At 56.6% G+C, this 331,502-nt stretch carries 307 protein-coding genes, 8 tRNA genes, 5 rRNA genes, 1 other RNA gene, 2 pseudogenes and 1 riboswitch (2 of these 324 cut by a window edge); of the genes and pseudogenes, 222 read left to right on the top strand and 101 right to left on the bottom strand.

The genetic code is table 11. From position 1 onward, the window contains the following. A 23S ribosomal RNA gene (locus GBK02_RS15175) occupies positions 1-248 on the top strand (it extends 2,632 nt beyond the left edge of the window). A 96-nt stretch (positions 249-344) separates the two neighbouring features. Beyond that, a 5S ribosomal RNA gene (rrf, locus tag GBK02_RS15170) occupies positions 345-457 on the top strand. Positions 458-554: 97 nt separating this feature from the next. Here the strand turns inward: rrf (GBK02_RS15170) and GBK02_RS15165 are convergent. Genes GBK02_RS15165 through mshL form a run of 9 tightly spaced genes read right to left on the bottom strand, consistent with a single transcriptional unit; the run spans position 555 to position 11,627 of the window. After that, positions 555-1,256: a type II secretion system protein gene (locus tag GBK02_RS15165; RefSeq protein WP_256435927.1), complete on the bottom strand. Its 702-nt coding sequence runs from the start codon at positions 1,254-1,256 to the stop codon at positions 555-557. Between the two features lie 29 nt (positions 1,257-1,285). After that, positions 1,286-3,895 (bottom strand): hypothetical protein, encoded by a 2,610-nt coding sequence (locus GBK02_RS15160; RefSeq protein ID WP_203467444.1) that lies wholly within the window; start codon positions 3,893-3,895, stop codon positions 1,286-1,288. After that, positions 3,892-4,263: a hypothetical protein gene (locus GBK02_RS15155; RefSeq protein ID WP_203467443.1), complete on the bottom strand. Its 372-nt coding sequence runs from the start codon at positions 4,261-4,263 to the stop codon at positions 3,892-3,894. The genes GBK02_RS15160 and GBK02_RS15155 overlap by 4 nt, the downstream gene beginning before the upstream one ends. Further along, positions 4,260-4,847 carry a hypothetical protein gene (locus tag GBK02_RS15150; protein WP_203467442.1) on the bottom strand — a complete coding sequence of 196 codons (588 nt, stop codon included), beginning with the start codon at positions 4,845-4,847 and terminating at the stop codon, positions 4,260-4,262. The genes GBK02_RS15155 and GBK02_RS15150 overlap by 4 nt, the downstream gene beginning before the upstream one ends. Continuing rightward, entirely contained in the window at positions 4,844-6,307 is a 1,464-nt protein-coding gene (locus tag GBK02_RS15145; RefSeq protein ID WP_203467441.1) for a hypothetical protein, read from the bottom strand. The genes GBK02_RS15150 and GBK02_RS15145 overlap by 4 nt, the downstream gene beginning before the upstream one ends. Beyond that, positions 6,304-7,503 (bottom strand): type II secretion system F family protein, encoded by a 1,200-nt coding sequence (locus tag GBK02_RS15140; RefSeq protein ID WP_203467440.1) that lies wholly within the window; start codon positions 7,501-7,503, stop codon positions 6,304-6,306. The genes GBK02_RS15145 and GBK02_RS15140 overlap by 4 nt, the downstream gene beginning before the upstream one ends. A gap of 2 nt (positions 7,504-7,505) precedes the next feature. Beyond that, positions 7,506-9,215, bottom strand: coding sequence for a GspE/PulE family protein (locus GBK02_RS15135; RefSeq protein ID WP_203467439.1), 1,710 nt, complete (start codon positions 9,213-9,215; stop codon positions 7,506-7,508). Then, positions 9,212-9,931 carry a tetratricopeptide repeat protein gene (locus tag GBK02_RS15130; protein ID WP_203467438.1) on the bottom strand — a complete coding sequence of 240 codons (720 nt, stop codon included), beginning with the start codon at positions 9,929-9,931 and terminating at the stop codon, positions 9,212-9,214. Before GBK02_RS15130 ends, GBK02_RS15135 begins: the two co-directional genes overlap by 4 nt. 37 nt (positions 9,932-9,968) lie before the next feature. Beyond that, entirely contained in the window at positions 9,969-11,627 is a 1,659-nt protein-coding gene (gene mshL / locus GBK02_RS15125; protein WP_239003061.1) for a pilus (MSHA type) biogenesis protein MshL, read from the bottom strand. A gap of 400 nt (positions 11,628-12,027) precedes the next feature. On the opposite strand from mshL, the gene GBK02_RS15120 reads away from it, so the two are divergent. The 19 genes and pseudogenes from GBK02_RS15120 to GBK02_RS15030 all read left to right on the top strand — a co-directional run bounded on the left by GBK02_RS15120 (position 12,028) and on the right by GBK02_RS15030 (position 25,661). Beyond that, positions 12,028-12,840, top strand: coding sequence for an ABC transporter ATP-binding protein (locus GBK02_RS15120; RefSeq protein ID WP_203467436.1), 813 nt, complete (start codon positions 12,028-12,030; stop codon positions 12,838-12,840). Then, entirely contained in the window at positions 12,833-13,624 is a 792-nt protein-coding gene (gene mlaE, locus GBK02_RS15115; protein ID WP_203467435.1) for a lipid asymmetry maintenance ABC transporter permease subunit MlaE, read from the top strand. Before GBK02_RS15120 ends, mlaE begins: the two co-directional genes overlap by 8 nt. Continuing rightward, the gene (gene mlaD / locus GBK02_RS15110) at positions 13,624-14,094 is read left to right on the top strand and encodes an outer membrane lipid asymmetry maintenance protein MlaD (RefSeq protein WP_203467434.1); all 471 of its coding nucleotides are present in this window, start codon (positions 13,624-13,626) and stop codon (positions 14,092-14,094) included. The genes mlaE and mlaD overlap by 1 nt, the downstream gene beginning before the upstream one ends. Next, complete coding sequence (locus tag GBK02_RS15105; RefSeq protein WP_203467433.1) at positions 14,091-14,816, top strand: VacJ family lipoprotein; 726 nt, start codon at positions 14,091-14,093, stop codon at positions 14,814-14,816. Before mlaD ends, GBK02_RS15105 begins: the two co-directional genes overlap by 4 nt. 18 nt (positions 14,817-14,834) lie before the next feature. After that, entirely contained in the window at positions 14,835-15,458 is a 624-nt protein-coding gene (locus GBK02_RS15100) for a phospholipid-binding protein MlaC (RefSeq protein WP_203467432.1), read from the top strand. Continuing rightward, positions 15,455-15,736, top strand: coding sequence for a lipid asymmetry maintenance protein MlaB (locus GBK02_RS15095; protein WP_203467431.1), 282 nt, complete (start codon positions 15,455-15,457; stop codon positions 15,734-15,736). The genes GBK02_RS15100 and GBK02_RS15095 overlap by 4 nt, the downstream gene beginning before the upstream one ends. 10 nt (positions 15,737-15,746) lie before the next feature. Then, positions 15,747-16,409, top strand: a pseudogene (locus tag GBK02_RS15090) (ABC transporter ATP-binding protein); the annotation flags it as partial. A gap of 53 nt (positions 16,410-16,462) precedes the next feature. Continuing rightward, positions 16,463-17,215, top strand: coding sequence for an ABC transporter permease (locus GBK02_RS15085; protein WP_203467429.1), 753 nt, complete (start codon positions 16,463-16,465; stop codon positions 17,213-17,215). A gap of 4 nt (positions 17,216-17,219) precedes the next feature. Beyond that, positions 17,220-17,465 carry a BolA family protein gene (locus GBK02_RS15080; RefSeq protein WP_203467428.1) on the top strand — a complete coding sequence of 82 codons (246 nt, stop codon included), beginning with the start codon at positions 17,220-17,222 and terminating at the stop codon, positions 17,463-17,465. Further along, entirely contained in the window at positions 17,458-18,711 is a 1,254-nt protein-coding gene (gene murA, locus GBK02_RS15075) for a UDP-N-acetylglucosamine 1-carboxyvinyltransferase (protein WP_203467427.1), read from the top strand. The genes GBK02_RS15080 and murA overlap by 8 nt, the downstream gene beginning before the upstream one ends. 255 nt (positions 18,712-18,966) lie before the next feature. Next, positions 18,967-19,173, top strand: coding sequence for a cold-shock protein (locus tag GBK02_RS15070; protein ID WP_203467426.1), 207 nt, complete (start codon positions 18,967-18,969; stop codon positions 19,171-19,173). A gap of 133 nt (positions 19,174-19,306) precedes the next feature. After that, positions 19,307-20,326 (top strand): DctP family TRAP transporter solute-binding subunit, encoded by a 1,020-nt coding sequence (locus tag GBK02_RS15065; protein ID WP_203467425.1) that lies wholly within the window; start codon positions 19,307-19,309, stop codon positions 20,324-20,326. A 7-nt stretch (positions 20,327-20,333) separates the two neighbouring features. Further along, entirely contained in the window at positions 20,334-20,819 is a 486-nt protein-coding gene (locus GBK02_RS15060; RefSeq protein ID WP_203467424.1) for a TRAP transporter small permease, read from the top strand. Beyond that, positions 20,816-22,099, top strand: a complete 1,284-nt coding sequence (locus GBK02_RS15055) for a TRAP transporter large permease (protein ID WP_203467423.1) — start codon at positions 20,816-20,818, stop codon at positions 22,097-22,099. Before GBK02_RS15060 ends, GBK02_RS15055 begins: the two co-directional genes overlap by 4 nt. Before the next feature lie 44 nt (positions 22,100-22,143). Further along, positions 22,144-22,788 (top strand): ATP phosphoribosyltransferase, encoded by a 645-nt coding sequence (gene hisG / locus GBK02_RS15050; RefSeq protein ID WP_203467422.1) that lies wholly within the window; start codon positions 22,144-22,146, stop codon positions 22,786-22,788. Positions 22,789-22,793: 5 nt separating this feature from the next. Next, complete coding sequence (hisD, locus tag GBK02_RS15045) at positions 22,794-24,095, top strand: histidinol dehydrogenase (protein WP_203467421.1); 1,302 nt, start codon at positions 22,794-22,796, stop codon at positions 24,093-24,095. A 31-nt stretch (positions 24,096-24,126) separates the two neighbouring features. Next, entirely contained in the window at positions 24,127-24,672 is a 546-nt protein-coding gene (locus tag GBK02_RS15040; RefSeq protein WP_203467420.1) for a chromate transporter, read from the top strand. Further along, positions 24,669-25,190 (top strand): chromate transporter, encoded by a 522-nt coding sequence (locus GBK02_RS15035; protein ID WP_203467419.1) that lies wholly within the window; start codon positions 24,669-24,671, stop codon positions 25,188-25,190. Before GBK02_RS15040 ends, GBK02_RS15035 begins: the two co-directional genes overlap by 4 nt. 141 nt (positions 25,191-25,331) lie before the next feature. Continuing rightward, positions 25,332-25,661: a FlxA-like family protein gene (locus GBK02_RS15030; protein ID WP_203467418.1), complete on the top strand. Its 330-nt coding sequence runs from the start codon at positions 25,332-25,334 to the stop codon at positions 25,659-25,661. A gap of 22 nt (positions 25,662-25,683) precedes the next feature. Here the strand turns inward: GBK02_RS15030 and GBK02_RS15025 are convergent, their stop codons facing one another. Both GBK02_RS15025 and hisC read right to left on the bottom strand, forming a co-directional pair. Further along, a complete protein-coding gene (locus tag GBK02_RS15025; RefSeq protein ID WP_203467417.1) occupies positions 25,684-25,896 on the bottom strand; it encodes a hypothetical protein in 213 nt (70 codons plus the stop codon). A gap of 5 nt (positions 25,897-25,901) precedes the next feature. Next, positions 25,902-26,972, bottom strand: coding sequence for a histidinol-phosphate transaminase (hisC, locus tag GBK02_RS15020; RefSeq protein ID WP_203467416.1), 1,071 nt, complete (start codon positions 26,970-26,972; stop codon positions 25,902-25,904). A gap of 80 nt (positions 26,973-27,052) precedes the next feature. Between hisC and hisB the strand changes: the two genes are divergently transcribed. The 11 genes from hisB to GBK02_RS14965 all read left to right on the top strand — a co-directional run bounded on the left by hisB (position 27,053) and on the right by GBK02_RS14965 (position 36,226). Then, positions 27,053-27,640: an imidazoleglycerol-phosphate dehydratase HisB gene (gene hisB, locus GBK02_RS15015; protein ID WP_203467415.1), complete on the top strand. Its 588-nt coding sequence runs from the start codon at positions 27,053-27,055 to the stop codon at positions 27,638-27,640. Next, complete coding sequence (gene hisH, locus GBK02_RS15010) at positions 27,637-28,269, top strand: imidazole glycerol phosphate synthase subunit HisH (RefSeq protein WP_256435909.1); 633 nt, start codon at positions 27,637-27,639, stop codon at positions 28,267-28,269. Before hisB ends, hisH begins: the two co-directional genes overlap by 4 nt. Positions 28,270-28,304: 35 nt before the next feature. After that, positions 28,305-29,045, top strand: a complete 741-nt coding sequence (hisA, locus tag GBK02_RS15005; protein ID WP_203467414.1) for a 1-(5-phosphoribosyl)-5-[(5-phosphoribosylamino)methylideneamino]imidazole-4-carboxamide isomerase — start codon at positions 28,305-28,307, stop codon at positions 29,043-29,045. Continuing rightward, positions 29,042-29,803 carry an imidazole glycerol phosphate synthase subunit HisF gene (gene hisF / locus GBK02_RS15000; RefSeq protein WP_203469431.1) on the top strand — a complete coding sequence of 254 codons (762 nt, stop codon included), beginning with the start codon at positions 29,042-29,044 and terminating at the stop codon, positions 29,801-29,803. The genes hisA and hisF overlap by 4 nt, the downstream gene beginning before the upstream one ends. Further along, positions 29,800-30,207 carry a phosphoribosyl-AMP cyclohydrolase gene (gene hisI / locus GBK02_RS14995; RefSeq protein WP_203467413.1) on the top strand — a complete coding sequence of 136 codons (408 nt, stop codon included), beginning with the start codon at positions 29,800-29,802 and terminating at the stop codon, positions 30,205-30,207. Before hisF ends, hisI begins: the two co-directional genes overlap by 4 nt. 179 nt (positions 30,208-30,386) lie before the next feature. Continuing rightward, on the top strand, positions 30,387-31,628 hold the full coding sequence (locus tag GBK02_RS14990) for a site-specific integrase (protein ID WP_203467412.1): 1,242 nt from the start codon (positions 30,387-30,389) through the stop codon (positions 31,626-31,628). A 12-nt stretch (positions 31,629-31,640) separates the two neighbouring features. Beyond that, the gene (locus GBK02_RS14985; protein WP_203467411.1) at positions 31,641-32,054 is read left to right on the top strand and encodes a hypothetical protein; all 414 of its coding nucleotides are present in this window, start codon (positions 31,641-31,643) and stop codon (positions 32,052-32,054) included. 201 nt (positions 32,055-32,255) lie between these two features. After that, positions 32,256-32,444 (top strand): AlpA family transcriptional regulator, encoded by a 189-nt coding sequence (locus GBK02_RS17080; protein ID WP_203467410.1) that lies wholly within the window; start codon positions 32,256-32,258, stop codon positions 32,442-32,444. Beyond that, the gene (locus GBK02_RS14975) at positions 32,444-32,878 is read left to right on the top strand and encodes a hypothetical protein (RefSeq protein ID WP_203467409.1); all 435 of its coding nucleotides are present in this window, start codon (positions 32,444-32,446) and stop codon (positions 32,876-32,878) included. The genes GBK02_RS17080 and GBK02_RS14975 overlap by 1 nt, the downstream gene beginning before the upstream one ends. A gap of 76 nt (positions 32,879-32,954) precedes the next feature. Next, positions 32,955-35,423, top strand: a complete 2,469-nt coding sequence (locus GBK02_RS14970; protein ID WP_203467408.1) for a VapE domain-containing protein — start codon at positions 32,955-32,957, stop codon at positions 35,421-35,423. 335 nt (positions 35,424-35,758) lie between these two features. After that, positions 35,759-36,226 carry a hypothetical protein gene (locus GBK02_RS14965; protein WP_203467407.1) on the top strand — a complete coding sequence of 156 codons (468 nt, stop codon included), beginning with the start codon at positions 35,759-35,761 and terminating at the stop codon, positions 36,224-36,226. Positions 36,227-36,229: 3 nt separating this feature from the next. Here the strand turns inward: GBK02_RS14965 and GBK02_RS14960 are convergent, their stop codons facing one another. Then, the gene (locus GBK02_RS14960; protein ID WP_203467406.1) at positions 36,230-36,751 is read right to left on the bottom strand and encodes a hypothetical protein; all 522 of its coding nucleotides are present in this window, start codon (positions 36,749-36,751) and stop codon (positions 36,230-36,232) included. A gap of 456 nt (positions 36,752-37,207) precedes the next feature. Between GBK02_RS14960 and GBK02_RS14955 the strand changes: the two genes are divergently transcribed. The 5 genes from GBK02_RS14955 (at position 37,208) to tatC (ending at position 39,392) form a co-directional block, all read left to right on the top strand. Next, positions 37,208-37,534: a phosphoribosyl-ATP diphosphatase gene (locus tag GBK02_RS14955; RefSeq protein ID WP_203467405.1), complete on the top strand. Its 327-nt coding sequence runs from the start codon at positions 37,208-37,210 to the stop codon at positions 37,532-37,534. Next, positions 37,531-37,881, top strand: a complete 351-nt coding sequence (locus GBK02_RS14950; protein ID WP_203467404.1) for a histidine triad nucleotide-binding protein — start codon at positions 37,531-37,533, stop codon at positions 37,879-37,881. The genes GBK02_RS14955 and GBK02_RS14950 overlap by 4 nt, the downstream gene beginning before the upstream one ends. Before the next feature lie 9 nt (positions 37,882-37,890). Continuing rightward, entirely contained in the window at positions 37,891-38,124 is a 234-nt protein-coding gene (gene tatA, locus GBK02_RS14945) for a Sec-independent protein translocase subunit TatA (protein ID WP_203467403.1), read from the top strand. 78 nt (positions 38,125-38,202) lie between these two features. After that, positions 38,203-38,571: a Sec-independent protein translocase protein TatB gene (gene tatB, locus GBK02_RS14940; RefSeq protein ID WP_203467402.1), complete on the top strand. Its 369-nt coding sequence runs from the start codon at positions 38,203-38,205 to the stop codon at positions 38,569-38,571. Further along, the gene (gene tatC, locus GBK02_RS14935; RefSeq protein WP_203467401.1) at positions 38,568-39,392 is read left to right on the top strand and encodes a twin-arginine translocase subunit TatC; all 825 of its coding nucleotides are present in this window, start codon (positions 38,568-38,570) and stop codon (positions 39,390-39,392) included. Before tatB ends, tatC begins: the two co-directional genes overlap by 4 nt. Here the strand turns inward: tatC and GBK02_RS14930 are convergent, their stop codons facing one another. Next, positions 39,393-40,196, bottom strand: a complete 804-nt coding sequence (locus GBK02_RS14930; protein WP_203467400.1) for a class II glutamine amidotransferase — start codon at positions 40,194-40,196, stop codon at positions 39,393-39,395. It lies immediately after the preceding gene. A gap of 4 nt (positions 40,197-40,200) precedes the next feature. After that, positions 40,201-41,352: a Do family serine endopeptidase gene (locus GBK02_RS14925; RefSeq protein ID WP_203467399.1), complete on the bottom strand. Its 1,152-nt coding sequence runs from the start codon at positions 41,350-41,352 to the stop codon at positions 40,201-40,203. Positions 41,353-41,366: 14 nt separating this feature from the next. Between GBK02_RS14925 and GBK02_RS14920 the strand changes: the two genes are divergently transcribed. Then, positions 41,367-42,113 (top strand): Nif3-like dinuclear metal center hexameric protein, encoded by a 747-nt coding sequence (locus GBK02_RS14920; protein ID WP_203467398.1) that lies wholly within the window; start codon positions 41,367-41,369, stop codon positions 42,111-42,113. A 74-nt stretch (positions 42,114-42,187) separates the two neighbouring features. Further along, complete coding sequence (locus tag GBK02_RS14915; protein WP_203467397.1) at positions 42,188-42,889, top strand: fumarylacetoacetate hydrolase family protein; 702 nt, start codon at positions 42,188-42,190, stop codon at positions 42,887-42,889. A gap of 71 nt (positions 42,890-42,960) precedes the next feature. On the opposite strand, the gene paaK is transcribed toward GBK02_RS14915, so the two are convergent. Next, positions 42,961-44,262: a phenylacetate--CoA ligase PaaK gene (gene paaK / locus GBK02_RS14910; RefSeq protein WP_203467396.1), complete on the bottom strand. Its 1,302-nt coding sequence runs from the start codon at positions 44,260-44,262 to the stop codon at positions 42,961-42,963. Positions 44,263-44,369: 107 nt separating this feature from the next. Here paaK and GBK02_RS14905 point away from each other — a divergent pair, with 107 nt between their 5' ends. From GBK02_RS14905 to GBK02_RS14840, 14 genes are all read left to right on the top strand, one after another. After that, complete coding sequence (locus tag GBK02_RS14905) at positions 44,370-45,710, top strand: MATE family efflux transporter (RefSeq protein WP_203467395.1); 1,341 nt, start codon at positions 44,370-44,372, stop codon at positions 45,708-45,710. A gap of 136 nt (positions 45,711-45,846) precedes the next feature. Continuing rightward, positions 45,847-47,007, top strand: coding sequence for an ADP-forming succinate--CoA ligase subunit beta (gene sucC / locus GBK02_RS14900; RefSeq protein ID WP_203467394.1), 1,161 nt, complete (start codon positions 45,847-45,849; stop codon positions 47,005-47,007). Positions 47,008-47,018: 11 nt separating this feature from the next. Then, positions 47,019-47,912 carry a succinate--CoA ligase subunit alpha gene (gene sucD / locus GBK02_RS14895; RefSeq protein WP_203467393.1) on the top strand — a complete coding sequence of 298 codons (894 nt, stop codon included), beginning with the start codon at positions 47,019-47,021 and terminating at the stop codon, positions 47,910-47,912. A 63-nt stretch (positions 47,913-47,975) separates the two neighbouring features. Further along, positions 47,976-48,677, top strand: a complete 702-nt coding sequence (locus tag GBK02_RS14890) for a TerC family protein (RefSeq protein WP_203467392.1) — start codon at positions 47,976-47,978, stop codon at positions 48,675-48,677. 11 nt (positions 48,678-48,688) lie between these two features. Further along, a complete protein-coding gene (locus GBK02_RS14885; RefSeq protein ID WP_203467391.1) occupies positions 48,689-49,642 on the top strand; it encodes an ornithine cyclodeaminase family protein in 954 nt (317 codons plus the stop codon). Positions 49,643-49,728: 86 nt separating this feature from the next. Next, on the top strand, positions 49,729-52,275 hold the full coding sequence (locus GBK02_RS14880; RefSeq protein ID WP_203467390.1) for a CHASE2 domain-containing serine/threonine-protein kinase: 2,547 nt from the start codon (positions 49,729-49,731) through the stop codon (positions 52,273-52,275). 5 nt (positions 52,276-52,280) lie between these two features. Continuing rightward, on the top strand, positions 52,281-53,096 hold the full coding sequence (locus GBK02_RS14875; RefSeq protein ID WP_239003058.1) for a Stp1/IreP family PP2C-type Ser/Thr phosphatase: 816 nt from the start codon (positions 52,281-52,283) through the stop codon (positions 53,094-53,096). Positions 53,097-53,111: 15 nt separating this feature from the next. Then, positions 53,112-53,804: an FHA domain-containing protein gene (locus GBK02_RS14870; RefSeq protein ID WP_203467388.1), complete on the top strand. Its 693-nt coding sequence runs from the start codon at positions 53,112-53,114 to the stop codon at positions 53,802-53,804. A gap of 24 nt (positions 53,805-53,828) precedes the next feature. Further along, positions 53,829-56,045 carry a CHASE2 domain-containing protein gene (locus GBK02_RS14865; RefSeq protein WP_203467387.1) on the top strand — a complete coding sequence of 739 codons (2,217 nt, stop codon included), beginning with the start codon at positions 53,829-53,831 and terminating at the stop codon, positions 56,043-56,045. A gap of 2 nt (positions 56,046-56,047) precedes the next feature. Continuing rightward, the gene (locus GBK02_RS14860) at positions 56,048-56,815 is read left to right on the top strand and encodes a 3',5'-cyclic-nucleotide phosphodiesterase (protein WP_203467386.1); all 768 of its coding nucleotides are present in this window, start codon (positions 56,048-56,050) and stop codon (positions 56,813-56,815) included. A gap of 1 nt (position 56,816) precedes the next feature. Continuing rightward, a complete protein-coding gene (locus GBK02_RS14855) occupies positions 56,817-57,848 on the top strand; it encodes a cyclic nucleotide-binding domain-containing protein (protein WP_203467385.1) in 1,032 nt (343 codons plus the stop codon). 43 nt (positions 57,849-57,891) lie between these two features. Beyond that, the gene (locus GBK02_RS14850) at positions 57,892-59,478 is read left to right on the top strand and encodes an HD family phosphohydrolase (RefSeq protein ID WP_203467384.1); all 1,587 of its coding nucleotides are present in this window, start codon (positions 57,892-57,894) and stop codon (positions 59,476-59,478) included. 204 nt (positions 59,479-59,682) lie between these two features. Further along, positions 59,683-60,087, top strand: a complete 405-nt coding sequence (locus GBK02_RS14845) for a prepilin-type N-terminal cleavage/methylation domain-containing protein (RefSeq protein ID WP_203467383.1) — start codon at positions 59,683-59,685, stop codon at positions 60,085-60,087. Positions 60,088-60,203: 116 nt separating this feature from the next. After that, the gene (locus GBK02_RS14840; RefSeq protein WP_203467382.1) at positions 60,204-61,814 is read left to right on the top strand and encodes a PglL family O-oligosaccharyltransferase; all 1,611 of its coding nucleotides are present in this window, start codon (positions 60,204-60,206) and stop codon (positions 61,812-61,814) included. 53 nt (positions 61,815-61,867) lie between these two features. Here the strand turns inward: GBK02_RS14840 and GBK02_RS14835 are convergent, their stop codons facing one another. The 3 genes from GBK02_RS14835 to GBK02_RS14825 are packed head-to-tail and all read right to left on the bottom strand — an operon-like array spanning position 61,868 to position 65,966. Next, positions 61,868-63,352 carry a CYTH and CHAD domain-containing protein gene (locus GBK02_RS14835; RefSeq protein WP_203467381.1) on the bottom strand — a complete coding sequence of 495 codons (1,485 nt, stop codon included), beginning with the start codon at positions 63,350-63,352 and terminating at the stop codon, positions 61,868-61,870. After that, complete coding sequence (locus tag GBK02_RS14830) at positions 63,353-65,281, bottom strand: LapD/MoxY N-terminal periplasmic domain-containing protein (protein WP_203467380.1); 1,929 nt, start codon at positions 65,279-65,281, stop codon at positions 63,353-63,355. Positions 65,282-65,291: 10 nt separating this feature from the next. Then, positions 65,292-65,966 carry a transglutaminase-like cysteine peptidase gene (locus GBK02_RS14825; RefSeq protein ID WP_203467379.1) on the bottom strand — a complete coding sequence of 225 codons (675 nt, stop codon included), beginning with the start codon at positions 65,964-65,966 and terminating at the stop codon, positions 65,292-65,294. Positions 65,967-66,069: 103 nt separating this feature from the next. On the opposite strand from GBK02_RS14825, the gene GBK02_RS14820 reads away from it, so the two are divergent. After that, entirely contained in the window at positions 66,070-67,932 is a 1,863-nt protein-coding gene (locus GBK02_RS14820; RefSeq protein WP_203467378.1) for a TolC family outer membrane protein, read from the top strand. Further along, positions 67,929-68,825, top strand: coding sequence for an amino acid ABC transporter substrate-binding protein (locus GBK02_RS14815; RefSeq protein ID WP_203467377.1), 897 nt, complete (start codon positions 67,929-67,931; stop codon positions 68,823-68,825). Before GBK02_RS14820 ends, GBK02_RS14815 begins: the two co-directional genes overlap by 4 nt. 51 nt (positions 68,826-68,876) lie before the next feature. Here GBK02_RS14815 and GBK02_RS14810 read toward each other — a convergent pair whose 3' ends face one another. Then, positions 68,877-69,500 carry a YbhB/YbcL family Raf kinase inhibitor-like protein gene (locus GBK02_RS14810; protein ID WP_203467376.1) on the bottom strand — a complete coding sequence of 208 codons (624 nt, stop codon included), beginning with the start codon at positions 69,498-69,500 and terminating at the stop codon, positions 68,877-68,879. A gap of 15 nt (positions 69,501-69,515) precedes the next feature. Beyond that, positions 69,516-71,066 (bottom strand): murein biosynthesis integral membrane protein MurJ, encoded by a 1,551-nt coding sequence (murJ, locus tag GBK02_RS14805; protein WP_203467375.1) that lies wholly within the window; start codon positions 71,064-71,066, stop codon positions 69,516-69,518. 113 nt (positions 71,067-71,179) lie between these two features. Here murJ and GBK02_RS14800 point away from each other — a divergent pair. Then, positions 71,180-71,255: transfer RNA gene (locus GBK02_RS14800), tRNA-Thr, on the top strand. A 35-nt stretch (positions 71,256-71,290) separates the two neighbouring features. Here GBK02_RS14800 and GBK02_RS14795 read toward each other — a convergent pair. Further along, the gene (locus tag GBK02_RS14795) at positions 71,291-72,265 is read right to left on the bottom strand and encodes a diguanylate cyclase (RefSeq protein WP_203467374.1); all 975 of its coding nucleotides are present in this window, start codon (positions 72,263-72,265) and stop codon (positions 71,291-71,293) included. Between the two features lie 210 nt (positions 72,266-72,475). On the opposite strand from GBK02_RS14795, the gene GBK02_RS14790 reads away from it, so the two are divergent. From GBK02_RS14790 to GBK02_RS14740, 11 genes are all read left to right on the top strand, one after another. After that, complete coding sequence (locus tag GBK02_RS14790; RefSeq protein ID WP_203467373.1) at positions 72,476-73,243, top strand: 3-hydroxyacyl-CoA dehydrogenase; 768 nt, start codon at positions 72,476-72,478, stop codon at positions 73,241-73,243. A gap of 57 nt (positions 73,244-73,300) precedes the next feature. After that, positions 73,301-75,739, top strand: coding sequence for a heavy metal translocating P-type ATPase (locus tag GBK02_RS14785; protein ID WP_203467372.1), 2,439 nt, complete (start codon positions 73,301-73,303; stop codon positions 75,737-75,739). After that, the gene (ccoS, locus tag GBK02_RS14780) at positions 75,739-75,930 is read left to right on the top strand and encodes a cbb3-type cytochrome oxidase assembly protein CcoS (RefSeq protein ID WP_203467371.1); all 192 of its coding nucleotides are present in this window, start codon (positions 75,739-75,741) and stop codon (positions 75,928-75,930) included. The genes GBK02_RS14785 and ccoS overlap by 1 nt, the downstream gene beginning before the upstream one ends. A gap of 292 nt (positions 75,931-76,222) precedes the next feature. Beyond that, complete coding sequence (gene ccoN, locus GBK02_RS14775) at positions 76,223-77,650, top strand: cytochrome-c oxidase, cbb3-type subunit I (RefSeq protein ID WP_203467370.1); 1,428 nt, start codon at positions 76,223-76,225, stop codon at positions 77,648-77,650. 19 nt (positions 77,651-77,669) lie between these two features. Next, positions 77,670-78,305, top strand: coding sequence for a cytochrome-c oxidase, cbb3-type subunit II (gene ccoO, locus GBK02_RS14770; protein WP_203469430.1), 636 nt, complete (start codon positions 77,670-77,672; stop codon positions 78,303-78,305). A 3-nt stretch (positions 78,306-78,308) separates the two neighbouring features. Beyond that, the gene (locus tag GBK02_RS14765; protein WP_203467369.1) at positions 78,309-78,485 is read left to right on the top strand and encodes a cbb3-type cytochrome c oxidase subunit 3; all 177 of its coding nucleotides are present in this window, start codon (positions 78,309-78,311) and stop codon (positions 78,483-78,485) included. A gap of 15 nt (positions 78,486-78,500) precedes the next feature. Next, complete coding sequence (gene ccoP / locus GBK02_RS14760; RefSeq protein ID WP_203467368.1) at positions 78,501-79,400, top strand: cytochrome-c oxidase, cbb3-type subunit III; 900 nt, start codon at positions 78,501-78,503, stop codon at positions 79,398-79,400. Positions 79,401-79,521: 121 nt separating this feature from the next. Beyond that, positions 79,522-80,937, top strand: a complete 1,416-nt coding sequence (gene ccoG, locus GBK02_RS14755; RefSeq protein WP_203467367.1) for a cytochrome c oxidase accessory protein CcoG — start codon at positions 79,522-79,524, stop codon at positions 80,935-80,937. 13 nt (positions 80,938-80,950) lie between these two features. Next, positions 80,951-81,457, top strand: coding sequence for a FixH family protein (locus GBK02_RS14750; RefSeq protein WP_239003054.1), 507 nt, complete (start codon positions 80,951-80,953; stop codon positions 81,455-81,457). Positions 81,458-81,481: 24 nt separating this feature from the next. Further along, positions 81,482-81,622, top strand: coding sequence for a DUF3149 domain-containing protein (locus GBK02_RS14745; RefSeq protein ID WP_203467365.1), 141 nt, complete (start codon positions 81,482-81,484; stop codon positions 81,620-81,622). Positions 81,623-81,663: 41 nt separating this feature from the next. Then, a complete protein-coding gene (locus GBK02_RS14740) occupies positions 81,664-82,347 on the top strand; it encodes a hypothetical protein (RefSeq protein ID WP_203467364.1) in 684 nt (227 codons plus the stop codon). On the opposite strand, the gene GBK02_RS14735 is transcribed toward GBK02_RS14740, so the two are convergent. Then, the gene (locus GBK02_RS14735) at positions 82,326-82,886 is read right to left on the bottom strand and encodes an NUDIX hydrolase (RefSeq protein WP_371810519.1); all 561 of its coding nucleotides are present in this window, start codon (positions 82,884-82,886) and stop codon (positions 82,326-82,328) included. The two genes, GBK02_RS14740 and GBK02_RS14735, sit on opposite strands and share 22 nt — an antisense overlap. Positions 82,887-83,064: 178 nt before the next feature. On the opposite strand from GBK02_RS14735, the gene motA reads away from it, so the two are divergent. The 24 genes from motA to motD all read left to right on the top strand — a co-directional run bounded on the left by motA (position 83,065) and on the right by motD (position 110,650). Continuing rightward, entirely contained in the window at positions 83,065-83,922 is an 858-nt protein-coding gene (gene motA, locus GBK02_RS14730) for a flagellar motor stator protein MotA (protein WP_203467363.1), read from the top strand. A 28-nt stretch (positions 83,923-83,950) separates the two neighbouring features. Then, complete coding sequence (gene motB, locus GBK02_RS14725) at positions 83,951-84,898, top strand: flagellar motor protein MotB (RefSeq protein WP_203467362.1); 948 nt, start codon at positions 83,951-83,953, stop codon at positions 84,896-84,898. Positions 84,899-84,929: 31 nt separating this feature from the next. Then, positions 84,930-86,147, top strand: a complete 1,218-nt coding sequence (locus GBK02_RS14720; protein ID WP_203467361.1) for a methyl-accepting chemotaxis protein — start codon at positions 84,930-84,932, stop codon at positions 86,145-86,147. Positions 86,148-86,165: 18 nt separating this feature from the next. Continuing rightward, positions 86,166-86,531 carry a response regulator gene (locus GBK02_RS14715; protein ID WP_203467360.1) on the top strand — a complete coding sequence of 122 codons (366 nt, stop codon included), beginning with the start codon at positions 86,166-86,168 and terminating at the stop codon, positions 86,529-86,531. 89 nt (positions 86,532-86,620) lie between these two features. Beyond that, positions 86,621-88,990: a chemotaxis protein CheA gene (gene cheA / locus GBK02_RS14710; protein WP_203467359.1), complete on the top strand. Its 2,370-nt coding sequence runs from the start codon at positions 86,621-86,623 to the stop codon at positions 88,988-88,990. Between the two features lie 22 nt (positions 88,991-89,012). Continuing rightward, a complete protein-coding gene (locus GBK02_RS14705) occupies positions 89,013-89,513 on the top strand; it encodes a chemotaxis protein CheW (protein ID WP_203467358.1) in 501 nt (166 codons plus the stop codon). 19 nt (positions 89,514-89,532) lie between these two features. After that, complete coding sequence (locus GBK02_RS16950) at positions 89,533-91,938, top strand: methyl-accepting chemotaxis protein (protein ID WP_371810496.1); 2,406 nt, start codon at positions 89,533-89,535, stop codon at positions 91,936-91,938. 28 nt (positions 91,939-91,966) lie between these two features. Then, positions 91,967-94,318, top strand: a complete 2,352-nt coding sequence (locus GBK02_RS14695; RefSeq protein WP_203467357.1) for a methyl-accepting chemotaxis protein — start codon at positions 91,967-91,969, stop codon at positions 94,316-94,318. Continuing rightward, positions 94,303-95,223 (top strand): CheR family methyltransferase, encoded by a 921-nt coding sequence (locus GBK02_RS14690; protein WP_371810495.1) that lies wholly within the window; start codon positions 94,303-94,305, stop codon positions 95,221-95,223. Before GBK02_RS14695 ends, GBK02_RS14690 begins: the two co-directional genes overlap by 16 nt. A gap of 14 nt (positions 95,224-95,237) precedes the next feature. After that, positions 95,238-95,843: a chemoreceptor glutamine deamidase CheD gene (gene cheD, locus GBK02_RS14685; protein WP_203467356.1), complete on the top strand. Its 606-nt coding sequence runs from the start codon at positions 95,238-95,240 to the stop codon at positions 95,841-95,843. A gap of 52 nt (positions 95,844-95,895) precedes the next feature. After that, the gene (locus GBK02_RS14680) at positions 95,896-96,951 is read left to right on the top strand and encodes a chemotaxis response regulator protein-glutamate methylesterase (protein WP_203467355.1); all 1,056 of its coding nucleotides are present in this window, start codon (positions 95,896-95,898) and stop codon (positions 96,949-96,951) included. Positions 96,952-97,029: 78 nt separating this feature from the next. Continuing rightward, positions 97,030-97,335, top strand: coding sequence for an STAS domain-containing protein (locus GBK02_RS14675; protein WP_203467354.1), 306 nt, complete (start codon positions 97,030-97,032; stop codon positions 97,333-97,335). Between the two features lie 160 nt (positions 97,336-97,495). Then, positions 97,496-98,464: a chemotaxis protein gene (locus GBK02_RS14670; RefSeq protein WP_203467353.1), complete on the top strand. Its 969-nt coding sequence runs from the start codon at positions 97,496-97,498 to the stop codon at positions 98,462-98,464. A 19-nt stretch (positions 98,465-98,483) separates the two neighbouring features. After that, positions 98,484-99,422 carry a chemotaxis protein gene (locus GBK02_RS14665; RefSeq protein WP_203467352.1) on the top strand — a complete coding sequence of 313 codons (939 nt, stop codon included), beginning with the start codon at positions 98,484-98,486 and terminating at the stop codon, positions 99,420-99,422. Positions 99,423-99,446: 24 nt separating this feature from the next. Further along, positions 99,447-99,842, top strand: coding sequence for a chemotaxis response regulator CheY (gene cheY / locus GBK02_RS14660; protein ID WP_203467351.1), 396 nt, complete (start codon positions 99,447-99,449; stop codon positions 99,840-99,842). Between the two features lie 9 nt (positions 99,843-99,851). After that, positions 99,852-100,685, top strand: coding sequence for a protein phosphatase CheZ (gene cheZ, locus GBK02_RS14655; protein WP_203467350.1), 834 nt, complete (start codon positions 99,852-99,854; stop codon positions 100,683-100,685). A gap of 13 nt (positions 100,686-100,698) precedes the next feature. Next, positions 100,699-102,609: a chemotaxis protein CheA gene (locus GBK02_RS14650; protein WP_203469426.1), complete on the top strand. Its 1,911-nt coding sequence runs from the start codon at positions 100,699-100,701 to the stop codon at positions 102,607-102,609. Between the two features lie 179 nt (positions 102,610-102,788). Then, positions 102,789-103,922 (top strand): flagellar biosynthesis protein FlhB, encoded by a 1,134-nt coding sequence (gene flhB, locus GBK02_RS14645; protein WP_203467349.1) that lies wholly within the window; start codon positions 102,789-102,791, stop codon positions 103,920-103,922. Next, positions 103,923-106,010 carry a flagellar biosynthesis protein FlhA gene (gene flhA, locus GBK02_RS14640; protein WP_203467348.1) on the top strand — a complete coding sequence of 696 codons (2,088 nt, stop codon included), beginning with the start codon at positions 103,923-103,925 and terminating at the stop codon, positions 106,008-106,010. Then, a complete protein-coding gene (gene flhF, locus GBK02_RS14635) occupies positions 106,007-107,470 on the top strand; it encodes a flagellar biosynthesis protein FlhF (RefSeq protein WP_203467347.1) in 1,464 nt (487 codons plus the stop codon). Before flhA ends, flhF begins: the two co-directional genes overlap by 4 nt. Continuing rightward, on the top strand, positions 107,463-108,350 hold the full coding sequence (locus GBK02_RS14630; RefSeq protein WP_203467346.1) for a MinD/ParA family protein: 888 nt from the start codon (positions 107,463-107,465) through the stop codon (positions 108,348-108,350). Before flhF ends, GBK02_RS14630 begins: the two co-directional genes overlap by 8 nt. Then, complete coding sequence (locus GBK02_RS14625) at positions 108,350-109,102, top strand: RNA polymerase sigma factor FliA (RefSeq protein ID WP_203467345.1); 753 nt, start codon at positions 108,350-108,352, stop codon at positions 109,100-109,102. The genes GBK02_RS14630 and GBK02_RS14625 overlap by 1 nt, the downstream gene beginning before the upstream one ends. Then, positions 109,095-109,835 (top strand): flagellar motor protein, encoded by a 741-nt coding sequence (locus GBK02_RS14620; RefSeq protein ID WP_203467344.1) that lies wholly within the window; start codon positions 109,095-109,097, stop codon positions 109,833-109,835. The genes GBK02_RS14625 and GBK02_RS14620 overlap by 8 nt, the downstream gene beginning before the upstream one ends. After that, positions 109,835-110,650 carry a flagellar motor protein MotD gene (gene motD / locus GBK02_RS14615; protein ID WP_203467343.1) on the top strand — a complete coding sequence of 272 codons (816 nt, stop codon included), beginning with the start codon at positions 109,835-109,837 and terminating at the stop codon, positions 110,648-110,650. The genes GBK02_RS14620 and motD overlap by 1 nt, the downstream gene beginning before the upstream one ends. 15 nt (positions 110,651-110,665) lie before the next feature. Here the strand turns inward: motD and GBK02_RS14610 are convergent, their stop codons facing one another. The 3 genes from GBK02_RS14610 to flgA all read right to left on the bottom strand — a co-directional run bounded on the left by GBK02_RS14610 (position 110,666) and on the right by flgA (position 112,164). Further along, positions 110,666-111,130, bottom strand: a complete 465-nt coding sequence (locus GBK02_RS14610) for a flagella synthesis protein FlgN (RefSeq protein WP_203467342.1) — start codon at positions 111,128-111,130, stop codon at positions 110,666-110,668. Beyond that, positions 111,130-111,408: a flagellar biosynthesis anti-sigma factor FlgM gene (flgM, locus tag GBK02_RS14605; protein ID WP_203467341.1), complete on the bottom strand. Its 279-nt coding sequence runs from the start codon at positions 111,406-111,408 to the stop codon at positions 111,130-111,132. Before flgM ends, GBK02_RS14610 begins: the two co-directional genes overlap by 1 nt. A 63-nt stretch (positions 111,409-111,471) precedes the next feature. Beyond that, a complete protein-coding gene (gene flgA, locus GBK02_RS14600; protein WP_239003052.1) occupies positions 111,472-112,164 on the bottom strand; it encodes a flagellar basal body P-ring formation chaperone FlgA in 693 nt (230 codons plus the stop codon). Between the two features lie 141 nt (positions 112,165-112,305). On the opposite strand from flgA, the gene flgB (GBK02_RS14595) reads away from it, so the two are divergent. The 13 genes from flgB (GBK02_RS14595) (at position 112,306) to GBK02_RS14535 (ending at position 124,815) form a co-directional block, all read left to right on the top strand. Beyond that, the gene (flgB, locus tag GBK02_RS14595) at positions 112,306-112,716 is read left to right on the top strand and encodes a flagellar basal body rod protein FlgB (protein ID WP_203467340.1); all 411 of its coding nucleotides are present in this window, start codon (positions 112,306-112,308) and stop codon (positions 112,714-112,716) included. A gap of 10 nt (positions 112,717-112,726) precedes the next feature. Further along, positions 112,727-113,140, top strand: coding sequence for a flagellar basal body rod protein FlgC (gene flgC, locus GBK02_RS14590; protein ID WP_203467339.1), 414 nt, complete (start codon positions 112,727-112,729; stop codon positions 113,138-113,140). Between the two features lie 14 nt (positions 113,141-113,154). Further along, on the top strand, positions 113,155-113,838 hold the full coding sequence (locus tag GBK02_RS14585; protein WP_203467338.1) for a flagellar hook assembly protein FlgD: 684 nt from the start codon (positions 113,155-113,157) through the stop codon (positions 113,836-113,838). A gap of 12 nt (positions 113,839-113,850) precedes the next feature. Further along, positions 113,851-115,488 carry a flagellar hook protein FlgE gene (locus tag GBK02_RS14580; RefSeq protein ID WP_203467337.1) on the top strand — a complete coding sequence of 546 codons (1,638 nt, stop codon included), beginning with the start codon at positions 113,851-113,853 and terminating at the stop codon, positions 115,486-115,488. Between the two features lie 26 nt (positions 115,489-115,514). Then, on the top strand, positions 115,515-116,258 hold the full coding sequence (locus GBK02_RS14575; protein WP_203467336.1) for a flagellar basal body rod protein FlgF: 744 nt from the start codon (positions 115,515-115,517) through the stop codon (positions 116,256-116,258). A gap of 13 nt (positions 116,259-116,271) precedes the next feature. Beyond that, positions 116,272-117,057 carry a flagellar basal-body rod protein FlgG gene (flgG, locus tag GBK02_RS14570; RefSeq protein ID WP_203467335.1) on the top strand — a complete coding sequence of 262 codons (786 nt, stop codon included), beginning with the start codon at positions 116,272-116,274 and terminating at the stop codon, positions 117,055-117,057. Between the two features lie 9 nt (positions 117,058-117,066). Next, the gene (locus GBK02_RS14565) at positions 117,067-117,723 is read left to right on the top strand and encodes a flagellar basal body L-ring protein FlgH (RefSeq protein ID WP_203467334.1); all 657 of its coding nucleotides are present in this window, start codon (positions 117,067-117,069) and stop codon (positions 117,721-117,723) included. 14 nt (positions 117,724-117,737) lie between these two features. Then, positions 117,738-119,033, top strand: coding sequence for a flagellar hook protein FlgE (locus GBK02_RS14560; RefSeq protein ID WP_203467333.1), 1,296 nt, complete (start codon positions 117,738-117,740; stop codon positions 119,031-119,033). Between the two features lie 78 nt (positions 119,034-119,111). After that, positions 119,112-120,200, top strand: a complete 1,089-nt coding sequence (locus GBK02_RS14555) for a flagellar basal body P-ring protein FlgI (protein ID WP_371810494.1) — start codon at positions 119,112-119,114, stop codon at positions 120,198-120,200. 9 nt (positions 120,201-120,209) lie between these two features. Further along, entirely contained in the window at positions 120,210-121,175 is a 966-nt protein-coding gene (gene flgJ, locus GBK02_RS14550) for a flagellar assembly peptidoglycan hydrolase FlgJ (protein WP_203467332.1), read from the top strand. Between the two features lie 66 nt (positions 121,176-121,241). Continuing rightward, a complete protein-coding gene (flgK, locus tag GBK02_RS14545; RefSeq protein ID WP_203467331.1) occupies positions 121,242-123,374 on the top strand; it encodes a flagellar hook-associated protein FlgK in 2,133 nt (710 codons plus the stop codon). Between the two features lie 14 nt (positions 123,375-123,388). Next, entirely contained in the window at positions 123,389-124,345 is a 957-nt protein-coding gene (gene flgL / locus GBK02_RS14540) for a flagellar hook-associated protein FlgL (protein WP_203467330.1), read from the top strand. Further along, positions 124,342-124,815, top strand: coding sequence for a hypothetical protein (locus tag GBK02_RS14535; protein ID WP_203467329.1), 474 nt, complete (start codon positions 124,342-124,344; stop codon positions 124,813-124,815). Before flgL ends, GBK02_RS14535 begins: the two co-directional genes overlap by 4 nt. On the opposite strand, the gene fliR is transcribed toward GBK02_RS14535, so the two are convergent. From fliR to fliF, 13 genes are all read right to left on the bottom strand, one after another. Then, positions 124,812-125,600 (bottom strand): flagellar biosynthetic protein FliR, encoded by a 789-nt coding sequence (gene fliR, locus GBK02_RS14530; protein WP_203467328.1) that lies wholly within the window; start codon positions 125,598-125,600, stop codon positions 124,812-124,814. The two genes, GBK02_RS14535 and fliR, sit on opposite strands and share 4 nt — an antisense overlap. Position 125,601: 1 nt before the next feature. Continuing rightward, positions 125,602-125,871: a flagellar biosynthesis protein FliQ gene (fliQ, locus tag GBK02_RS14525; RefSeq protein ID WP_203467327.1), complete on the bottom strand. Its 270-nt coding sequence runs from the start codon at positions 125,869-125,871 to the stop codon at positions 125,602-125,604. Then, a complete protein-coding gene (gene fliP, locus GBK02_RS14520) occupies positions 125,868-126,614 on the bottom strand; it encodes a flagellar type III secretion system pore protein FliP (protein ID WP_203467326.1) in 747 nt (248 codons plus the stop codon). Before fliP ends, fliQ begins: the two co-directional genes overlap by 4 nt. Next, positions 126,607-127,014, bottom strand: coding sequence for a flagellar biosynthetic protein FliO (gene fliO / locus GBK02_RS14515; protein ID WP_239003051.1), 408 nt, complete (start codon positions 127,012-127,014; stop codon positions 126,607-126,609). Before fliO ends, fliP begins: the two co-directional genes overlap by 8 nt. 93 nt (positions 127,015-127,107) lie before the next feature. Beyond that, positions 127,108-127,536, bottom strand: a complete 429-nt coding sequence (gene fliN / locus GBK02_RS14510; protein WP_371810493.1) for a flagellar motor switch protein FliN — start codon at positions 127,534-127,536, stop codon at positions 127,108-127,110. A 1-nt stretch (position 127,537) separates the two neighbouring features. Then, positions 127,538-128,545 carry a flagellar motor switch protein FliM gene (gene fliM, locus GBK02_RS14505; RefSeq protein ID WP_203467325.1) on the bottom strand — a complete coding sequence of 336 codons (1,008 nt, stop codon included), beginning with the start codon at positions 128,543-128,545 and terminating at the stop codon, positions 127,538-127,540. Positions 128,546-128,551: 6 nt separating this feature from the next. Further along, entirely contained in the window at positions 128,552-129,115 is a 564-nt protein-coding gene (locus tag GBK02_RS14500) for a flagellar basal body-associated FliL family protein (RefSeq protein WP_203467324.1), read from the bottom strand. A gap of 33 nt (positions 129,116-129,148) precedes the next feature. Next, a complete protein-coding gene (locus tag GBK02_RS14495) occupies positions 129,149-130,030 on the bottom strand; it encodes a flagellar hook-length control protein FliK (protein ID WP_203467323.1) in 882 nt (293 codons plus the stop codon). A gap of 321 nt (positions 130,031-130,351) precedes the next feature. Then, positions 130,352-130,807: a flagellar export protein FliJ gene (gene fliJ, locus GBK02_RS14490; RefSeq protein ID WP_203467322.1), complete on the bottom strand. Its 456-nt coding sequence runs from the start codon at positions 130,805-130,807 to the stop codon at positions 130,352-130,354. A 6-nt stretch (positions 130,808-130,813) separates the two neighbouring features. Then, positions 130,814-132,214 (bottom strand): flagellar protein export ATPase FliI, encoded by a 1,401-nt coding sequence (gene fliI / locus GBK02_RS14485; RefSeq protein WP_203467321.1) that lies wholly within the window; start codon positions 132,212-132,214, stop codon positions 130,814-130,816. Then, positions 132,211-132,900, bottom strand: coding sequence for a flagellar assembly protein FliH (locus GBK02_RS14480; RefSeq protein ID WP_203467320.1), 690 nt, complete (start codon positions 132,898-132,900; stop codon positions 132,211-132,213). The genes fliI and GBK02_RS14480 overlap by 4 nt, the downstream gene beginning before the upstream one ends. A gap of 14 nt (positions 132,901-132,914) precedes the next feature. Next, entirely contained in the window at positions 132,915-133,913 is a 999-nt protein-coding gene (gene fliG / locus GBK02_RS14475; RefSeq protein ID WP_203467319.1) for a flagellar motor switch protein FliG, read from the bottom strand. Then, positions 133,903-135,639, bottom strand: a complete 1,737-nt coding sequence (gene fliF / locus GBK02_RS14470; RefSeq protein WP_203467318.1) for a flagellar basal-body MS-ring/collar protein FliF — start codon at positions 135,637-135,639, stop codon at positions 133,903-133,905. The genes fliG and fliF overlap by 11 nt, the downstream gene beginning before the upstream one ends. Before the next feature lie 107 nt (positions 135,640-135,746). Here fliF and GBK02_RS14465 point away from each other — a divergent pair, with 107 nt between their 5' ends. From GBK02_RS14465 to fliE, 3 genes are read left to right on the top strand one after another with little or no spacing between them, the layout of a single operon-like run. After that, positions 135,747-136,943, top strand: coding sequence for a PAS domain-containing sensor histidine kinase (locus tag GBK02_RS14465; RefSeq protein WP_203467317.1), 1,197 nt, complete (start codon positions 135,747-135,749; stop codon positions 136,941-136,943). Next, the gene (locus GBK02_RS14460) at positions 136,936-138,324 is read left to right on the top strand and encodes a sigma-54 dependent transcriptional regulator (protein WP_203467316.1); all 1,389 of its coding nucleotides are present in this window, start codon (positions 136,936-136,938) and stop codon (positions 138,322-138,324) included. The genes GBK02_RS14465 and GBK02_RS14460 overlap by 8 nt, the downstream gene beginning before the upstream one ends. 54 nt (positions 138,325-138,378) lie before the next feature. Further along, positions 138,379-138,699 carry a flagellar hook-basal body complex protein FliE gene (fliE, locus tag GBK02_RS14455; protein WP_203467315.1) on the top strand — a complete coding sequence of 107 codons (321 nt, stop codon included), beginning with the start codon at positions 138,379-138,381 and terminating at the stop codon, positions 138,697-138,699. A gap of 13 nt (positions 138,700-138,712) precedes the next feature. On the opposite strand, the gene GBK02_RS14450 is transcribed toward fliE, so the two are convergent. The 9 genes from GBK02_RS14450 to GBK02_RS14410 form a co-directional block, all read right to left on the bottom strand. After that, positions 138,713-139,501 carry a flagellar brake protein gene (locus tag GBK02_RS14450; protein WP_203467314.1) on the bottom strand — a complete coding sequence of 263 codons (789 nt, stop codon included), beginning with the start codon at positions 139,499-139,501 and terminating at the stop codon, positions 138,713-138,715. Then, complete coding sequence (locus GBK02_RS14445; protein WP_203467313.1) at positions 139,498-139,776, bottom strand: EscU/YscU/HrcU family type III secretion system export apparatus switch protein; 279 nt, start codon at positions 139,774-139,776, stop codon at positions 139,498-139,500. The genes GBK02_RS14450 and GBK02_RS14445 overlap by 4 nt, the downstream gene beginning before the upstream one ends. Further along, positions 139,757-140,845: a flagellar hook-length control protein FliK gene (locus GBK02_RS14440; protein ID WP_203467312.1), complete on the bottom strand. Its 1,089-nt coding sequence runs from the start codon at positions 140,843-140,845 to the stop codon at positions 139,757-139,759. The genes GBK02_RS14445 and GBK02_RS14440 overlap by 20 nt, the downstream gene beginning before the upstream one ends. A gap of 169 nt (positions 140,846-141,014) precedes the next feature. Beyond that, entirely contained in the window at positions 141,015-141,296 is a 282-nt protein-coding gene (locus GBK02_RS14435) for a hypothetical protein (RefSeq protein WP_203467311.1), read from the bottom strand. Between the two features lie 6 nt (positions 141,297-141,302). Continuing rightward, complete coding sequence (gene fliS / locus GBK02_RS14430; protein ID WP_203467310.1) at positions 141,303-141,713, bottom strand: flagellar export chaperone FliS; 411 nt, start codon at positions 141,711-141,713, stop codon at positions 141,303-141,305. Positions 141,714-141,866: 153 nt separating this feature from the next. Beyond that, positions 141,867-142,685 (bottom strand): flagellin, encoded by an 819-nt coding sequence (locus GBK02_RS14425; protein ID WP_203467309.1) that lies wholly within the window; start codon positions 142,683-142,685, stop codon positions 141,867-141,869. A 150-nt stretch (positions 142,686-142,835) separates the two neighbouring features. Further along, a complete protein-coding gene (gene fliD, locus GBK02_RS14420) occupies positions 142,836-144,245 on the bottom strand; it encodes a flagellar filament capping protein FliD (RefSeq protein WP_203467308.1) in 1,410 nt (469 codons plus the stop codon). Positions 144,246-144,286: 41 nt separating this feature from the next. Beyond that, positions 144,287-144,673, bottom strand: a complete 387-nt coding sequence (locus tag GBK02_RS14415) for a flagellar protein FlaG (RefSeq protein ID WP_203467307.1) — start codon at positions 144,671-144,673, stop codon at positions 144,287-144,289. A 77-nt stretch (positions 144,674-144,750) separates the two neighbouring features. After that, positions 144,751-145,569 carry a flagellin gene (locus GBK02_RS14410; RefSeq protein WP_203467306.1) on the bottom strand — a complete coding sequence of 273 codons (819 nt, stop codon included), beginning with the start codon at positions 145,567-145,569 and terminating at the stop codon, positions 144,751-144,753. Between the two features lie 129 nt (positions 145,570-145,698). Here GBK02_RS14410 and GBK02_RS14405 point away from each other — a divergent pair, with 129 nt between their 5' ends. The 9 genes from GBK02_RS14405 (at position 145,699) to GBK02_RS14365 (ending at position 156,158) form a co-directional block, all read left to right on the top strand. Further along, positions 145,699-147,492 carry a tetratricopeptide repeat protein gene (locus GBK02_RS14405; protein ID WP_203467305.1) on the top strand — a complete coding sequence of 598 codons (1,794 nt, stop codon included), beginning with the start codon at positions 145,699-145,701 and terminating at the stop codon, positions 147,490-147,492. Positions 147,493-147,561: 69 nt separating this feature from the next. Beyond that, complete coding sequence (locus tag GBK02_RS14400) at positions 147,562-150,162, top strand: tetratricopeptide repeat protein (protein WP_203467304.1); 2,601 nt, start codon at positions 147,562-147,564, stop codon at positions 150,160-150,162. Then, positions 150,159-150,935: a glucose-1-phosphate cytidylyltransferase gene (gene rfbF, locus GBK02_RS14395; protein ID WP_203467303.1), complete on the top strand. Its 777-nt coding sequence runs from the start codon at positions 150,159-150,161 to the stop codon at positions 150,933-150,935. Before GBK02_RS14400 ends, rfbF begins: the two co-directional genes overlap by 4 nt. Continuing rightward, entirely contained in the window at positions 150,928-152,031 is a 1,104-nt protein-coding gene (gene rfbG / locus GBK02_RS14390; RefSeq protein WP_203467302.1) for a CDP-glucose 4,6-dehydratase, read from the top strand. Before rfbF ends, rfbG begins: the two co-directional genes overlap by 8 nt. Further along, positions 152,018-152,563, top strand: coding sequence for a dTDP-4-dehydrorhamnose 3,5-epimerase (rfbC, locus tag GBK02_RS14385; protein WP_203467301.1), 546 nt, complete (start codon positions 152,018-152,020; stop codon positions 152,561-152,563). The genes rfbG and rfbC overlap by 14 nt, the downstream gene beginning before the upstream one ends. Before the next feature lie 47 nt (positions 152,564-152,610). Continuing rightward, complete coding sequence (locus GBK02_RS14380) at positions 152,611-153,690, top strand: FkbM family methyltransferase (RefSeq protein ID WP_203467300.1); 1,080 nt, start codon at positions 152,611-152,613, stop codon at positions 153,688-153,690. A gap of 90 nt (positions 153,691-153,780) precedes the next feature. After that, positions 153,781-154,602, top strand: coding sequence for an NAD(P)-dependent oxidoreductase (locus GBK02_RS14375; protein WP_203467299.1), 822 nt, complete (start codon positions 153,781-153,783; stop codon positions 154,600-154,602). Continuing rightward, positions 154,599-155,411, top strand: a complete 813-nt coding sequence (locus GBK02_RS14370) for a TylF/MycF/NovP-related O-methyltransferase (protein WP_203467298.1) — start codon at positions 154,599-154,601, stop codon at positions 155,409-155,411. Before GBK02_RS14375 ends, GBK02_RS14370 begins: the two co-directional genes overlap by 4 nt. Before the next feature lie 18 nt (positions 155,412-155,429). After that, positions 155,430-156,158 carry a cephalosporin hydroxylase family protein gene (locus GBK02_RS14365; RefSeq protein ID WP_203467297.1) on the top strand — a complete coding sequence of 243 codons (729 nt, stop codon included), beginning with the start codon at positions 155,430-155,432 and terminating at the stop codon, positions 156,156-156,158. Here the strand turns inward: GBK02_RS14365 and GBK02_RS14360 are convergent. Continuing rightward, positions 156,141-157,361, bottom strand: a complete 1,221-nt coding sequence (locus GBK02_RS14360) for a glycosyltransferase family 2 protein (protein ID WP_203467296.1) — start codon at positions 157,359-157,361, stop codon at positions 156,141-156,143. The two genes, GBK02_RS14365 and GBK02_RS14360, sit on opposite strands and share 18 nt — an antisense overlap. Positions 157,362-157,385: 24 nt before the next feature. Next, on the bottom strand, positions 157,386-159,161 hold the full coding sequence (locus tag GBK02_RS14355) for a diguanylate cyclase (protein ID WP_203467295.1): 1,776 nt from the start codon (positions 159,159-159,161) through the stop codon (positions 157,386-157,388). A 45-nt stretch (positions 159,162-159,206) separates the two neighbouring features. Here GBK02_RS14355 and GBK02_RS14350 point away from each other — a divergent pair. The 5 genes from GBK02_RS14350 (at position 159,207) to GBK02_RS14330 (ending at position 163,298) form a co-directional block, all read left to right on the top strand. Next, positions 159,207-159,280 (top strand) — tRNA-Thr (locus tag GBK02_RS14350). Positions 159,281-159,742: 462 nt separating this feature from the next. Next, complete coding sequence (locus GBK02_RS14345) at positions 159,743-160,090, top strand: hypothetical protein (RefSeq protein ID WP_203467294.1); 348 nt, start codon at positions 159,743-159,745, stop codon at positions 160,088-160,090. A 138-nt stretch (positions 160,091-160,228) separates the two neighbouring features. After that, positions 160,229-161,197, top strand: a complete 969-nt coding sequence (locus GBK02_RS14340) for a DUF932 domain-containing protein (protein ID WP_203467293.1) — start codon at positions 160,229-160,231, stop codon at positions 161,195-161,197. Between the two features lie 99 nt (positions 161,198-161,296). Continuing rightward, positions 161,297-162,304, top strand: a complete 1,008-nt coding sequence (locus GBK02_RS14335; protein ID WP_203467292.1) for a YqaJ viral recombinase family protein — start codon at positions 161,297-161,299, stop codon at positions 162,302-162,304. Positions 162,305-162,395: 91 nt separating this feature from the next. Further along, complete coding sequence (locus GBK02_RS14330) at positions 162,396-163,298, top strand: hydrolase or metal-binding protein (RefSeq protein ID WP_203467291.1); 903 nt, start codon at positions 162,396-162,398, stop codon at positions 163,296-163,298. Here the strand turns inward: GBK02_RS14330 and GBK02_RS14325 are convergent. Continuing rightward, a complete protein-coding gene (locus GBK02_RS14325) occupies positions 163,273-163,605 on the bottom strand; it encodes a helix-turn-helix domain-containing protein (RefSeq protein WP_084019515.1) in 333 nt (110 codons plus the stop codon). The two genes, GBK02_RS14330 and GBK02_RS14325, sit on opposite strands and share 26 nt — an antisense overlap. Positions 163,606-163,752: 147 nt before the next feature. Here GBK02_RS14325 and GBK02_RS14320 point away from each other — a divergent pair, with 147 nt between their 5' ends. The 3 genes from GBK02_RS14320 (at position 163,753) to GBK02_RS14310 (ending at position 165,645) form a co-directional block, all read left to right on the top strand. Then, on the top strand, positions 163,753-163,896 hold the full coding sequence (locus tag GBK02_RS14320) for a hypothetical protein (RefSeq protein ID WP_203467290.1): 144 nt from the start codon (positions 163,753-163,755) through the stop codon (positions 163,894-163,896). A 44-nt stretch (positions 163,897-163,940) separates the two neighbouring features. Further along, the gene (locus GBK02_RS14315) at positions 163,941-164,279 is read left to right on the top strand and encodes a hypothetical protein (RefSeq protein ID WP_051452893.1); all 339 of its coding nucleotides are present in this window, start codon (positions 163,941-163,943) and stop codon (positions 164,277-164,279) included. Between the two features lie 67 nt (positions 164,280-164,346). Beyond that, positions 164,347-165,645, top strand: a complete 1,299-nt coding sequence (locus GBK02_RS14310; RefSeq protein WP_203467289.1) for an outer membrane beta-barrel protein — start codon at positions 164,347-164,349, stop codon at positions 165,643-165,645. Positions 165,646-166,114: 469 nt separating this feature from the next. On the opposite strand, the gene cadR is transcribed toward GBK02_RS14310, so the two are convergent. Further along, complete coding sequence (gene cadR, locus GBK02_RS14305) at positions 166,115-166,588, bottom strand: Cd(II)/Pb(II)-responsive transcriptional regulator (RefSeq protein ID WP_203467288.1); 474 nt, start codon at positions 166,586-166,588, stop codon at positions 166,115-166,117. A gap of 22 nt (positions 166,589-166,610) precedes the next feature. Beyond that, on the bottom strand, positions 166,611-166,943 hold the full coding sequence (locus tag GBK02_RS14300) for a YnfA family protein (protein WP_371810518.1): 333 nt from the start codon (positions 166,941-166,943) through the stop codon (positions 166,611-166,613). Positions 166,944-167,034: 91 nt separating this feature from the next. Here GBK02_RS14300 and GBK02_RS14295 point away from each other — a divergent pair, with 91 nt between their 5' ends. Further along, complete coding sequence (locus GBK02_RS14295) at positions 167,035-169,257, top strand: cation-translocating P-type ATPase (protein WP_203467286.1); 2,223 nt, start codon at positions 167,035-167,037, stop codon at positions 169,255-169,257. Between the two features lie 52 nt (positions 169,258-169,309). Here the strand turns inward: GBK02_RS14295 and GBK02_RS14290 are convergent, their stop codons facing one another. The 3 genes from GBK02_RS14290 to GBK02_RS14280 form a co-directional block, all read right to left on the bottom strand. Beyond that, positions 169,310-172,489, bottom strand: coding sequence for an efflux RND transporter permease subunit (locus GBK02_RS14290; RefSeq protein ID WP_203467285.1), 3,180 nt, complete (start codon positions 172,487-172,489; stop codon positions 169,310-169,312). Then, positions 172,470-173,180: a hypothetical protein gene (locus GBK02_RS14285; RefSeq protein WP_203467284.1), complete on the bottom strand. Its 711-nt coding sequence runs from the start codon at positions 173,178-173,180 to the stop codon at positions 172,470-172,472. Before GBK02_RS14285 ends, GBK02_RS14290 begins: the two co-directional genes overlap by 20 nt. Positions 173,181-173,265: 85 nt before the next feature. After that, positions 173,266-174,342 (bottom strand): beta-propeller fold lactonase family protein, encoded by a 1,077-nt coding sequence (locus GBK02_RS14280; protein ID WP_203467283.1) that lies wholly within the window; start codon positions 174,340-174,342, stop codon positions 173,266-173,268. Between GBK02_RS14280 and GBK02_RS14275 the strand changes: the two genes are divergently transcribed. Continuing rightward, the gene (locus tag GBK02_RS14275; protein WP_203467282.1) at positions 174,341-174,484 is read left to right on the top strand and encodes a hypothetical protein; all 144 of its coding nucleotides are present in this window, start codon (positions 174,341-174,343) and stop codon (positions 174,482-174,484) included. The two genes, GBK02_RS14280 and GBK02_RS14275, sit on opposite strands and share 2 nt — an antisense overlap. A gap of 43 nt (positions 174,485-174,527) precedes the next feature. Here the strand turns inward: GBK02_RS14275 and GBK02_RS14270 are convergent, their stop codons facing one another. From GBK02_RS14270 to GBK02_RS14260, 3 genes are all read right to left on the bottom strand, one after another. Next, complete coding sequence (locus tag GBK02_RS14270; protein WP_203467281.1) at positions 174,528-175,982, bottom strand: carbohydrate porin; 1,455 nt, start codon at positions 175,980-175,982, stop codon at positions 174,528-174,530. 114 nt (positions 175,983-176,096) lie between these two features. Beyond that, positions 176,097-176,289, bottom strand: a riboswitch (cobalamin riboswitch). Positions 176,290-176,361: 72 nt separating this feature from the next. Then, the gene (locus tag GBK02_RS14265) at positions 176,362-177,696 is read right to left on the bottom strand and encodes a heavy metal sensor histidine kinase (RefSeq protein ID WP_203467280.1); all 1,335 of its coding nucleotides are present in this window, start codon (positions 177,694-177,696) and stop codon (positions 176,362-176,364) included. Further along, positions 177,693-178,376 carry a heavy metal response regulator transcription factor gene (locus tag GBK02_RS14260; RefSeq protein ID WP_203467279.1) on the bottom strand — a complete coding sequence of 228 codons (684 nt, stop codon included), beginning with the start codon at positions 178,374-178,376 and terminating at the stop codon, positions 177,693-177,695. Before GBK02_RS14260 ends, GBK02_RS14265 begins: the two co-directional genes overlap by 4 nt. A gap of 145 nt (positions 178,377-178,521) precedes the next feature. Between GBK02_RS14260 and GBK02_RS14255 the strand changes: the two genes are divergently transcribed. The 10 genes from GBK02_RS14255 to GBK02_RS14210 all read left to right on the top strand — a co-directional run bounded on the left by GBK02_RS14255 (position 178,522) and on the right by GBK02_RS14210 (position 188,729). Beyond that, a complete protein-coding gene (locus GBK02_RS14255) occupies positions 178,522-178,899 on the top strand; it encodes a hypothetical protein (protein ID WP_203467278.1) in 378 nt (125 codons plus the stop codon). Between the two features lie 136 nt (positions 178,900-179,035). Continuing rightward, entirely contained in the window at positions 179,036-179,380 is a 345-nt protein-coding gene (gene czcI / locus GBK02_RS14250; protein WP_203467277.1) for a cation efflux protein, CzcI family, read from the top strand. Between the two features lie 124 nt (positions 179,381-179,504). After that, positions 179,505-180,827, top strand: a complete 1,323-nt coding sequence (locus GBK02_RS14245) for a TolC family protein (RefSeq protein ID WP_203467276.1) — start codon at positions 179,505-179,507, stop codon at positions 180,825-180,827. A gap of 9 nt (positions 180,828-180,836) precedes the next feature. Beyond that, positions 180,837-182,438: an efflux RND transporter periplasmic adaptor subunit gene (locus tag GBK02_RS14240; RefSeq protein ID WP_239003047.1), complete on the top strand. Its 1,602-nt coding sequence runs from the start codon at positions 180,837-180,839 to the stop codon at positions 182,436-182,438. Between the two features lie 16 nt (positions 182,439-182,454). Further along, the gene (locus tag GBK02_RS14235; RefSeq protein WP_203467275.1) at positions 182,455-185,640 is read left to right on the top strand and encodes a CusA/CzcA family heavy metal efflux RND transporter; all 3,186 of its coding nucleotides are present in this window, start codon (positions 182,455-182,457) and stop codon (positions 185,638-185,640) included. Between the two features lie 75 nt (positions 185,641-185,715). After that, a complete protein-coding gene (locus tag GBK02_RS17075) occupies positions 185,716-186,033 on the top strand; it encodes a zinc ribbon domain-containing protein (protein WP_371810492.1) in 318 nt (105 codons plus the stop codon). A 230-nt stretch (positions 186,034-186,263) separates the two neighbouring features. After that, positions 186,264-187,208: a cation diffusion facilitator family transporter gene (locus tag GBK02_RS14225; RefSeq protein ID WP_203467273.1), complete on the top strand. Its 945-nt coding sequence runs from the start codon at positions 186,264-186,266 to the stop codon at positions 187,206-187,208. 28 nt (positions 187,209-187,236) lie between these two features. After that, complete coding sequence (locus tag GBK02_RS14220) at positions 187,237-187,662, top strand: hypothetical protein (RefSeq protein ID WP_203467272.1); 426 nt, start codon at positions 187,237-187,239, stop codon at positions 187,660-187,662. A gap of 136 nt (positions 187,663-187,798) precedes the next feature. Beyond that, positions 187,799-188,428 (top strand): flagellar basal body rod protein FlgB, encoded by a 630-nt coding sequence (gene flgB, locus GBK02_RS14215; protein WP_203467271.1) that lies wholly within the window; start codon positions 187,799-187,801, stop codon positions 188,426-188,428. 148 nt (positions 188,429-188,576) lie between these two features. Next, positions 188,577-188,729, top strand: a complete 153-nt coding sequence (locus tag GBK02_RS14210) for a type II toxin-antitoxin system RelE/ParE family toxin (protein WP_239003045.1) — start codon at positions 188,577-188,579, stop codon at positions 188,727-188,729. A 225-nt stretch (positions 188,730-188,954) separates the two neighbouring features. On the opposite strand, the gene GBK02_RS14205 is transcribed toward GBK02_RS14210, so the two are convergent. Next, positions 188,955-190,049 (bottom strand): integrase family protein, encoded by a 1,095-nt coding sequence (locus tag GBK02_RS14205; protein WP_203467270.1) that lies wholly within the window; start codon positions 190,047-190,049, stop codon positions 188,955-188,957. Positions 190,050-190,168: 119 nt separating this feature from the next. Here GBK02_RS14205 and GBK02_RS14200 point away from each other — a divergent pair. Beyond that, positions 190,169-190,292 (top strand) — tRNA-Ser (locus GBK02_RS14200). A gap of 310 nt (positions 190,293-190,602) precedes the next feature. On the opposite strand, the gene GBK02_RS14195 is transcribed toward GBK02_RS14200, so the two are convergent. Next, on the bottom strand, positions 190,603-191,406 hold the full coding sequence (locus tag GBK02_RS14195) for an IclR family transcriptional regulator (protein ID WP_203467269.1): 804 nt from the start codon (positions 191,404-191,406) through the stop codon (positions 190,603-190,605). A 96-nt stretch (positions 191,407-191,502) separates the two neighbouring features. Between GBK02_RS14195 and GBK02_RS14190 the strand changes: the two genes are divergently transcribed. The 24 genes and pseudogenes from GBK02_RS14190 to ybiB all read left to right on the top strand — a co-directional run bounded on the left by GBK02_RS14190 (position 191,503) and on the right by ybiB (position 217,926). Continuing rightward, positions 191,503-192,120, top strand: a complete 618-nt coding sequence (locus tag GBK02_RS14190; RefSeq protein ID WP_203467268.1) for a ParA family protein — start codon at positions 191,503-191,505, stop codon at positions 192,118-192,120. Positions 192,121-192,281: 161 nt separating this feature from the next. After that, positions 192,282-192,476 (top strand): annotated as a pseudogene (locus tag GBK02_RS17070) (hypothetical protein); the annotation flags it as partial. 124 nt (positions 192,477-192,600) lie between these two features. After that, positions 192,601-194,856 (top strand): SPOR domain-containing protein, encoded by a 2,256-nt coding sequence (locus GBK02_RS14180; protein ID WP_203467266.1) that lies wholly within the window; start codon positions 192,601-192,603, stop codon positions 194,854-194,856. Next, the gene (locus tag GBK02_RS14175) at positions 194,846-196,990 is read left to right on the top strand and encodes a peptidase domain-containing ABC transporter (RefSeq protein WP_203467265.1); all 2,145 of its coding nucleotides are present in this window, start codon (positions 194,846-194,848) and stop codon (positions 196,988-196,990) included. The genes GBK02_RS14180 and GBK02_RS14175 overlap by 11 nt, the downstream gene beginning before the upstream one ends. Continuing rightward, the gene (locus GBK02_RS14170) at positions 196,987-198,324 is read left to right on the top strand and encodes an HlyD family type I secretion periplasmic adaptor subunit (RefSeq protein WP_239003042.1); all 1,338 of its coding nucleotides are present in this window, start codon (positions 196,987-196,989) and stop codon (positions 198,322-198,324) included. Before GBK02_RS14175 ends, GBK02_RS14170 begins: the two co-directional genes overlap by 4 nt. Positions 198,325-198,348: 24 nt before the next feature. Then, entirely contained in the window at positions 198,349-200,838 is a 2,490-nt protein-coding gene (locus GBK02_RS14165; protein WP_203467263.1) for a tetratricopeptide repeat protein, read from the top strand. A 67-nt stretch (positions 200,839-200,905) separates the two neighbouring features. Continuing rightward, positions 200,906-200,981, top strand: a tRNA-Met gene (locus GBK02_RS14160). 8 nt (positions 200,982-200,989) lie between these two features. Next, positions 200,990-201,976 carry a ParB/RepB/Spo0J family partition protein gene (locus GBK02_RS14155; RefSeq protein WP_203467262.1) on the top strand — a complete coding sequence of 329 codons (987 nt, stop codon included), beginning with the start codon at positions 200,990-200,992 and terminating at the stop codon, positions 201,974-201,976. Positions 201,977-202,375: 399 nt separating this feature from the next. Further along, positions 202,376-203,913 (top strand): 16S ribosomal RNA (locus tag GBK02_RS14150). Between the two features lie 60 nt (positions 203,914-203,973). Further along, positions 203,974-204,050 (top strand) — tRNA-Ile (locus tag GBK02_RS14145). A gap of 12 nt (positions 204,051-204,062) precedes the next feature. Then, positions 204,063-204,138 (top strand) — tRNA-Ala (locus tag GBK02_RS14140). A 208-nt stretch (positions 204,139-204,346) separates the two neighbouring features. Continuing rightward, positions 204,347-207,226 (top strand): 23S ribosomal RNA (locus GBK02_RS14135). A gap of 96 nt (positions 207,227-207,322) precedes the next feature. After that, positions 207,323-207,435: ribosomal RNA gene (gene rrf / locus GBK02_RS14130) — 5S ribosomal RNA — on the top strand. The 16S, 23S and 5S rRNA genes sit together here with 2 tRNA genes alongside, the layout of an rRNA operon. A 151-nt stretch (positions 207,436-207,586) precedes the next feature. Further along, an RNA gene (gene ffs / locus GBK02_RS14125) (signal recognition particle sRNA small type) lies at positions 207,587-207,685 on the top strand. Positions 207,686-207,712: 27 nt separating this feature from the next. After that, a complete protein-coding gene (dnaX, locus tag GBK02_RS14120) occupies positions 207,713-209,314 on the top strand; it encodes a DNA polymerase III subunit gamma/tau (RefSeq protein WP_203467261.1) in 1,602 nt (533 codons plus the stop codon). Positions 209,315-209,327: 13 nt separating this feature from the next. After that, positions 209,328-209,651, top strand: coding sequence for a YbaB/EbfC family nucleoid-associated protein (locus tag GBK02_RS14115; RefSeq protein WP_239003041.1), 324 nt, complete (start codon positions 209,328-209,330; stop codon positions 209,649-209,651). Then, on the top strand, positions 209,652-210,251 hold the full coding sequence (gene recR / locus GBK02_RS14110) for a recombination mediator RecR (RefSeq protein ID WP_203467260.1): 600 nt from the start codon (positions 209,652-209,654) through the stop codon (positions 210,249-210,251). A gap of 83 nt (positions 210,252-210,334) precedes the next feature. Next, a complete protein-coding gene (petA, locus tag GBK02_RS14105) occupies positions 210,335-210,931 on the top strand; it encodes a ubiquinol-cytochrome c reductase iron-sulfur subunit (protein WP_203467259.1) in 597 nt (198 codons plus the stop codon). A 3-nt stretch (positions 210,932-210,934) separates the two neighbouring features. After that, complete coding sequence (locus tag GBK02_RS14100; RefSeq protein ID WP_203467258.1) at positions 210,935-212,236, top strand: cytochrome b N-terminal domain-containing protein; 1,302 nt, start codon at positions 210,935-210,937, stop codon at positions 212,234-212,236. Positions 212,237-212,247: 11 nt separating this feature from the next. Beyond that, positions 212,248-212,967: a cytochrome c1 gene (locus tag GBK02_RS14095; protein ID WP_203467257.1), complete on the top strand. Its 720-nt coding sequence runs from the start codon at positions 212,248-212,250 to the stop codon at positions 212,965-212,967. An 83-nt stretch (positions 212,968-213,050) separates the two neighbouring features. Further along, complete coding sequence (locus tag GBK02_RS14090) at positions 213,051-213,647, top strand: glutathione S-transferase N-terminal domain-containing protein (RefSeq protein WP_203467256.1); 597 nt, start codon at positions 213,051-213,053, stop codon at positions 213,645-213,647. A 2-nt stretch (positions 213,648-213,649) separates the two neighbouring features. Continuing rightward, the gene (locus GBK02_RS14085; protein WP_203467255.1) at positions 213,650-214,084 is read left to right on the top strand and encodes a ClpXP protease specificity-enhancing factor; all 435 of its coding nucleotides are present in this window, start codon (positions 213,650-213,652) and stop codon (positions 214,082-214,084) included. A 113-nt stretch (positions 214,085-214,197) separates the two neighbouring features. Continuing rightward, positions 214,198-216,921 carry a nitrate reductase gene (locus GBK02_RS14080; protein WP_203467254.1) on the top strand — a complete coding sequence of 908 codons (2,724 nt, stop codon included), beginning with the start codon at positions 214,198-214,200 and terminating at the stop codon, positions 216,919-216,921. A gap of 18 nt (positions 216,922-216,939) precedes the next feature. Beyond that, positions 216,940-217,926 (top strand): DNA-binding protein YbiB, encoded by a 987-nt coding sequence (ybiB, locus tag GBK02_RS14075; RefSeq protein WP_203467253.1) that lies wholly within the window; start codon positions 216,940-216,942, stop codon positions 217,924-217,926. A 7-nt stretch (positions 217,927-217,933) separates the two neighbouring features. On the opposite strand, the gene GBK02_RS14070 is transcribed toward ybiB, so the two are convergent. Then, entirely contained in the window at positions 217,934-219,142 is a 1,209-nt protein-coding gene (locus GBK02_RS14070; protein ID WP_203467252.1) for a YbfB/YjiJ family MFS transporter, read from the bottom strand. 98 nt (positions 219,143-219,240) lie between these two features. Here GBK02_RS14070 and GBK02_RS14065 point away from each other — a divergent pair, with 98 nt between their 5' ends. The 8 genes from GBK02_RS14065 (at position 219,241) to GBK02_RS14030 (ending at position 229,641) form a co-directional block, all read left to right on the top strand. Beyond that, positions 219,241-220,089 carry a LysR substrate-binding domain-containing protein gene (locus tag GBK02_RS14065; RefSeq protein WP_203467251.1) on the top strand — a complete coding sequence of 283 codons (849 nt, stop codon included), beginning with the start codon at positions 219,241-219,243 and terminating at the stop codon, positions 220,087-220,089. A 243-nt stretch (positions 220,090-220,332) separates the two neighbouring features. Then, positions 220,333-222,777, top strand: coding sequence for a nitrite reductase large subunit NirB (gene nirB / locus GBK02_RS14060; protein WP_203467250.1), 2,445 nt, complete (start codon positions 220,333-220,335; stop codon positions 222,775-222,777). A 25-nt stretch (positions 222,778-222,802) separates the two neighbouring features. Next, complete coding sequence (nirD, locus tag GBK02_RS14055) at positions 222,803-223,114, top strand: nitrite reductase small subunit NirD (RefSeq protein WP_203467249.1); 312 nt, start codon at positions 222,803-222,805, stop codon at positions 223,112-223,114. Positions 223,115-223,184: 70 nt separating this feature from the next. Continuing rightward, positions 223,185-223,616 (top strand): hypothetical protein, encoded by a 432-nt coding sequence (locus GBK02_RS14050; RefSeq protein ID WP_203467248.1) that lies wholly within the window; start codon positions 223,185-223,187, stop codon positions 223,614-223,616. Between the two features lie 77 nt (positions 223,617-223,693). Then, positions 223,694-224,506: a formate/nitrite transporter family protein gene (locus GBK02_RS14045; RefSeq protein WP_203467247.1), complete on the top strand. Its 813-nt coding sequence runs from the start codon at positions 223,694-223,696 to the stop codon at positions 224,504-224,506. 67 nt (positions 224,507-224,573) lie between these two features. Further along, positions 224,574-226,298 carry a bifunctional protein-serine/threonine kinase/phosphatase gene (locus GBK02_RS14040; RefSeq protein ID WP_203467246.1) on the top strand — a complete coding sequence of 575 codons (1,725 nt, stop codon included), beginning with the start codon at positions 224,574-224,576 and terminating at the stop codon, positions 226,296-226,298. Between the two features lie 384 nt (positions 226,299-226,682). Then, complete coding sequence (locus GBK02_RS14035) at positions 226,683-227,897, top strand: NarK/NasA family nitrate transporter (RefSeq protein ID WP_203467245.1); 1,215 nt, start codon at positions 226,683-226,685, stop codon at positions 227,895-227,897. Positions 227,898-227,952: 55 nt separating this feature from the next. Then, positions 227,953-229,641, top strand: coding sequence for a bifunctional protein-serine/threonine kinase/phosphatase (locus GBK02_RS14030; RefSeq protein ID WP_203467244.1), 1,689 nt, complete (start codon positions 227,953-227,955; stop codon positions 229,639-229,641). 3 nt (positions 229,642-229,644) lie between these two features. Here GBK02_RS14030 and GBK02_RS14025 read toward each other — a convergent pair whose 3' ends face one another. After that, positions 229,645-231,219 (bottom strand): bacteriohemerythrin, encoded by a 1,575-nt coding sequence (locus tag GBK02_RS14025; protein ID WP_203467243.1) that lies wholly within the window; start codon positions 231,217-231,219, stop codon positions 229,645-229,647. A 299-nt stretch (positions 231,220-231,518) separates the two neighbouring features. Here GBK02_RS14025 and GBK02_RS14020 point away from each other — a divergent pair, with 299 nt between their 5' ends. Both GBK02_RS14020 and GBK02_RS14015 read left to right on the top strand, forming a co-directional pair. After that, complete coding sequence (locus GBK02_RS14020) at positions 231,519-231,899, top strand: sirohydrochlorin chelatase (RefSeq protein WP_203467242.1); 381 nt, start codon at positions 231,519-231,521, stop codon at positions 231,897-231,899. Between the two features lie 8 nt (positions 231,900-231,907). Beyond that, positions 231,908-232,483, top strand: coding sequence for an ANTAR domain-containing response regulator (locus GBK02_RS14015; protein ID WP_203467241.1), 576 nt, complete (start codon positions 231,908-231,910; stop codon positions 232,481-232,483). Between the two features lie 109 nt (positions 232,484-232,592). On the opposite strand, the gene GBK02_RS14010 is transcribed toward GBK02_RS14015, so the two are convergent. Beyond that, positions 232,593-232,883, bottom strand: coding sequence for a hypothetical protein (locus GBK02_RS14010; RefSeq protein WP_203469455.1), 291 nt, complete (start codon positions 232,881-232,883; stop codon positions 232,593-232,595). Between GBK02_RS14010 and GBK02_RS14005 the strand changes: the two genes are divergently transcribed. The 3 genes from GBK02_RS14005 to GBK02_RS13995 all read left to right on the top strand — a co-directional run bounded on the left by GBK02_RS14005 (position 232,876) and on the right by GBK02_RS13995 (position 235,890). Further along, positions 232,876-234,057 (top strand): CmpA/NrtA family ABC transporter substrate-binding protein, encoded by a 1,182-nt coding sequence (locus tag GBK02_RS14005; RefSeq protein ID WP_239003040.1) that lies wholly within the window; start codon positions 232,876-232,878, stop codon positions 234,055-234,057. The two genes, GBK02_RS14010 and GBK02_RS14005, sit on opposite strands and share 8 nt — an antisense overlap. Positions 234,058-234,118: 61 nt before the next feature. Beyond that, positions 234,119-235,075, top strand: coding sequence for a nitrate ABC transporter permease (ntrB, locus tag GBK02_RS14000; RefSeq protein ID WP_239003039.1), 957 nt, complete (start codon positions 234,119-234,121; stop codon positions 235,073-235,075). Between the two features lie 14 nt (positions 235,076-235,089). Next, on the top strand, positions 235,090-235,890 hold the full coding sequence (locus GBK02_RS13995; RefSeq protein ID WP_203467239.1) for an ABC transporter ATP-binding protein: 801 nt from the start codon (positions 235,090-235,092) through the stop codon (positions 235,888-235,890). Positions 235,891-235,955: 65 nt separating this feature from the next. On the opposite strand, the gene GBK02_RS13990 is transcribed toward GBK02_RS13995, so the two are convergent. Continuing rightward, a complete protein-coding gene (locus tag GBK02_RS13990) occupies positions 235,956-237,416 on the bottom strand; it encodes a sensor domain-containing diguanylate cyclase (RefSeq protein ID WP_203467238.1) in 1,461 nt (486 codons plus the stop codon). Positions 237,417-237,550: 134 nt separating this feature from the next. Here GBK02_RS13990 and GBK02_RS13985 point away from each other — a divergent pair, with 134 nt between their 5' ends. Beyond that, a complete protein-coding gene (locus GBK02_RS13985) occupies positions 237,551-239,491 on the top strand; it encodes a type IV pili methyl-accepting chemotaxis transducer N-terminal domain-containing protein (RefSeq protein WP_203467237.1) in 1,941 nt (646 codons plus the stop codon). A gap of 2 nt (positions 239,492-239,493) precedes the next feature. After that, positions 239,494-240,159: a response regulator transcription factor gene (locus GBK02_RS13980; protein ID WP_203467236.1), complete on the top strand. Its 666-nt coding sequence runs from the start codon at positions 239,494-239,496 to the stop codon at positions 240,157-240,159. Positions 240,160-240,277: 118 nt separating this feature from the next. Here the strand turns inward: GBK02_RS13980 and GBK02_RS13975 are convergent, their stop codons facing one another. The 8 genes from GBK02_RS13975 to GBK02_RS13940 form a co-directional block, all read right to left on the bottom strand. After that, the gene (locus GBK02_RS13975) at positions 240,278-240,544 is read right to left on the bottom strand and encodes a hypothetical protein (protein ID WP_203467235.1); all 267 of its coding nucleotides are present in this window, start codon (positions 240,542-240,544) and stop codon (positions 240,278-240,280) included. A 147-nt stretch (positions 240,545-240,691) separates the two neighbouring features. After that, entirely contained in the window at positions 240,692-241,468 is a 777-nt protein-coding gene (locus GBK02_RS13970; RefSeq protein ID WP_203467234.1) for a fused MFS/spermidine synthase, read from the bottom strand. Positions 241,469-241,622: 154 nt separating this feature from the next. Beyond that, on the bottom strand, positions 241,623-243,650 hold the full coding sequence (locus GBK02_RS13965; RefSeq protein ID WP_203467233.1) for a bacteriohemerythrin: 2,028 nt from the start codon (positions 243,648-243,650) through the stop codon (positions 241,623-241,625). Between the two features lie 2 nt (positions 243,651-243,652). After that, positions 243,653-244,228: a response regulator gene (locus tag GBK02_RS13960; protein ID WP_203467232.1), complete on the bottom strand. Its 576-nt coding sequence runs from the start codon at positions 244,226-244,228 to the stop codon at positions 243,653-243,655. Then, positions 244,225-245,541: an HD domain-containing phosphohydrolase gene (locus GBK02_RS13955; RefSeq protein WP_203467231.1), complete on the bottom strand. Its 1,317-nt coding sequence runs from the start codon at positions 245,539-245,541 to the stop codon at positions 244,225-244,227. The genes GBK02_RS13960 and GBK02_RS13955 overlap by 4 nt, the downstream gene beginning before the upstream one ends. Then, entirely contained in the window at positions 245,538-248,225 is a 2,688-nt protein-coding gene (locus tag GBK02_RS13950; protein WP_203467230.1) for a PAS domain S-box protein, read from the bottom strand. The genes GBK02_RS13955 and GBK02_RS13950 overlap by 4 nt, the downstream gene beginning before the upstream one ends. Continuing rightward, positions 248,222-251,173, bottom strand: coding sequence for an EAL domain-containing protein (locus tag GBK02_RS13945; RefSeq protein WP_203467229.1), 2,952 nt, complete (start codon positions 251,171-251,173; stop codon positions 248,222-248,224). The genes GBK02_RS13950 and GBK02_RS13945 overlap by 4 nt, the downstream gene beginning before the upstream one ends. A 201-nt stretch (positions 251,174-251,374) precedes the next feature. After that, positions 251,375-251,449, bottom strand: a tRNA-Arg gene (locus GBK02_RS13940). Positions 251,450-251,536: 87 nt separating this feature from the next. Between GBK02_RS13940 and GBK02_RS13935 the strand changes: the two genes are divergently transcribed. From GBK02_RS13935 to GBK02_RS16995, 4 genes are all read left to right on the top strand, one after another. After that, complete coding sequence (locus GBK02_RS13935) at positions 251,537-253,579, top strand: methyl-accepting chemotaxis protein (RefSeq protein ID WP_203467228.1); 2,043 nt, start codon at positions 251,537-251,539, stop codon at positions 253,577-253,579. A 66-nt stretch (positions 253,580-253,645) separates the two neighbouring features. Continuing rightward, positions 253,646-255,568: an ATP-binding cassette domain-containing protein gene (locus GBK02_RS13930; protein ID WP_203467227.1), complete on the top strand. Its 1,923-nt coding sequence runs from the start codon at positions 253,646-253,648 to the stop codon at positions 255,566-255,568. Positions 255,569-255,606: 38 nt separating this feature from the next. Next, on the top strand, positions 255,607-256,812 hold the full coding sequence (locus GBK02_RS13925) for an MFS transporter (RefSeq protein WP_203467226.1): 1,206 nt from the start codon (positions 255,607-255,609) through the stop codon (positions 256,810-256,812). After that, a complete protein-coding gene (locus GBK02_RS16995) occupies positions 256,809-256,943 on the top strand; it encodes a hypothetical protein (RefSeq protein WP_256435908.1) in 135 nt (44 codons plus the stop codon). The genes GBK02_RS13925 and GBK02_RS16995 overlap by 4 nt, the downstream gene beginning before the upstream one ends. Here GBK02_RS16995 and GBK02_RS13920 read toward each other — a convergent pair. Continuing rightward, positions 256,931-257,854: an HDOD domain-containing protein gene (locus GBK02_RS13920; RefSeq protein ID WP_239003038.1), complete on the bottom strand. Its 924-nt coding sequence runs from the start codon at positions 257,852-257,854 to the stop codon at positions 256,931-256,933. The genes GBK02_RS16995 and GBK02_RS13920 overlap by 13 nt on opposite strands. A 57-nt stretch (positions 257,855-257,911) precedes the next feature. On the opposite strand from GBK02_RS13920, the gene GBK02_RS13915 reads away from it, so the two are divergent. Beyond that, positions 257,912-258,553: an MBL fold metallo-hydrolase gene (locus GBK02_RS13915; RefSeq protein WP_203467225.1), complete on the top strand. Its 642-nt coding sequence runs from the start codon at positions 257,912-257,914 to the stop codon at positions 258,551-258,553. Here the strand turns inward: GBK02_RS13915 and GBK02_RS13910 are convergent. Continuing rightward, positions 258,550-259,734, bottom strand: coding sequence for an EAL and HDOD domain-containing protein (locus tag GBK02_RS13910; RefSeq protein WP_203467224.1), 1,185 nt, complete (start codon positions 259,732-259,734; stop codon positions 258,550-258,552). The two genes, GBK02_RS13915 and GBK02_RS13910, sit on opposite strands and share 4 nt — an antisense overlap. A 122-nt stretch (positions 259,735-259,856) precedes the next feature. Here GBK02_RS13910 and GBK02_RS13905 point away from each other — a divergent pair, with 122 nt between their 5' ends. From GBK02_RS13905 to bamC, 5 genes are all read left to right on the top strand, one after another. Further along, positions 259,857-260,474, top strand: a complete 618-nt coding sequence (locus GBK02_RS13905) for a DNA-3-methyladenine glycosylase (RefSeq protein WP_203467223.1) — start codon at positions 259,857-259,859, stop codon at positions 260,472-260,474. A 60-nt stretch (positions 260,475-260,534) separates the two neighbouring features. Continuing rightward, the gene (locus tag GBK02_RS13900; RefSeq protein WP_203467222.1) at positions 260,535-261,503 is read left to right on the top strand and encodes an acetyl-CoA carboxylase carboxyltransferase subunit alpha; all 969 of its coding nucleotides are present in this window, start codon (positions 260,535-260,537) and stop codon (positions 261,501-261,503) included. Next, positions 261,472-262,443, top strand: coding sequence for a tRNA lysidine(34) synthetase TilS (gene tilS / locus GBK02_RS13895; protein WP_203467221.1), 972 nt, complete (start codon positions 261,472-261,474; stop codon positions 262,441-262,443). The genes GBK02_RS13900 and tilS overlap by 32 nt, the downstream gene beginning before the upstream one ends. A 78-nt stretch (positions 262,444-262,521) precedes the next feature. Continuing rightward, positions 262,522-263,400, top strand: a complete 879-nt coding sequence (gene dapA / locus GBK02_RS13890) for a 4-hydroxy-tetrahydrodipicolinate synthase (RefSeq protein WP_203467220.1) — start codon at positions 262,522-262,524, stop codon at positions 263,398-263,400. A 15-nt stretch (positions 263,401-263,415) separates the two neighbouring features. After that, positions 263,416-264,546 carry an outer membrane protein assembly factor BamC gene (gene bamC, locus GBK02_RS13885; RefSeq protein WP_203467219.1) on the top strand — a complete coding sequence of 377 codons (1,131 nt, stop codon included), beginning with the start codon at positions 263,416-263,418 and terminating at the stop codon, positions 264,544-264,546. A gap of 151 nt (positions 264,547-264,697) precedes the next feature. Here the strand turns inward: bamC and GBK02_RS13880 are convergent, their stop codons facing one another. Both GBK02_RS13880 and GBK02_RS13875 read right to left on the bottom strand, forming a co-directional pair. Then, on the bottom strand, positions 264,698-264,955 hold the full coding sequence (locus GBK02_RS13880) for a hypothetical protein (RefSeq protein WP_203467218.1): 258 nt from the start codon (positions 264,953-264,955) through the stop codon (positions 264,698-264,700). A 139-nt stretch (positions 264,956-265,094) separates the two neighbouring features. Continuing rightward, entirely contained in the window at positions 265,095-265,571 is a 477-nt protein-coding gene (locus GBK02_RS13875; protein WP_203467217.1) for a hypothetical protein, read from the bottom strand. Between the two features lie 50 nt (positions 265,572-265,621). Between GBK02_RS13875 and rlmD the strand changes: the two genes are divergently transcribed. Continuing rightward, positions 265,622-266,920 carry a 23S rRNA (uracil(1939)-C(5))-methyltransferase RlmD gene (gene rlmD, locus GBK02_RS13870; RefSeq protein WP_203467216.1) on the top strand — a complete coding sequence of 433 codons (1,299 nt, stop codon included), beginning with the start codon at positions 265,622-265,624 and terminating at the stop codon, positions 266,918-266,920. Positions 266,921-266,965: 45 nt separating this feature from the next. Here rlmD and GBK02_RS13865 read toward each other — a convergent pair whose 3' ends face one another. Further along, positions 266,966-267,658, bottom strand: coding sequence for a Bax inhibitor-1/YccA family protein (locus tag GBK02_RS13865; protein WP_203467215.1), 693 nt, complete (start codon positions 267,656-267,658; stop codon positions 266,966-266,968). Between the two features lie 174 nt (positions 267,659-267,832). Here GBK02_RS13865 and GBK02_RS13860 point away from each other — a divergent pair. Both GBK02_RS13860 and GBK02_RS13855 read left to right on the top strand, forming a co-directional pair. Continuing rightward, positions 267,833-267,920, top strand: a tRNA-Ser gene (locus GBK02_RS13860). A gap of 70 nt (positions 267,921-267,990) precedes the next feature. Next, positions 267,991-268,215, top strand: a complete 225-nt coding sequence (locus GBK02_RS13855) for a type II toxin-antitoxin system HicB family antitoxin (RefSeq protein WP_203467214.1) — start codon at positions 267,991-267,993, stop codon at positions 268,213-268,215. Positions 268,216-268,250: 35 nt separating this feature from the next. Here GBK02_RS13855 and GBK02_RS13850 read toward each other — a convergent pair whose 3' ends face one another. The 4 genes from GBK02_RS13850 to queD all read right to left on the bottom strand — a co-directional run bounded on the left by GBK02_RS13850 (position 268,251) and on the right by queD (position 273,491). Beyond that, complete coding sequence (locus tag GBK02_RS13850; protein ID WP_203467213.1) at positions 268,251-269,402, bottom strand: patatin-like phospholipase family protein; 1,152 nt, start codon at positions 269,400-269,402, stop codon at positions 268,251-268,253. Next, positions 269,381-272,125, bottom strand: a complete 2,745-nt coding sequence (locus tag GBK02_RS13845) for an EAL domain-containing protein (protein WP_203467212.1) — start codon at positions 272,123-272,125, stop codon at positions 269,381-269,383. The genes GBK02_RS13850 and GBK02_RS13845 overlap by 22 nt, the downstream gene beginning before the upstream one ends. 20 nt (positions 272,126-272,145) lie before the next feature. Next, positions 272,146-272,976 (bottom strand): phosphate/phosphite/phosphonate ABC transporter substrate-binding protein, encoded by an 831-nt coding sequence (locus GBK02_RS13840; RefSeq protein WP_203467211.1) that lies wholly within the window; start codon positions 272,974-272,976, stop codon positions 272,146-272,148. Positions 272,977-273,038: 62 nt separating this feature from the next. Next, positions 273,039-273,491, bottom strand: coding sequence for a 6-carboxytetrahydropterin synthase QueD (gene queD / locus GBK02_RS13835; RefSeq protein ID WP_203467210.1), 453 nt, complete (start codon positions 273,489-273,491; stop codon positions 273,039-273,041). Positions 273,492-273,532: 41 nt separating this feature from the next. Between queD and GBK02_RS13830 the strand changes: the two genes are divergently transcribed. Continuing rightward, complete coding sequence (locus GBK02_RS13830; protein WP_203467209.1) at positions 273,533-274,369, top strand: radical SAM protein; 837 nt, start codon at positions 273,533-273,535, stop codon at positions 274,367-274,369. Positions 274,370-274,408: 39 nt separating this feature from the next. Here GBK02_RS13830 and GBK02_RS13825 read toward each other — a convergent pair whose 3' ends face one another. Further along, positions 274,409-274,714: a DNA-binding transcriptional regulator gene (locus GBK02_RS13825; protein WP_203467208.1), complete on the bottom strand. Its 306-nt coding sequence runs from the start codon at positions 274,712-274,714 to the stop codon at positions 274,409-274,411. Between the two features lie 278 nt (positions 274,715-274,992). On the opposite strand from GBK02_RS13825, the gene GBK02_RS13820 reads away from it, so the two are divergent. The 23 genes from GBK02_RS13820 to hflX all read left to right on the top strand — a co-directional run bounded on the left by GBK02_RS13820 (position 274,993) and on the right by hflX (position 299,092). Then, positions 274,993-275,439: a CBS domain-containing protein gene (locus tag GBK02_RS13820; RefSeq protein ID WP_203467207.1), complete on the top strand. Its 447-nt coding sequence runs from the start codon at positions 274,993-274,995 to the stop codon at positions 275,437-275,439. Between the two features lie 245 nt (positions 275,440-275,684). Then, positions 275,685-276,785, top strand: a complete 1,101-nt coding sequence (gene aroC / locus GBK02_RS13815; RefSeq protein WP_203467206.1) for a chorismate synthase — start codon at positions 275,685-275,687, stop codon at positions 276,783-276,785. Between the two features lie 55 nt (positions 276,786-276,840). After that, positions 276,841-277,107, top strand: coding sequence for a YdcH family protein (locus GBK02_RS13810; protein ID WP_203467205.1), 267 nt, complete (start codon positions 276,841-276,843; stop codon positions 277,105-277,107). A gap of 42 nt (positions 277,108-277,149) precedes the next feature. Next, a complete protein-coding gene (locus GBK02_RS13805; RefSeq protein ID WP_203467204.1) occupies positions 277,150-278,337 on the top strand; it encodes an MFS transporter in 1,188 nt (395 codons plus the stop codon). A 32-nt stretch (positions 278,338-278,369) separates the two neighbouring features. Further along, positions 278,370-279,776: a 3-isopropylmalate dehydratase large subunit gene (gene leuC / locus GBK02_RS13800; RefSeq protein WP_203467203.1), complete on the top strand. Its 1,407-nt coding sequence runs from the start codon at positions 278,370-278,372 to the stop codon at positions 279,774-279,776. A 12-nt stretch (positions 279,777-279,788) separates the two neighbouring features. Continuing rightward, positions 279,789-280,037: an entericidin EcnAB gene (locus GBK02_RS13795; RefSeq protein ID WP_203467202.1), complete on the top strand. Its 249-nt coding sequence runs from the start codon at positions 279,789-279,791 to the stop codon at positions 280,035-280,037. Further along, positions 280,037-280,675: a 3-isopropylmalate dehydratase small subunit gene (leuD, locus tag GBK02_RS13790; protein ID WP_203467201.1), complete on the top strand. Its 639-nt coding sequence runs from the start codon at positions 280,037-280,039 to the stop codon at positions 280,673-280,675. Before GBK02_RS13795 ends, leuD begins: the two co-directional genes overlap by 1 nt. A gap of 12 nt (positions 280,676-280,687) precedes the next feature. Further along, entirely contained in the window at positions 280,688-281,746 is a 1,059-nt protein-coding gene (gene leuB / locus GBK02_RS13785; protein ID WP_203467200.1) for a 3-isopropylmalate dehydrogenase, read from the top strand. Between the two features lie 52 nt (positions 281,747-281,798). Further along, on the top strand, positions 281,799-282,932 hold the full coding sequence (asd, locus tag GBK02_RS13780) for an aspartate-semialdehyde dehydrogenase (protein WP_203467199.1): 1,134 nt from the start codon (positions 281,799-281,801) through the stop codon (positions 282,930-282,932). A gap of 272 nt (positions 282,933-283,204) precedes the next feature. Further along, the gene (locus GBK02_RS13775) at positions 283,205-286,156 is read left to right on the top strand and encodes a FimV/HubP family polar landmark protein (RefSeq protein WP_203467198.1); all 2,952 of its coding nucleotides are present in this window, start codon (positions 283,205-283,207) and stop codon (positions 286,154-286,156) included. Positions 286,157-286,221: 65 nt separating this feature from the next. Further along, positions 286,222-286,815, top strand: coding sequence for a hypothetical protein (locus GBK02_RS13770; RefSeq protein ID WP_203467197.1), 594 nt, complete (start codon positions 286,222-286,224; stop codon positions 286,813-286,815). Beyond that, positions 286,812-287,600, top strand: a complete 789-nt coding sequence (gene truA, locus GBK02_RS13765; protein ID WP_203467196.1) for a tRNA pseudouridine(38-40) synthase TruA — start codon at positions 286,812-286,814, stop codon at positions 287,598-287,600. The genes GBK02_RS13770 and truA overlap by 4 nt, the downstream gene beginning before the upstream one ends. Beyond that, positions 287,597-288,223 (top strand): phosphoribosylanthranilate isomerase, encoded by a 627-nt coding sequence (locus GBK02_RS13760; protein WP_203467195.1) that lies wholly within the window; start codon positions 287,597-287,599, stop codon positions 288,221-288,223. Before truA ends, GBK02_RS13760 begins: the two co-directional genes overlap by 4 nt. Next, positions 288,210-289,409: a tryptophan synthase subunit beta gene (gene trpB, locus GBK02_RS13755; protein WP_203467194.1), complete on the top strand. Its 1,200-nt coding sequence runs from the start codon at positions 288,210-288,212 to the stop codon at positions 289,407-289,409. The genes GBK02_RS13760 and trpB overlap by 14 nt, the downstream gene beginning before the upstream one ends. Next, on the top strand, positions 289,409-290,215 hold the full coding sequence (trpA, locus tag GBK02_RS13750) for a tryptophan synthase subunit alpha (RefSeq protein WP_203467193.1): 807 nt from the start codon (positions 289,409-289,411) through the stop codon (positions 290,213-290,215). Before trpB ends, trpA begins: the two co-directional genes overlap by 1 nt. After that, entirely contained in the window at positions 290,212-291,081 is an 870-nt protein-coding gene (gene accD, locus GBK02_RS13745) for an acetyl-CoA carboxylase, carboxyltransferase subunit beta (RefSeq protein WP_203467192.1), read from the top strand. The genes trpA and accD overlap by 4 nt, the downstream gene beginning before the upstream one ends. A 65-nt stretch (positions 291,082-291,146) precedes the next feature. Continuing rightward, positions 291,147-292,454 (top strand): bifunctional tetrahydrofolate synthase/dihydrofolate synthase, encoded by a 1,308-nt coding sequence (gene folC, locus GBK02_RS13740; protein WP_203467191.1) that lies wholly within the window; start codon positions 291,147-291,149, stop codon positions 292,452-292,454. A gap of 2 nt (positions 292,455-292,456) precedes the next feature. Beyond that, complete coding sequence (locus GBK02_RS17035) at positions 292,457-293,203, top strand: SPOR domain-containing protein (protein WP_203467190.1); 747 nt, start codon at positions 292,457-292,459, stop codon at positions 293,201-293,203. After that, positions 293,200-293,691: a CvpA family protein gene (locus tag GBK02_RS13730; RefSeq protein WP_203467189.1), complete on the top strand. Its 492-nt coding sequence runs from the start codon at positions 293,200-293,202 to the stop codon at positions 293,689-293,691. The genes GBK02_RS17035 and GBK02_RS13730 overlap by 4 nt, the downstream gene beginning before the upstream one ends. A gap of 12 nt (positions 293,692-293,703) precedes the next feature. Beyond that, positions 293,704-295,245, top strand: coding sequence for an amidophosphoribosyltransferase (gene purF, locus GBK02_RS13725; RefSeq protein WP_203467188.1), 1,542 nt, complete (start codon positions 293,704-293,706; stop codon positions 295,243-295,245). 1 nt (position 295,246) lies between these two features. Further along, positions 295,247-296,428: an O-succinylhomoserine sulfhydrylase gene (locus GBK02_RS13720; protein ID WP_203467187.1), complete on the top strand. Its 1,182-nt coding sequence runs from the start codon at positions 295,247-295,249 to the stop codon at positions 296,426-296,428. 51 nt (positions 296,429-296,479) lie between these two features. Then, the gene (locus GBK02_RS13715) at positions 296,480-297,757 is read left to right on the top strand and encodes a DEAD/DEAH box helicase (RefSeq protein WP_203467186.1); all 1,278 of its coding nucleotides are present in this window, start codon (positions 296,480-296,482) and stop codon (positions 297,755-297,757) included. Between the two features lie 3 nt (positions 297,758-297,760). Further along, complete coding sequence (hflX, locus tag GBK02_RS13710; protein ID WP_203467185.1) at positions 297,761-299,092, top strand: GTPase HflX; 1,332 nt, start codon at positions 297,761-297,763, stop codon at positions 299,090-299,092. A 101-nt stretch (positions 299,093-299,193) separates the two neighbouring features. On the opposite strand, the gene GBK02_RS13705 is transcribed toward hflX, so the two are convergent. The 8 genes from GBK02_RS13705 to GBK02_RS13670 form a co-directional block, all read right to left on the bottom strand. Beyond that, on the bottom strand, positions 299,194-300,273 hold the full coding sequence (locus GBK02_RS13705) for a GGDEF domain-containing protein (RefSeq protein ID WP_203467184.1): 1,080 nt from the start codon (positions 300,271-300,273) through the stop codon (positions 299,194-299,196). A gap of 112 nt (positions 300,274-300,385) precedes the next feature. Then, positions 300,386-302,020, bottom strand: coding sequence for a DUF2238 domain-containing protein (locus GBK02_RS17065; protein ID WP_203467183.1), 1,635 nt, complete (start codon positions 302,018-302,020; stop codon positions 300,386-300,388). Positions 302,021-302,022: 2 nt separating this feature from the next. Then, the gene (gene recQ / locus GBK02_RS13695) at positions 302,023-303,843 is read right to left on the bottom strand and encodes a DNA helicase RecQ (protein ID WP_203467182.1); all 1,821 of its coding nucleotides are present in this window, start codon (positions 303,841-303,843) and stop codon (positions 302,023-302,025) included. Between the two features lie 22 nt (positions 303,844-303,865). After that, complete coding sequence (locus GBK02_RS13690; RefSeq protein WP_239003035.1) at positions 303,866-304,546, bottom strand: UDP-2,3-diacylglucosamine diphosphatase; 681 nt, start codon at positions 304,544-304,546, stop codon at positions 303,866-303,868. Positions 304,547-304,599: 53 nt separating this feature from the next. After that, complete coding sequence (locus GBK02_RS13685; protein ID WP_203467180.1) at positions 304,600-305,091, bottom strand: peptidylprolyl isomerase; 492 nt, start codon at positions 305,089-305,091, stop codon at positions 304,600-304,602. Between the two features lie 10 nt (positions 305,092-305,101). After that, a complete protein-coding gene (locus GBK02_RS13680) occupies positions 305,102-305,674 on the bottom strand; it encodes a peptidylprolyl isomerase (RefSeq protein ID WP_203467179.1) in 573 nt (190 codons plus the stop codon). After that, the gene (locus tag GBK02_RS13675; RefSeq protein ID WP_239003034.1) at positions 305,674-306,951 is read right to left on the bottom strand and encodes a murein L,D-transpeptidase family protein; all 1,278 of its coding nucleotides are present in this window, start codon (positions 306,949-306,951) and stop codon (positions 305,674-305,676) included. The genes GBK02_RS13680 and GBK02_RS13675 overlap by 1 nt, the downstream gene beginning before the upstream one ends. Next, complete coding sequence (locus tag GBK02_RS13670; protein ID WP_203467178.1) at positions 306,921-308,018, bottom strand: tetratricopeptide repeat protein; 1,098 nt, start codon at positions 308,016-308,018, stop codon at positions 306,921-306,923. Before GBK02_RS13670 ends, GBK02_RS13675 begins: the two co-directional genes overlap by 31 nt. A 104-nt stretch (positions 308,019-308,122) precedes the next feature. Here GBK02_RS13670 and cysS point away from each other — a divergent pair, with 104 nt between their 5' ends. After that, positions 308,123-309,496: a cysteine--tRNA ligase gene (cysS, locus tag GBK02_RS13665; RefSeq protein WP_203467177.1), complete on the top strand. Its 1,374-nt coding sequence runs from the start codon at positions 308,123-308,125 to the stop codon at positions 309,494-309,496. A gap of 53 nt (positions 309,497-309,549) precedes the next feature. On the opposite strand, the gene GBK02_RS13660 is transcribed toward cysS, so the two are convergent. The 4 genes from GBK02_RS13660 to grpE all read right to left on the bottom strand — a co-directional run bounded on the left by GBK02_RS13660 (position 309,550) and on the right by grpE (position 314,702). Next, the gene (locus GBK02_RS13660) at positions 309,550-310,695 is read right to left on the bottom strand and encodes an ABC transporter substrate-binding protein (RefSeq protein ID WP_203467176.1); all 1,146 of its coding nucleotides are present in this window, start codon (positions 310,693-310,695) and stop codon (positions 309,550-309,552) included. Between the two features lie 199 nt (positions 310,696-310,894). Further along, positions 310,895-312,031 (bottom strand): molecular chaperone DnaJ, encoded by a 1,137-nt coding sequence (gene dnaJ / locus GBK02_RS13655; RefSeq protein ID WP_203467175.1) that lies wholly within the window; start codon positions 312,029-312,031, stop codon positions 310,895-310,897. Between the two features lie 96 nt (positions 312,032-312,127). Continuing rightward, on the bottom strand, positions 312,128-314,080 hold the full coding sequence (dnaK, locus tag GBK02_RS13650; RefSeq protein ID WP_256435924.1) for a molecular chaperone DnaK: 1,953 nt from the start codon (positions 314,078-314,080) through the stop codon (positions 312,128-312,130). Between the two features lie 64 nt (positions 314,081-314,144). Next, the gene (gene grpE, locus GBK02_RS13645) at positions 314,145-314,702 is read right to left on the bottom strand and encodes a nucleotide exchange factor GrpE (protein WP_203467173.1); all 558 of its coding nucleotides are present in this window, start codon (positions 314,700-314,702) and stop codon (positions 314,145-314,147) included. A 148-nt stretch (positions 314,703-314,850) separates the two neighbouring features. Here grpE and GBK02_RS13640 point away from each other — a divergent pair, with 148 nt between their 5' ends. After that, a complete protein-coding gene (locus GBK02_RS13640) occupies positions 314,851-316,221 on the top strand; it encodes a protein kinase (protein WP_203467172.1) in 1,371 nt (456 codons plus the stop codon). Between the two features lie 52 nt (positions 316,222-316,273). On the opposite strand, the gene GBK02_RS13635 is transcribed toward GBK02_RS13640, so the two are convergent. From GBK02_RS13635 to hrcA, 5 genes are read right to left on the bottom strand one after another with little or no spacing between them, the layout of a single operon-like run. Next, complete coding sequence (locus GBK02_RS13635; protein ID WP_203467171.1) at positions 316,274-317,893, bottom strand: methyl-accepting chemotaxis protein; 1,620 nt, start codon at positions 317,891-317,893, stop codon at positions 316,274-316,276. 31 nt (positions 317,894-317,924) lie between these two features. Then, the gene (locus GBK02_RS13630) at positions 317,925-318,935 is read right to left on the bottom strand and encodes a VCBS repeat-containing protein (protein ID WP_203467170.1); all 1,011 of its coding nucleotides are present in this window, start codon (positions 318,933-318,935) and stop codon (positions 317,925-317,927) included. 56 nt (positions 318,936-318,991) lie between these two features. Further along, positions 318,992-319,435 (bottom strand): thioredoxin TrxC, encoded by a 444-nt coding sequence (gene trxC / locus GBK02_RS13625; RefSeq protein ID WP_203467169.1) that lies wholly within the window; start codon positions 319,433-319,435, stop codon positions 318,992-318,994. Between the two features lie 58 nt (positions 319,436-319,493). Then, the gene (gene hemH / locus GBK02_RS13620; protein ID WP_203467168.1) at positions 319,494-320,597 is read right to left on the bottom strand and encodes a ferrochelatase; all 1,104 of its coding nucleotides are present in this window, start codon (positions 320,595-320,597) and stop codon (positions 319,494-319,496) included. After that, positions 320,597-321,625, bottom strand: a complete 1,029-nt coding sequence (hrcA, locus tag GBK02_RS13615; RefSeq protein WP_203467167.1) for a heat-inducible transcriptional repressor HrcA — start codon at positions 321,623-321,625, stop codon at positions 320,597-320,599. The genes hemH and hrcA overlap by 1 nt, the downstream gene beginning before the upstream one ends. A 65-nt stretch (positions 321,626-321,690) precedes the next feature. Between hrcA and GBK02_RS13610 the strand changes: the two genes are divergently transcribed. Next, positions 321,691-322,602, top strand: coding sequence for an NAD kinase (locus tag GBK02_RS13610; protein WP_203467166.1), 912 nt, complete (start codon positions 321,691-321,693; stop codon positions 322,600-322,602). Continuing rightward, positions 322,602-324,257 carry a DNA repair protein RecN gene (recN, locus tag GBK02_RS13605; RefSeq protein ID WP_203467165.1) on the top strand — a complete coding sequence of 552 codons (1,656 nt, stop codon included), beginning with the start codon at positions 322,602-322,604 and terminating at the stop codon, positions 324,255-324,257. The genes GBK02_RS13610 and recN overlap by 1 nt, the downstream gene beginning before the upstream one ends. A gap of 48 nt (positions 324,258-324,305) precedes the next feature. Here recN and GBK02_RS13600 read toward each other — a convergent pair whose 3' ends face one another. Both GBK02_RS13600 and fur read right to left on the bottom strand, forming a co-directional pair. After that, on the bottom strand, positions 324,306-324,914 hold the full coding sequence (locus GBK02_RS13600; protein WP_203467164.1) for a TMEM165/GDT1 family protein: 609 nt from the start codon (positions 324,912-324,914) through the stop codon (positions 324,306-324,308). 6 nt (positions 324,915-324,920) lie between these two features. Then, the gene (fur, locus tag GBK02_RS13595; protein WP_203467163.1) at positions 324,921-325,367 is read right to left on the bottom strand and encodes a ferric iron uptake transcriptional regulator; all 447 of its coding nucleotides are present in this window, start codon (positions 325,365-325,367) and stop codon (positions 324,921-324,923) included. A gap of 94 nt (positions 325,368-325,461) precedes the next feature. Here fur and GBK02_RS13590 point away from each other — a divergent pair, with 94 nt between their 5' ends. The 5 genes from GBK02_RS13590 to carB all read left to right on the top strand — a co-directional run. After that, positions 325,462-325,944: an outer membrane protein assembly factor BamE gene (locus GBK02_RS13590; protein ID WP_203467162.1), complete on the top strand. Its 483-nt coding sequence runs from the start codon at positions 325,462-325,464 to the stop codon at positions 325,942-325,944. A gap of 2 nt (positions 325,945-325,946) precedes the next feature. After that, the gene (gene dapB / locus GBK02_RS13585) at positions 325,947-326,753 is read left to right on the top strand and encodes a 4-hydroxy-tetrahydrodipicolinate reductase (protein ID WP_203469415.1); all 807 of its coding nucleotides are present in this window, start codon (positions 325,947-325,949) and stop codon (positions 326,751-326,753) included. Then, entirely contained in the window at positions 326,753-329,305 is a 2,553-nt protein-coding gene (locus GBK02_RS13580; RefSeq protein ID WP_203467161.1) for a response regulator, read from the top strand. The genes dapB and GBK02_RS13580 overlap by 1 nt, the downstream gene beginning before the upstream one ends. Before the next feature lie 125 nt (positions 329,306-329,430). Further along, positions 329,431-330,579, top strand: a complete 1,149-nt coding sequence (carA, locus tag GBK02_RS13575; protein WP_203469414.1) for a glutamine-hydrolyzing carbamoyl-phosphate synthase small subunit — start codon at positions 329,431-329,433, stop codon at positions 330,577-330,579. A 15-nt stretch (positions 330,580-330,594) separates the two neighbouring features. Beyond that, on the top strand, positions 330,595-331,502 hold the 5' end (the start) of the coding sequence (gene carB / locus GBK02_RS13570; RefSeq protein WP_203467160.1) for a carbamoyl-phosphate synthase large subunit. The gene runs 2,299 nt beyond the window's last position; 908 of the gene's 3,207 nt are visible here — the first part of the coding sequence; its start codon is at positions 330,595-330,597; its stop codon lies off the right edge, out of view.

Below are 331,502 nucleotides of genomic sequence, written 5' to 3'. Positions count from 1 at the left end.
TACGAGAGGACCGGAGTGGACGAACCTCTGGTGTACCGGTTATGACGCCAGTCGTATCGCCGGGTAGCTATGTTCGGAAGAGATAAACGCTGAAAGCATCTAAGCGTGAAACTCGCCTTAAGATAAGATTTCCCGGAGTCTTGAACTCCTTGAAGGGTCGTCGAAGACCACGACGTTGATAGGTCAGGTGTGGAAGCGCAGTAATGCGTTAAGCTAACTGATACTAATTGCCCGTAAGGCTTGATCCTATAACCTTGTTTATACAAGCAAATCCGCAGTCACAACAAAACAACCTTCCTCCCAATTTGGCTTGGCGCTAATCAGCGACAAGCACACAAGTTACGCTTGGCGGCAATAGCCTTCTGGACCCACCCCTTCCCTTCCCGAACAGGACCGTGAAACAGAATCGCGCCGATGATAGTGAGCTTCCGCTCGCGAAAGTAGGTCACCGCCAGGCTCCCATTCAAAGCCCTCGTTACCAACGTAACGAGGGCTTTATGCTTTAATGCTATAAATAATCAAAATCTAATGCCGAAAAGAGTCTGACCTCCACCCTACGGCAACCTCCCGGATAAAACGAGTCGCGATTTCAGGACACTGCCGATGACCCAGATTACTTGGTCATCGAAGGTTTCATCTTGAGCATGGAAAATGAATGTTTGTGTATTGTTCGCATTTTCCAGTTCATCACCTTTGGCACCCGGGATTTGCTGGCCGCCGGATAGAAATCCACCTAGGCCATTTGGTCCATGGCTAACAATAATTGCGGGCAGATCCGAGGCTATATTGCTGCCACTGCTGATTCCGGGTTTTACGTTCCCAGTTCCGGCATTATCAGCCCCACTTCCTGTCGATAAATTAAAACTGTTCAGCCCCGTACTCGGCGTAGGACCTGAAAATTTGCTACTCACGAAGTAAGTGAAGCGCCTTCCCCAAACATCATGGCCAGTAATTCCCAGTGTTGCCCAGGGGATCACACCATAATTTCGATTGCAGGGCGTATTCATGTCATTCCTGTCCTCCATGCCTGCTCGTGGATCGCTTTCTGGAATCGTCGGTGATGCTGGGCATGGCAGACGACCGGTAACGATCGCGTGGCCGATGAGTGTTTCACGGATTTCTTCCAGCTGTTTTTGCGTTTCCAGTATCTGGTTGGCTTTGCGCTGGATCGTGTAGGCTCGGAGCATGCTGCTGCTTAAAATCGTGATGATAACGATGGCAATGCTGAGTTCCACGAGCGAGAACCCACCTTCCATTTGCGATGCAGCGGTCGTTTTTGGCATATTCAATAGGCGAGTTGGTCATTGAATATCGGCAGCGGGAATGCTGCAGCATCCGGTTTCCCTGCTTCACTAGCGCACTCGGGATGAAGCGAGCTGTAGTTTTGAAAATCGATTTCACGCCAGCGTGGAGTTTGTCTTGAGACAAAATTGGAACCTGGGTTCTTTGCTTCCCCGTCGCGGCTTGGGTCGCTGTTTTCTTTCTCGAGAAAGTCAGCTATTTTTCGGCCGGGAGAAATTCTTGCCGAGGCTGACTGTAGTTGCCATTGGCAGCTACCGACTTGATGCCAGGCAATTGGGCCGCTACTCAGGACGACGATGCTGTAATGTCCTTCGCCATTGACTTTCAGTTCGCCCGATTTGCCTCGGAAACGGTCTGAAATCTGGTAAAAAACGCCTTGTTTCCACTGGTTGTCTCCCCACCACTGTCCTTTGCTTTCGGGATTCAACATCGTGCATCCGTTGCTTGACCAGCGAATCGGTACCGCTGCGGCCATTGAGGCACTCAGGCCGGAAAGTTTTTCCTTTAATACAGCAAGCGCTCCTGCCGTCAGCTTTTGAGCATTTTCAGCAATAACCCGATTTTCTTCTGTAGTGGTCTTGGCGTAAGACTGCAGTGCAATCAGGCTTCCATCGGGTAATTTTTCGCCTTTGCGATTGATGCTGGCAATGACATCCGTGCCGGATTGGCTCCAGGTAGAAATTTCATATGCCTGCGCGTGAACGTGCTCAGCCCAGCGGTTCAAGTCGTCTGCCGGATTTGTCAGGGCATTGACGTACGGCACCATCTCTTGCTGTGTTCTGGGTTCAATTCTGGCGAATATATTTTCAGCGTCAGAGTAGCGTGCCGCAATGGCTTTGAGGCTTTCCTGGCCGATATTGTCGCCATTGTTTGCAATTAAGCTGCTGAGCTTGTCAATTTCGGCCAGCGCAGGGGCGATGGTCTGCTGGAGTTGGGACGCATTGGTCGTTGCCTTTATCGCCTGTGTTGCCGATTCCAGGCTGGATGCAACGATGTGTGCTTGTGCGAGAACAGCAATCGATTCAGTCTTGATTGATGCGGTGATTTTCTGGAGCTGCCCCAGTTTTTGCTCAACCAGCAGACTATCCAGGCGTGGCAAGCTTGAAAGCTGAAGTGACGGAGCTTGTAGTTCTTCTGGGTGAACATTGATCCTTTGTCCGGAAATTCCTGTTTTTAATGCGTCGACCGCAACAATGAGATCGCTGCCGGATTGCCGGGCAATTTGCTGGATTCTTGTATCACCGGTAGTGCTTTGGGCGTGGCTGTAGTCTGCCTGCGCAACGCTTGCTGCCTGATATGCGGTATCCAGCAAATGTAAAAGTGTGAGATTGCCGGTATGACTAATCTTGAGTGTTTCAGCCAGGTCTTGAATAAGGCCAATGATTGCTGTGTATTCAAGATTGCTCGGTGTGCCCGAGATGAGTTTTTCTGTTTCTGAGCGCAGTACTTTGTTTTGCTTGGACAGATAGAACGGGAGCGGATCCAGCCCCGAATCTTCGAGTTGGATGATCAATTGGCTGGCGCTTTCCTTGATGGCCAATGCGCTACTGCGTAAATTTGTTTTCTCAGTTTTGCTGATTCGGTCATTGGCGATGGCTGCTGTAATGGCTTTGCTTTGAGCTCCCAGTGCCGAGGTGATCCCGCCTGCTTTTTCTGCCAGGGATTGCGCAAGGTTTGCCCATGGCACAAGGAATTGAGTGTTTTGATCGCTGACCAAAGTGCTGAGGTTTTTCAGGGCTACGATACGTTCAGTCGTTGAGATTGCGCGATCAGCCGTCAGACGGGCTGTTTCAAGAGCTGCAATATCGGCTGACACGAGCATTTCGGTGTCTCCGGCTGGCTGTGTTTCCGGGACCCGGCCAAAAAGACTTCCCGGACTCCCCCGGTAGGCTGTTTCCCCGAGGGGCGCGGGCCATGGGTAGTAGCCGCGCGTGCTGGCATATTGTTCAAGGCAGGACTTTGCTTCACCGGCGATTCGTTTTTCGACGGCAGCCATCAGTTCTTCTCGCGTGATTGTGATCAGTAAATCGTCATTGTTTGCTTCGCGGCCGGTACCGGATTGAAAAACCAGATCGTTGTCTGCATTTTTCGGATCAAGTTGGCCGCGGCTGGCGATGATGATGGCAACAATGTCGGTGCTTGCTGGGCCATTGGTGGGTTCGACGCGCAAATCGGCTTCCGTATCGCTGTTTAGTGGCGGAATTTTTCGATCGCCGCCAAACCAGCGGGACAAACTATAGTGAAAGACCATTCCCCGATCATCGACGGCAGTGACCAGATCGAGTGTTTTCCAGGGGAGAAGTCCGTTGTAACTGTCGCAATCATCACGCGAAAGAATCGGTGAAATACCAGTGCCGGTGATGTCCGGGCAGGGCAGGCGACCCGGTCGCTTGGCATCGGTTACGGCATAGGCAATCAAGGCCTCCTTGGCTTGTTTCAGCGAGTCAAGTAGTTTGACTTGATGGCGCATCGCATGATTTTGTGATTCGGACAGGCCCGAGATGACTTGGCTGCTGACCAGGATGAGGAGGACGACGAGCAGCCAGATAATGATCCCGGATTGCTTGCGGGGCAGAGGATGGTGATATTTCAAGGCTTACCCTTGGCCCGCCGGATTTCAATTTTTCCATCGCCGAGAATCGATAGCCGATTTCCGTTTTCATTGAGGAGCGTATCGCCGACGGCGAGCGTAGCTGGAAGAGCGACTTCGTCAGGAATGTGTTGATTGTTGCCCCAGCGAATGCGTCTGCCATTGCTCCGGGTTATTTCCCCATTGAGCGTAAATTCTCCCCTGGTCTCGTGTATTTCCCCGTTGCTACTTGGCAAACGCCGAATTCGTTCAAGGTTTGCGCGTTGTTCCGGCGTGAAGAACAGTCGTTCCAGACGATTTTCGGGCTGCGCGGCACATGCCTGATAGCCAATTGATAGCGCAATCAAAACGATGGTCCCGTGCGCTTTCATTGCGGCAGCGCTCCTGTTTCGAGGAAATACCAGTCGATATCGCACTCTGCGGCAAGCATGCTTTCGCTCTCCGACGTGTTGCGCTTCAACAGACACTGTCGGATGACTGGAGTGGCATTGATCTCCTGTTTAAGCTGATCAATAACGTCCAGCAGAATTTCTTCGTGCAGCAGGCCGAGCTTGATGTTGAGTCTGATGCAAGAAAATGCCTGCTTGTCTGCCGCAACAGGTGTTGATGACTTGGGTTCCGGGAATGAATACGCCAGCGCGTGAATGAACGGGTGGTGCCGGATTCGGTCCAGTGATTCGATCAAATTCAGTCGTCGTTCCTGTTTGTTGGCACCCGCTCCGCTGAACTGCCGGGCTAGGCGCTTGCCATCGGCCATGATTTGTTCTTCGGCATGTTGCGAGTGCCGTCTCTGCTCGTTGGCAAGATTGTTCTGTCTTGCCTGCCGGTACTGCTCTTCCGCCTGTGTGTGACGTTGCATTCCCCAGAGGGAGAGGCCGGTGGCGAGGGTTAGCATGACCAAGAAAACAGCCATCGGTTTTTGGGCGGGATGCGCGTCGGCCATCAATGTTTTCATGGCGCAGGTTGATGGCGCATCAGGAGTGCAAAGAGTCGGGCTTGTTTATCACCGACGCTATTTTCCTGTGCCAGCGATGCGGATGAGTCGGTTGAAATTAGCGATTTCTGAAGGTCGACCGTAGCAGCACCGGCCTGTCTGAACGATGCGATCAGGCGATCCTGATAAGCAATAAGCATCCTTGCCGATGTTGATTCGGGGAGTAGGATTCTGCCGCGTAGTTGGGTATTTTCAGAAGGTTTCCCTGCATCGTTCTGCCAGTTGATTTCATCCACTTCGACTTCTGGATAGTGCGTCAGTACCTGACTGACTTGTCGGAGCCTGGCGACCGGATCGATGATTTGCCCCGAAATTGCGGTGTGCTGCTGATTGAGATTGCGCCACTTTTCAAGTGCGGCGGCATTGGCTTCCGTGAGCGGTTTTTGTCGCACCGGATCTTGGGAAGAAAGCACGGATGTCAGTGTTTCCAAGTGGCTGATCTCATGCTGCAGGTAAACCTGCAAGCCCGTCGCGATGATTGCGATACTGATGCTGGCCGCCAGCGACGTGCGTCGGATTCGATGCTGCAATATGGTCTGGTGCAGGCGCGTTTCCTTAAATTTATGGCCGGGCAGTTTCTGGCTTAGCACACCAAGAAAAATTGCCGTCGCGTCTCCTTCTTCCATCTGAGCGGATACTTCAAGGCGTCTGGCGGTTTCGCCGGTTTCAAGCATCTGCCAGGTCGCTTCCTGGGGGCTTGCCGTTGCGTCGATATTTGCCGTTACCTCACGCTGGGCGATCAGATAGCTTGGAACGACCGCATCCCGGCTGATCTCGCGTTGGCCAATCAGGTAATGCCGTAGTTTGGTGTGCTCCTGCCGGATTTGCTCGGCCATTTGCGCAGCATTGCCCTTGAGCAGGGGGGATTGCCGAATCAATAGATTCTGTCCATCGAGCAAAAAGCTTTGGCGAAGCACGTCGCCACATTGGGCGAGTAAAAGGCAACAGGCTGTGTCGTGGCCCAGCGATTTGAGTAGTAGCGGGCCAATTTGTGACAGGGTAAAAATCCCGTTGCAGCAAATTTTGGATAGTTTGATGGTGTCCAGCCAAGGGCCCAGTTTGTCCGCCTGGGAGAGTCCGGAAATGAGTAGCTCTTCCTGGGGAGGCTGCGCCTTGTTGATGCCCAGGGTGGTGGTGAAAGTCAGGGCCGATGGCGGAAATGCATGTTGGATCCGGTGTTGAACAAGTGCTCGGCGGTCGGTGCCCCGAAGCCTGGGAATGCTTGCCCGAATGCAGGACTCATCTACCGTATCGACGGCAAGGCGATAGTGGTTTTTGTGATTTGCTGCCAGATAGACCAAAAAATCCCGATGCCCATCGGGGGTATTTTGAAAACAGGCATGCTGGGCAAGTTGACCGTGGGAGGGCATGAAAACAGTCAAAGACTGATGATTAGCCAGAAGAATGGCTGCCTTGTTCATGTTTTGACCTGTCCGATGACATCGTAAATTGGACCGATCAGCGCCATCATGATCCAGCCAAGCAACCCTCCGATCAGTAAAGTCAAGGCAGGTTCAATCAGCGATTGAAGGCGTCCGATCGACTCCCTGATGTCGCGGGTATAAAAATAGCTGACATTGAGCAGCACACTATCCAGCCCGCCTGTGCTTTCACCAATTTGCAGCATGCGAATGATCAACGGCGGAAACAGTCCGGTGCGAGTAAATGCTTCAGCAATATTGCTGCCATCCTGAATCGATTTTTCGACATCTTGCAGTGCCGCGCGGATGGCCCGGTTGTCGACGACGCCGTGTGTGATGCTGAGGGCTTGCAGGACTGAAATGCCTGAGCCGTAGAGCATGGCAAAGGTATTGGCAAATCGGGCGAGGCTGATTTTGCCTAGCACTGGGCCGATAACCGGCAATTTAAGTATCAAGGCATCGACCTGTCGCCGGGTGTCCTGGGAGGCATCGAGGATCCATCGAATCACGATGCCGCCAGCGATGGGCAGGGTAATGATCAACGGCCACCCGTCAGCAACAAGCTCTGCGGTGAGAAACAGAAGCCGGGTTTGCAGGGGAATGGCTTGCCCTGTTCCGCTGATGAACAGTTTCAGTTGCGGCACCATGTACAGCATCAGGAATATGGTGGCGCCGATGACGACGGTTGCAACGAAAGCGGGGTAGAGCAACAGTTTTTTGGTTTGCGAAGCGAGTTCATCCTCCCATTTGAGGGCTTCTCCGAGGTTGGCCAGTGTGCTCGGCAGCTGCCCGCTTTCCTCGCCGGCTTTGATCAAATTGACAAAGATGGTGTCGAACAGGTGAGGATGGACGGCCATCGATTGGGAAATGGTTTGCCCATTTTCAATGTCGCAAATCATCTCACCAATGGCTTGCCGGAAAGCCTTGTGTTCAGTGGCGGCTTGTAAATCCTTCAGCCCGTCGAGAACCGGAATTCCCGCCCGGGTCAGGTGTTCCAGATGAAAGCAGAAGTCAATCCGATCGCGCCGCGTGATGCTCGGCTGGCCAAAGATCGGGCGGTAGCGGCATGGCTGGCAGCGGATCAGTTCCAGATGCCTGATTTTCAACCTTGTTTCGAGGTCGACCGCATCCTGCGCCTCGGCATAACCCTGTGCGAGCAGTCCATCGTTGCTGAGTGCTTTGTAGCGGAACCGCATGGCTACATCCGTTCGCTCAGGTCAACGATGCGACAGAGTTCTTCGAGCGAGGTGTTGCCCTCGATGACGTGTTGAACGCCGTCATCGGCCAGCGTCTGGAAACCTTCTTCATGCATTTGTTCGCGCAGTGCGACCAAGGTGCTTCGTTGCGCGATCAATTTGTCCAGACCGGGACCGATGCGCAACGTCTCGATCAAGGCAATCCGTCCGCGATAACCTTGATGCTCACAGGCTGAACAGCCTTGCGGGTGATAAATGGTCAGGTTTGTCGGTGCGGCTGTGTCGCGATCAAGTAGTTTGAGTTCCTCGCTCGTTGCGATGCGGGGCTGCCTGCATGTCTGGCAGAGGCGGCGAACCAGCCGCTGGGCAATGATGCCGATAATGTTGCCACTCATCATGTCCGGCTGTACGCCGATATCAAGAAGCCGGGGAATCGCACCGATGGCTGAGTTACTGTGTAAGGTCGAGAAAACCTGGTGGCCGGTCATGGCGGCCCGAAAAGTCATTTCTGCCGTTTCCGGATCGCGTATTTCTCCGACCAGAATTACGTCCGGATCCTGGCGCATCATCGATCGGATGCCGCTGGCAAAATCCAGTTTGCTGCTTTCTCCCAGAGAGGTCTGGCGCACCATCGGCAACTGGTATTCAACCGGGTCCTCAAGCGTCATGATGTTGACGCCTTCATGGTTGATCTGGCCCAGAATTGAATAGAGGGTTGTGGTTTTTCCGCTACCAGTGGGGCCGGTGACCAGAATGACGCCCTCCGGTCGAGCGATCATCCGTTTGAGTTGTGCCAGATGGTGCGTTCTCAGTCCGAGGTCTTCCAGGGGAACGATGCCTTGCCGCCGGTCCAGAATGCGCATGACCATGTTTTCGCCATGGATGGTTGGCTGGCAGGCCGTCCTGAAATCAACCGGCCGGCCTGAAATGTTCAGGCTGATCCGGCCATCTTGCGGTGCTCGCGTCTCGGTAATGTTCATCCCGGCCATGACCTTGAGGCGAACCATCATCGCCGGCCAGCATGATTTGTGTAACGCACGGATCTGGCGGAGTACCCCATCTATCCGGTAGCGAATGCGGAGAAAGTGAGCTTCCGGTTCAAAGTGGATGTCCGAGGCGGTTCGCTTGACGGCATCATTCAGCAAGGAATCAATCAGTCGAACAATGGGGTGCCCGAAATCGGGCGTTGCGGTCGACAGCTGTTTTCGGTCGATTTCGCCTGTGGCCAGTTCGTGCAAAATGCCGTCGATCGAAAAATCATGGCCATAAAATCGATCAATGGCCTGGCTGATCTCGGACTCTCCGGCAAGCCGCATTTCAATCTTGAAGTCAGAGCCCAGTTCGGCTTGAATCTGATCCTGGGCCAGCAGGTCGTGACTGTCGGCAACCGCCAGAAGCAAGTGTCGGCGAGCCTGGTCAAAGTCAAGCGGCAAGACACGCTGGCGTCTGGCGAGATCGCCGGGGATCAGTTTGAGTGCTTCCGGATCAATGCTGATGTTTGCCAGGTCAATTTTGGTTTTGCCCTGTATCGCCGCCAACGTCTCGCATAAATGCTTTTCGGTCAAAAAACCCAGGGTGACCAGAAGGCGTCCCAATTGCTGTTTTCTTTCTTGCTGCTCGCGCAAAGCAATATGCAATTGATCGTCACTCAGCAATCCGGCGGTGATGAGCGCCTGGCCGAGCGGTAGATGTTGTGATGTCGCTGAGTTCATCGCGTATCCGACAAGGCTTGTTGCAACTCGACCAGGCGAAGTCTGATCTGGGCGATATCAAACCCGGCGGGACGCTTGTCTGAAGCTTCCAGTGCCAGCCGATAATGTTGAATGGCGAGGCGGTACTGCCTGAGCCGGTCAAGGCTGATGGCCAGGTTGAAGAGAAAGTCCGGGTTGCCTGACTCATTGGCGACAGCATTGAAGTAGGCTAGTTCGGCTTCGTCCCAGCGCCCTTCTCCGGCCATCAGATTGCCCAGGGTAAAGTGCAGGGCGGCTGAGCGTGGATGGGCCGCCAGCCAGCTTCTGAGGTGGCTTTCTGCTTCGCGGCGCATCACGCCGCCTTTGAGTGAGCCGATAACGCTGGCAATGACTGCCGGTGATTGAGGGTTGGCCTGTTGCGCCTGTCGCCGGAGTTTCTCCGCTGCATCGGGCCGGTTTTTTCTTTCAGCAATAGTCGCGAGTGCGAGAAGAATGTCCGTGTTGTTGGGATCCTTGGCCGACTGCTTCTCATACGCCAACTGCACAGAGTCAAGTTCATCAGATTTTTCTGGCGCAGTGAGGGACTGGCAAGAAAGAGCTCCTGCTCCTATGTTTTTATCAGCCGGCTTGGCTTGATGTGGCGTGTCTTGATCGTGATCTGGTGCCTGCCCTTTTGGGTGGTTGCCAAGGCCTCCGGCAATCGCCAGGGCCGGGATGAGGAGTGCCACGATAATCATTATCAAGAACCTCATGGTCGCTTGTTTGGGGGGAGTGTCATGGATGTTTGCTGGCATCGGGAAGGCCGGTGATGCTGTGTGCCGAAAATGCAGGAGAAAACATCTCAGGGCCAGGCAGGCGGTCTTTCAGTGAGCGGTAGTCTCCTTCGAGGCTGGCTTCCTTGATGACGACGGGTCTTAGAAAAATGACCAACTCGGACTTGCGGGAATTGTTGTCGCGCTTGGTAAGAAGTTCTCCAGCCAGCGGTATTTGTCCGAGCAAGGGAATCCGGCCGGTGTTGTAACTGATGCCGTCCTCCATCAATCCGCCCAATACTGCAATGTCCCCACTTGTAACGCGCATCACCGACTCGACTTCGCGGGTGCGGATTTGCGGGACAAGATTCTGGACGCCGGCTGCTTTGTTCGATGGATTAGGGTCTTCCTTCCAGTCGGAAACGCTGGAAATCGTCGGCCGGATATTGATGATGACCGTTCCGGATTCACTGATTTGCGGCGTGACAGCCATCACCAGGCCAACCGAGACAGATTGCGGTGTCGTTGTGACGGCGGTCGTAGTGCCGACATTGGCTGATGTGGTCGTGTCGGATTTGACGTTGAAGTACACAATGCTTTCAACAACCTTGAGTAGCGCGGTTTGGTTATTGAGTACCGATAAACGAGGGCTGGAGAGCACCTTGGTCGTGCCGAACGATTCGAGAAGATTGACTGCGGCGACGAGGTTGAGCGGCTTGTTGAGTTGCCGCAAAATCAGGCTGAATGCTGTGTTGGCCGAATCAGCAACACTCCCGTTGGCTGGCCGGGTGATGGAGAAACCGGAGTCGTCAGCGCGAAATCGGCTCCAGTCGATGCCTTGTTTGAAGCCATTGGACAGTTCGACCTCGACAATCGTCGTTTCGATCATGACTTGACGGCGGGCGGCATGAACTACCCGGTCGATGAATTCCTGTATTTTTTCGTGTTGCCGCTGGGTGGCACGGACGGTGATGACGCCACTTTCGGCATTCAGAATAACGGCGGCGGCTTCGCGAAACGTGTTGCGCCGGATGGTTGAGTTGGCGGCAGTCTGTGATGAACTGGGGACTGGCGATGTTTGTTGGACGGTGTTGGCTGCGGGGCGGTGTGTTCGAGGGTTGTTGGGAGGCTGGGGCTGCGGCCCTGTCGAGTTTCTGCTATCGGTTTGTTCAATGACTGTTTCGCTGCTGCCCTCGGGCAATGTCTTGTCGGTTTCCCGCAGGATGTCCTTGATGTTTTTTTCCAGCGACTCCCAGAAAATATTCTTGGCGCTATTGTCGATCCGCGTATTGGATATATTTCCCGCACTGCCGCCCGTCGCCGCACCCGGCATGTTTCCCGCCGTTGAAATCTGCGTGTTGGTCGAGATCGTCCCGCTGACATTGCGCGCCATATTGACGTAGTCAACGGTGTAATGCCTGAGAAACGGTGAATCTGGCATCACCGAAATATTGTCCCCATCAAATTCGAAGCGAATATCAACTTGCCTGGCGATTCGCTGTAGAAGTTGCGGCAGGGTTTGATCGATGGCGTTGAGGCTTAGCGTCCCCGATATGCCTGGGTGAATGTCGACGTTGATTTTTGCATCGCGCGCCAGGGCAAACAGCAAATCCCGCGCTTGAATGTTGTTGACCACGACACTGTAGGTTTCGGCCTTGTTTGTCTGTGCGGCAGAGTTCACAGGTGGTGGCAAATTGTTCAGTACCGGGCTTGGAATATTGCCTGGGATGATTTGTGTGGTGCTTGCGGGATTAAGGTGCCCTGGCACCCGATCGTGTACGACAGGCGTGCTACACGCAATCAGTAACAGCGGGATGGATGAAATGATGAACAATTGCACGCGCACTGGTTTTGTTCCTCTTTTAGCCCATTGGTATATTTGTTTGGCATTTTATGAGGGGTGTTTGCAGATTGTTTGTAATTTTTTGTAGGGAGATACGCTTGGCTGCCGTTTCGGGTGACTTGGCTGTGCTGGCGTGGGCGCAACATTCCAAATGGAAAAGTTGGCAATTGCAGCAGCAGCCGGCTGAGCGGGGAGCTAATCTGGTAAAATCGTACGACTTTTTTCAAGGGACCCCGTTTTGTCCAACGACATCCTGGTCGATATAGAAGACCTACGCTTCGACTATGATGGTCGGCCCATCCTGCAGGGAATCAACATGAAGATTCCTCGCGGCAAGGTCGTCGCCATCATGGGCGGGTCCGGTTGTGGCAAAACCACGCTTTTGCAGTGTATTGGCGGGCAGTTGAAGCCGACCGGCGGCCGTGTTCTTCTCGAACACAATCGTGTTTGCGAAATGACTCAAAAAGAGCTTTATGGGTTGCGCCGCCGCATGGGGATGCTTTTCCAGTTCGGGGCCCTGTTTACCGATATGTCCGTGTTCGACAACGTGGCTTTTCCGTTGCGCGAGCACACGGATTTGTCGGACGAAATGATTCGCGATCTAGTGTTGATGAAGCTTGAGGCCGTCGGGCTGCGCGGGGCTCATAAGCTGATGCCCGGCGAGCTTTCCGGGGGGATGGCCCGGCGTGTTGCCTTGGCCCGGGCGGTTGCGCTCGACCCGATGCTGGTCATGTACGACGAGCCCTTTACCGGCCTGGACCCCATTGCGCTGGGTGTCATCGGGCAATTGATCCGGAAGCTGAATGACGCGCTCGGCGCGACCTCGATCATGGTGACTCACGATGTTCAGGAGTCGCTTCAGATCGTTGATTATATTTACTTTGTTTCAGGTGGGCAGATTGTTGCCGAAGGGACGCCTGATCAAATTCGTGCCTCGCAGGATCCATTTGTTCATCAGTTCGTGCATGCCGAAGTTGATGGGCCTGTCCACTTCGATTACCCGGCGCCAGCTGTTCGCCATGAATTTCTGCGCGGGGTGAAGCATGCCTGATTTGCTGCTTCCTTTCCGCAAGCTGGGGCATGCTGTTATTGAGCGCATCTGGCGACTTGGTTTTGCCGCGCGCTTTTTCGTTGCCATCCTGCGCTACTCCGGGGCCTCTTTTTTGCGTCTGCCGCTGACCCTGCGGGAAATTTATTTCAGCGGGGTGCTGTCTCTGCTGATCATCATGGTTTCCGGGTTGTTCGTCGGCTTGGTGCTGGGTTTGCAGGGGTATGAAACCTTGCAGCGCTATGGTTCAACGGAAGCGCTTGGTGTTCTGGTAGCACTGTCCTTGACGCGTGAGCTTGGCCCGGTTGTCGCCGGCTTGCTGTTTGCTTCGCGGGCCGGCTCTTCCGTCACGGCCGAGATCGGCTTGATGAAAGCGACCGAGCAACTCAAGGCAATGGACATGATGGCGGTCAATCCGATTGCGCGCGTTGTGGCTCCTCGGTTTTGGGGCGGCGTGATTTCCATGCCGTTGCTGGCTGCCCTGTTTTCTGCCATGGGGGTGCTGGGGGGCTGGCTGATTGGCGTAGTGTTCATCGGTGTCGACGATGGCGCTTTCTGGTCGCAGATGCAGTCTGGTGTCGATTGGCGTTATGACGTGCTCAATGGCGTCATCAAGAGTTTTGTTTTTGGCATCGCGGTTTCGCTGATTGCCGTTTTCGAAGGTTACGATTCCGTGCCGACCGCCGAAGGGGTTTCCCGGGCAATCACCCGTACTGTGGTGACTTCCGCCCTGACCATTCTGGCGCTCGATTTCGTACTCACTTCGTTCATGTTCCGGGGAGCTTAATGAAACGTACCGTACTAGACCTCTGGGTCGGTTTTTTTGTCGCTATTGGTATTGTCGCGCTCATGTTCCTGGCTTTGAAGGTCGGCAATTTGTCCTCCTCGCACTTGTCGGAAACCTACGTCCTCCAAGCCAAGTTTGATAATATTGGCGGCCTGAAAGTGCGTGGCCCGGTTAAAAGTGCCGGCGTGCTGGTCGGGCGCATTTCCGATATACGTTTTGATCCAGCGACTTACGAAGCGGTCGTGACGATGGAAATTGGTGGCCGCTATCAGTTTCCCAAGGATACGTTTGCCTCGATTTATACCGCAGGCCTGCTCGGCGAGCAGTACATCGGGTTTGATGTTGGCGGTGACGAAAAAATGTTGCAGGCGGGCGATACAATCAAGAAAACACAGTCGGCCGTGGTACTTGAAAAATTGATTAGCCAATTTCTATTCAGCAAGGCAGCAGACGGACAGGATAAAAAATGACGGTGATGCTCAAGGCATTAAGTGCTCGTGGGGTCGGCAAGCTGATGGCGGGTGCCGCTCTCGCTTTGATTTTGTCTGCCGAGGTGGCGGCTGAAGCTAATCCGCGTGATCCGTATGAAGGATTTAACCGCACGATGTTCTCTGTGAACGAAGCGGTTGATAAATACGCTGCCAAGCCCGTTGCTCAGGTTTACGACAAGGCTGTTCCCTTGCCGGTCAAGGCTGGGCTCGGTAATTTCTTTGGCAATACCGCGGACTTGTGGATTGGCGTCAATAGCGCCCTGCAAGGCAAGTTTGGCGATGCCGGCATTGATGTCAGCCGTCTGCTGATCAATTCGACGGTAGGTATCTTCGGCTTGTTTGATGTTGCCAGCGAGCTTGGCCTGGAAAAGCACGATGAAGATGCCGGACAGACGCTGGCTGTTTGGGGCGTTGGTGATGGCGGTTACCTGTTTTGGCCAATTCTCGGCCCCCGTACGGTGCGTGATACTGCTGGCTGGGGCATCGACTCTTATGCTGATCCGGTATGGCGGGTTCGTCCGATTGCCTCGCGCAACAGCATGGTGGCGGCTCGTTTCGTTGATATCCGTGCCAGCCTTTTGCCTGCAGATAAAGTCATCGATGAGGCGGCTCTGGATAAATATGCCTATATTCGTGAAGCTTACCTGCAACGTCGCCGCAACCAGATTTTTGATGGCCGCCCGCCGCGCCTGGAAGATTGATTCTCCATTGTGAACACCATGAAAAAAGTTTTTGCTTTTGTTGCCTCCGTGTTTTTTGCGACCTCCGTCCTGGCGCAGGAGGCTCCCGATGTGCTGGTCCAGCAAGTCTCGTCTGAAGTCCTCGAGATTATCCGGTCCGACAAGGATATCCAGAACGGCAACACCCAGAAGGTAATCGACCTCGTCGAGAAAAAGGTATTGCCGCATTTCAATTTTCTGCACATGACAGCCCTGGCTGTTGGCAAGGACTGGAAAAAAGCCAATGCCCAGCAGCAGCAGCAGTTGGCGGCAGAATTCAAGACCCTGCTGGTGCGTACCTATGCCAATGCACTGACTGGCTATAAAAACCAGAAGCTGGTCTACAAGCCATTCAAAATGGCTGCTGGCGAGACCGATGTTCTGGTTCGGACCGAAGTGCTTCAGCCGGGTAGTAAACCCGTTCAGATTGACTACAGTCTGGAAAAGCTCGATGCCGGCTGGAAAGTTTACGACATGACGGTGGCTGGGATCAGTCTGGTGACGAACTACCGCGATCAGTTCGCTCAAGAAGTACGCAATGGCGGACTGGATGGTTTGATTTCGACGATTTCAGCCAAAAACAAATCCTTGGAGTCCGGCCAGGGCAAGGCGGATAAGAAATGATCGAACGTCAGGCCGGGCGCCTTGTGGTCAAGGTGCCCCTTGTCATGGCCAATGCGCGCGGCCTGCTTGAAGCAGGCCGTTCTGCTTTGCAGGCCGGGGAAGATGTTTTCGACTTTGCCGAAGTGAGGGAAGCGGATTCGTCGGCTTTAGCCGTTATGCTCGGCTGGTTGCGGGCGGCTGAATTGTCGCGGTCGACCGTTCGATTTGCCAATATTCCGGCCGGAGTTCGTTCGCTGGCGGAGCTGTACGGCGTTGCCGAACTGCTGCCCCTCGCTTGAGGGCGTTGCTGTGACCGCTGCAGTTTCCTTTACTGATGTCGTTAAGCATTTTGGCTCCCTGAAGGCGCTGGACGGGATTTCGCTCGACATCGCGCAAGGGGAGTTTTTTGGCCTGCTTGGCCCGAACGGTGCGGGAAAAACAACCCTGATCTCTTCTTTGGCCGGTCTTGTCCGGCCTGACTCCGGCACCATCAAGGTGCTTGGGCATGATGTCATTGACGACTTTCGTCTGGCGCGCGGCATGTTGGGCGTTGTGCCGCAGGAGTTGGTGTTTGATCCCTTTTTCAGTGTGCGTGAAACGCTCAAAATCCAGTCAGGCTATTTCGGTATTCGAAAAAATGATGACTGGATCGATGAGATTCTCGAAAACCTTGATTTGACGGGCAAGGCAGATGTGAATATGCGTCGTCTGTCGGGTGGCATGAAGCGCCGTGTGCTGGTTGCGCAGGCGCTGGTGCATAAACCGCCAGTCATCGTGCTTGATGAGCCGACCGCAGGCGTTGATGTTGAATTGCGTCAGGGCTTGTGGCAATTCGTTCGTCGCTTGAATAACGAAGGTCACACCATTATTTTGACGACCCACTATCTTGAAGAGGCCGAAGCCCTTTGCGGCCGGCTGGCCCTGATGAAACAGGGGCGACTCATTGCGCTCGATAGCACGGCCAACTTGATGGCAGCCCATCCAGGTGGAACGCTGGAAGATGTTTTTGTCCGGACGATGAATCAGTGATCGGTTTCTGGACGCTTTTCTACAAGGAATTGCTCCGTTTCTGGAAGGTTGCCTTCCAGACCGTCGGCGCGCCTGTGCTGACGGCGCTGCTCTACCTGCTGATCTTTGGGCATGTCCTTGATGAGCATGTACTCGTGCATGGCGTCCGCTATACAACTTTCCTGGTGCCTGGTCTCGTCATGATGCAGATATTGCAAAATGCCTTTGCCAATTCATCTTCCAGTCTGATTCAGGCAAAAATCACGGGCTCGATCGTCTTTGTCCTGCTGCCGCCGATTCCTTATGGTGCCTTTTTCGGGGCTTATGTTCTTGCCGCATTGCTTCGTGGCTTGATGGTTGGTCTGGGGGTCTTGCTGGCAACGATCTGGTTTGCCGAGTTGAAAGTTGTGGCCCCCTTCTGGATTCTTGCATTTGCTGTCTTTGGCGGTGCCTTGTTTGGTGCGTTGGGCATGATTGCCGGCATCTGGTCGGAAAAATTCGATCAGCTGGCTGCCTTCCAGAATTTTCTGATCATGCCGCTGACCATGCTTTCAGGTGTCTTCTACTCGATTTACACATTGCCTACATTCTGGCTGCGTGTGTCGCATTACAATCCCGTTTTTTACATGATTGACGGCTTTCGTTACGGGTTTTTTGGCGTCTCCGATGTGGCGCCCGAAACCAGTCTCGCAGTCGTCGTAGCCAGTTTTGCTGCAGTCACGTTTTTGACGTTGAACCTGCTCAAGCGTGGCTGGAAACTTAGAGCTTAAAAATATGCATCCTGAACAGATCAAACAACTCATCCTCGCCGGAATGGCTTGTGAGTACCTTACTGTCGAAGGCGATGGGCAGCATTTCTACGCAGTCGTGGTGAGTGCTGAGTTTGTCGGCAAAAATCGTGTTCAGCGTCAGCAGCGGGTTTACCAAACGCTCAAGGGTGAGCTTGCGAGCGGTGAGTTGCACGCACTTTCCTTTACTAAAATACTGACCCCCGAAGAATGGAGCGTACAGCGTGGATAAGTTATTGATTCAGGGCGGTAAAGCCCTCTCTGGCGAAGTTGCCATCTCCGGGGCCAAAAATGCTGCGCTCCCCATTCTTTGTGCCTCGCTGTTGACTGCCGAGCCGCTGCACCTGACCAATGTGCCGCATCTCAACGATATTTCGACCATGCTTCGTCTGCTGGGGGAAATGGGTGTTGGTGTGACGATGGATGGTATTGACGGCATCGTGCTGAATGGTGGGGGATTGAATAATCCGGTCGCTTCGTACGAGATGGTCAAAACGATGCGTGCATCCATCCTCGTGCTCGGCCCGTTGGTTGCCCGTTGCGGCGAGGCACGGGTTTCCTTGCCGGGTGGTTGCGCCATTGGCGCCCGTCCGGTCGACCAGCACATCAAGGGACTGCAGGCCATGGGGGCCGAAATCAAGGTCGAGCAGGGCTATGTGCACGCCAAGGCAACCCGCCTCAAGGGGGCGCGTATCTGTACCGACATGGTGACTGTGACGGGGACCGAGAATCTGATGATGGCCGCGTGCCTCGCTGACGGCGAAACGATCATCGAAAATGCCGCCCGCGAGCCGGAAGTGGTCGATCTGGCCAACTGTCTGATCAGCATGGGCGCCCGGATTTCAGGCGCCGGTACCGATATCATCCGCATTCAGGGCGTTGAAAAGCTGCATGGGGCGACTCACGCCATCATGCCGGACCGGATTGAGACCGGGACCTATCTTTGTGCGGCGGCAGCAACAGGGGGCGATATCCGTCTTGTCAAAACCTCTGCCGCCTACCTTGATTCCGTGGTCGACAAGCTGATGGATGCCGGTTGTGACATCACCGTCGAGCGCGATGCAATCCGTCTTGTCGCGCCGCAGCGGCTCAAGGCTGTCAGCCTGCGCACAGCGCCGTACCCGGCTTTTCCGACCGACATGCAGGCGCAGTTCATGGCAATCAATTGTGTTGCCGAAGGTGTGGCGACCATTCGCGAAACCATTTTCGAAAACCGCTTCATGCACGTCAGCGAACTGATGCGTCTGGGGGCGGATATTCAGATCGACGGCAGCAATGCTTTGGTCCGCGGTGTGAGTCACCTTGAGGGTGCGACAGTTATGGCGACTGACCTGCGGGCTTCGGCTTCTTTGGTCATTGCCGGGCTGGTAGCGCGTGGAGAAACGTTGATTGATCGCATCTATCACCTGGATCGCGGCTATGAACGAATCGAAGAGAAGCTTGCCAAGCTTGGCGCCAGCGTAAAGCGGGTGCATTGAGCTGTTGTTTCTGCGCTGAATCGACCGGGTTTCCCCGGTCGACCGCTCCCGTTGGGCAAAATACCTTTGCATTATTCGCAAGACGGCCCCATACTCCGAGCTTCGGGATTTCCAGGCAGTGTTTTGTGCCTACGCCGTACCCGGCTAGCAGCTTTTAGTTGCCAGCTTTTCGGTTTGCCAGCTCCTCGGTCTTGATCTCGTATTTCCCGGGTAATTCGTTACCCACTTGTATATTTTTTACCAAGGATGCTAAAAATGGCAAATGGTACCGTTAAGTGGTTCAACGACGCTAAAGGCTTCGGCTTCATCTCCCCGTCTGAAGGCGGCGAAGACCTGTTCGCTCACTTCTCCGCAATTCAAGGCAATGGCTTCAAGAGCCTGGCCGAGAACCAAAAGGTAACGTTCGACATCGTTACCGGCCCGAAGGGCAAGCAAGCTGCCAACATTCGCCCGGTGGAATAAGCCAAGCGATAGCGCAAGCTAGTAAAAAGCCCGGTTCGCCGGGCTTTTTTGCGTTTACGCATGGTGCTTTTTATTGCGCATGGCATGGCTGGCACCGATAATCCTTGCTTCACCCCACAGCAAGGAGACAACAATGCAACGCAGAAACTTCATGACCGCCATTGCCGCAGCGTGTGTGCTGCTCAGCGGCGCCGCTCAGGCGCAGAGTTATCGTGCCGAATACCGCCTTTCCACAACGCTGGGGACGGCTTTTACCTGGGGGCAGGCCGGCGAGCGCTGGATCGAGCTGGTCAAGGAAAAAACCCAGGGTCGTATCAATATCAAGCTTTATTCCGGTAACTCGCTGGTGGGGGGGGATCAGACGCGTGAATTCACCGCGATACGCCAAGGAGTGATCGATATGTCGATCGGCTCCACGATCAACTGGTCGCCACAGGTCAAGGAGCTGAACCTGTTCTCGCTACCTTTTCTGATGCCTGACTACAAGGCGATCGATGCCTTGACGCAGGGCGATGTCGGCAAGGATCTGTTTGCCGTGCTTGAAAAGCGTGAGGTTGTCCCGCTGGCCTGGGGCGAAAACGGCTTCCGTGAAATGTCCAATTCGAAGCGCCCGATTGCTTCTCCCGCTGATATGAAGGGGATGAAGTTCCGTGTTGTTGGTTCGCCGCTCTATAACGAAACGTTTTCAGCGCTGGGGGCCAATCCAACCCAGATGAGCTGGGCCGATGCTCAGCCGGCCCTGGCTTCCGGCGCGGTCGACGGCCAGGAAAACCCGCTTTCCGTTTTTGTCGCTGCACGCTTGTCGACCGTGGGGCAGAAATATTTGACGCTTTGGCACTACGTCGCTGATCCGCTGATTTTTGTCGTGAATAAGCAGGTTTGGGCAAGCTGGACGCCGGCTGACCGTGAAGCGGTGCGGCAGGCTGCATTGCAGGCTGCGCGCGAGAATGTCGAAAAAGCCCGCAAGGGAATTGCCGGTAGCGATAACGCGGTGCTCAAGCAGATTGAGGCGCAGGGCGTGACGGTGACTCATCCGACTAGCGAGCAACGGGCCGCATTTGTCCAGGCAACCCGTCCGGTGTACGACAAGTGGTCGAAAACCATCGGTGCCGATCTGGTCAAGAAGGCTGAATCGGCTATCGCCAAGCGTTGAGAGACTGATGAACGAAAATAATGATGCCGCCGCTTCCGGCGGCAAATTGACGCTCGAGTCGGTCGAGCGTTTTCTGATGGCCGCGTCGATGGGGCTGTTATGCCTGTTGACGATGGCCAACGTGTTGGTGCGCTATTTCACGGATATTTCCTTTGCCTTTACCGAGGAAATATCCGTCGCGCTGATGGTGGTCATGACTTTGATCGGTGCTTCGCATGCATTTGCGACCAATCACCATATTGCGATCACTTTCTTCGTCGACCGCAAACCCCAGTTTCAGCGCTTCATCCGGGGCTTTGCTGCACTGTGTTCGTTGGTCATGTTCGGTTTGCTGGCCTGGTATGGCGTTTTCATGGCCTGGGATGATTTCGATTTCGAGGTGACCTCTCCGTCGCTTGGCGTGCCGCAGTGGATTTACACAGTCTGGCTGCCGATCCTGTCGATCGTTATCGTATTGCGCCTGCTTGCCGTGCTGCGGCGGGGAGGTCAATGATGGACTGGATACTTTTCGGCATCTTTGTCGTCCTGATGCTTTCCGGTGTGCCGCTGGCGGTGGCCATGGGGCTAGCCGGGACGGCGGTGGTCGGTCTGTCGGGCCTGGGCATGATGTCCTTGCCAACCAATGTGTATACCGGCATTGCGAAATACCCGCTGATGGCGATTCCGGTCTTCGTGATCGCTGGCCTGATCTTTGAAAAGGCCGGGGTGGCGGCGACCATTGTCCGTTTTGCATCGGCCCTGGTTGGTCAGCGGCGGGGCAGTCTGGCGATTGTGGCGATTCTGGTGGCAATGATTCTTGGCGGGATTTCCGGTTCCGGGCCGGCCGATTCGGCAGCCGTTGGGGCCGTGATGCTGCCGTCGATGCTCAAGGCTGGTTATCCACGTTCCTTTACCGCCGGCGTGATTGCGGCGGCGGGGTCGACGGATATCCTGATTCCGCCATCGATTGCTTTCGTTATCTACAGTTTGCTGGTGCCGCAGGCTTCCGTTCCGGCCTTGTTTGCCGCGGGGATGATTCCCGGTATTTTGTCCGGCTTGACGCTGATTCTGGTTGCCTGGTGGTTGTCGGTTAAAAATAATTTCGAGGCTGAACCAGCCGAGCCACGCCCGCCCTTCTGGCAAAGTCTGAAAGAAGCTGGCTGGGGCTTGCTGGCGCCGGTCATCATCCTGGGCGGCATGCGCAGTGGCTTCTTTACGCCGACCGAGGCGGCGGTGGTTGCCGTGTTCTATGGCTTGCTGGTCGGCATGGTGATTTACCGGACGCTGACCTGGAAAGAGGTCTACCAGGTGCTAGTCGAGTCGGCCGAAATTTCTTCGGTGATTCTGACCGTCGTTGCGCTGGCCAGTGTTTTTGCCTGGGCGAGCAATACGCTCGGGACATTCGATCATCTGGCCGCCGCCTTGCTCGGTACCGGTTTGTCGGAAGTGCCGATGTTGCTCAGCATTCAGCTGCTTTTGCTGATTGCCGGGATGTTCCTCGATGCGATTTCAATCTATTTCATCTTCCTGCCGCTGCTCATTCCGATCGCCATTCATTTCAATTGGGATCTGGTCTGGTTTGGCGTGATCATCACGATGAACATGGCGCTGGGTCAGTTCCATCCGCCGCTTGGGGTGAATCTGATGGTGACTTGCCGGATGGCCGGTGTGTCGATGGAGTCGACCGTCCCCTGGGTCCTGTGGATGGTTGCTGCCATGGCCGGAACGATGATGCTGGTCACATTTGTCCCTGATTTGGCACTTTGGCTACCGCGCCACCTCGGCTATCTCTAGGGCTCTGCTAAAATGGCGCTTTCGCCTTTTTAGCAAGAGCCCCAGTGACGACCATCACCATTGCCCTCTCCAAGGGCCGCATCTTTGACGAAACCCTGCCGCTGCTGGCTGCGGCAGGGATCGTTCCGACCGAAAACCCGGAAACCTCGCGCAAGCTGATCATCGAGACGAACAAGCCGAATGTGCGCGTCGTCATCGTGCGCGCGACCGATGTCCCGACCTACGTCCAGTATGGCGCGGCCGACCTCGGCGTGGCCGGCAAGGATGTCTTGATCGAACATGGCGGCGAAGGCTTGTATGCCCCGCTCGACCTGAATATCGCCAAGTGCCGGATGATGGTCGCCGTGCCGGAAGGTTTCGACTACGAAAATGCCGTCCGTCAGGGCGCCCGCCTCAAGGTGGCGAGCAAGTACACCAAAATGGCGCGGGAACATTTCGCTAGCAAGGGCGTTCATATCGACCTGATCAAGCTCTACGGCTCGATGGAGCTGGCACCGCTGGCCGGCCTGGCCGACGCCATTGTCGACCTGGTGTCGACCGGTGGCACGCTGAAGGCCAACAAGCTGGTCGCAGTCGAGGACATCATGGGCATTTCATCGCGCCTGGTGGTCAATCAGGCCTCGCTCAAGGTCAAGCGCGAAACCCTGCAACCGATTATCGACGCCTTCGCACAGGCGGTGGAGAAGTAATCCCTATGGTCGCGATCAAACGACTTGCTACGGTCGACGCCGATTTCAAGGCGCAAATGGATGCGTTGCTGGCTTTCGAGGCGGCGCAGGATGAAGGCATCGAACGCACCGTGATCGGCATCCTGGCCGATGTGAAGGCACGCGGCGACGCTGCGGTCGTCGAGTACAGCAACCGCTTTGACCGTCTTTCCGTCAGCGGCATGGCCGATCTCGAATTGTCCCGGGCTGAAATGCAGGCGGCGCTCGATGGCTTGCCTGTCGAACAGCGTCAAGCGCTCGAAGCTGCGGCGCAGCGCGTTCGTGTTTATCACGAGAATCAGCGTTTGGAAGGCTGGTCCTATACCGAAGCCGACGGCACGATGCTCGGCCAGATGATCACCCCGCTCGACCGCGTCGGCCTCTACGTGCCGGGCGGCAAGGCCGCTTATCCCTCGTCGGTGCTGATGAACGCGATTCCGGCCAAGGTGGCGGGCGTCAAAGAACTGATCATGGTTGTCCCGACGCCGGGCGGCGAAAAGAACGCGCTGGTGCTGGCGGCGGCTTGTCTGGCTGGCGTTGATCGCGTCTTCACCATCGGTGGTGCGCAAGCGGTTGGTGCGCTGGCCTACGGTACGGAGACGATTCCGCAGGTCGACAAGATCGTCGGCCCGGGCAATGCCTACGTTGCCTGCGCCAAGCGCCGGGTGTTCGGCATTGTCGGCATCGACATGATTGCCGGTCCGTCCGAAATTCTTGTTGTTGCCGATGGTTCGGGCAATCCGGACTGGGTGGCGATGGATCTGTTCTCGCAGGCCGAGCACGACGAACTGGCCCAGTCGATCCTGATCTCCACAGACGCTGCGTTCATCGAGCAGGTACAGGCCAGCATCGAAAAACTGCTGCCGACCATGCCGCGTCGTGAAGTCATCGAAACTTCGTTGACCAATCGCGGTGCTTTTATTCTGGTGCGCGACATGGACGAGGCGGTCGCCATCGCCAATCGCGTTGCGCCGGAGCACCTGGAGCTCTCGCTGGCCGATCCTGATCCTTGGGTGGCCAAGATCCATCACGCCGGCGCCATTTTCATCGGTCACTACACCTCAGAGGCGCTCGGCGATTACTGTGCCGGACCGAATCACGTGTTGCCGACTTCAGGCAGCGCACGCTTCTCGTCGCCGCTAGGGGTCTATGACTTCCAGAAGCGGACCAGCCTGATCAAGGTTTCGCCGGCCGGTGCGCAAACGCTGGGCCGCATTGCCTCGACGCTGGCGCATGGCGAAGGTCTGCCGGCACATGCCAAATCAGCCGAGTTCCGGCTCGAAAACTGACCTTGCTCAGCCGTTGACCGCAGCAACTGACATGCCCCCAAACCGCCCGGACCTCCGGGCGCTTTTTTTGGGATTTTCATCGGTCGGTCTCTCCGGTTTTGGCGGTGTGCTGCCTTTTGCGCGGCGCATGCTGGTTGAAGAGCGCCGTTGGATGAGCGCCGAAGAGTTCAATGCCCAGCTTGGTTTGTGCCAGTTCTTGCCGGGGCCGAACGTGATCAACCTGGCGGTGGTCGTTGGCAAGCGCTATCAAGGACTGGCCGGAGCGGTTGTCGCTCCGCTCGGGCTGTTGGCCGGGCCGTTTGCCATCGTCCTGGTGCTGGCCATGCTGTACGACCGCTACGGGAGTCTTCCGCTGGCGCAGTCGATGTTGCGCGGCATTGCCGCAGTCGGCTGCGGCTTGCTCTTTGCCATGGCCTGGCGGATGGGCGGGGCGTTGAAGCATAAAATAATTTTCCTGCCTTTTACGGTGTTGACCGCGGTAGCCATTGCCGGCCTGCGCTGGCCGATGCCCGGTGTGATGTTGGGCGGTTTGCTGCTATCCGGCCTGCTGGCTTACTGGAAGCTGGGGCAAAAATGAGTCTCGCGATCGAGCTTTTTCTTGAATTTGCCCTGCTGTCTTGTGTCGCTTTCGGTGGCGCAACGGCGCTGCTGCCGGAGATGCGCCGCGTTGTTGTCGAAAATCATCACTGGCTGGACGACGCAACCTTTACCCATCTCTATGCCATCGCCCAGGCTGCGCCCGGACCGAATGTGCTGGTCGTCACGCTGATCGGCTGGGAGATCGCCGGTTTGGCCGGTGCTCTGGCAGCGACACTGGCCATGTGCCTGCCGATGAGCATCCTGATTTATTTGTTGATTGACCGCTGGGAAGGCTTTGCTGGCGCACGTTGGCAAAAGGCGATCAGCCTCGGCGTCGCGCCGCTGGCGGTTGGCTTGATTTTTTCTGGCGCAACACTGATTGCCCAGGCCGCCGGTTTTGGCTGGGCTGCCTGGGGCTTGGTGATGCTGACTGTCGTCGCCAACCTTCGCCTGAAGTTGCATCCGCTTTGGTTTATTGCGGCAGGCGCCGGTCTGGGTTTGCTCGGCGTGGTTTGAAGCGAACGTCTTTACAGTGTTTTACACCCGTTGGCCGTGATGTTTTGGCCACTTTGGCCGATAACCTGGATGTGGGAATTGTTTGTTGGCTCATTTGTTTCGGGCCGACTTTTCCGGGATATCGACAAGGGCTGAAAAATCATGGTTACCGCAATTAGCGCAAGCAACACCCAGGCTGTTGCACCAGGGAAGGGGAACTCGCAACTGGAGGTCCTGGAGAAGCAGCTGCTGATGCTGCAGAAACGGCTGGTGCAGGCCGAGAAAAACGCGTCGACTGAAGAGGGTGCGAAGGAAGTCGCGCAAATCAAGGCTCAAATCGCTCAGCTAGAAGCCAAAATTGCCCAACAGAGCGCCGAGCAGAGCAAGTCCTCCCAAACGACGAGCGCCGGTGCAGCGGCTGGTCAGTCTCAGGGGGCTACGGCCAAGGCTGCCAGCGGTGCGCTGGGCGGCAATGTCGATGAATTTGCCTGAGCTTTGTTTGCTGCGTTGAAAGTCAGTCGGATGGCGGGTTGTACGGGTTGTTCAGCTGGGCGATGACGTCCTGAAAGACGGCGCGGATCTGGCTTTCATCGCACTCCATCAGCAGCGCATCCTCGAAGGCGTCCTGTGCCATTTGTCGGAGCTCTTCGAGGTTTTCGCGCAGGACCTTGATTTTCTCGGTGCAGGCAACAATGCTGCCGTCCGGGCGTTTCCATAGGGTGCTCACGGATTTCAGCCGATGATCTGCTGCAGTGCATCGCCGAGTGCCTGGCATTCGGCATCCGTGCCGACGGTGATGCGCAGGAATTGGTCGATGCGGGGCAATTTGAAGTGGCGGACGATGATGCTCCTGTCGCGCAATGCCTTGGCCAGTTCTGCCGCATCGCGTTGCGGGTGACGGGCAAAAATGAAGTTGGCGGCGGAGGGCAGGACGTCGAAGCCGAGTTTGCCGAGTGTTGCGGTCAACGCATCCCGGGTGGCAATAACGGCCTGGCAGCATTGCTCGAAATAAGCGCGGTCTTCCATCGCGGCGACGGCGGCGACGATGGCAACGCGGTCGAGCGGGTAGGAGTTGAAACTGTTCTTGACCCGTTCCAGCGCTTCGATCAGGGCTGGATGACCGGCCGCAAAGCCAACGCGCAAGCCGGCCAGCGAGCGTGATTTGGAGAGGGTGTGCACGACCAGCAGATTGTCGTAGCGATTGATCAGCGGGATGGCGCTTTCGCCGCCAAAATCGACATAGGCCTCATCGACCACCACGACGGAGTCCGGATTGGCCTTGAGCATTGCTTCAATTGCATCGAGCGCCAGCAGGCAGCCGGTCGGTGCGTTGGGGTTGGGGAAAATGATCCCGCCGTTCGGTCGACCGCGGTAATCGTCCGGATTGATCGTGAAATCCTCGGCCAGCGCCACGGTTTGATACTCGATGCCATAAAGGCCACAGTACACCGGGTAAAAGCTGTAGGTGATGTCCGGAAAGAGAATGGCCTGCTCGTGCTTGAGCAGGGCCATGAAGACATGTGCCAAAACTTCATCCGAACCATTGCCGACAAAAACTTGCTGCGGCGCGATGCCGTGTGTCTTGGCGATGGCTGCCTTGAGCAGGTCGGCGTTCGGGTCCGGGTAAAGACGCAGGCGTGCCGCATCGCCGTCGAGCTCGGCCTGAATCGCCGCCAGCGCCCGTGGAGAGGGCGGATAGGGGTTCTCGTTGGTGTTCAGCTTGATCAGGTTGGCGATCTTGGGCTGTTCGCCCGGCACGTAGGGGGTGAGGTCGCGGACGACCTGGCTCCAGAAACGACTCATGGGGTTTTCACGGAAGGCTTAAAAGGTGGGCGAAATGGTATCATGGCCCTCCATTCAAAAGCCTTTTCCAGCCTTTACCCATGCGGCAAGCCGAAATTACCCGTAACACGCTGGAGACGCAGATTACCGTGCGTCTCGATCTCGATGGCACCGGTCAGGGCAAATTTGCCACCGGCGTTCCCTTTCTCGATCACATGCTGGACCAGATTGCCCGTCACGGGATGATCGATCTCGACGTCAAGGCGGTTGGCGATCTGCATATCGATGCGCATCACACCGTTGAGGATCTCGGCATCACGCTGGGCCAGGCGCTGGCCAAGGCCTGGGGCGACAAGAAGGGCCTGACCCGCTACGGCCATAGCTACGTACCGCTTGATGAAGCATTGTCGCGTGTCGTGATCGATCTTTCCGGTCGTCCGGGGCTGGAAATGCATGTTGATTTCACGCGTGCCGTGATCGGTACCTTCGATGTCGATCTGTTCAGCGAGTTTTTCCACGGCCTGGTTAACCACGCCGGCATGACGCTGCATATCGACAATCTGCGCGGCAAGAACGCACACCATCAGGCAGAAACCATCTTCAAGGCTTTCGGTCGGGCGCTGCGCATGGCGGTCGCGCCGGATGAGCGCATGGCCGGCTTGATGCCATCGACGAAAGGCTCGCTGTGAGCATCGTTGTCATCGACTATGGCATGGGCAATCTGCGTTCCGTGTCGAAAGCCCTTGAGCACGTCGCCGGCGGCAAGCCGGTTATCGTGACGGCTGATCCGGCTGTCGTGGCCACGGCTGAACGCGTGGTCTTCCCCGGCCAGGGCGCGATGCCCGACTGCATGCGCGAACTCGAAGCGCGCGGCTTGCGCGGTGCCGTCCTGCAAGCCGCTCAAGACAAGCCTTTCCTCGGTATTTGCGTCGGTGAGCAGATGCTCTTCGAACACAGCGAAGAGGGCGATGTGGCTGGGCTCGGCATCTTCCCCGGTGAGGTCAAGCGTTTTCCTGCCGAGAAGATGGTCGACCGCGACGGTGCTCGCCTCAAGGTGCCACACATGGGCTGGAACAAAGTCAGCCAGACGCCGCATGCGCTGTGGTCCGGGATCGCCGACCGCTCGCGCTTTTATTTCGTGCACAGCTACTGCGTGCAGCACGTCGATCCGGTCCTGACCACGGGAACTTGCGACTACGGCATCCCCTTTACCTGTGCAGTGGGCCGGGATAATATCTTTGCGGTTCAATTTCACCCTGAAAAAAGCGCCCGCGATGGCTTGCAGCTTTTGAAGAATTTTGTCGAATGGCGCCCCTGAGCGCCTTCTCGAACTTTCACATCACCTGATATCCCATGCTGATTATTCCCGCCATTGATCTGAAGGACGGCCAATGTGTCCGTCTGAAACAGGGCCTGATGGAACAAGCCACTGTTTTCTCCGATAGTCCCGCCGAAATGGCACGTCACTGGGTTGCCCAAGGCGCTCGGCGCCTGCATCTGGTCGACCTGAACGGTGCTTTTGCCGGCAAGCCGAAAAATGCGGCAGCCATCAAGGCGATCCTGGCCGAAGTCGGTGACGACATTCCCGTCCAGCTCGGCGGCGGCATTCGCGATCTCGATACCATCGAAGCCTGTCTCGACGGTGGTCTGACTTACGTCATCATCGGTACGGCCGCGGTCAAGAATCCCGGTTTCCTGCACGATGCCTGCACTGCCTTCCCGGGCCACATCATCGTTGGCCTCGATGCCAAGGATGGCAAGGTGGCAACCGATGGCTGGTCCAAGCTGACCGGCCACGATGTCGTCGATCTCGGCAAGAAGTACGAGGATTACGGCGTCGAGTCGATCATCTATACCGACATCGGGCGCGACGGTATGTTGTCCGGCCTGAATATCGAAGCAACCGTTCGTCTGGCCCAGGCGCTGACCATTCCGGTCATCGCTTCCGGCGGCCTGTCCAATCTCGATGACATCCGGGCGCTGTGTGCCGTTGAGCGCGAAGGTGTGGTTGGCACCATTGCCGGTCGTGCCGTGTATGACGGTTCGCTCGACTTCAAGGCCGCGCAAAGCCTGGCTGACGAGCTGGGCGCCTGATGCTGGCCAAACGGATCATTCCCTGTCTTGATGTCACGGCTGGCCGCGTCGTCAAGGGAACCAATTTTGTCGGTCTGCGCGATGCCGGAGACCCGATCGAAATCGCTCGTCGCTATAACGAGCAGGGTGCCGACGAAGTCACTTTTCTCGACATCACCGCTTCATCGGATCAGCGCGACATCATTCTGCACATCGTCGAAGCCTGCGCCGAGCAGGTTTTCATTCCGCTGACCGTCGGTGGTGGCGTGCGCAAGGTTGAAGATGTCCGTCGCCTGCTCAATGCCGGAGCCGACAAGGTTTCGATGAATACTGCTGCGGTCAACGACCCGGACCTGGTCTTTAATGCCTCAAGCAAGGTCGGTTCGCAGTGCATCGTCGTGGCGATTGATGCCAAGCAGACAGCGCCGGGCCAGTGGAATGTGTTTACCCATGGCGGTCGCAACAATACCGGTCTCGATGTCATCGAATGGGCTAAAAAGGTTGCGGCTCTGGGGGCGGGTGAAATCCTGCTGACCAGCATGGATCGCGACGGCACCAAGAACGGTTTCGACCTGGCTTTGACCCGTGCAGTTTCTGACGCAGTGAGTATTCCGGTCATCGCCTCCGGCGGTGTCGGCAATCTCCAGCATCTGGCCGATGGCGTTTCGGAGGGCCGGGCCGATGCCGTCCTCGCCGCCTCGATCTTCCACTTTGGCGAATACACTGTGCGCCAGGCCAAGGAATACATGGCTTCGCGCGGTATCGAAGTCCGGCTGTGAGCGATCTCGACAACAATCTCGACTGGCTGGCCGCCCTCAAGTGGGACGCCGATGGCATGATTCCGGCGATCGCTCAGGATGAACACGGGCGTGTTGTGATGTTTGCCTACATGAATCGCGATTCGTTGCAGGAAACGGTCAAGTCCGGCAACGCGGTATACTGGTCGCGCTCCCGTAAACGCCTGTGGCGCAAAGGCGAGGAATCCGGGCACTTTCAGAAGGTTGCCTCGATTCGCACCGATTGTGACGGTGATGTATTGTTGCTGGAAATTGAACAGGTCGGTGGCATTGCTTGTCATACCGGCCGGGAAAGCTGCTTTTTCAATGAGTTGCAGGGGAATCGCTGGGTTCCCGTTGATCCGGTTTTGAAAGACCCTAAGGAAATTTACGGTGGCGTTTCGTAGTTGTTCTTAGTGCTTCTTCTCTCCATTGAATAACGTCAAAAGCCCCGTAAATAGGGGCTTTTTTGTTGCCTAGTGTTTCTTGACGGTTCACGAGAGATCACCTAATGTGTGTAGCTAGGTGTGTGGCTACATGGTGGTTGAGTAGCTGCGTGGTGTTTGGCTACTCATTGGGGGATGGCGTGGGACTGCTGACAGATGTTCAGATACGGCACTGGGTGAAGGCTGGTGAGCCCATTGCAAAAAGCGATGGCGATGGCCTGACATTTACCTTGTCTAAAGGCGGCACGGCTGCATGGGTGCTTCGCTATCGCTTAGCTGGCAAGCAGAAGGAAAAGACCATCGGCAGGTTCCCCGATGTTTCCCTGAAGATGGCTCGTGAGATTGCTGCAGAGGATCGTGTAAAGGTTCAGCAGGGCATCGATGTAGCCAGAGAGAAGCAGATCGATAAGCGTGAATCAGCATCTGCATGGACGGTTCGCCAGCTTGCTGCTGACTATGAGTCAAAGGTTTTGGCTGGCCTAGCCCCCGCTACGATTGCAAGCCGGCACCAGAAAATCAGGGACTATGTCCTGCCTTCTATTGGGTCTTTGGCTGCAAAGGATGTGACCGGCGCTGATGTGGTGCAGATGCTGGAGAAGGTAGCCGACAAGTCCCCCAAGTTGGTTAAGTCTTGCCTAAGTGCTGCGCGGTTGGTGCTGGCTCACGGGCTGAGTAAGCATATTCTTGCCGGAGATCCTTGCGCTGGGATTTCCGTTGCCGCTATCGCCGGTCAAGGTGCGAAGGGGGTGAGAGATCGCGTAATGCTGTCCGATGTGGAGTTAAAGGCAGTGTTGCCCACTCTGGCTCAGTATGGCCGCATCAATGAACTGACCGTCAGAATCCTTCTATCAACTGCTGTACGTATTCAGGCGCTGATGCTGGCTGAGTGGTCACATATCGACTTCACCGCAAAGACTTGGACCATTCCCCCCGGTGATGGTCGGAAGTCTGACCGTGAGTTTGTCGTGCCGTTGCCTGACGTGGTGGCGGGGTATTTTGCAGAGCTACAGGTAATGTCTGGTAATTCTCGCTTTGTGCTGCCTATCTTGAAAAAGATGAAGGGCAAGGAAAGCGATGACCACATGAGGCAGCAAACGATAAATGAAATGCTGCATCGCTTGTGCGATGGCTTGGCTGGGAAGGTTAGGCCGTTTACGCCCCATGACCTCAGATCAAGTGCTAGAAGTCATTTCAGCGTTTTAGGTGTGCCGGTCACAGTGGCAGAACGTTGTTTGAACCACTCTTTAGGCGGCTTGATTGCGATCTATGATCAGCATGACTACTTGGACGAACGTCGCAGGGCGCTAGAGATGTGGTGCGCGAAGTTGGCTGTACTGGAGTCAGGTGCTGACAATGTTGTTGTGATTAATAGGACTGCTTGAGTTGGGGGGGTTATGAATAAACCGATGATTCAACCAGAGAGCGGACAGGTTATTTGTATAACTAGTATTTGGGCTGACTATTGCAAAGGGCTAGTAAGTGCTGAATGTGTTTCGTGGGCCTATCTTGTTGGTCTAAATGTTTTTGGTGAAATACATGAAGCATCTGATCTCACTTTGTATGAGGCTGTATATAGTGATACAGATGGCTATAAAGAAGAGTTTGGATGTGAGAGTGGTTTAAATGATTATCTATCGCGTGATGTGTATGAGTTCCAATTTTGGTGGGCTGCTCATTCTAGATTAGATGAGCCTACTGAGTTATATGATGCGTGCTATTCGCTTGCTGATAAGCATCAATCACCATCGGATTTTATCCTTGAGCGTGTGTCGGAATGGCGCATTAAAAAAACGCTTGCAATATTATGAGGATTAACGAGATAATGAGTGCCTCAAGAAATTTTTGAGCATGTTTTAGACCACTAAAACAGAAGGTCGGAGGTGATAGCTAATTGCCTCCCGCGAATGACAAAGACACTGACATCGATAATGGCTTACGCAATGGAATCCCTCTAACTGGGTTCGTTGTCGCATGTGTCGATTAACGGCCCTCCTAATTCAGGAGGCCATATGGCAACCGATAAATTTTTGCAGCAAAAAAGTGTTACGCAAGTGACCTCATGCAGCCGCGCCACGATATACCGTGGTGTTCGCGCTGGAACCTTCCCCGCCCCCGTTCGTATAACTGAACGTCGCGTTGCATGGCGCGAGAGTGATGTGCAGGCGTGGATTCAATCCCGTGTTCAGGGGGGGGCGTGATGAGCTACCTTGACGACGAAGAGAAGAAGCGCCTAGCCGGGTGGGGGCAGGGTAAAGATGCTGCTCAGATCAAAAGCGATGTAGTTGAGATGGCTTGCGCAGTTGCAGGTATTGCCAAGCCGAGTAACCCAAATAGCAAGATTTCTGATCTGGCATTGGCATTCTTCTACGATATTCCTTATACAGCAGAGTTTTCAACTGTGAGAATTCTCGCATTCTTGAAGCTGCTGTTTGCAATGACTTGGGCATTTATACGCGTTGATTCATTGGTAACGATTGTTAGTAATGATCGTTGTTACCAAATGGCAAAAGTGCTTATCGGAATGAGTATCGAGTCGCTGCAAGACTGTCTGATTCAGCTTGAGTCAAATAAAGCGAATTACGACAAGGGTCAAGCAGAAAAAAGAAAAGCCGACTCTGATCTGTCGGCTTAAATAAATCCCTGAGTACAACGGAGCGGTTGTGGCCGCTCCAAATAGCCCGGATATTATAGCCGGGAAAGGAATTGCTATGTCCGTTGAAATGAAAAGCAGTAAAACGGCAGACGGTTATTCTGCTGTTTTGGTTGATTGCGATGTTATCCAGAAGACCCCGATTGCTGGACTCAGATCACAGTGGGGTGTGTGGTGTGGCGTCTGGCGCGATGGTCAAGAGAAGGTCGGGAAGTTGCCACACAACGGGAGCGGGAAGGCTATCAGCGTTGATGACCCGGATAGTTGGCTGACCTTTGGTGAGGCACGCAATCTGTATGAGTCCGGTGGTTATGATGGTGTCGGCGTGCTGATGAGTAGTCTTGTCGGTTTCGTCGGCATTGATCTTGATGACTGCATCGGTGCTGATGGCCGCCCCAATGCTGAGCATCGGGAGCTTGTTGAGGCATTCGTTAAACTGAAAGGATATGTTGAACTGAGTCCTAGTGGTAAAGGGTTGCGCCAATTCATCCGAGGAAAGCTTCCCACTGGTTACAAGCAGAAAATCAGTATTGGCGAAATTTACGACTACAAGACGACACGCTACCTGACAATGACCGGGGTCGTATGGCCTGCTTGGAAGCGGGAGCAGGGCGGCCCGTATGAGGTTGTCGAGAATCAGGCAGGCCTTGTTGCTTTCCTGTCGCAGTGGTGGGAAAAGGTTGCCGCACCTAAATCGATAGTCCGTGACGATGACATTCCCATCGTGCAACGTTCGGTGGCTGAGGTGCTGGCGCTGTTGAAACGGCACAACCAACAAGGGAAGGTTACGCGCTTGCTTGATGGGGATACGACCGACCATAGCGGCGACCATTCAAGTGCAGACCTTGCTTTGTCTTGTCATATCGCCTATTTCAGCCGTGACCCTGTTGTTATTGATGCAGTTATGCGTGGCTCTGGTCTGATTCGTCCGAAATGGGACGAGATGCGAGGGGCTGAAACGTATGGACAACGGACAATCCATGAAGCATTGGAGCGTCAAGGGCGTAGCTACGATGCTGATCAGTCTGAGAGAAAAAGTGAAGAGCAAAAATCTAAAGCGGATAGATCGAAGCTGAAGAGGCAGGGCGCTGAGTTCCTCGTTGGTGGTATTGACGATCTTCTTACGTCAAACGGCAAAATTCGCTCTGATGCTTGGGTTGCATGTGAATTGCTTCTGCGTGATAAGCGTCTGATCGGAGCAATGCACTTTGATGAGTTTTCCGGCTACGCCATTTGTAACCGCCCCCTGTCAGGTGTTCTTCAGGACAGGACTGCCCCTAATCATATTGGCCGTATTGACGATGACATGCTCGACGCCTTCTGTCGGTGGATTGCGCGTCAATGGGGGTTGTCGCTGAATAAGGATCAGACAGGTGCTGCGGTCTTTGCTTTCGCCCGGTCCGTTCGGGTGAACCCAGTGCTGGATTGTCTTAACACCCTCGAATCACAGTGGGATGGTATCCCCCGTCTTGATGCTTGGCTGAGGGATTGCTGCAATGCGGTGGTGAGGCATGACCACGACGGCGACATTAGCGAATATGTAGCCGCTATCGGTAGCAAGTTTCTTATCTCTGCTATTGCACGAGCTTTTAACCCCGGATGCAAGGTTGACACTCTCTTGGTGCTGGAAGGGGCGCAAGGTGCAATGAAATCATCGGCAGCGCGTGTCATTGCTGAGGTGATCGGCGCTGAGTACTTCAGAGAGGCGTTTCATTTGGCCGGTAGCAAAGATGACTACATTGCATTGCGTGGACGATGGATCGTCGAGTGGGGTGAGCTTAGTGGCATGAGTCGAAGTGATCGCAATGAGTTGAAAACATTCGCTACCAAGCAATGTGACCCCTACCGTCAGCCGTGGGACAAATTGGAGAGAGACTGGCCGCGCTCGTGCGTTTTCATCTGTACAACCAATGACGATCAGTATCTCTCTGATCCCACGGGTAATCGCCGCTTCTGGCCGGTGAAGGTGGGGCAGATTGATATTGCTCGACTGCGCCGGGATGCCCCGATGATTTTGGCTGAGGCTGTGGTGAGGTACAAAGCAGGTGAGCGTTGGTGGTTTGATGACAATGACCCGCGTGACCAACGTTTGATGAGAATGGCAGAACGTGAGCAGGCCAAGCGAGTTGGTGGGACATTTTTTGGGGAGGTTGCCGCTGACGTTGCTGACGCTTTGGTGTGTGGTCGTCTCTCATATACAAACAAGGCCGGTGAGCTTGCGGAGGCTTTGCCGTGGGACAGGTTCAGCCGTAATCAAATCATTGAATGGCTGAGCCAGTATGCAGGTGCTAAGGGTGGCACTCCCCATGACGACGACAAACAGCAAAGAATCAGAATCGATGACTCAAATTGGAGTCGCGTGACTGCTGGCTTGATCGAGGCGGGGTGGTGGAAAACTAAAGTCAGCAATTACGTATGGTCATTGAAGCCCGAACGCCTTGAGGCGCTGCGCCAGATTCATGGCCGCGACATTGGCCCTGCAGAATCCCCAATGAGGAGTGCAAAGCGCAACAAAAGGGAGCCCTGACGGTGACTGTGACTGATGGTGTTGGCATGGTCGTTTCACCATGTGAAATTCAGGAAAGGGGCAGGGAGGCAAACGCAGAAAAATAGGGATGCCCCCCTCCCTAGCTTGTAACGCTGACTGGGTCGCCATTTTGAGGGTTTTACCCAAAAAGGGCAGGGAGGGGGAATTCACTAGTAGATAGCCCGTTAGACCGCTACAGACCGTTGTTTGCTGTAGTCAGGGATAGGGGAGCCCCTGTGAATCTAAAGAGAGTTTGAGTGGTGGTAGGGGGAGGCTATTTTTCTATAGCCATAGGAATCAGCCCCCTCCCTCCCTCGTGATTTGAGGAAGTGGCAATGAATCGCAACGAATTGGTTGATGTGCAGCAACAGGCTGCTACAGCGTTGAGTGCTGGTGCTAGGTTGGCAGCTAGAGCGGCAAATATGAGGTCAGGACAAGGTGTGGCTGCCAGACCCAGTGGCGCAGAGCTGGGGGCGCTATTGTCAAACCCTTCAGCGTTTTGGGCTGGCGCTGTTGCCGTTGAGAGCTATGGTGACGGTGATACTGTTCAATCTCTTGCGCTGGCTTCTAAATATGCGGCCGCGCAGTTGGCGGTGGGTGATCTCGGATTTGTTCGGGAGAGTTTGTTAGGCCAATCACAGTGGCTTTCCGTGATGGCCGTTAAATTGATGCAACGGGCAGAAGGTGAGAGGCATGAGCAGGCGGTAGGGCTCATGAAGCTTGCACTATCTGCTCAGAGGCAGGCGGCTGCCACTATGGCGACGGCGGCGGCATTGAATAAGTTGCAGCCGTCCCCTGTATGATGCTTACTCGTTATTTAGATAAGACAAAAGCTCATTGTTGTTCAGAATATCTACTGCCGCTTGAGCTATAACGTAATCAACTGCTGTTGCTGGTCTGTAATTGTGTCCGATTATGCGGGAGTCAACATTTATGATTTTCCCGTTACCTAATCTAACCTCGATAGTTGATAAGTAGTGGTAGTTCCCATTGACTTGATTGTGTAAGTCGTAATCTACCACTCTCACTTCAGCCCACTTGCTTACACTCTCTGTTGTGTAATTTCTTCTTTGTAATTCATTTGTTATTTGAGTAACAAGCTTGTCGGAAATGTATTGCAAAGAAGAGTCCCAGTAGTGGGCTGTTTGCGCTGTGTGGCTTACGGTGATTTTTGTGTTGTCCGTTTTGCCTGATGTAACTCGTATTGATCTGTTTTGTGACTTTGATGTGAGTGCTGGCAAATTAAGAGCAGCTGCATCTATTCGGTGCTCTTCCCAAGAGTAGTCGTGATGAATTGAGCAGCCTGAAATGCCGATGTAGGCAAGCAACGTTAGGTTGGTAAATTTGCAATAGAGGGTTTTGTGTCGCACTTGGTGTTGTGTACTGGGTGACTGAGGGGCGATTATTCCATAGGGTTTTACGTTCAAGGGATTGAAAAATTTCGAAATGGAATTTTTTTCTGTTGTGACATTGGCGAGCCATGACGACGTTATGGCTCTTCGAAAGTTACCCCGTCTTACTCGGTGGCTGCTTCCTTTCTTCTAAAAGTGTCATTTCCTTTTCTGTGAGCTGGTAACTCTCTTCCTCTAAAAGTGTCAAAGAAGGAGATAGAGCTATTCAGGTGTCCCACGGCTGACGATAGTGTGTTGCTAGGGTAGAATTGTTCCCATTGATCTAGTTGTGTGTAGCTACGTAAGTAGTTAAGCCATATGCTGCAGGCAGAGTGCTATAGGCAGGGCTGCTTGCAGAAGGACTTTAAAAGACCCTAAGGAAATTTACGCAAAATGAGCACGCATGACATCCTGCACCGGTTGTCCGAAACGCTGGCCTCGCGCCGCAATGCCGACCCGGAAAAATCCTATACCGCCAAGCTTTTCTCTGAAGGCCCGGATTCGATCCTGAAAAAAATCGGCGAGGAATGTGCCGAATTGATCATGGCCGGCAAGGAAGGCAAGCGCCTGAAAATCGTCTGGGAATCGACCGACGTCATTTATCACGTTCTGGTCCTGCTCGCCTTTTATGGCCTGACCATCGAAGACGTGTCGCAGGAAATGCGTCGTCGCGAAGGAATCTCCGGTATTGACGAAAAGGCTGCCCGGGGCGCGAAGTGAGCGACTGTATTTTCTGCAGGATCGTTCGCGGAGAAATTCCGGCCAGCAAAGTCTATGAAGACGAGGAAATCCTCGCTTTCAATGACATCAATCCCCTGCGTCCGGTGCATGTGCTGGTGATCCCGAAAAAGCACATTACTTCGCTGGCGACCGCAGGCGTAGACGATACCTTGGTGCTTGGCCGCATTCTGGCCAAGGCCAATGAAATTGCCTGTAGTCAAGGCAGTGCCGATGGCTTTCGTGTCATCATCAACACAGGTCGGGTGGGGCAGCAGGAAGTGCCGCATCTGCACGCACATATCGTGGGCGGTACGGACCCGGTGGGTCCGATGCTCAAACGTATCTAGGAGATATCCATGGGCAGTTTTTCCATTTGGCACTGGCTGATCGTACTGGTCATCGTCATGCTCGTATTCGGTACCAAGAAGCTGCGCAATGTCGGCCAGGATCTGGGCGGCGCCGTGAAGGGATTCAAGGACGGCATGAAAGAGGCGACCGCCACTGACAAGCCTGCAGAAGAAGCCAAGCCGGCTCAGCAAGTTAGCGGCCAGACGATTGACGTCGAAGTAAAGGAAAAAACCAAGAGCTGAGCGGATCGATCTGCGGCGGATGGCGATACTGCCAGTTCTGCCGGTTGATCGCACGATCCCTGATGCTGGTTATCTTTTATGTTCGATATCGGTTTTTCTGAACTCATCGTCATCGCGATCGTCGCGCTGGTTGTCATCGGTCCGGAGCGCTTGCCCAAAGTAGCCCGGACACTCGGCCATCTGCTTGGTCGCGCCCAGCGCTACGTCAATGATGTCAAATCGGACATCAATCGGGAGATTCAGCTTGATGAGCTGAAAAAACTGCAATCGCAGGTGACCGAGTCTGCCCGTTCGCTGGAAAGCTCCGTGCGTCAGGAGTTCGATGCTGCACGCAGCGTGGTTGAGACGCCGGTGCAGTCCGTGGCGGCGGAAGTCGAGTCTGCGGCTTCGGTGGTTTCGTCGGAGACGCCATTGCTGTCCGAAACAATGAATAAACCTGTGGCATGAACGACTCTCAAGAAAACGCAACGGCAGAAGAGTCGTTTATCTCGCACCTGGTGGAACTGCGCGATCGTCTGCTGCGCAGCCTGATTGCTGTTGCAGTCGTGCTTGGCGTGCTTTGTTTCTATCCTGGCCCGGGAGAGATTTACGACATGCTGGCTGCGCCGCTGACGCAAGCCTTGCCTGAAGGCACCAAGATGGTGGCGATCGGTGTCATCACGCCCTTCATGGTTCCGCTCAAGGTCACGGCCATGGTGGCTTTTGTGCTTGCCTTGCCGTTTATCCTTTATCAAGCTTGGGCTTTTATCGCGCCGGGCCTCTATGCCCACGAAAAACGCCTGGGCGTACCGCTGATCATTTCCAGTACGCTGCTTTTCGTGCTCGGCATGTCTTTCTGTTACTTCTTCGTTTTCGGCCAGGTGTTTCATTTCATATCAAGCTTTGCGCCGAAGAGCATTACGCCAGCGCCGGATATCGAAGCCTACCTGTCTTTTGTGATGACCATGTTCCTGGCTTTCGGTCTGGCTTTTGAGGTACCGGTTGCACTGGTCGTGCTGGTCAAGCTGGGGGTTGTGACCGTCGAAAAGCTCAAGGAATGGCGCTCTTATTTCATCGTCGGTGCTTTTGTCGTGGCCGCCGTGGTAACGCCGCCGGATGTCGTTTCACAATTGGCGCTGGCGATTCCGATGTGCCTGCTCTACGAGCTTGGCATTCTTGCTTCCCGCCTGGTTTCCGGGCCTGCCGCGGTTGACGCCGGGCAACAGGCAGATTTGACTGGCGAGATGGACAAGGCGGAAGAAGCGTTCCGCAATCTTTCCGGCAAATAATCAGCGTTTTTTTTCTGGGCCGGGCAGTGTGGCCAAGGTCTGCACAGGAAGCCCCTCGTCGAACCACCACAAGGTTCCTGCCGGCATGTTCTGCCAGCATTCATTGTCGGTCAGTGGTTGCGTCGCGATCACAGCGACGCGGTCTTCCGGATTGGTCACCGCGTTGAAGTCGACCGTGACATCCTGATCGTTGAGGTGTGCCTGGGCAAATGGCGCCTGGCGGACGATGTAATTCAGCTTGGTTGAGGCGTGGGCGAACAGGCTGTCGCCTTGCGAGAGCAGGAAATTGAATTCGCCATGACGGGCGATTTCCACGGTCAACTTCTGCAGGGCGTTAAAAAGCAGGCTGTGCTCAGGGGCGCAGCTGCCGAACTGCTGGCGCAATTGCTGGAGCAGCCAGCAGAAGGCGCGCTCGCTGTCTGTCAGTCCGACAGGCATGAAGCTGCCGTCAAGCGCTGGGTCGAAGTCGATCAGGTTGCCGTTGTGGGCGAAGATCCAGTAGCGACCCCAAAGTTCGCGCATGAATGGATGGGTGTTTTCCAGACCTATCGATCCTTGCGTTGCCTTGCGGATATGCGCAATGACATTCTTGGAACGGATCGGGTAGGCGCGAACCAGTTCGGCAATCGGCGAGCTGCACGACGGTTGTGGATCGAGAAAAATCCGCGTGCCCTTGCCTTCGAAAAATGCAATTCCCCAGCCATCCGAGTGCACATCCGTCGCTCCACCGCGCGCCTGAAAGCCGGTAAAGGAAAAACAGATATCGGTCGGGACATTGCAGTTCATCCCGAGCAACTGGCACATGGTCTTATTCCTTTTCCAGCCGCATGGGCGGGCGTTTGCCGATTTTTACCGGCAGTTCGACGATGGTCTTGTCGCGACGCAGGCGGAAGCTGGAGCGCTCGTCGGGCTTGAGTGCTGCAATCAGATCCAGCATGACTTGCGGGTCCTTGACGGCTTTGCCGCTGACCGCAAGCAGCACATCTCCCGGGCGGATACCGGCGCTGTCAGCCGGGCTGCCCCGGACGACGCCGGCAATCAGGGCGCCTTCGGTGTCCGGTAACCCGAATGATTCAGCCAGTTCGGCCGTGATTTCCTGTGCTTCAACGCCAATCCAGCCGCGTGTTACCGTGCCGTTCTGGATAATTTGTTCCATGATGCTTTTGGCGCTGGAAACCGGGATGGCGAAACCGATGCCATGCGAGCCGCCGGTGCGTGAATAAATCGCCGTATTGATGCCAACCAGATTGCCATTGACGTCGACCAGCGCTCCGCCGGAGTTGCCGGGGTTGATCGCCGCATCCGTCTGGATGAAGTTCTCGAAGGTGTTGATCCCCAGGTGCGAGCGGCCCAGTGCCGACACAATACCCATGGTGACGGTCTGGCCGACGCCGAACGGGTTACCGATGGCCAGCACGACGTCGCCGACGCGCAGGCTGTCCATCTGGCCAAAGGTGATGGCGGGCAATTTTTCAGCCTTGATCTGTAGGATGGCCAGGTCGGATTCGGGGTCGCTGCCGACGACCCGAGCCTTGTAGGTATGGCCGTCATTGAGCGAAACCTGAATATCGTCAGCGGCTTCGATCACGTGATAGTTGGTCAGGATGTAGCCGTTGGCGCTGACAATCACTCCCGAGCCAAGGCCGGAGTTGCGCTGGGCTTGTCCTTCCGGGCGGTCGCCGAAGAAGTGACGGAAAATGGGGTCCTCGAACAGCGGATGGCGCTGCTGCTTGATTTCCTGCGTTGTGTAAATGTGCACAACGGATGGTAGTGCGGCACGCGAGGCATCGCGGTAAGACCCTGGGGCGCGGCCTTCTCCATCACCGGATAGCGGCGCTTCCTGAAGGGCAACCACGGCCGGGCGTTGTCCGATCCACTCTGGTTTGAGCGTGGTCACGACAAATAGAATGGCAACCGCGATGGTTACCGTTTGTGCAAAAATCAGCCACAACCTCTGCATGAAAGACCGTATCAATGAAACGTGAAGAACTGGTGAAGTATCTGGATGGGCTGCTTGAGCCCGGAAAGTTCAGGGATTATTGCCCAAATGGCCTGCAAGTGGAAGGACGCGACGATGTCGTCCGCATCGTTGCCGGGGTGACCGCCAGCCAGGCATTGCTCGATGCAGCAGTCGCCTGCCAGGCTGATGCAGTGCTGGTGCACCACGGCTATTTCTGGAAAGGTGAAGATGGCCGGGTGGTCGGGATGCGCAAGCAGCGCCTTGGGACTTTGCTGCGGCACGAGATGAGCCTGATTGCTTACCACTTGCCGCTCGATGCGCATCCGGTTCTGGGCAATAACGCGCAGTTGGCCAAAATGTTCAACTGGCAGCCGGAAGGATATTTTGGCGAGCAGGATATCGCCTGGTTCGGCCGGGTGGGCGAAAATACCTTGCTGGGTGATCTTGCACAGCAAATCGAGAAAACGTTGCAACGAGTTCCGCTGGTGATCGGCGATGCTTCACGTCCGGTCAGACGCATTGCCTGGTGCTCCGGCGGTGCGCAGGGATACTTCGAACAGGCGATTGCGCAAGGTGTCGATCTCTATGTTTCTGGCGAGATCTCCGAGCAGACGGTTCATCTGGCGCGCGAAAGCGGTGTGGCCTATATTGCAGCCGGTCATCACGCAACCGAACGTTATGGTGTCAAAGCGCTGGCGGAACATCTGGCGGAACAGTTCGGGGTGTCCTGCGAGTTTGTCGATGTGGCCAACCCCGTTTGAGATAGCGGTTCTCTTGGTCCTCGTCGATCTTTGTTGCACACTGATGCTCCCCCGTTTCTTTTCGGATACCGATCATGAGCTACGTTTTTCCGCCTGCTGCCAATTCATCTCTGCCCGTTGCCGGTACTGAGCAGCGCTTTCCCGTACGCCGCGTGTTTTGCGTCGGGCGAAATTATGCGGAACACGCACGCGAGATGGGGGCTGCCGATCAGGCTGAAGGATTGGAGCCGCCATTCTTTTTCATGAAGCCAGGTGATGCCGTGGTCAGTGGTGAGGGTGAGATTGCAGTGAACTACCCGCCGTTGACGAGCAATCTGCACCACGAAATTGAACTGGTTGTGGCGTTGGGCAGTGGTGGGGCGAATGTCACGGTCGACGCCGCAAAAGCGATGATTTTCGGTTATGCCGTGGGGCTTGATCTGACGCGCCGGGATCTTCAGGCGCGGGCCAAGGAAAAGGGACATCCCTGGGATATGGGGAAAGGCTTCGACCAATCCGCCGTTTCCGGTGTCGTGCAGCCAGCAGCGCAGATCGGCCATCCCGCTGCCGGCCGGATCTGGCTCTCGGTCAATGGGCAGATTCGTCAGGAGGGAGATCTCGATCAGATGATGTGGAAAGTCGCCGATGTGATCGCCAATCTGTCGACTTTTGTGCGGCTTGAAGCGGGGGACCTGATTTATACCGGCACGCCGGCAGGTGTCGGCCCGATCGTTCCCGGCGACCGGCTTGAGGCCGGGGTGGATGGCGTGGCTGGCTTGCGGGTTCGTATCGTTTGATTTGACGCCAGCACCAAGCGGCGAAATCCCGGATGACAGGGATCTCGCCGTGCTTGCCCAGACGGTGCTGTTTACTTTGGGCGCTTGTCGATTACCCGCTTTGCCTTGCCGATCGATCGCTCGATGCCGCCGGATTCGATGATGTCGATCCGGGCAGAAATGCCGATATAGGATTTGATATGGTGCTGCAGGTCGTGCGCCACAAACTCCTTTTCGGCTGCGCTGGTAAATTCGAACTCAGGCTTCAGTTCGACATTGACCTTCATCGAATCCAGATGCCCGTCACGGCTGACTTCCAGAATGTAGTGTGGCGACAGCTTCGGCTGCCTGAGAATCAGCTCCTCGATCTGGGAGGGGAAGACATTGACCCCACGGATGATCAGCATGTCGTCCGAGCGGCCGGTGATCTTGCCGATCCGGCGCATGCTCCGGGCGCTTGGCGCAAGCAGGCGTGTCAGGTCACGCGTGCGGTAGCGGACGACCGGCATGGCTTCCTTGGTGAGCGACGTAAAAACCAGTTCGCCCTGGCTGCCTTCGGGAAGAACCTCGCCGCTCAGCGGGTCGATGATCTCCGGGTAGAAATGATCTTCCCAGATTACCGGGCCATCCTTTGACTCAATGCACTCGTTGGCCACGCCGGGGCCGATGACTTCGGACAGCCCGTAGATGTCGATGGCATCGATGCCGAAAATTCTTTCGATTTCACTGCGCATGGCATCCGTCCAGGGTTCTGCTCCATGAATGCCGATGCGCAAGGCCGTGCTGCGAGGATCAATACCCTGGCGGCGGAATTCGTCAGCGATATTGAGCATGTACGATGGGGTGACCATGATGATGGCCGGCTTGAAGTCGCAGATCAGTTGAACTTGCTTCTCGGTTTGGCCGCCAGACATCGGAATTACGGTGCAGCCGAGTTTTTCGGCACCGTAATGCGCGCCCAGACCGCCGGTAAATAATCCGTAGCCGTAGGCCACGTGGACAATGTCACCTTTGCGTCCGCCGGATGCGTGAATCGAACGGGCAATCAGGTCGGCCCAAGTGTCGATATCCTTTTGTGTGTAACCGACGACGGTCGGCTTGCCGGTTGTACCACTTGAGGCGTGAATGCGGACAACTTCTTCACGCGGCACGGCAAACATCCCGTAGGGGTAGTTGTCGCGCAGGTCCTGCTTGGTGGTGAATGGGAATTTGGCCAAGTCATCCAGTGTGTGGAAATCATCCGGGTGGATTCCGGCGGCGTCAAACTTTGCTTTGTAGTGACTGACATTGTTGTAGGCGTGATTCAGTGTCCAGCGCAGGCGTTCGACCTGAAGTGTGCTTATTTCGTCGCGACTGGCTGTTTCTATGTCATGCAATCCATTTTTTGATTTCATTTTCTCCCCCTTTTTTTATCGATTGTCATGTTTCGTGCGACCTCCCTGCTTGAGCCAGATCAAGCCTCTTTCGCATTTTTTAGTGGCGACCATGCGACAATTGACTGATGTTTTTAGTCGCTGCACGCGGGCTGCTGGCCCATGCTTTTCCTATCCTGATTGCCCAGTTGTCTTCCATCGGCATGATGGTGGTCGATACGGTGGTGCTGGGTCATGTCAGTCCGATCGACCTGGCTGCTGTCGCAATCGGCGGGGGCATTTATATTTCACTCGTTTTTGCCCTGGTCGGTATCTTGCAGGCCGTTGCGCCGGTCGTCGCACATCTGCATGGTGCAAAGCGGGATGGCGAAGTGGCCGCCGTGCTGCAGCAAGGGTTTTGGCTAGCCTTGTTGCTGGCGGTGCCCGGCGTACTTTTCCTTCTTCATCCGGGTGGTGCTCTGGCCATGGCGGAAATGGATCCCGCGGTCGACCTCAAGGTTCGGCAATATTTGGCATTGCTGGCCTGGGGCTTGCCGGCCGCGCTTTGCTATCGAACTTTCTACGCATTTTGCAATGCCCTGGGGAAACCGCGAGTCCTGATGGGGATCGGTTTGTATAGCCTGGTCTTGCACGCCGTGCTGGCTTGGGGGCTTGCGCAGCAAGGGTGGTTTGGCGAGCCGCTCGGTGTGGCGGGGTGTGCATTGTCGAACGTACTGATTGCCTGGCTGGCATGCCTGTGCGGTGCCGCCTATCTTCACTTCGGCCCTCTGGGGGCGCGTTACCGGCCCTTTGCCAATTGGCAGAAACCGCGTCTGGCAGCTTGGCGCGAGCTATTGCATCTTGGTGTTCCAATGGGACTGTCCAACCTGGTTGAAATTACAGCCTTTACGCTGGTCAGTCTCTTTGTCTCCGCGCAGGGGGCAACGGTTGTCGCCGGCCATCGAATCATCGCCAATCTTTCGGCGCTGACTTATATGCTGCCGCTTTCCCTGGCGATTGCGACAATGGCGACGGTGGGCCAGGCGGTCGGGGCGCGCAACTGGGCTTTGGCGCATCAGGCGACCCGGGTCGGAATGATCCTGGGGGCGGTCTTTTCGTTGCTGGTCAGCATGCTGCTGTGGCTGACCATCGAACCGTTGTTGACCGTCTATACGGACGATGAAGCTGTACGTGCAGTGGCGCGCGGCCTGATCGTCTTTCTCGTGGTCTACCAGGTTTTTGATGCCATTCAGACTATTGCCGGGCATGTTTTGCGAGCTTACCGGGTGACCTTTGTCCCGATGTTGGTTCAGACCTTCTGCTTTTGGGGCGTCGGCCTGCTGGGCGGCAACTGGCTGTGCTATTACGGGCCTCGGCCCATGGGCGTGGCTGGTTTCTGGCTGGCATCGGTGCTGAGCCTTGTCGTTGCCGCCGGCTTGCTTTTGCCGTTGATGAAAAAGGCGATGGAAGCCGCAGGAAGGTCTCCGTAATTATGAATTTTGGACTGCAATAATTTTTGCTGTATGTGGTAACATTTTGGGCTGAAGTCCGTATAACCGGGCGGGGCTAGGGGGGACTTTGGCCACTGCTCATTGCTCGCAACTCAACTAAACGCAAGGAAAGCGCATGAAAATTCACGAATATCAGGGCAAACAACTCCTGAAGAAATTCGGCGTTACGGTTCCGCGCGGGATTCACTGCACGACCGTCGATGACGCAGTCAAGGCAGCCGAAACCCTGGGCGGCAAGGTATGGGTCGTCAAGGCTCAGATCCACGCTGGTGGCCGTGGCAAGGGCGGTGGCGTCAAGGTCGCAACCTCGCTGGAAAAAGTGCGCGAATACGCCGGCCAGATCCTCGGCATGCAGCTGATCACGCACCAGACCGGTCCGGAAGGCCAGAAGGTTCGTCACCTGCTGATCGAAGAAGGCGCCGACATCCAGCACGAATACTACGTTGCAGCATTGACCGATCGTGCTACCCAATCCGTTGCCATGATGGCCTCGTACGAAGGTGGCATGGATATCGAAGAAGTGGCCCACAACACGCCGGAAAAGATCGTCAAGGTCTTCATCAATCCGCTGGTTGGCCTGACCGATGCACAAGGCCTTGAGCTGGCCAAGGGCATGGGCATGCTGGAAGCTTCGATTCCGCAATGTATCGACACGCTGAAGAAGCTGTACACCTGCTACATGGAAACGGATGCTTCGCTGGCCGAAATCAATCCGCTGATCCACGAAGCCGACGGCACCGTCAAGGCAATTGATGCCAAGTTCAACTTCGACTCCAACGCCCTGTACCGTCAGGAAGAAATCGTCGCCATGCGCGACCTGGACGAAGAAGATGCCGACGAAATCGAAGCTTCCAAGTTCGATCTGGCCTACATCTCGCTCGACGGCAACATCGGCTGCCTGGTGAACGGTGCCGGTCTGGCCATGGCCACGATGGACACCATCAAGCTGTTCGGCGCCGAGCCGGCCAACTTCCTCGACGTCGGTGGCGGTGCCACGACCGAGAAGGTCACCGAAGCCTTCAAGATCATGCTCAAGAACACCAAGGTCAAGGGCATCCTGGTCAACATCTTCGGCGGCATCATGAAGTGCGACACCATTGCCGCTGGCGTTGTCGCTGCTGCCAAGGAAGTGAACCTGTCCGTGCCGCTCGTCGTGCGCATGAAGGGTACCAACGAAGACATGGGCAAGCAGATCCTCAAGGATTCCGGTCTGCCGATCATCTCTGCCGATTCCATGGCTGAAGCCGCCACCAAGATCGTTGCTGCGGTCAAGTAAGGAGCTATTGAATGTCCATTTTCATCAATAAAAACACCCGCATCATCACCCAGGGCATCACCGGCAAGACCGGCCAGTTCCACACGGAAAAGTGCCAGGAATACGCAAACGGCAAGGAATGCTTCGTTGCTGGCGTGAACCCGAAGAAGGCTGGCGAGTCGATCTTCAACATTCCTATTTACGCCTCCGTCAAGGAAGCTGCTGCCGAAACCGGCGCCACCGTTTCCGTGATCTACGTGCCGCCCCCGGGTGCTGCCGCCGCGATCTGGGAAGCTGTTGAAGCCGATCTGGATCTGGCCATCTGTATCACCGAAGGCATCCCTGTTCGCGACATGCTGATCCTGCGCAACAAGATGAAGGAAAAGGAAGCCAAGGGCGGCAAGAAGACCCTGCTGCTCGGGCCGAACTGCCCTGGTCTGATCACCCCGGACGAAGTGAAGATCGGCATCATGCCGGGTCACATCCACCGCAAGGGTCGTATCGGCGTCGTTTCCCGTTCCGGCACCCTGACGTATGAAGCCGTTGGCCAGCTGACCGAAATCGGTCTGGGTCAATCTTCTGCCGTCGGTATCGGTGGCGATCCGATCAACGGTCTGAAGCACATCGACGTCATGAAGGCCTTCAACGACGATCCGGATACCGACGCAGTCATCATGATCGGCGAAATCGGTGGTCCTGACGAAGCCGAAGCCGCCATGTGGTGCAAGGAAAACATGAAGAAGCCGGTCGTTGGCTTCATCGCTGGTGTCACGGCTCCGGCCGGCAAGCGCATGGGCCATGCTGGCGCTCTCATTTCCGGTGGTGCCGACACGGCTGATGCCAAGCTCGCCATCATGGAAGAGTGTGGCTTCAAGGTCACCAAGAACCCGTCCGAAATGGCCAAGCTGCTCAAGGCTATGCTGTAAAATTCGAGCTTAGCTCAACCAAAAAGGCGGGCCTTGGGTCCGCCTTTTTTTCGTCTGATATTTATGGAACTTGACCTCTCTTCTGCAGCATTCTGGATTGCCGTCGGCCAGATCATCCTGATCGATATCGTTCTTTCCGGCGATAACGCTGTCGTGATCGCGCTGGCTTGTCGTGGCCTGTCGCCTGATCAGCGCAAGAAAGGCATTTTCTGGGGTGTTGCCGGGGCGGTTGTGCTACGTGTCATCCTGACCGTTTTCGCGGCTCTGGTGATGAATTTGCCGTGGCTCAAGTTCATTGGTGCGCTGTTGCTGATCTGGATTGCCATCAAGCTGATGTTGCCGGAGGATGATGACGGGCCGGAGATCAAACCATCCTCGCATCTGTGGGGAGCGGTCAAGACGATCATCGTGGCTGATTTTGTAATGAGCCTGGACAACGTGATTGGCGTAGCCGGTGCGGCACACGGCAGTCTCGCCCTGCTGCTTTTTGGTCTGGCGGTGAGTATTCCCCTGATTGTCTGGTCGAGCCAGTTGATTTTGCACTGGATGGAACGTTGGCCGGCAGTTGTCTTGTTCGGTGCCGGGTTGCTCGGCTATGTGGCTGGCCAGATGTTGTTGAGCGATCCCGGTTTGCTGGGGCTTCTGCCGCCGCTGCCGGAATGGGCGCCGAAGGTGGCCGGGGCAGTAGGTGCCTTGCTGGTGGTTGGTTTCGGACGCTGGCTGGAACAGCGCATCCTGGCCCGCCAGGATCTGACCATCGTTTGAGATGAAATGCCATGGCCCTGTTTCTTTCCGAAAATGATGTAAAACAGCTGTTGACCGTGGAAATGGCCCTTGAGGGGGTCAAGTCGGCGCATCATGACCTGTCCATGGGGCTGGCCCAGGACACGCCGCGAGTGCGCAGTCGTTTGCCCCAGACCGTGCTGCACATGCTGCAGGGCGCTTTGCCGGCGCAGGGCGTCCTCGGTTACAAGGCGTATACCAGCAACCGGAGCGGCAACCGATTTCTGGTTCATCTGTTCGATGCGGCCTCCGGGCGTTTGCGGGCCGTGATCGAGGCGGATTATCTCGGCATGATGCGTACCGGCGCTGCCAGCGGATTGGCCGCCAGGCTGCTGGCCCGGCCGGATGCCTCGGTGGCCGGTGTTTTCGGGGCCGGCTGGCAGGCCGAGGGACATGTCAGGGCGATTTGTGCCGCTTTGCCGCTGCAATTGGTCAAGGTTCATGCACGCAAGGCGGACAAACTGCATGCTTTTTGCGAACGAATGACGGCACAAACCGGCGTCAATGTTGTGCCTGTTGCCTCGCCAGAGGCGCTTGTGCGCGGTAGCGATCTGCTCGGTACCGTGACCACCGCCGCCCAACCTTTGTTTGCTGCCGAATGGCTTGAGTCTGGCGTCCATATCAATGCGGCTGGCTCGAACTCGCTGATTCGGCAAGAGCTCGATGAAGCCACTATCCGGCGTTGCGACCTGATCGCCGTCGATGCCGTTCCAACGGCGCTGGCCGAGGCGGGCGATTTGCTGCCGCTGCTTGAGAAAGGTCGCTTGCATGCCCGGCAATTGATCGAACTGGGCGATATTCTCGTCGGGCGCCAGACCGGACGTGCCGCGCCAGAGCAAATCACGCTATTTGAATCGCAGGGCATGGCGATCCAGGATCTGGCCATCGCCTTGCGCGTCCTGAATGCTGCCGAGCAACAGGGACTAGGGCAAGTATTACCGTATTGAGGGGCGTTTGACCTCATGTGCGCATGGCGCAAGAATGAGGGCCGCAGAAAGTCGGTATGAATCGGTAGTCACAATGGATGGGGCGAATGGCAAAAGCAGCTTTCTGGAAGTCCGACTGGTTTCTCGGCGTGGCAATCAGCCTGCTGATGCTTGTTGCTGGTGGGACCGATCTCCTGCAAAGCCTGGAGCGCAAGGCGTACGACATGGGCGTGCAGATGGCGCAGCGCACCCCTTCCGACCGTATTGCAGTCATTGCAATTGATGATTACAGCATCGCCAATCTCGGACGCTGGCCGTGGCCCCGCGATCTGCATGCCAAGCTGACCGACCAGTTGCGCACGGCCCCCGCCAAGCTGGTTGCCAACACTATTTTCTTTTCCGAGCCGCAAATCGACCCCGGTTATGGTTACGTCACCCGTCTGATCGAGCTGGTTAACCAAGGCGTTGCCGAAGGGACTGCCCCGACGCCGGAAATCGAAAAGATCGCCGCGCTGTTGACCGAGGCCGAACAGGCGCTGAATACCGATCGGAAACTGGCGGAGAGCTATCAACAGGCGGGCAATGTCCTGTTGCCCTTGCTGTTCCGTTTGGGCGAGGCACAGGGGAGGGCCGACAAGGTCTTGCCGGATTTCGTCTTGAAAAATCGTCTTGCGACGATTGGCCAGGGGCTGGGTAGTGTGCTCCAGGCGGGGCAAATACAAATTCCGGTTGAGCCGCTCGGGCTGCAGGCGGTGGCGCTGGGGCATCTCAATGCCAGTCCGGATATTGACGGTGCGGTGCGTACCGAGGCCTTGGTGCTCAATTATTTCGACCAGTATTTTCCTTCGCTGGCGCTGATGATCGCTGCTCGTAGCCTGAATCTGGGGCCGGAGGATATCAAGGTGCTGCCCGGTAAGGAGGTTCGTCTCGGCAAGCTGCGTATCGCCACGGATTTGACGAGCCAGATGAATACCTTTTTCTACAAGGAACGCGACGGTCGACCGCCATTTCAGGTCGATTCTTTCTACGACGTGCTGACCGGGAAAATTCCGGCCAGCAAATACGCCGGCAAGATCGTGCTGGTTGGTGCAACGGCCGCTGGTGTCGGCGCCACCCAGGTGACCCCGGTTTCGCCGACCATGGCGCCGGTGATGATCGTGGCGCATTCGGTGTCGAGCATCCTGCAGGAGCATTTTTTCGTGACGCCGGCCTGGGGAGGCTGGGCCAGTCTGGGCGTCTTTGTGTTGATGGCCTTGTATGTCACCTTGCTGTTGCCGCGCCTGTCGGCCGGCAAAGGTGCCTTGCTGACTTCCGTTCTGTTGTTCGTTTTGTTCGCCGCGCACTACCAGATGATGGTGCTTTCCGGCTTGTGGATACAGCTGATGTGGGCCGCTTCGCTTCTGGTGATCGGCCATTTGTTGCTGACCACCAAGCGCTTTTTGGTGACCGAGCGGGGCAAGGAAAAATCGGATATCGAATCCGGTGAATCGAACCGCATGCTGGGGCTTGCCTTTCAGGGGCAGGGCCAGCTCGACATGGCTTTCGACAAGTTCCGCAAGTGCCCGATGGATGAAGGGCTGATGGAGAACATGTATAACCTGGCACTGGATTACGAGCGCAAGCGCCAGTTCAACAAGGCCGAGGCGGTGTTTCAATACCTGATCGGGTTCAATCCGAAGTTTCGCGACCTGACGACCCGCCTCAAGGTCGCCCGTCAGATGTCCGAAACCGTGATGCTGGCCGGCGGCCGGGGCCAAACGGCAACGGGAACGCTGATGCTGGGTGATACGGTTCTCGAAAAGCCAATGCTGGGCCGTTACCAGATTGAAAAAGAGCTCGGCAAAGGTGCGATGGGGGTGGTGTACCAGGGGCGCGATCCGAAAATCAATCGGGTGGTTGCCATCAAGACGATGGCCCTGGCTCAGGAATTCGACGAAGATGAACTGGCCGACGTCAAACAGCGTTTCTTCCGGGAGGCAGAAACGGCCGGGCGCCTGAATCACCAGAATATCGTCACCATGTACGATGCCGGTGAGGAACAGGATCTGGCCTATATCGCCATGGAGTTTCTCAAGGGGCGTGATTTGATGCCCTACACCAAGACTTCAGCCCTGCTCCCGTTGCCGGCTACCTTGTCGATCATGGCCCGGGTTGCCGATGCCCTTGATTACGCGCATGCACAGCAGGTGGTGCACCGCGATATCAAACCCGCCAACATCATGTATGAAGTGGCCTCGGATCAAGTCAAGGTGACCGATTTCGGCATTGCCCGGATTACCGACTCATCACGGACCAAGACCGGGATGGTGCTGGGCACACCCTCCTATATGTCGCCGGAGCAACTGGCCGGCAAGAAGATCGATGGCCGTTCGGATATTTTCTCGCTCGGCGTTACGCTGTACCAGTTGTGCTGCGGTCAACTGCCTTTTTCCGGTGATTCTCTGGCGCAATTGATGTACAAGATTGCCAATGAAACCCAAACCGATATCCTGACGATCAATCCAGCCCTGCCGCAGGCGCTCGTCGATGTCATCAACAAGACGCTGGACAAAAATGTTGCCCAGCGTTATCAACGAGCTGCCGATGTGGCAACGGATTTGCGATCCTGTCTCGCAGCGTTGATTGCGCTACCCGCCGGACGGACTGAGGAATGAATGCTATGAATCTTGCAGTGGGCCTGGAGATGGTGACGCAAACCCATCCGGGCAAGATCAGAACCCATAACGAAGATGCATTGTATGCCGATGCAGCACTGGGGCTGGCCATCCTGGCGGATGGCATGGGGGGCTACCGGGCGGGTGAAGTGGCCAGTGGGATGGCGGTCAGCCAGATGGCGACTAATTTTGCCAGCCTGATTCCCGCTTTTGAGGCCAAGCACGAAGCGATCGATGATGCGCGCGCCAATCTGCACCTGATCGACGAGGTCATTGCCGCCAACTCGGCCATCCATCTCGCTGCCAAGAACCAGCCGCGCTGTGCCGGCATGGGCACGACCCTGGTTGCCGCGCTGTTTTATGGCGACCGGATGAGCGCCGTGCACGTCGGCGACTCGCGACTTTACCGGCTGCGTGGCGAACACCTCCAGCAACTGACGCGCGATCACTCGCTGATTCAGGAGCAAATTGACAGCGGTTTGATTTCGCCGGAAGAGGCCAGGCAGTCGAATAACAAGAACCTGGTGACGCGGGCGCTGGGTGTCGATCCTTCCGTCGAGCCGGAGGTCAATAGTTTCGACGTCCAGACTGGCGATGTTTTCCTGCTCTGCTCCGATGGCCTGAACGACATGGTCGAGGATGAAGATATCGCCCGTTTGCTGAGTCAGGCCGACGATCTGACCCGAACTGCCGATGAGCTGGTCCGGATGGCTAACGATAATGGTGGCTGGGACAATATTTCAGTCATTCTGGTCAAGGTGGCCGCTGATAATTCCACGACACAGGGACGCTGGCACAAGCTGCGTAACTGGCTTAAGTGATGTGACGAGAACAACATGGCAAAACTGATTCTTTCGATGGACGGGCTGGTGCTCAAGGAAATCGTGCTCAACAAGGAGCGCCTGACCATCGGGCGCAAACCTAACAATGACATCCAGATCGACAATCTGGCAATTTCCGGCGAACACGCGGCGGTGGTCACCATCCTCAACGATTCTTTCCTGGAAGACCTGAACAGCACCAACGGTACACTGGTCAATGGTCAGCCGGTGAAGAAGTATTTCCTGCGGAATAACGATGTGGTCGAGCTCGGTAAATACAAGCTCAAATACATGACCGACATGTCCACCAGCGCGAGCAGCGATATCGACAAGGCAGCCATGCGTCGTTCTGGCGGGCGGGCCGACCTGCTGATGTCGCCCATGGATTCGCCGGCCCGTTCGAATGTCGGTGCTGCACCGGCAACGCCGCAGGCTCCCCATGTAGTGGCCGGCTTCATCCAGCTCCTGAGTGGCGTGAATGCCGGTAAGGAACTTGAACTGACCAAGACCCTGACGACACTCGGCAAACCCGGCCTGCAGGTGGCGGTCATCGCCAAGCGACCCAACGGGTATTTCATTACTCATGTTGAAGGTACGCAGTTTCCTGTGGTCAATGGCATTCAGCTCGATGCCCAGGCGCGTGCGCTGGGCGATCATGACGTGATCGAAATTGCCGGCATCAAGATGGAATTTTTCTTCAAGTCATGACTGGCTGACTGAATCGGGGGCGCCATGAAAAAGCATCTCGTCCGCTTCATTCTCGGCGCCCTGTGTGTGCTGCTCTTGCTCGGCCATGCGGCACATGTCTGGCAATTGCCATTTGTCACCGCGCTGGATGCCTATCTCTACGATGCGCGGCTGAAGCTCTCGATGCAGGATGGTGTCGATGAGCGCATCGTCATCGTCGATATCGACGAAAAAAGCCTGGCTGAACTTGGCCGCTGGCCCTGGTCGCGCAAGACGGTGGCCGATCTGGTGCAACGCCTGACCGATGATTATCAAGTGTCGGTGATCGGGTTTGACGTGGTGTTTGCCGAGCCGGACGACAGTTCCGGCTTGAAGGTGCTGGACCAGATCGGTCGCCAGGAGCTTAAAAACGACGCAGCCTATCAGCGGGTATTGCAGGCTTATCGGCCACAGCTTGATTTCGACCGCATGTTTGCCGAGGTCCTGCGCGGCCGTCCTGTCGTGCTGGGCTACTATTTTTCCGACAAGACCACGCATCAACTGGCCGGCGCCTTGCCGCCACCCGTTTTCAAGGCGGGCAGCCTGCAAGGCAGGGATATCGAGTTTATCCGGCGCGGTGGCTTCGGCGGTAATTTACCCATCTTGCAAAGCGCGGCTACGAGCGGTGGTCACTTCAATCCGGGTATCGATTTCGACGGAGTTGTCCGGCGTGTGCCGATGGTGGTCGAGTATGAAGGGGCCTATTACGAATCGCTTTCGCTGGCCGTGCTGCGGACCCAAATCGGACGCACTGAATTGCATCCGGTCATTGAAAGCGATGGCGATGCTGATTTTATCGAGGCCCTGAATGTGGTCAGCGATGGCTTGCAAATCCGGATTCCGGTCGATCAGCAAGTCTCTGCGCTGGTGCCGTATCGCGGTGCCGAACGCAGCTTTCCTTACCTTTCCGCGGTCGACGTCCTGAATGGGCGTATTTCCAAAGCGCAGTTGAACGGTCGCATCGTTTTGGTGGGTACTTCAGCACCCGGCCTCAACGATTTGCGCTCGACGCCGGTTGGGGCCGCCTATCCCGGTGTCGAGGTGCATGCCAACTTGATTGCCGGCATGCTTGATGGCGCGATCAAGGAAGCCCCCGGCTTCCTGCTCGGGTTTGAAGTGCTGCAACTGCTGGCATTCGGGGCGTTGCTGGTTTTTCTGCTACCGCTTCTTTCTCCTTTTCGCGCCACTTTGCTGGCGCTGGTCACCTTGGGGGGAATCATCGGGATCAATCTCTGGTTGTGGACCTCGGCCAATTTTGTCCAGCCTTTGGCGGCTGGAGTTTTGCTGACGGCTTTGCTCTATGCCTTGAACATGTCGTGGGGCTATTTCGTCGAATCGCGCACCAAGCGCCAGTTTGCCGAATTGTTCGGCCAGTACGTGCCGCCGGAGCTGGTTGATGAAATGGCACGCAATCCGGAAAGTTACAGCATGGAGGGGCGCAACGAGGAATTGACTGTCCTTTTTGCCGATATCCGCAGTTTCACCAGCATTTCCGAAGGATTGGACCCGAAGGAACTGACGCATCTGATGAATGATTATCTCGGGGCGATGACCGATGTCATTCGGGCCAACCGGGGAACGCTCGACAAATATATCGGCGATGCGATCATGACTTTCTGGGGCGCGCCGCTCAAGGATTCGGAAAATGCCCGCCATGCGGTGTTGACCGCGCTGGCCATGCAGCAGCGACTGAAACTGCTGGCCGAACCATTCCGGACGCGTCACTGGCCGGAACTTCACATTGGTATCGGGATCAATACCGGCATGATGACTGTGGGCGATATGGGCTCGTCGGTTCGCAAGGCTTATACCGTGATGGGCGATGCCGTGAACCTGGCTTCCCGGCTCGAAGGCATCACCAAGGAATACGGGGTTGGTATCGTGGCCGGCGAGCTTACCCGGCAGCAAGTCACCGACATCAGCTTCCGCGAGCTTGACCGGGTGCGGGTGAAAGGCAAGGATGAGCCGGTTGCCATCTACGAGCCGCTGGGGCTGACTGCCGAGTTGCCTGCTGCCGTGATCGATGAATTACAGCAATGGCAACATGCTTTGCGCCTCTACCGTGCGCAGGATTGGGATCAAGCCGAACTGCAGCTTTACAACTTGCGGCGACAGGCTCCGGATTGTCGCCTTTATGTTCTCTATACAGAGCGTGTCGCCACCCTGCGGGCCAGTCCGCCCGGGGAAAACTGGGATGGCGTCACCACTTTCCAGACGAAATAGTCATGAAACTGCGCATTCTCGGTTGTAGCGGCGGTATCGGCGGACGGAGCCAGCGCACCACGGCGATGCTGCTCGACCAGGACATCCTGATCGATGCCGGCACCGGCGCGGCCGATCTGTCGATTGCCGAACTCTCGATGATCGACCACGTTTTCCTGACCCACAGTCACCTCGATCATATTGCGTCATTGCCGCTGATGATCGACACCGTGGCTGATCGACGCAACAAGCCGCTGGTGGTTTATGGCACGGAGGCCGTGCTCACCATTTTGCGCAATCATATTTTCAACTGGGCCATCTGGCCGGATTTCTCCGAAATTCCCACGCCAGAAGCCCCGTTCATGCGCTTCCAAAGCATTGAACGCGGCCAGACGATCGATCTTGGCGGACGACAGATTACCGCCCTGCCGGCCGAACATACCGTCCCGGCGGTCGGCTATCGTCTCGATTCCGGTGAAGCCAGTCTGGTGTTTTCAGGCGATACCGGGGTCTGCGATGCTTTCTGGCGTGTCGTCAATCGCATTCCCAATCTGCGTCACCTGATCATCGAGTGCGCTTTCTCCAATCGCGAGCAACAGTTGGCGCTGGTTTCCAAGCACCTTTGTCCGAATATGCTGGCGACCGAACTGCAAAAACTGGAGCGTGAATGTGAAATTCACATCACGCACCTCAAACCGGGCCAGATCGAACTGACCATGGAAGAAATCGAAACCTGCCTCGGTGACTTCAAGCCGAAAATGTTGCAAAACAACCAGTTGATCGAGTTCTGAGATGGAACTGAATCTCCGCACGCTGAGCCGACTTGAGCCGATCTGCGGTTTGTCGTCGGCACGTCTGGAAGAGTTGGTCCGCTTGTGCGCGCCGGAAACCCATGCGCGTGGCAGCGACCCCTTGCGCGATATCGGTGTGGGGGCACATCTCGTTTTTTTGCTGGCCGGCGAACTGAAAATTGTCCTGCTCGATGGCAGCATACGCGTGTTGGTTGGCGGTTGCGATATTGCCAACTGGCCGATCGGCTACAAGACCGTATTGCCGCTGAGCAGCAAGGCCATTACCGATGTCACGCTGTTGCGTATCGATTTTGAACTGCTCGACATCATGATGACTTGGGATGACCTGTCTGCTGCGGTCGACCCGGCCCCAGCCCCGGAATGGGGCAAAATGACCGGCGCTTTCAGCGCCCAGGCGTTGACTGCCGGGGCCTTGGCCCAGTTGCCGCCGGCCCACATCCACGAATTGCTGCAGCGTTTCGAGCGCATTGTCGTGCACCGGGGCGCGTCGGTCATCAAGGAGGGCGAACCGGGTGACTATTACTATTTGATCGAAAGCGGGCGCTGCGAGGTGTTCAAGCGCGTGGGCGGTGCGGATGTTCGGCTGGCCGAGTTCAAAGCCGGCGATGCCTTTGGTGAAGAAGCTCTGGTGTCAGACTCCCTGCGCAATGCTTCAGTCGTGATGAAAACGGACGGCGTGCTGTTTCGTCTGGCCAAACCGGATTTTCTCGCCTTGCTGCGCACGCCTTTGCTGCATGCACTTGGCCGTGCGGCGGCCGATGCCAGAATTGCGGCCGGTGCTTGCTGGCTGGACGTGCGCTACGCCGCCGAGTTTGCCGAAAATGGCTTGCCTGGCGCGGTCAACTTGCCCTTGAGCGAAATTCGCTCGGCCTTTGGCCTGCTTGATCAATCACGTGAATACATTGTTTATTGCCGTTCCGGGCGGCGCAGCTCGGCAGCCGCCTTCCTGCTTGCCCAGCGCGGCTTCAAGGCTTTCTGGTTGCAGGATGGCTTGCTCGGGAGCGGCGCATGAGTGCCGCAAAGAACCGGCTGTCAGCAGCCAATCGGGGGTAGTCATGGAAACCATTCAGGATCTTTTTCGCCGGCTTGAACAGCTCAACGATATCGGGGCATCGCTTTCAAATGAACGCGATATCAACCTGTTGCTTGAGAAAATCCTCCTCGCCGCGAAGGCCATTACCCGCGCCGATGGCGGTACGCTTTATCTGCTGGCAGAGGATGGCCAGTCGCTGCATTTCGAAATTGTCCGGACCGATTCTCTGAATATTGCCTTCGGCGGCAGTAGCGGCCAATCGACCTCCGGCAAGTTTCCCGATTTGCCGCTCTACAACCCGGATGGCTCACCGAACAACACCCTGGTTGCGGCGTATGCCGCGCTTCACGGTAAAACGGTGAATATTTCCGATGCCTATGCCGCACAAGGCTTCGATTTTTCGGGAACGCGCAAATTCGACGAGCGCACCGGCTATCGCTCGCAATCCTTTCTCACCGTGCCGATGAAAAACCACGAAGGTGAAATCATCGGCGTGCTGCAACTGATCAATGCACTGAAGACGGGCAGTGGCGAGGTGACCGAGTTTTCGCAGGCCGACCAGCGGCTGGCCGAGTCGCTGGCCTCGCAGGCAGCGATTGCGCTGACCAATCGCCAGTTGGTCGAGCAACTGGAAACGCTGTTCGAATCATTCATCAAGCTGATCAATCTGGCCATCGACGAAAAATCGGCCCACACCGGCGGTCACTGCCAGCGCGTTCCCGAACTGACCATGCTGCTGGCCGATGCGGTCGATGCGACGATGGAAGGCCCGCTTGCCGACTTCAAGCTGACCGACAAGGACAGGTACGAGCTGCGCATCGCGGCGCTGATGCATGATTGCGGCAAGGTGACGACGCCGGTTCATGTCGTCGACAAGGCGACCAAGCTGCAAACGATCTATGACCGGATCGATCTGATCGATACGCGTTTCGAGATCGTCAAGCGCGATGCCGAAATCCGCAAATGGCGTCAGATCGCGGGCGGCCAGGAGGCGGCTGAAGCCGAGCGTGCCTTGCTCGATTTTTGCCGCGAATGCGATGTCGACCGCGACTTTTTGCGCCAGGCCAATATCGGTGGCGAGCGAATGAGTGACGAGGCGATCGAACGGGTCAAGGCGATGGCCGGCAAGTACCGGTGGACCAATCCGGCGGGCGTCGAAACTGATTTCCTGTCAGCCGACGAACTCGACAACCTGACCATTCGCGCCGGCACGCTGACCCAGAATGAGCGTGAAATCATCAACCACCACATCGTCGCGACGATCCGCATGCTGGAACAACTGCCCTGGCCGAAACATCTGCGCAATGTGCCGGAATACGCCGGCGGCCACCACGAGCGGATGGATGGCAAAGGCTACCCGAAAGGGCTGAAGCGTGACGAAATGAGCTGGCAGGCCCGGATGATGGGCATTTCTGATATTTTCGAAGCGTTGACCGCGAAAGACCGCCCCTACAAGGAAGCCATGAAACTCACCCAGGCACTGGGCATCATGGAAAACTTCAAGAAAGGCGGCCATATCGACCCGGACCTGTTCGATGTCTTTGTCCAGGGCGAGGTGTTCAGGAAGTATGCCGCCAGCTATCTCTTGGCGGAGCAGGTGGATTGCTGAAAACTGCCTGAAAAGGTTGTGCTGATGTGACGTTTTTTGTCAGGTGCCAGACTTCGGTTCACGCTTTTGTTTTTTTGTTTTCTTCCAGTTGCTTGAAAATAAAGCCATTTTGTTTTTTGTGGCTCAGTATTTTTGCCCTGGCATGGAAAGTGATTAAGGTTTAGCAGCGGTTTTTCCCGCCTTTTGCAAACAAAGGAGATTCAAATGAAGCGTGTTCAACAAGGTTTTACCCTGATCGAACTGATGATCGTTGTCGCCATTATCGGTATCTTGGCGGCCGTCGCTCTGCCGGCTTACCAGGATTACACCAATCGAGCCAAAGCATCTGAAGTTATTTTGGCAGCAAGTGGCGCACGTACCTGTGTAACCGAAGGTGTATCTACCAATGGAGCGAGTTTGTTGGATCAGTGTGCCACAGGTTTTGTTGCAACGAAATATGCTAAAACTTTGACTGTTAATGCAACGACAGGTGCGATTCAAGTTAAGGGATTTATTCTTGCAGCGGATGACACAACCATCAACCTGACTCCAACAATTTCTGGTAATGCAATTACAGGCTGGGGCTGTACGGGAACTCCATCCAAATGGATGCCAGCTTCCTGCAAGTGAGCCTCACGTGATTTAATATATTTTGATATTAATAACTTTAAAAAGGGAGCAGGAATGCTCCCTTTTTGTTTGGAAAAATTTAAGAGCTCGGGATCATTTTGATTAGCAGACTTTGGTTGGTTGTTTCTGCATTGGCATTTTCATTGACATGGCTAATGCCAAATCATGTTTTGCCATGGTTGAGCTTTCATAGTGACGCGTGGGCATCCATTGTATTGGTTGCTGTCGCTGGGTATGTGTTTTATAAAAATAACTCGCCATTTCCATTGGCTTTGCCTGTTTTATTCTTTGTGTTATTGGCCTTTGTTCCTATTGGCCAGTATTTGATTGGGACCATTTATCATTTCGGCTCGGCGTGGATTAACTTTGCGTATTTGCTCGGTTTGCTCTGCTCGATAGTTCTGGGTTTTGTCTGGGTTCGGCAGGGTGGGGATCAGTGTCTTAATTTTCTGTTTTTGGCGATTGGGTTTGCGGCGCTAATATCCACATCAATGCAGTTGTTGCAATGGTTGGATGGTGATACGTATCGCCCATGGCTTTTGCGAGCCTCTGGTCGATACTACGCGAATATGGCGCAGCCTAATCAATTGGCTTCTCTCCTATTGCTGGGAGTGGTTGCTTGTTCGTGGGGCTGGGCGAAGAAAGTGCTTAACCCTATTGTTGCTGTTATTTTGTGTTGCTATTTGTTCTTGGGGGTGGCTTTAACCGAGTCGCGCTCTGCTTGGCTTGGATTCTTGCTGTTGCTCTTTTGTACATGCTATTTTCGAACATTGGTGGGCCGGCAGTATCTTCAAATGGCTTGTTTTTTGGCTGTTGTTTTTTTTACAGGAATATTTTTGTTTTCCGTCGCAGACTCTGTCGGAGCGGGCGGAGTCGGTGAGCATCGCGACCTTTATGAGAGTTCGCGTTTGGTTGCATGGAAAATGCTGCTTGAAGCGAGTCTTAAGCAGCCGTTCTTTGGTGTGGGGTGGGGGCAACTGGCAGAGGCAAGTTTTTTGGTGATGGATGCCTATCCTCCGTTAGGCGTTTGGTTTACAAGTGCCCATAATTTGGTGATTGACATCATTCTTTGGAATGGTTTAGGACTGGGCTTTATTTTTTTGTTTTTTTTGCTATGTTTTGGCTGGAGTGCATTTTCCAAAGTTTCGGATGTTGCAAGTATGCATTTGCTCGCATTGTTAATAGTTTTGATTACACATGGGATGCTTGAACTTCCGTTGCAGTATGCCTATTTTTTGTTTCCAGCCGGCATTGCTTTTGGCGGTTTGCTGGGGAAGGAGTCTTTCTTTGCCTGTGGCATGGTTTCTCCGATAGTTTTAAGATTGGCTTGGTTGGGGGTTGTTTTTGTTATGCTGTTGACGTTGCGGGATTATTTTGTTGTCGAGAATTCGTTTTATGCATTGCGTTTCGAGAGGAGCCGGATAGTTTCTCCTGTTCCTGTTGTAGAAGAAGAAATTTATGTTTTAACTCAGTGGAGAGATTATTTTTTGCTCGCCAAGGAGCCGGTAAGTGCGTTGTCAAAAAGCGTTGACGATCCCAATCTTCGAGAGATATTGGGAGTTATTCCTTCTGTATTAGTGATGGAGAAATACTCTCTGGTTTTATTGAAACGGGGTGACTTGGCTAACTCTCTGCTTTGGTTGGCTCGAATCTGTAAGTCAAATCGGCCGGAGAGTTGTGATTTGCTGAAAGCTGAGTGGGTTGGTAAATATAGGGAGCAGAATTAGTCGCAGGTGTTTTTTCTTTAATAAAGTTGCACTGAAAATTCTGATCCAAATTGTCATGGAGTTGCAGATAGGCCCCATGGCATGTATTTTTTAAAGTCGTGTTTTTTTACGCTGTTGTTAAATATTTTGATTAAGTTGGTTTGGGAGCATCGGATCCAGCCACTTAACAGTTCCATTGATCTTGTTTTTTTGCGCTCAAGCATTTTAAGCGCAGTTGTACAGTCATTTATTTTTCCAAGGTATTCTTGAGCCGTTTCAAGGCTTTCGATGCTTTTTCTGAGTGACTGGCTTGGGAGAATCGGTGCAAAAAAATCGAAGGCATATCGCAAGCTTTTGCACTCAATCCGAAATGAATGAAGTTCGTTTTCCGAGAGGAAGGCCTTGTTTTTGATTTTTTTTTGGGTTTGCTTGTATTGTCGGGAAATGCTGGTTTTTGCGTAGCTTTTAATCGGCATCGGCAACGTATCCCTCAATGCATAAATTGCGGCCGTGAATTCGACTATCAGGCGCTGATATTCGCGTACCGCGAGCAATTTGACGACTGATTGACGGGCTGATTTTGCGCTGCGGCGAGCTTCGGTACGCAGGCGGCGAATATCGCCGTGTTCCGGAAAGACGGCTTGAATCGGAGGGAGCGTTTCTTCAAGAAAAACATCCCAGTTGCGAGCTTCGCCCAGGGCACTGGCCAGCGTGCGCCAGGTTTGGCCATAAGTGCTGACAAATTCCGGTGGCAGAACCGGCGAAAACAGTTTGATGGCGGAACGCAGGCGGCGCAAGGCGACACGGGCCTGGTGAATGAACTCCGGGTCGTTGCTGAGGTGTAATCCCTCTTCATTGCGCTGGAAGTGTTCGAGGCAGCCCAGGGCAATGCACCGGAAGGCTTCGACCGGCTGCATGTCGACAGAAATGCCGGCTGGTTTTGCCTTGAATGGTTTGAGCGGCTCGTCGTTAAACAGCTTGTAGCCACGCTCGGCTTTGCTGGCAATGGCTGGGCTGAGTTCGAGTTTGTCCTGGAGCTTTCGGGTTAGTTTGAAAATATCGTCGATGTCGCCCGAAAGTAATTCCAGCTCTATTTCACAAATCCGGCTTTTCCTTCCCTGGCTTTCGATGGTGCCGCGATCCAGCGCCAATTCGATCAGGGAATGCCCGAAGGGTACGTGCCAGATTTGCCGTCTGAAATCCGTCGTGAAAACAGCGGCCATTTGGGGGCGGGCTGTTTCGAGAAAGTCGCGCAGGCTTGGTTCGTCGACGTGGCTGAAATCGAAAACACCCGGCAGGGCGGGTTTTTCCCATTCGCTGCGAACGGCCAGCCCGCCGCTGGCCGGTTCGGCCGACTTTACGGTGAGCAGCCATTGTTCGCCCTTCTTCCGAAAGCGCATGGCGATACGTTTGGCGTGGAGGGCCAATTCGGGCGTGTCGTAATAAGTGTTCAGCAGGTGCTGCTTTTGTGCGGCAAGTGGAAGCAGCAGGGGGTGCGATGCCAGCTTTTTGGCTGACTTGGCGGTGAGTTGCAGTTTCAGTTCAATTTCGGTGCTCATTTAATTTGCCGGATTCATTTTGCGTGGCACAGCAGGACCGGTTGCACCATCAAAGCCCAACTCTGGCAGGGCGGCCAGTTCCCCCGCGCTTTGGACGTTTTCGGCAATGACGGTCAGCCCGATATTGTGGGCAATGCTGCACAGTCCTTTGAGGAATGCCTGGTTTCCGGCCTGGGTATCAATGGCGCGGATGAAGCTGCCATCAACCTTCAGGTAATCAAGGCCAATGTCGTGCAGGCGTCCGATTTCGCTGAATTGCCGGCCGAAGTGTTCGATGCCAAGGCGGCAGCCGAGTGGGCGTATTGCTTCGCAGAAGGCGCGGAATTCAGCAAAGTGCTGGAAGGCGCCGACTTCGGCAACTTCCAGCCAGAGGCGCGGAGCGAGCTCTTTCTTGTCGGCAATCATGGCCTGCAGACGATCACGGAACGAGGCGACCAGAATCGATTCGCCAGAGAGGTTGACCGCGACAGCCGGGATGCCGGCAGCAATACGCTCAAGCGCCAGCCGGGTTGCGGCAAGGTCGAGTTCCGTCGTGAGCGAGAGGCGCGAGGCCATAGGCATGAAGCTGCCTGCCGCCAACCATTCTCCGTTCTCGGTGGCCTGCAGGCGCAGCGGGCATTCGAGGTGCATGATGTCTCCCCCGTTGTTGGCGACGGGGAATTCGATCAAGCGCAAACGCTGGGTCTGGATGGCCGACTCCAGCACTTTTCTCCAGTCGGCACTGGAGGTCGCGTGTTGTTCGCAGCCACTTTCGGCAGAGCACCAAGCCAGCCCGCTTTGGTTTTCTGCCGAAGCCAGCGCGGTATCAAGACTGGAGAGCAGAGCGCCGATGCCTTGTCCGTGCTGATAGACCCCGCTGGCGACATAGCCGACCCGCTCGCTGTCGATCAATCCCGCCGAAACCAGATCGCGCAGACCGGTGAGCATGCTTTCCGCCTGGTGAGTCGGGTTCTGGATGCCGGGCAGCAGCAGGGCGAAGTCGGCGCCATTCAGTCGTGCTGCAGCACCGCCGCTGGTGCCGCTGGCGAGCGTTGCGATGAGGGTGCCCGTCCGGCGCAGGAGTTCATCGGCAGCTTCGCGGCCGGCCCGTTTGTTGATGCCGGCCAGATCGCCAAGACGGAGCATCAGCAAGCTGCCGTTCGGGCTGGCATCATCGTCATTGAGTGCCGCATGCAGCTGATTCATGAAAAATGCACGGTTGGCCAGGCCGGTCAGGCCATCTTGCGTTGCTTCGCGTCTGACTTGCTCCAGGCGGGCGGCCTCTTCGGCAAAAATGGTTTTCAGGCGGTCGACCATGGCATTCATGGCGCTGGCAACGCTTTTCAATTCAGGGGTGGAGGGTTCTGGAATGTTGATGAAACGGCGTTCGCTGATCGCCTGTGCCTGCCCGACGACCGCATCGAGAGGGCGCTTGATCCGGCGCAAGATCTGCATGCCGAGAAAGCCCATGAAGCCGCCACCGATGATGAACCAGACAATCAGGTGCCAGGCGCCATCCCAGAGTTCCTTGTAGGCAAACTGGCTGTGGCTGACGAGTTCGACCGTACCAAACTGCGTCCAGCCAGAAGAAACCTGGGCCTGACCTGCTTGTGATTTGATGGGGAAAACGCGGATAAACCATGCCGGGACATCGCCGGCCATCGGCGGGCTTGATTTTTCGATCATCAATTTGCCATCCGGGCCGACCAGGCGGACGTGCTCGTACTGGCCGCTGTCGAAAACAGCGGCGACCTGCAGTTCGACGGTGACCGGGTCCTTGTCGAGTTGCGACATCGACAGCGCCAGGGAGGAGGCGTTGTCATTGTTCTTGATGGCCAGTTGCTGCTCAAGATAATGACGTGCTGTCAGCATGCTCACCACAAAGCTACCCGCAAAAGCGATGATGGTGCTGGCAATGACGGCAAGCCAGAGTTGTCGGAAAAGGGACATGCAAATTACCTCACTGAAAACCTTCGGCGCGCGCTCGTTGCAGGAGGTCCTGCCAGCGGGAAAGATTGCTCTTGCTCGACTGGTTACCCGTGCCTTGCCACAGGCCGGCGCTGTTGAAACTGAAAATGGGGGCAAGATCCGGACGCTGTGAGGCCGGGCGAATCTCGGGGTTCAGGTTGTCGAGAACCTGGGGCTCGGCGTTGGGTGTCGCATAGTAGGCCAGCACCATGTGAGCCTGCTGAATCGGACCGCTTGGCGTGTTCTGCGTGGCCTTGACGTAAACGAGGCGGAGTTTGTTGACCGGGATGCCAATGTTGATCAGCGAGTAATACTTGGCGATCGAGAAATCTTCGCAATCCCCCCAGCCCCGTCCGATGAATTCAATCGGGGTCGCCCAGTAATCAGACTGTCCCCACACATTGAGGTCATCGGCGTACCCGATGCGGCGGTTGAAGAAGTCATTAACTGCACGTATTTTTTCTGAGTCGGAACGTGCTTTTGATTCGGCCAGCAGGGCCTGCCAATCCTTGTATACAGGAAGTTGTGTTTGGCCGAAGCGGCTTGTCAGCGCTTGCTGAAGCTGTTCGAAGTCCAGCCCTAATGCTGTTTTCAGGCCGATCAGGGCGCACGTTGCACTGAATGTGACAAAGACGACTAAGCGAAACAGTGCGTATGTTCTTGGCAAGGGGCGGGCAGCGATTAGTCTGACTGTAAGTACATAATATTACATACAAAACCAGCTATCGTATCGCTATAATCTGGATCAAATATTAAAACAGGGGCTGTTCATGCAAACCAATAAAACGCTCTCCTTGCTAATGCTTCTGGCGCTTCCCAGCCTTGGCCACAGTGCGCCGAGTTCGGAGGCACAGGGGACGTTGAAGGAGATTGCGCAGAAGGCAGTGCTGAACAGTCCTGAAGTGACGTCGAAGTGGCACAACTACAAGGCAGCGGAAGAAGAAATCGGCGTCGGCCGGGGCGGCTACTTTCCGCGGGTTGATTTCACGGCCGGGACTGGCCGGGAAAGCCTGGAACAGGCGCCGAGCAGCACGACGAACAAGTACACGCGCAGCGGCTACGGCCTGAGCCTGAACCAGATCCTGTTCGACGGCTTTGCCACGCGCAACGAAGTTCGCCGCCTGGACAAGGCCCGGCTGGTTCGTTACTACGAACTGCTGGACGCCTCGGAAGCCGTTGCCCTGGAAGCCTCGCGCGCCTACCTTGATGTGCTGCGCTACCGCTTCCTGGTCAATCTGGCCGAAGACAACTACGTCCAGCACAAAGCGACCCACGAACAACTGCTGCGTCGCACACAATCAGGCGTTGGTCGTCGGGTCGACCTTGAACAAGCCGGCAGCCGCCTGGCCCTGGCCGAAATCAACCTGACCACCGAAACGGCTAATTTGCACGACGTCACGGCCCGCTACCAGCGCATCGTGAACAGCCAGCCACCCAGCGTGATCGTACCGCCCAGCCAGGTCAGCAGCGGCTTGCCCGCCAGCCAGAAAGCCGCACTGGACGTTCTGTACAAGAAAAACCCGACCCTGCTCGCCGCCGTCGAGAACACCGAAGCTGCCCAAAGCGAACTGGACGTCCGCCGCGCCGCCTACTCCCCCAAACTAGACCTGCGCGCCCGAACTGACAGCACCGACAACTACCTGGGCGCCAAAGGCGAACGGAACTACACCGTCGGCGAACTCGTCGTCAGCTTCAACCTCTTCAACGGCGGCGCCGACCGAGCCCGGGAAAAGCAATACATCGAGCGCAAGAACCTCTCGCTCGACCTGCGGGAAAAAGCCTGCCGCGATACCCGGCAAACCCTGGCCATCGCCTACAACGACGTCGCCCGGCTGCGCGAACAAGCCACCGCCCTGGCCACACAAGTCAGCCTGCTGGAAAAGACCCGCGACGCCTATCGCGACCAGTTCAACGTCGGTCAGCGCACCCTGCTCGACCTGCTCGACACCGAAAACGAGTTGCTCAGTGCGCGTCGCAACGCCGTCAATGCAGACTCCGACCTGAGCCTCGCCTACCTGCGGACCTACGCCGGCATGGGCACGCTCCTCGAACACCTGGGCCTGCAAAAGCTCGACACGCCGACCCCGGAAGCGAAAGAACTCGCCCAGGTCGACCTGGCAGAACTCTGCCCGAACGAAACCGCCGGCGTACCGGTCCCGGACCGTGAAGCGCTGAATGCCCGTGCGATGGCCCAACTGCAAGTCAAACCGGTCCCCTTCGTCCCGGCAGCCTCGCCAGTGGCAGCCCCTGTGGCGGACAGCGAAGTCCTTTCGCGCGTCAAGGGCTGGGCCGCCGCTTGGGCAGCAAAAGACTACAACGCCTACAGCGGCTTCTATGCCCCGACCTTCACGCCGGATGGTGGGCTGTCGCGGGAAGACTGGGCGCAATTGCGTCGCAGCCGGATCTCGACGCGTGAGCACATCAATGTTGAGTTGCAGGATGTTAACGTTCGGATGGAAGGTGCCGATCGTGCGCGGGTCAGCTTCCGCCAGATCTATCAGTCGAACCGCTATAACGACACGACGCAGAAAGCCCTGGAAATGATTCTGGTGGGCGGCAAGTGGCTGATCAATCGGGAGAGCTCGGTGCCTTGCGGCGGTAGCACCACCGGTGGGTGCAAGTCCGTCAAGTGAGGTATTTTCACCCCCTGATTCTTCGACTGTTTTTTGTCGTTGGCGTATTTTTTGCACTGAGTGCTGGCGCTCAGGATGCTTTTGGGCCGACGCTGGGCAAAATATCTGCGCAAGGCCGGGTTTATCTCGGCTATCGCGAGGCGATGCCCCCATTCACCTATGTCCTGCCTGGTGGCACTCAGCCAACAGGCTATGTGTGGGATATCTGCCTGCATGTCGTCAAGGCTCTGGAAGCCAGAGTGGGCAAGCCACTTGAGGTTGTTCCCGTGGTCGTGAGTGACAATGCTCGCCCGATGTTAATCAAGAATAATGTGGTTGATCTTGATTGCGGAGGTGCCGCGAATACGGTGGCTCGCCAGAAGCAGGTTGCCTTGTCGGTGACGCTCTATGTCAGTGATGTGAAAATTCTGGTTCGATCGGATAGCGGCCTGGCGATGCCGGCGGATTTGGCAGGGAAGCGAATCGTGACGGTCTCAGGCGGGAGCGAGCGTCAGTTGAAGCGTATGGCGCTGGAAAAAAATATCTCGATGCAGCATCAACTGGCCAATTCGCCGGCAGACGCGATGACTTTATTGCGCGAGGGCAGGACGGACGGGATTGCGGCAGAAGATGCTACGCTTTCGATTTTGCGTGCGGGCAAGGCCGAGTTTCGTTTGCTTGATGTGGTTTTGGCAACGGAGCCGCTGGCACTGATGTTCCCGTTGGGCGACGCTTCATTCAAGGCGCTCGTCGATGAAACTCTGATCGGTTTGATGAAGCGTGGCGAAATGACGGCCATTTACGACAAATGGTTCATGTCGCCGCTTCCTTCTGAAAGTGTGTCACTTGATTTGCCGATGTCGCAGGCGCTCAAGGCGGCGATCCTGACGCCGAGCGATACGCCGGTCAACTGAGTGAAAAGCAGTAAAAAGGCCATGAAAATGGCCTTTTTTGATCAGAGTTTCTCAGAGTTTCGGATTGAGTGTGTATGTGCCGGTCAGGCTTGCTTCGGCCAGGATATGCCCCTGGATTGCTTGTCGTACTTCCGGCCCGCCAAACCGGCCTTCAATCGGCAGGTGCGCGACATCAAGTGCGTACAGCGTAAAAATGTAGCGGTGGATGATTTCGTCGTTCCATGGCGGGCATGGGCCATCGTAGCCGTAGTAGTCGCCGCGCATGTCGTTGTCGCCAGCAAACCAGTCCGTGTAATTGTTGATCCCCTGGCGTGTACCATGGGCGGCTTGAGGGCCGGGTTTGCCGCGTGGTGAAACGGTATTGCTGAATTCACCCTGGGAAATGGCGTTGACCGCGGCAGGCAGGTCGATCAAAACCCAATGGAAAAAATCGACTCGCGGCAAGCTGGCGGGAACGGTTCTGCCTTCCTGATTGACATCATCGCCCTTGCTGGGGACGTCCGGGTCATGGCAGATCAGTACGAAAGATTGGGTACCCTCAGGAACGTCATCCCAAGCCAATGGCGGATTCAGGTTTTTACCGAGGCAAACGTGGTGCGCCGGGTCGGGGATGCAAAAGGAAAAATCGCCCGGAATCCGTTGCCCATCGGTAAATGCGGTGCAGGTCAGTTTCATTGAGGCTACTCCTAGTTATTCAGCCGCCCGACGTTTGAAGTCGCCAAGGCGGAAGCCGAGAATCCATAGTGTAGCGAAATAACTGCCTGCGCCAAGCGGGATGATCCAGGCAAGGCGAGCCAGGCGTTCGACCATCGAGTTTTCCAGCCAGCTTGTTTCTGTCCCCATGGAAAACCAAAGTGTCGCACCCATGGTGAGCATGGCCAGGACTAGTTTGGTGATGAATTTTGCCCAGCCGGGTTGTGGTGCAAAGATTTCTTGCTTGCGCAAGCCTCGGTAGAGCATTGCTGCATTCAGACAGGCCGCCAGTCCGATCGACAGTGCCAGTCCGGCATGTTGCAACCAGCCGATGAATGCCAGGTTCATGGCTTGTGTCGCGAATAAGGAGATCAGTGCAATGCGAACCGGGGTTCTGACGTTTTGCCGGGCATAAAATCCGGGGGCCAGCACTTTGACCAAGATCAGCCCCGTCAGGCCGATAGCATAAGCAACGAGTGCTTCCCGGGTGTGCAGGACGTCCACCACAGAAAATGCGCCGTGGAAAAAAAGTGTGCTGATGAGCGGTACCGCCAGAATGGCAAGAGCCAGGGCGGCTGGTGCTGCGAGGAGCAGCGTCAGGCGCAGCCCCCAGTCAAGCAGCTTTGAGTATTCTTCGTGATTGGCGCTGGCGTGGTAGCGCGACAAGGATGGTAGCAGGATGGTGCCCAGGGCTGCGCCCAGCATCCCAGATGGGAACTCCATCAGTCGGTCAGCGTAATACAACCATGAGACGCTGCCAGTTGCCAGGAAAGAAGCAAAGATGGTGTTGATCAGCAGGCTGATTTGAGACACCGAGACGCCGATCAGGGCAGGTGCCATTAGCATGAGTACGCGCCGAACCCCCTGGTTTTTCCAGGCTGCCTGCCAGTTAAGTGATGGTCGAGGCAGCATGGCAATTTTTTTCAGGGCAGGAATCTGGATGGCAAGCTGCAGCAATCCGCCCAGAAATACAGCCCAGGCCAGTGCCAGTACGGGTGGATCAAAATATGGGGCAGCGAACAACGCCATGCCGATGAAGGCAATATTGAGCAGCACCGGTGTGAATGCAGGAAGTGCAAACCGGCTCCACGTATTGAGAATGCCTCCGGCAAGAGCCACCAGCGACATGAAGAAAATATAAGGGAAAGTAATGCGGGTGAGTGTTACGGTGAGTTCGAACTTACCTGCATCGGCAGAAAACCCCGGTGCCGATAACCAAACCAGCAAAGGTGCTGTTGCGATGCCGATGGCGGTGATGGCAAACAAGGCCATGGCAAGCAGGCTGGCCACATGGTCGACCAGTGCCTTGGTTTCTATTTCTCCCTGTTTGTTGCGATATTCGCCAAGGATGGGGACGAATGCTTGTGAGAAAGCCCCCTCGGCAAACATTCTGCGAAGTAGATTGGGGAGTTTGAATGCGACAAAAAATGCATCCGTAGCCAGGCCGGCGCCAAACGCACGCGCAATTACGAAATCGCGAACAAAGCCGAGAACGCGAGAAAGAAGGGTCATTCCACTGACAGTGGCCAGCGCTCGAAGCAGATTCATTGAGAGGGGCGTTGCCTGAAAGGCGGATAGAAAGCTATAATTCTACGCTGTGCTTCGGCGCGAACTTCAGAAGCTTTATAAAACAAAGATTTCTGCTTCGTGACAAGCAGTGTGCCGGTGTAGCTCAGTTGGTAGAGCAGCGCATTCGTAATGCGAAGGTCGTAGGTTCGACTCCTATCTCCGGCACCAGAAATACCAAGGGCTGCGTTTTCGCAGCCCTTTTTTTATCCTGTTTTTTGCGCCCCTTGATCCAGGCTGCGAATCTGGTTCCGGCCATTGCGTTTGGCGGCGTACAGGGACTCATCGGCGGCCTGTAGTAGTAGGGGGGCAGGGGTTTCGCAGGATGGGACCATGCTGGCGACGCCAAAGCTGCAGGAAATCAGGCCTCCCACGCCTCCTTGGTGTGGAATGCACAATTCTCGTGCGGAGCTACGCATGCGCTCTGCAACGGCTTGCGCTCCGATGGCATCGGTGCCGGGCAGGATGGCAGCAAATTCTTCGCCGCCGTAGCGCGCCACAATATCTTCGACACGAAACAGCGATTCGTTGAGTGCGCCGGCAACCGCTTTCAGGCATTCGTCACCTGCTTGGTGGCCGTATATATCATTGAATTGTTTGAAAAAATCAACGTCGCCGATGACGATGCTCAACGGTGCTTTTAGGCGTGAGCAGCGCCGCCACTCTGTGCGCAGTGTTTCGTCAAAATGCCGGCGATTGGGGATGTTGGTCAGTCCGTCAAGCAGGGAAAGAGCCTTGATCTGGCGATGCGCTTCGTGAATTTCTTTCTGCATGCAAACAATGCGCAACAAGGCGCGGACTTTGGCGAGCAGAACGACTTCTGAAACGGGTTTGTACAAAAAATCATCACCGCCGGCCATGATGCCCTCGGCCAGGATGTCTTCGTCCATGACCGTCGACAGGAAAACAATGGGCGTCCAGGGCATGACGCCCGGTTGTTCTGCCGAGCGCTCCCAGGATCGCATGCTTTTGGCGATGGATAGGCCGTCGGTGTCGTGCAGAGCGATATCCATCAGCACCAGGCTGGGGTGGTGCTTGCAGAACTGATTGAGTGCCTGTGCCCCGTTTGCCGCAACGACCGTTTGTACGTCAGGTAATTGGGCCAGGCATTCGCTGATCAGTGATCGGTTGCTGGCGGATGGATCGACGATGAGTACGGTCGATTTGTTAGGGTCAAGCATTGCCTGCGCAGGTTTTCAGAGAAAGGGATGATGGATCAATTTTTGATCATCATAGATCATTCCTTCGTGGTTTGAGTGAGGGGCCTGGTTTGATTCTGTGGCTGGGGGCTTCTGTCTTCCTCTCAGGCCGTTGTAATATGATGCGTTGTTCCATACGGTACCGTCTGGAGAAGGTGCCGATGTTCGTTGTTTTTAAAGGAGAGAGCGGCAATGCAAATCAAAGATAAAGTATTTCTGGTGACTGGGGCTGGTTCTGGTCTGGGCGCTGCGACTGCACGCACGCTGAGCGAAGCGGGTGCAAAAGTTGTCCTGGCGGACCTGAATCGTGATGCAGGTGAAAAACTGGCCGCAGAGCTTGGCGCTGGTGCTCGATTTGTTGAAACCGATGTGGCGAATGAGGCTTCTGCGGTCAACGCGATTCAGACGGCAATTTCTGCATTTGGCGGTTTGCACGGTCTGGTCAATTGCGCGGGGGTTGCTCCGGCTGAAAAAGTGGTTGGCAAGGAAGGCCCGCACAAGCTCGAAAGCTTTGCCAAGGTGATCAACATCAATCTGGTTGGTACTTTTAACATGATTCGTCTGGCCGCCGATGCCATGATGAAAGGTGAGCCCGATGCAGGCGGTGAGCGCGGCGTGATTGTTAATACCGCATCCGTGGCTGCTTACGAAGGTCAGCTTGGGCAGGCAGCCTATGCTGCGTCGAAGGGCGGCATTGTTGCCTTGACCCTGCCTGTTGCCCGTGAGTTGTCGCGCAGCGGCATTCGTGTCATGACTATTGCACCGGGGATCATGGAAACCCCGATGCTGCTTGGTATGCCGCAAGAGGTTCAGGACTCCCTCGGCAAGATGGTTCCGTTCCCTTCGCGCATGGGCAAGCCTGCCGAATATGCCAATCTGGTCAAGCATATCGCTGAGAATTCCTATCTGAACGGAGAGGTCATTCGTCTCGACGGTGCCATCCGGATGGGGACCAAATAAACTATACTTTGGCTCCGCCATCGACCCCCAAAGGCACTTCGGTGCCTTTTTTATTGCATGTCCCAAGCTTCTTGTTATCACTGCGGTCAACCTGTCCCGGGCGATGTAAACCTGCCGGTCACGATTGCCGACCAGCCTCGTCCGATGTGTTGCTATGGCTGCCAGGCTGTGGCTCAGTCGATTGTCGATAACGGATTGACGGACTATTACCGCAGTCGCGATGCCATGCCGGAGTCCCAGCGTGAAGCTTTGCCGGGGATTCTTGATCAGCTGGCGCTATTTGATCATGCCGACTTCCAGAAAAGCTTCGTCAAGGCCCTGGGGGAAACCGAACGCGAGGCTTCCCTGCTGCTTGAAGGGATCACCTGCGCCGCCTGCATCTGGCTCAATGAGCAGCATGTCGGGCGCTTGCCGGGGGTGACGGCGGTTGATATCAACTATGCCACCCGGCGCGCGCGGGTTCGTTGGGATGATTCGCGGGTCCGGCTATCCGACATTCTTGGTGCGATTGCGGCGATCGGCTATCGAGCCTATCCCTACGATGCTGCCAAAAATGAAGAGATATCCCGTGAGGAGCGGCGTGACGCCCTCTGGCGCTTGTGGGTGGCCGGGTTTGGCATGATGCAGGTCATGATGTATGCCTTTCCGGTGTATATCGCAGATGGCGAAATGACCGCTGATGCCGAAAGCCTGATGCGCTGGGCCAGTCTGGTGCTGACCTTGCCGGTGATTTTTTACTCATCAGCCCCGTTCTTTCGGCATGCCTGGCGCGATTTGATGTTGCGTCGTGTTGGGATGGACGTGCCTGTCGCGCTGGGGGTTGGCGCGGCATTTGTTGCCAGCCTCTGGGCGACGGTGACCCAGTCCGGCGAGGTTTATTTCGACTCGGTCACCATGTTTGTCTTTTTCTTGCTGGGCGGCCGTTTCCTGGAAATGACCGCTCGCCAGAAAGCCTTGAGCGTGACGGAGGCGCTGGCCAAGCTATTGCCGGCTTTTGCACAAAAACTCCCGAATTTCCCGGTCGACCGTACGCCTGAGCAGAAAATCGTCGCCGATCTTGTGCCGGGCGATCACATTCTGGTTCGGGCTGGTGACACTATTCCGGCCGACGGGCGGGTCGTTGAAGGTGTCAGTTGTACCAGTGAAGCCTTGTTAACCGGTGAGAGCAAGCCGGTGCCCAAAATGCCGGGAGATCCTGTGACCGGTGGCTCGGTGAATGCAGAAAGTCCGTTGATCGTGCGCGTCGAACAGGTCGGCGAGACGACGCGGCTGTCCGCAATCATCCAGCTTATGGAGCGAGCGGCTGCCGAAAAGCCGAAAATCGTCGAGATGGCCGACCGTGTTGCCAGCTACTTCGTCGCGGTTCTTTTACTAGTGGCGATGCTGGTTGCGGTTGGTTGGTACTTTGTCGATCCATCAAAAATGTTGTGGATCACCGTGTCGGTGCTGGTTGTGACTTGTCCGTGTGCGCTTTCGCTGGCCACGCCGATTGCCTTGACTGTTTCAGCCGGGGCCCTGGCCAAGGACGGTTTGCTGGTTACGCGTGGCCATGCGATCGAAACGCTTGCCCGGGCCAGCCATTTTGTTTTTGACAAAACCGGGACGCTGACAACAGGAAGAATGCGTTTGATTGATGTGATGCCCGTGAGCGATCTCCCTCGAGCTGCTTGTTTGCAGGTTGCAGCAGCACTTGAGCGTTCGTCGGAGCATCCTGTGGCGGTCGCGCTGTGCCGGGCTTCAGACGTTGATGCTTTTTCGGCGGAGCAGGTTATTAGCGAGCCAGGTCAAGGGGTTGAGGCGCTCGTGGCTGGCAAGCGCTATCGCATCGGCCGGCCTGCTTATGTTTTGGGTCTTGGTGGCGGCGTCTTGCCGGATGCTGCGGTCAACTGGCTGGAAAGCGGAGATACGGTGGTTGTCCTGGGCGATGAGCGAGGTTGCCTGGCCTTGTTCCGGATCGGCGATGAAATTCGCGACGAGTCCAAGGCGTTGGTCGATGCCTTGAAACAGGCGGGGAAAAAAGTTGTTTTGCTGACCGGCGACGCTCCTTCTGTCGCCCGGCGTGTTGCGGCCTTGATCGGGATTGATGATGTGCGTGCGGGTGTGACGCCGCAAGGGAAGCATGAATGCGTTGTTACTCTTCAAGCGGAGGGGGCGGTGGTCGCAATGGTCGGAGACGGGGTCAACGATGCGCCGGTGTTGGCTCAAGCCCAGGTGTCTGTTGCCATGGGAGGAGGTGCTCAGCTGGCCCGAACGCAGTCGGATTTTGTCCTGCTTTCGGAAAACCTGGATCACTTGCGGAGAGGTTTGCTCAGGGCGGAGAAAACCCTGCGCATCATCCGCCAGAATCTATGGTGGTCTTTCGCCTACAATTTCGTCGCTTTGCCACTGGCGATTGCCGGGTGGGTAACGCCTTGGTTGGCAGGGATCGGCATGTCGGCCAGCTCCCTGCTCGTTGTTCTTAACTCGTTGCGTATTCAGAAGCAGGAGCATGATTGATGGAAAGTATTTATCTGTTGATTCCCATTTCGGTCATCCTGGTCTTCGGTATCGCCTTTGCCTTCTGGTGGTCGGTGCGTAGCGGGCAGTTCGATGACCTTGAGGGGCCGGGGTTTCGGGTTCTGATGGATGATGAAATGCCCAAGTCTGAGCCGAAAGCCAAGGATTCCGAAAAAGCAGAGAATGTTTGACCTGAATCAACGTTAGTCAGACGCGTTCTTGGCACTATGCTGTCTGTGTGAGGTAAGTGCCTCACGAACATTCTCTGTTGGGGTTGGGGTGCGTTGCGACGCACCCTTTTTTTGTCCACAAATCCCCAATTTGACGTGCTCCCTAATTACTTGGAACTAATTCGGCTTAGATAGTCGGTAGGTTGATCTAGGTCAAAACGTCGCCACTAATCTAGAATACTATCCGCATTCAAGTGCCACCTTGGGTTTAGGGAGGTGTGCATTCCGTTTTTTATTAACGAGAGGTGGGTTCATGTCTGGATCGCAAACCACATATAACGATAAGGTCGTACGGCAGTTTGCTGTCATGACCGTCATTTGGGGCATCGTCGGCATGCTTGTCGGTGTCATCATTGCTGCACAACTTGTGTGGCCGGAGCTGAATATCGGCCCTTGGCTACACTTCGGGCGTCTTCGTCCGTTGCACACCAATGCGGTTATTTTTGCATTTGGTGGCTGTGCGCTTTTTGCAACTTCTTACTGGTGTGTTCAACGTACCAGTCACGCCCGCCTTTGGGGCGGTCCGCTGGTTCCCTTTACGTTCTGGGGCTGGCAAGTCATTATTCTTCTGGCTGCAATTACCCTGCCTTTGGGTATTACCTCCGGCAAGGAATATGCTGAACTCGAATGGCCGATCGATATCCTGATCACGCTGGTCTGGGTTTCATATGCACTGGTTTTCTTCGGAACAGTTGCCAAGCGTACGGTTTCCCACATTTATGTGGCCAACTGGTTCTTTGGTGCCTTCATCATCGCCGTTGCTCTTCTGCATCTGGTTAACAGTGCAGCCGTTCCGGTTTCGCTGACCAAGTCCTACTCGGTGTACTCCGGTGTTCAGGATGCAATGATCCAGTGGTGGTACGGTCACAATGCCGTAGGTTTCTTCCTGACCGCAGGCTTCCTGGGCATGATGTATTACTTCGTGCCGAAGCAGGCTGGTCGTCCGGTTTACTCCTATCGCCTTTCTGTTGTGCACTTCTGGGCCCTGATCTTCACCTACATGTGGGCAGGTCCTCACCATCTGCACTACACCGCACTGCCGGATTGGACCCAGTCTGTCGGTATGATCTTTTCGCTGATTCTGCTGGCTCCGTCCTGGGGTGGCATGATCAACGGCATCATGACGCTGTCTGGCGCATGGCATAAGCTGCGCGACGACCCCGTCCTGAAGTTCCTGATCACTTCGCTGTCCTTCTACGGTATGTCTACCTTCGAAGGCCCGATGATGTCCATCAAGACCGTCAATGCGCTGTCGCACTACACCGACTGGACTGTTGGTCATGTGCACTCTGGCGCCCTTGGTTGGGTTGCCATGGTGTCGATCGGTTCGATCTACTATCTTCTGCCGAAACTCTTTGGCAAGTCGGAAATGTATAGCACCAAGCTGGTTACGACCCACTTCTGGATCGCCACCATCGGTACCGTGCTGTATATCGCTTCGATGTGGATTGCCGGTGTGATGCAGGGTCTGATGTGGCGCGCAGTGAATGCCGACGGTACGCTGGCTTACAGCTTCGTCGAGTCAGTCAAGGGTTCCTATCCGTTCTGGGCGATCCGTTGGTTGGGTGGCGTTCTGTTCCTGTCCGGCATGCTGATCATGGCCTATAACATGTTCAAGACGATTGCTGGTGGCAAGACGCAAGACGTGCCGGTGGTTGTTCCGGTCGCTCACCACGCCTGATTAGGGAGAAATAATAATGATCAAGCACGAGCAAATTGAAAAAAGCGTTGGTCTGCTCATCGTTCTGACGCTGCTTACCGTGATTTGGGGTGGTCTGCTCGAAATCGTTCCGCTCTTTTTCCAGAAGTCGACCACGACACCGGTTGAAGGTCTGAAGCCTTATTCGGCAGTCCAACTGGCCGGTCGCGATATTTATGTTCGCGAGGGTTGTTTCCTCTGCCATTCGCAGATGATTCGCCCGTTCCGTGCAGAGACTGAGCGCTACGGCCACTATTCGGTTGCTGGTGAATATGTCTACGATCACCCGTTCCAGTGGGGTTCGAAGCGTACCGGTCCGGATCTGCATCGCGTTGGCGGCCGTTACTCCGATGAGTGGCAGCGTGCACACTTGATGAATCCTCGCGACGTGGTGCCAGAGTCCAACATGCCGGCTTTTGCCTTCCTGGCAAATACCAAGGCTAAGGATTCGGTTGGCGCTGATATCGAAGCCAAGATGCAGGTGATGCGTGGCTACGCTAATGCACGGAGTATCCCGACTTATACCGATGAAGATATCAAGGCTGCCAAAGCCGCTATCGGTGACAAGACGGAAATGGATGTTCTCATTGCATACCTGCAAGGCCTGGGTACTGCACTGAGCACCATGAAGCAATAAGCCATGGACATCAATGATCTGCGTTCCATCACAACAGTTTTAGGGTTGCTCTGCTTCCTGGGGATTGTTGCATGGGCTTACGGCAAAGGCAGCAAAAAGGGGTTTGAAGAAGCTGCAAACTTGCCGTTCGCAGGGAATGATGACGACGGTGCGGTGTCTCGTACATCGCACCAGCGCTGAGATAAAGGAAAGCAAATGAGCGATTTCGTTAGCGATTTTTGGAACCTGTACGTCGTAGTGATCGTCACGGGAAGTATTCTTGCCTGTGTTGCACTGCTGATCATTCAGGGCAAAGCGACTTTCACTCCTGGCAAGACCATGGGTCATGTTTGGGATGAGACTCTTGAGGAGTACAACAATCCAATGCCACGCTGGTGGACCTGGATGTTTGTCATTACCGTGATTTTTGCGTTTGTTTATTTGGCGCTCTATCCGGGACTTGGCAACTTCAAGGGGATGCTGGGCTGGACGGCTGTTGGTCAGCACAAAGCCGAGGTGGCTAAAGTCGATGCAGCGGTCAAGCCGTTGTTCGACAAATACCTGGCGATGGATGTCAAGGCGGTGGCTGCAGATAAGCAGGCGATGGAAATGGGCAAACGTCTTTTTCTGACCTACTGCATGCAATGTCACGGTGCTGATGCGCGTGGAGCCAAGGGCTTCCCGAACCTGACCGACAGTGATTGGCTGTATGGCGGTGAGCCGGAACAGATCAAACAAACCATTGCTGATGGTCGTATGGGCGTCATGCCTCCGCACGCTCAGTTGGGTGCTGATACTGTGAAGGACTTGGCCAATTTCGTTCGTTCCCTCTCTGGTTTGCCGAGCGACTCCGTGCGTGCTGCCAAGGGCAAGGAAGCCTTTGCTTCTGCCGGTTGCCTGGGCTGTCATGGTCCTGAAGGCAAGGGGATGCATGCTGTTGGTGCTCCCAACCTGACTGACAAAGTCTGGCTCTACGGTTCATCTGAAGCAACCATCTCTGAAACGATCAACAATGGTCGTCAGAACAAGATGCCGGCCTGGAAGGAATTCCTTGGCGAAGCCAAGGTGCATTTGTTGTCTGCCTATGTGTTCAGCTTGAGCCAAGGCGCCAAGTAATTGGCTTGAAACGGGGCGGTGATCCGCCCCGTTTTTCCTACGGAGTTTTCCCGTACCAAAATTGCGTTATTCGGCAGGGTGAATTGACGCAAAAGCGGAATTTTGATACGGCTAAAATCATATGATCTCTCCCGAACCACCTCCTTCTCTCTCGGAGAGCGTGCCTCCCGTAGTCGTTTCCTTCTACGAAAAGCACAAAAAAATCTACATTCGAGATGTCCGCGGATGGTGGAATACTTGGCGCTGGGTACTGGTTTGGCTGACGCAAATCATTTTTTTCGGCACGCCATGGCTGCAGTGGAATGATCGGCAGGCCGTGCTTTTTCACCTTGCTGAGCGTAAGTTTTATCTGTTTGGCTTGGTACTCTGGCCGCAGGATGTTTTTTACCTGGCGCTGCTGCTGATTATTTCTGCGTATGCTCTTTTCCTGTTTACTGCAATTGCCGGGCGGCTCTTTTGCGGCTACGCATGTCCACAGACTGTTTATTCAGAAATATTCATGTGGATCGAAAACCGGGTAGAAGGAGATCGTGCTTCGCGCATGAAGCTCGATAAAGCCGAAATTACATTCCGGAAGTTTCGACTGAAGGCACTGAAGCATCTTATTTGGATAGTCTTGTCGTTGTGGACAGGCTTTACTCTGGTGGCTTATTTCACGCCTGTTGCTGAACTGCTGAATGCCTTGCCGTTTGGACTGTCTGGCTGGGAGTTGTTCTGGATGCTGTTTTATGCAGGGTTTTGCTACATGCAAGCTGGTTTTTTGCGTGAGCAGGTCTGTAAATACATGTGCCCCTATGCTCGTTTTCAGGGAGTGATGTTCGATCCGGATACTCTGGTCATTACATACGATGCAACCCGAGGGGATCCGCGGGGGGCAAGAAAAAAGAAAGTCGATAAATCGCTGCAACTGGGTGATTGCGTCGATTGTGGCCTATGCGTAGTGGTGTGCCCAACGGGGATTGATATTCGCAAGGGGATTCAGTACGAATGTATTGGCTGCGGCGCCTGCATTGATGCGTGCGATCCGGTGATGGAAAAAATTGGGGCACCGCGTGGCTTGATTCGGTACACAACAGAAAACGCACTGGCCAGACATTTTTCCCCGACAGATATCGCCAAACATATTTTGCGGCCCCGGATTATGGTGTACACCGCAATTCTTGTGGCGATTACGCTGGCTTCGGCGGTTTCTTTGGCGGTTCGAGTTCCATTGAAAGTGGACGTTATTCGGGATCGCTCACTTCTTGCTCGTGAGGCAGAAGATGGTCGCATCGAGAATGTTTACAACCTGAAGATCATGAATACGACAGAGGCGGCTCAACGATATGCACTGAAAGTCGATGGTCTTGGTGGTGCAGAAATCGTCGGAGAACCCAGCGTTTCGGTTGGCAGTGCCGAGAATCATGAAATAACGGTTGTGGTTCGTGTGCCGCCAGATGTTGGGAATAAAGGCGCCAACTCGATTTTTTTCGATATAAAGGCTCTCGGTCACGATCATATTTCTGTTCGTGAAAAGGCCACTTTTTTGATGCCCTGATATGAGTATTTCAATGACAATGCGTGATAAATCAGCTTGGTACAAGCACCCGTGGCCCTGGATCTTGATGGCGGGGCCGGGGTTGGTGATTGTCGCTGGTGTTGTAACTGTCTGGCTGGCTGTGGTCAGTAATGACGGTCTGGTTACTGATGATTATTACAAGCAGGGACTCGCCGTCAATCAGCGCATGCATCGTGATCACCAAGCTAGCGCTCTTGGTTTGCATGCAGATTTGATGCGCTCGGACGGCAAGGTTCGGTTGCTGCTTGGCGCGGCCGCCGAGGTCTCGTTACCTGAGACGCTTGTGGTGAAGTTGGCACATCCGACTCGTGCCGGACAGGATCAACTGGTCGAGATGAAAGCGGAAGGGCAAGGGTTTTACAGTGGGCAATTGCTTGCTGATGTGAGTGGTCGTTGGGTAATTTCAATAGAGGATCCGGCTGGCCAGTGGCGCTTGCAAGGGGAGTGGGTTGCTGATTCTGGCGAGCCGCTTCGGCTGGAAACCAAACTTGAGAAGTAATTTTTTAGCTACGGGAGGTGACATATGGCATGGGAACTGTTGTTTGGCAGTGATATTGGTCTGATGAGCTTGGGCGTTATTGTTGGCGTCTTGGTGATCGGGGTGATCATGGGCAAATTGTATTCCAGTAAGGTTGAGGAAGAGTCCCGCGGTCTCGGCAAGTAAATTTATTTGTCATTTCGCCCCGGTGGGCGGATTATTCCCCCGTGCAGGTTTTCTGCCGGGGGATTTTGTTTTTGGGAACAAGAAAACTATTCAAGGCACTTCTGCTTTCTTTAGTGGTTCACCTGTTTTTTCTAGGGGGTTGGGCCGCAGTCTCAAAAGGTTCTGCTCGGCCAGCAAGACGTATCGACGTAACGATTGCTCCTGTCCGACTTGAAACGCAGAAAAGTGAACCAACGCCTGATTTTTCGGCAGGAAAACAGGTGCAGGCGGCGCAACGTCGCGGTCAACGGTCATTAAATCCGAAAAAAGCTGAACTTGGTGAGCGTACTTCCAGTGACGCAGCAACCAAGGCTGCCATACGGAATACTGAGTCTGGTATCCGGTCAGCCGAGTCTGATTTGACGGCTGATGGCGGGAGTGTCGTTAATCGCGAGGGGATTCAACAATATCGCTTTGATCTGGCAAGAAAAATGCGGGGATGGCGTCCCCCTGTCGCTGTGGCAACAGGGGGCTTGGCAGAGGATGTTGTGTTGCTACGGGTCGAAAGCATGCACGGCAGCAACATTCCCGGGGTCGTTCTGGTGCGTTCTAGTGGAAATCGTACGCTGGATGATTTTGCCTATGAATCGCTCAAAAGGGCGGTCGGCTTTACGCCTGTACCTGAGGCCCTGGGCCAATCAGCATTCAGCTTCGTGGTGCCGATTCACTCTTGGCTTGCTGAGTGAGACTCCAGTGCGCTTAGTTCCGCTTCGTGAAAGTTGAAGCTTCCAGCGTCGCGATCCTTTAAATAAAGGGCGATACAATGATGGACGCTTTCAAAAGATAGCGTTTTCCAAGGAATATTTTCAGGTAAGAACAGGGCAACTTCCAGGCTTTCTTCGCCTGCGGCATAACTGGGAGATGAGAGTTTCCCACGGTAAAAAAGATGTACTTGATTGATTTCAGCCATGTTGAACATCGCAAATGCCTGGTCAATTTCGACTGTCGCTCCGGATTCTTCCAGTGTTTCGCGTTTGGCAGCCTGTGCCGTCGTCTCCCCGTTTTCCATAAAGCCGGCGGGAAGTGTCCAGAATCCTTTTCGAGGCTCAATCGCACGTCGGCAAAGTAGTATTTTTCCTGACCATTCGGCGATGCAGCCCACGATCATTCGTGGATTTTCGTAGTGAATGTGCCCGCACAGAGAGCAGACGTGGCGGAGCATGGTGTCGCCGGCAGGAATCAAGCGTGTGACAGTGGCACCACAAGAATTGCAGTAGCGAATCATCGAAAGCATGGGCGGTAAAAGATTAGGCAGTTTATCACTCGCCAAGTCCCGGAATCACCAATGGAGCAAGGGGAAACGCATTTCTTCCTTTGCACTCGGTCGATGCCTGTGGCTACAATGGCGAACACTAATAAGGACATCTGCGCCGGCTTGATATCGGCGCGGTCGGGGGTTCCACATGTTTCTGATCATTGGTTATGTCGTCATTCTTGCGGCTGCGCTGGGCACTTACGCTGTTCACGGCAGTCTTCTTGCGCTTTGGGTTCCGCTTGAATACGTCGCCATTATCGGCCTGACGATCGGATACTTCATTGCCTCGAACAGTATTGGCGTCATCAAGGCGACTGTTGGTGCCGTACCCGGTATCTTGAAGGGCTCAAAGTTCACCAAGGCGTATTACATCGATGCGCTGGCCATGCTGTTTGAAATTCTTGGCAAGGTGCGCAAAGAGGGTTTGATGTCGATCGAAAGTGACATTGAGAACCCGGATGCCAGCCCTATTTTCAGCAAGTACCCTGGGTTGGTGCACGACCATCATGTGATGGAGTTTGTGACCGATTACTTGCGCATGATGGTGGGCGGTAATCTGAATACGGTTGAAATCGAAAGTCTGATGGACGTTGAACTGGAAACGCATCATCACGAAGCTGCCGAACCAGGCCATGTGGTGGCAAATATTGCCGGTTCGGTTCCTGCGTTCGGTATTGTGGTTGCGGTGATGGGCGTGGTTAACGTGATGGGCTCGGTGGGCAGTCCTCCTGCTGTTCTTGGCAAGATGATCGGCGGCGCGTTGGTCGGTACCTTCCTGGGTATTCTGATTGCCTATGGCTTTGTCGAACCGATTGCCAAGTTGCTTGAACAAAAAGCCCACGAAGACGCAAAAATTTACCAGATGATCAAAATGGTGCTGCTGGCTTCGATGTCCGGTTATGCCCCTCAGGTCGCAGTAGAGTTCGGGCGCAAAACGCTGAACTCGCATTCTCGCCCGAGTTTCCGTGAGCTTGAGGAAGACCTCAAGTCACGTAAAGGCAAGTAACGACGCTACATAAAACAGAGCCAGATAAATGAGCGACGACTCTACCCGCCCTATAGTCATCAAACGCAAGAAAGTCATTGCGGGCGGAGCGCACGGCGGTGCGTGGAAAATTGCCTATGCTGACTTTGTGACGGCAATGATGGCGTTTTTCCTTTTGATGTGGTTGCTGGGCTCCACCGCCAAGGGGGATCTGCAAGGTATTGCTTCCTTCTTTCAGAATCCGGTAAAGGTCGCTCAGGCTGGGGGGAGTGGGTCTGGAGATGCAACCAGTGTGTTGCAGGGTGGGGGCAAGGATTTGACGCGCCAAGCCGGGCAAGTGAAGCAAGGGGATGTCGAGGCAAAAAAAACCACCTCGTTCTCGAAAGAGGCTCAGGTTGAGTTTCGTCGCAAAGAGCAGGAGCGTCTCGAGGTTCTCAAAGCTGACATACAAAAAATGATTGAGCAAAGCCCACAGCTTGCGCAATTCAAAAAGCAGATGCTGCTCGATATTACTTCCGAGGGTTTGCGGATTCAGATCGTCGATGAGCAAAACCGTCCGATGTTCGACTCAAGTAGTGCCGATTTGAAGCCCTACACGCGAGACATCCTTCGCCAGATCGGGAAAGCATTGAATGGCGTCAGCAACCGGATCAGCCTGGCTGGGCATACCGATGCGGCGCAATTCGTCGGGGGCGCCCAAGGTTTTTCGAATTGGGAGTTGTCCGCCAATCGGGCCAATGCTTCACGGCGCGAGTTGGTTCTGGGTGGGCTTGAGGACGGTAAGGTTTTGAGAGTGGTCGGTTTGGCATCTACTGTCCTGTTCGACAAGAATGACCCGCTGAACTCCGTCAACCGGCGCATTAGTATCGTTGTCTTGAACCAGCGGACCGAGGATGCAATCCTGCAGGAAGAGGGGCCGGAGTCGGAAGTGGCCAATCCGGAAACAGTACCCCAAGGTCTGATTCTGCCCGGCGTCGCAAAAGGCACCTCGGGTTAGGTCCGCCTGCTGATCGGGTAAAAGGAGCCGAATGAGACCTAACGGTAAATTGCTGGCAATCGGCCTTGGATGTTCAGTGGTCGTACTTGCGTTATTGCTCGCATTCGATCCGGCGGTACGCTCTTTTTCATTTGTTGGCGGGATGTGCGTTTTGGTGGGTGGGTGGTTGTTTGCCGTTTCCCGTACAACAGGTGTTGCGGCGGGTCAGCCTCTTTCCTCGATTCAGGTGAGTGCGGATCGTTTGGTTGCCGAGCACAGCAGTGAAGCAATTGTTCGTGTTTCAACTGAGTTTGCTACCCAGCTTACTGAAATTCGGGGTGAGGTTTCCAGGGCACAAAATATCTTTACCGAAGCCATCGATCAGTTGATTGGCAGTTTTCAAAGCATGAATCTGCAAATTCGCCGTCAGCAACAACTCGGCATGCAGATTGTTGCTGGCGGTGCCGATGGGAGCTCTGTGGCTGAGTTTCAAGATTTTGCGACCAAGACATCGGAAACTTTGCGCCAGTTTGTTGATAGCGTTGTCGAGAACTCACGCCTGGCGATGTCGCTGGTTGAAATGACCGAGCGGATTACAACGCAGATGCGGGATGTGCGCGGCATGCTCGGTGAGATCGAGGGCATTGCGAAACAAACCAATTTGCTCGCGCTGAATGCAGCGATAGAAGCTGCGCGTGCGGGAGAGGCTGGGCGCGGGTTTGCGGTAGTTGCCGATGAGGTGCGGGACCTTTCTGGTCGGACCAGTCACTTCAGTCTTCAAATCAGAGGCGCACTGGCCAAAATGCAGCTTACTATTGAGGCCACCGAACAGGCGATTAACCAGATGGCAGCTCAGGACATGACTTTTGCCCTGACATCCAAAAGTGATGTGGAAGTTGCCATGACGGGAATTGAAGAGATGAATCGACGAACCGGTGAAACCGTCGGTGAGTTGAATGTGATTGCAGAGCAGGTAGAGGCCGCGGTTAATCAGGCAATTATTTCGTTGCAGTTCCAGGATATGGTGACCCAATTGCTGGGCCATGTGAAACGTCGCCTGGATGTACTTGATGAAGTGGTGGAAGATGAGCAGCAGATGGCCCTTGCGCTCAAAAATACCAGCGACCCTGATGGTGCCTTGCGAATGTTGGATAATCTGCGGGAACATGTGGACATGCTCTCCGAAAAATTGAATGCTCTTAAACAGGGCGTAAGTAACAATCCAGTCAGTCAAACCGGCTACGACAGCGGTGAAGTTGAGTTGTTCTGATTTATATACGAGGAAAAAATGGCAAAAACCATTCTTGCAGTTGATGACTCCGCCTCCATCCGTCAGATGGTGTCGTTCACCCTGAAAAGCGCTGGCTACGATGTAGTTGAAGCCGTTGATGGGATGGATGGCCTCGACAAAGCCAAGACGAGAAGCGTCAATCTGGTCCTGACCGACCAGAATATGCCGCGCATGGATGGACTGTCCTTGATTAAAAATTTGCGTGGTATGCCGCAATACGCGTCAACGCCGATCCTGATGCTGACGACCGAGTCATCCGATGCCATGAAGGCTCAGGGACGCGCTGCCGGAGCAACAGGTTGGCTGGTCAAACCGTTTGATCCGCAGAAACTGATTGAAGTCGTGCGCAAGGTCATCGGATAAGCCGATGTCGACAAACCAGTCTTTGACTGGTATTCCTTGCATTCGATTTCCGGCCGCGACGTTGGGCGCTGCCGTGGTGAGGGGGTAGCATGGCTATCGACATGAGTCAGTTCTACCAGGTGTTCTTCGAGGAATCGGCAGAGCATCTGGCGGCAATGGAGTCGCTTCTGCTTGATCTGGATCTTGAAAATCCAGATTCCGAGCAACTCAATGCCATCTTTCGGGCCGCGCATTCGATCAAGGGCAGTGCGGGGACTTTCGGCTTTACCGATCTGGCTGAAACGACGCACATCCTGGAAAACCTGCTTGATCGCATTCGGAAGCAGGAGTTGGCGTTGCGCGCCGATATGGTCGATGCCTTCCTGCAGTGCGGGGATCAATTGCGCGAGATGCTGGAGGCGCACCAAGGCCGAGGGGAAACAGATCCCAAGGCGGTTGAAGAGATTTGTGCCCGTCTGCGCCAATTGTCATCTGATGACGCGCCGCCTTCCGCCAATGTCGCAGAGACTCAGCCAAAGTCTGGCCCTGTCGCTGTGCCGGCAGAAAGTAAGGTCGACTCAGCGTCGACCGCAGGACTCGAAGGCAAGCACGTTTTCGATATCCAGTTTGTTCCGACAGAGATTTCTGCCCGCGGCGAGGGGGTTGTCAATCTTCTTGATGAGTTGCGCGGTTACGGAGAGCTGGAAGTCTTGGTCCGTCCGGACGCCGCCGCAAATAACGTGGGCTTTTGGCAACTTCGCTTGATCACTCAATCTGCGCAGGACGATTTTGCAGATCAGATCGACTTCATCGCGGATAACGGTGCCTGGCGTGTTACTGAAGACAAGTCAGTCGCTGATAACGGGACTTCGGCCTTTGGTTTCTTCGACGACTCTCCCGGAGCGCCGGATGACGATCGAGGTTATGGCTTCTTTGAGGCCCTTGATCAAACTGGCGAATCCCCTTCTCAGGACGTCACGGTCGACGATGCTTCCTATGGCTTTTTTGAACCGCTTCCGGCGCAGTCTCCTGTGCCAGTAGTGAGCAGCGTTGAGGAGGGGGATGGTTACGGCTTTTTTGAGCCGATCGCACCGGTCCCGTCATCCGTCGTTAATGCCCCCCTTGTTGCCGAGCAGGGTGATGGGTTCGGCTTTTTTGAACCGCTTGTTCCGCCGGCCCCTGAAGCCTCCGCCGATACTCCTGCGATTGAGCCGGTGAGTGTGGCATCGGTTGCATCCAAGCCTGTTGCTGAAGCACCCGCCCGCGCAGCACGTACTGGTGGCGGTGCTCAGGCGGCTTCCGACTCATCGATTCGGGTCAGTATCGAAAAAGTTGATCAACTGATCAATCTGGTTGGCGAACTGGTGATTACCCAGGCAATGTTGCTCCAGACCTCGACCCAGATGCAGGAAAGTGCACCTGAGCGCCTGATCAACGGCTTGGCCCAGCTGGAGCGTAATACGCGTGATTTGCAAGAGTCCGTGATGTCCATCCGGATGATGCCGATTTCCTTTGTCTTCTCGCGCTTTCCTCGCGTTGTGCGTGACTTGTCAGGCAAGCTGGGCAAGCAGGTCGAGTTGAAAACTTCCGGTGAAACAACTGAGCTCGACAAGAGCCTGATCGAACGGATTACCGATCCGCTGACCCACTTGATCCGGAACAGCCTTGATCATGGCATCGAGTCGCCGGAAAAGCGCGTCGCCGCAGGCAAGAGTCCGGTTGGGACCATTACGCTCCGGGCCTATCATCAGGGTGGCAACATCGTTATCGAGGTTGGCGACGATGGTGCCGGGTTGCCGCGAAACAAGATTCTCGCCAAGGCGCGTGAAAAAGGTCTGCAGGTTTCCGATCAGATGACGGATGCTGAAGTGTTCAACCTGATTTTTGAGGCTGGATTTTCCACCGCAGATCAGGTCACTGATGTTTCCGGACGTGGGGTTGGCATGGATGTGGTCCGTCGCAATATCCAGGCGATGGGCGGTCGGGTCGAAATCGAGTCGATGCTCGGGGTCGGCACGCGAATGACGGTACGTTTGCCGCTGACGCTGGCCATTCTCGACGGAATGTCTGTGGCAGTCGGCGACCAGACCTATATCTTGCCGCTCTCCTACGTGGTCGAATCCTTGCAGCCGCAACAGGGCGATATCAAAACCCTGTCGAATCAGGCGCGCGTCATTCAGGTTCGTGGCGAATATTTGCCAGTGGTCGTTTTGCACGAAGTCTTCAACATCAAGTCAGGCTGGAGCGATTTCACGCAGGGCATCATGGTCGTGCTCGATGCCGATGGGACAAAAGCGGCGCTTTTTGTCGATGCGCTGGTTGGCCAGCATCAAGTGGTCATCAAGAGTCTTGAGGCAAATTACCGGCGTGTCGCTGGCGTGTCTGGCGCAACCATCATGGGAGACGGCCATGTGGCTCTGATCCTTGATGTCTCGGCAATTGCCGGTATGGCTAAATCGAATATGCAGAAAGCCGGCTGACGGCTGAACCAAGGAGCAACGTATGGAAGCGAAGACACATGGTGGCGTGACGGTGGCAGAAGATGACCTGATTGCCAGTGAGTTTCTGACCTTTACGCTGGGCAGCGAAGAGTATGCAATCGATATCCTCAAGGTGCAGGAGATTCGAGGCTATGAACCGCCGACCTTGATTGCCAATTCACCCCCCTTCATCAAGGGCGTGATTAATCTGCGCGGCATTATCGTTCCCATTGTTGACCTGAGAATCAAGTTCAACCTGGGCAAAATCGAATACACCCCTTTCACGGTCGTGATCATTTTGAATGTGGCCGGCCGAGTGATTGGTGTCGTGGTCGACAGCGTTTCCGATGTCATTTCGCTGACGTCAAGCCAGATCAGGCCGGCGCCCGATTTTTCCGGCAGTTTTGATACCAAGTACATTCTCGGGCTTGCTTCGCAGGATTCCCGCATGATGATCGTGACCGATATTGAACGTCTCATGACCAGTGCCGACATGGAACTGATCGATAGCGCTGCCGCCTGATACTGGCTACCAAGGAGCAATGATGTTGAGAAATATGCGAATAGGTACTCGTTTATTCTGGCAGGCGCTCAGTATGGCCTTCTGGTTTGCCGTACTGGTCGGACTGGCGCTGTTCTACATGCGTGACCTGAATCGTGCCACCGAGTCCGTTTATGTCGAAAAACTGGAGCCCGGTGCGATTGTCCTGCGTATCCAGACGCTGATGGCTGAAAACAACCAGCAGATTGTTTCTGCCTTGTTGCATGACCCGGCAGGCAAGCTTGCCGTCAAGCACGATCATCCGATTACCATGCACACGGATCAGGTGGCTAAAAACCGTGACCAGATCACTGCGCTCTGGTCGCAATTCAAAGCCCGGCAACTGAACGAGCAGGAGCAGACGCTGGCCGCTGAATATGAGTCGGCGCGGGCTGTTTTTATCAAAGAGGGCTTGCTGGAGGCGGCAAAATCCTTGCACGCAGGGGATTTTGACCAGGCGGCGGATATTTACGTCAAGACCACTCGTCCAGCGTATGCCAAGGCAAGCCAGGCGGCCGAGGCGCTGCGGGTTTACTACAGCGAGTCGGGGCGTCAGCTTTTCGTTGAGGCGCAGCAGACATACGAGTCGACTTCACGTTTGCTCATCCTTCTGGCGCTGGCGGTTACCGCTTTGATTGCTGTTTTTTCCTACGTTTTCACCCGCAGCATCACGCAGCCGCTGGCCGGTGCTCTGGGGGTGGCCGATGCCGTGGCTTCGCTGCAGCTGGATAACCAGATCGATACTTCGGGTAAGGATCAGGTTTCGGATGTCATGCTCGCGCTCGAGAAAATGCAGGTGCAACTGAAGGCGCGCATTGAAAGTGATCGTCTTGCCGCAGATGAAACCTTGCGGATCAAGGTGGCGCTGGATGTGACGTCGAATAGCGTGATGGTGGCTGATCCGGATGGCCGGATCATTTACTGCAATGCAGCAGTGCTTGAAATGATGCGCCTGGCCGAAAGCGATTTGCGCAAGGAGTTGCCCAACTTCCGGGCGGATGCAATTCTGGGATCCAACTTCGATATTTACCACAAGCAACCCAGTCATCAGCGGAACTTGCTGGCCGGGCTGAAAGGTACGTATCGCGCTGAAATTCATGTTGGCGGGCGGTATTTCAGCTTGGTTGCTTGTCCGATCATGAATGAGCGTGCCGAGCGTCTCGGTACGGTTGTCGAATGGCGCGACCGTACGGCCGAGGTGGAAATCGAGAGCGAAGTGTCGAGCATTATTGCCGATGCGGTTGCGGGCGATTTCAGCAAGCGTCTGAATGCAGAAAAGATGACCGGCTTTTTCAAGCAGATCTCGGAAGGCATCAATGATCTGCTGGCGGCAAATTCCCGCGCATTGGGTGATGTGGGCGCCATGTTGACCCGCATGTCGCACGGTGATTTGACCCAGAAAATTGATACCGACTACCGCGGCATGCTTGGAAAGCTCAAGGATGATGCCAATGCTACGGTCGACAACCTTCAGGAGATCATTTTCTCCATCAAGGATGCGTCGGAAGCCATTAATACCGCCGCTCAGGAAATCGCCTCCGGCAATCAGGATCTTTCCAGCCGGACGGAAGAGCAGGCCAGCAGTCTTGAGGAAACAGCTTCCAGCATGGAGCAACTGACCGGGACTGTCCGCCAGAACTCCGACAATTCACGCCAGGCCAACGAGTTGGCGAATAACGCCCAGCAGATCGCGGTCAAGGGCGGTGAAATGGTTGGCCAGGTCGTCCAGACCATGGGGGCGATTCATCGCTCGAGCAGCAAAATCGCCGACATTATCGGGGTAATTGACGGGATTGCCTTCCAGACCAACATCCTGGCCTTGAATGCGGCTGTCGAGGCGGCGCGTGCCGGCGAGCAGGGACGAGGTTTTGCCGTCGTGGCAACCGAGGTGCGCAATCTGGCACAGCGCAGTGCTGCAGCAGCCAAGGAAATCAAGGGGCTGATCGCCGACTCGGTTGAAAAGGTTGAAACAGGGAACCGGCTTGTCGATCAGGCTGGACGCACGATGGAAGAGGTGGTGGCCAGTATCAAGCGCGTTGCCAACATCATGGCCGATATTTCGGAGGCTAGTCGTGAGCAAAGTTCAGGCATCGATCAGGTCGGGCTGGCGGTGAGCCAGATGGATGAAATGACGCAGCAGAATGCAGCACTTGTTGAACAGGCTGCGGCTGCCGCTGAAAGTCTGGAGGAACAGGCACGTAATCTGATGAGCTCGGTGTCCGTCTTCGCTCTGACCGGACATCGCCAGGCTGCGGCCCCCGTTGTTCCTGAGGTTCGTCGTGCGCCGCCGGCGGCAATTCGCCCGGCTTTATCCCACAAGAACCCCGTACGCTTGCAGCAAACAGCCCAGAAAGCACCGGCCCATCAGGTGTCGCAGGGTGGGCCCGATGAATGGGCTGAGTTTTGATCCGAGAGAAGAGTGACGAGGAGAAAAAATGAGAACAAATCTGCCGGTAACCGATAAGGAAGTCATCCTTCGCCCTGATACCCTGATCGTTTCAAAAACCGATCTGAAGGGGCGAATTACCTATATCAACCGTGACTTTCTCGAGATCAGTGGTTTTACAGAAGCTGAGCTGATCGGTGAACCTCATAATCTTGTGCGTCACCCCGACATGCCCGTCGAAGCGTTTCATGATCTCTGGGATACGCTGAAGCAGAACCGTCCCTGGACTGGCTACGTCAAGAATCGCTGTAAAAATGGCGATTACTATTGGGTGGAGGCCAATGCCACACCTATTTGGGAAAATGGCCAGGTGACCGGTTACATGTCGGTCCGGCGCAAGGCTGAGCCTGCAGTCATTCAGCAGGTTGACGCCATTTATCGCCAGTTCCGTGAAAAGCGCCAGGGAAGCCAGCGCATCGTACGTGGCGCTGTCATCTCCGGTGGCGAAGGCGTTGGAGCTTTGCTCCGTGACATGCCCGTCTCGACCAAGCTTAATCTTGCCGGCCTCGTGATGGTCGCCGCACTGCTTGTCCTCGGTTTTGCCGGTGGGCAAATCGGTGTTGCTGCGCCAATCATTGCCGTCGTTGCCGCAGTTCTTGGTTTTGGAATCCTGAACTCGGTGGCTGGCGGGTTGGTCCAGCCGCTGCAGTTGGTGACCGATACCTTCCGCAAGATTGCCGCGGGGGAGTATTACAACAAATTCGATTTCAACCGGAATGATGACGTCGGCAAAGTGCTGCAAGCCATGCAGTCAATGCAGATCAAGCTTGGATGTGATGTTGCCGAGGCCAATCGTGTCAGCGAAGAAAATCTTCGTATCAAGATTGGTCTGGATAACGTGGCAACCAACGTGATGATTGCGGATGATGGATTGAACATCATCTACATGAACCGTGCGGTACATGAAATGTTTGCCGTGGCCGAGAGTGATATTCGCAAGGACTTGCCGCAGTTCTCGCGGTCAACGCTGATGGGCAGCAATATCGATATTTTCCACAAGAGCCCGGCCCACCAGCGCGGAATGCTGGATAAGCTGAGCGGTACTCATCGGGCGTCAATCAAGCTGGGTGGGCGGACTTTCTCGCTGGCGGTGACGCCGGTCATCAACGAGCGTAACCAGCGTCTTGGCTATGCCGTCGAGTGGGTCGACCGGACAGCCGAGGTGGCGGTTGAGGATGAGGTTGCCGATATCGTCAGCGGTGCTTCGCGCGGCGATTTCAGTCGTCGTGTTGCGGTCGACGGCAAAAATGGTTTCTTTTTGCGCCTGGCCAACGATTTGAACCGCTTGGTCGAAACCAGTCAGAACGGCTTGGAGGATGTGGTTCGCGTTCTTTCCGCCATGGCCGAAGGTGATTTGACGAAAACAATTGCGGCAGATTACGAAGGGACTTTCGGGCAGCTCAAGGACGATGCCAATCTCACGGTGAGCCGTCTGCGGGAGATCGTTGAACAGATCATGCTGGCAACGGATGCGATCAATACGGCAGCCAAGGAAATTGCCAGTGGCAATCAGGATCTTTCCAGCCGGACAGAAGAGCAGGCCAGCAGTTTGGAAGAAACCGCATCGAGCATGGAGCAGATCACCAGCACGGTGAAGCAGAATGCGGATAATTCGCGGCAGGCCAACGAACTGGCCAGCAATGCACAGCAGGTTGCGGTCAAGGGCGGTGAGGTCGTTAGCCAGGTTGTGCAAACGATGAGTGCCATCCACCAGTCCAGTCACAAAATTGCCGATATCATCGGCGTGATTGATGGCATTGCCTTCCAGACCAATATTCTTGCCTTGAATGCGGCCGTCGAGGCGGCGCGTGCCGGTGAGCAAGGGCGTGGCTTTGCCGTCGTCGCGACAGAGGTTCGTAACCTGGCTCAGCGCAGTGCGGCTGCGGCCAAAGAAATCAAGGGACTGATCTCCGATTCCGTCGAAAAGGTTCAAACCGGCAACAAGCTGGTTGATCAGGCCGGGCGCACAATGGAAGAGGTCGTCTCAAGCATCAAGCGTGTAGCCAAGATCATGGCCGATATTTCGGATGCCAGCCGCGAGCAAAGCTCCGGGATCGAGCAGGTCAGTCTTGCTGTCAGCCAGATGGATGAAGTTACGCAACAAAATGCGGCTTTGGTTGAAGAGGCGGCTGCCGCAGCAGAAAGCCTGGAAGAGCAGGCAAATAGCCTGTCCCAGGCCGTTTCTGTGTTCCGTTTGACAGAGGGCGCCAAGATGGTCCGACGCGAAGAAGCGCCCGCTCAGCGTGCGTCGCGTCCCCAACAGGCTCCAAATGAGCGTCTCGGGGGCAAGAAACCGACCGCACTGCCGGCAACGCTGGATGATGAATGGGAAGAGTTTTAGTCATGGTCGATCTGAGAAAACCATTACCTCCGCTTGCCAAGCCGGAGCTCTCATCAGCCAAGGTATTGGGCAGCAGGGAGCAGGGGCTGCGCGAGTTCAGTTTTTCCTCGACAGATTTTGAACGTGTCCGGAAACTTATTTATCAACATGCCGGTATTTCGTTGTCGCCAGTCAAACAGGACATGGTTTATTCGCGGCTTGCCCGCCGCCTTCGTGCGACAGGCAAACCGAGCTTCGCCGAGTATCTCGATGCGTTGGAGAAAAACGGGGGCGATGAATGGGAGCGCTTCGTCAATTCACTGACGACCAATTTGACCTCCTTCTTCCGTGAGCCGCATCATTTTCCGATTTTTGCCGAACATCTGCAGAAGCTCGGTACCAAGCGCCCAATCAAAGTTTGGTGTTCTGCTGCGTCGACCGGGGAAGAGCCCTACTCGATTGCCATGACGGTTGCCGAGACTTTTGGTGCCAATGCTTCGCACGTCTCGATCATTGCGTCGGATCTCGATACCAATGTACTTGCCACGGCTCAGAAAGGCATCTATCCCCTTGATCGCGTTGATAAAATTTCTCCCGAGCGGCTGCGCAAATTCTTCCTGCGCGGAACCGGCAGCCAGGAGGGAAGTGTCGCCGTTCGTCCCGAATTGAAGCGGATGATCGAGTTTCAGCGTGTCAATCTGCTGGAGCCGAACTGGCCTGTGCGAGGGCCGCTGGACATTATTTTCTGCCGGAATGTGATGATCTATTTCGATAAGCCGACCCAATACAAAATTCTGGCGCGCTTCGCTCCGATGATGCAGCCGGATGGATTGATGTTTGCAGGTCACTCGGAAAGTTTTTTGCATGCGGCTGATTTGTTCAAGTCGCTCGGAAAAACCGTCTACGCCCTGGCGAAGCCGAAGTAGATCGAGGGATAAAAGTGCAGCACGCTTATGATGAACATCTAGCAACCAACCGCTACTACGACCGGAATTTTCAGGCGGATGCTGCGAAAATTCTGCCCGGTGAATATTTTGTTTCTGCTACGGGCATTTTGCTCGTGACCGTATTGGGCTCCTGCGTTGCCGCTTGTATCCGGGATGCGGATTCTGGGGTGGGCGGGATGAATCACTTCATGCTGCCGGATGACGGCGGCCGCGATACGGTTGGTGCATCGGCTCGCTACGGGACCTATGCCATGGAGGTTCTGATCAACCATCTGCTCAAGATGGGGGCCCGGCGGAATCGTCTCGAAGCCAAGGTTTTCGGCGGGGGGGCTGTCTTGGCTAGTTTGGCCAGCAGCAATGTGGGGGCCAAGAATGCCGAGTTTGTTCTTGAATATTTGAAAACAGAAAAAATCCCTGTCGTGGCAAAGGATTTGCTGGATTCATACCCGCGTAAAGTCTACTATTTTCCGAAAACTGGCAAAGTTCTTGTCAAGAAATTGCATCGCGTCCATAACGAAACCCTGTTTAGCCGGGAGCGTGACTACAAGGACCGTCTCTCTGTTTCGAAGGTTGAGGGCGATGTCGAGTTGTTTATTTGAAATGCCAAGATTTTTTCATGACTATTGACTATATTTTGCTGGATTCATGCCGATGAAGACTCGGGTTTTGGTGGTTGATGACTCTGCACTGATGCGGGGGCTGTTAACAGAAATGATCAATTCGGCACCGGACATGCAGGTTGTCGGCGCCGCTCCCGATGCGCCGTCGGCGCGGGAGATGATCAAGGTCCTCAATCCCGACGTGCTGACGCTGGATGTCCAGATGCCCAAGATGGACGGGCTTGAATTTCTTGAGCGGTTGATGCGTTTGCGGCCAATGCCGGTGGTCATGGTTTCAGCGTATACCGAAGCCGGGTCAAATTCGACACTGAAGGCACTCGAACTTGGGGCCGTTGATTTTATTGGTAAACCACGTGCGGACGGTATGAAAAGTATGGAGGATTATGCCGAGGAACTCGTCGACAAGATTCGGGCGGCCAAAGGTGCTCGACTACGTCGCCAGAGTATTCCGCGCCCGCCTTTGACCGCTACGGCGCTGCCCGCAGCATCGCCCGCACCGCTGGCTCGTGCTGTGGCAAGTGGCAAAATCATCTTTGTCGGGGCGTCGACCGGTGGTACGGAAGCGCTCAAGGAGTTCCTCATGGGAATTCCTGCCGATTGTCCGCCCATCCTGATTGTCCAGCATATGCCAGAGGCGTTTACGGCTTCATTCGCTCGTCGCCTGGATGGCTTGTGCGCACCGCGCATACTTGAGTCGCAAGGAAACGAAAAAATTGAGGGGGGCACGGTCTACATTGCTCCGGGACATTCTCATCTGCAGATTCGCCGGTCTGCATCGGGCTACGTCACTGAGTTGCAGGCGACGCCTCCGGTCAATCGACACAGGCCATCTGTCGATGTCTTGTTCGATTCCGCTGCCAGCCTGGTTGGGCGGCAGGCGGTCGGCGTGATTTTGACGGGAATGGGCAAGGACGGTGCTCAAGGGCTGTTGCGCATGCGCCAGGCCGGGGCCAGGACCTTTGGGCAGGATGAAGCCAGTTGTGTGGTTTATGGCATGCCGCGTGAGGCATTCGTGGTTGGTGCGGTTGAGGAGCAATGCAGCCTTGATGACATGGCTAAACGTGTGCTGCAGGCCGTTTCGCGCTAATCTGATTGTCGTGTTTGCCGTCTATGGCTAAAGTATTAAACTGAGTGTCGTTAAATTTCTATCCAGACAGGAAGTCACATGCAAGCAAACGTTAGCAAGGAAGGCAGCAAGGCCATCCTGAAATTGACTGGTCGATTCGATTTCAATACTCACCGTGAATTTCGCGGAGCCTACGAACCTTTGGTAGCAGATGCTGCAGTTCGTTCTGTGACGGTTGATTTTTCAGGCGTGGACTATCTGGATAGTTCTGCTCTGGGCATGTTGCTTATGCTGCGCGACAAGCTGGGTGGTGCAAATAAAGAGGTTGCCTTGATCGGCGTACGTGGGAATGTAAAACAGGTTCTCGATATTGCTAATTTTGGTAAATTGTTCCATATTTCCTAAAGTATCGCTTTGTTGGGCCGATGAGGTAGGATGCGTCGATACGATCTCCCTGTGGAGAGTGTCGCCAAATGGTCCTTGCTGGCAGTGGGGTGACTGGGTTGTTGCCTCGGTACAATAGCCGGACCAAGAAGTAGAACGCACGACGTGCGAGGGGATAGAAATGTCAGAGTTGCTTAAGAATATTGACGCTAGAACAAAGCTTGCGGGGACAAACAAGCTTGAAATTCTCCTTTTTTTCCTCGGTGTCGATCAACGAACCGGGCGTCGGGAAACTTACGGAATCAATGTATTCAAAGTCCGGGAGGTGATGCGTACGCCGCTGATCACCGCAGCTCCGGAAATGCCGTCTTCCGTTGAGGGGATGGTTAGTTTGCGCGGTGTACTGGTCCCGGTCATCGACCTTGCCAAGTACTCGGGGATTTCCGCCGATACGCCGCGTGAAATCATGATCGTGACTGAATATAACGGCCACACGCAGGGCTTCCTTGTCGAAGGGGTTGATACCATTCTTCGTCTCGACTGGAGCAAGATGCGTGTGCCTCCCGAGATGCTGATGGCGCAAACGGGTGGTTTGGTAACAGCCGTGACCGAGCTTGATGACAATCGTCTGGTCATGATGATGGATGTGGAAAAGGTGCTTTCGGAGACGACGAGCATCGATAATGAAATCATGTTCAGAGGCGTTGTTCCACTTGATCGGCCTGATTGCACGGTTTTTTACTGCGATGACTCCAGTGTGGCGCGCAAGCAGATTGAGCGAACGCTGTCGGCCATGGGGGTCAAGGGCATCAGTGCCGTCAACGGCCGCCAGATGTGGGAGGAGATGGACAAGGTGGCAAAGTACGCCTTGTCTGTTGGCAAGCCCGTCTCATCAATCATAAATCTGGTTCTGACCGATATCGAAATGCCTGAAATGGATGGCTATATCCTGACCAAGAAAATCAAGTCGGATCCTCGTTTCAACGGCGTTGCCGTAGTGATGCATTCGTCTCTCTCCGGGATGTCAAACCAGAAATTGGGCTTGTCGGTCGGTGTTGATGAATATGTTCCAAAATTCGAGCCTCAGCGTTTGTCGGAAACGTTGGCGCGTCGCCTGACTGGCCTTACCTCGCCGGTCAAGGCAGGCTGAGCGATAGCGGGAGTTGACCATGAATCTCGTTGAAAATAAAAATCTGCTCGACAGCGTCGATGCGCGCACTCGTCTTGCTGGCTCCAACAAAATGGAGATACTGCTTTTTTCTCTCGGAACGCGAGAGATATTTGGTATTAACGTTTTCAAGGTGCGCGAAGTCGGTCGCACCCCCAGGATTACCAAAACACCGAATATGCCGCGAGGTGTGGAGGGCCTGATTTCCCTTCGCGGCAACGTGATCCCGGTTCTTTCTCTTGCACCGTTCATGCAACTGGATGGCGTGCCACCCGGTCTTGGCAAGACAATGATGGTTGCCGAGTATTCGAAGCGAACTTTAGGATTTCTGGTGCACGAAGTTGACCGGATCATTCGGGTCGACTGGGAGCGCGTCAAGGCGCCGGAAAGCGTGCTGACGGCCAATCAGGGCTTGATTACTGCGGTCATCGAGCTGGATGGAAGCAATCTGGTTTCTATTCTCGACGTCGAACAGATTCTGGCAAATGCTTTTGGCGAAGCAATGATTGTCGATATCACGCCAGCCCGTGTTGATCCGGATACCAGCGTCTTTTTCGTTGATGATTCTGTTGTTGCCCGTCGGAAAATTTCCGAAGTGCTCGATAAACTCGGGGTTCGGCACAAGCATGCAACCAATGGCCTTGAGGCTTGGACTCGCTTGCAGGGGATTGCAGCGCATGCGAATCAGATCGGAGGCAATATCCGTGATGAAATTCGCTTGATCCTGGTGGATGCAGAAATGCCAGAGATGGACGGTTACGTCCTGACCAAAAATATCAAATCCGATCCCCGTTTTGAGGGGGTGCCGGTCGTCATGCATTCTTCCTTGTCATCCGAAGCCAATCGGGCGATGGGAAAATCGGTGGGCGTGGATGCATATGTCGCAAAATTTGATGCTGAGGCGCTTGCTGATACGTTGCGTCCGCTGATTGAACGATAACAAACGATAATTCTGGAGTACTGCATGGCAGCTGATCCGAAAATGAGATTTCTGGTGGTGGATGATTTTTCCACCATGCGTCGAATTGTACGAAACCTGTTGAAAGAATTGGGTTTCACCAATGTTGATGAAGCAGAAGATGGTGCGATCGCCCTGCAAAAATTGCAGGCTGGCGGGTTCGAGTTTGTGGTTACAGACTGGAATATGCCGAATATGGACGGCTTGACCTTGCTTCAGACAATTCGTGCGACACCTAATCTCAAGCACTTGCCTGTTTTGATGATTACGGCAGAGGCGAAGAAGGAAAATATCATTGCAGCGGCTCAGGCCGGTGCGAGCGGCTACATCGTGAAGCCTTTCACGGCAGGAACTCTCTCGGAAAAATTGAACAAGATTTTCGAGAAAATGGGCCAAGCCTAAGAGGAAATCATGACTGCCACCAACGACTCCAATGATCTGGAAGCTCTTTTTGATTCGATTGCAGCTGATTTCGCACCGGCAGCCAAGCCGGCGCCGGTAGCAACGTCTCCGGCTGTAAATGACAGTGATGATCTGCAGGCATTGTTTGATAGTGTGGCTGCCGAAGCTGAGCTGGCTGCTCCAGAGGCTGCTCCTACGGTCGACGCGGCTGTCAATTCAGGAGAGGGCTGGACGCAACAGGAAGCGGTTTTTAATCGCATCGGGCATATGGCGCGAGCATTGCATGACACGCTCGGAATGCTGGGTTACGACAAGCTGATCGAAAAAACCGTATCGGCTCTGCCTGATGCAAAGGACAGATTGGCTTACGTGGCCAATTTGACAGAGCAGGCAGCCTGCCGTGTGCTGAATGCAACCGATATTGCTTGTCCGATTGTTGATGATATCGACAACTCCGCACAGGCACTCGGCGTGCGCTGGGACAAGGCTTTTGCCAATCAACTGGGAACCGACGAGTTCCGCCAATTGTCGGTGGAAACCCGTGCTTTTCTGAATGAGCAGTTGCCGCAGAAAGCCAAGGCGACGCATGCGCAGCTAACTGAAATCATGATGGCCCAGGATTTTCAGGATCTGACCGGGCAGGTTATCAAGAAGATTGTTGCACTTGCTCAAGAGCTTGAGTCGGGTCTGATGGGGGTGTTGATTGAGGTTTTGCCTGACACCAAGCGTACCGATGAAGTGAATAATCTGATGAACGGTCCGGTAATCAATGCCGATGGCCGTACTGATGTCGTGGTCAACCAGGAACAGGTTGACGATTTGCTGGATAGCCTCGGTTTCTGAGGGGAGGTCGAAGATGAGCGACTTTACGGGAATGGAAGATCTTCTGCAGGATTTCCTGCAGGAGGCTTATGACTTGTTGTCAGATGTGGATAACAAGCTGGTTGATCTTGAGAAAATGCCTGATGACCGGGGTCTGCTCAATGATATTTTTCGAGGGTTTCATACCGTCAAGGGGGGCGCAGGGTTTCTGAATGCGGCTGAACTCGTGACGCTGTGCCACCTGACGGAGAACCTCTTCGATCGCCTGCGCAACGGTGAGCTTGAACTGACGGCCGAATTGATGGACGTCATCATGGCCGCTACCAAGGGTGTTCGCGACATGTTTGGTGAGTTGGGGCAGATGGTCCAGCCGCAGCCAGCCGATGCGTCTGTGATCGCGGCCCTGCAAGGTGCGCTGACGGGTGATGGGCCTGTGTCTCCTGCTGCTGCAGCACCTGCCGTGGCTGCTCCGCCCCCTGTTCAGCAAGCCGTTTCCGGCGAACCGGACTGGGATGTTTTGCATGCAGCAGTGACCGGGCAGGCTCCTTCGTCCTCTTCTACTGAGGTTATTACCAAAGCAGAAGGTGAGGCAAAGGCTGCTGCCGATCAATTGATTGTTACACCGGTTGTGGATACAGCTGTAGCTGCAACTGCGCCGTCTGCTTTCGGGCGGAGAACAACAGACAAGCCGGGCGGGCAGCCTACTTCTGCACGTCGAACAGAGGAGCGCGGTCGGGAAAATACGATCCGTGTCGATACGTCACGCCTTGATCAGGTGCTGAATCTTTCGGGTGAAATTGGGCTGACCAAGAATCGATTGACCAGCCTGCGCGCAGATATTCTTGCCGGGAAAAATGACTCGGAAACTCTGCATGCGCTGGATCAGGCTGTAAGCCAGCTGGATCTGCTGGTTTCGGATCTGCAGAACTCGGTCATGAAAACCCGGATGCAGCCGATTGGTCGCCTGTTCCAGAAATATCCGCGTATTGCCCGTGATTTGGCCCGGCAATTGGGTAAGGATGTCGAGCTCGTGCTGGCTGGTGAGGAGACCGAGGTCGACAAGACAATGATCGAGGATCTTGCCGATCCTTTGATCCACTTGATCCGCAATGCAGTGGATCACGGTGTTGAAATGCCTGCTGAGCGCCAGGCTGCGGGCAAGCCCGTCAAGAGCCTGGTACGCTTGGAGGCGCGCCAAGAGGGCGATCACATCGTTCTGATCATTGCCGATGACGGCAAGGGGATGAGTGCCGAGCGTATTCGTGCCAAGGCGGTCGAGAAGGGTTTGATCTCCGAGGAAGATGCCAACACGCTGGACGAGCGCCAGAGTTTGAATCTGATTTTCCTGCCAGGTTTCTCGACCAAGTCGCAGATCTCGGATGTCTCCGGGCGAGGCGTCGGGATGGATGTGGTTAAAACCAATATCCAGAAGCTCAACGGATCTATTGAAATCCGTTCAGAGCCAGGCAAGGGCTCCGTATTCATTATTTCCCTGCCGCTGACCCTGGCAATTCTGCCTGTGCTGTTGGTTTTGCTTGGCGATCAGCCATTTGCCCTTCCGCTATCCCTGGTTCGTGAAATTTTGCCGATCGAGCAAAATCGTATTCAAGAGGTTGGCGGGAAAGAGACTTTGGTCGTCCGCGGCGAAGTTCTTCCGGTGATCTCTCTGGCTCGTCTGCTGCGTTGGCCGCTTGAGCAGCCGCCTGAGTATGGAGTTTTCATGCAGACGGCGGAGCGTAGCTTCATCCTGGGGGTTGATAGCTTTGCTGGTCGTGACGATGCTGTGATCAAGTCGCTTGAGGATTTCCGTCCGAAGGGTGTGGCTGGGGTGACGACGCTTTCAAATGGGCAGATTGTGCTGATTCTTGACATGAAAGAATTGCTGTCTGATCTGGGACAGGGAAGCGATCTTGTTTCCGGGGCGAAAATGCTCGGCTTCGCCTGATTTTCGTTTGCAGTCAACGGGTTGAGAGGGGGCTTGCCCCCTCTTTTCTTTTTTGAAAGTTAACTCTGTTGTCATGTGCTTGCGAGTGGCACCTAAGAAACAAGCTAAATAAACGCACGTACCCCTTTAATTATTCTAGTTTTTTTCTATAATAGCCGGAACAACTCCCGAAAACGGCTATGGCGGAAGAGAGCGACCTCGATAAAACAGAAGAGCCTACTGGTAGGCGAATCGAGCAGGCCCGCGAGCAGGGTCAGGTCCCTCATTCCCGTGAACTCAGTACTTTTCTTGTTCTGATTGTCGCTGCGGCAGCATTCTGGATGATGGGCGGCTGGTTCATGCAGCGTTCCATGGTGATCGCTAAAAAAGCACTTTCGGTCGAGCCTCGCTTCATGCTTGAGCCCAGCCAGATGTTGCCGCGTCTGGCCGATATTTCCGGCGATGCCTTTTGGGCATTTTCCCCTTTGCTTGGGCTCCTCTTGCTGGCCGCGGTCTTGCCGCCATTCTTTCTTAACGCCTGGGTCTTTGCGCCCAAGGCCATCGCGCCCGATTTGAACCGCTTGAGCCCAATCACCGGGTTTGGCCGGATGTTTTCCTGGAACAGCTTGATGGAGCTGGGTAAGGCTGTGGTCAAGGCAGGCTTGGTTGGGGGCGTCGCCGTCATGTTGATCTGGAGTGAGCGTGACGAGATATTCGGCTTGCTTGCCCAGCCTCTGGATGCCGGCCTGGCTCATGCCGGCAATCTGATTTCGTTCTCGTTCCTGGTTTTTGTGGCGGCGCTCATTGTGGTTGTTGCGGCTGATGTGCCTTTCCAGCTTTGGCAGTACTTCGAAAAGCTCAAGATGAGCAAGGAAGAGGTCAAGCAGGAAATGAAGGAGATGATGGGCGATCCTCAGGTCAAGGGGCGTATTCGCAGTCTCCAGATGCAGGCTGCAAGAAAGCGGATGATGTCCGCAGTCCCTCAGGCTGATGTGATCGTGACCAATCCGACCCACTACGCAGTGGCGCTGTCTTACAAGAGCGGGATGGGGGCTCCCAAGGTGGTTGCCAAGGGGATGGGGCCCATCGCGCAAAAAATAAAATCCTTGGGGGCGGAGAATGCCGTTCTCATGCTTGAGGCGCCGCCTCTGGCTCGCGCACTCTATAAACATGCCGAGATCGATAGCGAAATTCCCTCCGCCCTGTATAACGCAGTTGCGGAGGTTTTGGCTTATGTCTATCAGCTTGCCGGCTGGCGTCAGATGGGCGGCACTTATCCTGTTCCGCCGCGCAATCTGCCAGTGCCGCCAGAACTTGTCCCGGAGGCTGCGTAAATGGCCTCCACGACATCAGTCAGCATGCAGGGTATGTTGAGTCGGCTGAATGTGACCCAACTGGCTGCGCCTATCCTCATTTTGATGATACTGGCGATGATGGTTCTACCATTGCCGGCGTTCGCTCTGGATGTGCTGTTTACTTTCAATATCGCCATCTCGGTCCTGGTATTGCTTGTCGCGGTCAACACCCAGAAAACCCTCGATTTTTCTGTTTTTCCGACGGTGCTTCTGGTGACCACCCTGTTGCGCTTGTCGCTAAATGTGGCATCGACACGCGTGGTGATGCTGCATGGCCATTCCGGACCGGATGCGGCAGGCAAGGTCATTGAGGCATTTGGCCACTTCCTGGTCGGCGGGAATTTTGCTGTTGGGATCGTCGTATTCCTGATTCTTGTGGTGATCAACTTCACAGTGATCACCAAGGGCGCAGGGCGTGTGGCTGAGGTGTCCGCACGTTTTACCCTTGATGCGATGCCGGGCAAGCAGATGGCGATTGATGCCGACCTTAATGCCGGCCTGATTGGTGAAGAGGATGCCCGCAAGCGGCGGACCGATATTGCTCGCGAAGCCGAGTTTTACGGTTCGATGGATGGTGCTTCGAAATTTGTGCGTGGCGATGCCGTTGCGGGCATTGTCATCATGCTGATCAATGTCATCGGCGGTCTGATCGTCGGGGTTGCGCAGCACAATATGGATTTTGCGCTGGCAGCCAAAAACTATACTTTGCTGACTATCGGCGATGGTTTGGTGGCGCAGATACCGGGGCTGATCATTTCGATTGCTGCCGGTATGGTGGTGACCCGTGTATCCGATGACCGGGATATCGGTCAGCAGGTGATGGGGCAGATGTTCCGAAATGCCAAGGCAATCGGCATTACTGCAGCCATTGTCGGTTTCCTGGGGTTGATTCCGGGAATGCCGAATATGGTCTTTTTGATGCTGGCATCCAGTTTGGGCTGGTTTGCCTGGCGGATGCAGAAAACCCAGAAACAAATTGCCGAAACGCCGGTGCCTGTGGCTCCTGCACCGGTTCAAGAGTCGACCGATGCCAGCTGGAATGATGTGGCGCCGCTCGATGTGTTGGGTCTGGAAGTTGGTTATCGCCTGATTCCCCTGGTCGACAAGTCGCAGGATGGCGAATTGCTTCGGCGCATTCGCGGGATTCGCAAGAAATTTGCTCAGGAAGTGGGCTTCCTGGTTTCGCCAGTCCATATTCGCGACAACCTTGAGCTGAAGCCCAACGTTTACCGCATCTTGTTGAAGGGTGTTGAAGTCGGGCAGGGCGAGGCATATGCCGGGCAATACCTGGCAATCAATCCGGGACGTGTAGCCGGCACGGTCAACGGGACGGTGACGAAGGATCCGGCCTTTGGCTTGCCGGCTGTGTGGATTGACTCCAGTCAGCGCGATCAGGCTCAAGCCTATGGCTACACCGTCGTTGATTCGTCGACGGTGGTCGCAACGCACCTGAATCATTTGATCCTGACGCACGCTGCCGAGTTGCTGGGACGTCAGGAAGTGCAGCAACTGATCGACCATCTGACGAAGGAAATACCGAAGCTGGTCGAGGATTTGGTGCCCAAGTTGATTCCGCTCGGCACGCTACAGAAAATTCTGCAGAATTTGCTCGAAGAAGGCGTCCATATCCGCGATATGCGGACAATCATCGAAACCATCGCCGAACATGCGCTGCGCACGCAGAGTGCTGATGATTTGACAACTCAGGTTCGCAGCGCTTTGGGACGCGCCATTGTCCAGCAGCTTTTCCCCGGCGCCGGCGAAATGCAGGTGATGTCGCTTGATCCAACGCTTGAGCGTCTCCTTTCGCAGGCCGTTGCCGGCAACTCGGAAAACACCAGTTTCGAGCCGGGGCTGGCCGATACCCTGGTGCGCGAGACGGCTTCTGCCGCTCAGCGTCAGGAAGCGCTTGGCTTGCCGGCGGTTCTGCTTGTCCCGCTGAGCTTGCGCGTACTCCTTTCCCGCTTTTTGCGCCGCACCGTGCCTCAGTTGAAGGTGCTGGCACATAACGAAGTTCCAGAAAATCGAATTATCAAGGTGACCTCGATCATCGGAGGTAAGACATGAACGTAAGAAAATTTATCGCGGCTAATGCCAGAGATGCCTTGAAAAAGGTCAAGGAGACGCTCGGTAACGATGCGATTATTCTTTCGAATCGAGGAATTCCTGGGGGGGTTGAGATCATGGCTGTCGCTGCGCGCGATATGGCCATGATTGTGCCAACCCAGGTCGCCGACTCGACTCCGGTCGAACGTCGTCCTGCACCGGCTCCGGCGATGAGTGCTGATGACGACTATCGCGTTGCCTTGACTTCGGCTCGCGCCCAGATCACCAATTTCAGCCAGCCACGCCCTGCCGTTCAGCCTGCTGCGGTCAACCGTCCGCAAGCCCCGGTTTCTTCGACAACGCGCCATGCCGGGCTGGTCAATGCAGGAATTCCGCGAACCGGGTCGCTGCGCAATCTGGAAACAGCCAAGCCGCAGCCAGCGACAAATGAGCAGCCGCAGCTTAATCAGTCACCGCGCATGCCAGAGCCAGCACCGATGATGGCTGCGCCGCGCCGTGCCGAGGCTGAAATCATTCCTCAGGAAGTCATGGATGAAATCCGCTCGCTGCGCAAAATTGTTGAACAGCATTTGGCGGGCATTGCCTGGGGTGAAACCGCGCGTTCGCAACCGGTGAAAACGGATGTGATGCGGCAAATGCTGGATGCAGGATTCTCTCCGCAGTTTTCGCGCGATATCCTTGCCGATTTGCCGAGCGAAATGAATGAGGTTCAGGCCATGGCCTGGGTCAAGGGTGCGGCAGACCGTTCGTTGATGACGATTGGCGCCGAGGCGGATATCGTTGATCGCGGTGGTGTCTATGCGCTGGTGGGCCCCACCGGTGTAGGCAAAACAACCACAACGGCCAAGCTTGCTGCACGTTGCGTTCTACGCCATGGTCCGAGCAAGGTGGCCTTGGTGACAACCGATGGCTACCGGATTGGTGCTCATGAGCAGTTGCGGATTTACGGCCGCATCCTGGGTGTCTCGGTCTACCTCGTCAAGGATGCCGGCGAGCTTCGTCAGACACTGAAGGAGCTGCAGCACAAGCATATGGTCCTGGTCGATACCATGGGGATGAGCCAGAAGGACAAGCTGGTGCCCGAGCTGACCGACATGCTGGCCGGCTGTGATGTCCAGCGCCTGCTGCTGCTATCGGCAACATCGCGTGGCGATACCATGGATGATGTGGTGCACGCTTACGAGGGCGACAAGTTGGCTGGTTGCATCCTGACCAAGATCGATGAGGCTGCCAGCCTGGCAACGCCACTTGATGTGATCATGCGTCACGGTCTACGTCTTCACTATGTCTCAAATGGCCAGCGTGTTCCAGAAGACCTGCATTTGCCAAATCGTGGCTACCTGGTGCATCGGGCATTCAAGGACGTTCCGGAAACTTCAGCCCATAAATACGATGGTGTTGAACCCGCCCTGCTGATGGCCAATGCATCTCAGGTTGCGGCAGGTGGGCATCGTGGCTGATTTTCGGGTTGATCAGGCGGCCGGTTTGCGCCGGCTGTTTGGCGGTGGCCAACTTCAGGTGGTTACTTTCGTGGCGGGCTGTGAGGGGGTCGGGCGCAGTGTGGCCGTCGCCAATATCGGTGCTGCATTGGCTCGATTGGGCAAGGAAGTGATGATCATCGACGAGCATTCGTCGCGTGATGACATTGCATCGGCTTTCGGCTTGAGTGCACGTTTTGATCTGATCAACGTGGTTCAGAAAGAGCTGCCGCTGCAGCAGGTTCTGCTCCAGCCGATGGTCGGCTTGCGAGTTCTGCCTGCAGCCAAGGCTGCGGCCAAACTGGGCCGCTTGTCGCTTGCCCAGCAGCAGAATCTGCTCGATGCATTGTCCGGTCTTGAGCGACCAATCGATGTCATTCTGGTCGATGCCAGCATGGCCCATCCGCATGGGTTTTCACCTTTTGGTCTGGCTTCGCAGGAGGCGGTGGTGGTTCTTTCAGGCAATAGCGCATCAATTACCGAGGCCTATTCCTTGATTAAAAAAGTCAGCCATGCCTTCGCGCGCAAGCATTTCAGAATCCTGGTGAACAAGGTGCGCAGCTACCCGGATGCCCGCTCGATTTTCGATAATATTGCGCAGGTGACGGCGCAGCGCGGGATTGCCCAACTTGAGTACGCGGGGGCGATATTGCTTGATGAATCCCTGCGACAAGCCGCTCAGTTGTGTCGTCCGGTGCTGGTTCAAGCTCCCAATTCGGATGCGGCTTCTGCATTCCGGGATATTGCCGCCGATCTTCTTTATTGGCAGCGTGGTGAGCGCGAGGGGGGCGGGGTCGAACAATTCGTCCAGCAACTGCTACACTTGAGCCAACGCATAACTCCAAACGTACTCCGCGCTTAATGTATACCGCTGCCGGGCAGCCAGATAGAGAACAGCTGGTTCAGCGCTTCGTGCCGCTGGTGAAACGTATCGCCTATCATTTGATGGCCCGTTTGCCAGCAAGTGTCCAATTTGAAGATCTGGTCCAGAACGGCATGCTCGGGCTGCTCGATGCTATCGACCGTTTTGAAGAAGGCTTCGGTGCCCAGTTTGAGACCTACGCCACCCAGCGGGTGCGCGGTGCGATGCTTGATGGGCTGCGTGAGAACGATTGGTTGCCCCGGCAACTTCGCCGTGAATTACGGCGTATCGAGGCGATGATCAATCAGCTTGAGCATGAGCATGGTCGTGCACCTTCCGAGCGCGAATTGGCTGACGCCCTGGGAATGTCGCTGGCGGATTACCAGAAAACCCTGGGCGATGCTCGCGGTCATCAACTGCTTTATTTCGAAGACTTCACCGGTGAAGGCGATGAAGATTTTCTTGAGCGGCACTTTACCGATAACGATGCCGACCCACTGAGTCTGCTTGAGGAGAAAAGTCTTCAGCAAGCGCTTGTCGGTGCGATTGAGCGCCTGCCTGAGCGCGAGAAATTGATGATGGCCTTGTATTACGAGCAAGATCTCAATTTGCGTGAAATTGGCGAAGTAATGGGCGTCACCGAGTCGCGCGTTTGTCAGTTGCATAGCCAGGCGGTGGCGCGTTTGCGTAGCCAGATTGTCGGGCAGTTGCCGGCTGTGAAAAAGCAGCGCAAGGAGAAGGTGCGTGGATAAAATCAGTCTGGCTGGACTGGCGATTGGCCTGATTGCAATCGTCGGTGGACAGATTCTTGAGGGGGGGCATGTTAGCTCTCTTGTCCAGCCAACCGCCTTGATGATTGTACTTGGCGGTACTTTGGGGGCCGTTCTTCTACAAAGTCCCTATCCCGTCTTTCGGCGTGGCATGCAGATGGTGAGGTGGGTGTGGGTGCCGCCCGTGATCGAGCAAAAGCAGGTACTTGACCAGGTTCTGGGGTGGAGCCAGATTGCCCGTCGGGAGGGATTGCTGCAACTCGAAAACCAGATCACCAGAATCAAGGACCCCTTCACGAAAAAGGGCCTTCAGTTGTTGGTCGATGGCGCTGATCCCGAGCATATCCGTGAGTTGCTGGAGGTTGATATCAACACCTTCGAGGACGAATGGCGGCAATCAGCCAAGATATGGGATTCTGCCGGAGGTTATTCTCCGACGATCGGTATTCTGGGGGCTGTCATGGGATTGATTCATGTGATGGAGAATCTTTCCGACCCCACCAAGCTGGGCTCCGGCATTGCAGTGGCCTTCGTGGCAACGATTTATGGCGTTGGATTGGCGAATCTTGTCTATTTGCCGATTGCCGGCAAGCTGAAGTACTACATTGCGCGAATGGTTGCTTCCAAGGAGATGTTGATCGATGGCCTGGTGGGCATTGCTGTTGGCGACAATCCCCGCATCATCGAGAGCCGTCTCAAGGGCTACATGTTGTAATGGCTAGAAAGCGCCGTGAAGAGGAGCATGATAATCATGAGCGCTGGCTCGTCTCGTACGCTGACTTCATAACCCTTCTGTTTGCATTCTTCGTGGTCATGTACGCGATTTCTTCGGTCAACGAAGGAAAGTACAAGGTTTTGTCGAATTCGCTGACCAATGCCTTCAAAAACTCAACAGCGGAGGTCGGAGGGCAGCCGATTGCCGTTATACAAGGGGCGCCGCCGATTCCTCCGCACCCGATTCTGAAGCCGGACAAATTGCCCGAGCAAATCAAGGCTGAAGAGAAAAAAGTACAGCAGCGACAAAAGATGAAAAATGTCGCCAATAATATTATGGAAGCGCTGCAGCCGCTGGTCGCACAAGGCAAGGTTCGTTTGCTTGAAACAAGCCGTGGCGTGACGATTGAGATCAACGACAGCATTCTCTTTCCGGCAGGCCAGTCAAAGTTGCAGCCCGCGTCCAGTTCCGCCATGGGTGCTATTGCGCAGGTGCTGGCTAGTACGGATTTTCCGATCACGATCGAGGGGCACACGGATAATGTCCCCATTTCAACACCGCAGTTTCCATCGAACTGGGAGCTTTCGGCCATGCGGGCAACGACTGTTTTGCGTTTGTTTAATGACAGTGGCGTAGGTGCCGAGCGGTTGACGGCAATCGGTTATGGGGAGACCCGGCCATTGGAAACGAATACGACGGTCGAGGGGCGGGCGCGTAACCGTCGTGTCAGCATTTTGATCGATTCGAACCGGCCGGAAGAGCCAACTGAAATCAATGGTGCGGAGACTCCTGCACCGAACAGGCCGCCCGGTTGAGCGCGTGGTGAGCGCTCAGGCTGAGTCGACGATTCGGCTGCCCGTATACTGGGATGTTTGTCCGTTGCTGCCGTAGAAAGTGTTTTCTTCCGCACGGCGGGTGAGAATGGCTAATGCTTGCGTGGTTCGTTCCAGATGAATGGCGACGAGTTTTGCATTCAGTTCATTCAAACGCTTGGCGCTAAGCGCCGATGCCATCAACGCCGTCCATTGGGCGGCGATTTTTGCTTCAGATGGGTGCTGGGCCAGCCAGGCGGCCATCCGTTCTTTTTCCGGCAAGGCCGGGTTGCCTGAAATCAGCGAGTTGCGCTGAGCTTCAAGTGCATTCAATTGCTCAATCAGTGCAGATTTCTCAGCGTGGATGGCTGGCAGCGATTCAGGCTTGGCCGTGCTTAGTGCGTTCTGCTCATCAGTCAGAAGCGCAACAAAACGCGAAACCAGCAATGTTTCGCGTTCCAGTATCTGGCTGAGAGGCAGCATCAGGCGTTACGTTGCGAATTGACCAGGTCGCGTGCAGAGTCCAGAAGCCTGCCGGCAATGGCTTCGGGATTGATCTTGAAGCGCCCTTGAGCGATCGCATCCTTGATTTCCTGAATTTTGGCAAGGTTGACCGGAGGTTTTTCGCTGGCCTGAAGGGTGCCGGCGAGTGTGCTCAAGCTCACAGCCTCGGTGGACGACGGGGTTTCAGCCGGAGATTTCGGCTGCTGCCGTGTCGGCGGGGGCGTGCTGGTGGTCTTGTAGGAGTTGTCGATTTTCATGGTTGTTCTCGCAATACTTTGGAACTCATATGGCTTAACGGCCATTCAGGTTCAAACTTTAGCCTAAAAAGATATTTCTACACTGCCATCGCTGCGTGCAGTGCCGCTCACGGTTTGTCCTGAATTCATTCGCACCTGAACCAGTTGCCCTTCTGCTGCATTGTTGATGGCTTTTCCCTCGCCGCTGACGGCAAATCCAGCCCCTTTTGAGGTGACGCGAACCGATTGCCCCTGCCGGATCACCATCGGAGAAATCAATTGATCGCTGCGCAGTAATTGGCCGGCCCCCAGTGAGTTGCGCAGTGTTTTGCCGAGAGCCGCTGCGGGGTCGGAAATAATGCCGGTTGGCAGCGTGGATACGTCACCGGACAGGACATGCAGATCACCCGCCTGAATGGCCTGCCCGGCGAGAATTGAGCGGGCGGTGGTGACGTAATTGCCGGTCACTAGTATTTCGGCCGGTATCAGGATATTCCAGGCGTTCGGCGTCAGGCAGCGGATGCCGACACTTGTTTTTCCCATCATTTTGGCGCCGGGCGGTGTGTAGGCTTCAAGCGCCGCACAGGTGGGGAGGCGGCTGGTATCGATTTTGCCAAGCCGAATCGTTACTTTGCCGGGAAGCCCCTTCGTTTGGATCTGAATGTGGCGCTCTGCGGTATCCAGTACCGGATCGATTTCGGCTGCGGCCAGCAGGTTGCAGGCAATAAGCAGGGGCAGCAAAAAAACGTATATGAGGCGCATGCCGCCATTGTGCACGACCTCTTCCCAGCATGGAATAGTAAGGCCGGCAAGAATTGCCGTGCAGTCGGTTGGGAGTGGTGAATTGGCGCCTAACTATATGATTTTAATGCTTGGCACGCTAACTGCTTTAAATTGTATGATTTTTTGGAGTGAACCATGTCATCAATCGCACAGCACGTATCTGTTCTCAGCCAGGCAATGAATTTGAGATCCCAGCGCCATCAGGTGCTCGCCTCGAATATCGCCAATGCCGATACCCCGCAATACAAAGCGCGTGATTTCGACTTTCAGGGGGCGATGCAAAATGCACTGGCCGGCCGGGCGAGTGCCGGTGGCGTTTCCTTGATGACCACTTCGAGCGGCCACATGCGCGGAGATGGCTCCGGCGGTGCGGCCAATTTGAAATTCCGCGGAGAAACCCAGTCGGCCGTTGATGGAAATACTGTCGATATGGATGTAGAGCGCACTCAGATTGCTGAAAATGCTTTGCAATATCAGGTGCTTACTCAATTGATTAGCGACAAGTTCAAGGGCATGCGCAGTGCCCTCGCTTCAAACCAGGGTTGAGGAGCCATAAATGAGCCTCTTTAATGTTTTTCAAGTGTCGTCCAGTGCCATGACGGCGCAGTCGATGCGTTTGAATACCACGGCGTCCAATTTGGCGAATGCCGACAGTGTCGTGTCGTCCGATGGCAAGCCTTATCGCGCCAAGCAGGTTGTTTTTGAAGCGACGCCCATGGGCAATGCCGGGGAGTCCTCAAAAGGCGTTCGGGTTCGGCAGATTGTTGAAGATGCTTCACCGGCGCGGATGGTTTACGACCCCAAGAATCCTGCGGCAGATGAAAAAGGCTACGTGGCATTTCCAAACGTCAATGTCGTTGAGGAAATGACCAACATGATCTCTGCATCGCGCTCGTACCAGACCAATGTTGAAGTAATGAATACCGCCAAGACCATGATGCTGCGTACTTTGCAGATCGGTCAGGGCTAACCGGGAGAATCGCCATGGCAACCGCCGTCAATAGCTCTACCAGTTCAAATACATCGCTGATTTCCTCGTTGAATGGTTCGTCTACAACGACCAAAACCACGACTGCGGATGAGATGCAGACTCGCTTCCTGAATCTCCTGGTGACCCAGTTGAAGAATCAGGACCCGCTCAATCCGATGGATAACTCGCAGATGACCACCCAGTTGTCGCAGATCAGTACCGTGAGCGGTATCGAGAAGCTCAATGCGACGATGGAGAAACTGCTCGGCAATTATTCCGGATCGCAAACGATGCAGGCGGCAGCAATGATCGGCAAAACGGTATTAACTGCCGGGAATGCGTTGGCGCTGGGGAATTACGGCGCGGTCGGTGGCGTGACGCTGGATGGTGCCGCAGACAAGGTTACCGTTTCGATTACCGATTCGGCTGGCAAAGTGGTTCAGACTCAACAGCTTGGTGCGCAGCCGGCCGGGACCATGAATTTCTCCTGGGACGGCAAATCGGATGCAGGTGTCGATCTGCCGAATGGCGATTACAAGTTCACCGTCAAGGCAATTCGTGGTGATGCAGAGGTGAAAACAACGGCTCTCCAGGCTGGCACAGTAAATGCTGTGACTTTGGCCAAGGATGGATTGTCGCTGCAGTTGGCCAACAACAAAACGGTGGCTTACAGCGACGTCCAACAAATCATGAATTGATCGGGGTTCATCATGGCATTCCAACAAGGTTTGAGCGGTCTGAACGTTTCCTCCAAGGCGCTTGACGTTATCAGTAACAACATCGCCAATGCATCGACCGTAGGTTTCAAGGGCGGTCAGGCACAATTTGCCGACGTTTATGCAGCCTCCTTGGGGGTTGGTGGTGGTTCGCAGGTTGGTATCGGGGCATCGCTGCCGGTTGTTCAGCAACAGTTTTCGCAGGGCAATGTCTCGAATTCGAATAACCCGCTTGATATCGCGGTCAACGGTTCCGGCTTTTTCCGTCTGCAAAAAAATGCAACGGATCAGACGATTACCTATACCCGCAACGGTCAGTTCCATCTTGACGACAAAGGCTTCATCGTCAATGCGCAGAAAAACAATCTGACGGGCTATCCGATCGAGAACAATGTGACCAATCGTGCTGCGCTGATTCCGGTTCAGCTGGATACGACGGGTGTTGTGCCTCGTGCAACTGGTGCTTCCCCGACCAATCCGGGAATCGTGACGCAAATGAACTTCGATGACCGTGACTTGAAGTCGCTGACATCCGGAACGCCGAACAATCTTGCTCCGTGGTCGGCAAACACGTCTTTCCCGCCGAATAACCTGAATACCTTCAATTATTCGACGTCTGTCACGGTCTACGACCAAAAAGGCAACGATCACGCACTGTCGATGTATTTCACCCGGGTAGGTAACTCGGATGGCGCAACACCGGCCAAGAACTTGTGGAACGTTCACTATGTGCTTGATAACAAGGATATTACCGGGCAAGTGCAGTCTGCTACCCAGGCCGTGACAACGGGTGTTCCCACGCTCGAATTCGGCGGTGATGGCCAGATTGTGACCACCGGTTTCGTCGGTGGTGCCGGTGTCACCAAGACGGATACGATTACGGCGAGCGGTGGCCCCGAGAATGCCAGGCTCAGCTACAACTCACTGGCCAGCGTGGCTTCGGTGACTGGGCCGGGAGGCGCTCCCGTCTATGTGGCAGGTACCGACTACACCTTTGACCCGGTGACCGGTGTGCTGGATACCGGCGGGATTGCCGTTGGTACCAACCTTGTCGTTACGTACACGACAAGCCCGACGGCCATGGCGACCGATTACAAGTTCAATATCGATGTTGCAGGCCTGGATGCCTACGAATCGCCTGTCGGGAGTGGTGTCTATCCCTTCCGTGGTTTGTTCGACGTGGCGACCCAGCCAACCATTCCGCTCGACTTTGACAACAGCACCCTGTTCGGCAGCGGCTACGACGTCAATAAACTGGTTCAAGACGGTTATCCGTATGGTCGTCTGAGTGGCGTTTCGGTTTCTTCTGACGGCATTCTGCGCGGCAATTACAGCAATGGGCAGACCAAGGACATCGCTCAACTGGTGCTGGTGGACTTCATTTCACCGACCGGTCTGGCCAGCCTGGGTAATAACCAGTGGGGTGAAACCTCAGCTTCCGGACAGCCTCTGATCGGCGACCCGGGAACCGGCAATCGTGGCGTCTTGCAGTCCTCGGCTGTTGAAGAGGCGAATGTCGATTTGACGCAGGAACTGGTCAATCTGATTACGCAACAGCGTAACTACCAAGCCAATGCGCAGTCGATCAAGACCCAGGACCAAGTGCTTCAGACGCTGGTCAACCTTCGCTAATTAATCGACTGACCTGAGCTACTGACATGGATCGTCTGATCTACACCGCAATGACCGGCGCCAAGCATGTATTCATGCAACAAGCCGGTACAGCCAATAATCTGGCCAACGCCAGCACTGTCGGCTTCAAGTCGCAGGAGCACCGCTTCCGGGCGGTGCCGGTGATCGGTGAAGGAATGCCGACCCGGGCTTTCGTGGTCGACGCGTCAGTCAGCGATGTTTTCGATGAAGGCCCGCAGATGATTACCGGGCGCAACCTGGATGTTTCGGTCAAGGGCCGTGGCTGGTTGGCGGTGCAGACACCGGATGGTGGCGAGGCTTACACCCGGGCGGGTAGTCTGGATGTCGATGTGAACGGTCAGCTGCAAACTAAGGGTGGCTTGGCGGTTGTGGGCGACGGCGGTCCGATCAGTATCCCGCCTGACAACAACATTGAAATCGCGCCGGACGGCACGGTTTCCGTTGTGCCGACGACCGGTCTGCGCAACAACGCCAATGCGATCGGGCGGATCAAGATGGTTAATCCGCCCGAAGAAGATTTGGTGCGCGGTTCGGATGGCCTGTTTCGCCTGAAGAGCGGCGATCCGGCCCCGCTGGATGAACGTGTCAAGCTGACCTCGGGCACGCTCGAAGGCAGTAACGTCAATGTGACGGATGCGATGGTCAATTTGATCAGCCTGTCGCGCCAGTTCGAAATGCAAATCAAGATGCTGCAAACCGCAGATACCAATGCCCAGCGTGCCGACCAGCTGCTGTCGCTGAATTCCTGATAGGACCTGACCCATGATTCGTTCCCTGTGGATTGCCCGTACCGGCCTGGATGCCCAGCAAACCCAGCTCGATGTGATTTCGAACAATCTGGCTAACGTCAGTACCAACGGCTTCAAGCGCGGCAAGGCGGTTTTTGAGGATCTGCTTTACCAGACAATGCGTCAGCCAGGTGCCCAGTCGTCGCAGCAGACGCAACTGCCCACCGGCCTGCAACTGGGAACTGGTGTCCGGCCGGTGTCGACCGCAAGAATCTTCACCCAGGGCAATATTCAGAAAACCGACAGCACGCTGGATATCGCTATCCAGGGGAATGGTTTCCTGCAAATCCAGATGCCGGACGGCAGCACGGCTTATACCCGTGATGGTTCGTTCCAGAAGGATAGTACCGGCCAGATCGTAACCTCAGAGGGCTATCCCTTGCAGCCGGCAATCACGATTCCGGCCGATGCGCTGTCGTTGACGATTGGCACCGATGGTGTGGTCAGCGTGACGCAGCCGGGTAATCCGCAGCCGACGACTCAGATCGGCCAGATTCAGCTGGCGACGTTTATCAATCCGGCCGGCATGCAGAGTGTGGGCCAGAACCTTTTCCTGGAAACCGCTTCGAGCGGGACCCCAACGCCGAATACGCCGGGAACGAACGGCGCCGGTATCGTCAATCAGGGCTATGTTGAAACGTCCAACGTCAATGTGGCCGAAGAGTTGGTGACGATGATCCAGACCCAGCGGGCTTATGAGCTGAACTCCAAGGTCGTGTCGACCTCCGATGCCATGCTCGGCCGGCTGACTCAGCTGTGAGGTGAAATCATGAAACGTTTCCTGTTACTGGTCGTTGCAGCCATGGCCGGATGTACCACGGTGCCGGCAACCAACATTCATCAGCCGATGTCCGCCCGGCCTGCTCCGCGCATGGAGATGGCGAGCGGCAATGGATCGATCTATCAGGCGGCCGGCAGTCGTCCTCTTTTTGAGGATAGGCGCGCACGATTCGTTGGCGATACGATCACGATTACGATCACTGAAAGCAATACTGCCTCCAAGACGTCCAATAACAAGCTGGACCGCACGGGGTCAAATGTCGCTTCGGTTTCCGCGATGGCTGGTTTGCCTGGGCAGTCGGCTCTCGGACTCAACCTGAATACCAAGACGGCCAATGCCTTCGAGGGTAAGGGCGAGGCGGGTAACAAGAATAGTTTCAGCGGCAGCATCACGGTGACGGTGATCGATGTCCTGCCGAACGGAAATTTGCTGGTTTCCGGTGAAAAGCAAGTTGCCGTAGGGGATGAGCAGGAATATGTCCGCCTTTCCGGGGTGGTCAATCCGGCATTCGTCGATGCGGCCAATACGATCAGTTCATCGAAGGTGGCTGATGCCAGAATCGAGTACAAGTCGGCCGGGCAGTTGAGCGAAGGCATGATGATGGCCTGGCTTGGTCGTTTCTTCCTGAATGTGATGCCATTCTGATGCGAGGTTGAATCATGGCTTTTATCCAGGCATTAAGCGGCTTGTATGGTGCAGCCACAGGGCTGGATGTCATTGGCAACAACTTGGCCAATGCCAGTACCGTCGGCTATAAAAACTCGCGTGCCGAGTTCTCGGATATTTTCAATTCCTACCTGAAAGCAGGCGTTGGTGGCGGCGCGCTATCCCCCGGTGTGGCTCAGCAATTCACCCAGGGGTCACTGGCTTCGACCAATAACGGGCTCGATTTCTCGATCAACGGCAATGGCATGTTCCAGGTTGTTTCCGATACAACCGCGACAGCCAGCGTGGCCTATACCCGTAATGGTGAATTCCATTTTTCCCCGGTGCCAACCGCAGCGGGGACGGCGCCGGCTGAGAAATACATTGTCAATGCCAACGGCAGCTATCTGACCGGTTGGGCGGAAGGCGTTGCCACAACGACGGCGCCGAGTGCCCTGAAGTTGATTGACTCGATAGCCGCCAAGCAAACCACAACCAGCAACCTGCGTTTCAATCTTGATGACCGGGCCAGCGTACCGACCGATCCTGTGTTTTCTCCGAACTCGCCGGCTTCATTCAACTGGTCAAGTTCGCAGGAGGTCTTTTCAGGCGTTAACGGGGATACCAAGGCGCATGCGCTGACGCTCTATTTCGTCAAGACAGCCACACCGAATACCTGGGAAGTGCATACCCGGATTGATGGTGCAGTTCCGGCAGAAGAAGCCGGTGGACCGCGGCAACTGGTTTTTTCGCCAACCGGTTCGTTGCTTTCCGGTGGAAACATCACGAGTAGCGGTCCTGTTACGGCAGAAAGCAAGGCGACGGACCCGGTGACTGGTGCCGTTACGCTGACCAGTTCAACCGTAACCTTGCCGATTTCAATCGATTTTGGCCAGACAACCCTGTTTGCAAGTGGTTTCGATTCCGGTAAGTCCCTGCAGGATGGCTACAAGGATGGTTTGCTTGCCGGGACCAGCTTGTCGACCGACGGGACGATCCAGGGGCGTTATTCGAATGGGCAGACGCAAAACATGGGCAAGGTTGCTTTGGCAACCTTCATCAATCCCAATGGTTTGCAGTCGATCGGTAGCAATCTCTGGCGCGAAACGAGTCATTCCGGAGCGGCCAATATCGGCAGCGCAGCACAAGGCGGGCGCGGCGTGACGGCATCGAATTCGCTGGAGCAGGCCAATATCGATACGGCAGCCCAGTTGGTCGACATGATCACCATGCAGCGGAACTACCAGGCCAATGCCCAGACGATCAAAACGCAGGATGACATGCTCAAGACCTTGACCGGGTTGCGTTGATTTATCTGCCAGCCTTCGGGCTGGCACGTTTCTTTCTTAAGTGATGCCATTCAAGAGAAAATCTCGCGGAGGCGCATCATGAACAAGAAAAACGGCAAATGGTTCCGGCAAGCGGCAATGCTCGCCGCACTGGCTTTGCCCATGGGGTTGCAGCCCGCCTTCGCCGAGCGCATCAAAGACCTTGCCAGCATTCAGGGGGTGCGCAATAACCAGTTGATCGGTTACGGCATCATCGTCGGCCTGGATAACACCGGCGACCAGACGACCCAGACACCTTTCACGACGCAAGCCATGGGCAACATGCTGTCCCAGATGGGCGTTAATCTGGCGCCGGAACAGGCCACCAAGCTGCAATTGAAGAATGTCGCTGCGGTCATGGTAACGGCGGTATTGCCCCCGTTTGCCAAGCCTGGTCAGCCGATCGATGTGACTGTTTCCTCGATCGGCAATGCCAAGAGCCTGCGCGGCGGCACCTTGCTGATGAGCCAGCTGAAAGGTGCTGACGGGCAGGTCTATGCCGTGGCGCAGGGTAATGTCCTGGTCGGTGGGGTTGGTGCCTCATCGGGTGGTTCGAAAGTTACGGTCAACCATCTTTCAGCCGGCAGAATTCCGGGGGGCGCGACGGTTGAGCGTGCGGTCAGTACGCCGCTGGGCCAAGGTGGATTTGTCTATTTTGAGTTGGCCGGCAGTGATTTCAGCACGGCTCAAAAAGTGGTCGATGCGATCAATAAAAGCATGGGGCCAGGAACGGCTCAGGCGCTCGACGGGCGCCGGGTTGCCGTGCGTGCGCCGGATGATCCGGATGCTCGGGTTTCCTTCCTGGGGCGCATTGAAAATCTCGATATCAAACCCGAGATCGGAATGGCCAAGGTCGTGGTTAATCCCCGAACCGGCTCGGTCGTCATGAATCAGAAAGTCACGCTGGATGCCTGTGCCGTGGCGCATGGCAGCCTGTCCGTCGTGGTCGGGGAGCAGCAGCCGGGCGGCGGTGCCGACGTCCAGGTCAAGCAGGATGCCGGCAGCCTGATGAACATCAAGGCCGGGGCGAATCTGGCCGATGTCGTCAAGGCATTGAATGCACTGGGTGCCAATCCGCTCGATCTGCTGGCCATTCTGCAAGCAATGAAAGCGGCCGGCGCCTTGCGTGCCGACCTCGAAATCATCTGATCGATCGATATGGCTGGAAAAATACAGGACTCTCCAAATCGTGCCGCCTTTGATGTGCGCTCGGCTCAGGATTTGCGCAGCCAGTTCCAGAAAGATCCGAAGGAAGGCTTAAAGGCTGCGGCACAGCAGTTCGAGACGCTTTTTCTTCAGATGGTGATGAAGAGCATGCGCGACGCAACGCCGCAGGACGGCTTGCTCAACAGCGATCAGTCACGCTTCTATACCGGCCTGCTGGATCAGCAGATGGCGCAAAACATGGCTGGATCGGGAAAGGGGGTCGGCTTCGCAAAGCTGATCGAACAGCAACTCGGGCGCAATTTGGGATCGAGCGAGACGCCGGTTGATTTGAGTGCGCCGGCAAATGCTGCCGCTGACAATTTGCCGCTGACGGCATCCGATGGTCGGCATCTTCAGTTCAAGCCGGTTTTGAGTAATTTACCGACTTCGTCGGCATACCAGGCAGGGAAGGTTGCAACGCCGTCGGTTCAATCGACGGATGTTCCTGCCACGTCGAGCGAGTTCGTCAATCGCGTCTGGCCGCATGCCGTTGAAGCGTCGCGGTCGACCGGCATTCCGCCGCAATTTCTGGTGGCGCATGCGGCGCTTGAAACCGGCTGGGGCAAGAGTGAAGTGCGTCGTGCAGACGGCTCGACGAGTTTCAACCTGTTCGGCATCAAGGCTGGAAAAAGCTGGAATGGCGCGACGGTTGACGCCAAAACGACCGAGTACGTAGATGGCCAGGCCCAGCAGTCGGTCGAGAAGTTCCGGGCCTATGGTTCCTACGAAGAGTCGTTTCGTGATTACGCCAGTTTGCTGCGCAACAACCCGCGCTACGGAGCAGTGATTGGCTCGCAGGATGGCACGGAGTTTGCTCGTCGTATGCAACAGGCAGGTTATGCCACCGATCCGATGTATGCCGACAAGCTCTCGCGCATCATCAACGGGCCAACGCTCCGGCAAGCGCTCATCGGCTGACAGCCCTGCCAGATCGCTCAACTTTCTGGGTGATCGGTCGATAATAAAGCGGTAAAGGAGCAGGTCATGGCAGGAATTTTCGGTATTGGCGTGTCAGGAGTTCAAGCAGCCCAGATGGGCATGCTGGTCACGCAGCACAACATCACCAATTCCAACACGCCTGGCTACAACCGTCAGTCGATTATTCAGGCGACTTCGTTGCCGGTCGGGTTTTCTTCTGGTTTTATCGGCAATGGCACACAGGTTTCTACGGTTAGCCGCCAATACAATTCCTTCCTGACGGATCAGGTTCGTCAGTCGAGCACCGAATACAGCTCACTGGAAGCCTATTTCAATCAGGTTCAGGTGGTCGATGATTTGCTGGCTGATGCAAATGCCGGTGTTTCTCCGGCATTGCAGGATTTTTTCAAGGGATTGCAGCAGGTTTCTGCCGCACCCTCATCGTTGCCAGCCCGCCAATCGATGGTTTCTGCGGCACAGGCGCTGGTGTCCCGTTTTCAGGGGGCAAATCAGCGGATCTCGGATCTGTTCGGTCAGGTCAATCAGCAAATCACTGATTCGGTGGCGCTGATCAACACGTACGGCAAGCAGATTGCCGCCTTGAACCAGCAAATCACGATTGCCCAGTCGGCGGTTAACCAGCCGGCCAACGATCTGCTTGATCAGCGCGACAACCTGATCAGCGAGCTCAATAAACTGGTCAAGGTCGAGACGATCTCTCTTGGGCAGGGTGGGCTTGAAGTCATGATCGGCAAAGGCCAGGTACTGGTCATGGGAACGCATACCAATGAATTGTCTGCCGTGCGTTCGAGTGCCGACCCGACCCGGACAACGATTGCTATCGATCTTGGCAATGGCAAGCAGGAACTGCCCGAAAACATTATTGAAGGTGGGCAGTTGGGTGGCTTGCTGGCATTCCGCAGCGAAACACTGGATACCGCAGTTAATTCGCTCGGCAAAGTTGCAGCCTCGCTGGCGCTGACATTCAATGCGCAGCACGCAACCGGGATGGATCTTCTCGGAAACAGCGTCGGTGTGGGCGGTGCCAACGACAGTGGATTCATCGCGAATTTTTTCTCTATCCCGAATCCCAAGGTCATTCCTTCCAATCCGGCCGGGCCGCAGGTCAGTGCAACATTCACGCCGCCGAAAATGACATCCGGTACGGATGGAAATTATTTTACGGACATCACCAATAACGACTACCGGCTTGAGTACAACGGTGCCAATTTCACCCTGACACGCTTGCAGGATGGTGTTAATTGGTCTGACACGACCCTGGCCGGCTTGAATACTCAAATCAATGACCGGACCGACCCGCGCGGTGCGCAAGGGATTACGCTGGCTGACAATGGAGCCGCGTATTCCGATGGTGATTCTTTCCTGATCGAGCCGACGCGCGAAATGGCCAAGAACATCAAGGTCGATGAGCGCATTGCCAACGATGTCCGCTTGATTGCCGCGGCGTTGCCCGTTCGCGCCAGTGTCAGTTTGACCAACCAGGGGACCATGAAGGTCAGCGTTAACCGTGTCACTCAGGATCTGACCGCGACAGCACCGGGGCCGGCCTATCCGGTCAAGATCGGCATCAGTGCCGATGGTGCTTCCCTGACGCTGGGCGATGCCGGCGGACCTTATGGCGTGACCAATCCCGGCCCATTTCAGGTGACGGCCTATCCGAGCGGCGGGGGAGCCCCGACGACCTATACGCTCGAATATCCCGCCAGTGCAACGCCGCCGCCGACGGCTTCCGGCATGACTTACGAAATCTGGGACGGCAATAGCCGGGTTCAGTTCTCGATCAGCGGTACGGCGCGTCCCGGCGATACGTTTTCGCTGGATATGAACGACAGCAGTACCGGCGGCAAGATCGGTGTTTCGGATAGCGGCAACATGCTGTTGCTCGGCAAACTGCAGACCCAGAATACGTCAGATGGTGCGGCAACCAGCTATCAGGGAGTCTATGCCCAGATGGTGTCTGATATTGGTAACAAGGCTCGCGAAATCGAAGTCACCAAGGATGCTCAAAAAGCCCTGGTCGACCAGGCCAATGCGGCAAGAAGTGCCGAGTCTGGGGTCAATCGGGATGAAGAGGCCGCTAAGCTGCTGGAGTTTCAGCAGTTGTACCAAGCATCTGCCCGTTCGATCAGTGTCGGCCAGAAGCTCTTCGACGAATTGTTGTCGATCGCTCGCAACTAACGAGGCAAAATACCATGAGAGTTAGTTCTAGTCAGATGTTTTACGCCGGGACGACCAATATCATTAATGGTCAGTCTGCTGTCTATAAGACGCAGAATCAGCTATCGACGATGCGGAGGATTCTCTCTCCGCGTGACAATCCGGTTGACTCGACCCTGTCACTGATGACGACCCAATCGAAGGAGGTCAATGCCACCTTCCTGAAAAATCAGGGTATGGCCGCCGACCACCTGGGGGATCTCGATACCCAGCTTGGCTTGGCCAGCGATCTCCTGCAGGATGTGCTGTCGCGCAGTATCCAGGGGGGCAATAGCTCCTACAGTCCGACGCAGAAGCAGGCGATTGCCGAGGAATTGAAACGGCGTCTTGAAAGTCTTGTCGATATTGCCAATGCTCGTGATGGTTCCGGCGATTACATGTTTGCCGGCAACACGACCAATTCGAAGCCTTTCAGTGTCAGCGGCAGTGGCGGCAATTACAGCCTGGGTGGGACGCCGATCGTTTCCTATAGTGGCGACGATGGTCGTCGCCTGTTGCAGGTCGAAGCTTCTCAGGATGTGGCAACGAGTGAGTCCGGGCAGGATGTGTTCATGCGCGTCACGAATGCCAGCGGTGACTTGCTGGGGCGCAGTGTGTTCGATGCCGTGAAAAATATGATCGACACTCTGGATTCGAGCAGCGGTGTCGTACCGGCACCAAGCTACGACCAGGCACTGGGCGACCTGCATGCTTCGCTTGATCATATTTCGAAGGCGCGGGCATCGGTTGGTGCGCGGATCAATCAGCTTGATTCACTGACCGAAGCCGGTGGCGATTTGTCGGTCAAATATGAGACGCGCCTGGCCAATCTTGAAGGCCTGGATTATGTTGAGGCTTTTTCCCGGTTGAGCCAGCAAAAAATGCAGCTTGAAGCCTCGCAACAGTCATTCGTCAAAACGAGTGGCTTGAGCTTGTTTAACTATATCTCATGAAGCGCTTGGCTTTCTTGCTGGCGCTGTGCGCCACGCTGACTGCTTGCAGTTCGACAGGAACGGCCGGTAAATCGCTGATTCCTGACAAAGCAATCCAGTTGACCGCGAAAACCTCGATTTCCTTGTCGAATCTGGCCACCGGTTTGGCTGTCGCGGCAGCAATTCATCTTGTCTACGACCCGCTGGCACCCAATTGGGAAATCGAAGAGTCGCGGCTGAATGACGATACCTATCGTTTTTCACTCAAGATGAAGCGCTACCACACCGGAGGCGCCGGTGAGTCGATCCAGATTCTCAAACGCCGGGCCAGCCAGCTTCAGTATGAGCAAGGCTACGCCAGCTACCAGATCATGGAGTACAGCGAAGGGATCGACTCGCAAACCATCGGTGCCCGACGCATGGCGGAAGGGACGATCCGGCTGGTTCAGCGCCAGCAGGCTGACTCATTCATGCTCAACGAGCGAAATTAACGCAGGCTGCCCGGTACAGCAAAGCCGAGCATCGCACTCATGGCATATTCGTAAAGCGCCTGAATCGGAACGGCAAGGTAATTCATGCTGATGGCCAGCGCAAAGAACCCACCAAGCAAGGTCAGCGGGAAGCCGAGTGAAAAGATATTGAGCTGAGGTGCGGCTCGCGTCAGTACTGCCAGTGCAACGTTGATGATCATCAGGGCGACGATGACGGGCAAGGCGATCAACAGGCCGGCCGAAAAAATCTTGCCGGCAAGTTCTGCCAGATTGAGCCAGCTTCCAGCGCCGAGTGGATTGGGGCTGACGGGGATGACCTGGAAGCTTTGGGCCAGCGTGGCAACAAACACCAGGTGGCCGTTGATTGAAAGAAAAATCAGCAGGCCGATGAGCCCGAGAAATTCGGCAATCACAGGTGTTTGTGACGAGTTGAGCGGATCGTAAAAGGTGGCGAAGCCCAAGCCCATTTGCGAGGAAATGAACTCACCAGCCAGGTCGACCGCAGAAAACACAATCCGTGCGGCAAAACCCATCGCGATGCCGATGAGCATTTCCATGAAGAGTATCCAGAGCCCGGCCAGTGAGCCGGGGGCGACGTTGGGCATGGCGGGGAGCATGGGCGCCAGTGCGATGGTGATCGCAATGGCGAGGATGAGCCTGGTTCGCCGGGGGATGCCCGCTGTGCTCCAGAGCGGTACGGCAGCAATGAACGAGAGAATCCGGATCAGCGGGTAGGCAAACGCAACAATCCAGGCATCCAGTTGCGCCGTCGTTAGATTGATCATCTCAGCCGATCAACTGCGGGATGCTCTCGAAGAGGCGCTGGATGTAGTCCATCATGTATTGCAGCATCCATGGTCCGACCAGCAGCAGCACAAGGAACATGACGACAAGCTTCGGGACAAATTGCAGCGTTGACTCATTGAGCTGCGTGGCCGCCTGAAAAACACTGACGATCAGGCCGATGATCAGGGCCGAGAGCAGCATCGGTGCAGACATCAGCAAGGTGACCTCGATCGCCTGCCGGCCAATTTCCATGACGGTGCCCGGTGTCATGAGCCGAAACTCTGAACCAACGAACCGATCACCAGATGCCAGCCATCGACCAGCACGAATAGCATCAGCTTGAACGGCAGGGCGACCATGACCGGCGACATCATCATCATGCCCATCGACATCAGCAGGCTTGCGACCACCATGTCGATAACGAGAAACGGGATAAAGATGATGAAGCCGATCTGAAAGGCCGTCTTCAGTTCGCTGATCACAAAGGCCGGAATCAGGATGCGCAGCGGCGTGTCTTCCGGTTTTTCGATGCGGGAAATCTTGGCGACGCTGGCAAACATCGCCAGGTCAGCTTCGCGTGTCTGCTTGAGCATGAAGGTGCGCATCGGGACGGCCGCCCGTTCGCCCGCCTGCATGATGTTGATCTTGCTCTCCGATAGCGGGACGTAGGCTTCGGTATAAACCCGCTCGAGCGTCGGTGACATGATGAAAAAAGTGAGAAAGAGTGCTAGCCCGACCAGGACCTGATTCGGCGGCGAGGTCTGCGTTCCCATGGCATGACGCAAGAGCGACAAAACGATGATGATGCGCGTGAAACTGGTCATCATCAGCACGGCTGCCGGAATGAAGGTCAGCGCCGTCATCAGCAGCAGGGTCTGGATGGTCAGCGAGTATGTCGTACCGCCGCCGCCCGATGGCGTGCTGGTAATCGCCGGCAATCCGCCGGTTGCCTGGGCCAGGGCCAGCCCGACAGGCGCCAGCAGGCAAAGAGCAAGTGAAAGGCGTTTAATCATTGATGCGGCGATCGGTAATCGACTTCAGCCAGGTGGCAAAGGGTGCGTCGGCATGTTCTGCCAGATGGTCTGCCGCCGGCGCTCCTTTGGGGAGCGAGTGCAGGGTGCGAATTTGTCCCGGGACGATCCCGATGACCAGCCAGGTGTCGCCGACCTCAACCAGGACCAGGCGCTCCCGGGGGCCCAGGGCAACGCCGCCAATGACTTTCATGCCCCCCTGCCCGAAAATCTTTCCGCCCGACACCTTGCGTGCCAACCAGGTGGTGCCAAGCAGCAAGCCTATGATCAGGCATAACGCCAAACCCGCCTGAACATAGCTGCTGGCAGAAACGCCTGGCGCAGCTGTGTCGGTTGCGAGGGCCGGAAAGGAAGCGAGAAGCAGGGTCAGATAGCGCAGCAAAAGGACGGCCCGCAGGTAAGTGAACAGGGCGCTATCTTAAACCGAAATGGGTTTGGCCGAACTGCTGCGGTCGACCGCAGCAAAGGGCTGATTTCAACGATTGAGTTTGCGCATCCGCTCGGAGGGCGTGATGATGTCCGTCAGGCGGATACCGAATTTGTCATTCACGACAACGACTTCACCTTGTGCGATCAGCGTGCCATTGACCAGCACATCCATCGGTTCGCCCGCCATGGCATCCAGCTCGACGACCGAGCCATGAGCCAGTTGCAGCAGGTTCTTGATGGTGATCTTGGTCCGGCCGAGTTCGACGGTAATCTGGACGGGAATGTCCAGAATCATGTCGAGCTCGTTCATCATCCCGCTTGCACCACCGCCGCCGCCAAAGGATGGAAAGATGTCGGCCGGCTGGGCTGCCGGTGCATCGGTGATCGCCTGTTCCGCCATGGCGGCAGCCCAGTCGTCTTCGCTGATTTGTTCTTCGGTTGTGGTGTTTTCTGTGTTTTCCATGTCCTCGGACATCTCATTCTCCCGTTACCGGTTCCCCGGCGGGTGTATCAGGCAGCGCCGATATGAAACGCTCGACCTTAAGTGCATATTGGCCATTTTGCTGGCCATAGGAACATTCCATCAGCGGGACATTGTCGACCACGGCAGAAATGCGCTCGGAGATATTCAACGGAATGACATCACCGACCTTCAGTTTCAGAATCTGGCCGAGTGAAATCTTGGCTGTGCCAAGGCGGGCAACCACTTCAACTTCAGCCCCTTGCAGTTGCTTGCGCAAGGTTCCGATCCAGCGCTTGTCGGTGGATAACTGGTCGCTCTGCATCGTGCTGTACAGCAAGTCACGAATCGGCTCCATCATCGAATACGGGAAGCAGATGTGCATGTCGGCCGTTGCTCCGCCGAATTCAAGCGTAAACGTGGTTGAAACGACAATTTCAGCCGGTGTTGCGATATTCGCAAACTGCGAATTCATTTCCGAACGGACGTATTCGAACGTGATGTCGTGTACGGGTTTCCACGATTTGCCGTACTCGGTGAACACCACATTCAGCAGCCCCTGGATGATGCGCTGCTCGGTCGGTGTGAAATCGCGTCCTTCGACCCGCGTATGGAAGCGGCCATCGCCGCCAAACATGTTGTCGACGACAAGGAACACCAGGTTCGGGTCGAAAACGAACAAGGCGGTACCACGCAAAGGCTTGGCAACGACCAGGTTCAGGTTGGTCGGGACGACCAGGTTCCGGATGAATTCACTGTATTTCTGAACACGGATCGGACCGACCGAAATTTCGGCGTTCCGATGCATGTAATTGAACAAGCCAATGCGCAGGTAACGGGCAAAACGCTCATTGATAAGTTCAAGCGTTGGCATGCGCCCACGAACGATACGTTCCTGGGTGCCAAGATTGTACGAGCGTATCCCGCCGCCATCTCCCGCGCCTTCTTCGGGTTCGTCGGTTTCCCCGGTGACGCCCTTCAGTAGGGCATCAACCTCGTCCTGGGAAAGAAAGTCGCCAGCCATGGCTCCTTACTGAATAATGAAAGAAGTGAAAAGGACCGCCTTGGCAGGACCTTCCGGCATGATCAACTCACCCTTCTTGGTCCGGGTGGGCGGCTCGATAGCCGTGTTGACCTCATCCTTCAGCGTTTCGGCCAGCTTTTCCTTGCCTTCCTTGGGCAGCAATTCGGACGCTTTCTTGCTGGAGAGCAAGAGCGTGATGTTGTTGCGAATCTTGGGCATCTGCGCTTTGAGTGCTGGCTCCGAGTGGGCATCGTCCAGTTCGACGGAAAGGATGACCTGCAAGTACTGGTCACCGTTTTCCGGGACAAGATTCACGGTGAACGGCTCAAGATTGACGAAAACCGGAGGCGCTTCCTTGGCGTCTTTCTTTTTTTCTTTCTTCTTCGGCTTGGCCGTCTCTTCGGCCGCTTCCTCGTCGTCTGCGTGATCGCCCTTCTTGAGCAGCATGAATGCAGCGCCGCCCCCTGCCAGAACGACAACAAGCACCACGGCAATAATGATGATCAAGAGTTTTTTGCTCTTTTTGGGTGCTTCTGCCCCTTCTTCGGCTGGCTTGGCGTCTTTTGACATCTTGTCCCCTTATCGATTGATCTTGATGGCCGTTCAGGCAAACAGGTCTACCAGACCCCGCCCTCGCTGGATCGGCATTACGCCGACTAATGTATCCGAGCCACTATCGGCCGGAAGTATAGCGTTTTCGCCCGTCGAGCGGTTCCCGTTAGCAAATTGCTGTTGGGTTTCACGCTGCTGCTGTGGCAATTGTGCGCCAACGCTGGTGTCACCTAGCGTGATTCCTGCGCTGGAAAGCATTTCCCGCAGTTGTGGCATGGCTGTTTCGATAGCCTGACGGACTTCTGCGTGGGCTGAAGTGAAAACGGCCGAAGCTTGATCGCCGTTCAGCGACAAAGAAATCTGCATCGGCCCCAATTGTGGTGGATTGATACTGATTTGCGCACTTTGTTGTTCGTTTTTGGCAAGCCAGACGATTTTTTCGCCAAATGCACCGCCCCAGGCCGCGTTCTGGAGTGGCGTTGATATGCTGTGACTCCGTTCGGCAAAGTGGTTTTCTTGCTGGGCGTGGGTCGATGTCAGTGCGCTCAGTGTGCTGGAAAAGCTGTTGCTGGTCGGCTGGGGGGGACTTTCCACGGCAATATTTGCCGTTTCCGCCGGCTTGAAAATTGTTTCTGCCTTGTCTGTGCTTGCCGAAAGCCAATCCGGCTTTGTCGAAATGCTGGATTGGCGTATCTCTGTGCTTGGCGGTGCGATGGTTGTTTTTTCTGCCTGTACGGGCAGCAGTGCGTTCGAGATTGCCACAAGGCTGTCTGAGTGAGTTTCGTCGCTTGAGTTTGAGTTCAATAAGCCGGTGTTGGGCTCACCACCTTTGCGGCTACGCCCTTCAAGCAATGAGATGGCATCCTGGGTCTCTGTTGTGGCAACAGCGACGGTTGCTTGTGCCGGCGGCAGCGGCAGGCCGTTCGGGACCATGCCCGATGGGTCGGTGAGCAATAGCGGGTCGAGCGCTGCTTGCTCATCCGTTGCTTTTTCTTCTGGTTTGCCAGCCAGTGGGGTTTCTTCGAGAACTGGGGCTTGAGGCAGGATTTGCCCGCTGCTGAGTTGGGCTAGCAAGGCGGCAAAACCGGTGGTTGGCGCGCTATCTTCCGGCTGGGCTGCGCTGCTTGCCTGAGAGGCTGCCGTGCTGCTGGCGACGGGGGGAATGCTGGCGCTTGAGGTGATGGTGATGCCCATGACGAATCCTGGCGAGGAACTGAATTGCTCATTAAAAAGCAATTGGCGTGCCGGATTTTTCTAGTCTTGATTGTTTGGGTCTTGTGTTGCGTATTTGCGGGACGAAAATTCGTCCTGGAGCTTTTGGTCCTGCTTGCCTTCCTTGTAGCGTTCGCGGGCATCGTGACGCAGGGAAAGGGTGTCGATGGCTTTCAGACGCTTGTTTTCGGACTTCCAGTGCTCTTGCCCGGCGGCCGTGCTGCGTTCTGTCTGTTGAACGGCCAGGCTTTGCTGATTGATGGCATCGTCGATCCGGCTCAGGAAGTCCTGGTAGTTGCGCAAGGCCAGACGGGTAATACCTTGGGCGGTTGCGTCGCGCAGGCGTTGTGCATATTCATCGCGGTATTGCTCAAGCATCTGGAGCCGGCTTTTGGCGCTTTGCTCTGCTGCAATCAGCTGGCCAAGTTTGCGCGTTGCTTCATCGGTGCGCGTTTGCATCAACTCGAGCAGGGGCTGAAGAGAAAAAGGCTGGGCCATGGCTTGTTAGAACAGCGTGGCGAGCGCGCCCAGGCTATGGGAAAAGTCGGATTGCTCGGTCAACTGCTGCTGAAGGAAGTTTTCCATCTTTGGATAATAGTTGATTGCCTGATCCAGTACAGGGTCGGAGCCCGGAGAATAGGCGCCGACTGAAATCAGGTCGCGCGAGCGCTGATAGCGCGCAAAAAGAACTTTGAAGCGTCGAATCTGATCGAGATGTGCCGGTTCGATCAGGTTGACCATGGCACGGCTGATCGATTGTTCAATATCGATTGCCGGGTAATGCCCGGCATCCGCCAGCGTCCGTGAAAGGACGATGTGGCCATCAAGAATGGCGCGAGCCGAGTCGGCGATAGGGTCTTGCTGGTCGTCACCTTCGGCCAGCACGGTGTAGAAGGCGGTGATTGAGCCGCCTCCCTCGGGGCCGTTGCCAGCTCGTTCGACGAGTTGTGGCAGGCGTGCAAAAACCGAAGGCGGATAACCTCGTGTCGCGGGTGGTTCGCCAATCGCCAGGGCAATTTCGCGTTGAGCCATGGCATAGCGAGTCAGCGAATCCATGATCAACAGGACTTGCTTTCCCTGGTCGCGAAAATATTCGGCAACCGTTGTGGCATAAGCGGCGCCTTGCAGGCGCATCAGCGGGCCGGTATCGGCCGGTGCGGCAACGACAACGGCTCGACGCATGCCTTCGTCGCCAAGAATCTGCTCGATGAATTCCTTGACCTCACGGCCCCGCTCGCCAATCAGCCCGACGACAATCACTTCAGCTTCGGTGTAGCGGGCCATCATGCCCAGAAGTACCGATTTGCCGACGCCGGATCCGGCAAAAAGACCCATCCGCTGGCCGCGTCCTACGGTCAACAGGGCGTTGATTGCCCGAATTCCGACATCAAGCGGCTGGTGAATGGCTGCGCGGGACATCGGATTGACTGGCCGGCTCTGTAGCGACCTGGATTCACGGGCGAGTAACGGACCTTTGTTGTCGAGCGGTCGACCGACCCCATCGAGTACCCGTCCAAGCAACTCTTCACCAACCGGCGCCTGCTTGGCCCGGTCGATGGAGCGCCGGTGCAGAGGTGGCTTGCCACCGACTTGCGGCGGCGTCGATGGGGTATCGAAGGCGACGACTTTGGCGCCAGGGGCAAGGCCGTAGACATCATCGGAAGGCATCAGATAAAGCTTTTCGCCGGCAAAGCCGACGACTTCCGCTTCCACCGGTGCGCCACCGAGCGGAAATATTTGGCAGGAACTCCCCAGCGGCAATTTCAGTCCAGTGGCTTCCATGACCAGACCGTTGATTCGGGTCAGTCGGCCGACCGGCCAAAGTGGCTGGGCGTTGCTCGCCGCAATCTGGCAGTTTTCAAGGAAGTTTTGCCAGCGCCCGCTGTGGTCGGGCAGTGTGCTCATGGTTGCTTCAGCCATTCCGTGGGCTGTGTGCCTATCGCTTCCAGAACACGGCGCCAGCGGGTTTCTATCGAGGCATCGACTTCACTGGTGCCGGCCTTGATCTGGCAGCCACCCGGTGAAATGTCGGGATCTTCGATGATCTGGCTGCCTCCCTGCGTCAGCTGTTCGCCCAGGTGTTTGCGGATATTCGATGCGTCGACCGGGTTGAGGCGTAGGGTGATCTGGGCATGATGCAAGGGCAGTGTATTGATCGCCTCGCGAATGACCGGGAGCAGGACTTCCGGATTGGCTTTTATCGCGCCATGCGTCAGTTGTGCTGCCACTTCAAGGGCAAGCGCAAGAACGCTGTCCGCCAGTGTTTGATCCAGTGAACCGAGGGCCGATTCGATATTGCCGATCAGCGTCCGGATCTGTGTGCTTTCTTCACGCACAGCCTCCTGGCCGGCCTGTTCGCCGGCTTGCCGCCCTTCTTCGAAGCCGGCTGCGTAGCCCTCGGCCTTGGCTTCTTCGTGAATGAGGGCGATATCGTCAGGGCTGGGGGGCTGAAAAAGCTCCGCCGGCGTTTCGATGACAGGAGCCGGTGCGGCCGCCGGTGCGGCCTGCGTGACGCTTGGCTTCTGGTCGAATGAGCCGATTTGCCAGCGCTGATAGCTGGCCAGTTGTTCTTTTGGAATGATGCCGGACATGGTGACTTAAGCGATCAGACCATTTGCTCGCCACCGGCGCCACCGAGGACGATTTGTCCTTCGTCGGCCAGTCGGCGGACAACCTTGAGGATTTCCTTTTGTTCGGCTTCGACTTCGGAGAGGCGAACCGGACCTTTGGACTCCAGATCCTCGCGCAGCATTTCGGCGGCGCGTTGCGACATATTCTTGAAAATCTTCTCGCGCAAGTCGGGAGATGCGCCTTTCAGGGCGAGGATCAGCGAGTCGGACTGGACTTCGCGCAGGATGAGCTGGATCGAGCGATCGTCGATGTCCATCAGGTTCTCGAAGACGAACATTTCGTCCAGAATCTTCTGGGCCAGGTCGGGATCGTATTCGCGAATGGCATCGACCACGGAAGTTTCGTTGGCCGTGCCAATGAAGTTAAGAATTTCAGCGACGGTCCGCACACCACCCATGGCCGTACGCTTGACGCTGGCCGAGCCGGACAGGATGCGCATCATGGCTTCGTTCAGTTCGCGCAGCGCGGCCGGCTGGATGCCTTCCAGCGTGGCAATACGCAGTACGACGTCGTTACGCAGGCGCTCGGTGAAGTGGTTGAGAATTTCCGAAGAGTGATCGTGCTCAAGGTGCACCAGGATGGTCGCAATGATCTGCGGGTGCTCGTTCTTGATCAGGTCGGCAACAGTGGGCGCATCCATCCATTTGAGACCTTCGATCCCCGACGTTTCGCCGCTTTGCAGGATGCGCGAAATGAGGTTGGAGGCCTTGTCGTCGCCGAGTGCCTTGGTCAGCACCGAACGGATGTAGTTGTCGGTGTCGACGTGCATTGCCGAACTGCCTTCGGCCGTGGTCAGGAATTCGTCGAGAACAGCCTCTACCTTGGCGCGCGGTACGGACTTGAGGGAGGCCATGGCATGTCCCAGTTTCTGTACTTCGCGCGGGCCGAGGTGCTTGAGCACTTCGGCCGCATGATCTTCGCCCAGTGCAATCAGCAGCGTGGCACTTTTTTCAAGTCCGTCATCAGCCGGCATTTGCGCCCATCCATTCCTTGATGATGTTGGCTACCGCCTTTGGATCTGCCTGGGCGATATCGCGTGTCTTCTGAACCTTGACGGCGTAGTGGTCGATGGCGACTACGTCTTCGCCATCCTCGCCGGTCACGATGATGTTGCCCAGCGCATCGGTAACCGTTTCGGCTGTCCCTGAGTCCTCTTCCTTGGGCGGTGGGAACATGGTCTTGAGCGATGGCTGGATGATCTTGAGGTAAAGCAGCGCCAGAATGCCGCCAATGATCAGGTATTTGAAAATATCCTTGGCGTAGGAAATATTCTCCGGATCCTTCCAGATCGGCAAGCTATGGTCGGCAGGCTCGGATGCTGTGAAGGGCGCGTTGGCGATTGACAGCGTGTCGCCACGTTCCTTGCTGAACCCCATGGCCTCACGAACCAGTTCGTTGATTTGTTTCATTTCGGCTTCAGGGATCGCCTTGGTCGTCGGCTTGCCATCCTTGCCGACATCCTTGCGGTGGTTGACGACGACCGCCGTCGACAAACGTCGGATCGCACCCATGGCTTGCTTGGTGTAACGAACTGTTTTATCGACCTCGTAGTTGATCGTCGAGTTTTTGCTGGTATTGATCGGTTGACCGGCGGCATTCAGCGGTGCGGTAACACCCGCTGCATCAACTTGCCCTTGCGGCGGCACGGGCTTGCCGGGTTGCGTCGGGGTCGTGCCGGTTGCTGGTTGGGTCAGTGGCGCGGTGGCAGGCACCGGCGGCTGATTGGTCAGCGCGCCGGGAACGCCGCCGGCGGCCTGGTTGACGCTGGCGGTTTCGTTTTTCTGCTGGCTGCGAATGCTGCTGGTTTCCGGTGTGTTGTTCGGACGGTAGCTTTCAGCCGTTTGCTCTGTCTGCGAAAAGTCGATGTCAGCGGCAACCTGGACCTTGTAGTTTTCCGGGCCGAGTACTGGTTTGAGGATTTCCTCGATGCGCTTGATGATGCTGTCTTCAACTTCGCGGATGTATTTGTTTTGTGCCGGGTCGAGCCCGGCTTCGGTCAGCTTGCTTTTGAGTTGGGAGAGCAGGGCGCCGTTTTGATCGATGACCGTCACGTTGGCCATCGGCAATTGCGGCACGCTGGAGGAAACAAGATGGGTGATGCCGGCCACCTGGCCGCCATCGAGTGTGCGGCCCGGGTAAAGATTGAGCATGACCGAGGCGGTCGGTTTTTGTTCGTCGCGGACAAAAACCGACGGCTTGGGAATCGCCAGGTGTACCCGTGCCGACTGGACTGAACCGATCGACATGATGGTGCGTGCCAGTTCGCCTTCCAGGCCACGTTGGTAATTGACCTGCTCGGCAAACTGGCTGATGCCGAATTTTTGGTTTTCCATCAGCTCGAAGCCGACCATGCCGCCACGCGGCAAACCTTGCGAGGCCATCTTCAGGCGGATTTCATGCACCCGGTTGGCTGCAACCTGAATCGAGCCATTGTCGGACATGCGGTGTGGAATGTTCTGCTGTTCAAGCAGGGTGACGATGGCCCCCCCATCCTTCTCCGATAAATTCGAAAAAAGTACTTTCCAGTCAGGTTGTTGGCTCCAGAGAACGGAGCCAACAACAATGGCAACAATGGCGGCCAAGGCCACCATGAAACCAATTTTTTGCTGGATGCCAAGGCGATTGAAGGCCTCGCGCATGCGCTCCAGGGGGTTGCCTGGGGGGGCGTTGCCTGCCGTCGTTTCTGTGGTTGCTGCCATCAATGCCTGGGTAAATTGCGGTGAAACAGAAGAAGAATCAATAGAGAAGCCAAATTTTCCTAGAAATATTCTACTATTATCAACGCCTAAACGACCCCCTTTTTTCAATGACCATTCCGCAGAGTGCTCCAGCCAGTCTTGTTGCAGACGCCAAGGCAGAGGAGCTGCAACGTGCCTTTGCCGTTTTCAATCAGGTTTCTGCCGAGCTGACGCAGGCTTACGAGGCCTTGCAGACGCGAGTTGCCTCTCTGACGGAAGAGTTGGCCGTGGCCAATGGCGAATTGCGGCGTCAGTACCAGGAAAAAGAGGCTTTGTCGGAGCGCTTGTCATCGCTGCTCGATGCCTTGCCTGCCGGCGTAGTCCTGCTTGATGCCAGTGCAACGGTTGCTGCGGTCAACCCGGTGGCGATGGGGCTTTTTGGCGCATCGGTGATGGGGCAGCATTGGGGGGACGTGGCGCGTCAGCACCTGGAGCCGACGATGACGGTTGGCGAGTGGCTGTCCGGGGATTCCCGGCTTTCTGTCGCTGAAAGTGCGCTACCTTCCGCCGGTGGCAAAATCCTGCTGATTCATGATGTGACGGCGGCGCATCGGATGAAAACCGAGCTGGAGCGGAATCAGCGCTTGGCGGCCATGGGCGAGATGGCTGCCTCTTTGGCCCACCAGCTGCGTACGCCGCTGGCTGCAGCCTTGCTCTATACCTCGAATCTGGGGCAGTCCGGCGTCAGTGATGAGGCGCGGTCGCGTTTCTCGGAGAAGGCGACGGGGCAACTGCGGCGCCTCGAACGCTTGATTCAGGATGTGCTCCTTTTTGCCCGCGGCGAAAGTATTGGACGTGATGTGATCCCGGCCGGAGATTTGTTGCTGGAGGCAGCGCAAACAGTGGAGCCCTTGATGCGCGAGCACCGGCTTGAGTTTGTCACGGTCGACGAGTGCGAACAGGCGATAATCGTTGGCGGGCGAAAGGCCTTGTTCGGCGCATTGGTGAACTTGCTCGAAAATGCCATGCAGGCGACCCCGGTGGGCGGCAAGATTTGCCTTTCGGGCATTCGGCGCGGCGATGTGCTGACTCTTTCCGTGCGCGATTCCGGGCCTGGCGTCTCCAAGGAAACCCAGGCGCGCATCTTTGAGCCGTTTTTTACGACCAAAGGGCAGGGGACGGGCTTGGGTCTGGCCATTGCGCTGGGCGTGGCGCGGGCGCACGGTGGTGCGATTGAATTGTTTTCCGAACCGGGGTGCGGGGCGGAGTTCGTAATGAGTTTGCCGCTGATTTCTGCGGATATGGAAAAAAATACTGATGAGTGAGCATCAATTCCCCATTTTGGTCGTTGAGGATGACCCCAGTTTGCGTGAGGCCATTGGCGATACGCTGGAACTGGCCGGGCGTTCCTATATTGCCGTAGAGGGCGGAGCGGAAGCGCTCAAGGTGTTGACTGAGAAGGCCGTGTCGATTGTTGTCAGTGATGTCCGGATGATGCCGATGGACGGCATTGCGCTGCTCAAGGAGATCCGGGCGCGCTTGCCGCATTTGCCGGTGGTCTTGATGACGGCCTACGCCGAGGTTGAAAAGGCGGTCGATGCGATGCGCTCCGGTGCCTGCGACTTCCTGCTCAAGCCTTTCGAACCGCAGGCTTTGCTGGCTCACATCAAGAAATACGAGTTGCCGGATACCGGGCAGTCTGCCGGGGTTGTCGCGGTCGACCCGGCCAGCCGGGAGCTTTTCACCATGGCTCAGCGGGTCGCTCAAACGGATGCCACGGTGCTGTTGACCGGGGAATCGGGGGTTGGCAAGGAGGTTGTGGCGCGCTTCATTCATCGGCAGTCTGCGCGACACGCCGGGCCTTTCGTCGCGATCAACTGTGCCGCGATTCCCGACAGTCTCCTGGAGGCTACGCTCTTCGGTTACGAAAAGGGCGCTTTCACAGGGGCGCAGCAGGCACAGGCCGGCAAGTTCGAACAGGCGCAGGACGGTACCTTGCTGCTCGATGAGGTGACTGAAATGCCGATGGGCTTGCAGGCCAAGCTGTTGCGCGTGCTGCAGGAGCGAGAAGTCGAGCGGGTTGGCGGGAAAAAGCCGGTTGCCTTGAATATCCGGATTGTTGCGACATCGAACCGGGATATGGCCGAGGCTGTTGCAAAAGGCGTTTTTCGTGAGGATCTGTATTATCGGCTGAGTGTTTTTCCAGTCCAGATTCCTGCCCTGCGCGAGCGTCGCGAAGATATCGTACCGATTGCCCGCAGTTTCGTCGTTGAGCACGGCGGTCGTCTTGGCCGGGTTGGCGTCTCTCTTTCCGCGGCGGCCGAGCTTTCCTTGCAGGCCCACGCCTGGCCCGGCAATGTCCGGGAGTTGGAAAACGTCATTCAGCGTGCCTTGATCATGGCGCCGGGCAAGGAAATTTTGCCGGAGCACTTGCGGCTTGCTCCTCGTCCCTCTGCCGAGCTGCAGCAGCCGGTGGCGGCTGTGCTTGCCACGCCGGATTTTTCTTCTGCACCACCCGATTCAGCTATTCAGGATGCGGAAAAAAGAGTCGATAATATGCGTGACTTGGAGCGTGAACATATTCTTCGGACGCTGGCTGAAGTAGGTGGCTCCCGCAAATTGACCATCGAGCGCCTGGGGATTTCCGAAAGGACCTTGCGCTACAAGTTGCAGCAGTACCGGGATGAAGGTTTTTTCAAGGATTGACGGCTTCCTGGCCTGATGTTTGCTTTGAATTGACCGGGATTAAAGGAGCGTCTTATGGACACGCAAGGTATCGAACAAATGTTGAATGTGTTGCGGACAACCGCATCACAGGCTACGGGCAAACCGGCGGAAACGACGGCAGCCACCGGTACGTCCAGTTTTGCTTCCGTGCTGCAAAATTCCATCGACAAGGTTAGCCAGACACAAACTCAGGCTGATCAGATGGCGGAAAAACTTGCCGCCGGCGACACCAACCAGAATCTTCACGAAGTCATGATTGCGTTGCAGACGGCCAGTGTTTCTTTTCAGGAAATGGTGCAGGTACGGAACAAGCTGGTCAGTGCCTACCAGGACGTAATGAACATGCAGGTCTGAGCCTGCATGTTTTTCAGGATAGCCCGGATTCCCGGGCTTTTCTTTCGCGCTCCATGCGCGTGATGTAGCGCTGAATCTGCGCCAGGCGGGTACCCGGCAAACTGGTAAATTCGCAGCCAATTCGCAAGTAAGGCAGTCCGCCGCGTGTTTCTTGCTGGCTGACCTTGCGGACGCACAAATTCACGGCAATGAATCCGTCTCCCGGAATTTCAAGGCGACAATCCGGAAAAATGCTGCCCGGCGAGAATGCGTCGCTCTGCTCGATTTTGCCCATCAGGCTGATGCCGCCACCACTGATGTCGAGCAGGGACAGGTTGAATACTTCGGTGGTGTTGTCTTCGCGCAGCCTGGCCAGTTTGCAATGCAGCGGCAGGGCGTGAGGTGTTTCAAGCCGGAAATATTCGCGACGCTGCAGGCGCAGCATGGTTGCCGGGAGCGGAATCCCCAGCGCGTCACGTCCGTTGATGTTGCCGGCGTATTGATTGGTCACGCGCAGCTGGATCGTGACCTTGTCCAAAATCGCAGTCAGCGTCAGTTCCGGAGAGCGCTCTGTCAGGCGTCGAATTTCATCGGAGTTGGCCAAATCCAGGAAAGTATGGCCTGTTGCTTCGTCGACCGCGAGAATGGTGCTGATGAAAAATTTTCGGCCGCCATCGACGTAGATAGTGATGATGGCATGTTGTTTCTCAAGCGATCGCAGGTAGGAGGTGATTTCCATCGGCTGGGTCAAGAGAAACTGGCCGTAGGTTTCGGGCCGGTCAATTTCAAAAATGGGGGCGCTGGAATCCTGATCAATAGTCATGGGTTATCTTTGTTTTCAAGGCGATAAAGCCAGGCAAGAAGTTCGGCAACGGCAAGGTAAAGTTCGGCGGGAATCGATTGGTCAATATCAACCTGAGTCAATAATGCGACCATCTCCGGGGATTCATGTACATATACCCCGGATTCCCGAGCCTTGGCAATAATCTGTTCGGCAACCAGACCGCGTCCCTTGGCGACAACGCGAGGGGCGGCATCGGCCTGGCCGTAGGCGAGGGCAATCGCCTCGCGTACATGCTCAAGGTGTGATTTCGCCATGGGTGACCGCAAATTTGTTGAGTTGTAGCCCGGATGCTTCCAAGGCGTTGCCGAGTTGCTTGGCGGCAGCGCGAAGCGTGGCTTCGCTCGAGTCGTTATCTGTGGTGAGCGTTAGCTCAAGGCTTCCTGTGTTCCCCAGGCGCAAGCGTGCTTCTATGCCGCCCAGGTTCGGTAGGTCAAGTTTGAGCCGGGTTTGCCAGCGGGCTGGGGTTTCATCGATCTCTGAGCGCGGTCGACCGTCGTCTTCGGTGATTTCCCAGTGCATCGGTTGCCCCGGCCAGACTTGTCCCTGCCAGACATAGGTTTGGGTGGCGAGGGCATTCAGCTGCTGCTGGACGATGGGGGTAAGCTCTGGGTGGATGGCCGTTGTGCGCTGGTTGATCGGTTGCTCGGTGGGTTGTACCGTGCTGGTGGTCTTTGGCTCGGTGTTGCTGGTGACTGCCGTTTTTGCTGCGACTTCTGCTTGAGATGGATTGGCGGGCGGTGATTCAGCCTGCGTTTTTTGCAGGGCCCCTTCCGATAAATGGACGTGAGCGGCAATATCTGCCGAGTCAGCATGGACGGAAGAGGGGGCGGCATTGGTCGGTGCCGGAATCAGGGTTGAAAGTTTCCCTTGGGGTTCTTGTAGCAGATTGGCTGTGCTCAGCTTGCCTTCGAGCCATTGCGCCTGGTGCGCCTCGTAGAACATGCCGCTTTTGCTCAGCGACTCCTTGAGTGCGGGAAGAAGCTCGCTGGCTTGTCCTGAGAAGTGGGTGACCAGTGGTTGATTGGCATTCAGGGCGGCAGGTTTGGCCTGCCCGCCTTGCTGTTCCACTTTGCCGAGCAGTTCGCCAATCAAATTGCCAGTCTTGCTCAGACTGGTTGAAACCGAATCATTACCTTTGCCGCCTGCCTCGCTCGCTGTTTTATTGCCCACCACCGCCAGGGTGAGTTTGCCGTCGTTTTCTACGACTTCGAGCTCAATCGTGTCACCCGCTTTGGCCGAAAATGGCAGGGCCAGTGTCAGGTCGCGCTGGGCGATCACAGCCCGGTAAGTCCCGTTCGGTAGCAGGCTTTGGATTTCAGCCATGATCCGTTGTCCGACAGAAAACTCACTGAGGACGTCGGCTACTTTTTGGGCGGCTGGTGCGGGCTGTACCGGCGCAGGAAGGTCTTGGGTAACCTGCCGCAGGCGACTGGCTAGATCGGCGGGGATCATCGTGTAGTGACCTGGTCGGCCGTGAGTGAGAGGCGGGTAACTACTTTAATATGAATTGACGAATCTGGTCCCGCCATTCGGTGGCGTCTTCCAGAATTCCTTTGTCCGAGCGCTGAATGTTTTCGCAGATAACCCGAATTTTTTGCCGGTCCACGGGGGATGGTGCCGGGTAGTTGCCGTCCTGATGATTCCTGATCATCTCGCTGCGTGCTGCAATCAGCAGTTCGAGCTGGTCCCAGTTGCCATCTTCCCGGGTTGCAAGCATCGTCTGCGAGATTTCCTGCAGCTTTTCGAAAAAAGCGAGAAGCGATTTTTCTGCCACGGTTGCTTAGCCTGGCAAATGACGTTCTTCGGCCGGGATTTGCCGCCAGGCAGAATGAATTTCTTCAAGTAATTCAAGGACTTCGTCTAGAATTGACTTGTCGTTTTTCATGTTGGCGTGTAGCAGCCGAACGGTCATGTATTCATACAGGCTGGCCAGCTGGTCAGCCAGATCGCCGCCTTGCTCAAGATCCAGGCTGGCTTTCAGCCCATTGGTGATGATGTCGATGGCTTTCGAAATCGCACTGCCTCGTGCCTCGATTTGCTTGTTCTCCATCGCGGAGCGTGCAAGCAGGATTGCATCTCTGGCGCCTTCAAACAGCAACAGGATCAGTTTGTACGGATCCGCTGTCTGGACGGATGTTTCCAGTCCAACCTGAGAATAGGCGCCAGCGCTACGTTGTCCAAAGCCAAACACGAAATGTCACTCACAGTCTTGTTGATCGAAGCTCTCCTGGAGCAGTCACGGAACACCTGTGTAAAGGCCGATTCCGCGGGCTGCTCAAGGTCTCCCCAGTTATAACGGATTCAAGTCCGCCAACTTGAGAGCATGTTACTACTCAATCAAGGCTTACTGGCGGAGCAGGGACAGAACGTTGTTGGGGACCGAGTTGGCTTGTGCCAGCATGGCTGTGCCTGCTTGCTGGAGAATTTGCGCACGGGTCAGGCGAGCGGTTTCCTCGGCATAGTCGGCATCCATGATCCGGCTGCGCGATGCTTCCTGATTTTCCCTGGAGACCTGCAACTGGGAAACCACGGCGTCGAGACGACTTTGCGCACCACCCAGGTTTGCACGTTGCGTATTGACGGCGTTCATGGCTGCGTCAATGGATGTTAATACGTTATTGGCATTTGCTGTGCTGCAAATATTCGATCCGGTTTGAGCGATGGAGATATCAGTAAAATCACCAATTTGAATGTTTATTGTCTGACCGACATTGGCTCCTACTTGGAAAGTCTGGTTGCCGGAGCCGCTAAACATCTGCAGTCCATTGAATTCAGTTTGTTGGGCAACCCGCAGAACCTCTGAGCTTAGTTGCTGAAATTCGGCATTCAGATTGGCGCGGTCGCTGGTGGTGTAAGTGCCGTTGGCTGATTGTACGGCAAGTTCGCGCATGCGCTGCAGCGCTTCGTTGATCTTTGCCACACCGCCTTCTGCCGTCTGGACAAACGAAACTGCATCGTTTGCATTCCGGATGGCCATGCCCATGCCGCGGGACTGGGCTTCAAGTCGGGTTGCAATAGCCAGCCCGGCTGCGTCATCCTTGGCGGAATTGACTCGCAGACCCGAAGACAGGCGATTCAGTGCGACAGCCAGTGAACCTTGCGATGTGTTGAGGTTGCGCTGAGCGGTCAGCGAGGGAATATTGGTGTTAATGATTTGAGGCATGGCACTCCTCCTGCAAAAGTTAGCTGGACGATCCTTTTACTGATCGATCGTTGAACTAACTAGAGCATTAAGCGTGCCAGCTTTTTCGCTGTAGAAACAAAAACGGCGCACAAGGCGCCGTTTTTGTTTCTACGGGATTTTCGCGGTCAACTACATTTTTGCAATCTGTTGCGTCAGGAATGTGCTGGTGGTTTGCATGCCTGAAATCATCGTGTCGAGTGAAGAAAAGCGGGCTCTGTACCGTTTCTCGATTGAGGTTAGCCGGTTGTTGAGCATTTCTTTCTGGTTGTCGAGCAACTTGATCGAGTCTTTCAGGCCCGTTGTCCGGGCGCTGATCACCCCGTTGGTGTCCGTCAGTGTCGTAACCAGCGTATTAACCGCTTTGCCGTAGCCGTCCATCATGCTTTGCAGTCCACTGAAGTTAGTGTCGACTGCTTTCTGGAATTTTGTGGCATCGACCGACATGACGCCGCTTGAGTCAATGCTGATGCCTGCGTCGGCAAGTTGCGTGAGGGCGCCTGTCACGCCGCTTGGTACGGTACGCAGTGCTTCACGCATCTGGCGGTCGATCGAGCGTGCGGTCGAGTCTCCGGTTAGCGCGCTGGCGGTTGATGCAGCATCCGTCGACGTTGACAGTGTCGTGCTGGGGTTCGCTGCGGTGTTCTTGACGATGGTGCTGTGCAGGTCGTTGTAGGCCTTTACGAAATCGTCGGCGACTTTCTTGATGCCGGTCGAGTCTCGTGCAATGGTCACCGTGGCTGGCGTACCGACATTTTCCTTGGTCAGCTTGAGGGTTACGCCGGGAATTGCGTCAACAACCGTATTGGAGCTGAAAGACAAATCGACGTTGTCCAGCTTGACCTGGGCATTCTGGGCTGCCTGGACTTGTGTCAGGTTATTGCCGCCCGCGGTAAAGGAAAGCTGCGACAGGCCCGGGTTCGTGTTGCTCAGGACGTTGTATGCGTCGGTATTGTTGCCGTCGTTGTCGGTGACCGCAATCGAAATCGTATTGCTTGCCCCGGTTTCCTTGCTGGTCAGGACCAAGCGTGCGCCACTTGTATCGGTCAGGATGTTGGCGCGTACCGATGTGTTGGTGCTGCTGGCATTGATGGCATCCCGGATACCGGCCAGCGTATTGTTCGTGCTGTCAATCGTGACCGAGAAGCTGTTGCTGCCGTTGGAGATCGCAAGCGAGCCCGTGCCCATCGTTTCGCTCGCACCGGCTACCCGGCTTGATAACGAGTGTGCTTTGGCGAGTTGGGAGATTTCCAGGGCGTATGTCCCGGAAGAGGCGCTGGTTCCGCTGGTTGCCGATGCGACCGTGGCATCCGAGACCGTCGAGGTGAGAAGATTGGTCTTGGTCGAATAGAACGCATTGGCCGCTGTTTTCAGCGTTGCCAGGGCGCTGCTGATCGCGCCGTAGGCCGAGATCTTTGCGTTATAGCCAGCGGTTCGTGTTGTCAGGCGAGTCAGTGGCAGTTTTTCGACGGCCATCAGCTTGGTTACGATACTTTCCGCATCCAAGCCGCTACCTACGCCGAGTGATGAAATGCTAGCCATGTCAGTTCCTTACAACAAGAAGTACCTCTTAATAGCAGGAATTATGCCTGTTGTTTGACCAGCAGTCCCTGCAGTTTATCCAGAGCCTTGGCGATCTGCAGCATGTCTTCCGAGGGGAATTGCCGGATCAGTTCCTTGGTGCTGCGGTCGACGACCTTGACTACCGTTTTTCCAAGATCTTCATCAATCGAGAAAAGAATGTCCTGATTCTTGGTGTTGACGAAATTCTGGACGTCATCAACGGCTTTCTTGACGTCTTCCTTTTGAATTTCGCGGACAGATTTCTTGGTTTCCGGCGTTGGCGCGAGTTCGGTTGCCTTTTCGGCTTCGGCACGCTGGGCTGCGGCGGCAGCCTGGCGTTGGACTTGATCGCCTGGCGGAGATGCGTATGCAGCCGGATTTCCGCTGCTGATGCTTTGAATGGCCATGATGAAAATCCTTTTGTAGGCCAGCGGAGCGGCAACTTAGATGCCGCTCCGGATGGTTGACCGGTAAAAACTGCCGGTTAGCGGAGCAGGCTGAGTACGTTGTTCGGCAGGGAGTTGGCCTGGGCCAGCATTGCGGTCCCTGCTTGCTGCAGAATCTGGGCGCGGGTCAGGCGGGCGGTTTCTTCGGCAAAGTCGGCATCCATGATGCGGCTACGAGCACCTTCCTGATTTTCACGGGCGACTTGCAATTGTGAGATAACTGATTGAAAGCGGCTCTGGGCGCCGCCGAGATTGGCGCGTTGGGTGTTGATTGAATCCATTGCCGAGTCAATTGCAGCGATCATATTTGTGGCAGTGGCTGCTGTACTGATATTCGAACCGGCAAATGTGTAGCTTGCATTGGTCAGGGCGCTGATGTTGACATCAATCGTTTGGCCGGTATTCGCGCCCACTTGGAAGGTTTGTTGTCCTAGTGTGCTGGTAAACATGGCAATGCCGTTAAATTCGGTTTGCGATGCGATGCGAGCAATTTCACTCGATAACTGACCAAACTCAGCGTTCAGGTTGGTGCGGTCGCCGGAGGTGTAGGTGCCGTTGGCGGATTGAACAGCCAGTTCGCGCATCCGGTTCAGGGATTCGGTAATCTTGGAAACACCGCCTTCTGCCGTTTGCAGGAAGGAGAGAGCATCGTTGGAGTTGCGGATGGCAACGCTCATGCCGCGGGATTGGGCTTCCAGGCGGGTTGCAATGGCAATGCCGGCAGCGTCATCCTTGGCAGAATTAACGCGCAGACCGGAGGACAGGCGGGAAAGCGCCGTGCTCAGCGTGCCTTGCGATGTATTCAGATTGCGCTGGGCGGTCAGCGAAGGAATATTGGTATTGATGACTTGGGGCATTTCAATTCTCCTTACAGTACGTGAGATGTGACCACCGGGTTTGTGAGGCTATTCCGTGATCCCTTGAGTCAATTACGGGCAATCAAGAATAAACTTGAGGGCAATTATTAATAATTTGGTAAGTTACAGATGAAACCTGAACTTCTTGGTCAGTCGGGCGGACTGAAAATCCCTGCACGCGAAGATGATGCTGTTCTCGCCGAGGTCTTCGATGAACTGGCTACATTACAGTCGGACGAGCAGGCATTCTGTGCTCGAGCCGACATGCTGGCCCTGGGTTTTCGTTACAAGGGGGAGACGGCGCGATCGATCGCCGTTTATCAATATGTCTTGTGTTATTACCCGGATCATTCGGGCATCCTGACCAATTTCTCCGGAGTTTTGCTGAGTCTTGGTTTGCGCGATGAGGCCTTGCCTATTCTGCTCAAGGTTGTCGATCAGGAGCCGGAATACCTGGGGGCCTGGGATAACCTGGCGGAAGCAGCCTATCGCTACGGTCGACTCGATGAAGCCGAGATGTTTGCCCGCCACGCACTGGAGATCGATCCGGGCGATTACGTTGCCTGGAACCATCTGGCCGGCATTTACAAGGACCGGGGGCGTTTGCTCGAGGCGGTGAGTTATTTCCAGAAGGGGATTCTTGCCTCGCCTGCCAATCCGATGATTTACAGCAATCTGGTATTTACCTCGATTTATTGTGGTCAGGGCTGGATGCCGGACTACACCGCCGAAACAGCGCGCAATTTCGATCGTGTGCATGCCCGTCGCTACTGGCGTGACGACTGGGGGCACGAAAATACCCCCGAGCCGGAACGTCCGCTGCGCATTGGTTTCGTTTCACCGGACCTGCGTCGTCATGCCGTGGCTTATTTTGTCGAGCCCTTGTGGCAGAACCTGGATCGCAAGCAATTTCATCTGGTCGCTTATTACAACCAGGCAACCCGGGATCGGGTGACGGACCGGATGGAAGCCCTGGCCGATGAATGGCGCCCGGTGGTCGGCCTGAGTGACGATCAACTGGCGGCGCAGATCAGGGAGGACAAGATTGATATTCTGGTCGACCTGGCCGGGCATACCGCCGGTAACCGCCTTCTGGCTTTCGCCCGGAAGCCGGCGCCGGTTCAACTGACCTGGCTGGGCTATCCATCGACGACGGGTTTGCGTGCGATGGACTGGCTGCTGACTGATGCATCGCTCGACCCGCCCGGCTTGACGGAGCACCTGCTGGTTGAAAAGCCGTGGCGCATGAAAGACGTTTTCTGTGTCTATCGTCCCCATGATGGCAGTCCGGAACCGATTGATCACCCGCCGGTTGATGACAATGGCTACATCACTTTTGGTTGCTTCAACAATTTTGCCAAGGTGACACCGCAGGTGATCGCCTTGTGGTGCCAGATACTGGTCAAGGTGCCCACGGCGCGTCTGCTGCTGGAGGCAAACGCTCTCGAAGATCCCTCTTTCGCCAACGATGTGCGCAACCGTTTTGCCGAGGGCGGGGTTGATCCGGCGCGCCTTGAATTGCTGGGACGTCGTCCGGAGCATCAGTATCACTTGTACAACCGGATCGATATTGCGCTTGATCCATTCCCCTGCAACGGCGGAACCACCACATTCGATACCTTGTGGATGGGGGTGCCGCTCGTTTCACTTGAAGGCGGCCACATGATGGCCCGGATGGGTGGGGATCTACTGCGCCATGCCGGTCTGGATGAGCTGGTTGTTTCCAACGAAGATGATTACGCCTCGGTAGCGATCCAGCTGGCGAACGATTGGCCCCGCCTCCGGCATCTGCGTGACGGGCTGAGGGATCGTGTCCGGCAAAGCCCCTTGATGGATGCCGCTCTTTTCTCGCGCAATTTCGAGGATGCAATGCGCGGCATGTGGCGTGAATGGTGCGCTCAACGAAAAGCCCCTGTTGCCTGATAGCTGGAATGGTCTTTGCTAGCCAGAATCATCCTGAAATTCTACTTTGATTAGAACGGTCACCTATTTATGGTTAACGACGCAGAAGCCCTCATTGCCGAAGGATTGGAACATCACCGGGCGGGACGCCAAGATGCCGCCGAGCGTTGTTATCACGCCGCCATCGAAGCCAATCCCGCCTGTGCCGACGCCTGGCATCTGCTGGCTTTGCTGGCTCGCGAAATTTCGATGCTCGATGTGGCACAGGAGCTGGTTGGTCAAGCCATTGAACTGGCACCGGAAATTGCGCTGTTTCGGGTGACATTGGGCGATATTCTGCGTGACCTGAAGGATACGGAAGGCGCTGAAGGTGCTTACAAGGCCGCGCTGGATGCCAAACCGGATAGTTTCGAGGCGATGACCGGGCTTGGCCTGCTTTACCGCGCCCAGAACCTGCCGGGAGATGCCTTGCCCTACATGGTCGGTGCCTTGGCGCTTCGTCCCCAGTCGCCGGAGGCGTTGAGCAATCTGGGGGTCGTACTTGAGTTGCAAGGCCATCTGGACGGAGCGATCGAGTGTTACCGCAAGTCCCTGGCGCTGGCGCCCAGCAGTCTGACTTTCCTGACCAATCTGGGATCGGCTCTGGTTTTGAGAGGTGATTTTGAAGAAGGTGCGGCGTTTCTTCGGCAAGGGATTGCGCTGGCCCCTGAAGATATCGATATTCGCCTGAGTTTCTGCCGCCTGCTGCGTCGTCAGGAAAAATACGATGAGGCGCTGGAGGTGCTCGACCAGGCGGTTGCCGATTTTTCGGCGACCAGCGATCTTTTGCTGGAGCGCGGCTTGTTGCTGATCCGGATGGATAAGCTGAAAGATGCCGAAGCGGCGTTGATCGAGTCGGGCAAGATTCACCCGCGCCCCGAAGTCAGTGTCGCGCTGGGTACCGTTGCCCAGTTGCAAGGTGACCCGGAGCGGGCGATTCGCATGTGCCGCCAGGCGATCGGGATGAAGGACGACTATCTCCCGGCCTGGGGCTCGCTGGCCCGGACTTTCCTGCTGGTGCACAAGATGCAGGATGCCGAATCCTGCTTCCGGAAAGTGCTTGAACTGGATCCGGATGATGCGGTTGCCCACAAACTGCTCGCGACTACCTTGAGCGGCCTGGGGCGCGCCGAGGCGGCGCTGGCCGAGTTTGAAAAGGCGAAGGCGCTGGACCCCGATATTGCCGGCCTGGGCTACGAGTACGGTTTGTGCCTGCACAAGGCTGGACGGACGGAGGAGGGGAAAAAAGTGCTGCAGGCCATCCTCGACAACGACCCGGAGGAAGCCGATCTGGTCGGCGCGGCAACCAATATCGCGATGATCTACAAGGATATGGGCGACATGCCCAAGGGGCTTGAGTATCAGCACAAAGCCGTTTCCATCGCCAAATATCACAGCAACCTGATTTTTTCGATGATGTATGCCTCGCACGTTGCGCCCGAGGAAATCATTACCGAGGCCCAGAAATTCGAGGCCATGCACTGCCAGGCGCTTGTCCCGGTCGACGGTGTCAAATTGACCAATTCGCCGGACCCGAAGCGGAAAATCCGGGTCGGTTTTGTCTCGGCCGATCTGCGTGATCATGCAGTCGCCTATTTTGTCGAACCGGTCTGGCAGGCGCTGGATCGCGAGCGTTTCGAGATTTATGCCTACTACAGCCATTTCGCCACCGACCATGTCACCCGTCGCCTGAAGCAGCTGGTGACGCGCTGGCGCGGTGTCGGGGCGATGAGCGACGAAGCGCTTTGCCAGCAGATCCGTGACGATCAGGTCGATATCCTGGTCGATTTGAGCGGCCACACGGCGGGCAACCGTCTGCTCACTTTCGCCCGTCGCGCTGCGCCCGTGCAGTTCGGCTGGCTGGGGCATCCGGCAACGACCGGCGTCAAGCAGATGGATTATCTGCTGACCAATGCCTATGCCGAGCCAGTCGGCATGACCGAGCATCTGAGCAGCGAGACGCTGTGGCGCTTGCCGGAAAGCTACTGCGTCTATCGTCCGGGCCAGAACAGTCCGGAAGTTGTCGAAGTGGCGCCCTGTGTCGAACGTGGCTACATCACTTTTGGTTGTTTCAACAATCTGGCCAAGGTGACCGAGGACGTGATCCGCGTCTGGAGCAAGGTGCTGCTTGCCGTGCCGAATTCCCGTTTGATGCTGGAATGGACCACTTTCAGCGATCCGGCCCTGTGCGATGAGTTTGCCAGCCGCTTCGCCCGTTTCGGTGTGGGCCGCGAGCGTCTTGAGCTGGTGCCGCGCCGCAAGGAAAACCAGTACAAGCTTTACAACCAGATCGACATCGCGCTCGATCCCTTCCCGTGCAATGGTGGCACCACCGGTTTCGACACCATCTGGATGGGCGTGCCCTACATCACGCTGGCCGGCCATCACCTGATGTCGCGCATGGGCGTGATGATCCTGTCGAATGTCGGGCTGGACTCGCTGATCGCCGCGACCGAGGATGAATACGTCGGGCTGGCCGTCAAGCTGGCCGAGGATCGTGAGCGCCTGTTCGCCCTGCGCCAGGGCTTGCGCGACAAGATGCTGATCAGTCCGTTGATGGATGCGCCGCGTTTCGCGCGTCACTTCGAAGCAGCGTTGAGTGGCATGTGGCAGCACTGGTGTGATCAGCAAAACGAGGTCAAGCAATCATGAAAGCAGTCATTCTTGCCGGCGGCCTGGGCACCCGGATTTCCGAAGAGTCGCACCTGCGCCCGAAACCGATGATCGAGATCGGCGGCAAGCCGATTCTCTGGCACATCATGAAGATGTACTCCAGCCACGGGATCAACGAGTTCATCATCTGCCTCGGCTATCGCGGCTACGTGATCAAGGAGTATTTCGCCAATTACTTCCTGCATTCGTCCGATGTCACCTTCGACATGCGCGGCAATCGCATGGAAGTGCATGAGGAGCACGCCGAGCCGTGGCGTGTCACGCTGGTCGATACCGGGCAGGAAACGATGACCGGCGGTCGTTTGCGCCGGGTGCGCAAATATCTCGATGACGGCGAAGACTTCTGCTTTACCTATGGCGACGGTGTTGCCACGGTCGACATCAGCAAAGAGATCGAATTCCACCGGGCGCACGGTCGCCTGGCGACGGTAACGGCCGTCCTGCCGCCGGGGCGTTATGGTGCGCTGGAGCTGACCGGCAACCGGGTCAGCGGCTTTCGCGAGAAGCCACCCGGCGATGGTGGCTGGATCAACGGCGGCTTCTTCGTGCTGTCGCCCAAGGTGATCGACTATATCGACAACGATGCGATGCCCTGGGAGCAGGACCCGATGAATCGCCTGGCCAGCGAAGGTCAGCTTGAGGCTTATTACCATTCCGGTTTCTGGCAGGCGATGGATACCTTGCGCGAAAAGAATCTGCTCGAAGAGCTCTGGGCCTCCGGCGAAGCGCCGTGGAAAGTCTGGAATGCCTGAACTCTGGCGCGGCCCGACGGCCGATTTCTGGCGCGGCAAGCGCGTCCTGCTGACCGGGCATACCGGCTTCAAGGGCAGTTGGCTGGCTTTGTGGCTCTCCGACATGGGCGCCGAAGTGGCCGGCCTGGCGCTGCCGCCCGATCATGCCGGGCAATTGTTCGCAGCGGCAGGAATTGCCGGGCGATTGCAGCATCACGTCGTCGATCTGCGTGATGTCGGTGGTGTCGAGCGGGTGATGGCCGATTTTCGTCCGGAAATCGTGCTCCATCTCGCGGCGCAGGCGTTGGTCCGCAAGAGCTACCGCGAGCCGGCCGAGACTTTCGCGGTCAACGTCACCGGAACGATGAATTTGCTCGAAGCTTGCCGTAAGGTCGATAGCGTTCGGGCCATCGTTGTCGTGACGAGCGACAAATGCTACCTGAACCGCGAATGGACCTGGGGCTATCGTGAAGACGAGGCGCTCGGTGGCGAGGATCCGTACAGCGCGAGCAAGGCGGCGACCGAGTTGCTGGCGCATTGCTGGCGCAGTTCGTTTTTGCGCGGGCAGGGCGTGGCGCTGGCCACGGTGCGGGCCGGCAATGTGATTGGCGGCGGCGACTGGTCGGAAGACCGGCTGGTGCCGGATGCGATGCGGGCTTTTGCGGCCGGTCAGCCGCTGACTTTGCGTAACCCCTCGGCAACGCGGCCGTGGCAGCATGTACTGGAGCCGCTCTCCGGTTATCTGCGGGTGGCCGAAGGTTTGTTTGCCGGCGAGGCGATTGCCGAAGCGTGGAATTTCGGGCCGGATGAGTCCGGCGTGAGGAGTGTCGGCGAAGTATCGGCAACGATGGCTGAGCTTTGGGGGCGGGCGGCCGAAGTTCGCCATCAGGTTGATCCGAATGCGCCGCACGAAGCCGGCCTGCTCAGTCTGACATCGGCCAAGGCGCGTCAGCGTCTCGGCTGGCGTCCGCAATGGAGCGTCGATCAGGCGCTGGCTTGCACGGTCGACTGGTACAAACAGGCCGAAAATGCCCCGGTTGCTGCAGTGCTTGAACTGACGTTGGGGCAAATCGCGGCTTACCGGAATTTGCTCGGGGGCGGCCGTGGAGTTCATTGACACACCGATTTCCGGCCTGCGTCTGGTCAGGCTGGCCCCGATCCGCGATGAACGCGGTTATTTCTCGCGTATTTACTGTCAGGAAAAATTTGCCGCAGCCGGTTTTCCCGATCCCATTTTGCAGTCAAATCAGTCGTTGACCGTGGCAAAAGGAACGGTGCGCGGTATGCATTTCCAGCTTGCACCGCATGCCGAAACCAAGTTCGTGCGCTGCGTCAGCGGTCGGATCTGGGATGTCGCGGTCGACATCCGCGAAGGCTCGAGAACCTGGGGCCAGTGGTTTGCCCAGGAACTGACACCGGACAACTTCATGATGATGCTGATTCCCGAAGGTTTCGCGCACGGTTTCCAGGCGCTGGAGGAAAATTCCTCGCTGCTTTACATGGTGTCCAAGCCCTACTGCGCGGCGGCCGAGCGCGGTCTGCGTTTCGATGATCCGGCACTCGGCATCGACTGGCCGTTGGCACCCGTGGGTGTCTCAGCCCGCGATCAAATGCAACCCCTTTTGTGTTCTGGAATTACATCTTTGTAGAAGGCGTGCTGCTGCCTTGCCTACAATGCTTAGATAGGAGAAAACGAATGGCAAATGATCCACGTGACCTCAACGGTCAAAAATTGAATGCAGCATTGTTGATGCTGGGGCGAGATCGTCAGTTGCGCCAGGAGTTAGTGCAATGGTTGAAACAAGCAGAGCAGCGTATCGGTTATAAGGGTTCGGTGCGCGACGATATTACCGGACCGATCATTGATGCTTTGCATTGCGACGCTGATGTGTACGAAAAAACGCTGGCTGATGGTACGCAGTTTCAGTTTTTTTACCGCACCAAAATTGCTCGTGATTTTCTACTGGCTACGTCTGAAACCCCCACCCATGTTTGGGAGCCACAAACCACTCGGTTGCTCAAGTATCTCGCTGCTCATAGCGACTCGGATGTTCTTGTTGGGGGGGCTTACTTTGGCGATCATGCCGTACTGTTGGGGCGACAATTGAGCGAATCCGGACGCCATGTGCATTGCTTTGAACCGAATCAGGCTCAGGCTGGAATGTTGCTAAGTAATGTGGCGTTAAATGGTCTGGACAATCTGCTCATTCGAAAACAAGGATTGTGGGATGAAGGAAGCCAGAAGTTGCGGCTTGATGGCTTTGATTCATTTGCTAATGTCGTGCAGGTGGGGGCTGCTGAAGAGGGCTTCGAGACGGTAACGATTGATGATTACTGTGCCGATCAAGGCTGTCATTTAAGTCTAATTATGCTGGATATCGAAGGCGCTGAATTGCGTGCCCTGCAAGGGGCTACTCAGACACTGCGCAAGGACCGTCCGGCCATCGTGTTTGAAGTGCATAGAGATTATGTTGATTGGTCTGAGGGCTTGCTTAAAACACCGATATGCGTTCTCTTGAGCTCGCTTGGTTACCATATCTTTGCTGTACGTGATTTCAATACGAATCAGGAAATGGGAATGCTGCCGATTGAATTGATTCCGGCTGACCATGTTTATCTCGAAGGACCGCCACATGGCTTTAACATGCTTGCTGTACTGGACGAAACCAGTCTGGATCGGAGTTTGTTCAAGCGTGTTGAGAATGTAAGTCCTAAATTATTGCGCCACAAAAATCCTGCACTTCATCATCCATTTGATGGAATGCCAGGTAGGTAATCCACACATGGCTGTTATACCGGTTTTTTTGACTGAGCCGCAAGTGATCCGTCTCGGCAATCCCTTAAGATCGACTGGCTGGTGCGGCAAATGAGCGCCGCGCTGAATACCGTTCTGGGGGCAACGGGCTTTGTCGGCTCTAGTCTGGTCAAGCATTTTCAACTGCAGGAAGAGTCGGTCTGGGCGCCGGTGCGGGGCGATGCGGCGATCTTCGAGCGTCCGCTCGGTGATGTTTATTACTGCATCGGAATGACCTCGGATTTTCGCGAGCGCCCGTTCGAGACGGTCGAGGCCCATGTCTCTTATCTCGCCAGTATCTTGAGCCAAGCCCGCTTCGAGCGCCTGATCTACCTGTCGAGCACCCGTGTTTACGGCGATTACGGCGGCACGGCCGAGGACGCATCGATGATCGTCCAGCCGCGCCCGATGAGCGACCTCTACAACCTGTCCAAACTGCTGGGGGAAAGCCTGTGTTTCAATGCCCGGCGTCCCGGCGTCAAGGTGGTCCGGATGTCGAATGTCTATGGCCCGGATTTCAGTTCGCGCAACTTTTTGGCCAGCCTGATCCTGGAAGGCCTTGAGCGTGGTGCCATCGAGCTGGGCACGGCGGCTGATTCGGGCAAGGATTACATCCACGTGGCCGATGTGGTGCCGATGCTGGTCGCCATGTTGCGCGACGGGAAACACGATCTCTACAATCTGGCGAGCGGCTGCAATGTGGCCAACGGCCCATTGGTTGAGGCCATCGCCGGTGTGCTGAATGTGCCTTGGTCGGTTCGTCCGGGCGCGCTGGTTTTTGACTTTCCGGCGATCGATGTGCGTCGCCTGCACGCTGAATTCCCCTTTAATCCGCGTTCGGCTCTGGATGATGTTCCCGAGCTGTGCGCCCTTTATGCCGAGTCCCTGCAATGAGTGATCTGAAACTGGCGGAATACATCCTGCAACACGTCAAGGCGGGAGGGCGGATCATTGAGGCGCTCAACCGGATCAGCCCGATGATGGCCGGAGGGGAACGTTACGATACGGCAGTCGTTGGCCCATTTGCCATGCCTTGGAAGCATGATGCGATGTTCAGCATGATCTACGCCCAGGCTAATGCCATTGAACGCGGAGCCTGGGGCGGCTTCAGTGTTGAGCCACGGGCTTATATTCTGTTGAAAATGGCCGAACTGGCCTTGCAATGTCCGGCCGGTGATTTCGTCGAATGCGGCGTGTTTCGCGGCGGCACAGCTTTTCTTGCTGCCGACGTGTTCGCCAAGGCCGGCGCACAAGGCCGGTTTCATTTGTTCGATACCTTTGCCGGCGTGCCGGATGCCGATCTGACCAACGAGGAAAAGGCGGCGCGCATCGGTGGCAGTTTCGGTGATGTGTCGGTCGATGAAACCCGTGGAAATCTCGAACGATTTGCCGATTTCGTCGAGTTTCATCCCGGTTTTGTGCCAGATACCTTTGCAGACGCCGGGATTGGCCAGGTGCGCTATGCCCATATCGACATCAATACCGGGCAGGCGACGCTGGCTTGTCTCGAATACCTGGTGCCGCGCTTGGTCGACGGTGCTGTTGTCGTGCTCGACGATTACGGCTGGCCAGCTTATGTCGACTGCAAGCTGGTGACTGACGAGTATTTTTCCGAACAGGGCTTGCCAGGTGTTATTCCGCTACATACCGGACAAGCCATCTATATTCACCGCAGCAACGCCGAACGCTATCTGAATTTTTGATTGATCACGAGGAACGCCATGAACCCGATTGAACAGTTTGAGCAGGAAAAGAAGGAACGTATCGAGAGCTATACCCGCGACCCGGAGTTCAAGGGCTTGTCGCAGGCCTGGATTTCCCAGGCGATGCGCAAATACTGGGTGTACAACTTCACCTGGATGGGCCGTCCGATCATCCAGAACCCGGTCGACATGATTGCCTTGCAGGAAATCGTCTGGAACGTGAAGCCGGACCTGATCATCGAAACCGGCGTGGCGCACGGCGGCTCAGTGATTTACTCGGCCTCGCTGCTTGAACTGGTCGGGCATGGTGAAGTGATCGGTATCGATATCGACATCCGCGACCACAACCGTCCGTTGATTGAAAAACACCAGATGGGCAAGCGCCTGAAACTGATCCAGGGCTCCAGCATCGACCCCGCCGTGGTGGCTCAGGTGCACGAACTGGCCAAGGGCAAGCGCGTTCTGGTCTGCCTCGACTCGAATCACACGCACGAACACGTCATGGCTGAACTGGCCGCTTACGGCCCACTGGTTTCGCCGGGCAGCTACTGCATCGTCTTCGACACCATTGTTGAAGACATGCCGCCGGGCTCCTTCCCGAACCGCCCGTGGGAAGTGGGTGACAACCCGAAAACCGCGGTCATGGAATTCTTGTCGACGCACCCGGAATTTGAAACTGATGCCCACTACGCCGACAAACTGATGACCTCGCTGGTCGGTTGCGGTTATCTACGGCGCAAGGACTGAGTTCGTCGCTGCTACGGTCAACCCGAATTCGGCGGCTAAATCGGCGAGCGTCTGCGTTACGCCATAAAGCTCGCCGAGTTCGCAGCAGCGCTGCTGAACGGCTGGTTTGCCGCCACTTAGTTCGGCAATTAGCAAGGCGTAGCGCAAGCTGGTCGCATTTTCCGGGTTGAGACCGATTGCCTGGTCGATCAGGTTTTTTGCCTGGATCATGTCGCCGATGCATAGCTTCAAGCGACCCAGGCCGAGCAGGGCACCCACATGCATCGGGGCGGGGAGGCATGCTTGGCGGCATAAGGCCAGTGCTGCCGAAAAATCATGTTCGGCGGCAGCTTGATGGCCAAGCGCCTCAAGGAACAGGCCGCGGGTTTCCAGATAATCACGGCTTGGCGTGACCGGGTGCTGTGCCAGAAAACGCAGCGCCTCGTCGGGGGCAGAGAGATACAGCGTCCGCGCCACGCGGGCCAGCAGGTCGCCGGACCAATGATTTCTGGCGAGCGCTTCGGGCGGCAATGTCTGGAGTTGTGCTTCCAGATGCCTGGCGGTTTGCTCCGCCAGTTGGGCTTCAGACCAGTAGTTGGCCAGCTCGAGCAGTTTGAACCCGGAGTAAAGGTCGTCCGGTTGGCGGGCGAGACAGTTTTCCAGAATGAGCCGGTCGCGCTCGCGTTTGTTTTTGCGCTGCATCAGCGTCGGGTGGTAGCCGATATGTTCAACCGGGCTGCCCAGGTGCCGAGTACTCAGGTTTCGCTCGGCCAGCATCGTTGCGACCGGGCTGGCGACACTTTCATGGATGGCATGCTCGAAACGAATGTATCCGTCGCGCCTGAACATGCGCAGCAGGCGCTGTTCCTCGACCTTTCCTTGCTCCCGAAGGTTCTGGATAAGTAGCGTGGCTGCTCCGGCTTGAGCGTCGCGCTCCAGCGTACGGATTTCATCGATCAGCGCGGGGGCCGGGTATTCGTCGGCATCAAGGTAAATGATCCAGTCGCCGGTCGCCAAGGCCAGGCTGGCATTGCGCGCTGCCGAAAAATCATCGATCCAGGGAAAGTCGCTGATTTTTGCGCCGGCCTGTTGCAGGATTTCGCGTGTTTCATCGCTTGATCCGGTATCGGCCACGCAGAGTTCATCCCATAAACCGGCGGTGCTGGCGAGAAAGCGCGGAAGCTGGCAGGCTTCGTCGCGGACAATCATGCAGAGCGAGATCATGATCGGTGCGGGAGTATTGGCCGGTTACACGCTGACGACCCGGTTTTTTCCGGATTTCTTGGCTTCGTACATTGCTTCGTCGGCCCGCTTGATGACGCTGGTCTGGTCGTCATCCGGCGTCATCTGGGTTACGCCGGCGCTGAAGGTGATCAGGACCTTTTCGTTGTCGTGCATGAAAAACTTCCGGGTCAGTTCGCGCTGCAGGCGTGCCAGCGCGTTGGCGGCATCGTCCAGCGGCGTTTCCGGCAAGAGGATGATGAACTCCTCGCCGCCATAGCGGGCAACGGTATCCTGTGGGCGCAAGGTTTCGCGGCAGACGCGGGCCAGGTGAACCAGCGCCTCGTCACCCGCGCTGTGACCGAGGGAGTCGTTGAGCTTCTTGAAATTGTCGATATCGAGCAGACCGACGCACAACAAGGTGTCATGGCGCGTTGCTCGGGCGACTTCCTTGTCGAACATTTCCTCCAGCCCGCGCCGGTTGAGTACCCCGGTCAACTGGTCGTAACGGACCAAATTGCTGGTCGAGGCCAGTTCGCTTTCCAGTTCCTTGATGCGCGCTTCCGATTCCTTGACCTTGGCCTGGGTCGACCGCAGCTCGTCGCGTGAATTGCGTGCGGTGCGCTGGATGACCTGGGTTTCGCGCATGACTTCGCCGAGTACGGTGCCCAGTTCGGAAATATCCTTGGCCGAACTGATCCGTTCGGCACAGCCTTCGATCTTGTCGTGATAGTCGGAGGTCGCATCGGCAAAATCGGCCAGTTGGTCGACGAAACCGGCGAGCATTTTCTGCAGCGAGGATTTGGCTTCCTGCAGGCTGAATTTGAGCTGGCTTTGCTTGTAGATGACCTCTTTCAGGCGTCGCTCGGCATCGTCGAGCGTGCGCTGGGACAGGGGCTGGCCAATGATGTCGCGAACGACTTCGATTTGTCCGTGCAGCCAGTGATCGTCAAGCACCAGTTCGGTGACGTTTTCGACGAGAAGGCGCAGCAGGCTGAGCAGGCTGCGCCGCAGTTCCGCCTGATCTTCGGCCAGCAGTTCCAGCTTGAAGGCGAAGCGCTTGAGGCGGGTCAGGAATTCGCGCAGTTGCTCCGGCGTTGCTGCGCTACGGATGTCACCGGCCAGTATCTTGGCATCGCTGGAGAGCGGCGGTGACTCAAGAAGCTGGGTGGCAATTGCCGTTTCCAGTGTGAAGGCAAACAACTCCCGCAATTCAGGCAGTAAATTGTTGGCCTTGCCCGGTACAAGAGCCACCGCAGCGACAGGCGTTCCTGACGGCTCAGCCAGGGCCGGCACGTCGGCTTCTTCGCCCCGTTCGTTCTCCTTGCCTTCGCCCCAGGATTTCATCAGGTTTTGCAGGCGATTGAACAGGGTTTCCGGATTGGCGCCGGCGCCGGCCAGCACATGCTCCAGTGCTTCACGCTTGCGTGCCGTGGTCAATCCGATGTGCTTGGCATCCCATTGACCGATCAGGTCGCCAATCAATTGCGCCCAGGAAAGCTTCTGCATTTCGGTCAGATTGGCGACGAAATCACCAAGGCTGCTTCGGAAATCATCCCAGTTTTCTTTTTTGACGGCCTCGTCCAGTTGCCGGGCGAGCCGAAGTTGATCCGGCGATGACTTTGGCAGTGCGGCTGCGAGCGTGCGTAACTGCTTTTCAGGAAAAGGCGCACCAACAGGTTTGGTGCCGCTGATTTCGTGATAAATCGTCAGATAATTGTCCGGCGTTGGCGGCGTGCGGCGTGTTGCCAGCAAACGCAGCGTTTCTCGGGCGATTTCAAAGGGATTGGTCAGCGTAGACATGTCGAATCTTGTTTAACAGGCTATAATCCGGCCCCATTGCTTTGGGCCCCCGTAGCATGAAGGTCGTGCAGTTGATTTGTAATCATCAGGTAATGGTTCGATTCCGTTCGGGGGCACCAGCAAAATCAAGCAGTTAGGCCATTCTTCGGAGTGGCTTTTTTGTTTTTCATTGTCCGTTGCTCCTTGGTTGCTCCGGTGGCGATCAACACTATACCGACCACCTGTTAATCAATTCAGCATGATAACTTGGGGTGGAGTAGGGCAGGAAGTATTTGCATGCCACTCCTTCGCAGGGAAGTGCCCGCGTTTTCTGACTATTCGCGGGGCCTGTTTTGTGACCCGGGAATGTATGGTTTGAAATGATCATGCTGAGTGATCCAACGCAATATCCTGTGGATTTTAGTTTTTTTCAATCACATATCACTTCAATGAGAAGGTGATCGTCTGCCGCAAAACATGGCAGATTGGCCAGAGTCAAGCACCTGGCCCTGTACCTAACTCCTAATCACGTTCAAATCAGCGAGTGCCAGACATGGTGTTCGCTGATTTCGTTCGTCCTTTCCATTTACAGGAGTCAGTCAATGAACATTCAATGCCCAAACTGTCACTCTGCTCGTATCACCACCCGCAATCGTGCCCGTAAGACTGCTGGCCTGATCGGTACCGTCGGCGGTTGTGTTGGTGGTGCCACCGGTAGTCTGTCCGGAATCGAAATCGGCATGACCGTCGGCATCGTCGCCGGTCCGCCTGGCATGGTCTTCGGTGGTGTCCTCGGCGCACTCTTTGGCGCCGTGGTTGGCGGCACGGCCGGTGGCCTGTCCGGTGCCCGATTGGGCGAACTCGTCGACCGTCGCATCCTCGACAACTACCGCTGCCTCGCCTGCGGCCACTGCTTTAGCCTCACCGCACCCGAGCCGACCACGTACTGATCGGCTGGTTTGACCTCTGTCGTCTGCAATGGACGGCATCGCAGTTCTCGTCTTTCTCTCCCATTGATTCAACGCCTTCCGTCTCTGCCGTGCACCCGGCGGAGCGGTTGCGCCCATTCATTCCCGAAAGGAAATCTCATGGCACACCTCGTCCAACAAATGGCCTATGTCGGCGCCGAACCCTGGCATGGCCTCGGCAATCGTCTTCCTGCCAAACAACCCATCGAAGTCTGGGCCAAATCCGCAGGCATGGCCTGGACCATCCAGGAATCCGCGGTCCGTTTCATGGCCGATAGCATTGGTAGTCTGGGCAGCATCCATTCTTTCGAAGATCAGAAGGTGCTCTATCGGTCAGATACCAAGGAAGCCCTTTCCGTGGTGTCTCAGCGTTACCAGGTGGTTCAGCCCCGTGAGGTGCTGGAGTTCTATCGCGATCTCACTGACATCTCGGGCTACCAGTTGGAGACGGCTGGTGTGCTGAAAGGTGGCAAGAAGTTCTGGGCACTGGCCAAGACCGGTCAATCTACCGCCTTGAAGGGCAACGATCAGGTGAATGGTTACCTGTTGTTGGCTACGTCATGTGACGGAACACTCGCCACCACGGCAACCCCGACGACCGTTCGTGTCGTCTGCAACAACACCCTGACCATCGCGGTGAACGGCGCCAGCCAGGCGATCAAGGTACCGCATAGCACCCGTTTTGATCCGCAAGCCGTCAAACAGCAACTCGGCATCTGTGTTTCTCAATTCGATGGCTTCATGTACCGCATGAAAACACTGGCCGAGCGCAAAGTGAAATCGCACGAGGCCATGAATTACTTTCTGCGCGTGATGTGTGATGTCCAGCCAGGCAATGTCGAGTCATCTGGTCTGGCCAACGAGCGTGCCTTGAAGCGGGTGCAAGCTCTCTACGACGGACAAGGCAAGGGTGCTGAACTTGATGCAGCCAAGGGCACCGCTTGGGGGCTGCTCAATGCCGTCACCGAGTACGTCGATCACGAACGTCGTGCCCGCAGCACCGAGTACCGCATGGACTCAGCCTGGTTCGGCCAGGGTGCCGTCCTTAAGCAACGCGCTCTCGATACGGCCCTGCAACTCGTCGCCTGATCATCACCTGAATCCACGTTTCACCATTCATCCCTCGCAAATGCCCAGTTCCGCTTATTGGCGGACTGGGCATTTTGCATTTCTGGAAGGAATCAAAGCATGCAACCACACGCCTTACCCAGTGCCAGTCCGATCAACCATCGTCCGGCACTCAAACTGGTCAAGACCAAGGAACTGCCCCGCGAGGATTGGCTGGCCGTTCGCAAGCAAGGCATCGGTAGTTCGGATGCCGCAACAGCGGTTGGCTTGAACCCTTACAAGAGCCAGCTCGAACTGTGGATGGAGAAGACCGGTCGTGATGGCGCGCTGCCCAAGGCCGATCCACACGATGAAGAGAGCCCTACTTACTGGGGCAATATCCTTGAACCAATCGTCGCAGCCCACTACACCAAACGCACCGGCAATCGGGTACGGCGCATCAACGCTGTCCTGCAGCATCCCGATCCGAATCTGCCGTGGATGCTGGCCAACATTGACCGCGAAGTCACCGGTTCCAGCGAGGTACAAATCCTCGAATGCAAGACGGCCGGCATCAATGGGGCAAAGCTCTGGAAGGAAGGCGTACCCGAATACGTTCAACTCCAGGTCATGCACCAGCTCGCCGTCACCGGCAAGCAAGCGGCGGATGTCGCCGTTCTGCTCGGTGGTCAGCATCTCGAAATCCACCGTATCGAACGCGATGAGCGCTTGATTGCCCGCTTGATCGAATTGGAACGGCACTTCTGGCACTACGTCGAGAACGATACGCCGCCACCAGCCGATGGCAGTGAATCCGCCGACCTGGCGCTACGTTGTCTCTATCCGGCAGACGATGGCCAGACACTCGATTTCACAGAGGAGCGCAACCTGTCGGCCGCCTTCGCCGATTGGCTGTCGGTTCGGCAAAGCATTGCCGAGGCCGAGAAGCTGGAGGCACAACTCAAGCAAAGCCTGCAGCAAGCCATGGGCAGTGCCACGAGAGCGAACTTCGAAACCGGCAGCGTCACCTGGAAGAAAGCCAAGGACAGTGTCGTGCTCGATATCTCGGGTCTGCTCAAGGATCACCCTGAGTTCCAACAGCGCTATGCACTGACCAAGCCAGGCAGCCGGCGCTTTCTGGTTGCTTGATTTTCCCTCCAGCCATCACAAGCCAATCAGCCTTTCCGACCTGCCACTCACGCGGTGCAGGCTGAAGGCATTTTTTACAGGAGTCACTGATATGTTGAAAGGTCTCGCCATCACGCCACCTGTCCTTGGAAGAATTTCTATAGGCAAGGTGGTCGAGAAGAATGGCAAGCGTTTGCCCGAGAAGGACGATCAATTCACCATCACCAGCCAGGTTCAGAACAAGGACGGTTGGTTGCCGCACCCGCTCGATGAATCCCTGCGCAAGGAACAGGGCGGCAAGATTCGAAATATCCCGATCCGCTTGTTGTTCAATGATCCCGATCTCAACTTCCGTGCCGAGTACAGCTTGTTTGACCGGACAACCGGGCGGCCACTCTGTGTTGGCGACGGACAGAACTGCAAGCGGCAGACGGAAGAGGGCATCAAATCGTTTCCGTGCCCGTCACCGGATGCCTGTCCGCTGGCGAAGGGCAATGCATGCAAACCCTACGGACGCTTGAATGTTGCGTTGGGTGATGATGATCCGCTTGGGAGCTTTGTCTTCCGGACGACCGGCTTCAACAGTATCCGGACACTAAGTGCGCGACTGCAGTATTTCCAGGCAATCTCGGGAAACAAGCTGTCCTGTTTGGCACTGGAACTGCGCTTGCGTGGCAAGTCGACGCGCCAGAGTATGGGCACGCCGATCTACTACGTGGATATCACCCCACGGTCAGGGCTGTCGACAGAGGAAATGCTGCTGCAGGCCAAGCAATTGGATGAGGCACGCCGGCAGGCTGGGTTTGATCAGGAAGCCTTGGATCAAGTAGCCAAGCTGGGTCTGGGAAATGGGGCGTTTGAAGAGGGAGAGGAAGACGGAGGCGCAGTAGTGGAGGAGTTCTTCTCTTCTACTCCGGATGCCAATCCTTCGGCAGCTTCTACAATTCCAGATACGCCAATGAACAAGACGCTGGGGCAGAAACTAGAGGCTAAGGCTCTGGCGGTGTTGGGATAGGCAGGAGTTGTTTTGCAGCCTCAAGCAGTGACGTCCGCTGATTTGCTTCCAATTGCCCCCAAGCTGCAATCAATTCTGCAAGCTCGTCCTCTGGTGTGAAAAAGAACGGAATGGGAACACCTGTTGCGTTTGCCAGATGCTCGACCGTTAGCAAATCAGGTAGGTGCTTGCCCTTTTCATACTGATTCATGCGCGGACTAGCACTGAATTGATCAATGCCTGCTTTGATCCCCAGCGCCTTTTGCGAGAGGCCGCTTTTCTGACGGGCTTCTCGCAAACGTCGTGCGAAATACGTCGATTGATTCATGAATCCCAAGGCCCAGATTTGACCTAAGAGATTCTTAGTTTCTTAATTGACACGATACTAAGGAATACTTAGCATCGCTTTGCCTATGTCAGCAGAGTAAGTGCTGCATCACGTTTGCTCATCGCGCAAAAACTTAAAGGAACTCTGATGAACAACCCATCACCTCTCGAAACCCTCGCGAGTTATGCCATCACGTTCGTTGCCGGCGCTCTGACCACGGTTTGTGTGGCGGCTTACGGCAAATGGATGAAGCAGCAGGGCCGTGTCACTGGTCCGGTCGTTTCCCCGTAATCAGTAATCGGCGAGTTACTCGTCACATACCAAAAGGACCATGCATGTCGATTGATATTCAGAAATTTACCGCCGACGAACTCACCCTGGAAAAGCTCGACACGCTGGCCATGCGCCACGAGTCGTTCCAGGTCGTCGCCGTTTCCAACATCAGCGCTGTCGTTGAAAAAATCGAAGGGCGACTGGAAAAACAGGATCTCAAATGCCGTGTCTATTCCGAATACCGCTCTGCGGCGATGGCGGCGACTTTCAGTCCGGCTGCCGTGGTCGGGCTGGGGGCGGCGGTCGGTATCGGGTTGCACAACCTCGCTACCTTCAATCCTGACTACGAGATTGCCAAAAACAAGTTGGCCGGCACGGTCACCGTCAAATACGTGAAGTGAAACGATTCGGTATCGGCCGTGTATGGCCGATAGTGGATCACATAACCAAAATGCTTAAGGGAGAGAAATGAGAACACCGACTACCTGCGCCCTCCTGGCGCTCGCCTGCCTGCCGCTGTCCGGTCTGGCCCAAACCTATGTTGGCATCGGTGCAGGGAAGGCCGACTACAGCGATTTCACCCTGCGCGACATGGAATGGGATTCCCTCAATGTCACGCAACAGAAAGACAAACCTACGGCTGTCGGCCTCTATGTCGGTGAACGCCTCAATGACTACCTGGCCGTCGAGCTGGGCTACATGAACTTGGGTACCCGCAAGATCAGCGGCTATGTCACTGGCGGTGGCAGCACCGCCAGTGTCGACGGCAAGACCCGTCTCGAAGGCCTGGGTCTCTCCGTTCTCGGTAGCTATCGCATCGGCAGCTTTGCACCCTATGTTCGCCTCGGTCTGATGTATGGGCATCAGGACCGGAAGGCAAACAAGAACGATCCGGGCTTGTTGTTCCAGAATCCGAACAACGAATCCAGTACCACGGATGTGGTCCGGCCGATCTACGGCCTCGGTCTTGAGTACCAAGTCACCGAAGCTGTGGCTGTCCGTCTCGACCATACCGTGATCTACCACGCCAGCGTCGACACCATCAACAACATCGACAATGGCACCATTCGTCGGGATGCCTCGATTACTACCTTGGGATTGCTCTACAGCTTCGGCGCTAAACCGAACCAGACGGATTGGGGGAGTAGCAAATGGTCGATGGGCTTGGCCGGTGGTTGGTCGAAAACTTCGGCTCGCATGAGCGGCGGAGGTTACAACGGCAATGTCTGGAATCTACAGACCCATACTGTCAATGCCCAGGTGGCCGGCGGCATGTCGGACGACAAGACCGATACGGCCTATCGCCTGTCGCTCTTCCGGAACGAGGGAAGCATCGAGTACGAGGTGTATCTGGCCACGCTGGGTGAGTTCCAGTCACGCAGTGCCAACGATGGCATCACCGGTGGTGGGAATGCCCTGACTGGCGCAACGACAAGGACGGCGAATGCTCTGGGGGCTAACGTCGGCTATCGCTTCGAACCGATCAAATCCCTGACCATCCAGCCGAAGCTGGGTCTGGCGGCGGTGCACACGCGGGATGAAATCTACAACAGCCTGGATTTCGCAGGTGTCGGTGGTTCAGCACAGAGTTCAGTGGTGAAGAAGATGGTGCTCTCCCCAACGGCGGGGCTGGTTATTGGCTATCAGCTGACCAAGGCTATCGAGGCTCGGCTTGGCTATGAGCATTACTTCCTGTCCGGCAGCGATGCGGCGCTAGGAAAAGGCAATATCGGGATGGTCATGGCAGGGGTACGGGTCGGCTTGTAGGAGGATCAACGTACTGCATAGAGAGAAGGGGCTGCGGCCCCTTCGTCCTTTTGCAGTTATTTTTTTTGGGGTTTTTTGAGGCTTGCCGGGCAGAGACTCGGCCGAAGCCATCACTTGGGGAAGGGCAAAATGTCGTCCGCAATCCCACTCTATGTTGCCGTTAATACGCTGTCACTGGTAACCGAGTATCTAACAGCGATGAGGTGATTCATTCGTTCGGCAAGCGGTCATCTATAGCTACACGCGCTAGATAGCCGCTCTCTACAGGCACTCTCCCAGGACTATCTCACCGAGCACTTGTTCGAGATGGATGGGGCCGACAAGGGTTACCTAGTGGAGTAAGGCCTCACTCGTAGTCTGGCGCGCATCGGTACTAGGAAACATGGTGTTTGCTCTCTTCCTTTCGTGTATATCCAGATCACACCTATTGGTTCAATTAGAGAAATTGAGGAGGAGACACCGGTCTTGCTTATTCATGCAGGTCCGTAGAGGGGGGTAACGCCATTCCGTGTACCCCTGGAATGTGATTTCCCATCGGCTCCGCGCTTATGCCCGATTGCGACAAGCCTTCAAGAATCCCGCAAGTCGAGGCTCGACGGTCATCAGGACAACGACTGCGCAGCTCAAGAAGCTGTTTTTCCAGCGCTTGGAGTTCACCGATGCGACGGACGACATGCCCGATGTGTTCATCCAGCAAGCGGTTGACCTCGCCGCAGTTTTCCTCCGGTGATTCCTTGAAGCGCAATAGCGTCCGAATCTCGTCGAGTGTCATGTCCAAGCTACGACAGTGCCGAATGAAGGTCAGTCGCTCCTGGTGCATTACACCGTAGATGCGGTAATTTCCCTCGCTCCGCCCTGGTTTCGGCAACAGTCCTTTCCGCTCGTAGTAGCGGATCGTTTCGACATTACTTCCTGCTAAACGCGCCAGTTCGCCGATTTTCATTTCTGTCTCCCTGGTTCGCTCATCACGTCCGGCCAGGCTGCAAAGCGATGATGGCCATGCCACCGAGACATACGGCACTGCCCAGCAAATCCCAACGGGTCAGGGGAATTCCATCGACCTGCCATAGCCACAACAAGGCGAGCGCAACATAGACACCGCCATAAGCTGCGTAGATGCGACCGGCGGCGCCCGGATGTAATGTAAGCAGCCAGGCAAACAGAGCCAGTGACACGGCTGCCGGGATCAGAAGCCAACGCTGGTGACCCTGCGTCAGCACCAGCCAGGGCAAATAGCAGCCGATGATTTCGGCCAGCGCGGTGACGACGAAGAGCCCCAATATCTTCAGGAACTCCAACATACTTTTCTCCTTGAACATTTTCATTGTAGCCGCTTGACCTTGTAGCGACTCAAGGGTTTTTAATGGCATCAACGAATAGGAGATTGCCATGCCCACCCATGCCGAGAAGCACCGATCCAATGAGCCTGAGCGTTGCGCGTGTTCAGGTGGCGGTGTGACGGATACGACCTCCATACAGGATGTGCCGCGTGTCGCTGTACCTAACTCCTCAGGGAATTCGAGCGTTTTTCGGATTCCCGCCATGGACTGCCCGAACGAAGAAAACGATATCCGCAAGGTGCTGACAGGCATTGAGGGGATTCGGTCACTACGCTTCGAACTGGCGTCCCGGACCCTGACCATCGATGGCGAGCAGTCTGCCCAGGAAAGTGCGTTACAGGTCATCCGCCACCTTGGTTTTGAAGTGCTGCCCATCGAGCATGAACAGATGGCTGAAACCCCATCAGGTCTCGGCGAGATCAGTAAGGCATTGATCGCCCTGGCATTGGCCATCGGGGCCGAGGTTTTGGATTTCTTCGCACCCGACACCTTGCCGTTCAAGGGGCTGGGTATGGCGTTGGCAGCAGCTGCCATCGCTTTCTCTGGATTCTCCACCTATCGCAAGGGACTGGCCGCATTGCGGCGCGGCCAGTTGAACATGAATGCCCTGATGGGCGTCGCCGTGACCGGTGCCTTCCTGATCGGCCAATGGCCGGAGGCCGCCATGGTCATGGCGCTTTACGCCATCGCCGAACTAATCGAGGCACGGTCCGTCGATCGGGCACGCAACGCCATCAAGGGGCTCCTCGCCTTAGCCCCGGAAACCGCCGAGATTCGCCAAGGCGATGGTGGCTGGCTGGAGACGCCGGCCGACAAGGTTGCCATTGGTGCACTCGCCCGGGTGAAACCTGGCGCCCGCATCCCGCTGGATGGGCGAGTAACCGCCGGCAGCAGTGCGGTCAACCAGGCGCCGGTCACCGGCGAGAGCATTCCTGTCGACAAGACGACTGGCGATCCTGTTTTCGCCGGCACCATCAACGAGACCGGCATGCTGGAATTCGAGGTGACGGCTGCCGCCAACAACACGACCCTGGCTCGCATCATCCATGCCGTCGAGGCAGCCCAAGGCACGCGGGCTCCAACCCAGCGTTTCGTTGATCGCTTTGCCGCCATTTATACGCCGGCCATTTTTGCAATTGCCGTGGCCGTGGCAATTGGCGGCCCCTGGCTGTTCGACTGGATGTGGACACAGGCGCTCTACAAGGCACTGGTTCTCCTGGTAATTGCCTGTCCCTGCGCGCTAGTTATCGCTACGCCGGTTACAGTTGTCAGCGGACTGGCCGCAGCCGCTCGGCGCGGCATCCTGATCAAAGGCGGCGTCTATCTGGAAGAAGCTCGCAAACTGCGCGTCATTGCTCTCGACAAGACCGGCACCATCACGGAAGGCAAGCCTCGCCTGGTAGCCACAGAGGTGCTGTCCCCCTCCGATCCAGAAGCAAAGGTGCTTTCCTGGGCCGCCAGCCTAGCCGGCCATTCGGACCACCCCGTTTCGAAAGCAATTGCCAAGGGACTGAATCTCCCGGAAAACGGTCTCACCGACTTCACCGCGCTTCCGGGTCGCGGCATTGAAGCCCGCCTAGATGGACATACCTTGATACTGGGCAACCATCGGTTGATTGAAGATCGCGGATTGTGCAGCCCCGAGATCGAGGCGCGTCTTGCCGTTCATGAAAATCAAGGGCGAACCGCCACTCTGCTGGCTACCGAGGATCGGGTACTGGCCATATTCGCGGTGGCTGACACCATCAAGGAAAGCTCGCGGGAAGCAATTAGCGATCTGCATCGCCTTGGTGTCACGTCGGTCATGCTCACCGGCGACAACGTCGCAACCGCAACCAGTATTGCCCGCCAGGCAGGGATCGACGATGCACGAGGCAATTTGCTGCCGGAAGACAAGCTGGCTGCAATCGAGGAATTGCAGGGGCGTCATGGCCCGACAGCCATGACCGGTGATGGCATCAACGATGCGCCCGCCTTGGCACGCGCTGATATCGGTGTCGCCATGGGGGCTGCCGGCACAGATACCGCTATGGAGGCCGCCGATGTTGTCATTATGAACGACGATTTGCGGCGCATTCCTGAGACCATCCGCCTGTCTCGTCGGACGCACGCCGTGCTCTGGCAGAACATCGGACTGGCCTTGGGGATCAAGGTCATATTTCTTGGACTGGCTGTGTTCGGAAATGCCACCATGTGGATGGCGGTATTCGCCGACATGGGGGCCAGTCTGCTGGTTGTCGGAAACGGGCTGCGCATGGTCCGTTCGCGATAGCTGCATCCATATTGGGTGGGGGTAAGCATCGCAAAACGGACAGATGCCTGGGTTAGTCGGATGCGCGCAGCTTCCAGGTTTTCAACCGCCAGAAGTTGCGAAGCGTCAATGGCGGACGATGTTGCCACCAGCACTTCATGTCCTGTCCAATTGCGAACAAACAGGGAATCAAAAATAGCACGTAGATGGATGAACTGATCATGCCGCCGATGGTGGGTGTCGCGATCGGTTTCATGATTTCCATGCCGGGGCCGCTTAAAATCATAACTGGCAGCAGTGACAGGGTGGCGCAGGCGACGGTCATCAATTTGGGGCGCAAGCGAGCGACCGAACCTTCGATCACCGCAGTCATGTAGCTGGTGCCCTCGGTTTTGCGCTTCAGTGCCTGGCGGATGAAAATGATCATGATGATGCCCGTCTGGATGGCGACCGCGAACAATGCGATGTATCCGATGATCACCGCGGTGGTCATTGAATAGCCTAGCCCCCACTGGAGTGCCACGGCACCAACGAAGGCGAACGGGATCGATAACATGATGACAAGGCTGTCGGTTAGTGAGCGGAACGCCAGGACCAGCAAGACAAAAATGATCGCCACGGTCAGCGGTACGATCATCTTGAGTTGGGCATGCGAGCGGGCCACGTTCTGATGATCGCCGGTCCATTCAAGGGTATAGCCTGCCGGCAGCACGAGACGATTGGCGAGCAACTGCTGTGCGCTATCAACGTAGTCGGTGGCGCTGGCATTACCAATGTCGATATAGATGTACCCGGTCTGTGCACCATTTTCGTTGCGCAGCATCTCTGGCATCTTGCGCACCGCCACATCGGCGATCTCTTTCAGGGGCACCGCGTGTTGTCCTGATCCCATCACCGGAGTGTTGCGGATTTTTTCCAGGGTATCGATGTAGTCCGGTGCATATTGCAGGGCGAGCGGGATGGTCAGATTATTCTGGTCTTTAATAGCAACGACGTTATCCCCGCCGATGGCATAGCGCACCGTCAGCATCGCCTCATCGGCGCTCATGCCCAACTGCGCCATGCGCACCGGATCAAGTTGCGTGTCGATAAAATAGCCTGATGAAATGCGTTCAGCGATGACCGATTTTGTCTTCGGGAGCGTCCGCAGCAGATCTTCGATGTCCTGGCCGAGCTTCTCCAGCGTGGCAATGTCGCTGCCTTTGATCTTGATGCCGACCGCCGTTTGAATGCCCGTGTCCTGCATGGCCACGCGGGCACTGATCGGTTGTACCCAGGTATTCACATAACCGGTGACCTTCATCGCCGCGTCCATTTCAGCGACCAGCTTGTCCTTCGTCATCCCCGGGCGCCACTCGTTCTGAGGCTTGAGCGAAATGGTCGTTTCGATCATCGATACCGGTGCCGGGTCAGTCGAGGTATCGGCGCGGCCAAGTTTGCCGAAGACGCGCTTGACCTCGGGGAAGGCAGCGAGTTTCTTGTCCATCTGCTGCAGAATCCAGGCTGCTTCCCGCACCGGCACGCCGGGCAGCGTCGTCGGCATGTACAGCACCGAGCCTTCTTCCATCTGCGGCATGAAATCCGTCCGGAACTGGCTCAGCAACAGCACCGCGCCGACCATGGCCGCCACGCTGCCCGCCAGGAACAGGTAGCGATAGCGGATGACCTTGCCGATAGCGTAACGATAGGCGGGGGCCAACCCCGATTCGGCATGTCCTTCGTGGCCGGAGACTTTGGTGCTCTTCCCAAAAACCCAGTCAATGATGATGGGCAACAGGAAAATGGTCAGCAAGGTGGAAAAGAGCATGGCAAAGGTCTTGCTGTAGGCCAGCGGATCGAACAGCCGGCCTTCCTTCTCGGTCAGGAAGAAGACCGGCAGGAAGGATACGAGAATGATGAGTAGCGAGAACAGCAGGGGCCGCGCCACGTTGGCGATGGAATGGATGATGACGGCTCGCTTTTCCGCTGCGCTGAGCTCGCCATTGGATCGGCGACGCGCTGCCAGTTCTGCCGTGCAGTTCTCGACAATGACGATCGTCGCATCGACCATTTCGCCGATCGCGATGAACAGGCCGGCGAGCGAGAAGAGATTGATCGTCTGGTGAAATCCTGCCAGAGGGATCGAGGTGAAGGCGACGCCCAGCAGCAGGATGACCACCGGCGCAACGGCAGTGCGGGCATTGCGCAAGAAGAGAAGCATTACCGCGATAACGACGACGAGTTCGTACCCCAGCGTGCTCAGGAAGTGCTCGAGCGTCCCCCAGATCAGTGCCGAACGATCGTAGGTGGTGACGAGTTCGACGCCTGGCGGCAGTCCGGCCTGGATTTCCTTCCGCTTCTGGTCGAGGGCGTGAGTGACTTCCAGCACGTTGTGCTTCTGCTCCATGATGACGATGCCGCCCACCACTTCGCCCTTGCCGTCGAGCTCGGCCACCCCGCGGCGCTGGTCGTAGCCGACCTGGATATAACCGATGTCTTTCAGGCGAACCGGCTTGCCGTCCGGTCGATAGCCGACGACCATCAGTTCGAGCTGGTCGATGTTGTCGTAGCTGACAATGCCGCGAATCTGGTAGTCGCGATTGGTCACTTCGATCGTGCGTCCGCCCGCTTGCTGAAAAGCGTTCTGGAGGGAGGTCACGATTTGCTTGAGTGACAGGCCTGACTCAGCCAGTAGCGGCGGAAAAACCTTGAACTGGTATTGTTTCTCAAGACCGCCGACCGATGCCACCTCGGCGACACCGGGCACGGTCTGCAGGCCCGGCTTGATCTGGTTCTCGTGCAGCAAACGGAGGTCACGGAGATCCAGTGTGGCGCTGGTATCAACCACTGCGTATTGATAAATCCAGCCCATGCTGCTGGCGTTCGGCCCGAGGGTTACCGTGGCATCGACGGGCAGTTGTGGGCGGATGGCATTCAGCCGGTCGGCGACGACTTTCTGGACGGCCGGGCGCTGCGACTCGCCCTTAAGGATGATGTAGATGAAGGAGTACCCCATGTGTGAGGTACTGCGGATTGATTGAATGCCCGGGGTGCCGGCCAAGGACTTGATGATCGGGGTGCTGACCTGGGACTCCAGCAATTGCGGACTGCGTGCCCACTTGGCATAGAGGACGATTTGCGGATCGGACATGTCGGGAGTCGCATCCAGCGGCGCCGTCAGGATGGCATAGGCGCTCAGCAGCACGGCGGCGAGTACCGTCAGCAAGACCGCGGCCTTGCGCCGGATGACGCTTTCAATGATGGTGAAGTTCATTGCTGGGTCCGATGGTTGTACAAATGCCTTGCCGCGGCATTTTCAGTTTGTCTTCGGCATTGACGAAAAAACTGCCGATCGAAACGACGCGGTCTCCTTCAAATAGCCCCTGCTTGACCTCCGTATACTGTTCCCCTTGGATGCCTGTCTGGATCACGCGTGGCGCATAGATGCCACTCCCTGCCGGTTGCATTTCGATGTAAGCGAGTTGATTGCCGCCTTCTTCAATGATCGAGACGTTGGGAATCGACAGATACGGCCCGCGCTCAACAACGATCTCCATCAGATAGCGCGTGCCGGGTGTGTGTCCTCGGTCAGCCAAGGTCGATAGCACCAGAGGGCCGCCAGCCTGTGGGGCGACCTTGATGACCTTGCCCTGATGCATTTGCGTTCGGGCATTGGCTGCAAAGTTGCGTGTTCGCTGCCCAATCTGCACACCTTCTGCCTCGGATGCACGCAGTTGCGCCGAGATGCTTTGACCATCCTGAGCGATCGTTCCCACTGTGCGTATCCAGGTCTGAACGGGGCGCATGGCTGCCTCAGTCAAGGTCAGCGTGAGATCACTGGCTTGCGCTCCGGTCACCTTGATGCCATCAGCCTGCGTCCGCATGCGTTCACGGAGGTCCGCGCCTTGCGCGAGGGGCGGTAACAGACACCAGAATGCGGCACTCACAAAAACAAAACGACGCATGGCTATTCTCTCTTTCAGGAAGCTGGATCAGCTATTTCTGGCTTGATGGTTTCCCACAGTTGGCAACTGCGGGAAACCATTCAGGTCAATGGCAATAATTGTCTTTGCTATCCATGATGTGTGTTCCCCATGGATACAGGCCGACATTGGGAATCCGCTCGACTGCTTCCGTCTTGCCGTCAATGATGTAGATGGAGTGGTCGGTGGATGCCGCCAGATAGATCTTCTCGTCGGCCAAGTCGGTGGTCGCTGTTTCCAACTGAATGTTGGTGCCGATCTTGATCCGGCCTGCGGGCTTCAAGGTTTTCATGTTGTAGACATAGACAAAGCCGGTAGTCGAGCTGATGACGAAAGCCTTGCCCGCGGCAAAGTTGACGCCGGTCATGTCCGGTCCCGCCGGCAGGGTGGCGGCCACTTCGTTTCTCTGGAGATCGATGATCGATATGGTCTCATCGCCGTTATTGACGGTAATGGCGTACTTGCCGTCATGCCCCATGTAAATACGCCACGGGTTTTGACCGACGCGGATGACTTTGACCACCTTGTCTTCACGCGTGTCGATCACGCCTACCACGCCCAGGTCGCCATCGGCGGCATAGATGTAGCGATTGTCGAGACTCATGGCGGGCATGGAGATGCCCTTGATCTCCTTCAGGTACTTGCCCGGATCGAGGCGCGAAATGCCGGGTACGTTGGCAATCTGGATTTTCTTGAGCAACTGGTGGCGTGTGACGTCAATGACGCCAACCCAGTGCGCCCCGTAGTTGCCGACGTAGGCCTTGGAGCCGTCGTGCGTGAAGGTAATGTTGAGCGGCTCGGCCAGCCCTTCAATGGTTTTGATCACGCTGAGCGACGCCATGTCGATCACGGTAATCGAATCGCCCTCCGGATTTCCCTGGTAGTAATAGCGGCCATCCGGGGAGAACGAGAAGTGCTCGGGAGAGATTCCCACCGGAATCTTTTTGACCAGTTCCAGCGTACGGGCATCGATGACGTAGGCGGTGTTGGCGCGGGTACCGCCGGTGACAACGTAGCGGCCGTCAGGCGACATCATCGCCATGTGCGGGTTAACGTTGTTGCCGAGGAAGGTTCGGCCCAGGATTTTGCGGCTCTTGAGATCCATGAATGCAATATCGTTGGAGTCGCGATCGACAATCATCATGGCCGATGCTGGGTCGCTGATAATCACTTTTGAAGAGGATGAAGGGGCCGGCATCGACATGCCGGGCGTGTGTTTCATCTGTGCCATTGATGATGAAACTGTCATCAGGCTGGCAGCAGCCAGGAGCACACCCATAACCTGATTTAGCTTTGATTTCGACATTTTTTGTTCTCCTTGCATTTCCGTTAGAAGCTGACCTTCATGCGAACACCCGGAATCAGATAGCTTTCCTTCGTCTTCGATTCCATGACGTACTGCAGCAGGAATGAGAGGGAGAGGTGATCTGCCAGACGAAGGTTGTAGAACCCTTCGGCCAGTTTTTCCGTGTTGCCGTTGTACAGGTCGGTTTGTGCGTAGCCGACGCCCCACATGTCGAGCGGATTGAAGGTGTAGGGGGCCTGGAAGGCCAGGCCGCCGCTGTAGAACTTCATCGTTCCGCCAACACTGCCGACATAGCCGCTGCCGTAACGCCCGAACAAGGTCACAGCCGAGGTCAGCTTCTGGTCGAAGCTGACGCCGGCACCGGTCTTGTTGCTGCCGGTGCTGTTGTCTTGCCGTCCCCAGAGTCGATAACGGCCTTCAGGCAAGGAAAGCGGCCGAGCGATATATTCCACCTCCGCCAGCGAGTAAAGCGAGGTGGATAGACTGGTCGCTTCAGTGCTGCTTTGCTGCATACCCAGCTTGAAATTGATGTTGCTCTTCGGGTCGTAGATTGCGGCGAAGCCAAGGCCGTTCGTTGTCAAACCGAGGACCGGGTTATTGACCAGCGCGTCGCTGATGAAGCGCTCCGTTTCATCGTTGGCCACGACGTTACGATCGAAATAGTTGGTCAGATCAAGACGACCGACACTCAACCCCAATTTTTGATTGAGCAATTCGGTTCTGATCCACGCTTCACGTAGATTTAGCTGGTTGTTGCTGAGGCGAGCCGCTTGGCTGTTGAGCAAATTGATGGCCGAAATTTCCTGGTCAGGAGCGGAGCCGCCGATGCCGACGACGTCGGCAAAGAACTCGGTATTCAGTGCGGCCGATTTTGCCCGGAAGGTCACATCGGCCGCTGATAGTCCATAGGTATGACGATTGGCCCGTGATGACGGTCCTCCTGTCTGCAAGGCCATTTGTGCTGTGGTGACATTGCTGACGCCCAGTTCGATGCTGCCTTTCTTTTCGGCCGCCAGTGCCTCTTCGATTTCCTCGCGTATGGTTTGCCGCCGATAGACGCGCTCCCTTTGATAGGTCAGCGTCGGGGTTGCGCCCGCGACGGGGTGATCGTATTGATTGCCATCGGCATCGACGTAGACCTGAATCTGCTTTACTGCCGTTTTGGGTTCGGAGAGAACGGTGGTGGTTTCTACCGTGGCCAGTCGTGCTTCCATTTCATTCAGACGTGCTACGACCACTTTATTGCCGGCGACGGGTTCAGTCGGCTGAGTGTTTTTGCTCGGTTGGCCTTGTTGAGACAATATGAGTTGCTGCATCTCGCCGAGTTGTTTTTCGAGCGTTTCGATGCGTTGAAGCAGTGCTTTGCGCCCAGAGCCGGTTTTGCCGGACGTTGGTTGGGTTGTTATTTCTGCGGCGTAGGAGTGCAGTGCTGAAAGCAACGCAGCCGCAATGACGGTGCGTTTGAGGTGGTGATGCATGATGGCCCCTTGTTCCGGCGAGCGTCCCCGCAGCCGGTCATCGACGAAGGTGGAGACGGAACGGGGAAAAGCAGGGGCAATAGGAATCGCGCCGGCCGTTGCATCCCCGCAACGCTTCCGCTGATTGTCCGTGGCCGGTCTCCGGGCTCAGGAGTTTTGAACCATCGCCTTCCCAGGATAGAACCCAGTGGCCTTGAGATGATTCCGCACTTCCCTACCGTTGCGGGGGCAGCACAGGCATTTGACCTGTTTCCCGTTTCACCCGCTGCCAAAAAGGCAAGCAGGCACCGCGAACAATTTTCGATTGTATCAGCTAGGCAAAGCTTAAGCTAAATCCAGCAAAGCGACTATATATGCCATTGCTGCATTGGGGCAGGCTTCACCCAGAAGTCAACAACACACCAATTTCGATTTCATCGCTCCCCGATATTGCGAATGCCTCCCCGTCATGCATCCGCGCAATCGCGCTAACGATGGCGAGGCCCAGTCCGTGATTTTGGTGGCCGTGGCTACGTGACGTGTCTACGCGGTAAAAACGATTGAAGATATGAGGCAGGCTTTCATCAGGAATCGGTTTGCCTCGGTTGATCACCGAGAGTTTAAGTCGTCCATCTGTTTTCGGCGTTATCCGGATCACGATTGCACTCCCGTGATCGGCATATCGAGCTGCATTATTCAGTAAATTGGACAGTACGCGCCGTAGCAGTGCAGCATCGAACAGGCCGGAAGCGTCACCTTCAATCGACAACTGAAGGTCGGACTCAATCAGCACGGCTTCATAGTAGTCAGCCACCTCAGTGCAGAGTTGGGCGAGGCTTTGAATGGGTTTCCGCCGGGCTTTTGCACCCCGGTCGGCTTGCGACAGGAACAGCATGTCATTCACTATGCCCGACAGCCTGTGCATTTCTTCGAGATTCGCACCGATGCAATCACGCAGATTTTCATCCTTGTCGTTGCTACGCAAAGCCAATTCACTGCTAGCGATGATACTCGCCAACGGCGTTCTCAATTCGTGCGCTACATCGGCATTGAATCCTTCGAGCTGCTGGTAGGCTTTTTCCAGTCGGTTTAGCAAATCGTTGAACTGATCGACAAGCACTTGTAGCTCGGCGGGAATCCCCTCAGTTTCCAACCGTTTGTCGAGGGAAAGTATTGCGAGACAGCGCGTTTGCTCAGCCAGTGTCCGAATGGGGGCCAGTCCAAAATAAACGAGCAGGTAACCGCCCACGGTGATCGCAGCACTGCCGATCAATGCAGCCCCCCAGAGAATGGCTGCGAGGCGATCCAGAATAGCCTCGTCCGGCGCGGTGTCGAGCGCCAGTTCGGCAACGGCAAAATTTGTCCTCGGAGCTCCGTCGGGAAGTGCAAGCGAGTGAAAGCGCGCTTTTAACGGCCACGCACTTGGCGTCGAAATGAAACGAGCCTCACCCAATCTATCGAGCAACTTGAGATGCAAGTCCCGATTGATCTTCAGAAGATCTTCCAGGTCATGTTCCAGTGTTTCCGGTTGCAGGTGTGCCGGCGTTTCTTCAAACAGGTGCTGAATTGCCGTACTGAGCTTTTCAAGGCGTAGATCCTGTTGTGACTCAAGATTGATTTTGACCGAGAAAAATACTCCGAGACACAAACATCCAAGGACACCCAAACTTAGTGAGGCGAGCCAGCGTACAAGGCGACCACTCAGCGTCGGGTTAATCTGTTTGCCAAGTTTCATTCGCGCATTTCGAGGACATAACCCATGCCTCGTACGGTGTGCAGTAGTTGGAGCTCGAAGGGTGTATCCATTTTGGCGCGAAGTCGCTTGATCGAAACTTCGACTACATTGGTGTTGCTGTCGAAATTCATATCCCAAACCTGCTCGGCAATCTCGGTACGCGATAGCACCTCGCCTTGTTTCCTCAGAAACAGAGAAAGCAGCAAGAACTCCTTGGCACTCAGGTCGATACGCTGACCATTCCTGGAGACCTTACGGCGAGCCAGATCCATTTCAAGATCGTGCAATGCCAGACGGTTCGACGTGCTTTCCGGTTGATGCTGCGCCGAGCGGCGCAGCAGTCCCTGGATTCGAGCGATCAGCTCCGAAAAGGCAAACGGCTTGACCAGATAGTCGTCGGCGCCCGTCTGCAAACCGTTGACCCGGTCTTCCACTTTACCCAGCGCGGTCAACATCAAGACCGGCGTTTGTTTTTTGGTACGCAAGGCAGCCAGCAAGGCAAGTCCGTCCATGCCGGGCAGCATGGAGTCGAGGATGATGGCCGCGTAATCGAACTCCAGACTCATGTGGAGCCCGGTTACACCGTCATGGGCAAGGTCAACGACAAAGCCTGCAGAACCCAATCCCTTTTGCAGGTATTGGGCAAGCTTTTGCTCATCTTCGACAACCAGTAGCTTCATCTCGTCCCGAATCGAAAGATGTCAATTTTGTAAACTTCCTGTTGGCGTTCTGTCAGTGCTGATTTTTTATAGTTCATCCATGCCGTTCAGTTGTTCGGCATTCCACAAAACCGATGAACCGAAAGATCAATGAAGGAGTTCCATCATGAACGTCAAACAAGCCCTTTCCATCCCCGTTCTTTGTGCCGGTTTGGCACTGTCAGGCCAGGTGTTGGCCGAATCAGTCATGCATAACCCATCGGAGGGTGCGACAAAATTCTACCCGGCGCACGGTTCGGGCAGCAAATCCGCCCAGCAAGTGCAACAGGAACTCGATGACTTCAAACGCAACCCAGTAAGTGCGGACGGCCAGTATCGCTATGTTGGCGGCGATCAGGGCTGGGTGCTGATTCCGCACGAATATGCCTATCGCGATGGGAAATGGCAACACGTCGACAAACTCCAGCACAACACCCCCGCGCCTTCCATGCAAATGACGCCGGAAGAAAAGAAGCAACGCGAGGCGTTGTACCTGGGCGGTTAATTCCGCCCCGAGGACTGATGTGTTGCCCATCGGACGATGACCAGGAAAACCCTGGTCATCCGCACCCCGCCTTTCCCTACGTTACCTCCGCAGACTTGTTGTTTGAACACACTTTTGTTCTGTTACCATTCATCCCATGCGTCGCTGGCTATCCATTTTCCTGTTGATTGTTTTGCCGCTCCAGATTTCCTGGGCGGTGGCAGCGACCTATTGCCAGCACGAAACGGGATCGGCGAAGCACTTCGGTCACCACGACCACAAGCATCAGACAGACGACAGCGAGAAGCTTGCCAAAGGTTCTATTTCTGATGTGGACAATGATTGCGGTGTCTGTCATGCGGGCTGTATTGCTGCGTTGACTGCCTTCAGCGGTTCTCTGCCCGAATTCGAGGGCGTTGAGGATCTTTTTCAGACAGTTCCGTTGTTGACTTCACCGCCTGGCGACCAGCCCGAACGCCCCAACTGGTCCATCTCCGCCTGATCGGCGGGGCTGGGGTATTTTCCCAAACCTTTTTGCTGCGGCCTGAGCCGCGCTCTGTGCCATTCTGCTTGTCAGTTGGCGCCCCGCCGATTCCCCAACGTGTATTTCATCACTGGAGAATCGGATGTACCCAAGGAATTTCGCTACCGCATTGCTGCTCCGAACCCTGTTCGGATTGACGGTGTTGGCCAGCCCCCATCTCAATGCCCAGTCGCAAGACCGGCTGACTTCGACGACGTTCGCACCTACGCTTGCCAAGGAGCCGGTTGGAACCTTGACCCTTTCGGCGGCGATTGATCTCGCATTAACGTCCAATCCGGAATTGTCCGCTGCCGCCAATGAATTACGTGCAGTCGAAGGGGCTGTAATCCAAGCAGGCATTCTGCCCAATCCGGAATTTTCATCTTTAGTTGAAGATACACAGAATAAGGCCACGCGGACCACGACGATCCAGTTGAACCAACGGATCGAGCTTGGTGGCAAGCGGTCTGCCCGAATTGCATCTGCCGAGCGGGGTCGAGATGTAGCAGCAGCCGATCTAGCAGCCAAAAGCCTTGAGGTACGCGCCACCGTGATCGGGGCCTTTTTTGATGTTCTGGTTGCTCAGGAACGTATTCAACAGGCCGAGGACTTGCTCAGCCTAGCCCAGCGCGCCAGCCAGGCGGCTTCACGACGTGTGACCGCCGGCAAGATCTCGCCGGTTGAGGAAACAAAAGCCCGTGTTGCGGAAGCCTCAGCACGAGTGGAGTTGAACCAGGCACAACGAGAACTGGTGATTGCCCGGAAACGTTTGGCCGCAAGTTGGGGAAGTTCGACGCCGCGCTTCGAACAGGCCGAAGGACGCACCGATATGTTGCCGCCGGTCCGCTCCACCGAAGAAATCACCCGTCGCCTGAACGTTTCTCCGGCACTTCTTCGCGCACGCCATGAAGTCGATCGCTTTTCAGCACTCGCCGATTTGGAGCGTTCTCGCGGGATTCCTGACGTTACCGTCAGCCTGGGATCCAAAAAGGTTGAAGAGCTGGGGCGCAACCAAACCATTGTGGGTTTCTCAATTCCGTTCCCGATCTTCGACCGTAATCAGGGCAATGTGCTTGAGGCACAGCGTCGAGCCGACAAGGCGCGGGACGAGCTCAGTGTTACCGAGGTTCGTTTGAGCACTGAAGTGACACAAAACGAGGAGCGGCTAAAAGCGCTGCTTGTTGAAGCACAAGCCTTGCAAAGCGAAATCATGCCGGGGGCTCGTAGCGCCTATGAGGCCGCCAGCAAAGGATTTGAATTGGGGAAGTTCAGCTTTTTGGAGGTATTGGATGCACAACGTACTTTCTTTCAGGCGAGAGCCCAATACCTGAGAAGTTTGTCCGATGCTCATCGGACCGCTGCCGAATTGGAGCGCATTTTGGGCTCCATCGAGTCAATGCAATCTGCAGTCCCCAGCCGTCCGTAGGAGCCCGTCATGAAAATGAAATTTAACAAGAACACCTTCAATCTCACCAGAAAGCAAGGGATCGCCATTGCCGTGATCTTGGCGACAGGAATTGTCGCGGGCACTTGGATATTAGGGGGCAGTGCCTCCAAGCCAACTGGAGAACAACATGAACACGCCCACGCCGAAGCCAAGGGGCATGCCGATGCCGAGCATCATGGCAGCAAAGCTGGTGATGGACACGACCATGCCAAAGAACATGGAGATACAGAGCACCATGAGGATGAACCAAAATCGGGGCCGCATGGTGGCAAGCTTTTTTCCGAGGATGGTTTTGGTCTGGAGTTGCTGTTGTCCGAAGATAGTGGCGGGCCAGGTTTCCGCGTCTGGTTGTTCCAGCAAGGAAAGCCGCTTGCGCCAACCGCAGCAAAAGTCTCTCTAACACTGGCTCGACCTAGCGGCGAGAAGCAGGAAGTCTTCTTTACAGCCGAGAAGGATTACCTGAAGAGTACTAGCCAAATTGCAGAGCCGCATGTGTTCGAAGCCTCCATATCCGTGCTAATGGGAAACACCCCATTCCTGTTCATCGATACCCGGGAAGAAGGAAAAATCGAGCTAACGGACGAGCAAGTTAAAGCTGCTGCCATCGGTATCCAGAAGGCCACTCCCGCCAAAATCAAAACAGCGGCTCAGCTTCCCGGCGAAATCCGGTTTAACGAGGACCGTACCGCGCATGTCGTACCCCGTCTTGCCGGAGTCGTCGAGAGTGTTCCTGCCAATCTGGGGCAAACAGTCAAGCGCGGTCAGGTTCTGGCTGTGATCGCCAGCACTGGCCTTTCGGAGCAACGCAGTGAACTTCTGGCTGCGCAGAAGCGTTTTTCGCTCGCCAAATCGACCTATGAGCGTGAGAAGAAGCTCTGGGAAGAAAAAATCTCTGCCGAGCAAGACTACCTGCAAGCCCAACAAACTTTAAGGGAAGCCGAAATCGCCGTTGCTAACAGCCAGCAAAAGTTGATTGCGCTGGGTGCCAGTGCCACGGTTTCGGGCAGTCTCAATCGTTATGAAATCCGCGCACCTTTCGACGGAATGGTCGTGGAAAAACACATCGCACTTGGCGAGGCAGTCAAGGAAGATGCCAGTATTTTCACAATTTCCGACTTGTCTTCCGTATGGGCGGAGATTGTCGTTCCTGCCAAAGATCTGAACGTCATCCGGGTTGGTGAAAAGGTTGTTGTTAAGGCAACTGCCTTCGACTCGAAAGCCGAAGGCAGCATCTCCTACGTGGGTGCATTGCTCGGACAGGATACGCGCACGGCCAAAGCGCGGGTCACTTTGGCCAACCCGAAGATGGCTTGGCGTCCTGGATTGTTCGTGAATATCGAAGTCGTTTCCAGTGAAGCCGAAGTTCCAGTCAGCGTTCAAACCGACGCCATTCAGACGATTGGTGACAAGAGCGTCGTTTTCATCAAGGTCCCTGACGGTTTCGTTGCGCAACCGGTGACCTTGGGCCGTTCGGATGGCAAATTCATCGAAGTGGTTAGTGGAATGAAAGCAGGAACCTCTTATGCAGCGTCAGGCAGCTTCGTCCTGAAGTCGGAACTCGGCAAGGGTAGCGCCGAGCACAGCCACTAAGGCGAGGGAGAACAACATGTTTGAACGCATCATCCGCCTCGCCATCGAACACCGCTGGCTGGTCTTATTGGCCGTCCTCGGCATGGCTGGCTTGGGAGTCTATAACTACCAGCGCCTGCCGATTGACGCCGTACCCGATATCACGAATGTCCAAGTGCAGATCAATACGGCAGCGCCGGGCTATTCGCCGCTCGAAGTCGAGCAGCGAGTGACCTTTCCGGTCGAGACAGTCATGGCCGGCCTACCTCACCTGGAGCAGACTCGCTCCCTGTCGCGTTACGGGTTGTCGCAGGTTTCGGTGATTTTCAAGGATGGAACGGACATCTATTTTGCCCGCCAACTGGTCAATCAGCGGATTCAGGAAGCCAGGGAAAAACTCCCTGCCGGAATAGCGCCGGCAATGGGGCCCATCTCTACTGGCCTGGGTGAAATCTATCTCTGGACGGTAGAAGCAGAGGACGGCGCCAAAAAGCCGGATGGCACTCCCTACACACCGACTGATTTGCGCGAAATACAGGATTGGATCATCAAGCCGCAACTGCGCAACGTGACAGGCGTGACTGAAATCAACTCGATTGGTGGCTTTGCCAAAGAGTATCAGGTAGCACCCAGCCCGGAAAAGCTGGCTTCCTACGGCCTGACACTTCAGGACGTGGTAATCGCCATCGACCGCAACAACAGCAACGTCGGCGCCGGTTATATCGAGAAGCGCGGCGAACAGTATCTGATTCGTGCTCCTGGCCAAGTGCGTAGCATCGAGGATATTCGTAACGTCATCCTGGGCAATGTCCAGGGCGTGCCGATCCGTATCCGCGACGTGGCCGATGTTGGCATCGGTCGCGAGCTACGTACTGGTGCCGCCACTGACAACGGGCGTGAGGTCGTTCTGGGTACCGTGTTCATGTTGATTGGCGAGAACAGTCGCACCGTCTCACGGGCGGTCGACCAGAAAATGGTCGAAATCAACCGCAATCTGCCGGAAGGCATCAAGGCAGTGACAGTCTATGACCGTACCGTCCTGGTGGACAAAGCGATCAATACCGTCAAGAAGAACCTTCTGGAAGGGGCGATCCTGGTCATCGTCATTCTGTTCCTGTTCCTCGGCAACATGCGGGCGGCTGTAATCACCGCCATGGTCATCCCACTCTCCATGCTGTTTACCTTTACGGGGATGGTGACCTACCAGATTAGTGCCAACTTGATGAGCCTCGGCGCTCTTGACTTCGGGATCATCATCGATGGTGCAGTCGTCATCGTAGAGAACTGTGTTCGCCGTTTGGCCCATGCCCAGGCACATCACGGACGACCATTGACCCGGACCGAACGCTTCCACGAAGTCTTTACCGCTTCGAAAGAGGCTCGCCGAGCGCTGCTATTCGGTCAGCTCATCATCATGATCGTCTATCTGCCTATCTTCGCGCTCACCGGCGTCGAAGGAAAAATGTTCCACCCCATGGCTTTCACCGTGGTCACCGCGCTCGTAGGTGCCATGATCCTCTCCGTCACCTTTATTCCCGCTGGCGTTGCACTGTTCATCGGTGAAAAGGTGGATGAAACGGAAAACTTCCTGATGCGGGCAGCCAAGCGCTGGTATGAGCCAGTTCTGGCTGGCGTCATGGCGAACAAGCCGGTTGTGCTTGTCTTCACGGCGGTCATGGTTCTTCTCTCAGGCTTGGTCGCTACGCGCATGGGGAGCGAATTCGTACCGAGCCTGAACGAAGGCGACTTCGCGATTCAGGCACTGCGAATTCCTGGAACCAGCCTTTCGCAGTCAGTAGCCATGCAGCAACAGTTGGAAAAGGGGCTCAAGGCGGAGTATCCGGAAATCGACAGGATTTTCGCGAGAACAGGAACGGCCGAAATTGCCTCAGATCCGATGCCACCCAATATTTCGGATGGCTACATCATGTTGAAACCCGAAGCGGAATGGCCAGAGCCACGGAAATCTCGGGACGAACTGCTGGCCGCTATCCAAAAAACCGTTGGAAAACTGCCGGGAAATAGCTATGAGTTTTCCCAACCGATCCAGTTGCGCTTCAATGAGCTGATCTCCGGGGTACGCAGCGATGTTGCCATCAAAATATTCGGTGACGACATGGATGTAATGAACGATACGGCCAGCAAAATTTCTGCTGTGTTGGAAAAAATCCCGGGCGCTTCCGAGGTCAAGATCGAGCAGACGACGGGCTTGCCTATGCTGACCGTGAATATTGACCGGGAGAAAACGGCGCGCTATGGACTCAATATTGGTGATGTCCAGGATGCAATCTCGACAGCGATTGGTGGTCGAGAAGCTGGAACCATGTTTGAAGGTGACCGACGCTTCGATATTGTCGTGCGATTGCCGGATAACCTGCGTTCGGAACTCGAATCGCTAAAGCGTTTGCCGATAGCTTTGCCGAAGGGGGCTTCTGCTGGGAATGGGCTTGATGTACGTACGACCTATATCCCATTGGGGGAAGTCGCCAGTCTTGAGATTGCACCGGGGCCGAACCAGGTCAGTCGGGAAAACGGCAAGCGTCGTATTGTTGTTAGCGCCAATGTTCGGGGACGAGATATCGGCTCCTTTGTTGGCGAGGCTCAGAGTCGTCTAGCGGAGGTCAAGATTCCAAGCGGCTACTGGACGGCTTGGGGCGGAACTTTCGAACAACTGGAATCGGCCTCGAAACGCCTCAAGATCGTGGTGCCCGTGGCGTTGCTGTTGGTATTCACGCTGCTGTTCGCGATGTTCGGGAACGTGAAAGATGGGTTGCTGGTGTTTACCGGCATTCCGTTTGCGCTGACAGGCGGCGTCGTGGCTCTCTGGTTAAGGGATATTCCGCTCTCGATCTCGGCAGGCATCGGTTTTATCGCCTTGTCCGGCGTGGCGGTGCTGAACGGTCTGGTGATGATTTCCTTCATCCGCAATTTGCGAGAAGAAGGGCGCTCTCTGGACGATGCCATTCACGAAGGGGCGCTGACTCGACTGCGTCCTGTGCTGATGACGGCATTGGTCGCTTCGCTCGGTTTTGTCCCCATGGCCATTGCGACAGGTACTGGTGCGGAAGTCCAACGCCCGCTGGCTACCGTGGTGATTGGTGGAATCCTGTCGTCGACGGCGCTGACGCTTCTCGTGTTGCCGCTTCTATATCGCCTTGCTCACGGCAAAGATGCCGATGAGGAGGACTTCACGAAATCAACAGACCAGCCATCTGAGGCCTAGCGTTTTCCGTTCGTGACCGGGGGCTCTGTGCCAGATTCGGCATAAACCGTCGGTCACGTATTTATTCACTCAAATATGGAGGCTGTTATGGGATTCTTTGAAAAACTCTTGCGAGGAGTCGCTGGTTCGCATGGCGGAGGCCATCACGGCGGTGACTGGAATGGCGGCCATCATGGCTGGGGAAATAGTTATCCCTCAAATTCAGCGCCCCCCACCAATAGCGCTGCCGGTGGCCCCCCATGCCCGAAGTGCGGCTCTGCGACCAACCCTGGGGGACGCTACTGCGCCCAATGTGGCACAGCCTTGGTGCCCGGCAATTGTGCGGACTGCAATGCGAACCTCGCCCCGGGTACTAAGTTTTGCCCGAATTGCGGCAAGGCGCAGCAGCCATGAGCTTGGTGCCTTCCTCACATGTTTAAGCACATGGTCCACAGCCACCTTGAGTTCCAGTTCCTCATGCTTACCTTGGGGATGATCTTCACCTTTTTGGCACTTTACGGATGGGTTTGCTGGCGGGAAGGCAGACGCGGCAAGGCACCAAAATTTTCAGAAAACCTTTGGCGTCGTCTCCAGACGACGAAACAGAAACTGAAGCGATGCCATAACGATAAAGGAAGGGCCGCATGAGTACGAGTCACACCCACGCGCTCCCGAGCACCGAGAATGAACGTGCCCTGCGCTTTGCCCTGGCTCTGACTGGCAGTTTCCTGATTGCCGAAGTCATTGGCGGCGTACTGACCGGCAGCTTGGCTCTCATCTCGGATGCCGCGCACATGTTGACCGATGCTGCCGCGCTCGCCATCGCATTGGCGGCCATTCGCATTGCCCGGCGCCCGGCCGATCGCCGGCGAACCTATGGCTACCACCGCTTTGAGATTCTGGCGGCAGCCTTCAATGCCTTGCTGCTGTTTGCCGTGGCGCTCTACATCCTGGTTGAGGCCTACCTACGATTCACCTCCCCGCCCGAAATCCATTCGGTTGGGATGCTCGTGGTCGCCAGTATCGGCCTCATCGTCAATCTGATCAGCATCCGCCTACTGAGCGGGGGACAGTCAGATAGCCTCAACGTGAAGGGTGCCTATCTCGAAGTGTGGAGCGACCTTCTGGGGTCCATCGGCGTGATCGTGGGCGCGGTGGTGATTCAGCTAACCGGCTGGTCCTGGGTAGATCCACTTGTGGCTGTAGCCATTGGCCTCTGGGTTTTGCCACGCACCTGGATCTTACTGAAGGACAGTCTGAACATCCTGCTCGAAGGCGTGCCCGAGGGCATCGACTTAGGAGAGGTGGAGCAGGCCATGCTAGCCGTACCAGGCGTACTCGGCATCCATGACCTGCATCTCTGGGCGATAACGACCGGCAAAACCAGCCTGACCGCGCATGTGGTTTACGACCAGACCTACTCCCCCGAGGACGCTCTGATGCCCGCCTTAGAGACGGTGTTGGCCAACCGCTTCAAGGTGGTCCACACGACGCTGCAGTGCGAAACAAAACCCTGTGCGCACCAACCGGAAGGCTGCACCTACGTCAGCAGCACATCCGAGCACGACGATAAGCCAAATTTCCATTAACCGATTTATCAACTGACATGGAGTTCCAATGGAACCTTCCACGGCACTCTCTGCTTTACTCTTTGCTTGCTTCGTCAATCTGGCATCCGCTGCGGACGACCATAAGGACCATGCCCACAAAGAGAAACCGGGCCAGGCCCACACCCATGACGCCAAACCGCAGCATGGTGGCGTCGTATCGGTCATCAAGGACATCAACTACGAGTTGGTGGCGAAGGCAGATTCCCTCACGCTCTACGTGACCGATCACGACCAGCCTGTCGATACCCAGAATGCGTCAGCTACCATAACGCTGCTGTCTGCATCAGACAAGACCGAAGCCAAATTGCTGCCAGCTGGAAGTAACCAGTTGCGTGCCCAAGGAGCCTTCAAGATCCAAGCCGCCACAAAGGCTGTTGCCATAGTCAAGCTCGGCGACAAGCCTGGCCAGAGTGTTCGTTTCGTCCTGAATTAGGCGAGATGCTCACCTTACCGTCCATTCGTTCACTGACAGCCCAGGCAAGGGGGCAGTGCAATGCGTGGGCGGTACCCCTTAGGAAATCGGACACAGCCAATAGCTCCCACGGCCGCATTTCATTTAACGAGTTTCTATGTCTGAGATTTCAGCTTTGTTCCCGGTAAGGCCGGGGGGATTTATTGGAAATGCAGCGCCTCGCATCTCCGACGCAGGTGAAACTCAAAGCTCGGCAACATTTTCTAGCATCCTTGAAAACGCCGTCGCACGTTCGGCGGCTGCCAATGTTGCCTCAAGCGACAATCTCGACCCCGCCGGGAAATTGACTCTTGGCACAACCCATTCATCTCACTTACCAGCGAACGAGAACGGCTTAGGCAAGAAAAACGAGGATTTCCAACAAAAAATGCTCGGAATAAGGGCCTATAGGCAGCAAATTCTTGCGTCTAATATCGCCAACGCTGACACCCCTGGCTACAAAGCGATGGATATTGATATTGCTGAGGCCGCTGGTGGCGAGCAATCTCCTCCTCTTCAATTGAACGCCTCCTCGCCGGGACATTCGAAGGGCAATTCTTCTTGGCAGTCGCCACCCGTAAGCCTGAAATATCACGTTCCTTCTCAGGCTGCGGCTGACGGAAATACCGTTGAAATGGATGTTGAGCGCCAGAAATTTGCAGAGAACTCATTGATGTATCAATTCTCCCTTGACCGGGTTGGTGGTGAGTTCAAGCACATGAAAGAGCTATTTCAATCACTGAAATAACAGGGGGGCTTTTGTGTGTCGGTCTCGTTTCATTTTTCAATCCCGCGGCATTACCTAACGGAACGACAAACCCCTGAGTCACGTTTTTGAAAGCCTTTGGGCAGAAATTGTCAGGAAGAAAATCTTCCATTTCGTACCCTCCGCCAAGTTGTCGGGGCACCCTGATCGCTACAAGATCAAATTGCGCAGTATCGGCTACCGACTCGTCTACGAAGTCCTGGATGGTCGATTGGTCGTGCTGGTCGTCGCGGTAGGCAAGCGCGACAAAAACGCAGTCTACAAGGCCGCCGAGGGGCGCTGACTCCCCTCGAATACGGGGCGATCCTTGAAAAGATATGATGCGATTCCCGATATTTCCGCTACAAGTAGCGGAAATATCGGGTTTAGCAGATGGTTCGATGCTGACAATCAGCATTGGCTGGGTTTATGACCCGAGGTCAAAGAGTCTGGCCGTTGCCGCCTTGCCCAAGGAAATAGTGGGGATTCAAAACGATGAACAGCGTTTTTCCTTGCTTTTGAAGTTGGGCTACGCAACGCCAAATGAGTACTTGAAGGGCGGCGTTAAGGCGACTCTTGTTGCGAAGCGGATTGGCTTGCGACCTTCCGTGATGGCGTTAGCTCTTTCTAGTTCATTGGCTCGCAAAATCAGCTTCTCTACAATGGAACTGGCAATTGGTCCCAGGGGAAGCAGGTGTTCACGGGGAGCAGTGCGCTTACCCTTGCCATCCCAGATGCGCAAAATCTTACTGTCCCTGTCGTAGTCACTTATCTTTGCGCGAAGTAATTGAGCCATACGTTGTCCGCCAGAGAAAAGGTCTAGCTTCAGAGCCTGATCGGATAGGTCATTTTCTGATAGTGCCTCCATGTAGGATTTCAGTTCGCCAGCGTTCAACGTTCGATTGCCGCGTTTCACGGCGATGGTGGCAATGATTTCAGCGGGGTTGTCCTTCACGCCGTAGGCAATAAAGATAGACGGCAACTTGGCATCAAACCGCGCCTTCCTTGCGGCGTTGAATGCGGCTGATAGATAGCTGCGAAGTACCCCGGCAGTTCGCTCCTTGCCTTGCTCTATAACTTTCCGAATCAAGGTGGCCGCGTGGTCTGAATCGATCTCGGAGGCAGGAAGGGAGGCGATGTCAGGGAACGCCTCGAATACATGCACCTTCAGGATTGAACCGGCTTGTCGTGCGCTGTCTGCCTTACCTCTGGTTTTGAGGTGATCGCAGTAAGCATTGCAAAGGGATTCTAGGGTGTATTGCTTTTTATCCTCAGCTGCAGTTCGCTCGGCTTCTTTGGCAGCGATTGCGGCGGCTTTGGCCGCTGTCTTCTCTCGCTCAACTTCTCTTGGGTCGATTCCCTTGTCGATCTGCGTTTGCAGTCGGCGTGCAGCTTCGCGTGCATCGTCCAAGTTCCATACATTGGTTGATCCGATGGTGATGCGGAGTGGCGTACCGTTCAGTTTTCCGGCATAGACGAACGACTTTGCTCCGGCAGGAGTGATGCGAACGCAAAGCTGCTTCGGGTCGTCGTCAAAGGCGTAGGTCGCTTGGTTTCCAGATGGCGGTTGCAGTTTGCGGATGCGTTCAAGCGTTAGATGCAGTCGTTCTGTATTGCGAGCCATGACGATACCCCTTGGAGATCGGGAGCAATGGAGTGGTGTGTTAAATCCATTGCTCCGCCATTGCTCCCGAGTGTATCAACTCAGATCAACATAAAGCAATCTGTTGATTGGCTTAAATCGCCTATTGGCAAGGGGTGTAAGGCTTTTTGTTTGCTGGCGGCAATCTGTATCAACGCTGATAATCATCTGTTTTTGATGATTTGTAATCATCAGGTAATGGTTCGATTCCGTTCGGGGGCACCAGCAAAATCAAACAGTTAGGCCATTCTTCGGAGTGGCCTTTTTGTTGTCGCAGGTTTTTTTGTGCTGCATGATGATAACCGGCGCCGCGAGCATCGAAAATGCAATTTACACGAGCTTGCAATTAGGCGGCTTGGGGCGTTCTGGGCTGTCTGATTGTTGAGGAAGATATGATTCAGGGCATGGAAGATTGGACTGTGCAGCTTTCGGCAGTTATCTATCGCTGGGCGGGATATGTCTCGCTGAATCTGCTCGATGATCCCGCCCTGCTGGCCCTGGCTTTTTGCTGATATTGCAAGGTGCTTCGGCTGTCTTACTGTTTTTCCTGGCTCAAAAATCCAAGGCGCTGAGAGAGTCCCTGGCTTGCTTTCAGCATGGCGCTGGCAACCGGGCTGTCCCATTCGACATTGAATTCTCCAACCGGGCCGAGCGAGGTGATTGCCGCAACCATTTGACCGGAGTGGTCATACACCGGGGCGCTGAAGCCATTGATCCCGGGGGTGAGGCTGCCGGTGGCGCGTGAAATGCCTTTTTCACGAATTTCGGTCAGATTCTTTTCAAGTTGGCGGCGCAGGGTGGTGATCGCTACTTTGCTTGCTCCTGAGGCCTCATCGAGTTCCTTGTCGAGGAATTTTTTGAGGTAAGGGGAGCGGTGGAAAGCGGCAAAAGCACGCCCGGTGGCCGAGTTGTAGAGCGGCAGCACGGTGCCGGCACGCAGGGTGACGGTCACTGGTCCGCCGGCATCGGCGATGCGCACGATGGTTGCGCCATGTGTTCCCCATACGGCAAGTGCGACGGTTTCCTGGACGGTTTCGCATAGTTCTTCCAGGAACGGAACGGCGAGGCGCACCGGGTCCAGTCGTCCGAGGCCCGAGAGGCCCAGTTCCAGCGCGTAGGCGCCCAGATCGTAACGTCCGCTACCGCTATCCTGTTCGACCAGTCCGATACGCATGAAACTGACCATGTAGCGATGGGCTTTGGCTGCAGGCATGCCGGCCCCTTTGGCGATGTCGCGCAACATCATCGGGCGATTGTTTGCCGCGATCACGTGCAGCAGGCGAAAACCAACCTCGATTGACTGAATTCCCTGCCGGTCGCTGGCGACTTTGGTGACCATGATTAAGCCTTGATCCTGAAAACCTCTATTCTATGCATGTAGGCCCGGCTTGCGGTGACGAATATAATATTGGGGAAAATAGTCCGGGAGGCTTCGATGCGAGCAGTGTTGGTGGCAAACCCCAAGGGGGGGGCGGGTAAAACGACGTTGGCGACAAATTTGTCGGGCGCGTTTGCCAACCAGAATAAAACCGTAACGCTGTGCGATCTGGATCGCCAGCAGTCGTCATTGCGCTGGATGGCGTTTCGCGACCCGGCCTTGCCGCAGGTGACCGGTTATTTCGGTGGCGGGCAGATCGTTCTCAATCTGCCGAAGGAGTCGGATTGGGTGGTGCTTGATGCGCCGGCCGGATTGCAGGGATACAAGCTGTCAGATTATCTGCGTGTGGTGGATAAGGTCATCGTTCCGCTGGTTCCTTCTGTATTCGACATGGCGGCGACAGAAGATTTCCTGAATTCGATTCGCAACGAGATGCGTGGCCGCCGTCAGAGCATCGGGATTGTTGCCATGCGGGTTGATCCGCGGACCAAGGCAGCCGGGATGCTTGAGGAGTACATGAAGCACTTTGATATTCCCATTCTCGGTTACCTCCGCAATACGCAGAACTATGTCAATGTTGCTTCGCAAGGCATGACTGTTTTTGATCCGCCGCGTGCCAAACACAAGCGAGATGTGGCACAGTGGGAACCTCTGCTGGAGTGGCTGCAAGCCTGACCACAGATTGAAAACGGGCGAATCGACATTTTTTCGATAAGTCCCTAAAGTTTTAAAAAGAACAGCCGTTGACCCATCCAGGGTGCGGCTGTTTTTTATTTTTGGGCAGCCGCCGTGTAGTTCCCACCGTTTTCAGCAGAATATTCCCAAGGGGAAGCATCATGGCCTCAATCGTCATCGGCATGACCACCGCGCAAATTGCTGCGCTGACCACTACGCAAATTGTGTCTTTGGGATCTGCGGATTACATCGCACTTTCCACTGCGCAACTTGCGGCGCTGACGACTGAGCAAATCCAGGCGATTGAAACCCGTGACCTGGCCGCCTTGACGACGGATCAGGTTTCGCTGGGGCTGACGACCGAGCAAATCGCTGCGCTGACAACGACGCAAGCCCAGAACCTGGCAACCCGCCAGTTGGCCGCCTTGACCACGACGCAGCTTGCCGTCTTCGCTGCTGCTCCGTCGCCCCGACGTGCGCATGGCGGAAGCCAGGCTGCTTTCGGCCGATGCCGATATCGATGTGGCGCGAACCCGTATCCTGCCGCCGGTCGACCTTTCGGCGCAAAGCGGCTACAGCAGCAACATGCTGTCGCAGTTTTTCCTGCCCAAGTTTTTCTTCTGGAGCACGGTGGCCAGCGTTACGGCGAGTATTTTTGACGGCGGCAAGCGCGAGGGCGAGAAGAAGTACAGCGAGGCCATGTATGAGGAAATGGTCGAGAATTACGCCCGGACAATTTATCAGGCGATGCGCGAAGTCGAAGGTGCTCTGGCCACGATTCGCCTGGCTGGCAAGCGGCTGGATGCGCAGCGCGAGGCTGCCGATGCGGCCCGCCGTTCGTGGGAAATCAATACCAAAGTCTATGCCATGGGTGGCGCCGATCATCTGACCTTGCTTGAGTCGGAGCGAACTTATCACCGCTATCTTGATGAGTTCCAGCGCTCGCAGATGGAGCATTACCGTGGTTACACCGCTCTGTTTCTGGCTTTGGGCGGCGGCGTCCGGGTGGCTCCTCCAACGCCGGGCCAGGGTAAGCGTCCGGTCGGTGAGCTGACCGGACGGCTTGAAGCATCCAAACCTGCGATCAACCCGCCGGAAAAGGCTTTTTCCGTGAATGGCGTCGATCTCGCAACCAATGATCTGAATCCCTTGGCGGGTGTCAGTGCCCAGGGTTTCTGGCAAGTCGAATTGCCCGGTCTGTATCACCGCAATACGGTGGGGGCCGCATGGCGCGATTTGCGCAGCCGTTATCCGAAGGAAATGGATGGCCGCATGGTTCGTCCGCGGCTGAATGGCCGGATCGATGACAGTGTCGAAGGGCAGGAGGCATGGTACCGACTTTATGTTGCCAGCTTTGCCTCGCCGCTTGAGGCCCAGGATTTTTGCGGAAAACTGCTGGCTAATCAGGAGCGTTGCCGCGTCGTCAATGCCCGGGGTGACGAGGTTCCGGCTGACGTACTGGCTGCGACTACCGCGCCGACGTCTGCTGCGGTTAGCGCTCCAGTCGAGCCGCCGGCTAGCAGTGAGCCGGTATCGGCCAAATCGGCGGCATCAGTTTCCGAGGTTGCTGCGGTCGACAAGGAGAGTAGTGATCGCAAGGAGCGCATTGCCCATACGATCCAGCTGGCCGCCTTCTCCAATCTTGAGAATGCGGCGATTGCGAGCGCCGTCTGGCAATTCCGTGGTTACGACGTTTATGTGGCAGAGACGCGTGGTTCGGATGGTCGTTTGTGGTACGCCGTCAGAACCGGTGTTTACCCACAACGGCGGGATGCGGCCAATGCGGCGCAATTGATTCGCCGGAAAGACGAAGCGCCGGCCGTTCTGGTTCCGACGCTGCTCGATGCCAGCGGGCAACCGGCACAGGTTGATATCAGCGATGTGCTGAGTGTTCGGCTGGGTCAGGAAAGTCAGGTTTTGCCCGAGCCGCCGGAGGCTGCTCCCCCTGTAGTGTCGGCTGATGAGGCCGTGTCCAGAATTGTCCCGGAAAATGTGCGTCAGGCAGGCAAGGTCAAGCCGAAATACGCTGTTCAACTGGGTGCGTTTTCAAGTCCTGAAAATGCCGAAGTGTCGCGTAAGTACTGGCAAGGACGAGGGGTGAATGTTGATGTTGCGCCGCTGCGCGATGCCGAAGGTCGTCCTTGGTACGGTGTGCGGACCGGCGAGTTTTCCCAGCGCCGCGATGCGGCCAGCCTGGCGCTGCAGCTCGGCCGGAAGGAAAGTGCCAGTGCGATTGTCGTTGCTGTTGCGGTCGACCCTGCCGGCAAGGCAGAAATCAATGAACCGGTGATCGAGCCGCCTGTCGCCCCTGCGGCACCTCGGCCGGAAATCGTCCGGGATGCCGTTCCCGTTCCTGCCAAAGCCGATGTAGCCCCGAAACCGGCGGCATCGGCGCTTGCTCCTCGTTTTTCGATTCAGTTGGGCGTCTTCGCGAGCATTGAAAATGCCGCCAAGGCGTTTGCCGAATGGCAGTTGCTGGGCTACGAGCCGTACGTTTGCGATGCCGGCGAAACCCCGGGCAAGCCGCGCTTTTCTGTTCGCACCGGCGCCTTTGGCAGCAAGCGGGAAGCGCAGGCCATGGTGCGTACCATCGAGCGCCAGGAGTCGCGCCGCGGCCTGGTCGTGCCGGCCGTCTTTGCTGCCGATGGCCGTCTCAGTCGCATCGATGTCTCGCCGTTGCTCGATAATGCCGCTTCCGTTCAACCTGACAACCTGACTGGCAACGATGTCCGATAAGTTCCCTCACACCATCGTTCAATGTCTGGCGGCAATTGCACAGCATCATGGCTTGGCGGTCAGCCCAGATCGCCTGATTCATGATTACGCGCTGGCCGACGAAGAGCCGGAAGGTGCGATGCTGCTACGCATGGCAACCGAGATCGGCCTCAAGGCCAAGGCCGACAAGCTGTCCTGGGATGGCCTCTTTGCTCAGGAAGGCGTTTTTCCTATCCTGCTCAGGTTGACCGCAGGAAGCGGCATGATTCTGGTCGGTGTGCGGACCGAGGAAGGTGAAAAGAAGGTCGCCGTGCTCGACCCGACAGCAGACATGGCTGATGTCATCCTGCTCGGACAAAACGAGTTTTGCAGTCGCTGGGACGGTGAAGTCATTTTCATCAAGCGCACGCATTCGCTTTCGGACCCCGGGCAGCCGTTCAGCCTGCGCTGGTTCATCCCGGAAATTCTCAAGCAGAAATCGGCTTTCCGCGACATCGCCCTGGCTGCCATTGCGATGAATCTGCTGGCCCTGGCTTCACCGATGTTTTTCCAGGCAGTCATCGACAAGGTGCTGGTTCACCAGAGCAGTTCGACGCTCTGGGTGCTGACGGTGGGGGTGATCATCGCCCTGGTTTTTGACTCGACCTTTGTTTATCTGCGCCAGTTCCTGTTGCTTGCCGCGACCAATAAGATCGACATGCAACTGACGCGCCGGACCTTCGGCAAGCTGCTTTCCTTGCCGATCGATTATTTCGAGTCCAATTCGGCGGGTGTCGTTACCCGGCACATGCAGCAACTTGAAAGCATCCGCAACTTTCTGACCGGGCGTTTGTTCTTCACGGCGCTCGATGCTTCGGCATTGCTGATATTTCTGCCGCTGCTTTTCGCCTATTCGGTCAAGCTGGCCACCATCGTTCTCGGTTTTACCCTGCTGATCGCAGCGATCATCGCCGGTTTGCTGCCGACCTATCGGCGCCGGCTGGATGCCTTGTATTCGGCGGAGGGCAAACGTCAGTCGCTGCTGGTTGAAACCGTGCATGGCATGCGGACAGTGAAGGCGCTGGCCATCGAACCCACCCAACGTCGAATCTGGGACCAGTTGTCGGCCGAAGCGATCACCACCCATTTCAGGGTCGGCCAGATTTCGATTACAGGTGCGGCCATTACTGATTTTCTCGGTAAATTGATGCCGATCACGATCATTGTCGTTGGTGCGCAAGGGGTTTTCGACCATACGATGACGGTCGGTGTGCTGATTGCTTTCCAGATGCTGTCCGGACGGGTCGTCAATCCGTTGATCCAGATTGTCGGGCTGATCAACGAATATCAGCAGACGGCGCTCTCGGTTCGCATGCTCGGCGAGGTCATGAATCGGCCTTCCGAAGGGCGTGGCGGTGCGGCGGGGTTGCGTCCGCAACTGGTTGGCGAAATCTCGTTCGATGATGTGACTTTCCGTTACCCCGGTTCAAGTGCGACGGCGCTTGATCGTGCCAAATTCACCATTCCGCCGGGGGCCGTGGTTGGTATTGTCGGCCGTAGCGGCTCGGGCAAGACGACGCTGACCAAACTGATCCAGGGGCTGTACCCGGTCCAGGAAGGGATTATCCGTTTCGACGGGGTGGATGCGCGGGAAATCGATTTGGCCCATTTGCGTCGTCAGGTCGGTGTCGTGTTGCAGGAAAACTTCCTGTTCCGTGGTTCGGTGCGTGAAAACCTGACCATGACCAAGCCGGATGCTTCGTTCGAGGAGATCGTGGCGGCTGCCCGTGCCGCTGGTGCCGACGAGTTTATCGAGCGGATGCCGCAAGGGTACGACACGATCCTCGAAGAAAATGCCTCGAACCTGAGCGGCGGCCAGAAACAGCGCCTGTCGATTGCCCGTTCGCTGCTCGCCAAACCACGTATCCTCATTCTCGACGAAGCGGCCAGCGCGCTGGACCCCGAGAGCGAAGCCATCTTCATCAAGAATCTTTCACAAATTGCCGTTGGTCGAACCGTGGTGATGATTTCGCACCGTCTGTCGACCCTGGTCAATGCCCACGCAATTCTCGTCATGCAGCGCGGCCACCTGGCCGATTGCGGGACGCACCAGGAGTTGCTGGGACGTTGTGAAACCTATCAACAGCTATGGAACCAGCAGACAAGCCATCTGTGAGCGCGAAAAAAGACAAGTCCGCAGACACGGCCATCGAATTCCTGCCGGATGCCGATGAAATTGAGCGTCGACCGCTGCCGCGTTCGGCACGGATCACCGTTCACGTTCTGTTGGCCGCGCTGATTTCGTTTTTGCTCTGGGCCTCGCTGTCTGAAACCGATCTTGTCGTTACGGCGCGTGGCCGGCTGATCACGCCCTTGCCCAATATTATTGTGCAGCCACTAGAAACGGCCATCATTCAAGGCATCAATGTCCGGGTCGGGCAAGTGGTCAAGAAGGGGGAGCGTCTTGCAACCCTGGATCCCACCTTTACCGAGGCGGATGAAACCCAGTTGCGTTCGCGCTTGCATAGCCTGGAAAATCAGTTGGCTCGTCTTGAGGCTGAGCTGTCCGGCAAGCCGATTGTCGTTGCCGACGTCAAGGATGCCGATACCTTGCTGCAAAACCGGCTGGCCGAAGAGCGCCGGGCGAGCTTCGGTTCGCAGAGCAAACGCTTCGAAGAAGCGATTGCCCGGGTCCGCGCCGCAATCGAGACCAACCGCGGCGAGCAACAGGGGTTGTCTTCGCGCGTTCGTGTCCTGCGTGACATGGAGTCGATGCAGAGCGAGCTGGTCGCCCAGAAATATGCCGTTCGCGCCCGTCTGCTGGAGGCTCAGGACCGCTTGATCGATGCCGAGCGAAACATGCAGGGGGCACAAAATCGGGCGCAGGAATTGCGCAAGGAGTTGGGGGCGCTGGAGGCAGAAAAGGTCTCCTTCGAAACCGGCTGGCGCCAGAAAATCATGGAAGAGTTGCTGGCCATTTCGCGTGAGCGCGGTAATGTCGTCGAGCAGTTGCAAAAAGCGGATAAGAGAAATCAACTGGTTGTTCTGAATTCACCGGCTGATGCGGTTGTGCTCGAAATTGCCAAATTGTCGACGGGCTCCGTGGCCAGGGCGGCCGAGCCGATGTTTACGCTGGTGCCGATTGGCGGCGACCTGGAGGCCGAAGTCAAAATTGATTCGGCTGATATTGGCTATATCAAGGTGGGCGATGCCGCGCATGTCAAACTCGATGCTTATCCATTCCAGCGTCACGGTGGGCTGGAGGGGGCTTTGAGCACGATTAGCGAAGATGCATTCCGGCGTGAAGCCGACCCTTCCTCCGGTATGGAAGCTTTCTATACGAGCCGGGTCCGTTTGAGCCAGACACGTTTACGCAAGATGCCGGAGCAGGCCAGATTGCTGCCTGGCATGACGTTGACCGCAGAAATCGTTGTCGGCAAGCGATCGATCATTTCCTACCTCATCTGGCCGCTGGTCCGGGCACTCGATGAGTCGGTTCGCGAACCCTGATCTTCAGTCTGCTACGGTCTTCCCGTGAGTTTTCAGCCTGCCAGCAAAGATCACGAAGCCTTCCGGGAAACTCGGCGAGCCGCTGAGGCCGGACAAGGCAAGGCACAGTACAGCCTGGGTTTGATGTATGCGAATGGCGTTGGTGTCGAGCAGGATTTCAATCAGGCACTACATTGGTATCGCAAGGCTGCCGATAAGGGCGTTTCTGCCGCGCAATACATCCTGGCCGGCAAATATGCCATGGGGCAAGGGGTTGACCGCGACATTCGCGAGGCGCTCTCGTGGTATCTGAAAGCTTCGGAGCGAGGCAACTCACGCGCCTTGTTCAAGCTCGGCCAGATGCTGAGCGTCCCGCAAGAGGATTTTGCCAATAGCTGCTTCGAAAAAGCGGCCGAAAAAGGTGTCGTTGAAGCCCAGTTGATGGTGGGCGCCCGTCTGGCTTCAGGGAGCGGGGCTGATCAGGGACGGGCTGCTGACTGGTACCAGAAGGCGGCAGAAAATGGCGCCCCTTCCGCCCAATACATCATTGGAACGCAGTACCAAAGCGGTAAAGGCGTGGTGCAGGACCTGGCGCAGGCAGTCGCCTGGTACCGCAAGGCCGCACGCCAGGGATTTGCTGCCGCCCAGTCCCAGTTGGGTTTGATGTACGCGCGTGGCGAAGGCGTTGCCAAGGATAACCGTCAGGCTGTTTCCTGGTTGAGTCGGGCGGCCGAGCAGGGGGATGGCGAGGCTCAATACCAGCTGGGGGCGATGTACGAGCAGGGGCTCGGTGTTGCTGCCGACCCGCTGACGGCAGAAAACTGGTATTTGAAGGCCGCAGACCAAGGGGATTTGCGCGCCCAGTTGCGCCTCGCTCGTTTGTATGAGGACGAGCGTCCGATCCTTGCCGTTGAGATGTATCAGCGAGCGGCCGAACATGGCAATCCCGAGGCGCAACTTGCGCTCGGCAAGCTTTATGCTGGTGGGCTTGGTTTTGAGCCCGACTTTGACAAGGCGCTCGGCTATTTACTGGCAGCCAGTCAGCAAGGTGAGGCCGGGGCGCTGATGGCTCTCGCGCAACTGCTCGACCGCGAGTCCGTAAGCATGACGACGCAGTGGTACCGCCGGGCAGCTGAGGAAGGGGTGACCGATGCCCAGTGCCGCATCGGTCATCGTCTCGCGACAGGGCAGGGAACCGGGCAAAATCTTCAGGAGTCACTGTTCTGGTACATGCTTGCTGCAGAAAAAGGATCGCTTGAGGCGCAGCATGCGGTTGCCGATGCCTATATGGCGCAACGTGATGTACCCGACAATCTGGAACAGGCCGTTGCCTGGTACCGGTCTGCTGCCAAGCAAGGTTTTGCGCAATCCCAGCGCGTCTTGGGGTCGCTTTATGCGCGAGGCGAAGGCGTTCCGAAAGATAATCGGCAAGCTGCATCGTGGTGGCTGAAGGCTGCAGAACAAGGTGATTCCGACGCCCAGCTTTACTTGGGGCAATTATTTGAGAAAGGTGGCGGGGCGACCGCTGACCGGCATGCCGAGCAGTGGTATGCGCGGGCCATGGAGCGAGCCATTGATAGTCGGCCGATGGTTGCGATGCTCGCTTTGCTCGCCAGAAAAAAATCGCCCGATGCGGATGTCTGGTTCCGGCAGGCGGCTGGAGAAGGGATTGCGGCGGGCCAGCATTTTTGGGCCGATTGGCTGGTCGACCGGGAGGGAGGCCTTCTCGATGCCGAGTCGCTGAACTGGTATTTGCTGGCAGCAGCTCAGGGACATAAAGCAGCGTTGGCCAAATTGGCCGAGTTGACGCGCCGGGATCCGGAGGCTGTGGCTGCACTCTTCGCTAGCATGGCCGGTGAGAGCAGCTTGGCTGTCCCATTGACGAGCACTTCCGGAGGGGCGAAGGCGCTTGGCGAGGAGGATGAGAACAGTTTTGAGTGGTGCATGCGGGCTGCTGAGGCTGGTGATCCAAAAGCCCAATGGGCACTCGGGAAAATTTTTGTGGATGGCGAGAAAGGCCAGACGCAGGATTTCGGGCAGGCAGTCCGCTGGTATCGTCAGTCGGCGCAGGCAGGCTTTCCGCCAGCCCAGGCAGCACTTGCCGTGCTGCTGTCCACGGGGGCTGGTGGCATGCAAAATCATGACGAGGCGGTTCATTGGTGGCGCAAGGCTGCTGAGCAAGGCGACGTGGAGTCGCAATACAACTTGGCGTTGATGCTCGAAAAAGGCCAGGGCGTTCCGCAGAACTATGTGGAGGCTGTGGTGTGGCTTGAGAAGGTGGCAGAGCAGGGCATCCCGATTGCTCAAACCCGCTTGGGCCTGGCGCATGCAACGGGCAGGCTTGGAACAGTCGACCTGGCGGAAGCCTATGCCTGGTTTGCTGCGGCAGCCGCAGCAGGCAATGAGGCTGCGCAAGCAAATCGTGAGCACGCCGAGGTTTTGATGAGTGGCCAGCAACTCAAGGATGGAAAGCGTCGGGCTGAGCAAATTACGCGCCGGATTGCGCAACTTAAAGCGGGGCAGGGGCATCGTTAATTTGCGTCAATTCATATTGTTCTTGCGTTCCCCCAAGTAGTAACCCATAATAGCGAGCTCTGACGGACGCGGGATGGAGCAGTTGGCAGCTCGTCGGGCTCATAACCCGAAGGTCGCAGGTTCAAGTCCTGCTCCCGCAACCAAAAGACCGATGAAGGATCAACCGCCTTGTGCTGTTGGTCCTTTTTTTGTTTTTGGCTCGGTTTTTGTCGGCTGGCTAAAAAATTCCGAATTTGAGCAAACCTGCGGTGGAGCTGCCATGTCTTTTAAGGACACCATTCCTGTTTTTCAAATGATCGATGTTGGTCTGCTTGATCCGCATTCTGATCACCCGCGCCGCCATGTCGATGAGGCGGCGCTTGAGATGCTGGCAACGTCGATTCGGCGCCATGGGGTCATTCACCCACTCGTCGTTCAGCCGGCAGATGCCACTGGACGTCATGTAGTGATTGTCGGTGAGCGGCGGCGCCGTGCAGCCATTCTTGCGGGTGAGAAGTCGGTTCCGGTGGTGATTCATGCCTGTCAGGCGGATGAGCTGTTGGCAATCCAGGTGTTCGAGAACATGGGTAGTGGTTTGCGAGTCCCGCTTGAGTCTCGCGATTCATCAAGGGCCATTCAGCGGATTGTTGACGGTTTCGAGCAGGAAAGTGATGCAGCCGAGGTGTTCGGGCGCAAAAAAGCCTGGCTGGTCCAGGCGACTGCTGCTGCCAACCTTTCGCCGAAGGTTAATGCGCTGCTGGAGGAGGGGCGGATATCGGGTACGGGGGCTGCTATCCGCCTGGAAAAGTTGGCGCAAAAAAATGAAGCGAAGGCCGAGAGTCTGATTGCCAAGGCGGAACAGCTACCTGCAGGGGAAAAATTGTCGCGCCAAGTGATTGATGATGTTCTGCTTGGGGAAGGGGCGCGATCAAGGAAAAAGACCGCATCCAAAGAAGTTCGTGAAGAGGTGGTGCGGGATGGTGAAGTCGATGTCGCAGTTGAGCTTTTCAGTAATGTGCAGCCGATCAATCCAGCGCGGCGTCGAATCAATGCGGGCAAAGTGAAAATGGTGGCTGAAATACTTGGCTTGACCACAGAGGATGAGGAAGATGTTCTTGCCAGGTTGGTGGATGAGTTTCTGGCGATGAAAACCCTCTGATTTTTCGGCTGCATGAGTGTGCATATATATAGAGGGCAAAAAAATCGGATTGTTTGCACAAAGTAGTTGACTGCGATTTTAGTGTGTATATAATTCGCCCTCTTCGCTGCTGCCGGGGTTTCCGGCGGAAGGGAAGAAGAAGTTGGTAGGAAAAAAGAAGTGAGAAAGTGCTTGACGAGATGTAGGAAGTGCTTCATAATCTCGCTTCTCTGCTGCAGACGAATCGAAAGAAACGGCGCGGTAGCGATCTTTAAAAATTTGAACAACCGATAGGTGTGGGTGCCTTGATGCGAAGCGACGCAAGTCGCAAAAAAGTATTAAGGCAATCACACGGATGGAGAGATCCATCGAGGTAGAAGTAAAAATTCTACCGTCAGTGAATTGCGAGTGTTTTGGATTGAACTGAAGAGTTTGATCCTGGCTCAGATTGAACGCTGGCGGCATGCCTTACACATGCAAGTCGAACGGTAACAGGGAGCTTGCTCCGCTGACGAGTGGCGAACGGGTGAGTAATGTATCGGAACGTACCTTTCAGTGGGGGATAACGTAGCGAAAGTTACGCTAATACCGCATATTCTGTGAGCAGGAAAGCAGGGGACCTTCGGGCCTTGCGCTGATTGAGCGGCTGATATCAGATTAGCTAGTTGGTGAGGTAAAGGCTCACCAAGGCGACGATCTGTAGCGGGTCTGAGAGGATGATCCGCCACACTGGAACTGAGACACGGTCCAGACTCCTACGGGAGGCAGCAGTGGGGAATTTTGGACAATGGGGGCAACCCTGATCCAGCCATGCCGCGTGAGTGAAGAAGGCCTTCGGGTTGTAAAGCTCTTTCGGCCGGGAAAAAATCGCATGGGCTAATACCCTGTGTGGATGATGGTACCGGAATAAGAAGCACCGGCTAACTACGTGCCAGCAGCCGCGGTAATACGTAGGGTGCGAGCGTTAATCGGAATTACTGGGCGTAAAGCGTGCGCAGGCGGTTTTTTAAGACAGGCGTGAAATCCCCGGGCTCAACCTGGGAACTGCGCTTGTGACTGGAAGGCTAGAGTACGGCAGAGGGGGGTGGAATTCCACGTGTAGCAGTGAAATGCGTAGAGATGTGGAGGAACACCAATGGCGAAGGCAGCCCCCTGGGTCGATACTGACGCTCATGCACGAAAGCGTGGGGAGCAAACAGGATTAGATACCCTGGTAGTCCACGCCCTAAACGATGTCAACTAGGTGTTGGGTGGGTAAAACCATTTAGTACCGGAGCTAACGCGTGAAGTTGACCGCCTGGGGAGTACGGCCGCAAGGTTAAAACTCAAAGGAATTGACGGGGACCCGCACAAGCGGTGGATGATGTGGATTAATTCGATGCAACGCGAAAAACCTTACCTACCCTTGACATGTTCAGAATCCCGAAGAGATTTGGGAGTGCCCGAAAGGGAGCTGGAACACAGGTGCTGCATGGCTGTCGTCAGCTCGTGTCGTGAGATGTTGGGTTAAGTCCCGCAACGAGCGCAACCCTTGTCGTTAATTGCCATCATTTAGTTGGGCACTTTAACGAGACTGCCGGTGACAAACCGGAGGAAGGTGGGGATGACGTCAAGTCCTCATGGCCCTTATGGGTAGGGCTTCACACGTCATACAATGGTCGGTACAGAGGGTTGCCAAGCCGCGAGGTGGAGCCAATCCCAGAAAGCCGATCGTAGTCCGGATCGTAGGCTGCAACTCGCCTGCGTGAAGTCGGAATCGCTAGTAATCGCGGATCAGCATGTCGCGGTGAATACGTTCCCGGGTCTTGTACACACCGCCCGTCACACCATGGGAGCGGGTTCCGCCAGAAGTAGGTAGCCTAACCGCAAGGGGGGCGCTTACCACGGCGGGGTTCGTGACTGGGGTGAAGTCGTAACAAGGTAGCCGTAGGGGAACCTGCGGCTGGATCACCTCCTTTCTAGAGAAAGCATCTCTGGCACCCACAACCTATCGGTTGTTCAGTAGTGGCAACAGACGAGGGTCTGTAGCTCAGTCGGTTAGAGCACCGTCTTGATAAGGCGGGGGTCGTTGGTTCGATTCCAACCAGACCCACCAACGTCTAAACACGGGGGATTAGCTCAGCTGGGAGAGCACCTGCTTTGCAAGCAGGGGGTCAACGGTTCGATCCCGTTATCCTCCACCAAAACCTAAAGATAAGCATGGGTGTTTATCTTTGGCTTTTGGAAACGAAATGCCACGCTCTTTAACAAATTGGAAGAAGGTTGTATTGCTGATGCTGATGAGGCATTGGCAGTACGTTGTGATTGCATCGATCGTTATTTCTTAGTCGGGATAACGGTCGCACAAAGATTTGCCTGTAGCCGCTCTCGCGAGAGAGGACAAGGTTATAGGATCAAGCGACTAAGTGCATGTGGTGGATGCCTTGGCGATCACAGGCGATGAAGGACGTGCAAGCCTGCGAAAAGCGGGGGGAGCTGGCAATGAAGCTTTGATCCCCCGATATCCGAATGGGGAAACCCGGCCAGCAATGGTCATCTTTATCTGAATACATAGGATATTGAAGCGAACCCGGTGAACTGAAACATCTAAGTAGCCGGAGGAAAAGAAATCAACCGAGATTCCCCTAGTAGTGGCGAGCGAACGGGGAAGAGCCTGCTAGTGATAGCGGAACTGTTAGAAGAACGGAATGGAAAGTCCGGCCGTAGTGGGTGATAGCCCCGTATTCGAAAACAGATCCGTGGTACTAAGTTAGCGAAAAGTAGGGCGGGGCACGTGAAACCTTGTCTGAACATGGGGGGACCATCCTCCAAGGCTAAATACTCGTGATCGACCGATAGTGAACCAGTACCGTGAGGGAAAGGCGAAAAGAACCCCGGGAGGGGAGTGAAATAGAACCTGAAACCGCATGCATACAAACAGTGGGAGCCTCCTTGTGGGGTGACTGCGTACCTTTTGTATAATGGGTCAGCGACTTACGTTGTGTTGCGAGCTTAACCGAATAGGGGAGGCGTAGCGAAAGCGAGTCTGATAAGGGCGTTTAGTAGCACGGCGTAGACCCGAAACCGGATGATCTATCCATGGCCAGGATGAAGGTGCCGTAACAGGTACTGGAGGTCCGAACCCACTAACGTTGAAAAGTTAGGGGATGAGCTGTGGATAGGGGTGAAAGGCTAAACAAATCCGGAAATAGCTGGTTCTCCCCGAAAACTATTTAGGTAGTGCGTCTTGTATCACTTACGGGGGTAAAGCACTGTTATGGCTAGGGGGTCATCGCGACTTACCAAACCATGGCAAACTCTGAATACCGTAAAGTGCGAGCAAGGCAGACAGACAGTGGGTGCTAACGTCCATTGTCAAGAGGGAAACAACCCAGACCGCCAGCTAAGGTCCCCAAGACATGGTTAAGTGGGAAACGAAGTGGGAAGGCATAGACAGCTAGGAGGTTGGCTTAGAAGCAGCCATCCTTTAAAGAAAGCGTAATAGCTCACTAGTCGAGTCGTCCTGCGCGGAAGATGTAACGGGGCTCAAACCATGCACCGAAGCTGCGGATATCGAAAGATATGGTAGGGGAGCGTTCTGTAGGTCTGTGAAGGTGACTTGAGAAGGTTGCTGGAGATATCAGAAGTGCGAATGCTGACATGAGTAGCGATAAAGGGAGTGAAAAGCTCCCTCGCCGAAAGCCCAAGGTTTCCTACGCAACGTTCATCGGCGTAGGGTGAGTCGGCCCCTAAGGCGAGGCAGAAATGCGTAGTCGATGGGAAACAGGTCAATATTCCTGTACCGATTCTAGATGCGATGTGGGGACGGAGAAGGTTAGGTCAGCCATCTGTTGGAATAGGTGGTTTAAGCGTGTAGGAGTGTCCCGTAGGCAAATCCGCGGGAATTATCTGAGGCGTGACGACGAGGTGCTACGGCACTGAAGTGATTGATACCAAGCTTCCAGGAAAAGCCACTAAGCTTCAGTCTAGAATTGACCGTACCGCAAACCGACACAGGTGGGCAGGATGAAAATTCTAAGGCGCTTGAGAGAACTCAGGAGAAGGAACTCGGCAAATTAACACCGTAACTTCGGGAGAAGGTGTGCCCCGGTAGGGTATAAGGCCTCGCGCCGAAAGCCCGATGGGGTTGCAGTGAAATGGTGGCTGCGACTGTTTAATAAAAACACAGCACTCTGCAAACACGAAAGTGGACGTATAGGGTGTGACGCCTGCCCGGTGCCGGAAGGTTAATTGATGGGGTGCAAGCTCTTGATCGAAGCCCCGGTAAACGGCGGCCGTAACTATAACGGTCCTAAGGTAGCGAAATTCCTTGTCGGGTAAGTTCCGACCTGCACGAATGGCGTAACGATGGCCACACTGTCTCCTCCTGAGACTCAGCGAAGTTGAAATGTTTGTGAAGATGCAATCTCCCCGCGGCAAGACGGAAAGACCCCATGAACCTTTACTGTAGCTTTGCATTGGACTTTGAACCGGTCTGTGTAGGATAGGTGGGAGGCTGTGAAACCGGGACGCTAGTCTCGGTGGAGCCGACCTTGAAATACCACCCTGGTTTGTTTGAGGTTCTAACCTTGATCCGTGAATCCGGATCGGGGACCGTGCATGGTGGGCAGTTTGACTGGGGCGGTCTCCTCCCAAAAGGTAACGGAGGAGTACGAAGGTACGCTTAGGGCGGTCGGACATCGCCCATAAAGTGCAATGGCAAAAGCGTGCTTGACTGCGAGACCCACAAGTCGAGCAGGTGCGAAAGCAGGTCATAGTGATCCGGTGGTTCTGTATGGAAGGGCCATCGCTCAACGGATAAAAGGTACTCTGGGGATAACAGGCTGATACCGCCCAAGAGTTCATATCGACGGCGGTGTTTGGCACCTCGATGTCGGCTCATCACATCCTGGGGCTGTAGCCGGTCCCAAGGGTATGGCTGTTCGCCATTTAAAGTGGTACGTGAGCTGGGTTTAAAACGTCGTGAGACAGTTTGGTCCCTATCTGCCGTGGGCGCTGGAAATTTGAAGGGGGCTGCTCCTAGTACGAGAGGACCGGAGTGGACGAACCTCTGGTGTACCGGTTATGACGCCAGTCGTATCGCCGGGTAGCTATGTTCGGAAGAGATAAACGCTGAAAGCATCTAAGCGTGAAACTCGCCTTAAGATAAGATTTCCCGGAGTCTTGAACTCCTTGAAGGGTCGTCGAAGACCACGACGTTGATAGGTCAGGTGTGGAAGCGCAGTAATGCGTTAAGCTAACTGATACTAATTGCCCGTAAGGCTTGATCCTATAACCTTGTTTATACAAGCAAATCCGCAGTCACAACAAAACAACCTTCCTCCCAATTTGGCTTGGCGCTAATCAGCGACAAGCACACAAGTTACGCTTGGCGGCAATAGCCTTCTGGACCCACCCCTTCCCTTCCCGAACAGGACCGTGAAACAGAATCGCGCCGATGATAGTGAGCTTCCGCTCGCGAAAGTAGGTCACCGCCAGGCTCCCATTCAAAGCCCTCGTTACCAACGTAACGAGGGCTTTATGCTTTAATGCTATAAATAATCAAAATCTCCTCAATCAACGTCAGTTGCAGCAGTGTTTTCAAGTGAATCGACACCCGCTTGGGCTGGCGGCTGTGGTAGAATCTCTATCGGCGGGTCTCCCCGCATTGCAAGGTGGTGAATCTGGTCAGGTCCGGAAGGAAGCAGCCACAGCTACTTATTGCAAGTGCCGGGGGTTAGGCTCGCCACTTTCATTTTCTGTTACGGTGTGGAGCGCATGAGTTATCAAGTTCTTGCGCGCAAGTGGCGGCCGCGCAATTTTTCTACGCTAGTTGGGCAGGAGCACGTAGTTCGAGCATTGGCTCATGCCCTTTCTGAACAGCGTTTGCACCATGCTTATCTCTTCACCGGGACTCGCGGTGTTGGCAAGACAACTATTGCTCGTATTCTTGCCAAGTCGCTGAATTGCGAATCGGGCATTACCGCAACCCCCTGTGGGGTCTGCTCCGCATGCCAGGAAATCGATAGCGGTCGCTTCGTTGATTTGCTCGAAGTTGATGCGGCAACAAATACACGTGTTGAAGAGATGCGTCAGCTGCTTGAAAATGCTGTCTATGCACCGACACGTGGTCGCTTCAAGGTTTATGTGATCGATGAGGTCCATATGCTTTCAAATTCAGCTTTCAATGCAATGTTGAAAACGCTTGAAGAGCCGCCGGAGCACGTTAAATTTATTCTGGCAACGACGGATCCGCAGAAAATTCCGGTTACCGTTCTTTCTCGTTGCTTGCAATTCAACCTGAAGCAGATGCCGGCGAGTGCCATTACGACGCATCTGGCGCATATTCTCCAGGCCGAATCCGTACCGTTTGAGCCTTCTGCGCTTACCCTGCTTGCACGTTCGGCATCGGGCAGTATGAGAGATGCTTTGTCGTTGCTTGATCAAGCAATTGCACATGGCGCAGGGAAGGTGGAAGAGTCACAGGTTCGGAGCATGCTTGGTTCCGTTGATCTTGATTATCTTTTGACAATTCTGGATGCGCTGAAAGATGGCGATAGTTCCACCTTGCTTCAGGTCGCTTTTGATCTCGGCGTGAGAAGTCTGTCTTATGCACTGGCATTGCAAGAGCTTGCGGCTTTGCTGACCCGCATCCAGATCATTCAGTGTGTGCCTTCGGCTGTCGATGAAGATGATCCGGAGAGGGCGCGTCTCGTTGCACTTGCCGCTTCTTTTTCTCCGGAATTTGTCCAGTTGGCTTATCAAATCGTCAACGTTGGCCGGTCCGAGATGGCTTCAGCCCCAGATGAGTACGCCGGGTTTGTTATGACCTTGCTGCGACTGTTCACTTTCAGGCCGGCGTCGGTCATGGAGGTTGTCTCTTCTGTTCGTTCGCAGCCCAAATTGCCGCCTGGCAAACCGTTGACCGCAGCAGTAGCGCCATCTTTGTCTCCAGCACCTGCGCCTGTTGAAAACAAACGACGCACAGCGGTGTCCAGTGGTGAGGACGATTGGCATGAGATGGTTGCTGCGCTGCAATTAAGTGGCCTTGCCAGGGAGCTGGCTCAGCATTGCGAATTGCGCGAATTGAATGAAGGGGATTGTCTGCTGCGACTTGCGCCGGCGCATGCTCATCTTCAGATGAGGCCGTCCCCAGACAAGCTTGAGGCGGCGTTGAGTGATTATCTTGGAAGGCCGCTGAAGTTGCGGATAGAGCTTGATGCGATTGAAATAGATACGCCTGCAGCAACGGCAAGCCGTGAACGTCAAGATCGTCAAGACCGCGCAATCGCTTCGATCGAGCAGGATAGTTTTATTCGTGAAGCAATCGAGTCATTCGATGCCTCACTCACAGAAGCTTCAATTAGACCGATTTCCTGATGGAGAAAATACGATGATGAAGGGTGGTTTGGCTGGCCTGATGAAACAGGCTCAAGCAATGCAGGACAACATGAAGAAGGCGCAGGACCAGCTGGCTCAGATAGAGGTCGAGGGGCAGTCGGGTGCTGGCATGGTCAAAATCATCATGACCTGTTCCCATGATGTGCGTCGTGTGAGCATTGATCCTTCTGTGATGGATGATCGTGAAATGCTTGAGGATCTGGTTGCTGCAGCTGTCAATGATGCGATTCGGAGAGGCGAGGAGCTGAGCAAGGAAAAAATGTCCGGCTTCACTGCTGGCTTGAATCTTCCTCCTGGCTTCAAACTGCCTTTCTAAGTGACACCGACGGGTCTTGAGTCCCTGATCGAAGCTCTGCGCTGCCTTCCCGGTATTGGTCCGAAGTCAGCGCAGCGAATGGCCTATCACCTGATGCAGCGAGACCGCAAAGGTGCAAAGCGGCTTGGTGAGGCGGTTTTGCATGCGCTGGATGCGGTAAAGCATTGTTTGCGTTGCAATACCTTCAGTGAGACCGAAATTTGTGAGCGCTGCGCATCTCCCAGGCGGGACCAGTCCGTCTTGTGCGTGGTTGAAACGCCCGTTGATATGAACATGATGGAGCAAACCCTGGCTTATCAGGGGCTTTACTATGTTTTGATGGGGCGTATCTCACCGTTGGATGGTGTCGGGCCGCGGGAGTTAGGTCTCGAGCAATTGATGGCACGCGTCATGGATGGATTGGTGCAGGAGGTAATTCTTGCCACTAATTACACCAATGAGGGAGAGGCGACAGCCCATTACATCACCGCCATGTTGAAGCCGAAAGGTATTGGCGTCACCCGTATTGCACGCGGGGTGCCGGTTGGTGGTGAGCTTGAATATGTCGATAGCGGCACATTGGCACAGGCCTTGAGAGAGCGTAAGGCTTGTGCTGCCTGACAACGGCTTTTAACGTCGGTTCCGTTGGCGTATAATTTAGCGTTTATTTTTAATCCCATCCAATTCCTTTAGGGGTCAGCGTTATGAGCAAACAAGGAAAAATGGACTGCGGCAGACGGCGTTTGATCGTTGCCACCGCGGCCGTGGGCGGAACAGGGGCTGTTGCTGCTCTTGTGCCGTTCGTCTCCAGCTTGCTTCCATCCGAGCGTGCCAAAGCGGCAGGCGCTCCGGTTGAAGTCGATATCAGCAAGCTCGAACCGGGTCAGATGATGACCGTCGAATGGCGTGGCAAGCCTGTGTGGATCATTAACCGCACCAAGGAAATGCTGGAAACGCTGACCAAGCTGACTGATGCTGTTGCCGACCCCAAGTCTGACAACAATCAGCAGCCAGCCTACGCAAAGAACGATACCCGTTCGATCAAGCCGGAAATTCTGGTGGCTGTCGGTATCTGTACCCACCTCGGCTGTTCCCCTTCGCAGAAATTCAAGAAGGGCGCAGAAGAGGGGATGGGCGCTGAATGGCTGGGTGGCTTCCTTTGCCCCTGCCATGGTTCGACCTTCGATTTTGCCGGCCGCGTTTACAAGGCGAAGCCTGCCCCGACCAACCTGGAAGTTCCGCCGCACGTGTATCTTTCCGATACCCGCATCATGATCGGCGAAGACAAGAAGGGAGCATAAGAAATGGCTGCTGGCAACTTCGAAAAATACAAGTCTGATGGTTCCATCGGCGGGAATGTCCTGGAATGGGTTGATGCCCGTTTCCCGGCCACTTCTCTCTGGAAGGGACATCTGTCCGAGTATTACTGCCCGAAGAACTTCAACTTCTGGTATTTCTTCGGCTCTCTGGCTTTGCTGGTTCTGGTCATCCAGATCGTCACCGGCATTTTCCTGGTCATGCACTACAAGCCGGATGCGGCCCTGAACGCGAACGGCGTGCCGATTGCCTTTGCTTCCGTTGAGTACATCATGCGTGATGTACCGGGTGGCTGGCTGATTCGCTACATGCACTCGACCGGTGCTTCAGCCTTCTTCATCGTGGTTTACCTGCACATGTTCCGTGGCTTGCTCTACGGTTCCTATCGCAAGCCGCGTGAACTGACCTGGTTGTTCGGTGTCGGTATTTTCCTGGTGCTGATGGGCGAAGCTTTCTTCGGCTACCTGCTGCCTTGGGGTCAGATGTCCTTCTGGGGCGCACAGGTTATTGTCAATCTGTTCTCTGCGATTCCAGTCATTGGTCCTGATCTGTCGATCATCATCCGTGGCGACTTCGTCGTCGGTGACGCTACGCTGAACCGCTTCTTCTCCTTCCACGTGATTGCCTTCCCACTGGTTCTGGTTGGTCTGGTTGCAGCTCACGTGCTGGCTCTGCACGAAACCGGTTCGAATAATCCGGACGGTATCGAGATCAAGGCCAACAAGGATGAAAATGGCATTCCGCGCGATGGCATTCCTTTCCACCCGTACTACACGGTCAAGGATATCGTCGGTGTGGTTGTTTTCCTGATGGTCTTCTCCGCCGTGATGTTCTTCGCACCGGAAGGTGGCGGTTACTTCCTGGAAACGCCGAATTTCTATCCGGCTGATCCGCTGAAAACCCCGCCGCACATTGCACCAGTCTGGTACTTCACACCTTACTACTCGATCCTGCGTGCCATGGTCTGGAACTTCTTCGGCTTGCCGGCAAAGCTCTGGGGTGTGATCGGCATGGGGGCTTCGGTCGTGATCTTTGCTGCCCTGCCTTGGCTCGACCGTAGCCCGGTCAAGTCGATCCGCTATCGTGGCCCGATTACCAAGGTGATGCTGACCATCTTCGTGATCGTCTTCTTCATCCTCGGTTACCTGGGTACCCTGTCTCCGTCGCCGATGGGCGAGCTGATCTCCCAGATCTGCACGGTGTTCTACTTCGGTTTCTTCCTGGGCATGCCGTGGTGGTCACGCATGGACAAGTTCAAGCCGGTTCCTGACCGCGTGACGATGAAGTGAGGATGCAAAAAATGAAAAAATTTCTGATCGCATTGCTCTTCGCGCCGATCATGGCATTTGCCAGCGGCGGTGCGGTTCATCTCGACAAGTGGCCGGGCTCGGTCGGTGACAAGGCTGCATTGCAGAATGGCGCCAAGCTGTTCGTCAATTACTGCCTGAATTGCCACGGTGCTTCCTACATGCGCTACAAGAATCTGGTCGACCTCGGTCTGACTGAACAGCAGGTCAAGGAAAACCTGATGTTCACTTCCGACAAGATTGGTGGCTTGATGACTGTGGCCGCTCGTGCCGATGAACAAAAGCTCTGGTTCGGTGCTACGCCGCCGGATCTGACCATCATTGCCCGTGCCCGTGGTGAAGCTGGTAATGCCGGTGCAGGTGCAGACTGGCTCTACACCTACCTGCGCTCCTTCTATCGTGACGAAAACCGTCCGACCGGCTGGAATAACGTGGTGTTCGAAAATGTCGGCATGCCGCACATTCTTTATGGTCTTCAGGGGCAGCAAGTCCTGAACCACGAAACCCACAAGCTGGAAGTGGCTGTTCCGGGCCAGATGGCTCCGGCCGAATTCGACAAGGCTGTTTCTGATCTTGTCGGCTTCATGGTCTGGATGGGCGAACCGCAACAGGAATTCCGCCAGAAGCTTGGTTTCTTCGTACTTGCCTTCCTGGGCTTGCTCTTCGTGCTTGCTTACGCGCTGAAGAAGGAATACTGGAAAGACATTCACTGATCCTGTCCGGATCAGCTAACGGCATCGCGGGTTTGGCTTCGGCCAGCCCCCGATGCCGAATCGCATTTTGAGGGTTACCACAAATGATGAATCTGTACTCGGGCACCACCTGCCCTTTTAGTCATCGCTGCCGCATTGTCCTTTTTGAAAAGGGCATGGATTTTCAGGTGATCGACGTTGATATGTTCAACAAGCCGGAAGAAATGGCCGCGATCAATCCGCACAACCGCGTTCCGGTGCTGGTTGAGCGAGATCTCGTTCTGTTCGAGCCGAACATCATCAACGAATACATTGACGAGCGGTTTCCGCATCCCCAACTGATGCCGGCTGACCCGATCATGCGTGCACGTGCCCGTCAGTTGCTGGTCGGTATGGAGCGCGAAATTTTCTCGTTCATGGAAGTGATCGAAAAAAATGGCAAGACGGCTGACAAGGCTCGCCAGGAAATCAAGGCGCGTCTGACCGAGATCATCCCGATCTTCAACAAGCAAAAATTCATGCTGGGCGATGAGTTTTCGATGCTCGATGTGGCGATTGCTCCGTTGCTCTGGCGTCTTGATCACTATGGCATCGACCTTGGTAAAGCTGCTGCACCGCTGATGAAATACGCCGAGCGGATTTTCAGCCGTCAGGGTTTCATCGATGCATTGACGCCGTCTGAAAAGGCGATGCGCAAGTAAACATGGAACTGCCGTCTACCAAGCCTTACCTGCTGCGTGCAATCTGGGAGTGGTGCTGCGATAACGGATTTACACCGTATATTTCAGTCCAGGTTGATGGGCGAACGCGTGTCCCCCGGGAATTTGTCCGGGATGGACAAATCGTCCTGAATTTGGGCCCCGATGCCACTAACAAGCTGAAAATCGGTAATGATTTTATCGATTTCCAAGCTCGTTTCGGTGGCGTTTCACGCGAATTGTCCGTGCCGGTGACTCAGGTTACGGCAATTTATTCGCGTGAAAATGGCGCGGGTATGGCTTTTGAGCTTGAGGCTGGAGAGTCACAAGGCGAGTTCGATGACGCAGAGGATGTGGCTGTTGATGCCTTGCCCGCAGAAGAGCCGCCTGAGCCACCTCGCCCAGAAGGAGGGCGTCCCAAGTTGCAACGCATCAAATAGGGACGCACGGCAAGATCGATGCACCAAAAAAGGGAAATTTCTTCTGGAAATTTCCCTTTTTTATTTAATTTCATGCTGTTTCAGGGTGGCACAGCTGTTGCTCAAGGACAGTCATGAAAAATGAAGTCAAATCCACTTGCTGTTACTGCGGCGTTGGCTGCGGTGTCCTGATTGAAACCGAGAATGGGAAAATCTCCGGTGTGCGCGGCGATCCTGACCATCCGGCCAATCGCGGTCGACTCTGTACCAAGGGTGCAACGCTCCATTTGACGGCAGGCCCGAGCGGGCGACTGTTGTTCCCAGAGCGCCGCTTGCAGCGCGGCCAGACCGGACAGAGAGTGGCTTGGGATGCTGCGCTGGAGTCCGCTGCGGATCGGTTTGCCGAGACAATTCGTCGCTATGGTCCCGATTCGGTGGCCTTCTATATTTCAGGCCAGTTGATGACCGAGGACTATTATGTCTTCAACAAATTGGCCAAGGGACTGATTGGTACCAACAATGTCGATACCAATTCCCGTCTCTGCATGTCGTCGGCTGTTGCTGGCTACAAACAGACACTGGGCGCCGATGCCCCGCCTTGCTGTTACGCCGATATTCTGGCCGCTCAACTGATATTCATCAGTGGGGCAAATCCGGCTGTCGCACATCCGATTGTTTTCCGTTACATCGAAGACGCCCGCGCGGCGAATCCCGATCTGAAAATCATTGTCGTCGACCCGCGTCGTACCGAAACGGCCGAGATTGCCGACCTTTACCTGCCGATCAATCCCGGAACAGACATCGCTTTGTTTAATGGCATGCTGCATCTGCTGATTCGGGATGGCTTGGTCGATCACACTTATATTGCGGCACACACGACTGGATTTGAGGCGGTTGCCGAAATCGTCAAAACGTATACGCCGGCTGCGGTTGCCCGTATTTGCGGGATTTCGGAGCTTGACCTGATCCAGGCAGCCGAGTGGTTCGGCAAAAGCACGGCGGCCTTGTCACTCTATTGCCAGGGCCTCAACCAGTCGGCGCATGGAACCCACAACAGCGTCAGCCTGATTCATCTTCATCTGGCGACCGGCCAACTTGGCAAGCCCGGCGCTGGCCCATTCTCATTGACCGGGCAACCCAATGCCATGGGCGGACGCGAGGTGGGCGGGATGGCCAATTTGCTCTCGGCACATCGCGACCTTGGAAATCCCGAACATCGGGCAGAGGTGGCTGCGCTCTGGGGGATTCCGGATGTTCCCGCCAAACCAGGCAAGACTGCGGTCGACCTGTTCAAAAGCCTGGATTCCGGCGAGATCAAGGCGGTCTGGATTGCCTGCACCAACCCGGCGCATTCCATGCCGAATCAGGCTGCCATTCGCAAAGCGTTGCATACGGCCGAATATGTCGTGTTGCAAGAAGCTTATGCCGGCACCGATACGGCCGAGTTTGCCGACTTGCTGTTGCCGGCCAGCGCATGGGGCGAAAAACATGGCACGGTCACCAACTCGGAGCGCTGCATCAGCCGTGTTCTGCCAGCAGTTGCTGCGCCGGGAGAGGCGCGTCATGACTGGGAAATCGTCGTCGACTTTGCCCGGCGCCTGGCGAACAAGCTGGGTAACCCGGCGACAGCCCATCTTTTTCCCTACACCAACCCCGAAGAGATTTTCAACGAGCACCGTGAAACAACGCGGGGCCGCGATCTGGATATCACCGGCTTGAGTTATGGCCACCTGGAAACCCGTGGCTCTCAACAGTGGCCGTATCCCGACGGGGCGCAGGCTGGCACGCAGCGTTTGTATGAAGATGGCCGTTTCCCGACGCCTGATGGTCGCGCACGTTTTGTTCCGGTTCAGCACCAGGCAACGGCAGAGGCGCTGAGCAATGAATTTCCGATCAGCCTGATTTCAGGTCGCATGCGTGACCAGTGGCATGGCATGACCCGGACAGGCACGGTTCCGCGTTTGTTCAATCTCGACGATGAACCTGAACTGGCCATGCACCCCTGCGACATGCGACATCGGGGGCTGGCTTCTGGTGATATCGTGAAAGTGGCCAACCCGCGCGGCGAAATGGTCGTGCGGATTGCCGAACGTGCCGGGCTGAAGCGAGGCCGAGCCTGGATGCCGATGCATTGGGGAAGCCAGTTCATGAATTCGCCCGGGGCGAATGCGTTGGTCAGCGAAGCGACTGATCCCTATTCGAAACAGCCTGAGCTCAAGCATGCTGCGGTGCGGATCGATAAACTCGATTTGCCTTACCCGGTCGCCGTGCTTCGGCGTTGTGCTTCGACAGACGAGGCCCGGGCTTTGCTGGCCGAAGCGAGAAGCTTGCTGTCGATTTTCCCCTACGCCGCGGTGGGTTTGTATGGCCGTAGTGCACCGTTGGTGATTCTGCGTGCAGCTGAACACGGTCCGCTCGATAGCGCACAGCTTGCTGCGGTCGACCGTCTGTTTGGCCTCGATTCGACGGAGGGAGAGATTCTCTATGCCGATGCAAAACGCCAGATCAACAAGAAAGCCATTGTGCGCGATGGCCGCTTGTTTGGTGTCAGGCTGGCAGGGGAGGCCTTGGCACAGAGCTGGCTGAAACAGGCCATGGCGGAAGATGAACTGGATCCATCATTGATCCGCTTTGCCCTGGCTCCCAGCGAGCGTCCTCCGGTCAGCATGCCGTCGCGCAACATCATCTGCAAATGTGCCGATGTCAGCGATGTACAGATTCAGCAGGCACTGGCGCAGGGCTCGGATTTGGCCAGCATGCAGCAAACCCTGAAATGCGGCACTTTCTGCGGCTCCTGCGTACCCGAGATCAAGCGGATGGTGGCAGAATACGCGACCAAAGAAGCCGTGCCAGTCTGAACGCGGCGAGAGGAGACTATGGGCTACGCTCATTTCATCAAGGAACTTGGTCGCGGCGCCGATGGCGCCCGCGATCTGTCGGCTGACGAAGCGCATCAGCTTTATGCGGCGATGCTCGACGGTGGCGTCCCGGACCTCGAACTCGGGGCGATGATCATCGCCCTGCGCGTCAAGGGTGAATCTGTCGACGAAATGCTGGGGTTTCTTGCCGCGGTCAATGACCGGACAAATCACCTTGAATTACCGCATGGTCGAGTTCGACCGGTTGTTCTGCCGACGTACAACGGTGCACGCAAGGAGGCCAACCTGACTCCCTTGCTGGCTCTTCTACTTCAGCGCTTTGGCGTCCCGGTACTGGTGCATGGCCTGATTGAAGGGTTTGGCCGGGTGACGACGGCACAGGTTCTGCGCGAATTGGGCATCATGCCGGTGACCTCGGTGCTGCAGGCGCAAAACAGTCTGGCCGAGAAAGGCCTGGCTTTTGCCCCGCTCAGTCTGCTGTGTCCCGGTTTGCATAATCTGTTGTCGCTGCGCAGTCGGATGGGCGTCCGGAGCAGCGCCCACAGTCTGGTCAAAATGCTCAGCCCGTTTCATCAGGAGGCAGTGCTGGTTGCGGCTGCCACGCATCCTGATTTCATCGAGCTGATGCGCAACATGCTGGTTGCCCGGGGCGAACGCGGAATCTTGCTGCGTGGTACGGAAGGCGAGCCGTTTGCCAATCCGAAACGTCGCCCTCGCCTTGAGTACGTGCATGATGGCGCGGTCAACGTGCTTTTTGAAGCAGAACACGAAAGCCTGCGCAGTTTGCCCAGCCTGCCTGAGTCAGCCGATGCGGCAACGACGGCAAAATGGATCCAGCGCGTACTGGATCGACAAATTCCGCTGCCCAAGCCGATTGCCAATCAGCTCGCCTGCTGCCTCTATGCCGCAGGCTATGCCGAGGATTTCAATCAGGCCAAGGCGATCGTTGCCGTCGAATCGAATGGGCTCGCTGCAGCAGGGTAGGCATCATTCAGCTTTGCGGGCAGGGCGTTCCCAACTGTGCCTGCAAAGCATCGCGTCGCTCGACGTTTTTGAGCAGCCAGAGCAGTAACGTGCCAATCGCCATGACCGTCGCAGCCAGATACAGACCCGCGTTGTAGCTGCCCAGCGAGGTCGCCAGCCAGCCGGTCACGGCAGGGCCGATGATTTGTGCCGCGCCGTAGGAAAGCGTCATTTTTCCCATCATTTTCGCCGGTCGGGTCGGGTAATAACGCCCCGCCATGGTCAGGACCAGGCTGACCATACCGATGAACGTGCCGCCAAAGAGCAGCGCCCCGAAAATGGCAGCCCCCAGGCCGCCGATCATCACCGGCAAGAGAATGCCGACAATTTGCAGGATGGCGGCCGCGATCAATGCATTCAGGTCGCCAATGCGTCGGGCAATGAAATCCCAGTTGATGCAGGCAGGGGCCGCACCGATGCCGATGGCCAGAAAAACCCAGTTGCCTTGGCCCGTCAGGCCCGGCAGGCGCTCGATGATGGCGACGATAAACGTCGCGCTGACGACATAACCGATGCCGGCACAGAAATAGGCAGCCATGAAGAGGCGCATGAAAAGTGGGCTGGGCGGCTTGTCTTCCATTTTCTGGCCGCTCTGGGTGATACCGCTGGTGTCGGGGGCAGGGAGCCAGGCGAGCGCAGGAATCAGCAGAACGCAGCCGATCAACGTGAAGGCAAACCACTGCTCCCGCCAGTCAAGCCCGTGGCTCATGACGGCGACGGCCGAAGCGCAGCCGGCAATGCCCAGGCCGATGCCGGCAAAGTGGATGCCAAGTTCGCTGCGATGATTGTGCCGAATCAGCCAGTTCAGGATAAGCCCTGTGCCGAGCAACATGCCGGCTGCGCTGCTCAGTCCGGCGACAAAGCGCGAGATGGCCCAGACCGTCAGATCGGTGCTCATGCCCATAGCTGCCGTACTGAGAATGGCCGTTACCAGACCAATCCGGTAAAGCTTGTCCTTGAGCACCAGGTCGCTGATCAGGGACGCAATCAGTGCGCCACTCAAATAGCCGGCGTAGTTGATGGCTGCCAGCCAGCCGGCTTCCGCAACGCCCAGCCCGGCTTGTTGCTGCATCAACGGGAGCAGCGGGGTGTACGAAAAGCGGGCTACGCCGAGTACCAGAATCAGGCTGAAAATGCCTGCCCCAAGCACTTTGATGCGTTCTCTCTGTGAAGTCATTTTTTATCCAGGCTTATTGGTTACTAATACATTAACGAGGATAATTAATCTAAACAAATGAATTATTGTGAATGCTTTGTTCTTTATTGGAGATATCAATGGAGCTCGTCGCCCTGCGAACATTTCAGGCTGTGGTGGAAGAAGGCGGCATTCTTGCCGCTTCGCGCAAGCTCAACACCGTTCAATCGAACGTGACCGGCCGGATTCGCCGGCTGGAAGAGGAGCTTGGGACCGATCTCTTTTTCCGCAAGGGGCGCGGCCTGGAGCTGGCGCCTTCGGGACGTGTCCTGCTTGATTACGCACGTCGGATGTTGCTGCTTGAGCGGCAGACCAGTGCGGCAGTCCGTCAGGTTGGCGAGAGCGTCGGCGAGTTGCGCATCGGTGCCATGGAAACCTTTGCGGCCCTGCATTTGCCGACGGCGCTGAAGGCTGTCAGGGCCGATCATTCGGGCATCGAGTTGCGGGTTTATACCGATACGACGGCTCACTTGATGGACAAAGTCTTGAGTCACAAACTGGATTGCGCCTTTGTCGCGGGGCCGGTCGTGCATCCGGAGCTGGTTTTCGAGCAACTGGTGGTTGAAGAACTGGTTCAGGTTTGCGCGCGCGGAGCCAGCCCGGCGCGCCAGCCATTGATTCTTTTCCGCGAAGGTTGTGCCTACCGGGCGAGGGCAATGGCCTGGCAACGTACGATTGGTCATGCCGTGGCCGATGCCATGGAATTTGGAACACTCGAAGGCATCCTCGGGTGCGTCTCGGTTGGCTTGGGCTGGACGCTGATGCCACGGCGCGTGGTTGAGAAATCCTTGCATGCGGCAGATCTGGTGGTTGAGTCACTTCCTGCCGATATCGCCAACGTACCCACAGGCATGATCGTGCTGCGAGAAGGCTCCCTGATGCCGGCCTTGAAAACCTTGAGTCAGGCGGTTGCTGCAAGCGCTTTGTAATTTGCCCAGAGGGAGCTTGAAACTGCACCGCACTGGAGATGTTCGCCCCGTTTTGGTGCGTCGATCTTCAAGCGAATTTTAAAAACTTCTTAATAAACAGTTGCTTGTCTGTCTGGCATGGGCCTTGCGATAAGGATTGCCAGTACAGCGAATCAACCGCCAACGGGGGCGGCTCGATGGCAACGACGTCATGCGCTGAAATAAATTTTGCACCCCAGGGTGCGCGCAACGTTGGAGCCAAAAATGAGCAAACCCCGTCTCGTCCTGATCGGCAACGGCATGGCCGGTGTCCGCACCGTCGAAGAACTCCTGAAGATCAAGCCGGATCACTACGACATCACCATCTTCGGCGCCGAGCCGCACCCGAACTACAACCGTATTCTCCTTTCGCCGGTCCTGGCGGGCGAAATGACCATCCAGGAAATCGTGCTCAACGAACTGGCGTGGTACAAGGAAAACAACATTACGCTGCACACCGGCAAGCAGATCAAGACGATTGATCGTGTCAGCCGCAAGGTCATTGCTGAAGACGGCACCGAGGAATATTACGACCGCCTGCTGATCGCCACCGGCTCGACCCCCTTTATGCTGCCGATTCCAGGCAACGACCTGCCCGGCGTCATCGGTTATCGCGATATCAAGGATACCGATGAAATGATCGATGCCGCGACCAAGCACAAGCACGCGGTGGTCATCGGCGGCGGCCTGCTCGGCCTCGAAGCGGCCAACGGCCTCAAATTGCGCGGTATGGATGTGACCGTCGTGCACCTCGGCCCGTGGCTGCTCGAACGCCAGCTTGATGAAGTCGCCGGTCGCATGCTGCAGAAATCCCTCGAAGACAAGGGCCTCAAGTTCCTGCTGCAAAAGCAGACCGAGGCGCTGATCCAGGGCGAGAGCGGCCGTGTTGCCGCCATCCGCTTCAAGGACGGCATGCAGATTCCGGCCGACCTCGTCGTCATGGCCGCCGGCATCCGCCCCAACTATTCGCTGGCCGAATCTTCCGGCATCTACTGCAACCGCGGCATTGTCGTGAACGACACGATGCAGACCTACGACCCGAAGGTGTACGCCGTCGGTGAGTGCGTCAGCCACCGTGGCATCGCCTACGGCCTCGTTGCGCCGCTGTTCGAGCAGGCCAAGGTTGCGGCCAATCATCTGGCGGGCTACGGCATCGGCCGCTATACCGGCTCGGTGACTTCGACCAAGCTCAAGGTGACTGGCATCGATCTCTTTTCGGCCGGTGAATACATGGGCGGCGAGGGCACCGAGGAAATCGTGCTGAACGACCCCTACGGCGGCGTATACAAGAAGCTGGTGATCAAGGACAACAAGCTGGTCGGCGGCGTGATGTACGGCGATACGGCCGATGGCCCGTGGTACTTCCAGCTGCTCAAGGACAAGCGCGACATCCACGACATTCGTGATTCGCTGATCTTCGGCCAGTCGCTGGTCGGTGACGTTGGCCACGCCGGCAAGAGCAAGGCAGCCGAAATGGCTGACAGCGCCGAGGTCTGCGGCTGTAACGGCATTACCAAGGGAACGATCGTCAAGGCGATCAAGGAAAAGGGCCTTTTCACGCTGGATGAGGTGAAGAAGCACACCAAGGCGGCATCTTCCTGCGGCTCCTGTGCCGGCCTGGTCGAGCAGATTCTGGCTTCGACCATCGGTGGCGCCTATACCCCGGCCGCTTCCGACAAGAAGCCGGTTTGTGGCTGTACGGATCACTCGCATAAAGTGGTGCGCGATGCCATCCTGAGCCAGCACCTGATTACCAAGGAGGCTGTCTTCGCGGCGCTGGAGTGGAAGACCCCGAACGGTTGCGATAAGTGTCGCCCGGCGGTGAACTACTACCTGATCTCGACCTGGCCGCATGAAGCCAAGGACGATCCGCAGTCGCGCTTCATCAACGAGCGGTCGCACGCCAATATCCAGAAGGACGGCACTTACTCCGTCGTGCCACGCATGTGGGGCGGCCTGACGACGCCAAACGAACTGCGCGCCATCGCCGATGCCGCCGAGAAGTACAACGTGCCGACCGTGAAAGTCACCGGCGGTCAGCGTATCGACCTGCTCGGCGTCAAGAAGGAAGACCTGCCGGCGATGTGGGCCGACCTCAACGCGGCTGGCATGGTTTCCGGCCACGCTTACGGCAAGTCGATCCGCACCGTGAAGACCTGTGTCGGTGCCGAACACTGCCGTTTCGGCACGCAGCTGGCCATGGACATGGGCGTCAAGCTGGAAAAGATGCTGTTCGACATGTACGCCCCGCACAAGGTCAAGCTGGCCGTCTCCGGCTGCCCGCGCAACTGCGCCGAGGCCGGTATCAAGGACGTCGGCATCATCGGTGTCGATTCCGGCTACGAGATCTACATCGCCGGCAACGGCGGCATCAAGACCGAAGTTGCCCAGTTCCTGTGCAAGGTAAATTCGGACGAGGACGTCATGGAGTATTCCGGTGCCTTCCTGCAGCTTTACCGCCTTGAGGGCTGGTATCTGGAGCGCACCTGCCACTACATGGAACGTGTCGGTCTGGACTACATCAAGGGCAAGATTCTTGAGGATGAGGAAGGCCGCAAGGCGCTGTACGCCGGTTTGCTTGATTCACTGAAGGATGCCAAGGATCCGTGGGCAACGTCCCGCGAAGAAGGTCCGGTCAAGCAGTTCATCCCGATCATGGTCGAAGCTTGAGAATTCAGAAAACGAGGACATAAAAATGAGTAACTGGAAACTGATTTGCCCGCTGGAAGATATCCCGCAACTTGGCTCGCGCATCGTCAAGCCATCGACTGGCGGCGACATCGCCATCTTTCGCACCTCGGATGATCAAGTCTTTGCCATGCACGACAAATGCCCGCACAAGGGCGGCCCGTTGTCGCAGGGCATCGTGCACGGCAAGCGGGTGACCTGCCCGCTGCATGGCTGGAATATCGGCCTTGAAGACGGTCACGCCGTTGCGCCGGATGTTGGCTCATGCACCAAATTCGAGGTCAAGGTCGAGGGCGGACAGGTCTTCCTGTCGGTCTGATCGGGTCTCTTTTCTGAACATGCCGGGCGACAGCTTGTTGCCCGGCCCAATCCAACGACAAGCGAATCAAATGTCTTTTTCAGGTCATCGCAAAATCAACCGTTTCCTTGGTGCCGAATTTGGTATCAGCGAACCGGAAGAGGTGCACATCATGCTCATTCCGCATCTCCATCTGTCACACCTTGTGGCGACGGGAGAGTGGGATCACCAGCATGTCGCTTCGGTTGCCGGTGTGTTCAACGTTGCCCTGGCGCTGGCCTACATCAACAAGGATCGTCGCTCGATCAATTTCTATAGCGGCATCCAGGAGTTGTTGCTGGCGCTGGCTAACGGACAAACCTTTGGCGATGTTGAAAAGCGGCGTTTGCAGATGGTTTTTTCCGAAGCGGATAAATACATCTGCGGGCAGCGCAAGACAGACATCCTGACCGCGATCCGTATGGTCGAGTACCAGATTGCGAACGCTCCGCCGGAAACGGTGGTTCGTCTGGATGGCAAGTAAGCGCGTGCTCGCTGGCGCGACTGATAGATCAAAAAACTTCAGGCTGGGATTCATCCAGCCAGATAAAGGAACTCAAAATGGCTTACCTGGTACCTTCTGAATTCGTCACCAAAATGGTGGATGCGGGCGAATCGAAAATCTACATGTCCACCCGCGACTCCCTGATCCGCGCTTACATGGCGGGAGCCATTCTCGCGCTGGCGGCCGTGTTCGCAGTGACCGCTTCGGTGATGACCGGCCAGCCGCTGGTGGGCGCCATCCTTTTCCCGGTCGGTTTCTGCATGCTCTATTTGCTCGGTTTTGACCTGTTGACCGGGGTATTCGTGCTGACGCCGCTGGCCTGGCTGGACAAGCGTCCGGGCGTCACGATCAAGGCCATCCTCAAAAACTGGGGAGTTGTTTTTACCGGTAATTTCCTCGGCGCATTGACCGTGGCTTTCATGATGTCCTTCGTTTTTACCTATGGTTTCTCGGTGGCCCCGAATGAAATCGGCACCAAGATCGGCCATATCGGTGAAGCCCGGACGATTGGCTACGCCAAGTACGGTTTGATGGGCTGGCTGACCATTTTCATGCGCGGCATGCTGTGTAACTGGATGGTTTCCACCGGCGTGGTTGGCGCGATGATTTCGACCACCGTCAGCGGCAAGGTGATCGCCATGTGGATGCCGATCATGCTGTTCTTCGCGATGACTTTCGAGCATTCCGTGGTCAACATGTTCCTCTTCCCATCCGGCCTGATGATGGGCGGCAATTTCTCTATCCTCGACTATTTCATCTGGAACGAAATCCCGGTGGTTCTCGGCAATCTGGTCGGCGGCCTGGCTTTCACCGGCCTGACCCTGTACGCAACGCACATCAAGACCGGCCCGAAGCGCACCTTCAACTAATCGGCCGGATCATCCGGAAAGCCTCAGTCCCGTTCAGGGCTGGGGCTTTTCTTGTATAAAAGTGACCATGAAACTCAAAATATCCGCCGGACAGTATTCCGACAAGGGCCGCAAGGAAAGCAACCAGGATTTCCATGGACTTTGCATTCCGAACGAACCGCAACTCAGTTCCAAGGGCATCGCCATTGCGCTGGCCGATGGGATCAGCAGCAGCCAGGTCAGCCAGGTGGCCGCCCAGTCGGCAGTCACAGGTTTTCTTGAGGATTACTACTGTACTTCCGAGGCCTGGTCGGTCAGGACATCCGGCGAGCGGGTGCTGGTCGCGACCAATTCATGGTTGCATTCGCAGACGCAACAAAGCCAGCACCGCTACGACAAGGATCGTGGCTATGTCTGCACGTTCAGCGGCATGGTCATCAAATCGACGACGGCGCATCTTTTCCATGTCGGCGACACGCGGATCTACCAGTTGCGCAACCGCGAACTCAAGCAGCTGACCGATGATCATCGGGTCTGGATTTCCTCTGCCCAGAGCCATCTGGCGCGCGCTTTGGGCATCGACCGCAAGCTGGAGGTCGACTATCAGTCGGTTCAGATCGAGCAAAACGATCTGTTTCTGCTGGCGACGGATGGCGTTTATGAATTCGTCACGGCAGATTTCATCGTTGCCACGCTGGATGCCTGCGCGGCCGACCTGGACGCTGCCGCCAAGTGCATTGTCGAGGAAGCCTATCGGCAGGGCAGTGGCGACAACCTGACCGTGCAGATTGTCAGAATCGAGGCCTTGCCCAGCCCGGAGGCCAACGAAATCTATCGGCAGATTGCCGAACTCCCCTTTGCGCCACTGCTTGAGCCGCGTGCGCAATTCGACGGTTACCAGATCATTCGCGAAATCAAGGGCAGCAGCCGGAGCCACATCTATCTTGCGGTCGACGGTGAAAGCGGGCAAAAAGTCGTCATCAAGACACCGTCGATCGATCTACAGGGCGACCCGGCCTATCTTGAACGCTTCCTGATGGAAGAGTGGATCGCCCGCCGCATCAACAGCGCCCATGTCCTCAAGCCTTGCCAGCAGACGCGCAAGCGCAATTACATCTATGTCGTGACCGAGTTCATCGAGGGGCAGACGCTGACCCAATGGATGATCGACAACCCCAAGCCGGATCTGGCCAGCGTGCGCGGGATTCTCGAACAGGCGGCCAAAGGGCTGCAGGCGTTTCATCGCCTGGAAATGGTGCATCAGGACATTCGCCCCGACAACATCATGATCGACAGCACCGGCACGGTGAAAATCATCGATTTCGGTGCGACGCGAGTCGCCGGCGTGATGGAGATCGCGACCCCGATCGAGCAGATCAACCTGCTCGGCTCGGCCACCTATGCGGCGCCGGAGTATTTTCTCGGGGAAAACGGGTCGTCGCGCTCCGACATTTTTTCGCTCGGTGTGATCGCCTGCCAGATGCTGTCCGGAAAATTGCCCTACGGCATCGAGCTTGCCAAGTCGCGGACCAAGGCGGCCCAGCGAAAGCTCGTCTATCAATCGGTGCTCAACGATGAGAAGGAAATCCCGCCCTGGGTTGATGATGCGATCCGCAAGGCCGTCGAGCCCGACCCCTTCGAGCGTTACGAAGAGCTATCCGAGTTCATTTTCGACCTGCACCACCCGAATCGCGATTTCCTCAACAAGACCCGCCCGCCGCTGATCGAGCGCAACCCGGTGATTTTCTGGAAGAGCGTTTCTTTTGTCCTGATGCTGGCGCTCATCGTCTTGAGTCTGGTCCGCTTCAAATAAGGCTGTTTTCCGCGGTCGACCGCAGGAAACAGCGGGAAATCAGCAAAGCCGGGTAGCTCTGCGCTCCGGCGGCGGTGTGCCGCATCGGTGATTGGCGCAAGGAGCGTTTTCCTGGTGCGTCAATGTACCGAACGTCTGCACCGCCATGGCATGCCGTGCATGCTTTTGGTGCGCCGGAACCCTGTGCGATTCTTCATTGTTCATATAAATCAGTAGGTTGGTCGGCTGGCACGGCGCTTGCGATATCCAGGCATCACAGCGATTTCCGCCAACGAGGGTGGGCTGGTGGCGACGAAGCCATGCGCTGAAGCAAGCATCCCCCTTCAACGACCGTTCCCGCACCCCAAGGGTGTTTGCGCGGTCAACCCGGAAAACAGACCCAAAATGGACAAAAAATCATTCCTGCAAGCCGGCCACACGCCCACGCTTCTGGCGGCATTCCTCTACTTCGACCTGGCTTTCATGGTCTGGGTCATCCTCGGTCCGCTCGGTATCGGCATCGCCAAGGATCTCGGCCTGACGCACGCCCAGAAGGGCCTGATGGTCGCCACGCCGGTGCTGGCCGGTGCCTTGTTGCGTATCGTCATGGGCATCCTGGTTGATCGTCTGTCGCCGAAAAAAGCGGCCATCATCGGTCAGGTCGTTGTCATCGCAGCCATGGCTTATGCCTGGTTGATTGGTGTGCATTCGTATAACGAAGTACTCATCCTTGGCGTTTTCCTGGGCGTTGCCGGCGCCTCGTTCGCCGCCGCCCTGCCACTGGCTTCACGCTGGTATCCGGCCGAACATCAGGGCACGGCGATGGGCATCGCCGGGGCCGGCAACTCCGGGACGGCGCTGGCGGCTTTGTTCGCCCCCGGCCTGGCTGCCGCCTTCGGCTGGACCAATGTGTTCGGGATCGTGCTCATTCCGCTGATCCTGGTCCTGATCGCCTTCTGCTTCATGGCCAAGGATGCGCCCGACGCGCCGCCGCCGAAGACTTTCGCCGAGTACCTGAAAGTGCTCAAGGACAAGGATGCCTGGTGGTTCATGTTCTTCTACTCGGTGACTTTCGGCGGTTTCGTTGGCCTGGCTTCATCGCTGGTCATCTACTTCAACACCCAGTACGGGCTTGATCCGAAAACCGCCGGGTTCTTTACGGCCGGTTGCGTTTTTGCCGGGTCGCTGGTTCGTCCGATCGGCGGCAATCTGGCTGATCGTATCGGTGGCGTCAAATCGCTGACCGTGATGTATATCTTCGCCGCCATCTTCCTGGCCATCGTCAGCCTCGGCCTGCCGGAAGCGTGGATGGCACTGGTCGCCTTCGTCGGTGCCATGCTGGCTCTCGGGACAGGGAATGGTGCGGTATTCCAGCTGGTGCCCCAGCGTTTCCGCAAGGAAATCGGCGTGATGACCGGCCTGGTCGGCATGGCCGGTGGGGTGGGCGGCTTCTACCTGGCCTCCAGCCTTGGTTATTCCCGCCAGATCACCGGCAGCTACCAGATGGGTTTCATGATTTTTGCCGCCCTGGCTGTGCTTGCATTGGTTGGCCTGACCGGCGTCAAGACCCGCTGGCGCACCACCTGGGGAGCCAGTCATCTGACGGCCGCCAAAATCTGACGTAAAGTCACCCGGCGGCGCAGTGTTTGCGCCGCTTTTTTCATTCGAGTCGATCATGCCCTTACAACTTGCCATTGGCCAAGCCTCCCTGACCGGACCTCGCGAGCGGAATGAGGATTACGCCGGATTCGCCACGCCGGAGGGGCTGGAGCTCGAAAACAAGGGCGTCATCGCGGCGGTTGCCGATGGCATTGGCGGCCATCGCGGCGGACGCGAGGCGGCTGAATATACGGTACGCGGTTTGTTGGCCGATTACTTTGCCACGCCAGATACCTGGGGCGTGCCGCGGTCCATCGAAACGGTGACGACCGCCCTCAATCGCTGGGTCATTGCCGAAGCCGGGCGGGATGCCGAGCTGACCGGTATGGCAACGACCTTGTCGGCGCTGGTCGTGCGCGGCCGTCGTTTTTATACGGCGCATATCGGCGACAGCCGCATCTATCGTTTGCAGGGGGGGCGGCTCGATCGCCTGACCGTCGATCACACCTGGGAACATCCCGAGCTGAATAACGTGCTGTCCCGCGCCATCGGCCTGGATCCACGCGTGCTGATGGATTTTGCCGATGGCGATCTTGCGGTCGACGACCGTTTTTTGCTGGTTTCCGATGGCGTCTGGGGCGTTTTGCCGGATGCGTTGATGCGCGAAGTGCTGCTCGATCATCCCGAGCCGCAAGGTGCTGCCGCCGCCCTGACCAGCCTGGCGTTGGCCCAGGGCGGGCACGACAACGCCACGGCCGTCGTGCTGGATATCCTGACCCTGCCGCCGGCCGGTCTGCGCGATAGTCTCGAAAGTGCAGTCAGCCTGCCTTTGCCGCATCGTCTCAAGCCGGGGCATGAGCTGGATGGCTTTTTGATCGAAGAGGTTTTGCACGATGCGCGGGAAACCCTGCTTTATCGCGTCAAAAATCAGCGTAACGGGCAGTTGCTGGTCCTCAAGACCTTGCAGGCCAGCATGGAAGGCGATACCGCCGCCGCCTCCGCCTTGCTGATGGAGGAGTGGCGCGCCCGTCGCGTCGTTTCACCGTTCTTTCCACAAGTCGTACCGGCCGACCAGCGCAGCTGCCTGTATTACCTGATGACCTGGCATGCCGGTGCCACCTTGCAGGACAGGCTGGATGCCGGACAGCATTTCCCGGTCGGCGAGGTGGTCCGCCTCGGCGTTGCCCTGTTGCGTGCGATTGCCACCTTGCACCGGCTGGATATCGTGCATCGCGACATCAAGACCGACAATATCCATCTCGGGCAGGACGGTGTCTTGCGCGTCCTCGATCTGGGCGTTGCCGTCAGCCTCGGTGAGCGCAAGCCGGACGAGCCTGTCGGCCAGGCCGGCACGCCGTCTTACATGGCGCCGGAGCTGTTTGAAAATGCCGAGCCGGCCGCGGCCAATGATCTTTATGCCGCCGGTGTCGTGCTGTATTACCTGCTGACCCGCAAATATCCGTATGGCGAGATCGAGCCTTTCCAGACCCCGAAATTCGGTGATCCGGCGCGGCCGACGCGCTGGCGTCCTGAAATTCCCGGCTGGCTGGAAAACATCCTGCTCAAAAGTGTCGCCAGGCAGGCCAAGGACCGCTTTGAAACGGCAGAAGAGTTCATCCTGGCGCTTGAGCGCGGCGCCAGTCGGCCGATTGCGCCGCCGGGCAGACAGCCGCTGATCCAGCGCAATCCGCTGGTGTTCTGGAAAGGCGTGGCTGCCTGTTCTCTCGCGGTCAACCTGGTGTTGTGGCTGATTTTGCTGCGCTGAGCGTCATTCCCGGTTGGCGGTGACCAGTTCCTTCAATTTGGCATCTTCCAGCTTGATGTGTTTGATCAGCCAGTCGCGCAGATAAATCAGGACATCGAACTGTGCGGTCAGCGGGTTGTCGTGCAGTTCGCCATAAAACTCGTCGAGCCGGGTTTCAAAATCACGGTGCTGGGCGTGCTGCCTGTCCTGTTCGCCGTAGGCGTGGTGGGCCATCATCCGCTCTTCGGCCCGGAAATGAACCTGGGCGTACTGGTCCAGCGCCTTCAGGATGCGGGCCACATCGCGTGCGCCGCGTTTTGCTGCAACCACGTCGAACAGGTCATTGGTCAAGTCGAACAGGTAGCGATGATGCTCGTCGATGACATCGATTCCGACACTGAGCGCCTCATCCCAGGCGACCCAGCGATCTTCGCGGTAGGCTACGGGCGGAAGATCGAGTGCCTGATTCGGATCGATGATGTCGTCCCGGTAAAGTTCGCGGATGCGGATGATCTCGGGCATGGCCCGGTCAAAAGCCGCAACGGCGGAGGGATCGAAATAACGCCCGGACTCCTGGTGAACGTAAGCGATGGCATCTTCGAATGACCAGGGGCGCTTGTAGGGACGTATCGACGTGAGGGCATCAAAGACATCGGCAATCGCGCAAACGCGCGCCAATACCGGAATTTCCTCACCGCGCAGGCCGTACGGATAACCGGTGCCGTCCCAACGCTCGTGGTGGTAAGCCGCAATGTCGCGGGCGGCAGTAATCAACGCATCGCTGCCTTCGAGCAGGCGCTTGCCGATTTCGGTGTGCGTTTTCATCACTTCGAACTCATCGGGCGTCAGGCGGCCCGGCTTGAGCAGAATGGCGTCGGCAATGCCGATCTTGCCGACATCGTGCATCGGGGCGCAGATGGCGAGCAGTTCGCGCAGTTCGAGCGACAAGCCCATCGCCTTGGCGATGCTGGTTGCGTAGTGGGTCATGCGCATGATGTGCATGCCGGTTTCGTTGTCGCGGTATTCCGATGCCGTTCCCAGGCGGCGAATGGCATCGGTCCGGGCATCTTCGAGTTCGACTTCGCGGACCCGCAGCGTTTCGTTCACCATGCTGCGCGATACCAGCATTGAAACGGCTTGCGCCAGGTCGCTCATGAATTCCAGTTCAACTGCATCGGGGAGCCAGTCTGCTTCAATGAAGATGAGCAGGTAGCCGATCGATTTTCCGTTGTCGCTGAGCGGGAGGGTCAGGCAGGGGGCGTTGTCCTCGACGCCAACCAGCGACAGGGCCGGCCGGTGCGTGGCCGGCGTACCAAGACGGGCATGCGGGTCGAAGGTGCGTGACGGATCGATCTCGTTGCCCTGCTGGCTGGCGCGTCCCCAAGCTGCGGGCAAGCCGAATTGGGCAACCTGGACAAGGCGATGACGCGGATTGAAGAGCAGCAGGGCGCTCTTGGGAATGACGCGAATGCCCGGCAGGGCGTGCAGCAGATCGAACAGTCGTGCCTGCAGACGGTCGAGGTCGGCATCGACACTGCCGATCTTGGTCAACTCGAAAACCAGTCGGCTGACGGCCAGAATTTCCTGATCCTTGTTCATGATTTCAGTTTTTTGCCATGACTAGAACATTGATGAGCAAAATCTCGTCGCTTGGGATTTGCAAAAAAAGACAATTTCCGTTTTTAATTGCCTGATCAGTGAAAAGTGTGAAAAACAACGCCGTGCAGCTTAGAGGGATATTGATCTACGTCGTCTGACTTAGGTCAAAAGGATTTAATTTGTCTGGGCAGGATGGCGATTACGCCGCATTCAGACGGCTTGGCCGCCGGACAAAAATCGATCTGGCCTAATCGGGCGGTGGGCGGGATAATCCGCCCAACTTTCTGGAGAGATAAACCATGACCACAGCCCTGATTCTTTTTGCCCACGGTGCCCGCGATCCGGAATGGGCCAATCCGATGCGGCGGGTTCAGGCTGCGATGCGTTTGCGCGTGACGGATGCGCCCGTCGAACTGGCTTTTCTCGAATTCATGACGCCGACCCTGCCGGAATGTGCCAGTCAGCTGATCGCGCAGGGGGCGAAAAAGATCGTCGTGATTCCGATGTTCATTGCCCGTGGTGGCCATCTGAAGAAGGAAACTCCAGAAATCCTCGATGCGCTGCGGTCGACCTATCCTGACGTCGATTTTTCACTGAGCGGGGTGATCGGCGAAAACGAGATTGTTGTTCAGGCCATGGCTGAAGCCGCACTTGGGGCAGCTGGTTCGGAGTTTGCTTAGAGTCCGGCATGCTTACTGTCCTAGTGATTGATGAATCCCGTTCGCGGGCCGGAGAAATCTGTGCCGGGCTGGCGCTTGCCGGCTATCAGGTCGCAGCCATCCTGGCCGGCGCCGACAATCTGACGGCTGAGGTCGAAAGACTGCAGCCGGATGTGATCCTGATCGACACGGAAAGTCCGAGTCGCGACACCCTTGAACATCTGGCAACGATGAACAAGGACATGCCGCGTCCGGTCGTCATCTTTACCCAGGAAGATGGCCAGGAAACCATCCGTGATGCCGTCAAGGCCGGCGTTTCGGCGTATATCGTCGATGGCCTCGACCCGAAAAGGATCAAGCCGATCGTCGAGGTTGCCCGGGCACGTTTCGAAGATACCCAGGCGTTGCGTCGCGAGCTTGATGAAATATCCAAGAAGTTGACCGACCGCAAGCTGGTCGACAAGGCCAAGGGCGTTTTGATGAAGGCGCGCGGTCTCGATGAGGACGCGGCTTACCATGCGATGCGCAAGCTGGCCATGGAGCGCGGCCAGAGTATGGCCAAAGTGGCGCGCGACGTAATCGACATGGCGCGCGTGCTGCTCTAAAGCTGTGCGGTTGGGCCGCCTTGTTGCACCGCAACAGTGCATTCGTCCGGCGAGTTTTCTGACCGGCGATTCGACAAAAATCCATTTAAAACCATGTAGTTATATTTATCTAGTTCCTTTTAACTAATCCTGGCACGGCCATTGCAATAGTCCTTTTAAACGCACGGTCAATGGCGACCGGGCAAGCGCTGAGCAAAAGCCAGCGCACAGGACAAGGGCGTCCATCTGTACTGCCAAAGCGCAGGACAGATGCGACGCCCGTTTGTTTTTGGATTTTCGTTATCAAGGAGCAAGCAATGGAAGACAAGAAACTGGTTGTTGAAGGTGCCGTGGAAAAGTCATCCTCTTTTTCGCGCCGTGATTTTGTGTCAGCTGCATTGGGAGCGTCGCTCATGTCCATGGTTCCTCCTGGTGTACGCAGCGCGGCCTGGGCTGCAGGTTCGGATGCCCCCGAAAAGAAGGAAGTCCGTATCGGCTTCATCCCGCTGACTGACTGTGCTTCCGTCGTCATGGCGGCGGTCAACAAGTTCGATGAGAAGTACGGCATCAAGATCATCCCGACCAAGGAGGCTTCCTGGGCCTCGGTGCGCGACAAGCTGGTCAATGGTGAGCTCGACTGCGCCCATGTGCTGTACGGCCTGGTCTACGGCGTGCAGCTCGGTATCGGCGGGCCGAAGAAGGACATGGCCAATCTGATGACCCTGAATACCAATGGTCAGGCGATCACGATGTCGAACCAGATGAAGGACAAGGGCGCGGTCGACGGCCCCAGCCTGGCCAAATTGCTTGCCAAGAAGGAGCGTGAATATACCTTCGCGCAGACCTTCCCGACCGGCACGCACGCCATGTGGTTGTACTACTGGCTGGCGGCGAACGGCATCAACCCGCTCAAGGACGTCAAGACGATCACCGTGCCACCGCCGCAGATGGTTGCCAACATGCGCGTCGGCAACATGGATGGCTATTGCGTCGGCGAGCCGTGGAACAACCGCGCGATCATGGACAATATCGGCTTCACGGCGACGACGACGCAGGATATCTGGACTGATCACCCGGAAAAGATTCTCGGGACGACGGCCGAGTGGGTGCAGAAAAATCCGAATACGGCGCGTGCCGTGGTCGCCGCGATTCTCGACGCCAGCAAATGGATCGATGCCTCGCTGCCGAACAAGCAGAAGACGGCCGAAACGATCGCCCAGAAGTCCTACGTCAATACCGATACCGAGGTCATCGTCGCCCGTATGCTCGGTCGTTACCAGAACGGTCTGGGCAAGAGCTGGGACGACAAGAATCACATGAAGTTCTTCAACGACGGGGCGGTGAATTTCCCCTACCTGTCGGATGGCATGTGGTTCATGACGCAGCACAAGCGCTGGGGTTTGCTGAAGAGCCATCCGGATTACCTGGCCGTGGCCAAGCAGGTCAATCGTGTCGATATCTACAAGCAGGGTGCGGCTGCCGCAGGCGTTGCCCTGCCGAAGAGCGACATGCGCAGCAGCAAGCTGGTCGACGGCGTGGTCTGGGATGGCAAGGACCCGGCCAAGTACGCCGATGCTTTCAAGGTGAAGGCTTAACGCGGCTTAAAAGCGGCCATGCCTGCTTGATTCAGGTATGGCCGGCCACAAGGAGAGAACCATGAATGCCACGACGATGAACGGTGATTTCGGCCTTGAAAAAGCGGTCGACCGCAACCCGCAGGCAAGTCTCCCGGCGGGGGAAACCGGCAGCCACTCGGTCGCCGGGCTTGCTGCAGTGCCAGCCAAGGAAAAAATAATGGAAAAAACAGCAACGATGCCGAGCGGCGTAGCGTTCGGTGAAAGAATCAACAACCTCCTGCGGGCCGTATTGCCGCCCAGCCTCGGTATGCTGATCCTGCTCGGTATCTGGTATGTCGCCACCCACAAAGGGGGGAGCATTCCCGGCCCGGTGCAAACCTGGGATGCGGCAGTCGCGTTGTTTACCGACCCGTTCTACCGCAACGGGCCGAACGATCAGGGCATTGGCTGGAACATCCTGTCCTCGCTGCAACGCGTCGGTATCGGCTTCGGCTTTGCCGCGCTGGTCGGCATTCCGCTCGGCTTCATCCTCGGTCGCTCGGCTTTCCTGTCGGCGATGATCAATCCGATCATCAGCCTGCTGCGCCCGGTGTCGCCGCTCGCCTGGCTGCCGATCGGCCTGCTCGTTTTCAAAAAGGCTGATCCGGCTGCCACCTATACCATTTTCATTTGCTCCATCTGGCCGATGATCATGAACACGGCACAAGGCGTGCAGCGCGTGCCGCAGGACTACCTCAACGTCGCCCGCGTGCTGGCGTTGTCGGAGTGGAAGGTCGTTACCAAGATTCTCTTCCCGGCTGTGCTGCCCTACATGCTCACCGGTATCCGCCTGTCCATCGGGACCGCCTGGCTGGTCATCGTTGCGGCTGAAATGCTCACCGGCGGCGTCGGCATCGGCTTCTGGGTGTGGGACGAGTGGAACAACCTGAAGGTCGAGCACATCATCATCGCCATCTTCGTCATCGGTATCGTCGGCCTGATTCTCGAGCAAAGCCTGATCATGCTCGCCAAGAAGCTGACCAAAGAATCCGCCTGATCCGGGAGAACATCATGGAAAAATTCGTACAAGTTCAACGCGTCGGCCAGACCTTCGACACCAAGAAGGGCAAGTTTGTCGCCCTGCGCGACATCGACCTGACCATCAAGCAAGGCGAGTTCATCACCCTGATCGGTCACTCCGGTTGCGGCAAATCAACGCTGCTCAATCTGATCGCCGGGCTGACCAAGCCGAGTACTGGCGTGCTGTTGCTGGAAGACCGTGAAATTGCCGGTCCGGGGCCGGAGCGTGCCGTGGTTTTCCAAAACCACAGCCTGCTGCCCTGGCTGACCTGCTTCGAAAACGTCTATCTCGCCGTCGAGCGGGTGTTTGGCGAAAAGGAAGGCAAGGCCAAGCTCAAGGAACGGACTGCCGCTGCCATCAATCTGGTCGGCCTTGACCATGCCAGCGCCAAGTACCCGAATGAAATCTCCGGTGGCATGAAGCAACGGGTCGGCATCGCCCGTGCCTTGTCGATGCAGCCCAAGGTGTTGCTGATGGATGAGCCGTTCGGCGCCCTCGATGCGCTGACCCGCGCCAAGCTGCAGGACGAGCTGATGAAGATCTGCGAGGCAACCAAGGCGACGACGGTGATGGTGACGCACGACGTCGACGAGGCCGTGCTGCTCTCTGACCGCATCGTGATGATGACCAACGGCCCGGCCGCGACGATCGGCGAGATTCTCACGGTCGACCTGCCCAGACCGAGAAATCGCCTGACGCTGGCGCACGACCCGGATTACATCCGGTATCGTGCTGCGGTTCTTGAGTTCCTCTACGAAAAGCAGGCGCACGTCGAAAAGCTGGTCGCCTGAGTCGTTGGTACGGCGTCTTCTACGCCTGCACCGTACTTGCCCGCCGGATCAAACCGGCGGGTTTTTCATGCCGCATGCGCCGCTGCCGTACAGACCAGGTTGCGTCCGCTTTGCTTGGCAGAGTAGAGCGCTGCATCGGCCCGGTCTATGGTCTGGTCAAGCGACTCAGCGCCATCGAACTGGCTGACGCCAATGCTGACGGTAATCCGGATGTCGGGATCGGTCGGGTCGGGAATGCATTCGGCCACCGAGGCCCTCAATTTCTCAGCCAAATGTTCGGCTTCGGTCTGGTCGCAGGCTTGAAGAATGATCAGGAACTCTTCACCTCCCCAGCGCACCGCCACATCGGATTCGCGGATGCTCCCCCGTATTTGCCGGGCGATACCGCTTAAAACCTGATCGCCCACCCGATGGCCATGGCGATCGTTGATCTCCTTGAAGTGATCGACGTCGGCCAGCAAGATGCTGATCGGTTTCGGGGTGCGGCGGTAGGCGGCGAGCAGGCGGTCAAGAATGATCGAGCAGGCATGGCGGTTGAGCAGCCCGGTCAACTTGTCTTTCGAGGCCATTTCCTCGATTCTGAACTGGTAGCGTCCGAGTGCGATGTGAGTCAGGAAGATGACCAGCAAGGTCACCACCAGACTGATTGCCAGATTGGCATAGAGCGTCTGGCGAATGCCGGCAAGGGCGGCATCTTCATTTTGCTCGACGAAAAGATACCAGTTCAATTCGCTCAGGTAATTGACGTTGAGTACGTGATTGTCACCGTTGGCGACAAACTGGTACGAGCCGGCCTTTTCGCGCAGGATGGTGTCGAGTTGTGCACCAATACCCTGGGCTTTGTGCAAATCAGCTTCCCGGCCTGGCTGATTGCCGAAGAGGACGATGTGACCACTTGCATCGACAAAGTAGATTGTCCGGTTGAAGCGCTGCTGGTAACTGGCAATCAGGTGGCGGACGGCATCGACCGTCAGTCCGATACCGGTGGCGCCGATATAATTTCCGTCAAAATCGAATACCCGGTAATTGATGAAAATGGTCAGCGCATCCTTGTTCGCCAGATCGGGATCAACATTGATTTCATAATCCTGTTTCATGTCGCGGACGCGGTGATACCAGGCATCGCGCGGTTCGCTGGCTGACACGTGTTTGAGTATGCCTTCACCGGTATAGTAGTGGCCGGTTTTCTCTGAAACGAAGAAGCTGCTGAATGCAGCGTGGCGTTTTTTGACCTCGCCGAGATACTGGGCCATCGCACCGACATCCCGCTCACCTTTCAGCACCCAGTCGCGCAGGAACGTATCATGCGCCATGGTGGACGAGATCAAAACCGGGCGGACGAGGTCTTTCTGGATTTCGGAATAGATATTGCTCGACGTGAGTGGCAAATCCTGTCCGATGATGGCTGAGCGGATCGCATCCTTGGATACGAAATAACCAAACAGTGTGGTGGCAAAAAACCCCGCACTGAGCAACAGGCTCAGTAGTAGAAGCAATCTGCGGTGATTGAATATTCTGGTCGTCATCTTCATTTCGCTGATTATGTGGCAAAGCCGGGCGAGAATCCATGACAGTGCGTCGTGCGTATTTTGATATGCGTCCTTGTGGGATTGATGAAAGTGGCGCTAATGTTTGAACCTCTTGTACAGGGAACGTATTGATGTTCGCCAATCCCGGCAAACTGTCGAAAAAAATTGTCGGAATGCTGATTGCCTTTTTCATGGTGGCAATGACGGCAATCGGTCTGACTTTACTGATTTCCTGGCAGCTCGAAGGTGTCGCTGCCGCGATCAATGACGCCGGCAGCCTGCGCATGCGGACTTATCGCATTGGCCATCTGATGGCGCGCGGGGTCGAGCAAAAAATGACGACCCAGGACTTGTCGACCATTCTGAGCGGGGAACTGGATCTGTTCGACAAGGTGCTGCGCGATCTGCAACTGGGCGACCCTGTCCGTCCCCTTTCTCCGCCGCGCAACGCACAGGTCCAGGATCAGTTGAGCATCGTGTCCCAGGCCTGGGGGGCGAAAGTCCGCCCTCTGGTATTGAATTATTTGTCAGCCGATCTCAAACAGCGCGATGCTGCCCTTGATCGCTTTGATGATGAAATTGAAGGCTTTGTCAGCAGTATCAACGAGTTGGTCCTGTCGATGGAGTGGAGTTACGCCCACGATACCAACCTTTTGCGGACGGTTCAGGCGGCACTGGTTTTCCTGGCGATTATCGGTACAGGCATTCTGATCCGCTTTTTCATCCGTCTGGTCATTACGCCGATTGGCATTTTGTTGGCGGGCATGCGCCGAATGACCAGCAACGATCTCTCGGTTCGTTTGCCGGCCAACTCGAATGATGAATTGGGAAGTCTGGCGCAAGGCTTCAACCAGATGGCCGAACATCTGCAAAACGCCTACGGTACGCTGGAAGAGCGGGTCGAGGCAGAAACCAGAAGTCTGGCCCAGCGCAATCGCGAGCTGAGAATTCTTTACGAAGAAACCGCATTCCTGACTCAGCCGGCCAATCTGGAAAATATCTGCCAGGGGTTTCTCGACCGGATCAAAACCGCATTGGGCGCCGATGGCGGCGCGGTGCGGCTCTATGCCGCAGATAAAGAAACCCTTTACCTGATGGCACACGAGGGCTTGTCAGACCAGTTCGTCGCCATTGAGGCTGAGCTGAATTGTGGCGAATGCCTTTGTGGCGAGGTCATCCAGACCGGGATTACAGCGACTTTCCAGACGGCAAATCCGCCACCGGGCATGAAGCTGCGGAGTTGCATCCGTGAGGGTTTTGCAACGGCAACCGCATTTACCATCCTCTACAACAAGCAGCGTCTGGGGGTGTACAACCTGTATTTCCGTCGCCCGCAGGCACTTTCGGACCGCGATATCTATTTGCTGGAAACCCTGGGGCAACATCTGGGGGTTGCGATCGAAAACCAGCGCCTGATGTCCCGCGAGCGTGAACTGGCTGTCTCCGAAGAGCGTAATCTGCTGGCCCAGGAGTTGCACGACTCGATTGCCCAGGGCCTGGCATTCCTCAATATCCAGGTTCAATTGCTCCAGGACTCCCTGCGCAAGGGCCGTCTGGATGAAGCAATGCAAACAGCCGGGCAACTCCGTGAGGGGGTGCAGGAAAGCTATGACGATGTGCGCGAGCTGCTGGTCCACTTCCGGACGCGTGTGCACCAGTCGGACCTTGATTCTGCGATTCAGGCGGCCCTGGAAAAATTTGAAGGACAAACCGGTATCAAGACAGCCTTCGAGCGTATTGGTAGCGGCTCGCCGTTTGGTTCGACAGATGAAGTCCAGATCATGCATATCGTTCAGGAGTCACTCTCGAATATCCGCAAGCATGCCCGTGCGTCAAATGTTAATGTCATGTTGCATCGAGACCAGGGGCACCTGACGGTCGAGGTCAAGGATGATGGTGTTGGATTTGATACGGTCAACGAGCCGAATGTGCTGTCTGATCGTCATGTCGGCTTGAAAATCATGCGCGAACGCGCTTACCGGGTTGGCGGCGAGTGTCGCGTTGACTCCGAAATCGGGAGAGGCACCCGTGTTACGCTGAATTTGCCTCGGGAAACTATGGGAGCGACCTGAAAATGAACGAAAAAATACATGTACTACTGGTCGACGACCACACGCTGTTTCGCAGCGGCATCAAGTCCCTGCTGCAACGCAATGAGGATTTTGTTGTTGTCGATGAAGCCGGGGACGGCCTCGAAGGCATCAAGCGGGCTCGCTCGCTGAAGCCGGATGTGGTCCTGCTCGATTTGCACATGCCGGGAGTTTCCGGACTCGAAGCCGTCAAGGTGATTACCGAGGAGAATCCCGAAGTCAGGGTGCTCATGCTGACAGTATCGGAAGATGCGCAGGACCTGATGGAGGCGTTGCGCGCCGGAGCGAGCGGCTATCTGCTGAAAAACATTGAAACCGATACGCTGGTCGATGCCATTCGCCGGGCGGCGCAAGGCGATTCCATCGTTTCGCCACAAATGACCGCGAAGCTGATCCAGGGCGTACGCAGCCAGCCAAAGCAGGCACCGGCCTTGCCCGAGCGGGACAAGTTTTCACCGCGTGAGCGCGATATCCTGATTTGTCTGGCGCAAGGCGACAGCAACAAGGAAATTGCCCGCACGCTCGATCTGGCTGAGAGCACGGTCAAGATTCATGTACAGAATATTTTCAAGAAGCTGAACATGACCAGCCGCGTTCAGGTTGCGCTGTATGCGGTCGAACACGGTTACGGACAGAACCGCAATTCTTAACGCAACGTGACGTGCTGGCTGGTCGTCCCGGCTGCACTTCTCTGACCGGCAAAAAGGCAAGCGTCGATGGCAATGCAATGTTGCGGTCGACGCTTGTTTTTGTTTGATTCTGCAGGTTTCAGTGCAGGGGGATGGGGTGCGTCCGCTGCAGGTGCTGGTAGGTCTGGGCCAGATCCTTGACGTGCTCGAAATGTCCCTCCTGAAGCGCATGCTGCATGTTTTCGATGATCATCGCATGCAGTTGATAGACGCCTTCCGGAGAGCACAGGAGAAGCTCTCCCATCTCGGCAGCGATCGTCATCGGGATGTGCTGGTGTTCGGCAATGGCTTCGATTTCGCCGCGATCAAGGTCGCAATAATCAAGAACATCTTGCATGGAAAGCATGGTCTCCTCCTGTGTTCAAACAAGAAATCCAGATTGATAGACTGCTGCTTCATCAGTTTTGTTCTATCCGCCCCGATGTTTTTTTCAGGGCAGCGGATGTTTTATTTATAGCCTGATTTGCGGCTTAATCAAGCGACGGTCGACGACCTAAATCTGCAGTTTTCCTTCAGGGAAAGCATTGCTCAACTGCAAGCGGGTAATGGTCGGCAGCAAGTCCAGTTTCAGATCTTTCTTGAACTGCGCTGCCTGTGCCCGCATGTCGTCCAGCGAGACCTCGACGCGCTTGCCCGACGTGGCAAACGCAATGGTGTTGCCGCTGTCGCAGGAGGGGAAAATCACGGCGCGGCCATCGAATGCCTGGCGGATCCGCGCCACGCTGGCTTCAAAACCTTTGTTTCGACCGAGTAGATTGACGCACAGCAATCCATCGTCGCTCAATCGGCTGCGGCATGCCTGGTAGAACGGTTCGGTGTCGAGGACTCCCGCGCGTGCGTCAGGGTCAAAACCGTCGACCAGGATGTAATCGAACTGACGGTTGCCACTCAGCATGTAGTCAGCGCCGCAGCCGATCACCACTTCAAGGCGCAGCGGATCGTCCGGCAGCTTGAAATAATGGCTGGCGATCATCTCGACCTGCGGATTGATCTCGACGACGGTGATACGACAATCGGGCAGGTGGCGATAAATGAACTTGGCCAACGAGCCGGCTCCCAGGCCGATCAGCAAGGCACTGCGTGGCCACTGACCGTTTGGACGGAGTAGCAGACCTGCCATCATTTCCCGTGTGTAAGCCAATTCCAGCGACCATGGCCGGGCGACGCGCATTGCCCCTTGCACCCATTCGGAGCCGAAGTGCAAGTAGCGAACGCCGGATTCTTCGCTGATATCGACCGAGTGAGCCGGTGCCGAACTACGTTTTTTCATCGAGATGACCTAATTGTGCGAGTTTGCGATTTCAAGCGCCGGATTTTAGCGTGAGCGGCAACCGATCGACCCGGAAAACACCGGATGTGTCAGATTGCCTTGTCCTGTAGGTGCTCAAGCCCAGGGCGGCCACGCTGTGGCGGCGCAGCCCTGCTCAGTGCTCGCTAAAGGTGAGCGGTAGCCAGATGCGGAAACAGCTGCCTTTGCCGGGTTCGCTGCGCACATCCATGCGTCCGCCGTGTTTTTTGACAATGATGTCATACGAAATCGACAGGCCGAGCCCGGTGCCTTTGCCGACGGGTTTGGTGGTGAAAAATGGTTCGAAAATACGACGCCGGACTTCTTCGCTCATGCCGATGCCGTTGTCTTCGATTTCAAACCAGACGTGGCTGTTTTCACTGCCGGATCGAACATGAATCTGCCCATGCTGGGGAATGGATTGCGCCGCATTGACCAGCAGGTTCATGAATACCTGGTTTATTTGGGCCGGAACGCAGTCGACCGCAGGAATCGTCCCCAGTTCGCGAATGACGTCAGCCTTGTACTTCAACTCGTTCCAGACCACATTCAGCGTGCTTTCCATGGCGGCATTCAGGTCGGCTTGCTGGTGTTCTGCCTGGTCAATTCGGGAGAAGTCCTTGAGATTCTGAACAATCTTGGTGACGCGAACCAGCCCTTCCTGGGACTCGGCGAGGAGCGATGGCAGATCGTCCTTGAGAAAATCGAGGTCGGCTTGCTGGCGGGCCATCTCGATTTTGGCCGGATCGCCTGTTTCGTAGGACTCAATGACTGAAAACAGGCTGGTGCTGTAGTTCTTGAGTGTGCACAAGTTGGAATTGACGAAACCGACTGGATTGTTGATTTCATGCGCAACGCCGGCCGCCAGTTGGCCGATGGCCGCCATTTTTTCGGATTGCAGCAATTGTTGCTGGGCTTCTTCGACCTTGGTGAGCAATTGTTCCAGTTCGCGCCTGTCCTTTTCCAGTGCGGTGTTGGCGCTGGCGAGTTCGAGCGTACGTGTGGCAACCAGTTCTTCCAGATGATTCTGATATTCCCGGAGATCATCTTCGGCTCGGCGTCGGTCGGTGACATCCTGCAGCGTTTCAATGGCCCCAACCAGCTTGCCGTTGGCATCGCGCAGCGGGGCGGCAGTAAAGAACAGCCAGCGCCCGCCATGTTTGAGATCGGGGAAATACGCCTCGCCTTCGAAAGCGCCGTCGATCGTCCTGCAGCGTTTGTATTTGTCGTGGTAATAGGTTTCGAACTGGTCGTTGATGCTGCCGTCGACGATTAGATCGGCCATCACCGGCCGGGCGCTTGGATAGAACGCACACCATTGCTGGTTGCTGCCGATCATTTCAGTTGCCGTCATGCCGCTGATTGCGGCGCATGCCCGGTTCCAGTGCGTGATTTTGTGGCTGGCATCGATGACGAATGTCGGAACCGGGTCGCCATCGATAATCTGGCTCAGAAACAGCTCCATGTGCCGGGCAGCTGCTTCGCTGCGCTTGTGCTCCGATTCGAGCAATTTCTGCTGGGTAGCCTTGACGGTCTGGATGGCGACTTTCAGCGATTGCTGCTCTTCCAGCAAGGCGGCATTGGTTTTCGACAAATCCTGCGTTCGTGCTGCAACCTGCTGTTCAAGGCTCTGGTTGAGCGTCAGCAGGCTGTCGTTGCGTGCGGCGATCAGGCGATACAGCGAGTTCATTGCATCAAGCAGGCTGGATGTGGTCGGGTCAGCCGCGCGTTTTTGTTCCTGAAGGTAAACCGTCTCGGCCGAGCCTCCCTGGCGGATACTCTGGACCTGTCGCGCCATCGATTGGTCGATGCCCAGGATGTGGTGTGCCAGCCAGCTGGTCAGGAAACGCAGCAAATCCTCGGTGTCGGTGCCGGGGATTTCCCGCATCTTGGTGACTTGACGGGCAAACTCGATGTGAATCTGAGTGTGCTCGGCGATGAAACGCGGGTCGCAACCGACCTCCATCATCAGTTCTTCTTCGTGACGGAAGTGCACAACTGCGTATTTGACGAGTTGGGACAGGATGCTTTCAATTTCTGTGGCCGGCGTTGCGCGCGACACTTTTTCGACCACCAGATTGATGATGCGGACCAGTTCCTGGTGCTCGGTATCAACAATCGACTCACCGGTCATGTAACGCTGATCCCAGATGAACGCATCCATGGTCACACCTCGCTCTGGTTTTCCGGGAAGTCAGTGTCTAGCAGGATGGAACCGTCCGGGCCCCAATTTACCTCGGTAATGCCTGGCTCGATGCGCTCCAGTCGTTCGGCTTCAAGTTGCTCCGGCGTGAGGTCGCCCATTTCCAGGCGAACGAGATTGGCCAGTTCCCGGTTTTCCAGTTGCAATTCACGATGCGCCAGAATCTGGGCGATGGCCGAGAGCAATTCGTATTCGTTCCACGGCTTGCCGATGAAACGTTCGATCCCGACCTCGTTGACCGCACGAAGCAGGGCGTTGAGATCGGCATACCCGGACAGGATCAGGCGCGCGGCATCGGGCTGGATGGCCTTGGCTGCCTTGAGGAACTCGATGCCATCCATGACCGGCATGCGGTAGTCGCTGATGAAGAGATCGAATTCCTCGGTGCGGGCGGCTTCAAGCGCGAGCAGCGGCGAGTTGAAGATACGGACCTCGAGCTGAAAGGTTTTGGCGCCGAACGAGCAGGGAGCAACACGTAACAGTCGTTGCAAGGATTTGAGGATGGATTCCTCATCATCGACAATCAGGATACGGCTCATTTGTCCTCCTGGCGGATGTAGAGAGTCAGCGTGTGCTGCTCGGCCTGTTCCATCTTGATCAGTTGCCCGATGATTTCGCTGTTCAGCGTGCTGCCTTTGACCAACAGCATGTAGCCGTCGCGGTGCATCAGGTCGCGGCTGAGTTGCATGCCCGGCTTGAGGTGCATCGTGCGCAAGGGGCTTTCCCTGACATCCGGTTTGTGTGTTTCGGAAATATAGGTGGCGAACGCGTCGACCGCGGCAGGGTCGTAGCGCTTGCCCCGGTTCTCGATCAGAAAGCTCATGGCTTCGCCCGGCTTGAGCGGCCGTTGGACCAGCGTGCCAATTTGCAGCGAATCGTAATCATTGACCACGCTGAGAATCCGGCTGCCTTGCGGAATGGCGATGCCGGACAGCCGGTCGGGGTAGCCGCTGCCGTCGTAGCATTCATGGTGATGACGGACGAGCAGGGCGGCGTCCTTGAACTTGTCGATGCCCAGCAGAATGTTCTGGCCGATGACCGGGTGCTTCATGACCTGGGTGCGCTGTTCGCCGCTCAGTGTGTTGTAAGGCTTGGTCAGCAGGTCATCGGGCAAGCCGAGTTTGCCGATATCGTGCAGCAGGCCGGACAGCATCACATTCTGGACTTCGCTGTCGGCGAGGCCCATGCGCAGCGCAACCTGGCGGGCCGCCTCGGCCACCCGCCGGCCATGTCCGGTCATCTGGCTGCCGGCCGGGCCGCTGCGCAGTTCGATCAGTCCGGCAAAGACCTGAACGCTGGTCAGAAAGGATTTCTTCAGTTCGCCGTGAGCCTGTTCGACAAAGCTGAGCGCTTGACGCAACTCGGCCGTACGCTCGGCCACTTTCTGCTCCAGGCTGGCGTTGAGGGCTTTCAGCTCGTCGTTCTGGGCCTGGGTCAGGGCCGTCAGACGCAGGTTCTCAGCTTCGAGCCGCTGGCGCTCCAGTGCTTCGCGGACGACGGTGATGATTTCGCTGTCGTCCCAGGGCTTGGCGATGTAACGATAAATTTCGCCCTGGTTGATGGCGGCGACGGTCGATGTGATATCTGCGTAGCCGGTCAGCAACAGCCGCATGGTTTGCGGCCAGCGCCCTTTGGCGTGCTTGAGAAAGGTGGCGCCATCCATTTCCGGCATGCGCATGTCGGAAATGATCAGATCGACGTGTTCTCGTTCAAGTATTTCCAATCCTTCGGCGCCGCTTTCCGCCGTAAATATACGGTAGCCGTGCGGCCGGAAAAGACGTCGCAAGGACGACAGGATGCTGGGCTCATCATCAACGAGCAGCAGGGTGGAGGCGGTGCTGGCCTCGGTCATGGAAAGGTCTCCGGCGTTTTGGCTTGGGTTTCAGGGCTTGGATGAATCGGCAGCAATATCCGAAATGTACTGCCGTGTCCTGGCTGACTGTCGACTTCAATGCGGCCGCAATGGCGTTTGACGATGCTGTAGGACAGGGAAAGTCCCAGCCCCGTGCCTTTGCCGACCGGTTTGGTGGTGAAGAAGGGTTCAAAAATCCGGTTGATATGCTCGGGCGAGATGCCCTTGCCGGTATCGCTGATTTCGATACAGACCATGTCGGTGCCGCTGCGCTGTGTCCGGATGGTGATGGTGCCTTGTGTCTCAATGGCATGCCCGGCGTTGACCAGCAGATTCATGAATACCTGGTTGAGTTGCGAGATCAGGCAGTAAATGTGCGGCAGGTCGCCATATTCCTTGACCACCTTGCATTTGTATTTGAGCTCGTTCCAGACAATGTTCAGGGTCGAATCGATCCCTTGGTGGAGGTCGGCCTCCTGCCATTCCTGCTCGCCAACATGCGAGAAGCTCTTCAAATCCTGAACAATCTTGCGGACACGACTCAAGCCATCCTTGGATTCACCCAGCAGGCTGAAAATGTCTTGTTCGAGAAATTCGAAATCGTATTCGGCTTTCAGACGCCGGATGATCTCTGCATGCGCTGCATCGGCCGGTGCGCCGAGCTGCTCTTCGTAGGCACTGATGATGCTCATCAAGTCGTGAACATAGCCGTCGAGCGTGCCGAGATTGGAGTGTACAAAGCCGATGGGATTATTCAGCTCATGTGCAATGCCGGCTGCGAGCTGGCCGATCGAAGCCATTTTTTCGGATTGCAACAACTGGTTGTTGGCTTCTTCAAGACGCTTGTTGAGTTGCTGCTGGTGATCCAGATTTTCAGCCAGCATCAGTTGCTGTTGCTTGCGCTCGGTAATGTCGGTTAAAACGCCATCGTAGAAAATGATGTCGCCAGCTTCGTTGCGCAGGACAATCGTGCGGTCGACGACCCAGATGACCTTGTTTTCGGCCGTAAGCAGGCGATATTCCTGTTCGTGGCCCGGCAGCCCGGCGGCGGATTTCTGGCTGATTTCTTCGCTGACACGGCGCAGGTCGTCCGGATGAATCAGGCTGCTGAACGAAGGTGTGCCGGCAATGAGTTGGGCTGGCGTGTAACCCCATTGCTTGACGTTGTCTGAAACAAAAACGACCGGCCAGCCTTCGCTGGCCGACCAGCGGAAGCAGACGACCGGGCTGGCATTGACGACCTGCATGGCAAGTCGCAAGGCACTTTCCGTGCGTTGCCGGCGAACGATCCGCCAGATTTCATTGCTGATCAGCTGGACGGTTTCAACATCGATATCCGTGTAATCACACGGCTTGTTGCCCAGACTGGTGAGCATGCGGACTTTTCCGGTATTGACGACCGGGACGCTGAGCAGGCGCTTGAGGCCGGTGTATTCTTCGGGCAGGCCGGGTTTGCATGGCATCGCCGCGTAGTCGTTGATGACGGCGGGCTGCATCTGGCGCAGAGAATCGGCCCAGAGGCCGGCCTCGCTGAGTGGGTAATGGCTGGCGGAGGCCGCCGTGCACTCTCTGTCTTCGGTGCAGTTCGACCATGCCACCAGTTCGAGTTGCTGGCCATCGTCGTTGATGAAATGAATCGAACCGATCCGGCTTTGCGTCAGTTCTTCGGCTTGTTCCAGTGCGTATTGCATGAATTCGCACTCTGGCAGAGCCTCCGCTTTGGCTGGCAACTCAAGCAGGACGCTTGAACGTCGTGCCTGGTGTGCCAGCTGGAGTTCGGCTTCACGCCGCGCGGTAACATCGATCGTGATGCCGCCCAGGTCGGCCGGGCCATCGTCCCTGGGAATGACGAATTTGGTAGATTCGTAATGGCGTCCGTCGAATGAGTCGTCAATGACTTCTGTCTTGCCGCTGGCGAGAATCCTGGCGTCATCGATGGCAATTTTTTGGCCGATCGATTCCGGGAAAAACTCTTCCGAGGTATGTCCGATCATGCGTCGCGGATCAACGCCCAGCAGATTGGTGAACCCTTTGCCGGCCACCAGGATTCGTCTGTCAGCATCCTTGATGTAGGCTGTTCCCGGCATGTGATCGACAAAGCGTTGCAGGGTTTTGGCCGAGCGTTCCCATTCCTTCTCGGCCAGAATCCAGTTCGATAGATCTTCGACAACGATCGCCAGGCAGTCGAGCTGCCCGTTCGGCTTGCGTATGGCGTAGGTCGACATGAAGGTGTGGATGATCAATCCGTCGTCACAGACAAAGCGCCGCTCCATCGAATACCCGTTTGATTCGCCGCGCAGGATGGCTTCGAAATGTATCAGGCTGCCGGGCAGGTCGTCCGGGTGGGTCATTTCCGCCCAGGTTTTGCCCAGCAAGGTTTGGGCATTGCTGCCCAATATCCGGCAGAGCGCCGGATTCACTTCCAGCCAATATTTATCGGCCGAGGCACGCGCCATGCCGACAGTCGAGTGATCGAAAATGGCGTGATAGCGCTGTTGGGCCAGGGCTTCTGCCGCTGCACTCTTGAGTTGTGAGCCGAGTATCCAGGCATAGGCGGCGAGCAGTAGAAAAGCGAATCCCCAAGATTGCCAGTCATGGGCCGGGTTGCTTATCCAGCTGCCGAAAATGACCAGTGCGGCGGCTGGCAGAAAGGCGCGCAGGAAGTTGGCGGAGATATGTTTCATGCTTCATTCCGGCTGTGTTGGGGGCGTATGTCTTTTGCCAGACGGAAGGCATCCCGGATTTGTTCGCGCAACTGGTCGTCGTCCCAGGGCTTGGTGAGGAACTTGTAGATTGCACCGCGGTTGATCGCCCCAGTGACTGATTCAAGGTCGGTATAGCCGGTCAGGACGATACGGATCGTGTCCGGGTGCAGCTGTTTGACGCGTGCGAAGAATTCGGTACCGCTCATTTCCGGCATGCGCTGATCGGACAAAATGACCTGGATCGGGTGCTTGGCCAGATATTCAAAAGCTTCACTGGGTGAATTGGCCGTCAGAACCTGAAAACTTTCTCGACGAAGCAGGCGCGAGAGCGATGCCAGTATGTTCGGCTCATCATCGACGATCAGTAGTGTCTGGGCGCTTTCGCGGGGGGCGTCGGCGATCGGCAGGCGTTTGTTCGCCGTCATCAGTTGGGCAAATTCGCTGGCTGGCAAGGGGTGGCTGAACAGAAAGCCTTGCATGGCATCGCAACGGCGGCCACGAAGGAAGCTTGCCTGGGCTTCCGTCTCGACGCCTTCAGCAAGGACGGCCAGGTTCTGGCTGCGGGCCATGACGATGGTGGCCGTCGCAATCGCAGCGTTGGCCGGGTTTTCGATGATGTCGCGAATGAAACTTTGATCGATTTTGATCTTGTCGAAGGGAAAGCGGGAAATGTAGGCCAGCGATGAATAGCCCGTTCCGAAGTCGTCGAGCGAAAGCTTGGTGCCCAGCGCCTTGAGCGCACGGCATTGGGCAATGGCTTCGTCGACATCGTCGATAAACGCGCTTTCGGTAATTTCAAGTTCCAGTGCATGAGGCGGCAAACCGCTTTCTGTCAATGCGCGCCTTACCTGGTCAATCAGGTTGCGCTGGCGAAATTGCCGTGTCGACAGGTTGACCGCAACTCTCAGGTTGGCCAGCCCCAGGTCCAGCCACTGGCGGGTTTGCTGGCAGGCTTGCCGCAGGACCCACTCGCCGATCGGTACGATCATCCCGGTTTCTTCTGCGATCGGGATGAACTCGGCGGGCGATATCTGCCCGAAGGCCGGTGTGTTCCAGCGCAGCAGCGCTTCCATGCCGAGCAGGTTGCCACTTTCGAGACTGACCTGCGGTTGATAGAAAACGGCGAGTTCGTTGTTGTGCAAAGCGTCGCGCAGGGCGGCTTCGAGCCCCAGGCGGCGTGCGGCATTGGCATTCATCTCCGGGGAGTAGAAGCGGAAGGTGTTGCGACCGCCTTGTTTGGCGCGCAGCAGGGCGACATCGGCATTGTTGAGCAGGGTTTCTGCACTGCCGCCGTCCCGCATCGAAACGCTGATTCCGATACTCGCCGTAATGACCATCGCATGTTCGCCGATGGTGAAGGGAACGGCAATTGCATCGAGCATGCGTTGTGCCAGGGCAATGGCATCGTGTTCATGGCTCAAATTGGCCATCACAAAGCCAAATTCGTTACCCGAGCGGCGTCCTATCGTGTCTCCGTCGCGGACTTGCAGATTCAGACGGCGGGCTACTTCCATCAGTACGCTGTCGCCAGCAGGAGGCCCGAAGGTATCGTTGATCGTTCTGAATCGATCCAGATCAAGCAGGATGACGGCTGTTTCACGTTCAAAGCGGCGGGCCACGATCAATGCCTGATCGAGCCGGTCGCCAAATAGATTACGGTTCGGCAGGTTGGTCAGCGGGTCGTAGCTGGACAGGTACTGGATTCGCTCGGCAGCCGCTTTTCGTTCGGAAAGGTCGCTGAAAATTCCGACGTAATTAGTCAGTTGACCGCGGGAATCGCGGACCGCCGAAATACTGAGCCATTCGGTGACCAGTTCTCCATCCTTACGCCGATTGGTGATTTCACCTTGCCAGTTGTCATGTTGCTGGATGCTTTCCTGCATTTCCTGGTAAAACGCTTCGCCATGCAGGCCGGAACGCAGGATTTCAGGTGTCTGACCAATGATTTCTTCCGGCGAGTAGGCAGTCACCTTGGTAAAAGCCTTGTTGACCAGCAGAATGTTCTTGTCTTGATCGGTGATGCAAATTCCGTCGTTAATGCCCGTGAATACAACCGAGGCAAGGCGTTCGGCAAGTTCGGTTGATTTTCGCTTGCCGATATCGGACATCGTGCCCGTGGTGATTCGAGCTTGTCCGTCGCTATCCCGCTGCGTGACTTTACTGCGCACTTCCAGCCAGACCCAGTGACCATCTTCGTGGCGCAGGCGGAATTCTTCGATGTGCACTTCATGGTCCGTTGCGTCTTGCCCGGTCAGGCTGCTTTGAACCTTGAGGCAATCCTCGGGGTGCGCACGTTCCAGGACGTCGGACAGTAAATTGGGGCTTTGCGTCAAACCCAGAATCTGGTTGAGCGATTCGCTCCAGCGCGAAATGCCGGCCGTCCGGTCGTTTTCCCAAGTGCCAAAACCGGTCAGTGACAGCGCGACTTGCAGGCGGGTATCGAGCAGATTGTTTTCGGCAATGCGGCGATTGACCTCTTGCTCCAGCCAGTTTTTCTGTCCGCTCGCCAATTCCCGGGCGCGTTTCAGTTCCAGTTGCAAATGGACGCGTGCCATCAGGATGGCTGGATTGATCGGTTTGGTGATGTAGTCGACCGCGCCTGCCCGTAAAGCCTTTTCCTCATCCTCGGTCTGGTTGCGGGCGGTGACGAAAATGACCGGAATATCGCGTGTTTCAGGGCTTCTGCGCAAAGCCTCCAGAACGGCATAGCCGTCCATGTCGGGCATCATCACATCAAGCAGGATGAGGTCGGGGCGCGGCTCAAGGTGTGCATAGTCCAATGCTGTCCGGCCATCGCCAGCCAGGCGAACATCGATCCCCTCGGGTTCAAGTCGTGCCGCCAGAATCGTCAGATTGATCGGGGCGTCATCAACCGCCAGAACCAATGGCTGGGGAGCGTTCTGCTGATTGCAATCCTGAAGTGTCACGCCGCACCCTCCTCAGCGGGTTGTCTCTTTTGCCACGTCTTCTGCTGGCATGGCGCTCCGTATTCTTTATGCCGAAAACGCTGTATCCAGCGTATCGCACTGCATAAGATTTTACGAATATATTGTGAGGTGCTATATTCGTTTTTGACAAAAATAACATATTTTGTCGTTACGGGGTGGGGCTGCGCAGTGCGGAGGGGCTGGTACCCCCAGGTGGAATCGAACCACCAATTCGCCCTTAGGAGGGGCGTGTTATATCCATTTAACTATGGAGGCAGCGCGCGACAGGGCCGCATTGTACCGGTCCATGGCGTGCTTGTGCAGTTTGCCTCGTCAAACAGAATGAGAATGAGGAGTGAGGCCATGTTCCATCGGTTTTCGTGTCGCCCGATTGCCCAGCAGCTGATTTTGGTCAGCGCCCTGGCTTTGTTCGTCGTGTTTTTAATCATGACCCTGATGGTTCAGCGCAATGCGGATCGCGCTGCGGTTGCGGTGGCCGAGGCCAATCTGGGGCATGAGGCGAAGATGATGGCAGGCATGCTGGATGCCACGCATGAAGCAGTACGTGATCGGGGCGAGCGTCAGTCGAGTTTTTTCCTGAAGCACCTGGGGGGGGCGCCTGTGCTTTCTCCTGGGGTACTTAAAACAGGAGATGTCGATTTGCCGATCATGCGTATCGGGAATGAGGTTTTGAATGCTAACGAACGGGTTTTGCAGAATTTCAAGGATCTGACGGCTGAGGAAGGTGCTTTCCTGGTGATCAAGGACGGTCAGGTGTTTCGTCTGGCCACCTTGCTGAAAGATAAAAATGGCAAATCGATGAATGGTGTGCCGATCGGCCAGGGAGATCCGGTCAGTAAGGCGGTGCTGGCCGGGCAGGACTACACCGGGCTGACCATTCGGGGCGGGAAATACAATTTCAGTACGGTCAAGGTTTTCAAGGGGGCGGATGGCAAGGTGTGGGGGGCTTATTCGGTGCGTATCAGCCTGGATGCCGAATTGAAGCGTTTGCGCGAGCAGTTCGGCAGCCTTGTCGCGGGCAAGACCGGCTACGTTTACATCATTCGGCCGACCGATGAGAAAACCATTGGTGAATTTGTCCTGCACCCGAAATTCCAGGACAAGATGATTGCCGAGGTGGATGTTGCTGCGCCGGTCAAGGAGAGCTTGCGCCAGATCCTGACCAACAAGAGTGGCTTGTTCCGCTACACGATGCTGACCGAGAGTGGCGCCGAGCGTGAAAAAATCATTTATGCCGAAACGGCCAAAACCTGGGGGTGGACCGTAGCAACCGGCAGTTGGACGGATGAGTATCTGGAAGAGAGCTATCGCCTGCGCAATTTGCTGTTGGTGATCAGCGCAATTTCTGCCTCGGTTCTGATGCTCCTGATGTACTGGCTGGTCCGTTCGCGCTTGAGTGGGCTGGCCCTACTGGTGGGTGAAGTCCGGCGGATGAGTGCCGGTGATTTTCGGGTGGCTGTACGGGATACGGTGCCGGAAAGTCGCAACGAGGTGCATGAAATCGGTTATGCCTTCAACGCCATGTCGGAGAGTGTGCGCAGCCTGGTGCAAGGGGTTTCGGCAACATCGGCACAAGTCGGTGTGGCGGCCAATGAGTTGCAGGGCGCGGCGCGCTTGGCGCTGGAGGGGTCGCAACAGGCGTCGCAATCGGCTTCGGGGATTGCCGCTTCGGTTGAGGAAATGTCGGTCAGCATTGCTCAGGTGGCGGATAACGCCAACCAGGCGGCCCATATTTCGGAAGAGGCCAAGGCCGTGACCGAAAACGGGCGCAATGTCGTGGGTCGTGCGATGGCCGAACTGGATGTGGTTGCCGGTGATATCAAAGAATCGGCCAGCCTGATTGAGTCGCTTGGCGAGCGCTCGAAGCAGATTTCCAGCGTTGTGGCCGTGATTCGGGAAATTGCCGATCAGACCAATCTGCTCGCCCTCAATGCCGCAATCGAAGCGGCACGGGCTGGCGAACAGGGGCGCGGTTTCGCGGTGGTTGCCGATGAAGTGCGCAAGCTGGCTGAACGTACCGCTTTGTCTACGCAGGAAATTTCGACGACCGTTCAGGCCATTCTTGAAGAAACCGGGCGTGCGGTACAGCGTATGCAGGTGGTCAGTAGCAACATGAGTGAAAGTGTCGGTCTGGCCCGGGCTGCCGGTGAGTCGCTGGCTAATATCGATGAGCGGGCCAGCCTGACGGTTGAAACCGTGCACAGCATTGCCGACAGCACACGCGAGCAAAGCTCTGCCAGCCAGGAGATTGCGCGTCTGGTCGAGCACATCGCACAGGCGGCGCAGGGGAGTAACAGTCGGGCGCAAAGCAACAGCGAACGGGCGCAAAATCTGCAACGTCTTTCCGCCGAGTTGCAGGCCCAGTTGTCCCGCTTCTCGACATAAGACGTTAGAATTGCTGAATTGCTTCCCAACACGGCGCCTTGCGGGGCGCCGTTTTTAATTGGTCCCATGCCTTACCTCAAACTTTCCGATGCTTGTCTCGCCTACGGCCACGTGCCGCTTCTTGATCACGCCGATTTTTTGCTCGATCCGGGCGAGCGTGTTGCCCTGATCGGCCGCAACGGCACCGGCAAGTCCTCCTTGCTGGCGGCGCTGGCTGCCGGTAGCGGCCGTGGCAAGCTTGATGATGGCGAAGTCTGGGTGCAGCCCGGGATTCGTGTCGGCTATGTGCCGCAGGAGCCGCCCTTCGACATGGAGGCGACGGTTTTTGAGGCCGTCGTGTCCGGTATGGGCGAAACCTCGAAGATTCTTGCCGAATATCATGAGGTCGTGCATCACTTGTCCGATGGAACGGGTGATCAGGACGAACTGATGGCGCGCATGGAAACCTTGCAGCACGAACTTGAAAGTCGTGGTGCCTGGGCCTATGAGGCGCAGGCCGAGAAGGTCATCGACCGTTTCGGGCTTGATCCTGAAGCGAGTGTCGGTAGCCTGTCTGGCGGCCAGAAAAAACGTCTGGCGCTGGCTCAGGCACTGGCGGTTGCGCCTGAGGTTCTGCTGCTCGACGAACCGACCAATCACCTCGATATTGCCGCCATCGAGTGGCTGGAGACGATGCTCATCGAAATGGGTGTTACGCTATTCTTCATCACCCACGACCGTTCTTTCCTCGACCGCGTGTGTACCCGCATTGTCGAGCTGGATCGCGGCAAACTGGCCAGTTTTCCGGGCAGCTTCAAGGAGTATCAGGTCCGCAAGGAGGCTCTGTTGCACGATGAAGGGCTGGCCAACGCGCGCGCCGACAAGCTGCTCAAGGAAGAGGAAGTCTGGATTCGCAAAGGTGTCGAGGCGCGCCGGACGCGGGCCGTTTTCCGTGTCCAGCGGCTCGATCAGTTGCGGGCCGAACGTCAGGCGCGGCGCGAGCGGATGGGCAAGGTCAATCTGCAGATCGATGCCGGCGATAAAAGCGGCAAGCTGGTCGCCGAACTGGAGCACGTCAACAAATCCTACGGTCAACGGCAAATTGTGCGCGATTTCTCGGCGCGTATTCAGCGTGGCGACAAAATTGGCGTGATCGGCTCGAACGGCGCCGGCAAGACGACGCTATTGCGGATGATTCTCGGTGAATTACAGCCGGATTCCGGCATCGTTCGCCAGGGCACCAAGATCGATGTGGCCTATTTCGACCAGTTCCGTACCCAGCTGAATCCTGATTCATCGTTGAGCGACATTATTTCGCCGGGATCAGACTGGGTTGAGATCGGCGGCGCGCGCAAGCACGTCATCGGCTATCTGGAAGATTTTCTGTTTGCCCCGGAACGGGCTCGTTCGCCGGTCAGTTCGTTATCCGGTGGCGAACGCAATCGCCTGCTGCTGGCCCGCCTGTTTGCTCGGCCGGCCAATGTGCTGGTGCTCGACGAGCCGACCAACGACCTCGATATCGAAACGCTCGAACTGCTTGAGGAACTGCTCGCCAAGTACGATGGCACGCTCTTCCTGGTCAGCCACGACCGGACTTTCCTCGATAACGTCGTGACGCAAACGATTGCCGCTGAGGGTGACGGTTTTTGGAAGGAATACGCCGGGGGGTACACCGATTGGGCAAGTTACCGGGCGAGCCGGGCCAAGGAGGGGGCCGACAAGGTGAAAAGCGAGTCGCGCCCGGTCGCCAAGGCGGCCGAGCCGGCCAAGGCCAAGGTCGAGAAATTGTCGTGGAAAGAGCAACGCGAACTCGAGTCGCTGCCTGAAAAGATTGCAGGCCTGGAGGCCGAGCAGGCCGATCTGTCGAAGCGTCTTGAAGATGCCTCGATTTACCAGACCGATCCTCGCGCAGCCCAACAGGCCGCTGACCGGCTTGCGGCCATCGATGATGAGTTGCTGGTTCTGCTCGAACGCTGGGAAATTCTTGAAGCACGCGGGAACCCGGCGTAATTGCCGCGTTCGAATAGGGCCCCAGAGGAATCACGCAAATGAATGCATCACTCAAAACCTGGCGTACGCCGCTTGTCATCATGATTGTCGGCTGCATCATCCTGACGCTGTCGATGGGGGTACGCCATACCGCCGGTTTGTTCCTGCAACCGATGACCTCCAGCCACGGCTGGAGTCGGGAAACCTTCTCTTTTGCCATCGCCCTGCAGAATCTGGTGTGGGGCCTGGCTTCTCCATTTGCCGGGGCGCTGGCCGACCGTCATGGTGCCGGTCGCACCGTTGCCGGGGCTGCCGTACTGTACGTCATCGGCCTGGTTTTGATGTCGCAGGCGGCTTCTCCCTTGGCGCTTGATTTGTCGGCCGGTGTGCTCATCGGCCTCGGGCTTTCCGGAACGACTTTTGCCGTGATCATGGGCGTCATCGGCCGTCATACGACGCCGGCGAGGCGCAGCATGGCGCTGGGTATTGCCAGTGCCGGCGGTTCGTTCGGGCAATTTGCCGTGCTTCCGGTCGGGCAGGCAATGATTTCCGCCTACGGCTGGGAAATCGCACTGGTCTTGCTGGCCGTTGGCATCGGCCTGATTGCGCCCCTGGCCAATGCCATGGCCGATGGTCACAAACCGGCTTCAGGAGCGGGGCAGTCGGTCGGGCAGGCACTGCGCGAAGCGGGGGGCGAACGAAGCTTTCACTACCTGTTCTGGGGCTATTTCGTTTGTGGTTTCCAGACGGCGTTTGTTTCGCTGCACTTGCCGTCTTATCTGGTCGATTCCGGCCTGACGGCCAATGTCGGGATGACGGCAGTGGCCTTGATCGGCCTGTTCAATATCTTCGGTTCTTTCCTGTTCGGCTGGGGCGGTGGTTGCTACAGCAAGAAGAACCTGCTGGTCCTGATTTATGCTTTGCGTGCCGTGGCGATCACCATTTTCATGCTGGTCCCGATGTCGACCGCGGCAGCCTGGATTTTTGCAGCGGTGATGGGGTTGCTGTGGCTAGGAACAGTGCCGCTGACTAACGGCCTCGTGGCGCAGATTTTTGGTTTGCGCTACATGTCGATGCTGACCGGGGTGGTCTTTCTCGGCCATCAACTGGGCAGCTTCCTGGGGGCTTGGCTGGGCGGCCGGATTTTTGATCAAACCGGATCGTATTTCCTGGCCTGGGCGCTGGCCATCGGGCTTTCCCTGATCGCCGCCTGGTGTTCCTGGCCGATCAACGAAAAACCGTTGGAACGGACCGCAGCGGCATGAAAGCCCAGTGGCGCTGGTTCTTGATCGGGGCTGGCCTGGCGCTGGCCCTGTTCGTGCTGGCGCTGCTTTTCGCGGCCTACCAGATGCCCGAGTTATTGCTCGACTGGGCGAATCTGCGCTATTGCGCCTGAGCGTTGTCGGCCTCGCGGGCTGGCATCGGGTCCAGGCCAAGGCGCTGGCGAACCGCTTCCGGCGTAATGTTGAGCAATTGGCCGATGTCCCGATAATCGTCGGGCAAGGCGGCATCCGTCCAGCCATGCGCCGAGTGCCGCGCCAGGCGAACCGCCAGCGCGACGTTGCGAACGCGCGGATTGTCGGTGCTTTCGTCGTCGATCAGGTGCAACAACAGTTCCGGTAAATGCCAGACCCGGCAGAGCACTTGCTGGATGTCCTGGAAGGTGAAACCAAGAACCTGCGTCTGTGCTTCGACGCTGCGCAAGGTTGGGTCGGCTTTTTGCCTGGCCAGAATATCCAGGCCCAGCTTGGGGGCCGAGCACCAGACAAGAATTTCGGCCAGATCATGCAGCAAGGCTGCAATCCGGATTTCTTCCATATTGATGTCGTGGCGCCAGATGGCCCACTCCTGGGCGTAATCGGCGGCTCGCTGGGCTCGGCGAATGATCTGCAGAATGCCCAGCAGTGCATGTCGGTCGGCATCCTGAAGCTGTTCTTCGATGGTCAGCAATTCGTCGAAACGATTGAAGAATGGTTCTATGCCCGCCATCATCACCGCACTGGCGATGGTTGTGATGTCATGCTGCAGGGCGCGTCCATGCAAAGGCTGTATGAAAGCCAGGACGCGTACGGTCATGATCGGGTCCTGGAGAATCAGCTTGGCCAGTTCGCGCGCATCAACCCGGTCGAGGTTCTTGCGCATTTCACCGAGGCGACGCTCGGTCAGGCGCAGCACCGGCAGCGTGTTGCTGTTGAAAAGCAACACCCAGGCGTCAATATCATGCAGCGGATGGTCGATCATGCAGGGCGAGTCCTCGAAATACGGCGGGTCATGAACGGCTCCGAGTTTAAGGGCGTGGCGCAGCATGGGCAAGGGCGCCGGCGTGCGATAATTTCAGCTTCCCCAATCATTCCGGTTTTTGTCATGCGCTACGCCATTGTTCCTGTCACGCCATTCGATCAGAACTGCACTGTTTTCTGGTGCGAAAAGACCCGTCAGGCGGCCGTGATTGACCCCGGCGGCGACGTCGACCGCATCATGCAGGTGCTGAGCGATGAAAACCTGACGTTGGCCAAGATTCTGGTGACGCACGGCCATATCGATCACGCCGGCGGCGTGGCGGCCCTGGCAGAACGTTGCCCGGTGCCTGTCGAAGGGCCGCATGAGGATGATCGTTTCTGGATCGATGGTATGCCGCAGCAGAGCAAGATGTTCGGCTTTCCGAATGTCGCCAGTTTTACGCCGTCACGCTGGTTGAACGATGGCGATAAAGTCAGTTTTGGCGAGGTCGAACTGGATGTCTTGCATTGTCCCGGTCATACGCCGGGGCACGTTGTTTTTTACCATGCGCCGACGCAATTGGCGCAGGTCGGCGATGTGCTTTTCCAGGGATCGATCGGTCGGACCGATTTCCCGAAAGGCAACCACGCCACCCTGATTCGCTCGATCAAGGAACATTTGTTCAAGCTGGGCGATGCGGTCGACTTCATTCCGGGGCATGGTCCGATGTCCACGCTCGGTGAGGAGCGGCAGTACAACCCCTTTCTCAGCGGTCGTTTTGGCTAGTCCTGGCTGGGACGAATCTTTGCCGCCCAACTCAAGGCAGTCAGTTGAGCGTTGAGGAAGAGCGTTCCGTCAATATTCAGCTTTTCAAGTTGGCCATGAGCGAACTTCAGGTCACCGCCTTCGGCTGAACCGATAGCGCGGAGCAATTCGCCGAGCGGGCCTTCGTGCTCGGCTAGCGCTTTGTGGACGATTTCAGGCAACGGGAGTTGCTGCAGGATTTCGCTCATCGACATGTTGAGCAGTGTGTCGAGTAGCGAAAATACCCCGATCATGAACGCGGTATCCCCGATTTCATCGGCACTCTGACCCGCAATGGTCGGGGCGAGCAGTTCGAGCAGGCGGCCACGGGCAGCGGCTTTCTGGAGCAGGGGGTTGGGTTGCTGGCCGTTGTTCGGATCGGCATAAACCAGCAGTTGCAGCCAGCGTTGCAATTGTCGCCGTCCGAGCAGGTTGATCGCCTGGGCAAAGCAGGTGATCGGTGTGCGCGGTGCAATGGCGGCCGAATTGACCAGGCGCAACAGGCTGTAGGACAGCTTGGCTTCTTGGCGGAAAATGGCTTCCAGTGCCCCGGTATCGGCATCTTCGGCGAGCAGGCCGAGCATTTCGAGCAATTTCAAACGGGTCGTATCGGCTTTTTTGCCCTGCGTATTCCTGGCCAGCAGATATTCCCCGGTGGACAGGCTGCACGCATTGGCTTGTCCCCAGGTGTGGTCGGCGTGGCTGTGTACGCTGGTGATCAACACGGTTGTCCGGCTGGCCATGCCGAGCAACGTGTAAGGTGGCAGGGAGCGGGCGTGGCTGGCGCTGATCAGCAGGTAATCCCAGGTGCCGGTTGCCGGCAGCTTGTCTTCCGGGCGTACGGTGATGCCGGTCTTGCAGCGCAACTGGCGCAGGTGTTCCTCGAATTCGCTGAGCGCCTCGCTATCCTTCGGACGCGCCGAGCCTGCGGCGAAAACGTTGATCAATCGACTGTTGACCGCAGCATTGTGGCTTGCCTCCGGCATGGCAGGAATGAACCATGGGTGGCGCAAGTCAAACTCGGTAAGCAGGGGGTGGCTGCAGCAAGCGCTCAGAATTTCGCTGTTGGCAGCTCGTTCGGGGGGAAATTCCGCATGGTAGCCAGCCCAAGCGTCATCGGGGCCGAGAAGAGGGTGGATGAACAGAAACTCGGATTGCTGCATTGCCTACTTTCCAGATTATTTTCTGCCGATGGTAGCAAACTCGCCCGTGGAGCGTCATGCTCGTTTGCCCTGATTGGCCGATTTACTGCGGTCGACCGCAGCATCTTCATATAATTGGAGACATGACTCCAAGCTACTGGTCGCGTGCTGCCGCTGAATTATCGTCCGTCGATCCGGTCATGGCCGAGCTCGTGTCGCGCTACGGGGACCTGGCGCTGGTTTCGCGCGGTGATCCGTTTGCCACACTGGTTCGTTCGATTATCGGCCAGCAGATTTCGGTCAAGGCAGCCGAGGCTGTCTGGGGGAAATTCATCGCACAAATCGGTACGCTGACGCCGGCCAGATTGCTTGAACTGGGGCCGGAAGGCTTGGCTGGCTGTGGTTTGTCGCAGCGAAAAATGGAATATCTGCTTGATTTGTCGGCAAGTTTTTCCAGTGGCAAGCTTTGTCCCGCCGATTGGGATGGGCTTGACGATGAAACGCTGATTCTTGAATTGACGACGGTGCGAGGTATCGGTCGCTGGACGGCTGAAATGTTTCTGATTTTCAATTTGCTGCGTCCGGACGTATTTCCGCTGGACGACATCGGTCTGCAACGTGCCGTCTTCAAGCATTATTTTGCCGGGGAAAAGTGTTCCTGGCAGGCTTTGGCTGATTTTGGCGAACGCTGGCGTCCGTGGCGTTCGGTGGCGACCTGGTACCTCTGGCGCAGCCTCGATCCCTTGCCTGTCGAGTATTGATGAACTGGTCTGGCAAACCTTTAGGGTAAAATACCCGCCGATCTAGAAAACGAGCTGTCCATGAAAACAAGTTTCCTCGACTTCGAGCAATCCATTGCCGACCTCGAAGCAAAAATCGAAGAGCTGCGCTTTGTCCAGGATGATTCCGCCGTTGATATCTCCGACGAAATCGATCGGCTGGAGAGCAAAGGCGCTCAATTGACCAAGGATATCTACGCCAAGCTCACGCCCTGGCAGATTTCGCAGGTTGCCCGTCACCAGCAGCGTCCTTACACGCTGGATTACCTGTCGCTGATCTTCACTGATTTTGAAGAGCTGCACGGTGATCGCGCCTTTGCCGACGATCACGCCATCGTTGGTGGTCTGGCCCGCTTCAATGGCCAGCCAGTCATGGTCATCGGGCACCAGAAAGGTCGCGATACCAAGGAAAAGATTTATCGCAATTTCGGCATGCCGCGCCCGGAAGGCTATCGCAAGGCCTTGCGCCTGATGAAGCTGGCCGAGAAATTCGGCATTCCGGTCATGACTTTTGTTGATACGCCGGGTGCCTATCCCGGCATCGATGCCGAAGAGCGTGGTCAGTCGGAAGCCATTGGCCGCAATCTTTATGTGATGGCCGAGTTGAAAGTGCCGGTTATCGTCACCATTATCGGTGAAGGCGGTTCCGGTGGTGCGCTGGCCATCGCAGTCGGCGATATTGTCCAGATGCTGCAGTACTCGACCTACTCGGTAATTTCGCCCGAAGGCTGTGCATCGATTCTCTGGAAAAGCGCCGAACGGGCGCCGGATGCCGCCGAAACAATGGGGATCACGGCGCAGCGCCTGAAAACGCTGGGTCTGATCGACAAGATCGTCAGCGAACCGCTGGGTGGTGCTCATCGCGATCACGCAGCCATGGCGCAGAACCTCAAAAAAGCATTGCAGGATGCGCTCAAGCAGCTTTCCGCATTGTCTACTGACGAGTTGCTGGCCACGCGCTATGAGCGGCTGATGAGTTATGGCCGCTTCAAGGAACAAGCGCAACATTGATTTGCCGGCCCGGGTAAGCCAGCAACTGGCTGCCCGGCTTGCTGGATCGGAAAGCCTGTGTGTCGGGCTTTCCGGCGGTTGCGACTCGGTTGTTTTACTGCACCTTCTGTCGCGCCAGCCCCGTCAGGGGCGTTTGTCAGCCATCCACGTGCATCACGGACTTTCGCCTAATGCCGATGCCTGGGCCGATTTTTGTGCCGGCCTCTGCGCACAACTCGGCATTCCACTGCAGATTCGCCCCGTTCAAGTTGATCGCACTGCTGGGCTCGGGCTTGAAGCGGCTGCGCGACAGGCGCGCTACCAGGCTTTTTCTGCCATCGAGGCAGATTGTCTTTTACTGGCTCATCATCGCGGCGATCAGGCCGAAACCCTGCTGTTCAATCTGTTGCGTGGTACCGGCATCGTCGGTGCGGCCGGGATGCAAGGTGAGCGTCAGGTGGGGAGCTATCGCTTGCTTCGTCCCTTGCTGGGCGCATCGCGTGCCGAGATTGAGCGTTATGCCCTGGCTCATGGGCTGTCCTGGGTCGATGATGAAAGTAATCGTGATCTCTCCTTGAGCCGCAATTATCTGCGGCATGAAGTGTTGACCGTGGCAAGCCGGCACTTCCCGGCCGCAGAGTCCGCTTTGGCGCAAGCGGCAGAAAACTTTGCCGAGGCCGGCGTCTTGCTGGATGAGCTGGCCGCCGCAGATTGGCTGGCCGTGGCTGAGCAGGAGGATGCGCGTCTCGATGCTTTGCGCTTGCTTTCGGGTGCGCGCCTAAAGAATTTGCTGCGTTATCGCCTGCGCTGTCTCGGCTGGCGCGTTCCTGTTGCGGCGCGGATCGATGAATTTGCCCGTCAGCTTTGTTCGGCCGGGCCTGATCGCCATCCTGAATTGCGCTTGCCCGACGGCGTGATGCGCGCCGGTCGTGGGCGTTTGTGCTGGCTCGCCGAAAAATAACAATCTGTTACTAAGCGTCTTTCCGCTCAGGATAGCCTTCAGTTACAATCAAGGGATTACCTTTTTTAGAACAAGGCCATGATTACCGGATCCATTGTCGCCATCGTCACCCCCATGCACGAGGATGGCAGCCTCGATTTGAACTCGCTGCGCAATCTGGTCGATTTTCACGTGCGCGAAGGCACTGATGCCATCGTGGTCGTCGGAACGACAGGTGAGTCGCCGACGGTCAATGTCGATGAGCATTGCGAGTTGATTCGTGTCACGGTCGACCACGCCGCCGGGCGCATTCCCGTGATCGCTGGTACCGGCGCCAATTCGACCGCCGAAGCCATCGAACTGACCGAGTTCGCCAAGAAGGCCGGTGCCGACATGGCGCTGTCTGTCGTGCCCTATTACAACAAGCCGACCCAGGAAGGCCTCTATCGTCACTTCAAGGCGATTTCCGAAGCCGTCGAACTGCCGATCCTGCTTTATAACGTGCCGGGCCGTACGGTGGCCGACATGTCGAATGACACCATCCTGCGCCTGGCTGAGTTGCCGGGTATCGTCGGGGTCAAGGATGCGACCGGCAACCTCGATCGCGCTTGCGACCTGATCGTCCGGGCACCCAAGGATTTCGCCCTCTATAGCGGTGACGACATGACCTGCGTCGCCTCGATCATGCTTGGTTTCCACGGCAATATCTCGGTCACCGCAAACGTTGCGCCGCGCCTGATGCACGAAATGTGTGTTGCTGCCGCGGCGGGTGATGTGGCCAAGGCGCGTGAAATCCAGTTCAAATTGCTCGGCCTGCACCGCGATCTCTTCTGCGAAGCCAATCCGATTCCCGTCAAGTGGGCCGTTCAGCAACTGGGCTTGATGCCCGGTGGCATTCGTCTGCCGCTGACAACCCTGAGTGAAGCCAACCAGCCGCGCGTTCTTGCTGCAATGCGCCTGGCCGGTGTCCCCGCCTGACGGATCGGAGAAAACATGAATCGTCGGCTTTCCAGCCTTACCCTTTCCCTGCTGGCTATTTCGCTGGCTGGGTGCAGTTTGATTCCTGATTCTCGCAAGATCGACTACAAGTCGGCAGGCAAAGCGCCTACGCTTGAAGTGCCTCCGGATCTGTCGCAGATTGCCAGGGACGACCGTTTTCTGGTGCCCGATGCAGCAGGCAAGGGGAGCGCTACTTTCTCGGCCTACAGCGCAGACCGGACTCCCGGTGCTCAGGCACAGAATTCGGCTATTTTGCCTCAGGTTGATAAGGTGCGTGTCGAGCGCTCTGGCAACCAGCGCTGGCTGGTCGTTGCTGTGCCAGCCGACAAGCTGTGGGATACGGTTAAGGATTTTTGGCAGGAAACCGGCTTCATCATCAAGACCGAGCGTCCTGATGCGGGGGTGATGGAAACCGATTGGGCTGAAAATCGGGCCAAGATTGGCGACGATATCATTCGGCGGACGCTGGGTAGTTTCCTGGACTCGCTTTATTCGACCGGCGAACGTGACAAGTTCCGTACTCGCCTGGAGCCGGGCGCCGAGCCTGGAACGACCGATGTATTCATCAGCCATCGCGGCATGGAGGAGGTCTATACCTCGTCCTCCAAAGAGGATACACGTTGGCAGCCGCGTGCTGCCGATGCTGAGCTTGAAGCGGAGATGTTGCGTCGCCTGATGGTTCGCCTGGGCTCTGAAGAAAAACGCGCCGAAGCGCTGGTTGCAGTTACAAAAGCTGAGCCTCGGGCCAAGTTGGCTGCAAAGGACGATGGTTCAGGTACTCTCGAAGTGTATGAACGCTTTGACCGTGCTTGGCGTCGTGTTGGCCTGGCGCTTGATCGCGTTGGCTTTACGGTTGAGGATCGTGACCGGTCGCGAGGGCTTTACTTCGTTCGTTACGTTGATCCCGAGGTGGATAACACCAAGAAGGATCCTGGCTTCCTGTCGAAGCTTGCCTTTTGGAAAAGCTCGGAGCCGGTTGCCAGTTCAAAGGTGCAATATCGTATCCACGTCAGTGATGATGGAAGCAGTAGGAGCGGCGTCCAGGTTCTCTCGGCGGAAGGCGGAGCTGATCGTTCTGAAACATCGAAGCGGATTTTGGCCTTGCTTTTGCAGCAGCTGCAATAATCTTCTTGTCGGAGCCTGTTTCAGGCAGCCCAATAAAAAAGCCCGGTTAATCCGGGCTTTTTTATTGCTCGAAGTTGCCTCAGGTGAGTGTGTGCAAATTTTCGGGCAATAAAAAACGGGGCCGAAGCCCCGTTTTCTGGAAGCAAGAATATTACTTCTTGGCTTCAGCGGCCGGAGCAGCAGCTTCAGCCGGCTTGGCTTCAGCAGCCGGAGCAGCAGCGGCTTCAGCCGGCTTGGCAGCTTCAGCAGCCGGGGCGGCAGCCGGAGCAGCGGCTTCAGCCGGCTTGGCAGCTTCAGCAGCCGGAGCAGCGGCCGGAGCCGGAGCAGCAGCCGGAGCGGCGGCTTCTTGCTTGCCGCAAGCGGCCAGGGCGATAGCGATCAGAGCAGCAGCGAGGATGGACTTATTCATGGGGGAGTTTCCTTATCGACAAGAGACAACAAAAGCTAAAAATTTTTAGAGACCAGGAACAACCTAATCAGCGCAAGATTATAGCAATATTTTTATTTGTTTGGCGTGCTGTGCTGCACTGCGGCATTGTTTCCTGATGCTAGAGTCCCAAGGTGCCACTGCCGATGGTTTCGCCTGATTGATCGATGATTTCCTGAAACCGATGATAATAAGGGCGCAATTCACCGGCTTCTTCAATGAGCAGTTTGCTGCGTGGTTGTTCCCGGTCGAAGCGGATCAGCCCGTGTTTTCCGTCAATCAGGATCATGCTGTCACGAAGGTGGGCGAGGGTGGGGGGGGTTTGCCTAGCTTTGGTTTTGTGGTTGTAGACTGTCAATAAATTGAGCGTTTGAGGGTTGTTGCGTGTCATTGGCTGCGCGTTGCGTAATGCAATCTGCAGGCAATCACTTTTTCCGACAAGTAATATGCGTTTGATTTGATCGAGTCTGGCTGGGCTTTCCAGTTTGAGCAGACCAAGGTCTTCGTCGTAGATGAAGATATGTTCGTTCGCTAGTTGCAGAATCTGGTCGATTGCTGCCTGGTAGTCAGCCCAGGATGTCATTAATTCGCGCGCCATGGCAATCAGTGTAGCCGATTGCTAAAATTCGCGCTTTTTCGGAGTAGACCGTGCCAGTCGGAGTTATCGAATCCCTGGATCATGAGGCAAGAGGCATTGCTCGCCAGGACGGCAAGACGGTGTTCGTCGATGGGGCTTTGCCCGGCGAAACGGTTGAATATGCAAGTTTTCGCAGAAAACCAAGCTATGAGCTGGCTCACTTGGTCAAAATTCTCAAGCCATCAAATGCTCGTGTCGAACCGTTGTGTCCGCATTTTGGCGTATGTGGCGGCTGCGTGATGCAACACATGGAGCCGGCGGCTCAGGTTGCTGCCAAACAACGTGTGCTTGAGGACAGTTTGTGGCGCATTGGTCGTGTTCGTCCGGAGTCGATGTTGCCACCAATTCACGGAGCACCGTGGGGCTATCGGCACCGGGCGCGGTTGGGGGTGCGGAAAATCGACGCCGAGAAGGGTGTCATGATCGGCTTCCATGAATGGCGCAGCAGCTACATTGCCGATATCAAGCAATGTTCTGTTTTGCGTCCCGATGTGTCCCGCTTGCTTTTGCCGCTACGCGAGTTGTTTGCTTCGCTTTCGGTGGTGGATCGTTTGCAGCAACTGGAAATCTCCGTTGGCGAGCATTGTGTCGCCCTGTTGCTGAGAATACTTGCGCCGCTTAACAGTAACGATCAGCGCTTGCTGCGTGAGTTTGCTGATTTCCATCAGGTTGTTTTTTATCTGCAACCGAAGGGGCCGGACAGTATTACTCGTTTTTATCCGACTGCCGGCCCTCGGTTGTCCTACACCTTGCCTGAATTTGATCTTGAATTCGATTTTTTGCCCACCGATTTTACGCAAGTAAATCATGCGGTAAATCAGGTAATGGTGCGCCGGGCTTTACGTTTGCTTGATCCGCAGCCCGGTGAGCGGATTGCCGATATGTTCTGCGGGCTGGGTAACTTTACGCTTCCGATTGCGCGTTCCGGCGCCCATGTTCTTGGTGTCGAAGGGAGCCAGGGGCTGGTCAAGCGCGGGCGTGAAAGCGCCCGGATCAACGGATTGGCTGACCGGGTTGAGTTTGGTGTGGCCAATCTGTTTGAATGCACCGAGAAAACGATCAGAGCATTTGGCGCTTTCGACAAAATGCTGATTGATCCGCCGCGTGAAGGTGCCATTGAGCTGGTCCGGTCACTGGGTGAGTGCAAGCCGGCGCGTATCGTCTATGTCTCTTGCCATCCAGGAACACTGGCACGCGATGCCGCGGTCTTGGTGAATACCCACGGTTATCGATTCGTCACAGCCGGGGCGGTCAATATGTTTCCCCATACTGCGCACGTTGAGTCAATCGCTGTTTTTGAGCAGCCATAAAAAAAGGCAGCCTCGGCTGCCTTTTCTGTTTTGTGTCTTCCAAACTCAGTCACGTTCGCCGGTGAATGCCATGATCAGTTGGAGCAGGCTGACGAAAACGTTGTAAATATCAAGGTAGACCGCAAGCGTTGCGCTGACATAGTTGGTTTCGCCGCCTTGAACGATACGGCTGATGTCATACAGGATATAAGCCGAGAAAATGAGTACGACAGCCGCGGAAATGGTCAGGGAGAGCGCAGGAATCTGAAAGAAAATATTGGCGATTCCCGCCAGCAGGACAACGATCATGCCGATGAAGAGGAATTTCCCCATGCTGCTGAAGTCGCGCTTGCTGACTGTTGCAATGCTGGCCATGGTAAAGAAGATCGCACCGGTTCCACCTGCTGCCAAGGCAATCATCGAGCCACCATTGGTAAAGCCAAGGGCAACCTGAAGAATGCGTGACAGCATCAGGCCCATGAAGAAAGTGAAGCCAAGCAGCAGCCCGACCCCCAGGGCGCTATCCTTGTTCTTTTCGATGCCCCACATGAAGCCAAAAGCGATGCCCATGAACAGCAGGAAAGAGATCAGGGGGCTACCCGCCATGAAACTGAACTTCATTTGAACACCGATCAAGGCGCCGAGAACGGTCGGTGCCATGGAAAGGGCCAGCAGCATGTAGGTGTTGCGCAGCACGCGATTTTGCTGCAACGCAAGCTCTGGAGAACCCTGTCCGGCGATCTGGAAGTTGGTGGTCATGCGGGAGGCTCCTTCTGTTATTTGATGATCAATAAGACTAACGGACCTTCGCGAAAGTTTCAATCATTGTCATGCCGCCAGGTGGGGGTAGTCTTCCGATAAGCTGTGCTATCATGCCGGCCTTCCCGAGTTTCGTCGCGACGGCGAAGCGTCAGGAAAATTTGAAGTAGTTGCGGGTCTGTGGCAGAGCGGTTGAATGCACCGGTCTTGAAAACCGGCGTGGGGAAACCCATCGTGAGTTCGAATCTCACCGGACCCGCCAAAACTCCCTTGAAAGGGATTCAGGGTTCCACGCCCTGATTGTCCAATGCAGACCATCTTACGCCTTTACCGTGAACCAACCTGCCCCCTACAGAATCAAGTACGAGGTTTATCCTGAAGACGGGATGTTTGTTGCTCGTTGTCTGGATATTGATATAACCAGCGACGGGGCGACGGATGCAGAGGCGGTGGCCAACTTGCGTGAGGCGATCCAGCTGTATTTTGAGCGCAATGCCGAAGCCATGACCGCGCAGGCTGCAGAGGAATCGACTGATCAGGAAGTTTCAGACGACTAGGCTTGTGACGATCTGACTTGCTTTGCGGGATAAAGTCAGAGCTCCAGAAAATCGCCGACTTCCGTACTGCGGGCCATGGTGTCGGCGTATCCCAGGTCGATCAACGCTCGTGTATAAGGCTTCTCAAATAGCAGGTAGCTGGTTAGGGCTCCGCCACGTCGGTTCATTGCCCCGATACCGGTCAGCAGGGCTTTGACGGCCCACGGGAGTGCCGTTGCATGTTCGGCGGCAATCCGGTCAAGCCGTTCTGAGGGTGAGATCACCAAGGTCTTGATCGGGCGCAGGCTGATCCCTGCCGTTTCGCGGACATCGGCCGGAATTTTCGACAGGGTATTGTTGATTCGCTGCATACGCTCAATATCAACGGCCAATCCATCCAGGAAAATGCTGGAAAGAGCATGGCCGGCAATTTGGGCGAGCGAGGGGTGCGTTTCAACGTGGCGTCGCTCCTGATGTTCGTTTTTTCTTCCGGCACCAACGACCAGAATACGTTCTGCACCAAGATGGATTGCGGGGGAGATGGGCGCTAGTTGGCGCATCGAGCCGTCACCGAAATACTCCCGGTGAATGCGTGTAGCAGGGAAAATGAAAGGGATGGCACTGGATGCAAGAAGATGCTCGACGCCTAGTTCTGCGCGTAATCCGTGTCGCTGGATTCGTTCCCAAGGCTCGGCCGAAGGGTGCGCCTGAAAAAAGCTGATGCTTTCGCCTGACTCGTAGCCGGAGGCCGAGATGCTGACGGCGTGGAGGGCTCCTTTGGCGATGGCTCGGTCGATTCCCTTGAAATCGAGGTGTCGGCTCAGCAGTTCCCGGAGGGGGGCGTTGTCGAGCAGCGAACGTGGCGGGTTTTGAACGATCCAGCCAAAGGCGAGCATGGATAACCAGCGCGCTCCCGAAGCTCCAATCCCGAGAGGGTCGGCTCGATAAATGTCGCCGGCATGCATGTTGCGCCAGATGTTGGCGAGCCGTGAGGCCGCTTTGCCGAAATTGTCAGCCAGGCAGGCAATCCCTGCCGCGTTGATTGCTCCTGCCGATGTTCCGCAAAGAATGGGAAAAGGATTGTGTCGCCGGTTGCTCGACAGTTTTGCGACTGCGAGCAGGAAGCCGGCCTGATAGGCAGCTCGGGCGCCGCCGCCGGTTAAAATGAGGGCGGTCCTGTTTCTGGTCAGCGTACCTGTTCGATCCATGATGGGTCTGGCCTGAAGTTTTCAATCCAGCCCGGTAATTGGTCGGCAGGCATGGGGCGGGCGATACCGTAGCCTTGGGCGTGGTAGCAGCCCATTTGCATGAGGCGGCAACCGTGTGCCGCAGTTTCAACGCCTTCTGCGATGACCGTACGCTGGAAGGCTTTGGCTAAACCGATGATGCCTTCGACAATGGCCAGATCTTCCGGGTCGGCCAGCATGTCGCGAATGAACGATTGGTCGATCTTGAGGGTTCGTGCCGGCAGGCGCTTGAAATAGGTCAGCGATGAGTAACCTGTGCCGAAATCGTCGAGTGCAAAGGAAACGCCGAGCGCCTCGCAGCTTCGAATGATGTTGCTGACTTCGATGATGTCATCCAGCGCGGCTGTTTCGACAATTTCCAGTTCCAGCCAGGAGGGAGGGACGTGACGGTAAAGGCTGAGCAGTTCCTTGAGGCGGGCAACAAACGTTTCTGCCTGGAATTGTCGGGCAGCAATATTGACGCTGATCGGGACCGTGAGCCCCATCTTTTGCCAAATCGCCATTTGTTTGAGGGCTTGTTCAATCACCCAGTCGCCCAGTGTGACGATCGTTTCGGTGTTGTCGATCAAGGGCAGGAACTCACCGGGGGGAAGCAAGCCCTGCTCGGGATGTTGCCAGCGGATCAGTGCTTCTGCGCCCGTTATCCGACCATTCCGCATGTCTACCTTGGGTTGGTAGAACAGTACGAATTCTTCGGCCAGAAGTGCCGACTGGATGCGCGAAATTTGTGCATGCTCCGAGCGCATCTTGTGGTCAAGATCGGCATCGAAGAAATGGTAACGGTTCCTGCCAGCCTGCTTGGCAACATACATTGCCTGGTCGGCATGGCGTAGCAGGACATCGGGTTCGGAAGTGTCATTGGGGTAGAGTGTGACGCCGATACTGGCCGAGATCAGAATGTTCTGGCCCTTGATGCGATATTCACTGGAAAGCGCCCCGAGTACCCGAAGCAATGCAGCTTCGCATTCGCCAAAATCATCGGCGCGCAACAAAAGTGCGAATTCGTCACCCCCCAGGCGAGCTACCGTATCGCCGCTACGCACTGTACTGCGCAAGCGGTTGGCTACCTCGATTAACAGGGCATCGCCTGCATCGTGGCCAAAATTGTCATTGACCGGCTTGAATCCGTCGAGGTCAAGATAGGCAACGGCCAGTAATTCATTCATTCGCTTGGCCTGCTGCAGTGATTGCTGCATCCGGTCTGCCAGCAGGGCGCGATTCGGCAGGCGGGTCAGGCTGTCGTAATGCGCCATTGCCTCCAGTTTTGCCTGGTGCTCCTTGAGTGCCGTACTGTCGGAGAAAATGAATATGTAATTGGTGGTTTCGCCCGCAAGATTGCGCACGGCGCTGGCCGTGAGCTGTTCCGGAAAGTGGCTGCCTCCCTTTCGTGTGCCGGTGACTTCGCCCCGCCAGTGACCTTGCTCCTGCAGTGTCTGCGCGATCTCATCCTGGAAACGTCGGGTGTCATCGTCAACATATTGCAGGCGCAAATCCTGACCGAGTAGCTCGTTACGACCGAATCCGGTCAGCTCGCTGGCCATCGGGTTCAGATCGATGATCTGCCAGTTCGGGGCGGTGATGATGATGCCTTCGTGTGCTTCGGCAAAAACGCTGGCCGAAAGTCGCAATGAGTCTTCTGCCAGTTTGCGCTGGGTGATGTCATTGGCCGTGCCGCGGTAGCCGGCAAAGACGCCGGCATTATCGAAGAAGGGTTCGCCGTGGACCTGGAAGTAGCGTAATGAACCGTCCGGGAAATAGAGGCCGTATTCCAGGCGGCGGAATGATTCGTGGGCTTCAAGTTGTGCTCGGTGAGCGGCCCATTGTTCTGCGGTCAGCGTGGTCTTGAGTTCCCAGCGCTGCTGCCCGCGCAGCCATTCGGCAACATGCTGGAATTTGTTGTTCAGGCTACCCGAGGGAGGGATTGAAAAACGGAAATTGCTATCCTGTTCCCAGTAATGGTCGGTAGACAGGTGAAGCAGGCTTTTGAACCGGGCTTCCGAGTAGCGAAGCGCCTTCAGTTGCTGCTCGATTTTCTGGGTCATCCGGTTGAAAGTGCTGGCCAGTTGGCCGACTTCATCGTTGGATTCGATATTGAGATTGATGTTGAACTGGCCTTTGCCAACCGCTTCGCTGGCTTGCTGCAAGCGACGGAGGTGGCGGGTCAGCCAGATGGCCAGCGCCGAAAGCAAGGCGATCGAGAGCAGGATTTCGAGTGCGGCAATGCTCAGGCTTTGCCGGCCAAGGTGCTGCCTGGCTTCATGCAGGAAGCTGGTCGAGACGCCGAAATGCAGCTGGCCGTAGGTTTGCCCGGAAAGGCTGATAGGAATGCGCGTATCAAAGCGTTTTTCCTGCGTGCCGAGATTGATTTCCGGCTGTTCCGGGGGGGGAGGTGTTTCGAGATCCCAGCCATCGGCGAGCAGTACCTTGCCTTGAGGGTCGGTCAACAGAAAATACTGGATGCCATCGCTCCGCCGACTCTGACGGAATACATCGGCAATCGGCGCATAGTCTTGGCTGGCCAGCGCCGGCCCGAGTGATGCGTTGAGCAGTACGGAAATTTCCTGAAGGCGAACCTGCGATTGTTTTTGCAAGGTTTCGTCCATCAGCCTCAGGCCGTTCCAGACAAGCATGGCAAGCATGACGACTTCGACGAGCACGCTCGCCAACACGAGTTTCCAGCGCATGGAAAGGCCGCTTGCTTTGCTCATAGGCCGAGTTGTTTCCGGGTTTCCGGCAAATAGCTATCAAGGCGCTTCATGAAGGCTTCATCAGTGGCTTGTATGCCAAGGTAGCGACTTTTTTCCAGAAAGTTGCTGCCCTCGGTCGTTGCCGGAAAAGCGAGCAGGGATTTTTGGGTTTGTTCGCGGACCGTCGCATCAAGCAGCGGGCTGGCCAGGAGAATGACGTTGGGCAGCGCTTCCGAGCGGAACATGCTGCGTACCGCGTTGCGTTGGTCTTCGGGGCTCTGGTCAAGGGTGAAGTGGGCAATGATGGCTGCATCGGCCTCACCACGGGCAACGGCGAGAATGCCGCTGTTTTGCGAGTTGACCGCAACATACTGAACGTCCTTCTCCTGAATGCCTTGGTCGGAGAGAATTTTGCTCATGGCGATATTGACCAGAATCGAGCGGTCGGTCACGGCAATGCGTTTGCCGCGTAATTCGCCGAGGCGCTGGATCGGCGAATCCTTGCTGACCACCATGGCGGCATGTAGCGGGCCGGTGAATCGCGTCAGTGGCAGATAGCCACCCTCCACCTGGGCCAGCCGCGCCTGGTGTGCTGCGGTAATGATCAAGTCAAAGTCGGGTTTGAGTGTGCGTCGTGCGAAGCTGCGCACGTCGGGTGCCGTGAACAGGGCAACCGAACGTCCGGTATCTTTTTCCAGTTGCAGGCGCAAGGGTTGGAACAAGGCAATCAGGACGTTGGGTGTCAGATAGGGAATGACACCGATCCGCAGGGTTTCCTGTTGCGCCTGTATTCCCGTCATGCCGAAGCAGAGCGCGATGAGCGCACCCCAGTAGCGTATTGTTTTCATTGTCCCTCCGGTGGCATCTTTAGCGATGCTTTTGCGCAGTATAGGAGGAACGTCCTATCTGCTCAATCCAGGCGGGTGCGGACTGCGTCGGCCCAGCAGTTGGGCGTTTCGTAGAGACGGACTTGCTCCAGTTGCAGGTGATTGCCGTAAGTATCGCGGTAGACCGCGTCAAGACGTTCAAAAGCAATCCGGACAAGATTTTCGGCGGTCGGGACCCGGTCGAGAATCACGGTTTTGTGATCAGGCAATGAGTTCAGGAAATCAACGATTGCCGTATCGCCGGCAAAAGCGAGGAAGGCATGATCCCATTCGTCGACCAGATGTGTCTTGGCGAGATCCTTGACCTGGGAAAAATCCATCACCATGCCATTGGCTGCGTCGCCGGCTTTATTGATGATGCCGCCGGAGAGCGTGATTTCGATGACATAGCGGTGCCCGTGCAGGTGGCGGCACTGGCTTTTGTGATCCGGGATGCGATGCCCGGCATCGAACTCGAGACGGCGGGTGATGAACATGGTAATAGCCTTCAAATGGGGCGCTGATTATACAATGGGCCATGCTTACAACAGACGATCATCGCCGTGACAGTGCCGGGTTGCTTTATGTCTACCCGGTCATTTCACGCCGTGCCGGCGGGGTTTCCGTCGGTATCAACCTGAATATCAACAATGCCTGCAATTGGGCGTGCCTCTATTGCCAGGTCGACAACCTGACGCGCGGCGGTCCGCCGCCTGTTGATCTGTCTCGCCTGGAGCGCGAGTTGCGGTTATTTCTGGATGATGCGCTGCACGGTGACTTCATGCAGCGCCAGGTGCCGATAGAGGCGCGACAACTGGTTGACGTGGCTTTTTCGGGGAACGGAGAGCCAACCAGCGCCGCCGAGTTTGGCGAGGCAATTGACCGTGTTGGACAGGTCATGGCTGATTACGGCCTGCAGGGCAAGCTGCCGCTGCGCCTGATCACCAACGGTAGTTTTCTGCATCGTCCCGAAGTGCAGTCCGGAATCCGCCGGCTTGGTTCGCTGGGTGGCGAGGTCTGGTTCAAGGTTGACCGGGTTGATGCGCCGGGTGTCGAGTTGGTCAATGGCGTACCGATGTTGGCCGACAAGATTGCCCGCAACCTTGCCACTTGTGCTGCACAGGCGTCGACCTGGGTGCAGACATGCTGGTTTGCACTGGATGGCGAGGCGCCTCCGGCTTCCGCCAGGGAAGCATATTGTGCCTTGCTCAAGGACTTGGCTGGCCAGTTGGCCGGTGTCCATCTCTACGGTTTGGCCCGCCCCTCGATGCAACCCGCCGCACCGCGTCTGGGGCGACTGGCGATGGATGTGCTTGAATCTTTTGCTGAGCAGATCGAAAAAGAAACGGGCATCCGGGTGGTGCTTTCCCCGTAATGCCCGTTGTTGCGGTCGACGGCCTTTACAGGCCGAATTTCACGCGGCCTTCTTGGTACGCGTGCGCGCCGATTTCTTCAAGGACTTGAACAGCTCCGGTTCCTGAGCCTTCAGGTACTCGAGGACTTCCCAGTCGTCACGCTTGATCGACTTGATGTCGATCTGTTCAACGTGCACCAGGCGGAGCAGCTCGCGCACCGGCTTGGGCATGTTGCGGCCGCTTTCATAACGGGAACCGCCGCTCTGCGTCACGCCGAGGGTGGACCAGAACTGCTGTTGGTTGAGGCCAAGCTTACGACGAATTTCACGAGCGTCGATTTTTTCGATGGTCTTGACTGCGGTCATATCCATTCTCCATACGCGATTGTTGTAGGGGTACCCAAGCCGACTAAGGTGATATGACTTAGGTAATATGACCAAGTGTATAGATGCTTATGACGTACTGCAAGTGCAAATGCCATATTTTTTTCGCGTTTTTTTGTAAAAAACCATTCTATTCATGGGGTTGATTCTGCGCTTTCCTGCTCTTGCCTTGTCGCAGCGGCTTTTTGGGAGGCGGCCTTTGCGAAAACAGCCTGATGCACTAAGATCGCCACGATATAAATTATTTTGGAGACGCCGCCATGCAAGTGCGTGAAATCATTCAGCTCAAGGGCGGAACCCTCTATACCGCAACGCCCCAGCAATCGCTGGCCTCGGCGATCGATACCATGGCTGATCTCGACGTCGGTTCTCTGGTGGTGATGGATGCCGGCAAGATGGCCGGCATGCTGACTTTCCGTGAAGTACTCAAGGCCATGAAGGCCCATGATGCCTGCCCGGTTGGCGTGACGGTCGGGGATGTCATGGTCAAGGACCCGGTCACGGCCTTTCCCGATATGCCGGCCAACGAGTTGCGTCGTCTGATGATCGAAAAGCACTCGCGTTATTTGCCGGTGCTCGATGGCAACCTGCTGATGGGCGTGATTTCCTTCCTGGACGTCGCCAAGGCAGTGCTTGAGGAACAGAGCTTCGAAAATACGATGCTCAAGAACTACATCAAGAACTGGCCGGACGAACCGTCGGCTTGATCGCCTGATCGGAAAAAGCAGCTTCGGCTGCTTTTTTTATGCCCGGCTTTTAGCGGCTGTCCCAACCGTAGCGTTTTGTTCGTTGCCAGCGATTGTCCTGTTGCTGGCGAGGATTCGGCCCGTTTGGCGATGTCCGTTTGCCAGTGGGAGGCATGGTCGATGGTTTCGCTGCGGTCGACGGGGTGGGCGGGGGCTTTTTGTTGGGCATGTTAAACTCCTGCTTCCATTTTAGATTCCAGCCTCCCATGTCCGGCAATACTTTTGGCACGCTTTTCACCGTTTCGTCCTTCGGCGAATCCCATGGTCCTGCAATTGGTTGCGTGGTTGATGGTTGCCCACCCGGACTTTCCCTGTGCGAGGCCGATATTCAGGCTGAGTTGGATCGTCGCAAGCCGGGAACCTCGCGTCACGTCACGCAGCGTCGTGAACCGGATACGGTGGAAATCCTCTCCGGTGTCTTTGAAGGCAAGACGACCGGTACGCCCATTGCGCTGCTGATCCGTAATCAGGACCAGCGGAGCAAGGATTACGGCAATATTGCCGAAACCTTCCGGCCTGGCCATGCCGATTACACCTATACCCAGAAATACGGGTTTCGCGATTATCGCGGCGGCGGTCGTTCCTCGGCGCGCGAAACGGCAGTCCGTGTTGCTGCCGGTGCAATTGCCCGCAAGTGGCTGAAAGAGCGTTACGGTGTGACGATTCGCGGCTGGATGAGCGCGCTCGGGCCGATCGATATTCCCTTCCTGAGCGCCGATGCGATCGATGGCAACGCCTTCTTTGCGCCGAATGCCGATATCGTTCCCGATCTCGAAGCCTATATGGACAGCCTGCGCAAATCGCTCGATTCGGTCGGGGCCAAGATTACCGTGACCGCCACCGGCGTCCCTCCGGGTTGGGGCGAGCCGGTCTACGATCGTCTTGATGCTGAAATTGCCTACGCGATGATGGGCATCAATGCCGTCAAGGGGGTCGAAATCGGGGCCGGTTTTGATTCGGTGGCTCAAAAAGGCAGCGAGCATGGCGATGAAATGACGCCGCAGGGTTTCGCCAGCAATCACGCCGGCGGCATTCTGGGCGGTTTGTCCACCGGCCAGGAAATCATCGTTAACATGGCGATCAAGCCGACGTCGTCGATTGCCCAGTCGCGTCGTTCGATTGACGCGCACGGTAACGCCATTGAGGTGGCGACGCAGGGGCGGCACGATCCCTGTGTCGGCATTCGTGCGACGCCGATCGCCGAAGCCATGCTGGCGCTGGTCCTGATCGATCATGCACTGCGCCACCGCGCCCAGTGCGGTGATGTGGTGTGCACGACGCCACGGATCGCAGCTCAAATCGCATAAGGTTTTTAGTTCTGCGCCGCCTTCGGGCGGTGTTGTTGAAAATAGGGAGAAAAAAATGCAAGTCGAACATCACGACCTCCATCATGAATTTCCTGAGATGGTTGACGCTATTCATGCCCTCAAGGTTGGCAATGCGCACTTTGCCAAGCTGTTTGCTTCGTATCATCGCCTGACTGGCAAGGTCGAAGATCTTGAAGAGCACGACATGCCGGTGGCTGATTTCACCATCGAAGACATGAAGAAGCAGCGTGTCAGGCTCAAGGATGAGCTTTATCACATGCTGTTGGCCTATCGCTCCGGTCAACAGGCTGCCAAGGCCTAAATCGGAAGGCTGCCGATTCGATGCATCCGGTAAAATTGCCGGATGCATGCATTGCCTCACTGGCGCCTTTCGGGCTACTACTTTTTCTATTTCGCCTTCATCGGCGCATTCTCGCCCTATTTCGGGCTCTATCTCCAATCCCTGAACTTCTCTGCCTGGGACATCGGCCTGTTGATGTCGCAGATGCAGTTGATGCGCCTTTTTGGGCCCAATCTCTGGGGCTGGCTGGCCGACCGCTTTGGCTACCGGGTCGGCATCATTCGCTTGGCCGGCATCATGGGATTGACCGGTTTTTCCGCCTTTTTCTGGATCGATCGTCTGCCCGGCATGTTGCTTGCCATGGCAGTGCTGGCTTTTTTCTGGAGTGCCGCACTGCCGCTGGTCGAGACACTGACTTTTGATCATCTGCGCGAAGAGCGTGGGCGTTACAGCCGGATTCGGCTTTGGGGTTCGGTCGGCTTTGTCGTTGCTGTCATGGTGACCGGGGCTGTTCTTGATTACGCCCCGCCGATTGCTGTGCTCTGGGTTTGCTGGGGGGTTCTTTGCGGCATTCTTGGCTTGGCGGCGACCTTGCCGGAAGCGCCGCAAATGCCGCATGCCCGCGGCGAAATTCCGATTCGCACCATTCTCCGTCAGCCCAGGGTTGTGGCCTTGATGGCCGCCTGCTTTGCCATGTCGGCGGCGCATGGCGCCTTCTATGTCTTCTATTCCATTCATCTTTCCGGACATGGCTACAGCAAGACCGAAGTTGGGGCGCTGTGGTCGCTCGGTGTGCTGGCCGAGATCGTTGTTTTCATTCTGATGGCACGTTTGTCGCGCCGTTTTTCGCTGCGCGCCATCCTGCTCGCCAGTTTTGCCGCCGCCGTCTGGCGTTTCCTGATGATGGGCTGGGGCGTTGAATCAGTGGCTGTGATGGTCCTGGTCCAGTTGCTGCATGGCCTTACCTTTGGCTCGTATCACGCGGCAAGCATTGCGGCGGTCAATCTGTGGTTTCCGGGGCGTGCCCAGGGGCGGGGACAGGCGCTTTACTCCAGTTTGTCGTTCGGGGCCGGCGGCCTGCTTGGCGCGCTGATCGCCGGACGAACCTGGGACCAGGTCGGGGCTGGCTGGACGTTTACGCTGGGCGCAGTCTTCGCGTTGGGCGGATTTTTGCTGGTCTGGCGCTGGGTGCGCGGTGATGCCGCGGTCGACATGCCCGGCCGGGCAAAAAAAGCCGATCCTGTGACATAATTCAACGCTTTACGGCCCCTTTGAAGCGATCCATGTCGAAGACCCTTTACGACAAGCTCTGGGAGAACCACGTTGTCCACGTAGAAGCGGACGGCACGGCGCTCCTTTATATCGATCGTCACCTCGTGCACGAAGTGACCAGTCCGCAGGCTTTTGAAGGCCTCAAACTGGCCGGGCGCAAGCCCTGGCGCGTTTCCTCCATTGTTGCCACACCGGACCACAACACGCCGACCGACCATTGGGAAGAAGGGATCAAGGATCCGATTTCCCGTCAGCAGGTTGAAACGCTGGATGCCAATATCCGCGAAGTCGGTGCGCTGGCTTATTTCCCATTCAAGGATCAGCGCATGGGGATTCTCCATGTCGTCGGCCCTGAAAATGGTGCGACGCTACCCGGCATGACCGTTGTCTGCGGCGATTCGCACACTTCGACGCACGGCGCTTTCGCCTGTCTGGCGCATGGCATCGGCACCTCGGAAGTCGAGCACGTGCTGGCCACCCAGTGTCTGTTGCAAAAGAAGTCCAAGACCATGCTGATTGCCGTCGAAGGCAAACTCGGCAAGGGCGTGACGGCCAAGGACGTGGCACTGGCCGTGATCGGCACCATCGGCACGGCCGGCGGTACGGGTTATGCCATCGAATTCGGCGGCAGCGCCATTCGTGGTCTGAGCATGGAAGGTCGGATGACCCTGTGCAACATGGCCATCGAAGGCGGTGCCCGGATGGGCTTTGTCGCGGTCGACGACAATACGATCAACTATTTGAAGGGGCGTCCCTTCTCGCCGACCGGCGAAACCTGGGACAAGGCCGTGGCCTACTGGCGCACGCTGCACTCCGATGCCGGTGCGCAGTTCGATCGCGTGGTCACGTTGAAGGCTGAAGAGATTCGTCCGCAAGTGACCTGGGGAACCTCGCCGGAAATGGTCGTGGCGATCGATGCCACGGTGCCCGATCCGGCCAAGCAGTCCGATCCGGTCAAGCGTGAAGGCATGGAGCGGGCCCTGCAATACATGGGCCTCAACCCGAATACACCGATCAACCAGATCGCGGTCGACAAGGTTTTCATCGGCTCCTGTACCAATTCCCGTATCGAGGATTTGCGCGAAGCGGCATCGGTGCTCAAGGGGCGTCACATTGCAGCGAACATCAAACTCGCCCTGGCCGTGCCGGGTTCTGGCCTGGTCAAGCGTCAGGCCGAGGAAGAAGGGTTGGACAAGGTCTTCGTCGCTGCCGGTTTCGAGTGGCGCGAGCCGGGTTGTTCAATGTGTCTGGCGATGAATGCCGACCGTCTGGAGCCGGGCGAGCGTTGCGCTTCGACATCGAACCGCAATTTCGAAGGTCGCCAAGGTCCTGGCGGTCGGACGCATCTGCTTAGCCCGGCCATGGCGGCGGCTGCAGCTATCGCCGGCCGTTTCGCCGACGTGCGCGAAGTGCTTTAACGGAGTCGGGTCATGCGCGTTGTCTTGTTCGCATGGATGGCGTTGATTCTTTCCGCTTGCAATACAGCGCAGGGCGTCAAGAAAGATGTCGAGCGTGGTGCGGAAGTGACTGGCGAAGCGCTGCAAAAAGGGGGCGAGGCCGTCGGTAACGCCCTGAATAAAACAGGTGAAGTCGTCGGCGGCGCTCTGCAAAAGAGTGGCGAGGCGGTGGGCAGCGCCTTGAAGAAATCAGGCGATGCCGTGCAGAAAGTGGTGGAGTAATGGATAAATTCGTTCGTCTGGAAGGTTTGGTAGCACCGCTCGACCGTAACAACGTCGATACGGATGCCATCATCCCCAAGCAATTTCTCAAGTCGATCAAGCGTTCCGGCTTCGGTCCGAATGCCTTCGATGAATGGCGCTATATGGATGTCGGTCAGCCCGGGCAAGATAATTCTGGCCGTCCGAAGAATCCGAATTTCGTGCTCAACCAGGAACGCTACCAGGGCGCGCAGGTACTGCTGACGCGGGCCAATTTCGGCTGCGGCAGTTCGCGCGAACACGCGCCGTGGGCATTGCTGGATTTCGGCTTTCAGGCAATCATCGCCGAGTCGTTTGCCGATATTTTCTTCAATAACTGCTTCAAGAACGGTATTTTGCCGATTGTCTTGCCGGCCGCGGAAATCGAGGCGCTGTTTCAGCAAATCGAAGCGACTCCGGGCTACAAGCTGGTCGTCGATTTGCCATCGCAAGCGGTGATTCGTCCGGATGGCTATGGCATTCCATTCGAAATCGATGCCTTCCGCAAGGAATGCCTGATCAACGGCTGGGACGATATCGGCCTGACGCTGCGTCATGCCGAGATGATCCGCGAATTCGAAGCCAAGCGTCGTATCAGCCAGCCCTGGCTGTTTGCCTAACAAGGAAAAGCAATGAAGATCTGTGTTTTGCCGGGTGACGGCATTGGTCCTGAAATTACTGCCGAGGCAGTGCGTGTACTCAATTCACTTGATCTCAAGTTCGAGATGGAAGAGGCGCTGCTCGGTGGTGGCGCGGTCGACGCAACCGGTAACCCTTATCCTGAAGCAACGCAAAAGCTGGCGCGCGAAGCCGATGCCGTGCTGCTCGGCGCCGTCGGTGGTCCGCAGTGGGATACGCTGCCCCGCGAAAAGCGCCCGGAGCGCGGCCTGCTCGGCATCCGCAAGGATCTGAACCTGTTTGCCAACCTGCGTCCGGCGATTCTTTACCCGGAACTGGCCAATGCTTCCACGCTGAAGCCGGAAGTGGTCGCCGGTCTGGATATCCTGATTGTCCGCGAACTGACCGGTGATATTTACTTCGGCCAGCCGCGCGGCGTGCGTGAAGAAAACGGCGAGCGCGTCGGTTTCAATACCATGGTGTACAGCGAGTCCGAGATTCGTCGTATCGGTCATGTTGCCTTCCAGGCTGCGCAAAAGCGCAACAAGAAGCTGTGCTCGGTCGACAAGATGAACGTGCTGGAATGCACCCAGTTGTGGCGCGACGTGATGATCGAAGTGGCCCACGATTACCCGGATGTCGAGCTCAGCCACATGCTGGTCGACAATGCCGCCATGCAACTGGTCAAGGCACCGAAGCAGTTTGACGTGATGGTCACCGGCAACATGTTCGGCGACATTCTGTCGGATGAGGCCTCGATGCTCACCGGTTCGATCGGCATGCTGCCGTCGGCCTCGCTGGATGACAAGAACAAGGGCTTGTACGAACCGTCGCACGGTTCTGCACCGGATATCGCCGGCAAGGGCGTTGCCAATCCGCTGGCGACCATCCTGTCGGCGGCGATGATGCTGCGTTACACTTTTGGCTTGGAAGAGCAGGCACTACGCATTGAAACTGCGGTCAAAAAGGTGCTGGCTCAAGGTTATCGTACGGGCGACATCTACGAACGCGGTACCAACAAGGTTGGCACTCGGGAAATGGGCGATGCAGTGCTCGCCGCGCTGGCGTCGTAAACCAAAACACCGGTTCGTGCGTTAAACGAAGGTTATATACGGAGAGTAAGTCATGAAGAAGGTTGGTCTGGTCGGTTGGCGTGGCATGGTCGGTTCCGTGCTGATGCAGCGCATGGTTGAAGAGGGCGATTTTGCCTACATCGATCCGGTGTACTTCTCAACGTCCGCTGCTGGCGGCAAGGCACCGGTGTTCGGTGGCAAGGAAGCTTCCCTGCCGTTGCAGGATGCTTCCTCGGTCGACGCGCTGAAACAGTGCGAAATCATCATCACTTGTCAGGGTGGCGACTACACCAAGGAAGTTTTCCCCAAGCTGCGTGCTGCTGGCTGGAATGGCCACTGGATCGATGCTGCTTCGGCCTTGCGCATGGCTGACGATGCCGTGATCGTGCTTGACCCGGTCAACATGAACGTCATCAAGGACTCCCTCTCCAAGGGCGGCAAGAACTGGATCGGCGGCAACTGCACCGTGTCTCTGATGCTGATGGGCCTCGGCGGCCTGTTCCAGAACGACCTGATCGAATGGGCGTCGTCCATGACCTATCAGGCCGCTTCCGGCGCTGGTGCGCAAAACATGCGCGAGCTGATTTCACAAATGGGCACCATCCACGCTTCTGTGGCTGATCTGCTGGCTGATCCGGCTTCCGCCATTCTCGACATCGACCGCAAGGTTGCCGAGGCGATTCGTTCCGATGCCTTCCCAAAGAAGAACTTCCGCAACACCCCGCTGGCTGGTTCGCTGATTCCGTGGATCGACGTGCCGGTCGAAGGCGGTCAGTCCAAGGAAGAGTGGAAGGGCGGCGCCGAGTGCAACAAGATCCTCGGCAAGCCGGCTTTTCGCAGCGCTGGTTCGATCCCTATCGACGGCCTGTGCGTGCGTATCGGTGCGATGCGTTGCCACAGCCAGGCGCTGACCATCAAGCTCAAGAAGGATGTACCGCTCGACGAAATCAGCGACATGCTGGCCAAGGCCAATCCGTGGGCCAAGGTTGTGCCGAATGATCGCGAGATCTCCGAGCGCGAACTGACCCCGGCCGCCGTGACCGGCACGCTGACCGTGCCGGTCGGCCGTCTGCACAAGATGGCGATGGGCCCGGAATACCTGGCTGCCTTTACCTGTGGCGACCAGTTGCTGTGGGGCGCGGCCGAGCCGCTGCGCCGCATGTTGCGCATTCTGCTGGATGCCTGATCAGCCAAATTGATCCAGTATCGTCAAAACCGGGGCCATGTGCCCCGGTTTTTGTTGTTGGGTTCGCGTCATATCGCCGCTCGCTCAGAAGGCGGTTTAGCTTGCATTGCTAAGTCCATGATGTTAATTTGAAAGTCCCAAAATTCGACGCTCAGGGTTTCGCCGTGAACGAAACTAATCGCTCCAAATTCAAAAAGCATGCAATGGCGCTCGCAGTCGCTTCTTGCATGTCGCTCGCGCCATGTATTTCAGAGGCTGCGGGGCTAGGAAAATTGACTGTACTTTCCGGTCTCGGACAGCCTTTGCGGGCTGAGCTTGAGGTTGCCGCCAATCGTGAAGAGCTGGTTGGCATGACGGCTCGTCTTGCGCCGCAGAGTGCATTCCGTCAAGCCGGAGTGGATTATTCGTCGGTGTTGAATGACCTGCGCTTTAATGTGGAAAAGCGCCCTGACGGTAAGTCTGTTGTAAAAGTCACTTCGGAAAAGCCGATCAACGAACCTTTCCTCGATTTTTTGATGGAATTGAACTGGCCGGCAGGTCGCCTTGTTCGTGAATACACTTTCTTGCTGGATCCGCCGGAAATTGCAGCAAAACAGGTAGCCCGACCTGTTGCCGAGGCGCGTGTGGTTGAAACGGTACGTGGTGGTGGCGCTCAGGTCGAGCGAACCGAACGTGCCGAACGCCCTCCTGAGGTCGCCGAGCGTCCCAAGGTCAGCAAACCGGCTTCCCGTCCTGTCGTGGAAGAGAAGCCCCAGCCTGCGCCGGAGAAAAAAGCAACAGAGCCTGCCGATGGGCGCGTCGTTCGCTCGGGCGATACCTTGCACAAGATTGCAGCCGAGACACGCGTCGAAGGCGTTTCTCTGGACCAGATGCTGGTCGGGATTTTTCAGAAGAACCCCGATGCCTTTATCGGCAACAACATGAATCGCCTGAAAGCCGGGGCTATTCTTGGTTTGCCTGAAAAGACCGAGCTTGAGTCCCTGTCGGATGCTGATGTGAAAAAGGTGCTGGTCGCTCAATCGGGTGACTGGAATGCCTATCGCCAGAAACTGGCCTCCGCAACAGCCAAGGCGCCAGCCAAGGAGGAGTCGCTGGGTCAGGGTAGCAGTGGAAAAATTGCCGCCAAGGTTGATGAAAAGGCTTTGCCATCAGAGCAGGCCAAGGATCAGGTCAAGGTTTCGCGGACTGAAATGCCGGTCAAGGGAAGTGCGGCCAGCAAATCCGTCTTGGGTACTGAAGCTGATCTGATTGCGCGGGATCGTTCCCTGAAGGAGGCACAGGAACGTCTGGCTTTCCTTGAGAAAAATGTGGGTGAGCTGCAGAAGTTGCTGGAAATGAAAAACCAGAAGCTTGCCGAGTTGCAGCAGCAGGGTGCAGTCAAGAAAGAGGAAAGCAAGCCGCTTGAACCGGCCAAGGTGGTTGAGCCTCCGAAACCGGTTGAGCCTGCCAAGGTGGTCGAGCCGCCGAAAGAGGCTGCAGAGGCAAAGCCGGCCGAACCAAGCAAACCGGTCGAGGTGAAGCCGGCTGCCGAGGTGCCAAAGCCAGCGGCTGCCAAGAAGCCGGAGGCCGTCAAACCACCCGAGCCTGAGGAGGAGCTGGAGCCTGGTTTCATCGAAACCCTGTTGGCTGATCCGCTTCCATTGGCTGGAGGTGGTGGGATTCTTGCCTTGCTCGCCGGTTATCTGCTTTTCAAGCGTCGGCGCGACCACAACGCATCGGTTGAGACAACGGCGGCGCCTGTTTCGCCCAGCTCCGGCGGAAATTCTGTTTTCCGGATGACGGGCGGGCAGAGTGTCGATACCAGCAATACGCCGCCGCAAACGGGTGATTTCAGCCAGGCGGGTCCAGGCAGTATCGATACCGACGAAGTTGATCCGGTCGCAGAGGCCGATGTGTACATGGCCTACGGCCGCGATGCACAGGCTGAGGAAATTCTGCTCGAGGCGTTGCAGAAAGATCCGAACCGAATTGCCATCCATGCCAAATTGCTTGAGATTTATGCGAATCGCAAGAGCGTCAAGCAGTTCGAGACGCTGGCCAGTGAGCTGTATGCGCAGACTGCAGGCGTCGGTCCGGAGTGGGCCAAGGTTGCCGCTCTGGGGGTCGGGCTGGACCCGGGTAATCCGCTTTACTCCGGCGTACAGCGTCAGGCTTCGGCATTCAATGCAGATGCCACCATGGTGGTAACACCTGAAGTGGCCCGCCAGGCTGCACAATTCATGCCTGACGATACCCCTGCTGAGGCAGCGCCTCCGGCTATTGAGTCGGTCGATACCTTTGAGCGCGATACGCTTGTTTTGCCTGAAGTCGAACCTGCCGAGCCGGAAGTGGCGGTTGCCGAAGTCGCCGATGAAGTCATGAGCCTCGATTTCGACTTGGGGGCGCCGGCCGATGAAATGTCTTCTGCGCCAGCTGAAGATATCGACCTGCCAGCCCCGCCGGCTGTCGAGTCCTTGGCCGATGCATCGGATGCGCTTGATTTCGATCTGGGGGCGAGTATCCCGGCCCAGCCGGCATTGCAGGATGATGTGCTGCGCGTAGACGACAGTCCGGTGGCTGATGATCTGGATTTCGAGCTGGATATTGCCGAGTCTTCTGCGGTCGACGATGCATCTGAGCCGTTGCCCGATTTTTCTCCGGGTGGAACGCTGGTCATGCCTGCACTTGGTGAACTGGCTGGGTCTCCTGAATCTGAATTGTCGCCGGCAGCGTCTCCTGTGGTCGAACCTGAGCCAGAGGCACCGCTCGGTGATTTCAGTCTCGATCTTGATACGCCGCCTGCAAACGCTGCGCCTGCTGAGAGTTATGGCACCGATACCGTCGTCAATACGATGCTGCTTGATCAGGCTGTCGATATTCAGAATCCTTCCCTGACCGATGCTACGGCCGATGAGAATGCCGTCGAGTTTGACGTCAAGCTGACCGATTCTGTGTTCCTCGGGCAGCCTGCTACCCCAGAGTTTGATATCGGGGCGATCAATCTTGATCTGTCGGCTGAGCCAGCCGAGAGTGCTCCCGCAGAATCCACTACGGCACCTGTTGCAGCGGCCTCGTCCGATAATGCACAGTGGGAAGAGGTTAATACCAAGCTCGATCTGGCCAAGGCCTATGAAGAAATGGGTGACCTTGAGGGAGCGCGCGAACTATTGCAGGAAGTTGCGAGCGAGGGGCCGGTTGATCTCGTCGAGCAAGCGCGCGAGATTCTTGCTCGTATCGGTGGATAAACAAGGGTCGGTTTTTGACCGGTACATGGCCCCGCAAGGGGCTATGTGCATTTTGAGGGTTTGATTTGCATCCTTCTGCGGCGTTGATCATCTGGCTGGCAGCAGTTTTTGCCATACAGTTTGTCGGTTATGCCGGACTCGGCGCCTTGCTTGTCGCAGCCTTGTTGCTGACGCCGCAAGCCATGCTCCCATGGTTGTCCTACCTGCGCCGAGCCCGTTGGCTGTTGGTTTCCCTGTTTTTGATTCTGGCCTACAACACCCCAGGAGAGGCGCTGAATGATCTGGCGTGGGCGCCGAGCTACGAAGGACTCGATGAGGCAGGCCGGCAGGCGGCCCGGTTGGTGGTGACACTCGCCTGCCTGGCGGTGCTTTTTGTGCGACTGGGGCGTGATGGTCTGATCTGCGCCTTGTGGGGCGTGCTTGAGCCGCTGCGCCGCTGCGGGCTGGATGTCGACCGACTGGTTGTGCGCTTGTCGCTGGTTCTGGAAAATCTGCAGTCACCCGGTCTGCAAAAAGACTGGCGCAGCATGCTGGCACTGGATGCCGAATTGCCGGGAGGGGCGAATGTCGTGTCTTTGCATTTGCCGCGCTGGGCGTTTCTTGATGTGTTGTATTCGATACTGGCGGCCGGTTTGCTGGTGGGGGCGATAGTGCTGTGAGAGTTGCGCTGGGAGTTGAATATTGCGGCACCGCATTCCGCGGCTGGCAGAGCCAGCCGGGCGGAGAGACGGTTCAGGATGTGTTGGAAAAGGCGCTGGCCTCGATTTGCGGCCAGCCTGTCAGCGTTATCTGCGCCGGACGAACCGATGCGGGGGTGCATGGGACGAATCAGGTTGTGCATTTTGATGCGCCGGTCGAACGGCCGGTAACGGCCTGGGTTCGCGGCGTCAATGCGCATTTGCCGGAAAGCGTGGCTGTACGCTGGGCTCAGCCAGTGAGCGACGAATTTCATGCCCGCTTCAGTGCGCGTGGTCGTCGCTATCGCTACTTGCTGCTCAATCGGCCACAACGCCCCGGTCTGTGGCAGGGGCGGCTCGGCTGGTTCCATTTGCCGCTTGATCTGGCGGCGATGCAGGATGCTGCCGGTCGACTGCTCGGCGAGCACGATTTCTCGGCTTTCCGGGCGGCTGGCTGCCAGGCGAAAACGCCGGTCAAAACCATGTGGCGGGCCGATGTCCGTCAATTCGGCAATCTCTTTGTCTTCGACTTTGAAGCCAGTGCTTTTCTGCATCACATGGTGCGTAATCTGGTCGGCAGCCTGGTTTATGTTGGTAAGGCCAACCAGTCGCCGGCATGGATCGATACCTTGCTCCAGGCCAGGGACCGGACGCAATCAGCGCCGACTTTTTCGCCGGATGGTCTTTATTTCCGGGGGCCGATCTACGAGCCGCATTGGGATTTGCCCGATCCGGACGATGATTTCCTCGATGGAGTGTTCAAATGAAAACCCGGATCAAGATTTGCGGCCTGACACGCGAAGCGGATGTCGATGCCGCCGTGGCTGCCGGTGCCGATGCCATCGGTTTCGTCTTCTATCCGCCCAGCCCGCGTTACGTCACGCCGCAGCGGGCGGCCGAGCTGGCCCGGCGAATTCCTCCGTTTGTCGATGTGGTTGGCTTGTTCGTCAATGAGGCGCCGGAAACGGTGCTTGCTGTCTGCGATGTCTTGCCGATTAATGTCCTGCAGTTTCATGGCGACGAAGATGCCGCCTATTGCCGGCAGTTTGCCCGCCCCTATCTTCGGGCCGCGAGGGTGAGGCCGGGGCTTGATCTGGTAGAATTCGCCGGCTCATTTCCCGATGCGCGCGGTTTGCTGCTCGATGCTTTTGTCGAAGGCTACGGTGGTGGTGGCCATGTTTTTGACTGGACGCTGATTCCGTCGGGCTTGCCGGGCTTTTTGGTGCTTTCCGGCGGGTTGGCCGCAGAGAATGTTGGCGATGCGGTGCGGCGGGTTAGTCCTGTTGCGGTCGACGTCTCTTCCGGGGTCGAAATGAGCAAGGGAATCAAGGATCACTCGAAAATCGCTGCCTTTGTGGCGGCAGTACGGAAAGCTGATGAATCAATATAACTTCCCCGATGCCAAGGGCCATTTCGGTCCCTACGGTGGTGTATTTGTTGCTGAGACGCTGTTTGGTGCGCTCGACGAGCTCAAGGCTGCCTACGCCGCGGCACAGGCCGACCCGTCTTTCCGTGCCGAATACGAATATGAACTCAAGCATTTCGTCGGCCGTCCGTCGCCGATTTACCACGCCAAGCGTTGGTCGGAACAACTGGGTGGAGCGCAGATTTACCTCAAGCGTGAAGACCTGAACCATACCGGGGCGCACAAGGTTAACAACTGTATTGGTCAGGCCATGCTCGCCAAGCGCATGGGCAAGCCGCGTGTCATCGCTGAAACCGGTGCCGGCCAGCACGGCGTCGCCACTGCCACGGTGGCGGCACGTTACGGTATGGAATGCGTTGTCTACATGGGCGCCGAGGACGTCAAGCGTCAGGCGGCCAACGTCTATCGCATGAAGTTGCTCGGTGCGACGGTCGTGCCGGTCGAGTCCGGCTCGAAGACGCTGAAGGATGCACTCAACGAAGCGATGCGCGACTGGGTGACAAACATCCACAACACCTTTTACATCATCGGCACGGTCGCCGGTCCGCACCCGTATCCGATGCTGGTTCGCGATTTCCAGAAGATCATCGGCGAGGAATGCCTCGAGCAAATGCCGGAAATGGCCGGTCGCCAGCCGGATGCAGTGATTGCCGCTGTCGGCGGCGGTTCCAACGCGATGGGTATTTTCTATCCCTACATCAATTTGCCGGACGTTCGCCTGATCGGTGTCGAAGCAGCCGGTGACGGCATGGAAACCGGGCGTCACTCAGCCTCGCTGACGGCCGGTGTGCCGGGCGTGCTGCATGGCAACCGCACCTACCTGCTGCAGGACGAGGATGGCCAGATCATCGAGACGCATTCGGTCTCGGCCGGCCTGGATTATCCGGGCGTTGGCCCGGAGCACGCCTGGCTCAAGGATCTTGGCCGGGCTGAATACCAGCCGGTGACCGATGCCGAAGCGCTGGCTGCGTTCCATACCCTGTGCCGCATCGAAGGCATCATTCCGGCGCTCGAATCGAGCCATGCGTTGGCCTATGCCGCCAAGTTGGCCCCGACGTTGCCGAAAGACAAGATTCTGCTGGTCAACCTCTCCGGTCGGGGTGACAAGGATATGCATACCGTGGCCGAAAAATCCGGGATCACTTTCTGATGTCGCGTATCAAGTCTGCTTTTGAGCGCCTCAATGGCGAAGGCCGCAAGGCGCTGATTCCTTTCATTACGGCTGGCGATCCCGATGCCGACCTGACCGTGCCCCTGATGCACGCGCTGGTCGAAGCCGGGGCTGACGTGATCGAACTGGGCGTCCCGTTTTCCGATCCGATGGCCGATGGCCCGACCATCCAGCGCGCCTCTGAGCGTGCGCTGGCGCGTGGCATGACCTTGCGCAAGGTACTGCAACTGGTGACCCGCTTCCGTACCGATGACGACAAGACGCCGGTCGTGCTGATGGGCTACGCCAATCCGATCGAGGCCATGGGTCTGGAGAAATTTGCCGAAAAAGCCGCGCAGTCGGGCGTTGATGGCGTCCTCGTCGTCGATTACCCGCCCGAAGAAGCTGAAACTTTCGGTGTGGCGATGAAGGCCAATGGCATGGATCCGATTTTCCTGCTTGCGCCGACGTCGACCACGGCGCGCATCGAACAGGTTGCGGCGATTGCCAGCGGCTATGTTTATTACGTTTCGCTGGCCGGTGTCACCGGGTCCGGCGCATTGAATGTTGAGGCTGTGGCTGAACGTCTGCCGCTGATCCGCGAAAAAACCGGCTTGCCGGTTGGTGTCGGTTTTGGCATTCGCGACGCGTCGACCGCAGCACGCATTGCTGCTTTTGCTGATGCAGTCGTCGTCGGCAGCCGAATTATCGAAGAAATTGAAAAATCCACGGCCGAAACTGCCTGTGCCAAGGTCAAGACCTTGGTCGCGGACATTCGCCGCGGTGTAGATGAGGTGAAAAAATGAGTTGGTTGACCAAGCTTCTGCCCCCGAAGATCAAACGTGAACAAGGCGCCCAGCGCCGCAATGCGCTGCCCGAAGGCCTGTGGAGCAAGTGCCCGTCCTGTGAGGCCGTGCTTTACGCCACTGATCTCGAAAACAATCTCCAGGTTTGCCCGAAGTGCGGTCACCACCACCGGATCAACGCACGTCAGCGTCTTGATGTGCTGCTCGATCCCGAAGGTCGCTTCGAAATCGGCGCCGAGGTTCTCCCGGTCGACTCGCTGAAATTCAAGGATTCCAAGAAGTACCCGGATCGCCTGATGGAAGCCAACGAGAGCAGCGGCGAAAGCGACTCCCTCGTCGTCCTGCAGGGCGCCATCAAGACCATGCCAGTCGTTGCGGCCGCCTTCGAGTTCGATTTCATGGGCGGCTCGATGGGCTCCGTGCTCGGCGAGCGCTTCGTGCGCGGCGTTCAAATCGCTGTCGAGCAGAAAATGCCCTTTATCTGCATCACCGCTTCCGGCGGTGCGCGCATGCAGGAAGGCTTGTTTTCGCTGATGCAGATGGCCAAGACGACGGCTGCACTGACCAAGCTTTCCCAGGCTGGCCTGCCGTTCATTTCCATCCTGACCGATCCGACCATGGGCGGTGTTTCAGCTTCTTTCGCCTTCGTCGGCGACGTGGTGATTGCCGAACCGAAAGCGCTGATCGGCTTTGCCGGTCCGCGCGTGATCGAGCAGACGGTGCGCGAAACCTTGCCTGAAGGTTTCCAGCGTTCCGAGTTCATCCTCGAAAAGGGCGCCATCGACATGATTGTCGACCGGCGTGAAATGCGCGATCAGGTTGCTCGCGTCCTGGCGTTGCTGCAAAAGCTGCCGGTAGCTGCCTGAGGCAGCGCACAGGCTGGCGGGGCGGGCGCATTGCCCGATCCCGCAGCCTATTGATTGATTCCAAAATGAATTTATCCGACTGGCTGGCTCACCTCGAAGGCTTGCATCCGAAGGGGCAGGCCGGCATCGAGCTTGGCCTCGACCGTATTCTTCAAGTCAAGGCGGCGCTCGGCCAGGTTCAACACTGTCCGGTGATCGTTGTCGGGGGCACCAACGGCAAAGGGTCGACCTGCGCCTACCTCGAAAACATCATTGATCGGGCCGGGTATCGCGTCGGCTCCTACAGTTCGCCGCATTTGCTGGTTTATAACGAACGGGTTCGCCTGAACGGGCAGCCGGCCAGTGATGAGGCACTTTGCGCCGCGTTTGCCCGGGTTGAGGCGGCACGCCAGCAAGCGGGCAATGTCGCACTGACTTATTTTGAGTTCGGCACGTTGGCCGCCTGGGAGGTTTTTGCCGAGGCAGGGATCGAGGCGGCCGTGCTTGAAGTGGGCCTGGGCGGACGGCTTGATGCGGTCAACGCCTATGAACCGGACGTTTCCATCGTAACGACAGTTGCGCTTGACCACACCGACTGGCTGGGACCGGACCGGGAAAGCATCGGTTTCGAAAAAGCGGGTATCTACCGTGCCGGGCGTCCGGCGTTTTGTGCCGATCCCAACCCGCCGCAACGCCTGCTCGATCATGCTGCAGCAATCGGTGCCGATTTGCGCTTGCTCGGCCGGGATTTCGGTTTTGAGCGGCCGAGTGCCGAAACCAATGAAAACCGGCTGCAATGGCGCTGGTGGTGCCGTTCCGGTGAGCGCGTAGTCAAACGTGCGCTGGCGTACCCCGGGCTGCGCGGCCCGACCCAGCTGTTCAATGCAGCGGTCGCCCTGGCGGCGCTGGATGCGCTGGGCGACAAGTTGCCGGTGACCATGCAGGCGATTCGGCCAGGTCTGATCGAAACGGAATTGCCCGGTCGTTTCCAGGTGGTGCCGGGCAAGCCGGCAATCGTCCTCGATGTCGGGCACAATCCCCAGGCGGTCAAGGTGCTGGCCGATAATTTGTCGAGCATGGGTTTTTTCGACCGGACACATGCCGTCGTCGGGATGCTTGGCGACAAGGATATTGTCGGTGCGCTGCAGCCGCTCAGGGACAGGGTCGATGTCTGGCATGTGGCAACACTGGAGGGCGTGCGCGGCACAACTGCCGAAACGCTGGCGCAGATCATTCGGCAGGCCGGGCTGGGTGGAGAAGTGCTTTGCTACGCTTCGCCGGAGCTTGCGATGCATGCAGCCAAGGGGCTGGCCTCTGAAAGTGATAGAATTCTGGCCTTTGGATCGTTCTACACGGTAGCCGGGGCGCTTCAGGCGCTGCGCAAAAAGACCTGATCATGGAAGACACTGACGTTCAACTGCAACTCAAGAAACGCGCGCGCCGCCGCCTGGTGGGGGCCGTCGCCTTCGTTTCCGTGGTTGCGGTCGTTCTGCCCATGGTGATGGATCACCAGCCGCGACAGCCGGTTCAGGATGTCGAGATTCGTATTCCCGGGCAGGATGAAAAGCCGTTTGCCCCCAAATTTGCTGCCGCGCCCGTTGAAAAAGCAGTCGAAAAAGCGCCTGAAAAACCAGTCGACAAGCCGGTTGCTGTAGCGCCGCAGGTCAAGGTTGAGGCGCCTGAGTCCAAGCCGGTGCCGGAGCCTGTTGCCAAAGTTGTTCCGCGTGCGGTGGAACCTGAGCGAGAAAAACCGGTCGAAAAACCCGTTGCCAAACCTGAGAAGCCGGCAGCAAAACCGGAAAAGCCTGTTGAAAAGCCGGCTGAAAAGACTGCGGCCAAACACGACGATGCCAAGCGCGCAGCAGCCATTCTGGCCGGACACGCTGCCGATGCGTCGCCGGCGGCCAAGTCCGGTGAATACCTGGTCCTGATTGGTGCGTTTGCCAATGAGGCCAATGTGAAGAATTTGAAGGCCAAGCTGGGCGAGCAGGGGATCAAGACGATCAGTGAGCCGCTGGATACCCCGCAAGGCAAGAAAACGCGCTTGAGGGCCGGGCCTTTTGCAAGCAAGGATGCGGCTGACAAGGCGCTCGACAAGATGCGGAAGATTGGTGTTTCCGGAGTGGTTGCGGCAAAGCAATGACGATTTTTGACTATGTCGTCATCGGCATCGTCGGCCTGTCGCTGTTGTTTGGCTTGTGGCGCGGTGTGGTGAGTGAAATCGTGGCACTGGCCGCCTGGTTCATCGGGATTTACGCCGCCGTCGAGCATGGCAGCCAGGCGGGTAGTCTGGTTTTTTCCGGCGTGGCTGATCCGTCGATGCGGGCGCTGGCTGGTTGTGTATTGATTTTTGTCGGCGTACTGGTGGCAATGTCGCTGGTTCGCTGGGCGGTTCGCAACATGGTCAAGGCCTTGGGCCTGAGTGTGTCGGATCGCTTGTTGGGCATGGTTTTTGGTCTGGTGCGCGGCGCGCTGATCACCATGGTTCTGGTCGGATTGGGCGGCATGACTGCTGCACCGAGCCAGTCGTGGTGGAAAGAGTCGACGCTTGCAGCACCCTTGGAAACAGCCGTCCTGGCAGCTAAACCCTGGCTGCCGGATGATTTGGCAAAACGAATTCGATTCAGCTAGGCAGGAAAAAATATGTGCGGGATTCTCGGTGTGATGGCGACAACGCCGGTCAATCAGTTGCTTTACGATGGTCTGATGGTGCTTCAGCACCGCGGCCAGGATGCAGCAGGGATTGCCACGGCAGAAGGTAATACTTTCCATCTCCACAAAGGGCCTGGTCTGGTCCGTGACGTGTTCCGCACCCGCAACATGCGGGCGCTGCCGGGCAACTGCGGGATCGGTCATGTGCGTTATCCGACCGCCGGCTCGGCTTACAATTTTGCCGAAGCCCAGCCGTTTTACGTCAATTCGCCGTTTGGCATCGTGCTTGGCCACAACGGCAATCTGACCAACGCCGAGCAGCTCAAGGACGAGATGTTCCGGATGGACCGCCGGCACATCAATACCAATTCCGATTCCGAAGTCCTGCTCAACGTGCTGGCGCATGAGCTCCAGGCCGCATCGCATGGCTATGAACTCGACGTCGACAGCATTTTCCAGGCGGTTGCCGGGGTGCATCGTCGCTGCCGCGGCGCCTATGCCGTCGTCGCCCTGATCGCCGGCTACGGCCTGCTGGCTTTCCGCGACCCGCACGGTATCCGTCCGCTGGTCTACGGCCAGAACGAAACGCCGCAGGGCATGGAATACCTGATTTCCTCGGAGTCGGTTGCGCTTGATACGCTGAATTTCCAGGTCGTGCGCGATATCGAACCGGGCGAGGCCGTCTTCATCGACCTCAACCACAACCTGCATAGCCGTCAGTGCGCCCAGCAGCCGATGTACGCGCCGTGTATCTTCGAATACGTTTATCTGGCCCGTCCGGACACCGTGATCGATGGCGTTTCGGTGTACGAAGCCCGTCTGGCGATGGGGGAACTGCTGGCTGAAAAGGTCAAGAAGACAATCCCGGTCGACGAGATTGACGTGGTCATTCCCATTCCGGACTCCAGCCGTCCGTCGGCCATGCAACTGGCCCACGCGCTGGGTATTCCGTTCCGCGAAGGTTTCGTCAAGAACCGCTATGTCGGCCGGACGTTCATCATGCCGGGCCAGGCCATGCGCAAGAAGTCGGTGCGCCAGAAGCTGAATACTGTTGGCCAGGAGTTCAAGGGCAAGCGTGTTCTGCTGGTCGACGATTCCATCGTGCGCGGTACGACCAGCCGCGAAATCGTTGATATGGCCCGTGCTGCCGGTGCAACCAAGGTTTACTTCGCTTCTGCCGCGCCGCCGGTGCGTTACCCGAATGTCTACGGGATCGACATGCCGACGCGTGCCGAATTGATCGCCACCGGTCGTACCGATGCGCAGATTGCGGCTGAAATCGGTGCCGATGCGCTGATTTATCAGGATATCGCCGCGCTCAAGCAGTCGATTACCAAGCTGCGCAGCGATCTGACCGTATTCGATGCATCTTGTTTCGACGGTCAGTACATTACCGGCGACATCGACAGCTATTACCTCGATGCCGTCGAAGGCAAGCGTAGCAGCGGCAAGCCGGCCAAGAATGATGACGAGCATGACGCACCGAATTCGGAACAGATGGTGCTTGGTCTGGCTAACGGTGGGCAGGAATAAAATGAGCGACTCGCCGAATTACCGCCCGGAGACGCTGGCGGTTCGTGCCGGCCAGGAGCGCAGCCAGTTTGGCGAGCATTCGGAAGCACTTTATCTGACCTCCAGTTTTGTTTTCCAAAGTGCTGCGCAGGCGGCTCGCCGGTTTTCCGGTGAAGAGGAAGGCAACGTTTACGCGCGTTTTTCAAACCCGACGGTCAGCATGTTCGAGGATCGTCTGGCTGCGTTGGAAGGCGCCGAGAACTGCGTGGCAACCTCAAGCGGGATGGCTGCCATCATGGCGGCGGTGCTGGCGCACCTGAAGAATGGCGATCACATCGTTGCTTCCGGCAGCTTGTTCGGTGCCACGGTTCAGCTCTTCTCGAATATCCTAGCGCGCACCGGCATCACCACCAGCTTTGTGTCGCAGACCGATCCGGCAGCCTGGGAAGCGGCTATCCGGCCGGAAACCAAGCTGTTCTTCCTCGAAACGCCGTCCAATCCGCTGACCGAAATTGCCGATATTCGTGCGTTGACCGCGATAGCCCACGCCAAGGGCATCCTGGTTGCCGTCGATAACTGTTTCTGTACGCCTATCCTGCAGCGTCCGCTTGAAATGGGCGCCGATCTGGTGATCCATTCGGCGACCAAGTATCTCGATGGCCAGGGGCGCGTGCTGGGCGGTGCAGTATGTGGCTCGAAGAAACTGACCGAAGAGGTTTTCAAGTATCTGCGTACGGCCGGTCCGACCTTGTCGGCCTTCAATGCCTGGGTGCTGCTCAAGGGACTGGAAACCCTCAAGCTGCGCGTCGAAGCGCAATCGGCCGGTGCTGCACAACTGGCCACCTGGCTTGAAGCGCATCCCAAGGTGGCACGGGTTTTCTATCCCGGTTTGCCATCGCACCCGCAACATGCGCTGGCCAAAACCCAGCAGAAATCCGGCGGAGCGATCGTTTCCTTCGAAGTGAAGGGCGCCCGCGATCAGGCCTGGCAGGTTGTCGATAACTGCCGCTTGCTGTCGATTACCGCCAATCTTGGCGATACCAAGACCACCATCACCCATCCTGCCTCTACCACCCATGGCCGCGTTTCCCCGGAAGTCCGGGCTGCCGCCGGTATCAGCGACGGACTGCTGCGCATTGCAGTCGGTCTCGAAGCCGTAGAGGATCTTCAAGCCGATCTCGAACGCGGACTGGCTCTCATCTGATTGACACGCGGCTCCCGGCGCCAGGCGTCGGGTTGCCCGCACGGAGTTCCCATGCAATTCACCGACCTCGGCCTCAAGGCCGAACTGCTGCGCGCTGTCAGCGAGCAGGGCTATGACACGCCGACGCCCATCCAGCAACAAGCCATTCCTGCCGTGATGACCGGCAAGGACCTGATGGCCACGGCCCAGACCGGGACCGGCAAGACCGCCGGTTTTACGCTGCCCATCCTGCATCGTCTGGCAAGCGGCGCAAATGATCGCCTGAGCCGCGTTTCCAAGACGCCGCGTGTGCTCGTCCTGACGCCGACGCGTGAACTGGCAATCCAGGTTGAAGAAAGCGTCCGCACCTACGGCAAGCATCTGCCGATCAATTCGCTGGCCGTGTTTGGCGGTGTCGGCATCAACCCGCAGATCGCCAACCTGCGTCGTGGCGTCGACATCCTGGTGGCGACACCGGGCCGTCTGCTCGATCACGTCCAGCAACGCACGGTCGACCTCTCGGCGATCGAGATTTTTGTGCTCGACGAAGCCGACCGCATGCTCGACATGGGCTTCATTCGCGATATCCGCAAGGTCATCGCGCTGCTGCCGAAGCAGCGTCAGAACCTGATGTTCTCGGCGACTTTCTCGCCGGAAATTCGCGAACTGGCCAACGGCCTGCTCAATAACCCGGTCTCGGTCGATGTCGCGGCGCGCAATACGGCAGCTGAAACGGTCACCCAGCGGATTATCGAAACCGATCGCGAAAAGAAGAAGGAACTGCTCTGCCATCTGTTCGAGACGCGCGGCTGGCATCAAGTGCTGGTTTTTGCCCGGACCAAGCACGGCGCCGATGCCTTGGCCCGGACGCTGGAAAAGGCCGGCATCAAGTCGGCTGCGCTGCATGGCGACAAATCGCAAGGTGCGCGGACTCGCGCCCTGAATGATTTCAAGGACGGCAAGCTGGTCGCACTGGTCGCCACCGATATCGCAGCGCGCGGTATCGATATCGATTCGCTGCCCTACGTCATCAACTACGAACTGCCGAACATCGCCGAAGATTACGTGCATCGCATCGGTCGTACCGGTCGCGCCGGCATGGAAGGCGAGGCGATTTCGCTGGTTTGCCACGATGAGCGCCCGTACCTGCGCGATATCGAAAAGCTGATCAAGCGCACGCTGGAACGTGTCGTGATTCCCGGTTTCGAACAGTCGGCCACCGCTTCCCCGCGTCCGCCGGTGCCGCCGCGCGGTAATCGCAATCCACAGCCGGGACGTCCGCAAGGTCAGAAATCGGCTCAAAAACCGGGTGGACCGCAGCAACATCGTACCGGCAGCAGGCACCGCTAAGGCATGCAGAACGATCTCAGGGAAAAACCTAGTTACGCGGTTGCTGCCGCGGTTCAACTGCCGCATGTCAGTGATTTTGAATTCGAGGCATCTCTGGCCGAGTTGCGTGAGCTGGCCAAGACGCTGGGTTTTACCGTCGTGCGCACCTTCATCCAGAAACGCAGCGGCTTCGACGCGACGGCTTATCTGGGTGTCGGCAAGCGCCAGGAGATTCACCATTATGTGAATCATGAAGCGGCGATGGCTGAACCCGGGTATCCCGACGGTTACGAGATCGATGCCATTCTGGTCGACCACGAGATTTCGCCGTCGCAGGCACGGAATCTCGAAAAGGAAGTCGGTTGCGAGGTGATGGACCGGACGATGGTCATCCTCGAAATCTTCCATCGCAATGCCCGCTCGCGCGCCGCCCGTGCTCAGGTTGAAATTGCCCGTCTGGGCTACATGGCGCCGCGTCTGCGCGAAGCCGCCAAACTGGCCGGGCCACAGGGCCGTCAGCGTAGCGGTGTCGGCGGGCGAGGGGCGGGCGAGTCGCATACCGAGCTTGATAAGCGCAAGATTCGCGACCGGATTGCCGAGCTTCAACTCGAAATCGTGGCCATGGAGGCCGAGCGCAAGACGCAGCGTGCCCGTCGCCAGGAACGTCAGGGCCTGGCCGCTGTGGCTCTGGTCGGTTACACCAATGCCGGCAAGTCGACGCTGATGCGGGCGCTGACCGGCAGTGAAGTGCTGGTCGCCAACAAGCTTTTTGCCACACTCGATACCACGGTGCGCACGCTGCATCCGGAAAGTGTGCCGCGCGTGCTGGTCAGCGATACGGTTGGCTTCATCAAGAATTTGCCGCACGGCCTGGTTGCTTCGTTCAAATCGACGCTCGATGAGGCGCTGGATGCTTCCCTGCTGCTGCATGTGATCGATGCCAGCGACCCCGGTTTCGAACGCCAGCTGGAAGTGACCGATCATGTCCTGGCGGAAATCGGTGCCGACGAGGTGCCACGCATCCGCGTCTTCAACAAGATCGATCATGTCGGCGACGTGGCGGCTCAGGCGGAATGCGAAGCTGCATTACGGGCAAAGTATCCGGATTGTGTCGTGATGAGCGCCCGCCGGCCGGAAGAAGTGGCTGCCTTGCGCTTGCTGATCATCGCTTTCTTCCAGCAAGGCCTGGTCGAGGATGAGCTTTTCCTGCCATGGACGGCTCAGCAGTTGCGCAAGGATATCTACGCAGACTGTGAAGTCCTTGAGGAGCGTGCCGACGAGGCGGGGGCTTTTTTCCGGGTACGTGGCGAAGGCCATATCGTGACCGGGCTGCGCGAGAAATTCGAAGCGCTCTGAGCTTCGACTCATCGAAGCAGGGATGGCCGGTGCCGCTGCCGCGTGCAGCACCCCGGCCATTCAGCCAGCCAGGGCGGTTGCTAGCACTGGATTGACCTGACTCAGCGACGAGACACGGTTGCGGCCTTTTTCTTGGCTTCATACATGGCCTCGTCTGCCTGTTGCTGGATTTCTTCCATGCTCTGATCGCCCTTGCTGCATTCGGCAATGCCAATGCTTGCGGTGATTTTCAAGGGGCCGGAGGCGATCACCGGGCACAGGTTTTCAATTTTCTCCCGAATCGTTTCAGCAACCAGCTGGGCGCCGGCCAAGCTGGTGTTGGGCAGGAAAATCGAGAATTCTTCGCCGCCGACCCGACCCAGTGCATCGCTGCCTCGTATCGATTGCGTCAGGGTGCCTGCGACTGCCTTCAGAACAATGTCACCGGCAGCATGCCCGTAGTTATCGTTGACGTGCTTGAAATGATCGAGGTCGATGAACAGGATCGAGAACGGCGAGGCGTGTCTTCGGGCGAAATGAATCATGTGCTCGCAGCTTGCGTAATAGGCACGGGCATTGAGCGAGCCGGTCAGCGAGTCGTGGGTGGCAAGATGGTGCAGTTTTTCATGCGATTTGCGCATGCGCACAAAATAGGAAATCGAGCGATTCCCATAAATGTGGAAAAAAGCACCTTGGTACGCCATGGCGACGATCAGCGTGGCCAGGCCATTGGGTGAGTAAGGTGCCGACAAGTAGGCGTTGCCGAAGGCTAGTCCAACGATGCTCAGGCTGGTAATGATCGCGCCGGGGTGCTGACCAAGCAGAATGTAAACGCCGGGGATGTTGGTAAAGAACCAGAGAATCCTCAGCTCATCCTGCGGGACGTACAGCAAGGCCGAGATGTATTCGAGAATGCACAGGATCTGATAGCTCCAGGCAATCTGCCGGTAGCGTTCTTTCCTTCCCCTGAGCAGTAGCCAAAGCAGCAGGGCGCCCGCCGAAAAGACATTCATCGAGTAAAAGTGAATGCTGCCGCCGAGAGGATTGAGCTTGCTGATTTCGCCGACCAGGAAAAGTGCGGTGAAGAGCGCACCGGAAAGCAGCACGATGATCAGCAGCTTGTACTGAAACGCGAGGTACTCTTCACTTTCGAGAAATCTGACCCGACCAAACAGCAGGTGCCTGAGGAGGGGTTTTGGCATGTGGCATCGGCCTGTAAGTATTTGAAGAGGTTTTATTTAACCCCCGCTTGGTAGCGATTTCAAGGTGGCCGGGCAAGCTGATGCCTATTCTCCTGTAATTCTCCGCGGCAAATCAGGGGCGCCAGGCAAGTAGCAGGGAGCCTTTTTCTTGCGGGTCGAGATCGATGCGTTTGAGCGCGACGAAGTCTGCTGCTTCCAGCCAGCCCGCATAATCATCGAAGGCATGGGTCTGCGTGCCGGTTTCGAACAGCAAGGTCAGACGAAAAGCTGCGTTGAGTGCATTGTTGGGCGATTCGGCGAGATATTCGTGGATGACCAGCAGGCCGCCGGGATTGAGTGCGTTGTAAATGCGCTGGATGACCCGACGGTTGTCGTCGGCCGTCTGGTTGTGGGCGACCGAGAGGTAGAACACGACGTCATGCCCGGTTCCCCAGTCGTGGTCGAGCAGGTTGCCCGGACTGAGTTCGATGCGCTGGCTCAGCCCTTCGCCGGCCAGCGTCGCCGGGGTATTGCCCAGAGCGCTGGGCAGATCGACGATCCGGCTGCTCAGTTGCGGGTAGCGTTGGCAGAAACGCACCGAGTGCAAACCGTGTGAGCCGCCGAGATCAAGCAGACGGCGGTATTTCGCTGTTATCGGGACGTGCTTCAGCAAATCCGGGCCGAGATCCTGAGCGAAGGCGCGCATGTAGGCCGAGAACAATTCGCCCAGTTCGGGACGGTCGACCATGGCATCCCATAGCGTGCTTTCCGGCTGGCCGCTTCGCACGGCATCATCCAGTCTGGCCATCATCGGCCAGGCTTCGTAGGTCCACAAGACGCCGGGGGTGTAGTCGATCTGGCCGAGACGGGTCAGCCAGCGTTGCGTGCTGGCGCTGTTGGCGATCTTCGTGCCTTGTTGTTCGAGATAGCCGATGGTGATCAGGAAATCGATCAGTGTTGCTGTACCGCGTTCGCTGGCCTGGATTTTTCGGGCCAGGTCGGCGCTGTCGAGCGGGCCTTCGGCTAGTGCCTGAAACAGCCCGAGGCGCCCGGTGGCGATGATGGCTGCACTTTTCATCATCGGCATGTAGATGTCGAGCATGGGCAATTCTGCATTGCCGGTTGGTTGGCAAACGTCGGGCTTGCGGCGGTACGCGCCGGGCAGTCTGGCCAGCTGACGGTCATGCCAGCCTGAAAGAAACACCATGGCAGTACTGGAACCGATCAGGGCCATGAACATGTCGGACTGGGTATCCCAGACATCGCCCTGGGTGCCGAGAAACTCGTCAGCGCCTTGGCCCAGCGCCAATGCGGCAGCCCATTCGATCAGTTCGTAGGTGGCGCTGATTGCCAGTGCAATGCTGATGCACAGGAAGGCGGTCATCTTGCGGCCTTTGATGTAAGCGCCGCGCAGCAGGATTTCACGGGCAATCAAGGCGGGAACGAAGCCCTGCATGAAATGCCCGATTTTGTCGTAGGGATTGCGGTCGACCGCGAAAACCTCCTGCAGCCAGAAACCCAGCGGAACACGCGCATAGCTCCAGGCGCCGCCGGCAATCAGCACCAGCATGTGCAGGGCGATCAATACTGTGAGCAGGATTGTCAGCGGATAGTTTTTGCGTGTGACCACGATCAGTGGCAGGGCAATCAGTACCGGGGCAACTTCCATCAACCAGGTTGTCCGGTCGAACGGAGCGATGCCTGAGGCGAGCAGTGCGGCAATAACGATGCTGCCGAGTGCGGCATTGAGAGTATTGCGGGTATCCATGGTCAAGCCTCGTGGCGGATCAGGTTGAGCAGTTCTTCGCCGTAATGGTCGATCTTGGCCGTGCCCATGCCGGTGATGCTGGCCAGCAGGCCGTGGCTGACCGGGCGGACTTCGGCCAGTTCGCGCAAGGTCTTGTCGTGCAGGATGACGTAGGCCGGGACGCCCTGTTCGCGCGCCGTGTCGGCCCGCCATTTGCGCAGCAACTGGAATAGTGCGTCATCGGCCGGCGACAGGTCGCTCTGGACAACGCTGCTCCGGCTTGTCGTCGATTTGCGCTTGGCCGGGCGACGCAACTGAACACGGCGCTGGCCCTTGAGTACTTCGCGGGCAGCATCGGTCAGTTGCAGCGCGCCGTGCTCGGCCATATCGACATGGACCAGCCCGGCGGCGGCCAGTTGGCGGAAAACGCTTTTCCAGCCGTGATCGTCGAGTTCGTTGCCGACGCCGAAAGTCGGCAGTTTGTCGTGGCCGTACTGCTGCATGCGCTCGTTCATCTTGCCGCGCAGCACATCGGTCAGGTGTGTCACGCCGAAGCGCATGCCGGTGCGGAAAATGGCCGACAGGGCTTTTTGTGCCGCTTGGGTGCCATCCCACAATTCCGGCGGATCGAGGCAGACGTCGCAATTGCCGCAGGGCTCGCGGTTTTCGGCAAAGTAGTTGAGCAGCACCTGACGGCGGCAGCGCGGTGCTTCGCAATAGGCGAGCAGCGCGGTCAAGCGCTGGGATTCGAGGATTTTCTGGCCTTCGGCGGCACCCGATTCGGCAATCCGGGCGTGCTGCAATGCGACGTCCTGCATGCCATAAGCCATCCAGGCTTCGGCTGCTTCACCGTCACGGCCGGCGCGGCCGGTTTCCTGGTAGTAGGCTTCGATGCTTTTCGGTAAATCGAGGTGGGCGACGAAGCGGACGTCGGGTTTGTCGATACCCATGCCGAAGGCGATCGTCGCACACATGATCAGGCCTTCCTCGCGCAGGAAACGGCGCTGGTTGGCGGCACGCTCCGGTGCCGGCAGGCCGGCATGGTAAGGCAGGGCCGGGTAGCCCTGGGTTGACAGCCATTCGGCGGTTTCCTCGACCTTCTTGCGCGACAGGCAATAGACGATGCCAGCCTGGCCGCGTCGCCCGGTCAGGAAGCCGAGCAATTGCTTCTTGGCATTGTCTTTTTCGACCACGGTGTAGCGGATGTTCGGGCGATCGAAGCTGGAAAGGAAAACTCGCGCTTCGGTCAGGCCGAGGCGGGCCAGCATTTCGTTCTGTGTCGCCGTGTCGGCCGTCGCCGTCAGGGCGATGCGCGGGACATTCGGGTAACGCTGGTGCAGCGTCGACAGCTGCAGGTATTCCGGCCGGAAATCGTGGCCCCATTGCGAGACGCAGTGCGCTTCGTCGATGGCGAACAGGGATAGCTTGCCGGCTTCGTAGAGGCTGTCGATCATCGCCAGCGTGCGGTCGAGCAGCAGGCGCTCCGGGGCGATGTAAACGAGATCGAGGGTGCCGTTGAAGATGGCCTGCTCGATAGCCTGGGCCTCGCGCCAGTCGAGCGTCGAGTTCAGGCAAGCGGCCTTGACGCCGAGTTGGGTCAGGGCGTCGACCTGATCCTGCATCAGCGCAATCAGTGGCGAAACGACAATGGCGCAGCCGGGGCGGAGCAGGGCCGGAATCTGGAAACAGAGACTTTTGCCGCCGCCTGTCGGCATCAGCACCAGGGCGTCGCCACCCGTGCTGACGTGCTCGATGATTTCGGCCTGGGCGCCGCGAAAGGCTGGATAACCGAAGACATCGCGCAGGATGTCCAGTGCATTCCTGGTTCCGCTGACGGGGTGCATGCTTGCTGCGGTCGACACCGGATTAAGGCCGGTTTTCAGGCAGGATGGCTTCGCGGCTCAGCGCCTCGCCATCCCAGATCAGGCATTCGCCGCGCTCTTCATGCCAGTCGGCCAGCACCCAGCGCTCGACATGGATGCCGTCGACGATGTGGTCGTGCTTGGCCGGTTGGTGCGTGTGGCCGTGAACGAAGGTGGCGTAACCGTGTTCGCGCAGGAAGTCGTCGGTCGCGGCGGGCTGCAGATCGGTGTAAGGATTGTCCTTGTCACGCTGGCTGGACTCGCTGACCTCACGCATGTGGGCGGCGATGGCGCGGCGCTCGGCGAGTGGCTTGGCGAGCAGTGCTGCTTGCCAGTCCGGGTTGCGGACTTGCGTCCGGAAGGCCATGTAGGCGGTGTCGTCCAGGCACAGGGCATCGCCATGTGAGAGCACAAACTGCCATTCCGCGGTCGACAGGACATAAGGGTCGGAAATCAGGCGGACGCCGCTCGCCGTGGAAAAATCCGGGCCGAGCAGGAAGTCGCGGTTGCCGTGCAGCAGGCTGATGCGTAGTCCGGCATCGCTGGCAGCGCGCAAGGCACTGACAATCCCGGCGTTGAAACTGTCGTCGATATCGTCATCGCCGATCCAGGTTTCGAAAAAATCGCCGAGGATGTACAGCTCATCGGCTTGTCGCGCGCGGTCGCCGATAAACTGGAGAAACAAACGAGTCGCCCCGGGTGACCGGGGCGACAGGTGCAGATCGGAGATGAAGAAGATCAAACGATCTCGGCCTTCTCGATGATCACGTCTTCCTTCGGCACATCTTGGTGGAAGCCCTTGTTGCCGGTGGCCACGGCGCGGATCTTGTCGACCACATCCATGCCTTCGACGACTTCACCGAAAACACAGTAACCCCAGCCCTGGCCGCTCGGTGCCTTGAAGTCGAGGAAATCGTTGTCGACAGTATTGATGAAGAACTGGGCGGTCGCCGAGTGCGGGTCGTTGGTACGCGCCATGGCGATGCTGCCACGCTTGTTTTTCAGGCCGTTGGCGGCTTCGTTCTCGATCGGTGCCTGGCACTCTTTCTGGTTCATGCCGGGTTCCATGCCGCCGCCCTGGATCATGAAGTTCTTGATCACGCGGTGGAAGACGGTGTTGTTGTAGTGGCCGGCTTCAACGTAGGAAATGAAGTTGGCGACCGTCTTCGGGGCCTTTTCGGCATCCAGGTTGAGGGTGATGACACCGTGGTTGGTGGTGAGCTTGATCATTGGGTAATCCTTATTTTTCGGAGATGATTTTGACGTTCTGAATAGTGACAGGCGTCGTCGGAACGTTCTGGTAATAGCCAGCGTTGCCGGTCGGCACCTTGGCAATCTTGTCGACCACATCCATGCCCTGGACAACCTTGCCGAAAACGGCATAGCCCCAACCGCGCGGGTCGCCGGTGGTTTTGTGGTTGAGGAAATCATTATCCTTCAGGTTGATGAAGAACTGGACGCGGGCCGAATGCGGGTCCTGAGTGCGAGCCATGGCCACCGTGCCGCGATCATTGGTCAGGCCATTGGTCGCTTCATTCTGCAGGGCCGGTGTGCGGGTTTTCTTTTCTTCCATGGAAGAGTTGAAACCGCCGCCCTGGATCATGAAGCCATCGATCACACGATGGAAAACGGTGGCTTCGTAGAAGCCGTGCTTGGCGTTGTAGAGGAACATCTCAACAGTCTTCGGTGCTTTCTCCGGAAACAGTTCGAGGGTGAATTTGCCCAGATTGGTCGTCATTTCGACGGTCGGGGCTGCAAAGGCGATGGCCGAGACCAACAGGCCGGCTGCCAGTGCGGATACTTTTTTCAACATCAGGCACTTCCTTCGTAAATGATTTTCCACTTGCCGTCTTCACGCAGCCAGTACTGTCGCTTTTTCATCTGATTGTTCAGATTGTTGCTGCGATAGTCCTGGTCAAAGGTGACGACAACCACTTCTTCCTTGCCCGGATTGCGGAAGACCGACAATTTGTCGAGCTTGACCTTGATCCATTCCTTGCCGGCATTGACCTGCCGCTTCTGGGCAGCAAACTGATCGAAATTCTGCTCGGCCGACTTGAAGCGCTTCGAGTAATGCTTGAGGTAGCGTTCGGTATCGCGGCTTTCCCAGTCGGCGCGCCAGGCGTCGATGGTCTTGTTCAGGTCGCTGCGTTCCTTGTTCCAGTCATCCAGCGACAGCCATTCGACCGAATTGCTGATGATGACGGGCGTCAGGCCAACCTGAAGGTTCTTGGCGACAGCTTCGAGATCCTGGTTGGTCAGTACGACACAGCCATCGGAGGCGCGCGGCGGGCGAGCAAAAGTATCGGATGGCGTGCCGTGCAGCCAGATGCCGCTGCCGCCCCGTCCCTGCCGCTTGTCCCACTCATTGGGATAGTTGATCGGAAAAGCGCCGCTGCCATAAAGGTCAGCCAGTTTCTGCTTGGGCAGATTGGCCGTGACGTGATAAACCCCGATTGGTGTTTTCTTGTCGCCTTCAGACAGTTTTTCTGCACCCAGCTTGCCTTGGGTGACGTAATAGTCGGCGACAAACCGCGGGCGTCCGCCGTTTGCAACATCGTTCTCATAGACGTAGAGGCGTGAGCGCTTGGTGTCGACGACGATGGCAAAACGCTGGTCGGCCGGCATCTGCAGGAGATAGCGGGGAATGAAGCTGGCTTCCGGTTTTTCCCGGTATCCCTTCAGGCGTGCAATGGCCTCGCCGCGCAGGTCGGCGACTTTGTCGCTGGGTGCATCGCTCAAGGCGCCAAAAGTCTGGATTGGCTTTGTTCGGGCCAGCAACAAATCGCCCCGGATCAGGTGAGCCAGGCGATAGTTGGGATGTTGCTTCAACAAGGCTTCGGTCTGTTGAAGCGCATTGTTCAGGCGATTTCCTTCGATTTCCTTGAAAATCCTGGCCAGTTGCGCTTCCGGACCGGCATCCGAGACGGTGACCGGAAGACTTTGTCCGCTACGTTGCGGGTTATTTCCAGCGATGTCCTTGGCGAAGGATTGTCCAGCCGGCATGAAGCCGGCCAGGCAGGTTGCCAGCCAGATACTGATTAACTTGCGGCCCTGCATCAACGAGAGTTTTCTTCCTTGATCAGCCACTTGCTACCCGAGCGGACGAGAACCAGTGTCTTGGTGGTCGAGGTGCTCAGGTTGGTTGCCTGGTAATGCTGGCGGAACTTGGCCGTTGCCTTGTCGCCATTGACCGAAATCTGCGGCGTGTCGTAAGTCACGGAAATTTTGCCGGACTTGCCTGCAATGCGGTCTTCGCGTTCGCTTTCCCAGACCTTGCGGCTGACACCCTTGGGGGTGTTGAAGTCGGCCGCATAGGCACCCAGGTAAGCGCGCATGTCCTTGCGCGACCAGGCGCTGGCCCAGGCAGCAACAGCCTTGGCCACATCATCGTTGGCGCTGTCGGCACGGGCTGGCTCGGCAATCGGCGCCGGCTTGCTTTCGGCTGTCTTGGCCGGTGCGGCAGATGACGTCGATGCGGCACCCGGGGTGCTTGAAACGACGCTGGCCGTTGGTGCTGCGCTCGGTGTGGCTGGCTTGGCCGCTGCGACGGGGGCGGGTGCCGGTGCTGCGGCGACCGGCGCGCTTGCGGCTTGCGGCTTGCTGCCCGGTTTGCTGGATGTGGTGATGAGGTCGCGAATCAGCGCCAGCTTGTTTTGTGTCGTGGCATTCGAATTGTCGAGCTGGAGTGCCTTGTCATAAGCCTGGCTGGCCAGCTTGGCGTAAATGTCACCCAGGTTTTCGTAGGCGATGGCGTACGAAGGATGAGTCCTTATGGCCATTTCAAGTGCTGTGCGGGCTTTGTCGTATTGCTTCTGCTGGGCGTAAAGAACGGCCAGGTTGTTATACGGCTCCGGGAGCTCCGGGTAGTCTTCGGTCAGCTTGGTGAATACGCCGACGGCTTCCGGCAGCTTGTTCATTTCGGTGAAGATCAAACCCTTCAGGAAGCGGCCTTGTGCGTCTTTTGGACGGCTGCTCAGATAGGCATCCACTTTTTCGAGCGCCTGCGGGTATTGGCCTTGTTTGATCAGTCGCTGGACTTCCGGCAGGTTGTCGGCAAAGGATGGCGCGGCAAAGCCGATGGCCAAGCCAATAGCCAGTGCACGCAGCGTCTTGAGCTGCTGAAAACGGGGCTGGGGCAGGATTTTCGAGGTCATCGCTATGTTATACTTTGCGTGGTTTGACAATCCTCAAATTCTACCAAACATACTGCTCTTTCCATAGGGAAAGCAGCCTCGCAGCCAGACGAATTTACCCCCGCATGCTCAAAATTTACAATTCCCTCAAGCGGGAAAAACAACTCTTTACCCCGATCGAACCCAACAAGGTTCGCATGTATGTTTGCGGGATGACCGTCTATGATTATTGCCATCTCGGGCACGCCCGGGTCATGGTCGTTTTCGACATGGTTTATCGCTGGTTGAAGGCTTCCGGTTACGACGTGACGTATGTCCGGAACATTACCGACATCGATGACAAGATTATTCGCCGGGCTGCTGAAAACGGCGAAACGATCCTTCAACTGACCGATCGTTTCATTGCCTGCATGCATGAAGATGCCGATGCGCTGGGTGTTCTGCGTCCGGACCATGAGCCGCGTGCAACCGAATTCGTTCCGGAAATGCTCGACCTGATCGACAAATTGCAGGCGCGTGGCCTGGCCTATCAGGCGCAGGATGGCGATGTGAATTACGCCGTTCGCAAATTCGAGGGTTACGGCAAGCTGTCCGGCAAGTCGCTCGACGATCTGCGGGCCGGCGAGCGGGTCGAGGTTGATTCCGCCAAGCAGGATCCGCTCGATTTCGTGCTCTGGAAGCATGCCAAGCCAGGCGAGCCGGCTTGGGAGTCACCGTGGGGCAGTGGCCGGCCGGGTTGGCACATCGAGTGCTCGGCGATGAGCTCGAAATTGCTCGGCAATCATTTCGATATTCATGGTGGCGGCCAGGATCTGCAGTTTCCCCATCACGAAAACGAGATTGCCCAGTCGGAAGGCGCGCATGAGTGCTCTTTCGTCAATTACTGGATGCATAACGGCTTTGTCCGGGTCGACAACGAAAAAATGTCGAAATCGCTCGGCAATTTCTTCACGATTCGTACCGTGCTTGAAACCTACGATGCCGAAGTGGTGCGTTTCTTCATTCTCCGAGCTCACTACCGGAGCCCGCTGAATTATTCGGATGCGCATCTCGATGACGCACGACGCAGTCTGGACAGCCTGTATTTCGCTTTGCGCGATGTGCCGCCTGCTGCGGTCGACATCGACTGGACGTATGATTTCGCGGCTCGTTTTGCCGCTGCCCTGAATGAGGATTTTGATTCACACGGCGCCATTTCGGTTCTTTTCGAACTGGCTGGTGAGGTCAATCGTCAGCGCAGCGCCGAGCTTTCCGGGCTGCTCAAGGCTTTGGGACGTGTGATCGGCTTGCTCGAACGGGATCCGGTAGCTTATCTGCAGGGTGGTCCGGTGGCTGAAGGCGGTCTGGGTGAAGCCGCGATCGAGGCCATGATCGCTGATCGTGCTGCCGCCAAGCAGGCCCGCAATTTTGCCGAGGCCGATCGTTTGCGCGATGTCCTGAAAGCGGCTGGCATCGTGCTGGACGATAGTCCGCAAGGAACAAGCTGGCGACGCGCCTGACAATGAAAAACGGCCCGTGAAAACGGGCCGTTTTTACAGGTCGACCGTGCGGCTTACTTCAAGACCTTGCCGCCAGCGCCGATCACGGTCAGTTCGACAAAGCGTGAGCCAAGCCGGTTGCTGGGGCCGTAATTGATCCGGTATCCACCCAGATCGACATTATTCATCCCTTCCAGCGCCGTCATCAGCTTTTCACGGCTCAGATCCTTGCCGGCACGTCTCAAGCCTTCGACCATCGTCTTGGCCGTGATGAAGGCTTCGATACCGTAGTAGGAGTTCGTGCCGGGCTTGCTGAGCAGCTTCTGGTATTCACGGACGACCGGGACGACATCGTTCCACGGGTAGGGAGCAACCTGCGAAATGCCGATACCGCGGGCGTCCGGGCCGAGTTCCTGGACAAGTTGTTCGGTGCCGACCGGAGAAAGCGTCATGAACATCGGATTCTGGCCGATTTTCTTCATGCCTTTGACGAAAGCCGCGGTCGGTTTGTAGAGCGTGACCATTACCACGGCCTGCGGATTGGCTTTGGTGATTGGCTCAATTGCTTTGCTGACATCAATCGAGTTGCGTTCGACGGTGCCAACGGCCGAAGGTGTCAGGTTGTGTTTCTTGAGTGCTGCCGTCACGCCATCCAGCCCGGACTTGCCGAAGCCGTCATTCTGGTAAAACACGGCAATGTTCTTCAGACCGAGCGAAACAAGCTGGTTGACGATGGCTTCGGTTTCGTCGGCATAACTGGCGCGCACGTTGAACATGTAACGGGCATTCGGGTTGCCGGTCGTGCTTTCACGCAGCGATGTGGCCCCCGAAATCGTGCCGACCAGCGGAACCTTGGCGGGGCCGAAAACGGTGTTCATGGCTTCCGTGGTCGGGCTCGAACCGTAATAGGCGAGCAGGGCAAAAGCGTGTTTTTCACCAATCAGGGTTTTGGTGTTGGCCAGAGTCCGGTCTGTTTCGTAACCATCATCGAGGGCAACCAGTTCAAGCTTGCGGCCATGGATGCCGCCGGTCTTGTTGATGTGCTCAAAGTAGGTCTGGATGGTCTGGCGCATGTCGATGCCGTAGGCGCCGGTCGGACCGGAAAAGGGGGCTGACATGCCGAGGGTGATGGTACTGTCGGTGATGCCCGGATCAGCGGCCCAGCCCAGTGCTGAAAAGGCGATTGTGCCAACGGTGATGAGCCGCTTCAGTAGTCGCATTGTTCATCTTCCCCTAAATTGTTTTGACGATTCTAACAGCCGGAAGTGGCTGGGGGGAACAGGTCGTACCTTTACTTTGGTAATAAGTTGATCCTGCGGTCGACGCCCTGCAAAGGGCCAAAATGAAATTGCCCCGCCGGTGCAGAACATTCTGCGGGCGGGGCAATGTGTCAGGTCAGCTATCTGGCCTGCCAGCGGATCAGTCGCCGAAAAATTCCTTGACCTTGTCCATCCAGGATTTAGCACGCGGGTTGTGGCTGGCGTTGTTCTCGCGGCTGGATTCTTCCAGTTCCTTGAGCAACTCCTTCTGACGGTCGGTGAGATTGACCGGTGTTTCGACCACGACATGACACATCAGATCGCCGTGCGTGTGGCTGCGGACACCCTTGATGCCCTTGCCGCGCAGGCGGAAGACACGACCGGATTGCGTTTCGGCCGGAATCTTGATCGCTGCGGCGCCGTCCAGCGTCGGAATTTCGATTTCGCCACCGAGTGCTGCGGTGGTGAAGGAAATTGGCATTTCGCAATGCAGGTCGTTGTGATCACGGGTGAACACGGCGTGCTGCTTGAGGTGAATCTGGACGTAAAGGTCGCCCGGCGGGCCACCGTTGACGCCATGCTCGCCTTCGCCGGCCAGCCTGATGCGATCGCCCTCGTCGACACCTGCCGGAATCTTGACGGCCAGCGTCTTGTGCTGCTTGATGCGTCCGGCGCCGCCACACGATTTGCAGGGGTCGGCAATGAAGCGACCGGTGCCGTGACACTTGTGGCAACTTTGCTGGATCGAGAAAAACCCCTGCTGCAGGCGAACCTGGCCGGAACCCTGGCAGGTCGGGCAGGTTTTCGGCTGGGTGCCGGCCTTGGCGCCGCTGCCATTACACGGTTCGCAGACTTCCATGGTCGGAATGCGAATCTTGGTTTCCGTCCCGTGAGCGGCCTGTTCGAGCGTGATTTCAAGGTTGTAGCGCAGGTCGGCGCCGCGATAGATGTTCGAGCGGCCACCGCCGCCGCCACCTGCACGACCACCAAAGATTTCATCAAAAATGCCGCCGAAGGCATCGGCAAATCCACCGCCGCCGCCACCGAAGCCGCCGCCCATGCCGGACTGCGGGTCAACGCCGGCGTGGCCGTACTGGTCGTAGGCCGCACGTTTCTGGCCATCCGAAAGAATTTCGTAGGCTTCCTTGGCTTCCTTGAATTTTTCCTCGGCCGCCGGATTGTCCGGGTTGCGGTCGGGGTGGTGCTTCATGGCCTGCTTGCGATAGGCCTTCTTGATCTCGTCTTCGCTGGCGTCACGGTTGACGCCAAGAATTTCGTAAAAATCGCGTTTTGACATAGCTGTTTCCGACTGAGGCTGTGCAAAGGCCGGATTGAGCGGAGCTGTCGCATCCGCCTCAATCCGGCCACTTAGAACGGCGCGATAGCGTCCGTTTTAAGCCTTCTTGTCCTTGTTCACTTCCGTGAATTCGGCATCAACCACATCGCCTTCAACCGTCTTCTCAGCCTGCGGCTGAGCGCCTGCTGCACCACCGGCGGCACCGGCAGCGCCAGCTTCAGCTTGTTGCTGGGCGTACATCTTTTCACCCAGCTTCTGGGCTGCGGTGGAGAGTGCTTCGGTCTTGGCGGTGATGACTTCCTTGTCGCCGTCGCGCAGCACATCCTCGACATCCTTGATGGCCTTTTCGATCGCTTCCTTCTCGGCCGCATCGAGCTTGTCGCCGTACTCGGTCAGCGACTTCTTGACCATGTGCACCATGCCGTCAGCCTGGTTGCGGGCATCAGCCAGCTCATGCACCTTCTTGTCTTCTTCGGCGTGCAGTTCGGCATCCTTCACCATGCGCTGAATTTCTTCTTCGCTCAGGCCGGAGTTGGCCTTGATGGTGATCTTGTTTTCCTTGCCGGTTGCCTTGTCCTTGGCGGTGACGTGCATGATGCCGTTGGCGTCGATGTCGAAGATGACTTCGATCTGCGGCGTGCCGCGCGGGGCCGGCGGGATGCCTTCCAGATTGAACTGGCCGAGGCTCTTGTTACCGGAGGCTACTTCGCGCTCGCCTTGCAGCACGTGGATGGTCACGGCGGACTGGCTGTCGTCGGCGGTCGAGAAGACTTGCGAAGCCTTGGTCGGGATCGTCGTATTCTTCTGGATCAGCTTGGTCATGATGCCGCCCAGGGTTTCGATACCGAGGGAGAGCGGGGTGACGTCGAGCAGCAGCACGTCCTTGACTTCGCCTTGCAGCACGCCGCCCTGGATGGCTGCGCCAACAGCAACGGCTTCGTCCGGGTTGACGTCCTTGCGCGGTTCGCGACCGAAGATTTCCTTGACCTTCTCCTGCACCTTCGGCATGCGTGATTGACCGCCGACCAGGATCACGTCGTCGATATCACCGATCTTGCAGCCGGCGTCCTTCAGAGCGGTGACGCAAGGGGCGACGGTACGCTCGACCAGTTCGTCGACCAGCGATTCGAACTTGGCACGGGTGATCTTCAGGGCCAGGTGCTTCGGACCGGAAGCGTCGGCGGTGATGTAAGGCAGGTTGACTTCAGTCTGCTGGCTGGAGGACAGCTCGATCTTGGCCTTTTCAGCGGCTTCCTTGAGGCGCTGCAGGGCGAGCACGTCAGCCTTGAGGTTGACGCCGGATTCCTTCTTGAATTCCTCGATGATGTAGTCGATCAGGCGCTGGTCGAAGTCTTCGCCGCCGAGGAAGGTGTCGCCGTTGGTGGCCAGCACTTCGAACTGCTTTTCGCCGTCGACATTGGCGATTTCGATGATCGAGATATCGAAGGTGCCGCCGCCCAAGTCATACACGGCGATCTTGCGGTCCTTGCCGGCAGCCTTGTCCATACCGAAAGCCAGTGCAGCGGCGGTCGGCTCATTGATGATGCGCTTGACTTCCAGACCGGCGATGCGGCCGGCGTCCTTGGTCGCCTGGCGCTGGCTGTCGTTGAAGTAGGCTGGCACGGTGATGACCGCTTCGGTCACTTCTTCGCCGAGGTAATCTTCGGCGGTCTTCTTCATCTTGCGCAGGACTTCGGCGGAAACCTGTTGCGGAGCGATTTTCTTGTCGCGTACGGAAACCCAGGCATCGCCGTTGTCAGCCTTGACGATGCTGTACGGCATCAGGCTGATGTCCTTCTGCACTTCCTTCTCTTCGAAGCGGCGACCGATCAGGCGCTTGACGGCGTAGAGCGTGTTCTTCGGGTTGGTCACGGCCTGGCGCTTGGCCGGTGCGCCGGAGAGGATTTCGCCATCTTCGGCGTAGCCGATGATCGACGGGGTGGTACGTGCGCCTTCGGCGTTTTCGATGACTTTCGGCTGGCCGCCTTCCATGATGGCAACGCAGCTGTTGGTGGTGCCAAGGTCAATACCAATGATTTTGCCCATGATGTGTTCCTTTACTGAATACGATTGAATTGGTGATGTTCTGGAGTTGGGGACGATGCCCCGAATTTCAAGACTTCGGCTTGGCGACCATGACCAGGGCCGGGCGCAGCACGCGTTCGGCGATCAGGTAGCCCTTCTGGAGGACGGTGACGACGGTATTTGCATCCTGTTCCGAGTCGACCATGCCGATCGCCTGGTGCTTGTGCGGATCGAATTTTTCGCCGGCTGGATTGACTTCGTTCAGCGCGTTTTTCTCAAAGGCGGCAACGAGTTGCTTGAGCGTCAGTTCGACACCCGACTTGAAGCTGTCGACCGTTTGTTCCGGGACGGCCAGTGCGGCTTCAAGGCTATCCTTGACGGCCAGCAGTTCGCCGGCAAATTTCTCGACCGCGAACTTGTGCGCCTTCGAAATGTCTTCCTGTGCACGACGGCGGATGTTTTCGCCTTCAGCCTTGGCGCGGAGCCATGCATCGTAGTGTTCGGCCGCTTTCAGTTCAAGCTGGCGGAATTGCTCCTCGATGCTGGGTAGGGTGTCGACGTTGTCGGTGGTCGGTGTTTCAACGGCCGCTTCGGCCGTCGCTTCGTTGCCGAGCGGGAGTTCTTGGGTGTGTTCTGGGTTGGACATCTATGTTTCTCCAAAAAAGCTGCTTCAATACATCGGGGCGAGTTGGTCGAATTCAAGAGCTGCGTTAAAGATTCTTTACTGTTCATGAAATGCACGCGAACGCCTCGCGTGCTACGATAAAAACCTTGGAAAGCCTTGCAGGGATTGAATGGAAACGATCGGCAAATATCGGGTGGTGCGTGAATTGGGCAAAGGGGCGACTGCTACGGTCTACCTCTGTGATGACCCCGATTCCGATCGCCAGCTTGCCGTCAAGGTGATCCGCTTCGGCAAGGATTCCGCCGCCATGTCGCGCCGTTTGCGCAAGCTTTTCCAGAACGAAGGCATGGTTTCGAAAAGGATGAATCACCCGAACATCGTTCAGGTCTATGACGCAGTGGTTGAAGAGGATTTCGCTTATCTCGCCATGGAGTACGTCAAGGGCTTCAGCCTTGAGGAGCATTGCAGCATTGATAATCTGCTGCCGATGCACCGGGTCATCGGCATTATCTTCAAGTGCTGCATGGCGCTCGATAGTGCTTATCGCCAGGGCATCATTCATCGTGACATCAAACCGGCCAATATCATGATCGGCGAAGATGACGAGCCGAAGATCGCCGATTTTGGCCTGGCCCTGAACATGAACAAGGACATGGATCGGGATTCGACCTTCATCATGGGGGTCGGCTCTCCTGCCTATATGTCGCCGGAGCAGATCAAGGGTTATCCGCTGAACCAGAAAACCGATCTGTATTCGCTCGGCGTGGTGATGTTTCAGTGCCTGACCGGGCGCTTGCCGTTTCGTGCGGCGAATCAGGCAACGCTGGTTTTTCGGATCATCAATTCAGAGGCGCCGGCGGTCACTGCGCTCAATCCGAATTTGCCGGAAGGCCTCAACGCAGTCATGCGCAAGGCGCTGGAGAAGGATCTCTACAGCCGCTACAAAAATGGTGCCGATTTTGCCAAGGATCTGTCTGCCGTGCGCTATCAGATTCTCGAAGAGGATGAAACGGCCCAGGATGACCGTCACTTCGAAATGCTGCGCCGGCTCGATTTTTTCACCGAGTTTGAAAATATCGAAATCTGGGAAGTCCTGCGTGTCGCCGTCTGGCGTGAAGTAGGCCCGAATGTGGCGATTGTCCGTGAAGGCGAGCGCAACAAGATGTTCGGCATCATCATTTCCGGCTGTGTCGAAATTTCGATCGAACGCAAGGTGCTTTGCCGTCTTGGCGCCAGCGAGCCTGTCGGCGAAGTGGCGTTTTTGCACCCGGCAAGCGATCAGCGTCATGCCAGCGCGGTGACGCTGGAGCCGACCCTGTTCCTCGAAATCAATGCTTCTGCACTGGCTTTGTCTTCGGAAGAGTTGCTTGAGCGCATGCGCAATGCCTTGCTGGCCAGAATGATTCAGCGCCTGCGCGAGGTTAACCGGATTGCCGCTGCTCAAGGACAGCCAGCGGTGGAGGTCGGCGCCGGTTCGATTACAACCATGACCCGTTCGCGTTTGGGGGGCGGTCTGGATTTTGAACTGACGCCGATGTGAAAACCGCCTCCTGAGAGGCGGCTTTCAGCGTTGTCGCGGCATGTTTTGCCGATCAGACCTTGAATCGACCAACCATCGCCGCCAAGCCTTCTGCCAGGCGCTTCAGGTCGTGTGCCGCACCTGCCGTCTGCTCAACCGTGCCGGTATTGTCTCTGGCCATGCCGGCAATCGCTTCGATGCTGGCTTCAACGTCGCCGGATACGCGGCGCTGCTGATCGGTTGCCGAGGCGATTGCATCCAGACCATGGCCCACTTCAGTCACTGAACCATTGGTTGCCTGGAGTACGTTCGATACCGTAGATACCGCGCTCTGGCTGCTTTCCAGGTGATCCAGGCCTTCCTCGATACTGCGTCGGACGGCAACCGATTGGGCGCTCAAGCTGGCCGTGATCGCATCGATCTCACTGGCCGAGCGGGATGATTTTTCAGCCAGCTTGCGGACTTCGTCGGCCACCACGGCAAATCCGCGGCCTTGTTCGCCGGCGCGGGCTGCTTCGATGGCAGCGTTGAGTGCCAGCAAGTTGGTTTGCTCGGCAATGTCTTTCACTTCCCGCGTCATCAACGTGATCGACTCTGTGTTGCGCACAAAGTCATTCACCGAATTGGCCATTTCCTTGACGGCACGTTCGACAACGCTCATCTCTTCCAGCAGGACTTCGAGATTGCGGCTGCCTTCATTGGCACGAGCCAGGCTTTCCTGTGACTGATGTTGCACATGGCCGGCACTTTGGGCAATCGAGGAAATGCTGGAGACCAGCTCTTCGACAGCCGATGCTGCCAACCCTGATTTTTCGTTCTGCAGATGCGAGCTTTGCGAGACGCGGTCGGCACTTTCCGAGAGCGATGCGACACGCGCCGAAACCTGTGTCGCCGAATCACGAACCTGGCTGACCAGTTGTTGGAAGTTGTCCATCATTTCGTTGAAGACAAAGGCGGACTGGCCGACCTCATCCTTGCCTTTGACCGGCAGGCGGCGCGTCAGATCGCCTTCGCCACGGGCAATGTCACGCAGGCCCTTGCGCAGCTCTTCCAGCGGCACGGTGACGAAGTGCTGGGTCAGCAGGTAAATGATGACTAGCAGGGCACCCAGGGCACCCAGGGCCACGCCGGCAATTTTCAGCCGGAAGGCGGCGACTTCTGCCTCGACCGAATCGAGTGACACTTTCATGCTGACCACGCCGAGTACGGTGCCTTCCGGAACCTGATGGCAGAGTACGCAATCCTTGCCGAGATAATTCTTCGATGCCTTGGTCGGGTTGATGACATGCAGGGATGAACTGCCGTTCTCTGACTCCAGCGATACATACGGCGTACCGGAGGTCATGACCTGCTGTTCAAGCGGGGTGAGTTCGCGTTTGGCTTTTGTATCCGGACCGTAAAGTTTCGAAACGGCCTCGCTGCGTGCAACGTGCAGATCCTTGATGATGGTCAGTTGCTTGATCTGGTCGAGGAAAACTTCGCGCTGGCCAACGGTGCCGGTGATCATCATGCCGGTCAGGCCGGCCATGGTCATTTCATGAATGCTTTGGGAAAAATCCTGTGCCTGGCGAATGGCGGTTTCTCGATTGACCTGGGTGGTCCAGATAATTGCTCCGACCCAGATGATTGCCAGAGCGAGCCAGATTGCGGCCGTTAGTCGTACCCAAATCTTCAAGTCGGCAAAGCGCGGCATGGTTGAATCCCTTGTTATGAAGCTGCGTTTATCAGGCAGTCAGGTCTATTTGCTGGATTGTGCCAGCCCTGCCATCTTCCTGCAAAAAAATTCCAGAACTGCGAACCTGTCCCAGTAATTCATTGTTCTGGTTTTTCAGGTCGAAGGGCGATGCGATGTGATTTAAAGCGATGGCCCCTACATTAGCTTCGGCAAGCGATTGAAAGGCATCCTCGCCATTGGCCCTGCGTGACCATATTTGTAGTTTTTTGTAATAGCTGTCATTTTCGTCAATCCAGCCGTTTCTGTCACTATCCAGCGCGTTTAATTCTGAAAAGCCGTCGCCTGTCGTCGGGCCGAAAAGCTCTTGGCCGTTATTGATTTTTCCGTCCTCGTTACGATCGAAAACCAGGAATCCGCTGCCGGGAGCGACGAAGTTGATGTCTTCTGTTTGCCCGTCAGCATTCAGGTCGAAGGCAAAACGTTGATCGATCAACTGCGCCGCCGGTCCGGCAAAATTCAGCACAAGCGGGTCTGTTTTCTGGGCTGAGTTGCCCAGATGCAGGTTCGTCTCGCTTTCCTCGTGGTAATGGCGCGCCATTGTCCATTGGAGGTCGAAGTTGATTTCCTGGCCGTCGGCGGTCTTGACGCTGCCGCTGATCGAGACAGCCGTCTGTTCCGATTCCGTGTAGGACTCGTGGCGTTGGTAGTCGATGGCGTAGTCGGTAGCGGTTGTATTGCTGTCTGCTTGGCCAGCATCATCGTTAACCTGGGCCTGGAGCTTGGCTGCATCGAAAACTCGAATTTTGTATCCCGTCAGGAATTCGAGCATGCGACGAATCAAACTCAGTTGCGGATCGTGGTCGACCGCGGAATCGCTTGCATCGCTCCCTGATTCCGCAGCCTGGATGTTTTTCCCCCGGTCTGACAGATCGACGGGGTCGTTGGCGGGCAAGGCGGAACGGGGCGATCCCATGGTGATTTTGAGGGATTCGCTTAGCTTGTATTGTTCCTGGCTGGCGTGTGCTGACGCCATGGTGAGGTTGGCGCTGGCGATTTTCATGGCAATTCCATCCAGTGTGTTTTGACACACTGTTAACGGCAGCCATGGGGAAAAGCTTAATTTTTAGGCAGGTTGGCCATGCCCCACCGCTTCAGGGCGTTCAGGTCGAGTGCGCCGCTTTGTCGGGCAATTTTGCGCCCGCCCCTGAACATGATCAGGGTTGGAATGCTGCGAATGCCGAAGCGGGCGGCCAGGCTGGGGGCGCGTTCGGTGTCGACCTTGGCCAGGCGCAACACCGGTTCCAGTTCACTGGCCGCCTGGGCGAAGGCCGGTGCCATCGAGCGGCAGGGGCCACACCATGGCGCCCAGAAATCAACGAGGATCGGGACATCGTTGCGGCTGATCCAGCGGTCGAAGTCATTTTCACCGAGTTCTTGCGGTCGACCGGAAAAAACGGGCTTTTTGCATTGCCCGCAGCTTGGCGATTCGTGCTGGCGAGAGATCGGCAAACGGTTGACTGCTGCGCAATGCGAGCAGACGAGGTGGATGTTTTCTGGCATGGAGCCCTCCCTGTACGGTGTGTTCATGACGCCCGATGTGGGGATGGAATGGCCAATCTCAAGTTCGGGCGCCGTGTTTGAAGGCTTCCCTGGCGCCGATTTCGAGTTGTCGGGGATCGAACGGCTGGCGGGTGTCCCAGCCACCTAATTGCCGTTCAACCAGGTTGGCCAGGGCGGCAATCCATGTGGCATCCTCGTTCAGGGCTGGAATGTAGTGATATGCCTGGCCGCCCGCCGCGATGAAATCATCGCGTCCTTCCTGGGCGATTTCTTCCAGCGTCTCGAGGCAATCGGCCGTGAAGCCTGGGCAAATGACATCCAGTCGTTTGGTGCCTTCCTTGCCCAGCGCATGCAGGGTTGGGGCCGTATAAGGTTGCAGCCACTCGGCTTTGCCGAAGCGCGACTGGAAGCAGAGGCGGTATTGTTCGGGCTTGAGCTGCAGGCGTTCGGCCAGCAGGCGGCCGGTTTTGTGGCATTCGCAGAAATACGGATCGCCGAGGTCGAGGCTGCGCTTGGGCAGGCCATGGAAGCTGATCAGCAGGCGGTCATCCGGGCCGAGTGGTCCCGCCGTCTGCCAATGTTGGCGGACCGACTTTTCAAGCGCGGCAAGATAGCCTTCGTCGTCGTGGAAGTTGCGCACGAAACGCATCTCCGGCTGGTTGCGCAGTTGAAGCAGCCAGCGACAGGCTTCATCGACGACCGTGGCTGTCGTGCTCGCCGCATACTGCGGATACATCGGAACCAGCAGGATGCGCGTTGCGCCGTTGGCTTTGAGGTGTGCCAGCATTTCCGGAACAGAGCGCGTTCCATAGCGCATCGCCCAGTCGACCGTGACATGATGACCACGTTCGCCAAGCAGGCCTTTGAGCAATTTGGCCTGGCGTTCGGTATGAACACGCAGGGGCGAGCCTTCCTTCATCCACACGGAGGCGTACTTTGCCGCCGACTTTTTCGGGCGGATGTTGAGGATGATGCCGTTCAGGATCAGCCACCAGATTACCTTGGGAATTTCGACAACGCGTGGGTCGGAAAGAAATTCCTTGAGGTAGCGACGCAGGGCCGGAGCGCTGGCTTCGTCGGGTGTGCCGAGGTTGACGATGAGAATGGCGGTCGACGACGGCGTGCCGTGGCGATGTGGCGGTTCCGGCAGGTAACGGGACATTAGTTGTTGCTCTGGTAGGTAAGGGCGCTGGACAGCAGACGGGCGGTGATGTCGACGATGGGAATGACGCGTTCGTAAGCCATGCGGGTCGGGCCAATGACGCCGACCGAGCCGACGATCTGGCCATCAACCGTGTAGGGGGCGGTGACGACGCTGCACTCATCGAGCGGTGCAATGCCCGATTCGCCACCAATATAGATCTGGACGCCTTCGGCCCGGTTCGAGACTTCAAGCAGGCGGATCAGGCTGGAGCGCTGCTCGAACAGGTCGAACAGTTCGCGTAGTCGCTTCATGTTGGAGGACAGGTCTTCAACGCCGAGCAGGTTGCGTTCGCCGCTGATAACGTAGGGTGTCGCGCTTTCCGACATGGCAGCATCGCCGGCTTCGAGCGTCATCGCCATCAGTGGCTTGATGTCTTCGCGCAACTGCTGGATTTCAATCGACAGGCGCTGGCGTATCTGTTCGAAATCCAGTCCGGCAAAATTCTGGTTGAGGTAATTCGCGGCGCTGACCAGTTCGGCTGGCGAATAGGATTTTTCGCTGGTCAGGATGCGGTTTTGCACATCGCCGTCGGTGGTGACGATGATCAGCAGGATGCGTTTTTCGGACAGGCTGAGGAATTCGATCTGGCGAATCCGGCTGCTCGCCCGGCGCGGCGCGATGACCACGCCGGCAAACTGGGTCAGGCCGGAGAGCAGTTGCGAGGCGCTGGAGATGATTTGCTTGGATGGCTGGCCTTGCAGCGCCTCTTCCATTTCACCCATCTGGCGCGCTTCAAGCGGGCGCACGGTGAGCAGGCTGTCGACAAACAGGCGGTAGCCGCGGGCGGTCGGAATGCGGCCGGCCGAGGTGTGCGGGCTGGCGACAAAACCGGCATCTTCCAGGTCGGCCATGACGTTACGGATCGTCGCCGGCGACAGGTCGAGACCGGAAAAGCGTGAAAGGGCGCGCGAACCAACCGGCTGACCATCAGCGATATAGTGTTCGACCAGCGCCTTGAGAAGGGTTCTTGAGCGTTCATCCAGCATGGCAGAGCATTGTACAAAAAAGCAGAGTGCGCGCGACAAGGCATTTTTATGCAAAAATCCCGAACATGAATAGAAGCTTCGCTTCCTGTCGCTCGCCCCGGACCATCGCGCTGGTCGGCAAATATCACAGCATGGAAATTGCCGAGTCCTTGCGTCGACTGGCTGAATACCTGCACGAACGCGGGGTTTCGGTCTTTATCGAACGTGAAACTTCGGAACATATCGGGCGCAAGGTCGATTTGTCGCGCTGGGTCACCTGCGGATTCAACGATATCGGGGCGCATGCCGACCTGGCCATCGTGCTTGGCGGCGATGGCACCATGCTCAATGCCGCCCGTCGCCTGGCCCGCTATCGTGTGCCGCTGGTTGGGGTCAATCAGGGGCGGCTCGGTTTCATGACCGATATCGCCCGGGATGACATGCTGACCTGCATGGACGATTTGCTCGACGGCCGTTTCCAGGAAGAAAAGCGGATGTTGCTTTCCGCCGAGGTGATTCGCGACGGCAAGGAAATCGCATCGAACATGGCATTGAATGATGTCGTGATCGACAAGGGGGCGATTGGCCGGATGATCGAGTTCGAACTGTTTATCGATGGCGAATTCATTTATAACCTGCGTTCCGACGGCTTGATCGTCTCGACGCCAACTGGTTCGACGGCATATTCGATGTCGGCCGGTGGGCCGATCATGCATCCGACGCTGGCCGGTATCGCGCTGGTGCCGCTTTGTCCGCATGCCTTGACCAATCGTCCGATCATCGTCAACGACAGTGCCGATATCGAATTGCGTGTCGTCAACGCCGATGATCCGCGTGTGCACTTCGACGGCCAGGTGACGCTCGATCTGGCGCGTGACGATTGCGTCCGCCTGAAACGTTCCGAATACACCATCTGTTTCCTGCATCCGCCGGGCTACAGCTATTTCGCCATGCTGCGCCAGAAACTGCACTGGAGCGAACGGCCTAAAGGTCCCTGATGCTGCGTCACCTGACTATTCGCGATTTCGTCATCGTTGATCGCCTTGAACTTGAGTTTTCAACCGGTTTTGGCGCGTTGACCGGGGAAACCGGTGCCGGCAAATCGATTTTGATCGATGCCTTGGCGCTGGCGCTTGGCGAGCGTGCCGATGCCGGGGTGATTCGCTCCGGCTGCGAAAAAGCCGAAGTGGCGGCGACTTTCGATGTGGCCCGCCTGCCGGAAGTGGCTACCTGGCTCAAGGCCAACGATCTCGAGGGTGACGATGAGTTGCTGCTGCGCCGCGTGGTTGACGCTGGCGGTCGTTCGCGGGCCTACATCAATGGCTCTCCGGCAACGGCGCAGCAATTGCGCGAAGTGGGTGAATGGCTGGTCGATATCCACGGTCAACATGCGCACCAGTCGCTTTTGCGCAGCGATGCCCAGCGCAATCTGCTCGATGCACACGCCGGCTTGGGCGGACTGGTCCGTGAAGTCGGCGCTGCTTTTCGCCAGTGGCGCGAGCTGGACCAGACCTTGCGTGCCGCCAGTGAAGGGGCCGAAGCGCTGCAACGCGAACGTGAGCAGCTCGAATGGCAGGTTCGTGAGCTCGATACGCTGGCTTTCACGGTCGACGAGTGGACAACGCTCGATCTTGAACATCGTCGCCTTGGCCATGCAGCCAGCCTGATTGAAGGCGCACAGTTTGCAATTGGTTTGCTTTCGGACGACGACGGGGCGTGCGAACGTCAGATTGATAGCGTAGCCACACGCTTGTCCAGTCTTGCCGAATACGATCCGGCGCTGGAAGAGGTGGCCGGATTGGTCGCTTCGGTTCAGGCAGAACTTTCCGAGGCTGTCTCGACTTTGCGGCGTTACGCCGATCGGGCCGATCTGGATCCGGCCCGCCTGGCCGAGGTCGAGCGGCGAATGGATGCCGTTATGGCAGCGGCGCGTAAATATCGCGTCCAGCCCCAGGAACTGCCTGCGCTATTGTCGGGGTGGCGCGAGCGTTTGGCTGCATTGCAGGCATCGGCCGATTTACTGGCTCTTGAAAAGCGTGTCGCTGCGGCACGGCAAGCCTTCCTGCAGCAAGCCGGCGAGTTGTCCGGCGGGCGCCGGCAGGCGGCCGAGAACATGGGGCAAGCGGTTAGCCAGGTCATGCGCCAGTTGGCGCTTTCGTCCGGCCGTTTCGAGGTTGCCTTGCTGCCGGTCGGCGATGGCGCGGTCTACGGGCTTGAACAGGTTGAATTCCGTATCGGCGGACTGGCTGGCAATGAAGCCAAGCCGCTGGCCAAGGTGGCTTCCGGCGGCGAGTTGTCGCGTATCAGTCTGGCGATCCAGGTGCTGACCTCGCGTTCGGCCAGCGTTCCGACCCTGATTTTTGACGAGGTTGATGTCGGGATCGGTGGCGGCGTAGCTGAAATCGTCGGACGCTTGCTCAATGAACTGGGCGGCGAACGCCAGGTCTTGTGCGTCACCCACTTGCCGCAGGTTGCGGCACAGGCCAACTGGCAGTGGCAGGTCAGCAAGACGTCGCGCGATGGCGTCACGCTGAGTGCTATTCAGTCGCTCGATGCTGCCGGGCGCGTTCAGGAAATTGCCCGGATGCTGGGCGGGGTCGAAATTACCGACATTACTCTGCAGCATGCGCGCGAATTGCTGCGTTTGAAATAAGGCATATTTCCCCGGTCGACCGGGGAAATTGCCCAAATCCTGACTGCCTTAGAGAATGTTCTGGATCAGCCGGATGGCAGCAAGTGCTGCCAGGACCAGGAAAAATGCCCCGCTGACTCGGTGAATCCAGACCAGGGGCAGGCGATACAGGAGTTTTTGGCCGGCCATCACGCCAAGAGCGGAGGTCGTTGCCAGCGCCAGCGTTGCTCCCGTCCAGACGGCCAGCGTATTGCTTGTGCTACCCATGCCGGCCACAGCAATCTGGGTTTTGTCACCGAATTCGGCCAGAAAGATCAGCAGGAAAGTTGTGGCGAAGACATTGTGGCCGGATTTTTCCTCAATATCCTCGTCGTCCTCTTCTTCCTTGTAGCGCAAGGCGCTGATGCCGAACACGGCAAACAGCAAACCAACCGCCGCGGTGACGACCCACTCGGGAAGCCAGGCGGCAACGGCGGCGCCAAACAGGACGGCCAGCAGGTTCAGAATGGCAAAGGCGGCGACTGCGCCGAGGATAACCGGGAGGGGGCGATGGCGCGCGGCCAGGGTCATGCAGACGAGTTGGCTTTTGTCGCCGAACTCAGCCAGGGCGATCAGTAGAAAAGTGGCCCCCGCCGATGAGAGCCAGGCTCCCGCCAGCATTCCGGAAAAATCAGTCATCGGAATTTACTCAGACTTCTCTTCGGTCTTGCTGCGATGCGGGCAGGCTGTCTTGGTGCATTGGGCGTAGAGGTACAGGGCATGGTCCTGAATGGCAAAACCCCGCTCTTCGGCGATGGCATTCTGGCGCTTTTCAATTTCGGGGTCGTAAAACTCCTCAACCCGCCCGCAATCGATGCACACCAAGTGGTCGTGATGCTTGCCGTGATTGATTTCGAAAACCGCCTTGCCGGATTCAAAGAAGTGGCGCTCGAGCAGGCCGGCTTGTTCAAATTGCGTCAAAACGCGATAGACAGTGGCCAGGCCAATATCCATGTTTTCATTGATGAGCATGCGATAGACGTCTTCCGCCGTCATGTGGCGGACATTGCTTTTTTCGAAAAGCTCAAGAATTTTCAGGCGCGGAAAGGTGGCTTTCAGGCCCATATTCTTAAGGCTTTGGGGGTCGCTCATCGTTAAATATCCAAAAATTGTTGGGGCAGGGCCAGGGGCGAATTCGGGTATGATATACCGCTTCAAAGGTGTTTGAGAAACTCCGGAATCCCGCATGCTCCGCTCCCGCTTACTGCTTTCTGTCGCATTCTGTGCGCTTCTGGGGGCTTGTACTTACAAGCCCGGCTTTATTAACGAGTACAAGATTGATATCCAGCAGGGCAATGTCCTGTCACAGGAAATGGTCGCCCAGCTCAAGCCGGGGCAGACGCGTGACCAGGTGCGCTTTCTCCTTGGCTCACCGATGATCACCGATGTTTTCCATCAACAGCGCTGGGATTACGTCTATCGTTACCAGAATGGTCAGACCGGCAAGGTTGAGTCTCGCAAATTCGCCGTTTTCTTCAATGCGGATGGTTTGCTTGAGCGTGTCGGCGGCGATGTGGCTGTGGCCGATGTCGCCGAATTGACGGCGCCGCCTCCGCAGTCGCGCCTGGTCGATCTGGGATCCCTGCCAGAAGATCTCGCTGACAAGCCGCTGCCGCCGCGCGAGGAGCCAAGCTATTTTCGTCGTTTCATGAATTTGATGGGGTTTTGATGATGGGTGCAACGCGTATTGGCATCGTTGGTGCTGGTGGTCGTATGGGGCGGATGCTGATCGAGTCTGTGTTGAAGGACGATCAGGTTGCTCTGGGTGCTGTGTTTGATGTTTCTGGCAGCCCGGCGATTGGCAAGACGGCGGGCGAACTGGTGGGAATGCCCTGTGATGTGTTCGTGACCGATGATGTTGCTGCAGGATTACAAAATATCGATTGCCTGATTGATTTCACGCGACCGCAAGGAACGCTGGTCCATCTGGAACTCTGTCGCCAGGCTGGTGTTGGCATGATTATCGGGACGACAGGTTTTGAGGCTGAAGGCAAGGAAATCATTGCTGCTGCAGCGCGGGATATTCCGGTTGTTTTTGCCCCGAACATGGCTGTTGGCGTTAATGTGGTTTTCAAACTGCTTGATATGGCTGCCCGGATTCTGAATGAAGGCTATGACATCGAGGTAGTCGAGGCTCATCACCGCATGAAGATCGATGCACCATCAGGCACGGCGTTGCGCATGGGCGAGGTGATTGCCAATGCGCTTGAGCGGGATCTCAAGGATTGTGCTGTCTACGGTCGTGAAGGTGTGACCGGTGAGCGGGATCCATCAACCATCGGTTTCGCAACCGTGCGTGGTGGCGATATTGTCGGCGATCATACGGTGATGTTCTGCGGTATCGGTGAGCGTGTCGAGATAACCCACAAAGCAGCCAGTCGCATGCCCTACGCTCTGGGAAGTTTGCGTGCCGCACGCTACATTGCCGGGCGGAAGAATGGTTTGTTCGATATGCAGGACGTTCTCGGGTTGCGCTAGTGCCAATTAAATCTCCGTTGCTTGCCCGTCAGCTTCAAGAAGCCTTCGGTGCCGATGGCGAGCAGAGTCTTGCGCGATTGTTGGTGCAAGCGGGTGGAAGTGGCAATGGAGATTTGGTCAAAGGGGTTGAGGCGTTGCTTGGCTTGGTTGATGCCGGCTACGCTGCTTATACCGGATTGAACAAGTGGCAGACCCTGCTCTCTGGCGATGCGCTGAGTGACTGGAACCTGCGGACAGGCAACATCGAGTCGGGGCGCCAGTGGAAGGGCTTGCTCGGTTATGCCTCCAGTGAGCTGGATAACTCGATTGCCCAGTGGCAGAAGCTGGTTCATCCGGATGATCTGCGGATTTTGCAGGCCCAGATTGCGGCTCAGGGGCAGAGCAACGAACGTTTTTTCCAGATAGAGTGCCGGATGCGTGCACGCGACGGGCAGTGGCGCTGGTTGTTGCTGCGCGGCGCCGTTGCGGCTCGTGATGGTGATGGCGAGCCTGTTCGCATGCTGATTCTCCAGCGAGACATCAGCGAAGTGAAAAGCGGCGAGGCCGACTTGATTGCCGCCAAAGAGTCGGCTGAGTCGGCCAATAAGGCTCGGGGAGCTTTTCTGGCGAATATGAGCCATGAAATCAGAACCCCGATGAATGGCATTATCGGTATGACCGAACTGGCGCTGGATACCGAGCTCGATGCCGAGCAGCGACACTATCTGCGTACAGTCAAATCGTCGGCCGAGGCTTTGCTGACCATCGTCAATGACATTCTCGACTTTTCCAAGATTGAAGCCGGAAAAATGGAGTTCGAGGCGGTCGGTTTCTCCGTTCATAACACGGTGCTTGAGGCGGCCAGGGTGCTGGCTGTCAGTGCTCACAAGAAAAATCTGGAATTGATTGCCAATGTTCGGCCCGAGGTTCCTTTGCGTGTTATCGGTGATCCAACCCGCTTGCGTCAGGTGATCATCAATTTGATCGGCAATGCGATCAAATTTACCGAGCAGGGTGAGGTGATCGTCGAAGTGGTGGTTGAGAAATCGACTGAAAACTCAGTCTTCCTCCATTTCATGATTCGGGACACCGGTATCGGCGTTCCGGCAGACAAGCAAAAAGCCATTTTCGATGCATTTTCCCAGGCGGATGTTTCGACGACACGGCGCTTTGGTGGTACTGGGCTGGGCTTGGCCATCTGTGCCCGATTGGTTCAGTTGATGGATGGGAAAATCTGGCTCGACAGCACGCCGGGTGTCGGTTCGGTGTTTTCATTTACGGCCCGCCTGGGGGTTGAATCCGCCGTGTCTCCGGCTTTGCCGGATGCCGCTTTCAAGGGGCGGCGTGCCTTGGTTGTGGAAGATAATGCGGCGGCAGGCGCTTATCTGGTGGAGCTGCTTGAGCGACTGGGAATTCAGGTCGCCTTGCTGCCAGATTCGATTGCTGTGGTTGATGCGATAGAACGGATGCGTGCGGTCGACTTTCCGTTTGACTTCATTTTCGCTGATGCGGGTATGGCTGCACCGGCGGGGTTTGCTTTGGCTGAAAGTTGGCAGGCTGCGGGGCGGCCCGAGAAATTGATTTTCATGCTGACGACCGAGAACCAGCGGCAGGATCTGGCTCGTTTGCGTCAGCTGGAAGTCTCTGCCCATCTGGTTAAGCCGATCGGCGTCGATGATCTTGCCGATGCGTTGTCCCTGGCGGTCGGCAAGGCGGGGCAGGGGCATGATCTCGCTGCCGATTTGCTGCCGGCCGCGGATCAGTCGCTGGCGGGGCAGGGGGTTTCGATTCTGCTTGTTGAAGATAATCCGGTTAACCAGGAATTGGCGATTCGCTTGCTGGAGCGCCATGGTTATAGCGTTGTCGTCGCCAACAATGGCGCAGAGGCTGTTGAGCAGTTTGATGGAAACCACTTCGATCTGATCCTGATGGATATGCAGATGCCGGTGATGGGCGGGATCGAGGCCACAGAGGCCATCCGCTCACGGGAGATGCGTCGCAGTTGGGTGGTTTCGCATGAATTCGAACCGGTCTACATTATTGCAATGACGGCCAATGTCATGGCCAGTGATCGTGATCGCTGCCTTGAGGCCGGCATGAACGATTTTGTTCCGAAGCCTTTGCGGCCGGATGAGCTTTTTGCAGCGCTGGCCAGGGCGGGTGTTGGTCAGGCCGATGTGGCGTTTTCTGCACCGGTTGAGCCGGTTCGTAAAGAGCGGGTTCGCCTTGATCTGGAAGCTGCGCTGCGGGACATTGGCGACACGGATTTGTTTGTCACCATGGCAGGGATGCTGCTCGGTGAGTGGGATGAGCATCTGGCGCGGGTCGAGCGGGCGCTGGGGGCGAATGATCCGCACGAGTTGCGCATGCATGCGCATACCCTGAAGAGTCTTTTGGCCATGTTCCATGCCGATGCTGCCCGACGTCATGCCATGGAAATCGAGAGTGCGGTGCTCTCCGTGGAAAATGTCGACTGGCCGCACTGCCATCACCTTTATCTGTTGCTGAAAGACGAGATGGCTCACATACGGCCGGACCTCGAGCGTTTTGTCGAGACTCGCGTAATACCTTGAATTTGCCTGAAAAGGTAGTTTTCGGCTAGAATAGTAAGGTTAAAAAGCACAAGCGGGGAGGCGCAAGCCTTCCCGCTTGGCACATGAATAAGCAGAAAATACTAGGAGAGCCGGTCGTGTCATTGCTGCCCTCATTTACCCCCGCCATTCTCGCCCTCGCCGACGGAACGGTTTTCAAGGGCCAATCCATCGGCGCAGATGGTGTCACCAGTGGCGAGGTGGTGTTCAATACCGCCATGTCCGGCTATCAGGAAATCCTCACCGATCCATCCTATAGCCGCCAGATCGTTACATTGACCTACCCGCATATCGGTAATACCGGTTGCAATGCGGAAGATTTTGAATCAGCGGCCAATTACGCAGCTGGTCTGGTCATTCGTGACCTACCGCCGCGCGCATCGAATTGGCGAATGCAGGACGATCTTTCGTCTTATCTAAAGAAGCACGGCATTGTTGCCATTGCCGGTATCGATACGCGCAAGCTGACTCGTATCCTGCGCGAAAAGGGTGCTCAGGCCGGCTGCATTTTGGCGGGTGAAGTCGATGAGGCAAAGGCTTTGTCGATGGCTCGGGCTTTCCCGGGGCTGGCTGGCATGGATCTGGCCAAAGTGGTTTCCGTCAAGGAAAGCTACGAATGGACTGAAGGCGAATGGACGCTGACTGGCTACAACGCCGGTCCGGCGCCGCGCTTCCACGTCGTTGCCTATGACTTTGGCGTCAAACGCAATATCCTGCGCATGCTTGCCGAGCGCGGTGTAAAGCTCACCGTCGTGCCGGCCCAGACGTCGGCCGCCGATGTGCTGGCCATGAAGCCGGATGGTGTGTTCCTGTCGAATGGTCCGGGTGATCCGGAGCCTTGCGACTATGCCGTGACCGCGATTCGTGAATTCCTCGACCGCGGTGTGCCGACATTTGGCATCTGCCTCGGCCACCAGTTGCTGGCCCTGGCTTCTGGCGCCAAGACGCTGAAGATGAAGTTCGGTCACCACGGTGCCAACCATCCGGTTAAGGACATGGATACCGGCCAGGTGCTGATTACCAGCCAGAACCACGGTTTCGCGGTCGACGCTGATTCCCTGCCGAAAAACCTGCGCGCCACGCACGTTTCGCTGTTCGACGGTTCCCTGCAAGGCATCGCTCGGACCGATGTGCCGGCCTTCTCTTTCCAGGGACACCCGGAAGCCAGCCCGGGGCCGCACGATGTCGCTTACCTGTTTGACCGCTTCCTCGATGCCATGACGCGTGGCGTTGCGGCGCTGAACAACGCGCAATAAGGCGAGAGTAAAGAAATGCCGAAACGTACAGACATAAAAAGTGTTTTGATTATTGGTGCCGGCCCGATCATCATCGGTCAGGCCTGCGAATTCGACTACTCCGGCGCACAAGCCTGCAAGGCGCTGCGCGAAGAGGGTTACAAAGTCATCCTGGTGAACTCCAACCCGGCGACGATCATGACCGACCCGGAAATGGCCGATGTCACCTACATCGAGCCGATCACCTGGCAAGTTGTTGCCAAGATCATCGAAAAGGAACGCCCGGACGCGCTGCTGCCGACGATGGGTGGCCAGACCGCGCTGAATTGCGCGCTCGACCTTGATCGCGAAGGCGTGCTGGCCAAGTTCAACGTCGAACTGATCGGTGCTTCCAAGGAAGCCATCGACAAGGCCGAGGACCGCCAGAAGTTCAAGGACGCGATGACCAAGATCGGTCTCGGTTCGGCTCGCTCGGCCACTGCGCACAGTATGGAAGAGGCTTACCAGGTGCAGGCGATGATCGGCTTCCCGACCATTATTCGCCCGTCCTTCACGCTGGGCGGCACGGGCGGCGGTATCGCCTACAACATGGAAGAGTTCGAGACCATCTGCAAGCGCGGTCTTGAAGCTTCGCCGACCAACGAGCTGCTGATCGAAGAATCGCTGCTCGGCTGGAAGGAGTACGAGATGGAAGTCGTCCGCGACAAGGCGGACAACTGCATCATCGTCTGTTCGATCGAAAATCTCGATCCGATGGGCGTGCACACGGGTGATTCGATTACTGTTGCGCCGGCCCAGACGCTGACCGACAAGGAATATCAGCTGCTGCGCAATGCCTCGATCGCCGTGCTGCGCGAGATTGGTGTTGATACCGGTGGTTCGAACGTGCAGTTCTCGATCAATCCGAAGGATGGTCGCTGCATCGTCATCGAAATGAACCCGCG

The sequence above is a fragment of the Dechloromonas sp. TW-R-39-2 genome, from assembly GCF_016864195.1.
In the GTDB taxonomy this organism is placed as follows: Bacteria; Pseudomonadota; Gammaproteobacteria; order Burkholderiales; family Rhodocyclaceae; genus Azonexus.
The sequence above is the reverse complement of the archived record's forward strand: the minus strand, read 5'-3'. Positions and strand labels throughout refer to the sequence as shown.

Coding starts and splice junctions, on each gene's coding strand:
- GBK02_RS15165 (WP_256435927.1), bottom strand. CDS start 1,256: ATGGAAGGTGGGTTCTCGCTCGTGGAACTCAGCATTGCCATCGTTATC.
- GBK02_RS15155 (WP_203467443.1), bottom strand. CDS start 4,263: ATGAAAGCGCACGGGACCATCGTTTTGATTGCGCTATCAATTGGCTAT.
- GBK02_RS15150 (WP_203467442.1), bottom strand. CDS start 4,847: ATGAAAACATTGATGGCCGACGCGCATCCCGCCCAAAAACCGATGGCT.
- GBK02_RS15145 (WP_203467441.1), bottom strand. CDS start 6,307: ATGAACAAGGCAGCCATTCTTCTGGCTAATCATCAGTCTTTGACTGTT.
- GBK02_RS15140 (WP_203467440.1), bottom strand. CDS start 7,503: ATGCGGTTCCGCTACAAAGCACTCAGCAACGATGGACTGCTCGCACAG.
- GBK02_RS15135 (WP_203467439.1), bottom strand. CDS start 9,215: ATGAACTCAGCGACATCACAACATCTACCGCTCGGCCAGGCGCTCATC.
- GBK02_RS15130 (WP_203467438.1), bottom strand. CDS start 9,931: ATGATTATCGTGGCACTCCTCATCCCGGCCCTGGCGATTGCCGGAGGC.
- mlaE (WP_203467435.1), top strand. CDS start 12,833: ATGCCTGATTTGCTGCTTCCTTTCCGCAAGCTGGGGCATGCTGTTATT.
- mlaD (WP_203467434.1), top strand. CDS start 13,624: ATGAAACGTACCGTACTAGACCTCTGGGTCGGTTTTTTTGTCGCTATT.
- GBK02_RS15105 (WP_203467433.1), top strand. CDS start 14,091: ATGACGGTGATGCTCAAGGCATTAAGTGCTCGTGGGGTCGGCAAGCTG.
- GBK02_RS15100 (WP_203467432.1), top strand. CDS start 14,835: ATGAAAAAAGTTTTTGCTTTTGTTGCCTCCGTGTTTTTTGCGACCTCC.
- GBK02_RS15095 (WP_203467431.1), top strand. CDS start 15,455: ATGATCGAACGTCAGGCCGGGCGCCTTGTGGTCAAGGTGCCCCTTGTC.
- GBK02_RS15080 (WP_203467428.1), top strand. CDS start 17,220: ATGCATCCTGAACAGATCAAACAACTCATCCTCGCCGGAATGGCTTGT.
- GBK02_RS15070 (WP_203467426.1), top strand. CDS start 18,967: ATGGCAAATGGTACCGTTAAGTGGTTCAACGACGCTAAAGGCTTCGGC.
- GBK02_RS15065 (WP_203467425.1), top strand. CDS start 19,307: ATGCAACGCAGAAACTTCATGACCGCCATTGCCGCAGCGTGTGTGCTG.
- GBK02_RS15060 (WP_203467424.1), top strand. CDS start 20,334: ATGAACGAAAATAATGATGCCGCCGCTTCCGGCGGCAAATTGACGCTC.
- GBK02_RS15055 (WP_203467423.1), top strand. CDS start 20,816: ATGATGGACTGGATACTTTTCGGCATCTTTGTCGTCCTGATGCTTTCC.
- hisD (WP_203467421.1), top strand. CDS start 22,794: ATGGTCGCGATCAAACGACTTGCTACGGTCGACGCCGATTTCAAGGCG.
- GBK02_RS15040 (WP_203467420.1), top strand. CDS start 24,127: ATGCCCCCAAACCGCCCGGACCTCCGGGCGCTTTTTTTGGGATTTTCA.
- GBK02_RS15035 (WP_203467419.1), top strand. CDS start 24,669: ATGAGTCTCGCGATCGAGCTTTTTCTTGAATTTGCCCTGCTGTCTTGT.
- GBK02_RS15030 (WP_203467418.1), top strand. CDS start 25,332: ATGGTTACCGCAATTAGCGCAAGCAACACCCAGGCTGTTGCACCAGGG.
- hisC (WP_203467416.1), bottom strand. CDS start 26,972: ATGAGTCGTTTCTGGAGCCAGGTCGTCCGCGACCTCACCCCCTACGTG.
- hisB (WP_203467415.1), top strand. CDS start 27,053: ATGCGGCAAGCCGAAATTACCCGTAACACGCTGGAGACGCAGATTACC.
- hisA (WP_203467414.1), top strand. CDS start 28,305: ATGCTGATTATTCCCGCCATTGATCTGAAGGACGGCCAATGTGTCCGT.
- GBK02_RS14985 (WP_203467411.1), top strand. CDS start 31,641: ATGAATAAACCGATGATTCAACCAGAGAGCGGACAGGTTATTTGTATA.
- GBK02_RS17080 (WP_203467410.1), top strand. CDS start 32,256: ATGGCAACCGATAAATTTTTGCAGCAAAAAAGTGTTACGCAAGTGACC.
- GBK02_RS14975 (WP_203467409.1), top strand. CDS start 32,444: ATGAGCTACCTTGACGACGAAGAGAAGAAGCGCCTAGCCGGGTGGGGG.
- GBK02_RS14970 (WP_203467408.1), top strand. CDS start 32,955: ATGTCCGTTGAAATGAAAAGCAGTAAAACGGCAGACGGTTATTCTGCT.
- GBK02_RS14965 (WP_203467407.1), top strand. CDS start 35,759: ATGAATCGCAACGAATTGGTTGATGTGCAGCAACAGGCTGCTACAGCG.
- GBK02_RS14955 (WP_203467405.1), top strand. CDS start 37,208: ATGAGCACGCATGACATCCTGCACCGGTTGTCCGAAACGCTGGCCTCG.
- tatA (WP_203467403.1), top strand. CDS start 37,891: ATGGGCAGTTTTTCCATTTGGCACTGGCTGATCGTACTGGTCATCGTC.
- tatB (WP_203467402.1), top strand. CDS start 38,203: ATGTTCGATATCGGTTTTTCTGAACTCATCGTCATCGCGATCGTCGCG.
- tatC (WP_203467401.1), top strand. CDS start 38,568: ATGAACGACTCTCAAGAAAACGCAACGGCAGAAGAGTCGTTTATCTCG.
- GBK02_RS14930 (WP_203467400.1), bottom strand. CDS start 40,196: ATGTGCCAGTTGCTCGGGATGAACTGCAATGTCCCGACCGATATCTGT.
- GBK02_RS14925 (WP_203467399.1), bottom strand. CDS start 41,352: ATGCAGAGGTTGTGGCTGATTTTTGCACAAACGGTAACCATCGCGGTT.
- GBK02_RS14920 (WP_203467398.1), top strand. CDS start 41,367: ATGAAACGTGAAGAACTGGTGAAGTATCTGGATGGGCTGCTTGAGCCC.
- GBK02_RS14915 (WP_203467397.1), top strand. CDS start 42,188: ATGAGCTACGTTTTTCCGCCTGCTGCCAATTCATCTCTGCCCGTTGCC.
- paaK (WP_203467396.1), bottom strand. CDS start 44,262: ATGAAATCAAAAAATGGATTGCATGACATAGAAACAGCCAGTCGCGAC.
- GBK02_RS14905 (WP_203467395.1), top strand. CDS start 44,370: ATGTTTTTAGTCGCTGCACGCGGGCTGCTGGCCCATGCTTTTCCTATC.
- sucC (WP_203467394.1), top strand. CDS start 45,847: ATGAAAATTCACGAATATCAGGGCAAACAACTCCTGAAGAAATTCGGC.
- sucD (WP_203467393.1), top strand. CDS start 47,019: ATGTCCATTTTCATCAATAAAAACACCCGCATCATCACCCAGGGCATC.
- GBK02_RS14890 (WP_203467392.1), top strand. CDS start 47,976: ATGGAACTTGACCTCTCTTCTGCAGCATTCTGGATTGCCGTCGGCCAG.
- GBK02_RS14885 (WP_203467391.1), top strand. CDS start 48,689: ATGGCCCTGTTTCTTTCCGAAAATGATGTAAAACAGCTGTTGACCGTG.
- GBK02_RS14880 (WP_203467390.1), top strand. CDS start 49,729: ATGGCAAAAGCAGCTTTCTGGAAGTCCGACTGGTTTCTCGGCGTGGCA.
- GBK02_RS14875 (WP_239003058.1), top strand. CDS start 52,281: ATGAATCTTGCAGTGGGCCTGGAGATGGTGACGCAAACCCATCCGGGC.
- GBK02_RS14870 (WP_203467388.1), top strand. CDS start 53,112: ATGGCAAAACTGATTCTTTCGATGGACGGGCTGGTGCTCAAGGAAATC.
- GBK02_RS14865 (WP_203467387.1), top strand. CDS start 53,829: ATGAAAAAGCATCTCGTCCGCTTCATTCTCGGCGCCCTGTGTGTGCTG.
- GBK02_RS14860 (WP_203467386.1), top strand. CDS start 56,048: ATGAAACTGCGCATTCTCGGTTGTAGCGGCGGTATCGGCGGACGGAGC.
- GBK02_RS14855 (WP_203467385.1), top strand. CDS start 56,817: ATGGAACTGAATCTCCGCACGCTGAGCCGACTTGAGCCGATCTGCGGT.
- GBK02_RS14850 (WP_203467384.1), top strand. CDS start 57,892: ATGGAAACCATTCAGGATCTTTTTCGCCGGCTTGAACAGCTCAACGAT.
- GBK02_RS14845 (WP_203467383.1), top strand. CDS start 59,683: ATGAAGCGTGTTCAACAAGGTTTTACCCTGATCGAACTGATGATCGTT.
- GBK02_RS14835 (WP_203467381.1), bottom strand. CDS start 63,352: ATGAGCACCGAAATTGAACTGAAACTGCAACTCACCGCCAAGTCAGCC.
- GBK02_RS14830 (WP_203467380.1), bottom strand. CDS start 65,281: ATGTCCCTTTTCCGACAACTCTGGCTTGCCGTCATTGCCAGCACCATC.
- GBK02_RS14820 (WP_203467378.1), top strand. CDS start 66,070: ATGCAAACCAATAAAACGCTCTCCTTGCTAATGCTTCTGGCGCTTCCC.
- GBK02_RS14810 (WP_203467376.1), bottom strand. CDS start 69,500: ATGAAACTGACCTGCACCGCATTTACCGATGGGCAACGGATTCCGGGC.
- murJ (WP_203467375.1), bottom strand. CDS start 71,066: ATGAATCTGCTTCGAGCGCTGGCCACTGTCAGTGGAATGACCCTTCTT.
- GBK02_RS14795 (WP_203467374.1), bottom strand. CDS start 72,265: ATGCTTGACCCTAACAAATCGACCGTACTCATCGTCGATCCATCCGCC.
- GBK02_RS14790 (WP_203467373.1), top strand. CDS start 72,476: ATGCAAATCAAAGATAAAGTATTTCTGGTGACTGGGGCTGGTTCTGGT.
- GBK02_RS14785 (WP_203467372.1), top strand. CDS start 73,301: ATGTCCCAAGCTTCTTGTTATCACTGCGGTCAACCTGTCCCGGGCGAT.
- ccoS (WP_203467371.1), top strand. CDS start 75,739: ATGGAAAGTATTTATCTGTTGATTCCCATTTCGGTCATCCTGGTCTTC.
- ccoN (WP_203467370.1), top strand. CDS start 76,223: ATGTCTGGATCGCAAACCACATATAACGATAAGGTCGTACGGCAGTTT.
- GBK02_RS14765 (WP_203467369.1), top strand. CDS start 78,309: ATGGACATCAATGATCTGCGTTCCATCACAACAGTTTTAGGGTTGCTC.
- ccoP (WP_203467368.1), top strand. CDS start 78,501: ATGAGCGATTTCGTTAGCGATTTTTGGAACCTGTACGTCGTAGTGATC.
- ccoG (WP_203467367.1), top strand. CDS start 79,522: ATGATCTCTCCCGAACCACCTCCTTCTCTCTCGGAGAGCGTGCCTCCC.
- GBK02_RS14750 (WP_239003054.1), top strand. CDS start 80,951: ATGACAATGCGTGATAAATCAGCTTGGTACAAGCACCCGTGGCCCTGG.
- GBK02_RS14745 (WP_203467365.1), top strand. CDS start 81,482: ATGGCATGGGAACTGTTGTTTGGCAGTGATATTGGTCTGATGAGCTTG.
- GBK02_RS14735 (WP_371810519.1), bottom strand. CDS start 82,886: ATGATTCGCTACTGCAATTCTTGTGGTGCCACTGTCACACGCTTGATT.
- motA (WP_203467363.1), top strand. CDS start 83,065: ATGTTTCTGATCATTGGTTATGTCGTCATTCTTGCGGCTGCGCTGGGC.
- motB (WP_203467362.1), top strand. CDS start 83,951: ATGAGCGACGACTCTACCCGCCCTATAGTCATCAAACGCAAGAAAGTC.
- GBK02_RS14720 (WP_203467361.1), top strand. CDS start 84,930: ATGAGACCTAACGGTAAATTGCTGGCAATCGGCCTTGGATGTTCAGTG.
- GBK02_RS14715 (WP_203467360.1), top strand. CDS start 86,166: ATGGCAAAAACCATTCTTGCAGTTGATGACTCCGCCTCCATCCGTCAG.
- cheA (WP_203467359.1), top strand. CDS start 86,621: ATGGCTATCGACATGAGTCAGTTCTACCAGGTGTTCTTCGAGGAATCG.
- GBK02_RS14705 (WP_203467358.1), top strand. CDS start 89,013: ATGGAAGCGAAGACACATGGTGGCGTGACGGTGGCAGAAGATGACCTG.
- GBK02_RS16950 (WP_371810496.1), top strand. CDS start 89,533: ATGATGTTGAGAAATATGCGAATAGGTACTCGTTTATTCTGGCAGGCG.
- GBK02_RS14695 (WP_203467357.1), top strand. CDS start 91,967: ATGAGAACAAATCTGCCGGTAACCGATAAGGAAGTCATCCTTCGCCCT.
- GBK02_RS14690 (WP_371810495.1), top strand. CDS start 94,303: ATGGGAAGAGTTTTAGTCATGGTCGATCTGAGAAAACCATTACCTCCG.
- GBK02_RS14680 (WP_203467355.1), top strand. CDS start 95,896: ATGAAGACTCGGGTTTTGGTGGTTGATGACTCTGCACTGATGCGGGGG.
- GBK02_RS14675 (WP_203467354.1), top strand. CDS start 97,030: ATGCAAGCAAACGTTAGCAAGGAAGGCAGCAAGGCCATCCTGAAATTG.
- GBK02_RS14670 (WP_203467353.1), top strand. CDS start 97,496: ATGTCAGAGTTGCTTAAGAATATTGACGCTAGAACAAAGCTTGCGGGG.
- GBK02_RS14665 (WP_203467352.1), top strand. CDS start 98,484: ATGAATCTCGTTGAAAATAAAAATCTGCTCGACAGCGTCGATGCGCGC.
- cheY (WP_203467351.1), top strand. CDS start 99,447: ATGGCAGCTGATCCGAAAATGAGATTTCTGGTGGTGGATGATTTTTCC.
- cheZ (WP_203467350.1), top strand. CDS start 99,852: ATGACTGCCACCAACGACTCCAATGATCTGGAAGCTCTTTTTGATTCG.
- GBK02_RS14650 (WP_203469426.1), top strand. CDS start 100,699: ATGAGCGACTTTACGGGAATGGAAGATCTTCTGCAGGATTTCCTGCAG.
- flhB (WP_203467349.1), top strand. CDS start 102,789: ATGGCGGAAGAGAGCGACCTCGATAAAACAGAAGAGCCTACTGGTAGG.
- flhA (WP_203467348.1), top strand. CDS start 103,923: ATGGCCTCCACGACATCAGTCAGCATGCAGGGTATGTTGAGTCGGCTG.
- flhF (WP_203467347.1), top strand. CDS start 106,007: ATGAACGTAAGAAAATTTATCGCGGCTAATGCCAGAGATGCCTTGAAA.
- GBK02_RS14625 (WP_203467345.1), top strand. CDS start 108,350: ATGTATACCGCTGCCGGGCAGCCAGATAGAGAACAGCTGGTTCAGCGC.
- motD (WP_203467343.1), top strand. CDS start 109,835: ATGGCTAGAAAGCGCCGTGAAGAGGAGCATGATAATCATGAGCGCTGG.
- GBK02_RS14610 (WP_203467342.1), bottom strand. CDS start 111,130: ATGCTGCCTCTCAGCCAGATACTGGAACGCGAAACATTGCTGGTTTCG.
- flgM (WP_203467341.1), bottom strand. CDS start 111,408: ATGAAAATCGACAACTCCTACAAGACCACCAGCACGCCCCCGCCGACA.
- flgB (WP_203467340.1), top strand. CDS start 112,306: ATGTCATCAATCGCACAGCACGTATCTGTTCTCAGCCAGGCAATGAAT.
- flgC (WP_203467339.1), top strand. CDS start 112,727: ATGAGCCTCTTTAATGTTTTTCAAGTGTCGTCCAGTGCCATGACGGCG.
- GBK02_RS14585 (WP_203467338.1), top strand. CDS start 113,155: ATGGCAACCGCCGTCAATAGCTCTACCAGTTCAAATACATCGCTGATT.
- GBK02_RS14580 (WP_203467337.1), top strand. CDS start 113,851: ATGGCATTCCAACAAGGTTTGAGCGGTCTGAACGTTTCCTCCAAGGCG.
- GBK02_RS14575 (WP_203467336.1), top strand. CDS start 115,515: ATGGATCGTCTGATCTACACCGCAATGACCGGCGCCAAGCATGTATTC.
- flgG (WP_203467335.1), top strand. CDS start 116,272: ATGATTCGTTCCCTGTGGATTGCCCGTACCGGCCTGGATGCCCAGCAA.
- GBK02_RS14565 (WP_203467334.1), top strand. CDS start 117,067: ATGAAACGTTTCCTGTTACTGGTCGTTGCAGCCATGGCCGGATGTACC.
- GBK02_RS14560 (WP_203467333.1), top strand. CDS start 117,738: ATGGCTTTTATCCAGGCATTAAGCGGCTTGTATGGTGCAGCCACAGGG.
- GBK02_RS14555 (WP_371810494.1), top strand. CDS start 119,112: ATGAACAAGAAAAACGGCAAATGGTTCCGGCAAGCGGCAATGCTCGCC.
- flgJ (WP_203467332.1), top strand. CDS start 120,210: ATGGCTGGAAAAATACAGGACTCTCCAAATCGTGCCGCCTTTGATGTG.
- flgK (WP_203467331.1), top strand. CDS start 121,242: ATGGCAGGAATTTTCGGTATTGGCGTGTCAGGAGTTCAAGCAGCCCAG.
- flgL (WP_203467330.1), top strand. CDS start 123,389: ATGAGAGTTAGTTCTAGTCAGATGTTTTACGCCGGGACGACCAATATC.
- GBK02_RS14535 (WP_203467329.1), top strand. CDS start 124,342: ATGAAGCGCTTGGCTTTCTTGCTGGCGCTGTGCGCCACGCTGACTGCT.
- fliR (WP_203467328.1), bottom strand. CDS start 125,600: ATGATCAATCTAACGACGGCGCAACTGGATGCCTGGATTGTTGCGTTT.
- fliQ (WP_203467327.1), bottom strand. CDS start 125,871: ATGACACCGGGCACCGTCATGGAAATTGGCCGGCAGGCGATCGAGGTC.
- fliP (WP_203467326.1), bottom strand. CDS start 126,614: ATGATTAAACGCCTTTCACTTGCTCTTTGCCTGCTGGCGCCTGTCGGG.
- fliN (WP_371810493.1), bottom strand. CDS start 127,536: ATGTCCGAGGACATGGAAAACACAGAAAACACCACAACCGAAGAACAA.
- fliM (WP_203467325.1), bottom strand. CDS start 128,545: ATGGCTGGCGACTTTCTTTCCCAGGACGAGGTTGATGCCCTACTGAAG.
- GBK02_RS14500 (WP_203467324.1), bottom strand. CDS start 129,115: ATGTCAAAAGACGCCAAGCCAGCCGAAGAAGGGGCAGAAGCACCCAAA.
- GBK02_RS14495 (WP_203467323.1), bottom strand. CDS start 130,030: ATGGTCCCGAACGGCCTGCCGCTGCCGCCGGCACAAGCAACCGTCGCT.
- fliJ (WP_203467322.1), bottom strand. CDS start 130,807: ATGGCCCAGCCTTTTTCTCTTCAGCCCCTGCTCGAGTTGATGCAAACG.
- fliI (WP_203467321.1), bottom strand. CDS start 132,214: ATGAGCACACTGCCCGACCACAGCGGGCGCTGGCAAAACTTCCTTGAA.
- GBK02_RS14480 (WP_203467320.1), bottom strand. CDS start 132,900: ATGTCCGGCATCATTCCAAAAGAACAACTGGCCAGCTATCAGCGCTGG.
- fliG (WP_203467319.1), bottom strand. CDS start 133,913: ATGCCGGCTGATGACGGACTTGAAAAAAGTGCCACGCTGCTGATTGCA.
- fliF (WP_203467318.1), bottom strand. CDS start 135,639: ATGGCAGCAACCACAGAAACGACGGCAGGCAACGCCCCCCCAGGCAAC.
- GBK02_RS14465 (WP_203467317.1), top strand. CDS start 135,747: ATGACCATTCCGCAGAGTGCTCCAGCCAGTCTTGTTGCAGACGCCAAG.
- GBK02_RS14460 (WP_203467316.1), top strand. CDS start 136,936: ATGAGTGAGCATCAATTCCCCATTTTGGTCGTTGAGGATGACCCCAGT.
- fliE (WP_203467315.1), top strand. CDS start 138,379: ATGGACACGCAAGGTATCGAACAAATGTTGAATGTGTTGCGGACAACC.
- GBK02_RS14450 (WP_203467314.1), bottom strand. CDS start 139,501: ATGACTATTGATCAGGATTCCAGCGCCCCCATTTTTGAAATTGACCGG.
- GBK02_RS14445 (WP_203467313.1), bottom strand. CDS start 139,776: ATGGCGAAATCACACCTTGAGCATGTACGCGAGGCGATTGCCCTCGCC.
- GBK02_RS14440 (WP_203467312.1), bottom strand. CDS start 140,845: ATGGCTGAAATCCAAAGCCTGCTACCGAACGGGACTTACCGGGCTGTG.
- GBK02_RS14425 (WP_203467309.1), bottom strand. CDS start 142,685: ATGCCTCAAATCATTAACACCAATATTCCCTCGCTGACCGCTCAGCGC.
- fliD (WP_203467308.1), bottom strand. CDS start 144,245: ATGGCTAGCATTTCATCACTCGGCGTAGGTAGCGGCTTGGATGCGGAA.
- GBK02_RS14415 (WP_203467307.1), bottom strand. CDS start 144,673: ATGGCCATTCAAAGCATCAGCAGCGGAAATCCGGCTGCATACGCATCT.
- GBK02_RS14410 (WP_203467306.1), bottom strand. CDS start 145,569: ATGCCCCAAGTCATCAATACCAATATTCCTTCGCTGACCGCCCAGCGC.
- GBK02_RS14405 (WP_203467305.1), top strand. CDS start 145,699: ATGAAACCTGAACTTCTTGGTCAGTCGGGCGGACTGAAAATCCCTGCA.
- GBK02_RS14400 (WP_203467304.1), top strand. CDS start 147,562: ATGGTTAACGACGCAGAAGCCCTCATTGCCGAAGGATTGGAACATCAC.
- rfbF (WP_203467303.1), top strand. CDS start 150,159: ATGAAAGCAGTCATTCTTGCCGGCGGCCTGGGCACCCGGATTTCCGAA.
- rfbG (WP_203467302.1), top strand. CDS start 150,928: ATGCCTGAACTCTGGCGCGGCCCGACGGCCGATTTCTGGCGCGGCAAG.
- GBK02_RS14380 (WP_203467300.1), top strand. CDS start 152,611: ATGGCAAATGATCCACGTGACCTCAACGGTCAAAAATTGAATGCAGCA.
- GBK02_RS14375 (WP_203467299.1), top strand. CDS start 153,781: ATGAGCGCCGCGCTGAATACCGTTCTGGGGGCAACGGGCTTTGTCGGC.
- GBK02_RS14370 (WP_203467298.1), top strand. CDS start 154,599: ATGAGTGATCTGAAACTGGCGGAATACATCCTGCAACACGTCAAGGCG.
- GBK02_RS14365 (WP_203467297.1), top strand. CDS start 155,430: ATGAACCCGATTGAACAGTTTGAGCAGGAAAAGAAGGAACGTATCGAG.
- GBK02_RS14360 (WP_203467296.1), bottom strand. CDS start 157,361: ATGATCTCGCTCTGCATGATTGTCCGCGACGAAGCCTGCCAGCTTCCG.
- GBK02_RS14355 (WP_203467295.1), bottom strand. CDS start 159,161: ATGTCTACGCTGACCAATCCCTTTGAAATCGCCCGAGAAACGCTGCGT.
- GBK02_RS14345 (WP_203467294.1), top strand. CDS start 159,743: ATGAACATTCAATGCCCAAACTGTCACTCTGCTCGTATCACCACCCGC.
- GBK02_RS14340 (WP_203467293.1), top strand. CDS start 160,229: ATGGCACACCTCGTCCAACAAATGGCCTATGTCGGCGCCGAACCCTGG.
- GBK02_RS14335 (WP_203467292.1), top strand. CDS start 161,297: ATGCAACCACACGCCTTACCCAGTGCCAGTCCGATCAACCATCGTCCG.
- GBK02_RS14330 (WP_203467291.1), top strand. CDS start 162,396: ATGTTGAAAGGTCTCGCCATCACGCCACCTGTCCTTGGAAGAATTTCT.
- GBK02_RS14325 (WP_084019515.1), bottom strand. CDS start 163,605: ATGAATCAATCGACGTATTTCGCACGACGTTTGCGAGAAGCCCGTCAG.
- GBK02_RS14320 (WP_203467290.1), top strand. CDS start 163,753: ATGAACAACCCATCACCTCTCGAAACCCTCGCGAGTTATGCCATCACG.
- GBK02_RS14315 (WP_051452893.1), top strand. CDS start 163,941: ATGTCGATTGATATTCAGAAATTTACCGCCGACGAACTCACCCTGGAA.
- GBK02_RS14310 (WP_203467289.1), top strand. CDS start 164,347: ATGAGAACACCGACTACCTGCGCCCTCCTGGCGCTCGCCTGCCTGCCG.
- cadR (WP_203467288.1), bottom strand. CDS start 166,588: ATGAAAATCGGCGAACTGGCGCGTTTAGCAGGAAGTAATGTCGAAACG.
- GBK02_RS14295 (WP_203467286.1), top strand. CDS start 167,035: ATGCCCACCCATGCCGAGAAGCACCGATCCAATGAGCCTGAGCGTTGC.
- GBK02_RS14290 (WP_203467285.1), bottom strand. CDS start 172,489: ATGAACTTCACCATCATTGAAAGCGTCATCCGGCGCAAGGCCGCGGTC.
- GBK02_RS14285 (WP_203467284.1), bottom strand. CDS start 173,180: ATGCGTCGTTTTGTTTTTGTGAGTGCCGCATTCTGGTGTCTGTTACCG.
- GBK02_RS14275 (WP_203467282.1), top strand. CDS start 174,341: ATGGCCGATGCTGGGTCGCTGATAATCACTTTTGAAGAGGATGAAGGG.
- GBK02_RS14280 (WP_203467283.1), bottom strand. CDS start 174,342: ATGATGATTGTCGATCGCGACTCCAACGATATTGCATTCATGGATCTC.
- GBK02_RS14270 (WP_203467281.1), bottom strand. CDS start 175,982: ATGCATCACCACCTCAAACGCACCGTCATTGCGGCTGCGTTGCTTTCA.
- GBK02_RS14265 (WP_203467280.1), bottom strand. CDS start 177,696: ATGAAACTTGGCAAACAGATTAACCCGACGCTGAGTGGTCGCCTTGTA.
- GBK02_RS14260 (WP_203467279.1), bottom strand. CDS start 178,376: ATGAAGCTACTGGTTGTCGAAGATGAGCAAAAGCTTGCCCAATACCTG.
- GBK02_RS14255 (WP_203467278.1), top strand. CDS start 178,522: ATGAACGTCAAACAAGCCCTTTCCATCCCCGTTCTTTGTGCCGGTTTG.
- czcI (WP_203467277.1), top strand. CDS start 179,036: ATGCGTCGCTGGCTATCCATTTTCCTGTTGATTGTTTTGCCGCTCCAG.
- GBK02_RS14245 (WP_203467276.1), top strand. CDS start 179,505: ATGTACCCAAGGAATTTCGCTACCGCATTGCTGCTCCGAACCCTGTTC.
- GBK02_RS14240 (WP_239003047.1), top strand. CDS start 180,837: ATGAAAATGAAATTTAACAAGAACACCTTCAATCTCACCAGAAAGCAA.
- GBK02_RS14235 (WP_203467275.1), top strand. CDS start 182,455: ATGTTTGAACGCATCATCCGCCTCGCCATCGAACACCGCTGGCTGGTC.
- GBK02_RS17075 (WP_371810492.1), top strand. CDS start 185,716: ATGGAGGCTGTTATGGGATTCTTTGAAAAACTCTTGCGAGGAGTCGCT.
- GBK02_RS14225 (WP_203467273.1), top strand. CDS start 186,264: ATGAGTACGAGTCACACCCACGCGCTCCCGAGCACCGAGAATGAACGT.
- GBK02_RS14220 (WP_203467272.1), top strand. CDS start 187,237: ATGGAACCTTCCACGGCACTCTCTGCTTTACTCTTTGCTTGCTTCGTC.
- flgB (WP_203467271.1), top strand. CDS start 187,799: ATGTCTGAGATTTCAGCTTTGTTCCCGGTAAGGCCGGGGGGATTTATT.
- GBK02_RS14205 (WP_203467270.1), bottom strand. CDS start 190,049: ATGGCTCGCAATACAGAACGACTGCATCTAACGCTTGAACGCATCCGC.
- GBK02_RS14195 (WP_203467269.1), bottom strand. CDS start 191,406: ATGGTCACCAAAGTCGCCAGCGACCGGCAGGGAATTCAGTCAATCGAG.
- GBK02_RS14190 (WP_203467268.1), top strand. CDS start 191,503: ATGCGAGCAGTGTTGGTGGCAAACCCCAAGGGGGGGGCGGGTAAAACG.
- GBK02_RS14180 (WP_203467266.1), top strand. CDS start 192,601: ATGGCGGAAGCCAGGCTGCTTTCGGCCGATGCCGATATCGATGTGGCG.
- GBK02_RS14175 (WP_203467265.1), top strand. CDS start 194,846: ATGTCCGATAAGTTCCCTCACACCATCGTTCAATGTCTGGCGGCAATT.
- GBK02_RS14155 (WP_203467262.1), top strand. CDS start 200,990: ATGAAGGATCAACCGCCTTGTGCTGTTGGTCCTTTTTTTGTTTTTGGC.
- dnaX (WP_203467261.1), top strand. CDS start 207,713: ATGAGTTATCAAGTTCTTGCGCGCAAGTGGCGGCCGCGCAATTTTTCT.
- GBK02_RS14115 (WP_239003041.1), top strand. CDS start 209,328: ATGATGAAGGGTGGTTTGGCTGGCCTGATGAAACAGGCTCAAGCAATG.
- petA (WP_203467259.1), top strand. CDS start 210,335: ATGAGCAAACAAGGAAAAATGGACTGCGGCAGACGGCGTTTGATCGTT.
- GBK02_RS14100 (WP_203467258.1), top strand. CDS start 210,935: ATGGCTGCTGGCAACTTCGAAAAATACAAGTCTGATGGTTCCATCGGC.
- GBK02_RS14095 (WP_203467257.1), top strand. CDS start 212,248: ATGAAAAAATTTCTGATCGCATTGCTCTTCGCGCCGATCATGGCATTT.
- GBK02_RS14090 (WP_203467256.1), top strand. CDS start 213,051: ATGATGAATCTGTACTCGGGCACCACCTGCCCTTTTAGTCATCGCTGC.
- GBK02_RS14085 (WP_203467255.1), top strand. CDS start 213,650: ATGGAACTGCCGTCTACCAAGCCTTACCTGCTGCGTGCAATCTGGGAG.
- GBK02_RS14080 (WP_203467254.1), top strand. CDS start 214,198: ATGAAAAATGAAGTCAAATCCACTTGCTGTTACTGCGGCGTTGGCTGC.
- ybiB (WP_203467253.1), top strand. CDS start 216,940: ATGGGCTACGCTCATTTCATCAAGGAACTTGGTCGCGGCGCCGATGGC.
- GBK02_RS14070 (WP_203467252.1), bottom strand. CDS start 219,142: ATGACTTCACAGAGAGAACGCATCAAAGTGCTTGGGGCAGGCATTTTC.
- GBK02_RS14065 (WP_203467251.1), top strand. CDS start 219,241: ATGGAGCTCGTCGCCCTGCGAACATTTCAGGCTGTGGTGGAAGAAGGC.
- nirB (WP_203467250.1), top strand. CDS start 220,333: ATGAGCAAACCCCGTCTCGTCCTGATCGGCAACGGCATGGCCGGTGTC.
- nirD (WP_203467249.1), top strand. CDS start 222,803: ATGAGTAACTGGAAACTGATTTGCCCGCTGGAAGATATCCCGCAACTT.
- GBK02_RS14050 (WP_203467248.1), top strand. CDS start 223,185: ATGTCTTTTTCAGGTCATCGCAAAATCAACCGTTTCCTTGGTGCCGAA.
- GBK02_RS14045 (WP_203467247.1), top strand. CDS start 223,694: ATGGCTTACCTGGTACCTTCTGAATTCGTCACCAAAATGGTGGATGCG.
- GBK02_RS14040 (WP_203467246.1), top strand. CDS start 224,574: ATGAAACTCAAAATATCCGCCGGACAGTATTCCGACAAGGGCCGCAAG.
- GBK02_RS14035 (WP_203467245.1), top strand. CDS start 226,683: ATGGACAAAAAATCATTCCTGCAAGCCGGCCACACGCCCACGCTTCTG.
- GBK02_RS14030 (WP_203467244.1), top strand. CDS start 227,953: ATGCCCTTACAACTTGCCATTGGCCAAGCCTCCCTGACCGGACCTCGC.
- GBK02_RS14025 (WP_203467243.1), bottom strand. CDS start 231,219: ATGAACAAGGATCAGGAAATTCTGGCCGTCAGCCGACTGGTTTTCGAG.
- GBK02_RS14020 (WP_203467242.1), top strand. CDS start 231,519: ATGACCACAGCCCTGATTCTTTTTGCCCACGGTGCCCGCGATCCGGAA.
- GBK02_RS14015 (WP_203467241.1), top strand. CDS start 231,908: ATGCTTACTGTCCTAGTGATTGATGAATCCCGTTCGCGGGCCGGAGAA.
- GBK02_RS14005 (WP_239003040.1), top strand. CDS start 232,876: ATGTCCATGGTTCCTCCTGGTGTACGCAGCGCGGCCTGGGCTGCAGGT.
- GBK02_RS14010 (WP_203469455.1), bottom strand. CDS start 232,883: ATGGACATGAGCGACGCTCCCAATGCAGCTGACACAAAATCACGGCGC.
- ntrB (WP_239003039.1), top strand. CDS start 234,119: ATGAATGCCACGACGATGAACGGTGATTTCGGCCTTGAAAAAGCGGTC.
- GBK02_RS13995 (WP_203467239.1), top strand. CDS start 235,090: ATGGAAAAATTCGTACAAGTTCAACGCGTCGGCCAGACCTTCGACACC.
- GBK02_RS13990 (WP_203467238.1), bottom strand. CDS start 237,416: ATGACGACCAGAATATTCAATCACCGCAGATTGCTTCTACTACTGAGC.
- GBK02_RS13985 (WP_203467237.1), top strand. CDS start 237,551: ATGTTCGCCAATCCCGGCAAACTGTCGAAAAAAATTGTCGGAATGCTG.
- GBK02_RS13980 (WP_203467236.1), top strand. CDS start 239,494: ATGAACGAAAAAATACATGTACTACTGGTCGACGACCACACGCTGTTT.
- GBK02_RS13975 (WP_203467235.1), bottom strand. CDS start 240,544: ATGCTTTCCATGCAAGATGTTCTTGATTATTGCGACCTTGATCGCGGC.
- GBK02_RS13970 (WP_203467234.1), bottom strand. CDS start 241,468: ATGAAAAAACGTAGTTCGGCACCGGCTCACTCGGTCGATATCAGCGAA.
- GBK02_RS13965 (WP_203467233.1), bottom strand. CDS start 243,650: ATGGATGCGTTCATCTGGGATCAGCGTTACATGACCGGTGAGTCGATT.
- GBK02_RS13960 (WP_203467232.1), bottom strand. CDS start 244,228: ATGAGCCGTATCCTGATTGTCGATGATGAGGAATCCATCCTCAAATCC.
- GBK02_RS13955 (WP_203467231.1), bottom strand. CDS start 245,541: ATGACCGAGGCCAGCACCGCCTCCACCCTGCTGCTCGTTGATGATGAG.
- GBK02_RS13950 (WP_203467230.1), bottom strand. CDS start 248,225: ATGAAACATATCTCCGCCAACTTCCTGCGCGCCTTTCTGCCAGCCGCC.
- GBK02_RS13935 (WP_203467228.1), top strand. CDS start 251,537: ATGTTCCATCGGTTTTCGTGTCGCCCGATTGCCCAGCAGCTGATTTTG.
- GBK02_RS13930 (WP_203467227.1), top strand. CDS start 253,646: ATGCCTTACCTCAAACTTTCCGATGCTTGTCTCGCCTACGGCCACGTG.
- GBK02_RS13925 (WP_203467226.1), top strand. CDS start 255,607: ATGAATGCATCACTCAAAACCTGGCGTACGCCGCTTGTCATCATGATT.
- GBK02_RS16995 (WP_256435908.1), top strand. CDS start 256,809: ATGAAAGCCCAGTGGCGCTGGTTCTTGATCGGGGCTGGCCTGGCGCTG.
- GBK02_RS13920 (WP_239003038.1), bottom strand. CDS start 257,854: ATGCTGCGCCACGCCCTTAAACTCGGAGCCGTTCATGACCCGCCGTAT.
- GBK02_RS13915 (WP_203467225.1), top strand. CDS start 257,912: ATGCGCTACGCCATTGTTCCTGTCACGCCATTCGATCAGAACTGCACT.
- GBK02_RS13910 (WP_203467224.1), bottom strand. CDS start 259,734: ATGCAGCAATCCGAGTTTCTGTTCATCCACCCTCTTCTCGGCCCCGAT.
- GBK02_RS13905 (WP_203467223.1), top strand. CDS start 259,857: ATGACTCCAAGCTACTGGTCGCGTGCTGCCGCTGAATTATCGTCCGTC.
- GBK02_RS13900 (WP_203467222.1), top strand. CDS start 260,535: ATGAAAACAAGTTTCCTCGACTTCGAGCAATCCATTGCCGACCTCGAA.
- tilS (WP_203467221.1), top strand. CDS start 261,472: ATGGCCGCTTCAAGGAACAAGCGCAACATTGATTTGCCGGCCCGGGTA.
- dapA (WP_203467220.1), top strand. CDS start 262,522: ATGATTACCGGATCCATTGTCGCCATCGTCACCCCCATGCACGAGGAT.
- bamC (WP_203467219.1), top strand. CDS start 263,416: ATGAATCGTCGGCTTTCCAGCCTTACCCTTTCCCTGCTGGCTATTTCG.
- GBK02_RS13880 (WP_203467218.1), bottom strand. CDS start 264,955: ATGAATAAGTCCATCCTCGCTGCTGCTCTGATCGCTATCGCCCTGGCC.
- GBK02_RS13875 (WP_203467217.1), bottom strand. CDS start 265,571: ATGGCGCGCGAATTAATGACATCCTGGGCTGACTACCAGGCAGCAATC.
- GBK02_RS13865 (WP_203467215.1), bottom strand. CDS start 267,658: ATGACCACCAACTTCCAGATCGCCGGACAGGGTTCTCCAGAGCTTGCG.
- GBK02_RS13850 (WP_203467213.1), bottom strand. CDS start 269,402: ATGGATCGAACAGGTACGCTGACCAGAAACAGGACCGCCCTCATTTTA.
- GBK02_RS13845 (WP_203467212.1), bottom strand. CDS start 272,125: ATGCGCTGGAAACTCGTGTTGGCGAGCGTGCTCGTCGAAGTCGTCATG.
- GBK02_RS13840 (WP_203467211.1), bottom strand. CDS start 272,976: ATGAAAACAATACGCTACTGGGGTGCGCTCATCGCGCTCTGCTTCGGC.
- queD (WP_203467210.1), bottom strand. CDS start 273,491: ATGTTCATCACCCGCCGTCTCGAGTTCGATGCCGGGCATCGCATCCCG.
- GBK02_RS13830 (WP_203467209.1), top strand. CDS start 273,533: ATGCTTACAACAGACGATCATCGCCGTGACAGTGCCGGGTTGCTTTAT.
- GBK02_RS13825 (WP_203467208.1), bottom strand. CDS start 274,714: ATGACCGCAGTCAAGACCATCGAAAAAATCGACGCTCGTGAAATTCGT.
- GBK02_RS13820 (WP_203467207.1), top strand. CDS start 274,993: ATGCAAGTGCGTGAAATCATTCAGCTCAAGGGCGGAACCCTCTATACC.
- aroC (WP_203467206.1), top strand. CDS start 275,685: ATGTCCGGCAATACTTTTGGCACGCTTTTCACCGTTTCGTCCTTCGGC.
- GBK02_RS13810 (WP_203467205.1), top strand. CDS start 276,841: ATGCAAGTCGAACATCACGACCTCCATCATGAATTTCCTGAGATGGTT.
- GBK02_RS13805 (WP_203467204.1), top strand. CDS start 277,150: ATGCATGCATTGCCTCACTGGCGCCTTTCGGGCTACTACTTTTTCTAT.
- leuC (WP_203467203.1), top strand. CDS start 278,370: ATGTCGAAGACCCTTTACGACAAGCTCTGGGAGAACCACGTTGTCCAC.
- GBK02_RS13795 (WP_203467202.1), top strand. CDS start 279,789: ATGCGCGTTGTCTTGTTCGCATGGATGGCGTTGATTCTTTCCGCTTGC.
- leuD (WP_203467201.1), top strand. CDS start 280,037: ATGGATAAATTCGTTCGTCTGGAAGGTTTGGTAGCACCGCTCGACCGT.
- leuB (WP_203467200.1), top strand. CDS start 280,688: ATGAAGATCTGTGTTTTGCCGGGTGACGGCATTGGTCCTGAAATTACT.
- asd (WP_203467199.1), top strand. CDS start 281,799: ATGAAGAAGGTTGGTCTGGTCGGTTGGCGTGGCATGGTCGGTTCCGTG.
- GBK02_RS13760 (WP_203467195.1), top strand. CDS start 287,597: ATGAAAACCCGGATCAAGATTTGCGGCCTGACACGCGAAGCGGATGTC.
- trpB (WP_203467194.1), top strand. CDS start 288,210: ATGAATCAATATAACTTCCCCGATGCCAAGGGCCATTTCGGTCCCTAC.
- trpA (WP_203467193.1), top strand. CDS start 289,409: ATGTCGCGTATCAAGTCTGCTTTTGAGCGCCTCAATGGCGAAGGCCGC.
- accD (WP_203467192.1), top strand. CDS start 290,212: ATGAGTTGGTTGACCAAGCTTCTGCCCCCGAAGATCAAACGTGAACAA.
- folC (WP_203467191.1), top strand. CDS start 291,147: ATGAATTTATCCGACTGGCTGGCTCACCTCGAAGGCTTGCATCCGAAG.
- GBK02_RS17035 (WP_203467190.1), top strand. CDS start 292,457: ATGGAAGACACTGACGTTCAACTGCAACTCAAGAAACGCGCGCGCCGC.
- GBK02_RS13730 (WP_203467189.1), top strand. CDS start 293,200: ATGACGATTTTTGACTATGTCGTCATCGGCATCGTCGGCCTGTCGCTG.
- purF (WP_203467188.1), top strand. CDS start 293,704: ATGTGCGGGATTCTCGGTGTGATGGCGACAACGCCGGTCAATCAGTTG.
- GBK02_RS13720 (WP_203467187.1), top strand. CDS start 295,247: ATGAGCGACTCGCCGAATTACCGCCCGGAGACGCTGGCGGTTCGTGCC.
- GBK02_RS13715 (WP_203467186.1), top strand. CDS start 296,480: ATGCAATTCACCGACCTCGGCCTCAAGGCCGAACTGCTGCGCGCTGTC.
- hflX (WP_203467185.1), top strand. CDS start 297,761: ATGCAGAACGATCTCAGGGAAAAACCTAGTTACGCGGTTGCTGCCGCG.
- GBK02_RS13705 (WP_203467184.1), bottom strand. CDS start 300,273: ATGCCAAAACCCCTCCTCAGGCACCTGCTGTTTGGTCGGGTCAGATTT.
- GBK02_RS17065 (WP_203467183.1), bottom strand. CDS start 302,020: ATGGATACCCGCAATACTCTCAATGCCGCACTCGGCAGCATCGTTATT.
- recQ (WP_203467182.1), bottom strand. CDS start 303,843: ATGCACCCCGTCAGCGGAACCAGGAATGCACTGGACATCCTGCGCGAT.
- GBK02_RS13685 (WP_203467180.1), bottom strand. CDS start 305,091: ATGATCAAGCTCACCACCAACCACGGTGTCATCACCCTCAACCTGGAT.
- GBK02_RS13680 (WP_203467179.1), bottom strand. CDS start 305,674: ATGTTGAAAAAAGTATCCGCACTGGCAGCCGGCCTGTTGGTCTCGGCC.
- GBK02_RS13670 (WP_203467178.1), bottom strand. CDS start 308,018: ATGACCTCGAAAATCCTGCCCCAGCCCCGTTTTCAGCAGCTCAAGACG.
- cysS (WP_203467177.1), top strand. CDS start 308,123: ATGCTCAAAATTTACAATTCCCTCAAGCGGGAAAAACAACTCTTTACC.
- GBK02_RS13660 (WP_203467176.1), bottom strand. CDS start 310,695: ATGCGACTACTGAAGCGGCTCATCACCGTTGGCACAATCGCCTTTTCA.
- dnaJ (WP_203467175.1), bottom strand. CDS start 312,031: ATGTCAAAACGCGATTTTTACGAAATTCTTGGCGTCAACCGTGACGCC.
- grpE (WP_203467173.1), bottom strand. CDS start 314,702: ATGTCCAACCCAGAACACACCCAAGAACTCCCGCTCGGCAACGAAGCG.
- GBK02_RS13640 (WP_203467172.1), top strand. CDS start 314,851: ATGGAAACGATCGGCAAATATCGGGTGGTGCGTGAATTGGGCAAAGGG.
- GBK02_RS13635 (WP_203467171.1), bottom strand. CDS start 317,893: ATGCCGCGCTTTGCCGACTTGAAGATTTGGGTACGACTAACGGCCGCA.
- GBK02_RS13630 (WP_203467170.1), bottom strand. CDS start 318,935: ATGAAAATCGCCAGCGCCAACCTCACCATGGCGTCAGCACACGCCAGC.
- trxC (WP_203467169.1), bottom strand. CDS start 319,435: ATGCCAGAAAACATCCACCTCGTCTGCTCGCATTGCGCAGCAGTCAAC.
- hemH (WP_203467168.1), bottom strand. CDS start 320,597: ATGTCCCGTTACCTGCCGGAACCGCCACATCGCCACGGCACGCCGTCG.
- hrcA (WP_203467167.1), bottom strand. CDS start 321,625: ATGCTGGATGAACGCTCAAGAACCCTTCTCAAGGCGCTGGTCGAACAC.
- GBK02_RS13610 (WP_203467166.1), top strand. CDS start 321,691: ATGAATAGAAGCTTCGCTTCCTGTCGCTCGCCCCGGACCATCGCGCTG.
- recN (WP_203467165.1), top strand. CDS start 322,602: ATGCTGCGTCACCTGACTATTCGCGATTTCGTCATCGTTGATCGCCTT.
- GBK02_RS13600 (WP_203467164.1), bottom strand. CDS start 324,914: ATGACTGATTTTTCCGGAATGCTGGCGGGAGCCTGGCTCTCATCGGCG.
- fur (WP_203467163.1), bottom strand. CDS start 325,367: ATGAGCGACCCCCAAAGCCTTAAGAATATGGGCCTGAAAGCCACCTTT.
- GBK02_RS13590 (WP_203467162.1), top strand. CDS start 325,462: ATGCTCCGCTCCCGCTTACTGCTTTCTGTCGCATTCTGTGCGCTTCTG.
- dapB (WP_203469415.1), top strand. CDS start 325,947: ATGGGTGCAACGCGTATTGGCATCGTTGGTGCTGGTGGTCGTATGGGG.